This window comes from Bacillus sp. GW823-FHT06A11 (assembly GCF_058795355.1).
Genome location: NZ_JBXAHS010000003.1, coordinates 180,460 through 641,832, shown reverse-complemented (window position 1 = coordinate 641,832; position 461,373 = coordinate 180,460). Strand labels below are relative to the sequence as shown.

Annotated in this window: 472 protein-coding genes, 22 pseudogenes, 3 riboswitches and 5 other annotated features (2 of these 502 cut by a window edge); of the genes and pseudogenes, 309 read left to right on the top strand and 185 right to left on the bottom strand. The window is 33.4% G+C overall.

Annotated elements, in window-relative coordinates; translation table 11 throughout:
- Positions 1-40, top strand: the 3' portion of a protein-coding gene (locus AC1Q8L_RS17515) for a LysE family translocator (protein ID WP_000587495.1). 605 nt of this gene lie to the left of the window's left edge; the window shows 40 of its 645 coding nt (coding positions 606-645); the start codon falls outside the window, past its left edge; its stop codon occupies positions 38-40.
- A 396-nt stretch (positions 41-436) separates the two neighbouring features.
- Here AC1Q8L_RS17515 and AC1Q8L_RS17510 read toward each other — a convergent pair whose 3' ends face one another.
- Positions 437-814: a hypothetical protein gene (locus AC1Q8L_RS17510; RefSeq protein ID WP_000916338.1), complete on the bottom strand. Its 378-nt coding sequence runs from the start codon at positions 812-814 to the stop codon at positions 437-439.
- A 425-nt stretch (positions 815-1,239) separates the two neighbouring features.
- Positions 1,240-1,878, bottom strand: coding sequence for an HD domain-containing protein (locus AC1Q8L_RS17505; protein WP_001174222.1), 639 nt, complete (start codon positions 1,876-1,878; stop codon positions 1,240-1,242).
- A 714-nt stretch (positions 1,879-2,592) separates the two neighbouring features.
- Here AC1Q8L_RS17505 and AC1Q8L_RS17500 point away from each other — a divergent pair.
- The 6 genes and pseudogenes from AC1Q8L_RS17500 to ppsA all read left to right on the top strand — a co-directional run bounded on the left by AC1Q8L_RS17500 (position 2,593) and on the right by ppsA (position 10,604).
- Positions 2,593-3,504 (top strand): pyridoxamine 5'-phosphate oxidase family protein, encoded by a 912-nt coding sequence (locus AC1Q8L_RS17500; protein ID WP_000451623.1) that lies wholly within the window; start codon positions 2,593-2,595, stop codon positions 3,502-3,504.
- Between the two features lie 18 nt (positions 3,505-3,522).
- A complete protein-coding gene (locus tag AC1Q8L_RS17495; protein ID WP_001166736.1) occupies positions 3,523-3,843 on the top strand; it encodes an iron-sulfur cluster biosynthesis family protein in 321 nt (106 codons plus the stop codon).
- A 345-nt stretch (positions 3,844-4,188) separates the two neighbouring features.
- Complete coding sequence (locus AC1Q8L_RS17490; RefSeq protein WP_000423358.1) at positions 4,189-5,133, top strand: LysR family transcriptional regulator; 945 nt, start codon at positions 4,189-4,191, stop codon at positions 5,131-5,133.
- Between the two features lie 269 nt (positions 5,134-5,402).
- The gene (gene asnB, locus AC1Q8L_RS17485) at positions 5,403-7,301 is read left to right on the top strand and encodes an asparagine synthase (glutamine-hydrolyzing) (protein WP_002094073.1); all 1,899 of its coding nucleotides are present in this window, start codon (positions 5,403-5,405) and stop codon (positions 7,299-7,301) included.
- 285 nt (positions 7,302-7,586) lie between these two features.
- Positions 7,587-7,878: pseudogene (locus tag AC1Q8L_RS17480) on the top strand (YolD-like family protein).
- A 119-nt stretch (positions 7,879-7,997) separates the two neighbouring features.
- Positions 7,998-10,604 carry a phosphoenolpyruvate synthase gene (gene ppsA, locus AC1Q8L_RS17475; protein WP_000094216.1) on the top strand — a complete coding sequence of 869 codons (2,607 nt, stop codon included), beginning with the start codon at positions 7,998-8,000 and terminating at the stop codon, positions 10,602-10,604.
- A gap of 54 nt (positions 10,605-10,658) precedes the next feature.
- On the opposite strand, the gene AC1Q8L_RS17470 is transcribed toward ppsA, so the two are convergent.
- Complete coding sequence (locus AC1Q8L_RS17470; RefSeq protein WP_001205678.1) at positions 10,659-11,276, bottom strand: TetR/AcrR family transcriptional regulator; 618 nt, start codon at positions 11,274-11,276, stop codon at positions 10,659-10,661.
- A 170-nt stretch (positions 11,277-11,446) separates the two neighbouring features.
- On the opposite strand from AC1Q8L_RS17470, the gene AC1Q8L_RS17465 reads away from it, so the two are divergent.
- Positions 11,447-12,628, top strand: a complete 1,182-nt coding sequence (locus AC1Q8L_RS17465; RefSeq protein WP_000475871.1) for a YhgE/Pip domain-containing protein — start codon at positions 11,447-11,449, stop codon at positions 12,626-12,628.
- Between the two features lie 48 nt (positions 12,629-12,676).
- Here AC1Q8L_RS17465 and AC1Q8L_RS17460 read toward each other — a convergent pair whose 3' ends face one another.
- Entirely contained in the window at positions 12,677-13,183 is a 507-nt protein-coding gene (locus tag AC1Q8L_RS17460) for a GNAT family N-acetyltransferase (RefSeq protein WP_001139527.1), read from the bottom strand.
- A gap of 272 nt (positions 13,184-13,455) precedes the next feature.
- On the opposite strand from AC1Q8L_RS17460, the gene AC1Q8L_RS17455 reads away from it, so the two are divergent.
- The 8 genes and pseudogenes from AC1Q8L_RS17455 to AC1Q8L_RS17420 all read left to right on the top strand — a co-directional run bounded on the left by AC1Q8L_RS17455 (position 13,456) and on the right by AC1Q8L_RS17420 (position 20,675).
- On the top strand, positions 13,456-13,890 hold the full coding sequence (locus AC1Q8L_RS17455; protein ID WP_000282832.1) for a ferritin-like domain-containing protein: 435 nt from the start codon (positions 13,456-13,458) through the stop codon (positions 13,888-13,890).
- 215 nt (positions 13,891-14,105) lie between these two features.
- A pseudogene (locus AC1Q8L_RS17450) lies at positions 14,106-14,574 on the top strand (DUF2691 family protein).
- A 23-nt stretch (positions 14,575-14,597) separates the two neighbouring features.
- Positions 14,598-15,113 (top strand): GNAT family N-acetyltransferase, encoded by a 516-nt coding sequence (locus AC1Q8L_RS17445; protein ID WP_065229024.1) that lies wholly within the window; start codon positions 14,598-14,600, stop codon positions 15,111-15,113.
- Positions 15,114-15,992, top strand: coding sequence for an aminoglycoside phosphotransferase family protein (locus AC1Q8L_RS17440; protein ID WP_065229023.1), 879 nt, complete (start codon positions 15,114-15,116; stop codon positions 15,990-15,992). It abuts the gene before it with no gap.
- Positions 15,993-16,103: 111 nt separating this feature from the next.
- Entirely contained in the window at positions 16,104-17,432 is a 1,329-nt protein-coding gene (locus AC1Q8L_RS17435) for a YjiH family protein (RefSeq protein ID WP_065229022.1), read from the top strand.
- Positions 17,433-17,822: 390 nt separating this feature from the next.
- The gene (locus AC1Q8L_RS17430) at positions 17,823-18,410 is read left to right on the top strand and encodes a GNAT family N-acetyltransferase (protein ID WP_086387015.1); all 588 of its coding nucleotides are present in this window, start codon (positions 17,823-17,825) and stop codon (positions 18,408-18,410) included.
- Between the two features lie 329 nt (positions 18,411-18,739).
- Positions 18,740-19,372, top strand: coding sequence for a YdcF family protein (locus tag AC1Q8L_RS17425; protein WP_000662218.1), 633 nt, complete (start codon positions 18,740-18,742; stop codon positions 19,370-19,372).
- Positions 19,373-19,526: 154 nt separating this feature from the next.
- Positions 19,527-20,675: an acyl-CoA dehydrogenase family protein gene (locus AC1Q8L_RS17420; protein ID WP_001218355.1), complete on the top strand. Its 1,149-nt coding sequence runs from the start codon at positions 19,527-19,529 to the stop codon at positions 20,673-20,675.
- Positions 20,676-20,889: 214 nt separating this feature from the next.
- On the opposite strand, the gene AC1Q8L_RS17415 is transcribed toward AC1Q8L_RS17420, so the two are convergent.
- On the bottom strand, positions 20,890-21,360 hold the full coding sequence (locus tag AC1Q8L_RS17415; protein ID WP_086387014.1) for a DinB family protein: 471 nt from the start codon (positions 21,358-21,360) through the stop codon (positions 20,890-20,892).
- 69 nt (positions 21,361-21,429) lie between these two features.
- Here AC1Q8L_RS17415 and AC1Q8L_RS17410 point away from each other — a divergent pair, with 69 nt between their 5' ends.
- The 13 genes from AC1Q8L_RS17410 (at position 21,430) to lepB (AC1Q8L_RS17350) (ending at position 33,130) form a co-directional block, all read left to right on the top strand.
- Positions 21,430-22,137 (top strand): ArsR/SmtB family transcription factor, encoded by a 708-nt coding sequence (locus AC1Q8L_RS17410; protein ID WP_001103831.1) that lies wholly within the window; start codon positions 21,430-21,432, stop codon positions 22,135-22,137.
- 197 nt (positions 22,138-22,334) lie between these two features.
- Positions 22,335-23,012 (top strand): copper homeostasis protein CutC, encoded by a 678-nt coding sequence (locus AC1Q8L_RS17405; RefSeq protein WP_086387013.1) that lies wholly within the window; start codon positions 22,335-22,337, stop codon positions 23,010-23,012.
- Between the two features lie 23 nt (positions 23,013-23,035).
- On the top strand, positions 23,036-23,587 hold the full coding sequence (gene lepB, locus AC1Q8L_RS17400) for a signal peptidase I (protein WP_098311841.1): 552 nt from the start codon (positions 23,036-23,038) through the stop codon (positions 23,585-23,587).
- Between the two features lie 155 nt (positions 23,588-23,742).
- The gene (locus AC1Q8L_RS17395) at positions 23,743-24,495 is read left to right on the top strand and encodes an IclR family transcriptional regulator (protein ID WP_086387012.1); all 753 of its coding nucleotides are present in this window, start codon (positions 23,743-23,745) and stop codon (positions 24,493-24,495) included.
- Positions 24,496-24,509: 14 nt separating this feature from the next.
- Complete coding sequence (pxpB, locus tag AC1Q8L_RS17390; protein ID WP_000672264.1) at positions 24,510-25,223, top strand: 5-oxoprolinase subunit PxpB; 714 nt, start codon at positions 24,510-24,512, stop codon at positions 25,221-25,223.
- Entirely contained in the window at positions 25,214-26,203 is a 990-nt protein-coding gene (locus AC1Q8L_RS17385) for a 5-oxoprolinase subunit C family protein (protein WP_000382242.1), read from the top strand. Before pxpB ends, AC1Q8L_RS17385 begins: the two co-directional genes overlap by 10 nt.
- Positions 26,204-26,221: 18 nt before the next feature.
- Positions 26,222-26,983, top strand: coding sequence for a 5-oxoprolinase subunit PxpA (gene pxpA, locus AC1Q8L_RS17380; protein WP_086387010.1), 762 nt, complete (start codon positions 26,222-26,224; stop codon positions 26,981-26,983).
- Positions 26,984-27,004: 21 nt separating this feature from the next.
- Positions 27,005-27,700 carry a DUF969 domain-containing protein gene (locus AC1Q8L_RS17375; protein WP_000593392.1) on the top strand — a complete coding sequence of 232 codons (696 nt, stop codon included), beginning with the start codon at positions 27,005-27,007 and terminating at the stop codon, positions 27,698-27,700.
- A gap of 1 nt (position 27,701) precedes the next feature.
- Positions 27,702-28,664, top strand: a complete 963-nt coding sequence (locus AC1Q8L_RS17370; protein ID WP_492339473.1) for a DUF979 domain-containing protein — start codon at positions 27,702-27,704, stop codon at positions 28,662-28,664.
- A 16-nt stretch (positions 28,665-28,680) separates the two neighbouring features.
- Entirely contained in the window at positions 28,681-29,328 is a 648-nt protein-coding gene (gene pcp / locus AC1Q8L_RS17365; protein WP_000859712.1) for a pyroglutamyl-peptidase I, read from the top strand.
- A 75-nt stretch (positions 29,329-29,403) separates the two neighbouring features.
- Positions 29,404-30,132 (top strand): NAD-dependent protein deacylase, encoded by a 729-nt coding sequence (locus AC1Q8L_RS17360; RefSeq protein ID WP_001183802.1) that lies wholly within the window; start codon positions 29,404-29,406, stop codon positions 30,130-30,132.
- Positions 30,133-30,373: 241 nt separating this feature from the next.
- Positions 30,374-32,527 carry a peptidoglycan D,D-transpeptidase FtsI family protein gene (locus AC1Q8L_RS17355; RefSeq protein ID WP_001249223.1) on the top strand — a complete coding sequence of 718 codons (2,154 nt, stop codon included), beginning with the start codon at positions 30,374-30,376 and terminating at the stop codon, positions 32,525-32,527.
- An 81-nt stretch (positions 32,528-32,608) separates the two neighbouring features.
- Positions 32,609-33,130 (top strand): signal peptidase I, encoded by a 522-nt coding sequence (lepB, locus tag AC1Q8L_RS17350; protein ID WP_002094069.1) that lies wholly within the window; start codon positions 32,609-32,611, stop codon positions 33,128-33,130.
- A 34-nt stretch (positions 33,131-33,164) separates the two neighbouring features.
- Here lepB (AC1Q8L_RS17350) and AC1Q8L_RS17345 read toward each other — a convergent pair whose 3' ends face one another.
- Positions 33,165-33,788, bottom strand: a complete 624-nt coding sequence (locus AC1Q8L_RS17345; RefSeq protein WP_276565500.1) for a cephalosporin hydroxylase family protein — start codon at positions 33,786-33,788, stop codon at positions 33,165-33,167.
- 158 nt (positions 33,789-33,946) lie between these two features.
- Here AC1Q8L_RS17345 and AC1Q8L_RS17340 point away from each other — a divergent pair, with 158 nt between their 5' ends.
- Positions 33,947-34,471 carry an NUDIX hydrolase gene (locus AC1Q8L_RS17340; RefSeq protein WP_025117837.1) on the top strand — a complete coding sequence of 175 codons (525 nt, stop codon included), beginning with the start codon at positions 33,947-33,949 and terminating at the stop codon, positions 34,469-34,471.
- A gap of 182 nt (positions 34,472-34,653) precedes the next feature.
- Here AC1Q8L_RS17340 and AC1Q8L_RS17335 read toward each other — a convergent pair whose 3' ends face one another.
- Positions 34,654-35,415 carry a class I SAM-dependent methyltransferase gene (locus AC1Q8L_RS17335; protein ID WP_000817586.1) on the bottom strand — a complete coding sequence of 254 codons (762 nt, stop codon included), beginning with the start codon at positions 35,413-35,415 and terminating at the stop codon, positions 34,654-34,656.
- Between the two features lie 163 nt (positions 35,416-35,578).
- On the opposite strand from AC1Q8L_RS17335, the pseudogene AC1Q8L_RS17330 reads away from it, so the two are divergent.
- The 6 genes and pseudogenes from AC1Q8L_RS17330 to AC1Q8L_RS17305 all read left to right on the top strand — a co-directional run.
- Positions 35,579-35,952, top strand: a pseudogene (locus AC1Q8L_RS17330) (sensor histidine kinase); the annotation flags it as partial.
- A gap of 230 nt (positions 35,953-36,182) precedes the next feature.
- Entirely contained in the window at positions 36,183-37,091 is a 909-nt protein-coding gene (locus AC1Q8L_RS17325; protein ID WP_000957093.1) for an acyl-ACP desaturase, read from the top strand.
- 216 nt (positions 37,092-37,307) lie between these two features.
- Positions 37,308-37,769 carry a CarD family transcriptional regulator gene (locus AC1Q8L_RS17320; RefSeq protein ID WP_000486296.1) on the top strand — a complete coding sequence of 154 codons (462 nt, stop codon included), beginning with the start codon at positions 37,308-37,310 and terminating at the stop codon, positions 37,767-37,769.
- 546 nt (positions 37,770-38,315) lie between these two features.
- Positions 38,316-38,462 (top strand): BC1881 family protein, encoded by a 147-nt coding sequence (locus AC1Q8L_RS17315; protein WP_000738546.1) that lies wholly within the window; start codon positions 38,316-38,318, stop codon positions 38,460-38,462.
- A 296-nt stretch (positions 38,463-38,758) separates the two neighbouring features.
- On the top strand, positions 38,759-38,992 hold the full coding sequence (locus AC1Q8L_RS17310) for a hypothetical protein (protein WP_000340044.1): 234 nt from the start codon (positions 38,759-38,761) through the stop codon (positions 38,990-38,992).
- A gap of 240 nt (positions 38,993-39,232) precedes the next feature.
- The gene (locus tag AC1Q8L_RS17305; RefSeq protein WP_000120818.1) at positions 39,233-39,466 is read left to right on the top strand and encodes a YuzF family protein; all 234 of its coding nucleotides are present in this window, start codon (positions 39,233-39,235) and stop codon (positions 39,464-39,466) included.
- Positions 39,467-39,533: 67 nt separating this feature from the next.
- Here AC1Q8L_RS17305 and AC1Q8L_RS17300 read toward each other — a convergent pair whose 3' ends face one another.
- Positions 39,534-39,809, bottom strand: a complete 276-nt coding sequence (locus AC1Q8L_RS17300) for a hypothetical protein (RefSeq protein ID WP_001087712.1) — start codon at positions 39,807-39,809, stop codon at positions 39,534-39,536.
- Positions 39,810-40,235: 426 nt separating this feature from the next.
- Between AC1Q8L_RS17300 and AC1Q8L_RS17295 the strand changes: the two genes are divergently transcribed.
- Positions 40,236-41,186, top strand: a complete 951-nt coding sequence (locus AC1Q8L_RS17295; RefSeq protein ID WP_001125074.1) for a nucleoside hydrolase — start codon at positions 40,236-40,238, stop codon at positions 41,184-41,186.
- 96 nt (positions 41,187-41,282) lie between these two features.
- Here AC1Q8L_RS17295 and AC1Q8L_RS17290 read toward each other — a convergent pair.
- The 5 genes and pseudogenes from AC1Q8L_RS17290 to AC1Q8L_RS17270 all read right to left on the bottom strand — a co-directional run.
- A pseudogene (locus tag AC1Q8L_RS17290) lies at positions 41,283-41,793 on the bottom strand (cytochrome P450 family protein); the annotation flags it as partial.
- Positions 41,794-42,076: 283 nt separating this feature from the next.
- Positions 42,077-42,360: pseudogene (locus tag AC1Q8L_RS17285) on the bottom strand (tetracycline resistance MFS efflux pump); the annotation flags it as partial.
- Between the two features lie 10 nt (positions 42,361-42,370).
- Positions 42,371-42,811, bottom strand: a pseudogene (locus tag AC1Q8L_RS17280) (DNA alkylation repair protein); the annotation flags it as partial.
- 33 nt (positions 42,812-42,844) lie between these two features.
- Complete coding sequence (locus tag AC1Q8L_RS17275; RefSeq protein WP_025117840.1) at positions 42,845-43,150, bottom strand: iron-sulfur cluster biosynthesis family protein; 306 nt, start codon at positions 43,148-43,150, stop codon at positions 42,845-42,847.
- A gap of 113 nt (positions 43,151-43,263) precedes the next feature.
- A complete protein-coding gene (locus tag AC1Q8L_RS17270) occupies positions 43,264-44,730 on the bottom strand; it encodes an amino acid permease (protein WP_001083380.1) in 1,467 nt (488 codons plus the stop codon).
- A gap of 112 nt (positions 44,731-44,842) precedes the next feature.
- Positions 44,843-45,035: riboswitch (Lysine riboswitch) on the bottom strand.
- Positions 45,036-45,355: 320 nt separating this feature from the next.
- Here AC1Q8L_RS17270 and AC1Q8L_RS17265 point away from each other — a divergent pair.
- Positions 45,356-45,805, top strand: coding sequence for a GNAT family N-acetyltransferase (locus AC1Q8L_RS17265; RefSeq protein WP_000764608.1), 450 nt, complete (start codon positions 45,356-45,358; stop codon positions 45,803-45,805).
- Between the two features lie 36 nt (positions 45,806-45,841).
- On the opposite strand, the gene AC1Q8L_RS17260 is transcribed toward AC1Q8L_RS17265, so the two are convergent.
- Positions 45,842-46,744, bottom strand: coding sequence for a sulfite exporter TauE/SafE family protein (locus AC1Q8L_RS17260; protein WP_001170743.1), 903 nt, complete (start codon positions 46,742-46,744; stop codon positions 45,842-45,844).
- A gap of 205 nt (positions 46,745-46,949) precedes the next feature.
- On the opposite strand from AC1Q8L_RS17260, the gene AC1Q8L_RS17255 reads away from it, so the two are divergent.
- The 6 genes from AC1Q8L_RS17255 (at position 46,950) to AC1Q8L_RS17230 (ending at position 51,624) form a co-directional block, all read left to right on the top strand.
- Positions 46,950-47,747 carry a VOC family protein gene (locus tag AC1Q8L_RS17255; protein ID WP_000943346.1) on the top strand — a complete coding sequence of 266 codons (798 nt, stop codon included), beginning with the start codon at positions 46,950-46,952 and terminating at the stop codon, positions 47,745-47,747.
- 14 nt (positions 47,748-47,761) lie between these two features.
- Positions 47,762-48,688, top strand: a complete 927-nt coding sequence (locus AC1Q8L_RS17250) for an aminoglycoside phosphotransferase family protein (protein WP_098311845.1) — start codon at positions 47,762-47,764, stop codon at positions 48,686-48,688.
- 13 nt (positions 48,689-48,701) lie between these two features.
- Entirely contained in the window at positions 48,702-49,445 is a 744-nt protein-coding gene (locus AC1Q8L_RS17245) for a metallophosphoesterase family protein (protein ID WP_000357655.1), read from the top strand.
- 170 nt (positions 49,446-49,615) lie between these two features.
- Positions 49,616-50,287, top strand: a complete 672-nt coding sequence (locus AC1Q8L_RS17240; protein ID WP_001079969.1) for a nucleoside/nucleotide kinase family protein — start codon at positions 49,616-49,618, stop codon at positions 50,285-50,287.
- Between the two features lie 117 nt (positions 50,288-50,404).
- A complete protein-coding gene (locus tag AC1Q8L_RS17235; protein ID WP_001006690.1) occupies positions 50,405-51,229 on the top strand; it encodes a DUF2785 domain-containing protein in 825 nt (274 codons plus the stop codon).
- An 80-nt stretch (positions 51,230-51,309) separates the two neighbouring features.
- Complete coding sequence (locus AC1Q8L_RS17230; protein ID WP_016081097.1) at positions 51,310-51,624, top strand: DUF3892 domain-containing protein; 315 nt, start codon at positions 51,310-51,312, stop codon at positions 51,622-51,624.
- A gap of 70 nt (positions 51,625-51,694) precedes the next feature.
- Here the strand turns inward: AC1Q8L_RS17230 and AC1Q8L_RS17225 are convergent, their stop codons facing one another.
- Both AC1Q8L_RS17225 and pdxR (AC1Q8L_RS17220) read right to left on the bottom strand, forming a co-directional pair.
- Positions 51,695-52,141 carry a YaiI/YqxD family protein gene (locus AC1Q8L_RS17225; RefSeq protein WP_000708773.1) on the bottom strand — a complete coding sequence of 149 codons (447 nt, stop codon included), beginning with the start codon at positions 52,139-52,141 and terminating at the stop codon, positions 51,695-51,697.
- Between the two features lie 70 nt (positions 52,142-52,211).
- The gene (gene pdxR, locus AC1Q8L_RS17220) at positions 52,212-53,663 is read right to left on the bottom strand and encodes a MocR-like pyridoxine biosynthesis transcription factor PdxR (RefSeq protein WP_000454932.1); all 1,452 of its coding nucleotides are present in this window, start codon (positions 53,661-53,663) and stop codon (positions 52,212-52,214) included.
- Positions 53,664-53,789: 126 nt separating this feature from the next.
- On the opposite strand from pdxR (AC1Q8L_RS17220), the gene AC1Q8L_RS17215 reads away from it, so the two are divergent.
- Complete coding sequence (locus AC1Q8L_RS17215) at positions 53,790-54,701, top strand: DMT family transporter (RefSeq protein WP_000832981.1); 912 nt, start codon at positions 53,790-53,792, stop codon at positions 54,699-54,701.
- Positions 54,702-54,719: 18 nt separating this feature from the next.
- Here the strand turns inward: AC1Q8L_RS17215 and AC1Q8L_RS17210 are convergent, their stop codons facing one another.
- Entirely contained in the window at positions 54,720-55,187 is a 468-nt protein-coding gene (locus AC1Q8L_RS17210; RefSeq protein WP_000623967.1) for an NUDIX hydrolase, read from the bottom strand.
- A gap of 96 nt (positions 55,188-55,283) precedes the next feature.
- Between AC1Q8L_RS17210 and AC1Q8L_RS17205 the strand changes: the two genes are divergently transcribed.
- Genes AC1Q8L_RS17205 through AC1Q8L_RS17190 form a run of 4 tightly spaced genes read left to right on the top strand, consistent with a single transcriptional unit; the run spans position 55,284 to position 58,084 of the window.
- Positions 55,284-55,691 (top strand): DUF3980 domain-containing protein, encoded by a 408-nt coding sequence (locus tag AC1Q8L_RS17205; RefSeq protein WP_000610486.1) that lies wholly within the window; start codon positions 55,284-55,286, stop codon positions 55,689-55,691.
- Positions 55,692-55,708: 17 nt separating this feature from the next.
- Complete coding sequence (locus tag AC1Q8L_RS17200; protein ID WP_001266053.1) at positions 55,709-56,179, top strand: GNAT family N-acetyltransferase; 471 nt, start codon at positions 55,709-55,711, stop codon at positions 56,177-56,179.
- 48 nt (positions 56,180-56,227) lie between these two features.
- Positions 56,228-57,118, top strand: coding sequence for an AraC family transcriptional regulator (locus AC1Q8L_RS17195; protein ID WP_000444273.1), 891 nt, complete (start codon positions 56,228-56,230; stop codon positions 57,116-57,118).
- 24 nt (positions 57,119-57,142) lie between these two features.
- The gene (locus tag AC1Q8L_RS17190; protein WP_000844644.1) at positions 57,143-58,084 is read left to right on the top strand and encodes a serine hydrolase domain-containing protein; all 942 of its coding nucleotides are present in this window, start codon (positions 57,143-57,145) and stop codon (positions 58,082-58,084) included.
- Positions 58,085-58,246: 162 nt separating this feature from the next.
- On the opposite strand, the gene AC1Q8L_RS17185 is transcribed toward AC1Q8L_RS17190, so the two are convergent.
- The gene (locus tag AC1Q8L_RS17185) at positions 58,247-58,885 is read right to left on the bottom strand and encodes a CPBP family intramembrane glutamic endopeptidase (RefSeq protein ID WP_206704229.1); all 639 of its coding nucleotides are present in this window, start codon (positions 58,883-58,885) and stop codon (positions 58,247-58,249) included.
- Positions 58,886-59,174: 289 nt separating this feature from the next.
- Here AC1Q8L_RS17185 and AC1Q8L_RS17180 point away from each other — a divergent pair, with 289 nt between their 5' ends.
- The gene (locus AC1Q8L_RS17180; protein ID WP_000697712.1) at positions 59,175-60,200 is read left to right on the top strand and encodes an SDR family oxidoreductase; all 1,026 of its coding nucleotides are present in this window, start codon (positions 59,175-59,177) and stop codon (positions 60,198-60,200) included.
- A gap of 54 nt (positions 60,201-60,254) precedes the next feature.
- Positions 60,255-60,686 carry an SMI1/KNR4 family protein gene (locus tag AC1Q8L_RS17175; protein WP_000265431.1) on the top strand — a complete coding sequence of 144 codons (432 nt, stop codon included), beginning with the start codon at positions 60,255-60,257 and terminating at the stop codon, positions 60,684-60,686.
- A 64-nt stretch (positions 60,687-60,750) separates the two neighbouring features.
- Here the strand turns inward: AC1Q8L_RS17175 and AC1Q8L_RS17170 are convergent, their stop codons facing one another.
- Positions 60,751-60,948, bottom strand: a complete 198-nt coding sequence (locus tag AC1Q8L_RS17170; RefSeq protein WP_001269542.1) for a hypothetical protein — start codon at positions 60,946-60,948, stop codon at positions 60,751-60,753.
- Between the two features lie 195 nt (positions 60,949-61,143).
- On the opposite strand from AC1Q8L_RS17170, the gene AC1Q8L_RS17165 reads away from it, so the two are divergent.
- The 6 genes from AC1Q8L_RS17165 to AC1Q8L_RS17140 all read left to right on the top strand — a co-directional run bounded on the left by AC1Q8L_RS17165 (position 61,144) and on the right by AC1Q8L_RS17140 (position 64,815).
- Positions 61,144-61,533 (top strand): GntR family transcriptional regulator, encoded by a 390-nt coding sequence (locus AC1Q8L_RS17165; RefSeq protein WP_001167593.1) that lies wholly within the window; start codon positions 61,144-61,146, stop codon positions 61,531-61,533.
- Positions 61,521-62,393 (top strand): ABC transporter ATP-binding protein, encoded by an 873-nt coding sequence (locus AC1Q8L_RS17160; RefSeq protein ID WP_000432463.1) that lies wholly within the window; start codon positions 61,521-61,523, stop codon positions 62,391-62,393. The genes AC1Q8L_RS17165 and AC1Q8L_RS17160 overlap by 13 nt, the downstream gene beginning before the upstream one ends.
- Positions 62,381-62,998 (top strand): ABC-2 transporter permease, encoded by a 618-nt coding sequence (locus tag AC1Q8L_RS17155; protein WP_492339472.1) that lies wholly within the window; start codon positions 62,381-62,383, stop codon positions 62,996-62,998. Before AC1Q8L_RS17160 ends, AC1Q8L_RS17155 begins: the two co-directional genes overlap by 13 nt.
- A gap of 29 nt (positions 62,999-63,027) precedes the next feature.
- Positions 63,028-63,321: a YfzA family protein gene (locus tag AC1Q8L_RS17150; protein WP_086387008.1), complete on the top strand. Its 294-nt coding sequence runs from the start codon at positions 63,028-63,030 to the stop codon at positions 63,319-63,321.
- Between the two features lie 360 nt (positions 63,322-63,681).
- Positions 63,682-64,149, top strand: coding sequence for an NUDIX hydrolase (locus tag AC1Q8L_RS17145; protein ID WP_000366233.1), 468 nt, complete (start codon positions 63,682-63,684; stop codon positions 64,147-64,149).
- 21 nt (positions 64,150-64,170) lie between these two features.
- Entirely contained in the window at positions 64,171-64,815 is a 645-nt protein-coding gene (locus AC1Q8L_RS17140; protein ID WP_000679131.1) for a hypothetical protein, read from the top strand.
- 47 nt (positions 64,816-64,862) lie between these two features.
- Here AC1Q8L_RS17140 and AC1Q8L_RS17135 read toward each other — a convergent pair whose 3' ends face one another.
- Positions 64,863-66,806, bottom strand: coding sequence for an elongation factor G (locus AC1Q8L_RS17135; protein ID WP_025117848.1), 1,944 nt, complete (start codon positions 66,804-66,806; stop codon positions 64,863-64,865).
- 264 nt (positions 66,807-67,070) lie between these two features.
- On the opposite strand from AC1Q8L_RS17135, the gene AC1Q8L_RS17130 reads away from it, so the two are divergent.
- From AC1Q8L_RS17130 to colA, 11 genes are all read left to right on the top strand, one after another.
- Positions 67,071-67,499, top strand: a complete 429-nt coding sequence (locus AC1Q8L_RS17130; protein ID WP_000204169.1) for a MarR family winged helix-turn-helix transcriptional regulator — start codon at positions 67,071-67,073, stop codon at positions 67,497-67,499.
- 17 nt (positions 67,500-67,516) lie between these two features.
- Positions 67,517-68,155: a nitroreductase family protein gene (locus tag AC1Q8L_RS17125; protein WP_000185403.1), complete on the top strand. Its 639-nt coding sequence runs from the start codon at positions 67,517-67,519 to the stop codon at positions 68,153-68,155.
- A 44-nt stretch (positions 68,156-68,199) separates the two neighbouring features.
- Complete coding sequence (locus AC1Q8L_RS17120) at positions 68,200-68,493, top strand: putative quinol monooxygenase (protein WP_000583827.1); 294 nt, start codon at positions 68,200-68,202, stop codon at positions 68,491-68,493.
- Positions 68,494-68,638: 145 nt separating this feature from the next.
- Complete coding sequence (locus AC1Q8L_RS17115) at positions 68,639-69,571, top strand: AAA family ATPase (RefSeq protein WP_000105647.1); 933 nt, start codon at positions 68,639-68,641, stop codon at positions 69,569-69,571.
- Positions 69,568-70,677, top strand: coding sequence for a DUF58 domain-containing protein (locus tag AC1Q8L_RS17110; RefSeq protein ID WP_001075956.1), 1,110 nt, complete (start codon positions 69,568-69,570; stop codon positions 70,675-70,677). Before AC1Q8L_RS17115 ends, AC1Q8L_RS17110 begins: the two co-directional genes overlap by 4 nt.
- A 15-nt stretch (positions 70,678-70,692) precedes the next feature.
- The gene (locus AC1Q8L_RS17105; protein WP_001284442.1) at positions 70,693-71,421 is read left to right on the top strand and encodes a hypothetical protein; all 729 of its coding nucleotides are present in this window, start codon (positions 70,693-70,695) and stop codon (positions 71,419-71,421) included.
- A 258-nt stretch (positions 71,422-71,679) separates the two neighbouring features.
- A complete protein-coding gene (locus tag AC1Q8L_RS17100; protein ID WP_000805743.1) occupies positions 71,680-72,186 on the top strand; it encodes a DUF3902 family protein in 507 nt (168 codons plus the stop codon).
- Positions 72,187-72,418: 232 nt separating this feature from the next.
- Positions 72,419-73,585, top strand: a complete 1,167-nt coding sequence (locus tag AC1Q8L_RS17095; RefSeq protein ID WP_492339471.1) for a serine hydrolase domain-containing protein — start codon at positions 72,419-72,421, stop codon at positions 73,583-73,585.
- A gap of 286 nt (positions 73,586-73,871) precedes the next feature.
- Complete coding sequence (locus tag AC1Q8L_RS17090; RefSeq protein WP_098311847.1) at positions 73,872-75,626, top strand: adenine deaminase C-terminal domain-containing protein; 1,755 nt, start codon at positions 73,872-73,874, stop codon at positions 75,624-75,626.
- A 112-nt stretch (positions 75,627-75,738) separates the two neighbouring features.
- Positions 75,739-76,251, top strand: coding sequence for a hypothetical protein (locus AC1Q8L_RS17085; RefSeq protein WP_000719367.1), 513 nt, complete (start codon positions 75,739-75,741; stop codon positions 76,249-76,251).
- A 504-nt stretch (positions 76,252-76,755) separates the two neighbouring features.
- Entirely contained in the window at positions 76,756-79,392 is a 2,637-nt protein-coding gene (colA, locus tag AC1Q8L_RS17080) for a collagenase ColA (RefSeq protein ID WP_000241872.1), read from the top strand.
- A gap of 218 nt (positions 79,393-79,610) precedes the next feature.
- Here colA and AC1Q8L_RS17075 read toward each other — a convergent pair whose 3' ends face one another.
- Complete coding sequence (locus tag AC1Q8L_RS17075; RefSeq protein ID WP_000344193.1) at positions 79,611-80,990, bottom strand: catalase; 1,380 nt, start codon at positions 80,988-80,990, stop codon at positions 79,611-79,613.
- Positions 80,991-81,291: 301 nt separating this feature from the next.
- Between AC1Q8L_RS17075 and AC1Q8L_RS17070 the strand changes: the two genes are divergently transcribed.
- Both AC1Q8L_RS17070 and AC1Q8L_RS17065 read left to right on the top strand, forming a co-directional pair.
- The gene (locus tag AC1Q8L_RS17070) at positions 81,292-82,509 is read left to right on the top strand and encodes an aspartate aminotransferase family protein (protein ID WP_001286460.1); all 1,218 of its coding nucleotides are present in this window, start codon (positions 81,292-81,294) and stop codon (positions 82,507-82,509) included.
- Positions 82,510-82,748: 239 nt separating this feature from the next.
- Complete coding sequence (locus AC1Q8L_RS17065; RefSeq protein ID WP_001186932.1) at positions 82,749-84,206, top strand: MFS transporter; 1,458 nt, start codon at positions 82,749-82,751, stop codon at positions 84,204-84,206.
- A gap of 56 nt (positions 84,207-84,262) precedes the next feature.
- On the opposite strand, the gene AC1Q8L_RS17060 is transcribed toward AC1Q8L_RS17065, so the two are convergent.
- From AC1Q8L_RS17060 to AC1Q8L_RS17050, 3 genes are read right to left on the bottom strand one after another with little or no spacing between them, the layout of a single operon-like run.
- On the bottom strand, positions 84,263-85,375 hold the full coding sequence (locus AC1Q8L_RS17060; protein ID WP_000860512.1) for a DUF4018 domain-containing protein: 1,113 nt from the start codon (positions 85,373-85,375) through the stop codon (positions 84,263-84,265).
- Positions 85,350-86,513, bottom strand: coding sequence for a DUF58 domain-containing protein (locus AC1Q8L_RS17055; RefSeq protein WP_001014381.1), 1,164 nt, complete (start codon positions 86,511-86,513; stop codon positions 85,350-85,352). Before AC1Q8L_RS17055 ends, AC1Q8L_RS17060 begins: the two co-directional genes overlap by 26 nt.
- The gene (locus tag AC1Q8L_RS17050) at positions 86,510-87,439 is read right to left on the bottom strand and encodes an AAA family ATPase (RefSeq protein WP_000608795.1); all 930 of its coding nucleotides are present in this window, start codon (positions 87,437-87,439) and stop codon (positions 86,510-86,512) included. Before AC1Q8L_RS17050 ends, AC1Q8L_RS17055 begins: the two co-directional genes overlap by 4 nt.
- 206 nt (positions 87,440-87,645) lie before the next feature.
- Between AC1Q8L_RS17050 and AC1Q8L_RS17045 the strand changes: the two genes are divergently transcribed.
- Together AC1Q8L_RS17045 and AC1Q8L_RS17040 are read left to right on the top strand one after the other, a co-directional pair.
- Entirely contained in the window at positions 87,646-87,963 is a 318-nt protein-coding gene (locus AC1Q8L_RS17045) for a PadR family transcriptional regulator (protein WP_000991893.1), read from the top strand.
- A 79-nt stretch (positions 87,964-88,042) separates the two neighbouring features.
- Positions 88,043-88,498, top strand: a complete 456-nt coding sequence (locus AC1Q8L_RS17040) for a DUF2812 domain-containing protein (RefSeq protein WP_307839223.1) — start codon at positions 88,043-88,045, stop codon at positions 88,496-88,498.
- 105 nt (positions 88,499-88,603) lie between these two features.
- On the opposite strand, the gene AC1Q8L_RS17035 is transcribed toward AC1Q8L_RS17040, so the two are convergent.
- Positions 88,604-88,900, bottom strand: a complete 297-nt coding sequence (locus tag AC1Q8L_RS17035) for a hypothetical protein (RefSeq protein ID WP_000602670.1) — start codon at positions 88,898-88,900, stop codon at positions 88,604-88,606.
- Between the two features lie 145 nt (positions 88,901-89,045).
- Positions 89,046-89,291, bottom strand: coding sequence for a hypothetical protein (locus tag AC1Q8L_RS17030; RefSeq protein WP_000433609.1), 246 nt, complete (start codon positions 89,289-89,291; stop codon positions 89,046-89,048).
- Between the two features lie 281 nt (positions 89,292-89,572).
- On the opposite strand from AC1Q8L_RS17030, the gene AC1Q8L_RS17025 reads away from it, so the two are divergent.
- The 6 genes from AC1Q8L_RS17025 to AC1Q8L_RS17000 all read left to right on the top strand — a co-directional run bounded on the left by AC1Q8L_RS17025 (position 89,573) and on the right by AC1Q8L_RS17000 (position 93,369).
- Entirely contained in the window at positions 89,573-89,956 is a 384-nt protein-coding gene (locus AC1Q8L_RS17025; protein WP_000364497.1) for a VOC family protein, read from the top strand.
- A gap of 14 nt (positions 89,957-89,970) precedes the next feature.
- On the top strand, positions 89,971-90,513 hold the full coding sequence (locus AC1Q8L_RS17020; RefSeq protein WP_000506652.1) for a GNAT family N-acetyltransferase: 543 nt from the start codon (positions 89,971-89,973) through the stop codon (positions 90,511-90,513).
- The gene (locus AC1Q8L_RS17015; RefSeq protein WP_000106123.1) at positions 90,513-91,094 is read left to right on the top strand and encodes a kinase; all 582 of its coding nucleotides are present in this window, start codon (positions 90,513-90,515) and stop codon (positions 91,092-91,094) included. The genes AC1Q8L_RS17020 and AC1Q8L_RS17015 overlap by 1 nt, the downstream gene beginning before the upstream one ends.
- A 23-nt stretch (positions 91,095-91,117) precedes the next feature.
- Positions 91,118-91,696: an HAD-IA family hydrolase gene (locus AC1Q8L_RS17010; protein ID WP_001024246.1), complete on the top strand. Its 579-nt coding sequence runs from the start codon at positions 91,118-91,120 to the stop codon at positions 91,694-91,696.
- Between the two features lie 256 nt (positions 91,697-91,952).
- Positions 91,953-92,264 (top strand): hypothetical protein, encoded by a 312-nt coding sequence (locus tag AC1Q8L_RS17005; protein WP_000845548.1) that lies wholly within the window; start codon positions 91,953-91,955, stop codon positions 92,262-92,264.
- Positions 92,265-92,520: 256 nt separating this feature from the next.
- The gene (locus AC1Q8L_RS17000) at positions 92,521-93,369 is read left to right on the top strand and encodes a P-loop NTPase family protein (RefSeq protein ID WP_001093199.1); all 849 of its coding nucleotides are present in this window, start codon (positions 92,521-92,523) and stop codon (positions 93,367-93,369) included.
- Positions 93,370-93,515: 146 nt separating this feature from the next.
- On the opposite strand, the gene AC1Q8L_RS16995 is transcribed toward AC1Q8L_RS17000, so the two are convergent.
- Both AC1Q8L_RS16995 and AC1Q8L_RS16990 read right to left on the bottom strand, forming a co-directional pair.
- A complete protein-coding gene (locus AC1Q8L_RS16995; protein ID WP_000974623.1) occupies positions 93,516-93,731 on the bottom strand; it encodes a helix-turn-helix domain-containing protein in 216 nt (71 codons plus the stop codon).
- A 10-nt stretch (positions 93,732-93,741) separates the two neighbouring features.
- Positions 93,742-94,224, bottom strand: coding sequence for a DUF2975 domain-containing protein (locus AC1Q8L_RS16990; RefSeq protein ID WP_000809125.1), 483 nt, complete (start codon positions 94,222-94,224; stop codon positions 93,742-93,744).
- Between the two features lie 297 nt (positions 94,225-94,521).
- Between AC1Q8L_RS16990 and AC1Q8L_RS16985 the strand changes: the two genes are divergently transcribed.
- The 4 genes from AC1Q8L_RS16985 (at position 94,522) to desA (ending at position 101,652) form a co-directional block, all read left to right on the top strand.
- The gene (locus AC1Q8L_RS16985; RefSeq protein WP_000248720.1) at positions 94,522-96,195 is read left to right on the top strand and encodes an alkaline phosphatase; all 1,674 of its coding nucleotides are present in this window, start codon (positions 94,522-94,524) and stop codon (positions 96,193-96,195) included.
- A gap of 610 nt (positions 96,196-96,805) precedes the next feature.
- Complete coding sequence (locus AC1Q8L_RS16980; RefSeq protein WP_016081140.1) at positions 96,806-97,636, top strand: VanW family protein; 831 nt, start codon at positions 96,806-96,808, stop codon at positions 97,634-97,636.
- A gap of 289 nt (positions 97,637-97,925) precedes the next feature.
- Positions 97,926-100,313, top strand: coding sequence for an immune inhibitor A domain-containing protein (locus AC1Q8L_RS16975; protein ID WP_000727445.1), 2,388 nt, complete (start codon positions 97,926-97,928; stop codon positions 100,311-100,313).
- A 307-nt stretch (positions 100,314-100,620) separates the two neighbouring features.
- Positions 100,621-101,652 carry a Delta(5) desaturase DesA gene (gene desA, locus AC1Q8L_RS16970; RefSeq protein ID WP_000171498.1) on the top strand — a complete coding sequence of 344 codons (1,032 nt, stop codon included), beginning with the start codon at positions 100,621-100,623 and terminating at the stop codon, positions 101,650-101,652.
- Positions 101,653-101,899: 247 nt separating this feature from the next.
- Here the strand turns inward: desA and AC1Q8L_RS16965 are convergent, their stop codons facing one another.
- The 3 genes from AC1Q8L_RS16965 to AC1Q8L_RS16955 all read right to left on the bottom strand — a co-directional run bounded on the left by AC1Q8L_RS16965 (position 101,900) and on the right by AC1Q8L_RS16955 (position 104,918).
- The gene (locus AC1Q8L_RS16965; protein WP_033657522.1) at positions 101,900-102,358 is read right to left on the bottom strand and encodes a VOC family protein; all 459 of its coding nucleotides are present in this window, start codon (positions 102,356-102,358) and stop codon (positions 101,900-101,902) included.
- A 449-nt stretch (positions 102,359-102,807) separates the two neighbouring features.
- Positions 102,808-103,155, bottom strand: coding sequence for a VOC family protein (locus AC1Q8L_RS16960; RefSeq protein ID WP_000589591.1), 348 nt, complete (start codon positions 103,153-103,155; stop codon positions 102,808-102,810).
- 338 nt (positions 103,156-103,493) lie between these two features.
- A complete protein-coding gene (locus tag AC1Q8L_RS16955) occupies positions 103,494-104,918 on the bottom strand; it encodes an amino acid permease (RefSeq protein ID WP_000079995.1) in 1,425 nt (474 codons plus the stop codon).
- Between the two features lie 267 nt (positions 104,919-105,185).
- On the opposite strand from AC1Q8L_RS16955, the gene AC1Q8L_RS16950 reads away from it, so the two are divergent.
- Entirely contained in the window at positions 105,186-105,935 is a 750-nt protein-coding gene (locus AC1Q8L_RS16950) for an IclR family transcriptional regulator (protein ID WP_000250751.1), read from the top strand.
- A 51-nt stretch (positions 105,936-105,986) separates the two neighbouring features.
- The gene (locus AC1Q8L_RS16945; protein ID WP_115609908.1) at positions 105,987-107,651 is read left to right on the top strand and encodes a M20/M25/M40 family metallo-hydrolase; all 1,665 of its coding nucleotides are present in this window, start codon (positions 105,987-105,989) and stop codon (positions 107,649-107,651) included.
- 179 nt (positions 107,652-107,830) lie between these two features.
- On the opposite strand, the gene proC is transcribed toward AC1Q8L_RS16945, so the two are convergent.
- Positions 107,831-108,649, bottom strand: coding sequence for a pyrroline-5-carboxylate reductase (gene proC / locus AC1Q8L_RS16940; protein WP_000360722.1), 819 nt, complete (start codon positions 108,647-108,649; stop codon positions 107,831-107,833).
- 340 nt (positions 108,650-108,989) lie between these two features.
- Positions 108,990-109,200: a binding site (T-box leader), on the top strand.
- 140 nt (positions 109,201-109,340) lie between these two features.
- Between proC and proB the strand changes: the two genes are divergently transcribed.
- Both proB and proA read left to right on the top strand, forming a co-directional pair.
- Positions 109,341-110,444, top strand: a complete 1,104-nt coding sequence (gene proB / locus AC1Q8L_RS16935) for a glutamate 5-kinase (RefSeq protein WP_086387453.1) — start codon at positions 109,341-109,343, stop codon at positions 110,442-110,444.
- A 16-nt stretch (positions 110,445-110,460) separates the two neighbouring features.
- Positions 110,461-111,708, top strand: a complete 1,248-nt coding sequence (gene proA / locus AC1Q8L_RS16930) for a gamma-glutamyl phosphate reductase (RefSeq protein ID WP_001006626.1) — start codon at positions 110,461-110,463, stop codon at positions 111,706-111,708.
- A gap of 49 nt (positions 111,709-111,757) precedes the next feature.
- Here proA and AC1Q8L_RS16925 read toward each other — a convergent pair whose 3' ends face one another.
- The gene (locus tag AC1Q8L_RS16925) at positions 111,758-112,951 is read right to left on the bottom strand and encodes a NupC/NupG family nucleoside CNT transporter (protein WP_086387454.1); all 1,194 of its coding nucleotides are present in this window, start codon (positions 112,949-112,951) and stop codon (positions 111,758-111,760) included.
- A 165-nt stretch (positions 112,952-113,116) separates the two neighbouring features.
- Here AC1Q8L_RS16925 and AC1Q8L_RS16920 point away from each other — a divergent pair, with 165 nt between their 5' ends.
- The 4 genes from AC1Q8L_RS16920 (at position 113,117) to AC1Q8L_RS16905 (ending at position 116,509) form a co-directional block, all read left to right on the top strand.
- A complete protein-coding gene (locus AC1Q8L_RS16920) occupies positions 113,117-114,160 on the top strand; it encodes an ArsR/SmtB family transcription factor (RefSeq protein ID WP_098311854.1) in 1,044 nt (347 codons plus the stop codon).
- Positions 114,161-114,211: 51 nt separating this feature from the next.
- Positions 114,212-115,432 carry an MFS transporter gene (locus AC1Q8L_RS16915; protein WP_098311853.1) on the top strand — a complete coding sequence of 407 codons (1,221 nt, stop codon included), beginning with the start codon at positions 114,212-114,214 and terminating at the stop codon, positions 115,430-115,432.
- A 96-nt stretch (positions 115,433-115,528) separates the two neighbouring features.
- Complete coding sequence (gene hmoA, locus AC1Q8L_RS16910; RefSeq protein ID WP_000469498.1) at positions 115,529-115,855, top strand: heme-degrading monooxygenase HmoA; 327 nt, start codon at positions 115,529-115,531, stop codon at positions 115,853-115,855.
- A gap of 234 nt (positions 115,856-116,089) precedes the next feature.
- Complete coding sequence (locus AC1Q8L_RS16905) at positions 116,090-116,509, top strand: VOC family protein (RefSeq protein ID WP_000773089.1); 420 nt, start codon at positions 116,090-116,092, stop codon at positions 116,507-116,509.
- A gap of 104 nt (positions 116,510-116,613) precedes the next feature.
- Here AC1Q8L_RS16905 and AC1Q8L_RS16900 read toward each other — a convergent pair whose 3' ends face one another.
- The 5 genes from AC1Q8L_RS16900 to AC1Q8L_RS16880 form a co-directional block, all read right to left on the bottom strand.
- On the bottom strand, positions 116,614-117,219 hold the full coding sequence (locus AC1Q8L_RS16900; RefSeq protein ID WP_140337051.1) for a hypothetical protein: 606 nt from the start codon (positions 117,217-117,219) through the stop codon (positions 116,614-116,616).
- 65 nt (positions 117,220-117,284) lie between these two features.
- Positions 117,285-118,067 (bottom strand): 3-hydroxy-5-phosphonooxypentane-2,4-dione thiolase, encoded by a 783-nt coding sequence (lsrF, locus tag AC1Q8L_RS16895; protein WP_086387457.1) that lies wholly within the window; start codon positions 118,065-118,067, stop codon positions 117,285-117,287.
- Between the two features lie 6 nt (positions 118,068-118,073).
- Positions 118,074-118,436 carry a cupin domain-containing protein gene (locus tag AC1Q8L_RS16890; protein ID WP_000909986.1) on the bottom strand — a complete coding sequence of 121 codons (363 nt, stop codon included), beginning with the start codon at positions 118,434-118,436 and terminating at the stop codon, positions 118,074-118,076.
- 26 nt (positions 118,437-118,462) lie between these two features.
- Complete coding sequence (gene lsrK, locus AC1Q8L_RS16885; RefSeq protein WP_000105703.1) at positions 118,463-120,025, bottom strand: autoinducer-2 kinase; 1,563 nt, start codon at positions 120,023-120,025, stop codon at positions 118,463-118,465.
- A complete protein-coding gene (locus AC1Q8L_RS16880; RefSeq protein WP_140337052.1) occupies positions 120,025-120,975 on the bottom strand; it encodes a sugar-binding transcriptional regulator in 951 nt (316 codons plus the stop codon). Before AC1Q8L_RS16880 ends, lsrK begins: the two co-directional genes overlap by 1 nt.
- 179 nt (positions 120,976-121,154) lie before the next feature.
- Here AC1Q8L_RS16880 and AC1Q8L_RS16875 point away from each other — a divergent pair, with 179 nt between their 5' ends.
- Genes AC1Q8L_RS16875 through lsrB form a run of 4 tightly spaced genes read left to right on the top strand, consistent with a single transcriptional unit; the run spans position 121,155 to position 125,612 of the window.
- The gene (locus tag AC1Q8L_RS16875) at positions 121,155-122,636 is read left to right on the top strand and encodes a sugar ABC transporter ATP-binding protein (RefSeq protein ID WP_140337053.1); all 1,482 of its coding nucleotides are present in this window, start codon (positions 121,155-121,157) and stop codon (positions 122,634-122,636) included.
- Positions 122,633-123,586, top strand: coding sequence for an ABC transporter permease subunit (locus AC1Q8L_RS16870; RefSeq protein ID WP_086387458.1), 954 nt, complete (start codon positions 122,633-122,635; stop codon positions 123,584-123,586). The genes AC1Q8L_RS16875 and AC1Q8L_RS16870 overlap by 4 nt, the downstream gene beginning before the upstream one ends.
- Positions 123,583-124,572, top strand: coding sequence for an ABC transporter permease (locus tag AC1Q8L_RS16865; protein ID WP_000878499.1), 990 nt, complete (start codon positions 123,583-123,585; stop codon positions 124,570-124,572). Before AC1Q8L_RS16870 ends, AC1Q8L_RS16865 begins: the two co-directional genes overlap by 4 nt.
- A complete protein-coding gene (gene lsrB / locus AC1Q8L_RS16860) occupies positions 124,569-125,612 on the top strand; it encodes an autoinducer 2 ABC transporter substrate-binding protein LsrB (RefSeq protein ID WP_000823651.1) in 1,044 nt (347 codons plus the stop codon). Before AC1Q8L_RS16865 ends, lsrB begins: the two co-directional genes overlap by 4 nt.
- Positions 125,613-125,659: 47 nt before the next feature.
- Here the strand turns inward: lsrB and AC1Q8L_RS16855 are convergent, their stop codons facing one another.
- Entirely contained in the window at positions 125,660-127,162 is a 1,503-nt protein-coding gene (locus AC1Q8L_RS16855; protein WP_000069138.1) for a malate:quinone oxidoreductase, read from the bottom strand.
- A 380-nt stretch (positions 127,163-127,542) separates the two neighbouring features.
- Between AC1Q8L_RS16855 and AC1Q8L_RS16850 the strand changes: the two are divergent.
- A pseudogene (locus tag AC1Q8L_RS16850) lies at positions 127,543-128,589 on the top strand (DUF2332 domain-containing protein).
- A gap of 133 nt (positions 128,590-128,722) precedes the next feature.
- Here AC1Q8L_RS16850 and AC1Q8L_RS16845 read toward each other — a convergent pair.
- Positions 128,723-129,073, bottom strand: a complete 351-nt coding sequence (locus tag AC1Q8L_RS16845) for a short-chain dehydrogenase (RefSeq protein WP_140337054.1) — start codon at positions 129,071-129,073, stop codon at positions 128,723-128,725.
- Between the two features lie 121 nt (positions 129,074-129,194).
- Positions 129,195-129,652: pseudogene (locus AC1Q8L_RS16840) on the bottom strand (hypothetical protein).
- A gap of 131 nt (positions 129,653-129,783) precedes the next feature.
- Between AC1Q8L_RS16840 and AC1Q8L_RS16835 the strand changes: the two are divergent.
- Positions 129,784-130,362 carry a sigma-70 family RNA polymerase sigma factor gene (locus tag AC1Q8L_RS16835; protein WP_025117866.1) on the top strand — a complete coding sequence of 193 codons (579 nt, stop codon included), beginning with the start codon at positions 129,784-129,786 and terminating at the stop codon, positions 130,360-130,362.
- The gene (locus AC1Q8L_RS16830; protein WP_098311851.1) at positions 130,352-131,350 is read left to right on the top strand and encodes a hypothetical protein; all 999 of its coding nucleotides are present in this window, start codon (positions 130,352-130,354) and stop codon (positions 131,348-131,350) included. Before AC1Q8L_RS16835 ends, AC1Q8L_RS16830 begins: the two co-directional genes overlap by 11 nt.
- A 110-nt stretch (positions 131,351-131,460) precedes the next feature.
- Here the strand turns inward: AC1Q8L_RS16830 and AC1Q8L_RS16825 are convergent, their stop codons facing one another.
- Together AC1Q8L_RS16825 and AC1Q8L_RS16820 are read right to left on the bottom strand one after the other, a co-directional pair.
- Positions 131,461-132,798 (bottom strand): FAD-binding oxidoreductase, encoded by a 1,338-nt coding sequence (locus tag AC1Q8L_RS16825; RefSeq protein WP_086387460.1) that lies wholly within the window; start codon positions 132,796-132,798, stop codon positions 131,461-131,463.
- A 155-nt stretch (positions 132,799-132,953) separates the two neighbouring features.
- Positions 132,954-133,106, bottom strand: a pseudogene (locus AC1Q8L_RS16820) (GNAT family N-acetyltransferase); the annotation flags it as partial.
- 97 nt (positions 133,107-133,203) lie between these two features.
- Between AC1Q8L_RS16820 and AC1Q8L_RS16815 the strand changes: the two are divergent.
- Together AC1Q8L_RS16815 and entB are read left to right on the top strand one after the other, a co-directional pair.
- Positions 133,204-133,695, top strand: coding sequence for a nitroreductase (locus AC1Q8L_RS16815; RefSeq protein WP_140337055.1), 492 nt, complete (start codon positions 133,204-133,206; stop codon positions 133,693-133,695).
- A 213-nt stretch (positions 133,696-133,908) separates the two neighbouring features.
- Positions 133,909-135,447, top strand: coding sequence for a cell wall-binding protein EntB (gene entB / locus AC1Q8L_RS16810; protein ID WP_176581072.1), 1,539 nt, complete (start codon positions 133,909-133,911; stop codon positions 135,445-135,447).
- A 356-nt stretch (positions 135,448-135,803) separates the two neighbouring features.
- Here the strand turns inward: entB and AC1Q8L_RS16805 are convergent, their stop codons facing one another.
- Complete coding sequence (locus AC1Q8L_RS16805) at positions 135,804-136,328, bottom strand: kinase (RefSeq protein ID WP_000042586.1); 525 nt, start codon at positions 136,326-136,328, stop codon at positions 135,804-135,806.
- 99 nt (positions 136,329-136,427) lie between these two features.
- Between AC1Q8L_RS16805 and AC1Q8L_RS16800 the strand changes: the two genes are divergently transcribed.
- Genes AC1Q8L_RS16800 through AC1Q8L_RS16790 form a run of 3 tightly spaced genes read left to right on the top strand, consistent with a single transcriptional unit; the run spans position 136,428 to position 137,858 of the window.
- Positions 136,428-136,733 (top strand): YfzA family protein, encoded by a 306-nt coding sequence (locus AC1Q8L_RS16800; protein WP_000502337.1) that lies wholly within the window; start codon positions 136,428-136,430, stop codon positions 136,731-136,733.
- Positions 136,734-136,745: 12 nt separating this feature from the next.
- Positions 136,746-137,285, top strand: coding sequence for a GNAT family N-acetyltransferase (locus AC1Q8L_RS16795; RefSeq protein ID WP_000898782.1), 540 nt, complete (start codon positions 136,746-136,748; stop codon positions 137,283-137,285).
- Positions 137,286-137,327: 42 nt separating this feature from the next.
- Complete coding sequence (locus AC1Q8L_RS16790) at positions 137,328-137,858, top strand: cysteine hydrolase family protein (protein ID WP_000709530.1); 531 nt, start codon at positions 137,328-137,330, stop codon at positions 137,856-137,858.
- Positions 137,859-138,008: 150 nt separating this feature from the next.
- On the opposite strand, the gene AC1Q8L_RS16785 is transcribed toward AC1Q8L_RS16790, so the two are convergent.
- Entirely contained in the window at positions 138,009-138,446 is a 438-nt protein-coding gene (locus AC1Q8L_RS16785) for a YndM family protein (protein ID WP_000997702.1), read from the bottom strand.
- Positions 138,447-138,627: 181 nt separating this feature from the next.
- On the opposite strand from AC1Q8L_RS16785, the gene AC1Q8L_RS16780 reads away from it, so the two are divergent.
- From AC1Q8L_RS16780 to ltaS, 11 genes are all read left to right on the top strand, one after another.
- Complete coding sequence (locus AC1Q8L_RS16780) at positions 138,628-142,110, top strand: DUF4020 domain-containing protein (protein ID WP_000265170.1); 3,483 nt, start codon at positions 138,628-138,630, stop codon at positions 142,108-142,110.
- A gap of 107 nt (positions 142,111-142,217) precedes the next feature.
- Positions 142,218-142,453, top strand: a binding site (T-box leader).
- A 54-nt stretch (positions 142,454-142,507) separates the two neighbouring features.
- Positions 142,508-142,743, top strand: a binding site (T-box leader).
- Positions 142,744-142,937: 194 nt separating this feature from the next.
- Positions 142,938-144,014 carry a bifunctional 3-deoxy-7-phosphoheptulonate synthase/chorismate mutase gene (locus tag AC1Q8L_RS16775; RefSeq protein WP_001273575.1) on the top strand — a complete coding sequence of 359 codons (1,077 nt, stop codon included), beginning with the start codon at positions 142,938-142,940 and terminating at the stop codon, positions 144,012-144,014.
- A 9-nt stretch (positions 144,015-144,023) separates the two neighbouring features.
- Positions 144,024-144,243 (top strand) — a binding site (T-box leader).
- 53 nt (positions 144,244-144,296) lie between these two features.
- A complete protein-coding gene (gene aroC, locus AC1Q8L_RS16770) occupies positions 144,297-145,469 on the top strand; it encodes a chorismate synthase (RefSeq protein ID WP_001269431.1) in 1,173 nt (390 codons plus the stop codon).
- 18 nt (positions 145,470-145,487) lie between these two features.
- Entirely contained in the window at positions 145,488-146,588 is a 1,101-nt protein-coding gene (hisC, locus tag AC1Q8L_RS16765; RefSeq protein WP_086387417.1) for a histidinol-phosphate transaminase, read from the top strand.
- The gene (gene tyrA, locus AC1Q8L_RS16760; RefSeq protein ID WP_001228133.1) at positions 146,581-147,681 is read left to right on the top strand and encodes a prephenate dehydrogenase; all 1,101 of its coding nucleotides are present in this window, start codon (positions 146,581-146,583) and stop codon (positions 147,679-147,681) included. Before hisC ends, tyrA begins: the two co-directional genes overlap by 8 nt.
- 17 nt (positions 147,682-147,698) lie before the next feature.
- Complete coding sequence (gene aroA / locus AC1Q8L_RS16755) at positions 147,699-148,988, top strand: 3-phosphoshikimate 1-carboxyvinyltransferase (RefSeq protein ID WP_000664625.1); 1,290 nt, start codon at positions 147,699-147,701, stop codon at positions 148,986-148,988.
- Positions 148,989-149,113: 125 nt separating this feature from the next.
- Positions 149,114-150,274, top strand: a complete 1,161-nt coding sequence (locus AC1Q8L_RS16750) for a GNAT family N-acetyltransferase (protein ID WP_001100911.1) — start codon at positions 149,114-149,116, stop codon at positions 150,272-150,274.
- Between the two features lie 229 nt (positions 150,275-150,503).
- A complete protein-coding gene (locus AC1Q8L_RS16745; RefSeq protein WP_001107300.1) occupies positions 150,504-151,070 on the top strand; it encodes a TetR/AcrR family transcriptional regulator in 567 nt (188 codons plus the stop codon).
- A 252-nt stretch (positions 151,071-151,322) separates the two neighbouring features.
- Complete coding sequence (locus AC1Q8L_RS16740; RefSeq protein ID WP_025118025.1) at positions 151,323-154,439, top strand: MMPL family transporter; 3,117 nt, start codon at positions 151,323-151,325, stop codon at positions 154,437-154,439.
- Positions 154,440-154,747: 308 nt separating this feature from the next.
- Positions 154,748-156,373, top strand: coding sequence for an ABC-F family ATP-binding cassette domain-containing protein (locus AC1Q8L_RS16735; RefSeq protein ID WP_000633860.1), 1,626 nt, complete (start codon positions 154,748-154,750; stop codon positions 156,371-156,373).
- Positions 156,374-156,891: 518 nt separating this feature from the next.
- The gene (gene ltaS / locus AC1Q8L_RS16730) at positions 156,892-158,865 is read left to right on the top strand and encodes a lipoteichoic acid synthase (RefSeq protein WP_000808777.1); all 1,974 of its coding nucleotides are present in this window, start codon (positions 156,892-156,894) and stop codon (positions 158,863-158,865) included.
- Positions 158,866-158,924: 59 nt separating this feature from the next.
- Here the strand turns inward: ltaS and AC1Q8L_RS16725 are convergent, their stop codons facing one another.
- The 4 genes from AC1Q8L_RS16725 to AC1Q8L_RS16710 all read right to left on the bottom strand — a co-directional run bounded on the left by AC1Q8L_RS16725 (position 158,925) and on the right by AC1Q8L_RS16710 (position 162,151).
- On the bottom strand, positions 158,925-159,596 hold the full coding sequence (locus AC1Q8L_RS16725; protein WP_000395169.1) for a TerC family protein: 672 nt from the start codon (positions 159,594-159,596) through the stop codon (positions 158,925-158,927).
- Between the two features lie 109 nt (positions 159,597-159,705).
- Positions 159,706-160,368 carry a DUF3841 domain-containing protein gene (locus AC1Q8L_RS16720; protein ID WP_016512662.1) on the bottom strand — a complete coding sequence of 221 codons (663 nt, stop codon included), beginning with the start codon at positions 160,366-160,368 and terminating at the stop codon, positions 159,706-159,708.
- A 157-nt stretch (positions 160,369-160,525) separates the two neighbouring features.
- Positions 160,526-161,353: a peptidoglycan-N-acetylglucosamine deacetylase gene (locus AC1Q8L_RS16715; protein ID WP_000551446.1), complete on the bottom strand. Its 828-nt coding sequence runs from the start codon at positions 161,351-161,353 to the stop codon at positions 160,526-160,528.
- 150 nt (positions 161,354-161,503) lie between these two features.
- A complete protein-coding gene (locus AC1Q8L_RS16710) occupies positions 161,504-162,151 on the bottom strand; it encodes a DJ-1/PfpI family protein (protein WP_000407025.1) in 648 nt (215 codons plus the stop codon).
- A 417-nt stretch (positions 162,152-162,568) separates the two neighbouring features.
- Between AC1Q8L_RS16710 and AC1Q8L_RS16705 the strand changes: the two genes are divergently transcribed.
- The 8 genes and pseudogenes from AC1Q8L_RS16705 to AC1Q8L_RS16670 all read left to right on the top strand — a co-directional run.
- On the top strand, positions 162,569-163,390 hold the full coding sequence (locus tag AC1Q8L_RS16705) for an MBL fold metallo-hydrolase (RefSeq protein WP_025118024.1): 822 nt from the start codon (positions 162,569-162,571) through the stop codon (positions 163,388-163,390).
- 188 nt (positions 163,391-163,578) lie between these two features.
- Positions 163,579-163,968, top strand: a complete 390-nt coding sequence (locus AC1Q8L_RS16700) for a VOC family protein (protein WP_000800663.1) — start codon at positions 163,579-163,581, stop codon at positions 163,966-163,968.
- A gap of 176 nt (positions 163,969-164,144) precedes the next feature.
- Positions 164,145-165,101, top strand: a complete 957-nt coding sequence (locus AC1Q8L_RS16695; RefSeq protein WP_086387416.1) for a PLP-dependent cysteine synthase family protein — start codon at positions 164,145-164,147, stop codon at positions 165,099-165,101.
- A 228-nt stretch (positions 165,102-165,329) separates the two neighbouring features.
- Entirely contained in the window at positions 165,330-166,013 is a 684-nt protein-coding gene (locus AC1Q8L_RS16690) for a DNA alkylation repair protein (protein WP_000923452.1), read from the top strand.
- A gap of 16 nt (positions 166,014-166,029) precedes the next feature.
- The gene (locus AC1Q8L_RS16685; protein ID WP_016512664.1) at positions 166,030-166,731 is read left to right on the top strand and encodes a nucleotidyltransferase domain-containing protein; all 702 of its coding nucleotides are present in this window, start codon (positions 166,030-166,032) and stop codon (positions 166,729-166,731) included.
- Between the two features lie 15 nt (positions 166,732-166,746).
- The gene (locus AC1Q8L_RS16680; protein ID WP_001102494.1) at positions 166,747-167,292 is read left to right on the top strand and encodes a GNAT family N-acetyltransferase; all 546 of its coding nucleotides are present in this window, start codon (positions 166,747-166,749) and stop codon (positions 167,290-167,292) included.
- A 33-nt stretch (positions 167,293-167,325) separates the two neighbouring features.
- Complete coding sequence (locus AC1Q8L_RS16675) at positions 167,326-167,826, top strand: GNAT family N-acetyltransferase (RefSeq protein WP_025118021.1); 501 nt, start codon at positions 167,326-167,328, stop codon at positions 167,824-167,826.
- Positions 167,823-167,969: pseudogene (locus AC1Q8L_RS16670) on the top strand (DinB family protein); the annotation flags it as partial. The gene AC1Q8L_RS16675 and the pseudogene AC1Q8L_RS16670, both read left to right, overlap by 4 nt.
- Positions 167,970-168,001: 32 nt before the next feature.
- Here the strand turns inward: AC1Q8L_RS16670 and AC1Q8L_RS16665 are convergent.
- Positions 168,002-168,388 (bottom strand): hypothetical protein, encoded by a 387-nt coding sequence (locus tag AC1Q8L_RS16665; protein ID WP_232733576.1) that lies wholly within the window; start codon positions 168,386-168,388, stop codon positions 168,002-168,004.
- 290 nt (positions 168,389-168,678) lie between these two features.
- Between AC1Q8L_RS16665 and AC1Q8L_RS16660 the strand changes: the two genes are divergently transcribed.
- The 12 genes from AC1Q8L_RS16660 (at position 168,679) to AC1Q8L_RS16605 (ending at position 178,500) form a co-directional block, all read left to right on the top strand.
- Positions 168,679-169,617, top strand: coding sequence for a DMT family transporter (locus AC1Q8L_RS16660; RefSeq protein ID WP_000644593.1), 939 nt, complete (start codon positions 168,679-168,681; stop codon positions 169,615-169,617).
- A 56-nt stretch (positions 169,618-169,673) separates the two neighbouring features.
- Positions 169,674-170,075, top strand: coding sequence for a GNAT family N-acetyltransferase (locus tag AC1Q8L_RS16655; RefSeq protein ID WP_025118020.1), 402 nt, complete (start codon positions 169,674-169,676; stop codon positions 170,073-170,075).
- A gap of 230 nt (positions 170,076-170,305) precedes the next feature.
- The gene (locus AC1Q8L_RS16650; RefSeq protein ID WP_000783341.1) at positions 170,306-171,109 is read left to right on the top strand and encodes an AAC(3) family N-acetyltransferase; all 804 of its coding nucleotides are present in this window, start codon (positions 170,306-170,308) and stop codon (positions 171,107-171,109) included.
- Positions 171,110-171,124: 15 nt separating this feature from the next.
- Positions 171,125-171,814 (top strand): phosphopantothenoylcysteine decarboxylase domain-containing protein, encoded by a 690-nt coding sequence (locus tag AC1Q8L_RS16645; RefSeq protein WP_000676727.1) that lies wholly within the window; start codon positions 171,125-171,127, stop codon positions 171,812-171,814.
- Between the two features lie 141 nt (positions 171,815-171,955).
- Positions 171,956-172,429 carry a tetratricopeptide repeat protein gene (locus AC1Q8L_RS16640; RefSeq protein WP_000400637.1) on the top strand — a complete coding sequence of 158 codons (474 nt, stop codon included), beginning with the start codon at positions 171,956-171,958 and terminating at the stop codon, positions 172,427-172,429.
- 12 nt (positions 172,430-172,441) lie between these two features.
- Positions 172,442-173,497 (top strand): hypothetical protein, encoded by a 1,056-nt coding sequence (locus AC1Q8L_RS16635; RefSeq protein ID WP_086387415.1) that lies wholly within the window; start codon positions 172,442-172,444, stop codon positions 173,495-173,497.
- 207 nt (positions 173,498-173,704) lie between these two features.
- Positions 173,705-174,217, top strand: a complete 513-nt coding sequence (locus AC1Q8L_RS16630; protein WP_086387420.1) for a ribonuclease FAU-1 family protein — start codon at positions 173,705-173,707, stop codon at positions 174,215-174,217.
- A 181-nt stretch (positions 174,218-174,398) separates the two neighbouring features.
- Complete coding sequence (locus AC1Q8L_RS16625) at positions 174,399-175,154, top strand: ABC transporter ATP-binding protein (protein WP_000218578.1); 756 nt, start codon at positions 174,399-174,401, stop codon at positions 175,152-175,154.
- A 17-nt stretch (positions 175,155-175,171) separates the two neighbouring features.
- Positions 175,172-176,158, top strand: coding sequence for an aliphatic sulfonate ABC transporter substrate-binding protein (locus AC1Q8L_RS16620; RefSeq protein ID WP_000276914.1), 987 nt, complete (start codon positions 175,172-175,174; stop codon positions 176,156-176,158).
- A 16-nt stretch (positions 176,159-176,174) separates the two neighbouring features.
- A complete protein-coding gene (locus AC1Q8L_RS16615; RefSeq protein ID WP_000432135.1) occupies positions 176,175-177,023 on the top strand; it encodes an ABC transporter permease in 849 nt (282 codons plus the stop codon).
- Positions 177,024-177,099: 76 nt separating this feature from the next.
- Complete coding sequence (gene ssuD / locus AC1Q8L_RS16610; RefSeq protein WP_000422252.1) at positions 177,100-178,212, top strand: FMNH2-dependent alkanesulfonate monooxygenase; 1,113 nt, start codon at positions 177,100-177,102, stop codon at positions 178,210-178,212.
- A gap of 195 nt (positions 178,213-178,407) precedes the next feature.
- Positions 178,408-178,500 (top strand): putative holin-like toxin, encoded by a 93-nt coding sequence (locus AC1Q8L_RS16605; RefSeq protein WP_001289320.1) that lies wholly within the window; start codon positions 178,408-178,410, stop codon positions 178,498-178,500.
- 228 nt (positions 178,501-178,728) lie between these two features.
- On the opposite strand, the gene AC1Q8L_RS16600 is transcribed toward AC1Q8L_RS16605, so the two are convergent.
- Positions 178,729-179,550, bottom strand: coding sequence for an HNH endonuclease (locus AC1Q8L_RS16600; RefSeq protein ID WP_000189684.1), 822 nt, complete (start codon positions 179,548-179,550; stop codon positions 178,729-178,731).
- A 149-nt stretch (positions 179,551-179,699) separates the two neighbouring features.
- Between AC1Q8L_RS16600 and AC1Q8L_RS16595 the strand changes: the two genes are divergently transcribed.
- The gene (locus AC1Q8L_RS16595; protein WP_000837892.1) at positions 179,700-180,785 is read left to right on the top strand and encodes an AI-2E family transporter; all 1,086 of its coding nucleotides are present in this window, start codon (positions 179,700-179,702) and stop codon (positions 180,783-180,785) included.
- Positions 180,786-181,025: 240 nt separating this feature from the next.
- Here the strand turns inward: AC1Q8L_RS16595 and AC1Q8L_RS16590 are convergent, their stop codons facing one another.
- Genes AC1Q8L_RS16590 through AC1Q8L_RS16560 form a run of 7 tightly spaced genes read right to left on the bottom strand, consistent with a single transcriptional unit; the run spans position 181,026 to position 182,208 of the window.
- Positions 181,026-181,166, bottom strand: coding sequence for a YrzI family small protein (locus AC1Q8L_RS16590; protein WP_000668497.1), 141 nt, complete (start codon positions 181,164-181,166; stop codon positions 181,026-181,028).
- A gap of 27 nt (positions 181,167-181,193) precedes the next feature.
- Positions 181,194-181,334 (bottom strand): YrzI family small protein, encoded by a 141-nt coding sequence (locus tag AC1Q8L_RS16585; protein ID WP_000669802.1) that lies wholly within the window; start codon positions 181,332-181,334, stop codon positions 181,194-181,196.
- 52 nt (positions 181,335-181,386) lie between these two features.
- A complete protein-coding gene (locus AC1Q8L_RS16580; RefSeq protein WP_000669797.1) occupies positions 181,387-181,527 on the bottom strand; it encodes a YrzI family small protein in 141 nt (46 codons plus the stop codon).
- 26 nt (positions 181,528-181,553) lie between these two features.
- A complete protein-coding gene (locus AC1Q8L_RS16575; protein WP_000668968.1) occupies positions 181,554-181,697 on the bottom strand; it encodes a YrzI family small protein in 144 nt (47 codons plus the stop codon).
- A gap of 27 nt (positions 181,698-181,724) precedes the next feature.
- A complete protein-coding gene (locus tag AC1Q8L_RS16570; protein WP_000668965.1) occupies positions 181,725-181,868 on the bottom strand; it encodes a YrzI family small protein in 144 nt (47 codons plus the stop codon).
- 28 nt (positions 181,869-181,896) lie between these two features.
- Complete coding sequence (locus AC1Q8L_RS16565; RefSeq protein WP_000142729.1) at positions 181,897-182,040, bottom strand: YrzI family small protein; 144 nt, start codon at positions 182,038-182,040, stop codon at positions 181,897-181,899.
- Positions 182,041-182,067: 27 nt separating this feature from the next.
- Complete coding sequence (locus AC1Q8L_RS16560; RefSeq protein ID WP_000156197.1) at positions 182,068-182,208, bottom strand: YrzI family small protein; 141 nt, start codon at positions 182,206-182,208, stop codon at positions 182,068-182,070.
- Between the two features lie 441 nt (positions 182,209-182,649).
- Between AC1Q8L_RS16560 and AC1Q8L_RS16555 the strand changes: the two are divergent.
- The 7 genes and pseudogenes from AC1Q8L_RS16555 (at position 182,650) to AC1Q8L_RS16525 (ending at position 186,933) form a co-directional block, all read left to right on the top strand.
- Positions 182,650-183,242: pseudogene (locus AC1Q8L_RS16555) on the top strand (DUF4825 domain-containing protein).
- A 13-nt stretch (positions 183,243-183,255) separates the two neighbouring features.
- Positions 183,256-183,744 (top strand): DinB family protein, encoded by a 489-nt coding sequence (locus AC1Q8L_RS16550; RefSeq protein ID WP_000424636.1) that lies wholly within the window; start codon positions 183,256-183,258, stop codon positions 183,742-183,744.
- Between the two features lie 125 nt (positions 183,745-183,869).
- Positions 183,870-184,250, top strand: coding sequence for a GntR family transcriptional regulator (locus AC1Q8L_RS16545; RefSeq protein WP_000805185.1), 381 nt, complete (start codon positions 183,870-183,872; stop codon positions 184,248-184,250).
- Positions 184,247-185,119, top strand: coding sequence for an ABC transporter ATP-binding protein (locus AC1Q8L_RS16540; RefSeq protein ID WP_000560921.1), 873 nt, complete (start codon positions 184,247-184,249; stop codon positions 185,117-185,119). The genes AC1Q8L_RS16545 and AC1Q8L_RS16540 overlap by 4 nt, the downstream gene beginning before the upstream one ends.
- On the top strand, positions 185,116-185,787 hold the full coding sequence (locus AC1Q8L_RS16535; RefSeq protein WP_000209601.1) for a DUF4052 domain-containing protein: 672 nt from the start codon (positions 185,116-185,118) through the stop codon (positions 185,785-185,787). The genes AC1Q8L_RS16540 and AC1Q8L_RS16535 overlap by 4 nt, the downstream gene beginning before the upstream one ends.
- A 39-nt stretch (positions 185,788-185,826) precedes the next feature.
- The gene (locus AC1Q8L_RS16530) at positions 185,827-186,306 is read left to right on the top strand and encodes a CcdC family protein (RefSeq protein WP_000502966.1); all 480 of its coding nucleotides are present in this window, start codon (positions 185,827-185,829) and stop codon (positions 186,304-186,306) included.
- 117 nt (positions 186,307-186,423) lie between these two features.
- Positions 186,424-186,933 (top strand): 2'-5' RNA ligase family protein, encoded by a 510-nt coding sequence (locus AC1Q8L_RS16525; RefSeq protein WP_001259198.1) that lies wholly within the window; start codon positions 186,424-186,426, stop codon positions 186,931-186,933.
- A 14-nt stretch (positions 186,934-186,947) separates the two neighbouring features.
- Here AC1Q8L_RS16525 and coaW read toward each other — a convergent pair whose 3' ends face one another.
- From coaW to AC1Q8L_RS16485, 8 genes are all read right to left on the bottom strand, one after another.
- Entirely contained in the window at positions 186,948-187,769 is an 822-nt protein-coding gene (coaW, locus tag AC1Q8L_RS16520) for a type II pantothenate kinase (protein ID WP_000442500.1), read from the bottom strand.
- 86 nt (positions 187,770-187,855) lie between these two features.
- Complete coding sequence (locus AC1Q8L_RS16515) at positions 187,856-188,254, bottom strand: 3-hydroxyacyl-ACP dehydratase FabZ family protein (protein WP_000547673.1); 399 nt, start codon at positions 188,252-188,254, stop codon at positions 187,856-187,858.
- A 56-nt stretch (positions 188,255-188,310) separates the two neighbouring features.
- The gene (locus tag AC1Q8L_RS16510; RefSeq protein WP_000222704.1) at positions 188,311-189,510 is read right to left on the bottom strand and encodes an LL-diaminopimelate aminotransferase; all 1,200 of its coding nucleotides are present in this window, start codon (positions 189,508-189,510) and stop codon (positions 188,311-188,313) included.
- Positions 189,511-189,804: 294 nt separating this feature from the next.
- Positions 189,805-190,167: a hypothetical protein gene (locus AC1Q8L_RS16505; RefSeq protein ID WP_000757024.1), complete on the bottom strand. Its 363-nt coding sequence runs from the start codon at positions 190,165-190,167 to the stop codon at positions 189,805-189,807.
- Between the two features lie 169 nt (positions 190,168-190,336).
- Positions 190,337-190,636: a hypothetical protein gene (locus tag AC1Q8L_RS16500; RefSeq protein ID WP_001279472.1), complete on the bottom strand. Its 300-nt coding sequence runs from the start codon at positions 190,634-190,636 to the stop codon at positions 190,337-190,339.
- Between the two features lie 153 nt (positions 190,637-190,789).
- Positions 190,790-191,992: an MFS transporter gene (locus tag AC1Q8L_RS16495; RefSeq protein ID WP_000269261.1), complete on the bottom strand. Its 1,203-nt coding sequence runs from the start codon at positions 191,990-191,992 to the stop codon at positions 190,790-190,792.
- A gap of 294 nt (positions 191,993-192,286) precedes the next feature.
- Positions 192,287-192,721: an exosporium protein ExsC gene (exsC, locus tag AC1Q8L_RS16490; protein ID WP_000148797.1), complete on the bottom strand. Its 435-nt coding sequence runs from the start codon at positions 192,719-192,721 to the stop codon at positions 192,287-192,289.
- A gap of 168 nt (positions 192,722-192,889) precedes the next feature.
- Positions 192,890-193,042 carry a YqbF domain-containing protein gene (locus AC1Q8L_RS16485; RefSeq protein WP_000291905.1) on the bottom strand — a complete coding sequence of 51 codons (153 nt, stop codon included), beginning with the start codon at positions 193,040-193,042 and terminating at the stop codon, positions 192,890-192,892.
- A 477-nt stretch (positions 193,043-193,519) separates the two neighbouring features.
- Here AC1Q8L_RS16485 and AC1Q8L_RS16480 point away from each other — a divergent pair, with 477 nt between their 5' ends.
- From AC1Q8L_RS16480 to AC1Q8L_RS16440, 9 genes are all read left to right on the top strand, one after another.
- Positions 193,520-193,888 carry a hypothetical protein gene (locus AC1Q8L_RS16480; protein WP_000071476.1) on the top strand — a complete coding sequence of 123 codons (369 nt, stop codon included), beginning with the start codon at positions 193,520-193,522 and terminating at the stop codon, positions 193,886-193,888.
- 197 nt (positions 193,889-194,085) lie between these two features.
- Positions 194,086-194,871, top strand: a complete 786-nt coding sequence (locus AC1Q8L_RS16475) for a class I SAM-dependent methyltransferase (RefSeq protein WP_000031302.1) — start codon at positions 194,086-194,088, stop codon at positions 194,869-194,871.
- A gap of 69 nt (positions 194,872-194,940) precedes the next feature.
- Positions 194,941-195,129 carry a DUF3970 family protein gene (locus tag AC1Q8L_RS16470; protein WP_000621885.1) on the top strand — a complete coding sequence of 63 codons (189 nt, stop codon included), beginning with the start codon at positions 194,941-194,943 and terminating at the stop codon, positions 195,127-195,129.
- Positions 195,130-195,206: 77 nt separating this feature from the next.
- A complete protein-coding gene (locus tag AC1Q8L_RS16465; RefSeq protein ID WP_001223685.1) occupies positions 195,207-196,172 on the top strand; it encodes a nucleoside hydrolase in 966 nt (321 codons plus the stop codon).
- A gap of 179 nt (positions 196,173-196,351) precedes the next feature.
- Positions 196,352-196,594: a GlsB/YeaQ/YmgE family stress response membrane protein gene (locus AC1Q8L_RS16460; RefSeq protein ID WP_000638310.1), complete on the top strand. Its 243-nt coding sequence runs from the start codon at positions 196,352-196,354 to the stop codon at positions 196,592-196,594.
- A gap of 79 nt (positions 196,595-196,673) precedes the next feature.
- On the top strand, positions 196,674-197,069 hold the full coding sequence (locus tag AC1Q8L_RS16455; RefSeq protein WP_000834885.1) for a hypothetical protein: 396 nt from the start codon (positions 196,674-196,676) through the stop codon (positions 197,067-197,069).
- A 321-nt stretch (positions 197,070-197,390) separates the two neighbouring features.
- Positions 197,391-197,537, top strand: coding sequence for a hypothetical protein (locus AC1Q8L_RS16450; protein ID WP_000959551.1), 147 nt, complete (start codon positions 197,391-197,393; stop codon positions 197,535-197,537).
- Between the two features lie 135 nt (positions 197,538-197,672).
- Complete coding sequence (locus AC1Q8L_RS16445; protein WP_033657520.1) at positions 197,673-198,527, top strand: aminopeptidase; 855 nt, start codon at positions 197,673-197,675, stop codon at positions 198,525-198,527.
- Positions 198,528-198,550: 23 nt separating this feature from the next.
- Positions 198,551-199,222 (top strand): YjgB family protein, encoded by a 672-nt coding sequence (locus AC1Q8L_RS16440; RefSeq protein WP_002094054.1) that lies wholly within the window; start codon positions 198,551-198,553, stop codon positions 199,220-199,222.
- Between the two features lie 170 nt (positions 199,223-199,392).
- On the opposite strand, the gene AC1Q8L_RS16435 is transcribed toward AC1Q8L_RS16440, so the two are convergent.
- Positions 199,393-200,607, bottom strand: coding sequence for an MDR family MFS transporter (locus AC1Q8L_RS16435; protein ID WP_001108450.1), 1,215 nt, complete (start codon positions 200,605-200,607; stop codon positions 199,393-199,395).
- Positions 200,608-200,708: 101 nt separating this feature from the next.
- On the opposite strand from AC1Q8L_RS16435, the gene AC1Q8L_RS16430 reads away from it, so the two are divergent.
- The 5 genes from AC1Q8L_RS16430 (at position 200,709) to AC1Q8L_RS16410 (ending at position 206,237) form a co-directional block, all read left to right on the top strand.
- Complete coding sequence (locus tag AC1Q8L_RS16430; protein WP_000470196.1) at positions 200,709-202,445, top strand: ABC transporter substrate-binding protein; 1,737 nt, start codon at positions 200,709-200,711, stop codon at positions 202,443-202,445.
- Between the two features lie 159 nt (positions 202,446-202,604).
- Positions 202,605-203,228: a YhbD family protein gene (locus AC1Q8L_RS16425; RefSeq protein ID WP_000102245.1), complete on the top strand. Its 624-nt coding sequence runs from the start codon at positions 202,605-202,607 to the stop codon at positions 203,226-203,228.
- 13 nt (positions 203,229-203,241) lie between these two features.
- Positions 203,242-203,952 (top strand): bactofilin family protein, encoded by a 711-nt coding sequence (locus AC1Q8L_RS16420; protein WP_001258371.1) that lies wholly within the window; start codon positions 203,242-203,244, stop codon positions 203,950-203,952.
- A gap of 18 nt (positions 203,953-203,970) precedes the next feature.
- Positions 203,971-204,678: a polymer-forming cytoskeletal protein gene (locus tag AC1Q8L_RS16415; protein WP_000401031.1), complete on the top strand. Its 708-nt coding sequence runs from the start codon at positions 203,971-203,973 to the stop codon at positions 204,676-204,678.
- A gap of 23 nt (positions 204,679-204,701) precedes the next feature.
- Entirely contained in the window at positions 204,702-206,237 is a 1,536-nt protein-coding gene (locus AC1Q8L_RS16410) for an MDR family MFS transporter (RefSeq protein WP_000229635.1), read from the top strand.
- A 54-nt stretch (positions 206,238-206,291) separates the two neighbouring features.
- Here the strand turns inward: AC1Q8L_RS16410 and AC1Q8L_RS16405 are convergent, their stop codons facing one another.
- Positions 206,292-206,612: a hypothetical protein gene (locus AC1Q8L_RS16405; protein WP_001062742.1), complete on the bottom strand. Its 321-nt coding sequence runs from the start codon at positions 206,610-206,612 to the stop codon at positions 206,292-206,294.
- A 252-nt stretch (positions 206,613-206,864) separates the two neighbouring features.
- Between AC1Q8L_RS16405 and AC1Q8L_RS16400 the strand changes: the two genes are divergently transcribed.
- Entirely contained in the window at positions 206,865-207,644 is a 780-nt protein-coding gene (locus AC1Q8L_RS16400; protein ID WP_086387413.1) for a BC_2878 family exosporium-associated protein, read from the top strand.
- A 256-nt stretch (positions 207,645-207,900) separates the two neighbouring features.
- Complete coding sequence (locus AC1Q8L_RS16395) at positions 207,901-208,671, top strand: GNAT family N-acetyltransferase (RefSeq protein ID WP_086387412.1); 771 nt, start codon at positions 207,901-207,903, stop codon at positions 208,669-208,671.
- Between the two features lie 402 nt (positions 208,672-209,073).
- Here AC1Q8L_RS16395 and AC1Q8L_RS16390 read toward each other — a convergent pair whose 3' ends face one another.
- Positions 209,074-209,505: a GNAT family N-acetyltransferase gene (locus tag AC1Q8L_RS16390; protein WP_000027160.1), complete on the bottom strand. Its 432-nt coding sequence runs from the start codon at positions 209,503-209,505 to the stop codon at positions 209,074-209,076.
- A gap of 849 nt (positions 209,506-210,354) precedes the next feature.
- Here AC1Q8L_RS16390 and AC1Q8L_RS16385 point away from each other — a divergent pair.
- The 11 genes from AC1Q8L_RS16385 to AC1Q8L_RS16335 all read left to right on the top strand — a co-directional run bounded on the left by AC1Q8L_RS16385 (position 210,355) and on the right by AC1Q8L_RS16335 (position 219,843).
- On the top strand, positions 210,355-210,882 hold the full coding sequence (locus tag AC1Q8L_RS16385; RefSeq protein ID WP_492339470.1) for a spore coat protein: 528 nt from the start codon (positions 210,355-210,357) through the stop codon (positions 210,880-210,882).
- 367 nt (positions 210,883-211,249) lie between these two features.
- The gene (locus tag AC1Q8L_RS16380) at positions 211,250-211,450 is read left to right on the top strand and encodes a spore coat protein W (RefSeq protein ID WP_000342253.1); all 201 of its coding nucleotides are present in this window, start codon (positions 211,250-211,252) and stop codon (positions 211,448-211,450) included.
- Positions 211,451-211,464: 14 nt separating this feature from the next.
- The gene (locus AC1Q8L_RS16375) at positions 211,465-211,917 is read left to right on the top strand and encodes a spore coat protein (RefSeq protein WP_000361677.1); all 453 of its coding nucleotides are present in this window, start codon (positions 211,465-211,467) and stop codon (positions 211,915-211,917) included.
- A 474-nt stretch (positions 211,918-212,391) separates the two neighbouring features.
- On the top strand, positions 212,392-213,252 hold the full coding sequence (locus tag AC1Q8L_RS16370; protein ID WP_000538280.1) for a DegV family protein: 861 nt from the start codon (positions 212,392-212,394) through the stop codon (positions 213,250-213,252).
- A 290-nt stretch (positions 213,253-213,542) separates the two neighbouring features.
- A complete protein-coding gene (locus AC1Q8L_RS16365) occupies positions 213,543-215,126 on the top strand; it encodes a M3 family metallopeptidase (RefSeq protein ID WP_001155360.1) in 1,584 nt (527 codons plus the stop codon).
- Between the two features lie 12 nt (positions 215,127-215,138).
- Positions 215,139-215,891 (top strand): WecB/TagA/CpsF family glycosyltransferase, encoded by a 753-nt coding sequence (locus AC1Q8L_RS16360; protein WP_000372650.1) that lies wholly within the window; start codon positions 215,139-215,141, stop codon positions 215,889-215,891.
- A gap of 15 nt (positions 215,892-215,906) precedes the next feature.
- Complete coding sequence (locus AC1Q8L_RS16355; protein WP_086387411.1) at positions 215,907-216,905, top strand: phosphotransferase; 999 nt, start codon at positions 215,907-215,909, stop codon at positions 216,903-216,905.
- Between the two features lie 20 nt (positions 216,906-216,925).
- Positions 216,926-217,639 (top strand): 5'-methylthioadenosine/adenosylhomocysteine nucleosidase, encoded by a 714-nt coding sequence (locus tag AC1Q8L_RS16350; protein ID WP_001079715.1) that lies wholly within the window; start codon positions 216,926-216,928, stop codon positions 217,637-217,639.
- A gap of 2 nt (positions 217,640-217,641) precedes the next feature.
- A complete protein-coding gene (locus tag AC1Q8L_RS16345; protein WP_098311776.1) occupies positions 217,642-218,301 on the top strand; it encodes an HAD family hydrolase in 660 nt (219 codons plus the stop codon).
- A 55-nt stretch (positions 218,302-218,356) separates the two neighbouring features.
- A complete protein-coding gene (locus tag AC1Q8L_RS16340) occupies positions 218,357-219,061 on the top strand; it encodes an alpha/beta hydrolase (RefSeq protein WP_000594614.1) in 705 nt (234 codons plus the stop codon).
- Between the two features lie 335 nt (positions 219,062-219,396).
- The gene (locus AC1Q8L_RS16335; RefSeq protein ID WP_000651687.1) at positions 219,397-219,843 is read left to right on the top strand and encodes a GNAT family N-acetyltransferase; all 447 of its coding nucleotides are present in this window, start codon (positions 219,397-219,399) and stop codon (positions 219,841-219,843) included.
- A 196-nt stretch (positions 219,844-220,039) separates the two neighbouring features.
- Here AC1Q8L_RS16335 and AC1Q8L_RS16330 read toward each other — a convergent pair whose 3' ends face one another.
- Complete coding sequence (locus tag AC1Q8L_RS16330) at positions 220,040-220,456, bottom strand: hypothetical protein (protein WP_000591776.1); 417 nt, start codon at positions 220,454-220,456, stop codon at positions 220,040-220,042.
- Between the two features lie 121 nt (positions 220,457-220,577).
- On the opposite strand from AC1Q8L_RS16330, the gene AC1Q8L_RS16325 reads away from it, so the two are divergent.
- The 9 genes from AC1Q8L_RS16325 (at position 220,578) to AC1Q8L_RS16285 (ending at position 229,187) form a co-directional block, all read left to right on the top strand.
- Positions 220,578-221,225, top strand: coding sequence for a response regulator transcription factor (locus AC1Q8L_RS16325; protein WP_000865979.1), 648 nt, complete (start codon positions 220,578-220,580; stop codon positions 221,223-221,225).
- Complete coding sequence (locus AC1Q8L_RS16320) at positions 221,218-222,594, top strand: sensor histidine kinase (protein ID WP_016512677.1); 1,377 nt, start codon at positions 221,218-221,220, stop codon at positions 222,592-222,594. The genes AC1Q8L_RS16325 and AC1Q8L_RS16320 overlap by 8 nt, the downstream gene beginning before the upstream one ends.
- 188 nt (positions 222,595-222,782) lie before the next feature.
- Complete coding sequence (locus tag AC1Q8L_RS16315) at positions 222,783-223,625, top strand: peptidylprolyl isomerase PrsA (protein ID WP_001987511.1); 843 nt, start codon at positions 222,783-222,785, stop codon at positions 223,623-223,625.
- A 321-nt stretch (positions 223,626-223,946) separates the two neighbouring features.
- Positions 223,947-225,686: a Xaa-Pro dipeptidyl-peptidase gene (locus tag AC1Q8L_RS16310; RefSeq protein ID WP_000038297.1), complete on the top strand. Its 1,740-nt coding sequence runs from the start codon at positions 223,947-223,949 to the stop codon at positions 225,684-225,686.
- Positions 225,687-225,912: 226 nt separating this feature from the next.
- Positions 225,913-226,677 (top strand): class I SAM-dependent methyltransferase, encoded by a 765-nt coding sequence (locus tag AC1Q8L_RS16305; RefSeq protein WP_000490914.1) that lies wholly within the window; start codon positions 225,913-225,915, stop codon positions 226,675-226,677.
- 171 nt (positions 226,678-226,848) lie between these two features.
- The gene (locus tag AC1Q8L_RS16300) at positions 226,849-227,112 is read left to right on the top strand and encodes a hypothetical protein (protein WP_000432429.1); all 264 of its coding nucleotides are present in this window, start codon (positions 226,849-226,851) and stop codon (positions 227,110-227,112) included.
- Between the two features lie 225 nt (positions 227,113-227,337).
- Positions 227,338-227,568, top strand: coding sequence for a hypothetical protein (locus AC1Q8L_RS16295; RefSeq protein ID WP_000789031.1), 231 nt, complete (start codon positions 227,338-227,340; stop codon positions 227,566-227,568).
- Positions 227,569-228,102: 534 nt separating this feature from the next.
- Complete coding sequence (locus AC1Q8L_RS16290; RefSeq protein ID WP_000400689.1) at positions 228,103-228,594, top strand: ankyrin repeat domain-containing protein; 492 nt, start codon at positions 228,103-228,105, stop codon at positions 228,592-228,594.
- Positions 228,591-229,187 carry a DJ-1/PfpI family protein gene (locus AC1Q8L_RS16285; protein ID WP_000981422.1) on the top strand — a complete coding sequence of 199 codons (597 nt, stop codon included), beginning with the start codon at positions 228,591-228,593 and terminating at the stop codon, positions 229,185-229,187. Before AC1Q8L_RS16290 ends, AC1Q8L_RS16285 begins: the two co-directional genes overlap by 4 nt.
- A 19-nt stretch (positions 229,188-229,206) precedes the next feature.
- Here the strand turns inward: AC1Q8L_RS16285 and AC1Q8L_RS16280 are convergent, their stop codons facing one another.
- The gene (locus AC1Q8L_RS16280; RefSeq protein ID WP_000559354.1) at positions 229,207-230,133 is read right to left on the bottom strand and encodes an aldo/keto reductase; all 927 of its coding nucleotides are present in this window, start codon (positions 230,131-230,133) and stop codon (positions 229,207-229,209) included.
- Positions 230,134-230,417: 284 nt separating this feature from the next.
- Between AC1Q8L_RS16280 and AC1Q8L_RS16275 the strand changes: the two genes are divergently transcribed.
- The 6 genes from AC1Q8L_RS16275 to dltD all read left to right on the top strand — a co-directional run bounded on the left by AC1Q8L_RS16275 (position 230,418) and on the right by dltD (position 236,847).
- Positions 230,418-230,774 (top strand): FtsB family cell division protein, encoded by a 357-nt coding sequence (locus AC1Q8L_RS16275; RefSeq protein ID WP_001228739.1) that lies wholly within the window; start codon positions 230,418-230,420, stop codon positions 230,772-230,774.
- Positions 230,775-231,070: 296 nt separating this feature from the next.
- Positions 231,071-231,397, top strand: coding sequence for a DUF3870 domain-containing protein (locus tag AC1Q8L_RS16270; RefSeq protein WP_000271314.1), 327 nt, complete (start codon positions 231,071-231,073; stop codon positions 231,395-231,397).
- Between the two features lie 186 nt (positions 231,398-231,583).
- Entirely contained in the window at positions 231,584-232,645 is a 1,062-nt protein-coding gene (locus AC1Q8L_RS16265) for a dipeptide epimerase (RefSeq protein ID WP_140158900.1), read from the top strand.
- Between the two features lie 40 nt (positions 232,646-232,685).
- A complete protein-coding gene (locus AC1Q8L_RS16260; protein WP_090977816.1) occupies positions 232,686-233,687 on the top strand; it encodes a C40 family peptidase in 1,002 nt (333 codons plus the stop codon).
- A 19-nt stretch (positions 233,688-233,706) separates the two neighbouring features.
- On the top strand, positions 233,707-235,329 hold the full coding sequence (locus tag AC1Q8L_RS16255; protein ID WP_000758268.1) for a peptide ABC transporter substrate-binding protein: 1,623 nt from the start codon (positions 233,707-233,709) through the stop codon (positions 235,327-235,329).
- A gap of 336 nt (positions 235,330-235,665) precedes the next feature.
- Positions 235,666-236,847 carry a D-alanyl-lipoteichoic acid biosynthesis protein DltD gene (dltD, locus tag AC1Q8L_RS16250; protein ID WP_086387406.1) on the top strand — a complete coding sequence of 394 codons (1,182 nt, stop codon included), beginning with the start codon at positions 235,666-235,668 and terminating at the stop codon, positions 236,845-236,847.
- A gap of 39 nt (positions 236,848-236,886) precedes the next feature.
- Here dltD and AC1Q8L_RS16245 read toward each other — a convergent pair whose 3' ends face one another.
- The 3 genes from AC1Q8L_RS16245 to AC1Q8L_RS16235 all read right to left on the bottom strand — a co-directional run bounded on the left by AC1Q8L_RS16245 (position 236,887) and on the right by AC1Q8L_RS16235 (position 238,886).
- Complete coding sequence (locus tag AC1Q8L_RS16245) at positions 236,887-237,111, bottom strand: hypothetical protein (RefSeq protein ID WP_000558692.1); 225 nt, start codon at positions 237,109-237,111, stop codon at positions 236,887-236,889.
- A 170-nt stretch (positions 237,112-237,281) separates the two neighbouring features.
- Positions 237,282-237,887: an undecaprenyl phosphate transporter UptA gene (gene uptA, locus AC1Q8L_RS16240; RefSeq protein WP_492339469.1), complete on the bottom strand. Its 606-nt coding sequence runs from the start codon at positions 237,885-237,887 to the stop codon at positions 237,282-237,284.
- 234 nt (positions 237,888-238,121) lie between these two features.
- A complete protein-coding gene (locus tag AC1Q8L_RS16235) occupies positions 238,122-238,886 on the bottom strand; it encodes a DUF1836 domain-containing protein (RefSeq protein ID WP_000447231.1) in 765 nt (254 codons plus the stop codon).
- 258 nt (positions 238,887-239,144) lie between these two features.
- Here AC1Q8L_RS16235 and AC1Q8L_RS16230 point away from each other — a divergent pair, with 258 nt between their 5' ends.
- From AC1Q8L_RS16230 to AC1Q8L_RS16220, 3 genes are all read left to right on the top strand, one after another.
- Positions 239,145-239,594, top strand: coding sequence for a hypothetical protein (locus AC1Q8L_RS16230; protein ID WP_000914478.1), 450 nt, complete (start codon positions 239,145-239,147; stop codon positions 239,592-239,594).
- Complete coding sequence (locus tag AC1Q8L_RS16225) at positions 239,582-239,890, top strand: YxcD family protein (protein WP_086387404.1); 309 nt, start codon at positions 239,582-239,584, stop codon at positions 239,888-239,890. Before AC1Q8L_RS16230 ends, AC1Q8L_RS16225 begins: the two co-directional genes overlap by 13 nt.
- Positions 239,891-240,046: 156 nt before the next feature.
- Positions 240,047-240,769 carry a hypothetical protein gene (locus tag AC1Q8L_RS16220; protein ID WP_086387403.1) on the top strand — a complete coding sequence of 241 codons (723 nt, stop codon included), beginning with the start codon at positions 240,047-240,049 and terminating at the stop codon, positions 240,767-240,769.
- A gap of 57 nt (positions 240,770-240,826) precedes the next feature.
- On the opposite strand, the gene AC1Q8L_RS16215 is transcribed toward AC1Q8L_RS16220, so the two are convergent.
- The 4 genes from AC1Q8L_RS16215 to AC1Q8L_RS16200 all read right to left on the bottom strand — a co-directional run bounded on the left by AC1Q8L_RS16215 (position 240,827) and on the right by AC1Q8L_RS16200 (position 244,443).
- Positions 240,827-242,071: an NAD(P)/FAD-dependent oxidoreductase gene (locus tag AC1Q8L_RS16215; protein WP_001286084.1), complete on the bottom strand. Its 1,245-nt coding sequence runs from the start codon at positions 242,069-242,071 to the stop codon at positions 240,827-240,829.
- Positions 242,068-242,400 carry a (2Fe-2S)-binding protein gene (locus tag AC1Q8L_RS16210; RefSeq protein WP_000087063.1) on the bottom strand — a complete coding sequence of 111 codons (333 nt, stop codon included), beginning with the start codon at positions 242,398-242,400 and terminating at the stop codon, positions 242,068-242,070. Before AC1Q8L_RS16210 ends, AC1Q8L_RS16215 begins: the two co-directional genes overlap by 4 nt.
- Positions 242,397-242,669, bottom strand: a complete 273-nt coding sequence (locus AC1Q8L_RS16205) for a (2Fe-2S)-binding protein (protein WP_000182619.1) — start codon at positions 242,667-242,669, stop codon at positions 242,397-242,399. Before AC1Q8L_RS16205 ends, AC1Q8L_RS16210 begins: the two co-directional genes overlap by 4 nt.
- Before the next feature lie 112 nt (positions 242,670-242,781).
- Complete coding sequence (locus AC1Q8L_RS16200) at positions 242,782-244,443, bottom strand: sigma-54 interaction domain-containing protein (protein ID WP_000885730.1); 1,662 nt, start codon at positions 244,441-244,443, stop codon at positions 242,782-242,784.
- Between the two features lie 180 nt (positions 244,444-244,623).
- Here AC1Q8L_RS16200 and AC1Q8L_RS16195 point away from each other — a divergent pair, with 180 nt between their 5' ends.
- The 7 genes from AC1Q8L_RS16195 to AC1Q8L_RS16165 all read left to right on the top strand — a co-directional run bounded on the left by AC1Q8L_RS16195 (position 244,624) and on the right by AC1Q8L_RS16165 (position 252,278).
- Complete coding sequence (locus tag AC1Q8L_RS16195; RefSeq protein WP_001215274.1) at positions 244,624-245,799, top strand: NAD(P)/FAD-dependent oxidoreductase; 1,176 nt, start codon at positions 244,624-244,626, stop codon at positions 245,797-245,799.
- The gene (locus tag AC1Q8L_RS16190) at positions 245,796-246,833 is read left to right on the top strand and encodes a proline racemase family protein (protein WP_086387402.1); all 1,038 of its coding nucleotides are present in this window, start codon (positions 245,796-245,798) and stop codon (positions 246,831-246,833) included. Before AC1Q8L_RS16195 ends, AC1Q8L_RS16190 begins: the two co-directional genes overlap by 4 nt.
- Positions 246,830-247,771 (top strand): proline racemase family protein, encoded by a 942-nt coding sequence (locus AC1Q8L_RS16185; protein ID WP_001025560.1) that lies wholly within the window; start codon positions 246,830-246,832, stop codon positions 247,769-247,771. Before AC1Q8L_RS16190 ends, AC1Q8L_RS16185 begins: the two co-directional genes overlap by 4 nt.
- 22 nt (positions 247,772-247,793) lie before the next feature.
- Positions 247,794-248,690: a 4-hydroxy-tetrahydrodipicolinate synthase gene (gene dapA, locus AC1Q8L_RS16180; RefSeq protein WP_086387401.1), complete on the top strand. Its 897-nt coding sequence runs from the start codon at positions 247,794-247,796 to the stop codon at positions 248,688-248,690.
- 17 nt (positions 248,691-248,707) lie between these two features.
- Positions 248,708-250,192: an aldehyde dehydrogenase family protein gene (locus tag AC1Q8L_RS16175; RefSeq protein WP_000920979.1), complete on the top strand. Its 1,485-nt coding sequence runs from the start codon at positions 248,708-248,710 to the stop codon at positions 250,190-250,192.
- A 130-nt stretch (positions 250,193-250,322) separates the two neighbouring features.
- Positions 250,323-251,813: an alanine/glycine:cation symporter family protein gene (locus tag AC1Q8L_RS16170; protein WP_000429515.1), complete on the top strand. Its 1,491-nt coding sequence runs from the start codon at positions 250,323-250,325 to the stop codon at positions 251,811-251,813.
- A gap of 72 nt (positions 251,814-251,885) precedes the next feature.
- Positions 251,886-252,278 (top strand): carboxymuconolactone decarboxylase family protein, encoded by a 393-nt coding sequence (locus tag AC1Q8L_RS16165; protein ID WP_001999958.1) that lies wholly within the window; start codon positions 251,886-251,888, stop codon positions 252,276-252,278.
- A gap of 97 nt (positions 252,279-252,375) precedes the next feature.
- Here the strand turns inward: AC1Q8L_RS16165 and AC1Q8L_RS16160 are convergent, their stop codons facing one another.
- Complete coding sequence (locus AC1Q8L_RS16160) at positions 252,376-253,017, bottom strand: HD domain-containing protein (RefSeq protein ID WP_086387400.1); 642 nt, start codon at positions 253,015-253,017, stop codon at positions 252,376-252,378.
- 105 nt (positions 253,018-253,122) lie between these two features.
- Here AC1Q8L_RS16160 and AC1Q8L_RS16155 point away from each other — a divergent pair, with 105 nt between their 5' ends.
- The 4 genes from AC1Q8L_RS16155 (at position 253,123) to AC1Q8L_RS16140 (ending at position 257,376) form a co-directional block, all read left to right on the top strand.
- Positions 253,123-253,626 carry a GNAT family N-acetyltransferase gene (locus AC1Q8L_RS16155; RefSeq protein WP_001245255.1) on the top strand — a complete coding sequence of 168 codons (504 nt, stop codon included), beginning with the start codon at positions 253,123-253,125 and terminating at the stop codon, positions 253,624-253,626.
- Positions 253,627-253,872: 246 nt separating this feature from the next.
- Positions 253,873-254,538, top strand: coding sequence for a lytic polysaccharide monooxygenase (locus tag AC1Q8L_RS16150; RefSeq protein WP_000742277.1), 666 nt, complete (start codon positions 253,873-253,875; stop codon positions 254,536-254,538).
- Between the two features lie 160 nt (positions 254,539-254,698).
- The gene (ppaC, locus tag AC1Q8L_RS16145; protein ID WP_000416871.1) at positions 254,699-255,628 is read left to right on the top strand and encodes a manganese-dependent inorganic pyrophosphatase; all 930 of its coding nucleotides are present in this window, start codon (positions 254,699-254,701) and stop codon (positions 255,626-255,628) included.
- A gap of 101 nt (positions 255,629-255,729) precedes the next feature.
- Entirely contained in the window at positions 255,730-257,376 is a 1,647-nt protein-coding gene (locus AC1Q8L_RS16140; protein WP_086387399.1) for a M3 family oligoendopeptidase, read from the top strand.
- 28 nt (positions 257,377-257,404) lie between these two features.
- Here the strand turns inward: AC1Q8L_RS16140 and AC1Q8L_RS16135 are convergent, their stop codons facing one another.
- Positions 257,405-257,593, bottom strand: coding sequence for a DUF4017 family protein (locus tag AC1Q8L_RS16135; RefSeq protein ID WP_000789485.1), 189 nt, complete (start codon positions 257,591-257,593; stop codon positions 257,405-257,407).
- A gap of 238 nt (positions 257,594-257,831) precedes the next feature.
- Between AC1Q8L_RS16135 and AC1Q8L_RS16130 the strand changes: the two genes are divergently transcribed.
- The 3 genes and pseudogenes from AC1Q8L_RS16130 to AC1Q8L_RS16120 all read left to right on the top strand — a co-directional run bounded on the left by AC1Q8L_RS16130 (position 257,832) and on the right by AC1Q8L_RS16120 (position 258,933).
- On the top strand, positions 257,832-258,281 hold the full coding sequence (locus AC1Q8L_RS16130) for a DUF6884 domain-containing protein (protein ID WP_000824876.1): 450 nt from the start codon (positions 257,832-257,834) through the stop codon (positions 258,279-258,281).
- 208 nt (positions 258,282-258,489) lie between these two features.
- Positions 258,490-258,564, top strand: a pseudogene (locus AC1Q8L_RS16125) (N-acetylmuramoyl-L-alanine amidase C-terminal domain-containing protein); the annotation flags it as partial.
- Between the two features lie 186 nt (positions 258,565-258,750).
- Positions 258,751-258,933 (top strand): hypothetical protein, encoded by a 183-nt coding sequence (locus tag AC1Q8L_RS16120; RefSeq protein WP_110496811.1) that lies wholly within the window; start codon positions 258,751-258,753, stop codon positions 258,931-258,933.
- Here the strand turns inward: AC1Q8L_RS16120 and AC1Q8L_RS16115 are convergent.
- From AC1Q8L_RS16115 to AC1Q8L_RS16105, 3 genes are all read right to left on the bottom strand, one after another.
- A complete protein-coding gene (locus AC1Q8L_RS16115) occupies positions 258,928-259,380 on the bottom strand; it encodes a hypothetical protein (protein WP_098311774.1) in 453 nt (150 codons plus the stop codon). The genes AC1Q8L_RS16120 and AC1Q8L_RS16115 overlap by 6 nt on opposite strands.
- A 135-nt stretch (positions 259,381-259,515) precedes the next feature.
- Complete coding sequence (locus AC1Q8L_RS16110; RefSeq protein WP_000606231.1) at positions 259,516-259,872, bottom strand: hypothetical protein; 357 nt, start codon at positions 259,870-259,872, stop codon at positions 259,516-259,518.
- A gap of 164 nt (positions 259,873-260,036) precedes the next feature.
- A complete protein-coding gene (locus AC1Q8L_RS16105; RefSeq protein ID WP_140337043.1) occupies positions 260,037-260,660 on the bottom strand; it encodes an acetylglutamate kinase in 624 nt (207 codons plus the stop codon).
- Positions 260,661-261,783: 1,123 nt separating this feature from the next.
- Here AC1Q8L_RS16105 and recQ point away from each other — a divergent pair.
- Together recQ and AC1Q8L_RS16095 are read left to right on the top strand one after the other, a co-directional pair.
- A complete protein-coding gene (recQ, locus tag AC1Q8L_RS16100) occupies positions 261,784-263,901 on the top strand; it encodes a DNA helicase RecQ (protein WP_000494271.1) in 2,118 nt (705 codons plus the stop codon).
- Between the two features lie 25 nt (positions 263,902-263,926).
- A complete protein-coding gene (locus tag AC1Q8L_RS16095; protein WP_000274914.1) occupies positions 263,927-264,307 on the top strand; it encodes a gamma-glutamylcyclotransferase family protein in 381 nt (126 codons plus the stop codon).
- A gap of 54 nt (positions 264,308-264,361) precedes the next feature.
- Here the strand turns inward: AC1Q8L_RS16095 and AC1Q8L_RS16090 are convergent, their stop codons facing one another.
- A complete protein-coding gene (locus AC1Q8L_RS16090) occupies positions 264,362-265,207 on the bottom strand; it encodes a CPBP family glutamic-type intramembrane protease (protein WP_492339468.1) in 846 nt (281 codons plus the stop codon).
- Positions 265,208-265,527: 320 nt separating this feature from the next.
- Here AC1Q8L_RS16090 and AC1Q8L_RS16085 point away from each other — a divergent pair, with 320 nt between their 5' ends.
- Positions 265,528-267,603 (top strand): HelD family protein, encoded by a 2,076-nt coding sequence (locus AC1Q8L_RS16085; RefSeq protein ID WP_000065167.1) that lies wholly within the window; start codon positions 265,528-265,530, stop codon positions 267,601-267,603.
- A gap of 116 nt (positions 267,604-267,719) precedes the next feature.
- Here AC1Q8L_RS16085 and AC1Q8L_RS16080 read toward each other — a convergent pair whose 3' ends face one another.
- Positions 267,720-268,448: a hypothetical protein gene (locus AC1Q8L_RS16080; protein WP_000360509.1), complete on the bottom strand. Its 729-nt coding sequence runs from the start codon at positions 268,446-268,448 to the stop codon at positions 267,720-267,722.
- A gap of 81 nt (positions 268,449-268,529) precedes the next feature.
- On the opposite strand from AC1Q8L_RS16080, the gene AC1Q8L_RS16075 reads away from it, so the two are divergent.
- The 15 genes and pseudogenes from AC1Q8L_RS16075 (at position 268,530) to AC1Q8L_RS16005 (ending at position 279,389) form a co-directional block, all read left to right on the top strand.
- Positions 268,530-268,865 carry a DUF952 domain-containing protein gene (locus AC1Q8L_RS16075; protein ID WP_000629080.1) on the top strand — a complete coding sequence of 112 codons (336 nt, stop codon included), beginning with the start codon at positions 268,530-268,532 and terminating at the stop codon, positions 268,863-268,865.
- Positions 268,862-268,923, top strand: a riboswitch (Fluoride riboswitch). Its footprint overlaps the gene before it by 4 nt.
- A 1,027-nt stretch (positions 268,924-269,950) precedes the next feature.
- Positions 269,951-270,298 carry a PadR family transcriptional regulator gene (locus AC1Q8L_RS16070; RefSeq protein WP_000380302.1) on the top strand — a complete coding sequence of 116 codons (348 nt, stop codon included), beginning with the start codon at positions 269,951-269,953 and terminating at the stop codon, positions 270,296-270,298.
- Complete coding sequence (locus tag AC1Q8L_RS16065; RefSeq protein ID WP_001048872.1) at positions 270,285-271,286, top strand: HAAS signaling domain-containing protein; 1,002 nt, start codon at positions 270,285-270,287, stop codon at positions 271,284-271,286. The genes AC1Q8L_RS16070 and AC1Q8L_RS16065 overlap by 14 nt, the downstream gene beginning before the upstream one ends.
- Before the next feature lie 80 nt (positions 271,287-271,366).
- Positions 271,367-271,879, top strand: coding sequence for a GNAT family N-acetyltransferase (locus tag AC1Q8L_RS16060; RefSeq protein ID WP_000617523.1), 513 nt, complete (start codon positions 271,367-271,369; stop codon positions 271,877-271,879).
- 99 nt (positions 271,880-271,978) lie between these two features.
- Positions 271,979-272,143: pseudogene (locus AC1Q8L_RS16055) on the top strand (serine hydrolase); the annotation flags it as partial.
- Positions 272,140-272,511, top strand: coding sequence for a hypothetical protein (locus tag AC1Q8L_RS16050; protein ID WP_000827991.1), 372 nt, complete (start codon positions 272,140-272,142; stop codon positions 272,509-272,511). The pseudogene AC1Q8L_RS16055 and the gene AC1Q8L_RS16050, both read left to right, overlap by 4 nt.
- A 28-nt stretch (positions 272,512-272,539) precedes the next feature.
- Positions 272,540-272,956, top strand: coding sequence for a GNAT family N-acetyltransferase (locus AC1Q8L_RS16045; protein WP_098311773.1), 417 nt, complete (start codon positions 272,540-272,542; stop codon positions 272,954-272,956).
- 35 nt (positions 272,957-272,991) lie between these two features.
- Positions 272,992-273,396 (top strand): GNAT family N-acetyltransferase, encoded by a 405-nt coding sequence (locus tag AC1Q8L_RS16040; protein WP_000288977.1) that lies wholly within the window; start codon positions 272,992-272,994, stop codon positions 273,394-273,396.
- 15 nt (positions 273,397-273,411) lie between these two features.
- Positions 273,412-273,765: an MmcQ/YjbR family DNA-binding protein gene (locus tag AC1Q8L_RS16035; RefSeq protein WP_000994614.1), complete on the top strand. Its 354-nt coding sequence runs from the start codon at positions 273,412-273,414 to the stop codon at positions 273,763-273,765.
- 21 nt (positions 273,766-273,786) lie between these two features.
- Positions 273,787-274,494: a class I SAM-dependent methyltransferase gene (locus AC1Q8L_RS16030; protein WP_025118380.1), complete on the top strand. Its 708-nt coding sequence runs from the start codon at positions 273,787-273,789 to the stop codon at positions 274,492-274,494.
- A 65-nt stretch (positions 274,495-274,559) separates the two neighbouring features.
- Positions 274,560-274,946, top strand: a complete 387-nt coding sequence (locus tag AC1Q8L_RS16025) for a ribosomal maturation YjgA family protein (RefSeq protein ID WP_001093460.1) — start codon at positions 274,560-274,562, stop codon at positions 274,944-274,946.
- 23 nt (positions 274,947-274,969) lie between these two features.
- The gene (locus AC1Q8L_RS16020; protein ID WP_000720562.1) at positions 274,970-275,473 is read left to right on the top strand and encodes a DNA topology modulation protein; all 504 of its coding nucleotides are present in this window, start codon (positions 274,970-274,972) and stop codon (positions 275,471-275,473) included.
- A 161-nt stretch (positions 275,474-275,634) separates the two neighbouring features.
- Positions 275,635-276,315, top strand: a complete 681-nt coding sequence (locus AC1Q8L_RS16015) for a formylglycine-generating enzyme family protein (RefSeq protein WP_000180346.1) — start codon at positions 275,635-275,637, stop codon at positions 276,313-276,315.
- Between the two features lie 71 nt (positions 276,316-276,386).
- The gene (locus AC1Q8L_RS16010; RefSeq protein WP_000124876.1) at positions 276,387-277,580 is read left to right on the top strand and encodes a macrolide family glycosyltransferase; all 1,194 of its coding nucleotides are present in this window, start codon (positions 276,387-276,389) and stop codon (positions 277,578-277,580) included.
- Between the two features lie 441 nt (positions 277,581-278,021).
- The gene (locus AC1Q8L_RS16005; protein ID WP_001065161.1) at positions 278,022-279,389 is read left to right on the top strand and encodes a lytic polysaccharide monooxygenase; all 1,368 of its coding nucleotides are present in this window, start codon (positions 278,022-278,024) and stop codon (positions 279,387-279,389) included.
- Between the two features lie 127 nt (positions 279,390-279,516).
- Here the strand turns inward: AC1Q8L_RS16005 and AC1Q8L_RS16000 are convergent, their stop codons facing one another.
- From AC1Q8L_RS16000 to AC1Q8L_RS15990, 3 genes are all read right to left on the bottom strand, one after another.
- Complete coding sequence (locus tag AC1Q8L_RS16000) at positions 279,517-279,951, bottom strand: GNAT family N-acetyltransferase (RefSeq protein ID WP_001190868.1); 435 nt, start codon at positions 279,949-279,951, stop codon at positions 279,517-279,519.
- A 111-nt stretch (positions 279,952-280,062) separates the two neighbouring features.
- A complete protein-coding gene (gene rpiA, locus AC1Q8L_RS15995) occupies positions 280,063-280,725 on the bottom strand; it encodes a ribose 5-phosphate isomerase A (protein ID WP_001049982.1) in 663 nt (220 codons plus the stop codon).
- A gap of 4 nt (positions 280,726-280,729) precedes the next feature.
- A complete protein-coding gene (locus AC1Q8L_RS15990; RefSeq protein ID WP_001125388.1) occupies positions 280,730-281,050 on the bottom strand; it encodes a 2Fe-2S iron-sulfur cluster-binding protein in 321 nt (106 codons plus the stop codon).
- 142 nt (positions 281,051-281,192) lie between these two features.
- On the opposite strand from AC1Q8L_RS15990, the gene AC1Q8L_RS15985 reads away from it, so the two are divergent.
- Entirely contained in the window at positions 281,193-281,879 is a 687-nt protein-coding gene (locus AC1Q8L_RS15985) for an RNA polymerase subunit sigma-70 (RefSeq protein WP_025118382.1), read from the top strand.
- Positions 281,880-281,900: 21 nt separating this feature from the next.
- On the top strand, positions 281,901-282,482 hold the full coding sequence (clpP, locus tag AC1Q8L_RS15980; RefSeq protein WP_000991612.1) for an ATP-dependent Clp endopeptidase proteolytic subunit ClpP: 582 nt from the start codon (positions 281,901-281,903) through the stop codon (positions 282,480-282,482).
- Positions 282,483-282,525: 43 nt separating this feature from the next.
- On the opposite strand, the gene AC1Q8L_RS15975 is transcribed toward clpP, so the two are convergent.
- Positions 282,526-283,383, bottom strand: coding sequence for a glycine betaine ABC transporter substrate-binding protein (locus AC1Q8L_RS15975; RefSeq protein WP_001227615.1), 858 nt, complete (start codon positions 283,381-283,383; stop codon positions 282,526-282,528).
- A 171-nt stretch (positions 283,384-283,554) separates the two neighbouring features.
- On the opposite strand from AC1Q8L_RS15975, the gene AC1Q8L_RS15970 reads away from it, so the two are divergent.
- A complete protein-coding gene (locus AC1Q8L_RS15970) occupies positions 283,555-284,760 on the top strand; it encodes a quaternary amine ABC transporter ATP-binding protein (protein WP_000370606.1) in 1,206 nt (401 codons plus the stop codon).
- Entirely contained in the window at positions 284,753-285,589 is an 837-nt protein-coding gene (locus tag AC1Q8L_RS15965) for an ABC transporter permease (RefSeq protein WP_001084773.1), read from the top strand. The genes AC1Q8L_RS15970 and AC1Q8L_RS15965 overlap by 8 nt, the downstream gene beginning before the upstream one ends.
- A gap of 53 nt (positions 285,590-285,642) precedes the next feature.
- On the opposite strand, the pseudogene AC1Q8L_RS15960 reads toward AC1Q8L_RS15965, so the two are convergent.
- A pseudogene (locus AC1Q8L_RS15960) lies at positions 285,643-285,878 on the bottom strand (hypothetical protein).
- A gap of 217 nt (positions 285,879-286,095) precedes the next feature.
- On the opposite strand from AC1Q8L_RS15960, the gene AC1Q8L_RS15955 reads away from it, so the two are divergent.
- From AC1Q8L_RS15955 to AC1Q8L_RS15930, 6 genes are all read left to right on the top strand, one after another.
- Positions 286,096-286,263 carry a glycine zipper domain-containing protein gene (locus AC1Q8L_RS15955; RefSeq protein ID WP_000508401.1) on the top strand — a complete coding sequence of 56 codons (168 nt, stop codon included), beginning with the start codon at positions 286,096-286,098 and terminating at the stop codon, positions 286,261-286,263.
- Between the two features lie 91 nt (positions 286,264-286,354).
- On the top strand, positions 286,355-286,855 hold the full coding sequence (locus AC1Q8L_RS15950; protein ID WP_025118383.1) for an HIT family protein: 501 nt from the start codon (positions 286,355-286,357) through the stop codon (positions 286,853-286,855).
- Positions 286,839-287,663 carry a PP2C family serine/threonine-protein phosphatase gene (locus AC1Q8L_RS15945; RefSeq protein ID WP_140337042.1) on the top strand — a complete coding sequence of 275 codons (825 nt, stop codon included), beginning with the start codon at positions 286,839-286,841 and terminating at the stop codon, positions 287,661-287,663. Before AC1Q8L_RS15950 ends, AC1Q8L_RS15945 begins: the two co-directional genes overlap by 17 nt.
- Before the next feature lie 23 nt (positions 287,664-287,686).
- On the top strand, positions 287,687-288,052 hold the full coding sequence (locus AC1Q8L_RS15940) for a DUF4181 domain-containing protein (RefSeq protein WP_000767735.1): 366 nt from the start codon (positions 287,687-287,689) through the stop codon (positions 288,050-288,052).
- 30 nt (positions 288,053-288,082) lie between these two features.
- On the top strand, positions 288,083-288,520 hold the full coding sequence (locus tag AC1Q8L_RS15935) for an NUDIX domain-containing protein (RefSeq protein ID WP_086387392.1): 438 nt from the start codon (positions 288,083-288,085) through the stop codon (positions 288,518-288,520).
- Positions 288,521-288,543: 23 nt separating this feature from the next.
- Positions 288,544-288,927: a DUF4181 domain-containing protein gene (locus AC1Q8L_RS15930; RefSeq protein WP_000501282.1), complete on the top strand. Its 384-nt coding sequence runs from the start codon at positions 288,544-288,546 to the stop codon at positions 288,925-288,927.
- Positions 288,928-289,003: 76 nt separating this feature from the next.
- Here the strand turns inward: AC1Q8L_RS15930 and AC1Q8L_RS15925 are convergent, their stop codons facing one another.
- Complete coding sequence (locus tag AC1Q8L_RS15925) at positions 289,004-289,513, bottom strand: GrpB family protein (protein WP_071713671.1); 510 nt, start codon at positions 289,511-289,513, stop codon at positions 289,004-289,006.
- A gap of 40 nt (positions 289,514-289,553) precedes the next feature.
- Complete coding sequence (locus tag AC1Q8L_RS15920) at positions 289,554-290,399, bottom strand: oxidoreductase (RefSeq protein ID WP_212667958.1); 846 nt, start codon at positions 290,397-290,399, stop codon at positions 289,554-289,556.
- Positions 290,400-290,565: 166 nt separating this feature from the next.
- On the opposite strand from AC1Q8L_RS15920, the gene AC1Q8L_RS15915 reads away from it, so the two are divergent.
- The 5 genes from AC1Q8L_RS15915 to lpdA all read left to right on the top strand — a co-directional run bounded on the left by AC1Q8L_RS15915 (position 290,566) and on the right by lpdA (position 295,887).
- Positions 290,566-291,045, top strand: a complete 480-nt coding sequence (locus AC1Q8L_RS15915; RefSeq protein ID WP_000233794.1) for a DinB family protein — start codon at positions 290,566-290,568, stop codon at positions 291,043-291,045.
- Between the two features lie 169 nt (positions 291,046-291,214).
- On the top strand, positions 291,215-292,213 hold the full coding sequence (gene acoA / locus AC1Q8L_RS15910) for an acetoin:2,6-dichlorophenolindophenol oxidoreductase subunit alpha (protein WP_000921262.1): 999 nt from the start codon (positions 291,215-291,217) through the stop codon (positions 292,211-292,213).
- 17 nt (positions 292,214-292,230) lie between these two features.
- Entirely contained in the window at positions 292,231-293,265 is a 1,035-nt protein-coding gene (gene acoB, locus AC1Q8L_RS15905) for an acetoin:2,6-dichlorophenolindophenol oxidoreductase subunit beta (protein WP_086387390.1), read from the top strand.
- Positions 293,266-293,292: 27 nt separating this feature from the next.
- A complete protein-coding gene (locus AC1Q8L_RS15900) occupies positions 293,293-294,492 on the top strand; it encodes a dihydrolipoamide acetyltransferase family protein (RefSeq protein ID WP_000257778.1) in 1,200 nt (399 codons plus the stop codon).
- 15 nt (positions 294,493-294,507) lie between these two features.
- Positions 294,508-295,887, top strand: coding sequence for a dihydrolipoyl dehydrogenase (gene lpdA, locus AC1Q8L_RS15895; RefSeq protein ID WP_086387388.1), 1,380 nt, complete (start codon positions 294,508-294,510; stop codon positions 295,885-295,887).
- Positions 295,888-295,964: 77 nt separating this feature from the next.
- On the opposite strand, the gene AC1Q8L_RS15890 is transcribed toward lpdA, so the two are convergent.
- Positions 295,965-296,561 carry a hypothetical protein gene (locus AC1Q8L_RS15890; RefSeq protein ID WP_086387387.1) on the bottom strand — a complete coding sequence of 199 codons (597 nt, stop codon included), beginning with the start codon at positions 296,559-296,561 and terminating at the stop codon, positions 295,965-295,967.
- A gap of 220 nt (positions 296,562-296,781) precedes the next feature.
- On the opposite strand from AC1Q8L_RS15890, the gene AC1Q8L_RS15885 reads away from it, so the two are divergent.
- From AC1Q8L_RS15885 to AC1Q8L_RS15875, 3 genes are all read left to right on the top strand, one after another.
- Positions 296,782-297,405 (top strand): DUF4085 domain-containing protein, encoded by a 624-nt coding sequence (locus AC1Q8L_RS15885; protein WP_086390575.1) that lies wholly within the window; start codon positions 296,782-296,784, stop codon positions 297,403-297,405.
- An 85-nt stretch (positions 297,406-297,490) separates the two neighbouring features.
- Positions 297,491-297,892, top strand: coding sequence for an Rrf2 family transcriptional regulator (locus tag AC1Q8L_RS15880; RefSeq protein ID WP_000877649.1), 402 nt, complete (start codon positions 297,491-297,493; stop codon positions 297,890-297,892).
- An 89-nt stretch (positions 297,893-297,981) separates the two neighbouring features.
- Positions 297,982-298,587, top strand: a complete 606-nt coding sequence (locus AC1Q8L_RS15875) for a class I SAM-dependent methyltransferase (RefSeq protein WP_002094049.1) — start codon at positions 297,982-297,984, stop codon at positions 298,585-298,587.
- A gap of 61 nt (positions 298,588-298,648) precedes the next feature.
- Here AC1Q8L_RS15875 and AC1Q8L_RS15870 read toward each other — a convergent pair whose 3' ends face one another.
- Positions 298,649-299,146: a hypothetical protein gene (locus tag AC1Q8L_RS15870; protein WP_098311772.1), complete on the bottom strand. Its 498-nt coding sequence runs from the start codon at positions 299,144-299,146 to the stop codon at positions 298,649-298,651.
- 250 nt (positions 299,147-299,396) lie between these two features.
- Here AC1Q8L_RS15870 and AC1Q8L_RS15865 point away from each other — a divergent pair, with 250 nt between their 5' ends.
- From AC1Q8L_RS15865 to AC1Q8L_RS15840, 6 genes are all read left to right on the top strand, one after another.
- Positions 299,397-300,182 (top strand): DeoR/GlpR family DNA-binding transcription regulator, encoded by a 786-nt coding sequence (locus tag AC1Q8L_RS15865; RefSeq protein WP_000493642.1) that lies wholly within the window; start codon positions 299,397-299,399, stop codon positions 300,180-300,182.
- Entirely contained in the window at positions 300,179-300,775 is a 597-nt protein-coding gene (locus tag AC1Q8L_RS15860; protein ID WP_000635672.1) for a GNAT family N-acetyltransferase, read from the top strand. The genes AC1Q8L_RS15865 and AC1Q8L_RS15860 overlap by 4 nt, the downstream gene beginning before the upstream one ends.
- Positions 300,748-301,086: an NIPSNAP family protein gene (locus AC1Q8L_RS15855; protein WP_000499988.1), complete on the top strand. Its 339-nt coding sequence runs from the start codon at positions 300,748-300,750 to the stop codon at positions 301,084-301,086. Before AC1Q8L_RS15860 ends, AC1Q8L_RS15855 begins: the two co-directional genes overlap by 28 nt.
- Before the next feature lie 314 nt (positions 301,087-301,400).
- A complete protein-coding gene (locus AC1Q8L_RS15850) occupies positions 301,401-303,251 on the top strand; it encodes a sigma-54-dependent Fis family transcriptional regulator (RefSeq protein WP_000881394.1) in 1,851 nt (616 codons plus the stop codon).
- 112 nt (positions 303,252-303,363) lie between these two features.
- Complete coding sequence (locus tag AC1Q8L_RS15845) at positions 303,364-303,621, top strand: DUF3977 family protein (RefSeq protein ID WP_000873825.1); 258 nt, start codon at positions 303,364-303,366, stop codon at positions 303,619-303,621.
- A 719-nt stretch (positions 303,622-304,340) separates the two neighbouring features.
- On the top strand, positions 304,341-305,438 hold the full coding sequence (locus tag AC1Q8L_RS15840) for an L-dopachrome tautomerase-related protein (protein ID WP_492339467.1): 1,098 nt from the start codon (positions 304,341-304,343) through the stop codon (positions 305,436-305,438).
- A gap of 428 nt (positions 305,439-305,866) precedes the next feature.
- Here the strand turns inward: AC1Q8L_RS15840 and AC1Q8L_RS15835 are convergent.
- A pseudogene (locus tag AC1Q8L_RS15835) lies at positions 305,867-306,596 on the bottom strand (arylamine N-acetyltransferase family protein).
- 92 nt (positions 306,597-306,688) lie between these two features.
- Here AC1Q8L_RS15835 and AC1Q8L_RS15830 point away from each other — a divergent pair.
- The gene (locus AC1Q8L_RS15830) at positions 306,689-307,126 is read left to right on the top strand and encodes an NUDIX hydrolase (protein WP_098311771.1); all 438 of its coding nucleotides are present in this window, start codon (positions 306,689-306,691) and stop codon (positions 307,124-307,126) included.
- Between the two features lie 35 nt (positions 307,127-307,161).
- Here AC1Q8L_RS15830 and AC1Q8L_RS15825 read toward each other — a convergent pair whose 3' ends face one another.
- On the bottom strand, positions 307,162-307,773 hold the full coding sequence (locus AC1Q8L_RS15825; RefSeq protein ID WP_097923867.1) for a TetR/AcrR family transcriptional regulator: 612 nt from the start codon (positions 307,771-307,773) through the stop codon (positions 307,162-307,164).
- A 159-nt stretch (positions 307,774-307,932) separates the two neighbouring features.
- On the opposite strand from AC1Q8L_RS15825, the gene kynU reads away from it, so the two are divergent.
- From kynU to AC1Q8L_RS15800, 5 genes are all read left to right on the top strand, one after another.
- The gene (gene kynU / locus AC1Q8L_RS15820) at positions 307,933-309,219 is read left to right on the top strand and encodes a kynureninase (protein ID WP_000276261.1); all 1,287 of its coding nucleotides are present in this window, start codon (positions 307,933-307,935) and stop codon (positions 309,217-309,219) included.
- A gap of 2 nt (positions 309,220-309,221) precedes the next feature.
- Complete coding sequence (kynB, locus tag AC1Q8L_RS15815) at positions 309,222-309,851, top strand: arylformamidase (RefSeq protein ID WP_000858069.1); 630 nt, start codon at positions 309,222-309,224, stop codon at positions 309,849-309,851.
- Between the two features lie 32 nt (positions 309,852-309,883).
- The gene (gene kynA, locus AC1Q8L_RS15810) at positions 309,884-310,723 is read left to right on the top strand and encodes a tryptophan 2,3-dioxygenase (protein ID WP_025118391.1); all 840 of its coding nucleotides are present in this window, start codon (positions 309,884-309,886) and stop codon (positions 310,721-310,723) included.
- A 119-nt stretch (positions 310,724-310,842) separates the two neighbouring features.
- Positions 310,843-311,760 (top strand): serine hydrolase domain-containing protein, encoded by a 918-nt coding sequence (locus tag AC1Q8L_RS15805; RefSeq protein WP_086387383.1) that lies wholly within the window; start codon positions 310,843-310,845, stop codon positions 311,758-311,760.
- A gap of 16 nt (positions 311,761-311,776) precedes the next feature.
- On the top strand, positions 311,777-312,400 hold the full coding sequence (locus tag AC1Q8L_RS15800; protein ID WP_000650960.1) for a Pr6Pr family membrane protein: 624 nt from the start codon (positions 311,777-311,779) through the stop codon (positions 312,398-312,400).
- A 48-nt stretch (positions 312,401-312,448) separates the two neighbouring features.
- Here AC1Q8L_RS15800 and AC1Q8L_RS15795 read toward each other — a convergent pair whose 3' ends face one another.
- Positions 312,449-312,781, bottom strand: a complete 333-nt coding sequence (locus AC1Q8L_RS15795) for a DUF3889 domain-containing protein (RefSeq protein WP_000749154.1) — start codon at positions 312,779-312,781, stop codon at positions 312,449-312,451.
- 145 nt (positions 312,782-312,926) lie between these two features.
- Between AC1Q8L_RS15795 and sleB the strand changes: the two genes are divergently transcribed.
- From sleB to AC1Q8L_RS15760, 7 genes are all read left to right on the top strand, one after another.
- Positions 312,927-313,706 carry a spore cortex-lytic enzyme gene (gene sleB / locus AC1Q8L_RS15790; RefSeq protein WP_001249053.1) on the top strand — a complete coding sequence of 260 codons (780 nt, stop codon included), beginning with the start codon at positions 312,927-312,929 and terminating at the stop codon, positions 313,704-313,706.
- Positions 313,707-313,721: 15 nt separating this feature from the next.
- The gene (gene ypeB, locus AC1Q8L_RS15785; protein ID WP_016081334.1) at positions 313,722-315,062 is read left to right on the top strand and encodes a germination protein YpeB; all 1,341 of its coding nucleotides are present in this window, start codon (positions 313,722-313,724) and stop codon (positions 315,060-315,062) included.
- A gap of 26 nt (positions 315,063-315,088) precedes the next feature.
- The gene (locus AC1Q8L_RS15780; RefSeq protein ID WP_016512696.1) at positions 315,089-315,685 is read left to right on the top strand and encodes a YhcN/YlaJ family sporulation lipoprotein; all 597 of its coding nucleotides are present in this window, start codon (positions 315,089-315,091) and stop codon (positions 315,683-315,685) included.
- A 106-nt stretch (positions 315,686-315,791) separates the two neighbouring features.
- A complete protein-coding gene (locus AC1Q8L_RS15775; RefSeq protein WP_016512697.1) occupies positions 315,792-316,148 on the top strand; it encodes a hypothetical protein in 357 nt (118 codons plus the stop codon).
- A gap of 11 nt (positions 316,149-316,159) precedes the next feature.
- Positions 316,160-316,672 carry a GNAT family N-acetyltransferase gene (locus AC1Q8L_RS15770; RefSeq protein ID WP_072938688.1) on the top strand — a complete coding sequence of 171 codons (513 nt, stop codon included), beginning with the start codon at positions 316,160-316,162 and terminating at the stop codon, positions 316,670-316,672.
- Between the two features lie 104 nt (positions 316,673-316,776).
- Entirely contained in the window at positions 316,777-317,832 is a 1,056-nt protein-coding gene (locus tag AC1Q8L_RS15765; RefSeq protein ID WP_097853364.1) for an aromatic acid exporter family protein, read from the top strand.
- Between the two features lie 29 nt (positions 317,833-317,861).
- Positions 317,862-318,398, top strand: a complete 537-nt coding sequence (locus AC1Q8L_RS15760; protein WP_000177384.1) for a DUF1697 domain-containing protein — start codon at positions 317,862-317,864, stop codon at positions 318,396-318,398.
- A 44-nt stretch (positions 318,399-318,442) separates the two neighbouring features.
- Here AC1Q8L_RS15760 and AC1Q8L_RS15755 read toward each other — a convergent pair whose 3' ends face one another.
- Entirely contained in the window at positions 318,443-318,847 is a 405-nt protein-coding gene (locus AC1Q8L_RS15755; protein WP_001093142.1) for a hypothetical protein, read from the bottom strand.
- 209 nt (positions 318,848-319,056) lie between these two features.
- Here AC1Q8L_RS15755 and AC1Q8L_RS15750 point away from each other — a divergent pair, with 209 nt between their 5' ends.
- Positions 319,057-320,226 (top strand): ParM/StbA family protein, encoded by a 1,170-nt coding sequence (locus tag AC1Q8L_RS15750; protein ID WP_000025622.1) that lies wholly within the window; start codon positions 319,057-319,059, stop codon positions 320,224-320,226.
- Positions 320,227-320,237: 11 nt separating this feature from the next.
- Positions 320,238-320,573 carry a hypothetical protein gene (locus AC1Q8L_RS15745; RefSeq protein ID WP_001257761.1) on the top strand — a complete coding sequence of 112 codons (336 nt, stop codon included), beginning with the start codon at positions 320,238-320,240 and terminating at the stop codon, positions 320,571-320,573.
- 117 nt (positions 320,574-320,690) lie between these two features.
- Here the strand turns inward: AC1Q8L_RS15745 and mleBCA are convergent, their stop codons facing one another.
- Positions 320,691-321,545: a BCA family alpha/beta fold macrolide esterase gene (gene mleBCA / locus AC1Q8L_RS15740; protein WP_001290781.1), complete on the bottom strand. Its 855-nt coding sequence runs from the start codon at positions 321,543-321,545 to the stop codon at positions 320,691-320,693.
- 256 nt (positions 321,546-321,801) lie between these two features.
- Between mleBCA and AC1Q8L_RS15735 the strand changes: the two genes are divergently transcribed.
- The gene (locus tag AC1Q8L_RS15735) at positions 321,802-322,728 is read left to right on the top strand and encodes an NADP-dependent oxidoreductase (protein ID WP_000644564.1); all 927 of its coding nucleotides are present in this window, start codon (positions 321,802-321,804) and stop codon (positions 322,726-322,728) included.
- 127 nt (positions 322,729-322,855) lie between these two features.
- Here AC1Q8L_RS15735 and pdxR (AC1Q8L_RS15730) read toward each other — a convergent pair whose 3' ends face one another.
- Positions 322,856-324,289: a MocR-like pyridoxine biosynthesis transcription factor PdxR gene (gene pdxR, locus AC1Q8L_RS15730; protein ID WP_025118282.1), complete on the bottom strand. Its 1,434-nt coding sequence runs from the start codon at positions 324,287-324,289 to the stop codon at positions 322,856-322,858.
- Between the two features lie 148 nt (positions 324,290-324,437).
- Here pdxR (AC1Q8L_RS15730) and AC1Q8L_RS15725 point away from each other — a divergent pair, with 148 nt between their 5' ends.
- Positions 324,438-325,355 (top strand): DMT family transporter, encoded by a 918-nt coding sequence (locus tag AC1Q8L_RS15725; protein WP_000234339.1) that lies wholly within the window; start codon positions 324,438-324,440, stop codon positions 325,353-325,355.
- 85 nt (positions 325,356-325,440) lie between these two features.
- On the opposite strand, the gene secY is transcribed toward AC1Q8L_RS15725, so the two are convergent.
- Together secY and AC1Q8L_RS15715 are read right to left on the bottom strand one after the other, a co-directional pair.
- On the bottom strand, positions 325,441-326,745 hold the full coding sequence (gene secY / locus AC1Q8L_RS15720; RefSeq protein WP_000490135.1) for a preprotein translocase subunit SecY: 1,305 nt from the start codon (positions 326,743-326,745) through the stop codon (positions 325,441-325,443).
- Positions 326,746-327,098: 353 nt separating this feature from the next.
- A pseudogene (locus AC1Q8L_RS15715) lies at positions 327,099-327,566 on the bottom strand (VOC family protein).
- Between the two features lie 254 nt (positions 327,567-327,820).
- On the opposite strand from AC1Q8L_RS15715, the gene AC1Q8L_RS15710 reads away from it, so the two are divergent.
- From AC1Q8L_RS15710 to AC1Q8L_RS15675, 8 genes are all read left to right on the top strand, one after another.
- Complete coding sequence (locus AC1Q8L_RS15710) at positions 327,821-328,309, top strand: AraC family transcriptional regulator (protein ID WP_098311770.1); 489 nt, start codon at positions 327,821-327,823, stop codon at positions 328,307-328,309.
- Positions 328,310-328,426: 117 nt separating this feature from the next.
- Positions 328,427-328,942 (top strand): DinB family protein, encoded by a 516-nt coding sequence (locus AC1Q8L_RS15705; RefSeq protein WP_000379380.1) that lies wholly within the window; start codon positions 328,427-328,429, stop codon positions 328,940-328,942.
- 528 nt (positions 328,943-329,470) lie between these two features.
- Positions 329,471-331,423 (top strand): bifunctional metallophosphatase/5'-nucleotidase, encoded by a 1,953-nt coding sequence (locus AC1Q8L_RS15700; RefSeq protein WP_025118281.1) that lies wholly within the window; start codon positions 329,471-329,473, stop codon positions 331,421-331,423.
- 340 nt (positions 331,424-331,763) lie between these two features.
- On the top strand, positions 331,764-333,467 hold the full coding sequence (locus AC1Q8L_RS15695) for a M4 family metallopeptidase (RefSeq protein WP_000791461.1): 1,704 nt from the start codon (positions 331,764-331,766) through the stop codon (positions 333,465-333,467).
- A 486-nt stretch (positions 333,468-333,953) separates the two neighbouring features.
- A complete protein-coding gene (pulA, locus tag AC1Q8L_RS15690; protein ID WP_025118280.1) occupies positions 333,954-336,512 on the top strand; it encodes a type I pullulanase in 2,559 nt (852 codons plus the stop codon).
- Between the two features lie 870 nt (positions 336,513-337,382).
- Positions 337,383-338,360 (top strand): SagB/ThcOx family dehydrogenase, encoded by a 978-nt coding sequence (locus tag AC1Q8L_RS15685; protein ID WP_016512704.1) that lies wholly within the window; start codon positions 337,383-337,385, stop codon positions 338,358-338,360.
- A gap of 32 nt (positions 338,361-338,392) precedes the next feature.
- On the top strand, positions 338,393-345,409 hold the full coding sequence (locus tag AC1Q8L_RS15680) for an amino acid adenylation domain-containing protein (RefSeq protein ID WP_492339466.1): 7,017 nt from the start codon (positions 338,393-338,395) through the stop codon (positions 345,407-345,409).
- 55 nt (positions 345,410-345,464) lie between these two features.
- Entirely contained in the window at positions 345,465-346,919 is a 1,455-nt protein-coding gene (locus AC1Q8L_RS15675) for an aromatic-L-amino-acid decarboxylase (protein WP_000164811.1), read from the top strand.
- A 111-nt stretch (positions 346,920-347,030) separates the two neighbouring features.
- On the opposite strand, the gene AC1Q8L_RS15670 is transcribed toward AC1Q8L_RS15675, so the two are convergent.
- The gene (locus AC1Q8L_RS15670; RefSeq protein WP_098311768.1) at positions 347,031-347,987 is read right to left on the bottom strand and encodes an alpha/beta hydrolase; all 957 of its coding nucleotides are present in this window, start codon (positions 347,985-347,987) and stop codon (positions 347,031-347,033) included.
- Between the two features lie 631 nt (positions 347,988-348,618).
- Complete coding sequence (locus tag AC1Q8L_RS15665; protein ID WP_000577719.1) at positions 348,619-349,620, bottom strand: alpha/beta hydrolase; 1,002 nt, start codon at positions 349,618-349,620, stop codon at positions 348,619-348,621.
- Positions 349,621-350,198: 578 nt separating this feature from the next.
- Between AC1Q8L_RS15665 and AC1Q8L_RS15660 the strand changes: the two genes are divergently transcribed.
- Together AC1Q8L_RS15660 and AC1Q8L_RS15655 are read left to right on the top strand one after the other, a co-directional pair.
- Entirely contained in the window at positions 350,199-351,629 is a 1,431-nt protein-coding gene (locus AC1Q8L_RS15660; RefSeq protein WP_001010219.1) for an ABC transporter permease, read from the top strand.
- Between the two features lie 11 nt (positions 351,630-351,640).
- Positions 351,641-352,318 (top strand): ABC transporter ATP-binding protein, encoded by a 678-nt coding sequence (locus tag AC1Q8L_RS15655; protein WP_000447851.1) that lies wholly within the window; start codon positions 351,641-351,643, stop codon positions 352,316-352,318.
- 231 nt (positions 352,319-352,549) lie between these two features.
- Here the strand turns inward: AC1Q8L_RS15655 and AC1Q8L_RS15650 are convergent, their stop codons facing one another.
- The 4 genes and pseudogenes from AC1Q8L_RS15650 to AC1Q8L_RS15635 form a co-directional block, all read right to left on the bottom strand.
- Positions 352,550-352,732 (bottom strand): hypothetical protein, encoded by a 183-nt coding sequence (locus AC1Q8L_RS15650; RefSeq protein ID WP_072938655.1) that lies wholly within the window; start codon positions 352,730-352,732, stop codon positions 352,550-352,552.
- A gap of 201 nt (positions 352,733-352,933) precedes the next feature.
- Positions 352,934-353,209: pseudogene (locus AC1Q8L_RS15645) on the bottom strand (DinB family protein); the annotation flags it as partial.
- A gap of 41 nt (positions 353,210-353,250) precedes the next feature.
- Positions 353,251-354,702 (bottom strand): sensor histidine kinase, encoded by a 1,452-nt coding sequence (locus AC1Q8L_RS15640; protein WP_080126416.1) that lies wholly within the window; start codon positions 354,700-354,702, stop codon positions 353,251-353,253.
- A 13-nt stretch (positions 354,703-354,715) separates the two neighbouring features.
- The gene (locus AC1Q8L_RS15635; RefSeq protein ID WP_000800746.1) at positions 354,716-355,381 is read right to left on the bottom strand and encodes a response regulator transcription factor; all 666 of its coding nucleotides are present in this window, start codon (positions 355,379-355,381) and stop codon (positions 354,716-354,718) included.
- A gap of 447 nt (positions 355,382-355,828) precedes the next feature.
- Between AC1Q8L_RS15635 and AC1Q8L_RS15630 the strand changes: the two genes are divergently transcribed.
- From AC1Q8L_RS15630 to AC1Q8L_RS15615, 4 genes are all read left to right on the top strand, one after another.
- Positions 355,829-356,521 (top strand): HAD family hydrolase, encoded by a 693-nt coding sequence (locus AC1Q8L_RS15630; RefSeq protein WP_142317973.1) that lies wholly within the window; start codon positions 355,829-355,831, stop codon positions 356,519-356,521.
- A 182-nt stretch (positions 356,522-356,703) separates the two neighbouring features.
- Positions 356,704-357,072, top strand: a complete 369-nt coding sequence (locus AC1Q8L_RS15625) for a DUF4180 domain-containing protein (RefSeq protein WP_061660937.1) — start codon at positions 356,704-356,706, stop codon at positions 357,070-357,072.
- 117 nt (positions 357,073-357,189) lie between these two features.
- Positions 357,190-357,693, top strand: coding sequence for a MepB family protein (locus AC1Q8L_RS15620; protein WP_001058859.1), 504 nt, complete (start codon positions 357,190-357,192; stop codon positions 357,691-357,693).
- A 190-nt stretch (positions 357,694-357,883) separates the two neighbouring features.
- Positions 357,884-358,651: an arylamine N-acetyltransferase family protein gene (locus AC1Q8L_RS15615; RefSeq protein ID WP_097821825.1), complete on the top strand. Its 768-nt coding sequence runs from the start codon at positions 357,884-357,886 to the stop codon at positions 358,649-358,651.
- 20 nt (positions 358,652-358,671) lie between these two features.
- Here AC1Q8L_RS15615 and AC1Q8L_RS15610 read toward each other — a convergent pair whose 3' ends face one another.
- The gene (locus AC1Q8L_RS15610; RefSeq protein WP_001147158.1) at positions 358,672-358,854 is read right to left on the bottom strand and encodes a hypothetical protein; all 183 of its coding nucleotides are present in this window, start codon (positions 358,852-358,854) and stop codon (positions 358,672-358,674) included.
- Between the two features lie 143 nt (positions 358,855-358,997).
- Between AC1Q8L_RS15610 and AC1Q8L_RS15605 the strand changes: the two genes are divergently transcribed.
- The 4 genes from AC1Q8L_RS15605 to AC1Q8L_RS15590 all read left to right on the top strand — a co-directional run bounded on the left by AC1Q8L_RS15605 (position 358,998) and on the right by AC1Q8L_RS15590 (position 362,568).
- Complete coding sequence (locus AC1Q8L_RS15605) at positions 358,998-359,651, top strand: YdeI/OmpD-associated family protein (RefSeq protein WP_000110844.1); 654 nt, start codon at positions 358,998-359,000, stop codon at positions 359,649-359,651.
- A 126-nt stretch (positions 359,652-359,777) separates the two neighbouring features.
- Positions 359,778-360,893, top strand: coding sequence for an NAD(P)/FAD-dependent oxidoreductase (locus AC1Q8L_RS15600; RefSeq protein ID WP_000844382.1), 1,116 nt, complete (start codon positions 359,778-359,780; stop codon positions 360,891-360,893).
- 216 nt (positions 360,894-361,109) lie between these two features.
- Positions 361,110-361,550, top strand: a complete 441-nt coding sequence (locus AC1Q8L_RS15595) for an NUDIX hydrolase (protein WP_001202588.1) — start codon at positions 361,110-361,112, stop codon at positions 361,548-361,550.
- 358 nt (positions 361,551-361,908) lie between these two features.
- Positions 361,909-362,568 (top strand): protein kinase family protein, encoded by a 660-nt coding sequence (locus AC1Q8L_RS15590; protein ID WP_097846080.1) that lies wholly within the window; start codon positions 361,909-361,911, stop codon positions 362,566-362,568.
- Between the two features lie 189 nt (positions 362,569-362,757).
- Here AC1Q8L_RS15590 and AC1Q8L_RS15585 read toward each other — a convergent pair whose 3' ends face one another.
- Positions 362,758-362,937 (bottom strand): hypothetical protein, encoded by a 180-nt coding sequence (locus AC1Q8L_RS15585; protein ID WP_000026312.1) that lies wholly within the window; start codon positions 362,935-362,937, stop codon positions 362,758-362,760.
- A gap of 91 nt (positions 362,938-363,028) precedes the next feature.
- On the bottom strand, positions 363,029-363,286 hold the full coding sequence (locus tag AC1Q8L_RS15580) for a hypothetical protein (RefSeq protein ID WP_000587696.1): 258 nt from the start codon (positions 363,284-363,286) through the stop codon (positions 363,029-363,031).
- A 135-nt stretch (positions 363,287-363,421) separates the two neighbouring features.
- Here AC1Q8L_RS15580 and AC1Q8L_RS15575 point away from each other — a divergent pair, with 135 nt between their 5' ends.
- From AC1Q8L_RS15575 to AC1Q8L_RS15560, 4 genes are all read left to right on the top strand, one after another.
- A complete protein-coding gene (locus tag AC1Q8L_RS15575; protein ID WP_000169996.1) occupies positions 363,422-364,852 on the top strand; it encodes a PQQ-dependent sugar dehydrogenase in 1,431 nt (476 codons plus the stop codon).
- 192 nt (positions 364,853-365,044) lie between these two features.
- The gene (locus AC1Q8L_RS15570) at positions 365,045-365,617 is read left to right on the top strand and encodes a hypothetical protein (protein ID WP_001079228.1); all 573 of its coding nucleotides are present in this window, start codon (positions 365,045-365,047) and stop codon (positions 365,615-365,617) included.
- A 32-nt stretch (positions 365,618-365,649) separates the two neighbouring features.
- Positions 365,650-366,213, top strand: a complete 564-nt coding sequence (locus AC1Q8L_RS15565) for a GNAT family N-acetyltransferase (RefSeq protein ID WP_000185959.1) — start codon at positions 365,650-365,652, stop codon at positions 366,211-366,213.
- Positions 366,214-366,290: 77 nt separating this feature from the next.
- Positions 366,291-366,671: a nucleotide excision repair endonuclease gene (locus AC1Q8L_RS15560; protein WP_001048947.1), complete on the top strand. Its 381-nt coding sequence runs from the start codon at positions 366,291-366,293 to the stop codon at positions 366,669-366,671.
- Between the two features lie 57 nt (positions 366,672-366,728).
- Here the strand turns inward: AC1Q8L_RS15560 and AC1Q8L_RS15555 are convergent, their stop codons facing one another.
- Complete coding sequence (locus AC1Q8L_RS15555) at positions 366,729-366,935, bottom strand: hypothetical protein (protein ID WP_000265470.1); 207 nt, start codon at positions 366,933-366,935, stop codon at positions 366,729-366,731.
- A gap of 132 nt (positions 366,936-367,067) precedes the next feature.
- Between AC1Q8L_RS15555 and AC1Q8L_RS15550 the strand changes: the two genes are divergently transcribed.
- The 5 genes from AC1Q8L_RS15550 to AC1Q8L_RS15530 all read left to right on the top strand — a co-directional run bounded on the left by AC1Q8L_RS15550 (position 367,068) and on the right by AC1Q8L_RS15530 (position 370,856).
- Positions 367,068-367,847 (top strand): undecaprenyl-diphosphate phosphatase, encoded by a 780-nt coding sequence (locus AC1Q8L_RS15550; RefSeq protein ID WP_001104274.1) that lies wholly within the window; start codon positions 367,068-367,070, stop codon positions 367,845-367,847.
- 82 nt (positions 367,848-367,929) lie between these two features.
- Positions 367,930-369,249 carry an FAD-dependent monooxygenase gene (locus AC1Q8L_RS15545; protein ID WP_000482039.1) on the top strand — a complete coding sequence of 440 codons (1,320 nt, stop codon included), beginning with the start codon at positions 367,930-367,932 and terminating at the stop codon, positions 369,247-369,249.
- Positions 369,250-369,315: 66 nt separating this feature from the next.
- Entirely contained in the window at positions 369,316-369,843 is a 528-nt protein-coding gene (locus tag AC1Q8L_RS15540) for a GNAT family N-acetyltransferase (RefSeq protein WP_000409243.1), read from the top strand.
- Positions 369,844-369,859: 16 nt separating this feature from the next.
- Positions 369,860-370,381 carry a YfiT family bacillithiol transferase gene (locus AC1Q8L_RS15535; RefSeq protein WP_000999062.1) on the top strand — a complete coding sequence of 174 codons (522 nt, stop codon included), beginning with the start codon at positions 369,860-369,862 and terminating at the stop codon, positions 370,379-370,381.
- A 1-nt stretch (position 370,382) separates the two neighbouring features.
- Positions 370,383-370,856 (top strand): GNAT family N-acetyltransferase, encoded by a 474-nt coding sequence (locus AC1Q8L_RS15530; RefSeq protein WP_000406643.1) that lies wholly within the window; start codon positions 370,383-370,385, stop codon positions 370,854-370,856.
- Positions 370,857-370,975: 119 nt separating this feature from the next.
- On the opposite strand, the gene AC1Q8L_RS15525 is transcribed toward AC1Q8L_RS15530, so the two are convergent.
- On the bottom strand, positions 370,976-371,353 hold the full coding sequence (locus tag AC1Q8L_RS15525) for a PH domain-containing protein (RefSeq protein ID WP_098311765.1): 378 nt from the start codon (positions 371,351-371,353) through the stop codon (positions 370,976-370,978).
- 179 nt (positions 371,354-371,532) lie between these two features.
- Here AC1Q8L_RS15525 and AC1Q8L_RS15520 point away from each other — a divergent pair, with 179 nt between their 5' ends.
- From AC1Q8L_RS15520 to AC1Q8L_RS15500, 5 genes are all read left to right on the top strand, one after another.
- A complete protein-coding gene (locus tag AC1Q8L_RS15520; protein ID WP_000789260.1) occupies positions 371,533-372,384 on the top strand; it encodes a patatin-like phospholipase family protein in 852 nt (283 codons plus the stop codon).
- 12 nt (positions 372,385-372,396) lie between these two features.
- Entirely contained in the window at positions 372,397-372,768 is a 372-nt protein-coding gene (locus tag AC1Q8L_RS15515) for a YxiJ-like family protein (RefSeq protein WP_000765936.1), read from the top strand.
- Between the two features lie 281 nt (positions 372,769-373,049).
- A complete protein-coding gene (locus AC1Q8L_RS15510) occupies positions 373,050-373,415 on the top strand; it encodes a hypothetical protein (RefSeq protein WP_000800305.1) in 366 nt (121 codons plus the stop codon).
- Positions 373,416-373,504: 89 nt separating this feature from the next.
- The gene (locus AC1Q8L_RS15505) at positions 373,505-375,130 is read left to right on the top strand and encodes a DnaJ family domain-containing protein (RefSeq protein ID WP_080451151.1); all 1,626 of its coding nucleotides are present in this window, start codon (positions 373,505-373,507) and stop codon (positions 375,128-375,130) included.
- Between the two features lie 78 nt (positions 375,131-375,208).
- On the top strand, positions 375,209-376,024 hold the full coding sequence (locus AC1Q8L_RS15500) for a YwqG family protein (RefSeq protein WP_098311764.1): 816 nt from the start codon (positions 375,209-375,211) through the stop codon (positions 376,022-376,024).
- Between the two features lie 723 nt (positions 376,025-376,747).
- Here the strand turns inward: AC1Q8L_RS15500 and AC1Q8L_RS15495 are convergent.
- Positions 376,748-377,143: a RidA family protein gene (locus tag AC1Q8L_RS15495; protein WP_001169707.1), complete on the bottom strand. Its 396-nt coding sequence runs from the start codon at positions 377,141-377,143 to the stop codon at positions 376,748-376,750.
- A 152-nt stretch (positions 377,144-377,295) separates the two neighbouring features.
- Positions 377,296-378,291 carry an LAGLIDADG family homing endonuclease gene (locus tag AC1Q8L_RS15490; protein WP_098311763.1) on the bottom strand — a complete coding sequence of 332 codons (996 nt, stop codon included), beginning with the start codon at positions 378,289-378,291 and terminating at the stop codon, positions 377,296-377,298.
- A 296-nt stretch (positions 378,292-378,587) separates the two neighbouring features.
- Between AC1Q8L_RS15490 and AC1Q8L_RS15485 the strand changes: the two genes are divergently transcribed.
- Positions 378,588-379,550 (top strand): MBL fold metallo-hydrolase, encoded by a 963-nt coding sequence (locus tag AC1Q8L_RS15485; protein ID WP_001037072.1) that lies wholly within the window; start codon positions 378,588-378,590, stop codon positions 379,548-379,550.
- 54 nt (positions 379,551-379,604) lie between these two features.
- Here the strand turns inward: AC1Q8L_RS15485 and AC1Q8L_RS15480 are convergent, their stop codons facing one another.
- From AC1Q8L_RS15480 to AC1Q8L_RS15405, 16 genes and pseudogenes are all read right to left on the bottom strand, one after another.
- Positions 379,605-380,438: an alpha/beta fold hydrolase gene (locus AC1Q8L_RS15480; protein WP_000266020.1), complete on the bottom strand. Its 834-nt coding sequence runs from the start codon at positions 380,436-380,438 to the stop codon at positions 379,605-379,607.
- 66 nt (positions 380,439-380,504) lie between these two features.
- Entirely contained in the window at positions 380,505-381,428 is a 924-nt protein-coding gene (locus AC1Q8L_RS15475) for a hypothetical protein (protein ID WP_097846691.1), read from the bottom strand.
- 219 nt (positions 381,429-381,647) lie between these two features.
- Positions 381,648-382,778: a DNA polymerase III subunit beta gene (dnaN, locus tag AC1Q8L_RS15470; protein WP_098311762.1), complete on the bottom strand. Its 1,131-nt coding sequence runs from the start codon at positions 382,776-382,778 to the stop codon at positions 381,648-381,650.
- A 30-nt stretch (positions 382,779-382,808) separates the two neighbouring features.
- The gene (locus AC1Q8L_RS15465) at positions 382,809-383,252 is read right to left on the bottom strand and encodes an NUDIX hydrolase (RefSeq protein WP_097846692.1); all 444 of its coding nucleotides are present in this window, start codon (positions 383,250-383,252) and stop codon (positions 382,809-382,811) included.
- Positions 383,253-383,531: 279 nt separating this feature from the next.
- A complete protein-coding gene (locus AC1Q8L_RS15460) occupies positions 383,532-383,957 on the bottom strand; it encodes a GNAT family N-acetyltransferase (protein WP_000706904.1) in 426 nt (141 codons plus the stop codon).
- 250 nt (positions 383,958-384,207) lie between these two features.
- Positions 384,208-384,833, bottom strand: a pseudogene (locus AC1Q8L_RS15455) (cadmium resistance transporter).
- A gap of 250 nt (positions 384,834-385,083) precedes the next feature.
- A complete protein-coding gene (locus tag AC1Q8L_RS15450) occupies positions 385,084-386,292 on the bottom strand; it encodes an L-lactate MFS transporter (protein WP_000815137.1) in 1,209 nt (402 codons plus the stop codon).
- Between the two features lie 279 nt (positions 386,293-386,571).
- Positions 386,572-386,715: a hypothetical protein gene (locus tag AC1Q8L_RS15445; RefSeq protein ID WP_000653680.1), complete on the bottom strand. Its 144-nt coding sequence runs from the start codon at positions 386,713-386,715 to the stop codon at positions 386,572-386,574.
- 31 nt (positions 386,716-386,746) lie between these two features.
- Positions 386,747-387,722, bottom strand: a pseudogene (locus AC1Q8L_RS15440) (serine hydrolase domain-containing protein).
- Positions 387,723-387,823: 101 nt separating this feature from the next.
- Positions 387,824-388,084, bottom strand: a complete 261-nt coding sequence (locus AC1Q8L_RS15435; protein WP_001071340.1) for a heterocycloanthracin/sonorensin family bacteriocin — start codon at positions 388,082-388,084, stop codon at positions 387,824-387,826.
- A 199-nt stretch (positions 388,085-388,283) separates the two neighbouring features.
- Positions 388,284-388,730: an NUDIX domain-containing protein gene (locus tag AC1Q8L_RS15430; protein ID WP_000836831.1), complete on the bottom strand. Its 447-nt coding sequence runs from the start codon at positions 388,728-388,730 to the stop codon at positions 388,284-388,286.
- Positions 388,731-388,746: 16 nt separating this feature from the next.
- Positions 388,747-389,067: a divalent cation tolerance protein CutA gene (cutA, locus tag AC1Q8L_RS15425; RefSeq protein ID WP_000470501.1), complete on the bottom strand. Its 321-nt coding sequence runs from the start codon at positions 389,065-389,067 to the stop codon at positions 388,747-388,749.
- 57 nt (positions 389,068-389,124) lie between these two features.
- Positions 389,125-389,583: a GNAT family N-acetyltransferase gene (locus AC1Q8L_RS15420; RefSeq protein WP_001102684.1), complete on the bottom strand. Its 459-nt coding sequence runs from the start codon at positions 389,581-389,583 to the stop codon at positions 389,125-389,127.
- A gap of 76 nt (positions 389,584-389,659) precedes the next feature.
- Positions 389,660-390,583: a nucleoside hydrolase gene (locus AC1Q8L_RS15415; RefSeq protein WP_098311761.1), complete on the bottom strand. Its 924-nt coding sequence runs from the start codon at positions 390,581-390,583 to the stop codon at positions 389,660-389,662.
- 162 nt (positions 390,584-390,745) lie between these two features.
- Entirely contained in the window at positions 390,746-392,107 is a 1,362-nt protein-coding gene (locus AC1Q8L_RS15410) for a family 8 glycosyl hydrolase (protein ID WP_001013589.1), read from the bottom strand.
- Positions 392,108-392,245: 138 nt separating this feature from the next.
- Positions 392,246-393,160, bottom strand: coding sequence for a DMT family transporter (locus AC1Q8L_RS15405; RefSeq protein WP_000551607.1), 915 nt, complete (start codon positions 393,158-393,160; stop codon positions 392,246-392,248).
- 152 nt (positions 393,161-393,312) lie between these two features.
- Here AC1Q8L_RS15405 and norG point away from each other — a divergent pair, with 152 nt between their 5' ends.
- Positions 393,313-394,746 (top strand): efflux pump transcription regulator NorG, encoded by a 1,434-nt coding sequence (gene norG, locus AC1Q8L_RS15400; protein WP_000205601.1) that lies wholly within the window; start codon positions 393,313-393,315, stop codon positions 394,744-394,746.
- A 46-nt stretch (positions 394,747-394,792) separates the two neighbouring features.
- Here norG and AC1Q8L_RS15395 read toward each other — a convergent pair whose 3' ends face one another.
- Positions 394,793-395,323, bottom strand: coding sequence for a DUF4269 domain-containing protein (locus tag AC1Q8L_RS15395; protein WP_000495197.1), 531 nt, complete (start codon positions 395,321-395,323; stop codon positions 394,793-394,795).
- A 166-nt stretch (positions 395,324-395,489) separates the two neighbouring features.
- On the opposite strand from AC1Q8L_RS15395, the gene AC1Q8L_RS15390 reads away from it, so the two are divergent.
- On the top strand, positions 395,490-395,951 hold the full coding sequence (locus tag AC1Q8L_RS15390) for a DUF2306 domain-containing protein (protein WP_000021741.1): 462 nt from the start codon (positions 395,490-395,492) through the stop codon (positions 395,949-395,951).
- Between the two features lie 133 nt (positions 395,952-396,084).
- Here the strand turns inward: AC1Q8L_RS15390 and AC1Q8L_RS15385 are convergent, their stop codons facing one another.
- From AC1Q8L_RS15385 to AC1Q8L_RS15375, 3 genes and pseudogenes are all read right to left on the bottom strand, one after another.
- Entirely contained in the window at positions 396,085-396,930 is an 846-nt protein-coding gene (locus AC1Q8L_RS15385; protein ID WP_000877204.1) for an SH3 domain-containing protein, read from the bottom strand.
- Between the two features lie 285 nt (positions 396,931-397,215).
- A pseudogene (locus tag AC1Q8L_RS15380) lies at positions 397,216-398,087 on the bottom strand (glycerophosphodiester phosphodiesterase).
- A 45-nt stretch (positions 398,088-398,132) separates the two neighbouring features.
- Positions 398,133-398,933: a GNAT family N-acetyltransferase gene (locus AC1Q8L_RS15375; RefSeq protein ID WP_001107086.1), complete on the bottom strand. Its 801-nt coding sequence runs from the start codon at positions 398,931-398,933 to the stop codon at positions 398,133-398,135.
- Positions 398,934-399,444: 511 nt separating this feature from the next.
- Between AC1Q8L_RS15375 and AC1Q8L_RS15370 the strand changes: the two genes are divergently transcribed.
- Positions 399,445-400,149 carry a hypothetical protein gene (locus tag AC1Q8L_RS15370; RefSeq protein ID WP_098311759.1) on the top strand — a complete coding sequence of 235 codons (705 nt, stop codon included), beginning with the start codon at positions 399,445-399,447 and terminating at the stop codon, positions 400,147-400,149.
- 49 nt (positions 400,150-400,198) lie between these two features.
- Here AC1Q8L_RS15370 and AC1Q8L_RS15365 read toward each other — a convergent pair whose 3' ends face one another.
- The 17 genes from AC1Q8L_RS15365 to AC1Q8L_RS15285 form a co-directional block, all read right to left on the bottom strand.
- The gene (locus AC1Q8L_RS15365) at positions 400,199-400,843 is read right to left on the bottom strand and encodes a methyltransferase family protein (RefSeq protein WP_000274258.1); all 645 of its coding nucleotides are present in this window, start codon (positions 400,841-400,843) and stop codon (positions 400,199-400,201) included.
- Positions 400,844-400,865: 22 nt separating this feature from the next.
- The gene (locus AC1Q8L_RS15360) at positions 400,866-401,663 is read right to left on the bottom strand and encodes a MerR family transcriptional regulator (protein ID WP_000948769.1); all 798 of its coding nucleotides are present in this window, start codon (positions 401,661-401,663) and stop codon (positions 400,866-400,868) included.
- A gap of 263 nt (positions 401,664-401,926) precedes the next feature.
- Positions 401,927-403,222, bottom strand: coding sequence for an MFS transporter (locus AC1Q8L_RS15355; RefSeq protein WP_000535177.1), 1,296 nt, complete (start codon positions 403,220-403,222; stop codon positions 401,927-401,929).
- A 112-nt stretch (positions 403,223-403,334) separates the two neighbouring features.
- Positions 403,335-404,546: a MerR family transcriptional regulator gene (locus AC1Q8L_RS15350; protein ID WP_098311757.1), complete on the bottom strand. Its 1,212-nt coding sequence runs from the start codon at positions 404,544-404,546 to the stop codon at positions 403,335-403,337.
- A gap of 517 nt (positions 404,547-405,063) precedes the next feature.
- The gene (locus AC1Q8L_RS15345) at positions 405,064-405,489 is read right to left on the bottom strand and encodes a DUF4879 domain-containing protein (protein ID WP_000472917.1); all 426 of its coding nucleotides are present in this window, start codon (positions 405,487-405,489) and stop codon (positions 405,064-405,066) included.
- Between the two features lie 560 nt (positions 405,490-406,049).
- Positions 406,050-406,424 (bottom strand): hypothetical protein, encoded by a 375-nt coding sequence (locus AC1Q8L_RS15340; protein WP_000584708.1) that lies wholly within the window; start codon positions 406,422-406,424, stop codon positions 406,050-406,052.
- Between the two features lie 13 nt (positions 406,425-406,437).
- Positions 406,438-406,932: a helix-turn-helix transcriptional regulator gene (locus AC1Q8L_RS15335; protein WP_001031006.1), complete on the bottom strand. Its 495-nt coding sequence runs from the start codon at positions 406,930-406,932 to the stop codon at positions 406,438-406,440.
- Positions 406,933-407,178: 246 nt separating this feature from the next.
- Positions 407,179-407,985, bottom strand: coding sequence for a DegV family protein (locus tag AC1Q8L_RS15330; RefSeq protein WP_000831926.1), 807 nt, complete (start codon positions 407,983-407,985; stop codon positions 407,179-407,181).
- A gap of 199 nt (positions 407,986-408,184) precedes the next feature.
- Positions 408,185-408,691 carry a DUF3189 family protein gene (locus tag AC1Q8L_RS15325; protein WP_000639421.1) on the bottom strand — a complete coding sequence of 169 codons (507 nt, stop codon included), beginning with the start codon at positions 408,689-408,691 and terminating at the stop codon, positions 408,185-408,187.
- A gap of 79 nt (positions 408,692-408,770) precedes the next feature.
- Positions 408,771-409,226 carry a CcdC protein domain-containing protein gene (locus AC1Q8L_RS15320; RefSeq protein WP_000353707.1) on the bottom strand — a complete coding sequence of 152 codons (456 nt, stop codon included), beginning with the start codon at positions 409,224-409,226 and terminating at the stop codon, positions 408,771-408,773.
- Positions 409,227-409,416: 190 nt separating this feature from the next.
- A complete protein-coding gene (locus tag AC1Q8L_RS15315; protein WP_000281833.1) occupies positions 409,417-410,049 on the bottom strand; it encodes a VanZ family protein in 633 nt (210 codons plus the stop codon).
- A gap of 225 nt (positions 410,050-410,274) precedes the next feature.
- The gene (locus tag AC1Q8L_RS15310) at positions 410,275-411,300 is read right to left on the bottom strand and encodes a serine hydrolase domain-containing protein (RefSeq protein ID WP_000598057.1); all 1,026 of its coding nucleotides are present in this window, start codon (positions 411,298-411,300) and stop codon (positions 410,275-410,277) included.
- A 262-nt stretch (positions 411,301-411,562) separates the two neighbouring features.
- Positions 411,563-412,795 carry an MFS transporter gene (locus AC1Q8L_RS15305; protein ID WP_000793345.1) on the bottom strand — a complete coding sequence of 411 codons (1,233 nt, stop codon included), beginning with the start codon at positions 412,793-412,795 and terminating at the stop codon, positions 411,563-411,565.
- 65 nt (positions 412,796-412,860) lie between these two features.
- Positions 412,861-413,119: a binding site (T-box leader), on the bottom strand.
- A gap of 175 nt (positions 413,120-413,294) precedes the next feature.
- The gene (locus tag AC1Q8L_RS15300; protein ID WP_001170940.1) at positions 413,295-415,433 is read right to left on the bottom strand and encodes a penicillin-binding protein; all 2,139 of its coding nucleotides are present in this window, start codon (positions 415,431-415,433) and stop codon (positions 413,295-413,297) included.
- Between the two features lie 287 nt (positions 415,434-415,720).
- Positions 415,721-416,320 carry an undecaprenyl-diphosphatase gene (locus tag AC1Q8L_RS15295; protein ID WP_001110122.1) on the bottom strand — a complete coding sequence of 200 codons (600 nt, stop codon included), beginning with the start codon at positions 416,318-416,320 and terminating at the stop codon, positions 415,721-415,723.
- Positions 416,321-416,567: 247 nt separating this feature from the next.
- A complete protein-coding gene (locus AC1Q8L_RS15290; protein WP_000644518.1) occupies positions 416,568-417,557 on the bottom strand; it encodes a zinc-binding dehydrogenase in 990 nt (329 codons plus the stop codon).
- A gap of 172 nt (positions 417,558-417,729) precedes the next feature.
- Positions 417,730-418,236: a GrpB family protein gene (locus AC1Q8L_RS15285; protein ID WP_000372679.1), complete on the bottom strand. Its 507-nt coding sequence runs from the start codon at positions 418,234-418,236 to the stop codon at positions 417,730-417,732.
- Between the two features lie 127 nt (positions 418,237-418,363).
- Between AC1Q8L_RS15285 and AC1Q8L_RS15280 the strand changes: the two genes are divergently transcribed.
- Entirely contained in the window at positions 418,364-419,245 is an 882-nt protein-coding gene (locus AC1Q8L_RS15280; RefSeq protein WP_000654531.1) for a protein kinase domain-containing protein, read from the top strand.
- Positions 419,246-419,278: 33 nt separating this feature from the next.
- Here the strand turns inward: AC1Q8L_RS15280 and AC1Q8L_RS15275 are convergent, their stop codons facing one another.
- The 4 genes from AC1Q8L_RS15275 to AC1Q8L_RS15260 form a co-directional block, all read right to left on the bottom strand.
- The gene (locus AC1Q8L_RS15275) at positions 419,279-419,575 is read right to left on the bottom strand and encodes a hypothetical protein (protein WP_000253417.1); all 297 of its coding nucleotides are present in this window, start codon (positions 419,573-419,575) and stop codon (positions 419,279-419,281) included.
- A gap of 311 nt (positions 419,576-419,886) precedes the next feature.
- Entirely contained in the window at positions 419,887-420,357 is a 471-nt protein-coding gene (locus AC1Q8L_RS15270) for an NUDIX hydrolase (protein ID WP_492339465.1), read from the bottom strand.
- Between the two features lie 793 nt (positions 420,358-421,150).
- A complete protein-coding gene (locus AC1Q8L_RS15265) occupies positions 421,151-421,531 on the bottom strand; it encodes a hypothetical protein (RefSeq protein ID WP_000450247.1) in 381 nt (126 codons plus the stop codon).
- A 147-nt stretch (positions 421,532-421,678) separates the two neighbouring features.
- Positions 421,679-421,891 (bottom strand): hypothetical protein, encoded by a 213-nt coding sequence (locus AC1Q8L_RS15260; protein ID WP_001049409.1) that lies wholly within the window; start codon positions 421,889-421,891, stop codon positions 421,679-421,681.
- 141 nt (positions 421,892-422,032) lie between these two features.
- Here AC1Q8L_RS15260 and AC1Q8L_RS15255 point away from each other — a divergent pair, with 141 nt between their 5' ends.
- Both AC1Q8L_RS15255 and AC1Q8L_RS15250 read left to right on the top strand, forming a co-directional pair.
- Complete coding sequence (locus tag AC1Q8L_RS15255) at positions 422,033-422,269, top strand: hypothetical protein (protein ID WP_001277643.1); 237 nt, start codon at positions 422,033-422,035, stop codon at positions 422,267-422,269.
- 484 nt (positions 422,270-422,753) lie between these two features.
- Entirely contained in the window at positions 422,754-423,113 is a 360-nt protein-coding gene (locus tag AC1Q8L_RS15250) for a septum formation initiator family protein (protein ID WP_000536042.1), read from the top strand.
- A 155-nt stretch (positions 423,114-423,268) separates the two neighbouring features.
- Here AC1Q8L_RS15250 and AC1Q8L_RS15245 read toward each other — a convergent pair whose 3' ends face one another.
- The 5 genes and pseudogenes from AC1Q8L_RS15245 to AC1Q8L_RS15225 all read right to left on the bottom strand — a co-directional run bounded on the left by AC1Q8L_RS15245 (position 423,269) and on the right by AC1Q8L_RS15225 (position 425,446).
- Positions 423,269-423,412 (bottom strand): hypothetical protein, encoded by a 144-nt coding sequence (locus tag AC1Q8L_RS15245; protein ID WP_002094038.1) that lies wholly within the window; start codon positions 423,410-423,412, stop codon positions 423,269-423,271.
- Positions 423,412-423,894 (bottom strand): annotated as a pseudogene (locus AC1Q8L_RS15240) (ArpU family phage packaging/lysis transcriptional regulator). Before AC1Q8L_RS15240 ends, AC1Q8L_RS15245 begins: the two are co-directional and overlap by 1 nt.
- A gap of 27 nt (positions 423,895-423,921) precedes the next feature.
- Positions 423,922-424,092, bottom strand: a complete 171-nt coding sequence (locus tag AC1Q8L_RS15235) for a hypothetical protein (RefSeq protein ID WP_000645522.1) — start codon at positions 424,090-424,092, stop codon at positions 423,922-423,924.
- 198 nt (positions 424,093-424,290) lie between these two features.
- A complete protein-coding gene (locus tag AC1Q8L_RS15230; protein ID WP_025118696.1) occupies positions 424,291-424,752 on the bottom strand; it encodes a nucleoside 2-deoxyribosyltransferase in 462 nt (153 codons plus the stop codon).
- Between the two features lie 493 nt (positions 424,753-425,245).
- Complete coding sequence (locus AC1Q8L_RS15225; RefSeq protein WP_001049408.1) at positions 425,246-425,446, bottom strand: hypothetical protein; 201 nt, start codon at positions 425,444-425,446, stop codon at positions 425,246-425,248.
- A 582-nt stretch (positions 425,447-426,028) separates the two neighbouring features.
- Here AC1Q8L_RS15225 and AC1Q8L_RS15220 point away from each other — a divergent pair.
- The 4 genes from AC1Q8L_RS15220 to AC1Q8L_RS15205 all read left to right on the top strand — a co-directional run bounded on the left by AC1Q8L_RS15220 (position 426,029) and on the right by AC1Q8L_RS15205 (position 430,316).
- Positions 426,029-426,493 (top strand): hypothetical protein, encoded by a 465-nt coding sequence (locus AC1Q8L_RS15220; RefSeq protein WP_000796393.1) that lies wholly within the window; start codon positions 426,029-426,031, stop codon positions 426,491-426,493.
- A gap of 307 nt (positions 426,494-426,800) precedes the next feature.
- Positions 426,801-427,265, top strand: coding sequence for a hypothetical protein (locus AC1Q8L_RS15215; RefSeq protein ID WP_001109242.1), 465 nt, complete (start codon positions 426,801-426,803; stop codon positions 427,263-427,265).
- Positions 427,266-427,566: 301 nt separating this feature from the next.
- On the top strand, positions 427,567-427,974 hold the full coding sequence (locus AC1Q8L_RS15210; RefSeq protein WP_000604161.1) for a magnetosome magnetite crystal formation protein family: 408 nt from the start codon (positions 427,567-427,569) through the stop codon (positions 427,972-427,974).
- 353 nt (positions 427,975-428,327) lie between these two features.
- Positions 428,328-430,316 carry a YVTN family beta-propeller repeat protein gene (locus AC1Q8L_RS15205; RefSeq protein ID WP_492339464.1) on the top strand — a complete coding sequence of 663 codons (1,989 nt, stop codon included), beginning with the start codon at positions 428,328-428,330 and terminating at the stop codon, positions 430,314-430,316.
- 312 nt (positions 430,317-430,628) lie between these two features.
- On the opposite strand, the gene AC1Q8L_RS15200 is transcribed toward AC1Q8L_RS15205, so the two are convergent.
- Positions 430,629-430,778, bottom strand: a complete 150-nt coding sequence (locus AC1Q8L_RS15200; protein WP_000754941.1) for a DUF3954 domain-containing protein — start codon at positions 430,776-430,778, stop codon at positions 430,629-430,631.
- A 189-nt stretch (positions 430,779-430,967) separates the two neighbouring features.
- Between AC1Q8L_RS15200 and AC1Q8L_RS15195 the strand changes: the two are divergent.
- Both AC1Q8L_RS15195 and AC1Q8L_RS15190 read left to right on the top strand, forming a co-directional pair.
- Positions 430,968-431,278: pseudogene (locus tag AC1Q8L_RS15195) on the top strand (tyrosine-type recombinase/integrase); the annotation flags it as partial.
- A 136-nt stretch (positions 431,279-431,414) separates the two neighbouring features.
- Positions 431,415-432,683 (top strand): LytS/YhcK type 5TM receptor domain-containing protein, encoded by a 1,269-nt coding sequence (locus tag AC1Q8L_RS15190; protein WP_002094037.1) that lies wholly within the window; start codon positions 431,415-431,417, stop codon positions 432,681-432,683.
- 92 nt (positions 432,684-432,775) lie between these two features.
- Here the strand turns inward: AC1Q8L_RS15190 and AC1Q8L_RS15185 are convergent, their stop codons facing one another.
- The 4 genes from AC1Q8L_RS15185 to AC1Q8L_RS15170 form a co-directional block, all read right to left on the bottom strand.
- Positions 432,776-432,883: a YjcZ family sporulation protein gene (locus AC1Q8L_RS15185; protein ID WP_000120182.1), complete on the bottom strand. Its 108-nt coding sequence runs from the start codon at positions 432,881-432,883 to the stop codon at positions 432,776-432,778.
- Between the two features lie 136 nt (positions 432,884-433,019).
- Positions 433,020-433,820, bottom strand: coding sequence for an energy-coupling factor transporter transmembrane component T family protein (locus AC1Q8L_RS15180; RefSeq protein ID WP_097822181.1), 801 nt, complete (start codon positions 433,818-433,820; stop codon positions 433,020-433,022).
- Positions 433,813-435,513: an ABC transporter ATP-binding protein gene (locus AC1Q8L_RS15175; protein ID WP_097822182.1), complete on the bottom strand. Its 1,701-nt coding sequence runs from the start codon at positions 435,511-435,513 to the stop codon at positions 433,813-433,815. Before AC1Q8L_RS15175 ends, AC1Q8L_RS15180 begins: the two co-directional genes overlap by 8 nt.
- Positions 435,514-435,523: 10 nt before the next feature.
- Entirely contained in the window at positions 435,524-436,072 is a 549-nt protein-coding gene (locus AC1Q8L_RS15170) for an ECF-type riboflavin transporter substrate-binding protein (protein ID WP_097822183.1), read from the bottom strand.
- 139 nt (positions 436,073-436,211) lie between these two features.
- Positions 436,212-436,327: riboswitch (SAM riboswitch) on the bottom strand.
- Positions 436,328-436,480: 153 nt separating this feature from the next.
- On the opposite strand from AC1Q8L_RS15170, the gene AC1Q8L_RS15165 reads away from it, so the two are divergent.
- Positions 436,481-437,161: an aspartate/glutamate racemase family protein gene (locus AC1Q8L_RS15165; RefSeq protein WP_098311755.1), complete on the top strand. Its 681-nt coding sequence runs from the start codon at positions 436,481-436,483 to the stop codon at positions 437,159-437,161.
- A gap of 91 nt (positions 437,162-437,252) precedes the next feature.
- On the opposite strand, the gene AC1Q8L_RS15160 is transcribed toward AC1Q8L_RS15165, so the two are convergent.
- The 7 genes from AC1Q8L_RS15160 to AC1Q8L_RS15130 form a co-directional block, all read right to left on the bottom strand.
- Positions 437,253-438,440 carry a macrolide family glycosyltransferase gene (locus AC1Q8L_RS15160; RefSeq protein WP_000932146.1) on the bottom strand — a complete coding sequence of 396 codons (1,188 nt, stop codon included), beginning with the start codon at positions 438,438-438,440 and terminating at the stop codon, positions 437,253-437,255.
- A gap of 258 nt (positions 438,441-438,698) precedes the next feature.
- Positions 438,699-439,229, bottom strand: coding sequence for a signal peptidase I (gene lepB / locus AC1Q8L_RS15155; RefSeq protein ID WP_002094036.1), 531 nt, complete (start codon positions 439,227-439,229; stop codon positions 438,699-438,701).
- 76 nt (positions 439,230-439,305) lie between these two features.
- Positions 439,306-441,432 (bottom strand): peptidoglycan D,D-transpeptidase FtsI family protein, encoded by a 2,127-nt coding sequence (locus tag AC1Q8L_RS15150; protein ID WP_098311754.1) that lies wholly within the window; start codon positions 441,430-441,432, stop codon positions 439,306-439,308.
- 234 nt (positions 441,433-441,666) lie between these two features.
- A complete protein-coding gene (locus AC1Q8L_RS15145) occupies positions 441,667-443,454 on the bottom strand; it encodes an ATP-binding protein (RefSeq protein WP_142317971.1) in 1,788 nt (595 codons plus the stop codon).
- A 421-nt stretch (positions 443,455-443,875) separates the two neighbouring features.
- Entirely contained in the window at positions 443,876-444,727 is an 852-nt protein-coding gene (locus AC1Q8L_RS15140; protein ID WP_000766385.1) for a Cof-type HAD-IIB family hydrolase, read from the bottom strand.
- A gap of 175 nt (positions 444,728-444,902) precedes the next feature.
- Positions 444,903-445,481, bottom strand: a complete 579-nt coding sequence (locus AC1Q8L_RS15135) for a cysteine dioxygenase family protein (RefSeq protein WP_000954436.1) — start codon at positions 445,479-445,481, stop codon at positions 444,903-444,905.
- 108 nt (positions 445,482-445,589) lie between these two features.
- On the bottom strand, positions 445,590-446,804 hold the full coding sequence (locus AC1Q8L_RS15130) for a cytochrome P450 (RefSeq protein WP_086388027.1): 1,215 nt from the start codon (positions 446,802-446,804) through the stop codon (positions 445,590-445,592).
- Positions 446,805-446,944: 140 nt separating this feature from the next.
- Between AC1Q8L_RS15130 and AC1Q8L_RS15125 the strand changes: the two genes are divergently transcribed.
- Positions 446,945-447,442, top strand: a complete 498-nt coding sequence (locus AC1Q8L_RS15125; protein WP_000289121.1) for a PadR family transcriptional regulator — start codon at positions 446,945-446,947, stop codon at positions 447,440-447,442.
- A gap of 102 nt (positions 447,443-447,544) precedes the next feature.
- On the opposite strand, the gene AC1Q8L_RS15120 is transcribed toward AC1Q8L_RS15125, so the two are convergent.
- The 6 genes from AC1Q8L_RS15120 to AC1Q8L_RS15095 all read right to left on the bottom strand — a co-directional run bounded on the left by AC1Q8L_RS15120 (position 447,545) and on the right by AC1Q8L_RS15095 (position 452,893).
- The gene (locus AC1Q8L_RS15120) at positions 447,545-447,700 is read right to left on the bottom strand and encodes a DUF1540 domain-containing protein (RefSeq protein WP_000046095.1); all 156 of its coding nucleotides are present in this window, start codon (positions 447,698-447,700) and stop codon (positions 447,545-447,547) included.
- A gap of 70 nt (positions 447,701-447,770) precedes the next feature.
- On the bottom strand, positions 447,771-448,403 hold the full coding sequence (locus AC1Q8L_RS15115) for a Vat family streptogramin A O-acetyltransferase (protein ID WP_001069253.1): 633 nt from the start codon (positions 448,401-448,403) through the stop codon (positions 447,771-447,773).
- The gene (locus AC1Q8L_RS15110; RefSeq protein ID WP_000106403.1) at positions 448,393-449,676 is read right to left on the bottom strand and encodes an MFS transporter; all 1,284 of its coding nucleotides are present in this window, start codon (positions 449,674-449,676) and stop codon (positions 448,393-448,395) included. Before AC1Q8L_RS15110 ends, AC1Q8L_RS15115 begins: the two co-directional genes overlap by 11 nt.
- A gap of 267 nt (positions 449,677-449,943) precedes the next feature.
- Entirely contained in the window at positions 449,944-451,179 is a 1,236-nt protein-coding gene (locus AC1Q8L_RS15105) for a cytochrome P450 family protein (RefSeq protein WP_000062089.1), read from the bottom strand.
- 159 nt (positions 451,180-451,338) lie between these two features.
- Positions 451,339-451,743 carry a hypothetical protein gene (locus AC1Q8L_RS15100; protein ID WP_000282690.1) on the bottom strand — a complete coding sequence of 135 codons (405 nt, stop codon included), beginning with the start codon at positions 451,741-451,743 and terminating at the stop codon, positions 451,339-451,341.
- A gap of 145 nt (positions 451,744-451,888) precedes the next feature.
- Positions 451,889-452,893 carry a DUF1835 domain-containing protein gene (locus AC1Q8L_RS15095; RefSeq protein ID WP_000565684.1) on the bottom strand — a complete coding sequence of 335 codons (1,005 nt, stop codon included), beginning with the start codon at positions 452,891-452,893 and terminating at the stop codon, positions 451,889-451,891.
- Between the two features lie 208 nt (positions 452,894-453,101).
- Here AC1Q8L_RS15095 and AC1Q8L_RS15090 point away from each other — a divergent pair, with 208 nt between their 5' ends.
- A complete protein-coding gene (locus AC1Q8L_RS15090; protein WP_000362073.1) occupies positions 453,102-453,314 on the top strand; it encodes a hypothetical protein in 213 nt (70 codons plus the stop codon).
- Between the two features lie 327 nt (positions 453,315-453,641).
- On the opposite strand, the gene AC1Q8L_RS15085 is transcribed toward AC1Q8L_RS15090, so the two are convergent.
- From AC1Q8L_RS15085 to AC1Q8L_RS15070, 4 genes are all read right to left on the bottom strand, one after another.
- A complete protein-coding gene (locus tag AC1Q8L_RS15085) occupies positions 453,642-453,845 on the bottom strand; it encodes a hypothetical protein (protein WP_000878368.1) in 204 nt (67 codons plus the stop codon).
- A 120-nt stretch (positions 453,846-453,965) separates the two neighbouring features.
- Positions 453,966-454,382 (bottom strand): DUF3995 domain-containing protein, encoded by a 417-nt coding sequence (locus tag AC1Q8L_RS15080; RefSeq protein WP_000905591.1) that lies wholly within the window; start codon positions 454,380-454,382, stop codon positions 453,966-453,968.
- 139 nt (positions 454,383-454,521) lie between these two features.
- Complete coding sequence (locus tag AC1Q8L_RS15075) at positions 454,522-455,289, bottom strand: DUF3959 family protein (protein ID WP_000732179.1); 768 nt, start codon at positions 455,287-455,289, stop codon at positions 454,522-454,524.
- 207 nt (positions 455,290-455,496) lie between these two features.
- The gene (locus tag AC1Q8L_RS15070) at positions 455,497-457,179 is read right to left on the bottom strand and encodes an RNaseH domain-containing protein (protein ID WP_000626126.1); all 1,683 of its coding nucleotides are present in this window, start codon (positions 457,177-457,179) and stop codon (positions 455,497-455,499) included.
- A 305-nt stretch (positions 457,180-457,484) separates the two neighbouring features.
- On the opposite strand from AC1Q8L_RS15070, the gene AC1Q8L_RS15065 reads away from it, so the two are divergent.
- The gene (locus AC1Q8L_RS15065) at positions 457,485-458,894 is read left to right on the top strand and encodes a WXG100 family type VII secretion target (RefSeq protein WP_097996893.1); all 1,410 of its coding nucleotides are present in this window, start codon (positions 457,485-457,487) and stop codon (positions 458,892-458,894) included.
- A gap of 18 nt (positions 458,895-458,912) precedes the next feature.
- Complete coding sequence (locus AC1Q8L_RS15060; RefSeq protein ID WP_000998176.1) at positions 458,913-459,212, top strand: contact-dependent growth inhibition system immunity protein; 300 nt, start codon at positions 458,913-458,915, stop codon at positions 459,210-459,212.
- Between the two features lie 264 nt (positions 459,213-459,476).
- On the opposite strand, the gene AC1Q8L_RS15055 is transcribed toward AC1Q8L_RS15060, so the two are convergent.
- Complete coding sequence (locus AC1Q8L_RS15055; protein WP_492331398.1) at positions 459,477-460,385, bottom strand: collagen-like triple helix repeat-containing protein; 909 nt, start codon at positions 460,383-460,385, stop codon at positions 459,477-459,479.
- Positions 460,386-460,426: 41 nt separating this feature from the next.
- Positions 460,427-461,373 carry the 3' portion of an N-acetylmuramoyl-L-alanine amidase gene (locus tag AC1Q8L_RS15050; protein WP_097996892.1) on the bottom strand. Its footprint extends 118 nt past the window's final position, so the window shows 947 of its 1,065 coding nt (coding positions 119-1,065); the start codon falls outside the window, past its right edge; the stop codon is at positions 460,427-460,429.

Genomic DNA, 461,373 nt, shown 5'->3' with positions numbered 1-461,373 from the left:
GTTTATAAAACAAGTAATGACTTTTATCTCAAAAGCATAGTTCTTATACACTTAAATAGGATGGTTATAAGGTAAATGAAAAAGATACGTATTTTAAACGTAACGTAATTGTAAATATGTTATATCATGTAGGCACCCCCTTAGGAATTCATTGATCCCTGAGGGGGTCTTTAAATTCCTTACACGTAGCCTTTAGAAAAAGAAACGACCTCTACTATAATTGATGTTGTATGAGCTTAGCTCGATAGCGATGAGGTACTACCCGTATTTTAACGAAAATATACGCTAAGCAAACTTCGATATAAAAGAAGCCGAATTTTCTACTTTAAGTAACTTTCGTCTTCAATTCTTTATAAGTTAGTTGCCACTTCGTTTTCTCCATATTCTTTCACTATTTTATAAAAAGTATTTTTCTTTAGTTTCAATAGCCCCGAACTTAACTCCCGTTAGTTCTCCATTTTGCCACTTTGGATAAGTTTCTTCTATAGTTCATGTGTTGGATGGAGTGTGAGGCTCCAATCTTGCATTCCATTTCTTTGTTCTCTTCGAAAATTCTTCTTATGTAATCTGTTGCGATTGCTTGTAAACAAGTACTTAAGTCCTGGCTTAAATAGTGATACATTTGCAGTTGTCTTTTAACATATTCTTGTTGTTTTGAGTTTGATTTTTTGATCATAGCAATCACAGCATCGTATTCGAAAAAGAAATGTTTTTTGTTAACTTCAATTATAAAAACATCATTTTGAACAGGATTTTCAAAGAAAAATTGCTCAAAGAATGTAGGGTGGGTCTCGTTATGCACAAGTTTTAACATAGATTATTGCTCCTTTAACTGTTTGATTTTATATTGTGTTACCTAATAATATTTTTAAGCTGGAGTAGCACTACATTGCTATTAAGCTAAGAAATACATTCTTTCTCAACACGAAAAAAATGAACTGAATTTCTATGGACAACTATGAAAGGATAAAATTTTCGTTTTGGGGATACTTCAAAATCTTAGGTTGGTGGGCATGTATGGAGTGCCCAAAAATTGATCCTTCTATTATTAGATATTATTTGCTTAAAAAAGCTTGCCATTAATGAAAATGGCAAGCTTTTTATCTCTATGAGTAATATTTCACTACATTAAATTAGAAATTAATTAGCTCGTTCTAATTTTTATATAAAAAGGAAGCAAAATCGTAACCAACTTATTTTGTAGATATTTCCTTTTTCTAATAGTCATAAGTGTAATGACTATTCTTTCCAAGGTGAATGTAAAACGCAATCACAGAAATTTTTGCGTTTAAAGCCTGGAAGAAGCAATGAGCAAACATCTGCTTTAATATTTCCGAAAGTAGTTTCAGGTTTATGAGCGAAACCTTCAAGGAAAGCAGGAAGGATTTTTTGTTTGAAATTATCTCGAGGGAAAGCAGATACAACTTGTTCACGAATTTCCTCTGAAATTTCGTCATACCCATCTCCCATAACATCGTAACCTACCCCAGAATAAATTAATGAAACTTGGGGTTCTTTATATTCAGCAATTCCAATCGTTGTGTGAAGTGCAATCGAATCCCAAACCAGTCTAATTGACTCATTATCCATGCCATGTTGTTGAAGGAAACTACGTGCAGCATTTGCACCATCTACTTCAAAACGTTTGTCTGGACTACTAAATTTCTTTGTGAGCCCAAGATCATGGAATAGAGCACTAACATATAATAGCTCTTCATCATACTTAAGATCAGCTTTTTTTCCTTGAAGAGCACCGAATAAGTAAACACGATTTGAATGATTCCATAGTAAATCGTTACCATATTCACGAAGAATTTCTTGCGCCTCTACTGCTATTTTACTATCTGGAATTACTATACCTGCAACTGTTTTTTGCATATAAATTGCCTCCTATAAATAATTGATATTGTCCATTTTCTTGCTAGCTCATGAGCTTAACTTAATTATATAAAGCATCTATTATTTATCAATGTAATCATTTCTATCATTTTCATAGAAGGTATCTATGATTAAGGTTTCAATAAATCATAAAGAAACAAACCCAAATAACTACTTTTAACTTAAAAAACTTTGGCGCCTCCTATTTTACGAATTAAATCTATCCTTAATATAAATGTTTTATGTACTTAAAATGATAGATGATATCTATGTTAACTATAGAAATTATAGAATTGATTAATAGGTAACTGAGAGTTAAACTGAAGTTGCTTTACAAGATAGCAATACGAAATGATAAGTAACTTTAATAGATAAAAATCTCACGATAAGGGGTATATAAAGTATCTTGTAAAGCGTGGCTTTAAACGTAAAGATATCTGTATATATTTAGGTTAGAACTTAAAGGTAATCCTTTGAATCCATTATGCTTTTGCAAAAGAGGACTAGTGTGAAATGAAGTTATTTTCTTGTAGTGAATGGCTTTCATTCTTCTATGTATATTAATAAAAAGTAATGAAAGCTTGTTGATGGCAAAACTTATATTATCAATGTTCGCTTTACATTTTTGGGGAATACGATGTTTTTTATTTCATTTAAGTATTTGAAGGTGTTTTAGCTAGTCCGCTATTGCAAAGTAGATTGGAGGAATAATAAATGGAGGTTTTTCATTCTGGAGAGCGTACTGTACACGATTTACTAGGTGTACAAAAGATTGCAAGCACTGCAAGTACAATGATTCAACAGACAATGACGAAAAAGTTCATAAATTTTCTAAATGGACAGAATTCATTCGTGGTATCTTCTATGGATCAACAGGGGAGAGTTTGGAGTTCATTTTTAGCAGGAAACCCTGGTATCATACAAGCTATCGAAGCTGACTTAGTTAAAATCAATACAAAAATAAATGAAGGTGATCCTTTATTTTTTAATATTTTACAACACAAGGAAGTAGGAATTTTAGTAATTGATTTTGCTTCCAGAATAAGAATACGAATAAATGGTAAGGTTTCGATGATTTATCCAGATGGAAACTTTGAAATCAAAATTGAACAAGTATTCGGTAATTGTCCTAAATATATACAGGCGAGAAGATTCGAATATAAAGCTGTTGAAGAAATTGTAAATAAGAAACTTCATCCGCGTAACACTTTAAATAAAAAGCAACAGAATTGGATTAGTGAATCCGATACTTTTATTATTGCAAGTGCAAGTTCTGAGGGAAAGATGGACATTTCCCATAGGGGTGGGATGCCAGGATTTGTTCATGTCATTAATGAAAAAACAATTATATTTCCAGATTACTCAGGAAACATGTTGTTCAATACTTTAGGAAATATTGTCCAAAATCCAAATGTTGGGTTATTGTTTTTTGATTTTAATACTGGGGATACATTACAAATCACAGGAGAAGCAAGTATCATTTGGAACATGGATAAAGATAATCTCTCAAAGTTTCCTGGTGCGCAACGTTTAGTACAATTTCAAATAATTGAAGTACTTGAAGCGCTTTGTTACGAATCTTATAATTGGGAATTTTTGAATTATTCTACTTTCAATCCAAAATAGAAAAGGCGGGAAAATATTATGCAAATTAATGTTACTGTTACAGAAGCTGCTATTAAACATTTCGAAAGTTTAGAGACTAAATATCCTAACCATTTTCGATTTCTACAATATGAAATGGGAGGCTGCGGGCGTCCATTGGATGGGGTTGTAAGAATACAATTAATTAAATCAGATGTAGGTTTCGAAGAAATTCAAACAAACTGGAAATCATTTTATATAAACAAAGCCTCTTTAGCTTTTCTTGATGATAATTTAACTATTGATTTCTTTGAAGGGTTTCAAATTAGAAGCTCTAGTCAAACTTATAGTCACAACATCCCTTTAGAAGTTGAAAAATAAGGGTACTCATTGTTAAATAGATAGAAATTTTTAAGCTGAAAGGTGAAATAAATCATATATAGCCAACGAAATTTTTGTAAGGGAAAGGCTATAGGACATTAAATATACCCACTAAGAAAATTTATTATCGAATCCCAAATAACAAAAGCGTAATTTTCTCTAGTAAATTTAATTAGAGAAAGTTACGTTTTTTTATAAATGAAGGAATAGAACATTTAGGCAATAATACAGTAAAGGGAGAGTACGGAGCGATTATAAGGCTGAAAAATTAAGGATTTCTCATAATATGAATAAAGATATGCAAAGAAATATAATTATTTTTTAAAAAAAGGAGATTATTTTTATATGGAATTAAGACAGTTAGAGTATTTCATGACACTTTATAAAGAACTTCATTTTACAAAAGCAGCAGATAAGCTAGGTATTACGCAACCTACATTAAGCCATCAAATTAAAGCTCTTGAAGACGAAATAGGTATGCCGTTATTTGACCGCATGGGAAAGAAAATAGCCATAACTGACGTTGGTTCTATTTTAGCCAACGAATGTAAAAATATTTTTAATGCATTAGATAATGTAAAAGAACAAATCAGTGAATTAAAGGAGATAAAAGGAGGTAAAATAGCAATTGCCACTTTGCCTGGCGAACTAACAGACTTAGTCTCCACTTTATTATTAGATTTTCATAAAAATTATCCAGAGGTAACAGTAAAAATTATAAGTTCAGATGAAATACTAGAATTAATAAACCAGAATCAGGTTAATTTTGCTGTTACAATTGATTCTTCCGAGTACGTATTCGAAGATGAAAAAATTGTAAAAGTACCATTATATACAGAAGAGTTATTTTTAGTGGTATCAAATAACCATTCACTAGTTAATGAACAAGAAATACAATTCTCAGAATTGAATAAATTACCATTAATCTTGTTCCCAGACAGTCATGAATGCAGAAAGTTATTGAATTATACATGTTTACCACAAAAAATAAACTTGTCTCCAATTATTGAGACCTCTAGTATCGAATCGTTATTTGATCTTGTTAGAAATGGATTTGGCGTGACAATTGTCTCTAAAACTTTACTTGATATTACTGTAGATAATGATGTATTAGCAATTCCTATAGTAAATCCTAGAATTAGTAGGAAAGTTAACCTTATTTTACGTAGAGATAAATTTATTGGGTTTGGCACTAGAAATTTTATTGAATTGCTTACAAATGAAATTATAAAATTAGGATTTCCTATTTCTGAACAAAGTAAAGAACAGATTAGAAAATTAATTAAATAGTGATTGAATTTCGAATAACTATTAGAGGGGAGATAGAACATATCTATCATTATAATAGAAAAAGTAACATTGCCCTATCTTGTTATAGATATATAATTTAATTAAAGTTTCAATTAGTTTAGATCATCAAAAAAATGTCCTTTTTATCTAAATTTCTTAGAACTTATTTGTGAAGCTTTAATTGACGAGCGTATTTTTTTGACTTTTATTGAAAGTGGATTACACTATAAAAATTTTAGAGAGTAGATAATTTGAAAGTAGGTAAAAAAATGTGTGGCTATGTAGGATGTTTGTATAATACTGCAAAAAGATATTCAGAAACAGAAAAAATACAATTTGAAAATATGACGAATCTGTTATACCACCGTGGTCCAGATGACCAGGGATATTTTCGTGACGAGCATGTTCAATTTGGGTTTAGACGGTTAAGTATTATTGATTTGGATGCGGGACATCAACCGCTAGCATATGATAATGAACGCTATATACTTATGTTCAATGGTGAAATTTATAATTATATAGAATTACGTGAAATGTTAATTAAACAGGGAGCATGTTTTTCAACTCAGTCAGATACGGAAGTTATTGTTGCATTATATGCCCAAGTAAAAGAAGAATGTGTAAATTATCTTCGTGGAATGTATACTTTTGTAATTTGGGACCGTCAAGAGAAAAAATTATTTGGTGCTCGCGATCATTTTGGAATTAAACCACTTTACATTGCACAACAGAACGATATAACTTTCTTCGCATCTGAAAAGAAAAGTATCCTACATGTAATGCAAGATAAGGGTGTAAATCCAACTGCTCTCCAACATTATTTTACATACCAATACGGACCAGAACCAGAAACATTAACAAATGATATTAATAAAATTGAACCTGGTCATTATTTCATAAAAGAAATTGGAAAAGAGATAGAGGTTTATCGCTACTGGAAACCATATTTCAATGCTTCAGATAACAAAAAAGAGGAACACATTCGAGCAATTCGTGATGTATTATATGACTCAGTAAAAGTACATATGCGTAGCGATGTTCCAGTGGGTGCATTCTTATCTGGCGGGATTGATTCATCTATTATTGCTTCTATTGCAAAAGAAATAAATCCAAATCTCCTAACATTCTCTGTTGGTTTTGAGCACCGTGGATTTAGTGAAATAGATGTAGCGAAAGAAACTGCTGAGAAATTAGGAGTAAAAAACTATAGTGTATTGGTAACACCACAAGAATTTATGAATGAATTCCCAAAAATCATGTGGCACATGGATGACCCATTAGCAGATCCAGCAGCAGTACCATTGTACTTTGTTGCAAAAGAAGCACGTAAACATGTAACAGTTGTTCTGTCTGGTGAAGGTTCAGACGAGCTATTTGGCGGATATAATATTTATCGTGAGCCAAACTCTTTAAAAATGTTCTCATACATTCCCACTTCCGGGAGAACGGTTTTAAAAGCTTTAAGTGGAGCACTTAAAGAAGGGTTTAAAGGGAAAAGTTTTCTAGAGCGTGGATGTACACCAATTGAAGAACGTTATTATGGTAATGCAAAGATCTTTCGTGAAGAAGAGAAGATTAAGTTAATAAAGTCTTACAATGAAAGTGTTAACTATAAGGATGTTACCAAAGCATTGTACAATGAAATTAAGGATTATGATGATGTAAGTAAAATGCAATACATTGATATGTACACATGGTTACGTGGAGATATTTTATTAAAAGCGGATAAAATGTCTACAGCTCACTCACTAGAATTACGTGTTCCATTTCTAGATAAAGAAGTCTTTGATGTCGCTTCTAAAATTCCAACAGAATTAAAAATTGCCAATAGAACTACAAAGGCTATTTTACGTGAAGCCGTACGTGGTATTGTTCCAGATCATGTACTAGATCGTAAGAAACTCGGTTTTCCAGTGCCAATCCGTCATTGGTTAAAAGATGAAATGTATGACTGGGCTCTGAATATTATTAAAGAAAGTAAAACCGAACATTTAATTGATAAAAAATATGTATTAAACTTACTGGAGGCACATCGCACAGATAAAGGTGATCATAGTCGTAAAATTTGGACAGTACTAACCTTTATGGTATGGCATCAAATTTATATAGAACATACATATGATACAAATTTATTTAGTGAAGAGTGTCGAGTATATAATTTAGTTTAAATTTATATGTCCATCAATTTAAGAATTATATAACGCCTTCAAACAAAACTGTCCATTTTTACTTGGAGGGAAAGCATCAACAAAACGTGAATTTCGTACGCTAAGCAATTTTCAACATAGAAAAGGCCGATTCCCTGTACGCTAAGGGAATTGGCCTTTTTTATCAGTGTAAGAAACATTCAACCAATCATTACATATCATCATTAAAATACGAACGTATATACTTCAATAACAGCTAACCAAATGATAGGAAAAACACTGTAGTATATTTAACTGCTTGCTAGTATGCCAGAGCAGTTCGTCTGTATTAAAAAAATGATACAGGAGCAAACAAAGATTCCGCGCCCAATCTTAACGCAAGATGCAAAAGAAAGGATTGAAAATAAGCTGTTAACTTCATATTTAGGTGAAGAAGAGGTTTTACTTACATATTATAAAAATAGCTATCTATATAAAAATTACATAACAGAAGCTGGTATAAATCCAGTAAATAAGACAATTACTTGTACGGAGGACGGAGGATGCTTTTCATAATCAAAGGATGTTTAAGTTTGGTGATGTAGTTGAAGTGAATTAGAGGAGGCATATCTCTTCCTAAGTTAATTATATCATGTAAATCAAGTTCGAAATAGACTATTTATTCGTATTGACTCCTGCTACAATCAAGAACACATGCATAGTAAGGAGAGATGTTACATGAGTTCTTTTGTTCTCGATTTTCAGGAAATAGAAAACACGCAGCTTTCGCTCGTCGGTGGAAAAGGTTTGAATTTAGGGGAGTTAACAAACATTCAAGGTATACAAGTACCCGAAGGTTTTTGTGTTACAACGGTAGGATATGAAAAGGCTATCGAGCAAAATGAAGAGCTTCAAACTTTGTTGCAGCAGCTAACAAAGTTGAAAATGGAAGAGCGTGCTCAAATTGGTGAAATGAGTAAGAAGATTAGAGAAGTCATTATGGCAGTAGAAATCCCTACTGATGTAGTGGAAGCAGTAGCTCATTATCTCTCACGTTTTGGAAATGAACATGCGTATGCCGTGCGTTCTAGTGCGACGGCTGAAGATTTACCGTATGCTTCATTTGCAGGTCAACAAGATACGTATTTAAATATTATCGGAGAAGAAGCGATTTTACAGCATGTAAGAAAGTGCTGGGCGTCTTTATTTACAGAGCGAGCAGTTACGTACCGCATACAAAATGGTTTTAAACATAATCAAGTTTCTATATGTGTTGTCGTTCAAAAAATGGTTTTCCCTGAGGCTTCGGGCATTTTATTTACGGCTGATCCGATTACTTCTAACCGAAAGGTGTTATCAATTGATGCCAGTTTTGGACTTGGTGAGGCATTAGTATCGGGACTGGTCTCTGCCGATAATTATAAAGTAAAAGAAGGCGAAATTTCAGAAACGATGATAGCGACTAAAAAAATAGCTATTTATGCTTTAAAAGAGGGCGGAACAGAGACGAAACAGATTGATCCGGTTCAGCAAAAACTTCAAACATTGTCTGAACAACAAATTTTACAACTAGCACAGATCGGAAGACAAATCGAAGCTTATTTTGGTTGTCCGCAAGATATTGAATGGTGCTTAGCCCATGATACAATTTATATAGTCCAAAGCAGACCGATTACGACTTTATATCCAATTCCAGAAGTAAATGATGGGGAAAATCACGTGTATATATCAGTTGGTCACCAACAAATGATGACCGATGCGATGAAACCATTAGGTTTATCTTTTTTCCTGTTAACGACTAGTGCCCCTATGCGTAAAGCGGGAGGCAGGTTATTTGTTGATGCTACGCAACAATTAGCTTTACCTGCTAGCAGAGATTACTTAATAAACACTTTAGGGAAATCTGATCCGCTCATACAAGATGCATTAACGAATGTAGTTGAGCGAGATGACTTTATTACATTGTTACCAGATGATGAAAAAGGGAAGAGTGCTGGCAAAAGTGTGCCACCTGCAAATTCGCAACCAGAAAACGAAAATGATCCGGCAATCGTTACGAATTTAATACAGAATAGTGAAGCATCAATCGAAGAGTTAAAACGAAACATGCAAATGAAATCAGGGACGGATGTACTTGATTTCATTTTGGAAGATATTCAGCAATTAAAGAAAGTATTATTTAATCCGCAAAGTATTGCTGTCATTATGGCTGGTATGAATGCTTCAACATGGATCAATGAAAAGATGGAGCAATGGCTAGGCGAAAAGAATGCAGCAGACACGCTTTCTCAATCGGTACAAAATAATATTACGTCTGAAATGGGTTTAGCATTAATGGATGTTGCTGATGTGATTCGGCCATATCCAGAAGTTATTGCGTATTTACAACATGTAGAAGATGATAGCTTTTTAAATGAACTAGTTCAGTTTAAAGGCGGGGAGAAAGCCCGAGATGCCATCTCTGCTTTTCTAAATAAATATGGAATGAGATGCAGCGGAGAAATTGACATTACGAAAACGCGCTGGAGTGAAAAGCCAACAACCATTATCCCGATGATTGTAAATAATATAAGAGACTTTGAAGCGGGTGCGAGTAAGCGGAAGTTTGAAGAAGGACTGCAAGAAGCTGTGAAAAAAGAAGAAGAGTTAGTAAATCGATTACAACACTTACCGGATAGTAAACAAAAAGTAGAAGAAACGAAGCGTATGATTCGCAACATCCGTAATTGTATCGGGTATCGTGAATATCCAAAATACGGCATGATTAATCGTTATTTCATATATAAGCAGGCGTTACTGAAAGAAGCTGAGCAACTTGTGCAGAGCGGTGTCATTCATGAAGTTGATGATATATACTATTTAACTTTTGAAGAGCTTCACGAAGTTGTTCGCACGAATAAACTAGATTACGAACTGATACAAAAACAAAAAAATGATTACAAATTATATGAAAAACTAACGCCTCCTCGTATAATGACGTCTGATGGAGAAATCATTACAGGTAAATATAAACGAGAAAACCTCCCAGATGATGCGATTGTAGGTTTGCCTGTTTCTTCAGGAGTGATTGAGGGGAGAGCTCGCGTTATTTTAAACATGGAAGAAGCGAATTTAGAAGAGGGCGATATATTAGTTACAGCTTTTACTGATCCGGGCTGGACACCATTGTTTGTGTCTATAAAAGGGTTAGTTACCGAAGTTGGCGGACTTATGACGCACGGAGCAGTAATTGCACGTGAATATGGATTACCGGCAGTTGTTGGAGTAGAGAATGCTACGAAATTAATAAAAGACGGACAACGAATTCGGGTACATGGAACAGAAGGGTATATTGAAGTGTTGTAATTAAGTAAAAGAACATCCACTATTATAGTGGGTGTTCTTTTGTATATAGTTGACTTATTTCTTTAAGCCAGCCGCATAAAAAGGTCCATGAACTGCAATAGTTGATAAAAAGTGAGCAATTTCCTCAGGTGTTTCTTTTTGCCCGTTATTTAACCATTGCTGAATGACACCTATATGAGCAGATGCCATATAAGAAGCTAAGTATTGGCTTGGGACAAGTAAATTCTCCTTATTAATGAGAGCGCCATTCGTATCTTCAAATATTGTTTTCCACATAAAGTCCTTCAGTTTTGTTTGGAAAGATAAATCTCCTTTTGGACTTAATACAGCTTTCATAAAATCACTATTTTCATTTAAAAATGCAAGAACAGAAGTGATAAGTATAAACGGCATTGTTGGAGAAGGATTGGAACCAAGATCAGCAATAACTTCAGGCAATCTCTGTTTGGCGATGCTAGAAACCTCATACATAATTTCTTCTTGGCATTTCGTCATTAAATCAAATTTATCTTGATAATGCGCATAGAAAGTACCGCGATTTATGTTTGCTTTCGTTGTAATATCTTTCACCGTAATGGCGTCAAAACCTTTTTCTTCAATTAACTCAACCAATGCATTTCGTATGGCAGTTTTTGTACGAATAACACGTAAATCTAAATTACTATCACGCAAAGTATGCCCCTCCTTCATTTTAGCCAACACATTTCAAAGATGTGTCTTATAACCGACACATTCACGATTTTTGATTATTGTATAAGGTTCAACTCGAACATATAATTCAAATATAAATAAACAACACGTTGTTGATTATTATAAATCAAATTAGAGGAGGAGAAAAGAAGATGTTTAAAAATAAACTTTTATTGCTATCACCAGTTATTGCACTACTTGTTGTTTTTATTTTTTCATTAACGTTATTTCCAACTGTTCAACCGCAGCCGAAAAACTTGCCAATTGCAATTGTAAATGAGGATCAAGGTGTAGAAATTCCAAATCAACCGAAAATGAATATGGGGCAAACAATTGTTGATACGGTGAAAAAATCATCGAAATCAGAGGAAGAACCCGCAGTGAAGTGGGTAGAAGTAAAAAATAAAGAAGCCGTTCAAAAGGGATTAAACAATAAAGAGTATTACGCGGCATTAGTCATCCCGAAAGAATTTAGCGCAAAACAAGCGTCGTTACGAACACCACAGCCATCTTCACCTGAGATAGAAATATATATTAATCAAGGAATGAATACGGCTGCATCAACTATGGCAGGACAAATATTAAATGGCGTGGTTGATAATATGAACAATAATGTTCGTACGCAAATATTAGAAGGGTTAAAAGCAAAAGGAGATACTGTAACAACAGATCAAGCTGTGAAATTAGTAACACCTATTGTAAAGAACGTGAAAAATATGAATGAGGTCGGCAAAAATAGTGCGAACGGTAACTCACCAATATCATTGTTCCAGCCGTTATGGATTGCAAGTTTAGCGAGCGCAGCGATTATTTTTATTGCGATTAGTAAAATACCGGTAAGTTCACGAAAAGAAAACTTTATATTGAAAGTAAAACAAATCGTAACAGGAGCTATTGCGGCACTTGTAATTGGATTTGGTCTTACATGGATTGCAGATGGGATGGTAGGATTAAATATTTCGAACTTCACGGATACAGCTCTATTCTTATCCATTACTTCTTTTAGTTTCTTCTTAATGATATCTGCGGTACTTTCATTAGTTGGGCTAAAAGGAATCGGTTTATTCGCTTTATTACTATTTTTCGGGGCGCCGTTATTATCATTAGCACCTGAGATGTTGTCTCCGTTTTATCAAGACTGGGTTTACCCATGGTTACCAATGAAATTTATGATCGAAGGCTTAAGAGAAATCTTCTTCTTCGGAAAAGGGGTAAGCTGGAATACACCTGTTACTGTACTCGTTTGGATTGGTATAGTAAGTGCGGTTATTATATTAGCAACTGCATTCAAACGTAGTGCAGTAAAAGGGCATAAAACAGAATTGAACGCTTAAAAAAAGCCTGATTGTTAAAAAGTGTTGTATGTAATTAAGCAGGAATTTCTAAAGATCGCGTACGTTCCAAACAATCTCACCGCGCTCGTCATCCCACGTACTGTGATGCCTCTTAAACCCGATCTTTTCTAGCACCCGGAGGGAAGCGATATTCCAAGCGCCTACAGTCGACCAAAGCCTGTGGCGCCCAGTAGCAATTGCAGCGTCCAGTACAACGGCTGCTGCCTCAGTCGCATAACCTTTTCCATGAGCGCTGCGGAACAATTCGTATGCAATCTCCGGCTCTTCAAGTGTGGAACGACCGATAATCAAGCCACAGTATCCAATAAAATCGCCTTCGTCTCGCCTACGAATAGTGAGAAGGGAAATGCCATTTTCGTCTGCTTTCTTGCGCATCTCAATAAGCCGGCTACGAACGGAATCAAGGGCTGGCATGTCCACACCACGTTCGCCAATTAATTTTCTCATCCAAACTGAATCGGATTCCTCCCACATACTCAGGTCAAGTCGTTCGGTTTTTAGCTGGAACTCCATAGTTTTAAATAAAGATGGCATAGCGGAACCTCCTAGTTATGTCACTGAATTCATAATAGCTTCGCACCGCATCATGTTGAACTTCTCGTTGATTCGCGAATGTATTTTCCCACTCCCGCGAGAGTTTATAGCAACAGTATACAATAGTGTTATTTTTATGCATAAGCAATTCTTTTGCAAAATAGACCATTTTCTCAAACTTTACTTTCAATCTAAAGCTGTCCCGTTATATACACATGCTCCTACTATTTCAAAATGCATAAAATGTTATGCGAAAGTATGGAGGGGATACAATGTATAATTCGAATTATTATGATTGGTATAGGCAGAATGATAAGTTGATAAGTGATATTGAGAAAGCTATAAATGGAGAGTATAGCGCTATAAGCTGCTATGCAAAATTAGCGAATATGGCTCCAAATCAAGTAGAACAAAAACAAATTCTTGAAATTCGTAATGATGAAATAAAGCATTTCCACAACTTTGTACAAATTTATACGAACTTAACTGGCAGGCAGCCGAAACCACAAATTACTGAAAACTGCCCAAATACGTATTTACAAGGATTAGAGTTCGCTATACAAGATGAACAAAAGACAGTAGATTTTTATTTGGAAATTTCAGATGAGACATCGGATGCACATTTGAAAGAGTTGTTACGGAGAATAGCTGCGGATGAACAAAATCATGCGGTATGGTTTTTATATTACTTCGTGAAGTCGAAGTGAGCATTAAGAATGAACGACTGATGTAGTGAAGATATTAAAAAATATTTTAAAACGCAGTGCAACGATTGAATAAGATATGTAAATGTAAGTAGAAGGAAACCGTTTCGCTAGTAGTGGAGCGGTTTTTTATGATGTACATAGGTATCGACAAAATATAGTAATTAAATTTGATATATAATGTATGGAACAAAAATAAATAAGCTAGGAGCAGACATATGAAAAGAGGGATTACAGTAGATATTCTAGATGGATATGATAATTTACTTTGGAAAGTCTTAAAGCCAATTGAAATTACTGCATTTGATTGGCAAGCCATGGGAAGGGAGGAAGCTTATATAGATAGTAGGGAATGAATTAGGTCCAGAATTATTTTCAGAAGATAACGAGATCATGGTAGGTTCAGCTTTAAAAAAGCTAATAAAAGACAACATATATTATCTTTTATTTGTAGACTTAAAAGCATATCCAAAAGGGGAAGTACTAGGAGAAATTGAAACATATGAAGAATTTAAGGAGAGTAAGTGTGAAGTAGTCGTATTAGTAGCGGATGGTGATTACATACAAATTTATGTGAAAAACCAAGAAGAGATTGAAATGATGTATGAAAACGCACGGAATCAAGGATTGTATGTAGAATATATTACAGATGAAAATGATGGAAGGACTCGTTTGTCAGTATGGTAGCAATTTGAAAGGGGAAAGGCAATATGGAGAGAAATATAAGTAAAGAATATGCAATTCGAATTGCTACCGAAAATGAGAGTGATAGTATTAAAACTCTATTAAAAGAAGTAGCACAATGGCTACAACATAAAGAAGTGGATCAGTGGCAGTATCTTTTAGGAGAGGAAGCTACGGCTGAAATACTAGAATGTATAAGAGAGAAATATACATATGTTGTTCTGAAAGAAGATGAAATAGTTGGTACGGTTACAGTTTCTCCTAAACAAAATGAATGGGATGAACATATTTTTGGTAAAGAGGAAGTTTCTAATTCATTATATATTCATAGATTTGCGGTGAAACGGAAGTATAAGGGGAACGGAATTGGAGAATGGATTTTACAGTGGATAGAAGAGAATGTACAACATGACAAAGAGTATTTGAAGTTAGATTGCGTGGCGCATAATCGTACGTTGAATGATTTTTATAAGAAAAATAGTTTTGAATATGTTGGAAGTACGGATGGGCTTAGTAAGTTTCAAAAGAAAAGGAGAATGTGAATGCATCCAATTAACGTAAGTTTAGTTGAAAAGTTAATACAGGAACAGTTTCCTGAATGGGCCCATTTAGAAGTGAAACCTGTAAAGTTTAGTGGGCATGATAATAGGACGTTTCACTTAGGGGATGAGATGAGTGTAAGATTGCCAAGTGATGTGGCATATGCACCGCAAGTAGAGAAAGAAAATAGTTGGCTTCCTATATTAAGTAAGGGACTTTCTTTACCAATTTCTACACCAATTGCGAAAGGAAATCCGTCTGAAGCATATCCATTGCCTTGGTCTATTAATAAGTGGATAGAGGGAGAAACAGTTACGAAACAAAACGTTCGTGATTTAAATGAATTTGCAGCGGACTTAGGATCTTTTTTAGTAGAATTGCAATCTATTAATGCGAGTAACGGCCCTTTAGCTGGACCGCATAATTTTTACCGGGGCGGACTTATATCGGTATATGATGAAGAGGCGAGAGTTGCTATCGAAAATAATAAGGATATTTTTGAAGATGCATTATTAAAGCATCTTTGGAATTTAGCACTTAGCTCAACGTGGGATCGTAAACCAGTTTGGGTGCATGGAGATGTAGCGCCGGGTAATTTACTCGTTAAAGGTGGAAAGCTTTGTGCTGTAATTGATTTTGGTATTTTAGGAGTAGGAGATCCTGCTTGTGATGCAGCGATGGCTTGGACGTTTTTTGATGAAAATAGTAGAAATGTATTTAAAGAAGTATTACGTATGGACGAAGAAGCGTGGAATAGAGCGAGAGGATGGGCACTTTGGAAGGCGTTAATTACATATGATGCGAATAGGGATAGTAATGAAAAAGTAGCAGAAGAATCGTATCGTATCATGCAAGTGATTGTGGATGATTATGAGAGGTAATAGAAAAGCCTATTTTAAAATAGGCTTTTTCATATGATTAAATAGTAGAAATAGAAAGAAGGAATATAACGTAATTATACAGAATATTTAGATAATAGGAGGTGTCGAATTTTGAGTGAAATTGAATTAAAGAGTAATGTAATTAAGACAGGGCGAGAGAAGGGGATTATTCTTCGGTTTATACTTGCTAGTCTCGTTGGAGTGTTTATGTTTTTCGTTCCTGTTACGATAAACGGTGCATCGTCTATTATGATTGATCATATCGTATCGTGGATCAGGGCTTCCGTTCCAGGTGTAGTACCTTATTATGCATTATTTGTTATGGCAATTGGTGCGATTTATCCATTTTATACGAAGAAATGGAATGCATCTATCGTAGACGTTTGTTTTTCTATTTTAAAAGTAGTTGGTGTCGTTTTTGGAGTATTATATTGTTTGAAAATAGGGCCAGCTTGGTTCTTTGCACCAGATGTTGGGCCGTTTTTGTATGAGAAGCTAGTCATATCAGTAAGTTTGCTCGTTCCAATTGGTTCGGCATTTTTAGCGTTATTAGTTGGATATGGATTGCTTGAATTTATCGGTACATTTTGCCGTCCGATTATGAGGCCATTATGGAATACGCCAGGGAGATCGGCGATTGATGCAGTTGCTTCCTTCGTTGGAAGTTATTCGCTTGCCCTTCTTATTACGAATCGTGTGTATAAAGAAGGAAAGTATACGACAAAAGAAGCAGCAATTATCGCTACAGGATTTTCTACAGTATCCGCTACATTTATGATCATCATCGCAAAAACATTAGATATTATGCATTTATGGAATGTTTATTTTTGGACTACGCTTGTTGTAACATTCATCGTGACTGCTATCACCGTAAGAATCCCACCCCTTAGTAGAAAACCAGATACATATGTAACAGAAGAAGGATTTCCAGAGCCTGTTTATAAAGAAAAAATGCTAGAACGTGCTTGGGAGGATGCGTTAGAAGTATCAAAGTCTGCACCGAGCATTATGAAAAATATTACAGTGAATTTAAAAGACGGATTTATTATGACAATGGGAATTTTACCATCTATTATGTCAGTAGGATTAATTGGTATCGTCTTAGCGAAGTTCACGCCAATATTTGATTGGATCAGTTATATTTTCTATCCGTTTACATGGCTATTACAATTACCGGAAGCAGACTTAGCTGCTAAAGCTGCATCAGTTGGTATTGCAGAAATGTTTTTACCGTCATTATTAGTAGTAAGTGCACCACTTGTGACAAAGTTTGTCATTGCAGTTGTTTCCGTATCATCTATACTGTTTTTCTCCGCTTCCATTCCTTGTATATTATCAACAGATATTCCGTTAAAAGTATCTGAACTTATTATTCTGTATGTGCAGAGAACGATTTTAACGTTGCTTATCATTACGCCGATTGCTTATTTGTTGCTTTGAAGTTTTAATAAGATAAAGTTAAACAAAAGAAGCCGTCTGTAAAAAAGAGGGCTTCTTTTGTTTAAAAGCGGGATATTCTTATTTATTTTTCGTATATGACGTAACGCTTCTTAAGAAGATTCCTAGTCCCGCAAAAAAGAATCCTAAGCATAATAAGCTGCCTGGCGTTCCCCAAGTAATTTGATCTAGCATTTATTATCCCCTCCCGTTTATCATTATATAGAATTTATTGGAAATTATCAAAAAAATTCTTTTTTAAGGGTTACTGATGAGTCTTCCTACCTTATACGAGAAGAATATATTTGAAAAGAATTCTTTTCTTTATATTTCTTTATTCTTATAATACGTTTTTGATTCTTATGATATAGTAACAACAAAGGGGGCTTAAAAATGGAAATTATTCACGAAAGAGCAAAGTTGCGGTTAATGGATAATACTGATGTCGAAACTTTGTTTTCGATTGTAGAAGGAAATCGGGATATTTGGGCGTATTTAATTTCTAAAATGGATAGTGTGCAAGATATGCAACAATACGTTCAAAAAGCGATAAAGGGTTACGGAAGAGGTACTCAAATACCTTTCATAGTCGTAGATCAACAGTCGAATAAGATTGTAGGAAGTACACGTTTATATAATATTTCAGTAGAAGATAAGACAGTTGAGTTAGGGCAAACGTGGTATCATCCGAGTGTGCAACGTACGAGTATAAATACAGAGTGTAAGTATATGCTTCTTCAGTATGCTTTTGAAAAATTGCATATGCTGAGAGTGCAAATTAAGACGGATATAAGAAATGAAAAAGCACAACGAGCAATTGAAAGATTAGGCGCAGTAAAAGAAGGTGTGCTTAGAAATGAAAGAAAATTACCGAATGGTTATGTGAGAGATGCGGTGGTGTACAGTATTATCTCGAGTGAATGGCCAGGCGTAAAAGAACAATTGTTAGAAAAATTAGAGTTGTATAAAGAAAAGTTATAATTCGTGTTTTGAAAGGTATATTGTTCGTGAGATATGAAAAATATACCTTTTTTCTTACAAAATGCTACTTTATTTTAATTCCTTTTGTTTCATCGTTCCCTTCTGAGAAAAAATTCGTTACAATGTAGTTGTATGGTAATAAACTTATGAATTTAAAAAATGTAATGAAAACCGCAAATGAAAATGAATTGATAATCCTCAATTTTAAATGAAAACCCTTTTATACATAAATAACAAGTAAAGTTCCTTCTTTTAAATAAACTCAAACAAAACGATTTGATATAAATGTTTTTTATAGAAGTATGGATGATGTACGGAGGCAATTACAAATGAAAGAAAATAAGAAAAGTAAGAAAAGACGAATCTTTCAAGTATTTTTACTAATGATTTGTTCTGCTATTTTATATGTAAGTTATGCAGCTTACGATATTTGGAGTTATCGTTTTAAAGCAAATGATGACGTGAAAACGGATGCTGGTATCGTACTAGGCGCAGCTTCATGGAATGGAAAACCATCTCCTGTATTTAAAGAAAGAATTAATCATGCGATTTCTTTATATAGGAACGGAAATATTAAAAAGATTATTTTTACAGGTGGTACAAAGTTCGAGGCAGAACTTGAGGAAGCACGTACTGCAAGAGTATATGCAATGAAACAAGGTGTAAAAGAGGAAGATATTTTAATTGAAACTAAATCCCTTTTCACTGAAGAAAATTTAAAAAATGCGAAGCAAGTTGGAATAGAGAACGGTATACAAACATACACGATTGTAAGTGATCCACTTCATATGAAACGCGCAATGAGAATCGCAAAACATATTAATATTGAAGCGTATGCTTCACCAACGCCGACATCAGCATATAAAACGTTAGATACAGAAATACCATTCTTCTTTAAAGAATTATTCTCGTATATTGGATATGTAACCTCTTTGCCGTTAAAAGCATTGAAGGGGGACTAATATAAGAAAAGAATCTATCCTTAAATAGGAACTTTTCTTATTAGTCAAAAACATTGTATTTTTATCGGAATAGTGAAACAATAGAGAGGTAGCTTCATATAATCATAATGACAAAATGAACGGTTTATGAATCGAGCATAAAGGAGATTATAGTATGGCACTCTCATTTGTTGAAACAGAAGAACAGTCTTTAATTATTGAGAAAATAAATAAATTGATTCCGAAGTTCATGGAAAGGGAGCATCAGCTAAGTGAATTAGGATCATTTCCGTATGAAAATATAAATGATTTGAAAGATATTGGATATACGAAATTAACGTTACCGAAGGAATTTGGTGATAGTGCGATTTCTTTATATGACTTCGTTTTATTTCAAGAGAAAATCGCGGAAGGCTGTGGAGCTACTGCATTATCGATTGGCTGGCATCTTGGCATTGTGAAGGAGCTAGCGGAAAATCGCTCTTGGAATGATGAGATGTTCAAATGGTTTTGCGAAGAAGTACGTAATGGTGCGCTCTTTAACAGGGCAGCAACAGAACCGAAAACAGGGAGTCCGACGCGTGGCGGCAAACCAGAAACAATAGCGGTTCAACAAGGCGAGAAGTGGGTTATAAATGGAAGAAAAACTTTTACAACGATGGCGCCAGTACTTGATTATTTTATTATTTCAGCAAGTATGGAAGGCCAAGAAGAAGTTGGTGAGTTTGTCATTCCAAGAAATACACTCGGTGTATCTATTGAAGAAACGTGGGATAGCGTTGCAATGAGAGGGACTGCTAGCCACGACCTTGTCTTACAAAATGTAGAGATAGAAAGCCGCTTTTTTACGGATGTAAAAGGCGGGAAAGTGAAACAAAAGGGTATTGGCTGGTTGCTACATATACCAGCATGTTATTTAGGAATTGCACAATCAGCAAGAAATTATGCAGTTCAATTTGCGGGATCATACAAGCCAAATAGTTTAAACCATTCTATTAGTTTATTACCGAATGTTAGAAAATTAGTTGGAGAATTAGAACTCGAGCTTATGCAAGCTCGCGTCTTTTTATATCAAATTGCGAAAAAATACGATGAGGCAGAAGATAAACTGTCACTGCAAGCAGAATTAGCGGCAGTGAAATACGCCGTAACAAATGCGGCGATATCCATAGTGGATAAATCAATGCGCATCGTAGGAGCAAAAAGTTTATCAGAAAAAAATCCGCTCCATCGTTACTATTTAAACGTCAGAGCAGGATTACACAATCCACCGATGGATGATGCAACATTGTCTATGCTGGCGGATGCGGCGTTTCGGTCGTAGTATTTAAAGCTTACATTTTATTGTTTATGGATATTATAGTTGTTTTGAAAGCACGGGTTTGATTAGTAATCAAACCCGTGCTTTTTATGTGTATGAAGTACTTGGTTGAGATGTAGGTTTTTAATATAAATGATTATCATGGTTTTTTGATTGTTTCTTGTTGGAAATTCTTATTGTAATGCCAGTTTGGAGGCTGTATAAACATTTTTCGTATTTAATCCCAAATTAATGGTCTTTCTAAGTTTACCATTCGTAAATATTGTAAAAATTGACCTGCATGGACCGCATCATGATAGGCAATTCTTAATAGCATATCACCTAAATATCGTTGATAGCCAACATCACTTCTATCAATAAGTCTTGAATCTAGCTCGGCTATGCTTATTGATTGAACATATTCTATGAAGTCAGTAAAGTATGATTGTGCCAATTCAATTTCTTTTTTTACACAAGTAATTGGCTCGTCATCATACAGGGGACGTATGTCGTTTATTGAACCGTTGTTTTTTATAATCATATGATAGTAAAAAGTTGAGCTCCATACGTGACGAATCATTTCACCAAAGGACATAGCCTCAGGATCAGGCTTCCAATTAAGAAAATTATCGGGAAGAGAATTCCATAATTTTTCTGAGCGCCTTCTCGTTTCTTTTAAATTTAATATACTAAGATCAATTGCATTCATAATACATTCTCCTTTACTATTAAACTTAAAATAATTGTATCAATTTAATAGTTAGGGTATCATCGAAATATGAATGTATATCCGAATATCTCATATATAGCTAAACTAATTGCTGAACCTACAAGAGCAATCATCTTAGAGTGTCTAATGAATAATCAGGCACTACCTGCTAGTGAATTGGCTTATATGGCAAAAGTGTCACATCCAACAATTAGTTCGCATCTTTCTAAATTAGTAGAAGGGAATTTACTTACAGTTGAACAACATGGTAGACATCGTTACTATCGACTTGCTAATCAAGAAGTTGCAGAAGTGCTTGAAAAGTTAGGGACAATTGCACCAACAGTTCAAGTTCGCTCTTTAAAACAATCAAGCCAACTAAAACAAATTCGTTATGCTCGAACTTGTTATGATCATCTTGCAGGCAAACTCGGTGTAGAGATAACTGAAAAATTACTTGATAGGAAATTTATAATTTTAGAGGATGGAGAATACATTGTAACGGAACAAGGTAAGAAATGGTTTCTGAATTTTGGAATAAATATTGATAAGGCAGATATAAAAAGGAGGGTATTTGCAAAACCTTGTCTTGATTGGAGTGAACGACGCTACCATATTTCTGGTTGGTTAGGGTCTGCAATTGCAAAACTGCTTTTTGAACAGGGATGGATTACGAAAACGGATAAGAACCGAGCTGTCCATCTTACAAAGAAAGGTGTAAAGTTATTAGAAGATCAATTAGGCATTGATATGAAAACTGAGGAAAGAAAAGCTTGAAATTAGAAAAGTCCGTCAAAATGACGGGCTTTTTCATTATGGTAGGAGTGTACATGAATAATAGGATGTTACCAATAATCGTTGCTAATAAAAAATCTTTCTTTTCATTCTTCTTTTTTTAGTTTTAAAGGAGAAAGCTAGGCTTCTTATTTTTACTAATGTTATAATAAGAAAAAAGCACGAAAAGAGGTCATCACATGCTAGAGGTTATTGCAACATGTTTAGAAGATGTAAAACGAATTGAAAGCGGTGGCGGGAAGCGGATTGAATTAATTTCATCTTATACAGAAGGTGGTTTAACACCGAGCTATGCTTTTATAAAAAAAGCGGTAGAAGCGGTAAGTATACCAATTCATGTTATGATTCGTCCGCATGCGAAGTCTTTTACATATACGGAAGAAGAAATTGAAATGATGAAAGAAGATATTATAGTTGCGCAGAAGTTAGGAGCAGCTGGTGTAGTATTAGGCGTATTAAACGAACGAAATGAAGTGGATGAAGAGAAATTAGCGGACTTACTATCTGTTGTAGATGGAATAAATGTAACGTACCACCGTGCGATAGATGATATAGAAAATCCAGTAGAAGCGATGAGAACTTTAAAGAAGTTTCATAAAGTGACTCACGTTTTAACTTCAGGTGGACAAGGAAATATAGTAGAGAATATTCCGGTGCTTACAGAAATGCAAAAGGTAAGCGATGGTCAAATTCAGCTTGTAGCTGGAGCTGGCGTGACGAAAGAAAATATAAAGCGATTGCTAGATGAAACTGGAATCACGCAGGCGCATGTCGGTACAGCGGTAAGAGAAGGAAAATCATGTTTTTCTGAAATAGATCCTAATTTAGTACAAGAATTAGTTGAAATAATAAAATAAGTGCTTAAGAAAGAGGAGAAACGATGAAGGAAAATACAAAGAAAGAATTATTCTCTTGGGCTAAAACGATAGGTTTTACCCTTGTATTAATTGCTATTATTCGCGGTGTTTTATTTACACCTTCTTTAGTGCAAGGTGAATCAATGATGCCCACTTTAAAAAATAACGAACGAGTTCTCGTGAATAAGATTGGTTATAGTATAAGTGGATTAGATCGCTTTGATATTATCGTCTTCCACGGAAAAGAAGGATACGATTTAGTAAAACGAGTAATTGGTTTGCCAGGCGATACAGTTGAGTATAAAAATGATGTTTTATATGTAAACGGAAAAGCGATGGAAGAACTATATTTAAAAAAGTTTAAAGAAAAAGCAGTAGGCCGTGTATTAACTCCAGACTTTACGTTAGAACAAATCACTGGGAAAACGAAAGTGCCAGAAGGCCAAGTATTTGTTTTAGGGGATAATCGTGAAGTTTCTAAGGATGGTCGCATGTTTGGCTTTATTTCAGAAGATGAAATTGTCGGAAAAGGACAAGCTGTTTTCTGGCCGTTGGAACAAGTAAGAGCGTTATAAAGTGTGGTGAAGTATGGGAGAGATATTCTTCCATACTTTTTTATTTGCTTAAAATCTATTGATTGAATTGAAAGAATATTTTATAATTTTAAATTATATGTTTGTTTCGAAAAATGGAATTTAAGTTCCGTAATTTGGAACGAAAGGGAGATAGAATGAGTATAAATAAAACGGCAGTTAAGACAATGGATATTTTAGAGTTGTTTTATGAGCATGAAGAGCTAAGTTTAACTGAGATGGTTCAGCTTACAAATATGCCGAAAACATCTGTTTATCGTTTAATTGGCTCGTTAGAAGAGATGGAGTTTTTACAAAAAAACGAAAAGGGGAAATATCGTTTAGGGGTCGTATTTTTACGGTTCGGTCAACTTGTTTCACAACGATTATCAGTAAGGAATATAGCAATTCCTTATATGAAAGAACTTAGAGATAGTTTAGGACAGGCAGTTAATTTAATAATTCAAGATGGTAATGACGCAATTTATGTTGAAAAGATGGAAGGTGTTCAGCCAGTACGCGTGTATACGGCGGTTGGAAGAAGAGCACCGCTTTATGCTGGTGCATGTCCAAGAATTTTACTATCGTATTTTTCTGAGGAAGAGAAACGGAGATACATAGAGGAAGTGAATTTAAAACAGTTTGCAGATGGAACAATTGTGGATAAGGAACAATTGCTAGAAGTGTTGCAAATGGCAAAAAAGGAAGGCTACACAATTAGTTATTCTGAGTTAGAAAATCATACAGCCGCAATAGCAGCGCCCATTTTCGCAAGTGATGGAACGGTTGTAGCAGGTATGAGTATTTCGGGATTAGCAATTGAGTACAGCGAAAGTAACATTTCATATTTTATCGCTCAGGTGAAAGAAACAGCACATCGCATTTCGAAAGAACTCGGCTTTTTGGCATAGAAAGAGGGAGTAGGATGAAATTTTCTGCGTTAGGGGATCAAGCAATTATTGTTACATTTGGTGAAGAAATTAAGATGGATATATATGAGAAAGTACAGCGGTTATTTCAAGCACTGCAGCAACATCCGTTTGCAGGAATGATTGAGTGCGTTCCGTCGTTTACTTCATTAGCTGTTTACTACAATGTATACGAAGTATGGAAGAGAAATGAGAGAAGTGAAAGGCCATATGATTACGTTCGCCAGTATATAAAGGAGCTGTGTGATTCTTATAAAGAAGAAGTAAAACAGGATGTGAAACATATTTCTATACCAGTGTGCTACGGGGGAGAATATGGACCTGATTTAGAAGAGGTTGCACATTATAAAGATTTACAAGTAGAAGATGTGATTCGAATACATAGTGAAACTACATATTTTGTATATATGTTAGGTTTTACACCAGGGTTCCCGTATTTAGGAGGACTATCAAAAGAATTAGAAACACCTAGAAAAGAAACACCACGGTTACAAATCTCTCCTGGTTCAGTAGGTATTGGCGGAAATCAAACAGGTATATATCCGCTTGAAACACCAGGAGGATGGAATATTATCGGCCGAACTCCTATTTCATTATTTAATCCGGAAGAAGAAATACCAACATATATTCAAAGTGGTATGTATTTACGATTTATCCCAATAACGAAGGAAGAGTACGTATCACTTGAGGGGGCTAAAGAATGGATGTAGAAGTTTTGCATGCGGGAATGTTTACAACAGTCCAAGATTTAGGGCGATCTCATTATCAACAATACGGTGTACCAGTTGGCGGGACTATGGATCAAAGTGCACTTCGGATGATCAATATGTTAGTTGGTAATGAGGAGAATGAAGCGGGACTCGAAATGACGATTATGGGACCTAAATTGTTAATAAAGAAAACGACTTTACTTGCGATTGGCGGAGCAGATATGGAACCGTTATTGAATGGAGAACGTATCCCGTTATGGCGTCCCATTTTAGCGGAAGAAGGTAGTATGCTTTGTTTTGGAAAAGTGAAAAGTGGTTGCAGAGCGTATGTAACTTTTGCGGGTGGTATACATATTGAGCGTACAATGGGAAGCAAAAGTACGTACATACGTGCTGCGATTGGTGGTATAGAAGGAAGAATGTTGGAAAAGGGTAACTACTTCCAAATTGGTGCACAACCAGAAATGGCGAGTCGTTTCATTCAAGATTTACAAAAAGATGCGAGAATAAAAACGAAATGGGCAATTAGCAACAGAGTACTACCAAAGTATAAGAAACATCCAAAGCTTCGTGTCATAACTGACTTTGAATATGATCAATTTACAGAAGAAAGTAGAAAGGCATTTTTTACGAAAGAATATAAGGTATCTAATTATGCTGACCGTATGGGCTATAGGGTTGAGGGAGAAGTTTTAAATAGGAATGAAGAAAAAGAGATTTTATCGAGTCCTGTTACATTTGGAACCATTCAAGTTCCTAATGGTGGACAGCCGATTATATTAATGGCAGATAGGCAAACGACAGGTGGCTATCCGAGAATGGGAAATATCATTTCAGTAGATTTACCTCTTCTTGCCCAGCTAAAGCCGGGGGACTATGTTTCTTTTGAGAAAATTACGCTTGAAGAAGCGGAACAATTGTACATAGAACAAGAAGTAAATATGAATCTATTAAAGAAATTCATCGCTTTACGAAGCTGAAATTAGGAGGAATACATTATGACTACAATCGATTTAAACTGTGATTTAGGAGAAAGTTTTGGCGCTTATAAAATGGGGAATGATGATGAGATTCTTCCGTTCGTTTCCTCTATAAACGTTGCTTGCGGTTTTCATGCGGGTGATCCGTCTATTATGCGTCAAACTGTTGAAAAAGCTTTGGAGCATAACGTAGCAATAGGGGCGCATCCTGGATTTCTTGATTTAATTGGATTTGGTAGGAGAAACATGAATGTTTCAGCAAGTGAAGTATACGATTATGTTTTATATCAAACAGGCGCATTAGACGCATTTGTGAAAGCGGCAGGCGGGAAAATGCAGCATGTAAAGCCGCACGGTGCCTTATATAATATGGCGGCGTCTAATCCGGAAATTGCAGATGCAATTGCAAAGGCAATTTATCATATAAATCCAAGTCTATTACTTTATGGATTAGCAAATAGCGAGGCGTTTATACAGGCTGCAGAAAAATACAAAGTAACTCTCGTACAAGAGGCTTTTGCGGATCGTACATATAAGCAAGATGGTACATTAACGAGCCGTACAGAAGAAAATGCGCTTATAAAAGATGAAGACGAAGCGATAAAGCAAGTACTTCAAATGGTGAAAGAAGGCCATGTATATGCGGTCAATGGAGAGAAAGTAGCAGTTCAGGCGCAAACGATTTGTTTACACGGTGATGGGGAAAAAGCAGTGCAATTTGCAGAAAGAATATACAGAACATTCAAACTTAATGGTGTTTCTATTTGTGCACCGAAATAAAAAATAGGGGGAAGTGCTGGGATGATTAAATTAATCGGAATACTACTTGTTGCAGTGGGCTTTTTATTTAGATTAAATACACTTTTAGTAGTTATGGTTGCAGGTATTGTTACTGGTATGGTTTCAGGGTTAAGTTTTTATGATGTGATCAGCATGTTCGGTAAATTTTTCATAGAAAATAGATATATGTCTATGCCAATTATATTAACTTTACCAGTAATCGGAATTTTAGAGCGTTACGGTTTAAAAGAAAGAGCAGAAGCACTTATAACGAAATCAAAAGGAGCAACAACTGGAAGAGTATTAATGTCATATTTTACGATAAGAGAATCGTCAGCAGCACTAGGGCTTAATATTGGTGGGCATGCGCAAACAGTAAGGCCGCTCGTTGCACCGATGGCAGAAGGGGCCGCGCAAGGTAAATACGGTAAACTTCCTGAAAAATTAAGAGAAAAGATTAAAGCAAACGCAGCAGCTGCTGAAAATACAGCTTGGTTTTTCGGAGAAGATATTTTCATCGCAACTGGAGCTATTTTATTAATGAAAGGATTCTTCGATTCAGTAGGTATGCATGTCGGAGTATGGGATATGGCACTTTGGGGCATTCCGACAGCAATATCTGCACTTATTGTAAGCTGGATTAGATTTAGAAGGTTTGATAAATATATAGAGAAAACAATGAAGGCAGAAGGAAAAGAAGAGAAGGAGGCAATCTAATATGAACATCATAACAATGGATACAATCTATTATGTATTAGGGATAATCGTTGCTTTTATCGCTGTTCGTATCGCATTCGATCGTGAACATCCAAACAGATTCGGTTCTAGTTTATTTTGGGCATTGTTTGCAGTTACATTTTTATTCGGAAATGTAATTCCTTCGTTTTACGTTGGCTGTATAGTGCTCGCTATGGTCGTTTTAGCTTCAATGAATAAAGTAACAAAATCAGAGGAGAAAGAAGTACCTGTGCAAGAACGTGTGAAACATGCTGAGAAATTAAAAAATAAAATTTTTATGCCTGCACTTTTAATTCCTATTTTTACAATTATCGGTACGTTGACGTTAGGGAAAATCAAATGGGGAAATGTCTCTCTTGTTGATCCAGATAAAGTAACGTTAGTTGCATTATCGCTTGGTGCATTACTTGCATTTGTTGCGGCGATGCGTATTACAAAATCAAAAATAACAACGCCTGTACAAGAAGGAAGCAGACTATTACAAGCTGTCGGCTGGGCTGTAATTTTACCACAAATGTTAGCAGCACTTGGCGGTATATTCGCGAAGTCTGGCGTTGGGCAAGTTGTTTCAGATTTAGTCGGACAAGTGCTGCCGACAGAGTATCCGTTCGTTGCTGTTATGGCATACTGTTTAGGCATGATGCTATTTACAGTCGTAATGGGAAATGCATTCGCAGCGTTTGCTGTTATTACTGGCGGAATTGGCTTACCTTTAATTGTTCAAATGCACGGAGGAAACCCGGCAATTATGGCAGCACTCGGTATGTTTGCTGGATATTGCGGAACGCTACTTACTCCAATGGCAGCAAACTTTAATATCGTACCTGCGATGCTTTTAGAGCTAAAGGATAAAAATGCGGTTATTAAAGCGCAAGTACCAATTGCTCTTTCAATTTTTATCATAAATATGTTTATTATGTACGGCCTTGTATATCGTTTCTAATTAGGAGGATAAAACTATGAAAACAGTATTATTAACAGGGTTTGATCCGTTTGGCGGAGAAAATATCAATCCAGCTTGGGAAGTAGCAAAAGGTTTGCATGAAAAAACAATTGGAGAATACAAGATAATAAGCAAACAAGTCCCAACAGTATTTCATAAATCAATAAGCGTATTAAAAGAGTATATAGAAGAACTAGCGCCGAAAATTATTATATGCATTGGACAAGCTGGGGGCAGAACAGATATTACGATAGAACGTGTCGCAATTAATATTGATGATGCAAGAATTGCTGATAATGAAGGGAATCAGCCGGTAGATGTACCGGTTGTAGAAGAAGGAGCGATTGCGTATTGGTCCACACTCCCGATGAAAGCAATTGTAAAAAAAATTCGCGAAGAAGGCATACCGTCATCTATTTCACAAACGGCAGGTACATTCGTTTGTAATCACTTATTCTATGGACTTATGCATGAACTAGAGAAACATGATAAGAAAATAAAAGGCGGATTCATTCACATTCCGTTCTTACCAGAACAAGCGAGTAATTATCCAGGGCAACCGAGTATGTCACTTTCTACTATTCGTAAGGGGATAGAATTGGCAATCGAAGTAACGACGACAGTTGAAGTAGATATTGTAGAGGTTGGGGGCGCAACGCATTAAGTAAAATGAATTGTACAACACCTCCTGTAAACAACTGGTATAATAAGAATAGGAAAATACATAGAGGTGATTTTTGTGCAGCAATTTGAAGAAGTACGTTCAATTTTAGAAAAAGCGAAGAAAATTACAGTATTAACAGGCGCTGGTGCAAGTACGGAAAGTGGTATTCCAGATTTTCGTTCAGCAAATGGATTGTATGCTGATGCGAATGTGGAGATGTACTTATCAAGAGGGTACTATAACCGAAGTCCGAAAGAATTTTGGAAGCATTATAAAGAAATCTTTCAAATTAATACGTTCCATCAATATAAACCAAATCGTGGCCATCGCTTTTTAGCTGAGCTAGAAGAACAAGGGAAAGATATTACGATTTTAACGCAAAATATTGACGGTTTACATCAATTAGGTGGCAGTAAGCATGTCATCGATTTACATGGAACACTTCAAACAGCACATTGTCCAAAATGTAAATCAGGCTATGATTTACAGCATATGATTAATCATGAAGTGCCGCGCTGTCAGAAGTGTAATTTCATTTTAAATCCAGACGTTGTTTTATACGGAGATACATTGCCGCAATATCAAAATGCAATCAAACGTTTATATGAAACAGATGTGCTTATCGTTATGGGAACGTCACTAAAAGTACAGCCTGTCGCTTCATTCCCGCAAATTGCAAAGAGGGAAGTAGGAGCAACAACTATTTTAGTAAATGAAGAGTTAACAGGACAGGAATATAACTTTGATTTTGTTTTTCAAAATAAGATTGGTGAGTTTGTTGAAGGGTTATCGTCGGTTAAATAAGTTATTATTTTTATGAAAAACTGAGGTGTATAGAGAACACCTCAGTTTTTTGTTTGAATAAAATTCATGTTATGACGTATGAAGGGGAATGGTAATAAATAGGTTATAAAATTAAAAAACTGAAAATTAAATCTTTTATTTCTTTAGTAATTAATATAAAATTCTATATATATCATATAAATAAATTTGATACATAATGATTTTGCGTAGAAATGTTAATAGAATGAAGCGAGGGAGCGAAATGAGACAGAAAAAGGAGCAGAAAAGACAATCGAAAAAGAAAAAGACTCATATTCCATTTCGGTTAAATGTACTATTTTTTATTGTCTTTCTTTTATTTTCAGCTATTATAATTCAATTAGGTAAAGTACAAATCATTGATGGAGAAACGTATAGAAATGAAGTAAACAAAAAGGAAGATGTAACGGTAAGTACTCCCGTTCCTAGAGGGAAAATGTTTGATCGACAAGGTCACGTTATTGTAAATAATAAACCATTACGAACCGTTACATATACGAAAATGAGAGGAGTGGACTCGAAAGAAGTTTTACAAGTAGCAAGAGATTTAGCTAAGCTAATTGAAATGTCGCAAGAGGACATGGATAAGTTAACAGAGACAGATAAAAAAGATTTTTGGATGCAGTTAAATGAAAAGCGGGCAGCAGCGAAAGTAACGAAAGAAGATGAGAGTAAATTTAGAAAGCAAGAAATAGAAGGAAAAGAGTTAGATAAAAAAGTAGAAGAACTGCGCCGGGAAAGAATTACACAAGAAGAATTAAATGAGCTTTCAAAGGAAGATATAGAAGTATTAGTAATTAAAAGCAAAATGAATGCGGGATATAAAATGACGCCGCAAATCGTTAAAAAAGACGTAAGTGAAAATGAATATGCTGTCGTTAGTGAAAGGTTGGCAAGTTTACCGGGAGTGGATACAACAGTAGATTGGGAACGTGAATACCCAAATGATAAAATACTGCGCTCTATACTAGGTAGCGTTTCTAATGAAAATGAAGGGTTGCCAAGAGAACAATTAGATTATTATTTAGTTCGTGATTATAATCGAAACGACCGTATTGGTAAAAGTTACATCGAAAAACAATACGAAGATGCACTACATGGAACGAAAGAACAGTCTAAAAATATTATGGATAAAGCAGGGAAGATTGTTCGAACAGAAAAAGTGACTGAAGGAAAAAGTGGAAATAACTTGATGTTAACAGTCGATATGGATTTACAGAAAAGAGTAGAGGGAAGCCTTGAAAAGAATTTACGAGCCTTTCATGCTGCAGAGCCGATGATGGATCGTGCGTTCGTAGTAATGATGAATCCGAAAAACGGTCAAATTTTATCAATGGCAGGAAAGAAAATTGTAAATAAAGATGGCGGTATGCAAATAGAAGATTATGCATTAGGAACGATGACAAGTTCTTATGAGTTAGGGTCAACTGTAAAAGGGGCTACTTTATTAACTGGATATCAAACAGAAGCGATTAAGCCGTATACACACTTCTTTGATGCGCCAATGTATTTTAAAGGAAGTTCTAAGCCGAAGAAATCGTGGAAAGAGTTTGGGGATATTGATGATTTAAGAGCTTTGCAAGTGTCATCGAACGTTTATATGTTTAATACAGCTTTAAAAATGGCAGGCATTAATTATGTTCCAAACAATCCATTAGATATTAAACAAGAAACATTTAATAAAATGCGCTACTATTTTAGACAATTTGGCCTAGGTGTGTCGACTGGTATTGACCTGCCAAATGAATCGATCGGTCAAATAGGTAGAACTGATAACATACCCGGATTTTTACTTGATTACGCGATTGGACAGTATGATACATATACGCCGCTTCAACTTGCGCAATATATTTCAACCATTGCAAATGGCGGTTACCGAATGAAACCACAAATTGTACAAGAAGTTAGAGAGCAACCGAATAGACCAGAGGATGCAGGAAAAGTCGTTCGGTCGATTGAACCAGTTGTATTAAATAGAGTGGATATGGAAACTTCGTACATTAATCATGTAAAAGAAGGATTTAGAAGAGTTTTTCAAGAAGCTGACGGAACCGGAACCGGAACATTTAAAGGTCTACCATATAAACCAGCGGGAAAAACAGGAACAGCTGAGACAGTATATGGTGGAGAAAGTGATATTGGAAGAGATGAGAACAACAACCGAAAAAAATGTTATAATTTAACTCTTGCCGGTTATGCACCATATGATGCGGATCCGGAAGTAGCTTTTTCAGTTGTTGTACCATGGGTGAATGATGATAAATCAGGAATTAATTCTGCGATTGGTAAAGAGATTTTGGATGCGTATTTTGAATTAAAAACAAATAGATCAAATACAAATCCAGTTCCAGTAGAACAACCGAACAAGGCACAGTAAAAATAGTATCACTGCATGGAAACATATTGTGCAGTGATATATTTTTTGAGTTAAAAAGCGCTTTATAAGGTGGGAATGGATATGAAAAAGGAGATTAAGAGAGGCTGGGGAAAGTACATACTATTTATATTGGTGATAGTCATAGGCTACCATTCTTTTACTTTATGTAAGGTGGAAGGGGAATCGATGCAGCCGACTTTATATGAAGAAGACTACGTATTTGTAAATAAAGCGGTAGTACGTCTTTCTAATTTACAACACGGAGAAATTGTCATTATAAAAGAAGAGGATGAATCGAAATATTATGTGAAACGTGTAATAGGGCTTCCTGGTGATGTAATTAACATAACGAACGGAAAGGTATATGTGAACGATAAAAAGCAAGAAGAACCATATACGAACAAAGATTTATTTAACAACACACAAGTGTTTTATAACTTTCAAAAGACAAAAATTCCGCCAAATAAGTTATTTGTAATGGGAGATAACCGCGAAGTAAGTAGAGATAGTCGCAATGGCTTAGGATATATTGAAGAAGATAACATAATTGGCAAGGTGGAATTTGTATATTATCCTTTTTCAAAAATGAAAATGATAGAATAAGTGGGGGATGAGCAAAACCCCACTTATTAAAGTTTCACTTTATTTTCTTTAAAAAACCTTTTGGATTAAATGATATGAAAAATTTATGTTTAGACTCGTCGATTATGAAGTTATTGTTTTTAGTTAAAAACTCTTCCACAGCTTCCATCGGGCCAGGACCCCAGTCGGGAAGAAGCGGATTTCCGTTAATGGAGGTATCTTCTACAATCATATAACTGCCAGTAGTGACGATAGATTTATATAGCAAGAGTTCTTTGGAAACATGCTCTTTACTATGATCAGAATCTAAAATAACTAAAATCACATCATCAGGTTTGCGCATACTTACTATTGTTTGGATGGCCTGCACAGAAACAGAAGATGCTGTTAAATACGTAATCCGATTATGTGATGGCCGATTTGGCTGCGGAGTTATATCGATAGTAAGTACGTGACCTTTTCCAATTAAATCTAACATAGAAGCTAAATACAGTGCACTACCACCGTGAAAAGTCCCGCATTCAATAATTAAATCGGGCTTTAATTCATAAATGATTTCTTGATACAAAAAGAGATCAGAGGGAAGTTTACAGATTGGAACTCCAAACCAATGTGTATCTTTTAACCACACAAGGCTGTCGTAATATTGTTTTAGAAATTCATTGCTTATAGTATCGATTTTAAATTCTCCTTTCTAAAAAGGATTCTTTCGTTTGACGTAAAGTGTTTACGCATGAAAGTTGTACTATATATTATGTAGTAAGGAATTGTAAGGCGAGTGTTTTTACTTGAAAATAAGCCAAATAACTCATGTGGAAAATGAAAGGAAATGATCGTATGTACAAATACACAATTTGCTTTATTAGAAAAAGCGATAAAATACTGCTATTAAATAGAAATAAAAAGCCGAATATGGGGATGTGGAATGGTGTTGGAGGAAAAATAGAAGAGAATGAAACGCCATACGAAGGAATAATTAGAGAAACGTTTGAGGAAACGGGCATAGAACTTTCAAGTGTAACGTATAAAGGGACTGTTGGTTTTAAAGGTAAAGGTGAGCCCCAGGCTAGTGAAGGAATGTATGTGTTCGTTGCTGATTTGCCAGATGGAATGCAAATGAATACACCATTACGTACGGCTGAAGGCTTATTAGAATGGAAAGAAATTGATTGGATATTAGATGGTGATAATAGAGGAGTAGTTAGCAATTTACCAAAATACTTACCGACAGTATTAACAGAAGAAAATAAGTTAAAACATATATTCACGTACGATAACCGGAATATTATTAATTACACAACTGCATGTTTGAAAGAAGATGATGCGAACAAGCGATATGAAAAACAACTTGTTTCTCAATAGAAGAGGAAAGTGAAAAATCACGTTTTTGCTCTCGTTATATATGCGAGGTGATTATAAGTTTCAGAAATACAATTCATTGGTCATAATTGTAATATGTATGATATAACTTTTCTTATGGTGAAAGAGTAGAGAACATACGTAAAAGGAACAAAAAAGGAGGTGGCTTTGCCACCTCTTTTCCGTTAGTCACGAATCGCCTTAATCATAAATCGATGTTGCTTCACATCAAAATATCCTTTTTGCAAGATAATCTCATGTATACGATATAACTCCTCATAATACCTTTCGACAGTGAAATCAGGAATTTGCCACGGAATTGCTTTTAAATAATAGACGATAGCGCCAATATCATAAAAGCGTTGGAAAGGGAATTCTTCTTTTGCTTCTAAGATAGTAAATCCGTTTTCCTGTAGTTCATTACATGCCGCTTCAAGCGACCAACTTGCAAATTCACTATTTAGTGGTGTGTCAAATTGGTCATTAAGTTCCGCGCAATCGAGACCGCCAACTTGTTGTGTAAGAAATGTTCCATTTGGAGAAAGGATTCTTTTTACTTCAGAAGCAGCATATGATTCATGTTGGTTTAGGATTAGATTAAACTGACCATCTTGAAATGGCAATGCAGTATCATCGTTCACCTCTACAACAGTAACCCCTAAAGGCTCTAATTTCTTTCGAGCAATTGGCACGTTTGGAGCGTAGCCCTCAGTAGCATAAATAGTTGACGGGAACGGTTGTAACATAGATAAAAACTCTCCGCCGCCAGTCCCCATATCGAGCATTGATTCTGCATGCTGCATAAGCTGGAAAGCTGTACTGCCATATGACCACGATAAAGGCTCGCTCTTCATTCGACCCGTTTCTGAAATAAAAGAAAAATCCCAACCGCTAAAATTTGTATTAGCACTTTCTAATAAAGTTAAAAATAATGGATCACGTTTCATAAATTTGTCCTCCTATTTTTTAATGGATAATATGATGAGAAAAGAAAAAGGGAGGACCTCTTATTAAAATGAAGCAGTTTTATGTTTCGTGTTCGAATAGATTCATATAAATTTGCTCCTTGTGAGAATGGTTATTTATATATTCGGGATAAATAAGTGGAAATCCTTTGATCAAGAGCTAGGGAATTTAGTAGATATGACTAAGGAAGTTCTAAATCGCTTGGAAAGCATGATAAGTGATAAAAATATATTAATTGGAATGCACCGAGAGAAATAATTGTTATTCACGAAAAATTATAGATGGAGGAAGCTTTGTTAAACCTGGTTTAGAATGCAATAGAACATTCTAAACCAGGTGGTAACATAATGATTCAGGTCAAAAATTCTCCAATCTATATCGAACTAATGATCCAAGATTTTGGAGAGGGAATTTTAGCTGAAGAATTACCACATGTTTTTGAACGATTCTATAAATCAAGTAGTTCTAAAAAGCTTGGCTCGAATGGAATTGGGTTGGCACTTGTCAAAGCTATTATTTAGGCTAACTAACATATTGTATGTTTCAGTATCTATTTTATAAAAAAGAAAATAGATGTAACGGTCCTCCTTTTAATAAAAAAACCCTATAAAAATATAGTGCTCTTAAAAAGTTTTGTTACAAATTTGTTTTGTTTGGCTTTAAAAAAGGAAAGTAATATTTATTTGTAGAAAATTTTTAAGGATAAAAATAGGATGAATATCCATGGTAAGAAAAAGGGGGCACTTAAATGTTAACAAATGATTTAGATTTTCGATTAGAACCACGTTTAAAAGAACTGTATGAACAACATAAAATAAGAGCGCAGAAGATAGACTGGGCTTATCATGAGTTTTTACCATGGGATAAGGGAATGGACTTTAAAAGAGTTCCATGGGATGAAAGTCAAGTTACTCTCCCTTCTGGTGTAATTACGGCTATTGAAACAGCTTTATTAACAGAAGTGAATTTACCATGGTTTACAACGTATTTATCTGCGACTTTTAAAGGTTCCCTTTCTGTTATTACAGACTTTATTCATACTTGGACCTCAGAAGAGGATCAACATTCGAATTTATTAGAGACATATTTACTACTCACTCGAAGTGTAAACCCTAAACGTATACATGAATTAAGAAAATCAGTCGTTGAGTGTGGATTTGAGCCTGATTTTCATACACCAATCGAAGCCATGACATATACGACGCTACAAGAACTTGCAACAATGGTGTTTTACAATAATGTAGCTAAAGTTGCAAGTAAGCATGATCCAGATCTTGCTACGTTATTACGCCGTCTTGCAAAAGATGAAACACTTCATTATGCGTTTTATCGAGACGTTATTCGAACACATTTAGAATTGGAACCAAATTATTGCTACCATATTGCCAATGTGATTAGGAATTTTAAAATGCCAGGTGCCGTCATGCCTGATTTTGAAAATAGAATGGCTGTGATTGCAAAAGAAGCAAACTATGGCCCACTACAATATTTTGATCAAGTACTTGATGTAGTGGTTGAGTATTGGGGGTTAAAAGATTTACGACCAATTGCCCCTCTAGCAGAAAAAGCAAGAATTGAGATTTTGGAGTATCATATAAGATTGAAAAAAATACGGGATCGATTTGGCCGTTTTCAAGGGGAAATTGATCTACGTTAATGGGTGGAGATTTCAGGATATACGCGTATGAATTCCCTTTTCTTTTATTGGAAATCTCGAACGCTCTTTGGTATTTTACGGCTGTTTTACTTGATTTAACTTTTGAAGAAAAAAGTAATTGACACCTAAAATGAACTCGTGATATTATTGAATATTTGATAAAAAACAACATATGTGTTAAGCTTGAAAAGGTTACCACATATGGAGGTGGATTATATGTTTCAAATTGGCGATAACATTGTTTATCCAATGCACGGAGCAGGTATAATTGAAGCCATAGAAGAAAAAGAATTCTCAGGGGGAAAACAACAGTATTATGTCATCAAAATGTCAATCAGTAATATGCAAGTCATGATTCCTACGGGAAAAATATTAAATTCGAATATACGCCCAGTTACTGATATACTTGCATTAAAACACATTATACACATTTTTCAGCATGAAGAATCATGTAAATTACTGCCGTGGAAACAAAGGCATAAAGTGAACACGGACAAAATAAAAACGGGTGAAATACAAGAAGGTGCTGAAGTTGTACGCGATTTAATGCGTATGAAGAAAGAAAAAACACTGAATACAAGCGAAAAAAAATTGTTGGATGATGCATATAAGTTTTTGGTCAGTGAACTAGAATTAATTAAAGGAATCACTGAAAATCAAATAAAAAGTTTCTGTTAAGGTTCATTATAGATAATGTATTATATCTCCCGAAAACATCCTGAATTTTTCGAGAATATGATGAGTATTAAAAGCAAATCATTTCAAAGACATTCAATTTCTTCAACTCATTTTTAGAGTAGGAACCTCTTTTGTTATTACTTCAATCTAATCCATTTTTATTTTTAAATTTATTTTACGAACATTCGAAGTTTTATTAAATAACTCGATTAAATAGTCACTTGATTTTTGCAATACTGATTCACACTGGCACGGACAAGGAGCCGTAAGGATGAAAGAGAGGTAGGGCTTTCATTGTTTTAGGTAATATACTATCTAAGTCATTATTTCTAGACGAAAAAACAATTAATCTCACCGCCATCTTTAAGAGTTCCTTACATCTACTGAGACAGTGAATAGTAATTGTTTATCTACTTTACGTAAAATTGATAAACGAACTGGTAACACCATATGGTAAACTACAAAAAATGGTTTCCAGATCAAGAAACCATTTTTTATTTTATTTACATAACAATAGTAAATTAAGCAGTAAGAAGGAGTCCGCACATGAAAAAAATGTTAACAAAAGAATTAAGTAATGAATTAAAGAAGCGAGAAGGGATTATTTCTATTACAGTTGAGCCTTATGAAAAAATCGAAGTTGGTGGAATTCGTGTAGATGGACCAGCTATTATTCTAATTAATCAAGAATAGGTAAAAATAGTTGCATGCAAGGAGAAAAGGATCGGCCTTTAAGAAAAGGGGGATCCTTTTTGCTTGCTGCAGCCAATATGGGATATAAATAACTTTTATCTGATGTGTTGGGGTTAAAAGGAAGGAGAGGATGGAAATTATCATGGTGGAAAGTTTAATATTGGTAGGATTTCTTTTTACGTTATATAAATTAGTTGATAAAAAAACAAACTAATTATTTAAAACGATAGATTGTTTCCTTTTTAAGGACGAGATTTATCTGAGAGTGAAATGGATCATCTAAAGGAGGAATTAAAATGGATGCAAGGAAAAAACGCATAAAATACGAGAAGATGTCAAAGAATTATGATCGTATTTATTTAGTTTCGTTTATCCTATTAATTGTACTTGTTTGTAGTAGTGTGATTATCATAGGAGCTACAGGGGGAAAATATGGAGTATTTTTATTGTTAGCAATTTTACTTAACGCACGTATTACAAAAGAATCTCAAAAAAAGTATGAGCACTATTCTAATAAAGGGCGTATTTAAAATGATACATAACAAGAAAGGAACAACCTAGATGTATATTCAAAATATCCCTTTATCATCTCCTATTAACTAGTAAAAGTAACTTTATATAAATCATTTTTTTTAGCAATGTAGAAATAGAAACCGTACCCTATTAAAATGTTATTTCCGTCCGTATAATGAATTATCCTTCTAGCATATTTATAAGATCTATATCATATATTAGTAGAAAGAATGCAAGTTAGAAAGGAGTCTTATAGAATGAGTTATTTGGAGGGAAATGACTTTAGTAAACAAAATATGGTAAGTGTACCTAATCCCTATGTATATCAGACATTACAATCAGTAATTGGTAAACATGTGGTTATTGAAACTGTAAGAGGCAATATAAGAGGTAAATTAAAGGATGTGAAACCAGATCATTTGCTCATTGAAGATACGGTGCCATATATTGTACGCATTCAACAAATTGTATGGATTATGCCAAAACAATAATCAAATTGCCTGTAATTTAATTTATAATAGATTAGCGTTATAGAGCATCAAATAAAAACACAGGGTTTTATCTCTGTGTTTCTTCAAATTTTCGTTTTTGAATATATGCTTGAGCATGGATAATTTCTTTCTGAAGTTCTTTTAATTCTTCCGTAGAACCAGATTCAATCCTCATGTACGTAGTAACTAGACTAATCATCATATCCATCTTCTCTACTATATTTTGAATGACCTGTTCAGATTGCTCTTTTTTAGGGTGTTGTATTGCTATTAAAGCATTTTCTATATAATTGTTCTTTCTTTGCTGGATATCATAAATAAACTGTTTTGTGTTTGAGTTCATTTGTTATTCCTCCATTTTGGATATACTTCTATTCTATCATATTTGAATGGTGAATATTAGATTCCCCTAAATATCCACCTGTCACATACATCTCCTCAAATATAGAAACTAATTCCTTAACGTACAGGGAGCTAATCAAAATATATTAATTTTGTGTCTAAACGTACAATTTTCTTTTTTGATATGGTGAGCCCTAATTGTAGTGCCCAATCCGATGTAAATTCCTCAATAACAACAGATTTTTCCATATCTCTAATGCCCTTATGTATTTTATACTTGAATATAATATCAGATTTAGATAAGCAAAACTATTTCAAGTGAATAGAATCCACTCTTTAAGAATACATAAAATATATACATACAAGTTTAGTCTACTCACTACATCATTAGTGAAAGTAGGATTCTATAAATTTTGGAGGAAGAGATATGCCGAAAAAGGTTCTCCTGTTTACAGATTTGGGGATTGATGATGCGTTTGCTATACTGTACACTTTTTTTCGTAAAGACATTAAACTTTTAGGAATTGTAGCCGATTATGGAAATGTATCGAGAAAAAATGTAATAAGAAATATTAACTATTTGAAGTACCTTGCGGGAAGAGAAGAGATACCTGTATTCCTTGGTGCTTCTGTACCGTTGACAGGTATATTGATTAAGTATTTTCCTGAAGTACATGGAAAAGTCGGATTAGGACCTATCATTCCTCCTGAAATTTCATATCCAGTTTATCCTCTAAATGATATTTATCAAATTATACAATCAAATTTAGAAGATCTTACAATTATCAATTTAGGAAGACTTTCTTCGCTAGCTACGACCTTTGTATTGAATTTAGAAACAATGCGAAACGTAAGAGAATGCATTTGCATGGGGGGAGCTTTTTTCTTTCCAGGTAACGTAACTGCCGTGGCTGAAGCTAACTTTTATGCAGACCCTTATGCAGCAAACTTAATTCTGCAGCATGCAAAGAACTTGACAATTATTCCTTTAAATGTGACTCAACATGCAATTGTTACACCTGAAATGGTCCAGAAAATAGATGCATTTCATCGGAATACACAGGATTCTGCAGGGCTCATCATCAAACCTATGCTAGATTATTATTATAATTTCTATTCCAAGTCTAATCCTGGTATAAGTGGAAGTCCTATGCATGATTTTGTAACAGTTTGGTATTTGCTAAATCAAGACGCTGTTAGTCTTTCAAGAGTACCTATTAAAGTAATCCCTGATCAAGGAGAAGGATTTGGTCAAAGCATTGCAGATTTTCGTTTTGTTACTAATCCAGGCTATAAAACGCATAATGTAGCTTTTCAGTTTGATTATGAAAAATTTAAGAAAGATATTATGGAAACGTTCCTAAAGAAGAGAGTGTAATAGAGTTTATTAACTCCAGATAATACGGATTATGAGAATCAAATGTCACTTCACTTAACTGTCAATATCAAATTAACAAAACAAGTTCCCCTAAAATAAAAAAGTCGTTGACTTCTCTATGTAATTAACTGTCTTTTCATGTCCAGCGATGATGAGTAGCCAAATTGTTGAAAGGAGCTCGTTCTTATTCAACTTGTTTTCTTGCTCTCTTGTTTGAATGAGATCGTTTATCAAATCAGAATCAGGATTTAGACGCTTTTCGTTAAGTAATGTCTCAATGTAATGAATAAACTTTTAAGTGTTGTTTTAACTTCAGTTCCCTGAATAGGTTCCACAGAGGTGTCCATGAGTTTTTTGTCCATTTGCGGAACTGGTTTCGATCAGTGGCGGGAATCCCAAGCACCTCGGAAATGAAAATAATGGGTAGTGGTTAAGCAAAATCTGCAATAATTTCCATTTTTCCTTGTTCTTGTACAGCAACTAACAATTCGTTGGCAAGTTGCTGAATACGGGGACGAAGGTCCTCAATCATACGTGGTGTAAAGGGTTTAGAGACTATCCGACGCAGGCGAGTATGATTGGGAGGATCTATCGTAAGTATATTCGGACTCTAGATTCTACAACATTTCAACTTCCAGACAAGTTTTCTTGACATATACATTATTTTAGACAAACCTTTTATAATGCATATATGGTAAATTGTTAAATTTTGATTTTTTATATGTAAAATGATAATAAAGTTATTTAATTTCAAAAGTCCAAATAAGCATAACCCCGATCTAAATTTAGATCGGGGTTAAAAATATAGTTGTTTAATCTTGATGTAAGAAACGTCACTAGATTGAAAAATATAACAAAAAAGTTATTGAAAAATGAATCTTTTCACTTTGTTATATATTTCTTCTGGAGCATTTATACATTTTCATAGTAACCAACCAGCTAATCAATATGATTCCTGCAAAAAGTAATAGTAAATTACTATACAAATGAGTGAAAGAATTAGCATTCATAGGTAGTAATTTTCGGTTTAGCAAATGTATCGATAATAATCCACCTATAATCGCAATCCCCATTCCTTTCGATAGAAAGCCTGGGAAATTAAGCAAACTCATTCTAGTACCAGCAGCCTTTTGTTCCAAACTACTGAAACACTGATAGAGATAACTGTTTTCGTCATGAACTCACTGTTGTAATATGTTTAGTGTATCTTGATGGTATGTTTCAAGAAAGGGCCGAATGGCATATTCAGCAGTATTCCTTTTCGTTATTTCATACATTGCATTAAACGAGATTTTAAAATCGTTAAGCCCATATTTTTCAACGTATTTTGCAACAGGCATGTACATATATCCATTTGTAAATGTGCCTACTTCTGTTGTATTTTCTGGTCCTAATGTTTTCAGTAATATATGTATTGCGGCATTAAAATCTTTTTGTAAAGCATTGTGTAATTCATCTGCAATTACTTCAATACGCTGTTTTAACTCTAAATTTTCAACTTTACAAGCTACAGAATCTACAAAGATGCTTTTAGAGAAACAAGGATCGTGTTTACAAATAGAATCAGCTATTTTTTCTGCTAATTCTTCATTAAATAAAAATTTTAACGGAATATATTTACCCATTTTTTCACCTCGGTGGTCAAATGAAAACAATTTTTATTTTTTAATCGACAATCCATAAACCAAAGTCTCACTCGGAGTCGTAATACTAAAACCTGTCGTCTTATAATCAAGTTTCACCGTATCACCAGTGTAGTCTTTCGTGAATGAATCCATTTGTACGATAAGCTCTGCATCTTCATATACAACATCATCTGCGTTATATGTATCCCAAATTAAATCGACATCAACGAAAATACTACAAGAGTTCGTCATTGTTCCTCTAATGCGAACGATCTTTGTATCTTCAAGTTCTAATCTATGTATAGCTGCTTTCGCTTCATCAGTAATGCGAATGTTCATTGTATCCCAACCTTTATTTATATTTCCTTTATTATTGCAAAAACAGGAGCAATAGGGAAGTAAAGAGGTTTGCAACAAAAAACGAGCAAACAAATTTGTTTGCTCGTTTCACTTTATTTTAGTTCACATTTATCAAGTGGAATCACTTTTGTTTTTTTCGTAAATTTATAACCTAACCATAGTACTAAGAAGAGTGGTAAACCGATGTAAGAAACGAGTACACCGTTCCAATCAATTGCTTCACCCATAAATGCGCCGTAGTTTTGTCCTAAAATTACGATGATACAAAGTGTAAATGCGAAGATTGGACCGAATGGGAACCATTTTGCTCTATATGGTAAGTCATTTAAATCTTTTCCTTGTGCGATATATGCTTTACGGAAACGGTAATGACTAATTGCAATTCCAACCCATGCGATAAAACCAGACATTCCGGATGCGTTTAATAACCAAATGTATACAACACCATCACCGAATAAAGAAGCAATGAAAGCAATACTCCCAACAATTGACGTTACGATTAACGCGTTAACAGGTACACCGCGGCTATCTAATTTACCAAGAAACTTTGGTGCTTTTCCTTGGCGAGCTAAATCCCAAAGCATACGAGTTGATGCATACATACCAGAGTTACCAGCAGATAGTACAGCAGTTAAAATAACAGCGTTCATAACAGAAGCAGCAAAGGCAACGCCCGCTTTTTCAAAAATAAGTGTAAACGGACTTACTGTAACATCACTTGCAGCAAGGCTTTCAGTTGTATAAGGAATTAATAAACCGATAACGAGAATCGCAAGGATATAGAATAAAAGAATACGCCAAAAGATTGAACGAATTGCTTTTGGGATATTACGTTCTGGATCAGACGTTTCACCAGCAGCTACTCCTAATAGTTCAGTTCCTTGGAATGAGAAACCAGCTGCCATAAACACACCGATAATTGCCATGATACCGCCGTTAAATGGTGCATCTGCAACAGTGAAGTTTTTAAATCCAACCGTTTCACCGCCCATAATTCCAAAAATCATCATGAAACCAACAATTAAAAAGATAATAATCGTAACTACTTTAATAAGTGCGAACCAATATTCAGATTCACCAAACCCTTTAACAGATAAGTAGTTTAAAAGGAAAATAATAGCTAAACATAATCCGCTCCAAATAAGAGAAGGGGTATCTGGGAACCAAAATTTCATAATTAATGTTACGGCTGCAAGTTCAGCAGCAATCGTAATTGCCCAGTTATACCAATAGTTCCATCCAAGTGCAAAGCCAAGTGATGGATCAACAAATTTTGTTGCATACGTGCTAAAAGATCCAGTAACAGGCATGTAAGCTGCAAGTTCAGCTAAGCTTGTCATTAAAAAATAAACCATAATTCCAATTGCGGCGTATGCGATTAGTGCACCGCCAGGACCAGCTGAATGGATTACACCACCGCTGGCAAGAAATAGTCCGGTACCGATTGTACCACCGAGAGAAATCATCGTAAGGTGACGCGATTTTAATCCGCGTTTTAATTCACCTTGTCCTTGTGTAGTTTCTGTTTTAGAGGTAGATTGATTTGTTGCGCTATTCATGTTCAACACTCCTTTTCTTGTAGGTTAGGAAGGAGCGGGGGAGAAAAATACAAAAAACCGCCAAAGGAATTTGGCGGAACGTTTCACAAATAACCACCCCATCATACCCTTCCGTTAAGATAGCACCCCACGTTTACACGGTAATTTTGTAAACGTGACAGTTCTGTTCCTTTCGGAGACAGCCCCAGCTCATATTTCCAGAGAAGAAATATAAACTTCGGCAACTTTTCCTTTCAAACGGAGTCAGTGACATTCTCTGTGTCTCGTCCGTTTTACTATTAAAAGTCGCAACCTCTACCTCATCGGATTGATGAGGATTTATATATTGCTAAGATTTTTAATATATGGCAATTGTAATGAGTTTCTGAATATATTGCAAGGAATTTTGTTAGGAAAAGTCAAAAAATATCGGTTATTGTATAGGAAACGCTTGCAAAACTCCACCCGAGCCTACTATTATGTAGCAATAAGCAAAGAAAAAATTGTTATACAAATGTTTCGCAAAAAATATTGAAAAACCCTCTAAATTAAAAGAAAATTCAGAAAAATATAATTCGACATTCATAATAAAGTCATATTATTTGTTATAATTAGAGTAATGTTTAAGTAAAAAGGGGAAATCAAAATGAAATTAGAAACAGAAAGGCTCTATATAGTGCCGTGTACAGAAGAGAGAGTTCAAGTTGCTAACGAGCAAGGATACAATAGCGGTCCGCATATTGTAGGGCATGTAAAGAATGTAAAACAAGATGCAGCTATATTACCATGGGGCGCGTGGTATGTTCTTCGGAAAGAAGATGATAGCGTTATAGGTGATATTGGGTTTAAAGGGAAACCAAACGAGAATCGAACAGTAGAAATTGGCTATGGATTTATTGAGAAATATTGGAATAAGGGCTATGCAACAGAAGCTGTAAGAGAACTAATCGATTGGGCTTTCAAAACAGGAGAGGTAGAAACAATAATTGCAGAGACACTTCTAGATAATTATAGTTCGATTCGCATTTTAGAAAAGTTACATATGAAGAGAGTAAATGCTACAGAAACGATGATTAATTGGAAAATAGAAAAATAAAAAATACCGCTCTAAATTGGGCGGTATTTTTTATAGTTATGGTAGCATTTGCTTCTGATCATTTGGATACTCAGCCGTTGATGCGTTAGGACGATTGGAATGATTTCGAACAGCAATGAAAATAGAAATAATAACGACAAGACCAACTGCAACGTAAGAAAGTGAAATAATAGTTGGATCCACTTTAAATGTAGTAAGCAGTGTACGTATATTCGTAAAGATAATAAGACCGCCAACTAATACCCCAAGTAAATGTGCTGGAACGATACGAACTAACCATGCAGCAATTGGAGCTGCGACAATACCGCCAAGCATTAAGGCAAATACCCAAACCCAGCTTACTTGTTCCCAGCCAAGTGAGATGAAGAAGCCAATTGTTGCAGCGAGTGAAACAGGAAATTCACTCGTATCTACAGATCCAATAACTTTTCTAGCTTCATTTCCTCTTGCTAGAAGAACAGGCGTAGTAATCGGCCCCCAACCACCGCCACCAGTTGAATCAACGAATCCAGCGAATAAACCAAGCGGCACAAGTTGTTTTGCAGACATACGCTTATTTGAAGTGACAATTTGTTTTTGAATGATGAATCGTAATAAAATATAAACCCCTAAAGTAAATAAAAATACGGAAATGTACGGTTTGATTACATCGCCAGGCAAATTACTTAAAAAACATGCACCAACAAATGCGCCGATTGCCCCAGGTAATGTAAGTCTAGAAACGGTATATTTATCAACGTTTCCAAATTTGATATGAGATGCGCCAGAAGCTGCAGTTGTAACCACTTCAGCTAAATGAACGGACGCGGAAGCTACAGCCGGTGCAATACCAAACATTAATAATAGTGAAGTAGACGTTACCCCATACGCCATTCCAAGTGCTCCATCGATCAATTGGGCGAAAAATCCGATAATAGCAAAGACAATTAATTTCTGCATAAATAATCCCCCTGTAATAATAAATGAAAAAGACACTTTTCCCGTATGAGAAAAGTGCCTTTGGTTTTTCCAATCAGCAATAATTAAATTTGTTTCATTATAATACATATTAATCGTATAAATCAACTAGGTTTTAAAGTTTTTGAATTGAATGAAAGAAAAATAAAATATACAATAAAAGGATGAAGAGAAAGGGGAGAAAGACATGTTACGATTTGATCATCTCGTTCATGCAGTTCATGGTACACCGGAGGAAGCGGCAAAACAAATGCAGGAACTTGGATTTCATACTGTATTAGGCGGAGAGCATACGAATTGGGGTACTTGGAATAGTTTAAGTTATTTTGATTTATCATATATAGAATTTTTAGCAGTTCAACATGAAGAAAAAGCGAAAGAAGCAGAAAATCCATTAGTACAAGAAACAGTGATGAAACTACAAAATGGAGAAGGAATGCTACAAATCGCAATCCGAACAGATGCAATTGAGGAGCTAGTAGTTAACTTTAAGAAGCACGGCTTACATACGATAGGGCCATTTGAAGGGAAACGCATGAGAAAAGATGGCCGGCTTTTAGAATGGAAAATGTTATTTGTTAAGCAAGAAGAGAACGGACTGAAATTACCTTTCTTTATACAGTGGAATGAAACGGACGAAGAAAGAAGAAATGATTTACGTAACATTGGAACGATTACGGAACATAAAAACAAAGTACAACAAATTGAAACGATCCATTATGCAGTGAAAAACGTTCGAGAAACGGTGCGGAAATGGAAAGAAGTAATGGGACTATCTACAAGCTCAGTTGTGAAAAATGAAAAATGGAATGCTGAGTGTCAAAGTGTAGTGTTTGGAGATATTCATGTACAGTTTTGTGAACCGATTGAAGAAGGGCTAGTGCTAGAACATTTGAATAAGAATGGCGAAAATCCATTTGCAGTAGAGTTTACAGGTGGAAATAAACGAGAGCATGAAGTGCTAGGTAGTTTGTACATATATTAATAGAGGTGAATGTTGTGGAAGAAATCCTTAGAGAGATAGAGAGAAAACTAGAATGGCCTCGTATTGCAAAGTGTACAGCTATTTCAAAAGGGTTTTCACATGAAGAGAAGTATAAAATTGAATTAAAGAATCAAGAAACTTATTTTGTAAAAATATGTGATGCTGTTCATTTTGAACGTAAACAAGAAGAATATACGTATATGCAACAATTAGAGTCATTACATATTCCAACCCCCAAGTTAATTCATTTCATAATACTTGAGAAATTAAATAAATGTGTTCAAGTATTTGAATGGACCCGAGGTATAAATGGTGAAGAAGGTTTAACGAAGCTAACGGTGGAAGAACAGTATAATGCAGGAAGAAAAGCAGGGGAAGTATTAAAGAGAATTCACTCAATTGAAAGAGAAAGTGCAAGTAATAAATGGGAAACATCTAGATGGAATAAATACGAAAGATACATAGAGGCACTAACAGATTACGAGGTGAATTTTATGGATTTGAAGCCAGTATTAACCTTTGTAGAAAATCATAAAGATTTATTGGGAAATCGTCCAATAAGATTTTTACATGAGGACTTCCATCCAGCAAATAGTATGATTCATAATAAGGAGTTTATCGTTATTGATTTTGGTGGATATGATTTTGGCGATCCAATACACGATTTTTATAACGTAGCGATTTTTACTACAAGAATAAGTAAATCATTTGCGGTTGGACAAGTTCACGGTTATTGCGGAGGCGAACCTAATCTACATTTTTGGAAACTGTACTCATTATATGCAGCAATGATATTCCCGGCTGATATCGTATGGACAAACCGAAGCACACCACATTTAGTAGATGATATGAAGGAAAGGTTAAATAGAATTTTAGAAGATCATAATGATTTTTCATCCTATATTCCAAAATGGTATCAATCAAGTGAATTTAATAAATAAAGGAGTAATTTATATGGATAAAATAGCAGTAATTTCAGATATTCACGGTAATATTCAAGCATTAGAATCCGTGTTGAATGATATTAAATTAAGAGGAATCGAGCGCATTATTTGTCTTGGAGATTTAGTAGGAAAAGGACCTCATTCCAGTGAAGCAATTGAAATCATTCGTAAAGAATGTGAAGTAGTCGTAATGGGAAACTGGGATGATTTTATTACAAAGCCAACTGAATTTGAAGCATTAAAATGGCATCAAAAACAATTATCAGAAGAACAAAACGACTATTTAAGAAGTTTACCATTTTCAATCGAATTTTTTATGAGCGGCAAACTCATTCGTATGTTCCACGCCTCACCGAGAAGTTTATATGAAAGAATTCAACCACACGCTTCAAGAGAAGAACGTATTAGTATGTTCGAAAATAGTGATCTGACGGAAAATATAGAAGGGGAAAGAAAACCAGATGTCGTTTGTTACGGTGATGTTCACCAAGCGTTCGTTCAAAATTTCAGAGGGAAAACGTTATGTAACGCCGGTAGCGTAGGAAACCCACTTGAAATAACACAAGCTTCCTATTTAATATTTGAAGGAACTTACAATGAAAAAGAAGCAGCGAGCTTTTCTATTCAACTTGTACGAGTACCGTATGATATTGAATTAGCTATCAGACTAGCAGAAGAACTCGAAATGCCAGAGATTGCAGAATACAAACAAGAGTTACGGACTGCACTGTATCGAGGATTTAAGGGGAAGTAAGCTAATAATATATCAACGATTTTTCAAATATATCTATCATAACTTAAAATATATCAACGATTTTTTCGATATATCAACGATTCGACAAAGGATATCGATTTACCGACAAATAATGATATGAAATGTTACCTGTAATTATGTTATGTAAACTGATTGTAGGAGGAAATATCATGAACCGAATACAACGCATGAAAGAAATTGTAGATCATATTTTAAAATTAAACTTAACTCATCCAACAAGAGTTGGAGTAAGTGGTATTACAGCATCAGGAAAAACAACATTTACAAACGAACTAGCGGAAGAAATAAAAAAACGAGGGTTACCAGTAACACGCGCTAGCATCGACGATTTTCATAATTCAAGAGTGATTCGCTATGCACAAGGTAAAGAATCTGCAAGAGGGTATTATGAAGATGCACACGATTATACAGCTTTCAAAGAAAGATTATTAATGCCTTTAGGACCTAACGGGAATTTACAGTATGAAACGATTTCTCATAACTTAATAACGGATATGCCTGTACATAATGAGCCGCTATTGGCCACACAAAATATGATATTAATAGTAGATGGAACGTTTCTATTGAAAAAAGACGTTGCACATTTATTTGATTACAAAATCTTTGTAGATACAGATTTTGAGATTGCGAGAAAACGTGGTGCTAAGCGGGAAACTGAAGCTTTTGGAGGTTATGAAGAAGCAGAGAAGATGTTTTTAAACAGATATCATGCGGCCTGTAAGATGTATATAGATGAGCATAATCCGATAGAGTGTGCGGATGTTGTATTTCAGAATAGTGATTTAGAAAATCCAGAAGTTATATTTCATGAAAGAGCGTAATACATAATCAGAAATATATGTATAGCCTTTTATTTATTGTTATAATTAAATTAATTTTATGAAGCAAATAAAAGGGGATAAGACAATAAAAAACGCAAAAAGGGGACAGGAAATTTAATGAATGAAGTACTAGAATTAAAAGAAGAACTACTACAAATTAAAAATAATAATTATGCTGTACCAGAAGATGTGGATGCATATCCATATGCGCAGTGGATGTTAGATTATATCGGATCACCTGATGCTGAATTACGTGATGATTTAATTTATAGTACGCTTCACACATGGATTACAAATGATGTATTTAGACAAAAAGAGTTACGAGGATTAATGTTACAAGCGATTAGTCCTGATTATTTATTTTATAAAATTAGTGAAAAGGGAACAGACTCTGTATTTAAACGTGCGTTCTCCGTATTAATTCCGCCACTTATTTTATCTGTTCATGAAAGAGAACCGTTGTTATCGGAAGAACAATTGTACAGTGTAGCAGAACAAGTGCTGGAATATGTATATTTAGAAGAAGATGTAAGGGGTTACGTAGAAGGGAAAGGATGGGCACATTCTACAGCACACGCAGCGGATGCGCTCGATGCGTTAGCACGTACAATACAAAATCGTGAGTTTTCATATGCAATATTAGCTGCTGTTCGTCAGAAGGTTCGTTTAAATGACTACGTGTACATACACTTTGAGGATGAGAGATTAGTAAAGCCAATTATGTCATTACGCGATCAAAATCTATTAACTGGAGAAGAGTGGAGCAATTGGCTACATAGTATAGCAACTGTTGAAGATATCCGACATCCGCAGCATGCTATTTTAGTACAAAATATTAGAACTTTCCTAAGAAGTTTTTATTTCAGAGTTTTAGAGACAGAAGGAAGTACAGCCTTTACAGATGATGTATTGGAGACTTTGAAAGGGTTGCGTAGGTATTAAAAATACGTTTTTCTAAGAGAAAAGTACATAAAACCACTACATCCCAACCATACTAATAAAATGTGTTGGAGGTGAGTTTTATGGATAAAAAAGACTTTGAAAAAGTTTATAATGATTACTTACATCAAGGAGATGAACGAGCTCAATTTGAAATAGGCCATGAAGTCAATTCAGGAGCAGAACAAATTGTTGCCGTTCGTAAAAATGATGAAGGTGATTTAATTGCTTTTAAAACAAGCAGCGGGAGAGAGTTAGATTATATGACTGCTCTTAATGAAGCAAAATCAGGGAAGTTAGCTCATGTGGACGTATTTCATAAGTATGGTAGAGATATTATACGTAGTGAACCGGATGGTATAAAGGAAAATAACTTAGATAATTTACCTTCATTTTAAAAGGGTAAACCTCAAGAAGAGAATGTTCATTTGGATATTCTCTTCTTTTCTTTCTCTACAAATAGAAGGTTTATTTCTGAAGTGCAATCATACTTTTAAAGAGCACTCTAAATTTCTCTTTATCTTCTGCTGTAAATGGTTTCGGTCCCTTTGTACGTTTACCACTTTTTCGAACCATTGCACTTAAATATCGTGTTTGTAACAATTGTTCAATGTTATCATTCGTATACTTGTAACCTTTATGATGAAGAACGATACAGCCTTTTGCTAAAGCGAGCGAAGCAAGACCGTAATCTTGTGTTACGATTAAATCTTCTTTTTTTGCTAACTGCATAATTCGGTAATCTGCAGCATCTGCTCCAGAATCAACATAAATTGTTTCGACACCTTTTGGCTGCTCTGCATTAGAATAATGTGAAAAACTAGTAACGAGGGTAACAGGAATTTCCACATTCGTAGCCTCAAAAATAATCACATCTTTTACAGGACAAGCATCTGCATCAACGTAAATCTTCATTTTATCACTCCTATAAATAGGTTCGAGTTGATAATAATGGTAGATTTAGGTTTTGTCAAACGAGAAAGCTTTATTTAAAGTTATTTTCACATACCAAAATAGCCTCGCGTAAACGAGAAATACCTTCCGCAATTTGATTAATATCCACTTTTCCATAAGATAAACGTATATAACCATCTTTCGCACCGAAAATACTACCTGGCATAAAAGCAATTTCTTGTTTTAAACTTTGCATAATGAGTTGTTTTTCGTTTATAGGTTCTTTTAATTTCCCCCAAATGTATATACCGCCGGTCGGGTTTGAAAAAGAGATTTTATCGTGAAGTTGCTCGTTTAGGGCACGGACGATAACGTCTCTTTTTTCTGCTAATTGTTTTCGTAACGGAACGATATGAGACTGAAATGGTACAGTTTCGAAAAATTGTTGTATAAGCCACTGCGGGAAAATGCTCATTCCTAATTCCATTTGGTGCCGGGCATCGGACAATCGCTCTACGACAGACTGCGGGGCGACAAGCCAGCCGACTCGTAAACCTGGTGCGATCATTTTTGATAAGGAATGTACATAAATGACTGTTCCGTTTTCATCAATCGATTTTAAAGTAGGGCAAGGTTGTTTCTTTTCTAGCGTAAGTAGACTAGACGGATCATCTTCAACAATCGCAATGCGTAAGTCTGCGCAAAGTGATAATAGTTTTTTTCGGCGATTTGGATGAAGCATCGTTCCCGTAGGGTTTTGGAAATTTGGATTTAAAAAAATCATTTTAATGCGGTGCTTTCTGTATAGCTCTTGTACATCGTCTGGATTAATGCCGTGTTCATCGACAGGTAACGGGAAAATACGAATACCTGCTGATTGGAATAGCGGCAGGGAATAACAGTGCGATGGACTTTCAAAAGCGACGGCGTCACCGGGATTTAATAAACATTGCACGATAAGGTGCAGTGCTTGTTGAGCGCCGGATGTAATCATAATGGATTGTTCGGTCGCCTCAACTTTTAAATATTCTTTCATATATTTTACGACCGCTTGTCTTAGCGGGAGATAGCCTTGCGGATGATCGTAACTTAATGAATGTGTTAACGGTTGTTCACGTAAAATCGTTTGTAGTTGATCGTGAGGATAAAGATTACAACCGAGTTCTCCATTAGCGAAATCTATAATATTTTCATTTTGTTGTACTTCTGCCCGAATATGACGAAGTAACGGTAAGTTTGGTAAAAAAGTACCACCTTCTACGAAATTTCTCCAGTTCGGCGTTAATGTTGGAGAAACACCCCACATATGTGTACTTACACGTGTACCTTTACCAGTCGTACTTTCTACAATTCCCATAGCACGAAGTTCATTATAAGCAGTCGTTACTGTACTTCTGTTTACATTTAACTGCGTAGCTAATTTCCGTTCTGAAGGGAGGAAGCTTCCTGGTGGAAGTTCTCCATATGTAATACGTTTTTCAATAAAGTCAACCACTTGCTGATAAATAGGGATTTTACTGTCACTATCTAGCTTCCATTCCATAAAAAAACGCCTCCGTATCTTTTTACTACATCAAGTATAGCAAATTGGCTGGGTAAAAAAACAGCCAATTGGACGGTGTTTTATCCAGCCAATTTTACTATGCTAAATAGGGAAGGGGAGATTCGGATGAAACGATGGCAAATGGAATGGCTCCTAGTATCAGTTGCATTAGTATGGGGAGCAAATTATACAATAGGAAAGTATGGCGTGGCATATATGTCATCCATTCAATTTAATAGTTTACGATTTTTAGTAGCATCACCGGTATTATTACTTATTACATTTATGATGGAACGCTCATTACGTATTGAAAGAAAAGATTGGTTACGATTAGTAGCAGTCGGTATCGTTGGTACGGCGATGTATCAAACGATGTTTATGCTGTCTGTGAAATATACTTCAGCAACGAACGCCTCATTATTAATTGCGATGTCACCTATATTTACAGGGATATTAGCAGTATTACACAAACAAGAACGTTTTTCGATGAAAGTACAAATTGGTTCAATAGTAGCATTTATTGGTGCAGCATTCGTTTTATTAACAGGACATACAGGAGGAGCTACTTACGAATATGCGTGGCTCGGAAACATAATTGGATTAGTCGCAGCGATTGCGTGGGGATGGTATCCAATATTAGCGCAACCTCTTATAACAAAATATTCCGCAATGAGAGTCACATCTTGGTCAACTTTAATTGGAATTGTACCTCTCGTTGTATATTGTTTATTCAACGTAAATACATTAACGTGGCCAGTAGACATGCCAAGCTGGGGGTCTCTAGCATATTCAATCGTCTTCGCGACAATCTTCGGACTTGCAATGTGGTATGTCGGTATTAGTAAAATAGGCTCAACGAAAGTAATGGTTTATATGTATCTTGTACCATTGTTCGCAGTTATCTTCGCGGCAGTAACTATCGGAGAGCAAATCAACATGATGCAACTCGTTGGCGGACTTATAATCTTTATCGGCTTATATGTTGTAAAAAAGGGTGGAATTCAAAAGCCAGCTCTCAATTTGAAAAAAGTAAGTTAACAATAAAAAGGATCTCTTTCATATAGAAGGAGATCCTTTTGGTTTTTGTAATAAAAGCGCTTGTTCAACAGCCCATTTTTGATGATCATGAATGAGAAGCTCTACAGCAAGTAAAGGAGACATCCACCGCAAAACATGATCTTCCTCACAGTTTTCAGTTTGTGTCTGCACCATGTTCGCAATATAAAAGAACCCATCGTTTAAATAATAAGTATCTTCTTTTTCCGCATAAAAATATCGCATTGCATTACCGATATATTGATTAATTTCAATTACCCATCCTAATTCCTCTAGTAGTTCACGATGTAAGCATTCATCTTTTGTTTCGGTACCTTCCATACCGCCACCAGGTAAAAAATAACGGTCTCCTTTTTGGATAATAGCAATGTTTGAAGAAGTTGAGTTAAAAATAATTGCATAACAACTAGGCCGTAATACATATTGCTCAGTAGGCTTTTTATAACCAAAAATAAGTTTAGATATCATAAAACACGTCACCTCTCTATAAAATACACAAAAGGAATAATAAGGTAAAAATAGAATTGTATAAGTATAATCTTACGAGATTGGAGTGATAACAAAATGATAAATCGAAAGTGTTCGCGCTGTAAAGAAATTACAGGTACATTGCACGGGGGTAAAAAAATTAAGGAAGAATTTCTATGTGAAGACTGTTTACAAAAAGGAATTGCGAGCGGAGAAATCGAATTATCACAAGTGGAAGAAAAAGAAACTTCGTATCTTTCTATAAAAATATTAAAAATAATGAGTGTGTTTTATTTAATAGGATCAATTTTAATGGCTTTTTCAACCGGTCCATTTATACATAATATGGGATTTGACGAAATGTCCATTTCAGGCCCAGAATTAGGTTTAATAAGTATTGTTATGCTAGGTTCTTTATTCCAGTCTGTTCTTGTATTTTGCGGGATTTGGGTATTCATTCTATTAGTAGAAACCGTAATTAAAATATATGAAAAAATGAAGTGAGTGAGAGGGAGAAATATATGCGAGTAAGAAACATCCAAGGGGAAGATTATGTAAAGATTCATTCTGTTTTAAATGATTGGTGGGGCGGGAGAGATATGGCTGCTATGCTGCCAAAATTGTTTTTCGTCCACTTTCAAGAAACGAGTTTTATCATTGAAGAAGATGGCGAAACGTTAGGTTTCTTATGTGGATTTTTTTCACAAACATATAAAGATGAAGCATACGTTCATTTTATCGGTGTAAATCCGAAGTATAGAAGAAGAGGAATCGCATCGACATTGTATTCTTATTTCTTTGATGCCGCGCGTGCAAATAATCGTAAAGTTGTAAAAGCAATTACGTCACCAATTAACAAAAAATCGATACAGTTTCATCAAGAAATCGGTTTTCGAATTGATGCCGGGGATGATGAGATAGAGGGTGTATCGGTACATACAAATTATGATGGGAACGGCGGTAGTAGAGTTTTGTTTTTGAAAAATGTGTAAAAGTAGGCTAGCTTAACGTTAGCCTTTTTGTTGTGAGGAGATAAAAGTATGGAGAGTAAACAAAGTAGAAATGAGTACTTACGACGCATTTATAAAGTGCAAGATTATATAGAATCACACATAGATGATCCACTTTCAATTGAAGAGCTAGCGGAAGTAGCAGGATTTTCAAAGTTTCATTTTCATCGGATTTTTAAGGGGATAGTAGACGAGCCATTATCACGGTATGTAAACCGATTGAAATTAGAAAGGGCAACACATTTACTTACATATCGCACAGATATGACGATTACACATATTGCGTATCACTTCGGATTCACAGATTCAGCAGTTTTCTCCCGAACATTTAAAAATTATTACGGAATAAGTCCATCTCAATATCGAAACGACAATAGCAAGAATTGCAAAGACGTAAGCGGAACTTCTCAATACAATGAGTGTAAGAAGGTTCGAGGAAATGTTGAAATTGTATCAGCGGACGATATACACGTCGCATACATAAGGCATATCGGTACATATGAAGAGTTAACGATAGCTTTTCCAAAAATGATAGAGAAATTATTTCATTACGCAGTGGAGGAAAACTATCATGTATTTGAGGATACGAAAGTATTAACCATTTACCACGATCATCATGAATTTACTGAGGACAATCATTTAAGAACTAGTTTATGTATAACAATTCCGAATGAGTCCGCAGTAGAAACGAGCGACATTGGAATAATGATAATACCTTCTGGAAGATATGCGGTAGGTCATTTTGAAATATTCCAAGATGAATATAAAGGAGCATGGGATTTCTTATACGGTGAGTGGCTTCCCAATAGCGGATATAAGCCGAGAGATTCGTATCCTTTCGAAATGTATAAAAATGACCCAAGGCAGCACCCGGAAAATAAACATATAGTTGATATATATGTACCTATCGAACCTTTTTAATCATGGGTTAAAGGGGAATGATTAATGAAAACTGCTGAAAAGTTAGATCTGATTATAAAAGAAGAATACAAAAATATTAATGGTATGTTAGTAGTGCAGAGAGGTAATGTTGTTTTTGAAAATTATTATAATGATCACGGTCCAGATGATGCATTTCATATAGCGTCAGTCACAAAAACGATAATTTCTGCGTTGATTGGACTATGTGTAGATAAAGGGTATATAAAAAGTGTTGATCAAAAAGTAATAGAATTTTTCCCGGAATATAACGTTCATTCACCTGAAATAACAGTACGACATCTGTTGACAATGACAGCTCCACATCCTTTCGTAGACTGGCAGGAACCGTTAGAAGAGCTATGTACGCAACGAGATTGGGTACAGTATACGTTAAATAGGATAGGAGCAGGCGGAGAAGTTGGAATTTTTAAATATTCATCTGCAGGAGCTCATTTATTATCAGCAATCATAATGAGCGTAGCAGAAAAAAATGCACGTGAATTTGCGAATGAATACTTATTTCAACCACTCGGTATGAGAGAAATTCCAAACTATAATATGAAGGCATTTGGATTCGATGACCTATTCGGAAAAAGTGTGAAAGGATGGGTTCACGATCCAAATGGTATTTCAACAGGCGGCTGGGGACTTACGTTAACAGCTAGAGATATGGCTAAGTTTGGACAGTTATATTTGAATGAAGGTATTCATAATGGAAAGCAAATACTATCAAAATCATGGATAAAAGAATCGACAGAAATGAACCAAAATCAATATGGTTACTTATGGTGGTTACGAGAAGAGGATGGAATCTTTTCATACTGTGCAATGGGCGATGGTGGGAATGTAATTGGCTGCGTACCAGAGAAGGAACTGGTGGTGGCGATTGCTTCTGAAGTCATACCGAATGCAGAGGATAGATGGAAGTTAATTAAAGAGTGCATACTTCCTTATTTAAAAGATTAATATGGTTATTTTTATAAAAACAAGAATAAAAGGTTTAGTTAAACTTGTTTTTTTCTTCATGATAGAAAAAAGTGATGTATTAACTAAGTTGAGCACCTAAGATTAGAAAACTTCAACACCTATACGATTATTGAATAGGTGTTGAAGTACTTTATAATTTGTTTAGGTACTTTTAACTTTTCGATGTATTAGATACATAATGCCAAACACAATTACGAGCAAGATAAATTTAATTAATTCCATTAGGCTAATATCCCATTTTGTTTCTACTCCATCTGTTAAATAAAATACATTAAACATACCATGTAAAATTGCAGGTGTTATCACAGAGCGGCTATACTCTCTCGTATATGTCAAAATTATAGATAATATAAATAATAATGAGAGATAGCTTAATATTCCTATAAGCTGAAACTCATAATTTTTATAAAAGATTGATACTGGTAAATGCCATAAAGACCAAAGTGATGCAGTAATGATTGCTGTTTGTTTTAATGAAAAATTTTTTCGTAAATGGTAATGAAAATTTCCACGCCATATGATTTCTTCTAAAAATGCAGAAAAAGCAGCAATTGTAAGACCAATGAGCAAGAGAACTCCCAATTCATTCCAATGATGAAATAAGAAATTTATATTATAAATATAAAAATAAAAATGGAGACATAGTCCTAGAAGTATTGGGGATAAAATGGAGAAGATTAATGTTTTTATTTTTGGACGTGAAATTCCAAATGTATGAACTATTTTTTGTTTCGTATATAATTTCTGATATAAAATAGCAGCTAAAAGCGGAATGACCATCGTAAACCCTAAATAATTACGACCATTTTCTATGTTCAGTAAGATGATATATACAAGCGATGTGAGGCAATACATACATAATGTTGAATGATAAACTATGTTTCTATTCATATTGTTCACCTACTTACATGTATAAGTGATTAATCAAATATCCGATATTTTAATTATATATGAAATGGAAATTACATATGTTGAACTTGTAGAAAAAGTTAGACTAACCCCGTAACTTTTCACAGCAAAAAATCGTTTAACACAAGTAAGGATTTTCAATCACGAATGGGGGAGAACTATGAAGATTCTAATTTTAGGTGGTACACGATTTTTAGGAAGAGCTTTTGTAGAAGAGGCATTAAAAAGAGGGCATGAAGTTACATTATTTAATCGCGGAACGAATAAAGAAATTTTTCCTGAAGTAGAGCAGTTAATTGGTGACAGAAATAATAATGTTTCAAGTTTAGAAAATCGAAAATGGGACGTTGTCGTAGATACGTGTGGATTTTCTCCACATCACATTAGAAATGTTGGAGAAGCCTTACACGATAATATAAAGCATTATATATTCATTTCAAGTCTGTCCGTTTATAAAGATTGGATTCCGCCTCATATAAAAGAAGATTATATATTACAATCCGAACCTACGGGTGATCAAATAAAGGCTGTGGAGAATGGTGAAGTTTCTCCTTATGAGTATTACGGTGCGCTGAAAGTATTGTGTGAAAAAGAAGCAGAGAAGTATTGGCCAGGGCGTGTTTTACACGTAAGAGCAGGACTTCTTTCAGGGATGTTTGATTATACAGATCGGCTTCCATACTGGATTGGACGTGTAGCAAAGGGAGGAAAAGTGTTAGTTCCAGGAAGAAAAGGCCGTCCAGTGCAGATAGTTGATATAAAAGACGTCGCAAACTGGGGACTAAACATGGCAGAAAACAATAAAGCAGGTACATTCAATATAACAGGTCCGAAAGATGAATTGACGATAGAAGAGCTATTAAATACGTGTAAAAAGGTTACGAATAGTGATGCTGCATTCGTTTGGGTAGATGAATCATTTATGAAGGAACATAAAGTGCAGCCTTGGACGGAGATGCCTTTATGGCTTCCGGAAACTTTTTCATTAGAAGGCGAAACGAAGCCATGGAAAGGTGGGTTTTCTATTAGTGTCGAGAATGCTGTTAAAGCGGGACTTACTTTTAGCAGATTAGAAGATACTGTGACGGATGTGTATGAGTGGATGAAGAGTATGGAGGAATGGGAATTAAAAGCAGGGATTTCAGGCGAAAGGGAGAAGGAATTGTTAGAAAAATGGTATCAATAAATTTAGAGGAGCTCTTTGAATATAGTTGATTGCACATAAGGAGGAGAAAAGGTTATGTGGAAAGAAACCATTCATAGTATTTCATCAAACTTAAGCTTAAAAAATCCCGCTATGAAGGAAGAGCTTATTGAAATACAAAAGTGTTTACTTGTGGAATTACCGAATGACTTATCACAGCTATTACAAGAAACAAACGGTATAGCAGGTCAATACGGGGACTTTGTTTGGTCTGCCTCGAAAATAAAAAGAGAAAATATGAATATGAGATATATAGTTGATTTTAAAGATTTATATATGCCTTTTGACTGTTTATTGTTTTTCGCTGATGGTGGAAATGGTAATTTGTTTGGTTATTCCATTTTGAATGGGATAGTGCAAAGAGATGATATATATGTATGGAACCATGAAAATGATAGTAGAACGTGGGTTGCTCCTTCTTTAAAAACTTTTATGGAGTGGTGGGAAAGTGGGAAGATAACAATTTAAATATAGTATCAAGAAAAAACGCTTTGTTACGAAAGAAACAAGGCGTTTTTGGCAATGAATAAATCTACCACTCAATCGGTTCTTCCCCATACATGTCCCATAGCTTAGGAAACATCTTTTTCAAACCTTCTTCTTCATCTTCATTCCAGTCTAACTTGATAGCAACTTCCTCAGATTGTTCTTCTGTTTCAAACTCTTTTGCTTTCACACTACCAGCTATGCCAATTTCTCCGTAAAACACAACGTAGTCTTTATACCGCATTAGATAGCAGTAAGACCTCCACCTCAAAATCGAGCAAATACGAGGAAGACCCGTATAAATAAGTTGTATGAATTACATTTATTATTAGATTGTGTTCGTGACTATATTTTGGGAATTTTCTGTTGATTTACAATGTACGATAGTATATATTGTATATAAAGTATATATACAATATTTTTAAAAAGAGGTATTTGCATGCAAATCGTTATTACGAACACTTCAAAGGAACCTATTTATGAACAAATTGGTGTCCAAATAAAAAAACTTATTTTACTAGGTGATTTAAAGCAAGGAGATGCTCTTCCTTCAATGCGTCAGTTAGCAAAAGATTTAAGAGTAAGTATTATTACAACGAAAAGAGCATATGAAGAACTGGAAAAAGACGGTTTTATTTATTCAATTGTCGGAAGGGGGTCCTTTGTAGCAGAACAAAACATTGAAACTATGAAAGAAAAAAAATTAAAGACAGTTGAAGAAAAGTTGTGTGAAGCGATTCAAAATGCTAAACAAATGGATGTTTCTTTAAATGATCTAAAAGAAATGCTTACAATTTTATACGAGGAGGAAAACTCTTGGAAAACGTAATAGAACTTCAAAATGTCAGTAAATCTTTTCAAGGATTTCAAATTAAAAATTTTTCGATGGAAGTAAAAAAAGGATTTGTTACGGGTTTTATTGGCGGAAATGGATCAGGTAAATCTACAACGATTAAAATGATTATGAATCTAATGAACCCGGATAGTGGAAATGTCTCTTTATTTGGCATGAACTATTCGACTGATGCGAAGGGAATTAAAGAAAGAATTGGTTTCGTTTATGACGATAATGTGTTTTATGATGAACTCACATTAAAGGAAATTACTAAAATTATTGCGCCTGCTTATAAAAAATGGGATTTTAACCAATTTACATATTATAAAGATCTGTTCGAATTACCATTAAATAAAAAAATGAAAACATTCTCCAAAGGAATGAAAATGAAAGCCTCTCTTGCAATTGCCCTTTCACATCATGCTGAACTAATTATTATGGATGAGCCTACTTCCGGACTCGATCCGGTATTTAGAAGAGAATTATTGGATGTTTTACAAAATATTATGCAGGATGGTGAGAAAACTATCTTTTTCTCATCTCATATTACAACGGATTTAGACCGCATTGCCGATTATATTACATTTATTCAAAATGGGAAGCATATTTTTACAAAAGATATTTATGCCATTGCAGAAGATTATATTTTGGTCAAAGGACCACTAGATATGTTAGATTTTGATACTGAGCGTGAATTTATATCTGTATGTAAGGCAAATACAGGTTTCGAGGGATTGATTGAAAATGTAAATTCTATCGAAACTTTATTTAATAAAGAAGTGGTGATTGAAAAACCAAGTTTAGAGGATATTATGTATTTCATGAAAAAGGGGGAGTCAAGATGCTTAATTTAATTAAAAAGGATTTGATTTTACAAAAAACCTTTTTACCTGCTTATCTCTTATTTCTAGTTACCTATTTGTGGGCCGGCATGGATGTAGCATATGTCATAATCATTTGTAGTGCCGTTTTTGTAATTAACACATATCAATCTGATGATAAAGATAATGCTAATATTTTAGTAAACTCATTACCGTATACTAGGAAGGAAATTATAAGTTCAAAATATGTTGGAACCTTATGTTTTACAATAGTAATCATCCCATTTTGTTTAGTTGGAAAATATTTTATTTTAGACAGCATGGAATTTCAACTTTCCTTAGAAAGTTACATCCTAGGCTTCTTGGCAGTCATGCTGATTACTGCATTTTACATCCCATTTTTTGTTGCATTTAAAGTGAAAACACTTGTACCAGTTTTTATATTTTTATCTATTGGAGTTATATATTTAATGCGAAATACCCCATATTTATTAAATAAATATGCTAATGGCGTACTGACCTTTTTGAAAGAGATTTCAAATTTGAAATTATTTCTTATATTTGCTGTCATAGCAGTGGGGTGCTATGGGGTTTCATGGATATTATCTATTCGTATCTATCAGAACAAGGCTCTTTAATAGCAAGTTCTAAAAGGAGGATCATTTAAATGAAATCAAAAAAAGGGCGTCCTATTCGAATACGAAATTGGCTGAAAACTCTTGGAGCATTTTTCGTTATGCAACTAATTTTTATCATCCTTGATATGACTTCGTGGATACCGAATTTCAAGGAAGGAGGAGTTGGGGAGCGTCTCGTTAATTCAGAGTTCTTTACGGAATGGTTCGCTCCTTATAAAACAAAGCAATTTAACGTATTAACGCTAGTTATGGCTATTTTATTATTCCTAAATGTATTAACAAGTGCAATAAAAGACGCTTTTTCTAGAAAAAGAATTAATTAGCACATAAGTTGACCTTGCGTTTTTTTATAATGTCTTAACAATATTTAAAAACAACAGGGTAAAGATAAAAACTCCATTTATTGAAGTTTTACTTTATCTTTTATAATGATTTCTTATAAATTATTTGATTTTTCAGTTTTGTGCATTGACAATGTTTCCATTCGTCCCCCATAATGCTGCTCTAGTGTGTGCAATGATCGTGACATATGTATTTATACTTGTGATGACAAATGATGCGTATTGTTTTTGGAAAGTTAAAAAATTATTGAATGGAATAGAAAAATTGAGTAATCTTATTTGTACATCACATACATAATAGTTTTATAGTGATTTTTAAATAAAGTATAGGGGGAATGAGGGATGGATCTTACATTTAAAGTAGAGGAAACATGTTTTAATTACCGAGTCGGAGCAATTTGTAAACATGATAATAAAATTCTTATTCTACAAGGTGACGGTGAAGATTTTTGGTACGTACCAGGCGGAAGAGTGAAAATGCTAGAAAATAGTGAAGATGCGTTAAAACGAGAGCTTGCTGAAGAGTTAGCAGTTCCTATCGAGATAAATAGATTAATATGGTCAGTAGAAAATTTCTTTACACTTTCTGAGAGGAAATTTCATGAAATTAGTTTTTATTATGAAGTAGAGCTTCATGAGTTACCTGCAAATGGGGCAGAGGAATATATTTTGGAAGAAGAAGGTAGAACATATTTCTTTAAGTGGGTGCCGGTAGAAGAGTTAGATACATATAACTTACAGCCAGCGTTTATAAAAGAGAAAGTAAAGGATGTATCAGTTCATACAGCACATATCGTTTTACAAAAGTAAATGTATTAGGAGGGGATAAGGGTGAAGGGGACAAAAAAAGAGATTCATATAGAAGGAAAAGTAATTCCATATACACATATTGAAAAAGGTTCAAATAAGATATGCTTTATGTTCTCAGGTTCAGGATATAATTACGATAAACCGTTATTTTATTATGCGACGATGTTAATGCTTGAACATAAAATAGATGTAGTACATATTCATTATTCTTATGACGAACAAGTAATGAATAAATCAATGGAAGAAATAACGAAAGTAATGATGGATGATATTAATCCTATAATGAAGGAAGTATTAAAGGGTAAGCAATATAACGATACTATGTTTTTAGGGAAGTCACTTGGAACAATTCCGATTGCAAATGATTTAATGAAGAGAGAAGAGTTTTTACAGTCAAAAATGATACTACTTACACCTTTACTAACTTTTGATTCTATTTTTGAGGCGATTTTACATAGTCATCATGAAGGGATATTAGTAATTGGAGATAAAGATCACCAATATAATGCAGATCAAATTGATCAGTTGAATAAAACGAATCTAACGATCGATGTTGTTAAAAATGCAAATCATTCTGTAAATGTTGGGGAATATGAAACAGAGAATTCAATTGAGGCGATAGCAAATATAATAGAAAAACTTAAAGAAGTTATTAGGACAAACTAACCTATCAATACATGCAAAAAGAGGTGCAATTTGCACCTCTTTTTTACTTAATAAGCCCTCAAAACATGAAGTAAATAATCCTTACGATTCAGCGGATTATAATCAACACGTTTTCGAGTAGGGAAGGGAGCCTTCAGTTCTTTGTAACCAGATGGCTTCATTGTAAATATTCCTTCTCCTTCAGTGAATGAATGGAGTATTCGCTTAAAATTCTCTGTTTTCGCAACAGGTAATGAGCCTGTTAACTGGTAAGAATCATTGTATAATTTAGGCTCGCTAAAAGTTGCTGGAATAGCAGCTAATTTATACATCGCGGTACTAATTGCGTACTCCGGTACATTCAATTCAAACTCGTTTACTGGTTCATATACATATGTTTCAGCTTGAATTAAAGCATCCATTAAAACGAGTGGTGTTAAGTTCCTAAAGTCACTCGCTGTTGTAACAGGACTAGCATAACCTGTATGTGTTAACGTGACGATAATGTCCGTAACTTCCCATCCGTATAAACCTTGTTTTAACGTTTGAAATACAGTATCTTCAATTGCTTTATGAAATGCTAATGGAAGTGATCCCAGTTCAACACCTAACTTATATGTTACGCCAGAATTAAGTTCATCACGTTCGATTTTAAAACCAATTGTTGCGTAAAATGGATTCGCTTTTTCGCCCATTACTTCAACACTTTTCCCTATGCCAATGGGTTTTTCAATACATACGACACGCGTATTTGAGAAAGTAACTTGCAAATTATATTTCTCATAAAGAGTTGTTTCAATTACTTCTTTTTGAACTTCACCGAAAAGGCGAATATATAGTTCATTATGAATATCATCTTTCCACACTTTAATAAGCGGATCTTCTTCACATAGCTCCATAAGTGCAGCGTATAGATCATGAATACGTTCTTTTGGTAATGCTTCAATAGCAGCTTCCATTTGTGGTTCGGCAAAGTGAATATCTTTTATATAATCAGTCCGTTCACCGATAATATCACCAATTTTAATATCACTAAGTCCCCACACTTTGCAAAATTCTCCGCTAGGAACGATTGAAGCTTGAACTGCATTTCCGTTATGAAACATACATATTTTCTTAATCTTTTCTTTATGAGCTAGAGCATCATCACGCAGTATATGAACATATTTTCTAACGTGTAAACGACCAGAAAAAACTCTTACATATGCAATCTTTTCCCCAGAAGGTTCACGTTCAATTTTAAAAACAACACCGGATAATACTTCATTTTCTGCCGACTTATTAGCGGGAATTAAGTCTGAAATATTTTCGAGCAGTTCAGTTACACCTGTACCTGTCATGGCTGAACCGAAAAAGATAGGGAACACATTTGCTTGCGCTATCTGTTTAATGAGTTCCTCTCTTAATAGTGCGCCCGGTACGATTTCATTATTTACATATGACTCAAGTAATGATTCATTATATGGTGCTAACAGTTCCATACAATTTTCATATGATTTGTATTCAATGATTCGGGCTTCTTTCGTTCCTTCGTTTTCTACAGAGTAGAAAGGGAATGCTTCATTTGAAAGAACCTCTTTTATTTGTTTCATAACTTTTTCAGTATTTGCACCGCTACGATCAATTTTATTAACGAATAAAATAGTCGGTATGTTTAGTTTCTGTAATGTTCGCATTAAAATTTTTGTTTGCGCTTGCACACCTTCAGCAGCAGAAATAACTAAAATTGCACCGTCTAGAACACGAAATGATCGCTCCACTTCAGCGATAAAATCAGCGTGTCCAGGTGTATCAATGACATTTACTTTTATGTCATTGATACAGAAAGAGACGACAGATGCTTTAATCGTAATTCCGCGTTGTCTTTCTAATTCCATTGAGTCAGTTTGCGTATTACCACTATCTACTCGGCCAATTTCTTTAATCACATTTGTTTCATAAAGAATACGCTCAGTCAAACTCGTCTTGCCAGCGTCTACGTGCGCGACAATCCCTATATTTATTGTTGTCATATGTGAATATCCTCATTTCATTTTCCATTTTTAATTCCTCATTTCTATTTGTGTATTGCCGCATTACAATCACTCTCCAGTCATTTAAATTAGTACTATTATAGTGCAATTAACATTATTTGTAACGCGACAAAGCGCCTTAATTTGGAAAAATATAAATGAAAACAAAATGCTTGCATTCTAAATAGATATAGATTATATTAATTGACATATCAACTATTGATACATCAAACGTTTTTATTTTGTGTATAAAGGAGGGATAGTTTGACAAGTTCATGCTCAAAAGAAGCGATTATTTTATATAAATTACACTTTCTAAATAAAGAAGTAAGTTCGAAGTTTGAAGGTTGTACGGGTATGAGCCAGTCCCGATTAGAGCTTATACTTCAGTTATATGAAGTAGGTGAAATTAGTCAAAAAGCACTTCAACAAGAAGTGAATATTGATAATGCTGCGATAACGAGGCATTTAAAGCAGCTTGAGGCAAATGAAATGATTACAAGACGTAAAAATCCAGATGATAATAGAATTACGTTAGTTTCTCTTACTGAAGAGGGACGAAATAAAATTCAGGCGTTTCAAGAGGAAAAAGAACGTTTTGCAGCTTCAGCATTTAAAGGGTTAAGTGAAGAACAGCGCGATAATCTTTTAACTATGTTAAATCACATTCAAGAAAATATAAAAGAACTATAAAAAGGGAGAATTCAACTATGACTAACTCAGTAAAAACAAATAATTTTAACGAAATTTTAACAGGACGCCGTTCAATTCGTAAATACGATCCTTCAGTGAAAATTAGTAAAGAAGAAATGACAGAAATTCTTACAGAAGCAACACTTGCACCATCTTCTGTAAACATGCAACCATGGAGATTTTTAGTGATTGAAAGTGACGAAGCGAAAGCGACACTTGCACCACTTGCGAAATTCAATCAATCTCAAGTAGAAACATCTTCAGCAATGATTGCTGTATTTGGTGATTTAAACAACTTTGATAACGCGGAAGAAATTTACGGTACAGCTGTAGAGCGCGGTTTAATGCCAGCAGAAGTAAAAGAAGATCAAATGAAAAAACTTTCAGCTTACTTCTCAATGGTTACACCAGAAGTTATGAAAGATACAGTACTAATTGACGGTGGTCTTGTAGCAATGCAATTTATGTTAGCGGCTCGTGCTCACGGTTATGATACTTGTCCAATTGGTGGATTTGAAAAAGACCAAATCGCAGAAGCATTCGGATTAGATAAAGAACGTCACGTACCAGTTATGTTAATTTCAATCGGAAAAGCTGCTGACAGTGGTTACCAATCAGTACGCCTTCCAGTTGAAAAAGTTGCTGAATGGAAGTAATTTTATAAATACAGAAATAAGTGAGATATGAGAGGGGAAACATCATGATTATAATTCACGCAATATTTCAAGTAGATCCAGCAAAACAACAATCATTTTTAGAAGAAATTCGTCCGCTAATTCATAGTTCAAGAGAAGAAAGTGGAAATGTATCTTATGATCTTTATAAAGATACGGAAAAAGAAAATGTGTATACGATGGTAGAAGTATGGAAAGATGAAGCAGCAGTTGCAAGTCATAATAAGAGTGAACACTTCACATCTTTCGTTAGCAAAGTAAAATCGTTTTTAACTGCTCCTCTTGATATAAAAGCTTATAATGGAGCGTTAGTAAAATAATATGGTGAAAAGGATATCCTTAGCGTTTGCTATGGGTATCTTTTTTTATTTTGATAGGAATATATTTACTTCTACTGTGATGTGTTATAATTTGGAAATGAATAATTCTTAATTTTCAGAATAAATAAAGTTAGGAGATATATACATGAGTACATTAAAGAAAATTACGGACAATATTTCGAAGGTTATTATAGGAAAAGATGAAGCGATTGAACTTGCAGCTATAGCACTTATAGCAAGAGGGCATATTTTATTGGAGGATGTACCTGGGACGGGGAAAACAACATTAGCGAAAAGTTTGGCTAAAAGTATAGATGCTAAATTTCAAAGAATTCAATTCACAGCGGATACTTTGCCTGGAGATGTTATTGGTCTCGAATATTTTGATGTGAAGGAATCGGAATTTAAAACGAGGTTAGGTCCTATTTTTGCAAATATAGTAGTAGTGGATGAAATTAATCGAGCTGTACCAAGAACGCAATCTTCGTTATTGGAAGTGATGGAAGAACGTACTGTTACGATTGCGAAACAGACACATTCATTACCAGAACCTTTTTTAGTTATTGCAACGCAAAATCCTCTTGAATCGGCCGGTACATTTCCTTTACCTGATGCACAACTAGACCGTTTTTTACTAACTATACGTCAAGGCTATCCTACGAGAGAAGCAGAAAAGGAGATGATGAATCGTTTTCAAATGAATGATCCGTTAGAAACGTTACATTCAATTATTTCAACTGAAGAAATTATTACAGTGCAAAAACGAGCAAGAGAAGTGTTAGTAGGGAATGATGTGCAAGATTATCTACTTGAGATTATTGAGGCAACGCGTAAACATGAGTTAATTGAAATTGGAGTAAGCCCGCGGGGGACGTTGGCATTTATGAGAGCGATTCAAGCAAGGGCAATATTAAATGAAAGAGATTATTGTACGCCAGATGATATTAAGACGCTCGCAGCATCTGTTTGCGCTCATCGTTTAACGTTAACGATTGAGGGGGAGATGAAAACAACGAGAGAACAAATCATGAAAGAAATTCTTCATACGATTAATGTGCCAGTGGAGAATGTACAATGAATCAACAACTTGTGTATACACCTTTAGCGGAGCCTTTAGTAATGGGAGTTATGTCAGGTGTAGCCGTTATTTTATGTGTATTTTCAAGTAATCTATTGTTTTTATCTCTCGTATTTTTGTATGTAATTTTAATAGGTGCGATGCATGTATACATACGTAAAGTATCTCGTGTTGAATGGGAATACAGTCAAGGGAATTCAAACGTTTTTATAGGTGAAGCGAATGTGTGCAAAATGAAAATTTCAAACAAGTCGTTATTCCCTATTTTCAATATCGTATTTCGATTTAAATGTGAAAATAAGTTAACTTGGAATCATGATGAAATAAACAAAAATCATAGTACAGGTTCAAATTATTATATAAATTTTAATATAAAAGGAAGAGAATCAGTTTCATTTGATTTGCAAGCTGTAGCTGTAAAAAGAGGAATTGCGAAATGGGAAGAAGTTGAAATTGTCATTACGGATCCCTTTGGATTCATAACGAACCATATAACGTATAAACAAGTTGAAACGCCGTCTTATTTAGTTTTACCAGCTGTTCCGAAAATCCAAGTTCCTGAATTGCAAGAATGGTCACGAGGGTTTCGAAAAGCGATGTCATCCCCCTTATATGATGAAACGAAAGTAATGGGAGTGAAGTCGTATGAAAATGAAGATTTTCGTTCTATCCACTGGAGTGCAACAGCGAAAACAGGGACGATAACCGCGAAAAAGTACGAGCGAACACAATCAGATAAATATGCGATATATCTCAACTTGCAAAATAAAAGCGGTATTTCTTTGCGAAATGATACAGAGGAACTCATTGAATTAACGGCAGGCATATGTAAACAACTGCTTATGCAAAACTGTTCATTTGAAGTATGGATCAATAGCGTAAAAGATAACGGTTTGCTACATATAAAGAACGGTCATAACCGAAAACATTTGCAAAATGTATTAAAAGTACTTGCCTCAATATCGGACCAAGATACTCCTGTATCGTCTACTTATTTTTACACAGCAGGCTTTCGGCGAAAAGAATTGGATGCAGTTCCTTTAATTCTTGGTACTTCCCCAAAGAAATACAGTAGAACGAATAAATGGGTCGTAATTAAAGAATAAGAAGGGGTTTATGTTATGGCTAATAAAGAGCGACATATGAAGGTGAAGATTTGGAGTATTAGAGTTTTCATGATACTTTTCTTTACGGTTAGTGCGATAACGTTATCACAAGGTGTTGTGCATGTACAAGACATAGTAAAAGGGCTTTTTTCTAGTAAGACGGAGACAATATCGGAAAGAAATTATGATTTTACTAGTTTAGACGAACAGTTTGATGAACCTGAAAGAATTATAGATGAAGAAACAGGAGTTGTAGATACAAGAACAAAAATAGATAGGAAAATTCCACTTTTTGTACGAAAAAATTCATGGACTGATGTGTTTTCTGTTCTTTCAAATTCATGGATTAGTGTCGTTTTTTATGTAATTATTGCAGTGGTCATTCTATATGCTTTTTATAAATTAATGAGGAAAAAGGTAATGAATTCAGAAATAGAACAGGATAAACAATCGATAACAAAAGAAAATACGGATAGAACCGAAAAGAACAAGAAAGTGAAGCATCAGTTTGAACAGCCGTTACCTAAAGATAAGATAAGGCAAACGTTAGTGGAATGGGAAAGAACTTTACCATTTCACGAACAGAGAAGGTCATATGAAACGATGCAACAATGGTTAAGTAGAATTTGTAGAACGCGAGATATTATTCCGATATATGAGTCTGTCCGTTATGGAGAAAAGACGTATACGGAGTTAGATGTAGAGAAGACTGTACGATGGATAGAGCGAGACGGGAAAGCGTGACATTAATATAAGTAAATGAAATTAACTGTAAATTAATTTCATTTACTTATATTTAATTACATGGTAATGTATACTTACTTTTTTATATCTCTACCAATGGAAAAAAGTTGCCTTAGTAGAGTATTGCTCGTTACATTTTTTATGAGTTTATCTTCGCTTCATCAGTATAGAATGAAAAAGAGATGAATTGATTACGGGTAGCATGTAAATAAAAAATTATAATTTATTTTTAAATTTTTATAAGGGTGTGAAAATAGAATGAAACCTGTATTGAAAAACATACTCCTTTCCTTTATTTTTTCTGCAGCAGGGATGTGTTGGTTTCTGTTTATGTTAGTTAGAGGAGGCGGAGACTGGTTATTGTCTTGGGTAGGTGTATTCATGGCCTTTTTATCTTTATACACGTTAATAGATTTATATTGTAAGTATACATACGATAAAAAATGGAGTAAATTGTTTATCAAAGCAACAGTTACTACCTTTAGTTTTGCAGTATTGGGAATCACCTTTGGTATTGTACACGAGCTATTACAGCCATGGAGTCTCAGTTTAATGGTTTGGTATTGGTTGTTAGTGTTACTTTTATTTGTAACGACCATAATATTATTAGTTTTTGTATTATTTGTTAATCGTAAAAATTATAATATTCCTGGGAGATATAGAATACTTATACTGCTTAATCTATTTCTTACGTTAGCACCAGTGCTGTGGCCATTAATACTTACTATTATCGGGAATGGCATGAACGCTAGTGCAGGATGGTAAAAGTAAATGAACTAAAAAGTTGATATAGGGTTTTAAATATGTAAAAGAACGAGTTTTCAAAAATTGAAAACACGTTCTTTTTTTATTTTCATACATTACTTTTTCTCATCTGGGCGTCTAATTTTGAAAGTAAGTATTTCGTAAGGAATGGATAAGAAAAAAGAGAGTTTTATCATTTAGGATGAAAGTATAGCTTGAATCAATACGATATGAATAGAGGAGAGAAAGCCTTATGAAAAAATGTTATTCCATTAAGTTAGCGAGTTTGGCAGTTTTATTAGCGGGTACTACTTTATTCACACCCGGTTTTACTGTGAAAGCAGAGTCTATTCAAAATATTTCTAATTCATCAGAAGCACATGACCAAAAGAATCGGAATGGTTGGAAACAAGTCATGCAGGAAACAATCCAAATTGGAGCGCCAGGGGTATTAGCTAAGACGTATAATAACGGTAAAATTAGTAGTTATAATGCTGGTTTGGCGGATTTAAATAGTAAGAAACCAATGAAATCGGATTATCGTTTTCGGATTGGAAGTGTGACGAAGACTTTTACTGCTACGACTGTTCTTCAATTAGTAGGAGAAAATCGTGTGCAGCTTGACGATTCGATTGAAAAGTGGCTGCCCGGCCTCATTCAAGGAAATGGTTATGATGGCAATCAAATTACGATACGTCAACTTTTGAATCATACGAGTGGTATAGCTAATTATTTAAAGTCAAAAGACGCTGATATTATGAATTCGAAAAAAACGTATACAGCAGAAGAAATAGTAAAGATAGGACTTGCTCTACCCCCAGATTTTTCGCCAGGTAAAGATTGGTCGTATTCAAACACAGGATACGTAATACTAGGAATGCTTATTGAAAAAATAACGGGTAATAGTTACGCAGAAGAAATCGAAAAGCGCATTATTGAACCTTTGGATCTATCAAATACGTTTTTACCAGGGAATTCACCCGTTATTCCAGGTAAGAATCATGCTCGAGGGTATATGAAAATTGACGAAACAAGTGAATTGAAAGACATGACGTATTATAATCCGAGTTTAGCTAATTCAGCGGGAGATATGATTTCAGATGCAGACGATTTAAATAAGTTCTTTTCATCTTTACTCGGTGGTAAGTTATTGAAGGAACGCGAGCTAAAAGAAATGCTTACTACAGTTCCTGTAGAAGGAAAAGGGGTTGGTGATGGATATGGTCTTGGAATCTATGAGACTAAACTTCCAAATGGTGTCTCAGTATGGGGTCACGGAGGATCAATTCCTGGGTTTATGACTTTTGCAGGCGGAGTAATGGGAGGCAAGCATACATTTGCTGTCAATGTTAATTCTTTAGGTCCGGTTGATATTCTTACACAGTTTGATAAAATGATGCAAGTTGAATTTCAGAAATAGATGGAAAGAATGTGAATGGAATCCTGCTTTAAAGGACAGTATTAACATTCATAGTAGAACATCAAGAGTAATTCAACAATAAAAAAGGATGTCAGTTACACGACATCCTTTTTTATTGAGAATCAAAGAAGTATGTTTTGAATTTTGAAAATTGTTATTTTTGCAATTGTTCCATATAATGAAGGGTAGAGGGGTTATACAGGGGAGTTATGAATGGAGAATACTTTAGTTAGTTAATTGTTTTTATTTTAATAAATAAAAGTAAATTGATGTGGAGTGAAATTCATTGGGAGAAAATCAGTTTAGATGGAGTAACAAGCAATTAAGAGAACATGTTGAAGTAATAGATGGTAAAAGAAGTCCGCACATTTTATTGAAGAATGCAACGTATTTAAATTCCTATATGCGCGAGTGGGTACAAGCAAATATTTGGATCTATGATGATCGCATTATTTATGTAGGAGAAAAACTACCAGCGCAACTACAAGAATGCGAAGTCATTGATTGTGATGAAAAGTATGTAGTTCCTGGCTACATAGAACCACATGCACATCCATATCAATTATATAATCCTGAAACGTTAGCAAATTATGCGATGCAGTTTGGGACGGCGACTTTTATTAATGATAATTTAACTTTATTTTTCACATTACAACGTGAAGAAGCATTTCGTTTATTAGATGAATTTGAAAAGATTTCAGCAAGTATGTATTGGTGGTGTCGTTTTGATGGACAGACTGAATTGCAAAACGGGGAATCTTTATTTAATCGTGAAGAAATAATAGAGTGGCTAAAGCATAAAGCAGTTCTTCAAGGCGGTGAGCTAACAGCGTGGCCAAAGTTATTACATGGCGATGATGAAATGTTACATTGGGTGCAGGAAACGAAACGATTACATAAAAAAGTAGAAGGACATTTTCCAGGTGCATCTGAAACGACTTTAGCAAAGTTAAAACTGTTAGGTACAGATTGTGATCATGAGGCGATGACAGGGCAGGAAGCTTTCGCTCGTCTTATGCAAGGTTACACGGTTTCCTTAAGAAATTCTTCAATCCGCCCAGATTTAGAAGTGTTATTGAAAGAATTGTTGGAACTAGGAGTAAAACAGTTTGATAGATTCATTCTTACTACAGACGGCTCACATCCTTCATTTTATGAAAATGGAATGACAAACGTAATGATATCTACCGCGATAAAACAAGGAGTGCCAGTTATAGATGCTTATCATATGGCAAGCTATAATATCGCCCGTTATTATAATATGGAGCATCTACATGGTTCAATTGCGACAGGTAGAATTGCTAATATAAATATTTTAGAAAGTAAAGAAAACCCGGTTCCAATAAGTGTAATTGCAAAGGGGAAATGGGTGAAGCGCGACGGAGTAAATAAAAATGAATCAGTACAAATAGACTGGAGTAAATTCAAAGTAACTCCATTATTATTAGACTGGTCCATAGAAAAAGAAGATATGATTTTCCTGCATAAAATGGGTATACAATTATTGAATAATGTTATAACAAAAACATACACGACTGAAATTGATTTAAACCGTGATGAACTTTCACTAGATCATGATGAGTGTTTTCTAATGATGATTGCTCGTGACGGTGTGTGGCGAGTGAATACAGTTGTGAAAGGTTTTGCAAAAGAACTTGGTGGGCTTGCTAGCTCTTATTCTGGTACCGGCGACATCATTCTTATTGGGAAGAATAAAGAAGAGATGCTTACAGCTTTTCATAGAGTAAAAGAGCTTGGCGGGGGAATGGTAATAGCTGAAAAGAATGAAGTATTACACGAAATCGCATTACCATTGCTTGGGATTATGTCTAATTTGAAAATGAATGAATTAATACAGGAAGAGAAACAGATGGTGAAATTACTACAAGAGCGTGGTTACGCGTATGACGATCCGGCATTTACCATTTTGTTCTTTTCTGCGACGCACTTGCCTTTTATACGGATAACACCTATAGGACTATATGATGTGAAAAATAGTAAGGTACTGGACTCACCGGTAAATTTAATAAAGCAATATTAAAAGGAAAGGCCCTATAATAGTCTAAATTATAGGGCCTTTTACATTATTAGTATAAGAATATTGTAAGCCTCAAATGATATAGTATCTAAATCATTTGAGGTGATATGTAAATATGAAAAAAATATTTTACATTTTAAGCATATTTATTCTGTGTGTATCGATACAACACGTTGTACATTCCCAATCAGATGCACCAAGGTTATCTTCGGATTGTCTCGAAGAAAGAAAAGTTCGAGATGAAAAGTATGTGAAGAATATAATACAGGACATTAAATCCACATTTAATTTAAATATTGATGAACATAGTTTTTGGGAAGTAAGTAAAAGAGATCTGGAGGCTGCCCATTTGATGTATGGTGGAAAGGAAAATGATTCTTATTATAATTCGCTAACTAAAATTTATGATAGTGGTGGATTTAGCGAACAGCCCAGCTTATTTGTGAGGGCGCAAGAAGCATTTTTACTTTATAAAGAAAAAGATAATATCAATGTAATGAAACGCCTAAAACTAGACGTTGAAAAAGGGGAATGGCTCGTTATAAAAACGAAAAAGAAGAAAGGGAAAAAAGTGAAATTCAAGCCTTTGCAATGTGAAAAAGATTATATGAAAAAGAGAAATGAATAACAAAATACTTATTCATGCTGTTTTTATTCAATGATATTTTGCTGTTGATTTGAAATAGAAAAAGGTAAACGAACATATTAGCTTTATGGAATATGTTTGTTTACCTTTTTTTGAGAGATTTAAAAATTGGGGATGTTTTTAGTTGGAAATTATGTACTGGCTAATGAACTTATAACATTCAATGAATTTGTTCTTCATAAACATTAGATTTTGTGTCAAATGATTTATACATTGCCGAACCACCTATGTATATTTTATTCTACAGTATTTATAAAAGAATATTGGCCATGCATAAGAAATATGATTGGCACAGTTTTTGCTTGTATTAAATGTAAGGAAGGGAGATTGTATGTAAGGAATCTGTACTCGTAATAGTATAAAACAAGCTACTATTGCATTATTAATCATAGTTGTATTTATAGCGGAACTGTAAATACATACAAATAAGTAGGTTTTCGGTTTAAAAATTCTGAATTTTCTTTTAAATTATCAGGGGGCAATGGTATGGTTAAATATTCGAAAATTTCTAAGTGGATTCTTGGTGTTGGACTAGTGACAATAACATGTAATGGTTTGCAAATTCAAGCAGAGACAAAAGAGAAAAATGTGAAGAACGTATTACAAATGGAGCCGGTAGGAATACAGAAATCTGTTGATGAATTGGCGCACCCTTCAAAAGTACAAGAAAATGCATCTTTTACAAAACGGTTAAAATTAGCGGATTTATCGCAGCGTCCACTAGCACCAAACGATAATATTAAACCGTTAGCTGAAGAAAAAAAGTATTCAATGGCTGAGTTAAATCAATTAAATAATAAACAATTAACTGATCTTCTTGTGACAATTAAATGGTATCAAATTCCAGAATTATTTCAGTTTAATAGTGATAGTCTTAAATTCTATCAAGATGATAGTCGAATGCAAGCAATTATTAATAAACTAGCAGAACAAGGACAAGCTTATACGAAAGATGATTCAAAAGGGATTGAAACATTAGTAGAAGCTCTACGTGCAGCATTTTATTTAGGTTTTTACCATGATGAATTAAGCAAACTAAATGAGCGTAGCTACCATGATAAATGTTTACCAGCTTTAAAAACAATTGCAAAAAATCCAAATTTCAAACTTGGTACATCAGAACAAAATAAAGTAATTGCATCATATGGAAAATTAATTGGAAATGCATCAGCAGATGTTGAAACGGTTTTATATGCAGGTGAAATTTTTAAACAATATAATGATAATCTTGCAACTTTCATTGAAGACCGAACAAAAGGAGACGCTATATATGAGTTGATGAAGGGAATTGACTTTGATATTCAGACGGATATGTACACGACTGGAAAAGAGCCAAAAGATACGATGTGGTTTCGAAATATTGATAACTTTATTAATGAAGTAAATCGTTTTGCACTACTTGGTACAGTAACAAATAAAAACGGATGGTTAATTAATAATGGAATTTACTATGCTGGACGATTGGGCAAGCTTCATAGCACGCCGACAAAAGGACAACAAGTTGTTACAGATGCAATGCGAATTTATCCATATTTAGGAGAGCAATACTTTGTTGCGGCAGAACAAATTACTACAAATTATGGAGGAATAGATGCGAACGGAAAAACTGTAAATTTAGATCAAATTCGAGAAGAGGGTAAAAAGAAATATTTACCGAAAACGTATACGTTTGATGATGGAGCAATTGTCTTTAAAGCTGGGGATAAAGTTAGCGAAGAGAAAATTAAACGTCTATACTGGGCGGCAAAAGAAGTGCGTTCTCAATTTTATCGTACAGTTGGTAGCGATAAACCACTTGAAAGTGGACATGCTGATGATGTGTTAACGATGGTTATTTATAATAGCCCAGATGAGTATCAATTTAATCGTCAACTGTACGGATATGAAACGAATAATGGTGGGATTTATATTGAAGGGACAGGGACTTTCTTTACATATGAACGTACACCAGAGCAAAGTATTTATAGTTTGGAAGAATTATTCCGCCATGAATTTACGCACTACTTACAGGGAAGGTACGAAGTTCAGGGATTATGGGGACAAGGAGAAATGTATCAAAATGAACGTTTAACATGGTTTGAAGAAGGAAACGCAGAGTTCTTTGCAGGTGCAACGCGATTAGATAGTGTAGTACCGCGAAAAAGTATAATTGGTGGGTTATCTAATGATCCTACAAAACGTTATACAGCATCACAAACATTAAATGCGAAATATGGAACGTGGGATTTTTATAATTATTCGTTTGCGCTGCAATCATATATGTATAATAAGCGCCCTGAAATGTTCGATAAAGTGCATGATTTGATTCGCGCAAATGATGTTTCAAGTTACGATGCATACCGTGCTACATTAAGCAAAGATAATAAGTTAAATGAAGAATATCAATCTTATATGCAAATGCTTATTGATAATCGCGATAAGTATACAATTCCACAAGTATCAGATGAGTATTTAACTCAGCATGATCCAAAATCGCTTTCGGACATTACTTCAGATATTACGAATGAAGCGAAATTAAAAGATGTGAAAGTAACAAAGAATAAATCACAATTCTTTAATACATTTACACTACAGGGGACATATACAGGAAGTGCGGCTAAAGGAGAAGTTGAGGACTGGAAAGTGATGAATGAAGCAACAAATGATATGTTGAAACGTCTTTCAGGAAAAGAGTGGACTGGATATAAAACATTGACTGCTTATTTTGTAAATTACCGTGTAAATAATGCTGGGCAATATGAATATGATGTTGTGTTTAGCGGAGTGAATACGGAAGAAGGTACGGCTGTAGAAAAAGAACCAAATAATTCATTTGAAACAGCAAACCCACTATCTTTGAATATTTTGTTAAGAGGAACCTTGAGCGATCAAGATCAGGGGGATAAATTTGTTATTGATGTAAAGGATCAAAAAGATTTACAAATTTCTGTTACGAACGAACAAAATCTTGGACTGAACTGGGTATTATATTCTGAATCAGATCTAAATAATTATGTAGCTTATGCAACAAAACGTGATGGAAACAAATTGCTTGGAAATTATAATGCAAAGCCAGGGAAATATTACTTAAGTGTATATAAGTATGGTGGTGGAACAGGGAATTATACGGTACAAGTAAAATAGTTTACTATAATTTATTTTGAAAGGAAACTTATTGCATTTTTTAGCAAAATAAAGTATGTAATGTTAAAAATTAAACTATATCAATATATCCCTGTTCTAATTATAGAACAGGGATATATTGGCTTTATATTTTTAAATTAAATAATCTCATTGGATTTTGACAAGAAAATAATTAATATAGATTTGAATTCTCATTCGTAAAGAATACTTTAATCTTCTTAATGCTCTTTCATTTTTGTCTCAATGCTTGTTTTCAAATCAGTTGATACTTGATTGAAATACCCCAAAACGATCTCCCTAATATCATCGGATATAACTTTCAAATCACTAGCTAAGTTCTCAGCGAGATGTTCTTTTTCTATCGGTTTTAACTTCGTATAAAATTCACCAGCCTGCGTAAAGTCATTCTGTTTTGCTATAGAAGTTCTTTCAAGTTTACCTTCAACGTACCTTCCGTCACCGCTTGTAATTTGATTAGCGGGTGTCCAATCTTGCTGTTGGTTAATCGTTAATTTGCGAAATTCGGGACCAATTCTTCTTCTTTGTGAATCACTGTAAATGTTAGCGCGCCCTTGCAACATTTTATCATCTGATAGTTCTGCACCATCCAGTAAATTAGAAGGGGAGAATGCGACTTTCTCTACTTGTTCCATAAAATTTTCAGGATTTTTATTTAATACCATTTTCCCGACTGGTATGAGAGGATACGTCTGTTCATCCCATACTTTTGTGTCATCTAAAGGATCATAAGATAGGTAAGCTTCATCTTTCGGATCCATGAGCTGGACGTATAAACCATACTCCACTGGTTTACCATTTTCAATAGCATCATATAAATCTTTCCCGCTATAATCAGGGTTTTCAGCAGCTAGTTTAATTGCTTCTTTACTAGTAATGTACTGTACACCTTCAAATGGGTACCAATGATACTTTACATACTTTCGATTACCTTCCGCATTTCTCCATACATATGTATTAACACTATGTCCTGGAATGTGGCGAAGACTTTTGGCCGTACCATTATTAGAGTATAAACGGACAACAAAATGAATAGATTCAGGTGCTTTAGCGACAAAACTCCAAAATCTATTAGGATCTATTAAGTTATTTTTAGGTGAAGGCAATAATGCTTGAATCGTTTCAGGGAAACGCATTGGGTCACGAACAGAAAAAACAGGAATGTGATTACATAAAAGGTCAAAAATGCCTTCTTTTGTATAAAATTTTGTAGAAAAACCGCGTACATTTCTAGCAGTATCCGGTGTTCCTTTCGTACTAACAGCTAACGAAAATCGCACCATAACAGGAACTTTCTCATTAGAATTTTGTAAAAAACTTAATTTAGTATGTTCAGACATCGAATATATCGTTTGAAAATAACCGAACGCACCAAATCCTTTTACATGAACAGGTCTTTCTAAAATTTTTTCATGAATAAATTCTTGTAATGACTCATGCAGTACACTATCTTGCTCTAGTACGGGTCCACGTGAACCAACTGTTTGAGAGTGAAGTTTAGCTTGTTCATTACGTTCGTCATTTTCATTAAAGTCTTTCCCTAGTATAGATTGCCCCTGTTTATCATAGTTTTCATCCATCGATATAGCCTCCAAATCTTTTTTGTCCAATGTTACTAAATATGATTCTATAGCCCTAATTATGTATGACATGCAAAGTTCAAAGCAGTAACATACCGCTAGATACAAAAAACACATATGTAGTGGACCTGTTGAAATAGAAGAAATTATGGAAAAATGAATATCGGGAAGAGAAAGCACGCGTTTTACTAAAAAGGTGGAAGAAAACCACTATTAAAATTTCAATCTTAAAACTTAATTTATAAACGATTATATAGAGAATGAACGTTAAAAAAGGAAAAATAACTAGGAGGAATTTAACATGTCGGATTGGTTTCAATTAGATAAAGAATATATGATGTCTACATATTGTCGTACAGAGGTTGCAATGGAAAGAGGAGAAGGGTGTAAACTGTATGATGTAGATGGTAAAGAGTATTTAGATTTATTTTCTGGCGTAGGAGTAAATGTATTAGGATACAATCATCCTAAAATTGTACAAATGACAATGGAGCAAGTTGCGAAATCGTTGCATTTACCGTTTCATTTTTTAAACCCAGTTGCAATTGAGTATGCAAAGAAATTAGTAGATTGTACTTTAAAAAGCGGAAAAGTCTTTTTTACAAACTCTGGTACGGAAGCGACAGAAACAACATTAAAATTAATTGATAAATATAGATTTATTGCGAATGAAGAGCGTGATGGAGTAGTTGTGTTAAAAGATAGTTTTCACGGGAGGACGTTAGGGGCACTGCATTTTACGAGACAAGAAAAGGTATATCAAAATTTCCCTAAAACATCTATTCCTGTATATGAAGTAGAGCGCGAGAATATAGACCAATTAGAAGAAACCATTATTAAAGAAAATCCAATTGCGATTATGCTAGAGCCTGTTTTAGGTAGCGGGGGGATTTATCCTTTATCAAGTGAATATTTACATGGTGTTCAAAATTTATGTGAAAAATATAATGTACTTCTTGTCGTTGATGAAGTTCAAAGTGGTATGGGGCGAACGGGAAAATTATTTGCTTATCAAAATTTTAATATTACACCAGATATTATTCAAATTGGTAAAGGAGCAGGAGGCGGGATACCGCTAGGAGGAATTATTGTAGGTGAAAGGTTATGTGATGTATTTTCACCAGGAGATCACGGGACAACATTTGCTCATTCATCAATGGGAACAGCTTTAGGTTTAACTGTATTAAATACATTACTTGATGATGGGTTAATGCAAGAAGCTTATGAAACGTCACTATATTTGAATGACAAACTGCAAGATATTCAGAAAGAAAATGCTTATTATATTCAGGAAGTACGTCATGCGGGGATGATGTTTGGGATAAGTGTGAATGACACGAATGAAAATGTAAAGAAATTACAGATTGAGTTAATGAATAAAGGGATGTTAGTCGATGTAACACAAGGGAATATTATTCGATTACTTCCGCCGTATATTATTACGAAAGAGGAAATTGACGCATTCACTTATGAGTTTATTTCCTGTGTTCATAACATAGCTGCTACAGCAAGTATTTAAAAAAATATAAAAAAAATATAAAAAGCTGAAGAAGCCGCTATTTTAGCGGCTTCTTCAGCTTTTTAAAATAGTAAATTACTTAACATAGAGAGCATCTCATTGGACAAATAATTAATTATGTGAAACAATAATAACAGATAAGGAGACGTTAATTTTCCTTAAGTGCTTCGAATTAATTTTATTCAATAAGAGAAGGTGTGCTTAAAGAAGTTAAATTAAATAAGGAGCTGTTTTATTATATGCAACAAAATAATGATTTAAATTTTGAACCTCAAGACGTTAATATTGTCAATCCTAAACAAGCCAGGAAAGCAGTAATTGCTACTGGTATAGGGAACGCAATGGAGTGGTTTGACTTCGGATTATACGCGTATTTAGCGGTTATCTTAAGTCAATTATTCTTCTCAGGTGTTGATAATAGTGGATTGCAACTTGTACTTACATTCGGTACATTTGCAGCAGCCTTTCTCGTTCGACCAATCGGAGGTGTATTCTTTGGTAGAATAGGAGATAAGTACGGCCGAAAAATCGTGTTAAGTACTACTATTATTTTAATGGCACTTTCTACATTATTCATCGCATTACTACCAACCTATGAACAAATTGGTGTATGGGCACCAATACTACTTTTAGTTGCCCGAATGATTCAAGGCTTCTCTACAGGCGGCGAATATTCAGGAGCAATGGTTTATATCGCAGAATCTTCTCCAGATAAAAAGCGTGGTATACTCGGTAGTGGTCTTGAAATTGGAACACTCTCAGGTTACATTGCTGCATCGGTAATTGTTACCATTTTGACGTTATTGTTAACAGATGAGCAAATGCTCAGCTGGGGATGGCGTATTCCGTTCTTAGTAGCTGCACCAATTGGTTTGGTCGGTTTATACTTACGCCGTCATCTAGATGAATCTCCAATCTTTGAAGAGATGGAAAAAGCACAAGAGGAATCTGAAGACAATGAACAATTTTCATTTATGGATATTATTAAATATCACAAAAAAGACTTCTTATTAAGCACAGTAATTGTCGCCTTCTTTAATATTACGAATTATATGATTCTTTCGTATATTCCTTCTTATCTAACTCAAGTACTTAAAGTCAAAGAAACAACGGGCTTATTAATTATTTCTATTACGATGGCACTTATGATTCCACTAGCACTATATTTTGGTAAATTAAGTGATAAAATTGGTAATAAACGCGTCGTGCAAATTGGTTTACTTGGTTTAACTGTATTTGCAATTCCAGCATTTTTACTAATAGGTAACGGACATATTGCAGCTATATTTGCAGGTATTTTCGTACTAGGTTTCTTCTTAAGTGTATATGAAGGAACATTACCTTCATTATTACCATCACTCTTTTTCACTGATGTACGTTATCGAGCACTTTCGATCTCATTTAATATTTCTGTATCGATATTCGGTGGAACAACACCGCTTGTATGTTCATACTTAGTTCATGCAACTGGTAACCCGCTTGCGCCAGCATTTTATTTGACGGGTGTAAGTATTATTGGATTAGTTGTATTTAGTGTATTATTTGTTACGACTTCAGGGCGTGCGCTAAAAGGTTCATATCCTACAGTAGAAACGAAAAAAGAAGCACACCTAATCGCTAAAGAAGACCCTGAAGAAACACTTTGGTGGCATGAAGAGTCATTAGAAATTGAAGCAGGGAAGAATGCTTCCATTTAAAAAGCAACGTAGAAGTATAAAAAGACTCCTATGAATATAGGAGTCTTTTTGTTACGTTATTTCTTTCGTTTCTTCAAACTTTTCTGATAGGCATAAAGCTTATGAATCTCTTCCTTAAATTCATGCAGAAGTACAATGCTTTTACCATTTGAATAACGCACCGTATTATAAGCATCTATAATAATATCACTTTGAATATTTACATCTTCTTCATCATTTATTCTTTCTAGCCAAGCCTCAACAGTTTCTCCCCGTTTTCTATTTAAAGGAGGGGTTAACTTACTCTCTAGCTTGAAAATTTCCTTCCGAATTTCGTTATGCGGCGGTTTATTTCGTTTAAAACGATTTTGGTTCGTTCCTTCTTTATTAGTAATAATAGTAGATTCGAAGGCGGGCATATTTGGTAAACTGAATTGTTTTCGTTTTTTTACTATTTTCCAAACGACGTAAATAGCGATAGCTGTACATGCTATTATGGTAATGCTATTTATGAGTGTGGGGTCAAAATCAGGAAGTTTTTCCCCATTGTCTTCAATTTTAGGTTTTAAGAGATGCCCTTTACTTGCCCAAACCCCTTCAGTATCTTTCAATTCAGCTGCTACGAGAAATGGATTTATAACATAACCGACTCCTAACGCGACTACTTCTGTGATAAAGCTAAAAATAAGACGAATAAAAGGAAAAACTAAAACAAGTACTATACTCATTACACCAATCGTAATGATAGAAATGAAACGTAATAACTGTTGATTCCGATTTGCCCCAGTTAACCAAAATGTAATCATAATGTGTATAACTAATAGTAACAGCTTCCACAAAGGTGGAAAGGGCGCATAAAATATGGCTGAAATACTAAACCAAACAATACCGCCTAACGATTTTTGAACTGGATATCCTGGTCCGACTACATGTACGATAAAGAAGGAAAGCGGTAACATAATTGTGCCGAATAGAGAGAATGGGAGAAGGAAAGAACAACCAATTATTTGAGTAATGAACAGTATGACAAATCCTGTTGTTTTTTTATTCATAAATTTATGAATAAGAAATACGCCTACATAGCCTGTCGCTAAAAATATGGCAATAGCAACAAGGTCATCCCTTTCTGTTAATAATGAAAGGAGGAGAAGCAAAATAAAGTCATTAACGTGATAGAGCCAAGTTTTCAACCAATTCCACCATCCCTTCGCTATTAATGAGGAACGTTGGCTGCGAGAGAAGAGGGAGTTCATTTTTCTGTAAACCAATGTATATCATTGTAGACGAACGTTCTCTCTTTCTCGTTACATAATGAAGGAATCCTTGTTTCGGAAGTAACGTACTATCATCTGAAATACGTGCTAATTCTTCTAAAGCTTTTGCATATTGTGTTTGCCCTTCATGTAACGATAAATGTAATGCACCACCTTCTGCTAATACACTAATAAATAATTCAAACGGTATGTGATGCTTCGTTGCATATTGGCAAATGTATGTTGTGAATGAAATTAAATCTTCAACATTATCTTTCCAACCAAATCCACGATCGGCAGCTAAAGAAAGACAAATCGTCCAACTATAATTTTTTACAGGTTCAAATTGCTTCGCTTGTAATTCTTGCATTTTAGCAGATGCCTTCCAATGAATAGAGCGGAAAGACTCACGCTCATATCGCTTTACACCGATAATAGATGTTTCATCATTGTAAAAAGAAAAATTAGTTCGATAAGAACCAGTTAGAAGTTGCTGAAGTTCTTGCAAACCTGCTACTTCTTTAGGAGAAGGATACACAATAATTTCAGTTTTTAACTTATCGAAAACAGGTAAGTGTACATTTAATAAATGAAAAGGATCTTTTAAAACGCATTCGAACTGTTCAATTTGAAACACACCACGTTTCGTTGCGGTTAATGTTAAATCCCATTTTTGCGCCGAATGTGCAGGTTGTGAAAATGGAAAAGAGAATAACGTTTTTGATATTCGTTCAATTCCTTGATCTTTATGCTGTATAAGAGACGAATCTAAATGAAAATAACAAACACCATTAACGAGAGGGATATGTGCACCGTTTTTCAAATGAATAAAAAACTTTCCAGATTCATCAGGGAAAAGCCGAGTTGTTTGTCTCTCGTTTATAACTTCAAATTTTTTCTCTATGTAAGCGACATATTTATAAATGAAAATCGCAAATAAATAATAGGAGAAAAAGAGAAACATTATAATTCGTTGCGGCATAAAAAAGGTAAATAGTATAGCGCCTGGCACAGTTAGTTGAATAATATGGAGTTGAAAAAATAAAGGTACAGTTACAACACGCTGTCCATTCATGCTTGCTCAATCTCCACAGGTACGTCAACTTCTTTTAAAATACTTTGCATTATATCATTTTTAGTCGTGCGCAGGGCACCTTCCATTGATAAGACAATACGGTGATTCCAAACAGAAGGAGTTAAAAATTGTATATCTTCAGGGGTGCAATATTCTCTCCCGCGTAAGAAGGCTAATGCTTGAACTGCGCGCACTAAAGAAAGTGTGGCACGTGGGCTTACACCGTTAGCGATGTAATCGTGATTTCGAGTAGCTTGTGCAAGTTTAATTATGTAATGTTCTAACGGTTCTGATATGAAAATTTCTTTTATTCGTTTCTGTGATTCTAATATATCTTCTAAAGAGATAACAGGTGTGACACGTTCTAGCGGTATATCGTTACGAAAACGTCGCATCATTTGTAACTCATCTTCAGGAGTTGGATAACCGATTGAAATCGTCATTAAAAAGCGATCAAGCTGTGCATCTGGAAGAGAGAAAGTCCCTTGTGATTCAATTGGGTTTTGCGTTGCAATAACAAAGAACGGTTTTGGGAGAGGAGTAGACAGTTTTTCAAGCGTCACTTGTCGCTCTTCCATCGCTTCTAACAAACTAGATTGTGTTCTCGGCATTGCACGGTTAATTTCATCTGCTAGCAAAATGTTTGTCATAACGGGTCCAATTCTTAACTCAAATTCACTTGTTTTTGGGTTAAAGTATTCAATACCTGTTACATCACTTGGAAGTACATCAGGGGTAAATTGAACACGAGAAAAACTACCGCCAATACTTTTTGACATGGTTTTCGCCAGTAACGTTTTCCCAGTACCAGGCACGTCTTCGAGTAGTACATGTCCATCAGCAAGCAGTGAAACAAGCAGTAGATCAATAACATTTTCTTTACCAACAAACACAGATCCTATGTTTTCTTTCAATTTATTTATCATATGTACCATTCCTTTCAGTATAAAAGAGCTAATATTTCTATATTTTAACAAATTATTCAGAAAATTAGTATGATTTTTTAATTCAAAGAAATAGATATTTAATTATTAAATTAAGCTTGCATATTTTGGAATATGATTATACAATATCGGTATACGATGTATCGTTAGTCGATATATCATAAGGCGATGTATCGGAGGTAGTTATAATGAATGCGAAGGCGCAAAAATATATTCCGTTAACTGAGGCGACATACTACATATTATTGTCACTTGTAAAGCCAATGCATGGTTATGGAATTATGCAAATGGTAGAAGAGATGACAAATGGAGAAGTAAAACTCGGTCCTGGTACGTTATACGGGAATACGACGAAATTACTAAAAGAAAAATTAATTGTTGAAGTTGCCTCTACAGATAGAAAGAAGTGCTATGAGTTAACAACGTTTGGGAGAGAAGTGTTAGAGCTCGAGTATAACAGGTTACAGAGATCTGTAAGGAATGGGAATAGTATATTAGGGGAGTGAATGGAATATGGAGACAAAGAAGTTATTCAAACCTTTCGCGATATGGAGCTTGGAAAAAGAAGAAGCTTTTTTAAGAAAAATGCATCAAAAAGGATGGGCTTTACAAAAGTATAATGTAATGTATACGTTTAAGAAAACTGAACCGAAAGATGTAATATATAAAGCGGATTTTAGACTGGATTATATAGATTCGAAAGAAAAACAACTAGAATATATTGATATATATGAAATGTGTGGCTGGAAACATGTAACGAGTTTTGCGAAATGGAATTATTTCTGTAAAGAAGTAGACGAGGAAAATGAGTTACCTGATATTTATTCAGACAAAGAAACGAAGATACAAAAACTTGTTGAATTGATACAGTTCGTTGCAATTATGTTTGTAACGTTAATTCCAGTGCTTTACTTATGTTTTCTTGGAGTATCAGAATCAGGATTATATAGAGGTATGGTAGGGTTTTTAGTTTGTATATATTCATATGCGTTTATTAATTTATTTAGAAAGCTTAAAAAAATGAAAAAGGAAATATTTTAACAAAGAGTGATATTCTTAGAGAAGATATATTGGGAAATCATCTTCTCTAATCTTTATATATATTTATTTTGTTCATTCTTTTTTACATAATAAAAGACTACCTTTTTAATTCATAGAATTAACAGTTACAAAGATAATACCAGTAACAATACCTAAAAAAATCATAAATGAAGAAGAAATAATTAATAATAAAGAATTAGCAATAAATATCACTTTATTAGATTTTTGATTTTTAAAATGGTAATAAAGTAAAAGACCACAAATAGTAGAAACAATCCATATTGTTAGACCGTAAGGAGTCGTTATTTTTTCAAAATCGAAGATCCAAAAGTAAAAGATGACTATGTGGCAAGTTACTAGTATAAATGTTGATGGAAGCATTATCTTTTTATTTAAAATCATTTGTTTTACCTCCCTTATGTAAATATTACCAAAAGGGTATGGGTTTTAATATATAATAAGGAAGAAATACATCTTTAATTAACTTATTAAATGGAAAAATCCCTTATAGAAAAATCTATTTCTACAAGGGATAATAATGTTTTTATTAGAAAGACTGATTTTGCGCAGGTTTAATAAATTGTTCTGGGTTTTCAACAAGTCCGCATACAGCACACTGGACACGGTATGTAGGTCCTTGATAGGCCATATGAAAAGCATTCATCGTTTCATTTGTGTATTCTTCTTCTACTTGACCAGTTTGTGGATTTAATTTGACTGGTTTTACTTGTTGTTCAAGAATATTAAAGCGAGTACGGTTCGTTTTACAGCTTGGACATAGCATTGGTTCCATATGTATACACCTCCATTTGTATCATTTCTTAAAATCTTTAATTTTATGCAAGCAAAAAACTTTCTCAATATAAATAGGTGTTTAATGTATTTAAAATTCAGAAAAAATAAAATATAATAAAAGCACGAACTGGTTATGTCCAAACCAAATCTCCTGTTTTATGCCAATAAGCTGGGGGGCCGAGAAATCGGCCTCATTTTTTTTGCTCATTACTACAAGGAACAAGGTTTTTGTGAGACTTTTGTCGAAATTTTAGGGATAGATATAAAGGGGGATGTAAAATGGATTTGAAAATGAAGTACATCATTTTATATGTAGAAAAGTTTGAGGAATGTTTAAAATTCTATAAAGATATTTTACAGTTACCTATAAAAGCAGAGCATGGTACATATATTGAATTTAATACTGGAACTACCATTTTAGCGATGAATACGCGGCAAGATGTGAAAGAATTAACAGGACTACCGCTTACAGAAGGTGAATTAAAGTCTTCTCATTTCGAATTAGGATTCGTTGTTGAGAATGTACAAGAAACGATTGAGCAATTTAGAGAACAAGGAATCAAGATTTTAGTTGAACCTATTGTAAAACCGTGGGGACAAACAATTGCCTACATTGCTGATCCAGATGGAAATTATATTGAAATTTGCAGTTCATTAGAATAGAGGGAGAAAGAGAGATGGGATTTCCAAAACTAGAAACAGAACGTTTACTCTTAAGAGAACTTACACTATTAGATGCAGAAACGATGTTCCAATATTTTTCGAAAGAATCAGTTATACGTTATTTCGGAATGGATTCTTTTGAAAATATTGAGCAAGCGAAAACAACGATTCAAACGTTTAAAAATCGTTATGAAGAGGGCAGTGTATTTCGCTGGGGAATCGAGAAAAAAGGGACGGGCCAATTAATCGGAACGTGCGGATTTCATTTAATTAATAATAATCATAAACGAGCTGAAATTGGTTATGAATTAGATGATACATATTGGGGACAAGGATATGCATCGGAAGCATTACAAGCGATTTTAGCTTACGGATTTGAAATGCTGCAACTGATAAGAATCGCAGCGGTTGTATATGTAGAAAATAAAGCTTCTCAAAAGTTGTTAATAAAAGCAGGATTTCAAGAAGAAGGATTACTTCGAAAACATATGATTCAAAATGGAGTTGCTCATGATACCATTTTATATTCTTTATTAAAAGAAGAGTGGAAGAAGTAATGAGTACAAACGAACTTATAACGATTATGAAGAATCATAGGGAAAATAGATTCATTTTAGGTATAGATGGTTTAAGTCGTTCAGGAAAAACAACATTCGTAGCAAATTTAAAAGAAAATATGAAACAAGAAGGCATTCCGTTTCATATTTTCCATATTGATGATCATATAGTGGAGCGTAATCGACGCTATTATACAAACCATGAAGAATGGTATGAGTATTATTGTTTACAGTGGGATATTACATACTTGAGGCAGAAGTTTTTTCAGAAGTTACAACATGAGACAAAATTAACTTTGCCTTTTTATCAAGAGGAAACAGACTCATGTGAAATGAAAAAAGTACAGATTCCTATTGTAGGCGTAATTGTTATTGAAGGAGTTTTTCTGCAGCGAAAAGAATGGAGAGATTTCTTTCATTATATGGTCTATTTGGACTGTCCAAGAGAGACAAGGTTTCTACGTGAGAGTGAGGAGACACAGAAAAACCTTTCAAAGTTTGAAAATAGGTATTGGAAAGCAGAGGATTATTACTTAGAAATGGAATCACCGAGGGATAGGGCGGATTTAGTCATTAAATGATTTGAACATAGAAGGTGAATAGAATGAATATTTTATGGGATTTTGATGGGACGTTATTTGATACGTATCCTGCATATACAATGATGCTTTCTGAAATATTAGGTGATTCAGTAGAAAAACAAGAAATATACAAGAACTTAAAAATATCATACTCTCATGCAATTCAGTATTATAATATTTCATGCGAGCAGGAAGAAAAGATTAAAGTTTTGAAGGGAAAATTCACGTCAAAAGATATGAAACCTTTTGCAGGTGTCGAAGAGGTTTTGAAATTTGCAAATAAAAATGTGATTATGACCCATAAACATAGGGAAGGGGTTATGGGCATTTTAAACTATTACGGCTGGGAAAAATACTTCGTAGATATGGTTACAATTGACGATGGCTTTCCTCGAAAGCCAAACTCTTTAGCTTATAATCATCTGCATAAAAAATACAATATTGATTTAGCTATTGGAGATAGAGAATTAGATTTATTACCTGCAAAAGAATTAGGTATTTCAACATGTATGTTTCAAGGTAATTGTGATGTAGCGGATTATTCTTTATCACATTACTCGGAGTTTTTTAAGGTAGTGAGTGATAGAGAGTTTTCTTTATAAAAAAAGTTATTAATAAAGACTGTATCTTTCATTTTAAAGGTACAGTCTTTATTTTTTAGAGCTATTATATACCAATTGCCGTGGATTAAAGAATGATTGTATATCTTTAGTAAAGAAATAGTCAGGTTAGTTGTTAGATAGAAATAAACTGACAGATAAAGTGATAGTGTCCGTTTTATCTGCTTTTTATCATAACCAAATTATGGTTATTCATGCTAATATAAACTCATAGCTATATAGAAGGGGTGGGATTAGTATGAAAACAGAAATAGTTCCTAAAAAGAAGTACAGTATAATAAGCTATATATCTTTACTCATCGGCATTTTGTGTTTTCTATTCGTTTTTATAACGCCAACAAGGATAGCGAATGCAGGTAATATAGTTGGAGATTATATTACAATTGCCCTGACAGGTGTAGGTATCATGCTTTCAATAATCACAATGACGAAAAAAACAGAGAAGAAGGGGATTGCTATCCTTTCATTAATACTGTCCTCATCATTTTTTATATTTTGGATCATAGCGATTATCCTATTGTTTACTGGTCAAATTAGTTTTGCGCCGTAATGTGAAATAAAAAGAGTCCTTTTCGTATGATAACGGGTATAGTTAAATAGCGTTCTAAATAATAAGATAAATGGAAAATTTATGTTAAAATAATTATAGAGATTGTGAAAAAATGTTCTTAAACTAGCGTTCAGATTACTTTAAGAAGGTTTTTTCAAAGGAAATGGTAAATATCATATTTTGAAGGGGTGATTGTAGTGGATTAAGTGATTTTTTTAATCTTGGTTAAATACTTTGAAGATAGGGGTTTATAACTATGAATACAAAACTAATAATAGTAGAAGGGTTACCTGGATTTGGAAAATCAACCACTGCAAAGCTAATAAATGAAATTCTAAGCCAAAATAAAATTGAAGTTGAACTATTTTTAGAGGGAAATTTGAACCACCCAGCCGACTATGATGGTGTATCTTGTTTTAATAAATTTGAGTTCAATAGATTATTATCTAACAGTGGAGATTTTAAAGAAGTGCTCCTTAAGAAAGTTCTAAAAAAAGGAAGCAATTATTTATTACCATACAGAAAGATGAAAAATGAGTTTGGTGACCAGTTTTCGGACGAATTATTTAACATTATTTTAAAAAATGATATATACGAATTACCATTCGATAAAAATGTTGAATTAATTGCTGACAAATGGAATGACTTTACTGAAATCGCTCTAGAAGACAATAAGGTTTATATCTTTGAATGTTGTTTCATACAAAATCCATTAACTATTGGGATGATTAAATATGGTGAACAAAAAGAAAAAATAATAAATTATGTAATGAAAGTTGCAAAAATCATAGAGAATTTAAACCCAATGTTATTGTATGTAGAACAAGATAATCTTGAATTTTCATTTAGGAAGGCGTTAAAAGAAAGAACTCCAGAATGGTCCACAGGAATTATCGACTATTACACTAACCAAGGCTATGGGAAAGAACATCACCATTCAGGTGTAGAAGGAGCGATAAAAGTTCTTGAAGCTAGAAGGAATTTAGAATTAGAAATATTCGATATGTTAAAAATGAAAAAAGAAACAATCAATAATACAAAATATGAAATTGACTCATATAGGTCAATGTTAAAAGATAAGTTAGCCATACAAATGGTGAAATAGCTTTTTACACTAACTGGTGCTTTAGTTGAAGAAGGAAATAAAAAACGCTCAGAATATTTTCTGAGCGTTTTAGTTTGTTATTTCTAATGTTTATTAGCATTTTTCTCTTCCTAAACTGAACCCATTACTCGTATGAAGGACTCTTTTTATTCGGTATCTTTAGGTTGATATTCTAAAATATCCCCCGGTTGGCATTCTAATGCTTTACATATTGCTTCTAAAGTTGAAAAACGGACTGCTTTTGCTTTTCCATTTTTCAAGATAGAAAGGTTAGCCATTGTAATTCCAACCTTCTCCGAAAGTTCTGTTACACTCATTTTTCTTTTTGCTAACATTACATCAATATTAATAATAATTGCCATATTATTCACCTCAGACCGTTAAATCATTTTCTGATTTTATATCTATAGCATCTTTTAATAGTCTTTGGAGAACGGCAGCAAAGACCGCGATTACCATTGAAGCAAAAATCATAATCATTCCGATAATAATAATGCCAGGGGCATCATCTCTCTCTGCCACGAGATAGAAAAGTGGCATACCTAATACATATAATACACTAATTGCCAATGCGCTGTACTTAATATTTTTTAAAGCTTGAACAGATAACTCTGAGAATGCGTTGTTTTTATCAATATAGTTTAAAAGCTTAAATGTTTGGTACAGTGCGAAGTAATAAGGTATTGCTGTTGCGTATAAATTGATAAATACAAGATATTTAATATATGAAATATCTGGATATAATTCTGCGGCGAAATTTCCTATTTTAGGGACTAAAAAAATGCACATAGCAAGAACGGGGATTCCGATCAGAATCACAACGGTCTTTAAAAAGAGTGTGGATCCTTGTTTCATAAAAAGCACCTCATTTATTTATTATCTTATTAATTTAACATGAAATTTATTGTTTAACAATAAATTTTTATTCCTTTTAATCGAGGATTTATTGTTAAACAAGTAATTAATGAAAAGGATGCTAAATCTTTTTTATAAGATAGATGACACATACCGGTATTTAATTAAGGAAAGAAAGAGAAAGTAACTATTGTTAGCTTTATAAGAATTGGGAACTAATAAAACATATGTAGGTTGTGGAATGAAAAAGGAAATAAGGTGTATTGAAATGAATGCAAAGTTTATGGAGGAACAATCATGGTTAATTATGGTGTGAAGATGAAAAAATTACTATTAGTGGGAGCTATAATAGTAAGCGTATTAAGTACGGAAAGTATGATGAATTATCATGCGGCCAAAGCTAAGGTGAAAAAAGTAGAACACCAGCCTAAAAATATAATTATGATGGTTATGGACGGAACGAGTTCAACGGCGACAACATTGGCTCGCTGGTATAAAGGGGCACCGCTTACGTTAGATCAAATTGTAACAGGAGGTGTTCGTACGTTTTCGGCGGAATCAGCTATTACAGACTCAGCGCCAGCAGCAACAGCATTAGCAACTGGAAATAAATCGAATTCAGGATATGTAGGCGTACTACCTTCTATTGTAAATTCACCTAACTTAAAGCCAATAAAAGAAGAGGACAAGTTACGGCCGGTCGCAAACGTATTGGAAGGTGCAAAACGTACTGGCCGTGCAACTGGAATTGTTGCTACATCTGAAATTCAGCATGCTACTCCGGCGGGATTCTCGGCTCACCATGTCAATCGCAAGCAATTTGACGTAATTGCGAAGCAGCAAGTATATCAAAATATAGATGTCGTATTAGGCGGGGGAAAAGCGGCGCTGCTACCTATGAAAAGTAATGGAATCCGAAAAGATGGTGAAAATTTAGTAAAGGTGATTCAAGACAAAGGATACGATTTTGTTGAAACGAAAGATGCGTTATTGAACTCCAAATCTAATAAAATTTGGGGCTCTTTCTCAAATCATGCTCTTGCGTTTGATATAGATCGTATAGCAACAAATCCAGAACAACCAACACTTTCTCAAATGACAGAAAAAGCAATTCAAACATTATCAAAAGACAAAGATGGTTTCTTTTTATTCGTAGAAGGTAGTAAGCCTGATTGGGCAGCGCATGCTAATGATCCAATTGGGATGATTAGTGATGTATTGGCATTTGATGAAGCGGTAGCAAAGGCATTACAATTTGCGAAGAAAGATGGGGATACGATGCTCATAGCTTTAACTGATCATGGTAACAGCGGTATCTCTATAGGGAATAGAAATACGACAAAAGGATACAATACTACACCGGTTTCTGCATACATTGATTCATTGAAAAAGGCGAAAATGACACTTGAAGGAACTATAAATAAACTGAAATCTGATTTATCAAATGTAGAAGATGTAGCTAAACTATACGGTTTGGATAATCTAACTCATGATGAAAAAGAAAAATTAAAAGCGGCAAAAAAGAAAATGGATGTAGGACGAATTCTTACTATATTATTGGCTAATCGTGCAAATATCGGCTTTACGACAGGAGGACATACAGGTGAGGATGTATTTTTACATTCTTATGGACCTCAAAAACCAGAAGGCTTAATCCAAAATACAGACATTGCGAAGACGATGGCGAAAGCGATGGGCTTTAACTTAGAAGAAGTAACGAATAAAATATTTTTAGAGAGTGAACAAGCCTTTAAGAAAGTCGGTGCAACTGTAACAGCTGACAAAACCGAAGGAGCAAACTCGTTACTCGTGGTAAAACATAATAAAGTAGAAGCACAACTATTTGGTAACAAAAATATAATTCGTATCAATGGTAAAGGGTATGAATTAGGAAGTATTATTGTAGAGAGTAATGGAAAGTGCTATGTACCAGAAGAAGCAATTCAACTATTTGTAAAGCATTCTCGTTAAAAAATTGCTAACCAGTTAAGCTAACTGGTGGCAATTTTTTGCGTTTATTCTAAATATAAGGGTTCGGATTGTTTTGGAAAGTTTTCCAGATGAGACTTGTATAAATGTTAAAGGGGAATTATATTTTTTTCTTACATTAAAAAATTTCGTTTTGTAGAATAGAGAATTTATACATATAGTAAAGTCTAATGTATTATCAATTAATATTTATGAAAAATATATTAATACTTTAGAGTTTCTTTAATTTTCATTATTTCTTATTTAATATTATTCGTTATATTTATAATATGTTTATTTCAATTTATCGTATTGTAGCGCAGTTTCATATAATTATAAAGCAAGCATCAAAATAAAATCTCCACTAGAGTAAATTTATTATTTTTTTGCGTCTTTTTTATCCCGCTATTTGCTGGGCAGTAAGACCCCCACCTCAAAATTCAGCGAAAGCAAAGAAGTTAGGCGGGGATCGGGCTGCCTGTAAAAGCCCGATTGGTGAGGGCTGATTAAAGTTTCACTTTATTTACGAAAATTATTATGCAGCTAAGAAAACTGTAGTTCATTGAATTAGAGGTATATTAGAATTTAGTTGAAGAAAGAGAGAGGGAATAAAATGAATATAGTGCACTTACGTCCTAAACAGCGGTCTAAGTATCGCATTATGCTAGGGACGTGGTATTACTCTACAAAGAGATACATTCAGTGGTTAGTAGACGGAAAAACATATGCAAAAAGGCTCCAACAAGAAAAGCTACCTTGTACAGCAATTCAGCACCGAACGATATTACTTCGTAAGCTCAAAGATGTAGATATGTGGTATCAACAGAATAAGGTTGTTAATTTGAAAATTGCTGTTAAAAAACTAAATGGTATCGTCATTAGACCAGGAGAAACATTTTCTTACTGGCGTTTAATAGGTAAGCCTACGAGGAAAAAAGGGTATGTAGAAGGTATGGTATTACACTACGGATCTTTTCAAACAGGTATTGGAGGAGGTCTTTGTCAGCTTTCGAATTTAATATATTGGATGACTTTACATACACCACTGACAGTAACAGAACGATATCGTCATAGCTTTGATGTCTTTCCTGATTCTAGGCGAACTCAACCGTTTGGGAGTGGAGCGACTTGTTCCTATAACTATTTGGATTTACAAATTAAAAATGAAACGGACCAACCGTATCAACTTCACCTTTATATGACAGATGAATATTTAGTTGGTGAATGGAGAACAGTCTATCCGCAACTTTATCAATATGAAGTGTATGAGAAAGAACACTCAATTCAACCTGCATACTGGGGCGGTTATATACGACATAATGTGATTCAACGTAAAGTATATAATCAACAGAAACAGTTAATAGAAGATCAATATGTAACGGAGAATCACGCTATAATGATGTACGAACCACTATTAGCTTGTAATAATGAGAATAGTGAGTAATGTGGTAATCCATAGATTAAATAGTATAGAAAATATTTAATTCTTATTTTTATTAAAAAAATATAAATCTCAGATTTACTGGATTTTGATTGTAACTAAGAACATATAAAAGTTCACTGTTATTTATAGGAGAGCCTGTTTGTTTTTCTATCTTTTGTATTTCACTCTGCATAAAAAAATATTTCTCAACATTTTATTTGTTGAAAAAGATTGAATATTCGTATTATAACGAATATTATGTTGTTATCGGCAAAAAACGATAATTTGCAGACACTGGGGAGGAAATACATTGAAAAAGAAAAAGAAATTAAAACCATTAGCGGTATTAACAACAGCAGCGGTACTAAGTAGTACGTTTGCTTTTGGAGGTCACGCAGCGTATGCTGAGACACCAACATCATCTCTACCAATAGATGAGCACTTAATACCGGAGGAGCGTTTGGCAGAAGCGCTAAAACAACGGGGGGTAATTGATCAATCTGCATCACAAGCTGAGACGTCAAAAGCTGTCGAAAAATATGTTGAGAAAAAGAAAGGGGAAAACCCTGGGAAAGAAATCTTAACAGGAGATAGTCTTACACAAGAAGCTTCTGATTTTATGAAAAAAGTAAAAGATGCAAAAATGAAGGAAAATGAACAGGCACAGCAGCCTGAAATAGGTCCAGTAGCTGGACAAGGTGCAGCATTAAATCCAGGGAAATTAAATGGAAAAGTACCTACTACATCAGCGAAGCAAGAAGAATACAATGGAGCTGTTCGAAAAGATAAAGTACTTGTTTTACTTGTAGAATTTAGCGATTTTAAGCATAACAATATTGATCAAGAGCCAGGATACATGTATTCTAAGGACTTTAATCGTGAACATTATCAAAAAATGTTATTTGGTGATGAACCATTCACTTTATTTGATGGATCGAAGATTAACACATTTAAGCAATATTATGAAGAACAATCTGGTGGTAGCTATACAGTTGATGGGACTGTAACAGAATGGCTTACTGTTCCAGGAAAAGCATCAGATTATGGTGCTGATGCGGGTACTGGGCATGATAACAAGGGGCCTTTAGGACCAAAAGATTTTGTGAAAGAAGCATTAAAAGCAGCGGTAGCAAAAGGAATCAATTTAGCAGACTATGACCAATTTGATCAATACGATCAAGATGGTGATGGAAATAAAAATGAGCCAGATGGAATTATTGATCATTTAATGGTTGTACATGCTGGCGTTGGTCAAGAAGCTGGCGGCGGTAAATTGAAAGATGATGCGATTTGGTCACATCGTTCAAAACTAGGTTCAAAACCATATGCAATTGATGGCACGAAATCTTCTGTTTCGAACTGGGGCGGAAAGATGGCTGCATACGATTATACAATCGAGCCTGAAGACGGAGCGGTTGGTGTGTTTGCACATGAGTATGGCCATGATTTAGGCTTACCAGATGAATATGATACAAAGTACTCAGGACAAGGTGAACCTGTTGAGTCATGGTCTATTATGAGTGGTGGTAGCTGGGCTGGAAAAATTGCAGGAACAGAGCCAACGAGTTTCTCACCACAAAATAAAGAGTTTTTCCAAAAGAATATGAAGGGGAATTGGGCGAATATCCTTGAAGTAGATTATGACAAACTTAGCAAAGGCATCGGTGTTGCGACATATGTAGATCAAAGTACTACAAAATCTAAACGACCTGGAATCGTTCGTGTTAACTTGCCGGACAAAGATATAAAAAATATCGAATCGGCGTTTGGTAAGAAGTTCTATTATAGTACAAAAGGAAATGACATTCATACAACACTTGAGACACCAGTATTTGACTTAACAAATGCAAAGGATGCTAAGTTCGATTATAAGGCATTTTACGAACTTGAAGCGAAGTATGATTTCCTTGACGTATATGCGATTGCAGAAGATGGAACGAAGACACGCATTGATAGAATGGGCGAAAAAGATGTAAAAGGCGGCGCGGATACAACTGATGGTAAGTGGGTTGATAAATCATACGATTTAAGCCAATTCAAAGGAAAAAAAGTAAAACTGCAATTTGAGTACTTAACAGATATTGCAGTAGCTTATAAAGGATTTGCGTTAGATAATGCAGCATTAACTGTAGATGGAAAAGTTGTTTTCTCTGATGATGCAGAAGGTCAGCCAGCAATGACGTTAAAAGGCTTTACTGTGTCTAACGGATTTGAACAGAAAAAACATAATTACTATGTAGAGTGGAGAAATTACGCTGGTTCTGACACTGCGTTACAACATGCACGTGGCCCAGTATTTAATACAGGAATGGTTGTATGGTATGCGGATCAAAGCTTTACAGATAACTGGGTAGGCGTTCATCCAGGTGAAGGGTTCTTAGGAGTAGTAGATTCCCATCCAGAGGCAATTGTAGGGACATTAAACGGACAACCTACTGTGAAGAGCAGTACGCGTTATCAAATTGCCGATGCGGCATTCTCATTTGATCAAACACCAGCATGGAAAGTAAATTCACCAACTCGCGGTATCTTTGATTATAAAGGATTACCAGGAGTGGCAAAATTTGATGATTCTAAGCAATATATCAACAGCATCATTCCTGATGCAGGACGTAAGTTGCCGAAACTAGGACTGAAGTTTGAAGTAGTAGGCCAAGCTGAAGACAAGTCTGCAGGTGCGGTTTGGCTTCATCGATAAAATAAGGTAAAACGAAGAGGAGCTGCCACAAGTCGGTGAAACTGACTTATGACAGCTCTTTTCTTCTTGTGAAAAAACTCTCTGTTTTTTTATGTACTTATTGGAAAAATTCGAAGTTTCTTTGATACATAAAATGCTCCGTCTGTCCAATTATAGAAGCTATTTTGGACGTAAGAAATTTGTAAGTAATGAGTAAGAAAAAAGAGATTTTCATAGTATAAAATATTTATTATAGCTACTTTTAACACCTGATACTAATAGTGTGCTATAATATGAATTAGCAACAAAAAGGAAAGGAATTAGAACAATGACCTTAGAAAATACTAAAAATTTAAAAAAACAAGTTGCTCCTTTTGAAAAATCAACGATTAAAAAAAGTGTTTGGCAACTGATCAACACAATCGTGCCATTTATTATTTTATGGTACCTTGCTTATAAAAGTTTGTCAGTTTCTTATTGGTTAACATTAGTTCCAGCACTGTTAGCCGCTGGATTTATGACAAGGATTTTCATTATTTTTCATGATTGCACCCATTATTCGTTCTTTAAAAGTCGACGTGCAAATAGAATAGTTGGAACGTGTATGGGTGTTTTAACATTATTCCCATTTGATCAGTGGGGGCATGAACATTCTATTCACCACGCTACAAGTGGTAATTTGGATAAGAGGGGTACAGGGGATATTTGGACGCTTACAGTTGATGAATATGTAGCTGCACCATTTAGACTCCGTTTAGCATATCGTTTATATCGCAATCCATTCGTTATGTTTGGGTTAGGCCCGATTTATGTTTTCCTGCTTAAAAATAGATTTAACCGAAAAGGTGCTAGAAAAAAAGAACGTATGAACACTTATTTAACGAATATTTTAATCGTTGCTATTATAGGAATGCTTTGCTGGGCAATTGGATGGCAATCGTTTCTTTTAGTACATGGTTCTATATTTTTAATAGCAGGTTCAGTAGGGATTTGGTTGTTTTACGTACAGCACACATTTGAGGATTCTTATTTTGAAGAGGATAAAGATTGGGAATATGTGAAAGCGGCAGTGGAAGGAAGTTCTTTTTATAAGCTTCCTAAAATTTTGCAATTTCTAACGGGTAATATTGGATTCCATCATGTTCACCATTTAAGCCCAAGAGTACCTAACTATAAACTAGAAGAGGCACACAATAATACGCTTCCGTTAAAAAATGTACCAACGATTACGCTTGCTACAAGCTTACAATCACTACGTTTCCGCCTTTGGGATGAGAAAAGTAACAATTTTGTTAGCTTTAAAGATGTCAAAAATATAATTAAAAATAATGTTTCTGTTCGAGTGAAATCTGAACTATAATTGCATCGTATATAATACTCCCCTTAATCATTTTCGATTTAAGGGGAGTTTGTGTTTAAAGAGTAGATGCCAGATAAGAAGAAAATTTACATAATTCAAATTGTAATTGAAGCAGATTAGGAATAGCTCGTACGTAAGTACAAATATAAGATGACAGTAAATGCATTATGTTAACAAATTTATAGTAAATGGGGAATCGTACAACATTATATCCAAAAATAAGAAAAAACTTGAACGGAAATTCCATTCATTTTTCTTGGTGTTCCTCATTCCATACACTTAAATAGGACGCATATTCTAATTCATCTGGATTCTTATGTAACATAGAAATGAATTCTAATTTATTTCCATCACAATCTAGAAAGTATACACTTGCAGCAGGCATCCACCTTTGGACAATTGGCTTTTGATTTCCTTTTCCTTGACTTCCTATCACTGCTATTCCACGTTCCTCTAACCACGCTTTAGAAGTCATTAAAAACTCTAAATTTACACCAAAAGCAAAATGTCTCGGCTCAAAGTCTTCAATGTTATGTACTTCCCATAGTCCAAGCATTTGTTGTTTATTTTCTCCGACCCAAAAGAAAGCCACTCTTCTTTTGGAGAATTTTCTTGCTAACGTTAATCCTAGCTTGTTTTGATAGAAATTTATTGCGTTTTCTAAATTTCTTACATGTAAATGAGTTTCGTATATGTTCTGTATTATTATGATCATTCCTTTCTTTATTGGTAACTACCAATTAAATAGTGAATGTAATTCTAAAGTTGAAATATGTATAAGCCTAGTAATGTACATCTATATCCGATATACCTATTTACTATTATATTGAAATTGGAATGTGATAAATCCCACTGAGGTAGTAAGTGTTTAAATGAACACTCTACTACTTTTGTAGGAGAGGGGATATATCTATTAAATTCAGATGAAATCATATTTAAATAATGAAAAACGCTATTCTTTTCGTAAGAATAGCGTTTTTTTATGTTTTTAAGTTGGTGGCCATAGGGTAGAATTTGAAAAATGAGGATTTACAAAGCTAAGAAGTTTAACTCCAAAAAAAAATCGATTTCCTGTGGAGTTAAAGGAATCGACTTTTTTATTTACCTTGATGTATTAACGCAGCTGTTAACTTAATAGTAAATAAGTAGAATCCACTATTTCTCCCAAAGTTCGATCAATCGACCTTCAGGATCCTTAATCCAAATAAACTGTCCAAATTCACTGATTTCTTCTTTCTTCTCAAGAGGTACACCAATATTCTCAAGATGCTTTATAGTCTCGTTTAGATTATGTACTTCGAAATTTAACATCACTTGTTGTTCTTTTGGAAAATAATTGTCATTCTCTGTAAAGAAAGAAAAGATGGTCTCATTTCCTAACTGGGGTTTAATCACAGTTCCATTCCAATCTTCTATATCAAGTTTCAACACTTCACTGTACCATTTTTTTATAACTTCAAGATTCTTAGTTCTCCAAAATATTCCTCCAAAACCTTTTATCATCGTATCTAACTCCTGTCTGTCTTTAAATATATATTAAATATATCAAAACAAAACAGTAATAGTAAGCAGAATCATCAACTTATGAATAGTAAAAATAGTAATTGTTAGTATTATAGTATTTACTACATTAACACTTTCTACAACATCATTAGCAGAACTTGAAATTTCGGGAAAGGTATAGAAATGCTCATTTTTCAACCCAAAGTTCACCTGAGCAATCCAGAACTTAAAGTGTTATAAATAATTCTTTCAATAGTAGGGGGAAATGAGAGAAGGAACGATAAAAGACCACACATGAAGTGAAACGCCATGTGTGGTCTTTTATGTATCGTCAAATATTAGGAAGTCTCGCTAATTTTAGTTTCACTATGAGTGTTAGTAGAATTTCTTTTCTTAACTTTAAAGTGATAGTAAGTGTAGCAAAAGATGATAAATGGGACAGTGCAATAGATTCCAAGTCGTTGTTCTGGGATAAAAATAAGACTGATTAATATAATGCCATACAATCCAAAACCAAGAATTGGTACGAGTGGATAAAGTGGCGTTTTAAATTTTAAGTCTTCTAATTTTCCGCCGTCTGCTAAATAATGTTTGCGGAAAAAGAATTGAGAAACACAAATTGACATCCAAACAATAATGGTAATGACTCCGGAAATTGAAATGAGCCACAAGTAAACAGTTTCAGCAGCTACTACGCTTGTCAAAAGAGAAAAAGCAGAAATAGCTATCGTCATGATTAAAGCGTTGAGAGGAATCCCACGTGATGATAATTTCTTTAAAAAGGCTGGAGCCATTTCGTTTTTTGATAAAGACCAAAGCATTCGAGTAGCAGCGTATAGTCCTGAGTTTGCAACAGAAAGAACAGCAGTAAGAATAACAAAGTTCATAATATCAGCTGCATATGGAATACCGATATTATCAAAAACAGCAACGAATGGGCTCTTTGTTAATCCAGCTTCTTCCCAAGGAATTAAAGCAACAAGAACAAAGATTGCTAAGACGAAGAAAAACATCGTGCGCCATATAATATTTCTAATAGAACGAGGTAAAGTTTTTGCTGGATCTTCACTTTCACCTGCTGCGATTCCAACAAGTTCTGTACCTTGGAAGGAATAGTTGACTGTAACCATTGTTAAAAGAATAGCGGCAAGTCCATTTGGGAATAAACCACCATGATTTACGAAATTTGATAATAGCGGAGCGGGTTCGTCACCTTTTAAATCAATAAAACCGAACATAGCGGCGCCGCCAAGAATAATGAAAGCGATAATGGCAGATACTTTTATACTTGAAAACCAAAATTCTGTTTCTGCATAACTACGAGCAGATAATGCGTTAATAGTGAAGATTGTAACGCCAAATATTAAACACCAAACCCAAACAGGAATATCAGGAAACCAGCGCTGCATTGTAATGCCGGCAGTTGTAAATTCAAGACCGGTCGTATTCGCCCAGCTTAACCAATACAACCATCCGATTGTAAAGCCAGTTGCAGGATTGATGAACTTAGTGGCATATTCTTGGAAAGAACCTGAAACAGGCATGGCTACAGCAAGTTCACCAAGACATAGCATAACGAAATACATTAATAATCCACCGGCCATAAAGGCAAGTACGGATCCGCCAGGTCCAGCTTGACTTATAATAAAGCCAGATCCGTTAAATAACCCCGTTCCAATCACACCACCGAGTGCAATCATGAATAAGTGTCTACTTTTCATCGTCCGTTTTAATTCATTGTTTGTATTGCTTACTTGCGCCATTGTTTTCCTCACTTTCATAGTTGATAGAATAAAGTTTGATGTTTTTCCGTATTATGGAATTTATTCCGTGATGTGAAATCTTGTTATAATTTTCAGATAATTAAAAAGAAAAGTCAATATTTTTTTGTTTGCGTTTTCAATTCTTTGTTAGTGATATGTTTTTATTGTTAGAAAATTAAATAAATAGATTGATTTCATTTCGAATGTTTGCTAAATTGATAGTTAATTAAGCATACTAACATATTACGAGTAAAGTTGAGGCGAGTTATGGTACAGTCCATTGATCGAGCGATAAGTATTATTAAATTATTGAATTCTACAAATGAAAAAGAGTATTGGGCTATTTCTGATATAGCTGATGGAACACATCTCCCGGTTAGTACAGTACATAGATTACTTAACTCTTTAATGGAGCATGGGTTAGTTACACAAATTTCAGAGACAAAACAGTACAAAATTGGACCAATGTGGATGGAAATAGGGTTACGTCAATTGGAGAAGGTAGACTACAGATCTGTTGCAAGAGAAGTGATGAAACGTTTAGCTGCTGAAGTGGAGGAAAGTGTCTATTTAAATATTCCAAACGGAACACATTCTATTATCATTGAAAGAATTGATAGTCCTTTAAAAATTCGAGTTATCGATAATCTAGGGGAACAAATTCCACTTTCAATTGGTGCCGCAAATAAAACGATGCTTGCCAATATGAAAACGAATGAAATGGAACATATTGTAGAAAATTTACTTTCTTCATTACCAGAACAAAAGCAAATTCTTCTTAATCAAATAAAGCAAATAAAAAATGAAGGATATGCTGTCAGTTATGGTGAAAAAACAGAAGGGACAGCTTCAGTAGCTGCACCTATAATCGGATTTAATCATAAAGTAGTAGGAGCATTAAGTGTTGGGTTAATTAGTCATCGTATTAATGATGATCGACTATCTTTTCTTATTAGCAAGGTAAAACAAGCGGCTCATGAAATATCAATAAAAATCGGCAGTACATCAGAACTATAATTTTGATAGCTGTCGTCATTTTTTATTCATATACTGGAATTAGTTTTCATAATGTGGAAAAATAGGGGGATTTATATGTCAAAGTGGCAATCAAAAGAACAATTGATTCAATTATTAAGCGGTCTTGTTGAAATTCCTAGTATTACCGGTTCAGAAGCTGAAGTAATATTGCCAGACTTTGTTGTGGAACAGTTATCTGATTTACAGTACTTCAAAGAAAACCCGCATCATTTACAAAAAAATCCGACAGGGGACGGACGATATTTTGTTACAGCACTAGTAAAGAAAAGCGATAGTATAAAAAATACTGTAATTCTAGTAAGTCACTTTGATGTTGTAGATGTACAAGATTACGGAGTGTGGAAAGAAGATGCATTTAATCCTAAAAAGTTAACATCTATGTTTTATTCTCATAAAGATGAACTTCCAGACCATGTACGTGAAGATATAGAACATGGGGAATGGCTGTTTGGTAGAGGAACAATGGATATGAAATGCGGTCTAGCATTACAAATGGCAATGATTGAACAAGCATGTGAAGGAAGATTCGATGGGAATGTTCTTTTATTGGCTGTACCAGATGAAGAAGTGAATTCTGTAGGGATGAGGGCCGCTGTTCCAAGACTGTTAGATTTAGCTAGAGAGCATAACTTAGATTATAAAACGGTCTTAAACTCAGAGCCTATGTTTTCAAGACATCCTGGTGACCAAAATAAGTATATTTACACTGGCTCTATTGGTAAAGTGTTACCTGGTTTTCTTTGCTATGGAAAAGAGACACATGTAGGTGAACCTTTTGCAGGCTTAAATGGGAGTTATATGGCTTCATTAATAACAGCAGAATTAGAGTTAAACACAGACCTTTGTGATATTGTAGAAGGGGAAGCGAGTCCTCCGCCAACTAACTTACTTCAAAGGGACTTAAAGGAGGATTATTCTGTACAAATTCCGCATCGTGCAGTTACATTATTTAATTTGTTTTTATTAGAAAAATCAATGACAGATGTAGTTTCATTGTTACGTCAAAAAGTAACGAAAGTAGCAGAGAAAATAGAAGAGTCGTATGAAAAACATGCATATCGTTTTTCTAAATATAATCCATTTATACCACCTAATCTTAAAGTAAATGTATTAACTTATGAAGAGCTTATCACATATGCAATTGAGCAACATGGACAAGAAAAAATAAATCATATTCAATCTAATATTATAAAAAATAGAGAAGATAAAGATGATCGTGCGGTAACGATTGATTTAGTAGATAAATTAGCGATTTTATGTAAAGAAAAGGCACCGATGATTGTACTTTTCTTCGCTCCGCCGTACTATCCAGCTGTGAGTTCGCGCAACAATCCTTTAATAAAAGAGGTAGTTGTAGAAATGGAAAAGTATGCACACTACAATCATAAGATTACATTTGAAAACCAAAATTATTTTGGGGGGATTTCAGATTTAAGCTATGTAGGCTTGCAGTATCCACTGGATTCAATGAGTTCTCTTGTAGACAATATGCCATTATGGGATAAAGGTTATTCAATTCCACTTCAGGAATTAGAAGAGTTTGATGTTCCAGTATTAAATATGGGGCCGGTAGGAAAAGATGCACATCAATGGACAGAACGTCTAGATGTAAACTACGCATTTGAAACACTAATAGATATGTTACCGAAATGCATTGAAAAATTATTAGTTTCTAATAAAATTACACAATCATAGTAGGGAATAGGTAAGGGATAAAACAGAACCTTTAAAGAAGATTCGAATGAAATTATTTTAATATAATTAAAAAGCGGAACGGCCAAGCTAAATTTTATATGAGTTTGGCCGTTTATCATGTAGTGAATTTTTAATTAAAATTATGTGAATTCATAGCTAACGTAATCTCTTTTATAGTTTTATTTTTTAGTTTGACCAGATAGTTCAACAGACTTTTGCGTACAACGTTGCATAGCTGAAATAATCGCTGTTCGTAATCCTTTTTCCTCTAATGTTGCTACAGCTTCTATTGTCGTTCCACCAGGAGAACAAACCATATCTTTCAATTCACCTGGATGTATTCCTGTTTCTAGTACCATTTTTGCAGAGCCTAACACAGCTTGAGCAGCGAATTTATATGCTTGATTTCTTGGCATACCATCTAGTACAGCAGCATCTGCCATCGCTTCTATAATCATATATACATAAGCTGGTGAAGAACCACTTACAGATGTTACAACATCCATTAATTTTTCACTTACGATCTCTGTTTGACCAAAACTATTGAAAATGTTTAGTACATCTTCTAAATCTTTTTCTGTCACCATTTCATTAGGGCATAATGCAGACATTCCTTCTCCAACAAGAGCAGGAGTATTAGGCATTACTCTTACAACCTTTAATTTTTTATTAAAGGCATTTTCAGTACTTTCAATACTTTTCCCAGCAGCGATCGTAATGATGATAGCATCGTTTTTGATTACTTCTTTTATTTCATTAATTATTGATGCGTATAGGTCTGGTTTGATTGATAAAATTAAAATATCAGCATTTTTAGCTACTTTATTGTTGTCGGTAGTTGTAGTTAGCCCATATTTTTCACTAGCATTTTTTAAATTAGCAGTGTTTAAATCTGAACAAATAATATGATTTGAAGACACTATATTTTTGTTTATCATTCCGCCAATCATAGCCATTCCCATATTTCCGCAACCGATGAATCCAATTTGTTTATCCATAATAACTCAATCTTGCTCCTTTTATAATCAATTATATCGGTTTGATATTATTTTCTTAGAATAAGAATAACATCCCTGTGCAATATAAAGAAACATTCTAAGAGAATATATTCCTTTTTGCAACACTAAAAGATAAAAATTAATTATATTCGACATTATGTAAATATATACACTATAATTTAAGATTTTATGTTTATGAATATGAGTTAAACTTATATCATTTTGTATTTTCATTCAGTAGGGCGATAATTTCATACAAATAACTTGTGGCTCTATTTATTTTTAAAAATACCTCTTGACACCGAATCGAACTATATCGCATAATATAAAAAAATTAGATTGAAAATCGTTGAAGGGAATTAGTACATATGTCTTCTTGCGAAAGAGAGTGGAATTCACCGGCTGAAAGATTCCTCGTATAGAATATATCGAACCTATCCCTGAGTCTTAAATGAAAGTTTAGGCGTTCGCCTGCGTTATAGGCACCAAGTGGATATCTATGTATATCAATTAAGGTGGTACCGCGGAACAATGACCGTTTCGTCCTTTTTATTTTATTAAGGGCGAAGCGGTCATTTTTATTTTGCTCTTAAATACTTCAGTGCAGCATTGATGAGAATAGATATAGTTACAAAGTGAATGAAGTGTAATTTATAAAAAAACTTTGATTTTAGACTTGGGGGATAAAAAAGTGAAAAAACAACGAATTGTTGTAAAGATTGGGAGTAGTTCCTTGGCAGATAGTCACGGAGGCATCTCTACAGAACAGCTTTCAGATCACGTTGCCGCATTGGCTCGGTTGAAAGAAGATGGGCACGAGGTTGTGTTAATTACATCTGGAGCCGTCGCTGCAGGTTTTTCAGCGCTAGGATATTCTAGCAGACCTGTAACGATTAAAGGGAAACAGGCTGCAGCAGCTGTCGGACAAAGTTTGTTAATGCAGGCGTACACGGAGGAATTCCGTAAATATGGCATCGTTACTGCGCAACTTTTGTTGACGAGAAGTGATTTTTCTAGAAAAGAACAGTATAGTAATGCTTACGCTACGTTAGGAGAATTATTAAACCGTTCCGCTCTTCCAATTATTAATGAAAATGATTCCATCTCTTTAGAGGAGCTGACGTTCGGTGATAATGATATGCTGTCAGCTTTAGTAAGCGGGCTTGTTTCGGCGGATATGCTTATGATCTTTACAGATGTGAACGGGTTATATGACAAAAATCCTCAGAAAAATGCGGATGCAAAAAAATATTATTTTCTTCCTGAAGTTACGGAAGAAATTTCTTCTCTTGCAGGAGATGCTGGCTCAAAACTTGGGACTGGCGGTATGAAATCAAAAATCGATGCTGCAAAGACAGCACTCTCTCTTGGTGTGAGTGTATTTATCGGAACAGGACGTGGACAGGAAAAGTTTGTAGATGTTTTGAAGGGTAAGGGTGATGGAACGTATGTCGGTAATGCTCCTCAAAAAGAAATGAAGATGAACAAGCAATGGATTGCCTTGCATTCGCTTGTTAGCGGACAAATTGAAGTAGATGCTGGGGCAGCTACTGCCATCATTCAGCATGGTAAGAGTTTACTTCCAGCTGGTGTTACGAATGTATCAGGATTTTTCCAAGTGGGTGAAGTTGTAGAGGTTGTAACGCAACAAGGGCGCGTAATAGGAAAAGGACAATGCACATATAGTGCAGAGGAACTAAGAGATGTAAAAGGTATGCAAAGCCAAGATATTCAAGTAAGAGGCGAGAGACATAGTTATGAAGTCATCCATAGGGATCATTGGGTTTCACTTTAAAAAGGAGGAAATAAAAATGAATGAAGTGTTGGCAAAGGGGATAAAAGCAAAAGAGGTTGTTAGGGAACTTGTACTAAAATCTACAAATCAAAAAAACGAAGCACTTGCTGCAATTGCAAATCAATTAATAAGTGAAACAGCTTATATTTTAGAGGAAAACAAACGGGATATAGAAGAAGGTAAGGCAAAAGGGTTTTCTGATTCTCTCCTTGATCGCCTTATGCTGAATGAACAGCGTATTGTTGATATGACAGAAGGGATTAAGCAGCTAATTGAATTACGTGATCCTGTAGGAGAATGTGTAAGTGCATGGGAAAGGCCAAATGGACTATCTATTCAGGAAATGCGCGTACCACTGGGTGTTGTTGGGATGATTTATGAGGCAAGACCGAATGTAACAGTGGATGCTGCTACAATTTGTTTGAAAACAGGAAACGCAGTCATATTACGTGGTAGTTCTTCTGCTATTCATTCTAATAAAGCGATCGTTGCCGTTATTCACAGGGCGCTCAAACAAACAAGCTTACCTCAAGAAAGCGTCCAGCTTATAGAAGATACAACGCGAGATAGCGCAAAGCAGTTGTTTACAATGAAGGATTATCTAGACGTTCTTATTCCAAGAGGTGGCAAACAATTAATCGATACTGTTGTGAGAGAAGCGTCTGTTCCAGTACTTGAAACAGGTGCGGGAAATTGTCATATTTTCATTGATGAAACAGCGGATAAACAAATGGCATTGGATATTATTATAAATGCAAAAACGCAGCGCCCATCTGTATGTAATGCGATTGAAACGATTGTTCTTCATGAGAAGTGGGCGGAGAAATATGGTAGCGAGTTGTTTTCTTCTTTGAAGGGTAGAGGTGTGGAGCTACGTGGTGATCAAAAAGCATTTGCAATGGATTCTTCAATTGTACTTGCTTCAGAAGAAGACTGGGGGACAGAATTTTTATCTCTTACACTAGCAGTGAAAGTGGTTTCCACTGTTGAAGAAGCGATTCATCATATAAATACGTATGGATCTATGCATTCTGAAGCAATTATTACTGAAAACGAGGAAAACGTCAGCAAGTTTTTTACTTCTGTAGATGCCGCGGCACTTTATCATAATGCATCGACTCGTTTTACAGATGGATCCGAATTTGGATTCGGAGCGGAAATTGGTATCAGTACACAAAAGTTACACGTAAGAGGCCCAATGGGGCTTCCAGCATTAACTTCTACAAAATATGTGATTCGTGGAAATGGACAAATTCGAAAATAATAATAAAAGACACTCAATTGGCTTGGGTGTCTTTTATTATAAAAATTATTTACCATACAAATAGCCCAACGAGCATAGCACTTAATAAAGAAACAGCCATCCCGCTAACAAGAAGCTTCCAAACATTTTTACCGATGACTGATGATTTTTCTCCGCCAAATAATGAATTGTAAGTTCCGTAAATCATACCTACTGTACTAAAGTTAGCAAAAGAAGCTAGAAATGTCGTTGCAACCGCAACCGTATGCGGTTGTAGCGACTTTAAGTTTGATTTTAAATCCATCATTGCAACAAATTCATTCGTCGTTATTTTGATCCCCATTAATTCAGCTACATACATAGCATCACTGCCTGATAAACCGAGTAAAAATGCAAAAGGACTAAAGATAATGGAGAAGATTTTTTGAATTGTTAACCCCGTTACAAAAAAGCCTAAAATCCCATTTAAACATGCTGTTAAAGCTACATATCCAATTACCATGGCTAAAATAACGATAACCATATTCATCCCGACTAACATACTGTTTGAAATAGTAGAAAAGAAATCCTTTTTTTCATGTTTGGAAGGTGTGTAAACAACGTCTTCTTCTTTCGAAACTTCCACAGGATTTAATACATTGGCTAAAATTAATGCGTTAATACAGTTTAATGGGATTGCACTGAAAATATATGTTGCTGGAACCATTGATAAATAAGCGCCAAGAATGGATCCGCTAACGCTACTCATACTCATAATTCCAAAAGTCAACAAACGATTTTCTTTTAAAACAGATAATTGATCACGAACAACCGCAAGTGCTTCGGTGTTTCCTAAAAACATCATTTGAATCGAAAAGAAACTTTCTAACTTTGGTAAACGAGAAATCTTTGAAATAACTGCACCTACTTTATCAATAATCCAAGTTAAGATTCCAAAATAAGAAAGAATATCAAAGAACGTGATAACAAAAATGATAGGAAGTAACGCGCTAAAGAAGAAATCAATGTGTGGACTGTCCATAGCGGAAGGAAATGCAAATCGAATTCCTTCATTCGCACATGCCAGTAGCCAACTGAAAAATGACGCAATTTTATTAATGATAATACTGCCTAGTTTTGTGCCCAACATAAACCACGTAATAAAAAGCTCCAATATGATGAGGATTACAATTGGTCTCCATTGTATATGTTTTTTATTAGGCGAACATAAGAAAACGATTAATATGACAATGAAAATCCCTAACATATTTAATATGAAATGCATGTCAACCACTCCTTGAGCTTTATTATTTGTATATAAAAAAGCTCTTATTCTTCTTAATTTAGAATGAATGTGGTTTAATTTATATTTTTGTAAATTCTAAAAGAATAGAAGGTAAAATTCGATAAAGATAGAATTTAATACATAGCAAACAAGGAGGGGATAAAAATGGAAGTCTATCACATAAAGAGTAAAAAGAGGGAAACATACAACGTTCAGGTGAAATATTCGATACTTTTCGAATGTGCACTTGGCATTGCAGCAATTACTCATAAAAGGTTAATTGATACTCTTGAAAAGACTGAAAGTGAATGGAAAGGAATTAGACAATCATTAACAGATGAGATGGAAGAACACTTACAGTTTGTAGAAGAACATAATACGTGGAAAGCATTGCTTCAGTTATTGTATGAAGAGGATTTTCAAGATTTATCGCAGTTTAATTTTAAAATTGATTTACTTTCAGAAGAAGGTTTGAAGTACATATGTTTACCGTTTTTAGGAGAGAAGTACCAAGAAAAAAGAACTTTAGCGGCAAGTGGAAACGTAACTGCAATACATGAACTAAAGGAATTAACGCAGAATCATCCGTTTTTTTCTACTTATATTAGCTTTATATGTGATGTAGATGTACAAGTGCTGAAATCTCATTTAATCACTGTAATGACAGGTTGGTATGAGAGCATAATTAAGAAAGAGGAAGAAGAAATACTTTCTATATTAAAACGAGATTATGAAGCAAAAAATGAAATGAATAAAAAGATGAAACCGGAAGAGTTTGTCGAATGGGCAACTGGCGGAGTGAACTATATGCCAGAGCCAAGTGTTCATCACGTAATTCTTATTCCGCAAATGACGTACAGACCGTGGAATATTGAAGCAGATATTGAAGATACGAAAGTATTTCATTATCCAGTTGCGAATGAAAGCATTCATCCTGAAGATTCGTATGAACCGAATTATTTTTTAGTTCAAAAACATAAGGCTCTTGGGGATGAAGCGAGATTGCGAATTGTAAAAATGTTGTTTGAAAAAGAACGTACTTTACAGGAAATAACGGAAAGATTGCAGCTTGGTAAATCGACTGTACACCATCATTTGAAATTGTTACGTGCAGCGAAGTTAGTTGATATACATGACGGAAAATATGTATTAAGAAAGAAAGCAGTACAGTCTTTAGCGAAAGAATTAGATATGTTTTTGAATAGATAATTAACAACGAGAATGTACATAAAGGGAGGAATATAAAAGAAAAGTTGGTGTGTGAAATTGAAAAATATATTGAAAAATCGTTCTTTCTTTTTTATGTGGATTGGTAGTGCAATCTCAGAATTAGGAGGGGCTTTCGGAACGTTATGTAATTCAATTCTAGTATATGAATTAACAGGATCGGAAATGGCTTTAAGTAGTATGTGGCTATTATATTTCATCCCATCACTCATATTGCAATTAATAAGTGGCCCATTTATTGATAAATGGAGCCGGAAGTGGATTATGATATTTTCACAATGGATACGAGCGTCCATATTTTTATTACCTTTGGTGATGCTAGTGTCGGGTAGTATAGAAGTTTGGCACATTTATGTTGTTCAAATTGTAGTGGGACTTATTACACCACTTTATACACCTGCAAGTCAAGCAATTACACCGAGCATTGTAGGGAAAGAACAACTTCAAGATGCAAATGCGTATATTGATGGGATGACTCGCCTTATGATGTTTCTTGCGCCAGTATTAGGCGGAGTAGTCATTCATTTGATTGGAACAGAACTTACATTATCTTTCGTATGCATATGTTTATTTGTTAGTGGCACTTTCTTATTTTATATAAAAGAAAATAGAACGTCGCAACCTATTCGGAAAACGTGGTTAGAACAATTTCTTCAAGGTTTTACATATTTTTTTAGAAAACCAATCATCGTTTGGCTCGGTATATTTCTTACTTTCGTACAGTTTGGAGTAGGGGTAACGATGGTTACAAATCTTCCATATATAAAAGACGAGCTGTCAGCGGGATATGCAGAGTACGGTTATTTCATGGCAGGTTTTCCACTTGGCTACGTAATTGGCTCAGTATTAGTCGGAAAAGTAACATATAAAAGCCGGCGTATACTTATGCTCGGAGGATTGTTTATAGGGGGACTCACATACATTTCATTAGGATTCAATCATAGTATTATCATTGCAATAATAATTGAAGTAATAGCAGGGATTTGTATTGCATTTTTCAATGTTCATAACACGACAATATGCCAACAAACCGTCCCAAATAATATGATAGGACAAGTATTTTCAGTGCGTTTATTTTTTATACGATCCGCTATGCCATTAGGGGTGTTAGTAGGGGGAATATTGAGTGAAATGTGGGGAGTAAGAGTGCTATATGTAATCATCGGTGCAATTATATGTGTTACATCTTTAATAGGGATGTTACTTCCATATTTCAAATTTTTAGATGAGGCGATAGAAAAGAAATCAGCATAATTCAAAAAATTAAAACTTTACAATTGAAAATAATTATCATAATCAATTATAATAGAAGAATACTAGTATTCGTATAACAAAGAGGGAGTGGGATATATGTTTATTGAAACGAAAACATTTACAGTAAAAGAAGGTACATCAAATATAGTTGTAGAACGTTTCACTGGAGAAGGTATTATTGAAAAATTTGAAGGCTTCATCGATTTAAGTGTTCTCGTGAAAAAAGTAAGACGCGGCGACGAAGAAGTTGTCGTAATGATTCGCTGGGAATCTGAAGAAGCATGGAAAAACTGGGAAACAAGTGAAGAACACTTAGCTGGACATAGAGCGGGCCGTGGTAAACCAAAGCCAGATCATATTATTAATGTGGATCATGCAGTTTATTATGTGAAATCATCGAAATCGGCTTATCAACAGTCGTAATATACAAGCAGAGGATACATGTTGTAGAAGCAATCATGTATCCTCTTTTTTATTACTGGGGGGATGTAAATGATAGGAAATCTTTCATTCATTAAAAAAATGTTCTAGGATATAGAAAAAAATATTAGACTTATAAAGCATAGTCTTAGATGGAACGCTTGAATATCTTGCCTTACATATTTAAGGGTTATGAAAATGAGTCTATATCCCTTCTGTTTAAAAGGAGATGAGTACATGAAGCTGAATCATTTAAATTTATGTGTTGATGACTTATCAGAAGCGAGACATTTCTTTGAAACATTTTTTGATTTTCAATTTTTGGAACAAAAAGGGAAAGCACTTGTAGTTATGAGTGATGAGAGTGGATTTATACTTGTGCTAAGTGATCCAAAAGCATTTAAAGGGAATAAGGAAGTTACGTATCCGGAAGCTTTTCATATTGGTTTTTTAGTGGAAACTACAAATGAAGTGGATCAAGCGTATAATCGTTTAGTAGCAGGCGGCATTGAAATAGATAAGGAACCTTATTCGATGCGAGGTAGTAGTTATGGTTTTTATTTTACAGTATTTAATGGCTTATTAATTGAAGTGTCTTGTCTTGATTATAGAGAAGGTAAGAAAATTTCAAAGCTTAATAGTAATCACCAAGAGTAATCATTTGAAGGTGTATATTTAGCCCCTTATCCAGTTTGGAAAGGGGCTTGTTTATTTTATTACCTTATTTATCTTACTATTTGTGGATTGATTATAGTCTCACCTTATTTGTCTATCTGAATTTCAAATTCAAGCACAGCTTGATCTTTCCTAAACGGCATACTGAGTTCTTTAAATCGTAAGCTTATTCCAGACAAATTATCAGGAAGGACAGGAGATATAACGAATTGATGATTCATATGTCCATCGGTGCCGCCACCACCTTCTGACCAGCAATCGTATGTATCATCTATTGATAATTGGAAGAAACTATGAGGCTTATTTTCAATAAAATCTACATCCGTGGAATCCCAATCGCTATATAAATAAACTACACTAGCATTTGCATATTGCCGAATAAAAGTTACAGTATACATGACGCCATTATGTTCATAAGTTTTAAAAACAGGTACATGTTTTTTGAAGCCAGTTGGTTCAACGCGAGGTTTAAATTCTTCTTCATCCATCATGGAAGAGAATAATGAGTTTAGATAGTCTGGATAAAATTCGTATTGCTTAGCCCATTTATAAATCGCTTCATCATGTGGAAAACCTGGGTCATCACCTGAAAGTTCTTTTCGTTCTTTTAATAGAGCGCAAATTTTTTCATCAATAGAGTATAAGCGTTCATCGTAATGATCGGTAGGACGTTCGAAAGTCATTCTTCGCATAATCATTCCTCCTTTACTTTATTTTAACAAAAAAGACAGACTAATAAATAGTCTGTCTTTTCACATTAATTATTCACATCATCATAAAGTTCAAGTGCCTCTTTCACATTCAATCCATTTTTCACAATGCCATGTATTGCTTGGATCATCGCAGCTGGGTGCTCGGATTGCCATATGTTTCGGCCCATGTCTACTCCAATTGCTCCTTCTTGCAATGCATTGTACGTAATGTTTAATGCGTCTTCAATTGAATCTAGTTTTGGGCCGCCCGCGATGACGACTGGGGCAGGGCATGTGCTCGTTATTTTTTCGAATCCTTCGCAGTAATACGTTTTAATAATATCAGCACCCATTTCAACACATACGCGGGAAGCAAGTGCTAGAAAGCGAGCTTCACGTTTTTGTAATTCCTTTGCGACTGCGGTAATGCCTAGTACTGGTAGGCCGTAATCATGAGCTTCAGAAACTACATTTGCGAGATTTGTAACAGTTTGTGTTTCATAGTCTGATCCGACAAAAACAGAAACGCCAACGCCAATTGCGTTTTGCTTCACTGCTTCCTTCACAGGTGTAACAATTGTTTCATTCGCTAAATCTTTACCGACGACAGTAGCGCCACCGGATACACGCATAACCATCGGTGTGCTGCAGTTTTCAGGAATGCAGGAGCTAAGTACACCGCGTGTTAAAAAGAGGGAGTCTGTATAAGGAAGTAAGTTTTTAACTGTTTCAAGTGGTTGTTCTAGCCCGTGAATTGGCCCTAAAAAGTAGCCGTGATCTATTGCTAACATAACCGCTCTACCATCAGGTAAAATTGTATTTAATCGATTTTTAAATCCCCAAGTCATTCAAAATCACTCCTTCGTTAATGTTGGATTTTCCGTTTGTACCGTATCTTTATTTGGTAAATGTGGTGACTTTATAAAAACAGCTTTAAAAGGTTTGTCAGAATGGTTAATTAGATAGTGAGATTCATGAGGGCGAACTTGCAGGACATCACCTTGTTTAATCGGAACTCTTTCGTTATTTACATAGAAGTCTATTTCACCTTCTAACGCATAAAAAACTTCTTCACACGTTGTATGGTAATGATTTTGAAACTCTTGCCCAGGCTGAATGACAACAAGACCAAGATCAATATTCGGGCCTTGTATTAAATATTTCGGCCCGTTATCACCGAAGCGATAGGAGAAATCATTTTCATTCGCTTTTAACATACAGTTCACTCCTTTATGTAAATGAGTTACAGTGCACCTGGCGCAATCCACATATGTGTTGTAAGTCCTTTATCAGCTAAAGCGAGCTGACTGCTATACACGGTTTTCCATGTTTCATAGAATTCCTTGTATAGCTCGTGATTTTCAGTGATTGGTTCAAATATATTTTCCCACTGTACAAATTGTTCGGCAGTCTCTTCCATAGATGTATATATGCCAGCGCCAACTCCAGCAGCAATTGCAGTTCCTAAAGCAGCTGCTTCTTTCACAACGGGTACTTTTATAGGAATGCCGAGTACGTCTGATAGAATTTGTGGCCATAGTTTCCCTTTAGCGGCACCGCCAGCAAAAATGACTTCAGAAGGGAATGTACCAGTAAGATTTTCAATTAGTTTTAAGTTTCCAAGTGTAACGAAGGCCGCATTTTCTTCAATAGCACGGAACATTTCTTTTTTTCCGCATTTGTCAGCGTCTAAACTTAAATTTAAGAATGAAGGTGCGGCATGACGCCAAGAAATGTAGTTCATAACGTTTGAAAAAGTAGGGATAATACCATATGAACCGACAGGTACGTCTTTCGCTTGTTCTTCTAATAATTCATAAGCGTCTAAACCGAGTTTTTCAGCGAGCTTTTTTTCTTCTTGGCAAAAAGCGTCTCGAAACCAACGCATAACGAGGCCAGGGAAAAAGGCAATCGTTTCATATTGCCAAAGGTTCGGAACGACGTGACAATTTACTCGAATTTCCGCATTTGGATCCGTTGTTGACTCTGTAATATTCACTTCCTGTTGCCAAAAGCTGCCGCCGCATATTAAAGTTTGATTTGGTTTTACGACTCCAGTCCCGAGTGCTGCCATTTGAGCATCACCGCCGCCAGCGACGACAGGAATTCCTTCAAGTAAACCAGTTAGTGCTGCACACTCTTTTGTAACATTACCAATCACAGTGCCAGCTTCATTTACTTTTGGTGAAAATGGCAAAGATATACCACACTCTTTAGCGACATTGTTATCCCAATTTCTATTTTGTAAATCAAAGATTCCAGACGTACAACCGTTGGAAGGATCGATTTGCAGTACGCCGCTTAATTTATACAAAATCCAATCATTTAACATCGTAAAGGAGTGAATATTGTTGTAGACGTCTGGTTCATGTTTTTTAATCCAAAGTAGACGTGGTAAAGCACCCAATGAAAAAGTTTGCCCAGATTTTCTGTATAAATCTTCTTCAAGATGTGAGCGGATTTCTTTTAGCTCACTAACTTCAGCGGATGCACGGCCATCAACATTTGCACATGCCCATATTTCTTGCCCATTTTTATCATATAAAACAAAACCTTCTCGCATACTTGTAGCGCTAATAGCTTGAATAGAAGAGGGAAGTATATTACTTTTTTGCAGAACTTCTTTCGTACACTGTTGTACAAGTTGCCAGTTTTCTTTTACATCAAAATTCATAGAACCGGGGTAACGAGGATCAGTTTTATGAACCCATTCCTTTTGGCTTACTGCAATTTGATTGCCATGTAAATCAAAAAGAACAGCTCGAATGCTTCCTGTACCAGCATCGAAAGCTAATAAAGTAGACATTAAGAATCACCTTCCTTTCTTAATAAGGAGAGCGCAGTTTCTTCATCAGTAATTAATGTATGAATAAATTTCCCTTTTAAAGCCCCATAAATGGCATCTATCTTTTGTGTACCTCCAGCCACACCAATGACATGCTTCATGTTGCGAAGAATCATAAGTGGTGTGCCAATTAGACGATTATGATGCGAGAGCTCTAATAACTCACCATTCGTATTATAAAACTGTCCTAAAATATCGCCCGCCCCGTTTTGACTTCGAATATATGTCATTTCACGTAGCGTTAATTTTTCTTCTTTTACAATTGTAGCGTCTTGAGATAACCCGCCAATACCGACAACTGCTGTATGTGCAAGTGAAGCGACATGAAGCATATCTTTCACACTTGGTTCTGATAAAATACTTCGTGCCATTTCAGTAGAAGATGCTAGAAAAGGAGTAGGAATAATATGAAGATCACCTTGCATGTAGTGTAAATAGTTTTGTTTTCTTGAAAGATAGTGGTTTACTCCGCCTGTTAGCGTTACGAATGAAAGATTAATAGAACTTTCAAAATGAATGTTTTCTAGCATTTTACTTATCGTTTCACCCCAGCCGATGCCGAGTAAATCACCTTGTTGGAGATGAGTCTCTAAATATTGTGCAGCGGCTTTTCCGAGAGAAGTAGCATAATTGTTTATTGGAGTAGGGATAATGAAAGTATCTTTTAAGTGGAACTTTTTCATTAAGTCACGTTCAATGCTCAAGCAATGCAAACCGGTTCCTTTTACGTGAAATGTAACGATACCTTCACTGCGTGCCTTATCTAATAACCGGACGACTTTATTTCTTGAAATATGAAGAAGTGAAGCAATCTCTTGTTGTGTTAATTGATCTTTATAATAGTACCAGGCTACTTTAGTTAATAAATTTTCTTCAAAGTTCAGCTGTGACATACTCTTCATCCCTTTCAACAATTGACCAATGCTTAAACATATGTGTCACATATTTTGTTTATTCCAGTTGAAACGATTAATAGTACATTGAAAAAAGTGTTCTAGATATGAAAAAAGGAATATACAATGCTACAAAACAAGTAGAACAAATAATCATTTTCTCAAAAAATGTTCTGGGTAAAGGCAGGTGACATCATGTGGAGAATGTGCCCTTATTACAAGTGAAGAAAATGAGTAAGGCGTTTTCGAATCAACTTGTGCTAAAGGAAGTGAACTTACAAGTAGAGCATGGTGATATATACGCTTTAGTTGGTGGAAATGGCGCCGGGAAATCGACATTAATGAAAATATTAACGGGGTTATATTCGTATGATAGTGGAGAAATGTATGTGAAAGGAAAGAGACAGCAGTTTGCAAATCCAAAAGAAGCACACCAAGAAGGGATTTATTTAATACCACAAGAACCGCTCATTTTTCCTCATATGACCATTGAAGAAAATATATGTATTGGATTAGAGGGGAATAGAAAGAAACTAAAAGTAAAAGTTCAGCAATTAATTAACAGTTTAAGTTGGGATATTGACCTTAATGAACAGGGAGGATCGTTATCCATTGCGCAGCAACAGTTAGTAGAAATCATTAGAGGATTAATACGAGACGCTGAGATTCTTATTTTAGATGAGCCAACATCGACATTAACAACTCATGAAATTAAGAGTCTTTTTGTGCTGATGAAAAGCTTGCAAGAAAAAGGAATTGGGATGATTTATATTACGCATCGTTTTCCAGAAATCTTTGAAATTGCAAACAAAGTAGCAATACTACGTGATGGAATGGTTGTAAGCCAAGGTGATGTATGTGACTATACATATGACATGCTGATGGAAGGACTATTGCCAAAAGGATATAAACAGAAAGAGAAAATAGAAGTAGTTCAAGAGACAGCAAAGACGAAAAAAATATTAGAAGTGGTTGATATAAATGGTCACGGATTCGAAAATATATCATTCACTGTACATGCGGGTGAGGTTGTAGGTGTTGCTGGCATTATAGGATCTGGCAGAACGGAATTAGCAGAAGCGATATTTGGATTGAAAACTATAAAATCAGGGTCTATCTTATTGGGTGGAAAATCAATTGATACGTGTTCTTTGCATAAAAGGCTAGACGAAGGACTAGTTTATGTGCCAGAGGATAGGGCGAGGAATGGAATTTTCTCAATTGCTTCTGTTAAAGAAAATATTGCAGCAGCAAGTTTATATCAAAATAATCGCTTTTTTATAAATCAAGAAAAAGAAAGCGCTTTAGTTAATTCGTTTATAGAACAGTTCCGAATTGTTGTACAGAATATGAATAAAGAACTGGCATCTTTATCAGGAGGTAATCAGCAGAAGGTCGTGCTTGCGAAGTATCTTGCATGTAATCCTAAAATTATTATTCTTGATGAGCCGACTCGCGGAATTGATGCGAAAGCAAGGCTTGAAGTGTATGAGACGATAAAAAAAATGAAAAGGGAAGGACTCGCAATTTTATTAATCTCTTCAGATGTTGAAGAAATTGTCCAATTAGTAAACCGTGTATATGTAATGAGAAATGGGCGATTTGTTTCTCATATGGAAAAAGAACAACTGAGTGTGAATGAAGTTACACGCCTTGCATACGGAGGTGTAACGGAATGAAACGTATGTATAAAATGCACGAAACGTCTATCATAATGTTACTACTAATTTATATAGCTATTGTAGGGATGATAAACCCTAGTTTTATTCAATTTAACTCGTTATCTTTACTGATGAAATCAAGCGTTATTTTAGTCGTGCTAGCAATCGGTCAATCGTTCGTCTTATTTACGAAAAATATAGATGTATCAGTTGGTTCAAGCATGGGGTTAAGTGCAGCAGTTTGCGGAATGATGTTAACGAATGGGGATAGTGCATTCTTGTCGATATTTGTAGCTATTATACTTGGGGCCATTATCGGTTTCGTAAATGGTATTGGAGTTGCGAAGTTTCGGGTACCAGCCATTATTATGACATTAGGCATGTTAGGAATTATTAGAGGTGCAATGTTAATTTTCACAGGCGGGAAGTGGATTGAAGATATTCCAAACGATTTTAAGCAGCTGTCATCTATCATCATTCTTGGTTTACCTATAACTGTATGGTTCGTTTTTATTATTTTACTACTACTATACTTCTTTTTAAGAAAAGTGCCATTGGGAAGATACTTTTATGCGATAGGTGATAATGAAGATGGCGCGAGGCTTATTGGTATACCTGTTAATAAAGTGAAGATATATGCGTTTATGATTTCAGGCATAAGCGCTGCGCTCGCTGGTTGCATATTTGTTATGAATATCGGGTTCGTCCCAAATCAAACAGGTACAGGATTAGAATTACAAGTAATCGCAGCCGCTGTACTAGGAGGAATTCATTTAAAAGGAGGAACAGGATCTTTATTTGGAGCTGCATTAGGAGCGTTATTTTTAGAAACAATAAGTAGCTCACTCGTCTTTTTAAAAATACCAGCATTTTGGAATAATGCTATTTCAGGTTTTTTATTATTACTTATCATCATATTAGATAGTGTTATGAAAAAGTGGAAGGCAGAAAGGAGGATGAATCTATGAAGTATGTATATAGATGGGAAGGGGTTCTAATTGTATTACTTCTTATAGAATTCATCCTTTTTAGTTTTATAAATAGTGATTTCTTAAATATTAGTAATCTCCTTTTTAGTACAAATGATTTCCTATTTATCGCAATTGCGGCGATACCAATGACTTTCGTTATTGTAACAGGAGGAATTGATGTATCGGTCGGATCAATAATGGGGCTCACTTCGATCTTGATTGGTGTACTTTGGATGAACGGAATACCTATTTTGTTTGCTGTCATAATCGCCCTAATAATTAGTTGTTTAGCAGGCGCTTTAAACGGACTCATTATAAAAATGACAGATGTAGAACCACTCGTCGTTACACTCGGAACGATGTTTTTATATGGAGGAATTGCACTCGTCATTTCAGGAGGAGCAGGTGCTTCTGGGTATGAAGGAATAAGCGGTTTACCTGACACATTTGTACAACTGGCAAACGGTAGTTTTATAGGAATACCGAATTTATTATGGCTACTGATCGTATTAACAGTTTTATATACTGTATTATTTCACCGAACTATATACGGGCGCCATGTAAAATTAACAGGTGCGAACGAAAATACAGCAAAATACACCGGGATTAAAACGAAAAAAGTAGTCATTATCGCTTACATACTTTCTGGGTTAGGAGGTGGATTAGGAGGTGCTTTCTTAACCGCATATTTTGGTTCCGCACGTGCTGATATGGGAAATGAAACAATTTTACCAATCATTACAGCAGTCGTATTAGGCGGGACACTTATTACAGGCGGAAAAGGAAGTATTTTCGGTACTGTACTAGCGAGTATTTTTATTGGGCTCATGCAGTATGGTTTGCAAATGACGGGTTTAACAAATGAACAATCCAACGTAGTAATTGGTATGATTCTAATTCTTTCAGTTATTATGAGACATTTCAAATTACATCAATTCATACCGGAGAAAAGAAAGAATTTGCATAAGGGGGAAATGTCATGAAGAGAAAACTAGGGATTGTATTGATTGTATGTATTTGTTTAATAGGTTTAATCGCTTGTTCCAGTCAAACGGCAGATAAGAAAAAAGCGGATGATGTGAAATTTGCATTTATCCCGAAATTAACTGGAGTTGGCTTCTTTACATCGGGCGGTGAAGGAGCAAAGGAGATGGGAGATAAGCTAGGCGTACAAGTGAAATATGATGGGCCGTCTGAAGCGAGTGTATCAGGGCAAGTAAAGTATATAAATAATTTTATTAACCAAAATTATGATGCACTTATGGTTTCCTCTACATCAGTTGATGGTTTATCGCAATCATTGCAACGTGCTAAGAAAAAAGGAATGACTGTCTTAACGTGGGATTCTGATGTGAATCCGAAAGACCGTTCTTTTTATATAAGTCAAGGGACACCAGACCAACTTGCTAACTTATTAATTGAAATGACTTCCAAGCAAATTGGAGATAAAGGGAAAGTAGCGTTCTTTTATTCTAGTCCAACAGTAACGGATCAAAACCAATGGGTAACGAAAGCGAAAGAAATTATTAAAAAGAAATATCCGAACTGGGAAATTGTAACGACGCAGTATGGTGAAAATAATGCGCAAAAGTCTTTGTCAGTAGGAGAGAATATTTTAAAAACGTATCCTGATATTAATGCAGTCATTTGTCCAGATGCAACGGCACTTCCGGCAATGGCACAAGCAGCTGAAAATTTAAAAATGGATAAAAAGGTTGTCGTAACTGGCTTCTCTACACCAAACGTTATGCGTGATTACGTAAAACGAGGAACAGTAGCACAATTTGGTTTATGGGATGTCAAACAGCAAGGTGCGTTGGCAACTTATGTAGCAAATGAAATTGTTGTAAAAGGAAAGAAGTTAAAAGTAGGGGATAGCTTTGAAGTAAAAGGAATCGGAAAAGTGAAAGTAGAGCCAAACTCCATTCAAGGATATGATTATGAGGCAGAAGGAAACGGAATTATCGTATTGCCAGAACGAGTTGTATTTACGAAAGATAATATTGATAAGTATAATTTTTAGTAGACAAAAAAACGTCCAAATATATCGGACGTTTTTTTATTTCTTCATTAATTATGAACAGTTTCTTTTTCGTTTAATCCAAGTGTACGACCAGTCGAAGTGTGAAGATCTTGGAACAATCTTGGATTTTCAGTTAGTGAAATGCCGTATGAAGGAATCATTTCTTTTATTTTTTCTTCCCATTCTACCATGCGGCTTGGGAAACATTTTTCTAATACTTCAAGCATGACGTGAACAGCAGTAGAAGCACCTGGTGATGCGCCTAGTAATGCGGCGATTGAGCCGTCAGCTGCACTTACTACTTCTGTACCAAATTGAAGTGTTCCTTTACCGCCAGCATCAGTATCTTTAATTACTTGTACACGTTGTCCAGCAACTACAATATCCCAATCTTCACTTTTCGCGTTCGGAATGAATTCGCGTAATTCTTCCATACGTTTTTCATGTGATAACATAACTTGCTGAATTAAGTATTTTGTAAGTCCCATTTCTTTTACACCAGCGGCTAACATCGTTAAGACATTATTCGGTTTTACAGAACCGATTAAGTCAAGATTTGAGCCAGTTTTTAAGAATTTAGGTGAGAAGCCTGCGAATGGTCCAAACAGTAAAGCTTTTTTATTGTCTATATATCTCGTATCTAGATGAGGTACAGACATTGGCGGAGCGCCAACTTTAGCTTTACCGTACACTTTCGCATGATGCTGCTCTACAACTTTTTGGTTTTTACATACCATAAATAGTCCACTTACTGGGAAGCCACCGATATGCTTTGATTCAGGGATACCAGTCTTTTGAAGTAGAGGTAGACTACCGCCACCGCCGCCAATAAAGACGAATTTAGCAGTATGATGCTCAATTTTACCACTATTCATATCGTGTACTTTTACTTCCCACAAACCATTTTTCGTGCGCTTAATATTTTCGACACTATGCTTGTAGTTTAGCTCGACATTTTTTGTTTTTAAGTAATCAAACAACATACGTGTTAATGCACCGAAGTTAACATCTGTTCCAGAGTCAATCTTCGTTGCCGCCATCGGTTCATTAGATGTGCGGCCTTCCATAATGAGTGGAAGCCATTTTTTTAATGTTTCAGGAGCATCAGAAAATTCCATTCCTTGAAACAGTGGATTTTTTGAAAGCGCTTCAAAACGGTTTTTTAGAAACTCAACATTTTTTTCCCCTTGTACTAAACTCATATGAGGTAGTGGCATAATAAAATCTTGTGGATTACGAATTAATTTGCTCTTTACAAGATATGCCCAAAATTGTCTTGAAAGCTGGAATTGCTCATTCACTTTTACAGCCTTACTAATATCTATAGATCCGTCAGCTTTTTCGGAAGTATAGTTCAGTTCGCATAGCGCAGAATGCCCTGTACCTGCATTATTCCATTCGTTAGAGCTTTCTTCCCCGGCACTTGCGAGTTTTTCAAAAACTTTAATTTCCCATTCTGGTGCTAATTCTTTTAGTAATGAGCCTAACGTTGCACTCATAATTCCTGCACCAATTAAGATAACGTCTGTTTTTTGCTGCATGTTGCTCATGATAATCTCTCCATCCCCTATATTGGCAAAAAAGTGTAGGTGTTTTCTATGTCTAAGCCGTAAAAGAGAAACACCGCCTAGGCCCCACCTAGGTGTATACCTTTTTTGTCTCAATTATATAACCATCTCATACTCTATTATAATAATTAATAGACTAAAATATCTAGTGTTATCTGATAATTTTAAACTATTTAACGTTTTATTCGCTAAAAATCTTATTTAACAAGCTCTTTTAAGGTGGTAAATGGAAAAAAATTACAGTTTGAAATTATCTCGAAAAAGCTTACGTATCCTTAAGTGACTAAATCGAGTACCTTTTTATAGGATTATTCTTTCTGTAATGGTAAGATTATTCCGAAAAATAAAAAGGAGGGACTCTAATGTGTACAAAAGAACAAATTTCAAACTTATTTCGAAACTTTTCAATAAAGGAATGTAAAGGGTCAAGTGATTTATATGAATATTTATCAATGAAAATTGCTGAAGATGAGGAAGTACTTACACTATCGTCCTATGCTCAGGTAGGTCAACCAGTCCCAAACTTACTATTAGGTGCAGTACATTATTTATTGCTAGCAGGGAAAGAACATCATTTAAAAACGTATTATAGTAGTTTAGTTGAAAATGCTGATACAAATTTAGATAAAGCTTTTAATCATTTTAAAGATTTCTGTAAAGAGTACCGAGAAGAAATCATTACTTTGTTACAAACGAAACTCGTTCAAACAAATGAAGTAAGACGGTGCGCATACTTATACCCAAGTTTCTGCTACATATTTAACAAAGTGAAGAAGCCGTTAGCGTTAATTGAAATTGGGACAAGTTCTGGGTTGCAACTGTTCTGGGACTAATATCGTTATTCGTACGGGACGGATGAAATGTACGGAAATATAAATTCAAATGTGCATGTAACTTCTGAAATAAGAGGGGAGAATGTACCGCATTTTCTAAAAGAAAGCCCATCTGTCGTAGAAAGAATCGGACTGGACTTACATGTGAATGATTTACATAATGAGGAAGATTATTTATGGTTACGTGCTTTAATTTGGCCAGAACATAAAGAAAGGCTTGAGATGTTTGATCAAGCTGCATCTTTAGTGAAAAATGAATCTGTCCAATTAATAGAAGGAGACGGTGTAGAGCTATTATCATCTATTATTGAACAAATAAGTGAAGAAGCTGTTATTTGTATTTTCCATACACACGTCGCAAATCAAATACCAGAACAAGTTAAACATAAATTAGAAAAACAAATACAAGAAATCGGCGCAAAACGTGATGTATTCCACCTGTATAACAACATGTGGGATCGTGACCTTCATATTGATTATTATATTAACGGAAACGAATATCGTGAAACGGTTGGAGAAACAGAAGGGCATGGGAAATGGTTTAGCTGGAAGATTGGAAATGAGACGCCTATTTAGATTAATAGGGGCGCCCTCACTTGTAAAAGGTGGGGCCATAGGCTCAATCATGGACTAAATGGTTAAGGAATAAATTTATTAGTAACATACAAAAAATGCTTCGTAGAAATCCTAAGCATTTTTTGTATTACATTTAAACCCCATAATGGATCATGTACTTCTGTTCTGCTGTAGCTTGTTCAATTTTTGAAGCTAACTCAATCAGCTCATCAGAATTTTTGAAGAACTTTGAAGATGTAACTGTTTCATAGAATATTGCTAATGATTCAGGCGGGATAATTGTAATACCGTAATAAGCTAAACCGTATTCCTGATTTTTGACTGTATGAAAGTAGGTTTTCATAATTGATAAATTTCGATTTAAGCTACTGATAATATCATCATCAATAGAAATACAATGATATTTCTCTGGTGTATAATCTTCGTAATTTTTTTGAGAAGTAAAATCGTCAATTATTCCAAAATCATGGACACATGCCATCATTATCATCCTTTCAGCTTTAATAAAGTGAGTTCTATTAAAGTAAAATGGTCATTCGTTTAAGTGTAATAGAAATAGTTATGTAGTTCATAAAATATCTTCGGTTCTTCTTCGTGAAGACAGTTTATTTATCGATAAACTCATCGGGAGCCCAAGTGGCGATTTCATTCCCAGGTGCAGCGACTACAAGCCATTGCTCACATAGAACACCAGGTTGCCAACATTCATAATAATCATGAAAACCATTTACAAAAATAATTTGTCCACTCTCTAATGTAATAATTAAATGAGGGCTTTCTAAGCCGAGTCGTATATCGGTAACTTTTTGTTTTCTTATCTTAAATATTCTTCTTCCTCAGAATAAACTTCAAATTCATCTTCATTTAATGGGTATCTTTTTTGAAGTTTATTAAATAAACACCATTTGGATTCGATATTGATATATAATTGTCCGTCATAATCAACTGAGTCGTGAAAGTTTGTGAAATGAATCTTTATAGCGGCTGGAGAAATACCAAATTGTAATCCGATGAATAGATTTTTTAGGACTTTTTCAGCGTGAATTTTATCCTCTTGATTCATTCTTGAAATCCTCCTTTTCTTAAAAATATACCTTATATTTTTATTGTAATAAATAAATTTTCATGTAAAATGAACCTTTTGTGAAAAACGAGCGAATATAGTGTGAAAGATTACGAGAGGGGAACGAAACTTTGGATGAAGTACAATTAAAAGAATGGCTATATAAAATGGAGTCTGGGGACCAAGAAGCCTTTCAGATTATTTATGAATATACATGTAAAGATATTTATAGAACAGTAGTATTTTTAGTAGGAAGTCAAAACCAAGATGTAGACGATATAGTTAATGAAGTGTACATCAACATGTGGAAGTCCATAACAAACTATGATATGAATCGTTCATTTCGTTTTTGGTTACATGGACTAGTTGTCAAGGAAGTACAGGATTGGCGTCGTAAATCGTGGCGACGATTTCGAATCTTTGAAAAGAAGAAAATGTATGAACAAGATCGGTCTTACATAATGGATGAAGCTATTTTACATAAAGAAACACGAAGTGAATTAGTAGAAGTTGTACAAAATTTATCTTATAAACATCGTGAAGTAGTTATTATGCGTTACTTCCATGAATATAGATTGGATGAAATTGCTGCACTTCTTCAAATCCCTATTGGTACAGTGAAATCTCGACTACACACAGCACTAAAACGATTAAGAATGGAAATGGAACAAATGCCAAACGAAAGGGAGGAAGAAGTAAATGGATTTTGAAAGATATGTAACGAATGAACTAAAAAGAAAAGCAGAGAGTCTAGATCCGTCTCCAAATTTAGATAATAAAGTGCAAAACTCTTTTTATAAATACCAACAGTTGAAAATGAAAAAGAAGGCTTCTATGAAGAAAAAGTTATTACTTGGATTTGTTGCTGCGGCTATTTTAATCCCGACTGGTACTTTTGCAGGTACAACAATAATGCATAAAATTGTAGGGACACCAGAAAAAGCAAGACAAGATACGGGAATGACTGAGGATGGTTATAATTTAGTAATGGAACGTATAGAAATTGCTAAAAGTATATTTACAGAAGAAGACTTTGAAAAGTATGTAGCTTTATTACAGGAAACGTACCATTTTTATAAGAAAGTAAGTGTCGTAGAGAATGGTGAGAGACAATATACAGCTACAAATCGTCTAAATGATGATGAAGAAAAGAGAGATAGAGAAGTAATGGAACAATTAAATACATATGAAGAAATAATAAATCAACATTTTACCTATACATTTGAACAATCTGAACAAATAACTGGTTTTCCGGTTAAGCATCCAACGTATATTCCAGTTGGACATCAATTAGTATTGGAAGAGGTAAAAGCCGAAGCAACACTTGGAAAACCTATGCCGCTTATTACGATGAGATATGAAAATCAAAATGTAAAAAAACAGCCACATACTTCAGATGCAGAATTAGGTTTTACAATTCATCAATTAGAAATTGTTGAAGAAGAATATAAAGATTACTTTATTGATAGACCATTTGATAAACCATCTGAAAGAGGACCTAATTTTACTGGAGATATAAAGAAATATAAATTAAATGGCTATAACGTTACATTCGGTGAGTATAAAGAATCGCATGTACGGGCTATGAAAATAGTTGTGCCAGCAAGGGAAGGAAGAAATGCATATCAAGTGTATATAAATGATAGTATGTTGTCTAAAAAAGAGCTTGAGAAAGTTTTACTTTCGGTGATTGAATAGTTATTTGGTATAAGTGATCGATAATTATATTATGTAAATTTACTTTTACAAAACATCCATTTTTTTAAATGGATGTTTTGCATTTAGATAGATTAGGTGGAGTATATAGTTTAAAAAAGCGGAATACTTTGCGGAAAGTTAAAGACATTTTTCGGATCATATTTCGCTTTTACTTCCATTAATCGGTCAAAGTTGCAACTGAAGTATGCATCTGGCCAATTTTTAATGGAAAGGTCAGGCGTATTAACGTAGACACCTTTTGTAAAGGGGAGCATTGCCAAACGGAAATCTTCAACCCATCGAATACTTCCACCAGCACCTTCTGGTTGCCCCCAAGTAGCGAATATTGACATGTTTGATAGTGCTTTTCGGTAAAAGTAAGCAGTCGCCTCATTTGGCACCTCAGCAACAGCACCGCCTAATCCGTGGAAAAATACGGAGGTGGTGGAAAAGGGAGGTGCATTATTAATAAAGTGATCGATAATGGATAGTCCTTCTTCTGGTAATAGTTCATATACATATGGACCAACACTTTTAAATGGTAAAGGTGTTGCAGGTTGCTTCTCAGCTATTTTCGCTGCTGCTTCTGCCCATGGTATTTCTTCGATAGTTACTTGCAGTGGTGAACCGGCTTCTAGTAATGGCTGTAGTAGCGACTGCAATTCTTGTACAGAACCGAGAAATACACCTTGCATTAATAATGATGGTTCTAATCCTGCAGACATAAAAAGAGTAGTTGTAAGTCGTTTATTAGCGCAAGGTAGCGTATATTCTTGCCAAGAGGTTAATACAGGTTTTAAATCTGATATCCCCCAGCTTATTTCTGCAAATCCTACCGTATTAATTTTATGTGTTCGAAACTTAAACGAAGTACATATTCCAAAGTTACCACCACCAGCACCGCGCGAAGCCCAATAGAGATCGAAGTTACACTTGGCGTTAGCGCGTATTATACAACCATTCGCGTCTACCATTTCTAATTCAAGTAAATGATCGAGAGTTAATCCAAACGGACGAGAGAGAATACTATGTCCGCCACCTAAAGTAACACCTGCAATCCCGGGAGTAGGACAAACACCACTCGGCACAACTAATCCTTCAGCTGCAAGTGTTTCAATTAAAGAAATATTTCTCCATCCAGTCCCGATAGTTACAGTTCCATTATTGTGATCTATTTCTAATTGCTTCATTTCACTTACATCAATTACAAGACCAGCATTACTGACGGATAATGCCTCATAATTATGACGTCCAGAGCGCATGCGTATAGGAACGTTATGTAGCCTTGACCAGCGAACAGCGTTTACTACATCCTGCGTATTTTGAGCAAAAATAATGATTAACGGAAATTTGTTGAAGAATGTATTGAATTCTTCACGCGCTGAATTATAATCAGGATCATTAGGTGTAACGATACGACCAGTAAGTTCAATTTTTTGATTATTTATTTCAGTCATCTCTCCTTGACGTGAAATATTTATAATGTGGAAATACAGAACATAAAGAAGAACTGACAATACTTTATAAGTAAATGAATAAAGGAAAAGTATTATTCCAATAAAGAAAAAGGCAGTGCTACATAAGTAGCACTGCCTTTTTGTAATTATATGTATGTGCTCAAAATTTCCCCAGGTAATCCATCAATCTCACAAACTTTCTCCGATGTAAAACCTACGCTTAGTAAAATTTTGCGAGAAGGGATATTATTTGGATTGATCATTGCTTTTAGTACGTTTGCATCTGTTTGCTTCACTATTAAAGCTAGATGTTAATTTTTGATTATGTACGTACATACAATGTGTAATTAAGTGAATGATTAACATAGTAATTACAGAAAAGGGTGAATGAAGCATATGAATCAATTTGAGCAAATGATGTACGTTGGTGTCATCATGTCTATTGTACTATCCGTAATGATTTTAGGGTCCTTATATTATAATCCTCGACTTTCATTAACTGATTATCCGAAAGATATTCAAAAAGTAGTTTTTCCAAAATCGATTCATGAAAAAAAGCAAACCATTTACTTTAATATTGTATACAATGCTATTCTTTTCGGTTGTCCTTTCGTTTCTACATATATATTACATAAGCATGAAAAATTAATGTATATGGATGCTTATTTACACACTTTTGGTATTTTAATGATTTTCAATTTAGTAGATTTACTTATAATTGATTGGCTAATTTTTTGCTGGATTACTCCAAGGTTTGTTGTGATTCCTAGTACGGCAGGTATGAAAGGATATAAAGATTATAAGTTTCATTTAAGAGGGGCTATAGTCGCTACTCAAATTTTAGCAATCGTAAGTTTATTTTTGGTGGGAATTGCAACAACTATTTAGTGTGAAGAAGGGCATGAGGCTTTTATAAAAGATAAGGAGATTTATAATATATAGAATTAGAAATAAGAATTTGTTAGTATTGAAGTGAGGAGTTTTAATAACAGTATATTAAGCCGTATTAATATACTGTTGCAAATGTTTTGATATTATGTAAAATTATACAATTTTACAGAGACATTTGATAAAATTCAAAAAAATATAATGGAGGCTAATATGAAAAAAGTAATTGGCGCAGCAACAGCAACTATTTTTGGATTGGGGGCGTTTACCACAACCGCTACCGCAGAAACAATCGTAACAGCAGATGTACTTAACGTACGTGAAAAACCGACTACAGAATCAAAAGTGGTCGAAAAAGTAAAGAATGGGCAAGAGTTAAAAGTCATAAATACCGAAGATGGCTGGTCAAAAATTGAATTGAACGGTAAAGAAGTGTTTGTAAGTTCGGAGTTTACAAAAGATGTGTATCATGTAACTGCGAATTTGTTAAATGTACGTACCGAAGCAAACACAGATTCAGAAATTCTTGGCAGACTAAAAAAAGATGATGTAATTGAATCAACGCATCAAGTAAAAGACGGATGGCTGCAATTTGAGTATAAAGGAAAAACTGCTTATGCCAACGTTTCTTTCCTATCAAGTACAGCACCAACTGAAAAGAAAACTGAAGAGAAAGCAAAGCAAGTAACGAAAGTACAAAAATCAGTTAAAGAAAAGAAAGAAGTAAAGACGCAGAAAGTAGCAAAAGTGAAAGAAACAACGAAAGCACAAGAAATAGTAAAGCCTAAAGAAGAAGTAAAAGTTAAAGAAGAACCGAAAGCGCAAGAAATAGTAAAGCCTAAAGAAGAGGCAAAAGTCAAAGAAGAAGTAAAAGTTAAAGAAGAACCGAAAGCGCAAGAAATGGTAAAGCCTAAAGAAGAGGCAAAAGTTAAAGAAGAAGTAAAAGTTAAAGAAGAACCGAAAGCGCAAGAAATAGTAAAGCCTAAAGAAGAGGCAAAAGTTAAAGAAGAAGTAAAAGCTAAAGAAGAAGAAAAAGTGCAAGAAATAGCAAAAGCTAAAGAAGAAAAAGCACAAGAAATAGCAAAAGCTAAAGAAGAAAAAGCAAAAGCTAAAGAAGAAGAGAAAGCAAGAGAAATAGCAAAAGCAAAAGAAGAAGAGAGAGCAAGAGAAATAGCAAAAGCAAAAGAAGAAGAGAAAGCAAGAGAAATAGCAAGAGCTAAAGAAGAAGAGAAAGCAAAAGAAATAGCAAAAGCAAAAGAAGAAGAGAGAGCAAGAGAAATAGCAAAAGCAAAAGAAGAAGAAAAAGCAAGAGAAATAGCAAAAGCAAAAGAAGAAGAAAAAGCAAGAGAAATAGCAAAAGCAAAAGAAGAAGAGAGAGCAAGAGAAATAGCAAAGGCTAAAGAAGAAGAGAGAGCGAAAGAAGTATCAAAAAACAATATACAGTCTGCTAAACGTGAATTAACGGTAGTAGCGACAGCGTATACTGCTGATCCAAGTGAAAATGGTACATATGGTGGACGCGTTTTAACTGCGATGGGGCATGATTTAACGGCAAATCCGAATATGAGAATTATCGCAGTTGACCCGAAAGTAATCCCATTAGGATCTAAAGTATGGGTAGAAGGTTATGGAGAAGCTATCGCTGGTGATACTGGAAGCGCAATTAAAGGTAATCGTATTGATGTATTAATGGGGTCAAAAAGTAAAGCTATGAATTGGGGAAGAAAAACTGTTAAAGTAAAAATTTTATAGTAACTATAATGATCCAAATAGAAGTCAGTTCTCTTTATTGAGGCTGGCTTTTATTTTTTTAGTGGAAGTATAATAGGATTTTTAAATGACTTATTAATAAACCTGTAATAAAACATAAAAATTGTCTCATGTTTAGAAAAACTATTAAGAATGAGGTAAGGAAGTAGAACAGAAGGTTATTGAGAAGTAGAGAAGAATAGTATGTTGCTACAATTACACAAGATATCGAGGAACGCGGACTTATTTCAGTAGTTGATTTCCAGTTTGGGGAAATGAATATATACTATTATTTATGTAAAGATTGTTCAATTATAAAAACGGAAACACAAAGTACATAACAAGACTAACATATTATATTAGTCTTGTTTTTGTATCGCAACATCATTAAGAATCGCATCAAATATATCTTTTTGCGTAAAGTTATCTGTAAAAATAGTTTCTCTGGAAACCTCAATTGTATCGTGCGGATTATACCATTTTTGGAGGGAATCTTCACCAAATTCATATCGTTTGTCCCTTGTGTTATGTCGTCTAATAGTTTCCTCTAATGATAAATCAAAATAATATGTAAATGCATTTTCATCAAAATAACGAATTAATTCTTTTAACATCTCACCATACCTACGACTGTCCAATATACCTTCTAAAATAATAAATTCACATTTTCCTTTTCCGTACTTTGTAATTTCAAATAGTAAATCATGTGATAAATTACCCATTGTGTCGTGTACTCTAAGCATATCTCTACGCACAACATCCTGTGATACTAAAAGTGTACCTTGTCCGAAATGTTCTTGTAGTTGCTTTGCAATCGTTGTTTTACCACTTGCGGAGTTTCCTCTAAGAATGATTAAAGTGGATGTAAGTATAGGTTTAGACATAATGTATTCCCCCAACGGTATTAATTATATAGAAAATTTTAACAAATAAAGTGAGGAAAGTGTATAATTAATATGATGGATATTTAAGGAGGGGATTAGATGGGGGATATATTAAAAAATGCACAACCTATATGGAAACGGACTTGGTTTCGTTATCTAGGGGCATTTTTTATTGTTCAGTTACTGTTTATTTTGTGTGAAATAACTGCGTGGGCACCAAACTTTAGGCCAGGCGGAGAGTTTTTTAATAGAATATTAAATTCTCAATTTTTCACTGAATGGTTCACACTCTATACAATCCCGCAATTTAACGTATTTACAGCATTTTTTGCGATTACATTACTACCATATGCATTAGTAGGTGCAATGAAAGATATAATATCAAGAAAAAATATAAAAGAATAATAGAGGTATAATATGCTATTTCAAAAAGAAGGGTTATTGATTAGATACGTAATGGAAGATGATGTATCTATTATTTCTAAATGGTTAACGGACCCAGAAGTCCTGCAGTATTACGAAGGACGAGATAATCCGCAATCTGTAGAAAAGGTGCTTGATCATTTTATACATAATCCAAACAATAATGAAAAAAGATGTTTAATAGAATTTGATACCGTTCCGATTGGTTACATACAAATGTACCCAGTTGATTCAGAGTGGAAAGCGATATATGGCTATAAAGAATCACAAAATGTATGGGGAATGGATCAATTTATCGGTGAACCAGCCTATTGGGGAAAAGGAATTGGACAAAAACTCGTTCAGGCAGCAATTACATACATTATGGGTGAAATGGGAGCAGAAGCAATCGCAATGGATCCGAAAGTAAATAATGAACGAGCGATAAAGTGTTATGAAAAATGCGGATTTAAAAAAGTAAAGATTTTAAAGGAACATGAGCTGCATGAGGGGAAACTAGAAGATTGTTGGATGATGGAATATAAACAATTATAATGAATATGAAATGGCTTATATAAACGAAGGTAGCTGTGGAAAATGAAAAAAGCATTAATCGTAATTGATGTACAAGCGGGTATGTATACAGCTGGAATGCCAGTACATAATGGGGAAAAATTTTTACAAACATTGCAAGAGCTTATTGGGGAATGTCGTTCAAATGATATTCCAGTTATTTATGTCCAACATAATGGTCCTAAAGACAATCCGTTAGAAAAAGGTACGGATGGATGGCGAATCCATCCGACCATCGCTCCGCAAGAAGGGGATGATATTGTTGAAAAGACGACGCCAGATTCATTCCATAAGACAAACTTAAGCGAAGTGTTACAAGAGAAAGGAATTGAACACGTTATTCTTTCGGGAATGCAAACAGAGTATTGTGTAGATACGACAACGCGCAGAGCATGTAGTGAAGGATATAAAGTAACGTTAGTTAGTGATGCGCATAGTACATTTGATGCAGAAGTGTTACGTGCTGAAGATATTGTGAAACATCATAACGCAGTATTGGGAGCGTTTGCGGATGTTGTTGCATTAAAAGACTTGAAAGTGGCTGCCTCTAAATAAGAGGCAGTTTTTTTATTAGAAAAATAGCGTCAAATATTGTTGGTAAGTCGATATTTTGAAATAATCGTTTATATAATTTCACGTACCATAATAAAAATATACAATAAAGGAGCACCACATAATTAAAAAGGGCGCTCCTGCATTAAAATGTTACTTCTTCTTGTCTTTATCCAATATATTTTGTTCTTCAGCAAACTCCGTACCATATGCAAAGCGGCGATTAATACGAATGTTATCATTGTTGTGCCTTGTATGAGAGTTAGAGAAGCGATGAACGATTACTTCAGATAAAGTGAAGACGATGGCAGAAAGGATACTCCCCCATGCAATTTGCATATAGTTGTCTAATAAAATATTACCGAAAATCCATACGCTTAAATATGTTAATAAGAAATCCGACATAATGGCACCAGTATTGCCAATTCGATTTAAAATAATTTTATCAACGAACATGTAGGATACGATTGTAACAAAGAGACTGAATGAAATAATTTGAACAAACGTTGCAGGGAAAAATAAAGCAAGCCCAATGCTAAATGCGATAATGCACGATATAAACTTGATAAGCACTACTGTGAAATCATTCAAAATTTACACCTCCGATTTATACATAGTTTTTCAATAAATTCTGTAGTTCATACATTGTAACGGATTTATTTACATAAAACTTTTTCATGTTTGGAATTTAGTCTAAATATTATAAAAATAATGAAAAAATGTTATAGTAAAATGAGAGTGTATGACATTTTTAGGTAAGGGGGAATCCAGGATGTGGATTACTTCAGAAGTAGAAATTCCAGATGAGTTAATTGATCACATTGAGCAAGGAAAATTAGTGTTATTTGTTGGAGCGGGAGTTTCTATGAAAGGGAAATCAAACTTACCGAATTTTGATGATTTAGTTGATGAAATTGCAAAAACGTTATATGTCGAAAAGCGTGAAATAACAGAACCACATGATTATTATCTTGGTAAAATTGCGAAAACAAAAGATGTACATCAAGTCGCAAGAGATCTTGTTCATATAGAGAAATCAAAACCGAATCCATTGCATTATGCAATTCCAAGGTTATTTCCTTTAGATACAGATATCCGCATTGTAACAACAAATTTTGATCAACATTTTACAACTGCAATTAAAGAAATAAATAGAGATATCAATGTTTATTACGCTCCAGCTTTACCGACTGGGAGAGCTTTTAAAGGTCTTGCTTATATACATGGTAATGTAGAACAGGAGAAAGAGGCTTTAATTTTAACAGACGGTGATTTTGGAAGGGCTTATTTAACAGAAGGTTGGGCGAGAAGATTTTTAGTCGATCTATTCTCAAATTACACCGTTTTATTCGTTGGATATAGTCATAATGACCCAGTAATGAAATATTTAGCAACTGGTTTACCACCAAGTACAAGACGATTTGCTTTTGTCGCACAAGGAGAAAATACGTACCACTGGGAACATTTAGGGATAAGACCGATTGTGTATCCGAATAAAGTGAATAATCATCAATCTCTCGTAAAAGCGGTAAAACGCTGGGCGGAATTAATGGGTGATAATTATATTACGAAAAGAATGCGTATTCGGGATATTGTAACGGTTCCCCCGTCAGTAGAACAGGAACAATTATCATACATAAAGCAATCAATTAAAAAAATTGAAACAGTTCGTTACTTTGTGGAATTTGCTCACGATTATGAATGGGTCGAATGGTTAGAAGCAGAAGGTAAATTACAAAATTTGTTTATGCTTACGCCAAACTATAATGAAGTAGATGAATTACTTGCAGAATGGTTAGTGGAACAATTTCTTTTTAGTCATCAGATAGAATTATTTCAATTAATTTATAAAAACTATTCTAAAATATCACCGTTATTGTGGAAAACAATTTGTAACTACTTAAACGAAACGAAGAGTAAGATGGACCCATTGTTGTTTGCCAGGTGGACACTCCTTTTATTAGAAACTGCTGAAAAAGATAGTAGCTCTATAGAAAAGATTTCTAAGTTACTGCAAAAATGTTCTTTTCCTGAGCATAAGGAAATTGCGTTATTGTTACTAACTTTTATTTTAGACGGAAAGCTGAAGTTGAAACGTGTAAGAAAATGGGGAAATGATACGCAAGAAGCAATAGAACTCGAGGAATCGAGTCGCTTACCAGTATCAACATTTTCTCATGTGGAGCAAATTTGGAATGAAAAGATGAGGCCATATATCGCCTATTATGCTGTTCCAATTATGATGATTGGATTAGAAAAATTGAGAATGTTGTCGTTAAGACAAACGGCACTGAAAAAAAGAAATAAAGAAGATGTAGAAAAAGAATTTCATCAAAATGATCTTGCATTTTTAATACAAATTGTAAAAGAGTGTCTAACTTATTTATGTGAAAACAATGAGAAAAAAGCGGATTATTATATTACAGAAATGATAGAAGCAAATAGTGTACTTCAAAAGCGAATTGCAATTGATGCGATGAATAAAAATATTTTTGTTCGTGTAGATGACAAAATGAAATGGTTGTTACAGGAAGGACTTCTTTTAGATTTCACTTATAAACATGAAGTTTTCCAACTTTTAAAAAGTCATTATTCACATTGTTTAGAAAAAACAAAAGAAGAAGTCACTCGAACTGTAATAAAGCGTCTTACAGAAGAGAGGGTATTTGATGCATGTCTCGTATTAGACTTATTATTCAAGTGTGATTCAAATAGCCCATCTACGGCAAATGGGTATGAGTTAATGAAGCAAAAGCATCCTCATTTTCATTCTGAACGATACAGTGTACAAAAGAAAGAGGATGCAGCGCAAAGTATTACTTGTAATGTAACAGCTGACGGATTATTGCAGCTGAAAGATGTTGAAATTATGAAGCAAGTTCGGCAATTTTCGCAAGATGGTGTTTTTGAACAACGCCATTTTTTAGAGATGTTATCAAAAGCATGTAAATTGAATACAGAGTGGAGTATTTCATTCGCATATCAATTAGTAGGAGTGCAAGAAATAAGTAATGAAGTATGGTTTGTTTGTATTAGAGAATGGAGAAATAACAGAGGATTGACAAATGATCAAATCCAAAAAATTATTCCGTTATTGCAGAAATTTGTTAGAAATACTGCTTTTCATTGGTTAATTAGTAGTTTTCTATATGAAATTAGTAATCGACTAGAAGAGTTAGAAGAGAATAGTATACGTGTTGTAAAACGCTTTGCTTTTTCAGTGTTTCCTCAAGTTATGAAGAGTGATACGGATTTTAAGCTTGGAAAACAAGATTTTTACAATGAATCAATTCAGCATCCTGTTGGAAAAATGACGGCTGTATTATTAAAGTTGTTATCATATGATCATTTATACGATCGTAATGTATATGAATATTTATTTTTATTTGAAGAACAAGTAAGAGTTAATTCAGTACGAACAAACTTTATGTTTGCTCGTTTAATAGCAGATATTACATTTCTATATCATATTGAAAAGCAATGGTGCCGAAAATATTTGTTACCATACTTAGATTTAAAAAAACAAAATGAAATTACGGAATATGCATGGGCTGGTTTATGTTACACGCAAATAAATTTACCTTTATTTACAGAAATGAAGCGTTTTATTAAGTATGCGATAGAACATTTGGAAGTATTACATCCGCATACGAGGGAAGCTTTCTTGAAGTGGCTTAGCTTTGTATTTATTAAATGTGTACTATATTGGGAGCAAAAAACAGATTGGTTATACCCTTTACTCATACTAGAAAATGAAGAAAATAAAATTAAATTTATGCAGTTTTTATGCTATTACGTCAAAACATTAAGTGTAAAAGAACAACAAAAATTTTGGACAGCTTGGCTCAGTGTATTTTTGCGAGAACGACCAAAAATGGGTGAGATAACAGCGAGAGAATATGTAATGCTTTTACGTATTATTTTATACATGGATGAAATATTAGAAAAAGGATTATATATTATGTCTCGTGCATTTTCAAGTGTAAATGGTAAATGTACAGGTGAGGAAATGAAGCAGTTATTGATTGAAATGCTTCATAAAAAAGAAAGTATGAAAGCGCATAAAGAAATGTTTGCAAATGTGTTTTTTATTTTACTACAAACATGTCAAGAAGCCGTTTTATTTGAAAAAGAAATCATACAAATAAAAGAATTATTAGTTCAGTATGAAGTAGAGGAATGTGTTTTACATTTACTGGAAAACGAAATAATTCGCATAGGAATTGTAATGGGTGATTTACAAGAAGAACTATAGGACGAAAGTGGAAAATTAAAAAATATATAAAAAGTTGTTGACAGTGTTTTGAAAAGCGTTCTATAATACGAATCATACTTATTCAATTTCAAAAACATTTGAATAAACAAAGTGCAATGAAGAGATCACAGTAGTGGTTAGTCTTACTGTAACAGAGAGCTGGTGGTTGGTGTGAACCAGTACAGGGATAATCATGAATTACAGTCTTGGAGCATCTTTTTCGTAATAAAGATAGTTTGTCTTTATGAGGAAAAAGCGGTCAATTGATCGTTAACAGTGAAGAGAGGTAGACGGAAAGTTAGTCTACAACTAGGGTGGTACCGCGATAAATATCGTCCCTACTGATTTATTCAGTAGGGACTTTTTGTATTTTAGTGGTCCAACTTGAAAATAAAATAGTCATGCATTGAAAGGAAAAGCAGTAGTTGTTGTTTCCCTGTAACAGAGAGCTGGTGGTTGGTGCGAACCAGTACAAAAACAAGAGCGAATTACAGTCCTGGAGCATCTTTTTCGTAGTAAAGATAGTATTGTCTTTATGAAGGGAAAGACGGTCAGATGATCGTTAACAATGAAGAGAGGTAGACGAAAGAAGTCTACAACTAGGGTGGTACCGCGATAAATATCGTCCCTACTGATTGAATCAGTAGGGCTTTTTTGTACAAAAAAGTGGGTTTTTAACTAGTAGTTCATGTCTTTGTACAAATTATTAGTTTAAAATAAGAAGAGGTATCGATTCCACTATAAATTTGTATAATTAGTCAGTTCAGAAAATAGAGAATTTTTTATTCTCTTACTATACTTTTAAAACATTAGAGGAGGATTTCCAAATGGCAAATCATGAATTAGATCAATTACGTAAACAGGTAGATGAAATTAACTTACAACTATTACACCTTTTAAACAAACGTGGTGAAATTGTTCAAAAAATTGGAGAGCAAAAGCAAGTACAAGGCACGAAACGCTTTGATCCAGTACGTGAGCGTGAAGTACTTGATATGATTGCAGAGCATAACGAAGGACCATTCGAAACATCAACAGTTCAACATATTTTCAAAACGATTTTCAAAGCAAGCTTAGAGTTACAAGAAGATGATAACCGTAAAGCGTTACTAGTATCACGTAAAAAGAAACAAGAAAATACAATCGTTGATGTAAAAGGTGAATTGATTGGAAACGGAACACAAACGTTCATCATGGGACCTTGTGCAGTAGAAAGCTTAGAGCAAGTTCGTCAAGTAGGGCAAGCGATGAAAGACCAAGGCTTAAAATTAATGCGCGGTGGTGCATTCAAACCGAGAACATCTCCATACGATTTCCAAGGTTTAGGAGTAGAAGGACTTCAAATTTTACGTCAAGTAGCAGACGAGTTCGACTTAGCAATTATTAGTGAAATTTTAAATCCGAACGATGTTGAAATGGCATTAGACTACGTTGATGTAATTCAAGTTGGCGCACGTAACATGCAAAACTTCGATTTATTACGAGCTGTAGGTAAAGTTAACAAACCAGTATTATTAAAACGTGGATTAGCAGCAACAATTGATGAGTTCATTAACGCAGCGGAATACATCATTGCGCAAGGTAACGATCAAATTATTCTTTGTGAGCGCGGTATCCGCACATACGAAAGAGCAACACGTAACACATTAGACATTTCTGCAGTACCAATTTTAAAGAAAGAAACACATTTACCAGTTATCGTTGATGTAACACATTCAACTGGACGCAGAGATTTATTATTACCAACAGCGAAAGCGGCACTTGCAATTGGCGCAGATGCAGTAATGGCTGAAGTTCATCCAGATCCAGCAGTTGCATTGTCAGATTCTGCACAACAAATGGACATTCCAGAATTCCATAGATTCATGGATGAGTTAAAAGGTTTCAAAAATAAATTATCTTAATTCCATATCATATATGCGTTGAAGAGGAAACAGTAGTGCTTATCTCACTGTTAAAGAGAGCTGATGGCTGGTGTGAATCAGTACAAAGGTAAGCATGAATTACAGCCTTGGAGCATCTTTCTCGACAACTTATGGAGGGGAAGACGGTCAAACGATCGTTAAAGAAGAAGAGAGGTAGACGACAGTTGTCTACAACTAGGGTGGTACCGCGATAAACATCGTCCCTACTGAGCGCTCAGTAGGGACTTTTTTGTACAAAAAAATAGTAAAGGGGCAAGAGAAATGAGATACATTACAGCTGGAGAATCACATGGACCGCAGTTAACAGTTATTTTAGAAGGTGTACCAGCAGGTTTGACACTTACGGCGGAACATATTAATAAAGAATTATTAAGAAGACAAAAAGGTCATGGACGCGGAAGACGCATGCAAATTGAAACAGATACAGTTGAAATTGTAAGTGGTGTTCGTCACGGGATGACACTTGGATCACCGATTACGTTAATCGTAAAAAATGATGATTTCAAACATTGGACGAAAGTAATGGGCGCTGAGCCAATTTCTGAAAAAGAAAGTAAAGACATGAAACGTACAATTACAAAACCACGTCCAGGACATGCGGATTTAAATGGAGCAATTAAATATGGTCATCGTGATATAAGAAACGTATTAGAGCGCTCATCTGCAAGAGAAACGACAGTTCGTGTAGCTGCTGGTGCAGTTGCAAAACAAATTTTAAGCGAATTAGGCGTAAAAATTGCAGGACATGTTCTTGAAATTGGTGGAGTAAAAGCAAAACATATTTCAAACTTACCGATTGAAGAAATTCAAACGATAACTGAAAACTCACCAGTTCGATGTTTAGATAAAGAAGTAGAGCAAGAAATGATGGATGCGATTGACAACGCAAAAAGTAGCGGAGATTCAATCGGTGGTATTGTGGAAGTTATTGCAGAAGGTATGCCAATTGGCGTTGGTAGTTACGTTCATTACGATCGTAAATTAGATGCAAAACTTGCTGGTGCAATTATGAGTATAAATGCATTTAAAGGTGCTGAAATTGGCGTAGGTTTTGAAGCGGCAAGACAACCAGGAAGTAAAGTGCATGATGAAATTCTGTGGGATGAAGAAAAAGGATACACGAGAAAAACGAATAATGCCGGCGGTTTAGAAGGCGGTATGACAACAGGTATGCCAATTGTCGTAAGAGGCGTTATGAAGCCAATTCCTACATTATACAAACCGTTAGCAAGCGTTGATATTGATACGAAGGAAGCATTCCAAGCGAGTATTGAAAGATCTGATAGTTGCGCAGTACCAGCGGCGGGTGTAGTAGCTGAATCTGTTGTAGCATGGGAACTTGCAGATGCACTAGTCGAACAATTCGGAAAAGATCGTATGGAATTATTAAAACAAAACATTATGCAACACAATAACTACGCAAAAGAATTTTAATAAAAAGGTGGGTTTAACGTGCAAGTAAAAGATCAACTATCATCATTACAACCATATAAACCAGGTAAATCACCAGAACAAATGAAAGAAGTGTACGGAGATCATTCGTTTGTGAAATTAGCATCGAATGAAAATCCATTCGGTTGTTCACCGAGAGTTTTAGAAGAGTTGCAAAAATCTTGGTTGGAACATGCTTTATATCCTGACGGAGGTGCTACGACGCTCCGTCAAACAATCGCGGATAAGTTGCATGTGCAAATGGAACAAGTACTTTGTGGTAGTGGTTTAGATGAAGTCATTCAAATGATAAGCCGTGCAGTACTTAAAGCAGGAGATAATATCGTAACGGCTGGTGCAACATTCCCGCAGTACCGTCATCATGCAATTATTGAAGGCAGTGAAGTGAAAGAAATTCCTTTAAATAACGGTGTATACGATTTAGACGAAATTTCGTCAGCGGTAAATAATAATACGAAAATCGTATGGATTTGTAATCCGAACAACCCGACGGGCACATATGTGAATGAGCAAAAATTAACTCAATTTATTGAAGGCATTAGTGAAAATACGTTAATTGTCATTGATGAAGCGTACTATGAATACGTAACAGCAAAAGATTTCCCTGAGACATTACCGCTTTTAGAAAAACATAAAAACATTCTTGTACTTAGAACGTTTTCTAAAGCATACGGATTAGCTTCTTTCCGCGTTGGATATGCGATCGGACAGGAAGAGCTAATTGAGAAATTAAATGTCGTACGTTTGCCATTTAACGTATCTTCATTAGCGCAAAAAGCAGCGACGATTGCTTTTGGTGACGATGAGTTTATTGAGGAAATAGTTCGTGTGAATACAGAGGGATTACAAAAATACGAAAGCTTTTGTAAGGAAAATGAAATTCCATTTTATCCATCACAAACAAATTTCATCTTCTTGCCAGTTGAGAATGCAGGAGAGATTTATGAAGCTTGTGCACATGCAGGATTTATTATTCGTCCGTTCCCGAATGGTGTCCGTATTACAGTCGGAACAAGGGAGCAAAATGAAGGAGTGATTTCAGTGTTAAAACAACACTTTGAAAATAAAAAAAGAAAGTCTCGAGATGAGGCAAATGCGTAAAAAGGTAGTTTTAATTGGAACTGGTTTAATCGGAGGCTCTCTCGCATTAGCGATTAAGAAAGAGCACGATGTAACGATAACAGGTTACGATATATTTAAAGAGCAAGTAGAGCGTGCAAAAGAATTACACGTAGTAGATGAAGTAGCAGTTGATTTACAGCATGCATGTGAAGAGGCACATTTAATTATTTTTGCTTCTCCAGTTGAAGAAACGAAGAAGCTATTACACAAACTTGCGTCATTCCGTTTACGAGAAGATGTTATAGTGACTGATGTTGGTAGTACAAAAGGGTCTATTATGAACGAAGCGGAAGCTTTATTTTCAAAGGAAGTTTCTTTCATTGGGGGACATCCGATGGCGGGTTCTCATAAAACGGGAGTTGAAAGCGCAAAGGCGCATTTATTTGAAAATGCATTTTACATTTTAACACCGATGAATCATATACCAAATGAACAAGTGGAAGACCTTAAAGTATGGTTAAAAGGAACAGGATCTCATTTTCTTGTTTTAAATACAGAAGAACATGATTATGTAACAGGGATTGTTAGTCATTTCCCGCATCTTATCGCAGCAGGTTTAGTAAAGCAAGTTGAGAAACATGCAGGAGATAATCCGCTCATTCATCAACTCGCTGCTGGAGGTTTCAAAGACATTACACGTATCGCATCTAGTAGTCCTAAAATGTGGAGTGATATTGTAAAGCAAAATCGAGAGCATTTAATGGTATTATTAAAAGAGTGGATCTCTGAAATGGAAGGTTTATATAAGACAGTTTCTACCGGAGATGCAGGCGAGATTCAAAACTATTTTGCAGATGCGAAAGAATACCGTGATTCTTTACCAGTAAGAAAGAGTGGTGCAATTCCTGCCTATCACGACTTATACGTTGATGTATTAGATAAGGTGGGGGCATTGGCTCATATTACGAGTATTTTAGCGCGCGAGGAAATTAGTATTACGAACTTGCAAATATTAGAAGCGCGTGAAGGACTGCTTGGGGTATTACGTATTAGTTTCCAAAGGGAAGAAGATCGTATGAAAGCAAAGCTAGCGCTTGGAGAAGAAGAATACCAAACTTATGAAACAATTTAAATGAGAAGGTGAAAAACGTGAAAGAAAGAACAATACAACCTGTTAATAACGGATTGAATGGCAATATTACAATCCCAGGTGATAAATCCATTTCACACCGTGCTGTTATGTTCGGTTCGATTGCAGAAGGGAAAACAACAATTAAAGGTTTCTTGCCCGGTGCAGACTGTTTAAGTACTATTTCATGTTTTAAAGAAATGGGAGTAGAAATTACGCAAAACGGTGATGAAGTTATTGTAGTTGGTAAAGGATTAGAAGGTTTACAAGAACCGAAAGCTGTATTAGATGTTGGTAATTCTGGTACAACAATTCGATTAATGTCAGGTATATTAGCTAACACACCATTTTTCTCTTGCGTACAAGGTGATGAGTCTATCGCAAAAAGACCGATGAAGCGTGTAACAAACCCATTAAAACAAATGGGTGCAAACATTGACGGCAGAGAAGAAGGAACATTTACACCGCTAACAATACGTGGCGGAGATTTAAAAGCAATTGAATATATTTCTCCTGTTGCAAGTGCACAAGTAAAGTCAGCTATTTTACTTGCAGGTCTTCGTGCAGAAGGTGTAACAGCTGTTACAGAACCACATATTTCACGCGACCATACGGAAAGAATGCTTGAAGCATTTGGTGTTAAAGTAACTCGCGAAGGGAAAACAGTGAAGCTGTCAGGTGGACAAAAATTAACAGCAACAGACATTCAAGTGCCAGGTGACGTATCATCAGCAGCATTTTTCTTAGTAGCAGGTGCAATCATCCCAAATAGTAAACTAGTATTACAAAATGTAGGAATGAATCCAACTCGTACAGGTATTATTGATGTTTTAGAGAAAATGGGTGCTACGTTCACTGTAGATCTAATTAACGAAGGGGCATCAGAACCAGCTGCAAATATTACAATTGAAACATCTTCATTAAAAGGAATTGAAATTGGCGGAGATATTATCCCTAGATTAATCGATGAGATTCCTGTAATCGCATTAGCGGCAACGCAAGCGGAAGGAATTACAGTAATTAAAGATGCACACGAATTAAAAGTAAAAGAAACAAATCGTATTGATACAGTCGTTGCTGAGTTAACGAAACTAGGAGCTCGCATAGAAGCAACTGATGACGGCATGATCATTTACGGAAAATCAGCTCTAAAAGGCAATACAGTAAATAGTTATGGTGATCATCGCATCGGAATGATGCTTGCGATTGCTGGCTGCCTGGCAGAAGGAAAAACAATTATTGAAGATGCAGAAGCAGTAGGTGTATCATATCCTACATTCTTTGATGAACTTCAAAAGTTAGCTAAATAATAAGGATGGAAAGCAGATACGTGATGTATCTGCTTTTTTTGTTAAAACGTCTTTCTAATTTCACTTACCGAACTACAATAGAAAGAATTGTGATACAATTCAAACAGGGAATGGAGGAGAATTATATGAATGTCATACAATTAAAAGAAGATAAGTTCAGAGAAGCATTATGTTTATCAGAATACGCTTTTCAATATAAAGTAGATGAGGAACGATTACAGCAGCAACTTACAAAGATGAAGGAAAGTCATGAAATATACGGCATTATGGAAGGGGAAGACTTAGCAGCAAAACTACATCTTATTCCGTTTCATATTTACATAGGTAAAGAAAAATTTAAAATGGGTGGCGTTGCAGGGGTAGCGACGTATCCTGAGTATAGAAGAAGTGGGTATGTAAAAGAGCTACTTCAATATTCACTTCAAACGATGAAAAAAGATGGCTATACAGTCTCTATGTTACATCCATTTGCGGTTTCATTTTACCGTAAATACGGCTGGGAACTTTGTGCGAATTTAGTCACATGTCATATGACTAAGAGCGATTTAGTGATGAAAAAACAAGTAAATGGCACTGTGAAACGTTTCAATAAAGAAAATCATCCAGAAGAAGTCGAGAAGCTCTATGAAGCATTTGCAGAACGTTTTTCAGGTATGTTAGTTCGAGAGAAGAACTGGTGGTTTCAAGCGGTTTATGATGATTTAACATTAGCGATTTACTATGATGAAAATAAAAAGGCAGCCGGTTACATGTTATACAAAATAGAAAACTATAAAATGACAGTAGAAGAATTTGTACCACTGCATAATGAAGCACGAAATGGTCTGTGGAACTTTATTTGCCAGCATGATTCTATGATTAAAGAACTTGAAATGACAGTAAGTGAAAACGAACCGTTGCTATATTCATTGCAAGAGCCACGCGTGAAGACAGAAATAAAACCATATTTTATGGGAAGAATTGTAGATGTAGAGCAGTTCTTAAAACAATATGAGTTGAGCTGGAACAATGTACAGCAAGAAGTGATTCTACACATTACAGACGCATTTGCTCCGTGGAACAACGTATCAGTGAGGCTTGCGAATCATGAAATAACAATTATGAAAGAGGAAACAATAGATAAAGGAATTAAGCTGGATATTAACGCATTATCTACAATAATGTTTGGCTACAAGCGTCCGTTAGAGCTTAATGAACTAGAATTCATTAGCGGAAGCGAAGAGGAAATACAAGCATTTGAGAATATAGTTCCAGTACGTAAAGCTTTTATTTATGATTTCTTTTAAGCTTTAAATAGGAAATGGGGCTGTCCCAAACAAAATTTGGGACGGTTTTCTCTTTGGTTCTCGTTTTTGTCGGTAAGTCGATGTATTCTAAAAACCGCTGATATAAATTGATTCACAAACAAGGGATTAAAATTGCAACTATACGTAGTTACGCACTTGACTTTTAGTCCTTGTAATTTATAATTAAAAACGGAATGAATTTTCATTCCTAAAAATAGAGGTGGAAAAAATGGCTAAAAACAAACAAGAGGATATTTTTGATGCTGCGATGCAACTTTTTGCAGAGCGTGGTTACGATGGTACGACAATTCCAATGATCGCTGAAAAGGCAAAAGTCGGTGCGGGTACTATTTATCGCTATTTTGAAAATAAAGAGGCACTAGTTAACTCATTATTTTCAAAAAGTATGTTAGAGCTTTCTGAAATGATAAAAACAGATTTTCCTGTTGAAGCAAATATTCGTGAACAGTTTAGTCATACGTACAACCGTTTATTTGAATTTGCGAGAAACAATGTGGACGCTTTTTTATTTACAAATTCTCACTGTGACAGTTATTTTCTTGATGAACAAAGTAAGAAAATATTTGACGATTTTATAGGCTTCTTTATGAATATTATTGAAGATGGAATCGCAAAAGGTTTTCTTCGTCCATTGCCTCCAGTTGCTTTAATTATTATTGTATATCAGCCGCTAGAAGCATTAACGAAAGTAATTGCAACAGGGCAATTAGAATACTCGAAAGAGTTAGTAAAAGAATTGGAAGAAAGCTCTTGGAATGCTATTAGAATCATTTGATTCTATAGCTTTATAAGGACAGGAATGAATATTCATTCCTAAATAGATTTAAAAAATGAAAGTAGGAGAGGGTATTTGTGCAACCAAAGGAATGAACATTCATTCCGGAAAAGATTAGTTTAATAGGGTCTATAGAATAAATCAATAGAATGATAGGAATGAACGTTCATTCCTAAAAATAGTTTCAAAATAATAGGAATGAATATTCATTCCGGAACTAACATTATACTTTCAAAACGGGAGATGATTAAAATGAGTAAGCTAAAAAATTGGAGAAGTTTATCTTTTCTATTATGGATAGTTATTACTATTACAATGATCGTAACGATGCCTAATATGGATAAATTAGTGAAAGAAAAAGGGCATATTACGATTCCGAATACAGAGCAAAGTAGTATCGCTGACAAAATGATAAGAGAGATGGATAAAGACGGGACAGAAAAATATGATGTTATAGCTGTTTTTAATAGTGGAAGTAAAGCAGCTTTAACAACTGAGCAAAAAGATGAAATAATAAAAACAATCAACGCTTTACAAAATGAAAAAGAGCAATTAGGAATTAAGGAAGTTGTTTCACATTTAGATAATAAAGACTTGGAAAAACAATTGATATCTAAAGACAATACGACCATTTTAACGCAAATTTCTGTAGATAAAAAACATGGTGAAATATCAAAAATTGCGAATGGGCTTCATAATAAAATTAAACCGAAGGGAGTTAAAACGTACTTAACAGGAAGTGATTTAATAGCGGGTGATTTTCTTACATCCTCTCAAGAGGGAGTGAAAAAGACAGAAGTTATTTCTATCATTTTCATTTTAGTTGTATTAATCATTGTATTTCGTTCACCAATTGTTCCAATCGTTTCTCTGCTTACAGTGGGTGTATCATATTTAGTTTCAATGGGGATTATTGCCCACCTAGTAGATCAATTTAATTTTCCGTTTTCTAACTTTACACAAGTGTTTGTAGTTGTTGTCCTGTTTGGGGTTGGAACAGACTATAACATTTTATTATATACAAGGTTTAAGGAAGAATTAAGTAAACAAGAAAATGCATTTTTAGCTACGAAAGAAACGTTTAAATCGGCAGGGAAAACCGTTTTATATAGTGGGATAGCAGTACTAATTGGTTTTGCATCTCTTGCTTTAGCGAGTTTTAAATTATATCAGTCTACTTCAGCCGTAGCAATTGGTGTCGCAGTATTATTACTCGTATTAACTACGTTAAATCCATTTTTTATGGTGCTTTTAGGAAAAGGAATGTTTTATCCAGTAAAAACATTTAAAGGTCATGAGGATAGTCGTTTATGGGGATTTCTTGCGAAAAACTCAGTAGTAAGACCATTCGCAGCTTTAATCATTGTATTTGTGATATCGATTCCTTTCCTAATGAAATATTCTAACACACTAAATTACAATGATTTATTTGAAGTAGATAATAAATATGAATCGAAAAAGGGGATTAACGTAATAGAAGAACATTTTCCACCTGGTTTTTCTTCACCAAGTACGTTAGTCATTCAATCGGATAACAAGTTAGACGAGGCGAGTTCTCTTCAAACTTTAGATGAACTAACTGATAAGATTTTGAAAGTGAAAGGTGTGTCAGAAGTATATTCACCGACGCGTCCAACTGGGGAAAGGATAAAAGAACTATATATAAATAAACAAGCTGGAGAACTAAATACGGGGTTAGGAGATGCCAATGGTGGTATAAAGGACATTAATGATGGGTTAACTGCTGCGAAAGATAAAATGGGTAGTAAAGACTCAAATAGTCTTGCAAACGTTCAAAAGTTAATTGATGGAACAAACGAAGCGAAAAACGGTGTAACGGCATTAGGAACAGCTTTACATCAACTATCAAGTGGTATAAATGACGGAGCACAAGGTGCGCAACAAATTGAGGGTGGATTAACTTCAGTAAATGAAAATATAAATGTTTTATCTAATGCAACTTCACAACTTCATGCTGGTTATGCACAGTTAGAAAAAGGTTTAAGCTCTTACGATCAATACTTCGGAAGTATTTCTCAAGCAATTGATGGTGCGAAAAAAGGTTATGAACAAATTGAAGTGTTAATGACCAATTTTATTCAAACGAAACCAGAATTAGCAAATGATCCGAACATACTACAAACGATAGGAATTGCTAAAGAGGCTCAGAAGCAATTAGGTGTGCTTTCAAATGAATTAAATCAATTAGCAACGCATCATAAAGCGGCGATGGGCTCATTTAAAGAAGCGAATCAATCGTTATTGAAAGTGGATAACGGTTTAAAAGAAATGAACAATGGAGTTACTAAATTACAAAAAGGAGCAGCTAATCTTAAAAATGGATTAGATGAAGGTGCTTCAGGTTCTAAACAAATTGCGAACAAGTCATCTGAGTTACAAACCGGATTAACAAAAATAAATGATGGGCAAGGCCAGTTATTAACCGGGCTGAAAGACTTGCAAGAACAGATGGGGCAATTACAATCAGGATTATCTAAAAGTACAGAAGGGCTCGAAAAGGTAAGTAACGGACTAGGGGATGCTCAGAAATATTTAGGAGAATTGAATGAATCAAAAAGCTCTGAGAAATTTTATATTCCAAAAGAAGTTTTAGAGGGAGAAGATTTCCAAAAAGCATTAAATACGTACATGTCACATGATAGAAAGACTGCTAAAATGACAATCATTTTAGACGTAAATCCGTATTCAAAAGAAGCGATGCCAATCATTGAAGAAATTAATAAAACGATAGACGGTACATTAAATGGTACAGAATTAAAATCAACAAAAAAAGCGATCGGCGGTACAACAGCAAGAAACGTTGATTTAAAAGAAGTAACGGGCCAAGATTTCTTACGTACAGCTACAATTATGTTAATTGGAATTGCGGTTGTATTACTCGTTATTACACGGTCATTTTTAAATACAATCTTCATTATTGGATCTTTAATATTAGCTTATTTTGCATCACTTGGTATAAGTGAACAAATTAGTACACACATACTAAACGTAGAGTCATTGAGCTGGAATGTACCATTCTTTAGTTTTATAATGATAGTCGCTTTAGGTGTGGATTATAGCATTTTCGTAATGATGAGATACAATGAGCTAGAGGGGGACCCAGCAACGAAAATTGTAAATGCATCTCGTCACATAGGAGGAGTCGTATTATCAGCGGCACTTATTTTAGGTGGTACATTTGCTGCATTAATCCCTTCAGGTGTATTGACGCTTATACAAGTAGCATCTGTTGTTGGTGTTGCACTGTTATTATTAGCTATTATTGTGATGCCAATATTGATACCTGCGTTAATAGGGTTAACGAATAAAATGAAGAATTATACGAAAAAATTAAGTAAAAGAAAGTAAAAGAATCCCCTTTTAAAAGGGGATTCTTCTTATTTAATAAATTTGTCCATCACATCTTTATATTTTGTGAATTTTTCATCTTTCATATCTCTGTTCATTATGAAATATGCTTCTATATAATATTATTTCGTTAAAAACGTACATTTTATTCAAGATAGAAAAGGGATGAATAGTAATCAACCGTTGCTATTCATCCAGCTTCTACTATATAATAGCTATAGTCTACAATAATTGAGTCGTAATATGCGATTTTTTAAGACAATCGGTGAGAAAACGCTGAAATAAGCGGTATTAGTAGGAGGACACAAATGATTACAGTAAGTAACGTTAGTTTGCGTTTCGCGGATCGCAAATTATTTGAAGATGTTAACATAAAATTCACGCCAGGTAACTGCTACGGTTTAATCGGAGCAAACGGTGCTGGTAAATCAACATTTCTAAAGATTTTATCTGGAGAAATTGAACCATCAACAGGTGATATACATATTACGCCAGGTGAGCGTCTAGCAGTATTAAAACAGAACCACTTCGAATATGAAGAGTTCCCAGTATTAGAAACAGTAATTATGGGTCACACGCAACTTTACAAAGTAATGCAAGAGAAAAATGCTATTTACATGAAAGAAGACTTTAGTGATGAAGATGGAATGCGTGCTGCAGAACTTGAAGGTGAGTTCGCTGAGCTTAACGGTTGGGAAGCTGAGTCAGAAGCTGCAATCCTTCTAAAAGGTCTTGGTATTGGTGAAGATCTTCATGACAAAAAATTATCAGAATTGACTGGTGCAGAGAAAGTAAAAGTATTACTTGCTCAAGCATTATTCGGTAAACCTGATATTCTATTACTAGATGAGCCTACCAACCACTTGGACTTAAAAGCGATTCAATGGTTAGAAAACTTCTTAATGAACTTTGAAAATACAGTAATCGTTGTATCCCATGACCGTCACTTCTTAAATAAAGTATGTACGCACATGGCTGATCTTGATTTCGGTAAAATTCAACTTTATGTTGGTAACTATGACTTCTGGTATGAGTCAAGCCAATTAGCTTTAAAATTAACACAAGATGCTAATAAGAAAAAAGAAGAGAAAGTAAAAGAGTTACAAAACTTCATTGCACGCTTTAGCTCAAACGCATCTAAAGCGAAACAAGCAACTTCTCGTAAAAAATTATTAGATAAAATTACATTAGATGATATTAGACCATCATCACGTCGTTACCCATTCGTTGGCTTCACACCTGAGCGTGAAATAGGAAATGACTTATTAACTGTTGAAGGCCTTTCTAAAACAATTGATGGCGAAAAAGTGTTAGATAATGTGTACTTCACTTTAAATAAAGGTGATAAAGTTGCATTTATCGGTCGTAACGATATCGCGATGACAACATTATTTAAAATCCTTATGGGTGAAATGGAGCCAGATAGCGGTTCATTCAAATGGGGTGTTACAACATCTCAATCTTACTTCCCAAGAGATAACTCTAAATACTTTGAGAACAGTGACTATAACTTAGTTGATTGGTTACGCCAATTCTCTCCACAAGATGAGTCAGAAAGCTTCTTACGTGGTTTCTTAGGCCGTATGTTATTCTCAGGTGAAGAAGTTAAGAAGAACGTTTCTGTATTATCTGGAGGCGAAAAAGTTCGTTGTATGTTATCTAAAATGATGTTAAGTGGTGCGAACGTAATCACACTTGACGATCCAACGAACCACTTAGACCTTGAGTCTATCACTGCATTAAACAACGGTTTAATTGCTTTCAAAGGTACAATGTTATTCACATCTCATGACCATCAGTTCGTACAAACAATTGCAAACCGCATTATCGAAGTAACACCAAACGGTGTAATCGATAAAGAGGCAACTTACGATGAGTACTTAGAAAATGAAGAGCTTCAAAAACAAGTAGATGCAATGTACAAAGGTCAATAATATATCATGAAAAAACTCGCTCTTTTTAGAGCGAGTTTTTTTGTCGAGAAAACATAACACCACTGGTGGGGCAAATGAATAATTATTCAAATATAATATTAATGAACATGAGGATTTTTCATGTACGGAAGAGATGTAATGACTTTAAGATTTAGTTGAAGCAGGGGAATGTAAGGTGAGCAATATAATTAAATAACATTATTTTGTCATGTGAAATATGTACCAAAATTGGAGATAGAATAGTTTGCGAATGAGTTTATAAAGGTATATAGTATGGGATGTCATAATTAGTGGATGAATCTTGGGAGAAAACAGGAAATGTTACAAATTTATTTTGTTAAATAGAAACCAAGGTCAAAATGTTTAAAAAGAAATAGTTGAATAAATACTAGCTTCAAATTATAATTACTAATATTCTTCATATAGTTAAATAAAGATAATCTATTTGAAGAAGAAAATTTGAATAGAGAGACAGACTTATAAAAAATAAGCCTTGGATGATTAAAAGAGGTGGAGAAATGAAACAGTTCTTATTAAAGAGCAAAAGTGTGTTAAGCAATCATTTTGGATTCTTTCTGTTTGCCGTTATTTTATTGTGGCTCAAAACGTATGCAGCCTATGTAACGGAATTTAATTTAGGAATTTCAAACACAATCCAAAAATTCTTGCTGTTTTTCAACCCGCTTAGTTCAGCAGTTCTATTTTTAGGACTTGCATTATTTGCAAAAGGGAAACGATCTTATATTTGGTTAATCGTTATCAACTTGTTATTGTCGATTCTTTTATACGCAAACGTAGTTTACTATCGCTTTTTCAGTGACTTTATTACGTTCCCGACATTAACACAAACGAATAACTTTGGAGATTTAGGTGGTAGTATTCTTGCGTTGCTACATCTTTATGATCCACTATACTTCTTAGACACGATTATATTAATTGTGTTAGTCGCAACAAAATTCGTAAATCCAAAACCAATTCGTGTTGCGAAGCATAAATTATCTCTAGTATTTGTAGCAGGTATTTTATTATTCAGTGTTAACTTAGGTCTTGCAGAATCCGACCGTCCTGAATTATTAACAAGAACATTCGATAGAAATTATATTGTGAAATATTTAGGGGCATACAACTATACAATTTACGATGGTATTCAAAGTGCGAAAGCATCAACAGAACGAGCATTAGCTGATGGGGATAATATGACAGAAGTAAGAAATTATTTAACATCAACTTATGCAAGTCCAAATCCTGAGTATTTCGGTAAAGGAAAGGGAATGAACGTAATTTATATTCATTTAGAGTCATTCCAAAACTTCTTAATCGATTACAAATTAAATGGTCAAGAAGTTACACCGTTCTTAAACTCATTTACAAAAGATGCGAATACACTATACTTTGATAACTTCTTCCATCAAACAGGACAAGGGAAAACATCTGATGCGGAGTTTATGTTAGAGAATTCAATGTTTGGTTTACCGCAAGGTTCTGTCTTTACAACGAAATCTCATAATACGTATCAATCAGCACCAGCTATTTTAGGACAACAAGGATACACATCAGCAGTATTCCACGGTAACTACAAAACATTCTGGAACCGTGACGATATTTATAAATCATTTGGTTTTAATAAATTCTTTGATGCGTCATACTATGATATGAATGAAAAAGATGTAGTAAACTACGGATTAAAAGATAAACCGTTCTTTAATGAATCTATTCCGTTATTACAAACGTTGAAACAACCGTTCTATACGAAGTTTATTACGTTATCGAACCATTTCCCTTATCCAATCGATAAGGCAGAAGCAACGATTGAACCAGCGACAACAGGCGATTCATCAGTAGATACGTACTTCCAAACAGCACGCTATTTAGATGAATCTGTAAAAGGTTTCATCGATTACTTGAAACAATCTGGTTTATATGATAACTCAATTATCGTTATGTACGGAGACCATTACGGTATTTCAGATAATCATAACGCAGCAATGTCAAAAGTAATGGGTAAAGAAATGAACTCATTTGAAAATGCACAGTTACAACGTGTGCCTTTAATCGTTCGTGTACCAGGAGTGAAAGGTGGCGTACAACATCAATATGGCGGTGAAATTGACGTTCTTCCTACGTTATTACACTTACTAGGTACAGATACGAAAAACTATGTTCAATTCGGTTCAGATTTATTATCACCAGAGCATAAACAAGTCGTTGCGTTCCGTAACGGTAACTACGTAAGCCCAACTGTTACTGCACTGAACGGCAAATACTATGATACAACAACTGGAAAACCTGTAGAATTTACAGATGAAATAAAGAAAAATGAACAAATGGTTCAAAACTCACTAAAATACTCTGACCAAGTCGTAAATGGTGACTTATTACGATTCTACACACCGGAAGGATTCACTCCAGTAGATCGTTCGAAGTATAACTATAACAATCGTGATAAAAACAAAACGAAGGTAAAAACGACTCCGGAAGGGGAAGCTAAATAAATAATAAAAAGCGTTATTCATATGAATAGCGCTTTTTATTTGTAAATATACCATCATTATTAGACAGAACTAGCTGTTGCTTTTTGTTTTGCCTTTCCGAAGAAAACTACACCGACGATGATAATAATGATAAATGCCCATTTAATGAAAGGGTTACTTTCGAAAAATCCAGCAAACCATTTCTCATCTACAATCATTTTTGCAGCAGTATAAGCTAAAACGGCTGCTCCAATCGTAATGATGACAGGAAAACGATCCACCCATTTTAAAATCAATGTACTGCCCCATACGACTACAGGAATAGAAACTAATAGACCAATGATTACTAAAGAAAAGTTACCATGGGCAGCTCCTGCAACAGCGAGTACATTATCAATGCCCATTAACGCATCAGCGATAATAATGGTTTTAATAGCAGACCAAAATCCTTCTTCGGCTTTAATATCATGATTTTTGCCCTCAGCAATCAACTTGTAAGCGATCCATATAAGAAGTATACCGCCAATTAGGAGTAAACCAGGTATTTTTAATAACCAAACGACAACTAAGGTAGCGAGGGCTCTAATAGCGATTGCCCCGACAGTACCCCATATAATAACTTTTTTTTGTTGGTCTTTCGGTAATCTTCTTGCTGCTAATCCAATTACGATGGCATTATCTCCGGCTAACACTAAATCGATTACAATGATGGCAAGCAAGGCAGACAAATATTCAGATGAGAGAAACTCCATATACATATCACTCCTTATGGTTAATATGTGCTAAAGTGTTGATAATATAAAAAGGGTTGAAATTTTATATTCAATCCATAATTTCTTACTATATTTTGATAAATCTGTTTTAATTTCGTATAAGTCGCTTTTGCAATCTTTTTTGTTTTTCGATTCTTTTTCTTAATTTTCGATTCATCTTTTTAATACGGTTTTCTTTTCTACTATCCCAGTTATCACTTCTGATTTCATTAATAGATGTATCTTCCTTAGCGCGAAAACGCCTTACTTTTTTTACGAAGGAAAGGGGGATGTTGCCGATAACACCTTGTTTTTCTAACGAATCCTCTTTACCTAGACACCAATCAGGATGAGATAATAAATAATCGAAATCAAATATTATCTCGTATTTTTTATCCATATATGTATACCATTCATCTAAAGTACACTTATTTTTTGTATGTAAATATATTGATCCATCAGTCATAGCGCAGCACCAATAGTCAAAATAGCTCCATAGTACCCATTCTTTCGGTACATCTAGTGTTAAAATTACCATTTTTGAATTTGTTCTACCCCAAGCTTTATGATTTCGATTTGGGTAATTATTTGCTTCCCAGACCCAAATAGGATAGTTACCTTCGTAATGAAGCAATCTTGTTTTAGCAACGCGCACCATCCAGTCATATGAATATAAATCGTCTGGATCGATGAATTCTTTATTACTTTCTAAATAACCAAGTTTCTTAAATTGTTTCCAAGCTTCTTCAGTTTGTACTGTATATACGATCATATGGCACCTACTTATTTAAACTGAATTTTAGTATAACATGTGATTTTGAATTTTTATTGATATTAGAGAAGGGGGAATTTGAGTCGAATATACGAGGAGTAATTCCCAAAACGACAAAAAGACTTGATTCCCAGCTAAAGGGAATCAAGTCTTTTCATTACATACGATTATCATGCCAGAAGTTTAATGGGAAATGTTCGTTCTCATTATATGCTTCTAATTCATATCCTTTTTCTTTCAGTCCTTTAATAATTCCAGGTACTGCTTTTACTGATTGTGGATGAATATCATGCATAAGGATAACTTCTGTTGGATTTGTAGCACCATGTAACACGTTCTCTACAATTTTAGCAGATGCAGCATCAACTTGCATTTTGTTGTATTTCCAGTCTAAAGAATCAATTGTCCAATCCCAAACTTTTAAGCCATTTTCTACAACTTTGTTGCGAAGAGCTTCGTTTAATCCTGGCATAGAGCCGTAAGATGGACGAGTTAATACTGGTGATTTACCTAAAACACCAGCGATTAAGCCTTGGTCTTCCTTCATTTCATCTACGTAATGACCTTCTGTGTAAAGTTTCTTGTAGTTATGAGTCATACTGTGCATCCCAACGTAGTGGCCTTCAGCATCTTCGCGTTTTACAAGATCAGGGAAAGCTTTTACGTTTGAACCAATTAGGAAGAATGTTGCTTTTGCATTTTCTTTCTTTAACATATCTAAAAGCTCAGCTGTGTATTTTCCAGGACCATCATCAAATGTTAAATAAGCGACTTTTCTAACTTGCCCGTTATAATGTTTAGGAGCTTCTTTCGGAGCAAGAGATGTTTGAATCTCACTTACAAGTTGAACAGATTTTGCTTCATCCTCTGTACTAGCTAGAGCAGTATGTATTGATCCCAAAGCCGCTTCGTATGTGAATAATACCCCCGCACAAACTAACATAGCCCTTTTTACTAAAGTTGTCATTCGAATTCCATTGTGCATAATTTTCCTTCTCTCTATAAAAGTTCTACTCTACTATATTAGCAATTATAGGTAGGGAAATGCAAAAAAACTTTTTTACAAGTGTAAAAAAGTTTATTCAAAAGTATGCAAGATTTTATATCAATTGCAGTTTTGAAAAATAGGATGAATTTAAACTTTATTATTTAAACTTTCAATCATCAAATTTAAATCTTCTAATAAGGATGCATGCGCTTTTTTAGGAGAACCTGTATCAAAGGGAGGCTGAGGGTCGTATTCTAACATGAGTTGAACTGCTTTGCTTTTTTCATCTCCAAATTCCCAAGCTATTAACTGAAGGGCCATATCAATACCTGCAGATACACCAGCAGCTGTTATAATTTTTTCATGGCGCACGAATCTCTCTTCAGTTGGAATAGCTCCGAGAGAACGAAGTAAGTTAAAACAGCTCCAATGACTAGTAGCATTAACACCATTTAGTAGACCAGTAGCACCTAAGATTAAGGAGCCCGTACATACAGTTGTAGTCCACTTTGTCGTTTTATGTATTTGGAGAATCCAATTAAGAGTTTCTTCATCCTTCATAAGTTGTGTAAAGTTTGGTGGACGACATCCGGGAATAATAAGAATATCTGCTGAAGTAATTTCATTAAAATTGTAATCAGCATGTAAATAGCCCATTTTCGAATCTAATTTTATTAATCCCTTCGTTTTAGCAACAAATTTTATGTTGTTGTTGCTTTCTGCAGCAAATACTTCGTATGGACCAATAGCATCTAATGCAGTAATTCCATCATAGAGCATAATAACGATTTCCATTAAAACCTCTCCTTTATTTGTTACGAATTGAATCTAGTAACGATAAGGAAGATAAAATTATTGAATATTCTTTTATCGTTACTTTAAATATACTATACCCCTAATGTGTATCGCTTAGTGCAACTGTGTCAAAGGTGTGACGAAATCTATGAATAGGTTCATTTATTTTGAAAAGATGTATTCACTTATTTAATGGGTAAAAGTTTAATTTACTTGGAATTTCTATTAAAAACGATATGCAACTTTCACAGAAAGAAGAAATGAAAAATATAGTACTTAGGCTAAAGTCTTAAAACGAAAGGAGACTAATCATACTTTCGTATCATTTCATTTTCGTTCCAATTATTGATTCGAATATTTTTGTTTTTTATTAAAATATTGGTAAAGAAACAATTACATGAAAAAAGGAGTGGGAATATGGATAATTATATTTGCACTACATGTGGAGTACAGTATCCCGAAAATGAAGAAGCACCTTCTCGCTGTAAAATTTGTAATGAGGAAAGACAATATGTTAATCCAATTGGGCAGTCATGGACAACATTAGAAACGATGCAAAATAGCAATTTATACAAAAACGAAATAATAAAAGAAGAAAGCGGTTTGTATAGCATTACTACTAAACCTAAATTTGCGATTGGACAAACAGCATTTTTAATACAAAGTAAAACTCTAAATGTTATGTGGGATTGCATTAGTTATTTAGATGATAAAACGATACAACGTATATATGATTTAGGTGGTATTCAAGCAATAGCACTTTCTCATCCACATTATTACTCTACACAAGTTAAATGGGCGGAAACATTCAATGTACCTATTTATATTCATGAAGATGATAAAGAGTGGGTGGTTCGTCCGAGTAAGCAAATTAAATTTTGGTCTGGGGAGCATCTGATATTATCGGAAGAACTTACATTGCATCGCTTAGGAGGCCATTTTAAGGGGGGAACTGTTCTACATTGGAAAGACGGTAATGAAGGGAAAGGCATTTTGTTATCAGGTGATATTATACAAGTAGTTTCGGATCGAAAATGGGTAAGTTTTATGTATAGTTATCCCAATCTCATTCCATTACCAGCGAATAAAGTTAGAGATATGGCAGAGAAGGTAAAAGATATCCAATTTAGTCGACTATATAATGCATTTCATGGTGTGGTGGAAGATGCGAATAAAGCTGTACAAAGATCTGCTGATCGGTATATAAAGGCCCTGCAAGGAGAACTATTTCATACGTAATAGCTTGTAATTCATCTCTACATTTATATAACTAATTTTATATGAATTTTATACTAAAGTCCTATTGTTTATTAACTAATAGGTCTTTCAACTTAGGAAGTTCACACTAATGAGGGATGTTAAAGGGAATATATGTAACCTATACTAATTACTATAAAGCTTTGGAAAATGAAAAGGAGGAGATTTGCATGAAGAATTGGGTTCAATTTAGAATTGCAAGACCAACAGATAAATTTGAAGAAGTGATAAATTTTTATGAAACAGGATTAGGTTTAAAACGTATAGGGGAATTTCACAATCATGAAGGATATGATGGGGTTATGTTTGGCTTACCAGATGAAGAGTATCATTTGGAGTTTACTACACATGTTAATGGAAGTCCATGTCCGGCACCGACAAAAGATAATTTACTAGTTTTTTATATGCCTAATAAAGATGAAATTGAAAAGATAGTGAATCGATTAAGTAATATGGGCTATCATGAGGTGGAGCCAGAGAACCCGTATTGGATAGAGAAAGGAACCACAATAGAGGATCCAGATGGTTGGAGAATTGTGCTTATGAATGCATCTGAATAAAGAAACTATTTTCATATGAAATAGAGTGTAACAAAATGATTTAGACATAAATCCCTACAGTGTTTGTAGGGATTTTTATATAAGAAGATCTTATTGAGAGAGTTATTAAAATGTAGAAAGTATTTTTGGCTGAGAACAAATGTAATAAACATAATTTATGAAGGAGGTATAAAAGTATGATAGTAAACCATTTTGAAGCGTTTTCTAAACATGTTGGAAATACACCTCTCATGAAATTAAAATGCGAAGAAACGAAGGACCTTTCTATCTATGCTAAATGTGAATGGCACAATCCTACAGGATCGATTAAGGATAGGGCAGCACTTGGAATGATTAATAAATATTTACAAGAAGCGGACAAAAAACAAAATATTTTAGAGTATAGTGGTGGAAGCTTAGCGAGGTCAATTGGGTGTATTTGTAATTATTTAGGGATTCAATGCACGTTAGTTTTAAGTTCTGGAACCGGTAAATCTCTATTAAATGAACTTGATCGTTATGGTGCTAACGTAATCTTAGTTGATAAATGTAAAGGGTTCTACGCAGTAATTGAGAAAACAGTAGAGATTAGTAAACAAAATCCAGAATTATACTTTTTATTCCAACATTATAATAATGCAAATCTAGTAAGTCATATAGAAGGTACAGGGCGAGAAATTATTGCACAAATGATTGGAAAACCAATACATGCATGGGTAGCATCTGCTGGTACTGGTGGAACTCTAATGGGAGTCTATACAGCAATAAAGAATTATACAAAAAATGTTGAACTACATTTAGTAATGCCTGCTGAATTGCCTTATGGTTCGGAACAACCACCAAATGATTTAAAGAAATATGCTGGATCAGGTGGGTTCGGCTTAGGAAGGAAACAACATTTCATAGAACAGGAAGAAAATTTGATAGAAAAACAATGGACTTATTCATATGAAGATACCCTGTATGAAATGGCACGTTTTTACAAAGATACTGGTATAAAAATAGGAACTTCTGCGGCAGCGAATTTATTAGCAGCTAAACAAATTGGGAAAGAAAAAGGTGCGAATTTTAATGTAGTTACAGTTTTTCCGGACGCAGGGTCAATAGAAGAGTGGTCAGATGTAAAAAATTTAGTTGAAGAAATAGGTGATTGAGAGGACCATTAAAAGTTCTTTCGTAGTTTATATCTTATTCTACGCAAAATTGATACCATCAAAAAACTGTATGTTTAACATGTACAGTTTTTTAATGGTATAGCTGTGCAATGTTTAGAAATTTCACATACCGTATTTTAAAAATAAATATAGGAAAAATAAAAAGTAATGTAGAATATATCGTACATACATATATACAGTCAACATAAAAGATAAAGAGGTGGGTATATGTTACTTGAGGAAGTAATGCAGCAACTAGAGGAATATGGAACAGAACAAAATCGAAAAACGTATAAAAACCACGGAGCGAAAGAGCCATTATTCGGAGTTAGTTTTGCGAATCTAAAATTGTTAAAAAAGAAAATAAAAAAAGATCACGATTTAGCAGTTGAATTGTGGGAAACAAAAAATATGGACGCGATGACATTAGCAACTTATATTTTAGACCCGAAGAATATAACAGCAGAACAGCTTAATAGTTGGGTTCAGGATGTTGATTATTACTGTTTAATGGATGTTTTTATGACATCTATATGTACTTCGCCAATTGCAATAGAAAGAATGAAAGAGTGGACAAAGTCTAATGATGAATGGATTGGAAGAGCTGGCTGGTCTTTATTAGCAAATATATCGATTAAAAATAAAGCGTTACATGATGATTTCTTCTCTCCATACTTAGAAGAGATTAAAGAAAATATACATAATGAAAAAAATAGAAAAAAAGAAGCGATGAATAGTGCTTTAATCGCAATAGGAATTCGTAATGAAGACTTAGAGCGACAAGCGATTGAAATTGCACGTGAAATTGGAAAAGTAGAGGTTGATCACGGTACAACATCATGTAAAACACCAGATGCAGAAAGCTATATAAAAAAAGCGAGAGAAAGAGCTGAAAAAAAGAAAATGAAATAAGAAAAGAGGAACGGCTATGAAACCAATTGAAGCAGCACAAAGCATAATTACATCACAATTTCCGAATTGTGATGTAGCTTTACTCGGTGGAAGCGTTGCACGAGGAGAAGCGACAAAAACATCTGATCTTGATATTGTAATAGTTGACCAAAGTTTAACTTCTTGTTATAGAGAATCTTTCTATAGTAATGGATGGCCTGTTGAGGTGTTTGTTCATAATTTTACAACATATAAAGCCTTTTTCAAAATGGATTGTGATCGAGGGAGACCGTCGTTACCACAATTAGTTTCAGAAGGGGTTGCATTAAAAGGGGAAAAGGAAATTGTTGAGAAATTAAAAAAAGAAGCGAATGATTTACTACATAAAGGACCAGCTAAATGGACCGAAGATACGATTAAGCAGAAGCGATATTTTATTACGGATATTTTAGATGACTTTATTGGTGCAACAAAAAGAGAAGAAGAATTGTTTATCGCTAATTTATTAGCGGATTTAGTACATGAATATGTATTAAGAGTAAATGGTAGGTGGCTTGGGAGTTCAAAATGGTTTATTAGAGTGCTAAGAAGATATGATGGGCAATATGCAAACAAATTTGTAGCGGCTTTTGATCATTTTTATAAAACGGGAGAGAAAAATGAATTAATTCATTTTATAGAAATGACGTTAGAACAGTATGGTGGAAGAGTGTTCGAAGGATTTTCTATTGGTAAATAAAAAGGGGAGAGAAAAATGAATGTACCATATGTTCAATTAAGAGAATTGACATTAGATGATGTAGAAGATCGCTATCAATGGTCGTTAGATAGAGATGTAACAAAGCATTTAGTCGTACCAGACCAATATCCTCCGTTCACTCGTGGAGATACGAGAATCTGGATTGAAGCTTGTATAAGCCGAAAAAATGGTTATGAACAAAGGGCGATCGTTACTGAGAAAGGTATACATATTGGATGGGTAGATCTTAAAAATTTTGATAAAACAAATAAAAATGCAGAACTAGGAATTGCGATTGGAAATAAAGACTATTGGGGGAAAGGATTTGGAATGGCAGCTCTAAACAGCATGTTACAAATAGGTTTTTCCCAGTTTGAATTGGAGAAAATTTGGTTACGTGTAGATGAAGATAATACACAAGCTAAAAAGAGTTATGAAAATGCCGGATTTGTATGCGAAGGGTTAATGAGAAATGATCGATTGAGACAGGGGAAGTTCATTCATCGCTATCGTTACAGTATATTAAAAGAAGAGTATGAATCAAAAAATAATCACCTATAAAAATATTATGTCAATTAAAAAGGGGAAGATAAAATGATTCGATTACTTACAAAAGCGGATGCAAAACAATATTGGGAGTTACGTTTACAAGCACTACAAGTAAATCCAGAAGCATTTGTAACGACTTATGAAGAAGCAGTACGTCAAGAAAACCCTCTTGAACGCGTTGCTAGTAATCTTTCATCCAACAGTAGTTTTACATTTGGTGCTTTTAATAATGAAAATCGTTTAGTTGGGGTTGTTACTTTATTAACAGAAGAAAAGGACGCATATAAGCATAAAGGGCATATCGTTGCAATGTATGTAGATACTGAAAATCGAAGAAGTGGTCTTGCACGTGATTTAATACGTAAAGCAATTGAAAGGGCAAAAGAGATGAAGCTAGAGCAATTGAACTTAGGGGTTGTGTCAACGAACGAATCAGCCAAACGATTATATGAATCAATGGGATTTAAAACGTACGGAATTGAAAAAAGGGCTATAAAAATGAATGGTGTGTATAGTGATGATGAACATATGGTGTTGTTCTTTTAAGAGATGAAGTTTTGTATGAAAAAGGGGAAAATGCGACTATAAGATGGGGAATTTGGCATATAGCAGATCATAATCGGTATCATCAAGCACATATAAGTCGATTGAGGAAATTATATAGAGAATATAAACTACATATTCTTTAATTTTTGAATAAACAAACGCCCCTAAATAATAATTAAAGGAGGCGTTTATTTTTATTCGTTTGTTTTTCTTCCCAAGCTATCATTAAATTTTTATGATAATCTTTTGGTTTTTCAATAGAAAACCAGTAAATTGAATGTGCAATAGTTGGTAGCCATCTTTTATGGCGGATTCGTATATTTTCATGGTGAGTATAGTGGGTCGAGATTAAGGTAGATTTTGACCCTTGAAAATTTTGGTATGTAATATCCTTGATTTCATACCAATACACTTTATTCCCATGCAAATCTACTACAATTCTTTCATCATCCCAATAGGAACCTATATCGTTTGCACGTGTTTTCCATAAGGTTAGGGCATACTTTAGTAGCCATAAGGAGAAAAATATTGAAATAATTCCTAGTAAATCAAATTCTTCCATTAAAGATAAAACACTTATTAGAAGGAAAACAACTCCGAAAGAAAGTACAAATAAAATAGATTGTATAGAGGCTCTGTATATTTTCAGTATTATCACATCCATAGAAGTAACTTATTTTTAAAATTATTTCTGTTTAATGTTTTTATATTAAGTATAATAAATGAATGTATTATTATCTTTTTCATTGCAAGTGAATGGAAAGTGAAATGTAAGTTTGTATGTAGATTTTTCATCGCGTATACTAAAATATATGTTATAGAGATTAAAAATTAAATACAAGGGGTTTTACGATGAAAGCAATTGTTATAGGGATACTGGCATCATTTTTCTTTGCCTTTACCTTTGTTTTAAACCGGGCAATGGACTTAGAAGGTGGAAGCTGGATTTGGAGTGCATCATTACGGTATTATTTTATGGTTCCAATGCTATTACTTATTGTTATGTATAGAGGGAACTTAAAGCAACTCTTTCAATATATGAAAAACAATCCGAAAGAATGGTTAGTATGGAGTATCGTTGGATTTGGTCTCTTTTATGCACCGCTTAGTTTTGCTGGAGCGTTCGGACCAGGTTGGCTCGTTGCATCAACATGGCAAATTACAATCGTTGCAGGGATTTTGTTAACACCATTTTTTGCGGTGGATCCACTACATAAAAAACTTCCAATGAAGGAATTAGTTATGTCGGGCATTATTTTATTCGGTGTTGTTCTCATGCAAGTAGAACATGCTTCTTCATTAGGTATTCGTGAAACCGTTTTATGTGTAGTTCCTGTACTTATTGCAGCATTTGCGTATCCTCTTGGAAATCGAAAAATGATGCAAGTTTGTAAAGGGGAATTAGATGTATTTCAGCGAGTACTCGGTATGACATTAGCAAGTTTACCATTTTGGTTTTTATTATCTGGTTACGAAGTATCAACTGGCGGATTACCGTCAAGTAACCAAGTTTTTCAATGTTTTATTGTAGCAGTTAGTTCTGGGTTAATCGCGACAATATTATTTTTCTTTGCAACAGATCTTGTGAAAGATGATCCACAAAAACTAGCAACAGTGGAAGCGACGCAGTCTGGTGAAGTTTTATTTGCGCTAGTAGGAGAGCTGATATGGTTATCTGCACCAATTCCGTCATCTTTATCTTGGGTTGGTATGAGTCTCGTTATTATTGGAATGATACTTCATAGTTATGTGGCTGTCGTTGTAAAAAAAGAAGAAAAAATAACGGCGTAATGAGATTAGCTCTTTTTATTAAGAGTTAGTCTTTTTTCATAGAAAGGGATGAAAATATGAATTTACAGCGTGTTGAACAAATTGAAAAAGATTCAATATTAAATGTGCTACAATATGCCGTCGGTCCAAATGAAATAAGCTTAAAGAAGGCAGTAATATTTTATCAAAGTAATAAAGGGACTTTGTACAAATATGAAGAAAAAGCTTGTATAGGTATTGAAGTAATCGGAGCAACTAAAGCACGAGTATGTCATATAGCAGTGGCTTCAGATTATCGTCAAAAAGGAATTGCACTGCAAATGATTAAAGAAGTGGTAAAGATATATCAATTGACTTATATAGAAGCAGAGACAGATGATGGGGCGGTAGAATTTTATAAAAGAATTGGTTTTCAAGTTAAAAGTTTAGGAGAAAAATATACGGGAATCGAAAGATTTCATTGTTATTTGGAAAAATAGTATAAAAATATGCATATGGAGTATAGCTTGAAAAAATAAGATTTACATTTTTCTTCATTTAATAAAACTCTCGCTCATCATTCTCTACGATTTTAATAAAGTTTTGAGGCTTCAGTACACCCATATACATATTTTTGTAGTAATGAATATGATTAAGTTAAAAATTAAGAAAAATATGATAATATATTTATATAAAAGTTTAAATTTACGTGGCTAGTGAGGGAACCAATATGAAAATGAATGAAATAGTAGCAAGCACACAATTTCCAAATACAATCGAAACAATAACAAAAGATTTAAAAGCATTAGGAATCGAAAAAGGAATGACAATTATCGTTCATTCATCACTAAGTTCTATCGGATGGATATCTGGTGGTGCGGTTGCTGTAGTAGAAGCATTAATGAAAGTTGTTACGGAAGAAGGAACGATAATAATGCCAACGCAATCTTCGGATTTGTCTGATCCGAAACATTGGTCAAGACCACCTGTACCGGAAGACTGGTGGCAAATTATCCGAGATAACGTCCCTGCATTTGATTCACGTATAACCCCAACAAGGGGAATGGGTGAAATAGTTGAATGTTTTCGTACATATCCGAATGTAGTACGTAGTAATCATCCGTTAGGAAGTTTTGCTGCATGGGGAAAACATGCAGTAGAAATAACAATGAACCATTCATTATCAATGAGCTTTGGAGAAGAATCTCCATTAAGAAAAATATACGATTTAGACGGGTACGTATTATTAATTGGTGTTGGATATGATTCAAATACGTCTGTTCATTTATCCGAGGTGCGTACTGGTGCATGTGAGTTAATACAAGTAGGAGCACCTATTATAGAAAACGGTGAAAGAGTGTGGAAAGAGTTTGTTGAAATGGATTACGAATCTGAGAAGTTTGTAGAAATTGGTGTTGAGTTTGAGCGAAAAGGAACTGTAAAAAATGGGAAGATAGGGAATGCAACGTGTCGTCTAATGAAACAGCGTGATATAGTTGACTTTGGAACAGAATGGTTTCGTAAGAAAAATTAGTAAGGGATGGTTACAATGAAAGGGAAAAAGGTATTAATTACGAGCGGTGGTTGTCTAGAAAAATGGGATCAAGTACGCGGGCATACGAATATGGCTAAAGGTACAATCGGAAGGATAATCGCAGAAGAACTTCTAGCTAAAGGGGCACATGTTATATATTTACACGGTTATTTTGCGGAGAAACCGAGCGATGTACATAGAGGGTTAGAATTACATCCATTTGAAGGGATTGTTGATTTACAAGATAAAATGAAAAGTATCATCACACATGAAAAGGTTGATGCGGTTATTATGGCAGCGGCTGGATCAGATTGGATTGTGGAGAAGATCTGTGATCAAGATGGTAATGTTCTTAATATGAACGGAAAAATTTCAAGTGATATTGCACCGATTATTCACTTTCAAAAGGCTCCAAAAGTATTAAAACAAATAAAAGAATGGGACCCAGAAACAGTACTTATTGGTTTTAAACTTGAAAGTGATTTAAATGAAGAAGAACTGTTTGAAAGAGCGAAAAATAGAATGAAAGAAGCAAGGGCGAATGTAATGATTGCGAATTCACCACATTCTTTATATTCGCGCGGAGCTGTGCATTATGTAATTGGACAAGATGGTAAAGGGAAGTTGTGTAATGGGAAAGATGAAACAGCGAAAGAAATTGTCAAAAGCTTAGAGGTATTATGTAATCGTGTCACTGCTTTTTAAAATTAAGTTTTTAGATAAGAATGAATCCGCATAGTAATAAGTAAGCGAAACTTTAATTGGTGGGAATTTTACTTTTACACGAATGTGAAGCGTATATCAATCAAGAGCTATACACAGAATAATTGGTGAGGAGTGGATTCTATGGAACATTTATTAAAGCAAGCTATTAAACTTAGAAACGAAAAGAAATATGCGCAGTCTAAAGAGATGCTTATAGGATTAACAAACTTTACAAAGGATGCAGAAGTACTGTATCAGTGTGCGTGGATACATGATGTAATGGGGCTAGAAACAGAAGCAGTTCCGTATTATGAGCAGGCAATCGCAAATGGACTTGATGGCGAATCCCTTTGCGGTGCTTATATTGGTCTAGGAAGTACATATCGTTGTATAGGGGAATATGAAAAGGCAATTACAGTATTAGAAGCTGGGGTGAAAAAATTCCCAGAGAACGATCCGATGAAAGTATTTTTATCATTAGCAAAATATAACGTAAACGATCACGAGTCAGCGATGAAATTATTACTTGAAACTGTCGTGAAAGTAGAGGAAGTAAAAGAATTTGAACGTGCCATTTCATTTTATAAAGACCACTTAAATGAGGTTTTTAAATAAAGGAGTGAACGTATGAATGTTACACTATCGCGAAGGCGAAAAGGTATTTGGATTGGACTCATCTCTTTAATTATGCTATCAAACTATTTATTGTATGCTCTTCCAATAGTACCAGCTGCGCCGAAAGAAGTTGTACTTGGGTCATTATTAGATTGCATGTTTGTCATTCCAATCATCACGTATTTCTTCATTATTCGAAAAAGGTACTCGTTAACGTATATAGTTCCTGTTGTAATAGCTGGTTATATTTTTGCAAGATTTATTATTCCAAGTGACTATTTACAAGATTTTTCATACGTTTCTTATATTATAGTTGCAGGAGAAATTGCTTTTGTATGTTTAGAGTTATTCCTTCTATATAAAATTGTTAGAAAGCTTCCTACCATAATAAAAAAATATAAAGAATATAAAAGTGAGTACTCTTCATTTTCTTATGCAATTGATGCTGCGTTTGACGCTACTATGAAAAGAAATAAATTAATAGATATCATTGTAACGGAGTGTAAGTTAATCTATTATGCATTTTTATCGTGGCGTGAAAAAGTACCAGAAGGTGAATACGTATACTCATATCACAAAAAGACTGGTGCAATAGGTGTATATATCATGATCATCCATGCGACCTTAATAGAAAGTATTGGTTTTCATTATTTGCTACACCAGTGGAATCCAGTAATAGCATGGATTTTACTTATTTTAAATGTATACGCGATGATTTATTTTATAGCTGAAATACAAGCGATGCGTAAAAATCCACTTATCGTAACAGAAGAACAAGTAATCATTCAAATTGGATTAGGAAAGAAAATTGTTATACCATTTACACAAATTGATAATATTGCGTTCTACAAGGATGAATTGCTAACGGCAAAAGAAGGGAAACAGGTATTGGATGCAACTGTTATGGAGTTCATAAAAGAACCTGCTACTTTTGAAATAACATTAAAAGAGCCAGTGAAAGCACAGTTGTTATATGGATTTTCTAAAACAGTAAGTCGTGTGCACTTAAATGTTGATGAAGAACGAAAATTTTATGATGCGGTTAAGGAAAAGTTAAAACATGAGTAATAGTGCTGTTAGTTACATAAAAACAAATGCGTTTCCGTTAGAAGTGAAAAAATATGAAACATGGATAGTGAAAAACTCTTTCTAAATAAGAAGGAGTTTTTCTTGTGTACTTGTATAAATCATTATATAAAAAACCATATACTTCTTTATCGTTAGATAAAGAAGTATATAATTGAGGATAGAACTAGTATGAGGGGAAACAAAATAATGAATAAGTTACTTACATCGAAAAGTGAAATTATAGAAAGAAAAATCCGGTATAACTCAACAATAGTAGATCACAATTGTTTATTACTTGAAAAGCAATCACAAAGTATCGTTTTATTTCACGAGGTGCAGTATTCATTTACAATGACTGCAAAAGATACTAAGTTAACAATCCCAAAAGGAAGTTATACAATCGCATATTATTGGAAAGATCGTCCGTACAATTTATACGTATGGAGAGATATAAAAGGGAAGTATTTAGGTTCCTATTTTAATATCGTAAAAAACACACAAATAAAAGGAGAAGTGGTTTCCTTCGAAGATTTAATCATCGATATTATGGTACTTCCAAATGGAGAATACTTCCTATTAGATGAGGATGAATTACCAGAACCATTAGGAAATTTCGAAGGTGGTTATGTGAACGAAGCTCTTCATTTATTAACGGATACAATTAAAACGTCCCTTCCAAAAATAATAAAAGGGACTGCTGATATCTTTAAAAATAAATAATGTTCGCTAAAACCTAGTTGACTTATCGGAAATATTTGTATAATATGTACTTAATTCCATAACGTATTGCTGATTGGAGAAACCAAAGGCATTTTATCTGTTGATAAAATGCCTTTGGTTTTTTTATTGCACAAATACTGAATCTGTTCATTTATATGAATCATTTTAAGGAGGAGAAGAAATGACTGTTTCAATTGATGGGGTATCAAAATATTTTTTGAAACAAACTGGTACTGTTCAAGTATTAGAGAATATTAATTTTCAATTAGAGAAAGGGGATTTTGTTACAGTAATTGGTCCGAGTGGGTGCGGAAAAAGTACATTACTAAAAATTGTTGCAGGTCTAGATAATGATTTTGAAGGTGAAGTTATTATTGACGGGGAGCCTATCTTAAAAACGAGCAAGAAACAAGGTTTTATTTTTCAAGAGCATAGGCTTTTTCCATGGTTAACAGTTGAAGAAAATATAGCGGCAGATTTGTCGTTAAAAGATAAGTATGTGAAAGATAAGGTGAGAGAATGGGTTGAAATCGTTCGGTTAGATGGCTTTGAAAAATCGTATCCGAAAGAAATTTCAGGCGGGATGTCACAACGTGTTGCGATAGCGAGAGCGTTATTAAGAGATCCGAATGTATTATTACTTGATGAACCTTTTGGAGCGCTGGATGCTTTTACTCGAAGTCATTTACAAGAAGTATTGCTGAATATTTGGGAGCAGAAGAAAACAACAATGATATTCGTTACACATGATATAGACGAAGCGATATATCTTTCAAACCGAATTATCATTATGAGTGCAAAACCAGGGAAAATACATAAAGTGATTGAAAATAATTTGCCTTATCCGCGAAATAAAACTTCTCAATCGTTCCAACAACTTCGAACGAAAGTATTACAGCAGTTTGAATATGGAGGGTTGATTCAAACAAGTATATAGGAAAAGGGTGATTTTATATGTATAAAAAATTTAAAATTCTTTCTTTTGCTTTAGCTATATCAGTATTTTTATTAGGATGTGAAAAAAGTACAGTAAGTAGTAAGAAAGAAGATGTAACAATACAAATTGGTATACAGCAAGGATTAAGCCCGCTATTACTAGCAAAGAAAAAGGGATGGTTTGAAGAGGAGTTTAAAAAAGAAGGAGTTAAAGTGAAATGGACAGAGTTCCAAAGTGGACCTCCTTATTTTGAAGCAATCGCATCAAACCGGTTAGACTTTGGTGAAGTAGGGAATTCTCCAGTCATTTCAGCGCAAGCAGCAGGTATTGGATTTACCGAAATCGCCAATACAAGTTATGCGAGAAAAGGAACTGGAATTCTCGTTCAAAAAGATAGCAAGATTGCGAGTGTAAAAGATTTAAAAGGTAAAAAAATTGCAGTAGCAAAAGGAAGTAGTGCCTTTAATTTATTATATAGAGCGCTTGATAAAGAAGGTATTGATGCAAAAGATGTAAATGTCATTCAATTACAACCAGATGAAGCGCAGCCTGCATTCGAATCAGGATCAGTAGATGCATGGGCGATTTGGGACCCTTTCATATCATTACATACGTTAAATAAAGGTGCGAAGGTGATTGCAGACGGTGAAACATTAAATGTCTCTTCACCAGAATTTTTAATTACGAGGACAAAATTTGCGAAAGAACATCCAGAATTAGTTGAGAAATTCCTCAAAGTTTATGAGAAAGCACGTGTATGGCAAGAGGCTAACTTAGATGAAGCAATAAAAGTGTACACTTCTGTAAAAAAGATAGATGCAGAGATTGTAAAAGAAGTGTTTAATCACGACAAACCAATTTTAGTTCCGGTAACGAAGGAAATAATAGCAGAACAACAAAAGACAGCGGATTTTCAATATAAGCTCGGTTCTATAAAGAAAGAAATTAAGACGGAAAAAGTTGTGGATAATTCTTTCGTAGAAAAAGCATTGAAAGCGAAGTGAAAAGAGGTTTTGTAAAGTGGAAAATACGAAAGCTGTTATGAAACCAGCGAGTATAACGATTAAGAAAAATGGCATAAAGAAGGTACGAAAGTTAAATGTAAAAGTTTTAGTAAGGGCGATTACTATACCGGTTATTATATTAATAATTTGGCAGTTGGCTGGCGTATTCGGTCTTGTTTCTAAAACAGTTTTACCAACACCATTAGATATTTTTCTAGCTTTCCAAGAGCTTATTAAAACAGGAGAGTTATTCGGCCATTTAAGTATTAGTGTATTCAGGGCTGCGGCTGGTTTCTTTATTGGTGGGGGCTTAGGAATCATTTTAGGAACAATTGTTGGATTTTCAACGAGAAGTGAGCAATATTTAGACCCATCTGTGCAAATGTTAAGAACTGTACCTCATTTAGCTGTTGCGCCGCTTTTTGTATTATGGTTCGGTTTTGGTGAAACATCGAAAGTGTTATTAATTGCAGATGGTGCATTTTTTCCTTTATACGTAAACGCATTTTTAGGTATTAGAGGTGTGGATTCAAAGTTATTTGATGTTGCGAGAGTGTTAGAGTTTAGCAAAAGAAAACTAATTACGAAACTAATTTTACCATCTGCATTGCCTAACCTTTTACTAGGAGCAAGGTTATCGTTAGGTGTTGCATGGGTGAGTTTAGTAGTAGCAGAACTTATGGGATCTACAGAAGGTATTGGTTATATGATTATGGATGCAAGGCAATTTTCAAATACAGATATCGTATTTGTCGGCATAATTATCTTTGCATTTGTTGGGAAGTTTTCTGACTCTCTAGTACGTTTACTAGAAGTGAAGTTTTTAAGATGGCGAGATAATTTTAAAGGTGAGACTGGGAATTAACATATAAATTATTAGGGGTAATTTATATAGAATTTGTTAGTATACGTTTCAAAATAAATAAGGGATGTGTAAAGGTATGGAATTATTATGGTTTATTCCGGCTTATGGAGATGGTCGATATTTAGGAACGACAAAACGAGGAAGAGCAGCTGAATATGGTTATTATAAGCAAGTTGCTGCGGCAGCTGATTATTTAGGATATACGGGTGTGTTACTTCCAACTGGTCAAGGATGTGAAGACCCTTGGGTGTTAGCTTCAGCTCTTGCTGCTGAAACAGAAAAACTAAAATTCTTAGTAGCAGTGAGACCAGGACTAATGTCACCTACAGTTGCAGCGAGGATGGCATCTACATTTGATAGAATTTCAGATGGGAGACTACTTATTAATGTAGTAGCTGGAGGAGATCCAGTTGAACTACAAGGAGATGGATTATATCTTGAGCATGATGAAAGATACGAAGCAGCGGATGAATTTTTAAAAGTTTGGAAATCGACATTGCAAGGTGAAACGATCTCTTTAGAAGGAAAACATATTCAAGTTACAGATAGTAAAGTTGTATTCCCGCCAGTTCAAACACCATATCCTCCTATATATTTCGGAGGATCATCAGCTGCTGGAAAAGAAGTAGCAGCTGAACATAGTGATGTATATTTAACGTGGGGAGAGCCACCAGAGCAAGTGAAAGAGAAAATAGAAGAAGTAAGAAAACTTGCAGAAGAGAAGGGGCGTACAGTACGATTTGGCATTAGATTACACGTAATTGTAAGAGAAACAGAAGAAGAAGCATGGGAAGAGGCAGAACGTTTAATTCAATATGTGGATAATGAAACAATTGAGCTTGCTCAAAAGACATTTGCAAGATATGATTCGGTTGGTCAAAAGAGGATGACACATTTAAATAAAGGTACGAGAGAGTCGTTAGAGATAAGCCCTAATTTATGGGCTGGAATCGGACTTGTAAGAGGTGGGGCAGGTACTGCACTTGTAGGCGATCCGCATACAGTAGCAGAAAGGATAAAAGAATATGAATCGTTAGGAATTGATACGTTTGTTTTATCAGGATATCCGCATTTAGAAGAAGCGTATGAGGTCGCAGAATTGTTATTCCCATTATTGAAAGACGAGAAGAAAGAAGAAAATAAAATTGTTGGTGAAATGATTGCTGATGCATATGCATTAAAAAAATAGTGAGAAATAAAGTTTCACATATTTATTGCTTTATTTTGTTCACTGCCTGTTAATACGGGATAAAAAACCCGCAAGTTATTCGCTTGCGGGTTTTCATCGTAAATTATTAGAAAATATGGTAAAATTAAAGGGTAACTTAAGGTGCGGTTGGTTGTTCAATTATCACTTCTCCGAGTAGGAGGGGGGTGATAATACGTGAGTGAAATAGCGTTGCTACTGCAAGGTGGACTGTTTCTCGTTGCATTGTTAACGTTCGTCGTCGTTTTAATAGACAAGCTCAAAAAATAACAACCCACCTATGCTTATAGAATGTGGGTTGTTTTGTTTGTAAGAAACAAATAGGATAAATGAACAATCCAATCTGCTAAGTTACGTGGACTAGTGTGTAGCCGCACACTAGTCTTTTTTATTTATATACAATTTATAATTGGTTTATGTGATTGTATTGTTCTTTTCATACTCATTATAACACAGTGTCTTTTCATCAAGAAAGGAGACCGTATGTTCTGGTTCCTGTTATATAGTAGGTGCTTTTTCTTTAAACAGCCCATCCATATACTGTTTTAAACTTTGGACATAAAATTTCTGCGTATTCACATTATTTACACCGACAATCGGCGATGGAAGGTCAAATCTTTTTTCTGATAAATGAACGACAACATCAAAGATGTCAAACAAACGAATGAAGCAAAACAGGCCGTCTTTATCGCTAAGTAAAATAAAGTAATGATTTTCACTACTTGTATTTAGCGTATTCCATAAAGAACTTTTGCTTAAATCACGTACAATGCTTTTTTCTTTTAGTTCCACGAAATCTGCATTTGAGAGAATGGTAGAAATATCAATTGCATCTTGATCTTCAAAGTAGCCATCAACTGTTTGTACAGCGAATGTATAAGCCATTTTTAATACACTCATTTTATATTTACGGTTATCTAATAGTAATTCACGTTGAATAGAACTCGCTACTTTCGTTACACGTTCCTCCTTCCAAATTTCATTATGTAAGGAAATATCGTGCTTTTTACATAGTTTCATAATTAATGCATTAGAATAAAGAATCTCGTCGCTTACTTCGACAACATCAGTCTCAGCAGCCGCAAGTTCCTCACCGTGCTCATTCGTATAGAGTGGGGAATCAATTTGTCTTTTCATTTGTTCAATCTTAAATTGACTCAATTTATGCCTAATTAAAGGACGATCAATATCTGTTGTCATTTGTTCATGACAAGTATCACAAATTGAGTTTGTGAAATAATATCCACATAATATTTCTGGAATGACATATTGTTCACTAAGTTCTTTCGTATCTTTTCTGCAAATGATGCATTGTGTCATTTTTATCACCTTTACCTGCAAATTTGTATGTAATCTCATTGTAGTGTATTTATTGGTATTTTGGAATATTGTAAAGGAAAATATTATGTGAAATTCATACTTATTTTGGTACAATGAAGAGAAGTGCTAGTTTAAAGGAGGCCGTTTTTTTGAAATCAAAAGTGCACTTTTGGACATTAGAAGTGCTAATGGTTGTAGGAATCATATTTATTTGCACAAAAATATCATTTTTATTTCAACCGATTGGTATCTTCATATCAACATTGTTTTTCCCAATCTTAATCGCGCTTTTTTTATACTTCATATTTAATCCTGTATTAATCTTTTTGGAGAATAAAAAAGTACCTAGAAATTTAGCGATATTACTGTTATATCTTTTTATCATAACATTAACTGCGGTTGGCGTTGGAGTAGTTGTTCCTACGATTTCACAACAGCTAATGGACTTAGTAAAAAATATGCCAGGCTACATAAAAGAGGGGAAAGTATACATACAAGAATTATCACATCATAGGTTGTTTGAATGGTTATCTACACAAAACTACGTTTCCATTGAAACAATTGAAAAAAATGCGATTGAATACTTAAAAGATATTCCAAATACAATTACGTCGAGTGCAACGGCTTTATTTGGTATTATCACGAACGTTGCATTAGTTGTATTTACAGTACCGTTCATTTTATTTTACATGTTTAAAGATGGACATGCCTTTCCAGGAAAAGCGGTAAGTTTATTACCTGAGTCTTACCGTGAAGAGGGGCTTCGTATCATTAAGGAAACGAACGAAACATTATCTGCATATATTCAAGGGCAAGCGCTCGTTTGTATATTTGTAGGTGCGTTTACTTTTATCGGTTATTTAATTATCGATTTACCGTACGCTTTTGTTTTAGGAATTATTGCAGCATTTACAAACATCATTCCTAACTTAGGGCCATTTATTGGGGCAGCACCAGCTGTTATTGTAGGACTGTTCGTTTCTCCGATGCAAGCCTTATACGTAATTATTATCGTAACAATTGTACAACAGTTTGAAAGTAATATTATTTCACCGCGTATTATGAGCTCGAAATTAAACATTCACCCATTAACAATTATTATCCTAATTTTAGGGGTAGGTAATTTTGCTGGAATCATCGGAATGATTTTAGCAGTACCAGTTTATGCAGTAACAAAAACTGTTGTTTCGAACTTAGTGAGATTGTTTAAGACAAAGAGAAGTAATCGGAAATAGTGAAACCTGAGAAAGATACACCGCTTTTTAAGTGGTGTATCTTTTGTTTATAAATAAATAATTAAAAGCGGGTTGATTTGATTTTATTATATATTTTTTATACATCAAATTCAGTGATAAACTTGTGTGATATAAGCTCTATAAAACTATGTGGAATCCCTCTGAACTATCCAAATCATTTCCTTACAGCGTGCTATCAACATCATAATCGACTCCTTTCAATTCTATATAGTTAAACGATTAAAGGTGAGTGTAGTATTTGCTCCTACGATCTCGAATTTCATCAATAACTTGTTTATATTGTCTTTCTTGTTTTAATTCATTTTGAGATATTGTTTCTTTTTGAATTGTAATCGTTAAAAAGAAAAGGTGAAACTTCATATGTGAATTCCTCCTTTCGAATTGGAATTACAGATGACTACAGTAATGACTTTGTCTTTCTTTTACATGATCTATAGCCTGATTAATTTGTCGTTCATGAAACATTTCAGACTCAGAAAATTTATTTTTTTGAATGGTAATGGTTAAAAAGAATACTTTAAATTTCATTAGATAATTGCCCCTTTATAAGTGATTTAGAAAAAACGAGTGTAATAAGAAATTACAGATGACTACAGTAATGACTTTGTCTTTCTTTTACATGATCCATAGCCTGATTAATTTGTCGCTCATGAAACATTTCAGACTCGGAAAATGTATTTTTTTGAATGATAATGGTTAAAAAGAATACTTTAAATTTCATTGGATAATGACCCCTTTATAAGTGATTTAGAAAAGACGAGTGTAATAAGAAGATTGGCGCTCTTTTACTTCGTCCATAATGTTTTGAATGTATTGCTCACGTAAAATCTCTTTCTGTGAAAGTTTACGTTTTTGAATAGTGATAGTTAAAAAGAATGCTTTAAATTTCATTAGATTTATGACCCCTTTATAAGTGATTTAGAAAAGACGAGTGTAATAAGAAGATTGGCGCTCTTTTACTTCGTCCATAATGCTTTGGATGTGTTGCTCACGTAAAATCTCTTTCTGTGAAAGCTTACGTTTTTGAATGGTGATTGTTAAAAAGAATGCTTTAAATTTCATGAATATATTGCCCCTTTAAAATATATTTTTAATACATTTGAGTGTAGTATGAACTTTTAATGTCAGTTATTTTATCAGTCAGTTGTTTTAACTGTTGTTTACGATTGATTTCAGTTTCAGATAAAGTATTTTTTTGAAGCACAGTCGTAAAAAAGAAAATATGAAAAGTCATAAATGAATTCCTCCTTTCGAAAAGGAATTACAGGTGATCACAGTAAAGTGCTTGGCGCTCCTTAACATCATTCATAGCTTTTTCAATTTGCTCATTATGAAGAATTTCCCCTTTGGAAATTGTATTTCTTTGAATCGTAATACTTAAAAACAATACGCTAATAGTCATTGAATGTTGCTCCTTTCTTAGAAAAATAATGTAAGAGACTAAAAAATCGCGCAAAAAAACCACAGGAAGATACAGTTCTCCTATGGCTGGGCGCGAAAAAGCCACAGGAAAGTATACGACCTCCTGTGGCGAATTTATGAATTAAATGAAATAAATTACGATTTTCAATTCTCCATTAGGGTGGTCGAATTCATATTTAATTGTCCAGAAAACACAGGTGCAGTTAACGCTAAAGTTAATGCATGTAATTGTAAGTTCATCATTTCCTTCGACCTCCTTTTAGAATTTTTTTCTTACGTTAGTAAGTATATACAATTAATGGATAATTGTAAACATAAAAAATGAAAATTTTTAATTTTGATTAAAATGCGTATATTTAAAAAGGGATTTGAAAGTAAATATTGTAATTAACGAAATATCGATAAAAATGGGGGATGCTAAATGAAATATATGCATCATAACATAATCGTTATGCTAACAATTTTTTTATTTATTACGGCTTGTTCTAACGGGGAAAGAATAAAAGCTATATATGATGTTAGGTCAGATGATTTTAAGAAATATACTGGGACATACGTTGGTAATAATTCAGATGTGGTTGCAATTATTAATCATTTACCCGGTGGTGGAACAGTTCAAAGTATAAGTTTAGAAAATGAAATATAAAAGTGAACTATGGCGCAAAAGGGAGTGGGGCTCTTACAGAAGAAATGATTGAGACGTATTGGTTTGATGAGAAAGATACGATGAAGAAGAATTTTCTCTTTAACATTATTTATCTTGTAGTTTTAGTTCCAAATGCAAACAGTTACGAGTTTCAGGTAGAGAATATAAAATTTATGATGAAAAGGGAGGAAATCCTATCAATCTTGCATGGAAAATTTGATGATTTTCCAAAAGAAGATGATATATGGGATAAAAAGAAAGTAGTAAAGTTTCTTAACGATAATAATGAAAAAATTAAAATGCTTGTGGAAGATAAAGATTTTCGGAAATCTTTATTTGCTAAATATCCAGTGAGCCAGTTGAAATAATGGAGGGGAGAAGATGGAGTTAGTATACAAAATTTCTTATCATAGAATGCAGGATCATTATTTACCTAAATTAGTACAGGCAATTAGGCTCGTTAGTGAAGAAGATTTGTGGAAAAAAGAGACCTCTGTTAATTCAATTGGTGGAATCGTACTACATATTTGTGAACATTTACAGAGAAATACAAGGCGTTATAAGGATCCAAATATAGTTTTTGAAAATGGAATTGAAGAATATTTTCCAGTGAAACAAATAAGATCTGAAGCTTTGTTAAAAACTGTTGAAGAAATATTTGATGAGTGGGGCAAAGCATATATACAGGTCTGGGAAGAAAAAAGGCATATTGATCTTCAAAGTCTATTACATTTGGTTGAGCATACAAGCTATCATTTAGGGCAAGTAGTAGATCGTACAAAATGTATTGAGGGACAACAGTTTAATTTTTGTCAAAATGGTATAAATGAAAAGAATTTGAGAACAAGAGTTGAAACTTCGAATTTTTAGAAAGAGAGACATTCTTAATTGAATGACTCTCTTTTTTTGTAAAAGAAATTTATGGAAAAAAATAATTCTATGTGATATGGTTAATTACATAAGTAATGAACCTATGAACCTAAGGTGGTGAAAATGTGAAGCCGACTCTAGAACAAAATAAATTAATATACATACAAATTGCAGAAACGATTGAATCTGATATTTTAAAAGACATATTGCTTGAAGAAGAACAAGTTCCATCGACAAATCAATTTGCGAAGATGTTACAAATAAATCCGGCTACCGCAGCTAAAGGGGTGAATGTATTAGTGGATGAGGGGATTTTATATAAAAAGAGAGGGATCGGGATGTTTGTTGCAAAAGGAGCAAAAGAAGTTGTACTAAAAAAAAGACAAAATACTTTTATGACTGAATATTTACCTAAAGTGTGGGAAGAAGCGAAAGTACTAGAAATATCAAAAGATGAATTGATGGATATGATTCAAAAGATTACGAAGGAGGGGAAAGAGGGATGATTGCACTTGAAACGAAAGATGTAACGAAAAAGTATAAAAAGAAAATAGCTGTAAATGAAGTAACGATTTCATTGGAAGAGAATAAAATATATGGTTTGCTTGGAAGGAACGGAGCAGGGAAAACGACTTTATTAAATTTACTAGCAGGACAAATTACTTCAAGTAGTGGAAGTGTATCAATATTTGGTGAAGATGTTTTTGAAAATAGTAAAGCGATGCAAAATATTTGTTTCGTTAGAGTAAAAGAAGAGTCTCATTTAAGTTATAGCGTAAAAGAAATTTTTAAGATATGTAACATGTTTTATAAAAATTGGGATCAGAAGTTTGCTGAAGAACTGGCGGGTAAATTTCAGCTTAATATAACAGAGAAATACCATAAACTATCTCATGGCATGCAAACAGTTGTAGGAATTATTAAAGGGTTAGCAAGCAGAGCGACAATTACTATTTTTGATGAACCAACTACAGGATTAGACGCAGCACATCGTGAGTTATTTTATAGTTTACTACTAGAAGATTACGGGGAGTATCCCAGAACAATTATATTATCAACACATCTGGTAGAAGAAGTAACCCATGTTATTGAAGAAGTAATTATCATAAAAGAAGGTGCACTTGTTGTTCAATCAACAGTGGAAGATTTATTGCAACAAGGTCATATTATTTCAGGGCAAAAAGGTAAAGTGGAGGAGTTCTTGATTAATAAAAAAGTTATAAATAAAGAAATTTATGGGAATAAAGGTATTGCTGTTATATGGGAAGAGCTTTCTAATGAAGATTGTTACTCTCTTGAAAAAGAAGGTTTAGTAATTGATAGAATTACATTACAAAAACTATTTATTCACATGACTGGTGGTGAAGTGGAATGACGACGTTAATGAAACAATTGAGGTTACATATAAATTTTCATTATAAAGCAATTTTAATATTTTGGATTGTAGCTTTATTAATAAAAGGAGCTTTATATGCTGCTCATTTAAATGAAGCGAAAGTTGGTTATTTACCCGAAATTATCAATAATCCTTCAATTGCAATTATGATTTTTATAGTAGGGAGTGTTTTCATTGTTCAAGATGATGTATTTCGTTTAGCAGTTTCATTTGGTATAACGAGAATACAATATTTTATCGGAGCGATTTGCTATATCGTGTTGCAATCCGCATTGTTTTCATTCCTTCAAATACTGTTTTTACAAGATATAAAATATAACTTAGTAAATGTTAACTTTGGAGAGCAATTAATACAACAGTTTATTTTACAATTTTTATTTTATGTTACGATAGCATGTTTCTTTCAAGTAGTAGTAATTTTTAAGCAAAGATTTCAATGGATTGGTCTCATGATTGGTGGGTCGCTTTTCCTTTCAACAAATAGTGTGCTGTATGGAGAAGTAGGGATAAAAGGATTGTTATTTACAAATGATGTATCTTTAATAGATATCCCTTATTTTATTGTTATTTCAATTGGATTAACAATTCTTTATATCATAACTAGTAGTATATTTATTCGTAAAGTATCATTTGAACGAACAGTTTAAAATAGTGATAGATTATTCTTTTAGGGAGAAGGAAAATATATGGGAGACACGTCCTCACTAATAACCGTCTTTTTATGCATTGCACTACTAATATTTTGGCGTCGTTATCGCTCCATGCATAAGCCAATAAAGGGATCAGGAAAACGTATTTTATGGCCATTACTATTTTTAACACCAGGTATTGTATGGTTTTTAGGTCCCGTACATCCAGCTATATTACAAGTAATTATAGCGGTATTCATTGGTGTACTTTTTGCTGTACCGCTTATAGTATTAACAAATTATGAACGAAGAGATGATGGGAATATTTATACGAAAAAAAGTGCAGCTTTTTTAATTACTTTTATTGTACTTGTCTTTTTAAGATATGGTTCAAGACAATTTATCGTTGATTTAGATCAACAAACGATTGGTTTATTATTTTACGTTGTTGCAGTATCGTATATTTTTCCTTGGAGAATTGCCTGTTATATAAAGTTTAGGAAAGTTTGGCTGGAAAATAATAATCATGCTATATGAAAACTTCTCATTTGAGAAGTTTTTTTATTTTTACAGGTAAGCAAAACAAGTTGTTGAAGGGCAGGCTGTCATAGAATATGATACATATTATAATGAGGAAAAGTTGAGGGGATAAAAATGCGTACAATTTTACTTTTTCTAAACAACATGTTCATTAGCGAAATCGAGGACATTAGGCAAAAACATGATCCTTTATTTGGATTAATTCCACCGCATATTACAATTGTATTCCCATTTGAAAGTTCGATTTCAAATGATGAGCTGAAATTACATATTATAAATGTATCAAAACCGATACAGAATATAGAAATTGAATTTAAGAATCAAATTACAAGTGAAAGAGAATATTTGTTTTTACGAGTTGAAAAGGGGAAAGAACAAATAGAGGAACTACATAATATTCTATATACAGGACCTTTATTACAATTTTTGAAAGAAGACATTCCGTACATCCCGCATGTAACAGTCGGAAGAAAAGAAAGTGTCGCGTTAGCTGCTGAAGTAGTGAAGGAGATTCCTAGTTTTCATGGGAAGTTAAATTGTGTGATTGATAGAATAAGCGTGGAGCGAATTGGAGAGAACGGGGAATCAATTATTGAATTTGAAGTGCCATTTCTAAAAAGCTGACAAAAGTCAGCTTTTTATTTCGTAGCATGAAGTAATGCACCAATTGCACCGCTATTACCACCATCTTGTAAAAAGATTGGTGTTTTATTTTGATATTCGGTGTAGCTACTAATAATATGTTGAAGTTGTACGTTATTACATAAAGTCGAACCAATATAAATAATATGTTCAATGTTTTTTGTTTCAGCGAATTGAAGGCTTAATGCAGTAACGACTTCACCGACAAGTCCTTGTACAGTAGCTAGTATATCGGAGCTACTATTATTTGATTCTGTAATGGCTGCTTTTCCGAAGTTACTAGCAGTTAAGTTATTATCGATAGGGGAAAGAATACCACCATAAATATCTCCAACCGTAATATCTAGTTCTTTTCTAGATCCTACTTTTGTTAGAGGGATTACATCTTCAAAATGATCTATATTTGTTAACAATTTTGAAAGTCCCATAATAGTCCCACCGCCAACTCCGGTTCCACCAGCGCGAATATATTGTTCATTATAAACGTAATGGATAGAAGTACCTGTACCGATATTGGTTAAAATAAAATTGCGTATAGCATGTTTTTCTTCTTTTAATATGTATTGGACACCTGCAAGAGTAGCTTCAAATTCGTTTAGCTCTATTATTTTATATGAACCTGTAAGCAGTTGCTGTAATAGTTTCGATTTACCACCCGTAACACATATTTGTTTTATGCCATTGTTGTTTTTAATCCAATCTATTATTTTATGTTGTTCATGTGAATAAAATTTTTCAAAAGTTAATAGCCTTTTTTCGTTAAAATAAGCTATTTTCGTTAATGTGCCTCCAGCATCGATACCGATAGTACGTTCCATTTTCCTGCTCCTAACTACGTAATATGTTTTCCTATTTATTTTTAATTGGTTGAGAATAGATATTCCCAACTGATATAAGGAACAATTTAATCTGCTTGATATATTAATAGTTTTTCTATAGTTACAATAGGCTGGTCGTTTACAGTTGCAATACCTTTACCAAGAACAAAACCTCGGCGATTGCGCGTTAGTTCATAATGTAAATCAAGTTTATCACCGGGATATGCTTTTCCTTGGAATTCAACTCCATCTAAAGAGGAGAGGAATCCTAGTCCTTCAGAATCACTTGTATGTACAAATGCACTAAGCTGAGCAAGTGCTTCTACAATTAACATATGAGGCATATGTTTTTGATTATCATTTATAAACCATTCGTTATTTGTAATGAGTTTATATCCTGTAACGGATTCACCTTGTTTTACATTTGTTACTTTATCAGTCATTAAAAATGGATAACGATGGGGAAGAGTGTCTTTAATATGCATATGAAAGTACCTCCAATTAATAATACCCCTGCTAAATTTAAGCAGGGGAGTGGGAACTAATTTTTAACTAATTCATTTACTTTTTCAAGAGTGAAAATGCCGCTATTTCTAATGTTTTCAACAACTTGTTGCAACACTTCTTTATCTTGAACGAGTGCAATACGTACGAAGCCTTCTCCGTGAGGTCCAAATGCATGACCAGGTGTAACAACGACATTCGCACGATCCATTAATGCATAAGCGAAGTCTAGAGAAGTCCATCCTTGTGGAATTTCAGCCCAGACAAACATACTACCAGCTGGCTTATCGACATTCCAGCCAAATGTTCGGAATCCATCGACTAAAGTATCTCTCCGTTCTTGATAAATATCGCGGTTTTTCTCACAAAATACAGCGCCATTTCTTAGTGCTGCAGATGCCGCTTTTTGAATTGGTAAAAATACACCGTAATCGGTATTAGATTTAAATTGAGTAAGTGCACGAACAATTTCTTCGTTTCCAATCATATATCCAATACGGCTACCTGCTAAACTATAACTTTTTGACAAAGAATTGATTTCTACACCAACTTCTTTAGCACCATGTACAGAGAGGAAGCTAATTGGCTTATTACCATCGAAATAAAATTCAGCATAAGCAAAATCATGGACAACGATAATATTATGCTTTTTCGCGAATGCGATTACTTCTTTAAAGAAATCTTCATGAGCCATTGCTGGAACGGGATTCCCTGGGAAGTTTAAAATCATCATCTTCGCTTGATCGGCAATTTCTTCAGGGATGACTCCTAAGTCTGGTAAGAAATCATTCTCTTTCTTTAAAGGCATGTAGTAAGATGTTGCACCAGCCATTTGAATACCTGTTTCATAAGCTGTATATCCTGGATCAGGAACTAATATAATATCACCTGGATTTGCATAAACCATAGGTAAATGAACGAGCCCGTCTTGTGAACCCATTAATAATAAAACTTCTTTATCCGCATTTAATAAAACGTTATGAGTGTTGTTGTAATATTCAGTTACAGCTTCGTGAAATTCTTGAATACCTGATAATGTATACCCGTAGCTCTCTTTCTCACTCGCTGTATGTACCATTGTTTCTCTTACAAAATCAGCGGGCGGCATATCAGGATTTCCGATGCTCAAATCAATCATGTTATGACCTGCTGCAATTTTTTCTTTTTTATAGGCTCCTAATTCACTAAATATAGAAGATTGGAATGCTTTCATTCTAGTTGCTAACGTGTAAGTCATCAAAACCCCTCCTAAAACAGTGCTTTCATTCTGCGTTTTTAATTATTCTGAAAACACATGTTTATATTTTATCATTTTTTTATGAAAATTAAAACGATTGACAAATTTAGAGGAAGGATTAGCCTATTTTGAAAAGTATCGATGTAAATAGCGTAGACGTGTTAATTGAAATGTCTATTATAGGATTCATTTTATATAACTTAAGTTATTTTATAGTTTTTATTAAGTATTTGTGGAAGATTTCTAAAGTGAAATAACGCAGAAAATATTTTCTGCGTTTCCTCTGAAATGTAATCATTTCTTTTTATACGTGCATAATTTTTCAGCTGTCAAAAAGTATACATTTAATGTACCGTCGGCAACTTTTAAAGTTTGCTCTGATGTAAATGAATTACCATAATCAATGTGATATACATTAGAATTTTTGACAAATGAGCCTTTATATAAATCGTCTTTATTCTTTGTGGTTTGCATTTCTACTAAATTTTGCACAATTTCCTCTTTATTTTCTTTTTTGACAACTGTTTCAAATTTATAATATACAGGGCATTCACCATTTTTATTGTCAACGACTTCCCAAGAACCGTATATATCGTTATTGCTGCATCCACTAAGTAGGATGATTAGTATAGGAATTGTAAGTAGAACCTTTTTCATTTTGTGCTCCTTTCTTTTAAATTTGAATAAACGTGCGAATACGATAGGGATATTATAATAAATAAAGTTTAAATTTTTTTAAAGAATTATTTAATTTCATATAAAAATTTAGGAGAAATTAAATAAGCATGAATCTAGTGTAAAGTCAGATTCATGCTAGTACTATAGCCTATGTTATGTCTTTTTTGAGGATATATAAAGAGGAAAGCAGAAGCACTATTCCATTTATTATATATACGCTTGCGATCATAAAGGCTAACGTACCTGCGCCAAATCCTGCTTTATCGAATATAGAAGCAAATGTTGCGATAGTCAAAAAGATAATGGGAGTCAGTAGTAAAAATATGAAACCTGCCACGATTCTTTTTTTAAAACTATGTCCAGATAAGGAAATGGCTAAAAAGTTTAGGATGCTAAACAGAGCAATTGCAAAGAGCAGGACAATAAATACTTGGATGCCATCAGACATTTTACCACTCCTTTTATAAAGAGTACTCTTTATAATCTATTCGAAATAAAAGAGGGCTACTCCTTTAGATAATTTCAATAAACGTAATAAATAGGCGTATTATAAAACAAAGAAGTATGGATTCAATATTATATCCATACTTCTTTGTTTATTTTATAAATTCGCAGATTGCGAATGCTGTTTTTCATAATGTTTCTGCTTAGAAAGGGAAATAGAAATAATCAATAATGAAACGACTCCGAAGATGAGAACCATATATTGTAACCCAATTGTATCTAAGAAGAACCCTGTGCCAAGTAAGACGATTTGGAACATAACCCTCTCAAACATATTACGGAATGAGAAGAGGCGACCGTGATAACTTTTTTCAACTTTCGTTTGGAAAATTGTCGACATAATAGGGAAGAAGCAGCCAACGCTAAACCCAAACAAACCAAATGATGTAAGAGCCATCCATTTTATATCGCTAAAGAACAATGAAAGGTGTGCAAAAGCAGTACAAACTGCGAAGAAATATAGTAATTTTTCAGGTTTGAAATGATCAGATAGACGTTTAATTACGAAGGCACCTAACATAAATGCGACACCTTCAATTGTATATATGAACCCTTTAATCGTAGGATCATGTTGCATTTCGCTAATGTTAATAACCATTAAATTAAACCCAGCTATAAATAATAGAGGGATAATACTTAATATAAGTGCTGTAAAAGCAATAGGAATTCCTTTTAAAATACGAAATACTTCCATAAAGCTATTATCTTTTGCAGCTTGTTTACTTGGTGTTGTTGATTTCTTGTCTTCGAATTGTAGGAAGAAAGTCGAGAGGAATAATAAGGCGTATGCTGCCATTGAGAAGGCATACATGTACTGTAAACTCATCACAACTAAAAGAATTCCACCTAGTGAAGTACCTGCAATACGAGCGATTGTACCAACATTCATATGTACACCATTCATTTGTAATAACTCATGCTCACGTACGATGAGTGGAATTACAGATTGTAATGCAGGGAAATAAAATGCTGCTGAAATTTGAAGAGCAACCATAAATGCAATCATAAATGCGATACTTTCAAATTGAATAGCAAAAAACATGAAAATAACACTTAAAACTCGACCAAACCCAGCGTAAAGAAGAACTTTTTTCTTTTCATACTGATCGATGACACGGCCAGCCATAGGTCCAACTAGAACACCGGCTAATAGTCCGATAAATAATATAACTGATTTCATGAAATCAGAAGGGACATATTTTTGCATAAATTCAAGGTTGCCAAGAATACCAAGCCATAATCCTAGACCTGCAATAAACTCCCCAATTAAAACAATCCAAACGTTTTTATTACGCCACATAACATAAAACCTCTCCGTCTTTTAAAATGAAAAACTCGTATATAAAACCTCCTTATTTATGTAGTATTTTTATACGAACTTTTTTAGAGTCAGAGTCTATATTACGTGTTTCATAATTGGATTTCAATCTTTTTGATTTGTCAAAAATTTGATGCGTTAATTGATGAAATAAGTGAATTAAAACATAAAAAATTTATGATTAAAGCTAATAGAAAGTAAGGGTACATATAAAAAAGCAAGAACGTATAACTACGCCTCGCTTTTCTCAAGTACAAAATTAAATATTAGATTCACTTAGCAACATTTACGCTCTTGTCCAATAGCTAAAGCGCTAAAAGATAGTGGGCCAACAACTTCTGCGCTTGCACCACTAGTAAGGTTTTCTACAGTTAATGAATATTCGTGTGTTCCACTGCTAACGTTTTGATCTATAGCTTGAAATGTTTGTACGTAGAATTGTTCAGAATCTGTAGATTCAATACCTACTTGTGCATTAAAAATTTCAATATTATCACGGAAAATTCGGAATAAAACTTGTGAAGTCTCAGTTATACCTTCTACACCAATTGTAGCGATTAATTCTACTCGATTATTACGTGAATCTCTACTTGAAATTCGCAATTTCAAATTTGCTAAAATTGCTTTATTTGGAGAAGCTGGGATTGCAAAAGTTGTTTCACCAGTTTTACTTATAGGCTGAGTAGCTTGGTAATCAATGATATGAGTCATATTCTTCACCTCCTCATATACTAGAATATGAAAATAGTGAATAATTAGTTTGGACAAATACTAGATTATTTAATAGAGTCAACAATAATTATTGAAAAGAAGAAATTCACATAAAAGCATTAAGAATATATCACAATAAGATGATATTTTTCTTAATGCTTTTTGTAATTAAGCAGAATATTCTTCTTTACGTACTTCAAAAAATTCATTACGTCGTAAGTAATTATAAATTTTCTCTGAAACCTCTTCTTCTTCAGACACTAAGAAACGATGATCAAAAGCGTAGAAAGATTGACCTTTAATTAATTTTACGTAATACATATTAAACGCCTCCTGACACTAGATTATTACTTGCTTCATATTATGATGGCCTATATGTCTGCTAAAAATACTTGGAGTTTCAAAGGGGATAAGTAAAGGGATGAAAGAGCTTACAATTCTGTAAGGTTTATGTCACCTTTTTCGATAGTTTGTATTTACCAGTTTCTTCTATAATGCAAATAGGTTACATAAAATAAGGGGGTAAAAAGATGGATGAAATAATTGGAGAAGTTGTAGCTGGTATTTGTGAATTTGTAGTGGAAGTAACAGCGGATGCTATAGGAAATTTAGTTTCTGGAAATGATGAGGAAAAAGAAACATTATAATAATTTGTAAAAGAATAAAGTTGATCAAATTATAAAGGCTGATTTCTAAAGGGAAATCAGCTTTTTTATTTTTTACATTATATTAATTTAATTTGAATATTCATTTGTTATCATATTTAAGAAGCCTATATAAGGAGGTGAATAAACAAATATGTCGAATTCAGGGCCTGATTTATCTGTTTCTCGTTTGATTGTGGTAAATATAGAGGAAAAAGAATATCATTTTATTGTTCGTGAACATCCGATTGTAGGGAAATTTATATCGCTATTTGAAAATGGGAAAGAATACGGTTTAATAGATAAACAAATCGCTAATAAAGATAAATTTATTACAGCGGAGCTTACTAAGTTAGATTATTTTAATATAGATGTTTTATATCTTACACCTGGGTGGATATGGATTGGTATGGATCAATTTGGTTTACATGCTCGTGAGGCTACTTATAACGAAGTAGATGTTATTATGAAGTTGAAAGAGGATTTATATTATATAGATATATACGAAGAAATAAAAATGTAGTAAATATTTATTCAGGTTAGGGGGGAAGTTCCCATAGTCTTTTTTTTGTTTAATAATAAAGTGAAAAATTATATTATTTTAATGAAAGGTAAATATGATAAGAAGTGAGATGAAAAGAGGATTTGAAAATACATTAAGAGAATTGTAGTAATTATATGAGTCGTATATGTAAATAACAATAGAAAGAAGATGATAATATGAGTAAAGAAGAGCTTGTGAAAAAACAGTTTGGCAGCAATGCAGATAAATATGTAAATAGTAAAATACATGCTAAAGGACTGGATTTACAATATGTAGTTCAACAAGTTGAGTCTCGTCATAATAATCGTCTTCTTGATGTTGCTACTGGTGGCGGGCATGTGGCAAATATGTTAGCACCTATGTTTGAAGAAGTAGTTGCACTTGATTTAACAGAACAGATGTTAGAAAAAGCAAAAGTTTTTATAAAGCAGAATGGTCATGAAAATGTATCTTTTGTAGCAGGAAATGCAGAGAATTTACCATTTGCAGACCATTTTTTTGATACAATTACATGCCGGATTGCAGCCCATCATTTTACGAATCCGGCTCAATTTATTTATGAAGTAAATCGTACGTTGGAGGATAATGGATTATTCATCTTAATAGATAATGTTTCGCCAGAAAATAATGAATATGATACATTTTATAATTTTATAGAAAAGAAGCGGGACCCAAGTCATGAACGAGCTCTAAAAAAGACAGAATGGCTTACTTTATTAGAAAAAAACGGTTTGCAAATGCAGTCATGTCTTACTTTTGATAAGAAGTTTGATTTTGACTGGTGGTGTAATATGATGGATGTCCCTGTACAAAAGCGTGAAAAATTAACAGAATGTATGATGAAAGCACCAAACGAAATGAAGGAATATTTTAATATTCAACTTAAAAATAATAAAGTAGATTCGTTCTATACTGAAATGGCTATGTTTATATGTAAAAAAAGTACAACATTAAAAAGATAAATGTGTTGCAGTCTTTCTGAAGTACGATATACTTAGTACAGAGAAACTGTGAATTGAGGAATAGTTATTATGATTCGTGTACGCATTGAAGGTACTGAGGAAGAAATGCTTGAATTTATGGGGAAAATGCCAGACATTCCTGGATTTGAAAAGACACATATGAGAGAGCCAAGAAAAGGAAATAACCCGAAATACGATTCAAGTAAAAATGTACTAGCATATTTGTCTTATAAAAAGATTGAAGTCGCCAATAAATAGGCGGCTTTTTTAGTTTGCACTGTTTCACCGCCTTGTCTTTTTCACATAATAATGATAGTAGATTATGCTGAAGAGGGGTGAGAATAGTTAATAAGAAAATCATCTTTTTTGGAGACTTTGGTATTGATGACGCCGTAGCGTTAATTTATGCAAATAAAACATGTAAATTAGATATTCTAGGTATTGTTGCAGAGTACGGGAATGTATCACGAGATATCGTTACGGAAAATGTTTATTTTTTAGAAAGGTACTATGCTACACAAGTGAAAATTATTGAAGGTGCGAGTAGGCCGATGACAGCTGAAGAACCTTTGTTTTTCCCTGAAATCCATGGGGATCATGGTTTAGGTCCTATTATTCCACCTGAAATGAGAATTTGTAAACGAGAAAATTTTTGTGAATTAATCAAATTAATCGAACCTTGTCCAGAAGATATTATAATTGTGGCGACAGGAAGACTAACGACGCTTGCTACGTTATTTTTATTGTATCCAAATATAATGGATCGTATTTGTTCGTATTATATAATGGGCGGCGCTTTCCTATTTCCAGGTAATGTTACACCAGTATCTGAAGCGAATTTTTATGGTGATCCAATTGCAGCAAATATTGTTATGAAATATGCGAAAAACGCTACTATATACCCGTTAAATGTAACACAGGGTGCGCTTATTACGCCTGAAATGGCCAATATAATAGATAAACAAGGAACTGGACAGGCGAAACTCATTAAACCAATGATTGATTTTTATTATGAGAATTTTTATAAAAAAGAATATCCAGGTATTGGTGGAAGTCCCATACACGATTTACTACCGTTTGTCTCGTTTATAAACGATAGTATTTTCGAATATAAAAAATCGGCAGTGTGGATTAGTACGACAAATGATGTGACTAGGGGCCAAAGTGTAGCTGACTTTAGAAAAATAGCTGAACCAACAAGGTTTGATGATCGGCCGATTCAGAGAATTGCTGTTGGTTTTAACTATCCTGCTTTTAAAGAAGAGTTTATGCGAACAATATTGAAGCCAGATTGTCCTTAATGTGTGTAATAACAAGTCGGATAAATCGTTAGTTCGAAAAATAGTTTATCGGTGTGTATTATTCTCAAAAATCTTATAGTTGAGCAGCATGAATAACTTATGAAAAATGTCACATAACTAATGGTAAGCAATTGTTTCTAATTATATTTTGATTGGTTAAATATAAAGGAGGTTATTATATGATCTGGTCTTTAATCGTTGGTGGTTTATTAGGATGGTTTGCAAGCTTAATTACTGGAAGGGATGTACCAGGTGGTGTAATTGGTAATATTATTGCTGGTATTATCGGTTCTTGGATTGGTACGAAATTACTTGGTAGTTTCGGTCCTGTAATAGGCGGATTTGCAATCATTCCTGCTTTAATTGGTGCGGTTATTTTGATCTTCATTGTGAGTTTTTTACTAAGAGCAATGCGGAAATGAATGTAGCAGGACTGTTTACATTTGTAAGCAGTCCTTTTTATATGTTATGCTAGTATTATACAATCAGGAGGTGTCAGCATTGAAATCATTTACAGTAAATTTCCATCAAGAAGATAATGCAAAAGCGACAACAGTACATAAATTAAGTGAAGAGGACTTCAATAAAGCAACTGAAAAAGGTACTCGTCATTTATTTGATTTAGATACAAACGTTGGCTTCTTCGTATTCTTTGATGCAGAAGATGCAGAAGGAAATGATCAATACTTAATGTTACAATATGAAGGAGATCATGAAGAACCAACTGCGTGTTATGGATTTGATTTAAAACTATACTATCAATTTTTAGCACTATACTTAAATGATCTGGAATACCAAGGTGAAACAGATGAGGAAGAGGAAGAATATGGTCCAATTCATCATTTAGCTCACTTACTTTATCATATTGTTGAAGACGGTAAGTCAATCGAAGTGTAATATACATATTTAAAGCTGTCCTTTTGGGCAGCTTTTTTATATGACATTGAAATGGTGTACTTTGAGCTAAATAAAGTGAAGCTTTAATCAGTGGGTGGTTCATCCCCACTGATTATTAGCCCTACCAATCGGGCTTTTACGGGCAGCCCTTACCCCCATCTAACTTCTTTGCTTCGAAGTGGGGATCTTACTGCCCGGCAAATAGCGGGATAAATTAATAATAGAAATTTATTTATTAAGTAGGATTATTTATTACTTTCATGTTAGTATCGTAAAACACCTGTTATAATGATTGTAATTAAATTCATGGAGGCTAATTCTATGCTTGTAGATGTAAAAGCTTTTATTAAAGCTGCAGGTTTAACATGTATTTCATCATTAAGTGGAGATAATACATTTGCTTATAATTTTGAAACTGTAAAAAGCACTATCGCTACATTTTTTAAGAAACTAAGATTTACCGTTTAATTTCATTTCAACCAGTAGGAAAAGAGTAATCACTTCCTACTGGTTTTTTTCTGTTTCAAGGAGCTGTTGTGACGGCATATTTTCAGCTATAGATAGAGGATATTATCATTGAGAAGAGAAGGTTTAAATAAGGAGATGAATACAGTGATTAACAATATAATTCCAAGTTTTTTGAAATTATGGGAAAGTGACGATTTAGAATTAGAACTCCTTAATCGCTACTTTACTTCGCATTCAGAGATATTTGAAGAATACTTTAAGTATCATTGTCCTAAAACGAAAGAACGTCTTTCTAATGCCATTAAACAATATCCCGCAAAAATAGAAGATATTCGTATTATTGCAGAATCATTACCAATCATTATTCAAGAGGTAACAAATGAATATCGTAATAAATATAACTTTGATGTAAATATGAAATTCCATGTATTCGTTGGAGGATTTGGTTCAAATGCATTTGTAGAAAGGGAAATCATTGGAGACATATTTTTTGCGGCAGAAAAATTATCTCCAGATTTGAATCATCTTCGTGTTATTGCTGCTCACGAAATAGGTCATATATATCATAATGTTATGCTACAAAATACTGGAATGGATTGGACTAGGGCTGAATGGACCGATGCGTCGGTAAGTTTGTATCGTGAAGGTGTTGCAACTTATTTATCAAAAAAAATCGTTAAAGATTTAAATGAGTCTGTTTACTACTCATATAATAGTGACGGTGATCCATGGCTACAATATTATAAAGAAAATGAAGAGAAAATAAAGAAACGTTTTTTACAAGATTATGTTGAAGGATGGACAGATGAAAAAGAGAAAGAATGGTTCCGTTTATCAGGAGGTAGTTACTTCGGATATAACAGACTTGGTTACTTTTTAGGAACAGCTTTTGTAACATATTTTGTACAAGCCTTTGGAGAGAATGAAGCACTGACTTTTTGGAACAAACATAATTTGAAAAGTAGTGTAATGGGTTGGTTATCGAAATGAATAAGATGCAATAGGGGGGTAAAATGATGAAAGGGTATTTGAAAATAGTTATGTTGTTTTTGGCTATAGCATGTATGTTTGCGCTAGCAGCATGTAATGGGACAGACGAAAAAAAGGAAACAAATCCAACCTTGGAAAATAATAAAAATGAGCAAAGCAATTCTTCAGAAGAACAGAAAAATCCTGAAGCAAAACCAAGTAATGAAAAAACAACAAAACCATCACCTGAGCCAGATTCGAAAAATAGAACACTTAATCAAAAATCAATTAACCACGTTAAAGATTTGTTTGAACTAGCAAAAGAAGGAAAGGTACCTAATGTGCCATTTGGAGCCCATACAGGGGATATTGAAGAAATTGAAAAAGCGTGGGGGCAAGCAAATAAAACCGAATATGCAGGGAATGGTATGTACGCAACTTTTACAAATAAAAATGTTGTTTTCGGATTTAATAAAGGGTCACAAGTTTTTGATGTACGCTCATATCATGCAGAACTAAAATTGATTACATTACAAGAAATTGAAAAAGCATTGGGAAAACCATCTTCAGTTAAAGAGAATGGTGAAGATAAAATATATGTATACAAAGTAAATAACCAGTATGAGCTGAAATTTGTCATTCCAAAATCGACTGGTAAGGTAGATCATATTTCTGTATTTTCACCAGAGGATAGTATTAATAAAATGGCAGGATAAGAAATTAAGTGATTTCAAAAACACCTCACTTTATTGAAGTGAGGTGTTTTTAGTTGTAAATAAGGAACGTCTCCTGCCATATAAAACATACTTTCATATGCGAAATACTTCACTTTTGTTTTTTAATATTCATCCAATAAGAAATATTGATCTACTGAAAAAGTAGTAACCTATAAATTATGTGTAGGCTGGTTCATAATTTTTTTACGTTCTAAATTTTGAACAAACAGTGCTTGAACAATACCTCCAATTAATAAGAAACTAGCACAAATATAAAACAGCATACTTCCATTTAATTTACTTAATAAAACTGCACCAATAACAGGTCCACACGTTCGAGATATATCCCAGTGTATACCGTAAATTGAAAAATATAAACCACGTTTATCATGAGGTGCAATTTCTGAAACGAATCGCAATAAATGGTTTAGAGCAATACTTTCTCCAATGACTAAAAAGAGTAAGGTGAAGAATAACGACAATATCGTCGTTGAATAACTAAAGCCAACTGCAGCTATCGTATAGCAGGCGTAAGAAATAAGGATGATTTTCGCCATAGAAAATCGTTCAGACCATTTTACGAGGAAGATTTGTAGAATGATTTCCAAAATGGCTTTGCATGTTGAAATAAATGCGAGTATGAATACGAGATTAGGAAATACATGTTCTGCAAAAATACGATAATTCGTCTCAGTTTGTGCATAAAAAAAGCTAATAGGAAGTGTAGAAAACATAAGACCGAATATGGCGTAATGTTTAAAAACAAATTGCTTTGGTGAACTTGCCTCAATTGTTTGTTTCGTCTTACTTATAGTCGGAACGGTTTCTGGGAGCTGGGTCCAAACAACAACGGCATATATCGTAAGGGTTACACTTTGCACGATAAATAAATATTCTGGGTGAGTATTATAAAAACTTGCACCGATTAAAGGGCCGATTACGGATCCAACTGCTCCCATCGTTTGTAGGAGAGCAAAAATTTCTGCTTGCTGCTCTTTTTTTGTTAAATCAGCAATTTGTGCACGTTGAGCCGGAATATATAAGGAACGGCCAATGCCATTAATGACATATAACAGTGCAAATATAAAAACGGATTGAGCGAAAACGAAACTACCGATTGCAACACTTTGTAGCAATAAGCCGAGTAACATAATCTTTTTCCGGCCATATTTATCAGTAATTCCTCCAGCAATAAGTGTAAATAAAATGTCTGAAAGTGGCTGTAATCCGAAAATCAGCATAGTTATTATTACATTGCCGTTTAACATTTTATTAACGTAAATAATCATAATGATAGCTAGCATAGATTCAGTCGTTCGGGTTAATAATTCACCACACAGTCTAATAAAAATAGGTTTATTGTAACGAAGTAAGAGATAATTCAATATTAATTCCTCCTTTCTATATTGAAATGATAAGATGAAAGAAGAATTGGAAAAAGGGTAGAAACAATAGGGAGTATTTTTCACCTTTTAGGGGGATTATGATGTTTATTTTAGATCAATATATTGAACTATGGATTGCTTATGGAAAAGGGAAAAAAGAGGGAGAACGATTGGAAGTAACAGTGCAAAATATATCTGAAACATTATTTTGTACAGAGCGTAATAGTAAATTAATTATAAAAAAATTAGATGAGTTAAATTGGATCAAGTGGTTTCCAGGTCGCGGCAGGGGAAATCGTTCCAAGTTAATATTTCAAAAGCACCCGATGTCTTTAATTTTAGATAGAGGAAAAGAAATAACGAAAAAAGGGGATGTGAAAAGCGGAAGCATATTTGTGGAACGCTATAGCTCACATTTTCCGTCAGTAAAGGGAGAATATCACTGCTGGGTAGATTCAATATTTGGTCATAAGATTGAAATGACATCTGAAGGGAGAAGAGATGTACTCCGGTTGCAAGTACAAATGAATTTAGATATCACATTAGATCCTGTATACGCTACAATGCGTTCAGAATGTCATATGGTAAAACATATATTCGACACACTCGTGTATGTAGACGGTAATACAAACATTATAGAGCCAAGACTTGCATTTCACTGGGAATATAATGACGCTGAAAAAATATGGACGTTTTATTTACGAAAAGGAGTTCACTTTCATAATGGAAAACAACTTACTGCACATGATGTTATATACTCATTGAATCGATTTATGAATCTGGAAAATAATGCACACGCATGGATGTTACAACACGTTGAAAGTATCCGTTCAGTGGATGACTACGTTGTCGAAATTCAATTACAAACGGAAAATAAAATGTTTTTACATATGATAAGTGCAGAACAGTGTTCTATCGTGAGTGAAGATGAAGCAGGAGAGCTAATTGGAACAGGGTCTTTTCAATTATATAAAAGTAATGAAAATCTGTTCATTTTAGAAGGTCATCCTTTATATTTTCGTGAAAGACCTTTTTTAGATCGTGTTGAGTTGTGGAATGTAGAACAAGGTGTAAGTACATACGATATTTTAGTAAAGGCGCAGTATAAAGATAAAGAAAAACATAATAAAGAATTGTCTCGGCTTGAGTCGAACGTGACATATATAACATGTAATCTTACGAAAGAAGGACCAATGCAAGATGAGTTATTTCGGAAAGCGTTATATAAAATCATTCATGGTTATACAATCGTTCAAGAACTCGGCGGAGAACGTGGAGAAGTGGCAAAGAAACTAATATTAGCAGGTGAAAGCATTGTAGAGATTGAGGAAGATGTAGAAAGTTTAATTAAAAGGAGTACTTATCATAATGAAGTGCTACAGCTCTACACATTTACAGGACGAGATCATGTTGAAGATGCACAATGGATACAAAAAGAGTGTGCGAAGTACGGGATTCGTGTAGAAAATAATTTTCTTGATATAGAAGAGCTATTGGAAGTAAGTACGATACAAAAGGCTGATATGATGCATGATAGTGCCACAATAAGCGAACGAATAGAAGATAGTCTATTATATATGTTTCTTACAAAAAATAGTTTTATTCATGGACAAAGCAACATGGACTTTTATGAAAAGTTGTCTATTTATTTTAAACAAGAAGAATTAGAGAAAAGAGTTACATTGTTACGCGATATTGAGGATACTTTGTTACGTCAAATTCATATTATTCCTTTGTATCGTAATAAACAAGAGGTAAGTACACATGAAAAAGTCCAAAATATAATGATTAATTCACAAGGTTGGATTGATTTTTATAATATTTGGTTTAAATCTTGATATATAAGGGCTTTTGCGCATTTTCATAAGATGTGTAAGAGCCTTTTTTGTATGTAGGAATAGGTTTGTTTTACACATTGTTACGCTACTTGTGATAAAAGTCTATTTACAGCGTAACAGTGTTATGTTACATTGTTATCAGGAAGGAGTGTTATACAGTTGAGTACAGATTTGATTTCAAAAAAAGATTTATTAGAACTAACTGGCATTTCATATGGACAGTTATATAGGTGGAAAAGAAAAAATTTAATACCGGAAGATTGGTTTGTACGAAAGTCAACATTCACGGGTCAAGAGACATTTTTTCCGAAAGAAAAGATATTAGAGCGTATTGATAAAATCCAAACGATGAAAGAGGATTTATCACTTGATGAACTAGCGAATATGTTTTCACCGAGTGTGAGAGAAATTCTTTTAACAAAGGAAGACATTTTACGTAAGGGGATTGCATCAGAACCAGTTTTACAATTTTTCATAGAACAAACGAATAAAACAGCAGAGTTTCAATTTGTAGATATTCTTTATGTGTACATGTTAGAAGAATTATTACAATCGGGAGATATTAGTTTAGAAGAAGGAAAAATGGTCTTGCAAGTTTTACGTGAAAATTATGAAGCAATTAAACATAAAAATTGTGATTTAATCATTGTACGAAAGTTAGGGATTTCTACATGTTTATTAGTTTCAAACGTGGAAGATTTAATTTTTGAAAAAGGCACTAAAATCGTTTTACGCGAAGCGATTATGAAATATACCGAAGCATTAAAAACGAAATTGTTGTAGTGGAGGAGAAAGTATGCGTACAGATAATTTGATTATAAATGGTTACGGTTCATCGAATGGTGGCGAGTTTCATAAAGTGCAACTAAACGGAAAAGGTACTGTGAATGGAAATGTTGAATGTGACCAATTTGAATGTAACGGTTACGGTGCCGTTACTGGAAATTTGAAAAGTAGCAATGCAAGAATTAGTGGATCAGGTAAAATCGACGGTACAGTTCATGCTGAAACGATGCGAATTGATGGAAAAGCAACAATTACGCAAGATGTGAAGGCAAACAGTTTGAAAATTGCAGGAAAAGGTACGGTAGGTGGAAATGTCACTGGTGAAGAATTTAAAGTCAATGGTCAAGCGACAATTGATGGTAATTGTGAAGTGGATACGTTTTCTTCAGAAGGACAATTTACAATTGGTGGATTACTAAGCGCTGATGAAATAAATATTAATATTCACGGTACATGTCGAGCGAAAGAAATTGGTGGTCAAACGATTAAAGTAAAACATAGACTAAGTACTTTTAGTAGGCTGTTTAAATCAGTATTTGGTATGCAATTAGAGGCTGAACTATTAGAAGGTGACAATATCGATATTGATTATGCTCACATAAGAACGGTAAGAGGAAATAATGTTACGGTAGGACCGAACTGTGAGATTGAACTGATCGAATATACGGGTGTTCTTACTGTTGATAAAAGCGCAAATGTAAAAGAAATGAAGCAGATTTAATGGAAGGGAGAAAATGATATGGAACATCAACATAGTCTTACTGTTAATGGTTCTGGTAGTTCAGCAGGCGGAGATTATAATAAAGTGAAGATTCGCGGTGAAGGAACGATTTCTAATGACATGAGCTGTAATGAATTTAAAACGTACGGCACGAGTGAAGTGTGCGGTAATATGAAAGTGAAAAGTTATGTCGTGTATGGAGATAGTGAAGTACAAGGAAATGTAGATGCGGAATATGTAAAAGTATACGGAAATACACAAATGCATAGTGATGCTCATATTGAAAAAATAAAAGTAAGAGGTATGATAGAAGTTAAGGGGAAATTAACTGGTGATTTCGTAGATGTGAAAGGCGCTTTAAATGTAAAAGGAGATATTGAAGTTGAAGAACTGTCACTAACTGGTGGCCTTGAAAGTGATGGATTACTTAATGCCGAAAATATTGAAATTTCACTTCGTTATGAAGGTAGCAAAGTAAGAGAAATTGGCGGTAAGAAGATTACCGTTCGTAAAAAAGCGAGATTTATTCCATTTACAAATCATGCTGGAAGCCTCCAAACGTCTATCATTGAAGGAGATGAGATTTATTTAGAGCATACGATTGCTGAAGTAGTAAGGGGAAATAATGTTACAATTGGTCCCGGATGTGAAATTAGTGTTGTAGAATATCATACTAGTTTTAATCAAAAAGGTAATGCAGTCGTAAAGGAACATAAACAAATATAAGTAGTACGAGGGAGAGCAAGGTTATGGTTGAAAAGAATAATAAGCTCGGCTTTGTTGTAGCGGGCTTATTGCTAGGTATTTTAATGGCATCAATGGATAATACCATTGTCGTAACAGCGATGGGAACAATCGTTGGTGATTTAGGAGGCCTTGAAAACTTTGTATGGGTCGTTTCTGCCTATATGGTCGCAGAAATGGCAGGTATGCCGATATTCGGAAAACTATCAGATATGTATGGTAGAAAGAGGTTCTTTATTTTCGGTTTAATCGTCTTTATGATTGGTTCGGCGCTTTGTGGTACTGCTGAAAATATTACACAGTTAGGGATTTATCGTGCCATTCAAGGTATTGGCGGCGGGGCATTAGTGCCGATCGCGTTTACTATCGTTTTTGATATTTTCCCTCCTGAAAAGCGCGGGAAAATGGGTGGTTTATTCGGAGCAGTATTTGGTTTATCGAGTATTTTTGGTCCGTTGCTTGGTGCGTATATTACAGATTACATAAGCTGGCACTGGGTATTTTATATTAACTTACCGCTTGGCGTTTTAGCACTTATTTTTATTACATTCTTTTATAAAGAGTCACGAGTTCATAGAAAGCAAAAAATTGATTGGTTTGGCGCAATTACTTTAGTTGGTGCAGTAGTTTCTTTAATGTTTGCGCTTGAACTTGGCGGACAAAAGTATGATTGGGATTCTAACTTTATTTTAAGTTTATTTGGTGGATTCGTTATTTTAATTATTGCATTCATTTTTATTGAACGTAAAGTAGAAGAACCGATCATTTCATTTGAGATGTTTAAACAACGTTTGTTCGGAATGAGTACAATTATTGCTTTATGTTACGGAGCTGCATTTATGTCAGCAACTGTATACATTCCATTATTCATTCAAGGTGTATACGGTGGCACTGCAACAAACTCAGGATTATTACTTTTACCAATGATGTTAGGCTCAGTCGTAACAGCGCAGTTAGGTGGTTTTTTAACGACAAAGCTTAGCTACCGAAACATTATGATCATTTCTGCGGTTATTATGCTAATTGGACTATTTTTATTAAGCACATTAACGCCAGAAACAAGTCGTGCATTATTAACAGTGTATATGATCATTATCGGATTTGGAGTCGGTTTCTCATTCTCTGTACTAAGTATGGCAGCTATTCACAACTTCGGTATGGAACAGCGCGGATCTGCGACTTCGACGAGTAATTTCATTCGTTCATTAGGTATGACACTTGGTATTACAATCTTCGGAATGATTCAAAGAACAGGTTTCCAAGATCAATTAGAAGAAGCATTTAAAGGTATGAGCGGGGGAATGAATACAAACACATTAGGGGATTCAAGAGCCATTTTATCAGAATCGGCAAGATCTCAAATCCCTCCGCAAATATTAGATAAGATTATTGATGCTCTTTCTAGTTCAATTGTTCAAACGTTCATGTGGGCATTGGTACCAGCTGGATTAGCATTCATATTCATTTTCTTTATGGGAAATGAGCGCATGGTAATTAAGAAACAACAAAAGAATAAAAAGAGCGAAACATCAAAAGCGTAATGAAAAAGCTCCTTTCCAATTGGAAAGGAGCTTTTTCATATGTATGGTGTTAGATTAGCCTTCGATAATTTCGTATTCTTCGTCTGCAAGTAATAAAATTTGTGTTTTCTTACCTTTGTTTTGAACTTCGATTACATCGTATGCACCTAAGTCTCTTACTTTGCTTTGAGAAGCGTTAACCATAACTTCCATAGAATCAATTAAGATATCTTCTTCAATGTATGATTCAGGCAATGCCATATCTTCAGTTTCTAATACACATGCGTATAGATTTTGTAAGTTTTCAGCAGTTGGGTTTTGTTCCTCAACATCAATGATGTTTTTTACTGCTTCCATATTTTCTTCTTTTACTTGGTATACTTTAATTTTAGCCATTGTTTTAATCTCCTTTATAACGTAATCGTAGAGGCTACACTTCATTATAACGTTTTTTTCATGAAAGATGAAATTGTTATATGTATTTATAGTAAAAATTATGTGTTATTACTCATTATTGGTGTAATTCCCTTACTAATATTATGAATAGGTAACGATATTCCTACGTTAAAGTTATATTGTCCAAGCTTTTTTGTTTTCCTTTCATATATATGTATTAGCTATTCTATATAAAGAAGGGATGGAGTGTAAGTGGATTGTGAGCCGAAACGTGATTGTGGATGTTGCCAAAATAGTATATGTGAATTTTTACAAAGTCTAGAACCGTATACTAAAGTTGAAAGTATTGTAATAGCAGGAAACGAAATCGTTGTATCCTATTTTCTTTCGTTTAATGTGATGAAAGGGATTGTATCATTTGTACAAGAAGACAGTGAGGTTATATTTGTAGATTGCTCAAAAATTGATGCAATCCGAATAGGAAAAGTTTGTAGTTGCAAATCGAAAGTTAAATATATTGAAGAGGACTTTAGCTTGCTAGGAAATGTGTGCCCGCAATGTTTAACAGAGGAGAGCACAATCTTTTTCGATTTTCATGATCCAGAATTAAATTTATCTTTACAAGCGAAAACAATTGATGCACCTATATGTACTGAATTTACAGATGAACTTGGGAATATAGTAAAGCAAGTTGCAATCGTAGGTGAAGCAATTGTTTCTAAGGATTTTGTTCAAGTACCTGAACTGTTAGATTTTCGATTAGTTTTATCGGATACTGCTGCGAACCCTTTGAAGTTTGGAATACTATTCATTAATTTTCCTGATATTACATTCATTATTCTTTTCGCATCTAGTGGATACTTAAACATTTCAAATTGTTTAAAAGTAGAGAGTGGAACTGGTAATATCGAAATAGAAGAGCTGAAAAAAATGATAAAGGATGACGATAACACGTACAAATCGGTTGTTAAATTGACTAAGGTATATAAGAACGGTGAGACGGAATCTTTTATTTCTAAGAAGGGGTTATAACGCATTTTTTGATAAATCCTCATACATTATGTTGAGGGTTTATACATACACGATGTATATTCTAAAGTTTAAAAAGTGAGATACTCTTTTTTTATTAGATGTTATAATAATTTTATATTTGTGAATAATTTATAATTATATAAAATTTTAGTTTAATAGGTGTTTGCTTATATGGTAAGTGGTTTATTGAAAAATTATATATATTGAATCTTAAATATTTAGAATACGATTGATTTTAAAGAAGGCGGGAATGTAAATGATATATGAAGCGAATATACGTACAAGAAAAAAACTAGTTTCTATGTTTGATGATTTCAATAACGTTGTTTTACTTTCTTATTTACAAGGACATATGGGTACTGCTTGGGTAAATGATCTTGAAAATCCAACAGTAGCACAAGTTACGGTAGGAATTTTCACATTTTACGCTGGAGACCCAAATGTGCAAGAAACAGAAGAGTTATTACGTAATATTCCAGAAAGAATTTTAGTTATCGTAAATAGTGAAGAGTGGAAACAACGCCTAGAAACATTCCATGAAAGAAAAATAGATAAGTTTTTACGTTATAAATTCAAACGAAATCCAGAAGTTTTTAATCGTTCAAAATTACAATCTTTTATATCAACACTTCCAAAAGGATATGAGTTAAAAAGAATAGATGAGCATATCGCAAATAGCCCTACATTACATAAGATCTCCGAAGATTTTACAAGTCAATTTCAGTCGGTAGAAGATTATATAAACCGTGGTATAGGTTATAGCATTTTATATAACGGAGAAGTTGTATGCGGTGCATCCTCGTATAGTATTTATAATGATGGAATTGAAATTGAAGTTGCGACTGATCACAATCATAGAAGAAAAGGTTTGGCAACTGTAGTTAGTGCAGTTCTTATATTGGATTGCTTAGAAAATGGAAAGTATCCAAACTGGGACGCAGCGAATACTACATCTGCTAACCTAGCAGAAAAGTTAGGATATGTTTTTGATAAAGCGTATGATACTTATTTTGTGGATAATAGATGAGTGAAGGAATTACATACTAAAAAATAAATGCGCCCTAGTACGTAAGTCTAGGGCGCATTTATTAGTTGGTAAATATCTTCATAACAATCTTATCACATTTTATCTTTTGAATGTTTGGAATTAAAGATATTTATGTGACTTTTTGAAAAAATAAAAGAGCAGCTAGCAAAAGCTTACTGCTCCTCTCCAAGGGAGAATGGAGAAATACAATCATGTTACCTATAGTATTGACGGAACATTAAGTTTTAATCAGCCATTTATAAAAGGAGAGATAAAATATCTTTAATTAATCCTTAGGTTCCGATTAGGAGTACTAATAGAAAAACGATTGAGAATATACTTTGTTATCCCGCATTAACGGGCAGTAAAACCCCCACTGATTAAAGTTTCGCTTTATTACATTTACAATTTAAATAGTAGAACGTGTTTTTCGTAGTTCTCCAAACACCAATTATATTTTTTTATAATAATTGGATGGACTGCTTCTTTCGTAGTATCGACTTCAGTATAGCCATATTTCTTATAAAAGTTTTCTAATTCCTCAAAAGGAAGACAATATACATCTTGTATTTGTGATTTTCTCGCAGTTTCCACTAAAAATGAAACAAGCTCACCAGCTAATTGTAGCCCTCTAAATTGAGGCAGAATAAAAATTCCACCCATTTCTAAAGTATCTGCATCTATTTGGACTAATCGTCCAACACCTGCATACTCATTGTTATATGTAATAATTGCAACTTTATCTCTCTTTAAATCACTTCTTACAAATCCTATTGAGTCATATTGATTATTAACCCATTCTAAATCGTTAGATGTGGCCAATTGAATACTCATATACATCCTCCTTGGAAATACTAGCACTCTCTTCATTATATAGAACATAACATACTATATCAAAAGAACCTTGAGATAGCACATTTGTTTAAGTTATTAGTTAAAAGTTTGGGATTGCTGGCATTGAAATGTAGGCTTCACCAAACATAGGATAATAATCTTGTGAATTTAGTGTTACATAGTCAAAATAAAAAATAGTTCATGTGTTCGATAACGCACGATTGTTTAAGTGTAGAGAAAATCATAGGGGTGTTTTAATTAGTAGCTACTGTATTCATTGAAGCTATTAAGGAAATGTGGTAATCGCCAGTCTTATTGATACAAATCATATTAGGATTTAGTAAAAAACTCTTCCTGAAAAAGAGGGAGATTAAAGATAAGAGCACTTCGAAAAGTGCCCTTCAGTAACGACTACTCATTCTAAAAAGAAAGGATGCAATATATCATATGAAGTTTAGTGTATTTAATTATGGGCCTTTTATATAAAAGTTTTATTTTGTTCCGAATAAAAAGGCGGTTGTTTCCGCAACCACCTTTCAGTAAAACAAAGCACTTTTTATGAAATAAATTATGGATGATCCCTAAAAAAGGTTATAGGATATACCCACATTTTTATAACTAAAGTGACGAACTCAGGTTATAAGGAAGGAACAATTATATTGTATGAAATCTATTCTAGAGTAGTCACAAAGAAAGTTGTCTTCTTATTAGAAGGCAGCTTTTTTTATTAGAAAAAGAAGTAGAAGATTAAGTTACTTGTCCAAACAAATTTTAAAAAAATACATAAAATGCTATTAGTTAGTCAATATTTTAATATTGCTAATTTTTAAGACTAAAAGGGGTGATTTTATGTGTGAATGTGAAATTTGTAGACGAAAGAAAAATCGGGATCCATTAAACCGGGAGTTTGAGCCGAAAAAACGAGTTCCTGAGCCAAAAAAAGAGGACTGCGAATCAAAAAAAGAAGATTGCGAATCATTAAATTATTATTCATTTAGTAAAAATGCAAATTTTTTAGAAAAAGCTATACAAACAGATGAAATCGATCAAATTTCTGAGGAATATATTGAAATAGTAGATTCAGCAGATGTACAAGTTACTACTACAGATACAAAAGCTGCGCTATCTATCCAAGCTGCATTACAAGCAGCTATTGTGGTTGTGGTAAGTATTTCTATAGCAGATAGTGAAAAGGCAGATAAAATAACACAAGAATTGTTTCAAAAATCATCTATTAAACAAATTAATAGACAAAAAACATTTATTAAAAATTCCAGAAACGTAACCGTAACAACTACTGATACAGATATTGCAGTGAATATTCAAATTCTCCTTCAAATTTTATTAGCGTTACTAGTTAAATTAAATATTTTATAAAGTGTCTATCCCATTTATATTTAGCTATAAGGGTTCACTCTAAGTAAATATTTTTTTGTTGTAATATGTGGTACAAGCTTGGACTTCTCATTATGACTGAATTAATATTCAAGATTAATGGGAAATTAAGTGTGGAAAACTACACAATAACAAAGGTGAACTTATAATTTAACATTGAATAAAACTTATATATGTGAAGTAAAGGAAGGCTGTCTTCGTATTAGAAGACAGCTTTTTGATTTTATTAGTAAAAAGAAGTGAAAATAGAAGATTAAGTTACTTGTCCAAGCAATTTTTATTTAAATGCATATAATGCTGGTAGTTATTTGAAATTTTTATAGGAAACTGATAGGAGTGAACATTGTAAATGGATGATTTAAATAAATTTTCTTCCTTTAAGTTTGATAAGGATCAAAAGAATATAATTATAGACCTTTTACTCTCAGATATTTTTAATAGGCATGGAATCAATGAAGAAAAACTAAAAAATTTATCACCAGAAAAAAAGCAGCAAATTAAAAGTATTGTTTCTGAAATACAATCACAAGTTAATAATTATTTAGATTGAAAGGGGGTGAACGTATGGACAAAACATGTCATTCAGATGAAAATAAAAAGTGGAGTGCATTAGATTCCTCAAATCCTCATCCGTCTTTTAAAAATGCTAGCGTTTCAGAAGCAGCTGCGCAAGAAAGTAAAACGTACCAAATTTCTGAAGAATCTATTACAATTGTAGATTCAGCAGATGTAGAAGTTACTACTACAGATACAAAAGCTGCTTTATCTATTCAAGCAGCATTACAAGCAGCTATTGTGGTTATAATAAGTGTTTCTATAGCAGACAGTGAAAAAGCTGACCGTGTAGCACAAGAATTGTTTCAAAAATCATCTATTAAACAAATTAATAAACAAGAAACTGTTATTAGAAATTCTAGAAATGTTACAGTTACGACTACGGATACAGACATAGCAGTAAATGTTCAAATTCTTCTCCAAATTTTATTAGCTTTACTAGTAAAATTAAATATTTTATAAAATGTTTAACTTGTTTTTTATCTAGTGATTCTTACAGGTGAATATTCACTGTTTTAATTATAGTACAGGCTATAAATATTAATCATAACTGGACTAATATTTAACATCGCCAAAATAATAATGAGAACAATGTGATGGAAAATAAATTTTGGTTATTTTATGAAAATTTAAAAGCCATTTCCTTTATTGGATTTGGCTTTTAAATTTTAAACAGTATGAATTTGAAAAGATTATATTAAGATAAAGAATCAAAATATAATGATACAAAATACTTATAAAATTATTCGTGTTATAGAAAAATAATAAGAAAAAGGTGTTTAAAATAGAATCATTTTCATTAATAGTTCAAGTTTTGAAGAATAGTGCATACAATATAAAGTGTTTTCCTTTCTTCATTTAAGTTTTACGTATATAATTTAAAAGTACTATTTTTATTTTATTATTTTATATTTATAACAGAATAGAGGTTTAAAAATGGGTGTTAAAATCATTACGGATAGTGCGGCGGATTTACCAGTAGAATTGCTGCAAGCATATGATATTGATTTAATTCCACTCCGTGTATATGATGAAGCAGAAACAGAGTATTTAGATGGAGTAACATTAGAGTCAGTTACATTATTGCAAAAAATGAGAGAAGGCGCTGTTTATAGAACGTCATTGCCTTCACTTGAAACTTTCCAAGAAAAATTTGTTTCTTATGCAAAAGAAGGTAATCCTTGTATATATTTAGCTTTTTCATCTGAACTGTCTGGTACATATCAATCATCAGTTGTCATTAAAGAGGAAGTAAAAGAAACATATGTAGATTTAGATTTAGAAATTATTGATACGAAATGTGCTTCGCTTGGTCAAGGTCTTGTCGTTTTAGAAGCTGCTAAAATGGCAAAAGATGGCGCATCAAAAGAAGATATTTTAAACCGTGTCGCTTTTCTAATGAACCATATGGAGCACATCTTCACTGTAGCTGACTTACAGTACCTTGTTAGAGGTGGACGTTTAAGTAAAGTAGCTGGTTTTATCGGTGGTTTACTAAACATTAAGCCGATCTTAAACGTGGAAGAAGGAAAACTTGTACCACTTGAAAAGGTACGAGGAAAAAAGAAAGTATTAAGCCGTATTGTTGATATTATGGAAGAGCGTGGTAAAGACCTTAAAGGTCAAACAATCGGTATGACTCACGGTGACGATTTAGAAACAGCTGAAGCATTAAAAGCATTAATTACGGAAAGATTTGGCTGTGAAGTATTTATCGTAAATACAATTGGTGCAGCAATCGGAGCACATACAGGACCTGGCGTTATAACGTTATTTTTCTTAAATGAAGTAGAGTAAAGGATTGATCTTTTGATCAATCCTTTTTTATTTTTTAATCTGTGATAATCGGTCGTTATGGTATTGATGAAGATAAAACCTTTGAAGTTTTCCTATATCAAATGCAATCTTGTAGAGGGAGTATTTTTTATATGTGGAATGATACTTAATGGTAGAAGAAAAGAGTATAAATAAGAATGTATTTATAGGAATCTGAATATTTAATGATATCGAAATTTTGTCATTTCATATATAATTGTGTAGGGAGAAATATCTGTAACTATTTGTAAAAATAGGAGGCGGCTATAAAAATGCAAGAAATTGCTAGATGGGATTTAAATCGACTGTATTTGAATGAGGATATTCTATTTCCGATTTTGGAGTTGAAAGAGCAATATTTTGTAACAAAAGATGTAGAGATTCTTTCAAAGCTTATACAAGTTATTGAAAAAGCAGAATACTATTTGTACTGTCAATCGGTTGAAGAAAGTGTTTCATCTGACCTTACTAAATTGACTGTGAAAGTGAAGGAACTAAAAAGTGAAGTACAGCAAGTAATAAAACATAATGAAGTGGAAACTTCAGATAATACTAAGTTAATAAAAGATGAACTTAATGCGTGGGAAAATATGTACATACAATTACGGGATAGGATAGAAATAGCGCACAATAACAAACAATTATCATTTGGACAAGCAAATAACATTGCAATGAATAGTGATAATGAAAAGGAAAGATTAGAATTATTCGAGTTACTTACAAATGCATTAAATAAAGAAAAAGAAATCTTTGCTACTGTATTAAATCAAATAGGGAGATTACGTAATATAAAGAGTAATGAAATAGAAGATAGAGAGATTTTAACACAATCTTTTCATGCGAATGGCATTTCAGAAACTGTATTATTACAAATGTGGAATGTGACAGAAGAAAACCTTGATAAATTAGTAAGTGCTTTAAGCGTGTATAAGAAAGGGAAAGCTTCGATTACATGGCATGAACTTATGACAGTAAAGGAAAGTAATGAGGTTACTATTCCTTTTTCAGTAGCAGTACAAAACGTTTATGATGCATGTAAGAATATTGATGAAGAATTAGCAGTATTTGCACGTAATGCGATAGAAAGTGGATGGATAAATGCTGAACCGAGAGAGAATAAACCACCAGGTGGGTTTTGTGCTCCATTTTTCAGTGAGAAAGAATCGAGAATCTCCATGCGTTATGATGGGAGTATAGATAGTGTAAGAGTGCTCGCTCATGAATTAGGACATGCTTGGCATTTTTATAATATGAGTTTTGAACAATCTACATCTTTTTTAGATGATTATTTGCCGATGAGTACGGCTGAATCAGCATCTATTTTCTTTGAAACGGTACTCTTAAATTATCTAATTGAAACAACTGATAGTAAAGATATGAAAAAGGCATTGCTTAGCTGGAAAATAAGAAATAGTTTTAATTATGTAATGGCAATACGAGCATCGTATCAGTTTGAAAAAACATTTTATGAAAAATGTAAAGAGGGTCCATTAAGTGCTGATGAAATTGAGAAATTATCTATAATGGCACAAAAAGAAGCATATGGAAATTCTTTAAGTGAATACCAGCCGTTTGTATGGATGAAATATATTCAATTTTATATAGCAGATGTTCCTTTTTACAATTATCCATACACATTTGGATATTTAGTAAGTTTTAGTTTATTAGAAATAGCTCAAGAAAGTAAAAGTACTTTTCATCCGAAATATAAAGAGTTTTTAAGAGAAACAGGAAAGGCTCCAGTAGAGGAGCTTATGAAAAAATATTTTGAAATAGATATAAGAAATTATGAATTTTGGAATAAGGCTTTTATTCAAATTTCTAAAGACATTGATGAATATTTGCAGCTTATGTAAGGGGAGAGTATAGTGGATCAACAGTTTATAAAAGGTATACCTTTTTCAACTTTAGAATATGCAAAAGCTATAAGTTTATTAAAAGGTTGGATACATGAACAACAAGAGAAACCAAGGTTTGTAGTAACTGCAAATCCTGAAATTGTTATGTCTGCAAAGGAAAATACGGAAAAATCAAAGCAGTTTAAAAAGATGTTACTATCTGCGGATTTAATAACAGCGGACGGGATTGGTGTCATAATTGGCTCGAAAATATTAAAAGGAACTTTGAAAGAACGTGTTACTGGGGCGGATTTAACTCACGATTTAATAAAATATTGTAACGACAATGAATATCGTGTCTTTCTTTTTGGAGCCGCTCCAGAAAGTAATAAAAAGGCATTAGAAAAATTAAATGAGCAGTTCCCAGGAGCACAGTTTAAAGGACAGCATGGATTTGTAAATGGTGAAGAAATAGAAAAAATAAAAATAAAAATTAAGCAATTCAAGCCGCATTTACTACTCGTAGGACTAGGTTCACCAAAACAAGAAGAGTTCATCTATGAAAACATACAAACATTAAACGTTCCGCTATCTATTGGTATCGGAGGCATGATTGATATAGTATCTGGTACTGTAAAAAGAGCACCGAAAATGATGAGGGATACTGGAACTGAATGGCTGTATAGGTTACTCTCACAGCCGAAAAGATTGAAGAGGCAACTTGTACTTCCGAAATTTTTATTGTCGGTTATGTTAGAGAGAGTGAAAGGAATGCCAAGCTAAGAAAGGACAAGTAAGATGATAGAGCCGTTATCTAATGAAAAAGCTACAATGATTTTTCAAGAGCTGAAAGTAGAATGTGAAACTTTATTTGAATTTAAAATTCGAAATGCAATACCTATTCATCGTGGTTGGCTAAATTTGAAGTGGAAACTCGAAACGGATGCAGGGGATTTTGTATTAAAGCAATATAATCAAGAACGGTACAAAATGTATAACTCAGACCTTTTAATACAAGCATTACAACAACAGCAAAGATTACATAATAATGGTGTAAGTTGTCCAAGGGTATTAATTTATAAAAATAATGTAATGCATATATCAAAAAGTGATGAAAGATTTATAGTATTAGAACATAAGGAAGGTAGCTTAGTTTCACCAGGAAAAGTGAATCAAAAGGAAATTCACTCTCTTGGTCAGACGATAGGTTATATGCATAACTTGTTAAATGATGGCTCTTTAATAAAAGGAGAAAATCCTAAATTTGTTCCACCTACTAAAGAGGCGAGATTGAAACATTGGGAAGAAAAAATGAGAGAAGTAGAGAAGCTAGGAAAAGAGCACATTCTCTCTTATATAAAATTACAGCAAGAAGCAACACAATTGGTAAATACAGAACAATTTCATAATAGCCAACGGGGATGGGTGCACCGTGATTTATGGGTAGATAATTTCTTGTTTCTTAATGATAAAGTATCAGTGATTCTTGATTTTGATCGCATGGATTACGATTATGTAGAGTTAGATATTGGCCGTGTAGTTATATCGTGCGCATTAAGTGACGGAGTATTAAATAAGAGTATTGTTGCATCATTTTTAGAAGGGTACCGAAATGAAGTAGACTTTCCAGTAGGGAATATTGTTCGGGCAATTCAAATGCTTTGGTACATGGAGAGTACTTGGTGGATCCATGCCAATATGGATCAGCATAGTGTACCACCTTCACGCTTTGCAGATGAAATGAATTGGATAGCTGAAAATTATGGTGTATTACATAATATATTGGCCGACTTATAAATAAAGAGGAGACTACATACATGAACAGAATCGGCATTATTGGAGCAATGCAAATTGAAATAGATTTACTTTTAGAAAAACTAGTTATACAAGAGGAACAGACAATAGCGGGAATGCCTTTTTATATTGGAGAATTCATGGGAATAGAAGTAATTATTACACGTTCTGGTGTAGGGAAAGTAAATGCAGCTGCATGCGCGCAAACATTAATTCATAAATTTGATGTAGACTCTATCATTAATACGGGCGTTGCTGGCGGATTACATTCAGATGTAAAAGTCGGCGATATAGTTATTTCAACGAATGTTACTCATCATGATGTAAGTAAAACTCAAATGAAAAACTTATTTCCGTTCCAAGAGGAATTTATTGCAAGTAAGGAATTGGTAGAGTTAGCACGTAAAGCTTGTATTAGTAGTAGTTTACAGATTGCAGTTCATGAAGGAAGAATTGTCAGCGGTGAATGTTTTGTTGAAGATTCAAAGTTAAAGGCGAAATTAATAGACGAATACGCACCTCATTGTACAGAAATGGAAGGGGCAGCAATTGGACATGTTGCCTATATAAATGATATACCGTTTCTCATTATAAGATGTATTTCTGACAGCGCAGATGATGAAGCTCAAATTTCTTATGATGACTTCGCGAAAACTGCTGCGAATTATTGCTCAGAAATTATTATTGAGATGCTTAAAAATATATCTGGTAAAACCATAGTCCAAAAGGAGAGATAGGAATGTTACAAGCATTAATTTTTGATATGGATGGTACGTTATTTCAAACAGATAAAATTTTAGAATTATCATTAGATGATACTTTTGATCACTTAAGATCATTACAATTATGGGATACAGTAACACCAATTGATAAATATAGAGAAATTATGGGTGTGCCGTTACCGAAAGTTTGGGAAGCTTTATTACCAGACCATTCTATTGAAATAAGAGAACAAACAGATGCATATTTTTTAGATAGACTTATTGAAAACATAAAAAGCGGAAAAGGCGCTTTATATCCAAATGTAAAAGAAATATTTACATATATAAAAGAAAATAATTGTTCCATTTACATTGCTAGTAATGGTTCGAAAGAATATTTACGAGCAATCGTAACTTATTATGCTTTAGACAAGTGGGTGATTGAAACGTTTAGTATTGAACAAATACAATCGCTAAATAAAGGTGACTTAGTTAAAAGTATTATGAACAAATATGATATAAAAGAGGCAGCGGTAGTTGGTGACCGGCTATCTGATATAAATGCAGCGAAAGACAACGGTTTACTTGCAATTGGGTGTAATTTTGATTTTGCGCAAGAAGATGAACTTGCTCAGGCTGATGTAGTAATAGATGATTTAATGGAGTTGAAGGGGATATTACCTGTTGTACAGAGGTAAATAAAGTGTGTGCGTTTTTTGCCAAGTCCTATATGTCTTAGTTTATGGAGGGAATATGATTAAAAATAATTTTAAAATTAGTAATATTCCTGCGGCTTTATGGGGAGATAAGAGTGATAAAATTTTTATTGCAGTACATGGAAATATGTCAAATAAGGAAGATACAATTATTCAAATATTAGCTGAAGAAGCCAAACAAAAAGGTTATCAAGTATTAAGCTTTGATTTACCTGAGCATGGAGAAAGAAAAGATGATAATACTCCTTGCAAAGTACAGATTTGTGTTAGTGAATTATCTATAATTATGAATTATGCAAAAGAACATTGGAAAGAAATAAACGTGTTTGCATGTAGTATGGGAGCGTATTTTAGCCTTTTAGCTTATCAAAATGATGTGGTAGAAAAGGCATTATTTTTATCACCAGTAGTTAATATGGAACGAATTATCGAAAATATGATGAAATGGTTTAATGTAACACCAGAGCTTTTGCAAAAAGAAATGATTATAGAGACACCTATTGGTCAAAAGTTATATTGGGATTATTTATGCTATGTAAAAGAACATCCTATTAATATATGGAATATAGATACATATATTATGTACGGAGCCAAGGATGAACTGTGCGAATTTGAAACTATTAACTATTTTACAAAAAAACATCGTTGTGAATTAGAAGTTATGGAGACGGGTGAACATTACTTTCATACTGAAGAACAGTTAAAGATATTTGAACAGTGGTTACACAAACATATCGATTAACAAATTACAATTTATTTTGAACCTGTTAGAGAAGAATGAGAAATATATAAACTTATAGTATATTTGAGAGAATTTATAAATGGTGAATGTATACACTTAAACAAACACATGCTTTAATTCGATAAGAATTAAACAACTTTAAAGAGCCTTATCACACACTAGATTGTAGCAAGGCTCTTATATTTTCATAATAAAATTAATCAACTGTATTATCGGTTTAGATATGAAGTGAAGAATACGCACGCTATAAATTACATAAAGTAACAACCATAAAAATGCTCAGAATAAATGATTCTCGAGCATTTTATATATTTTCGTACTTAGGGGGAATGGACTTGAAAGATATACATATTCAACAAATAGAAAATTTAATGGGATATGAATTCAGTCATCTCGTTCAAGACAGTGAAGAAGAAGGTTTTAATTTCCTGATAAGGCTAATAAGTGAATATAAAAACGAAATAAATACATTCAATAAAACTGGAGAATGTTTATATGGTATTTTTCAAGGTGATATGTTAATTGGAGTTGGAGGTTTAAATGAGGATCCGTACACAAAAGACAATAAGATTGGGCGGTTAAGGAGATTTTATATTTCAAGGGATTATCGGCGTTTAGGGTTAGGGAACTTATTATTAAACCAACTATTATGTCATGCGGAAAAGTATTTTGAAGTGATTGTTTTACATACTGACACGAAGCAAGGGGATGTGTTTTATACTGCGAATGGATTTGTAAAAGGGGGATTATATAAGGGATCGAGTCACTACAAACTATTATAGAGATTGCTATCCAAATAATAGCTACGAACAGGTTTTTTGTTGGTAAATCGATATATCTTAAAAATCGCTGATATATGAAGTTGCGATCCTTATATTAAAAACCAACTTTTATAATTTCATTTACTAAATTGTTATTATAAAAAAGAGCACCTTAGCTTTTAAAATTTAGCTTATAAGGTGACTCCTTTTCAGTCAATTACGTTTTAACGTTCATTTGTTTCAATAATAATCCTGGTTTACCTTTTACATAATAAAAATGCGGATTATTTTCATCATCATAAAGCATAATATAAGGCTTTTCATTTAGTGGGAGCAGTATAAGTACTTCGTCTATTGTAGTGTGTAACCATTGATTAGTAATAGAAACCGGCTTAGATAATGGGATTTTTATCATATAGCCATCTTTTGGAACGACATTTAAGTTTTTAAATGGACCAGTAATTGCTTTAGCGTATTGAACTGCTTCTTTTTGGACTATTGGATCTAAAGATTGTTTTTGAATGACCATTTCTTTTTGACAATCAAACACTTCAATTTGTTGATTTGTATTTGCTAATGCATTTGTTGATAATAGAAATAAAAGAAGAGAAATGACCCCGATTTTTTTTATCATAATACAACACCTCACCATTACTATCCCCTCAAAAGCTTTAAATATTTTTCTGTCACATTCATGTAACAAAGATGTTGTATGATACAATTGGTTTTTGTTTAAAAGCAATGGAGGAAAAAATATGAAAGTTTTAATTGCAGATGACGAACAAGATATGTTAAGAATTTTAAAAGCTTATTTTGAAAAAGAAGGCTTCGAAGTTTTATTAGCGAAAGACGGAGAGGAAGCACTTCAAATATTTTATGATGAAAAAATTGATTTAGCTATTTTGGATTGGATGATGCCAAAACATAGTGGTATTACTGTCTGTCAGGAAATAAAAAAGAATTCAAGCGTAAAAGTATTAATGCTTACGGCGAAAAGTGAAAGTGAAGATGAATTAGCAGCACTTCAAAGCGGGGCAGATGAGTACGTGAAAAAACCATTTCATCCAGGAGTACTAATTACGCGAGCGAAAAAGCTTATTCAGCATGATGATATTATTCAAGTACAAGATGTAAAGATAAATTTCGCCAAAAATAAAGTATATAAAAATGATATAGAGTTAGAAATTACAAAAACAGAGCTCGAATTAATAAAATGCTTTTTAAATCATAAAGGAACGATTTTAACTCGTAAAAAATTGCTAGATATTGTATGGGGATTTGACTATTTTGGAGAAGAGAGAACGGTTGATACACATGTAAGAAGGCTGCGTAAAAAAATTGGAGAAAATATTATTAAGACGCATCGCGGGCTGGGCTATAGTTTGGAGGAACAAAGTGAATAAACTTGGGAAAAAGTTATTTTTAAGTATTTCTGCAACTGTTATTCTCATCTTTATGATTTCATTATTATTCATTAACAATCTCTTACCGAACTATAATATTTATAAAACACGTGAAAACTTAAATAAATTTACAACACAGATACAAAATACAACAGTGGAAAATATAGAGGATGTTATTCATACAATTGAAAGTGAAAATAACGTTACAATTGCGTATACGCCAATTAATCAGTCAGAAGATGCTATGAACGAAGCGTTACGCATGCAACTTACGAAAAAGAAAGTAACTTTAAATAAGCTTTGGATTACGAAAGACGAAGTTATGAAAGTGAAGACGGAAGGGCAATCGAATAAACTGTACGATCAAGGAAAGGTAAAAGCGAGTTTTTTTGCTAAATATATTGCGAAAGATGATACGATAATTTTAATTGGGACTTCCATTGCGAATTCAAATGAAATTATAAATACGTTAAATACATTTTACTTATACATCGTATGTTTCTCGCTCCTTCTTATTATTTTACTTGTGTGGATACTTTCAAAAATAATAACGACGCCACTTAAGGAGCTAAGTGATGTCGCTCAGGATATTTCACATTTGCAGTTTAAAAGAACGAAAGTGAAAACGAATGATGAAATAGGAGAGTTGGCCAATAGTATTAATATCATGAGTGAAAAACTACATGAGGCACATCAAGACTTAACTGATCGTAATGAACATTTAAAACGATTTATGGGTGATGTAACGCATGAATTAAAGACACCGATCGCATTAGTAAAAGCATACTCTATGGGGATTAAAGATGGATTAGATGATGGGACTTATGTAGATACAATTATTAAACAAACAGATCAAATATCAAACTTAATTGAAGAACTATTACGATTTTCTAAACTAGAAAGAGATATTTTACAAAAAGAAGAATTCTCCATTGAACCACTGGTCCAGAGTATATTAGATAAGCATCAGATTGACCTGGATTCGAAAGTAATTGACTTACAAGTAAACTGTAATACGGGTGATACAATCGTTTATGCAGATTTAAATAAAATGAGAATGGTATTTCAAAATTTAATTTCTAATGCAATAAAATATACAGCAAATCAAAGCATAATAATTACTTTAGAAGATAGAAATAAAAGTATATATTTTCAAATAAAAAATGGCATTCATACGGATAAAATTAAAGATACCGAGAAAATTTGGGAGCCTTTTTACGTACTAGAATCTTCTCGTAGTAAAGAAAAATCAGGTACAGGATTAGGACTAGCGATAGTGAAAAGTATTTTAGAAAGACATGGTTTTGAATATGGAGTTTCCTCTATAAATGGAGAAATTCAATTTTATATAAATGTGAAAAAGGACTAATGAAAATTTAGTCCTTTTTGCAGCTTTAGAGGTTAGCGATACAGGATGAATCACCAAAATTTTCAAAATTGATGTATTAAATGGAGAATTAGCAAATGTTCTACTTTCATTAAATTCACGTGAAGTTCACAGGGAAACGTTATATTTACATAGTTACATTTGAATTTAATGAAGTGAGGTATTCGGATTTGAAAAGAAAGAAATTAGTAATTGGTAGCATTTTAATGGGGATGACGTTATCTTTATCTGCATGTGGTTCATCAGATAATATTGTAACTACAAAATCAGGAAGCATTTCAGAAAGTGATTTTAACAAAAAATTAAAAGAAAACTATGGTAAACAGAATTTATCTGAAATGGTAGTAGAGAAAGTATTAAATGATAAATATAAAGTTACGGATGAAGAGGTAACGAAACAACTGAAAGAATTAAAAGACAAGATGGGCGATAATTTTAATACATATATGGAATCTAATGGTGTGAAAAATGAAGATCAGTTGAAAGAGAAATTAAAGCTTACTTTCGCTTTTGAAAAAGCTATTAAAGCAACCGTAACGGAAAAAGATATTAAAGATCACTATAAGCCAAAGCTTCAAGTTAGCCATATTTTAGTGAAAGATGAAAAGACAGCAAAAGAAATTAAAGAAAAATTAAATAGTGGCGAAGATTTCGCGGCATTGGCTAAACAATATTCAGAGGATCCAGGTTCTAAAGAAAAAGGTGGAGAACTATCTGAATTTGGACCAGGTATGATGGTGAAAGAATTTGAGGATGCTGCATATAAGTTAGAAGTTGGTCAATTGAGTGAACCTGTTAAATCTTCTTTCGGATATCATATTATTAAGCTAACGGATAAAAAAGAGCTTAAACCATATGAGGAAGAGAAAGAGAATATTCGTAAAGAATTAGAACAGCAACGTATACAAGATCCTCAATTCCATCAACAAGTTACTAGAGATCTGCTTAAAAATGCAGATATAAAAGTATCTGATAAAGACTTGAAAGATACCTTTAAAGAGTTAGAAAAATAATAAATGGAATGTAAGACAATCGATAGAAATATCGGTTGTCTTTTTCTCTATTTTTCCGGCTATTTGCCGGGCAGTAAGACCCCAAAACTCAAAATTCAGCGGAAGCAAAGAAGTTAGGTGGGGGCCCCGCTGCCCGTAAACGCCCGATTGGTGAGGGCTCACTTTATATAGAAGCTGGGAGTGGGAAAATACTTTCACACCTGTATTGAATTTTACTTAATAAGAAATCTTTGAGTTTCTCAACTATTATATAAAAATAAAACTGAATTTTCAGTTATTTTGTTATATAGTAAAAGAGAACGAATAAGGGGAGGGAACATTTTGAGTAAAAAGAAAATGGCAATTACACTGTCAGCAATGCTATCTGCAACAATTATACCTAGCTTTACTATGGATGTGCATGCAGAGAAGAAAGAAGAGACTAAAAATACGAAAATTGAATTAGAAAATGGGATGACAAAGCCGATTTATTCTCTCGATGAAGCCATTATCGAAAATTTATATGTAGAGACAGAAGTTGATAGTGATCGCGACGGTAAGAAAGACAGAGTATCGATAAAAGTTATGCGTCCAAAGACAGATTCGAATGTGAAGGTTCCTGTTATTTATGAAATGAGTCCATATCGATCTGGATTAAAAGATGTTCCTGTATATAATGTAGATGAAGAATTGTATGCGTATGAAGGAAAACCGTATGGAGCGGTTAATCTTGGTTCGTATGGGAACTATTACGTGCCAAGAGGTTATGCAGTTATTCTAGGCGAAAGTATCGGTACTGGAAAATCAGATGGATGCCCTACAACTGGAGATGAACAAGAAATACTCGGTACAAAGTCTGTTATTGATTGGGTAAACGGTCGCGCGAAAGCATTTACAGAACAGGGTGAGGAAGTTCAGGCAAATTGGTCTACAGGAAATGTAGGTATGACTGGAGTGTCTTATAATGGTACACTACCAAATGCTGTTGCGACTACTGGAGTTGAAGGTTTAAAAACAATTATTCCAATCGCAGCAATTAGTAGTTGGTATGATTATTATCGTGCAAATGGTGCAGTAATTGCGCCAGGCGGATATCAAGGAGAAGATACAGATAATATGGCAGAAGCAGTACTGACAAGGGAAAATCCTGAAGTTTGCGGACAAGTTATAAAAGAGTTAACGGCTGGACAAGACCGAAAAACAGGTAATTATAATGATTTTTGGGATAAACGCAATTATGTAAAAGATGCTAAAAATGTAAAAGCAAGCGTATTTGTTGTTCATGGTTTAAATGATTGGAATGTTAAGACGAAGCAGTTCGCGCAATGGTGGGATGCACTCGGAGAAAATCATGTACCTCGTAAAATGTGGCTACACCAAGGTGGTCATGGTGGGACATCAAGTAATAACTGGCAGCAAACACAAAATAAATGGTTAGATTATTGGTTGTACGGAATTGAAAATGGAATTATGGATGAACCAATGGTTGATGTGCAAAGAGAAAATAAATCGTGGCAAAAGATAAAAAATTGGCCAGATCCAGCGGCTGTACCTTCAAAAATCCGTATGTATTTAAGTAATAAATCAGTCAATTTTCCACTAAGTATGGGATCTGTTAATAAAGTTTTCTCATTCTTAGATGATGCACAAATGAAATCAAATCAATTAGTAGCAAACCCAGAATTAGAAGTAGCCAATCGATTAGTATATACAATGCCTGTACTGCAAAAAGATACACGCATAAGTGGTACACCAAAGATTTCAATTACAGGAAATATTGATCGATCTGTATCAAATTTAACAGCATTACTTGTTGACTATGAAGGAACGAAGCCGGAAATCGTAACGAGAGGCTGGATGGATCCACAAAACTTAAATAATATAGAAGATTCAACAGCGATTCAACCGGGCAAAGATTATACATTCACATGGGACATGCAGCCAGATGATTATGTCTTTAAAGCTGGACATCAAATAGGGATCGTTTTAATTGCTAGCGACTATGATTATACAATTAGACCGAAAGCGGGCACGAAACTTACAGTGAAATTAAGTGAAGTGACATTGCCGATTGTGAAATAAATATCTTTTCCAAAGAGCTTACTAAAGTAAGCTTTTTGTTTTATAGTCTGAATTTTTAATTTTATATTTCAAATTGGAAGGTTATGTAATACAATATCATTATATTATATGGAAAGTGAGTGATATATTATGACAGTCAGCTCTTTCGAAAGCGCATTAAAATTAGAGGTACGAGAAGATTAGTTGAATTGGAATCTTCCGTACGTAAAAACGGAGGAGAAAATAAATGTTTAGTTTTTATAGTACACTTTGTACGGAACTGTATGATTACACAAAACCAGTCGGTTATTCTTTAAATGGTGATATTGAGTATTACAAAGAACGTTTAAAAGATTGTAGAGGTAGAATTCTCGAAGCTGCAGTAGGTTCAGGGCGTGTCATCATTCCGCTTCTAGAGGCTGGTTTTAAAGTGGATGGGATAGATTATTCACCTGAAATGCTTGATTCTTGCCGTAAGCGGTGTAAAGAGAGAGGCTTACATCCTAATTTATATGAAGGAAGCTTGCAACAATTTTCACTTCCGCATAAATATGAGGCGATTATCATTCCTACTGGATCTTTTTGTTTAATTGAAAATCGTGTGGATTCTATAAACGCATTGAAATGTTTTTATGAACATCTTAATCCAGGCGGACGATTAATCGTAGATATTATGCTTCCGCATGACTGGAAGACTGGGGAAATTCATACATCGACTTTTTCTTTGCCGAGTGGAGACGGAATCACATTAGAAAATAAATCAATTGAAATAGATTGGCTGAACCAAGTTACTGTATCATATTTGAAATATGAAAAGTGGAGTAAAGGACAGCTAGTACAAACAGAGTTACAACGTTTTGCGCTGCGCTGGTATGGAATAGTAGAGTTTAAACTCCTTTTAGAAAGTATAGGTTTCTCTAACATTACTTGTTCTGCTGAATATGTTTATGAAAAAGAACCGTCAAATGCAAATCAAATGATTACTTTTGAAGCTCTGCGAAACGAAAAATAGAGAACTATCTATGGAAACAAGGCAGTCAATACAAAATCGACTGTCTTGTTTCCATTGTCCAAGCATTCTCCTACTAACTACATATACTATTTATGTTAAAATCGGTCACTATTTTAAACAGGACTGCTATTTTAATATATATAACTATGCAGGGAAGAGGGGAGAATAAATTTGGAGAACGTAGAACAAGATAGAATTGAAAATCAAGTGTATTCAAATCGTGTAGTAAGATCAGAATTTGATTCGAATTGGGAAACTTGTATATCAAAGAGTGGTTATGTAATTTATGTAGCAACAAGTAATAATGCTGAAGTAATAGTGCTTCTTGCAGATGGTTCAAGTAAATTATTAATTTTCGAAAAAGGCGGTAAAGTAGTAGTTGGTGGCGGTGGAACAAGTCATTACAGTAAGCCGCATATTGCAAGAAATATTTAAGGTAAAACATGTTAATTGAGAAGAAGCTGAAAGACGGTTAGTCATTCATATTTAGAGAATGACTAACCGTTTTTAAATGTAGTTTTTGAAGAATTATATATGTTATAGTATAATAGTGTTTTAAAACAATGTTATTTTAATATATTTCAAATTTTGTTATGTATTATTTTTATATTAAATTAGCACCTAAAGTATTTTTTTATATAAGGAGTAGTAATTAGAGAAATGAAAAATATAGACTTTATACTAGAAAGTGATGAGGCATTAAAACCGTCTGAACGATTAGTACTATTATTATTAGAGAAGCATAGAATGTTATATACGAACGATCTATTGGCATTATCAAATTTATCATATAAAACATTAACAGATTCATTAACGGCGCTTGTTTTAAAATCGTATGTGTTAAAGGAAACAGGTAAGGGAAGAAGACAGAATTGCTATAGATTAGTATGATAAGGCAGCTGTTTTAGAGATTTTTACATATGTTTTTTAATCGTAAGGCGAAAATGTGTTTTTGGTTTTCAAACGAAAAACTTACTATAAGAGGGGCTAAGATAGTAGTATTTCATTTTTGTAAGTGTAATTATTTCGTCATTGAAAATACAAAAATAAAATAAACCGCATAAAACAGAAATAAAAAAACAATCCATTTTAAAAATGGATTGTTTTTTTATTGGAATAATATTATTTGATATGTTGAAAGCATGAATAGCAGAATAAACATTACCTGTTTTAGTTCATGCAACTGAACGAATACGATGAAAACTATGTGTATAGTTTTTTTTATTGCTTTTTTCAGTAACTCTAATGAAATCATAGTCTTTATTGTTTAAAGGTATTATTTTAAACATTATTGCTATTCAACATTAAGTACAAAAGTAATTTATAATATTATTATGTAAACTTAAGTTTTTAAAAGGAAAATGTAATAATTAATAGAACATGTAGAAGGGGATGCTTAAATATTTTGAATGATAGGAGATTATTATGGAGCATTTACAATCAATAGTACAAGCTGTTTTAAGTGGTCATAAGGAAAAAGTAGTGGAGTTTATAAAGGCGAGTCCAAGTATTGTTAACGAATGTAGTGAAGATGGATGGACACCACTTCATTTAGCAGCTTATTTTGGACAGAAAGAAATAGCGAGTTTTCTTTTAGAAAGCGGTGCAGATATACATAGTAGAGCGAAAAACGAAAATGAAAATACGCCTTTGCAAGCAGCAATTGCGAACAAGCAAAGTGAACTTGTTGCTTTCTTAATTGAAAAAGGATCAGATGTAAATATTATGCAAAGTGGTGGCTGGACAGGACTTCACGAAGCGGCATTATTAGGAAATGAAGAAATAATTATGTTACTCCTTAAAAATGGAGCTAATAAGATGATAAAGAAAAATGATGGGAAAACAGCGTATGATATTGCATTAGAAAAAGGATATGATCATCTATTACATCATTTGAAACAGGAAGTGAACTTATGATGAATAAATGGAGTGTTGGTATATTTTTATTTAATGAAGTAGAAGTGTTAGACTTTGCAGGGCCATTTGAAGTTTTTTCTGTAACTGAGGTGAATGAAGAAAAACCATTTACTGTTTATACCGTTAGCGAGAATGGGGAAATGATTACAGCAAGGAACGGATTGAAGGTACAGCCAGATTATAGTATTGAAAATTTACCACCAGTGGATATTTTAATAATTCCGGGTGGGCTAGGTGCTAGAGAATATGAAATAAAAAATGAAATAGTAATAAAATGGATTCGCCAACAAATGAAAGAAGTAAAGCTGATGACTTCAGTTTGTACAGGAGCGCTATTACTGGCGAAAGCAGGTTTACTGGAAGGTTTAAAAGCAACAACACATTGGGCTAGTATTGAAAAGTTTAAAAATGAGTTTCAAAATGTTGAAGTTATAGAAAATGTAAAGTTTGTAGATGAAGGACATATTATAACATCTGCCGGAATTTCAGCTGGAATTAATATGGCATTTCATATTGTGAAAAACTTGTTAGGTATGCATGTTGCGGAGGACACAGCGAAGCGAATGGAGTATGATATTAGTTTGCCAAATTAAAAAGCCCGGATTGGGCTTTTTATATTGAATGAATATAGTTAAGCTCTTCATCACTCAAAATAGGGCGAACAGATGCATTTGCATTTTCTTGTGCTTGCATTCCGGTTTTGGCACCAGGAATTACAACACTTACTGCCGGATGAGAGAGTACATAGCGAAGTGCAAGTTGCCCTAGGGTCTGATTTTTATTTGAGAGCAATCGAAGTTTTTCTACGGTTTGTAAGTCTTCTTGAAACCAAGTTTCATTTGGCCATTCTTTGCGTAAATCTCCATCTGGAAAAATTGTTTTATTTGTGAATTTTCCAGTTAAAATGCCCATTTTTAATGGACCACGAATAATAGCTCCTAGATTTTTCTCTTGTAAGAATGGTAATATATCTTTTTCAGGTTTTCGATTTAATATATTGTAATCAAGTTGTACGATATCAATTTCGTTGTTGTTATTGAAATGATGAATGTATTGTAAATCATGAGTCGAAACACCGACTGCCCTTACTTTTCCATCACGTTTTAATATGTCAAATGCACGTAGAAATGCTTCTGTTTCTCTACGATTATGCCACCAAATATGACAAAAATAAAGATCAATATAATCTGTTTGAAGACGTTGTAAACTTGTTTCAAATACGGCGATGATTTTTTCGGGAGTATCATATACAGGAACTCCATTAGGGTCGTAGTGGTGTCCGATTAAACCACCTTTCGTTGATAGGATAATATCATTACGATGTCCTTTAATCGCGGTAGCCACCAACTTTTCACTATGTCCTAAACCATACACATCCGCAGTATCAATAAAATTCACACCACACTCAATTGCTTTTTTTATAGCAGTTATAGATTGTTTATCGTTAACAGGTCCCCATTCATCACCACCGATTGCCCATGCCCCAAAACCTATTTCAGAAACAGTTATTCCAGTTTTACCTAATGTGCGGTAATGCATATTTCCCCTCCTTGTAAGCATGTTATAACATGGATATGTGAGGTAAGAATTTTGTGTGTGAAAAAACTCTTCTACAATAGTAGAAAAAGAATTACAGAAACTACTATTTTATAGCAGCATGTATAAAAAAAAACGGTGTAAATGTAGAAATGTCGTCGAATGCTATCTTTAATTGGTTAATTTATGGGATATTTTTGTGAAGGAGTTTATTTTATAAGAATAGAATTTAGTTTAGTAAGAAAACGTGCCGATGATAGTGAAAAATATGGGTTAGGGGGATTTGAATGAGGAAACTCAAACGAGTAAATGTTCCTAATATACCAGAACAATCATCACAACCTAGTGACAAGCGTAAGATAAATAAAAAGAAGTTAAGGCGTCTTATTTTAATGGTCCTTTTTATTGCGGCAACTACTCTGTATGTTCAATATATTTTAACGAAACAACAAGAAGTAATTGATAAAAAGAAAGATACGATTACGGATCAAAAGAAACAATTAGTATCTTTAAAGAAAGATAAAGGTTCTTTAAAGACTAACATAGAAAATTTAACAGACGATGAAGAAGAAATTTTGAAGTTTGCGAGAAAAGAGTATCAATTTTCTAAGTCAAATGAAACTATATTTGTGATGCCAAAGTAATAAAAAACAGCTAGCCATTGAACTGCACCTCCAATTGTTAGACACCGTCTAACAATTGGAGGTGCAGTTTTTTATGTATGAATGTCATGGTACAAGGAACAATCACATATTGTAAAAATGAAGAGTTTAAGCTATTTGCATAAATATGGAATATGCACTAAAATAAATGTTGTTAAAATTCTGTTAATTATATTATAATACAAGGTAAGCGGATACATTTTTTAATCAACGTTGAGTTCCTCGCTCATACGACTATTAAGAAACCCGTTATCCTCGTATAAGAAAGGAAGATAGCTGTGTACGCTTCAAATACAATTTATATCGTAGGGGATGCGAAAGCACCTCAAAATAATCCCATTACTGAAAAGTTTAAAAGCTATTTCGTAGCATTTGTACTTGTTAAGGATACAGGGGAAATTGTAGATGCAGACTGCTCAGCGACAATTGCATTAACATCTCAATTTGTTAAATATTTATTTCTACATAAAAATATAAATGACCCGGCGTTAGTAATGGAAGTAAAGAACCGATATTTCGGCTCTTCTCAAAAAGCGTTACTTGTAGCGCTAAAAGATGCACAGAAAAAATATAATCAGATTGCTGCTTTGTCTACTCAATCATAGACAAAATCCAGCCGTAAGAATCATTCTTATGGCTGGATTTTTTTATTTCACATTATCATCCTACACCAAAAGTAAACGAAAACAAAGTAGAGAGATAGGAGAGTAAATGCTCAATAGGTTTACCTAATAATCTGTGGGTATAAATTTCCAGTGGATTAAGATTTCACTTCATTGGAAGAAGAAAGGATGAACAAAATGAAAATTACAGACGTAAAAGTAAATCGTAGACGTATAAAACTGCATACACCGTTTAAAACCGCACTTCGCACTGTAACAGAAATTGAAAGTATAGATGTTTATATTCATACAGACGAAGGATTGATTGGTAAGGGGGCTGCAGCCGCAACGCCAGTTATTACGGGTGATTTCACCAGTGGAATGGAAGAAGCGATTTTAGGACCGATGCGTTCATGTTTAATTGGTCAAGATATCATTCAGTTTCAGCAGTTACTACAGCGCATTCAAATGAGTTGTATTGGAAATTCAAGTGCGAAAGCAGCGGTAGATATCGCTTTATATGATGTATATTGCCAATATCAAAATGTGCCGTTATATGCATTGTTAGGCGGGAAGAAAGAAATTTATACCGATATTACAGTGAGTGTGGATGAGCCTGTATTAATGGCAAAAGAAGCGAAGAAACATATAGAAAAAGGATTTCAAACATTAAAGATTAAAGTGGGTAAAGAGGCGCATTTAGATTTGGAACGTATTGAGGCAATTCGAAATGTGGTACCAAGAAATACGACATTACGTTTAGATGCGAATCAAGGTTGGAGTCCAAAAGAAGCGATCTCTATCATTCAAGAGATGGAAAATCGTAATTTAAATATAGAATTTATTGAACAACCAGTACACGCGAAAGATTGGGATGGGTTAAAGTACGTCAAAGATCGTGTGCAAACGCCAATTATGGCCGATGAAAGTATATTTTCAGCAAGTGATGCATTAAAGCTCGTTCAAGGAAGATACGCAGACTTAATTAATATTAAATTAATGAAATGTGGTGGCATACGTGAAGCATGGCGTATTGCAGATATCGCAGAAACGGCTGGTGTGAAGTGTATGGTGGGAAGCATGATGGAATCTTCACTTTCCGTTAGCGCTGTTGCACATTTAGCGGCAGCACATCCTAATATACATTATTTTGATCTTGATGCACCGCTTTGGTTAATGGAAGAGCCAGAAGGAATGACTTATTCTGGATCAAAGGTAAACCTTCAATCGACAATGAATAGTAAGTCTTAGGAAAAGAGACTAGTAAATTATTTTTTTAAGGGGGATATATATGAAAAAAGTAGGAACTGCATTTTTAACAACTTTATTTATATTTTCATCGTTTACATCGGCAAATGCTGAAGAAAAGAAGGATAATAAAGCATTTATAGATGTATCTGCTGCAACGTTATGGACAGCACCTGATTCATTAAGGTCAATCGATACACCGAGTGCAACAAATCCAGTGGATCTATGGAAATGGACGAAATCAATGACACTTGGCGAGAAACTATGGTTAACAAATGCAAATAAATTAGAAACACAAGCGTTACTCGGTCAAGAAGTAACCGTTATTGATAAGAAAGGCGAGTGGGTGAAGGTATTAGTGCATGGACAGCCAACACCACGAAATGAAGAAGGTTATCCGGGCTGGATGCCTGAAAAGCAATTAACATATAATCAAGAATTTGCAGATAAAACAAATGAACCTTTTGTGTTAATAACAAAGCCAACTGCGATTTTATATATAAATCCTTCTGAAAAACATAAATCACTTGAAGTCAGTTATAATACAAGACTGCCGCTATTAAGTGAAGACACAATTTCATACCGTGTATTGTTGCCAAATGGTCAGAAAGCATGGCTACGAAAAAATGATGGAACAGTTTACCGTTCTCAAACTGATATTCCAAAACCGACAGCTGATGATTTAATTAACACAGGGAAAATGTTTTTAGGTTTACCGTATATATGGGCTGGTACAAGTGGTTTTGGATTTGATTGCTCTGGCTTCACGCATACGATCTATAAATCGCACGGCATTACAATTCCGCGAGATTCTGGACCGCAATCAAGAGCAGGAATTGCAGTTGATAAAGAAAACTTACAAAAGGGAGATTTAATCTTCTTTGCACATGATCAAGGGAAAGGTAGTGTCCATCACGTTGCAATGTATATTGGTGATGGCAATATGATTCACTCACCAAGAGCTGAAAGGTCGGTAGAGATTATACCACTAAATACACCAGGATATATAGAAGAATACGCTGGTGCTCGTCGTTACTTACCTTAAAAATAGAGGGGGTTTTTAAATGAAAAAAGTTGTTCGTTACTCATTAGTTAGTACTCTATTAGTTTCTTCATTTTTAGTTGGCTGCGCAAAAGAAAAAACTACAACAAAGCCGAAAGATGAAAAGAAAGTATTACAGTTACTAGAAACGGGTGAAATTCCGTCGTTAAACTCAGTGAAAGTCACAGATGCAGTCTCGTTTAACGTTTTGAATAACGTAATGGAAGGACTATTCCGTCTATCGAAAAATGATGAAGTAATTGAGGCAGGCGCACAAAAATATGAAGTGAGTAAAGATGGAAAGATATATACATTTCATTTGCGTGATGCGAAATGGTCAAACGGAGATCCAGTAACCGCTCATGATTACGTATACGCTTGGAAGCAATTGATTAATCCAGATACCGCTTCTCAATATGCATACATTGCGTACGATGTGAAAAACGCTGAGAAGATAAATAAAAAACAACTAGGTCTAGATGAATTAGGAGTAAAAGCGAAGGATGATAAAACGTTCGTCGTAGAGCTAGAACATCCTGTACCGTATTTTACGAAATTATTAATTTTACCATCCTTCTATCCAATTAACGAAAAATATGCGAAAGAGCAAGGTGATAAATACGGATTAGAAGCAAATAAAGCGGTATATAATGGACCATTTACATTATCAGAGTGGAAGCATGAAGCTAGCTTTACAATGAAGAAAAACGATAAGTATTGGGATAAAAAAGAAGTGAAGTTAGATGAAGTAAACTATCAAATTGTAAAAGAAATTTCAACTGCGGTAAATTTATATGAAACAGATAAAGTTGATAGAGCTGTTATTTCTACAGAATTCGTGGATAAATATAAAAATAATAAAGAGCTAAAACAATATACAGATCCAGTTATGTACTTCTTCCGATTTAATGAAAATGTACCGATTCTTAAAAATAAAAATGCACGTCTTGCGCTAAGTACAGTTTTTGATAAGAAAGGACTTGCGGATTCATTTTTAAATGATGGTTCGGTTGCTGCAAACTATTACGTACCAAAAGGATTTTTAAAGGGACCAGATAAAAAAGATTTTAGAAGTACGGCAGGTGAGTTTAATAAAACTGATGTAAAAAAAGCGAAAGAATATTGGGAAAAGGCAAAGCAAGAAACAGGTACAGATGAAGTGACGTTAGAACTATTAAATTATGACTTAGAAAACTTTAAAAAAGTTGGAGAGTACATTAAAGAGCAGCTTGAGAAAAATTTACCAGGTTTAAAAGTGAATGTGAAATTGCAACCACATACGCAAAAATTAGCACTAGAGAAGAAGAAAGAATATGAAATGTCGTTATCACGCTGGTTACCGGATTATCCAGATCCAATGACTTACTTAGAAGTATTCCTTTCTGGAAGCAGTGTTAATAATACAGAATATGCAAACCCAGAATATGATGCGTTAATTAAGAAGATTAAAACAGAATTAGGTAATGATGAAAAAGCTCGCTGGAAAGCAATGCAAGAAGCTGAAAAAATGCTACTTGATGATGCAGTAATTGCACCGGTATTCCAGCGCGGATTATCTTACTTACAAAAACCATATGTGAAAGATTTATATGTACATCAATTTGGTCCAGCTACAAGTTTAAAAGGGGCAGATGTACAAAAATAAAAGAATGGAGAAACAGACTTCACGTATGTGATAGTCTGTTTTTTTGTACAGTTCCGAATGAAATATAGACATTTCATATGTTTTTTTACGACTTAAAAATAAAATTATTACTAAAATTCCAGTGTGAAATTTATGTAGAATCTTGTATAATTAACGTGTTTCTATGGAAACATTTTCTTGCGCTATTTCTATAGGATTTAATAGAACAAGGAAGGAAATACATACATGTATATAATAGACAAATAGAATAGAACATGTATAGAGAAAAAGGAGAGAAAAGATGGCGTGTCAAAGACAAGGGTTACAATTTAATAACGATAGAAAGAGGGACAGAAGATGAAAATGAAGCATGCTTTTGGTCCTATAATTTTAGCGTGTGTGCTTTTTTTCATTATCATTCTAATCCCATCGAAAAGTTTAGTATCGCTTATTAGTGATAAGAAGGTAGAAGATGCGGCTACTTCTTTACAAAAAGAGAAATTACAAAGTGTTTTCTTACAGCAAAAAATGTTAGAGAATTCACGGTATTTACCGATGTACGGTTCATCAGAATTTTTACGAATGGATGCATATCATCCGTCTAATTATTTCAAAGTAAATCCAGCTGGTTTTACACCGTTTTTAATTGGAACTGGCGGTACACAAAGCTTAGCTCATATTTTAAATATGACATCTACTATGGATGAATTAGAAGGTAAAAAAGTAGTCTTTGTTCTTTCACCACAATGGTTTACAAAGACTGGTGTCTCACAAGGGGATTTCACTAATAATTTCTCCAAACAACAAGCATATCATTTTATTTTTAATGATGAGATAAATCCAGAAATGAAGAAGCAAATCGCGAAACGGCTATTAGATTATAAAGTTGTTCAAGAAGATGATATATTAAAAAATTCATTAGAAGGTATTGTATATAATGATACAAAACATAACATAAAAGCAGGTTTAGCTAAACCACTTGCTTATATGCATCGAAATATTTTAGATCATAGAGATTTATTTAACTCTTTATTTAAAATCGAACCGATGAAAGAGAAAACAAATATCGGACTTCGTTCAATTTCTTGGGAAGATGCACGTAAACACGCGGAACAAGAAGGGAATGCTGAGTCTACTACAAATACATTCGGAATTGAAAATCCGTATTATCATAAGAATAATCTGAAGAAAAAACTAAAAGGTTTAAAAAACTTTAGAGCAAATGAAACATATGATGAATCACCAGAATATGATGATTTACAAATTATTTTAGATTTATTTAAAGAGAAAAATGTCAAACCACTCTTTATTTCTGTACCTGTAAATGGGCCTTGGTATGATTATACTGGCTTCCCGAAAGAACGCCGTGAAGTGTATTATAATAAAGTTCGAGAACAGGTTGAGAAAGCAGGATATCCAGTAGTTGATTTCTCTGGTCATGAATATGATAAGTATTTCTTAAAAGATACGATTCATTTAGGCTGGAAAGGTTGGATTTATTTTGATGAAGCAGTGCAGAAATTTTATTCTGAGAAATAAAGTATAGAAATCGGAATGGCTATGAGCCGTTCCGATTTTTTAGTATAGAGGATTTTGGTGAGGGCAATTTGGGAATGCATGTATATCTTGAACCTGTCTATAATCATAATGTTTCATTGCGAACTGAGCTTGATAAAGGTATTCATACACATATAATTGACCATCATGCGCTGAACATAATACGCCAGAAGTTCCTTGCCCATTTATGAAGGAAATACCGATAGGGCGTCCGATTAAGTATGGTATTTTTTGCTGCCAATGCATAGGGGAATCACTCCTTTTTGAGATAATATACGAAAAGAATGATCGAATGGTTGCTTATCCATGTAAATGTAGATGGAAAGGTGTTATATAATTCCTGAAGATTAATTCATATATAAATAAAAAACCGCTATAATTCCGAATGAATTTATAGCGGTTTTTTATTTATATTCTTAAGCGAGATTTTTACGCTTTTTTGTCCATTTTTTTATAACGAAGTATAAAAGTATAAGTGCGACGCCACCAATTGCGAATGATTTCACATACGGACCAGCAATATCATTTATTTTCTCCCAATTTTCACCTAGTTTTTCACCTAAATAAATGAAAATGATTGACCAAGGGATGATTGCGAGTGCTGTTAATGTAGTGAAACGTAGTAAAGGCATTTTTGTAATACCAGCAGGAATTGAAATCGCATGACGCACTACTGGAATGAAGCGTGCTGTAAAAATGACGCCAGTTCCGTAACGATTAAACCAATCTTCTGCAGCATCTATTTGTTTTTTATGTATGAAAATATATTTTCCGTAACGTTCTAATATAGGGCGTCCGCCGTATCGTCCAAGCCAATAAATAAAGATTTGAGCAATAACACCGCCAATTGTACCGAATACAACAGCGCCTATAAATGAGATACTTCCATTGAATACTAAGTATCCTGCATAAGCAAGGACAATTTCACTTGGGATAATCTCAATCATAAGTCCAAGCATAATGCCCCAATAACCTAATCCTTCAAAAACCGTTAATACTGAATGAATAAAACTACTTAACATTGTTGCACCTTCTAGTTTATGAATTTTTGAGTATAAGAACCTTTTATTTAATCACGTAAAAGGTTCACTATATGTAGATTATACCTTATTTACATAGGGAATTGCTATTTCAATTCTTTTATGTCTCTCATAAGTATTATAGTAAAGGATATAAGCCGCGTTTTTATGAAGGGTTAATGAAAAGGTTATTAAAAATTTCTCATAAAAAAATAGAAGCATTTCTGCTCCTATTTTTTAAGGCTTCACATCTAAGTTCTGTAAAAATAAAGTTGCTGTTACGTAACGCTTTGCTAACATTTGTACATAAGCGGTATGTACAGAAAGGGTCGCAATGATAATAGCGTTACGAATTGCTTCGCGTTGTTCGTTATTAATTTGATCGAACTTGCTTGCGATTTTATCAGCTTTTTCTTTTACGATGTTTTCAATTGTATGAACTGTATCTGTTGCATTTAGTTGTAAGCAATTCCCTTGATTGAGTTCTTCAAATAGAGAAGAGTATGCTACATATAAATGAACAGGATTGATTAAATCATCACTTCGATCGGCTGGGTCATTAACGATAAGGCGTAATAGCTTACGAATTGATTCAAAATCAAGTGCTGTTTTTAAATCTTCGACAATGAACAGTAAGGCTGCTTGTTCAATCGAATATTTTTTCCCTTTTTGAGGAGAGCCAATCATTTCTTTTATATCTCGTTTCACCCAGTTTTGCATAGCAGTTACAGAGAAACTTGTGTTTTCAATCTGATTGCCAAGCGCAACTATTTCATTTAAAGAAAAACCGACATCAGTATCGTCAATTTTAATCAGCTTTTCAAAAATAGGTGAAAGTGCGGTAGTAATAAAAGCTGTAACGCTTTGTCCGCTTTCAATATCTTTTTTATGTGACTTTGCCCAAGCTTCTTGTAAAATACCGAGAGGCTTTTTCGTATTCCATCCTCTTAGTGATAGAAGAAGGGTAGCCATTTCGTTTCGTGTGAGATGAAATGTTTCCATCTTTTCACCTCCAAAATAATAAAAAGTTCTTATGAACTTATAATATGTTTTGTTTCATTTAAAGTCAATTCTGTTTTGCTTAATTTTTCCTTTGTCACCAAACTGTTGAAAGTAAATAATACTTGCATATTTCGACAAAAGTTCATATAATAAGTTCATAAGAACCTTTAAAATGTTCTTAAAAACAAATCTATCATTCTGAATTTACTAGAAAGATAGATTTCACATATATCTATATAAAAGGAGAATGGATATAATATGTTGAAAAAACTTGTAGCAGTAATGACAGCATTCATGGTTATCTTTGGGGCTAGCAGCTTTATGTTCGTAGATCATGCAGCAGCGAAAAGTTACAAATCTGGTAAAAAATCATTTACACCAAGTTCAGGTCAAAAGTCAAAAGTTGATTTAAACAAAAAAGACTCAAATGTAAATTCTCAAAAAACGACTCCAGATTCAAAAACGAAAGCAACAAACACAGCACCAAAAAGTAATAAAGGAAGCTTTATGAAAGGTTTATTACTAGGTGGTCTTGGTGGTTTACTAATGGGTAGCTTATTTGCAAATATGGGAGCTCTTGGTTCTGTATTAGCATTTATGGTAAATATGTTAGTAATGGCTGGTATCGTAATGTTAGCAGTTCGTGCATTTAAATACTTCAAAGACCAACGTAAAAAGAAGGCAGATGAAGTAGCATGGAAACAATAAAAATTTCTGAACAAGAATTAATAAATGCGCTTTGCGTATATATAGCTGAAAAAAGACAAGTGGGTCCAGAAGAAGTGTTAGTTGAACTCATGTATGACGATGACTACGGTTTCTCTGCGGAAGTAGAGGTAAATGGTCGCCAGCAAATTTTAATTCAAGCAAACTTAATCGAAGCATTACGCTTATTGATTGACAGAGAATATAATGTCAATTCATTCGCAGCGAGATTACAACTTGAATTAGATGATGAAGAAGGTATTTACGCATTAGCGAAATTTAATAGTGATGAACAATAAGACTGTTAGGGCTTTATGCTCTAGCAGTTTTTTATTTTAATTTCTATTTTTAGTATGTTTCCTATTTTAGGATAAAATTCAATTTTTAATAAACTGATGAATTGGTAAAAATATGTTATTCTTATTAAGAATGTTTTATGTTAATAGGGGGATATTATGAAAAAGAAATTATTAGCAACAATTGCTGCGGTATGTTTATCTTTAACTGCTTGTAATTCAACGGAGCAAACAAAAGATGTACAAGCGAATGAAAAAAAAGATAAGATTACTGAACAGCAAACAGCAACAACTAGCCCGAAAGCTAAAGAGATAAAAGAAAAAAGTGCAGTGGAGAGATTATCACAAGATCATAGTGTTTCGTTAGAAGGTGATGGTGCGAATTCTTCTGATTTTTTTGAGTTAAAATCCGGATTTGTTATTGCGGAAGTAGAACATACAGGAGAAAGTAATGCAATTCTAGAGTTAAAAGATGAACAAGGTAATGACTCTGGTTCACTTTCGAATTTTATTGGTAATGGAAAAGAAAAACGTGTAGTTTTATTAAACAAGAGTGGAAAATATTTTATTAATCCAATGGCAGATGGTCACTGGAAAGTGAATATGTCTCAGTCTATTCCAATAGATAAAGTAGTAACAGCTCCAGGAACAATTAGTGGTCACGGATCTGATGTTGTTTTTGTGAAACTTGAAAAAGGTTTGAAAGAATTGCATGGTGTACATAAGAATGGTGAAAGTAATTTTGTAGTGGATTTAAACGATAGCATGATATTTAATGAAATTGGTGCTGCCGATACTACGAAAAAAGTACCTGTAAAAGAAAATGGTATACATATATTCACTATTCAAGCTGATGGTGATTGGACAATCGAAGTGAAATAATTTGAAAAGCTCTCCTTATGTTTTTGATAAGGGGAGCTTTTTGACAAATAAGTCTTATTAAATAATTTCTTGTTGTTTATAGAAATCTTTATCATTTGTTTGGAATTTATGCCATAAATCATTCATCTTTCGTCTACCGATATCTACCATCGGATTAAACTGAATTGCAGCTTTCTGACGAACAGAGTGAACGTTTTGAATGGCGTGATATAATTGTTGGTCGACTATATCATGTTGTTCACCTGCATATTTAGCAATAGATAGACCTGCAACAGTTCCTTGCGCCATCGCAATTTTTCCGCTTTCAATGCCTGTAATATTGCCAGCTACAAATAAACCAGGAAGAGGGGTTTCCATTGTTTCGGAATGGAGAGGAACGTGTCCACCTAATTCTGAAATGTAATGGAAGGGACAACCAGCTACAGCTGCAAGTTCGGCAAGTGGGTATAATCCCCCAGCAATACAAACAAAATCTGCTTCATATATTTTCTCTGATCCATTAATAACATTTCCTTTAGAGTCAATATTAGCAATGCGTACACCTTCAACTTGATCTGTTCCGATAATTTCAAGAGCTGCTTTCCGAAGGTGAAGTGGCGTTCCGTTTATTTTCATTCCGCTGTTTGGATAGAATGTTAATCCAGCTTTTCGAATCCAATCATATTTCATAAAGTGGCTACCTATTCGTAAAATAGCAGAAGGAGCGAGATGTGCTGCATTTAAAAGAGAGTTTAAAACTTCTTCAGGTTCACCAGCTTTTTGACTTAACTCGCTTTTTTCAGGGAGTACAATATGATCTACTTTAATTCCCGCTAATTGCAATTCACTTAAAATGGCGAAAGACAAAATGTTAGCACCAATAATGATTCCTTTTTTTCCAACTTGCACGCGATGAACATTTGTCATAACTTGAGCTGCTCCAATTGACATCACTCCTGGAAGTGTCCAGCCTGGAAGGGGAATAGAATATTCCGCAGCACCAGTAGCAAGTAGTACGAACGGTGCTTCTAACGTACCGATATTAGTATGTACAAACCAATTGTTTTCATCTTTATCTAAATTATAGACCGAAACACCGCACCTGATATGTACTGAAAGTGATTCTGCTTCTTCATGAAGTCGCTTCGATTCCTCTATTCCGTTCCACCATTCTCCAGTAGGCTCTTGATGCAACTGTCCTAACAATCTCCCACCCGGCTTCATAAATTCATCAATAACGAGCACTTTTAGTCCGAAACGAGCACAAGAGATAGAAGCAGATAATCCCGCTGGTCCTGCACCAATGATAATTACATCACTCATCGTTTTTTCACCATCTCTCTCACGATATTCGGATGCTGTTTCCCGCTTTCAACAACCATGTTTTCTTCTACAACAGTTAAGCATGCGCGTACATTTGTTTGATTATTTACTGTCACGCGGCATTCAGAACAGTGCCCAATATTACAATAAATACCTCGCGGTGTCCCGCTATCTTCATGAACTCTTAATGTCCGTATTTCATTTGCTAACAGGGCAGCAGCTATCGTTTCATGTTCATATGCTTCGTATTGATGACCGTTAAATTGAAAAGTAATACGCTCACTACTTTGTAAAGTACCTAAAATAGGGTGATGTGTAATTCTACTCATTTACTTTCACCTACCGATCCAAAAGTAACTGCACGTATTGGTGGTTGATATTTTAACGGTAGTTCATTAAGAGTTACGTCAGGATTCGCATTTTCAATCATTCGATCTATCATTATTCTGCATGTACGACCACCGCAAAATCCCATGCCAGCACGTGTTCTTAGTTTTAATTCTCTTGCCGAGCAGTTATATTCAGCAATTGTCGATTGAAGTTGTCCGTATGTAACCTCTTCACAACGACAAACGATTAAGTTGTTTTTATTGGTCATGTGTATTCCTCCTCTAGTTCGGTTTGCACAAATTATATATGCAAAAATCATGCCAATATAGAGGAAGGAGAGAGAGCTACCTGTAAACGCCTAATCGGTGCATACTGCTTCTTTATTGAAGTCCAAGTTTTTTTAAACGGTTATATAAAGTAGCCCTTGTTACGCCAAGTTGTTTTGCACATTCTAATTTATTCCCATTTAAAATTCGTAAAGCCCTTTCAATAACTTTTTTCTCATGCTCATCCATCTCTTCTTGTAAAGAAAGGATTGTATTATTGTTGCTGAGTAATAGGGAATGAGCTGTATGATTGTCTAAATTTTCGGTTGTATGAAATGGTAAATATTCTTGTTTTATAATTCCGTCTGTCGCAAATACCACAAGTCGTTCAACAACGTTTCGAAGTTCGCGAATATTACCTGGCCAATTGTAATGAAGCAGTTCATGCATAATGCTTGAAGGTAAGTCACGAATTGGTCTGTTATAGTTGATTGAAAAATCGTTTAAGAATGAGTATGTGAGTTCGATAATATCCTCTCGTCTTTCACGCAGCGGTGGAATATGCAGGCTAACTACATTTAAACGATAATATAAATCTTCTCGGAAAGTTCCTTTTCTCATTTCTTCTTGTAAATCCCGATTTGTAGCAGCGATAATGCGGAAATCAATATTAATTTCTTTTTCTCCGCCAACTCGGTAATACTTTCGTTCTTGTAGTACACGTAACAGTTTTACTTGCATATCGAGCGGCATTTCGCCAATCTCATCGAGGAATAAAGTACCGCCTTGCGCGAGTTCAATTTTACCTTTTTTTCCTTTACTATTTGCTCCAGAAAACGCCCCACGCTCGTAACCGAATAATTCACTTTCAAATAACGCTTCTGGAATTGCCCCGCAGTTAATCGAAATGAAAGGCGCCTTCGCTGCCTCACTTGCTTCATGAATTGCTTTCGCAAATACTTCTTTTCCAACTCCGCTTTCCCCAAGTATTAAAACAGTTGATTTCACCGAACAAACTTTTCTAGCTAATTGTATCGTTCTTTGTATAACAGGACTTTTCCCATTCATCGCAAGGAATGGATCGGATTCATCTTTATACTTTGCCACTTCTTGTTCTAAACGGTGCATTTCATGTGACATATTAAATAGTTTTTCATTTAAAGCGACTTGATTTGTAACATCTGTTTCTGAAACGACTGCTCCTATAATTTCATCATTACAATAAACTGGATTTGAATTAATTAATACGAATAAATCGGGACGAGGCTGATGGAACTGAGCGACTATGCTTTTTCCATCATGTAAAGATTGTAAAATTTCCAAGTCTTTATAATCAAAAAAACGAGTAATCGGTTGCCCAATAATTTCATTATGGTTGACTGAAAATATTTTTTCAGCACCATCTGTCCAAGTTCGAACGCATTCTTTACTATCAATGACTGTAACAGAAGAGTCAGTTGTTTGTATTACGGTGTCATAAAATGCCTGTAGTTCATTGTAGGACTTATAAAGAAATGGAATCATTTGCTGAGAAGTTATACAGCATATCGGCTCATCGTTTTCGTTAAGGATGATAACAGCTAATTCATAAGAAAAAGCGTCAATTAGTGCAGTGAATGAGTCATCTACATAAATAATGGCGCAATTATATTCATCTGTAGTAGAAGGGAGATAATAAAACCTTTCGTTTACTTGCTTAATGTGATTAAGGCTACATGTATGATCGATTAAAACACGTTCCAAAAACTCTTGTATAGTCGGAAATGAAAATGCCATAATGCCCTCCTGTTATGTATAAAAATTTTGACAGTGATAAAAAAATAATACACCTATTTACTGTAAATTTAAATTATTTTTACAAATAAAAATATTGTTTATGGAAATTGTATATATGAAGAATTGGCACGTCAATTGCATAAAAGAAAGTGAGAGGTTTAGGGAAAGGAGGAGTATATTGTGAGGCACTGCGACGTTTTAATTATAGGTGGTGGAATAATAGGGTGTTCTATCGCTTATTACACTTCAAAATACGGAAGAGACGTAACAATCATTGAAAAAGGAGAATTTGTCAGCGGGACGTCTTCACGGTGTGATGGGAATATTTTGGCCATTGATAAAGATCCGGGATTTGATAGTCAAATGTCTTTAGTAAGTCAAAAATTAGTAACTGATTTAAGTGAAAAATTAGAGCATTCATTTGAATATAGGGCACCAGGAAGTATTCTCGTATGTGAGTCAGACGAAGAGATGGAAGCTGCGCAACAATGGGTAGATCGGCAAAAAGAAGCTGGATTACCGTTTCGAATGCTTGATAGGCAAGATATAAGAGAAGAGTCGCCTTTTTTTGCTGATGATTTATTAGGCGGTTTAGAATGTGCGACGGATTCAACTGTGAATCCATATCTCCTTGCTTTCTCGCTTCTGTCAGAGGCACAAAAGTTTGGCGCAAAAGCCTTTAAGCAGACCGAAGTAAAGAGTATGAAAATAGAGACGAATGGTTCATTTGTTGTAGAAACTACGAATGGTACTTTTACAGCAAAACAAGTTGTAAATGCAGCCGGTGTGTGGGCTCCTAAGATTGGTCAGATGTTAAATGTAAATATACCAATTGAACCGAGAAAAGGGCATATTATAGTAGCATCAAGGCAACAACATGTAGGATGCCGTAAAGTAATGGAATTCGGTTATTTAATTTCTAAATTTGGCGGAAAAAGAAAAGTAGATGTTTTAACTGAAAAATACGGGGTTGCGCTCGTATTTGAGCCTACTGAAAGTCAAAATTTCTTAATTGGAAGTAGTCGTGAATTTGTAGGGTTTCATACGAGAATAAACAATGAAGTCATTAAATGTATCGCAAATAGAGCGATTCGCTTTTATCCGAAAATGGCAGATATGATGGTAATTCGTTCTTACGCTGGTTTACGTCCGTGGACAGAAGATCATTTGCCGATTATTTCACGAGTGGAACATATTCCGAATTATTTCATTGCCGCTGGACATGAAGGGGATGGGATTAGTCTTGCAGCAGTTACTGGGAAAGTAATTGAAGAGTTATTAAATGAAAAAGAGACAATTATTCCTATTGAACCACTTCGTTTGAGTCGTTTTACAGAAAGGGTGTTAAACGGATGAGGTCACAAAGAGTCTTTATGACTATTGATACACATACGGGCGGGAATCCAACGAGGACATTAATTAGCGGATTTCCAAAGTTGATTGGAGAGACGATGGCAGAGAAGATGTTACATATGAAAAAGGAATATGATTGGATTCGAAAATTGTTAATGAATGAACCGCGTGGTCATGATGTAATGTCAGGGGCATTATTAACAGACCCATGTCATCCTGAGGCTGATATAGGTGTTATATACATAGAGACAGGTGGATACTTACCGATGTGCGGTCACGATACAATCGGTGTATGTACAGCGTTAGTTGAATCAGGTTTAATTCCAGTAGTTGAACCGATTACTTCTTTAAAACTAGATACCCCGGCTGGCTTAGTGGAAGTAGATATTGCTGTTCAAGATGGAAAAGCAAAAGAGGTATCTTTCTGTAACATACCAGCTTTTTTATTGAAAAATATTACTGTACACGTCAAAGACATTGGAACTGTAGAGGCTGATATTGCGTATGGAGGGAATTTTTATGCCATTATTGATGCGAAGTCAGTAGGCCTAGAATTAGTACCAGAAAATGCATCTACAATCATCGATAAGGCGATTCATATAAGAAACACAATTAATGAGAAGTTTGAAATCATTCATCCAGAGTATTCGTTTATTAGAGGATTAACACATGTTGAATTTTATACAGATGCTACTCATGAATGTGCGCATGTGAAAAATACAGTTGTTGTACCACCAGGCGGAATAGATCGATCCCCATGCGGTACAGGAACATCTGCGAAGCTAGCTGTATTATACGCTCAGAAAGAAATCAAAATTGGTGAAGAGTTCATTCATGAGAGTATCGTTGGTTCTTTATTTAAAGGATATGTCGTGAATACGACACATGTTGAAAATATTGAAGCTGTCATAACGAAAATTACGGGATCAGCTTGGCTTATGGGTATGCATAAATTTTTTTACAATGAAATGGATCCACTCAAAGAAGGATTTTTGCTAATTCCGCCGATGGAACATGAAACGGAGGATATAAAATGAACATTCAAAAAATGTATACAGCAGTAGACGTACATGTAAATGGCGAGGCATTTCGTGTAATGAAAGACGTACCATGCAAATACTACTACAGTTTGGAGCAATTAAATGAACAATTTTCAGGTGAATTAGCAGAAGAGATGAAGCTTTTATTAAATGAACCACGTGGTTTTATCGGTTTGAATGGGTGTATTGTCGTTCCATCTATCCATAATGAAGTGGATGCAGCTGTATTATTTTTTAATCATGAAGGTTCGATTCCGCTTCATTATGGGGGCATTGTTGCGGTAATAACGATGTTACTCGAAAGTGGGTATTTAAAAAAGAGAGAGTCCAATCAATACAAAATTGAAACGTTATCTGGAATATTTTTAGTTCATGCGTATGTAGAGAATGATGAAGTTATATCTGTTTCGTTTGAAAGCAAACTTTGCTATTTGATTGAGGAAAATTTACAGGTTGGTAATGTAAGTTATTCTCTCATACAAGCAGATAAAGTATATGCAGTTGTAGAAAAAGGTGCGTATTCGCCAGAAATTCGTGTTGAAAACATTTCAGAATTGAAAAGATGGGGAGAAGCTACACTGCAGGCTATACAAAAACAGTCGCTAATAAAAAGGCTTATTTTAGTAGATCCTTCGCAAAAAGAAAAGAACCATATAAAGTCGATTACATTTCATGAAGATAACTTTATCGTACGTTCGCCAGGTTTTGTTTCTACTATCGTTTCCTATGTTCATGCATTATTTAAAAATGATTATATGGCGGATAAACCTTTTAAAAATGAAAGTATATTTAATAGTTTTATAACTGTGGAAAAAGTGAAGAAGGAGGAACTAGGATACATTTTCCGTTTTGAAAGTAGAGGATTTATTACAGGGATGCAGACGTTTCTATTAGACCCTACGGATCCGTTTCCGGCAGGATTCTTATTAAAATAAAATGTGATAGGGAGAGATAAATATGCAAAAAATTAAAGGGGCATTTCCAGTATTAATAACACCGATGGATGAATTTCAGGAAATTAATTGGGATGGGGTAAAACAAAATGTAAATTACTTTATCGAACAAAAGGTTGCAGGTATTATCATTAATGGAAGTACAGGAGAGTTTGTAAGTTTATCAAAAGAAGAACGATTTAAAATGGTAGAAACTGTGTTGAAAGAAATTGATGGCCGTATTCCAGTCATTGTTGGAACTGCAGCAGAGACCACAAAAGAAACAATTGAATATACGAAACATGCAGAAGCGCACGGAGCGGATTGTACATTAATTATAAACTCTTACTATTGTAAACCGAAGGAAGAGGAGATTTATTTTCATTTTAAAGAAATCTCAAACTCTGTAAATATACCAATTATGCTATACAATAACCCATTTACTTCTGGTGTCGATATGAGTACAGAGCTAATGCTCCGTATTGGAAAAGAGTGTGAAAATGTTACGCATATTAAAGAATCTAGCGGAGATATTCGAAAAGCGAGAGATTTAGTAAGACAAAGTGAAGGGGCTTTCCAAGTCTTCTGTGGTTCTGAAGATTTAGTTATGGAATCATATTTAGTTGGTGCTTCGGGATGGGTTTCAGTAGCAGGAAATATCGTTCCCGGTCTCGTTACAAAAATGTATGAGCATTTTCAAAATGGTGAATTAGAAAAGGCGTGGGAAATAAACGATGCTATTTTACCACTTTGCGAGTTTCTTGAAGGATCAGGGAAATATGTTCAAATCGTTAAACGTTCCATGGAATTACATGGGCAAGCGGGAGGACCTTCTCGCTATCCAAGACTAGGATTAACTGTTGACGAAGATCAAAAGCTTCAAACGATTTTATCAAATATTGCAGCTCATGCAGCTGTTTAAATAAGGAGGAGAACATAATGTTAAAGACAAATATTGAGCTGAAACCAAAAGTGGAAGCGTTTTTAAATGAAGAAATTAAAATGTTTATTAATGGCGAATTTGTTTCTGCTATTGGCGGAAAGACGTTTGAAACATACAATCCAGCAACAGAAGATGTTCTAGCAGTCGTATGTGAAGCGCAAGAAGAGGATATTGATGCTGCAGTAAAAGCAGCAAGATCTGCATTTAAATCTGGTCCGTGGGCAGAAATGACTACTGCTGAAAGAGCGCATCTTATTTATAAGTTAGCAGATTTAATTGAAGAACATAGAGAAGAATTAGCGCAACTAGAAGCTTTAGATAATGGAAAGCCATATCAAGTAGCACTTGATGATGATATTTCAGCGACTGTAGAAAATTATCGTTATTACGCAGGATGGGCTACAAAAATTATTGGGCAAACAATCCCAATTTCAAAAGATTACTTAAATTACACGAGACATGAACCTGTAGGTGTTGTAGGTCAGATTATTCCGTGGAACTTTCCGCTCGTTATGTCTTCTTGGAAAATGGGAGCTGCACTGGCGACAGGTTGTACGATCGTATTAAAACCAGCAGAGCAAACACCTTTATCCTTACTATATACAGCAAAACTCTTTAAAGAGGCTGGATTTCCAAACGGTGTTGTAAACTTTGTACCAGGCTTTGGTCCTGAAGCAGGAGCAGCAATTGTAAATCATCATGACATTGATAAAGTTGCTTTTACAGGATCTACTGTTACAGGAAAGTATATTATGCGTCAGTCTGCAGAAATGATTAAGCATGTAACGTTAGAGCTTGGCGGCAAATCACCAAATATCATTTTAGAAGATGCGGACTTGGAAGAAGCAATTAATGGTGCATTCCAAGGTATTATGTATAATCATGGTCAAAATTGTAGCGCAGGATCACGTGTATTTGTTCATCGTAAACATTATGAAACTGTAGTAGATGCACTTGTGAAAATGGCGAACAACGTAAAACTTGGAGCAGGTATGGAGAAAGGAACGGAAATGGGTCCACTCGTATCTAAGAAACAACAAGAGCGTGTGTTAAATTACATTGAGCAAGGGAAGAAAGAAGGTGCTACAGTTGCGGCTGGTGGCGAACGTGCGCTTGAAAAAGGTTATTTCGTTAAACCAACTGTATTCACAGATGTTACAGACGATATGACAATCGTTAAGGAAGAAATATTTGGACCAGTTGTTGTTGTACTTCCATTTGATTCGACAGAAGAAGTAATTGAACGAGCGAACAACTCATCCTATGGCCTTGCTGCGGGTGTATGGACGCAAAATATCAAAACGGGTCATCAAGTGGCAAATAAATTAAAAGCAGGAACAGTGTGGATTAATGATTATAACTTAGAAAATGCAGCTGCACCATTTGGTGGATACAAACAATCTGGTATTGGCCGCGAATTAGGTTCATATGCGCTTGATAATTATACAGAAGTGAAAAGTGTTTGGGTAAATATAAAGTAATAGGGTGTTTTACTGACAAAAATTGAGGGATGAAATAATGAAAGATGCGGACAACTAGAAAGTTTGATAATAGTTGTCCGTTTTCTTATATACAAAATTGCTTTTCCAAAGAATGATAAGGGGGATTTGGATGGAGAATTTAGTAGAATGGTTAGTAGGGCAAGTGTGGAGTATCGGTTTAGTTGTTTTTGCATTAGGGGCAGGCGTATATTTCACGATTGCAACACGTTTTTTGCAAATTCGTTATTTTAAAGAGATGATTAAACTATTATTTGAAGGAAAGAGTTCCGAGACGGGAATATCATCTTTTCAGGCATTTTGTTTAGCCTTATCAGGAAGAGTTGGAATTGGTAATATTGCAGGGGTAGCGACAGCGATCGCTTTCGGCGGGCCTGGAGCTGTATTTTGGATGTGGGTAATGGCTTTGTTAGGGGCAGCGAGTGCGTTTGTTGAATCAACATTATCTCAAGTATACAAAAGTAAAGTAGGGAATGAATATCGCGGCGGTACTCCATATTTCATTGAGAAAGGTTTAAAAATGAAATGGTTTGCAGTCATTGTAGCGGTAGTTGTAACACTTTCATATGGCATGTTATTACCAGGTATTCAATCTAGTAGTATCGCAGTTGGATTCGAAAACTCTAATGGTATTAACAAATATATAACTGGTATATTTTTAGTCGTGTTACTAGCGGCAATTATTTTTGGTGGTGTAAAGAGAATTGCTGGCGTTTCTCAAATGCTTGTTCCATTTATGGCAATTGGTTATGTAATTGTTACATGTATCATATTAATTGCGAATGTAACGGAGATTCCAAGTATGTTTGCTTTAATTTTCTCTAGCGCATTTGGTGTAAATGAAATGTTTGGTGGAATTGTTGGTGCAGCTATTGCATGGGGTGTAAAACGTGCTGTATTTTCAAACGTTGCTGGTGTCGGAGAAGCGACGTATAGTTCGGCTGCTGCTGAAGTATCGCATCCTGCAAAACAAGGATTAGTTCAAGCGTTTTCCGTATATATCGATACAATTGTCGTATGTACAGCGACAGCTCTTATGATATTAATTACAGGTATGTATAATGTTATACCTGAAGGGAAAAGCGCTATTGTAAAAAACATAGGAAATGTGGAAGCAGGTCCAATTTATACGCAACAAGCAGTTGAAACTGTGATGACAGGGTTTGGTCCAATATTTATTTCAATTGCAATTTTCTTTTTTGCATTTACAACGTTACTCGCTTATTACTATATCGCTGAAACGACACTTACTTATTTAGATCGTCAATTGAAGTATGGCTGGTTAAAACCAGTTTTAAAATTTGGATTTTTAATTATGGTTTACATCGGTAGTGTTGAATCAGCGTCGCTTTTATGGAATCTCGGAGATTTAGGAATCGGTAGTATGGCATGGTTAAACTTAATCGCGATTCTATTATTAAGTAAAATCGCATTAAAAGTGTTAAAAGACTATGAAAGGCAGAAAAAAGAAGGGAAAGATCCAGTATTTAATCCTAAAAATGTGGGGATTGAAGGATTAACATTTTGGGAAGAAAGAAGTAAAGAGGTTGAAAGAAAAAGTTCTAGAGAAAAAGTTATTGTAGATGATAATTTAAAATTATAACGTAAATTAACTGAAAATTCTTAATTTAAAAGAAGGTATATTGCCTCCATTTCATCGCATACTACAATAGGTATGGATAATATGACTGGAGGGAATAAGATGGAACATGAGCAACATAGTTCGATAAATGATATTCTACATCATTATAAAGAAGGTATAGGTAGTTTTACAAATCAAATTCCTGAAATCGCTGAGACATATAATGCGTTCACGCAAGCTTGTTTTCAAGAGGGTGCTTTAACAAAAAGAGAAAAACAACTTATTGCATTAGGAATTAGTTTAGCAACGCAAGATGAGTATTGTACAATTTATCATACAAAAGGTTGTCTTGATCAAGGATGTTCGGATAAAGAGATTCTGGAAGCATGTGGTGTTTCAGCAGCATTTGCTGGCGGAGCTGCGATGAGTCAAGCGGTAACTTTAGTGCAAGAGTGTTTAACAGAACTGAAAAATCAAAAGCATTGAATAAAAAACGTTTTAAACTTTATGTTTAAAACGTTTTTTATGTGAAATTAAATTTGAGTATAAAAATTATCTAGGATGGGTTCAATTTGTATTCAATTTAATATTCTATATCTTCATAAATAGATTTTCCTACATCAGGAAGAATTGTGTATATACTCTTACCGATTAAAGCTTCTAATTCTTTCTTAATCGCATAAAACCCTTTCCAATGTAAAGATGTATGAGATGTTGTACCATGACGCAAACCAACGGAAATTAATCTTCTTTCCAGCGTAGTAAAGCCATCTGCGTCAGCAAGAGCGTCACAAAGAGTAATTACTTTATTATATAAGTCGTAGTTACTATGTTCATTCAATATTGCAACTAATCGGCTTTTCATATGGTCAGGAACGAGACTCCATTCCGCTGCGATATCTATATGTTCATTTTTACAGGGAAATGAGTGTGTCACACAAATAATGGCGTTTCCTGTATATCCTAAATCATTCATATACATATAACCATCATAGGAATGAATGACCGATTTGGTAAAACCTTTGTATCTTCCGATATCATGCAAAAGGGCAGCGTTATATGCTATGTCAGCATCTAGCTTGTACCCTTTTTTTATAAGTTCTATAATTATGTTTTCAGTTGCATGAGCAACATGTAGTGAATGTTCAAACCAAGGGCCCGGGTTTTGTTCATATGCCCATTTGAGTAATTCTTTTGCGTACGTTCTATCTAATAAATATTTCATATCGTTATCCTTTCAAAAAAAATCATATCTTAATATAAATTCATCTTATTATTTCATTATTCCTTCTTTAAAAATTGTTACAATGAAACAAAAGGGGGAAAAGTAATGCGAAATTTAGTAATTGAAGAAATTAAGAAACTAGAAAATGATATGGAAGAACTTTCGAAACTTTTGAAAATGGTTGTAAATGATGGGGCATCAATTGGTTTTTTGCCTCCACTGGAACAAAAAGACGCAACAAAGTATTGGCAAACAGTATTAGCGCCAGAAGTGATATTGTATGTGGCTAAAATAAACAACGAAGTAGCAGGGAGTATTCAATTACAATTAGTTACAAAGCCTAACGGAATTCATAGAGCCGAGATTTGTAAATTAATGACTCATCCAAACTTTAGACGTAACGGTATTGGACGATCGCTTATGCAAAAAGCAGAGGAACGAGCAAAGCAAGAAAACAGGTCTCTTTTAGTATTAGATACTAGAGAAGGAGATCCTTCCAATAAATTGTACAAATCACTAGACTACCAAGAAGTTGGAACAATACCAGGGTATGCAATTTCTCCGAATGGAAAGTTAGATGCTACGGTTATTTATTATAAAAACATTTAAGGTATAATCAAACGGGGAGAGTGCTTAATTATTAGTAAGTGAATAATAAACGACTATTTTTAACACAGTCTATATTTTTCTGGCGGTGTTAAAATAGTTAATTATAATCTAATTAACGCACTAAATGAATTTGAGAAAGTTTTTAGAGGGTTCTTTTAGTAATGATTCTCGTCTTATAATAAATGTAGAGAAGATGACTAGGCAACTATAGTTATTTTCGCTTTATTATTGGAAGGGGATGAAAGAATGAAAAAGAATAGTTTACAAAAGATGAAGAAAGTTATTTTAAGTGGTGGCGTATTACTTACGGGATTATTAACATTTGGATTTTCAGAAAAGGCTTCAGCTCATGGATATGTAGAATCACCAGCGAGCCGATCTTATTTATGTAAGCAAGGGGTAAATGTAAATTGTGGACCGATTCAATATGAACCACAAAGTGTAGAAGGGATAGGTGGATTTCCGCAACTAGGACCTTCTGATGGACAAATTGCAGGGGCTGGTCATTTTCCTGCGTTAGATGTTCAAACTGTAGATAGGTGGAAGAAAGTTACGTTAAATGGCGGAACGAATACATTCAAGTGGAAACTTACGGCTCCTCATAGTACAAAAGAGTGGAAATATTATATTACGAAAAAAGGTTGGAATCCAAATAAACCTTTAACGCGATCAGATTTAGATTTAGTGCCATTCTATGTGAAAAATGACGGTGGAGCTAGACCAGGGACAACAGTAACGCACGAAGCAAATGTACCAACTGACCGTAGTGGATACCATCTTATTTTAGCTGTTTGGGAAATTGCAGACACTGGAAATGCGTTTTATCAAGTTATAGATGTAAACCTTTTGAATAATGGCTTAGCTTCAAATTTCGCTTTTAACAACGTAGTGCAAACTCCTACACTATTTTAATTGAAACATATATTTCGATCATCTAATTCATTTTAGATGATTTTTTTTATGAAAATGATGAAAAATATAGAAGAAAGTGCAATTATTTATAAAAAAATATGCTTTAAATATTGTCATATTTGCTTCTTTAAGATATCCTTTTCATGAAGAGGTGGAAAACATGGAAAAAGTACTAGTTTTCGGGCATAAAAACCCAGATACAGATGCAATTTGTTCTGCAATTGCTTATGCAGAATTGAAAAAAGAATTAGGAATGAATGCTGAGCCTGTACGTTTAGGCGAAATCAGCGGTGAAACTCAATTTGCGTTAGACTATTTTAAAGTAGAAGGACCGCGTTTTGTTGAGACAGTAGCAAGCGAAGTGGACAACGTTATTTTAGTTGACCATAACGAGCGTCAACAAAGTGCTAACGATATCGAATCAGTTCGTGTGTTAGAAGTTATTGACCATCACCGTATTGCTAACTTTGAAACAAGCGATCCTATATACTATCGTTGTGAGCCAGTTGGATGTACAGCTACAATCTTAAACAAAATGTACAAAGAAAATGGCGTTACAATTCGTAAAGAAGTTGCAGGTTTAATGTTATCTGCAATTATTTCAGATTCTTTACTATTCAAATCTCCAACTTGCACAGAACAAGACGTAGCAGCTGCTCGTGAATTAGCGGAAATCGCTGGTGTAGATGCTGATAGCTACGGCTTAGAAATGTTAAAAGCTGGTGCTGACTTAAGCGGAAAAACAATGGAGCAATTAATCTCTCTTGACGCTAAAGAATTCCAAATGGGTAATGCGAAAGTTGAAATCGCACAAGTAAACGCTGTTGATACAAACGACGTTCTTGTACACCAAGCGGAACTTGAAAAAGTAATCTCTGCAGTAGTAGAAGAGAAAGGTTTAGACCTATTCTTATTCGTTGTAACTGATATCTTAACTAACGATTCTGTCGGTCTTGCGATCGGTAAAGCAGCAAACGTTGTTGAGAAAGCATACAACGTATCACTAGAAAACAACACAGCTACTTTAAAAGGTGTTGTATCTCGTAAAAAACAAATCGTACCAGTATTAACAGAAGCATTCCAAGCTTAATTTTATTGAGTACACATAAACAGCAAGGACAAGTAGTCAGATTGGCTACTTGTCCTTTTTTATCTCTAAAAAACAGAAAATTAAAAACGGGAGGATTGTGTATGTTGAATGATTTGGAGAGTAAATTACAGTCACTTTTAGAGCGAAATATTACGTCTGTTTCAGAATTAGAGAGCTGGCTTTCGGAGGAGCTGCGTTTAAACGCAGAAATAGAAGAAGAGTTAACGATCAATTTAATCGCTATGTATAGAGATACAAAAGATAGTAATATACGTGATATACATATGTATAACCAAAATGAAATTCAGCCACTTTTAAAAAGATACAATGCAAAATTTGACCAGAAATTTAGAGATTGTCCGTTTTCTGATTTATTAGATGAGCAGAAATATGGATTTATGAAAAAAGCAAGATTTGTGAAGAGTGAAATGTTTAATGAAAAGAACATAGCGCTTTCCGTTAAAGAGCAAGAACTTATTACGAAATATAGAGAAATAATGTCTAACATATCTATTAATTGGGAAGGCGAGCAAAAGACGTATGCATACGTAAAAGCAAGGATAGATAACCCAAATAGAGCTATTCGTGAAAAAGCTTGGTACGCTTTATGCGAAGCAAGAAGTATAGTAAAAATAGAAATAGATTGTATTATGAAGGAACTCGTACAATTGCGGAATCAGATGGCTTTAAATGCAGGGTTTAATAATTATAGTGAGTATGCCTTTAAACAAAAAAATAGAGATTACAGTATTGAAGATTGTTATAAGTTTCATGAGTCGATAGAAAAGTGTGTTGTACCAATTTGGAAACAGTTAGGAAGTCTTTTTAAAAAGAATCTTGATGTAAAAACGTATCGTCCTTGGGATCTTGCTCCTTGTAATTTGCAAAAATCTTCATTTGAAAATTACATTGATTTATTGGATGGGGTTGAAGAAATGTTTCGGAAGACAGATTCATGTTTTCATGAGGAATTTACTCATATAAGGGAAGCGGGATTAATTGACGTACAAGAACGGAAAAATAAAGCATCAGGAGCTGCTTGCTTTACCTTACCTCATAGTAAAGACGTTTTTATTTATTCTAATTTTAGTCCTTCATTTTATGCAATTCATGCATTAATACATGAATTGGGGCATGCATTACATTTTCATAAACAATTTAACAATGAAAGTAGTATGCAGGAAAGATACCTTCGTGAAGAGGTGGCGGAACTTTATTCCCTTAGCCTAGAGTTATTATTAATGGATAAGCTTACTATTTTTTATACGCAAGAGGATGATTATAAAGAAGTACAGCGAGTTCAATTATATCGTACTTTATCGTTATTAATATCGTCAGTTTCAGGAGATGTATTCCAGCACTGGCTTTATACAAATCCAAATCATTCACCAGAAGAGCGAGATGAGAAATATATTGAACTATGTAAAAGGTATCAATATTCATCAGTTGATATTGCAGGAGTAGAGAATGAAATTGGTTCTAGTTGGTTCGAGTCATTTCACTTTGTTCAGTTTCCTTTTTATAAAATTGAATATGCAATTGCGCAAATAGGAGCGATTCAATTGTTTCAAATTTATCGAGAGAATCCGGAACAAGCGATTACTTTCTTTAAAGAGGGAGCGAGTTCAGATTGGAATTTATCTATACAGGAAATATATAAAAATACAGGTGTTGCGTTTGACTTTTCGGAAGAAAGGATACAAAGTACTGCAAGGGCTATTTTAGATTTGATTAACGAATTAAAATAAGGATAGCGTTAGCTATCCTTATAATTGTTTATTCGTAAGATTTTTTCTTGTTTATATAAAATGTGATTATCGCAGTAATGAAGAAAATAGGTATCGCATACACTTGCCCAACAAATAACTTCCAGCCGACATAATTGTAGCCTTCAGATGCTGGGATGATAACGGAAATAACGCAAACGATAAAATAGACTAATAGTGCAGGGATAATATTTTTCATTTTTACGAACCTCCTTTTTAAATTCATTCGCACATCATAATATTACAATTTTTTTATTATTTTGAAGAAAAAAAGAAAAATTTTTATGGTATTATAATATTTGCATTGAGAGTGATCCTTAGTACTTATATGGTAAAATGTGTAATTAAAACTTTCAGAATTATTATATAGTATTTCGAGAGAAAAATGTACAAAATAATGGATTTTATTTATTGAAGTTAAGGGAGTAGAAATATATATGAAAAGGCTATGTATAATTCCATGTGGAAAAAAGAAAATTTGGGATAAGCATTCAAACTACGGACCGATGGAAGCAAAAGATGTATATATTAGTCCGTTCGGAAAAGCATGTCAGGCGTACGCATCCATGTTTTTCGAAAACTGGGTTATATTATCAGCGAAACATGGATTTTTAAGGCCAAATGATATTGTATTAAAAAACTATGATCTTGCATTTGATTCAAAAAGCGATGAGGTAATAAGTATAGAGAAATTACAAAAACAGATGGTAGATAAAAGTTTACTACAGTTTGACGAAATCGTCTTACTAGCAGGGAAGAAGCATAAAAAAGTAGTGACAAAGTTATATCCGGAAGAAATGATTACATATCCGCTAGAGGGGTGTAAAGGAATTGGGTATATGTTGCAGAGGTTAAAAGAGGCAGTGAAGGAGGAGGCGGAAATATAGGTATAGTTTCGGTCACCATGATCTTAAACTTTATTTAGGGAACTAAAAGTAAAATAGAGTTTTTAAGCATCGCCAAAAAGGTGATGCTTTTTTGTTCGTGTTACCATTCAAGTTAATACAATTTAGAGAATAAAGAATCCGATTTGTGAAGTGACATCTCTTTTTTAATCGAAAACGAATTGCCTTCACTTTTAGAAAATGTATGACGTATTGGTCTGGAAATATCGATAAATTTACAGCTTGGTTAGATTCACGTAAGTGGTACTATGAGTATGTGAGATAAGACTAATTATTATATAATCTTCTAACTCTACTTATGATATGGAGAAAATAGACTAATATACAAGCCTTTGTATACTTTCAAACATAGAATATGATGAATTCTATTTAGGAGGAAGTATATTCATGAGGAATACTTGTCATTGTGGGCATTCCCGAAATTGTAATAAATTTTGGGATGATTTAATGTTTGGGAGATGTAGATGTAAATGCAGAGATTTTCACGAATGTTGTTGCAAAGAGAAACCGAAATGTGAGTGTGAAAAATGTCATTGTAAAACAAAACCGAAATGCCATTGTAGGGATGAAGAGGAAGGGGATTAATAATAAAAAAGAGTACGATACGTACTCTTTTTTTTGGGGGGAATTATAATCCATCTTGAACAGATTTCTTTACAATTACCCATGTGTCTTTCTTTTTAACCGTTATAGCTACATTAGTTCCATTAGATTCCTTATAAAAGATATATCCATTGTTTGAGTTTACATATGTAACTGGTTCACCTATGCAATCTCGCGAGCAGGATTTGTTGACTAGTTCAATTAAGGATAGTTCACTTGGATCGTTTTTACTGGCTTCTATAACATCATCAAGGCTTGTTTTTCGATAACCTTGCAAGTTTATATGAAAAAGCTGCTCTATTTCTCCTGTAATGCTAGTATTCATTACTTCTACTGAATTCTTTTTTTCTTGAAGGAATCCGTTTTCATAAAGTAATTTTGTATATCCAATCCATGCTATTAACACTAGCATGAAAAACATACTCGTCAGTTTAAGTATTCGAAGTCGTTTGCTTATAATTGTTTCTGAGTATTTCATTCAGTCTAATCCTCCAATGTTTTTAATTTAAAATATGCTTGGATACATACTTTTAGAAGAGGATGAAAGTTAATGAGTTTTCAATAAAAAAGAAAACATCTAGAGTTAGATGCTTTCTTTTTTTTGTATTTTTCGCTATCTGTTCGTTACTTGTTTCATAAGTGGTCTTATTTCTTTAACTGGTGGTTTCTTATCATAGGCATCAACGTAAGAAAAGTAGTAGTTTAAGTTTCTTAGAAGACCTTTTCCTATTTTTGCACTTAAGAAAGGAAATACTTGTCCGGTATAATCATCGAGAGATTTACAGTAATATTTTTCATCTAAATATATACTGTATTTACATGTTAGTTCTACTAAAGGATTCCCTTCATCATCAAATACTTCTTTAGAATCAATAATATCTATTAGTGCAAATTTTTCATTTAAGTAAACTTTCTTTTTTTTCTCGTGTTTATTTGTAAGTATAAAAACGAGACCAATCGCGTTAATCAAACTATTTCCTCCTATAAAAAACGGATATTAATAAAATATATCGATATAAGCTAAATGTAAAGAGGAGAGGTGAAATATCATGGAGAGAAAACTAAATAAGCCGATTGGTGAGAGCTGATAATCAGTGGGGGATGAACAAACCCCTCACTGATTAAAGTTTCACTTTATTGAAAGACTTGCGGGAATTGTTTTACGATTGCGTTTGTTATCATGTCAGCCATTTCTAATGCTTCTTTTTCAATTCTATCGTAAAGTTTTACTCCTGCTTCATAATCTTTATTTAGGAAGGCAAGTGCTTCTGCTTTCGTTAGTGCTAAATGTTCATAAAACATTTTTCTAAATTCTTCTTTATCTATATATGGGTTGATACTGTTAAGAAATTCAATAATTGCGTCACCATTAGCGTACCATTTTTTCTCTATAGCGGCCGCTGCATTTTGATTACCAGCTTTTGCGGCTTTAACAAGATCCGCTGCAATTACTAAGTGATCTTTAATTAATGCACTATATTTTTTCACTGCATCCTCACCGTAAAATGGTTCAAGTGATAGTCCCATATGTGTTGCGTTTTGTAGAAGTCGTCCAACAGTAACATTAACATCTGGTAAATTAAATACTATACTTATAATAGCCAATCTCGTCCAAGCGACGTGTTGTTCCCATAAAGAACGCATATACCCTTTTAAAAAATTCTCATTTTTACTAATTCGGTAGTTCCGTACGGATAAATCATAGTTTACATAAGGGTTATGGTAGGGGGAGTAATACGATTGCCAATAAGAATACATAAATAGTAACACTCCTTTGAACATGTATAACTCAAAGTATGATGAAGATTTATTTTTAGTTACGTGTCCTAGATTATTTTTAGGGAATTTGAAATGGAGAAATTCAATGAATGGTGTTGTGGTATATATGAATAAATTGAATATAAAGTAAAAGAGGGTCTGTAAGGGAAGTTGCAGACCCTCAAAAGGGTATTGCCGAGATGTCGGACTCGACTACGTAATGTTATCATAAAATTCTTTTGAAAAAACCTGGTAAATGTGTCCAAATGAAATTGGGACCTTCATACAGTCAAAGGGACCTGCTTCCCGCGGCAGGCCCCAATAACTAGATAATGTCGATGAGCAAAAAACTCATCTGGAGTACTTTTATAGTAACAAGTAAAATGTGTTTTGTGTATTGAGAAAGAAGAATTGCATAATTATATGTGAACAATTTAGATCCCAACAATTTATGATTATCATTAATTGTTGGGATCTAAATATGGTTATAAAATGGAGAAAAGACTTAGAAGTGAGATCGAGGTACACAGAAGTATGTAATCATGAAAAAGACCTGCTAATATAAGCAGGTCAACTTAAGGGGTTTATCCAACAGATTATTATATATGGTAACAACTGAATTGTAGTAAGTCTATACATTTAATATTGAGAAAAATTCTGTGAATGATATATTTTTTGCACATATATTAACGTCTAAAAAGTTGAGAAAGAAAATTAAAAAGCTTTTTATAAGAGAATAATGGCTGGTACTTATAGTATGATTCATATTTCCACGCATCATTATTAGAGAATTGGAGTTTTTGTGTTTTCGTTTTTGCCTTGATGGAACTCATATTACGATGTTTCATATAGTAACCTCCTGAATTTATATGTATACGATTAGTAGTATTCAAGAAAGGGAAATAAAATGAACATTTAAATTGAAACTCTTTCTTCTTGTGTACTGGATTTACGTTATAAATGTTGTAAAACATATAAAATAATGATGCTAATTCATATTAAATAAGTGAAGAAACATAGAATAATGAAAAAACAATAAGCATCTAATCATCCCTTTCAAGTCGCATAAGTGATTGATATAATAGAAGTAGATGAAAGATAAAGAAAAGCGGGTGACTCTTTTTTGTTTACTAAAGCACAAGAACTTTTAGCGTCCTACTTTGGTTATTCTTCGTTTCGAAGAGGACAAGATGAAACAATTAAAAATGTACTAGATGGGAAAGATACGGTTTGTATTATGCCAACGGGTGGCGGTAAGTCGATTTGTTATCAAATTCCGGCATTAGTATTTGAAGGAACGACGTTGGTTATATCGCCTCTAATATCACTTATGAAGGATCAAGTAGATACATTGGTACAGAATGGCATTTCAGCTACATATATTAATAGTTCTATATCTATTGCAGAAGCAAATCAGCGAATTCAATTAGCGAAACAAGGACATTACAAGTTACTTTATGTGGCGCCTGAGCGTCTTGATTCGATGGAGTTTGTTGATCAACTTATCGATATGAAAATCCCTATGATTGCGATTGATGAAGCACACTGTATTTCACAGTGGGGACATGATTTCCGTCCAAGTTATTTACATATACATCGCATATTAGATTATCTTCCAGAAAAGCCGCTCGTATTAGCATTAACAGCAACAGCAACACCGCAAGTACGTGATGATATTTGTAACACACTTGAAATTAATCAAGAAAATACAATTATGACAACGTTTGAGCGTGAGAACTTATCGTTTTCTGTCATTAAAGGGCAAGATCGAAATGCATATTTGGCGGATTATATTCGTCAAAATCAAAAGGAATCCGGGATTATATATGCAGCTACTAGAAAAGTAGTCGATCAGTTATATGAAGATTTGATGAAGGCAGGTGTTTCTGTATCAAAATATCATGCTGGTATGAGTGATAGTGATCGAAATGAGCAACAAGAACTCTTTTTACGAGATGAAGTAAGTGTAATGGTAGCAACATCTGCATTCGGGATGGGTATTGATAAATCGAATATTCGTTACGTAATTCATTATCAGCTTCCAAAAAATATGGAAAGTTACTATCAAGAAGCAGGACGTGCTGGTCGTGACGGATTAGATAGTACATGTATATTGTTATATTCTTCTCAAGATGTACAAGTACAGCGTTTTTTAATTGATCAATCAACTGGAGAATCACGTTTTTCAAATGAACTTGAAAAATTGCAAAATATGACCGATTACTGTCATACAGAACAATGTTTACAATCATTCATTTTGCAATACTTTGGAGAAGAACCGAAAGAAGATTGTGGACGCTGTGGTAATTGTACAGACAATCGCGAGAGCATCGATGTGACAAGGGAATCACAAATGGTTTTATCATGCATGATTAGAACGAACCAACGCTTTGGAAAGCAAATGATAGCGCAAGTATTAACGGGGTCGAAGAATAAGAAAGTTATTGAATTTAATTTTCATACTTTACCAACGTATGGGCTTTTATCGAACCGTAGTGTAAAAGAGGTCAGTGAGTTTATTGAGTTTTTAATTTCAGACGAGTTAATTGCAGTTGAACATGGCACTTATCCGACGTTAAAAGTAACTGAAAAAGGGAAAGAAGTATTACTTGGTAAAGAGAATGTTTTACGAAAAGAACGAGTAGAGACAAGACAAATTGTTCAAGACCATCCTTTATTTGAAGTACTTCGTGAAGTACGTAAAGAAATTGCACAAGGAGAAGGTGTACCTCCGTTCGTTATTTTCTCTGACCAAACATTGAAAGATATGTGCGTGAAAATGCCGCAAAGTGATTCCGAATTGTTGACGGTAAAAGGTATCGGAGAACACAAACTTGTGAAATATGGCTCGCACTTCTTACAAGCAGTTCAGCATTTTATTGAAGAAAATCCAAATTATGCTGAAACGATTAAGACAGAAGTAGTTTCAGAGCGTAAAAAGTCAGGAAAAGCGTCCGCAAATTCTCATTTAGAAACATATGAAATGTATAAACAAGGTATTGATTTGAATGAGATTGCAAAAGAACGTAACTTATCAAGACAAACAATTGAAAACCATTTAATTCGCTGCTATGAGGATGGAATGGAAGTAGAGTGGCAAAGTTTTGTTCCAGCAGAGTATGAATCTCTTATTGAAACTGCCGTTCAAAATGCAGAGGGTGGTCTGAAATCTATTAAAGAACAGCTTCCGAATGAAGTGAGTTACTTTATGATTCGTGCTTATTTACAAATAAGAAAGTAGAGACATATAAAGGGGATAAGAATTTATGTATCATGTTTTCGTTTATGGCACGTTAAGAAGAGGACAAACGAATGCTCATTATATGCAAGGTGCAACATGCATCGCAGACAGAGCTTGGACATATGGAAAATTATTTGATACGAATGAAGGATATCCGGCCATGACTTATTCGATTGAAGAACAGGTGTATGGAGAAGTTTATGTAGTAAATGATGAGATATTGTGTAAGTTAGATGAACTAGAAGAATATACAGGTAATGCGGAGACTGATTTATATGATCGAATCACGCAAACAGTATATGTTGCTGATAGAGAAATTGAGGCATATGTGTATATCGCTCAAGATAAAAAGATGTTAAAGAAAGTGATAGAATCTGGTGACTGGCTTATGTATCAAAAAATATAATAAGGTAGTTTTAAAAATTGGAAAGCAGATAATGACGAATTCATTATCTGCTTTTTATTGTGTGAATAATTGTCGTTCTCTTTTTATTCTTATAGTTCTTAGTACGATTCCAATTCCGAGAAATAAAACAGTAGCAGCGACCCCGCTAATAGGATTTAACCAAAAATCACTACTGTTTGTAAGGGTAATAATCCCTGTTATGGTAACTAAAACAGTAGGAACAGCATCCTCGATCGCATGCATGATAACGCATGGCCAGACGGATTTTGTAAGTCTATATATTTCAACATACATAATTGACCAACAAACCATAAGGATACAGCCAGATAAAAGCATATTTAATCTTGAGATAGATTCAAAATATTCATTTGGCAAAAAGACTATATAATATGCAGCATGCCAAAGTGCCCAAATTAAACCAGAAATAATATAAATGTACCAATCATTTAGATTTAGTTCAATCAACTTTGGAGTTAAATAACCACGCCAAGAAAACTCTTCAAAAATATTTTTAATAAAGTTACCAATAGTAGACATGACTATGAGTGACAATAACGTGGATATATCAAAACTAGCAATATGAGCTACTCCAAAAATGAGCGATATGCTTATCGTTATTACTGTAACGAATGGATAAATAAGTAGTGCAGTGAAATACCATATAAAGTTTCCTTTCAAATTTGGCTTGATGCCAAAATCATTCCAATCTCGGCTAATAACTCTAAGTAAAATGCTTACGAGGAAAGGTAATATTAGCCATAACCCCATACCTAAAGTATTTCCTTCAGGTTGATTTGTTAGAAGAGAATCTAGAAATACCCCAATCCATGCACTGGCCAAAACAGTTAATACAAAAATAAGTAAATATAACTTTAGTGATTTCTTTTTCGCGACATTCATTTGAAGAGCCTCCTTTACTTTTGTTTATCCTACTATTTATGGGCAGTAAAACGCCCATTGATTAAAGTCTTTAATTTTTACAATGTTTTTTAATAAATAAATTAAATAGGAGACAAATAGAAAGTAGTATCTTTTGCATGCATCACTATACTATATGTGTATTTGTGTGATTTAGATGTTGCATATTCTTTTTAAATTAGAAAGATGAAAAGTAAGTTTTTTCGAAAAATTCAAATGGAAACTATTGACTTTATGCTTGGATTTTTAATACAATAATACTTCGACTGAAAAATTAGAACGGACAGGAGGGAATCGTCGAAATGAGCAACATATTTGAAGATGAGTTACAAAAAATGAAGGATACTTTACATACGATGGATGAGCAATTGGATAAGCTTGAAAAAATCCCAGTTTATTATGGAGAAGATTTTAAAGAGCAAATTCTTGAAAGTATGAGAGAGTCTAATAGACAAAATTTACGTATTGGTGTGCAAGAGCCGTACTTTGGAAGGTTAGATTTTCAGGAAGATGGTAAAGAAGCGGTTATGCCGATTTATATTGGAAAAGTAGGGGTTTCGGATATGGACACGATGAAACCAATCATTATTGATTGGAGAGCACCTGTCGCAAGTATGTTTTATTCATTTACCGGTGGAGAAGAATTAGCATTTTATCAATCACCAGATGGGTTAGTAGAAGGTGATGTGTATTTAAAACGAAACATTTCTATTCGAAAAAGAGAACTTGAACGTGTTGTTGATACATATGTAAAAGGAAATGAAGATGTATCGCATGCCGATGATTTTCTTCTATATCGATTAGGTGAGAATAAAGATAATAAGCTAAAGGATATTGTTTCAACGATTCAATCGGAACAAAATGATATTATTCGAGCGGAAAGAAATTTACCATTACTTATTCAAGGGGTTGCAGGGAGCGGAAAGACAACAATCGCTTTACATCGCCTTGCTTTTTTGATTTATGAATATCGTGAGCAGCTAGAAGCTGAGAGAATGATCGTATTTGCGCCGAATAGTCTGTTTTTAGACTATATTTCGAGTGTACTTCCTGAATTAGGTGTAGGGAATATTAGTCAAACAACGTTTTCGGATTGGGCATTACGTACGTTAGATGATTCAGTTATACTAAAGCAGACAGAAGAAAAATTGAAAGAAGCATTTTCAATTAATCGTGATGAAAAGAAGGTAATGCTAGGTAAATTAAAGGGTACGTTGGAATTTAAGACGTATATTGAAGAGAGAATGATCCAATTTGAAAATGAGTTAGTTCCGACAAAAGATTTTGAGGCGTGGGATAGAGCGATTATTCCAGTAGAAGATATTAAAAAATGGATGCAAGTTGAATATAAACATTATCCTTTAAAGAAAAGAAGAGAACGATTAGTAGGACGAATGAAGCGCTGGATTGAAATTGAACTTAAAAAATTCGGGGAAACAAACGAGAAAAAATTACTAAAAAAAGAAGCGACTAAGAGACTGAACGCATATATGAAGTTTTGGCCGAAAATGAGTGCTCTATCACTGTATAGTTCAATAGTAAAAAGTAAAGAAATACTTGAGGTATTACCTGAAGAACTTGTTCAAGAAACAGAAAAGAGTTGTCGTAAAAAAGAAATGTATGTAGAAGATTTACCAGCTTTAATATACATACATCATCGTATAACAGGGATTGAAATAGGGCAGAAGTTTCATCACGTTGTTATTGATGAAGCGCAAGATTTTTCGCCTTTCCAAGTTTATGTATTAAAAGAAATTACATTAGGTAATTCTTTCACTATATTAGGTGATTTATCGCAAGCGATTTATGATTATCAAGGAATTGAAGATTGGAATGCTTTTAAGGAAGTATTCCAAGAAACCGGTTATTATGAATTAACAAGAAGTTATCGTTCTACAAAAGAAATTATTGAATTTGCAAATGAAATAATTAAAAATGCAGAAATCCCAGTAGGACTCGCAACACCAGTCTTCCGCAGTGGAGAAGATGTGAAAGTAATTCATACAGAAAATCAATTTACTGAAATTGTGAAGACGGTAAAACATTTGCAAAATGAAGATGTGAAAACAATTGCGGTAATCGGAAGAACAGAAGATGAATGCCGTGATATATATGTGAAATTAACAAATGCAGGATTAACGGTAAACGTAATTGAAGCAAACCAAAGTAAATATGAAGGTGGTATATCAGTAGTACCTGTCTATTTAGCGAAAGGTTTAGAATTTGATGCGGTGCTTTTAATTGATGTGGATGAGGAACATTACAAAAATACAAAACATGATGCAAAGTTACTATATGTTGGATGTACGAGATCACTTCATGACTTATGGATTTTCCATAGTGGGGAAGCGTCACCTTTAATTAAAGGATTAAAATAAAGTAAAACTATAATCAGTGGGGAGTTTTACTGCAAGCTAATGTGGGATAAATATAAAAAGAGGATTTTCTAGTATAGTATGAAGATCCTCTTTTTTATATTAAAATGGTAGACGAATTAATGACTTGAGCTGTTGTTTAAATGATATACGATGCTTTTTTCTAATTCCTTAGTTTGTTCTTTTTCCCATGTACGAACAGCATCTACTGGAGTTTGTGTATGTTTTAACCAATCTAGAATAAGGTGTAGTTGTTCTTGTATTTGACCAATGTTTTGCTCCTTTATGTTCTTATTCTGAATTCTATTAGTTAATTGAAGCATATAGGGAAGTTTTTCTATACATTCGCTTAAATCTCCGCAATAACCTGAAGGGAATTCATGTGTACCAAATTCTAAAGTATTGATGTAATTAGAAACTAGGTATATCATGGCTTTTTGTTCGGTATCACCACCTAATTCAATCGCTTTTCGAAGAGATTTTTCTAAATCGTCTTCTTTATTGCTAGAGTCCATATAAATTCCTATCCATCTAAAAGGTCTTGAATCAATCGGGTTGTTTTCTGTCCATCTATATAGAATGTCAATTAGAAAACTATTTAGTGAGAAAGTTAAGCCCTCATCTTTTTCGTTTAATGCATCTAAAATAGTAAACAGCGAAATGGCAAACTCTTCTTGATCTTTTGATTCCCATGTTTTTGCATTGGAAATAAATGTCTCTAAATGTTTATAAGCTAATTTTCGAAGTCCCGCTTCGCGATGCTGACAGTAACAAATAAAATCATGCCAATGCTCATTTGTATTCATATGTATAATAATAGTTTGTAATGTAGTGAGAGGTTTATCCATTATAAGTCCCCAATCTATTAAGAACGTGTTGAAAATTTAGTGTTATTATATCATTACATAAATTAAAAAGGGAGAGTTACTATGATTACAAAAGTAATTACGAAAAGTAATTGGGAAATCGCAAAAATAATTGGAAAAATTAATGAAGATTCCCTTATAGAAGAGGGATTTATTCATTGTTCATTAGTAGATCAAGCTTTAAGAGTTGCAGAAAAATATTTCAAGCATGAAGAAGATGTTTTATTACTTACAATTGATCCAGCCCTATTAAAAGCAGAAGTAAAATATGAACTTGCTTCAAACGGTCAAGAATATCCGCATGTTTACGGAGTAATTAATGTTGAGGCGATTGTAGAGGTTGTTCCATTTTCTAAAGAAAAAGGGGAATTTATATTACTTAAATCAGTTCGACTTTAGTAATAGGCGATGGAGTTCGCTATAATTGCTATATATAGCTAATGAATCCTATTGATAAACGAGATTTTTTGTTTATCAGTAGGATTTTTAATTTTATTCGAACAGACTTAAAAAGAGCACATTTGAATAGTGCTCTTTAAGAGAAAAGTGAATTAGGGTTTTTACTTCTAGATAATGTATGAGTGATTCATCATAATGTGACGATGAATCACAAAAGAGCAGTTAGAGTGGGAAGAATTTAAGATGGATTTTATTGGTCACGGGATCCAATCGATTGGTAATGAAGCAGTTCTAACAGGACTCATTATAGACTTTGAAGATGAAACGTAAAAAAATTATTACGTTTATCTGAATATTGAGGGAATACAAAAATTTTATTTATCTAATTTTTAGAAAACATAGACTATAACATTAATAAATGGTATAATTTCCTTGTTATTGGAATTAAAATGAAAATATTAGAAGAAAAAGGATTGGGCTGGTTTTAATGGGGGATTCTGATCACAAAGAAACAAAGGCAATATTAAAGTTATGGTTTATTTATATACCACTTGCATTTGGAGAGTTTGTCTTTTCGAATATCATAGGTTATTTAAAAAAATAAAGATTTTGCATTTGAAAAACAATTAACCTAATTTAATTGTTTTTTTATTTTACTTTAATAAACCAAATAAAAATAGAGATTTTGAACAAGATGAAGTTTATGAAGGAAATAACGTTGATTAGGTGCTGAAAACAGTGTGAAATCAACAGTGCCTAAAGAATAAAACAGGAATCATTCAACCATGGTAATTTTCCGTTTTATTAGCTTCCTATAGTGATATGTTATGGTCACATCATATGTGTACGATACTTGTAACTTAATATAGCATTACTGGAATTTCAAAATTAGTAGTTAAGGTTGCTACCTTTTAGAGTGTTATAGATATATATAACTTAGCTAAAAAAGCACAAATCATATAATTTGCGCTTTTCATTATCTGTTTTTGGTAAAAAAAGCACAGTTTTTGTCACACTAATACTGTACGATACATAGTATAAAACACATACTGTATGACATATAGTAATGGAAATGAGGTGAGTGAATGGATACTTTATTAAACTCGTTAATTACTGAGTTAAGAAGAGGGACATTAACGTTAGCTGTTTTAAGCCAATTAAGAACGCCACAGTACGGATATTCACTTGTCCAGTTATTGGAGCAATCAGGGGTTACAATTGATCAAAGTACTTTATATCCACTACTTCGCCGATTAGAAAAGCAGGAATTAGTGACGAGTAGTTGGGATAAAACGGAGAGTAGACCTCGTAAGTATTATGTTTTAAGTGATTATGGATTAGAAATATTTTTGCAGTTGAAAAAAGAATGGATAAAAGATTCGAAAGAACTTTATAACTTATTAAAGGAGGAGGAAGGGAATGAATTTAATTGATCTCTATATCCAAGAGGTTGCGAAGAGATTACCTGAAAAAAATCGTGAAGATATTACACTTGAACTAAGGTCAACTATAGATGATATGTTACCTGAAGATTATAATGAGGAAGATGTAAAGAGCGTTCTCGAAAAATTGGGGAGTCCGGTTTCATTGGCTAATGGTTATTTGGATAGACCGATGCATTTAATTGGACCACGTTATTTTGATGTATATACAACGTTGTTAAAAATGATTATACCAATCGCAGCTGTCATTGCACTCATATCAATGGTTGCAGAAAATTTTATAGGCTATAGTGGTGATCAAGCGGTATTAAATGTTATTTTACAATTGATAGGTAAAGGCATTGGGGAAATTTTTGAAGTGGGCCTCCATGTATTTTTCTGGTTGACACTTGTGTTTGTTATTTTAGAAAGAACAGATAAAGACAAAGGTATCGAGCCGTTGACGACAAGTTTAAAAAAATGGACACCAGATGATTTGAAAAACATCTCGTATATCCCAAAGAAAAAAGCAATCTCGAAGTTTGAAGTTTTTGCAGGTTTAATGTGGACAGCAGTTTGGGCTACACTTTACTTTTATGCGAATCATCTTGTTGGCGTATATAACGGTACGGCAAATGGACTGAAGTTTGTTTCGCCAACTTTTAATCAAGATGTTTTATTGCAGTACTGGCCAATCGTTGTAATTATGATTGTTTTTGAAATATGTATATCCCTTTATAAATTGGTGCAGGGACAATGGACTCAAAGATTGGCGATTGGGAATGCTATTCTTCAAGTAGCTGGGACGATAGTATTCATTGTAATTGTAGTAAATCCACATTTATTTAACGCAGGATTTATTACGTATTTGGCAAATGCATTTACTATTTCCCCAGAGGAGTTTAAAACGTGGCTCATTGGGGGAGGAATTTTCTTTTATATGTTATCTGCTGCAATAAATATATTTGATGGTTTCCGAAAAGCTAGTATTCGTATGTAGATAAAAATCGGAAATTTCGATAAAATAAAACTATTAAAAAGATAGTGAAATAAGATGAACATGATGAAAGGAAGAAAATAATGATAAGGGAAGCAACGAAAAGAGATTTAGCATACATTTTAGATATTTATAACGATGCGATACTTTATACAACAGCTGTATATGCGTATAAACCTGTAACCCTTGAAAATAGAATAGATTGGTATGAACAAAAAAAGGCTGAAGGGTATCCCATTTTCGTATATGAATTAGATAATAAAGTAGTAGGGTTTGCGACATTCGGCCCATTTAGAGCGTGGCCTGCTTATAAATATTCAGTTGAACATTCTGTGTATGTAGATAAGGCATATAGAAAAAATGGCATTGGGTCTTCATTAATGAAAGAATTAATCAAAATTGCGAAGGAAAGAGAGTATATGACCTTAATTGCTGGAATTGATGCAGAGAATGAAAAAAGTATTGCCTTGCATCAAAACTATGGATTTGTTCATGCAGGGACAATAAAAAAAGCTGGTTATAAGTTTAATAAATGGCTAGATTTAGCTTTTTATCAGCTGGAACTTAACGGTCCTGAAAATCCTATAGAAGAATAAATATTTTTCGGTAGCAAGAAAAAATTCATGCTACCTTTTTCTTATTTAAATAGCTGATATGAGCTGCCGAAAAGTTTTTTTATATTCGATATTGAATTTATTGGTATAATAGGAATGTTTAACGAATTTCCGCTTCTTTATGTGATGAGGGGAAAAGATTTACCGAATCGCCGTGAAAATAAAGAGGTAGATGAAGCTTTTGCAGTAGTTTTAAAGTACATATACAAAGAATATAGTGAAAACATGCTAGGAGTGAACGGTTGAAAAGAAACTTAAAGACTTCAACAATCATTATTTTAATTTTAACGATTATTGCTCTTGAAGTTGGAATCGCACTATATGATCACGATTTGTCATTAGATACAATTTACTTTACAGCGATCCTTATTTGTATTGTATTGCTTTTTGGCACACGTGTTTCTGGAGAGAAAGAAAGTACATCGAAACGAGGAAGAAGAAAAACAGTTCTTATATTTTGGCCATCTATTTTATTGTCTATTGTTTGTTTTGCGGTTATAAGTTACATAAGGGTAGGATATGTCTCTGTACCAGGGATAATTGGCTTTTCATGCTTTGTTACATATGGTGGATTCGTATGTATTAGTATTTTAAAGAGAAAAAATAAAATGTAGATTACTAAGCTGAAAGGAAGCAATATAAATGAAACATATAAAGAACGGTACACGCACTGAAGGAGAATATATTAAAAATAAAGTTATTCAATATAATATGTCCATCTTAACAGATGAGGCAAGACAGACGATGGAAGAAGTACGCCTCGTAGTAAAAAATGAAGAAGGAAAAATTTTTGGTGGCGTAACAGGTACGATGTATTTTTATCACCTTCATATCGACTTTTTATGGGTTGATGAATCAGTTCATCATGACGGTTATGGCAGCCAACTTTTACATGAAATTGAGGGTATTGCGAAGGAAAAAGGGTGTAGATTAATATTGCTAGATTCATTTAGTTTTCAAGCACCAGAATTTTATAAAAAGCACGGTTACAGGGAGTATGGTATTGTTGAAGATCACCCGAAAGGTCATAGTCAGCACTTTTTTGAAAAGAGATTATAATAATATTATGTATACTGTTTGATGGGAGAAAGAATATGTACACGTATAAATTGCAACAAGAACAACCAATCTGTGCAGAAAAAATAAAAAAACTTTATGATTCTGTCAGTTGGTGGCCAGAAAGAAAAGAAGTCGATATTGAAAAAATGTTAAAGAATAGCATAGCCATTGGAGTATGGGAAGAAAATGAATTAGTTGGATTTGCTAGAGTCGTTTCTGATGGTATTTTTCGAGCATACATTGAAGATGTTGTCGTACATGAGAGTGTAAGAAATAATGGTATTGGAGAGAAGATGCTAACAATATTACTTCGAGAAATATCTCATATTGATATTGTTAGTCTATTTTGCGGAGAGAAGCTAATAAAGTTTTATGGTGAGCAACAATTTCAAACAACGAAGCAAATTGTGATGCATCGTAATCAAACAGGGAAAGAATAAGAGGTGCCAATTAAAATGAATGCAACAAGAGCGTACTGTTTATCGAAAAGAAAAGCGAAAGAAGATTCTCCAGATGGCTGGAGTGCAACATGTATGAGGCTTAATAATAAAATATTTGCGATAGTAAATCATGAAGAAGGTGAAAAAGCTGCGATTACATTGAAGTGTGACCCAGAAGTCGCATTAAGAATAAGAGAAGATTATCCAGAAACAATTATTCCAGGCTATCATATGAATAAAAAACATTGGAATACTATTTATATTCATAAGGGTATAGAACAGGAGCAAATAAATAAAATGATTGATTGGTCGTATGATTTAGTACTACAATCATTTTCAAAGAAAAAGCAGCAGGAGTTAATGAATTAATATGTATTAGGAGTGTGTGTAATGAAAGATTCGATTAAAGATACGTATGATAAATTAGCGAGTACATATAAAGAAAATCTAGATTTCGCAAATCCATATAACAGTTATTATGAAAGACCGGCGATGATGGAGCTTATTTCAAAGGAACTAGAAGGAAAAAAGATACTAGATGCTGGATGTGCAGCTGGATGGTATACTTCTCAATTCATAGGAAGAGGAGCAAATGTTACAGCAATTGACGTAAGTCCTGAAATGGTAAAAGTAGCAAAAGAAAATATAGGAGAAGAAGCGACGTTCCTTTGTCATGATCTGCAAGAAACATTGCCATTTGAAGATAATATGTATGATGTGATTGTAAGTTCATTAACTCTTCATTATATAGAAAATTGGAATCAAGTATTTCAAGAATTTCGTCGTGTATTGAAGCCAGGTGGAGAACTTATTTATTCTATTCATCATCCTTTTATGGATTTCACAAAGTTTCCATGTGAAAATTATTTTGAAAAACAGTTATTAATAGATACTTGGGTTAAACCGAATATTACTATTGAAGTCAAGTTTTTTAGAAGATCATTACAAGACATACTAAATGAAACTACAAATTATTTTGTATTAGAAGAGATAGTGGAACCGAAGGCAATTGAAAAAATGAAAGAAGTAAGCGAAAAATCATATCATTATTTAAATATGAATCCACATTTTCTTATCATAAAAGCAATCAATAAATAGCTAGTAAAATAACTTTGTTTTACTAGCTATTTACAGTTTTACATTACATATTAGGAGACTTTAAAATGAATACGAAACGAAATAGAGTAGTATATGCACTATTTACTATAGTTGTTATTATTTTAGGTCTTAGCTCAAGAAAGTTTGCTTTTGCACTACCACATCTATTAAATGATTATTTAGGTGATGCATTATGGGCATTAATGATTTTCACTGGCTTTGGATTTTTGTTTCCTAAAACAGAGACGAAGAAGTTGGCTTTTATTAGTTTAATGTTTTGCTACGGGATTGAAGCGAGCCAATTGTATCATGCGGAATGGATAGATAGCATTCGTGCAACGACTTTGGGGGGACTCGTGTTGGGATACGGTTTTTTGTGGAGTGATGTAGTGGCTTATACAATTGGTGTTGGAGTGGGAATACTTTGTGAGTTTATGTTACGGAGGAAATAATCGATTTTAAAAAGGAGCCCTTTATGAAAAAAATAATATTAATTGGTTCTGGTGGTTCAGGAAAATCTACATTAGCAAGGCAGTTAGGGAATAAATTAAATATTAAGGTGCATCATCTTGATGCATTATTTTGGAAACCGAATTGGGAAGGTGTTCCGAGAGAAGAACAAATAACAGTTCAAAATAACTTAATTAAAGATGAGAAATGGATTATTGATGGGAATTATGGCGGGACGATGGGTATAAGACTGAATGCAGCTGATACAATTATCTTCCTTGATATTCATAGAACAATTTGTGTTTATAGGGCTTTTAAAAGAATTGTAAAATACCGAAATAAAACAAGACCAGATATGGGCGCGGGATGTGAAGAAAGATTTGATTTGCAATTTTTTAAATGGATATGGGAATATCCTAATGCTAAACGACCTACAATTTTAAAAGGGTTAGAGCAATTGCCGGAAGAGAAAAAGGTTATTGTTTTAAAATCTCCAAATGAGGTTCGGAAATTTTTAGAGCACATATAATTATAGAATGTAACACAAAAATTCTTTGTGAATCTTACCGATTAGTTTAATAAAACTAATCGTTTTTTATTATGAAAAATTTAACGCTTTTTGAAAATTGTATTTTGTAATGAGTATATGACTTTAAGTTCATATAAAATGAACGTTTGGAGGAATAGAAAATGACTAACGATTTAATTCAACTAATCGATTCATTAATGGTCAATATTCCAGCTGGAGAGGTAGTATTAAGAGATGATCGAATAAAAAAAGAATGGCTAGTACAAATTCAACCATTTCTTCTTGCAAAGTATGCTGTAACAATGGAACTATATGATGCTATTACAAATAGTACATTAAATAATTTTGATAAAAATCATAAACCAGTTGTCAATATTTCATGGAACGATGCCATTGCGTTTTGTAATGTACTTTCAAAAAAAGCGGGATTAAAAGAATATTATTCTATTAGTGATGGTGGTCAAATTGTGAAATGTAATTTAGATTCAAATGGCTACCGATTACCATCTGAGGCGGAGTGGCAATATGCATGTAAAGCAAGTACAACCGGATATACATACGGGAAACTTCATGATATAGCGTGGTATAATGAAAATTCAAATGGAGAGATTCATGACGTTGGCCAAAAAGAACCGAATGCATGGGGACTTTATGATATGCTAGGGAACGTTTGGGAATGGTGTTATGATTTGTATGATGAAACAGTGTACGGATCATACCGCATTTTTCGTGGTGGTAGTTGGGCTGAAACAGCGAGAGGGTGCGGCGCTACTTGTCGTCGTCGAAGCCATCCTACATTTCATATAGAAGATCTCGGTTTTAGACTTGCTAGGTCAATTTAGCAGGAATATGATACGAAGGGGATCTATACTCTTGCCAACATAGGAATGATTTAACGTAAGGAGTGTTTATAATGGCGCGTGTTTTATTTATTAACGCTGGATCAGAAGGACATATAAATCCAACTTTGCCAGTTGTAGAAGAGTTGATTTCTCGCGGTGAAGAGGTCGTTTATTTTTCAATAGAAGCTTTTAGGGAACGAATTGAGAAGACAGGTGCTACTGTACGAACGATTGACGATCAAAAATTTATAAAAGCGTTTCTATCTGGAGGCAGAAATTATTTACAGGAAAGAATAAACGGTCTTCTACATACAGCAGATGTTGTTATACCTAGTGTTCTAGAACAAATTGAAGGTGAACATTTTGATTACATAATTCATGATTCTATGTTTGGCTGTGGGCACTTAATTGCTCAAATTCTTAAATTGCCATCCATAAATTCATGTACATCTTTTGCGCAGGATGAAAAATCTTTTGAGCAAATGTTAGGTCATCTGTCAAAAAATATCCCAGTAGAAATTCATGATAAAATACAGAATGATTTTCAAAACTTAACGAAGGGAATTGCTGAAAAATATGGTGTTGAAATAAAATCATCGTATGAAGTTTTCTGTAATCCTGCACCCCTTACTATTGTGTATACAATTAAGGAGTTCCAGCCTTTTGGTGATACGTTTGATGAAACATATAAATTTGTAGGACCATCTATCTCTGCACAAATGAAAAACAGAGACGTTGATTTTACTTCAATTGAAGAAAAAAGTCCGATTTATATTTCATTAGGTACTGTTTTTAATGAAGCGATTGACTTTTATAAACTGTGTATGAAGGCCTTTGAGAATAGTGAGCATACAATTGTTATGTCTATTGGTAGTAAAACAAAAATAAGGGATCTAGGCGAAATTCCTAAAAACTTCATTGTGAAAAACTATGTACCCCAAACTGAGCTGCTTACATATACGAAACTATTTATTACACACGGCGGGATGAACAGTGCGCATGAAGGACTGTATAACGGGGTTCCGCTCGTTGTAATACCGCAAAGTGCAGATCAGCCAGTAGTCGCAAAGCAAGTGGAGAGTCTTGGAGCAGGAATAAAATTACAAATGCAAGGATTAACTGCGGATCAACTAAGTGAAAGTGTAGAAATGGTATTAAATAATCCGTCATTTAAAGAAGTTGCTTTGAATTTGAAGAAATCTTTCCAAAAATCAGGTGGATATAAGGAAGCTGTTGATGAAATTTTTATATTTGTAGGTCAGTGAAAAAATGAAATTATACATTAGAAAAGCATCTAAATAGGATGCTTTTTATTTAACTTTATAATTCTTATTTTTAATATCTAGTATGGTTAAAACTAAGGCACTGAGAGATATAAGTATAAGAATAAAAGTTAACCAGTTAAATGTATTGTCAATTATGAAGTAAAGATGATAGATAAATATATTCAAATTTTATTTTAAAATGTTAGGACTTAGTTTTACATGTTAGTAATAATTTCACTGTTTCTGCACAACTTCTGCACATACTTAGGTAATTTCTATGTCATGATATATTCATAAAGTGAAATGTTTCACAAGAAAAATATAATTTCACTGCGGTGTATGCATAATTAACACATACATCGGTACAAGTTTGTCTCTTGTTATTCTTTTACATCAAAGCCCACATTCCACTACAAAGTATAACAAGAAGGAGACATGAACATGAATAATCGATTTTTAAAACAACTACAAAATATGAAAATGAACAAAAAAAGTTTAGGAGCTGTAGCATTAACAGCTGGAATTATTAGTACGACACTTATTCCTCAAAATGCTTATGCGCACGGTTTTGTTGAAAAGCCCGGTAGCCGATCCGCTTTATGTAGTTCAACTTATGGTGCGCTAAATGTAAACTGTGGAAGTGTTATGTATGAACCACAAAGTTTAGAAGCTCCAAAAGGTTTCCCACAAGGTGGTCCAGTAGATGGACAAATTGCTTCAGCAGGCGGAAAATTTGGTGGTATTTTAGATCAACAAACAGCAAATCGTTGGTTTAAAAATACAATCACTGGTGGGGAAAATACATTTACTTGGAAGTATACTGCGCCTCACTTAACGAGTAAGTGGCATTACTATATTACTAAAAAAGGATGGAATCCAAATAAAGCGCTAACAAGAGCAGATTTCGAACCAATTGGAACTGTACAACATGATGGTTCTGCAGCTTCAAATAATTTAACTCATAAAATCAATGTACCTACTGATCGTAGTGGATATCATGTGATTTTAGCAGTATGGGATGTAGCTGATACAGCAAATGCATTCTATAATGTAATTGATGTTAATCTTATTAATGATGTGAAACCAGACATAGAAGCGCCAAGTATTCCAAATGGACTTCAGACGCAAAAAGTAACAGCGAATAGTGTAGAACTAACATGGAACGCTTCTACGGATAATGTAGGGGTAAAAGGATATCAAATCTTCCGTAACGGAGAGATGATTGATACAGTACCAGGGACTCATTTTATTGATAAGAAGTTACAACCAAGTACAGAATACTCTTATACTGTAAAAGCAATTGACGCAGCTGGCAATGTATCGAAAGAAAGTACAGCGCTTACAGTAAAAACGACAGTTGAGACTCCTGATACAGAAGCACCAACACAACCAAAAGGATTACATAGTATGGGAACGACAGCGTCAAGTGTGGATTTAATGTGGAGTCCATCTGACGATAATATTGGTGTAGACCATTATGATATTTATAGAGAAACAGAAGGGTCAATGAAAAAGATTGCAACATCCAATACAACTTCTTATATGGATAAAAATCTGCTCGCTAATACTACTTATAAATATGTAGTGAAAGCTGTTGATGTAGCTGGAAATGAATCCGTACAGAGTGATATATTCACAATTACTACAAAAACTGAAAGCGCTTCACATGAAGCGTGGGATGCAAAAAAAGCATATAAAAAGGGAGATAGAGTTCTACACGAAGGAAAAGTATATGAAGCAGTCCAGAGTTATCAAGGAAATGGTGATCCGAACTGGATTTATGCATTATCATTATGGAAAACAGTGTAAGCTTTACCTAGATATGAACTAAGAGATGATGGGCTTTGATTTCAAAAGAGAATCTTGAGAATTCACTTTTCTATTAATAATAAAGGGTAGTGTATGAATACATAAGATTCATACACTACCCTTTTTATTATGATAACATTTTCGTCATAAGTATATGCGGAATGCCATCTTCCATAAATATATCAGAAGAAGTTTCATAACCTAATTTTTTATAAAATCCTTCAGCTTGTGTTTGCCCGTGTAGTTTCACTTTTGTAGCTTGTTCGTTACGAGCAATTTCTTCTAACGTTTGAATGATGACTTTACCTAATCCGTATGTACGATAATCTTTTAAAATGCAAATACGTTCTAATTTTCCGACGCCATCAACAAATCGTATACGCCCTGTACCTACAGGAAGCTCATTATAATAAACTAAAATATGTTTACATTGCTCTCCGATTTCATCGAATGTATCGAATTCATCTGCAAGAGGGACACCTTGTTCTTTTACAAATACTTCTTTTCGAATATGAAAGGCAGTTTCTAAATCAGCAAGTTCTGTTATAAGTTTGGATTGCAAAATGTTCAGTCCTTTCTAGTGTAATCAGCTTGTGTTTTCATAGTATATCATAATAAAGCGCTATTAAGAGAAGAACATACTAAAAAGCCAACTTTAAAAAGTTAGCTTTTATTACAATTCCTTTATCCCATTTTTAGCGCCGATAATTACTTTACTCGTCATACTTATAAACAACCCTGTTTCAACTACACCAGTAATCATTTTTAATTGAGTGTGTAAATGGGCAGGATTAGAAATATGATTAGGGAATATACAATCGATAATCATGTTATTGTTATCGGTTATATAGGTTTCATTATTTTTCAAACGTAATGTTGTTTGACATCCTAGAGACTGAATTTTATTTTCGGTTTGTTTCCATGAAAAAGGGATGATTTCAATAGGTAATGGAAAAGTACCTAAATGTGTTACAAGTTTCGATTCATCAGCAATGATAATTAGTTCTTTAGAGGAAGAGGCAACGATTTTTTCACGAAGTAATGCACCGCCACCGCCTTTTATAAGTTGTAAATTTGAATCAATTTCATCCGCTCCATCAATTGTAAGATCAAGACTTTGTACGTCGTTTAACGAAATTAGGGGGATATTTAGTTGATGTGCTAATGCTTCAGTTTCCTTTGATGTCGGTACAGCTTGAAATGATAATCCTTCTTTTACACGCTCACCTAATTTTTGTATTGTCCAATATACAGTAGAACCTGTACCAAGCCCAATCTTCATGCCATCATTTACAAAGTTAGCGGCATATTCGCCAGCGAGCTGTTTTAAATTCATCGCTTTACTCCGCCGGACGCGGTCCAGCATCAAGACCTGAATTTTCAACTGTAAGTACCGGACGAACGACTATATCTTTATGTACACGCATTTGACAAGATAATCGTAAATGATCTTCAATCCCTTTTTCCGTCATTGCATGTTTCTCATTCGCACTCGCTTCACAGAAATCACCTGCTAGTATTTCTACTCTACAAGTTGTGCAACGTGCATTCCCGCCGCAACGATGAAGAATGTTGACACCGCTATCTTCAATTGCTAATACTAACTTCGTTCCTTCTTTTACATCAAATGTTCCCGCACCTTCAATTGTTAATTTTGGCAAATTTGTTCCTCCTCATGTAAAATTGTACATAACATATTTATGACCGCGAATTATTGAACATAAACATTATTTTTTTATATCCCCGTAACTTTTTTTAATGTTGAATCGTTTATTAAGTAAGCGCTGAAAAGGAGTGGTTATTTTGTGCACAAAAGTAACTCATGTTTTAAAGAACCGTATCGATATGAATCATTCAAATATAAACTTTTTAATTGAACAATATGGAGAGTTAAAAAGATACTGTACTTTTTTAACGAAAAACAAATGGGATGGGGAAGATCTCGCCCAAGAAACAGTGTGTAAAGTGCTTCAAAAATATAGAAATAAAGATATTTGTATGACACTCGTCTATAAAATAGCAAGAAATCGTTGGTTAGATCAGATGAAGTCTAAGTCTGTTCATGAAAAAATAAGAGAACAAATCACTTTTGAAGAACCACATGAGAACATTGCAGATTTGCATGAAATGGTAGGGAAAGTATTGTCTTCATTAAATGTACAGCAATCCGCAATTTTATTATTAAAAGATGTTTTTCAATATAGTATCGCTGATATTGCTAAAGTGTGTTCTGTATCAGAAGGTGCAGTGAAAGCTTCTTTATTCCGGAGTAGAAATAGGCTGAAAACTGTAAGTGAAGAAGGGGTCGAGATAGTCGAATTCACAGATGATATGGAAGTTGTAGTAACGTCTATTCGAGAAGAGAGACCGGGATTATTAACGAAACTGCTTCCGTCAATAGATTTTACTAAGTTACCATCTAAACAGCCAGTCTTATTATTTAATGTGAAACAACCTTCTTCCTACAGTTGTATGCTTTGCGCAGCATAACAAGTATTGGAGGGATTTAAAATGAATGCAATTCCATATGTAGTAGAACAAACAAAATTAGGAGAACGTTCCTATGATATATATTCAAGGTTATTAAAAGACCGCATTATTATTATCGGTTCAGAAATTAATGATCAAGTAGCGAGTAGTGTCGTAGCTCAATTATTATTTTTAGAAGCAGAAGATGCAGAGAAAGATATATTCTTATACATCAATAGCCCCGGCGGTTCAACGACAGCAGGTTTTGCAATATTAGATACGATGAATTTAATTAAACCAGATGTGCAAACGCTGTGCATGGGCTTTGCGGCATCATTTGGTGCATTGCTATTATTATCTGGAGCAAAAGGAAAACGGTTTGCGCTCCCTAACAGTGAAATTATGATTCATCAGCCGCTTGGTGGTGCACAAGGGCAAGCAACAGAAATTGAAATAACTGCGAAAAGAATATTAAAGTTAAAGCATGATATTAATAAAATGATTGCAGAAAAAACAGGCCAACCGATTGAAAGAGTAGCACATGATACAGAAAGAGATTATTTTATGACTGCAGAAGAAGCGAAGGAATATGGGATTGTAGATGATGTTGTTACGAAAAAATAAGATGAAAAAGGCTAGAGGATATATTAATTCTCTAGCCTTTTTATTAATCCTTTACCCATTCATCAACTAATGCTTGATTTTTTTTAATCCATTTTCGCGCAGCTTCTTCAGGATCTTTTGTTTTATTTAACATGACCATTAACGTACCGAGCTGTTCATCGTTCATTTTCCATTTATCAAAGTATTTTATAACATCTGGGTGATCTTTTTCGAAACCTTTACGAACGGAGTAATAAATGTCATCTTTTTCACCATATACTTTCTTAGGGTCTTTTAAATATTTCAAGTCAAATTCTGAAAACCCCCAATGCGGATTCCAAAGCGTAACAGCGATTGGTTTCTTTTTTGTATATGCTTTCTTTAGTTCACTCATCATCGCAGCTTCAGAGGATTGGACAAGTTTTAGTTTTATATCATATTCTTTCATTGCTTTATTCGTTAAATTCATAAGACTACTACCGGGTTCGATACCGACAATTTTATTATCTAGTTCATCTTTATGAGCATTTAAATCTTCGATACTGTTTATATTTTTCATATAAGAAGGGACGACTAAACCTAGTCCAGTACCTTCGTACCATTTTGATTTTAAGACAATATCATCTTTATAACGATCGTTTAGCGGTTTATCTGTAACTGGTAGCCATACTTCTAAATTCGCATCAACATCGCCACGAGCAACACCAGTCCAAATTGCGGCTTTTTCTAAATACATGAGCTCAACTTTGTAGCCTTTTTCTTCTAATAAAACTTTCCACATGTTTGCAGTTGCAATATTTTCTTTCCAACTTGTTACACCAAGTTTAATTTTCCCTTTCGAATTTGCATTTGTTGCATTACATGAAGTGAAAATCATAGTAATAAATAATGCAAGGCATATAAACCAAATTTTCTTTCGCATTGAAAACCTCCTAAGTAACGTTTGCCTTATAAAATAAATGTATAAGTAAGCATTCTTATTATGAACGGAAACGAGAATTTTAAAGAAATCTTATGAATGTCATTTTTATGTAATATTTCTTTGTAAAATCGCAACACTATGTGAATAGATGGGTAGAAAAGGAGTAGTGACATGGATAATACAAAGGTGCGTGTTGAAAACGTAACAAAAGTATTCGGGAAACATCCGCAAAGAGCCCTTTCCTTATTAAAAGAAGGAAAAAGTAAATCGGAAATTTTAAAAGAGACAGGAATGAACGTTGGGGTGAAAAAAGCAACGTTTGAAGTATACTCTGGAGAAATTTTCGTTATTATGGGTTTGTCTGGTAGCGGGAAATCTACGCTAGTTCGTATGTTAAATCAATTGATTAAACCAACTGCAGGTCATATATACATAGATGGTGAAGACATCGCAACGATGGGAAAAGAAGAGTTACGAAGAGTAAGAAGAACGAAAATGAGTATGGTATTTCAGAAATTCGCTCTATTTCCGCATCGTACAGTTATACAAAATGTTGCATATGGGTTAGAAATACAAGGAGTTCCGGTTGAAGAGCGAGAGAAAAAAGCGTTAGAATCGCTACAGTTAGTAGGACTCGATCATCATAAAGATAATTATCCAAGTCAACTTAGTGGCGGTATGCAGCAGCGCGTTGGAATCGCAAGGGCGCTAACGAATAATCCAGATGTATTACTAATGGACGAGTCATTCAGTGCATTAGATCCACTTATTCGAAAAGAAATGCAAGATGAATTGTTAGAGTTGCAAGATAAAATGGAAAAAACGATTATATTTATTACGCATGATTTAGATGAAGCGCTTCGAATTGGAGATCGTATCGCATTAATGAAAGATGGAGAAATCGTTCAAATTGGAACGCCAGAAGAAATTATGATGAGCCCCGCTAATGAATTTGTAGAAAAGTTTGTTGCGGACGTGAATTTAGGAAAAGTAATTACGGCGGAGTCTATTTTAAAACGACCAGAAACTTTATTAATTGATCGTGGACCTCGTGTAGCCCTTCAAATTATGAGGAATGCTGGTGTTTCAACTGTATATGTTGTAAACAAAAAGTATGAGTTTTTAGGTATATTAACTGCGGATGATGCGAGTAAGGCAGTACAAAAACAGTGGCCGATTGCTGATTTATTACTTAATGATATTCCGCATGTGTATTTAGATACTTTACTGGAAGAGACGTATGCAAAAATGGCGGAGATGAAATATCCGTTACCAGTAATCGATGAGAAGAAAAGGCTAAGAGGAATTATTAAACGTGAAAGTGTCATTCAAGCTCTTGCAGGAAACATTGAGGAAGAGGTGAAAGACGATGAATAGTATACCGCGTATTCCGTTAGGGGAATGGGTCGACTCATTTGTTGTAAGTTTATATGAGCACTTTGAAGGCTTATTCCGAGGATTCTCTTATATTATTGGTGGATTCGTTGATTTACTCACTAATTTTTTAATAATAATTCCTGCCATATTGATGATTATTATCTTATGTTTCCTCATTTGGTACACAACGAGAAAACTATCTTTAGTCATTTTTACGCTTATTGGATTATTATTTATTTTGAATATTAACTACTGGGCACAAACGATGCAAACATTAGCACTCGTACTTACGTCAGTTATTATTTCAATTATTGTCGGAATTCCAATTGGTATATTAGCATCTCAAAATGAACGTTTCTCAAAATTTTTAAAACCAACATTAGATTTTATGCAAACAATGCCTGCATTCGTATACCTTATTCCAGCGATCACATTTTTCGGAGTAGGTGTAGTACCTGGAATTATTGCATCAGTAATCTTTGCAATGCCACCGACAATTCGTTTTACTGACTTAGGAATTAGACAAGTTCCAGAAGATTTAATTGAAGCAGCGAATGCATTTGGATCCACTGCATCACAAAAACTATTTAAAGTACAATTACCACTTGCAACCGGAACGATTATGGCTGGTGTGAACCAAAGTATTATGCTTTCGTTATCAATGGTTGTAACAGCGTCACTTGTAGGAGCTCCTGGACTTGGAGTTGATGTATATCGCTCGGTAACACAAGTTAATATCGGAATGGGATTTGAAGCTGGATTAGCTATCGTAGTAATCGCAATTATATTAGACCGAATTACACAAGGGTTCCATACGAAAAGAAAATAATGACCAAAAAACACACTTTTATACTACAAAGTGTGTTTTTTATTGCATCCAGTTTACATACGAACGATAACAGAACCTCCAGCTGGTGCACAAACTTGGTTTTGCTGTTGTTCCATGGATTTAATTAATTGATTATTTTCTTCAATTAATGAGATTAATTTAGCTAACTGACTTTCAAGACTTGCGATGCGCTGCATCATATATTGTGAATCATGATGCAATGTATTCCTTACAGGATGGGGGAATAAACATACTGTTGATTTATATTTGGATTCCAATGAGGATGCATTTGAATCGTTCCTCCTTCAATAAATTACGGATCTTTCTTATAGTAAATGCCTATATATATTTAATGGTTACTTGAAATTTTTTCATTATAAAAGGAGTATGTACAGAAAATGGAAAATATTATATATGAAGTTAAAGTGCATTTTTTGAAAAGATTCAAGCGAGATAGTGCGTATATTAATACATTTAAGTGAATGCATGTTGTTTAGGGAGAAATGATGGGAGGAGATGCAATTTTGGCTAAAAATAAAAAAAGAAATGATGCTTTGGCAATAGGTGTCGGTATAGGGGTTGTAATCGGTGTATTTCAAGGGCACTTTACAAATAATTTAGTAATCGGAATTGTGATTGGGATTATAATTGGGATTGCGTTTTTGAAGAAATAATGAGGTGTAAATTCATTTCAAAAATTGCTGTATAAAGAGAATGAAAATTCGGAATACGAAACTTATTTTTCCTTTTTTTGTGATATTATATATGAAAAGGATGGTGATGGATATGTCAACAAACAATCAAGTAGAACAAAACTGCTTCATTTGCGAAAAACATAAAGGAAATATTATAGTTCCAGGTGGAGCTATTTACGAAGATGAACTCGTTTACGTTGGACATGTCTACTGGGATAGTGAAGAAACATACCTAGGTTATGTAATGATAGATATAAAAAGACATGTACCTGGCCTTGCTGAACTAACAGATGAAGAAGCGAAAGCGTTCGGACTTATAACAAGTAGAGTAAGTAAAGCGCTAAAAGAAAGCGAAGGTGCAGAGCATATTTACACTTTTGTTTCAGGAAATGGTGTACCACATATGCATATGCACATTATTCCACGTTATCCAAATACACCAAAAGAATTTTGGTCACCAACCGAAGTAGCGAAATGGACTGGTGCACCATATGGTGATGAAGAGAAAATAAAAAAACTATGCGAAAGAATACGTAAGTATATGGTAAATGAGTATGCATACAACAAATAATACACAATATTCATGGGTTGGAAATATAGAAATGTGTTTAGGAGAAATTTCAGTTAAGCAATATGGTGATATTGTACTTGGTAAATATGGCGGGAATATAAGTGCTGGAGCGAAAAAGAATGAAGATGGTGCATTAGTTTGGTCAAATGGTGAATGGGAATTTGCAGCTATATTAGATGGACATAATAGTGCAGAAAGTGTTGATTTAGTAGTAAATACAATCGAAAAAGAATATGAAAATATAAGAATAATTTTGAATGAACCAATTGATACAGTATTTCAGTATGTTGAAAATCATATACTTACAATTTTTCAGTCATCTTCATTTAAGGAAAAGTGCAAAAGAATACAAGGTGAAACAGCTTGCTTACTATGTGTAAGAAAAGAAAATTATATATGGTGGCTTTCTATTGGTGATTGTTTAGTGTATGTATTTCATGAAGAGTTACATAAGTTAGGACAATATGCATTAAATCAACGTCATTTTTACGAATGGATTGGAAATGTAAACACATTTGATTTACCTGTTCCTTGTTATTCATCAGGTATTCGTGAATTACGTACTGGAAAGAACCGAATTGTAATGGTGACAGATGGAGTATTAGAATGCGGGGAACACCGATATGAAACGCCAGTAAATCTGTATAATAATATGAATAGAAATAATAAAAAACTTGAAGAAAGTGTTCATCATGTATTAGAGCACGTTCATCATCAATTCGGACGCGATAGTGCGACTATAATTAGTTGGGACGTTGAAAATAAAGAGAGTGCTACGTATCCGAGTGATCAGCCGGAGAAAAGGTAAAGGAGGAGGCCTTTCTGTTTCTTTTGAAACTAATTGTCTTATTGTTATGGATTATAATTTTATTCTTTTTAGAAAAAATTGTGAGGAAGAAGTTAAATATACCGAGACAAACTGGATGGAATAGTAAATATGTCAGCCAATCACATAAATGGGGGCAATGGATTATCATTATTTCTTATGTAGTACTTATGATGATAGGTTCAATTTTGAATCCAATATACATGACTTATATACCAATTTTCTTTTTTATGACGTTGTACATTTTTCAAGGATATATGCAGTGGAAATATGATAGGAAAGCAAAAGAATATATTATTTCGTTTGGAATTGTTCCGTTACTAATAATTACAGGTTTTATTTTGAATGTATTCTATAATACGTATTGGTGATGAATGGTCATACAAATAAAGGGTGAGAAAATGATAAGACCACGTTTACGGACTGAAGTAATGATTGTAAACGACGAACATTCAAAAGTACTAGTACAATGTGATGAGAATGAATCATTTTATCGTTTTCCAGGTGGCTCTATTGAATTTGGTGAAACGTCAAAAGAAGCAATAATTCGAGAGTTAATAGAAGAATACGATTTGAAAGTTGATGTTCAAGAGTTAGCAATTGTAAATGAACATATTTTTGAGTGGGGCAACGAAAATGGTCATCATTGTACATTGATACATTGGGGGACTGTTGAAAAAATCATTACAAATGAAATAAGGCATAAAGAGCATGAGGATATTATATTAATTTGGAAAAGTCTAGAGGAATTACAGGAGAAGCCGACATATCCTGAAGGCATCATAAGTTATTTAGAAGGGGATAACCGTAATATAGTCCAATTTATTTCAAGTAATTAAATGAAATAATAGGAGGGGTGAAAATGGGAGCTTCTACTTTTGGGATTATAACTATTGTTTTTTGTATAGCTGTCTACTTTCTCGATAAGTTTTTAAGAAAAAAATTGAATATGCCCAAGGGTGGTTTTTGGGGATATAAGAAACATGTAAATAGTTTACATAAAAAATTGGAAATAGGACTACTTTTTATTTATTTAATAACTAGCTTTATATTTATCTTTAAATTTGAAAGTGTTAATATCGCTTATGTCATTTTTACTTATTTAGGTGGGACGTTAATCTTAAGAGCATTGATGGAATGGAAGTATGATAAAGAATCGAAAGAATATATATTTTCGGTAATTGGGGTATTCACGTTTATTTTTATGACTTCGATACTATTTTACTTCTTTCCACCTGCTGTATAATAAAAATTTGATAGTACAAATAATGAAATAACTAATAAGCAAGAAACCATTTACTACTAAATGGTTTCTTGTTTATTTAAGCATTTATTTTAGTTAATATAGATGTAATGAAATTAGTTTTATCCTCTGCATACTTATGTTTATCAGTAGGATTAGCTTGTGAAAGTTGAATTTTTAACTGTTCATACTGCATGCGTGCAGTTTTATTGTCTATTAAGTAATCACGAAATTGTAATTGTTCTATTAAATATGTATTCCCTTGTTCATACATATGAATTTGATGAGTTCTTGGTTCACCTTTATTAAAATAGTATCTTTCGGGTAATACTTCTTTTCTATATTTATAGTTTAGTAGTTCTAACTTTTTAATAAAATGTATACCGTCCGTATAATTTTCTAATTCAATTGCTATATCAATAATTGGCTTTGCACTTAAATATGGAATAGAAGTACTACCAATATGGTGTATCGCTAAAATATGTTCGCCAATTTGTTCCTCAATGATTTGTTTCTCTTTCATAAACTCAATTTCCCATTCTTCAGTCCACGGCACTAAAAACACTTTCCCATACGGTAAACCTAACATTTAATTAGCACCTCTTTCAAAATAGTTTTCAAAAAGTTTATTACATCTTCTTAAAGCTTCTCAAAACAAGGTGTTCCCACAATCTCCAAGGAAGAATCTTCTTCGCAAAGATCATAAATTTCACACCTTTACCGATTGGATATCGTAAATTTGTACGCTTAGATTCAGCAATTTCTACAATTTTATTAGCAACATCTATCGGATTACCAAATGTATCACTACCGCTATTAATATGTTTTTGTATTTTATCCATATACTCTTTGTAAGGAGATGTTGTATCAGATTGGTTTTCAGCTAGTTGTTTACCAACCTCCCATATGTTTGTGTTATAAGAACCTGGTTCAATTAAAGCAACATCTATTCCGAAAGGTTTTACTTCTAAGCGAAGCGATTCACTCCAGCCTTCTAATGCATATTTTGAAGATACATAAGGAGATAAACCAGGGAATCCAACTTGGCCGCTAATGCTGCTTATATTAATGATTTTTCCACTTCTTTGTTTTCTCATATATGGTAAAACAAGCTGGGTAATTGATATAGCTCCAAAAAGGTTCGTTTCAAATTGCTTTCGATATTCGTCTACTGGGATTTCTTCTACAAAGCCCCCATTTGCATATCCTGCGTTATTTATAAGGAGATCTATTCTATTAATTTCTTTTAAAAACAATTGGAAATTATGTATAGAATTTTGATCTGTTACATCTAATTGTTGAACTTTTATATTGTGCTGTAAGTTAAGTTGAGTAACTTGGGATAGTAAGGTTCCTTGTTTTTCTAGGTTTCGCATTGTAGCGATAACTAAATAATCTTTTTTTGCGAGTTCGAGTGTAGTTAATAGTCCAAATCCACTTGAGGCTCCTGTAATTATTGCGATTTTTTTATTCATTTTCCGCCAGCTTTCTTTTTCTTTTATCATAACGAGTTATGATAAGAAAATCTATTATTCTTACATTTAGTATGAAATCAATTTGTATGTAAAAAAAGGGGATCATAGGGAATCAGCGTATATAGAGTAGTGTATATTAATATGATAATGAAATGAGGGAAGAAAAATGGTCCATGTAAAAGATGTATTAGCAGATCAGCTATTAGCGAATGCAAATGATCCCAGTTGGTATATGCCATTTTCAGATGCAGTTAAGGATTTATCTGAGAGGGAAGCTTTCTGGAAACCGAATGAAGAGAGTAATAGTATAGCTGAAATCGTACAACATTTACTGTATTGGAACTCTACGTGGCAAACTAGGTATAAAGAATCAAATGTGAATGCAGTACCCGCTATAGGAGATAATAACAAAAGTTTTATGCTCTCAGATAATCAAACTTTCGATGAATTACGGGAAAAACTACTAGAAAAACTGTTACAATGGCAAAATCTCATAAATGAAGAAAAGGTTGAAAGTGATGTAGTGGGATTTCCTGTTTCTGCAAAGTGGTGGGAAGTGCTAGCGAATGTAACAACTCATAATGCATATCATATTGGTCAAATTATTTACATCCGAAAATTACAGAAGAGCTTTGATAATGAATAAAGTAACAATTCTCTTATTAAGGGAACAAAGGTGGACAAAACGAGACAAACGTCTCATTTTGTCCACTTTTTTATTGTTAAAAGATAGAGAAAACCTATTAAAACAAGGATTCGAAATTGGCACAATACTTGCAATATAAAAGACGAACAAGAAAATAGGAGGGCTGGACATGTTAAAAACAACTGAAAGTAAAGGGAATGAAATTACGAAAGAACAAGCTCATTGGATGTACGAAAAAATGTTAGAAATTCGTAAGTTTGAAGATAAGGTGCATGAATTGTTCGCGCAAGGCGTTTTGCCAGGTTTCGTTCATTTATACGCAGGTGAAGAAGCGGTAGCAGTTGGTGTATGTGCCCACTTAACGGATAGTGACAGTATTACAAGTACACATAGAGGTCATGGACATTGTATCGCAAAAGGTTGTGATTTAAATGGTATGATGGCTGAACTTTTCGGGAAAGCGACAGGATTATGTAAAGGTAAAGGCGGTTCCATGCATATTGCCGATTTGGATAAAGGAATGCTTGGTGCGAATGGCATTGTAGGCGGGGGTTTCCCACTTGCTTGCGGTTCAGCATTAACAGCTAAATATAAAGGAACAAAAGATGTAAGTGTTTGCTTCTTCGGTGACGGAGCAAATAATGAAGGAACATTCCATGAAGGGGTTAATTTAGCGGCGATTTGGAAGTTACCAGTTATTTTTATTGCAGAAAATAACGGTTACGGTGAAGCAACTACATTTGAATATGCTTCAAGTTGTGATTCTATCGCTGATCGCGCAAAAGCTTATAATATTCCAGGTGTTCAAGTAGATGGAAAAGATCTTCTAGCTGTATATAAAGCTGCTGCAGAAGCAGTTGAACGTGCGCGTAATGGTGATGGTCCAACAATTATTGAATGTATGACATATCGTAATTATGGTCATTTCGAAGGTGAAGCGCAAACATATAAAACATCAGAAGAAAAAGAAGAACATTTAAACGAAAAAGATGCAATTGTGAATTTCCGTAAGCATTTAATTCATGAAGGTTTATTAACAGAATCTGAACTTGTTGATATGGAAAAAGCAGTAGATGATGCAGTACAAAGATCCATTGAATTTAGTGAAAATAGTCCATACCCAGACGATGAAGAATTATTAAAAGATGTATACGTTTCTTACAAATAAGAGGAGGGTGAAAAATTATGAATAGAACAGTAAGTATGTCAACTGCAATTAATGAAGCGATGAAAATCTCAATGCGTCGTGATGAAAATGTAATTTTAATAGGTGAAGATGTTGCAGGCGGTGCACAAGTTGATCACCTGCAAGATGATGAAGCTTGGGGTGGTGTTCTTGGTGTTACGAAAGGACTTGTACAAGAGTTTGGCCGAAATCGTATATTGGATACACCAATTTCTGAAGCGGGTTATATGGGAGCTGCGATGGCAGCTGCTGCAACTGGGTTACGTCCGATAGCTGAGTTAATGTTTAATGATTTTATCGGTAGTTGTCTTGACCAAGTATTAAACCAAGGTGCGAAATTCCGTTATATGTTTGGAGGTAAAGCAAAAGTACCCGTTACAGTACGTACGATGCATGGCGCTGGTTTTAGTGCAGCAGCTCAACATTCACAAAGTTTGTACGCATTATTTACGAGCATACCAGGTATTAAAGTTGTTGTTCCTTCCACACCGTATGATGCAAAAGGCTTATTATTAGCGGCAATTGAAGATGATGATCCAGTAATCTTCTTTGAGGATAAAACACTTTACAATATGAAAGGTGAAGTGCCAGAAGGATACTATACAATTCCATTAGGAAAAGCAGATATTAAACGGGAAGGTTCTGATGTAACAATTGTCGCAATCGGAAAGCAAGTTCATACAGCGCTTGCAGCTGCAAAGCAATTATCGAAAAAGGGGCTTGAAGTAGAAGTAATTGATCCACGATCTTTATCACCACTTGATGAAGATACTATTTTATCATCTGTTGAAAAAACAAATCGTCTTATCGTCATTGACGAAGCGAATCCTAGATGTAGTATTGCAACAGATATTGCGGCAATTGTAGCGGATAAAGGTTTTGATTTGTTAGATGCACCTATTAAACGAATTACAGCACCCCATACACCTGTTCCGTTCTCACCACCACTTGAAAAGTTGTATTTGCCAACACCAGAAAAAGTAATTGAAACTGTATCAGAAATGATCGGAGACCAATCTTTATTACATGTGTAATAAAACGATGAGAAGGGAGAGAGAGACATGGCTGTAGAAGTTGTAATGCCGAAGTTAGGTATGGCGATGAAAGAAGGTATTATTACGAGCTGGAATATTAAAGCAGGCGATAATGTAGCAAAAGGAGAACTAATTGCTAGTATTAATTCAGAAAAAATTGAAACGGAAATTGAAGCGCCAGCTGATGGTACGGTACTTGATATAGCTGTAAGTGAAGATGAAGGAGTGCCGCCTGGTACTGTAATTTGCTACATCGGTAAACCGAATGAAAAGGTAGAAATGCAGGAAAGCACACATGTTGTAGAAGAAAAAACATCTAATATAGAAGTACAAAATGTACAAAATCAAGAAGCAAATGGGAAAGAAGTATCGAAGCAAAGAATTAAAATTTCACCTGTAGCCAAGAAAATTGCAAAGTCTGAAAATCTGAATATCAAGGCATTAGTTGGTACAGGTCCTGGCGGAAGGATTACAAAGGCAGATGTATTAAAAGCACTTGAGGTAAGAGTAAACGTTCCGGAAATATCTGAACGAGAAGAAAGTAAAGCGATTCCTGTTACTGGTATGCGTAAAGCAATCGCAAATCGTATGCACGCAAGCTTACAAAATAGCGCACAATTAACGTTAACGATGAAAGTAGATGTAACAGATTTAGTTGCTTTACATAAAGAAATAGCGGAAGTTGTACAAAAAAGATATGATAATAAATTAACTATTACGGATTTCGTCTCGCATGCTGTTGTATTAGCACTTGGAGAGCATAAAGAAATGAACAGCGCTTATATAGATGATGCAATTCATCAATTTGAACATGTGCATTTAGGCATGGCAGTCGCATTAGAAAAAGGGTTAGTCGTTCCAGCTATTCGCTTTGCAAATAATTTATCTTTAGTAGAGTTGTCTAAAGAGATTAAGAATGTGGCACAAAAGGCAAGAGCAGGTAGCTTAAGTAGTGATGATATGCACGGAACGACATTTACAATTAGTAATTTAGGTAGCTTTGGTATTGAATATTTCACACCGGTATTAAATACACCTGAAACTGGTATTTTAGGTGTAGGTGCAATTGAACATGTTCCTGTATTTAAAGGGAAAAAATTAAGAAAAGGAAGTATGTTACCTTTAAGTTTAACATTCGATCATCGTGTATTAGACGGTGCACCAGCAGCTGCATTTTTACGCACAATTAAACATTATTTAGAAGAACCTATAACAATTCTTTTATAAAGAGAAGGTGAGAGAATGAGTAAATTAGTTGTTATTGGGGGCGGACCTGCTGGCTATGTAGCAGCAATTACCGCGGCTCAAAATGGCAAAGATGTCACTCTTATTGATGAAGCTGACCTTGGCGGAACATGTTTAAATGTTGGGTGTATGCCGACGAAATCACTGTTAGAAAGTGCTGAAGTACATGACATTGTGAGAAAAGCGAATGATTATGGGGTTACGCTTAATACAGGAAGTATATCAATTGATTGGGATCAAATACAGGCGAGGAAATCACAAATCGTAATGCAACTCGTCCAAGGAATACAATATTTAATGAAGAAAAATAAAATTAAAGTTGTAAAAGGAAAAGCGAAATTCGAAACGGATCATCGTATGCGAGTTGTACAAGGAAATAAAGAAGAAGTAGTTGATGGAGAGAGCTTTATTATCGCAGCTGGTTCCGAACCTACAGAATTACCATTCGCTCCGTTTGATGGAAAATGGATTTTAAATAGTAGCCATGCCATGTCTCTTGAGAGTGTACCATCTTCATTGTTAATCGTTGGTGGTGGTGTAATAGGATGCGAGTTTGCAAGCATTTATAGTAGACTTGGCACAAAAGTATCGATAGTTGAAATGGCACCGCAATTAATACCTGGTGAAGATGAAGATATCGCGAATACTTTAAGAGAGAAATTAGAAAAAGATGGGGTGAAAATTTTTACGGGAGCAGTTTTAAAAGGTTTAAATAACTATAAGAAGCAAGCTTCATTTGAATACGAGGGAATTACTCACGAAGTAACTCCAGAATTTGTTCTTGTTTCTGTAGGAAGAAAACCACGAGTGCAACAATTAGGATTAGAAAAGGCAGGGGTTCAGTTTTCAAATAAAGGGATTGCTGTGAATGAACATATGCAAACGAACGTATCGCATATTTACGCAGCTGGTGATGTGATCGGTGGAATTCAGCTTGCTCACGTTGCCTTCCATGAAGGAACGACAGCAGCATTACACGCAAGCGGAGAAGACGTGAAAGTAAATTATCACGCTGTGCCCCGTTGTATATACACAGCTCCAGAAATAGCTAGTGTCGGGTTAAGTGAAAAAGGTGCAAGAGAACAATATGGTGATATTCTCATCGGAGAATTTCCTTTTACAGCGAACGGAAAAGCTCTTATTTTAGGAGAACAAGTAGGTAAAGTAAAAGTCATTGTAGAACCTAAATACCAAGAAATTGTAGGGATTTCTATTATCGGTCCTCATGCAACTGAACTTATTGGTCAAGGAACCATAATGATTCATACAGAAGTTACCGCTGATATAATGAGAGATTATATTGCAGCACACCCTACTTTATCAGAAGCAATTCATGAAGCGTTAATGCAAGCGGTAGGACATGCTGTACATGCTTAAATGGAAATATAATAAACCACTATTCTCTAAACAAATAAGAGAATAGTGGTTTGATTTTTTATTAATAGAATATCTTATTATTTTTTAATTTCAATCGCTGAAGTAATATCGTTCCAATCAGGAGCTAAATTAGCAGTTTTACCATACCAATCAGCGTGTTTAAATATAACACCTTTTCCATATCCTTGTGTTGAAGTGTGCTCCCAAAGTGTCGTTGAATAACTTGCAGAAGGTGACGCTGTACTTACAGAAGAAATTCTGTCATTCCAGCTAGATGGTAAGTTTTTAAAGCCGCTGCTCCAGTAAATATATTGACCACCTTTATCTTTATGTTCGTAAAAATCAGTACTACCAGCACCGCTACCTAAAGGATTAATATTATTTTTAATTGCTTTTTTATCCTTTGCAATATACGCATCCAATGTTTCACGGCTAGTAAAACCATAAGCTAGCCAATCTCCATTTTCATTTTGCTCTGGTAATACCATAGTAATTTGGATATCTTTCTTATCCGGATCACTTAATTTTGCAAATGAATTAACATTTTGTTCATCCACTTTTAAATAATCAAATGACTTAATTGTGTTACTTTTTTCCTCAGCACTTACTGCACCTAGTCCTCCAGTTAATGCAAAACCAGCTATTAATGTCCCTGCTACTAATTTCTTCAACATATAACCATCCCTTTTTGTTTGAATTTTTGTACAGGTGAATCTTGTACAGCTAAAATGTATTCTAATTTTATACTTTTGTAAATATTCTGAAGTTTTAGAAATAATAGGCGGAATATTTACATTTTTACATTATTTCTTTAGAAAAAATGGTTATTGGAATGATATAATAAGTGGATGTATTGCTTTTACTGGATGTAAAGATGTTTTAGGAGAGGTGTCATTGAAATACTTTACAAGAGAATGGTATAAAAAAATGCAAGTTTTAGAATTTGTAAGTTTTATAGAGTCTATAAAAGAATGGTCGGAAATGGATATACAAAGTTTAAAGGAAGAAATAGAGGAAAGGAAAATAGATTTATTAAAATTCCTTCCTGAATCGATATACTCAATTATACAAAACATAACAATTAATTCAGAATACCCATCAGGTGAACTGAAAAAACTTATGCAAGAGTGGACAACAGATTATGAGAAAAGAATGGCACAATTAGATCAATCATACGTAGAATATTTTAATTCCATTGAGAAAAAACTTCCGTCAAATGTCGCTCAGTTACACAAGACATCACTACACGATAGTGTAATTAAAGTAATAAAGAGAGAATCAGAAGATACTTTGTCTATCGTATTAGATTGCAGTGGTACTTTTAGTGAATTTGATAAACTTGAAGTAACCTTTATAGGAGTAACAAAGTGTTCTATGCAGGAAAACTTTGACAGTTCTTGGTGGCTATATCATGAAATAGCTCTTACTGAAGATGGTTTTGAACTAGGTGTTTTATTTGACTCTCCATTTAGAGAAGTGACGATTTGCGCAGCAGATGTATTACTTGTGAAGAAATAATGTTGTATGGAGTATTACAAACGTTTGACATAATAAAAAAATAAAGTTATTGTAGATACATGAAGTCTACAATAGGAGCTGTACTATGAAATATTCTAAAGCTACAAATTATGCTCTTCATACAATGCTTTTTCTGGCAAAGGCCACACCAAATAAGTTAGTTAGTGTTCACCAATTAGCAGAAATGCAAAATGTTTCACCAACGTACTTGTCTAAAATACTAACTAAGTTGACAAAGGAAGGGATGATACACTCATCATCTGGTCCAAAGGGCGGTTACTCGCTTAGTAAGAATTGGGAAGATATTTCATTTTTAGATATTATACATGCAATTGAAGGCAAAACATCATTGTTTGACTGTTGTTTACATGACAAACCTGGATGTTTAATTAATGAGGCAATGCTCGCAGCAGAAGAGAAAATGGAAGAAGAGTTAAGAAATCAAAAAATCGTAGATCTTGCGAAAAAAATAAAAGTGGATTTTTAATCTGCTTTTATTTTTAAATTAATTAAGGATAAAAAGGCTCTTCAATATCTTTAATTGTAGTTAGAAAATGATATGAAGAAGGAGAGAAGATGATGAATAATTTTTGGAATGATCGATATAAATCAGATGAATATTTTTACGGGGAAGAACCTAATACATTTATTAAAGAACAAGCATTTCGTTTAGCAAATCACAATAAAGTAATAGCATTTGCGGAGGGAGAAGGTAGAAATGCTGTATTTCTAGCAAGACAAGGGAACGAAGTAACAGCTATTGATTATTCGGAAGATGGATTAGAAAAGACAAAAAAATTGGCAGAGAAGCATAACGTAAACGTGCATACAAAAAAAGTAGATTTATTAGCTGATAGTTTGCCAGAAAATGAATATGATGCGGCAATTATGGTATTTGGACATTTTCATGATGATTATAAAAAAATGATATTAGATAAAATGATACAAACGATAAAACCTGGTGGATTAATTATGTTTGAAGTTTACTCAAAAAAACAAATAAACTATAGTACTGGTGGACCAAAAGATGTTGATATGCTGTATGATCCAATTGATATCCTTACTTGGTGTGAAGAACATAAGGTAATTCATTTCTTTAATGGAGAACAAGAGCGAGTTGAAGGGAAAGGGCACACTGGTTTAGCTGATGTTATTCAAGTTGTTATTAGAAAATTAATATAAGTGTTAATGAAAGTGTTAAATGTATAAATGTAAAAAGACCAGTCGTATAAGACTGGTCTTTCTATTTAGATACTAAATTATCAAGCTTCCAATATGTATTTGTTAACGGCGCAGCTTTGCTATCTATGTATAAATACATATTATTTAAATCTTGTGGTGAAGTTTTCAGTTCAAACACAATGTCAGTAGTTAAAGAGAATTCGTGTGGAACATTTTTATAGTGCTCGTCATCTATCGGATGAGCTTCACCTTCATATTTCTCACCAGTTTTTTCATCTTGTATGAAATATTTTATTTCCCAAAGATCAATAGTTTGTCCATCGTCTCGAACATTATTAATCATAACACGAGTAGTAAGGCGCCGCTCTTTGTCTATTTTTTCAAACTTTGCATTCTCAACTGTCGCTCTATAGTATTCATTTTTAACTATTTCTCCATAGTGCATTGCATTCTTTTCGAGAGCGCTCTTTTCTTGTTTTGATGTAGTATTACTATTACATCCTGTTAATATTCCAGTAAATAATAATGCTGTACATGTCGTTTTGATTAATGATTTCATAGTAATCCCTTTCTGTATTAAAAAGTAAAACATAGGAATAATTTTACATCAATAGGAAGGTAAATGGAAGTATTTTTGCGTAATATACAGATATACATTTATTTGGTTGTCAAGTTAACAGGATAGAAAGAGGGAGAAGACTGTATAAAACGGAATAAATAAGAATTGAAAATATTGTAAAACGGAAGAGGCATGCATATAATTAAAATAAAGTTTAAGTTTCTGAACCTTCAATAACGGTGGTGATAACATGTTTACTGAAGAACGTCGAGAGAAAATTTTAGAACTACTTAATACAGATGGAAGAGTAATAGCAAAGGATCTTGCGGAAAGATTTGATATGTCTATTGATTCTATAAGAAGAGATTTGTCTATTATGGAAAAGGATGGTTTATTAAAAAGAACGCACGGAGGTGCAATTGAACTTACGCGAGTGAGAAACTTAGCTGCGGAACCAACTAAACGTTATAGTGATAGCTCAATATATGAGGACACAATTGCAAGAGTTGCGGTATCTTATATACAAGAAGGTGATTCAATTTTTATTGGTGGGGCTTCCGTTCATAATGCGATGCTGAAATATTTACCGGAAGTATCATTTACGGTTATTACGAATTCTATAGAAATAGCTGGTTATCTACGAGAATATAAGAATATTGATACGTATTTAATTGGCGGAAAAGTAAAACCTTCAGGGAATATTACTGATACACTTGCCTCTGAATTGATAAGTAGATTTTCTATTGATCTGTATTTCTCTACAGGTGGAGGCATTTCATTACAAGGTATTAGTACCGCAACACCTGAAGTTGCTTATTTTAGTAAAAGAGTAAGTGAAATTGCTAGAAGAAATATTTGTTTAGTTCCGCATAATAAACTTGGAATAGATTGTTTTATAAGAGGAGAGTCTCTAAAAAAAATTGACATTATTATAACTGACGAAGAGGCTAGTAAAGAAACTGTTCAGGACTTTGAGAAACAAGGTAAACAAGTTGTAATAGCGCCATTATATTCATTTGAAAGGAGTTTGACATGATTGTAAAAGAGCAAGAGTTTCATATAAATGGATTAACTTATACAATTCGTTCTGCAGCTGAGAAAGATGCTGACCAGTTATCGAAAATTAGAGTTCAGATTGATGGAGAAACTGAAAATATGGATAGAGATGCTGGAGAGGGATTTATAGATAATCTAGGATTTCAAAAAATAATAAAAACAGATAGTGAAGAGACGAAGAATCTCTTTTTAGTTGCAGAAGTGCACAATCGAATCGTTGGATTTTCAAGGTGTGAAGGATCAAATTTTAAGAGATTATCTCATAAAGTGGAGTTTGGCGTTTGCATTTTAAAAGAGTTTTGGGGATATAAAATGGGTAAGAGCCTATTACAACAATCTATTAAATGGGCTGACGAAAATGCAGTAAATAAAATATCTTTACAAGTATTAGAGACAAACGAGAAAGCTATTCATCTTTATAAAAAATTAGGTTTTGAAGTAGAAGGCGTTTTGAAAAATGACAAAAGACTATCGGACGGAAAGTATTATAATACGGTAGTGATGGGAAGGTTTACTGATACTTTTCATAAAAGAGGTGAAGAAGTATGTTTTACAGAAGGAAGTACTATGTAGTGAAAAATGAATTCATAGAAGTATTTAATGATCATTTCAATAACACGAACTTACCTAATCAATTAAAGCATGGTTCTAAGCTAATAGGACGCTGGATGAAAGATAATAAGAATGGTACGTCTGAAGTATTTGCCATATGGGAATATGATAGTTATGAACAGTATAAAGAAATAGAATCGAAAATTAGAAGTGACGAGAGGCATATTAGAAGAATACATGAATGGTATGAAAACCATGGCGGGAAAGAATATGTTTTACAGGAGTACATAGTAGAGATGAAAAATGAAGAGTTAGTATGTACTGTAAAGTAATAGAGGGGTGAGGGATAATAGGAATGAAAACAAAATTATATTTTAGTTTAGCATCCACTATTTTATTTGCAATAGCCGTGATTGTTTTCTTTATAAACGGTAATCCACAAAAGTGGTTTTGGTTATGTATTTTCTTTGCTTCCATTATACAAAATATAGTGCTACTAAAAAAGAATAAAGAAGTGCATTAAGATATTCAAATTATTAACATATTTGTGTCGTCTTTCTAGTTTTATTGAAAACGCTTTTATTCAGTTTTATAATAAAAGTATGTTTTTACAGATCTCCAAAACAATGAATAGGGAGATGATACAATGTTAGCTTCACCGTTTTACTTACATACATGGAAAAAGTTTATTAATGAAGGAGTCCTTGATTCGAACCGTATAAACGAAAGAATTTCAGAGTCATGGCATCGATGTAAACAAGCAAATGTGAATCCTCACATGAATAAAGGTCAGAAAATTTTGTCTTCTAATTTTTTTCAAGATCAAAAGAAAAAGAGTGAAATCTTCCTAGATATCGCAATCCCTCAAATACAAAATATGAGAAAAACCATTGATGAACTACAAATGATGGCATTATTAATCGATCCAGATGGTTATGTTCTATCGTTAAGTGGAAATAAACAAACGTTAAAGCGAGCGAAACATATTAATTTTATTGAAGGTGTAAAATGGACGGAAGCAGCTGTGGGGACAAACGCAATAGGAACAGCGCTAGAAATTGAAGAAGCTATTATGATAAGTGGTACTGAACATTACTCCGTGGTATCTCATAGCTGGAGTTGTGCGGCTGCTCCCATTCATAATGATGACGGGAAATTAATTGGTGTTCTAGATTTCTCCTGTCCAATTGAATTTTCGCATCCATATATGCTCGGTATGGTAACTTCAATTGCACATGCGATAGAACGTGAATGTAGCATAAGAGTTCATCAAAATGAATTACACTTAATTCATCGTTTTTTAGATGTCATTGATAGTGATGAACAAGTAGTTATTTGTAATCATCGTGATGTTATCGTTTCTGCGAGTAAGAGCGTTCGTGAACGAATAAATAATTGGTCAAGAATGAAACTTGAAGAGTTAATGCACCATGGATTAGAAACTAAATTAGAGATACCAGTATATAGTAATGAAAGAATGATTGGGAAATGTATGTATTTAAAGGAAAACGAACAAATGAATACATATTCTGCTCTCACATTTATAAAAGGAATTACTTTTCCAGGAGTTACTGGGACAAGCAGAGCATTTCAACACACACTAGAAGAAATTAAGCTTGTTTCACCGACTGATGCTAGTGTGTATGTATGTGGTGAGACAGGAGTGGGAAAGGAATATGTCGCGAGAGCGATTCATGAAAATAGTCCAAGAAAAGACGGGCCCTTTATAGCTGTTAACTGCGGTTCTTTGCCTAAAGAATTAATAGAAAGTGAATTGTTCGGTTATGCTGAAGGTGCATTTACAGGTGCGCGACGTCAAGGATATAAAGGGAAATTTGAACAAGCGAATGGAGGAACATTATTTTTAGATGAAATTGGTGAAGTACCACCAGAGATGCAAGTAGCATTATTGCGTGTTTTACAAGAACGTACAATAACTCCAATAGGAAGTTCAAAAGAGGTACCAGTAAATATTCGTATTATTACTGCCACACATAAAGATTTACTACGGTTAGTAGAAGAAGGGAAATTCCGTCAAGATTTATATTATCGTTTGCACGTTTATCCGTTATATGTTCCATCGTTAATAGAAAGAAAAGAGGATATCCCATATTTTATACAACACTTTTGCGAACAGAAGAATTGGAATGTTGTATTTCCGAAGAGTATTTGCAATCAATTTTTACAACATACATGGCCCGGAAATATTCGAGAACTAGTAAATGCATTAGAACGCATTTACATTTTGTCGCAAGGACGGGAAATATGCGAAAAACAAGTCGCTCTTTTGATACAAACAATGATGGGAAATCAACAACAACTTGAGTTACAAGTTGAAAATAAAACCGAACATACATTGAATTTTCGTGAAAAAATACAGCGTGATAGCATGATTGAAGCATTACAAAAGACAAACGGAAATGTTTCATTAGCTGCAAAACTATTAGATGTACCCCGTAGTACATTTTATAAACGAATGCAAAAATATAAGTTATAAAGTAGATTTTTGTAATCTACTTTTTCTTTGTGGGCTCATGTTCTGTCGGAATGTGCGCTTACCGGGGAAATAATAGAACAGTTAGAAATTAATTTCCGAAAGGGGGACTTATGTGAAGTATATTGAAATTGGCTTCGGAAATAGGTGGTTCGTTCGAACAGAAACTGAAAATAAAGATGGAACTGAATTTGAGGAACGAGGAATTATAAAACCTATTTATTTTGAGTCTTTATATGTACGAATTTGGTTTCGGAAAACGTGTTTTATTTTTGATACGAAAGAAGGGTTTAAAAAAACTAAGAAGAGGAGGATTGAATATAAATTTATAGTTGGAATTGTAAGTAGAATAAATAAAGAAAAAGTGTGCTGATATACGTTATTATATTGACCAGGAAATTCTTTGGACTTATATTAAATTCATAAAAAGCAATTTTACTAAATATAAATTGTTAATAAAACCACTAAAAATTATTATCAAGACCTAAAAGCTAAAAATCCTAAAAAAATAAAGGTGAGCGCATATTAGTCATGTATAATATGTACTCACCTTTATTTTCTTGTTCAAAGCACCCGTTAGTCACTCATGGAACATGGAATAAAGTGTGGTATTGATTTGAAATAAAGTTTGATAATTTATAAAAAAGATTGATAAAACCCTGTATTAATATAAGATTTTTCTTTTGCCCCTTAAATTTCAGTTGTATTGTTCAATTAAAGGGCCAGAGTGTTGAGGAAACAGGAATAATAAGAATACTCAAAAGATTGTTTGTGAAGTGTTACACTTAAACTAACGGGCAGTTTAGCTTAAGTACATTTTTTCACAAATTTAAATGGGGAAATTTCCCCATTTTTTATACCAGCTTAACGTTGATTCGGGAATATTGAACTTCGCTACCTGCTAATTGAATTCTACTTCATCTGGAGACCTTTAAATTAAAATGTTTCCTTTCTTCTGACAGACTTATTAAATTTCGAAAACAATCAATTCAATCATCTTTTCGTATAGAAAAACTTATTAAGAAACATGCACTAGAAAAAATATAAATCATATATAGGAGATATCCCGTTTGAATGCTTGAGGAGGATATTATGAAACCTATGTTACCTAGTGAAAAATATTTCGGTAATTTAGAACTAGTTTATGCATTTTATGGGGCTATGCCTACAGGTGTTACTGTTTCAGAAACCGGTCGTATTTTCATTTGCTTTCCGAAATGGGGAGACGATGTTAAATTTACGGTGGCGGAAATTTTTGGGGATAAATTGCAGCCTTATCCTAATTTACAAACCAATTTGGTTAACCTCGAGAATATCCCAATGACTTTCATCAGTGTCCAAAGTGTAGTTGCTGATGGAAGGGGAACGCTTTGGATATTAGATACAGCGGCACCCAATTTTTCTGAACCTATTAAAGGGGGGGCAAAATTAGTCGCTGTTGATTTAGAAACCAATACAATAAGAAACGTATATACCTTTACAGAAGATGTTGTCCTGCCTACAACTTATCTGAATGATGTCCGTTTTGATTTTCGTGTTGGAAAAGCAGGTTATGCCTATATAACGGATTCTTCTTCAAGAGGACCAGGAGCTATTATCGTCGTAGATTTATCAAATGGAAACGCGTTTAGACGGTTAAATGGAGCAAATTCAACTTCACCCGATCCCTATTTTTTACCGAAAGTAGAAGGTCAAATTTTAATGAATCGAAACAAAGACGGTTCAACTTCTCCATTTAGGTTGGCGTCTGATAGTCTTGCGATTTCTCCCGATGGAAAGATATTATTTTTTGCTCCACTAACCAGTCGGCATTTGTTCTCGATCTCAACAGAAGCCTTGAGAGACAGAACGATACCGGACATGAATTTACCTTATCATGTGGAGTATTGGGGAGAAAAAGGTGCGTCTGATGGAATGATCACCGATGCAAAGGGAGCTGTTTATGCTGGAGATTATGAAAACAACAGTATCCGTAAGATATTGCCAAATGGCATAATGGAAGCTATCGCACATGATCCGAGAATTTTGTGGCCGGATACTTTTTCAATTGGTCCGGATCAATATTTGTATGTCATTGTGAACCAATTACATCGACAGCCTAGATTTCATTATGGAAAAGACTTACGACAGAAACCTTATAGTTTACTTCGTATCAAAATTGATGAATTTCCTGCTCCGACCTTTTCATAATAAAAATAGTCAATTAATTGTTTTCATTGATAGAAAATGATCAAACTTTTTTATAAAACCAAAACATAAACCTGCTGGATAAGAATCCATTTTGATCAATCTTTTTCAAAATGGATTCTTTTTATTTACCATAGAATACGGGTTAACACGATATTTTTAATCAAACTTTATTTTAAAATTACGAAGGAACTCATGAATGTTTTAAAAAATATGGTGAAGTAGTAATACCCCAACTTATGAGTGAAATTAATGAAAAGTTAAAGTGGGATGTTGTTAGTTATGTAGATCATAAGGAGTATGCTTTATGGCCACTACTAAAATATTTTAAAAAGATAATTACCTCAGCCTAAAGATATTAAAGAACTTGTTTGTAATATTCTATTTGAAGATTTTTCATTGAAAATCTCAATAGCTCTTTCACATATTTCTTAATTAATACAAAATCTTTCTGTTATCCAATAATTAAGTTCAGAAAATGTAAGGCTTTGTTCTATTTTCTTACCTTGGGAATATTGTTTTAAAACATTATTATTAATAGAAGTCGGAATGCCATCGATATAACCGAAAATCTGAATTTTCTTTAATACAGGAGATATACGCCAATCATTAGACTTTGTAATGAGTTCTTTCATACTTGATAAATGTATTGGATCTGTATGTAAGATTTTTGCTGGACCTGGATTTCTAGCAATTTTAATCCTATTATTTGAGACTTCACAAGTGAAAGTTTCTCTTACATTACTTACTTGAAATGCTTCATAAAGTGGATAAGCTTGGAATAAAGGCGCACAGTAACCAACATCGACATAATAAGGTTGCTCTAAATTAACTCGTAAACATAAATGTCCAGGATCCATATACATACATATAATGAACATCAAAATCAAGATTGGATAGTAACCAATGGAATCCAATTGAGTGTGTCCAACAAGTACCGCCCAAACCTTTTGTTGTAATACGGTTTATGTATGTCTCAATGTAAGGAAAATAATCCTCTGTTTCATTACTTTTTTCCCAGTCAATTATTTTAGTAAGAGTTTCCCACTTTACCTTTTCTTGATGAGCTTTAATAAGCTCATTTAAAAACTTTAAGCTAGTAGGTTGTTTTGTAGCACCTAAAAACGATAGAAACTTGTTTACAAGTTTTTCTTGTGACATGTTCTTATCCTTTCTATATAGTAGTTTGTATTAAGAATATTATACAATTAATATCAGAAAATACAGTTATTAATAGGTTAGGAGAGAATTGTATGTCAATGTCGCTATATTATAAAAAAATTCGTGAGCAATTAGGCCATGAACTAATTCTAATACCGAGTGTAGCTGCTGTTATTAAAAATGAGCAAGGGAAAATCTTATTTCAATATCCTGGTGGAGAATACTGGAGTTTGCCAGCTGGAGCAATTGAGCCTGGAGAAACTCCAGAAGAAGCGGTAGTTCGTGAAGTGTGGGAAGAAACGGGTTTGAAAGTGCAAGTAAAAAAACAAAAAGGGGTATTTGGAGGGGAAAGGTTCCGTCATATATATCCGAATGGCGATCAAGTAGAATATATTGTTGTTGTGTTTGAATGTGAAATTACTAGTGGAAAACTGAAATCGATAGATGGTGAATCTTTAAAACTACAATATTTCTCATTTTCTGAAAAGCCTACTTTAGCGCTACCATACCTAGATAATATATTTTTATAGATGTAAAATAACACACCTTACTTATTGAAGGTGTGCTATTTATATAACCCGGTCGTATACATCTCCGTTAACGTATACACAATTTCCTCTAAGTTAATCTTTTTATCATTTTGCGTAATAGTCCAAAGAAACGATTCATTCATCGCGAACCAACCGCGTGCTACAATCTCTTTATTTAAATTAGGTTGTGCTAATCCACTTTCTTGAGAGTAAGTAATATCTTGTTTAATACTTGTTATAAAACGTTCCCGAATCTCATCCCATTTTTGCCGTATTTCTCTTGATAATCCTATCGCTTCCTCTACAACTTGCAAAATAGCGCGTTCTTCATCTGCTAATTGCAGGAATGCTCTAACTTGATTTTGGATCATTATATGTGCTTCCTCTTTTGTTTGTGGAGAAAAAGAGCGCTCAGCAATATTATAAAATTGATTCATAACATCTTCCATTAAACTAATTAGGAGATCATCTTTGTTTTTGAAGTATACATATGCTGTTCCATAACCAGTTTCTGCATGTTTAATAATTTGTGTAATTGTCGTTTTTTGAAATCCGTTATTTATAAAAATAGTGTAACCAGAGTGTAATAGTTTTTTCTTCGTTTCTAAGGAGCGGTGTTTTCTTGATGAAAGGGTACTGTTTTTCAAAGAATCACCTCTTTATACTGAAATATCTGAAAATATAACTGTATTGTAAAAGAAATTCATATATAAAGTCAACTGACATAATATCATTGACGTCGTATCAATTGAGGTGATATATTTCAATTAGTTAGAATAAAAAGAAAATTAAGAGAAGGTGACACCATGTATAAAGAACCATTTCAACCGAATTATGAATATGCGCTTGAATGTGATAAACATGATGAACTGAAAGATTTTCAAACTGAATTCTATAAAAAAGAAGGAACGATATATTTAGATGGAAACTCATTAGGACTACTTTCAAAAAGAGCAGAGAAATCATTACTTACGTTGCTAGATTCGTGGAAAGAGTATGGCATTGACGGTTGGACAGAAGGTGAGCACCCGTGGTTTTTCCTTTCAGAGAAATTAGGTAAACTTACAGCCCCTCTTATTGGTGCTTTACCGGAAGAAACTATTGTAACCGGTTCTACAACTACAAATATACACCAAGTTATTGCGACGTTTTACGAACCAAAAGGAATACGTACAAAAATACTTGCGGATGAATTAACTTTCCCATCAGATATTTATGCACTTCAAAGTCAAATTCGTTTAAAAGGATTAGATCCAGAGGAGCATTTAGTAAGAGTGAAAAGCCGAGATGGTAGAACACTTTCTGAAGAAGATATTATTTATGCGATGGAAGATGATATCGCTTTAATTTTATTACCTTCTGTTTTATATAGAAGTGGTCAAATTCTGGATATGAAACGTTTAACAACGGAAGCTCATAAACGCGGCATTCACATTGGATTTGATTTATGCCATTCAATAGGATCTATTCCGCATCATTTCAAAGATTGGGATGTCGATTTTGCTGTTTGGTGCAATTATAAATATTTAAATGCAGGACCGGGTGGCGTTGCAGGAATTTATGTAAATAATAAACATTTTAATAGACTACCAGGGTTGTCTGGATGGTTTAGTTCTAGAAAAGATAAGCAGTTTGATATGGAGCATACATTAACAGCCGCTGATCATGCAGGTGCTTATCAAATTGGTACACCTCACGTTTTAAGTACAGCACCATTAATTGGTTCACTTGAAATTTTCAAAGATGCTGGTATTGAGCGTTTACGTGAGAAATCTTTACATATTACGAGGTACATGCTGAATTTAATTGAACATGAATTAAAAGATTTCGAATTTACAATTGGAAATCCATTAGAGGATGAAAAACGAGGCGGGCACATTTATTTAGAGCATGCAGAAGCAGCACGTATATGTAAAGCACTAAAAGCAAATGGAGTAATTCCAGATTTTAGAGCGCCAAATGGGGTGAGACTTGCGCCGGTCGCTTTATATAACACATACGAAGAAGTGTGGAAATCTGTACAAATATTAAAGAAAATTATGAAAAATGAAGAGTATAAGCAGTTTGAAAATAAGCGAGAGGTTGTGGCATAAATATGAAAACATCAGAGTGGATTGATATTTCACAACCGCTAAATAATAATATTGCAACGTGGCCAGGAGACACACCGTTCTCGTATGAAGTTTCATGGTCAAAAGAAGAAAGTGGCTCGGTAAATGTCGGAAAGTTAACGATGAGTATTCATACAGGCACTCATATTGATGCACCATTTCATTTTGATAATGATGGAAAGAAAGTATTAGATTTAGATGTTCAAGTTTATGTTGGTCCAGCACGGATTATTGACGTTTCTAATTTTGAAAGCATCGGGAAAAAGGAATTAGAAAGCTTTCATTTAGAAGGTGTAGAACGATTATTATTACGTACATCTTCACATGGAAAAGCTGAAGAATTTCCAGATGTGATCCCTCATTTACGTGCAGACATAGCACCTTTTCTTTCAGAGAAAGGTATTCGTTTAATCGGAGTAGATGTACCATCAGTTGATCCGCTAGATGATAAAGAATTAGCAGCGCATCATCAATTATTTAAACATGGAATTCATATTTTAGAAAATGTCGTACTAGATCATGTAGCAGACGGTGATTATGAACTTATTGCATTACCACTTGCATTAACTGATGCAGATGGAAGTCCAGTTCGAGCCGTTATTAGACCAATATAAGTAGAATCGTATAAAAGGGGCGTTTGGCTAATATGAAAGAAAATGAAAAAGTAATTATGGAAAAAGGGATTCATACGGATTTTAAAGAGAATATGACGTATGGGGAGTATTTACAATTAGATAGTTTACTATCTTCTCAAAAAAGATTATCGGACCATCATGATGAAATGTTATTTATCGTTATTCACCAAGCAAGTGAGCTTTGGATGAAGCTCATTTTACATGAGCTAAATGCGGCGATTGAATCTATTAAACAAGATAAATTACAACCAGCTTTTAAAATGTTAGCACGTGTATCAAAAATTCAGTCTCAAATTATTCAATCTTGGGATATTCTTGCGACATTAACACCATCAGAATATATTGAGTTTCGTGATTCACTCGGTCAAGCTTCAGGTTTTCAATCGTATCAATATCGTATGATTGAGTATGCACTTGGCTATAAAACGCCACACGCATTAAAAATTTATGAAAAGGATCCAGAATTACATGCACGACTTCATAAAGCGCTACATGCACCAAGTCTATATGATGTCGCGATTCAAGCATTAGTAAAAGAAGGATTCCCTATTCATAAAGATGTGTTAAACCGTGATATTACGCAACCTTATGAAGAAGATGCAACAGTAGAAGCAGCGTGGTTAGAAGTATATGCGGATGTGAAAAAATATTGGAATTTATATCAGCTTGCTGAAAAATTGATTGATATTGAAGACTGGCTACAACAATGGCGTTTTCGTCATATGAAAACAGTAGAACGAATTATTGGATATAAAATGGGAACAGGTGGATCCTCCGGTGTTTCTTATTTAAAACGAGTACTTGATCAACAATTCTTCCCAGAGCTGTGGAATGTTCGTACGAAATTATAAAAATAAACCTGTCAGTTCATTATGACTGACAGGTTTATTTTTATTTGAGCACAATTATGTTTAAAATGAAGGAACAAGATATAATAAATGGAGTAACTATTTAAATGGAGGTAAAGTTTTTGGATTTCAAGCAACTAGAAAATAAATTCGAAAAGAAAAAAGTGAATACATTTCTTGTTTATCAAAAAGGGGAATTAACAACTGAGTACTATAAAACACCTGAATGTGCAAATAAATTATATAAAATAAATTCGATTACAAAAAGTATTGTATCTTTATTAATTGGTATTGCTCTTGATAAGAGCTATATAAATGATATACATACACCGATTACAGAGTGGATTGAAAATGTACCTGGGGAAAAACATGATTTGACGCTTTATCACTTATTAACAATGACTACTGGTGAGGATTGGAAAGAGTTTGGAAATGGAGTAGTATTCCCAAATGACTTTGTAGAATCAGAGAACTGGGTACAGTACATATTAGAAAAGCCAATAATTGAAGAACCTGCTACAAAAATGAATTATAATTCAGGTTCTTCTCATTTACTGAGCTATATTATTCAAGAAGCTACTGGAATGTCGACAGAGCGGTTTGCAAAGAAATATTTATTTGATCCATTAGAAATTAACGAATACGAGTGGCAACAAGATCCGCAAGGTATATATGTCGGCGGCTTCGGTATGAAAATGAAATCTACCGATTTATTAAAATTAGGAAAGTTATGTTTGCAAAATGGATATTGGAATGAAAAAGAAATTGTATCAGCGAAATGGTTAGAAGAGTCAAGTAGGGCTCTATTTGAAACATATGAACATGTCGGTGCATATGGATATCACTGGTGGGTATTAGATAACGGAAGATTTCACATACCGTATTGTATATATTTTGCTATGGGATACGGCGGACAATACATCGTTATCATTCCTCAGTTAGAAATAGTAGCTATTATAAGTAGTCATATGCCAAAACGTGGGCTTGTTCCATTAAAACTATTTATTGAGCATTTACAGGGAAATTCTAATTATATATAAGAAAAGGAGGGAATGTATGAAGGATGAAAAAATTTTATCTTTATTTAGATTATGTTTAAGTCTTCTAGTGTGTAGCGCCATTATTACGCAATTCATAATTAGGGCACAAGTGAAGCCGTTTAATCCAGTTAACTTTTTTAGTTTCTTCACTATTGAAAGTAACATTTTAGTTGCATGTATTCTCCTTTTAAGCAGTATCGGAACAGCTACATTTGGTCGCTCAGAACAGTTTAGTATACTTCGTGGTGCGGCAACGGTATACATACTTACGACAGGACTCGTTTATTTTTTGTTACTAAGAGGGTTAGAAGAGTCACTTCAAACGGCAATACCATGGGTAAATACTGTGCTACATTATATCATGCCGATTGCAATGCTTTTAGATTGGATTTTAAATCCACCTATTAAGAAAATCACTTGGAAACAAGCTGCAAGTTGGCTCTTATTCCCGTGTTTTTACGTTGTATATAGCTTAATACGTGGTCCAATCGTGAATTGGTATCCATATCCGTTTTTAGATCCGAGAATAGGTGGATATGGTAAAGTACTTTTATATAGTATAGGGATAGCTGTAGTAATTGGCGCTATTTGTATATTGGTAAGATTTTTAGGGAATCGAAACTTTAGGAAAGAATTTTAGAAATGCAAGGAACCCCACTGTTTCCATTTTTAACAGTGGGGTTTCACTTTATCTACTCGTCTTCTGAAACGACAACTTTATAAATTTCTCCGTCTTCGTTTCAAATTCTACATCAACAAAAACACCATATTCTTTTCCATCTTCACGTAACCACAATTTAAATTTTTCAACAGTTATTTGAACTGTTTTTGGTTTTCTACCTATATGAAGATAGTCAATAATTTCTGCTTTTGGGTATTGTTCTTTCGTCTTTTCTACGGCAAGTTTACCCCATTTGGCATACGGCGGCTGCGCATGAACAATTGATGAGCCTGTATATATATTTGAACATGTTGTTAGGAACAGAATGACGAGTGCGACACGTTTTAACGATTTCTTCATGATGAACTCCTTTTATCCTTTTTTTATATTGTTTACATATTTTTTCAACGATATTAGTTTGGATTTTTTTGTCTTCTTTACATAAAAGCGAGGCTTTTACAAAACATAACCAAGAAATCATTTCCGTAATTAAGGAGGGAAAATTATGCGCCAAAAAGCTATTTTTAAAATAGCAGTTTTACTTGCGTTCATAGGACTGTCTTTAATGGTCAGTAGTATACAACTAAAGAATGTAGAAGCTTTTTCTAATCAAGTTATTCAAAGAGGAGCATCTGGCGAAGATGTCATTGAACTGCAATCTCGTTTGAAATATAACGGATTTTATACGGGAAAAGTGGATGGTGTTTTCGGATGGGGTACATACTGGGCACTTCGGAATTTTCAAGAGAAATTCGGATTACCCGTTGATGGTTTAGCTGGAGCTAAAACGAAGCAAATGCTCGTGAAGGCAACGAAGTATGACAAGTCAACTGCTAATAAAGGGACGACAACGAATAAAGGAAATAGCGGCGGAACTGCACAAGAGAATAAACCACCTCAAAATAAAGGGACAAATGTTCCGAACGGTTATTCTCAAAATGATATTCAGCTTATGGCAAACGCAGTATACGGAGAATCACGTGGTGAACCGTATTTAGGACAAGTTGCAGTAGCTGCCGTTATTTTGAATCGTGTTACAAGTGCGTCATTCCCAAATACTGTTTCAGGTGTAATCTTTGAGCCTAGAGCATTTACAGCAGTAGCCGATGGACAAATATATTTAACGCCAAATGAAACAGCAAAAAAAGCAGTTTTAGATGCGATTAACGGATGGGATCCAACAGGAAATGCTTTATATTATTTCAATCCAGATACTGCGACTAGTAAATGGATTTGGACTCGTCCACAAATTAAAAAAATCGGTAAACATATTTTCTGTAAATAGAGCGGAGGTGGGACAATGTTACGAGGTATTATCATTGTATTATTAACAGTCGGTGTAGTAGGAACAGGCTATTGGGGCTATAAAGAGCACCAAGAGAAAAATGCGGTTTTAATTCGAGCGGAAAATAGCTATCAACGTGCATTCCATGATTTAGCATACGAAGTCGATTTATTACACGATAAAATTGGCACAACACTTGCGATGAATTCACGATCATCTTTATCACCTGCATTAGCGGATGTATGGCGTTTAACATCTGAAGCTCGCTCAGATGTTGGACAACTTCCTTTAACATTAATGCCATTTAATAAAACGGAAGAATTTTTAGCGAATATCGGTGATTTCAGTTACCGTGCAGCCATTCGTGATTTAGAAAAAGAGCCGTTAAATGAGCAAGAATATAAAACGCTACAAACTTTATATTCAAATGCAGGAAATATACAAGATGAACTAAGAAAAGTACAACATCTTGTTTTGAAAAATAATTTACGCTGGATGGATGTAGAAATGGCACTTGCATCAAATCGTGATCCAGCAGATAACACAATTATTGATGGATTGAAAACTGTAGAGAAAAACGTAACATCATATTCTTCTACAAACTTCGGACCGACCTTTACAAGTGCGCAAAAAAATAAAAAAGGCGGATTTGAAGCGGAAGGAAAGGCAATTTCTAAAGATGAAGCGGCGAAAATTGCCAAATCGTTTTTAAATTTAAAAGGAAATGAAAAAGTAGATGTAGAGAAAAGTGGAAAAGGTGCGAAAGAATCCTTCTATAGTGTGAAAATTAAAGATGAAGCAACGAACAATGAGTTCTATATGGATATTACCGGAAAAGGCGGATATCCAATTTGGGTTATGAATAACCGCGAAATTAAAGAACAGAAAGTTAGTTTAAACGATGCAGGTAGTAAAGGTTTAAAATTTTTAAAGGACCATAAGTTTAATAATATGGAGCTTTATGATAGCTCTCAATATGATAATGTTGGTGTATTTACGTATGTAGTAAATGAAAATGGAGTACGAATTTATCCAGAAGCAATCCAAATGAAAATTGCTTTAGATGACGGTTCTATCGTAGGGTTCTCCGCAAAAGAATATTTAGCGTCACATCAAAAACGAACAGTTCCATCGGCAAAGCTAACTGCAGCAGAAGCAAGAAAGAAAATCAATCCGGATGTAAAAGTAATGGAAGAACGTAAAGCTGTAGTAGTTAATGATTTGCATAATGAAGTACTTTGCTATGAATTTGTAGGTACTTTAGGAAAAGATACGTACCAAATATTCATTAATGCTAATAGCGGGGCCGAGGAAAAGGTAAAGAAAATGCAAGCTGTTGAAAAAATTTATGATTAAACCTTAAAAGTGAAGTGGTGAAAATAATGAAAACTCTAATATATATATTAATGCTTTGCTTCGTTATAACTGGATGCAGTATTGGAACAAAAGAAAACCCAAACGAAAAGCCGAAACAAAAAAATGTTTCAATGAAAAATGTTAATTATACGAATAAATCAAATAAGCCAAATGAAAAAGCGGCAGATCATTTAGCATCTTTAGCAGCAAGTGTGCCAGGTGTGAATGATGCGACAGCGGTCGTTGTTGGAAAATATGCTATTGTAGGTATAGACGTAAAAGCAAAACTTGATCGAACTCGTGTTGAATCAATTAAATATTCTGTTGCAGAAAGTTTAAAAAATGACCCTGACGGTGCTAATGCAGTCGTTGTAGCAGATGTTGATACGTATGAACGCCTCAAACAAATCGGAAAGCAAATTAAAAAAGGAAAAACAGGTGAAGGTATACTAGATGAATTAGCGGCTATTGTGGGACGAGTAATGCCACAAGTTCCAAATGATATGATTGAAAATCGAGAAACGAATCCAATTAAAGATAATGATAAACAATTACCAAAAGATGAAGAACAAGAGTTAAGAAAAGAACAGGATGATCAATCAAATAATCATTTGAATAAATGAAATTAGCCTCGTACTTAATTGTGCGAGGTTTTTAACTATAATATTAAATATTCAGTTTATTTTTAAGGGAGTATATGGTTTAATTATGATGGGAGGGACAACTGTTATGATGAAAAAAAGCGCATGTATATTGTTTAGTTTATGCTTAGGTTTCAGTATGACAGCGTGTGAAAAGAGAAAAGAAGTGAAAAATCAAACAGCAACTTCTTCTACTGTGATGGAAAGGCAACAGAAAGAATCTATCAATATAAATCATTTCTCGAACATAAATGAAGGAATGACTTATACAGAAGTGAAAGATTTAATTGGTTTTGAAGGGGATTTACTTATAGAAGAAGGGGTAGAACATTCTACACAAATTAAACAAATTTTTGCTTGGAAAGGAAACAATCCAAATTCATTTGTTGAAATTACCTTTTTAGATGGAAGAGTGCATTCAAAAGCACAGCAAGGTATAAGTTAATAAGCTAAAAAATGGGAGAGTTTAGCATGAACATACACACAGGGGAAATTCAATTAGTTCCGTATAAGGAGAAATATAAAGAAGTTATACAAACATTTACTTTACCAAGTGAACAAGTTCAGTTTACAGCAGATCCAAGCGCATTACTGGAAAAAGCAAAAAGTGATCGTACAAAAAATGTGATTGTTATTTTAGATTACAATGGCGTACCGGTGGGTCTTTTCGCATTGGAAACGGGAGATAGAGTAAAGGAGTTCACAGATAATGAGGATGCTTTACTTTTAACGTCATTTTCTATTAATCACAATAGACAAAGAAAAGGATTCGCTAAAAAGTCATTGTTATTATTAGAAGAGTTTGTAAAACGCTATTTTCCAATAAAAAATGAAGTTGTACTTGCTGTGAATGAAAGAAATATTCCTGCACAAAATTTATATGCAAAAGTCGGCTTCGAGGATAAAGGTTTTAGAAGAATGGGACCAATTGGCCAACAAATAATAATGCATTTACCTATAATGAAATAATGAGATAGAAAACTTACTCTTGAATATTCACGTAGTAGGTTTTTTTATTTTAGTAATATATAATATATGTATATAAAATGAAACAGAAATGAAGGATATAAAAAATGAATCAAGATAGAAAATGGAATATCGTTTGGGGAAGAGTGATTAAAACTGGGATTGCAGTTTTTCTTACAGTGTTAGTTTGTGAATTTTTTAACATTCCAACTATTTTTGCTGTAATAACAGCAATTGTTACAATTGAACCAACTGCAACAGACTCAATAAAAAAAGGGCTTATTCGCTTTCCGGCCTCAACAATTGGATCGGCATATGCCATGACGTTCACATTTTTCTTAGGTCATCAAGCAATTTCTTATGCATTAGCTGCGATGTTTACGATCGTTACATGTCAAAAACTAAGGTTACATGCAGGAACATTAGTCGCAACTTTAACTGCTGTAGCTATGATTCCAATTACGGCAGATCATTATTTCACTGCATTTTTAATTCGTTTAGCTACTACATCTACTGGTATTATAGTATCTACTTTAGTGAATTTTTTCATTTTCCCACCACACTACACGAAAACGATTTTTGGATGTACAGAGGATCTATTTGCTAAAACAGCAAATATTATGGAAGAATGGATTACTGCATTAGTTGCAGGAAAAGGTATGAAAAAGGAGACCGCTCAGGATTTATCTAAATTGACTGTATTATTGCATAAGGCGATACAATTTGTTCAATATGAGCAGAAAGATTGGAAATATCATCAACATACAAAGAAGGAAATGAGAAGCTTTTTAACCATGCAGAACCAACTTCATATATTACAGCAAATCATTTACCATATAGATAATTTAGCTCGAGTGTCAATTGAGACTTGTGACTGGTCACAAAGTGAAAGGGAAATATTACAACGAACAATTCATTCTATAATTGCTATATTGAGAAACCGTTGTAATGAAATTGATGAGGAACATTTGAAACTTATTGCTGAATTAGACAAGCAATTTTGGAGTTATAAAAATGATTTAAAAGATTATAAACCAAATCATTATCATCACCATTTTTCAAGTGAGTCTATTATTTTATTTGAGGTATTATCTATTCATGATATGTTAGAAGAATTAAAACAAATATCCGAGAAATATGAGTGGGAAAATCGATTCAATTGATAAGTTTATTTTATTGTGAGGGGAATAATATGACACTTTATATTGCATTACTAAGAGGAATCAATGTCGGTGGACATAAAGTAATCAAAATGGCTGATTTAAAACGAGTGTTTGAATCAATAGGGTTAAAACAAGTGAAAACATATATACAAAGTGGTAATATCGTGTTCGAATCTGAGGAAGATATAAACTTTCTAAAGGACCGAATACAATCTGAAATAAAAAATGAATTTGATTTCGATGTTCCAGTCATGCTAAGAACATATGGTGAATTTATAAATATTATTAAACAATGTCCGTATGAAGTTCATTCATTGTTAGAAGGAGAAAGTGTTCATGTTGCTTTTTTAGCTAATGTACTTTCTGAAGAGGAAAGTAGTCAATTGCTTACATTTAAAAGTGAACTTGAAGATTGCTATATAGATGAGAAGGTTGCTTATTTGTTTTTCAAAAATAGCATTCGAAATTCTAAATTAATGAACCAGTTTCAGAAGTTACATACACCAGCTACAGTTAGGAATTGGCGTACTGTGAATAAATTAAAAGCAATTGTAGAGAGTATGTAAATATAAAAAGATGAGGTTTTCTACATGTAGAAAACCTCATCTTTTTACTTATATTGTTTTGCAACTATGAGTTCGACAATAGGATAAATAAAGAATGAAGAGCAAATTGCGATGAACAGAGGGAGGTTTTTAACGCCATCTAAATTAGCCTTCATAGAAAATCCTTCGGAGAAGATTAATAAAAGGAACATTACAACTACAAGCACAAAATACGCAATTTTAAAGCTTTTATATGTAATTTGCTGGCCCATTTCATCTTGACTTTCTTCTGATACACCGTGGGGATCTCCCCAAGTAATGTGATTAATTAAATTACTAAGTATTAACGAGATAGCAAAAATCGTACCACCCAAAATAGAACCTTCAGTGATGTATTTATATGTGCCATGTACTAGTATTGCAATTAATGCTAAAACAATGATTATAAAAATAGTTTTTTTAGTATTCAATAAATAATTTCCCCCCTCGATTGTAAAAAACTCTTTACAAATATAAGTATAAAATTGGAAAAGTATCATGTCAAATACTTTTTACATATAATATGTAAGTATGCAATATTTTGGTTTTATGATAAATAAAAAATTACAATACATTTGAATGTAAAAGAATGGGCTCGCATATATTTGGAAGGGATGTCAGATTAATTTAGGGGGTAGTTATGTCTATACTTTTAAAAGCTGGTGCAGATGCAGGAAACAACGGTTTGAAGTTAATGGTGAAAGGGCAAGACCCTATTTTTATTCCGAGTATTTATTCTTTATATATAGGTGAGCCTACAGGACTCTTAGACGAGGTAGATGTTTCATTATCTGAATTAGAAAACCACATTGATGTGACTATAAGTTCGCCATCGTTAATGCTAAATAATGTACGATACATCGTTGGAGAAAAAGTCATTCAAGATCAATTAAAAGGTACTGAGGTAGAGAAGAAATCAAATAAGTCAACGGATGAGTTAATGGTTATTACAATACTATCAGGTTTGGCGGTAAGCGCTATGCGTCAAAGTCCAACTTCTAGCCATATTAATATTCGATATGATTTATCTGTCGCTCTTCCTATGCAGCTTATTACACAAGAAATAGCTGCTGAAAATGCAAAACGTTATATGGGAAATCATAAGGTTATTTTCCATTATCCGAACGGACGCGATGTGACAATTAATGTTTCAATTGAGTATTGTAAATGCCTGCCTGAGGGTGCTTCTGGGACGTGGGGCATTGTATACGATGAAGAAGGAAATGTTGTGAAACATAAAATAGAATGTGAGCAAAATCAAGTTTCTGAAATTGATTTTGTAGATAAAACTCTACTCTCTTTTGATATTGGTGCAGGGACGACAGAAGAAGTCGTTTCATTAGGGGTAAATTTCCGTCCGCAACTAAGTAAAGGTTTATCTTATGGTGTAAAAGAGACGTTACTACAAATCATTACGAGATGGAACCGGAAGTATCCAACTAAGACGATTGATAGTATTACAGAATTCAATCAAATTTATTTAAATGATAAGCATCCGAGAAATACCTTATTAGTTGAGGAATCACAGCCAGCGCTATTAGGTTTAGCAGCACGTGTTGCAACAGATATTATAAATAAAATTGATGATATGAAAGACGATCCATACGTGTTTATTTATGGCGGGGGTGCAGTAATTATTAAAAACAGTTTAAAAATGATTTTAAAGCAAAAAGGACGACTCAAAAATGTAATCTTTGTAGATAATCCGTTATTTACAAATGCACGAGGATTATTAGTTTATACTTGTTCGCCAAAATATAGAGAGCATAAGCAAAAAGAGTTAGGATTTACAAACTTAACGATAAGTTAGTTGGTGGAAGTATGCGATCTAGGCGATATAAACGTGGTGATCGAGTAAAAATCAATATTCATAAATCGGTATCACCTGAAATGCTTGCGTGGCTGAATAAACAATCAAATCCAACTAATTTCTTCTTTTTTGCTGCGCAGCAATTATTTAAACAAGTAGGAGATATTGACGTTTCAAAAGCTTTACCAAGCAGCCATGTTTTCTCATTATATGTGGAGCCTTCATCCTTATTAAAAGTCGAAGTAAACCCTTTTAAAAACATGACACTAGAAGCAAATACATCCACTGAAAATGCAAAAAAAAAATTATGGGAATCTGTTGATCAATTAGATTGTCCATTTTTTTAAACATAGAAAAATATAAGAAGTCCCATCACTATACATACGAATACAGTGATGGGTTTTTGTTTGTAAATGGAAGGGGCACAATACAAATTGTGCCCCTTCTGTTAATTATTTGTTTGTCTAAATTTCAGATGTATGTTTAGAAACCGCAGTAATTATGCTTTCCCAATCATTTGGATGATTTTCATGACCTGCCCCTTTAAGAGTTAATAGTACTGAGTTTGGAATTTCATCAATTAGTGCGAGGCCATGTTCAAATGGGAGTGCTGTATCGTCTGTTCCGTGAATAACCAATGTTGGTGCTTGTATGGAGTGAAGTACACCTTCATATGCATCATCACCTTGAAGTAAAGCGTGATTAAACATACTTAATAAATTGTTTGCGCGTTCTATTTCTTGTTTTACTTGTGTATAAACTCTATTTTCATCAAATATTCGTTCTGATCCACATAATAGACGAGATCCTGAAACTAAATACTCTGCCACATCATTTTTATTTGTCCAATCTATACTTGCGCTCTTTACATGATGTGTTAAAATCCTTTCATCCATTGGGGGTAAATCGCGAGTATTATTATCAGATCCTATTATACTAGTCGCTAGTAAAGTTAGCGTCAAAATTCTTTCGGGATGTTTTACAGCGGCAATTTGAGCAATCATACCACCTAATGACATACCAAAAAGATGGGCTTTATCAATATGATAAGCGTCTAATACTCCGATTGCATCTTCAGCCATATCTGTTACTGAATAATTTGAAGTGCCAGGTTCATATGTAACAGAGCGTCCAACATCGCGATTATCAAAGCGAATAACAAATTTTCCTGTGTTCGCCAACTGTTCACAAAATTCTTCATCCCAATATATCATTGAACAAGTAGCTCCCATAATTAATAAAATAGCGGGATCATTAGAGTTACCGAAGCTTTCTGTACATATATCAATACCGTTTATTTTAAATATCTTTTCACTCATAAAGTTAGCCCCATTTCTTTTGAATTTAATTAATAATACAGTTTTGAATAATTCTAAGATGTGTGTAAGATTCTTTTTGAAATTCATCCCGCTATTTGCCGGGCAGTAAGAGCCCGATTGGTGAGGAATGATTAAAGTTTTACTTTATAATGCTTTTTGCATAATTACCCCCAAAAATAAGTATATGGTAATTCAAGGCAAAAAATTTTGAGAAATAATTGTATGTTATTAAAATAAACAGCAAGGAGGAGAGGAAATGAAAGCAATTGTTATTGATCAATATGGTAGTGTTGAAGAATTAAAAGAAAGACAAGTTTTAAAACCGATTGTTAAGAATAATGAGGTATTAATACGTATTCATGCAACATCTGTTAATCCAGTTGATTGGAAAATAAGAAAAGGTGACTTACAAGAACAGTTACGCTTTTCATTTCCAATCACTTTAGGATTAGATGTAGCTGGAGTTATTGAAGAAGTTGGAGAAGATGTAGAGTGCTTCAATATAGGAGATAAAGTGTTTACGAAACCTGAAAATATAGGAAGCGGCTCTTATGCTGAATTCATTGCAGTACAATTAGATTTAGTATCACATATGCCTAATAATATTAGTTACGAAGAAGCAGCTTCTATTCCTCTTGCAGGACTTACAGCGTGGCAAAGTCTTGTAGATTACGCAAAAATAAAAGAAAATGACCGTGTATTCATTCATGCTGGAGCTGGTGGCGTTGGAAGTTTGGCAATCCAAATCGCAAAATCATTTGGAGCTTTTGTTGCCACGACTGCTAGTAGTAAAAATAAAGAATTTTTACAGTCTTTAGGAGCGGATCTCGTTATTGATTATAAAAAAGATAAATTTGAAGAACTAGTATCAGATTTTGATATTGTGTTAGATACAATAGGTGGCGAAGTGCAAGAAAAAAGTTTTCGAATTATTAAACCTGGTGGTGTTCTAGTTTCTATTGTTCATGAACCACTACAAAAAGTAGAAGGAATAAAATCAGGATTTTTATGGCTAAAACCAAATGGAAAACAATTAGAAGAATTATCAGCTTTAATTGTAAACGGAAAAATCAAACCAATCATAAGTAAAGTGGTGCCATTTAATGAAGCAGGAGTTCGAGAAGCTCATATTTTGAGTGAAGGACAACATGTTAGAGGAAAGATTGTAGTTAAAGTGGAATGATAATAAAGATTACAGCTTATAGAGTAACTAGATTTGAATAACGAAAAAGCTCAACAATAGATAATATCCCATACTATACATTTTCATTTGCGGGTATTATTTATTGTTGGCTATTGTGATATTACTTCTAACAAATACTGTTTCGTATTGTATCGTGTAATTTCTCTAATCCAATTTCCATATCTTTCTCGTTTAACATTGAATAGCTAATTCTTAATTGGTTATCATTTGTTTCGTAATTTAATAGACAAGCTGTTCCTGGTAAAAAAGAGACATCTACTTCATTTGCTTTTTGTAATAAGGTAAAGGGATCTATCGAATCAGGCAGTGTCACCCATAAATTAAAACCGCCATTTGGTATTTCAAAGTTTAGTTCTTTTAATGGCGATAATATATCAATTGTTAAATCACGTCTCATTTGTAAAGCTGTTCGTAATTTTTCTAAATGATTTTTCATACGTTCCGCACGTAAAAACGGTAGAAGTGCCTTTTGTGTTAATAAAGGACTACCGATATCCATCGAACCTTTCACTGCATATAGCCATTCAAAAATAGGGCCACCGGCAATAAGTGCTGCAATACGCAATCCTGGTGCTAACGTTTTACTAAATCCTTTTATATATATTACGTGGCCATCCTTATCAAAACTTTTGATTGGAGGTGGTACTACAGCATCTTCAAAATATATTTCTCCGAAAGAATCATCTTCAATGATAAAAAATTGATATAGCTCCGCTAGTTCTATAAGTTCCATTCTTCGTTCTTTACTCATTACTGTACCTGTCGGGTTTTGGAAGGTCGGATTCGTATACAATAAAACGGGATTTTTACTTTGACAAATATCATCAATTAAGTCGGAGCGAACTCCATGATTATCAAGAGAAACAGGAATGATTTGAACACCTTTATTGATGAAAACATCAAGCACGGCACTGTAACACGGACTTTCTACTAATACAGTATCTCCAGGTTTTAATAATGTTTGAGCAATTAAATCAATTCCTTGTTGTGCTCCGCTTGTAATTAATAATTGAGATGGGTCCGTCACTAATTTCTGGTGTTCATTTAAGTAATTTGCTATTTCAACTCGCAATTCATAATCGCCTTGAACTGGCCCATAAGTTGCTAACAACATCGGATTTTTATCTAGCAATTTATGCATTTCGTCTGCCAAAAATGGATTTGGTAACAGACGGGGATACAGAATTGCTTGTGAAAAATCATAATATTTACGGTGTTTATTCATTGCATATTGAGAACGCATAACATTAATAGATCTTGATTGTTGCCATTTATACGGTATCGGTTTGAAATCTTTCTTTACACGTTTATATATGTAAGCACCTTTTCCTTGTTCGATGCGTATATACCCTTTCGTTTCTAACTGTTTATAAGCTTTACGAACAGTTAATACATTGATTTGTAAATCTGTGGCCATACAACGTAAAGAAGGAAGGGATTCACCATGTGAAAGCATACCACTTTGTACTCTTTCAACAATTTGCATATATATTTGCTTGTAATACGGTATGTTTGATTCTTTACGCAATACAATCTTCATAGGTTCACCTATTTTTCTTTTTAATTTAATTAAAGCGAAAAATATATAGGGAATCAACTACAACTTGAAGTAACTGTTATATGTACCGATACACTGTTATACACCATAGCCTCTATACTCATTTTAAGAGTAAAAAGGAGGAAGTAAAATGGTCATTTTTAATTACATTTTAGTATGTATTATTTTCGGGACAACATTTTTAACGATTAAAATTGGAATTGAAGCAGGGGCGCCACCGTTGTTTTCAGCAGGAATTCGCTTCTTTTTAGCGGGTATAATCCTTATGATTATTTTTAAATTAAAGCGAAAAGAAATTATGCCACATATATTTTCAAAACGTATTATGTATGCTGGATTTTGTTTAACATTTATGACATTCGCAAGTTTATATTGGTCAGAACAATATATTTCTTCGGGATTAGCTGCTGTTCTTTCTGCTACGGGACCAATGATGATTTTATTAATACAAGCAAAGAGGAATAGGGAGAAATTACAAAAGGAACAACTCGTTGCCTTAGTTATTGCACTAATAGGTGTTATATTTGTTTCTTTACCAGGAATGCATCAACAAGTAAGTTTCATATGGAGTATTGCTTGTATTGTTTTAGTTATAGGAGAGTTATTTTACGGAATAGGCTCTATTCGTTCGAAAGAAATACTTTCAGATTTATCAAATGTATCACCATTTCTTATTAACGGAATTCAAATGTTTTATGGAGGGATTTTACTATTAATCGCATCTATTATTGTAGAACAACCAAATGTAACTGTATTAACTTCATGGAGTGTACAATGGCCTATTTTATATCTCATATTTATCGGATCGATCGGTGGACACGGATTATATTACTGGCTCTTATCAAAAACAAACCCAGTATTTCCATCGACGTGGTTATATGTATCACCATTAATAGCAATTATCGTAGGTTATATCGTATTAGGAGAACCCTTAAATCCTACAATGGGAATGGGAGCTTGTCTTATATTGATTGGTGTATTTTTGGCCAATCGTTCAACACTACGGACTTATTTCAAAAAAGGGCGGTTATTAGAGAAGGAGATGTAGTTTAATAAAGCAACAGCCCTGTATATTACAGGACTGATAAAATCAAAAACACAGTTGGAAAAATAACCAACTGTGTTTTTGATAATTAATTCACTTTTTTAATAAAGCCTTTATAATGACGTTTTACAAGCTGGCTTTCTAACGTCTTCATAGTTTCTAGTGCTACACCGACAATGATAAGTAAGCTTGTACCACCAATTTGAGCAGAAGGTGGTAACGTAGCAATTTTCGTGAATACGAGCGGTAATATAGAAATTGCACCTAAGAAAATTGCACCAATAAATGTTAAACGGTATAAAATTTTAGTTACATATTGTTCAGTTGCTTTACCAGGACGAATACCAGGAACATATCCATTTTGCTTTTTCAAATTCTCAGCCATTTGTTCAGGATTTACTTGAATAAATGCGTAGAAGTATGTGAAAGCAACGATAAGACCGACATAAAGTGTCATTCCAATTGGATGTGCGAAATCAAGATTTGCAACTAACCATTTTGATACGCTTGAATCAGGGAAGAGCTGCGCAATTGTACGCGGCGTCATTAAAAATGCAGAAGCAAAGATAACTGGTATAACACCAGCACTATTTACTTTAAGCGGTAAATGAGTGTTTTTTGCTCCTTGATATTGATTGTTTCCTGAAACAGCTTTTGCATATTGGATCGGTATTTTACGTACAGCTTGTTGAATGTAAATAACACCAACAACTATCGCTAAAATTACGAGTCCAATTAAAACAATTTTTATTATGTGCATAAATAGCTGATCGCCAGCATTTTGGAATTGTTGTAAATAAATTTGATTTGCAACATTTGGAATCGCGGCAACGAGACCTGCGAAGATAATCATCGAAATACCATTACCAACTCCGTTAGCGGTAATTTGTTCGCCTAACCAAAGTAAAAATGCAGTACCTGCAGTTAAAACTGTCGCAATAAATAAGTATGTAGTCCAGCTTTGATCTGTTATTAATTGTCCACCTGCTATATTATTAAAGCCATAAGACATTCCGATGGCCTGTATGAATGCGAGAATGATTGTAAAGTATCGAGTGAATTGAGCTGATTTCTTACGGCCCATTTCTCCTTGCTTTGCCCATTCCGAAAACTTAGGTATAACATCCATTTGTAGTAATTGTACTATGATGGAAGCTGTAATATATGGTGTAATACCTACAGCAAAGATTGAGAAATGTTGCAATGCTCCTCCACCAAATACGTTTAACATACCTAGAACGTTAGCTTGATCTTGTACTTTTAATACCTCTGCGTTAGTATGAGGAACTGGAATAAACGTGCCAATTCGAAAAACGATTAACATCGCTAGTGTAAAAAGGATTTTCCTTCTTATCTCAGCTACTCTCATGAAATTTGAAATCGTACGAAACATTATGTCGCCTCCTATATTTTTATCAGTAAAAACTGATTATTATACCCTATGAAGTAACCACAAACCTCCTTCCGCACTAAATTCATTTGACAAATGGATTTTCATACACTTTGTAGTTTTCACGGATATAAAAATATAAGGTGTTATATAAGCGACCTTTACACTTTACGTAATCATTCAATACCCATAATATATCGAATAAATTAACAAATGTACATACATACGCATTAAAAATGAATAAATAGGGCCATTTTTTACATTTATTTAATGATAAATTGATAGGAGATTATTATTCAAGATTGTTATACATGTTATAAAAATAAAGGTGAGCCATTATGATTTATAACTAATATTCATTCAAATGTGTCAGCTAATAGTGTCTCCCAATCTTTAAAGGATAATTTATCATTTATATGTTTTAGTGCGTTAGGTACAAAAATATGACAAATAAGTTCTCAGCTATTACCATCTGGATCAATAAAATAAACAGATGCATTACCTTGATGTGGACGGACAAATGGTTCAATAGATTCATTACTCCCAAACGGAACAGCTTTAATTTGAAGTGAGTGTAACCAATATAATGATTCTTTTAAATCCTCATATGAAACTCTAAATGCAATATGACGTAAAGAAGGATGATATTTTGTTTCGTATTCAGAGCCCGCCCATAATCCTAGCCAACTTTTCCCATCCTCAATCCAAAAGAATGCTGTTGATTCATCGCTCCAGGCTAACTTCAACCCTAGTTTTTCATAAAATCCGATAGATTGTTGTAAATTACTCACTGGTAAATGCGCTTCGTATATTCCTTTAATCAATTAAAATCCTCCACCTTTTTATTTTCTTACAATTAATATATCGATTTAAAAAGAATGTAAAATCAAATAAAAGTATGAAAGTACATACTACTTTAGTAGTAGTAATAGTAATCAATTATATTTCAATTAAAATTCATCTCCCGCTGATTAAAGTTTCACTTTATATGATTAGAGAATTCTTTTAATTTAAGAAGGAATAAATGTAAAAAAAAGCTAATTAAACAGTGTACATATTTATAGGGGAGAAGATATAAATGAAAGTTGTTATAAAAAAATTACCACCATTAGAAGTAGCGTATATAAGACGAACTGGTAGCTACTTTGAACCGCAAGATCACTGGGGGAAGTTACTGAACTGGTCAATTGAAAATAAACTGTATCCACCAGAGCAATCATTTATCGGAATATCATTAGATAATCCTGAACTTGTTGCAAGTCATAAGTGCCGGCATGATGCATGTGTTACGATTCCTGAAAACTTCGATAAAGAAAAGTATCATGACGTGCAATTTAAAAGATTAGATGGAGGTACATATGGTCTATACCAGTTCTATGATGAACCTCATAAATTAAGTGAAGCGTATCAATACATGTATGCAGAGTGGCTATTAAATAGTGAGTATGGTGCAGATTATGATAGAGATAATTTAGAGTTTTGCTTATATAATGTTGCTGAAGATCTAGAAGGAAAGTTAAAGGTTGATTTATTTGTGCCAATTAAAAACATACAAAAAAACAAATAACTTCATTTGTGGCTTTAAAATGAAATTGGAATAGTAGTGAAAGAAAATCTGTTTTCGAAGATAATATTTTTAGCGTAGAAATTTAAGTATGTAGGTTGCAATGAAAGGAGAATCCGCATGGATACATTTGTAAATGAAAAGTTTTATGAAACGAGAAATCAATTAGTTGAGGAAATTTCTTTGTTGAGTGATGCTCAATTTAATAGGAAACCAGATAAGGATAAATGGAGTATTGCACAAGTTTGTCATCATTTAGTTTTATTAGATGAGAGAGTGATAACAGTTATTTCCTCAGGGTTAAAAAAGTTAGATAGTACCCAAAATGTGCGTAAAGAAATTCATACTATTTTATTAGATAGAACGAAAAAGTTTATAGCTCCAGAAATGATTGAACCAAGTATAGAACCATTTGAAGTGGAGCAAATGCTCAATATGCTAAACGAATCAAGAAAAGAATTGATGCGTTTCCTGAGTACAATAGAAGATGAGTCTGTATTAGCGAAAAAATCAGTGATGCATCCAGCTCTTGGAGAATTGCCCCTTGATCAGTGGATAGAACTGATCTATTTGCATGAACAGCGTCATATGTTACAAATCAAAGAGATAAAATTGCTTTGTGAAATTGAAAAGTAAAAATTATTCCCTAGTTATTGATACGTATTATAAACAAGGAAAATGGTTGATTCATATTGATTCAGAAGAAAACAAAAATAGAATGAAATTAGTTGAAAGTGACCAATAAGCTTAAGAAAATATGAAACTATCCGATTTTCTGTATAAGTGTAACCCCGTCTTAAATGAAGAGCGGGGTTATTTTTTTTTGAAAGTGTTTTTATTTAGAAGGAAATAAATCAGCAACGAAATTCAAAAAATTAATCATCATAACATATTGTATATGCCCGTTTTAATAAATTGAAATAATGATAAATGATATGTTCTTATTTTGAAAGTACACTTCACACGCTTAAGGAAGGAGTATTCTGTCAGAAAACGATAAAATACAATTCTGTTAGGGGATGTATGCAATTTATTCTCTTTATTTTTGCAACAGAACCACCTTCAAAATTATCTTTTGTAGTTGAAGTTTCCTGAATAATAAGTTACATTTTTAAAGTTCAAGCAACTTTATGAAAGTACAAAAAGGGGAGAAATATTATTATTATGCAAAAAATGAAATGGAAGAACTATGTATGTTACTTTGTAATTCTATTACTGCTTGGAACGGCAGTAATAGTCAAACCATCTATCTCTAAGGCTGAGGAATCTGAAGTTAATATTACTTTGTTAGGTACTGCAGATATTCATGGTAGATTTATGCCTTGGGATTATGCGCTTGATGGAGCAAATATGAGTGGAAGTTTGACGCAGCTTTATACGGTTATAAAGAAGGTCCGTCAAGAAAATCCAAATACCATATTAGTAGATGCCGGGGATACAATTCAAGGAAACTCAGTAGAATTATTCAACGATAAGCCACAATCGCCAATGATGGTAGCGATGAATACAATGGGGTATGATGCCTGGGCATTTGGAAATCATGAATTCAACTTTGGATTAGATACATTGAAAAAAGTTAGTGAGCAATATAAGGGAAAAACGTTAGCAGGAAATATTTACAAGCAAAATGGAGAGCGCTTTCTTCCTGCATATACAATTGTAGAAAAAGATGGAATTAGAGTTGGGATTATTGGTATGAATACACCAATGATTAGTGATTTTGAAAAAGGGACAGATCACTTAGATGGTTTAGTGGTGAAAAATCCGGTAGAAGAGACGAAAAAGGCAATTAAGGAATTAGAAGGTAAAGTAGATGTAATGGTAGGAGTTATGCATATGGGATTAGAAAATGAGAATGGTATCCCTGGTACTGGTGTTCAAGATATTGCAAATGCTTGTCCGGAACTAAGCGCTATTTTTGCGGCTCACATGCATAAACTTGTAAAAAAAGAAGTTGTAAATGGCGTAATTATTACAGAGCCAGATAAATATGGAACACATATTTCACGTATTGACCTTACTTTTACAAAGCAAGATGGGAAGTTGGTTTTAAAAGATAAAACTGCTACCGCTATACCTGTAAAAAATGCTGATGGAACAACGATATTATCTGATCCTACACTTGAAGAAACACTAACACCTTTTCACGAATATGCGAGAGGAGATGCAAATGTTGTAGTCGCTCAATTAAAGGGTAGAAATCTTGTTCCTGAAAATGAAATAAAGGGTATTCCAAGTGTTCAGATTCAAGAAACACCTTTATCAGATTTCTTTCATGAAGTCATGCTCTACTACAGTAAAGCAGATGTAGTAGCCCATCAAATTGATAATGATTATGCCCGTTTGGATACAGGTCCTATTAAGAAAAAAGATATTGCGTACAATTACCAATATGCCTTGGGAGAAATTACAGTATATAAGATTTCTGGAAAAGATTTAAAAGACTATATGGAATGGGCAGCAGGATATTTTAACTCATCTCGTGCCGGAGATGTAACCGTTAGCTTTGATAAAACCCGCCGTGCATCTAAATACAGTACGAACGATTTCTTTGGAGGCGTAAAATACGAAATTGACTTAACAAAACCATACGGAAGCAGAATTACAAATTTACGCTCTATTCGTACAAACAAACCAATCAAAATGAGCGATGTTATGACGCTGGGAATGAATGCATATAGAATGGAGGCTCTTCAGGCAAAAGGGGGAGCTTTAGAGGGGCGTAAGTTTGAACAAATTTGGTCATCTAAACAAGAGAATGCATTTGGAGAAACAGGTGGAACCATTCGTAACCTTGCTATTACATATTTAAAAGAGGTAAAGAACGGTGTATACACACCGAAAGTTATGCATAATTGGAAAATTACTGGTGTAGATTTACATTCTTCAGAGCATAAGGCTGTAGTTGATCTTGTGAATAAAGGGATTTTAGAAATTCCAAAAACAGAAGACGGAAAATACACAAATATAGCATCTATAAATACGAAAGATTCAATTACAAAAGAAGAGATTGTAGCACTCTCACAAAAAGCAAATATTAATCCAAATCAGTTTAAGCATATAAAAACAAAAGGTGAATTTTACAAAAAACTTAGTAGGATTACTAAAAAAATATAAATTATAAGGTTTCTTATAGTAATTGTTATTTTAATAACATTAAACCCACTCTTAAAATAGTAAAGAGTGGGTTTTTATGTTGTTATTTAGAGGTAAGTATACTTTTATTACAATGAATATAGATAATTAATAACTAACCAATTGGATGAGCGCCTATAAGGACTCTCTTTTATTCAAATTAATGTACATATGTGTTCCGTTCATTATTTATAATATTGACCACAATTTATGTAATTTTGCATAATGTTACATAAATTGTGTATTTTCTCTTTTTTCCGACAGAAATAGACAGTATACTTTGTACAAGCTTTCTATTTCAAAAATTATACGAGGTGAAATAATGAAAAACAAAAAGACATTAACTAAGGTAGCATTAACAACAGGATTAGCTTTAACAGCTGTGGCACCATATGGGGTAGGTCATGCAGAGGAAACAGATCAACTACAAGTTCAAATTCAGGAAGAATCGTTCCGTTCGGGTGAACTGACACAACCGTCACAAAAGACACCAGAAAATGTAGTAAAGGATGCACTTAAGGAGAAAACAGAGCAAGCTCTCTCCCAAAAACAAGTCAATGGAGAAGCAGGAGTAGATTATAAAGTCCTTCAAAAACGTGGTTCGTATGATGGAACTACACTTGTACGTATGCAGCAAACATACGAAGGAAAAGAAGTATATGGTCATCAATTAACTGCACACGTAGATAATAATGGTGTTATTAAAAGTGTTTCAGGTGATAGCGCGCAAAATTTAAAACAAGAAGAATTGAAAAAACCTATTAATCTATCAAAAGATGAAGCAAAACAATTTATTTATACGAAGTACGGGAACGATATCAAGTTTATTACTGAGCCAGAAGTTAAAGAGGTTATTTTTGTTGATGAAAATAATGGACAAGCAAAAAATGCATACCAAGTTACCTTTGAAGCTGCAACACCAAACTATGTTTCTGGTACTTATTTAGTAAATGCACAAAATGGTGATATGTTAAAAAATATGGTACAAGAATCTAACTTAAAAGCCAGTGACAAACTAGTTGGAGCTTTAAAGAAAAGTAAACAAAGCAGTCTTACATCATTAACCGGAACAGGAAAAGATGATTTAGGTATTTCTCGTTCATTTGGTATCTCTAAACAAAGTAATGGTAAATATGCTCTTGCTGATTATACAAGAGGGCAAGGAATTGAAACATATGATGTGAATTACAGAGATATTACTAAAGAAGAAAGCTATTATCCTGGTACATTAGCGACTAGTACTTCGGCAACATTTAACGATCCAAAAGCAGTAAGTGCTCATTACTTAGCAACAAAAGTATTTGATTTTTATAAAGATAAATACAAGCGTAATAGCTTTGATAATAAGGGACAAAAGGTAGTTTCAGTTGTACACGCTTGGGATTCTGAAGAGACGAATGATCCGAAAAATTGGCAGAATGCATTAAGTGCTAATAATGGAAGTATGCTTGTATATGGGGATCCTATTGTTAAAGCATATGACGTAGCTGGACATGAATTTACACACGCTGTTACTTCTAGCGAATCTAACCTTGAATATTTCGGGGAATCTGGTGCGATTAATGAGGCGCTATCTGATATTATGGGAACATCTATTGAGAAATACGTAAATAATGGAAAATTTAACTGGACAATGGGAGAACAAACGGGATCTGTTTTCCGTGATATGGAAAACCCAGCTTCTGTTCCATCTTCACTAGGAGTACCTTATCCAGATGATTACAGTGAATTTAACGATTTTAATGGATGGGATCAAGGCGGTGTTCATTTTAATTCAAGTATTATTAATAAAGTTGCGTATCTCATTGCGAAAGGCGGAACTCATAACGGAGTAACTGTTAAAGGAATTGGTGAAGATAAAATGTTTGATATTTTCTATTATGCAAATACAGATGAGTTAAACATGACTTCTAATTTCAAGGAATTGAAATCAGCATGTATTCGAGTGGCAACTAATAAATATGGTGCGAATACAGCTGAAGTTCAAGCAGTTCAAAAAGCATTTGATGCAGCAAAAATTAAGTAATTTAGAAATATAGTTTTCATTCATATATTAATACATTATGAAAAAAACAGCTAATATCATTTTAAGGATATTAGCTGTTTTTTTACGTAGCAATGTATTATTGAAAATAAACTGACTAAGCAATAATGAGGCGCTTTCTCTTTAAGAAGTAGCGACAAATAAATAAGGTTTAAAGTGTATAAAAACAGAAAATTAATAATATATTGACCTCTTGATAGAAAGTCTATAAAATGAAAGCGATAACAAACGATTGCTTTAAAATGATTTCCCTGATCTTTTAGTATTTACAAATATATGAAGGCATAAACAAATCTATTTTTTTAAGCATTAATGCAAACGCTTTCGTATTAAAAGGTCATTGAAATACATACGTGAAAATAGCCAATATGGAGGTGAAGTAAAAGAGATTTCTAGATTAATTTAAGCAGTGTTATTCAGTGTAAGCATAATAAATCGTTAGTAATATTTGAAGAAAGGGTGTATGTGGTGCAAATTACAAAAAGATTAATTAATAAAACAGTTTTATTACTTACTTTAATCATTATGTTATCATCTGTTTTCTCCTTTCAGAGTGTGAAGGCAGTTTCAAATTCGAAAACAACTGAAATTATCATTCATTACAAAGAAAAGCTTGGAAATACAAAAGACTGGAATCTTTGGTTATGGGGAGAAAATGCAAATGGTACATCTTATGAATTTACTGGTGAAGATGAATTTGGAAAATACGCTAAGATAAAAATAGACGGTGACTATAATCGTGTAGGATTTATAGTTCGAACAAATGAATGGGAAAAAGATGGTGGGGATCGTTGGATTGAAAATATAAAGGACGGTCGTGCTGAAGTATGGATTCTTTCGGGTGATGAAAAAGTATATAACTCTAAGCCTTCATCGGATCTCTCAATTCAAAAAGCAACTATTGATAGTTTCAATGAAATTACTGTAACGACTAATGTCCCGTTTAATATTAAGGAAAAGAAAATTGAAATTGAAGGCATTAAAATTAAAAATATTACTCCTTATGATACAAACAGTGGAGATATTACTAATAAGGTTAAAATAATTACGGAACAGAAAATTGATTTAAAACAAACATACAAACTTAAAATAGAAAACTTAGCTGATACGAATACTGAAATTGGTAAAGTCATTCGTAGCGAGGAATTTGATAATTTATTTTATTATAGTGGTAACGATTTAGGGAATACATATACCGCGCAACATACAAAGTTCCGTGTATGGGCTCCTACTGCAAGTGAAGCGAAGTTAGTTACATATAAAAAATGGAACGATAAAATAGGTACTGAAATAAACATGCAACAAGGTGAAAAGGGAACTTGGACAGCAGAACTAAAAGGGAACCAAAAAGGGCTCTTTTATACGTATAAGGTCAAAATTGGTGATAAGTGGACTGAAGCAGTTGATCCGTATGCACGTGCTGCTTCTGTAAATGGAGATAAAGGTGCGGTTGTTGATTTAGAAGAAACAAATCCGAAAAAATGGAAAGCAAACAAAAAGCCAAAATTTAAAAATCCGGAAGATGCTATTATTTATGAGTTACATGTACGTGATCTTTCCATCCAACCTGAAAGTGGTATTAAACAGAAAGGGAAGTATTTAGGTGTAACAGAAAAAGGAACAAAAGGGCCAGAAGGTGTAAAAACAGGACTTGATCATATAAAGGATCTAGGTGTTACTCACGTTCAGTTTTTACCGATATTTGATTATGCTTCAGTAAATGAAGAGACTTTAAATGAACCGCAATATAACTGGGGATATGACCCTAAAAATTTCAACGTTCCAGAAGGCTCCTATTCTACAAATCCTTATGAGCCAACTGTTCGAATAACTGAATTAAAGCAAATGGTTCAAATACTACATGATAATAATCTTCGTGTGGTAATGGATGTAGTATATAACCATATGTATAACGCTGCTGAATCTAATTTCCATAAGTTAGTTCCAGGTTATTATTATCGTTACAATGAAGATGGAACATTTGCAAATGGAACTGGAGTAGGAAATGATACTGCTTCAGAAAGAAAAATGATGAGGAAATTTATGATAGATTCCGTCACATATTGGGCAAAAGAATACAATTTAGATGGATTCCGTTTTGATTTAATGGGTATTCATGATTATGAAACGATGAATGAAATACGTAAAGCTGTTAATCAAATTGACCCTTCTATTATACTACACGGAGAAGGATGGGATTTAAATACACCTCTTGCAGCTGAGCTGAAAGCAAATCAAAAAAATGCAGAGAAAATGAAAGGGATTGCTCATTTTAACGATAATATACGTGATGGGTTGAAAGGTAGTGTATTTGAGGAAAAGGAAAATGGTTTTATAAATGGAAAGGAAAACATGGAAGATCGTATTAAAAAAGGTATTACGGCAGGTATTGACTACGATACAAATTCGTCTACCTATCAAGATCCGGAACAGGTATTAACTTATGTGGAAGCACATGACAATCATACATTATGGGATAAACTTGAGTTAACTAATTCAGGTGACAGTGCAGAAGTGCGAAAACAAATGCACAAATTGTCTTCTTCAATTTTATTAACATCACAAGGAATTCCATTTTTACATGCAGGGCAAGAGTTTATGCGGACGAAATACGGTGATCATAATAGTTACAAATCTCCAGATTCAATTAACCAGATGGATTGGCTGCGCCGTGCAACGTTTAATAATGAAGTAGATTATATGAAGGGTTTAATAGAATTACGCAAAAAGTACTCAGCTTTTCGAATGACATCTGCAGAGCAAATAAAAACACACGTATCATTTATTGATGCTCCGAAAAATACTGTAGCTTATACAATAGAGGGGAATAAAAATGAATACTTTACAGTGGCTCACAATGCAAATAGAGAAGCTGTTGAAATAACACTTCCATCGAAAGGGCCTTGGAAAGTACTAGTAGACAGCAAGCAGGCGGGAAGTAAACCACTTTATGTTGTCCATGACAATAAAATTAAAGTTCCTGCATTAAGTTCATTTGTCTTAAAAACAGAGAAACCGATTAAATAAAAGCGAAGAATGTGGAAATAAATACTGCATTGAGCAAATTTAATAAGGATTGCAAATGAAAAAAGCGAAGTGAAGATTATTCTCACTTCGTTTTTAAAGTTAATGTAATATAATTTCACATACTGTAATTATATTACAATTTAATAAAAGAAATAAGCAATAGATTATTTCTTTTGTGGCAGTAGGAAAAGAAGATATCTTTGAGTTTATTTATAAAATTATCTGAAATACATTCGTAATTCAGATAATGTTTATTATATATTCGAACATATAACGAACTAGATGTTCGAGTTGTATTAATTCCTACAAATCGTTTAAAAATAACAAAGGCGTAAAAAGTATATGGAATTAAAATAGAGAAAAGACACCATTCAAGGTGTCTTTTCTCTATTTTGAATATGAAATGTAAGTAACTCGATTCTATGTAATAGTATGTGATATTTTCACACTAACTGATTAAGAAAAATTTAAAACTCTTTTCTTAATCTATTTGTAATAAATTACATCATAAAATTTTATCAATATAATAAATAAAACTTTCTCAACATTATTTGATTTAATAACTATATTCAACCGCTCTCCAATCCATTACAATAATTTCACATTGGAAATACATGAATATTCTCAATGTTATAAATGGTTTATACCTTATAGGATTACTATGGGAAAGGATGTGAAATATCCAAAAAAAAATCATTTTTTATGATGAAATAAAAAATTTTAATGAAGAAAAAGTTATTTCATTATTTTCAAGTTTCGTTAAAGTGTATGTATTTATAATCACTATGAGACAAGGAACGGAATTTTAAAAAATTTTGAAGATTAGAAAATTGCATTTCAAAAATAAGTTAAACGTTTATGGAGGGTTATATGAGCGAGAAAATTTATTACTGGTCTCCGATTAAGCATTGGGAGAAGTTGCATAATGAAGTTTTGATAGGGGAAATGAGATTTACAGGTATTCTGTCTGAGTGGTTTCCTGATCTTTATTTTATGGCTCAAAAAGGTGTGAAAATCAGTGAACTAGTAGAGCGCTTTTCATTAGGAAATGTAGAAGAGACACAAAAAAACATAGAGCTCATGATAAAAAATCGTGTGTTAGTAAGTAACATATTACACCCAAGAGAAGTATTTTCTTCACAAGAAAAGATTTTTTCAAATCCATATAGCAACCAGATTCGCTTTTCTAAAGAAAAGTTAGATAAGTATATGAGTGAACAATTAAATCGCATGCACGTTGCTGCACGGTCGACCGAAATTCAACTTGAAACAACAAATGAGCTACCTACTATAATTAAGGAACGTAGATCTTGTCGTCAATTTGATATGGAAAAACATATTAGTTTTTCGGAATTTTCCCGATTCTTATCAACTCTAAAACAGGTTAGGGAAGAAAAAATATACTATCATTACGCAAGTGCAGGCGGGCTCTATCCCATTGATATCTTTGTTTATGTAAAACCAAAACGTATAGAGGGTATGAAAGCTGGATTTTATTATTATAACCCATCAAAAAATAGTCTTGTGATTGTAAACAGCATTGATCAAGTAATCAAAAGTGATCATGAGTTAATTAATCAGGATTTATTTACTCAATCTGCCTTCTCAGTTTATTTGGTTTATAATGCGAACGCTTCCATCCCGAAATACGGTTCAGATGGATATTTATTTGCTTGTATTGAGTCAGGCATTATCACTGCTACCTTAAATATGGTTGCTGAAACATTAAATTTAGGGGTTTGTTCAGTTGGTCATATGAAATTTGAAGATATTCAGCAATTTTTATGTTTGGATAATCATCAAGTGTTTCTCCATGGGCTTGAAGTTGGCTTAAAAATTAACGAGTAGAAGAAATGAATATTAGGGGGATAAAGATAAAAATGCACATTAAAGATCGAAGTTCAATTCATGAAAATAAAGAAGTAGAAGCGTTTTGGAAGGAGCAATTATCTTCCGAGATTCTCGATTTTTCTGTATTTAAATTTAATAGCGATTACCAACTAAATAAAGAAACACCTTGTGAGTACGTTCAAGTCATAGTAAATGTAGAATTTAGTAAAAGTATACAAAAAATAAGTAAGTCTCAAGATTTATTATTATTTAGCTGGTTTCAAGCCGCTTTAAGGGCTTGTTTGGCACATTATACAGATCAAGAAAGAATTACTATTGGTATTCCTATAATTGAAAAGAATCTTGAACAAAGTGAGAATCTTAATAAGTTGATTCCTTTAGGAAGTGAAATCCATCCGTATCACACCTTTAAACAATTAGTAAATGAGATTGAACAAACGACTTTATTCGGGTATGAAAATCAGGAGTATCCGCTCTCTGAATTATTAGTTAAACACAATTTAACTCCTTTTCAAATTGTAATCGGGATGGAAGGATTACATAATGAAAATTCGCTAGAAGAATACGCAGAGAATAATTTAGCCCTATGGATACGAAGAAAATGGAATGAAATACATAATGAATTTGAATTTCAAATTTCTTGTAAGTCCCGTTCATTCTCTTCTTTGCAACAGTTTGCCAATTCGTATTGTTATGTTTTAAAGCAAGTTTCACAAAATCCGAATTTGGCATTGAAAGATATTTGTATTATTGCAGAAGAAGAAAAAGAGTTGTTAGAAGGATTGAATACTTTTCAAACGGGCATAGACTTGTTTCAATCATTTCAAGATTTGTTTGAAGCGCAAGTATTAAAAACTCCAGATCAAATTGCTGTTGTTTGTAATGATCAATCTTTGACATATAGAGAATTGAATAAGAAAGCGAATCAATTGGCTTCTATTCTTCAAAGTAAAGGTGTTTCAAAAGAAAGTATTATTGGCGTTATGGTAGATCGGTCATTAGAAATGATTATTGGTATGATGGGGATTTTAAAAGCAGGAGCAGCGTATTTACCAATCGACCCTAACTACCCAACTGAACGAATTGAATATATGTTACAAGATAGTCAAGCAAAATATTTACTTAGTAAGCGAACAGAGGAAGTATTGCCGCAATTTGCGGGTGAAGTACTGTATCTTGATAAAGAATATCTTTTCCAAGGTGAAGAAAGTAATTTAGTACGAGAACATAATCCTAATGATTTGGCTTATGTTATTTACACATCAGGATCGACAGGAAATCCAAAAGGGGTAATGATAGAACAAAAATCGCTAGTTCATTTTTTAAATGTAATGAGAGAAAAAGTAAAAGCTAATCAATCATTCTTGTTTCTTGCTAGTGTATCTTTTGATATTTCCTTGTTAGAAATATGTCTTCCTTTAACGCAAGGTTCAAAAGTAGTAATTGCTACAGAGGAACAGTTTGCAACAAAAGAATTGGCTCATTTGGTCAAAAAACATAAGGTGGATTTATGGGAATCAACGCCATCGCGAATGGAAGTGATTTTGAGTGATCCAGAAGGGGCAAATTTTCTAAAAGATTTAAAATCTATTTTATTAGCAGGAGAAGCATTTTCCATTGATTTGGTTGAAAAAATTCGTTGTATCAGTGAAGCAACAATTTTAAATATTTATGGTCCCACAGAAACAACCATTTGCGCAACAGTAAAAGACTTGAGCACTTCCAAAGAAGTTACGATTGGCAAACCTAACCCGAATTATCATTCCTATATATTGAATAAGTATGGCCAATTAAAACCATTTGGAATTCCCGGTGAACTCTGCATTGCTGGAGTAGCGGTAGCACGAGGGTATCTTGGTAAAAGTAAACTGACAGATGAAAAATTTGTACAGAGTCCTTTTGCGGCAGGGGAAATGATGTATCATACAGGTGATCTCGTTCGTTGGTTGCCTAATGGAGAACTTGAGTATTTAGGTCGAATGGATCATCAAGTGAAAATTCGAGGGTATCGGATTGAATTAAGAGAAATCGAAACTCAATTAAGGGAATATCCAGAAATAAACCAGGCTATCGTTGTTGATCAAGTGTATGGAAATAGGAAATTATTAGCTGCCTACTATGTATCGGATAACAAGGTGTCTTTTGGTGAAATCAGAAAATATTTAAGTGATAAATTACCTGAGTTTATGATTCCTGAAAAAATGATTCAGGTAGAAGAGATTCCATTGAATCCAAATGGAAAAGTGGATAGAAAAAGGTTATTGGATATAACCCAAACGGATTATGTATCAATTCCATACGTTGCTCCGCGCAATGAAATTGAACAAAAATTGGTGCGTGCGTGGGAAAAAGTTATGGAGATTGAGGGAATCGGTATTCATGATAATTTTTTTGCATTAAAAGGAGAATCCATTAAAGCACTTCAGGTAATTAATTTATTAAGAAAAGACTGCTTAAAAATAAGTACAACAGATTTTTTTAAGCACCCTACAATCGCTCAACTGAGTTCTTGTGTAAAGTTAGAGCATAAAGAAGAAAACTTTGAAAGTAAACCAACTCATGTTAAAGATTTGTCTAATCCATTCTCCTTAACAGAAGTTCAGACAGCGTATATGTTAGGAAGGAATTCACAGTTTGAATTAAGTGGTATTTCCCCTCAAACATATTTTGAATATGAAACAGCATTGGATATCAATCGTCTTTCAAAAAGTTTTCAAAAGGTGATCCATCGTCATCCAATGTTGCGAGCTGTAATTTTACCAGAGGGAAAACAGCAAATATTACAAAGCGTTCCTGATTACGAGATTGAAATAGAGAGTCTCATAGATTTAGATGATAGGAATCAACATGCTCGCTTACAAGAAGAGCGTTCTCGAATGACTAACCATGTATTCCCTTTGGGGCAATGGCCTTTGTTTGAATTGAAAGCTTTTCTTTTAAAAGAAGACACGTATTTATTATGTTTTCGATACGATGCTTTGTTAATGGACGGAGCAAGCATGAACATTGTTGGACAGGATTTGTTGCATTATTATTATAAACCAACTCAAAAATTAGAATCTTTATCTTTTGATTTTCAAGATTATATGTTTATCTATGATGAAATGGAACAAAGCGAAGAATATAAAACAGCAAAAGATTATTGGACAAGTAAGCTTCCTGACTTTCCGTTTGCACCTTCTTTGCTGTTAAAAAAGGATCCAGCAGAGATTGCTACTCCTAAATTCCAATCACTTACAAAAATCCTGGATAATAAAAAATGGACAAAGCTACGAAAGTTAGCACAAGAGAAAGAGGTAACTCCTTCCGCTCTACTTTGTACAATATATGGTGATGTGTTGGCATATTGGAGTAATCAACGTCGATTAGCAATTAACTTGACTGTATTTAACCGTTATCCTGTTCATGATGAAGTAGAACAGATTGTTGGAGATTTCACATCGCTTATTTTATTGGATGTTGATGTAAAACCAGAGCAAACTTTCTTTACTAGAGTAAAAGAAGCGCAAGCTACTTTATTAGATGGCCTTGAACATCGTCATTACGATGGAGTTAACTTTATTCGAGATTTTACTCGATATCATCAAATGACGCCAAAAGCAGTTATGCCAATCGTTTTCACCTCGATGTTAGCAGGTGCAGGTGCTTTCTCTTGGGAACAACTTGGTTCTCTTCGCTATATTCATGCTCGGACTCCACAAGTGTATTTGGATAATGTAGTAATTGAAAAAAATGGAGAGTTACTAATTAGCTGGAACTATGTTGAAGAGTTGTTTGATGTTGATGTAATAGAAGCAATGTTTTCCCAATTTGTTGACTTATTGGAACAATTGGTGAAACAAAGTAATATAACATCTTTGCAGATGAAAGAATCGGATCAAACTTTAATTAAGCAATACAATGAAACAACAGAAAAAATACCTTCAACTACTCTGTATCAATTATTTACAGACCAATTAAAACGTACACCGGATGAAGTAGCAGTGGTATTTGAACAAGAATGGTTAACATACTCGGAACTTCATAAACGTTCTAATCAAATTGCCCACTTCTTAAAAGAGCAAGGTATTGGTCTAGGTGACAAAGTGGGTCTTTTAGCAAAAAGGCGAGTTGACACAATTGTTAATATGTTAGGTATTTTAAAATCAGGTGCCGCTTATGTTCCGATTGATCCCGATCATCCTTTAGATCGCCAAACATATATTTTTAAAAATAGCTCATGCAAGCTTTTATTAGAACCTAGTCTTTATGAAGAAAATCATTTGTCATTTTATACAACAGAAGATATGCCCGCTATTGCTGGTCCAGAAGATATTGCCTATATTATATACACTTCAGGAAGTACAGGAAAACCAAAAGGAGTAATTATTACTCACCAAGCGGTTACAAATACTATTCAAGACATAAATCAAAAATATGAGGTGAATGAAGATGATCGTATTATTGGTATCTCTTCCATGTGTTTTGACCTATCTGTATACGATATTTTCGGAGCTTTAAGCACAGGTGCAATGTTAGTAATGATTCGTGATCCGAGAGACATGCAAGAATTAATCCGCACTGTCGAACGTAGAGGGATTACAATTTGGAATACAGTGCCTGCAATCATGGATTTGGCATTGGATCAAGTAGGTTCTCATTTTGAATATCCTTCTTTACGTTTAGTTTTACATAGTGGAGATTGGATTCCGCTTTCTTTACCAGAAAAAATAAAAAGACATTTTCCGATTGCAGAAGTAGTTTCACTAGGAGGGGCAACAGAAGCATCGATTTGGTCAATTTATTATCCGGTCAAACAGGTGGAATCACATTGGAATAGTATTCCATACGGGATGCCCTTGGCAAACCAAACGTATTATGTGTTGAACTATGAAAAGAAAATGTGCCCTGTTGGTGTAATTGGAGATTTATATATTGGGGGAGTGGGCCTTGCTAAAGGATATTTAAATGATGAAAAGAAAACAAATGAAGCGTTTGTTTCACATCCTGATTTTGGTCTTATATATAAAACAGGAGATTGTGGAAAAATGCATTCTGAGGGATATATTGAATTTTTAGGCCGCCAAGATTACCAAGTGAAAATTCAGGGATATCGAGTAGAGTTAGAAGAAATCTCTCATTGTCTTCTAACTTATAAACAAGTCGAACATGCTGTCGTAATTGATCAAACAGATGAGAACGGGATAAAATTTTTAGTTGCATATGTGGTAACTGAGCAAAATATTAGTACAACAGAACTACGAAAGCATTTGCGAGATCACTTGCCAGATTATATGATTCCTTCTTATTTTGTTTATTTGGACCAATTACCCCTGACTCCAAACGGGAAATTAGATAGAAAAGCGCTCCCTACTCCGGAGAAACAAAAAAATGAAGTATTTATTGCCCCAAAAACTGAAATGGAAAAAATATTAACTAGTATTTGGCAAGAAGTACTCAAAATAGATCAAGTTGGAGTAAATGATCATTTCTTCGCCTTAGGTGGAGATTCGATAAAAGCGATTCAAGTGTCCGTTAGACTGTATCGACAAGGATTCGAGCTTGAACCAAAAAATCTATTTTCATTTCCTATATTAAGAGATATGGTTCAATTTGTTAAAAAGCTAGACCAGTTTTCAAGTTCACAAACAAATGATGTAAATATAATGAACGATAATAAAGCTACATTACTAAATGTTAAAGATAAACAACTTAATCAACATACACTTACCAAAATACAAGAAAAAATGCCGGATATAAAAATAGAACGTATTTACCCGCTAGCACCTTTCCAGGAAGTTATTTATGAGCATGCTACGAATGAACCTGATACAAATGCATATTTTGAACAAATAATTTGGGCACTTGAGGGGGAGCTGGATATTAAACTCTTTATTCAGTGTTTCCAACAATTAGTTGATCGTCATGATTCTTTAAGAACAATAATTGTGCAAGATGAACAAGCAAAACCTTGGCAAGCTGTTCTATATGATGTTCAAATAAATTCAGAAATAAAAAACTTGATTGAGATGACGAAACAAGAACAGCAAGAATTCCTAGATCAGTGGATGAATGAAAATTTAAGTCAAGGATTTAAAAATGGTGAACTTATGACCCGTCTCTGTATATTCCAACTAGGTAATAACGAGTATAAGGTAATTTGGAGTTCCCATCATCTATTATGTGATGGTTGGAGCGTCAGCATTTTGATAGACGAATTATTCCAGCTCTACGAAACTACAAATGCGGGAACTACGGCGGAGTTACCTATGGTAAAACCTTTTGAAACATTTATAGATTGGACTTTGGCACAAGATCATGAGAAAGCACGTCATTTTTGGCGAGATTATTTATCAGGATACAATCAGAAAATTAGTATTCCTAAAAAGAAAGTCCCATCTAAAAGTGAAGGGTTAAACTTCACTTTTATGGATTTAACATTAGACAAGGATTTGACTGATCAGTTACAGACATTTGTAACTAAAAATAATATAACTATGAATACAGCATTACTAGCTGTATGGGGAATATTGCTTGGCAAATTTAACGGAACGAGAGAAGTGGTATTGCCTAATCTAGTATCAGTCAGACCTCCCGAAGTAGAAGGAATTGAAAATATGTTCGGTCTGTTCACAAATATTTTGCCTATCCGATTAGCATGGACAGAAACGCAATCTTTTGTGGATTTTCTGCAAAAGGTACAACTAGAGACATTGAAATGTAATGAGTATGCATACTATTCATTTGTTGATATACAAAAGCAAAGTGAATTAAAAACTGAGTTGACTGACCATCTTTGGGTTTTTGAAAACTATCCAACTAATCCAGCAATCTTTTCTTCAAATGAAAACAGACATTTTGCTATCACGGATTACGAAGTTGTTGATGAGCCACATGTAAAGTATGGAATTATGTGCTTCCCTGAAGAAAAACTTACAATAAAGTTTGGATTTGATCAAACGGTATATGAAGCAGAGAAAATACAGGAAATATTAAATCAGATCCATGGATTAATCAACATGATTCTTCAAAATCCAATACAAGCAATTGGTGATTACAAATTATAAAAAATAAAAAGGCGAGCAAGAACTCGCCTTTTTAAATAGAATAGGAGTAAATCAAATGACAAAAAACTTGCAGTTATCAGCCGAAGAGATGCGTCAGTTAGGATATCAAGCGGTTGACTTGATTGTTGATCATATGAATCATTTAAAAAGTAAACCAGTTTCAGAAACGATTGATAGTAATATTTTTAGAGACAAGCTAATTGAAACGATTCCGGAAAACGGATCTAATCCAAAGGAATTACTTCATTTTCTTAATAACAATGTGTTTAATCAAATTACTCATGTGGATCATCCTCATTTTATGGCTTTTGTGCCAGGTCCTAATAATTATGTTGGTGTATTAGCAGATTTTTTAGCAAGTGGGTTTAATGTATTTCCTACAGCTTGGATAGTAGGTGCAGGTGCCGAACAAATTGAATTAACGACAATTAACTGGTTAAAATCAATGCTAGGATTCCCTGATTCAGCTGAAGGACTATTTGTCAGTGGTGGTTCCATGGCTAATTTGACTGCACTTACTGTAGCGAGACAGGTCAAGCTGAATAATGACATAGAAAATACGATTGTTTATTTTTCTAACCAAACTCATTTTTCTGTAGATCGAGCACTTAAAGTATTAGGTTTTAAACAGCATCAAATTTGCCGAATTGAGACAGATGAAGACTTAAAAATTTCAGTTAGTACTTTAAGAAAACAAATAAAAGAAGATCGATTAAAAGGGAAAAAACCATTCTGTGTTATTGCTAATGCAGGGACAACGAATTGCGGAGCGGTGGACTCCCTCGATGAATTGGCTGATGTATGTGGTGATGAAGATATATGGCTACACGTGGATGGGGCTTATGGGGCTGCAGCAATTCTCAGTGAAAAAGGAAGGGAGTTATTAAGTGGAATTCATCGTGCCGATTCTTTAACGTTAGACCCGCATAAATGGCTTTTTCAGCCTTATGATGTTGGTTGTGTACTTATTCGAAATAGCCAATATTTAAGTGAAACATTCCGTATGATCCCAGAGTATATTAAGGATACAGAAACTAATATAGAAGAAAAAGTGAATTTTGGGGAGCGTGGAATTGAACTTTCTCGTAGATTTAGAGCATTAAAGGTATGGCTTTCTTTTAAAGCATTCGGAGTTACAGCTTTTCGTGAGGCAATTGATCATGGCATTATGCTAGCTGAACAAGTTGAAGAGTTTTTAAGGAAAGAAAAAGATTGGGAAGTAGTAACACCTGCCCAATTAGGAATTGTTACTTTTCGTTATATTCCATGTGAGCTAACATCTACAGATACAATTCATGAAATAAACAAAAAATTGGTGGAAGAAATTAATCAAAGAGGATTTGCTATGCTAAGTACGACTAAATTAAAAGAAAAAGTAGTAATTCGACTTTGCTCTATCAACCCAAGAACCACAAAAGAAGAAATACTTCAAATCATGATGAACATAAAAGCGTTAGCAGAGGAAATAAACACATCGCCTAAACATCTTATATCTGTTTCTCAACCTTAATATATTAGGCGGATTTTACATATTAATAGCCGATTCTTATTTAGAATCGGCTATAATATTTAAATGATAAATACATATATACTATTTATAAGTGTTTCTCTTGTAATGGGATTAAGCCTCAACCTTGGATACTCGTTTGAAACCAGTCTTTATTGCTTGTACTATTTCGTTCACAGCATAAATAGATACATCGGCATTTGGATTTAACCCTTCAAACCAGTGATAGGCATTTGGATATAAATGAAACTCCACATCAACACCAGCTTGTGCTAGTTTGCTTACATAGGTTAATGTTTCGCTGCGGAATGGATCTAATTGACCAACAAATGTGTAAGTATACGGTAAGTCACTATAATCCTCAGCTCGAGAAGGTGCTGCATAGGCAGGGATTTGATCCGTTCCATACATTTCTCCTAAATACATTTTCCAGCCAGCTTCATTTGCCTTTTGGTTCCAAACAAATCCCTCTTTAATTTCATTTGCTGAAGGTGTATCATTTCTGTCATCAATCATTGGATATAGTGGCATTTGTAAACAAATTGAAGGATATTTTCGATCTCGGGCTAATAATGATAATGCTGCTGTTAGTCCACCGCCAGCGCTTACTCCTGCAACCCCAATTCGATTCGAATCAATGTTTAATGACTTTGCATTATCAGCAATCCATTTTAAAGCTGAATAACAATCCTCAATTGGTGCTGGGTAAGGGTGTTCAGGTGCTAAGCGGTAGTCTACAGACACGACCACACAGCTAGCTTCTTTTGCAAACCTCATACAAGTATCATCGTTATCATCTATCGACCCTAAGATATAACCTCCACCATGTATCCATAATAAGACAGGTAAAGATTCATGATTTGATTTTGGACGATAAATTCGTAATGGTAACGGATTATCATCAGGCCCAACAATGACTTTATCTGTTAAAGAAAGAGAGTCATCAACAACGGTAGGTGGTCTCATTTGAGCTATTCCTTCTCTGATTGATTGCAAATTTCCTGGGCGTAAATCGAGATCCGGAAACATCTCTAACCCTTGTAATAATTCTGGATTTACTCTAGTTTTCATTTTAGCACCTCTATTTGTAATTGTTTTCAAATAAATGAAGTATATTCTAAGTAGTTTAATTGTGAAAGAACACCACAATTAAATTGTAAATGGGATATGTTATAACGGTCAACAGAATATTCGGAAATTAAAACCTTTCTCAAGAAGGAGTTTCATGCAATTAATAATACAAGTAGCGGATTTAAGAGCAAAGTGTTTTAATGTCGTTGTAATTATGTACATTAGAAAAATTTCTTTTCTAGACTCATGAAGAATTATAAAAAGCAAAATTTTATAGATAGTTATTTTAAAAATAAACAAAAAGAGAAGAACTAACCAATGTTCTTCTCTCTTTTTCATATGTAATTAGGGTATCCATAAATGTAAATACGGATGGTATAGATTAATGGATGAATAATTTATTTTTAAATTAATAACGTAATAAATAAAGATTTTTGTATGTAATATTGCATATACAGGGACCACTGGTGAAAATGCTGAGCAATGTTTTTCCACATGGTAAATTAGTTCCTTAGTTATTTATTTTATTTCATTTTCAATCGTGTAAGGCTTGGGGCTAAGATTTACAAAGGTGACTAGTAAAAAATATAACAATATAAGTATAAGATTTTGTACTTAGTAATCTCACAATTTAAGACCTGTCATTGGATAAGTGCAGGGCGTTCAATCGATTTTGAATAAAATTGATAGTATCAGTTGCAATTTTTTTACGTTTAAGAACTATCCCGGCATGCCCACATGTATAAATATATCGTGTAGGCCTTTCCCAAGATTCCCACAAGTAGTCTGTATCCTCAGAATGCACATATAGATCGTGCTTACCTGAAATTAATAAAATATTTTCTTTTTTTACTTTTGATAATGCTTGACTCGGTTCAGTGATTGTCCAATAATCTATTAAATCATCATACGTTACACCATGATGTTCCAAGTCTTCTCTAATAAATTTACCTGGAGTTGTATTCCAAATTGAATAAGAGAGTCGATTTGCATAGAAAATGGATGCTAACACATCAATTTCTTCTTCAACAAGAGAGGTTAAGTTAGTAATAAATCCACCTAAACTAATTCCTATTAGAATCAGGGGACCATTTTTATTTGCTTTAATCCATTTAATCAAAGCTCGTAAATCAGCTACCGCTTGTCTAGTTGCTTGTACTGTTCGTTCAATATTTGCACTTACCATATACTCTCCACTGAAAAAGGATTGATCGGGTTTTCTTTCAAAATGATAGGGTAGAGTGAAATAATACATATTCCACTTCAGGCTGGTCATATGATCGTGGAATATTTTTTTCACACGTTCGTTAGAATCCATTCTCCAACCGTGAACAAAGATAACATTAGGTGCATTTTCATTTTTATGTAAGAATAATTCCCCAGTTACAGAGTCGTTGCGTGAATCACCGGATTGAACCGAGCTTTTATATTTGAATTGCCCAACCATGTATTCCTTTTCCTGTTTTGAATGCTTAATGTCAAAATGAATATAGGATGGTTTTACTTTATAAAAAGATTCTATGTCCTTTATATTTAATGAAGTGTTAGATAGGGAAGTATACTGAAACGCTACACTTCTTTTTTTGTGTAAATCATATAAGGCGTACCGATCAATGAGTTTTGAAAAAATCAAATTAACCTCCTCCAAAATACATATTGTTTAAAACATGGACAAAATTTATGGTGTAAATTAATTATAAAATATTCTCTTTTCCTAATAGTAGGTGATAAATTTGTATATCATATTATAAAGCTTGCAATAAAATAAAACTATAAATAAATTATACTAAAATCTAAAAAGCAAGTTAATATTCTTATTCATATAAGAGAATATTAACTTGCTTATTTTCATATTAAAAGATGCACCTTTTAAAGCGACGTGATTTGTATGAGATACAGTAACTATATTAAAATCCCTATATAGATAAACAAATAGGTTTCTCTATATTTATTGTATAGAAATTATACAGTAAATATTTTTTGTGCTACATACATTAAATTAATCTTAACTTTTATATAAATTTATTAAACGGAATAACTCCTTACCAATATTCAAAAACGGCTGCGTTTTTGAATTTGTGTTCTAGCTTTTCTGAAACAGGTAAATAACTACACATAAACTCCTTATATCTCTAGTTAAACTACCGATTAGCTCCATATAAACTCTAGATAACCTATATAGAATACAAGATATCAAGGAGGTAAGAAAAAATGAATTTTATGAAACGAGCAATTCTCAGTATGAAAAAAAGGATAGGAACATCATTAATTTTGATGGCAGTTTTTCTGATTGTTACAAATTTGGTTCTTTCAGGTTTCACAATCCAAAATGCGTCAAAAAAAGCAGCGGATGCTGCGAGAAAAAAACTTGGTGCAGATGTTACTTTAGGTCTTGATTTCGACAAGTTAGGTCAAAAAGCTAAGGAAACTGGAGAAATGCCAAATCCACCGCAGCTCGATACAAAAGAAACAGATCAATTAGCGAAATCCAAGTATGTAAAAGACTATAATTACATAGCTAACACTTTTGGTATTTCTGATGGACTTAAACTAGTAGGAGCTTCAGAAGGAGAAGAAGAAGGAAAAGGTAAAGCCGGAATGGCGGCTGTGCGAGGCGGTTCAAGCTCTGGTACAGAAATAGATATGAATGCTTCTTTTATGATTGAGGGAGTTCGCAAGACTGCATTACAAGAAAGCTTTAAAAACGGAAAAAGTAAAATCATTGATGGAAAACCAATTACAGAGCAAATGAAGGATCAGAATGTAGCTTTAATGGAAAAACGATTAGCGGAATTAAACAATTTGAAAGTAGGAGACAAAGTTAAAGTGCAATCAGGGGATAAGAAGGAAACCCTTGAGGTTGAAATTATCGGTATTTACGAAACAAATGAGCAAGCAATGGGTCAACAGGCTCCTCCTATTATGGATCCAGCTAATAAACTATATATGCCGCATTCAACTATGAAAAAATTAGAAGTAGACCAAGGTATAAGTAGTGTTCAAGTCGTGTATTTCTTGAATGATCCACAATATATTGATGCATTTAAAAAAGAAGCAAAAAAATCTAATATTGATTTTAATTATTATAAATTAGATGCGCATGATTCATTGTACAAGCAAATGATTGGTCCTATCGAAAATATCTCTTCGACTTCTCAAATAATCATTTATATTGTATCGATTGCAGGTGCGATCATTTTAGGATTAATCATTATGCTATCAATTAAAGGGCGTCGTAAAGAAATGGGAATTCTATTGTCTATTGGAGAGAAAAAGTGGAAACTGATGGCGCAATTCGTAGTAGAAGTAGTGTGTGTCGCTATTTTAGCATTTGGATTATCCATAACAACAGGAGCTAAAGTTTCTCAATATATCGGGGATAATTTACTTTCGAATGAAATTGCTACTGCAAGCGAAGAAACAGATACCTCGCAACATGGTACTGTAATGATGGCTGGACCCGGTGGTACTCTACAAAATCAAAAAGAAGATCCAATTGATAAAATTGATGTAAGTGTAACAGGAGAAGATGTAGGAAAAATGGGTGGAATTGGACTAGCTATTGCTATAATAGCAACGCTTCTTCCAGCATTATCTATTCTACGTTTAAACCCAAAACAAATTCTTTTAAAAGATGAATGAGGAGGCTCGATATGGAGACGATTTTACAGTTTAAAAATTTGGATTATTATTATGAAAGTAATGGAAAAAATGTAGCCATACTAGATAATGTTAACTTTTCTTTTCAAAAAGGACATTTTTACACGATTTTAGGACCATCTGGATCTGGTAAAACCACAACTCTGAGCTTAGGTTGTGGACTAGATGTCCCTAAAAATGGTTATGTACTGTATAATGGCAAAGATATTAGAAAAATTGGTTTGGATCGATACCGTAATCAAAATGTATCTGTAATTTTCCAATCTTATAACTTAATTACCTATATGACCGCTCTTCAAAACGTCTTAACAGCAATGGAAATTACAGGTGTTAAAGTGCAAAATAAAACAGCAAGAGCATTAGAATTATTAGAGAGGGTAGGACTCTCAGAAGCTGAAGCGAAACGAAACGTCCTGCAACTAAGTGGCGGGCAACAACAGCGTGTAGCAATCGCTCGAGCACTATCTTGTAATGTTGATTTACTAATTGCAGATGAGCCGACAGGAAATCTCGACGAGGAAACCGCAATGGATATAATAGAACTGTTTCAAGAACTTGCACATAAAGAGAATAAATGCATTATTGTTGTGACTCACTCACAGGAGGTTGCTAAAAAATCAGATCGTGCAGTGTATTTAAGTAAGAAGAAGTTGGTCATAAATGAAATCTAATATAAATATCGTAGTTATTTAATTCACATAATTTTCAAAAACTAGATCTTTCAAAAGCTTATATTTGATTTATAATAAAATCAAGCCATAATCAAAATGGTCTCCCTGTACTGAATGTTAAAATAGTTTGTTGTTCCCGTTTTAATAATATAATAAAAAGAACTTGTAGTATATTCTACAAGTTCTTTTTATTATAATTGGTTACCTATATCATGGGATAATCACACATAGTTATTGCAGAATTAAACCTACAATCATAATTAAACTAAATACTATTATCCAACCAAACGTACAATAGCCAAAAATTCTAATCCATTTAGGTAATTGATTCATGTTAATTTTATTTGAGGGAACTCCCTGCATAAAAAACATCATTTTTTGATCTCTATCTCTATTATTTTGTTGTTCATACATAATATCATCACCTTTCCAGATATATTGAGTTTGTAGTATATCAACCTAAAGAAAATTATGTACAGAATAAGAGGGGATAGCATATATATTATGTGGTGGACTTTATAAATAAATGCATTTAATTGCCATAGTTCTAAGCACTAATCCGTTATAAATACTGAAAAAGAGCACTACATAAATAGGACTCATTTTCTTCAAATGTTAAGTTGCTGGATATAAATCAGAACCAAGGTAATGTTCTTTTATAATTTGAAGATGATGAAGCTCATGACCAGCAATGATGTATGCTAATGCACGAACTGTAACTTCAGAATTATTCGCATTTCCTCTTTGTGACCAAGCTTCTTTATCTAAGCTTCTAAGTAAATACAGGGTAGATTGGCGAACAACTATTAAATTCTCAAGAAGATCTTGCATAGATTGCTTATCAAAAGCAGCTCTAAGAACATACATATCATCAAATGAAAAACCTGTTAATAAGTTTATACTTACTACAAAAACAAACAAACTCGTCCTATTTAAAGGAGAGTTTGTTTGTTTTTGTGTTTAGATAATGGAATGCTCATGCGAAATTGCACACTATGTTCCATATTTTTTATTGAATACTTTATATCTAGCGTTTCAAGAATTTGTTTAACAATATATAACCCCAAACCACTTCCTCCAGTATTTCGATTTCTTGATTTTTCAATTCGATAAAATGGTTTGAAAATTTGTTGTAAATCTTCATCTTTAATATTGACACCTGTATTTATAATTTGCATTTCGATTTGACCTTGTTTCGAATCCTCACTTAACTTTATATAGACTTTTTCATTATGTGGTGAATACATAACCGCATTGTGAATAATATTTTTACATGCTTTTTCTAAAAGAGCACAATCTGTATAAATAGAAAGATCAGAATCAATTTCTTTTATTAATTCGATGCTCTTTTGAGAAGCAAAAAATTCGAGATCTTTTGTGATTGTACCTATTAACTTTGAAGGATTAACTTTCTCTACTTTTAGTTTGAAGGTGTGTTGTTCTAATTTCGATACGCTTAAAATTTCACGAACTAATTGTTCCATACTTTCAATAATTTGATGATTTTTCTTTAAATATTGATCGCGATTTTGATAAGGGCCAATATTGTAAATCATCCCTTCTAAGTAGCCTTTCATTACAGTAAGAGGGGACTTTAATTCATGTGCTACAATCGCAAAAAACTCTCTGCGTTTTGTTTCTATTTCTCTTTCTTTTTCAATATCATTTTTTAATTGTTCATTTGCTTTTTTTAAATCAAACATAGCTTGTTGTAAGTTAATAGACATGTCATTCAAACTATTAGACAATTCTCCTAACTCATCTGTAGAGCGAACCTCAATTTTTTCGGAGAAATCTAAATTTGCCATCTTTTGTGCACCTTCATTAATATAAATAAGTGGCTTTGTAATAAACCTGGAATAAAAATAAGCACTCCCTATACCAATTACGAGTACAATGATACTAATATAGGGGAGAAAGCGTACTAAAACCTGTGAAGCTTCATCAATCGGTTGAAATGTAGCAAAGACTATAAGCGTTAAACTACCATCTTGGAATTGAATTGGTTTCGTAACGTTATATGAATTGCTAAGGGTACTTGCATTCTCGAATCGTGTTGCTTTAGTAACTACTGTTTTTTGCGTACCACTTTGAATAAAAGAAAACGAAGGAGAGTAAATAATTACCCCTTCTTTATTTTGAAGGTAAAGCATCGCATTATTTTTTTTTGCGTATTCATCAAAAAGTGGTATCGCATCTTGAAACGTAAGATTTTTAGACTTATCAATGATTTCGTTTATCCCTGTTTGAAGTTGATCTGTTTTATATTGCTCATAAAATGTAGGGAGAAAGAAGTATAAAGTTAAATAAATCAATACTGCAAAGGATAACAAAATGAGAGATGTAGTCATAAAGAGTTTATAAGTGATTTGCTTCATTTTCATGAGTTTCACAATACTATTCATCAATTTTATAACCAATACCCTTTATTGTTTTAATATAAGGGATAGCTAATTTTTTGCGTAGGTTTTTAATATGTGTATCAATTATTCGTGTTTCTCCAAAATAATCGTACCCCCAAACTTTCTCTACGATATTTTCTCTTGTAAGTACTTTTCTCTCATTTTGAAATAGTAGTTGTAGAATTTCAAACTCTTTTGTCGTTAATATAATTTCAACGTCATTTACATACACTCTATATGCATCCACATCGATACGAACTTCTTTAAATATCAAATGATTATTTACATTTTTATCATAACTTCTTCTAAGTACAGCTTCGACTCGTCTAATCAAAACATGAAATGAAAAGGGTTTTGTTATATAATCATCGATCCCAAGATCGAATCCTTTCATTTGATCTTCCTCTTCTTCCAACGCAGTTAGCATAATAATTGGTACGTTTGACTGACTTCGAATCATTTTAGAAACTTCAAATCCATTAAGATTGGGCATCATGACATCTAGAAGAATTAAATCAAATGATTGCTTATTAAATTGTGTCATACCCTCTAGTCCATCTGAAGCGACTACCACTGTATAATGCTGTGTCATTAAAAATTGTTTAATTAATTCCTGAATTTCTCGATCGTCCTCAACCACGAGGATATGATAATTTTTCATAATATCACCTCTGGTAGTCATTATAGCCGTACAATCTGGAGTTTATGTGGAGATACAGTAGTAAACTTCATAGGACGTTTACTACCAAAAAGTATTATTAGCTATATTCCTTTTTTATGGAGAAATAATTGCTTAAAAAAACTTATCGTATGAATTGATGTACGATTAATATTTACGAAAAACTAATGTATAATAACGTGAATTGTATGTAGTTTCTTAAAATTCTCGAAAATATACTTTTGCTTCTTTACCAAAAGAGGAAAAGGAATTTCAATATAGAAGAAGCTACTGTAATACTAGAGTGTGTGCCAAGAACTATGAATTTCTTTCATCTAGTTTTTATTTAATCGTTAATCACTACATAACAATGTTCTTGCTAAACCAAAAGTTTAAAGGTACAAACTTGGAGAGATTTATATAATGCTAGAAAGGTTGTGAAATGATTTGATGGGTTATAAAGCGATGCTGTTTGATTTAGATGATACATTACTTGATAGGGATAAAGCAGTAGAGTCATTATTTTTAATTGTTTTAGAAAAGTGTTATGAAAATGTAGATGGTGCGGCTAAAAGCAACATGTTACAGAAATTCAAAGAACATGATAAAAGAGAATATGGCATAAGTAATAAAACGACAGTTTTAGAATCATTGTTTGATGAATTCACGCCGAAGTATAGATTGCCACGCAATTACATCCAAGATTTTTGGAATAATAATTTCCCTAGATGTTTTTCAATAGACCAAAATACTATTCATTTCTTAAATCAAATAAAGAAGCACTTTAAAGTTGGAATTATAACAAATGGCTCAACTCAGAGGCAAAAAGCTAAAATATTTAACACGAATTTAAATAAGTATTTTGAAACAATCATTATTTCTGAAGAAGTGGGATTTAGTAAACCTGATAAACGTATATTCGAACTAGCATTAAATAAGTTAAATTTACAACCGGAAAATACTTTATTTGTTGGAGATGACTTAGAAAAGGATATTGCTGGACCTCAAAATGCAAATATAAAAGGTGTGTGGTTTAACCCTCAGAAAATCAAGAATACTACCAAAATACAACCATATGCCGAGATTAACACTTTGAATAGTTTGTTAAGTTATGTTACTCCACAATATTTTTATAACAAGTAAAGGCAATTCCATATATATATTCAAAAATATAAAAAAGAGAAACTATTATTAATTTCATTGACCGTATTAGTAATAAAAAATAGAGGCGATTTTAATAGCTGTGGCTAATTTAATCTATGATTAATACGAAGTTTTGTAAAACAATTTTACTCATACTGTGTAAATTATAAAGGGGTGGGACTATGGAAATAAAGAAAGTAGTAATCGATGGAATCAATATTGCGCTCATTAGAAACGATAAGGTATTAATATCGGATGTTCAGTCTGCATTAGATACTATGGCAACAGTTCAATATGAGGTAGATGCGAAACATATTATTATCCATAAATCTTTAATAAGTGAAGATTTCTTTGACCTAAAAACACGGCTTGCGGGTGATATCCTTCAAAAGTTTATAAACTACAAGGTAAAGATTGCTATTGTTGGAGATTTCTCTATGTATACTAGTAAAAGCTTAAAGGATTTTATTTATGAATGTAATAAAGGGAATGACATTTTTTACTTAGCAACTGAACAACAAGCAATTGAAAAACTAAGTACATTAAAGTAATAATTATATCCTGCTAAATTCCCCCATTTCTCTTAGTTCATAATTATATACGATATAGAAGAACTGATGTTTGTGGTAAACTAAGAGATGAATAAAGGGGGAGTTTTTTTGAACAATTTGAACAATTTTAATAATATAATCCAAAATTTAAATAATATAGTTTACAAACCTAACAACTTAATTATTACGAATCTAAAAGAAGAAAAGCAAAACGCAGAATATGCCGGATGTTTATTCCACTTAAATAACAAAACCATTCGTTTTAGAAAATCAAAAGTTACTCCTAATAAAATTGGGCAATTTGTTTCTTTTTGGGAGAAAGATGAAAATATGCGAAATAGAGCTTTCTCTTATGAAGCTGCTCCTGATTTATTAGTAATCACTTGTATTGCTGATAATAAACTAGGGCAATTTATTTTTCCTAAAGAGATTCTTCTTAAAGAAAAAATATTGAGAACACCAAGTCAAACAGGGAAAATGGCAATGAGAATTTATCCTGTTTGGGATACCACTGTTAGCAATCAAGCTAAAAAGAGCCAAACGTGGCAACTTCAATATTTTGTTGATTTAAGTGATATTATTAATTTGCCTATAGATAAACTATTAAATTTATATTCGTAGCTTTTGATTTGCCCCAAAAAGAAGTAATTACAGAAAAGACATTTGTAATGACGCCTTCTATTAATTTACCTCGTGAATCGTAATTTTTGTACCGGTACAGTTAAATGAAATGTACATTGTTACAGTGCCCCTTAAAATTTACAATCAGCATATATTATTTTAACTTATAAATTTTTAAGGGGTGCTAAATATGACAAGTTTACAAGATCAGCTTTTCACAAGATTAAATCTTAAAAAACGTAATGATGTAACGTTTGAAGAATTACCTACCATACTCTTTTCGTTTGCGCATACTATACCATTTGAGAATTTAGATGTTATAGCACGAAATACGAATCAAATCTCTCCGGAAAACTTGCGAGAGAAAATTTTAACTAGTTCCCGTGGTGGACTTTGCTACGAATTAAACACTCTTTTTTACTATTTTTTAAGAGACTGTGGCTATGATGTACAACTGGCATTAGGTACGGTTTATAAAAACGATATAAATGCATGGGCACTTGAGGATGGCCATATAACAATTATTTTAACTTATAATAATGTACAGTATTTAATTGATGTAGGTATAGCTTCGTTAGTACCTCTTGTTCCTGTACCTTTTACTGGTGAATCTGTTTCTTCAAAAAATGGTTCGTACCGGGTGAGACAAAAAGCTACGAGTAGAGGAAATTATGTTTTAGAAAGAAAAGATGCTGCTGGAGAATGGAAAGTTTGTCATGCTTTTTATAAACATATTATTGATGAGATAGTAGTAAATGATGTTCAAAGAAGAGTGATAGAAGATGAGAAGTCTATTTTTAATAAGGGACCAATTGCAGTAAAGTTGACGAACTCTGGCCATATTTCATTAACGAATACAAGTTTAACCGAAATTATTCATGGGGAAAAAACTAAGCGTGAAATTACAGAAGATCAATATAAAGAGTTTTTATATACTTTATTTGCTATTAAGTTATGAATAATAAAGATAGCCGGTTCTTATTCAGAAGCGGCTATCTTTATTATTTTTGGTGTAAATGGTTTTCTTCTAATATGTTTCGGAAACTGCGGTATAGTTAATGTTTTTAATGTTTCCTCAGCTTCTTCATATGTATGAAAAATTGGTTCTTTTCCATCATCCCCTTGTAAAACTAGCCCTTCATCTCGGATTACATATGGCATAAAACCACCCCATCTAGTAAAGAATTATGTTCTTTTGCAGCAGAATAATATGATTTAAAGTTTGATTTTCTTAATACATAGAATACACTAGAACAGTACGAAAAAGTATGTACAATGAATTTTGAATGTAAAGGAAGATTATTATGTCAGTTATTGATAAATTGAAACTTAATAAGTATACAAATATGGTCGTTATTAACGAACCAAGTGATTATGACATTTTTACAGGTAAAGAAACTGCATTCTCAAAAGAACACGATGCTATCTTTATATTTGTAGAAACGCTTGATGAAATGGTGAAACAAACGAATTTTATTATTAGTAATGAAGAATTACTAATTGAAAAAGGTTACGTATTCTTCGCATATCCGAAAAAAGGTAATGCTCGTTATAGTACGTTTATTCACCGTGATGAGATGTTTCCGGCATTAAACGTTGGAGAAGATGGTTATGTGGGAGAAAGCGATATTAAATTTGCACGAATGGTAAGTATGGATGAAGTCTTTACTGTTGTTGGTTTAAAACGTGAAAAGAAAAAAACAACAAAAACATCTGCTATGAGTCAATGTGTTGCCGATTATGCAGATCGAATTAAAGATGTTGAAGCATTATTAGCTAATCATCCGAATGAACTTAAGTTTTATCAAAGTTTAACGCCTGGATATCAGAAAGATTGGGCACGTAATCTTTTTTCTGTAAAACAAGAAAAAACACGTGAAAAACGTCTAGAGAAAATGATAGAGATCCTTTCACAAGGCTATAAAACAATTGAATTATTCCGTAAGAAGAAAAAATAATGATTAAGAAAGTCACAATGCTGCAACAATTAATTGTGATGAGTGCATTGAAAAAAGCATTCCTTCCATTATACTAAGGAATGTTCTTATATTTATATAATTAGCAAAAGAGAAAAGGTGTTTGAAATGAAATCGTATATTGTAGTTGGATCTGGAATTTTAGGAGCGTCTACTGCTTATCATCTTGCTAAGGCAGGTGCGAATGTTACTATCGTGGATCGCCAACAATTAGGGCAAGCAACTGATGCAGGAGCAGGTATTGTATGTCCATGGCTATCACAGCGTCGTAATAAAGCATGGTATAAAATCGTTAAAGGCGGTGCACGTTACTATTCTTCGTTAATTCAGCAATTAGAAGAAGACGGTGAAACTGACACAGGATATAATCGTGTAGGTGCAATTAGTTTACATACTGACGAAAAAAAGTTAGATCAAATGGAAGAGCGAGCTTATAAACGACGTGAAGATGCCCCAGAGATTGGTGAAATAACTCGCTTATCAGCTGAAGAAACAAAAAAATTATTCCCAGCATTATCAGACGAATATAGTTCTGTTCATATTAGTGGTGCTGCACGAGTGAATGGAAGATTATTACGCAATGCATTAATAAGTGCTGCGAAAAAACATGGTGCAACTTTTATAAAAGGCGATGCCATATTAGTCCGTGAAGGAAATCATATTACTGGAGTTACAGTAAACGATGAAACAATTTTAGCAGAAAAGGTTATTGTAACTGCAGGCGCATGGGCGAATGAAATCTTGAACCCATTAGGAATTAATTTCTTAGTTACATTCCAAAAAGGACAAATTGTTCATCTGCAAATTGAAAATACAGCAACAGAAAATATGCCAGTTGTTATGCCACCGAACGATCAATATATTTTAACGTTTGACAATGGTCATGTCGTAATTGGTGCAACACATGAGAATGATACTGGTTTCGATCATCGTGTAACAGCAGGTGGTTTACATGAAGTATTCCATAAGGCATTAGCAGTTGCACCTGGCTTAGAAAATGCTACAATGCTTGAAACGAGAGTTGGATTCAGACCATTCACACCAGGATTCTTACCTGTTATCGGGCCACTACCTAACTTTGAAGGAATTCTCGTTGCGAATGGATTAGGGGCTTCGGGTTTAACAGCTGGTCCATACTTAGGAGCGGAACTTGCTAAACTAGCGCTCGGACAACCGATTGAATTAGATTTAAATGATTATGACGTTGCTGGCGCAATTGAATAATATGGAGTACTGCTAACATTTATGAAAAACCATGCTAAACAAATTCGACAGAGAATAAGTAGTTTTTCCTCTGTTAAGAGTAAGCCTGTTTATGAAAAATAAAATTATTTAAAAATAGAGGGCCGACATTATAAACCTGCATTAATAATGTAGAATTGTGATGTCGGCTCTTTATTCATATTGATTTAAAACTTATTTTCGAGAGGAGGTTAAGTAATGAGAGCGCCATATCAAGTATTGATATTTCCTTATATAAAAACTGCCGATTCTATTCAATATGCCATTTTTAACCGAAGTGATTATGGTTATTGGCAAGGAATAGCTGGTGGCGGAGAAGACGGCGAGATTCCTATTGAATCAGCAAAACGGGAAGCATTTGAAGAGGCTGGTATTACAAGAGAATGTCCATATATACAATTAGATTCTGTGTCTTCACTATCAGTAGAAGATGTAGTTGGAGGATTCCTTTGGGGAGAAGAGGTTTATGTAATAAAAGAATTTTCTTTTGGAGTTAAAGTCCCTACAAAAAACATATCATTATCTAAAGAACACTTCAATTATAAATGGTTATGCTTTGAGGAAGCAGTAACGTTTTTGAAATGGGATAGCAACAAAACAGCATTGTGGGAATTAAACAAAAGACTATTAAAACAATAAAAGTTTTTGCTAACAAAAATAGTTGTGGAAGAAGAATTGAACCATTAACAAACCCTTGCTACACTTCTAAACAATGTTTTATAGATTTTGCATGGGTAATGAACGAAGAGAACTTGCACTAAGAAAAGCCCTATACAGTTGACTCTGAAAAAATGAAAATAGTTAGAAATATTTTTATATCGTACGGTTTTTGGCTATGAATAACGGAATAAATATTAAGTATTCAACAGTTTAAATAAAATGAGTTAGCTTTTTATTTTAAGAAGAAAGATGACTCGTTTTATGCTAAAATTCGCTTAGTGTATATTTTCGTTAAAATGTGGGTGGGCCCCCTTTTAGCAAAACCGGAGTGGAAATGATGAGTATAAATAGTTTTGTGGGATTGATAAAGGACGAATTATTAAAAGAGGTAAGTATAAGAAGTGAGGATGAATTCGAGCCTGTAGTAGTTAAAGATATTCCTAGACTTTGGAAGTGTTTAGGAACAGGTAATTATGCCGCAGTATTCATGCACAAAGAATACAAAGATTGGGTAGTGAAAGTTTACGTGCGAGAAGGAGAAGGAATTGAAAAAGAGTCAGAAGTATACCGAAGAATTGGAGATCATCCTTCTTATTCAAAGCTTATATATAAAGGAGAAAATTTCATAGTATTGAAACGTTTAAAAGAAATTACCTTATACGATGCTATTCATAAGGGAATTAAAATTCCTAAGCAAGTAATACTTGATATCAATGAGGCTTTAGAGTATGCGAGGGAACAAGGGTTAACTCCTTGTGATGTTCACGGGAAAAATGTGATGATGGAAAAAGGAAGGGGATATGTAGTCGATGTATCTGATTTCTTAAAAACCAAAGAAGATAGTAAGTGGAGAGACCTAGAAAAGGCATATTTCACCTTTTATTTTCCTTTCATTTATAAATTGCCTTTCCCCGTTAAAATACCGTATTTTATGTTAAACATTGTTAGACGTTCGTACAGAAAATATAAGAAGCTTAAAAAGAAATTCAAATTATAAAAGGACCACATATGTTCCCAAAAACGAGTTGAATTCACATAAATTACTGTAGAAAAATTTAAATTTTTGTTTAGGGGCTACTTCAAGACCTTAGCTTGCTGGGCATATGGTGCTACCTCAAAATATAAAAAGATTAGGAGTGAATCCTAATCTTTTTATTTATACATATTTTTGTTATGAATATCACTATCAATTCCAAAACGGGATATTTTGAATAAATGAAACCGTCAAAATAAGTGTTGATACGGAACCAGCAGTTACTAAAGTTACTATTTTTCGTCCATTCTGTTCTTTTGAAGGTTTTATAAGTTCTGTAATTAACACAATCCATATTATGATAGAGATTATTGAAATAATATTTATAGACATATGTAACACATCCCTTCTTGTTTTCACATAAATATTTCTTCTTTTATAAAATAAAAGCAATTTAACAAGAAAATATGTAACGCATTACAAATCAATATTTTCCTGTTAAACCACCTTTTTTAAATAGAAATACGACTGATAAAACGATAACAACAGCCTTCAAACTTCCCCAATATGGATAAATAGCATGATCTGTTAGACTAGCATATTGAAAAATATTCTCTAAACCGAAAATTCCTATCATGACTGCTAAAATGAATGAAGCTGATCCATACGTCCCGTTATGATAGAGGGTAAATAAATAGACTGCGAAAATTAGTGGTAAGATGATTTGTAGTACGATTATCATAGTTCGTACCCCATATTATTTATAATTATATTATATACAAAATTGTAATAAAAAGGAATACGACTTATTTGATACTAACAGAACTACTCTAATCATATTCTTCTATAAAAAGAAGAAAAAGGGGTGTACAGTTAATTGACAAAAGTTAAAGTTAGTTTACGACCCATTGTTCATAATATAAATTTACCAACCGTATTGAAAACAACAATACTTCCAGGCGAATCGACCGAAAGACTATTTATCGCAACCCAATTAGGAGAGATTTTTTACATAGGGAATGGAGTTATAAAGATATTTTTAGATATTCGTCACCTAATTATTAAATTAGGTACATTTGAAGAAGGTGTTTCTAGTAGCGGTTATGATGAACGCGGATTGCTAGGACTTGCGTTCCATCCACAATTTTATCAAAATAGGTTATTTTATCTACATTATTCAGTAGCCGGAACTCAAGGGCCAGGTGCACTTTCTGAACAATTTAAACCTAATCCTTGTGACCCTAAAACATTAAATTTAAAGTGGGTTAATAGAAATACGCAATATGATCACATTGATACTGTGGAAGAATGGACTTTACAACCTAATGGTCAAGCTCAAAAGCGACGAACATTACTGAATGTAAGAAGACCATTTTTTAATCATAACGGAGTCAATAGTTTAAACTTTTCACCTGAGACTGGAAAACTTGTTTTTACAAATGGAGATGGCGGATCAGGTTATGATCCATTTAACTTAAGCCAAGATGATTTAGAAATAGCAGGTAAAATAATTGAAATCGATGTAAGTAAAAATACATTTATAAATAACCCTCCTGTAGTTACACGCTTCGATGAACTTCCTTTATCTATACAAGAAACACTTACAGTAATTGCAAAAGGAGTACGTAATATAACTGGCATTTCATTTCAAAGGTTTTATAATCAATATATCAAATACGCCGGAAATGTCGGACAAGATATTGTAGAGTCTATTTTTTCATTTGTTCAATATAAACCTATACCGGTTACAGAACTTGTTCAAATGCATTTTATGAGGCTCACTCCCAATCAAGATGGGTTTATCAATTTTGGTTGGAGAGGATGGGAAGGGGATTTACCTACTTCTTTTATACGGCATTGTTCCGAAAATCAGACTTTGGATGAAAGAACAATGACTTATTATGATGAAACAATACAAACTTCAGCGAGGCGTATTCTGCCTCTACTTAGTTATTTTCATCAAGATTCCAGACCCGATAAGTTTGGAGGAACTTCCCTTACAGGAGTTCAGCCATATATGGGAAATGCAATTCCAAATTTAACAGGTAGCGTAGTGTTTACTGACCTTGCTAAGAAAGAAGATTCTCGACCGCCAGTTAAAGGTGTTTTAGCCTATACTAGAGCAGGTACAGACGGTAAACATGCTGACTTTCATGCTATTGAAACCAATTATGATTTTGGTACGCAAGCAGCTTATTATATGAGTTTAGGAACAAATTTGAATCAAACTAAATTATATTTAGGAGTTTACGGTTCTATGAAAGTAACTGATTTTAATAAAGGTACCATTTTTGAAATTATCCCTTAATACGATACAAATTATCAGTCTAAAAATATAATATAAGGAATTCATTCTGTCCACAAAACGCACGACTTAACTTCTCCCCCTAAAAATCTTCAATGTATGAGCATCTATTAACTTGCAGAAAGTAACTCATAAACCGTATGTGTACGAATAATATAGAAAGTAATGAATGAGGTGTCTTTAGGGGGGATTTTAATGAATCGGTTTGTACGTTATTGGTATCAACTGATGATAGAGCATGATATAAGCTTTGTTCATAAAAGAAAATTGTCCCTTGCGAATAAGTTAGTACTTACAGCTTTGATGAGTGCATTAGCCACCATGTTTCAAGCAGCGGGTAACTTAGTTCCTGGTATAGGTTTGCTCATTAGTCCATTTTCGACATTACCGATTTTTTTTGCTATTTTCTATTCTATTCGTGAGGGAATACTTTCTTATATTCTTACTATTTTTCTATTATTTATTATTGAGCCAAGTGAACTAATTATCTTTCCTTTTACTACAGGCTTATTAGGTCTAGCCTTAGGACTAGCCTTTTTAAAATTTAAGAGGAGAATTTGGATTGTTTCCTTTTCTGCGACTTGTCTACTTATAGGGATTATGATCGTTCTCGATGTTTTCCGTTTTCCGGTACTTGGTCCTACTGTTCATACAACTATGGACATAAAAATTATTTTATTAATATTTATACTGAGCTTTCTATATTGCTGGATTTATGCAGGTTTTTGCAGAATAATGATGAATAGATTATGTAAAGTGTTGTATTGACAATGGCATAATGAAGATTGGAGAATGTATTCATGACTAACGTTGCAGTTAGAAGACCGAATTTGAATGATGTAGATGAACTATATTTATTTTTCCGTATCGTTATTACGAATACATACAAAAATGAAGGATTATCACAACTATTGGATGACATAGAAAATGAAATTAACATGAAAAAGCAATATTTGAAAACAGATTTTGATAGTAATGGAGAAAAACGTTACTTTTTATTAGCAATTGATACAAATAACAATAAAATCATTGGAACAATTGAAGTTGGTCCAGCGAGTACATTGATTAATAGTTGTACAGGTGGTGTACTTAAGGATTTGTATGAAATAGGAACTGTATTTATACTTCCAGAGTATCAAAGAAAGGGTATCGGGAGTTTACTGCTACATACAATGTTTCTTACGTTACTTAGCAGAGGAATAACAGAATTCTGTTTAGATAGTGGATACAGAAAAGCGCAAAGTATATGGACAAAGAAGTTTGGAGAGCCTAGTTATGTACTGAAAGATTATTGGGGAGAATCAAGTGATCATATGATTTGGAAGAAGAGTTTACATGATACACCTATAATATTTGAATTATAAAATGAAATATACCTATGAACGTAGCTTTTCTTACATATGTATGCTATTATTTATCTTTATAATAAAAGAGGACGTGAATGAACTTGATTAAAATTAGTATCCCTGAAGTTGATGTTACAATTACTGAACGTAAACAAGTTATTAAAGGAGACGAGCCAATCATTACTCCAATTAATGGATTTATTGATTTCCACTTGTTCCCTAGAGATAAAGGCGGCATTTTTATGTTTTACAATATTAATGACGAACTACTTTTCGTAGGTAAAGCTCGTAAAATTAGACAACGTATTAAGAAGCATTTTGAAGATAATGTTTCACCAATTAAAAATCACCGTGATGAAGTATACCGCATTGATGCATGTATCGTAGAAGATCCAACAGAAAGAGAAATTTACGAAACATATATCATTAATGAATACAAAGCGAAATATAACGTTGATAAAGTATTCTACAAATAATCAACATTAATAAAAAACAATCCTAGCTAATATGCCAGGATTGTTTTTTATTTAGATTTATTCTTCATATCTTTCTCCTTTTTTCAAATGATTAGCCACAATAAAACAGAATATCCCTATAAATATAAGTACAATACCAAGCGTTTTATGTTTTCCCTCAAAGAAAGGAATATCTGAAATAACATTTGTCATACATAGTCCTAAAAATACAAGGATAGGGCCCATCCAAAGTAATACATTACCGAATTTTGTGTGCTTCCACATAATAACCCTCCTTAATTCTCTTTACATATATATCCATAAAAGAAAAGTAAATTCATAGAGAAATATAGTTTTTTTCATATCGAAAATTTAACCCTCATATATTGGTACAAGCAAAAGAGAAAGGAGACCATCATGAATTGGTTAGAAGCTTTCATATTAGGTATAATTCAAGGTTTAACAGAATTTTTACCAATCAGTAGTACCGGACATCTTTATTTAGGAAGGCATTTATTTCAATTAGATGAAGCAGGCTTATTTTTAGATACGATGTTGCATATTGGGACTTTACTTGCAGTGTTTATTTATTACAAAAAAGAATTTATATATTTAATTAAAAACCCATTTTCAAAGCTCATGTTATTACTTATTGTTGGGACGATACCTGCAGTTGTTATTGGTTTATTGTTTAAAGACTTCTTTGAAGATATTTCAAAAACAGGAATCACGATCGGTTGGGAGTTTTTAGTGACTGGATTCTTTCTCTACATGGCAGATAAACAAAAAAATGGTCGTAAAAAAATGGATGACATAACATATAAAGACGCACTAATTATCGGGTCATTTCAAGCGGCTGCTATTTTTCCAGCCATTTCTCGTTCTGGAATGACAATTGTCGCTGCATTATGGAGAAAATTAGACCGTGAAACTGCTGCTTACTTTTCTTTTTTACTTTCGACACCAGCCATTGTTGGAGCTATCATTTTGCAATTTGTAGACGTTTTTCAAGGGAAAGCAGAATCTATTTCTAGTACATCTTTAATTGTCGGAACGTTATCAGCAGCGTTTTTTGGATACATAGCCGTTTCATGGATGATTCAATATTTAAAACGTCACTCCTTAAAAGTATTCGCGTATTACGTATGGGGATTAGGTATTTTAATTTTAACTTTGCAATTTACTGATGTATTTTAAGTATAATGATAAAGAAGTTAATTAGTTTAAGATCCTGTTTCATTCATACAAGGCAGGATCTCTTTTTATTAAGGGGGAAAATATGTTTAATAAGGCTATCGTTATTGGTGGAAGTATGGCAGGAAAGTTTGCAGCAAAAGCATTATCAACTTTTTTTAAAGAAGTAATCATTTTAGAAGTCGGTGAAAAATGGGATGGAAAAGCTTCAAGAAAAAGAGTTCCACAAAGTAATCATCCTCACGTGTTATTAAAAGGTGGAGAAAAAGCAATTGAAGAATTGTTTCCTACTATTACGAATGAATTAATAGAAGCGGGTAGTATTATAAACAACTTTACACGTGATTTGAAATGGCATCAATTCGGTCTATGGAAACAACCGTTCATAGGGGAAGTACATATGATTCAACAAAGTCGTCCTTTACTAGAATGGCATATTCAAAAACGAATACATCAGATTTCAAATATTACTATTAAATATGAAACATTGGTTAAAGGGTTATTGGTAGATGAAAAGCTTAACAAAGTGTGTGGAGTAAAAGTTAAATATTTAGAGACAGACATACAAGAAGAAGTTCATGCAGACCTTGTAGTTGATGCGAGTGGATTTGGCTCAAAAAGTATAGAGTGGTTACGAGAATACGAAATTGAAGTACAAGAAGAGAAAGTTCGTATTGATTTATTTTACGCAACGAAAATGTTCAAACTTAAAGAAAATGAGAAATTAGACTGTTGCAATGTGCTAATGTCTCCGAGTTTCCCTGATAACCCTTATGGCGTTCTTATTCAAACGATAGAAGATAATCGTTATTTTGTTACTTTCAGTGGATACGCAAACGAGAAAGCACCACAAACAGATGATGAGTTTTATGATTTTGCTGAAAACCTATCAATTTCTAATGTTACAGACTTCCTAAACAAGGCTGAGGGAATTACTGATATAAAGACATACAAAATTCCTTATCAAGTACGCCGGCGATTTGATTTAGTGAATAATGTACCAGAAGGCTTATTAGTTGTTGGAGATGCGCAATGTCGTTTTGATCCCGTTTTCGGCCAAGGCGTATCAGTTGCTGCTATGGAAGCTCACCAGTTGCAATTACTTCTGCAAGGTAGAAAACAACTTGATAAAACATTTACACAACAATTTTATAAAAAGGCAGCTAATATAATAGAAACCCCATGGGATATGACAACAACGGAAATATCACGTCATCCGCAACTAAAGAGAGAATTAACTACAAAACAAAAATTTCAGCTATGGTATACGAAACAAATATATCGACTATCCGCAAGTAATTCTGATGTTTATATTCGGTTAGTACGAGTGATGAATTTAATTCGTAGTCCATTTCATCTTTTTCATCCGAAAGTGCTACTATCTGTATTACTTAATCGAAAGTAATAGCAGGAATATAATTGATTAAAAAAGAATGTATAACAGTTAGTAAATCTAGAAGGAGAATACGGGATGGAAATATACATAGAGCAACTAAAGAAACAAGATGCTAAGGATTTATTTACGTTTGAACTTACGAATAAATCTTTTTTTGAAACAATGGTACCAAATCGTGGCTCAAAATATTTTGAATTTGAATATTTCCAAAAACTACTAGACGATTTATTAATAGAACAAGCAGATGGAGATTCTTATTTTTATTTAATTCGTAATGAAGAAAAAGAAATTGTAGGGCGAATTAATTTAGTAGATATAGATACGGAAACTCGAATTAGTTCTCTAGGGTATCGGGTCGGAGAAAAATTTACTAAAAAAGGAGTTGCTACAGCAGCCGTAAAATTAATTTTAGATGTAGCGAAAAATAATGAAATTACTGAAGTTCATGCTAAAACAACTACTAATAATCTCGCATCACAAATTGTACTAGAAAAAAGCGGATTTTCTTCTTATCAAAACGAATCAGATATAACATCTGTAGAATTAAATGGAGAACATGTGAAGTTTGTACACTATATTTGGAGAAATACTTCGCGCTTATAATAAGGAGGACTTATTCATGAATGATTTACGTTATCCAATTGGCCAATTTACATACAAACGTCCTATAACTGAAGAAATGATTGATACATGGATTCAAGAAATTGAAGATTTACCTCATGAACTAACAAAGGCAATTAAAGATTTAGATCAGAAGCAGTTAGATACACCATATCGCGTTGGAGGGTGGACTGTCCGTCAAGTTGTTCATCACGTTGTTGATAGCCATATGAATAGCTACATACGCTTTAAATTAGCACTGACAGAAAAGAATCCAACTATTAAACCGTATAAAGAAGAGAAGTGGGCAGAGTTACCCGATTCAAAATTACCGGTAGATGTTTCACTAGTAATGCTAGATTCATTACATAAAAGATGGGTTAACCTTTTATATTCTCTAGAAATTGAAGATTTAGAAAAGACATTTAACCATCCTGAAACTGGTGAAACAAAACTTGCTGTTGCAATAGGACTATACGCATGGCATGGTCGTCATCATACCGCTCATATTACCTCGTTAAGAAAGCGACTTAATTGGTAACATGGAGATTACATTAGAGAAGGCGACAGAAAGTGATGCAGAAGTTATATTTCAAATGCAAATAGACTCATTTAGCCCTTTATTACATAAATATAAAGACTATGAAACAAATCCAGCAAATGAAACTATCGAAAAAACTATTTGTAGAATAAATCATGTAGACGGTGGCTTCTATAAAATAATAGTGGCAATGAATCTTGTTGGAGCGATATGCATTTCACAAAAAGAAACACCCTCTAAATTTTGGATCAGTCCAATGTTTATTCACCCGAGTTATCAAGGAAAAGGAATTGCCCAAAAGGTACTTACATTAATTGAGGAAATGTTTCCTGAAGCAACGAGCTGGGAACTTGCTACTATTTTAGAAGAAGAGAAAAATTGTTTTTTGTATGAAAAGATGGAGTATAAAAGAACAGAAGTTATAAAGAAATTAAATGATGAAACTACACTTATTTATTACAAAAAAGAAAGGTAAAGCATATAAAATACGCTTTACCTTTTTATGTTATTTTAGATTAAATATACAAAAATAATGTATGTTCTTCCAAAATACTCGGGTTAGTAATTTTAAAAATGAATAAAAATACAAAACCACTACTTGGTCGTAAAGGTTACTAACGCTTGTTGAATGCTTAAAATACTATCGTCACCTTTAAATTCTTTCGTAATTGGATCCTCCATACTAGACACCCAAATTTTAAGTTCTGCATCTAAATCAAAATGTCCAGCCGTTTCGATGCTATATTGTGTAATACTTTTATAAGGAATAGAATGGTATTCTGTTTTTTTGCCAGTTACTCCTTGTTTATCTACTAAAATAAGACGACGATTTGTAAATACGATTAGATCACGAATTAATTTATAAGCATGCTCTACTTTTTCATCGTCTAGCATAATATTCTCTAAATCACGTTCTACACTTTCAGAACTCGTATTTGATGCATTTCCTAAAATACCGCTAAATAAACCCATATTAAATTCCTCCTTTAATATATGTGGAATGAATTACTTATATTGTAACATGTTACTCACAAAGATATTATGACATTACTTTAGTAGTTTCTGGTTATTGTTGTAATTAGTTTATATAACCTCATCTTAAAATCTTATGCTAATATGAAATTAAGAAAAAAGAAGCAGAGGGATATAGCATGAAGAATATAGGTTTAGTATTAGAAGGCGGAGGAATGAAAGGTTTATATACTGCAGGTGTACTCGAATATTTCATGGAAAAGAACTTATTCTTTCCGTATGTAGTCGGCGTATCAGCAGGAGCCTGTATGGGAGCAACTTATTTATCACGTCAAAAAGGGAGAAATAAGAAAGTAAATACAGAGCTAGTAGCAGATCACCGTTATATATCTTATCGAAATTTGATTCGAAAACGCGAATTATTCGGAATGGATTTTTTATTTGATGAAGTACCTAATAAAATTGTACCATTTGATTTTCAAACTTTCTTAAAATGTAATGAACAGTTTGTCATAGGGACGACTGATTGCGAATCAGGACAAGCCATTTATTATAATAAAGCAGAACACGGAAATGATATTTTAAAAATCATTCGCGCCTCAAGCTCTGTGCCGTTTATAGCACCTGCTGTAGAATATAATAATCGAAAATTATTAGATGGAGGGATTATAGACCCTATACCAGTTTTGAAAGCCCAAAAGGATGGTTATGAAAAGAACGTTGTCATTATGACAAAGCCAGAAGGATATGAGAAGCAGCGAAATAAATTTTCAGGCCTGGCTAAAATTTTATATAGAAAATATCCGAAAATCGCAGAGAATTTAGTAGACCATTATCGTTTTTATAATGAGACGATATCTTATATGAATCGAGAAGAACAAAAAGATAATTTTTATGTAATTCAACCAAGTGTACAGCTTCCTATAAGCGGAATAGAAAGAAATAAGGAAAAGCTCGTTAATCTATATAATCTTGGGTATATCGATGCTCAATATCATTATGAAAACTTATTAAATTGGATAGAGAAATAAAGGGGTGGAAAGTTGAAGTTAGGAAAACGAATTATTTTTAAGGAATTGCAGAAAATGCATAGTCCACTTCATAAACCGTTTCCTTATCGTGCTACAGCAAAATTGCAGCGAGATTTAAAAAGTAAATTTACCGAAGATGACTGTATAAACGCTGATTTTAATCATTATTGGATGCATACAGCAGCTACTTTAAATTCTGTACTAAATGGAAACGAACAGAACATTACGTTTCAACAAATAAAGTGGTTAAGAAAATCGTTTTTCGAGTGGTTTCCGCAATATCGTTTTCTAGAAACAGAAATTGTGAATTATCCCATTTTGTATAGAGATTTCATAAGTTATGAGAAGACCAGAAAGCTATTACTTTATTACCTTACTGAATAAAAGCGAAAACGTACAGGTTACATTACTTGTACGTTTTTTTGTTCATAAAACATTCAATATTAACAACTAGTTTATATAGGAATTCTAATGAGAAGAAAGAAGTACATATAATAGAATGATGCAGGGGAGGAGAGAGGAATAGCTGTTTTACTTTAAGTTATTGTCCAACTCGAATACAGTTAGTTATTTATGTTAAAATATTTCGAGTGAAATCAAGCTTTTAAGGATTTCATTAAACATTAAACAAAACAAGTTAGCAACATAGAAGGGATAACATTAACATGAAAAACGTATCAAATATAGATAAAGTAGAATCAATAAAATCTTTACAGTCAACAATTAGTAAACTTGAAAATGCCTTATCACAGATGACTCAAAAAGGATCAAATACTACTTTAGTGAAAAAAAGACTCAAAGCAGCTAGTATCGGCTTAGCTATGTTAGAAAGTGTTTGGAAGCAAGAAACTCATCATTATACTCAGGAAGATTTAGCAGAAGCTCGTAATGTTCTAATTGGTTTGCTTCCATCAATTGAAAAGATTTACGTTAAGTCAAAGCTTGGGAGTCCTCAAAGAACGCTTTTAGAAAGAAGAATAAAATCATTAGAACTTTCTATTCAGGCAATTGATTATTTTTCTAATAAATAACTTCGCTAAACAAATAACTTACGACTACTTTTATATAGGGATTCTAATGAAAAAAACTACATATAGAATACTACAAAGGATGAAGAGAGGTGACTACAATAATCAGTCCTAAGTTAGAGAAGCTTAAAAATCAATTAAAGAATGGAAACGAAAAAGCTCTTTATACTTTTTTGCATGAAATAAAGTCAAATCACACGCCACTAATAGAACAATGCCCTGCAGATAATCAGTATAAGCTTATAACGTATATATGGTTAGGGGATCAAAACACTGAAAACGTTTATGTATTCGGTAGTTTTCCTGGTTGGGATTTGTCTGTAAATCAATTACAACGATTGTTACAGACAGATATTTGGTATGTAACGTTTAGGACGGATAAGAGTTTTATTTCAACGTACTATTTTTCAGTAAACGATGTTTTCGAAAATGATTGGATAAAGCGTAGTGAACAGTACGAAATAGACCAATTTAATCGAAATACATTTGGAGAAGGTACCAATAAAGCGTCTGTGTTAAACATAGGAATGGAGGTGCAATATAGCAGTCGTTTTCCTTCAAATGATTATCCATCCGGAAAGATTGAAACATATTCTTTTTATAGTTCGATTTTAAATAACACACGCAAAATTCATATTTATACGCCTCATAATTATTCTCACACTTCACATCTTCAAGAACTTCTCATTGTATTTGATGGGAATTCATTCATTAATGACCTTTCAATCACAAAAACACTTAATTATTTAATTTACGAAAAAGAAATCCCATCGTGTATTGCTGTTGCTATAGATCCTGTCGATCGATTAGAAGAGCTAACTTATAACGATAAAATGAATGCATTTTTAACGAAGGAATTACTTCCGTGGATTCAAGCTAAGTATCACGTTTATCAAGAAAAGAATCATACAACAATTGCTGGTTTCAGTCTTGGTGGCTTAGCAGCTTTTTATGCAGCACTTCAAAATCCACATATTTTCGGAAATGTGTTGTCACTGTCTGGATCCGTACATTGGAAAAAGGATAATTATGAAAATACAATTCCTTGGATTGAAAATCAAATTTCATTAATATATTCTAATGCGACTCATCTACATTCTTACATAGCAGTAGGTGAACTCGAAAACGAACCTCTTTTAACGGCTAATAGACGGCTATATAAAGCTTTAGAAGAAATGAAACGCCAAACCACTTATGAAGAGTTTCAAGGCGGACATGATAGCGTATGGTGGCGAGAAAAGCTATTCGATGGATTAAGGGCATTAGAATTTACAAAAACGACATTAGAAAATAAAAAGGAGAGAGAATCTATGAATCAAGAAGAACTAGATAAAAAACTAAAAAAACAAGAGATTTTAGTAAAAGATGAGAAAGTTTGGTCTTATACGTATGAGGATCATATTAGTTCTATCGTTAAACAAGCAGAACAGAAAGGAGCTTTTGATAATTTACCTGGTAAAGGGAAACCTCTTAATCTTGATAAAGATCTTTCTTACAATCCTGAAAAGCAACTTTATAGAACTTTAGCAAATAATCATGTTTTACCTAGGTGGATTGAGCTTTCAAAAGAAATTGATGATTTAAAAGAAAAACTAAAAGAAAATACAAATACTGCAGAAGCAGCGGACTTAATTCGAACTATTAATAAAAAGGTATTAGAACATAATTTACTTTGTCCACCAAGCGCGCAAAAAATGAGGGTGAAAATGGATTTTTAACGATTTTCAATTAAGCTATCGCTTGCTATATAATTAAGTTAGGCATTTTCAATTCATTACTAAAGGGAGGCAAATGTAGTGAAGAATACGTATCAACTTCAAATTCCGAAAGAACTAGAACAGTATCGTAGTATTTTAGAAGAAAGTGTGAAACCGTATGTTAAAGTGTCTGGAACGCAAGCAGAGACAACGCTTTTTGAAAGTAAGTTTGGTGGATATCCGTATTTACCTATAGATCAAGAGCATCCTAAAGACTCAAACGGACAACCTATGATGTTACTTGCGCAGTTAAACTTTGAAGAAATTCCGCATGTTGAATATATGCCTCAAAAGGGAATGTTACAGTTTTTCGTAAGTGCTGGTGATGAGCTTTACGGAGCAGATTTTGATCATCCAACAATCCAAAAAGACTTTCGAATTATTTATCATTCTACAATTATAGAAGATTTAAATAAGGTTATTACTGATTTTAGTTATTTAAACACCTTAGAATTAGAGGACTTTATCATACCTGAAGCAGCGAAATTAAAGTTTGAATTAGGTTATCAACCCGTAACGTCAAGGGATTATCGATTTGAAAAGATGTTTAGTGAGGATATTGATTGGGAAGAAATTGTTGATGAAGAAAATAATACAGAATTAGGCGAACTGTATGATGATTTATGTAAAGATCAAGGACATAAAATTGGTGGATATCCATTTTTCACACAGACAGATCCGAGAGAATGGGAAGAAAAATACCAGCAACATGACATATTATTGCTGCAAATCGATACAGACGATTCATTAAATATTATGTGGGGCGATTCTGGGGTTGCTAATTTCTTTATACGTAAGGAAGATTTGTTAAATCTAGATTTTTCCAATGTCATTTACAATTGGGATTGTTACTAGAAGATATAAATAAAATAATAGCAAACAAAAAATCTTCCTGAAGGTGAGGAGGATTTTTTTATGTTAAAAATAAGCGTTATGTTAACTAGGATAAAAAAACAATGATTGTAATGAAAGTCAAGTCTAAATAACAGAAATAACAACAAATAATGTAAAGTTGTAAAACATGTGCAAATAGCAATAAATTCATTAAGTAAAACATAAAATAAAATTACTAATTTATATTTTGTATAGAAATAATTTTTCTGTATAAAAATTTCTTGCCAATCAAAAATGTTTTTAATTCGTTAAATCTTAAGCGATTATTGATTAAGATTTGCTGTGATGAATTTATAACAAATAAAAACGATAAAAGCTGAAGAAATTTGTTTAGATAAGATTTCATGTGAATTTCACTAAAAATCTCTGTTTCGTCTCATTAAGTATAGTTTACTTGGTTTTTGATACCTGATATTACTTTGTTTCTATAACTACCTATAATATATATTATGTTAACTAACTTTAAATAATAAACTTATTATATGTAAGTTTATTTTGTGATTAGCCTCCCCTCGTTCTTTTTAATCATTCTGTGTGATGGATTGTTTAGTTGTTTGTTTTATAAGTTGTTGATGAAAATGTCTCCAGATATAAATTATATTTAAGACAATAAAAAATGCAATTCGTTTTAACTGAACGCATTAACCGAATTGCATGGATATGATTCATAATAAGTTTTTAAAATTAGTTTGCTACAGCAATTGCTTCGATTTCAATTAAAAAGTTATCGTTAATTAACTTTCTAACTTCTACAGCTGAACTTGCTGGTGGATTTTTAGTATCAATGTATTGATCTCGTATATCTCTAACAGTGGCCATTTGAGAAATATCTGTTAGGAAAAATGTTAATTTTACTACATCATTAAATCTTAATTCCGAAGTTTCTAATGCACTTTTAATATTTTCGAAAACTTGTCGCGTTTGTGTAGCTAAATCACCAATGCCAACTATTTGACCATCAGTGTTAATCGCTACTTGTCCAGATATGTAAATTGTTCGTTTAGCGTTACTAACTTCCACTACATGTGAATATCCAAAAGTTGGTGGCATCGTTTCTGGATTGATAAATTTCTTTTGCAAGGTGTATCTCTCCTTTTTTATCAAGACAATTGTAAAATCTATGTATTTACTATATTCAATCAATAAAATTAAGAATCCTTTATGATTTAAAAATAAAAAACCTTAGAATAGCTATCTTCATACCTATTCTAAGGTTTTTTAAGATTTTATATTTAGTTATCGCTAGTGGACATTGTTAAATTAATCTTTTCATAATCCCTTTTAAATTGATTATCATTTTTTAGCCAACGTTTGAAAGCCGATTCGCTTATTTCTAAATTTGAACAAGTTGTAGTATTACATTTATTTTTCATATATTCTTCAAGGAAATTTTGTTTTCTTTGTTTAACGGCAGTTTGAGTTTGTTTTAATTTTCGATCTTGTAATTGATCTAAACTCAGACTTTCTTTCTGAAACACTTCATATTTTCTATGCAAATAAATATCTTTGTCTTTATAAATCCAATTTGAAAATAGTTGTATTGATTTTCTTCCAGATAAAATAACGCGATAATGTTTGTTTTGATTTAGTAAATCGGCTCGTAAATTGCGATTTTGAAGAATTTGATGTAAAGAATTCATAAAGTTATATGATCCACCTACGAAAATAACTGTATAAGTTTCATACTTGACGTAACCATCCCCATCAAAATACCCACGAACAAAATGATGCAAATATTCTTCTGGTACAAAAGGAAATTCGATGTTAAATGATTTACATGGCATAATTCCGTGTATGTTCATAAGGTCGTCTTTTATTGTTTTGCTATTAATATTTAGCATATATACGCCTGTTTTTTTGTTTTGATAAAGTGGCTGGTTTGTTTTTAGTTCTTTTTTTATATCTTCTAAAATATAATTTTCTTTTTGAGATATACTGACACATTGATTTTCTTTCTGTATAACACCATCTGCTGCTATAAACCCTAAAATATAAGCCATATTGTTTGACCACGTTTTAAAATAATCTTCTGTTATGTCATACTTTCTCTTCCAACTCCCTATAGCGCGCCTTGGTACGTTATTGTCTGATAAAACCATACGAATATACCTTGCAGACACATTAGCAAGTGTAGCGATCTCTGAGGTACTCTTCCCCTCTGCATATAGCTGCGTTATTTCAGATTTTGATAGTTTACATTTTGATTTCTTTTTTCGCTCTATGTGCACTTACATCCTCTCCTTCCTTTCTTTTATTAGAGACATATTTTCTTCTATAACATACAACGAAACATACGTTCTTCGTTGCGTATAAGAAGGAATTTACTAAATAAAAACAATTTACATGTACTTAATATTTGTCTTAGCTGCTGCTGTGCGATTTGTACTTTATAAATACAAATAATGAATTTGACGGATTTATGAAATACAAGGCATTTTAGATGAAAGGTAAAATAATATAGTTTAAACTACAAATAGCTACAATAACAACATACGTAAATTGTTAATCGTAAAAAGGAGAACGAATGAATAAGAAATATACAAATCAAATTCATACTGATATGAGTTTTAAACCGAAAGATATTATAAGTTTAATGACGGATTACTTTAAAATAAAATCAAAGCTGCGTCCTATAAAGGGTTTACCTATCGTTTTATCAAATAAAGATAATGAACCGTTAGAGAGTGTTACATGGTTTGGCCATTCTGCTTCTCTTTTGAAAATAGAAGGTAAAAAACTGTTATTAGACCCGATGTTTGGAGATGCCTCTTCCCCATTTCCTTTGTTTAATAGTAAACGCTATAGTGGTGCTTTTTCTTTAGAACGTGATGACCTTCAAGAAATTGATGCGATTATCATTTCTCATAATCACTATGATCATTTGAATTACAAAAGTATTATGCAGTTAAAAGATCGCGCAAAGCACTTTTATGTTCCAACTGGAGTTGCACAATATCTTATTAAATGGGGTGTTTCGCCTAGTAAAATTAGTGAGCATAATTGGTGGGACGAAATTACGTTTGATAATATTAAGTTAGTATGTGCGCCTGCAAGGCATTTCTCGGGACGTGGTATGACAGATAGAGATCGTTCATTATGGTGTTCATGGCTTATTCTTGGTCAAGAGACTAAAATTTTCTTTAGTGGTGATAGCGGTTATGCCCCTCACTTTAAGGAAATTGGTGATAAATACGGTCCATTCGATCTTACATTAATGGAATGCGGGCAATATGATCCGAGGTGGTCTGCTATTCATATGTTGCCTGAAGAAACGGTACAAGCTCATATTGATGTTAAAGGAGAATTACTTCTTCCGATTCATTGGGGTGCTTTTACGTTAGCATTACACGAATGGAGTGCCCCGATAGAACGTGTTACGAAAGAAGCCAACCGTTTAGGTGTTAAAATTACAACGCCTCAAATTGGCGAATCTATTACGTTGAAATCTACAGACTATCCTAGGTATGCTTGGTGGCGAAAAGTCTAATTATAGTAAAAAGCGAATCTGTCTTATATAGAAGATTCGCTTTTTACTTATTGATTATAATGTATCGTTTACAAACTGATTAAACTTGTCTATTTCTTCAACGAATGGATTATGATTACTTTCTTCAAATTTAGTTAATGCTGCGTTCGGGATTAAATTTGCTATTTCACGAGAAAATATGTAGGGACATTGCGCATCATGCTTACCACAGTATATAAAACTTGGGATTTTTACGAATTTAAGTTTCTGACGAACATCATAATCTTTATATTCAACTTGTCTAAAATAATTTAACCGATTGCCAACTGTTTTTCCGCTATTCGGCAATTTTAATGCCTCTTCAAGCTTTTCTTCAGAATAAAAAGACATAAGTGCCCACTCTCTACTTAATGCTTTTCTTTCTTCTTGTACTATACTATCATCATTTAATGTATTCATAATTGATACGATTCTATTAAATTTTTCATTTTTACTACAGTATATACTATCTTTATGGGATGCATATTCCATACTCGCCGCTGCGCCACCAACAATTATTTTCGTTAAACTTTCTTGTGCTTCAGTCGCATATACAAGAGCTAACATCCCTCCTGTTGAATGACCAGCAAATCCCCACTTATTAATATATAAAGCTTCCCGAATCGCTTCTAAATCTTTAACCGTTTCCGTCATACTAAATTCGGAATCGCTATTTGCTAAATCTGAATTCCCACAACCCTTTAAATTAACTAAATATACGCTATAAAAATCAGTGAATGGGTTTGCAAAAGTATTTCCATTATTGTTATATTCACTATACATATGTGTAACGCATAAAGGTGGCCCTTCTCCCTTCACAAAATACTCAAATTTCCCTCTAGTAGTTTTGATAATATTTGTTTTCCACATATTGAATCTCCTGTCTAAAATTTTTATTTCTATCTGCTTTTAGAAGTGAATTCATAAATAAAAATATTACTTTATTATATTGGATTTCCCACTATCTAAAACTCTATTTGCTGGTACACTGGACATTTCAACCACTGTATTCATACTCTTATCAGTCAGTTCAATGAGTTCGTTTTCATGTTTTATTTTATTTAAATCCCACACCATCCCATGAAATTCATTATGCTGACCACTTACCTGTATAATGCTTTTTGTTTTATTTGAAGGCTGTATTTGAAGATTGGCAAATTGATTCCCACTAATTTCATTTGGCGTAGTTACTTGACTATCCATATAAATCATATTTACACAGTCTTCTAAAGAAAAGTTCATAAAACGATTGGCATTTATCCAAGCTTGTCCGGTGCTCGGTTTTTTTGCTACTAATTTTAGTCCGGTTTCCATTCCTACAATTTTAATGTTTTCGAAGTTAATAAACGAAATTTCATTTTCTTTTCCAGCAGAGTATAAAGAAATTCCGGTACCTTTATTCGTTTCCGTCCAATTAATAATATTTATATCTTTTATTTGTGTTTTGTTCCAAGTGTTATAATATTTATTTTTACCGTCTAAATAAATAACTTCAGAGTTGAATTTAGGATCGTCAATAGCTATATACGCTCCTTCAATGGATGCGTTTTTCTCTAGTTCTAGAACTCTAAAGTTTCCCTCAACTACAAATTGTGATCCATAACCAAATAATAATTTCACACCTTTTTTAACAGTGATTGGTGACGTGATTTTATACTTTTTATCATCAAGCAATACGGTTTTTATTTTACTAGACGCTGCTTTATTAATAGCAGATTGTATTTTTATTGAATCATTTGCCCCTTTAAAGTCTTCTACATACAAGTTAGCACTTTTAGCTGCATAGTCTTTTTTGTTGTATTGATAAAAAGCAAAAATAATTAAAACTATACCAATGAGTAAAACAATTATTTTCTTCATCGTACTCACCCCATATCGATTAATCTATGGCTTTTATATTTAGGTTATTATTATTTTGCTTTGTATTTCAGTTTACCATTGCTGCTTTGTCTATGAATTATATTATGTAGGAATTAGTAAACTGTTTGCTATACTAATACATCATTCTTATAATGTATTAATTTATGATTTCATAAAACAAAAGTCTGCTTGTACATAATGTAATCCCTTCCTCTATCCCTAATAAGCTCTTACTGGTGATATAAGATGTACTGCTACAGATTGCTCTCCTGCTTCAATCAATATCGGTCTCATAGAACCGCCAAAGCTTAAAGTAATCGTTTCTTCTTTTATTGCTCTTAAAGCATCAACCATAAAACGCCCATCGAAAGATATATTTAATTGTTTTTCACCTTGAATCGCATCTATTTGTTGCGTTTCGGATATTTGCCCAATTTGAGAAGCGTTTGAAGAAATTTTAATTGTAGATTCGTTTATGATTTCTAAGTTAACATTGTTATTGGCCCATTCACTTGCTAATAAACTTGATCGGTCTACACCTTGTAATATCTTTTTTCTATCTATGTTAATAATAGTTTTAAAGTCATTTGGAATAAGGTTAGAAATATTAGGATATTTCCCTTCAATTAGTCTTGAATATAATGTAGTTGTTCCGAGCGTAAATATAATATGACTCTCTGAAAGGTAGATATATACGAATTCCGAATTGCTGTTCATTAATTTTAGAAGTTCACTAATGGTTGCGCTTGGTACAATACAATTTGCTTTTACATCTGAGGAAAGTCGCGCTTCACGTATCGCTAGTCTATGTGAGTCAGTTGCAGCACAAATAAACTTATTATTAGATAACTCTATATGCACCCCAGTAAGAACAGGTCTAGATTCATTTTTCGCTACCGCAAAGACTGTTTGTTTAAATACTTCAATCAATTGCTCTGTCTCTATCTTGATTTCTGCATGATTGTCTATAAGCGGTACATTCGGAAACTCATCTGCAGGAAATCCATTTAAACTTAATGTGATTTCTTCTGATTGTATCTTAATAATTTGCTCATTCTTACTTTTTATTGCTATATCACTTGGCATTTTCTTTATTATTTCAATGAAATACTTTGCAGGTACAACAATAGTTCCTGCCTTTAAAATAGTTGCAATCTTTTCGTCTTCAATTGAAACAGGAATGAATTTTTCGATAAAAATATTCGAGTTACTTGCGATTAAAGTAATTCCAGATTGATCTGCAGTTATTTTTATACCAGATAATATAGGAATTAAAGATTTTGTTGATATTGCTTTACTTACTTCTGAAAGTGCTTGAGTGAATTGTTTGTGATTAACGATAAACTCCATGTTTTCCCCGCCTTACATGAGATAATATTTTTATGAAGATTGATGAACGATTGTTCCGTTAAAAAAGTACGGTACTGTTTCTTTCCTTTGTAATAAATCTAGTAAATGTTCTGGTATGCGTAAATATGGAGCTGCTATATGTAATTCCATCCAAGTAATCTCTTCGATTTCTTTTGGCCTTGATATATATGTCTCCCCGCCGATTATTTCGCCTAGAAAATTAAAGAAAATCGCATGATGATCTCTTTCCTCAAAAAAAGCTTCGCTGATAGAACAAATCCCGTTTACATTTATATGTAACCCTGTTTCTTCATTTACTTCTCGAATTACTGCTTCTTCTAACGTTTCTCCTAATTTAACTGCGCCACCTGGTAATGTATAATAAGAACCATTTTCCCCTTTGTTTTTTACCATTAAGATCTTTTCGTTTGTTTTATCGTATAAAAGTGCATATGTAACATTTACTTTTTTCATATGTACCTCCTCTATTTTTAATAAAAGGAATTTTCTGTCTTCTATTCATTTTACCATTAACTCCTTTTAATATATATAAGTTAGTTAAGTCTTGCCTTTACCATTATTGGTGGAATTAATAAGAATAGGCTACTGATATAAAAAAAGAACGTACCTTAGGAAGATTATCCAAAGTACGTTCTTGCAGTTTTAGAATAAAAATTGATTCAATTAATACTGAAATTAATAATAACCTCGCCCTTATTGCATGTGTATTCCAAATACTAATGTTAACAAATTCTATATACTTTTTAGCCGTTTTTCTAAATAATAATGATTATGTCCTTTCGGATGATCTTCACTTACTCCGATTACTTTATATCCATGCTTCTTATAAAAATCAGGAGCTTGGAAACTAAAAGTATCTAAATTGATTAACCTGCACTCTTTTTCAATTGCAAATTCTTCAATAAGTTTTATTAACTTGGTTCCGTAACCTTCATGCCTATATTCTTCAGAAACCCATAGAAAGTCAACGTGTATATGGTGCCAAAAAGTTATTGCTGTTACCCCACCTACTATTTCTTCTTTTTCATTTCTTACTATGAAACTAACCTTTTCTGAAGGTGTTTTTTCTTCATCTGCGAGATATTTTTGATTATATTCAATTACTTTCTCTCTTATGTAATCACTATCTTCTTGTACCCACTGCTGTACTATTTTCATTTTAAGTATCACACTCCTTTTACGATAGCTATTCAACTTCAAAATTCTAATGTCCTGTTTAAATAATAGTCGTAGATCACTAATACAATTGTTTCATTTCGCTAAAATAAAAAAAGCCCTACTACATTTCATCTGTAATAAGACTTATATACGTTGTGTAGAATCTAATTAATCTCAATGAATGTAATTGCTCAAAAAATATTAAAATTGTTCAATTCTTTTTTATGAAAACTTCCGTTATTTCAACACCTTAGGAGAATAGTCCAATTGTACCACTACGAAAAAGAATGAACATTCCTAAACCAATTAGAACAATTGGAACAATAATATGACAGTTTTCCTCAAGTACTTTAGCTAGTATAGGAGCTTTTATCAATTTGTAGCTAATAAAACACCATATCGCTATCATGGAAAAAAGATAACTAATGTAACGATATTTGTTTCAAGAGTTTGACTAGCAAACATTGGTATATAAATCGAAATATTGTCAGCTCCATTAGCTAATGTAATTGAAGCTACTTTAAATAATGAAACAGTAACGTTATCGATAACTTCATTACTTTTATAAGAACGAATTGACAATAGTCCTTTAACCCCCATATAAATTGGCACTAATCCTAATAACCCAATCCACGAAACAGGAATGAAAAAAGAGCTTAAAGACCCAATGATACTTAGAAAAATAATCATACTAAATCCTAAATATTGTCCAATAACAATATAAAGTTTTTTTCTCGTAGCTTTTTCGCGGACAGCTCTTCCTTCTTTCCTAATTACTTCTGTTCTTACTTGTGAAAATAAAACAAGCAGTATAAAAATGTCATCAATATTTGTTGTAGCGAATGCCACAACAGAAGAAATTATGGTTGTAATCAATAAAAGCCAACTACTTTCATTGTAAACTTATAAGAAAATAATGGTCTATGAATGAAGTGCACGTTCCATCACAAAGTTGGTTAACTGTAATTTTCTAAATGTTTTTAGCAACATGTTAGTTCCTTTATAAAACAATATGAATATTCTAAGTATCTGCTACTCATTTCATTTTAAATTAAATAACTCTATTCTCTCTACACAAAAAATGTTTTGTACTAAAAAGAGCCCTATATTAGGACTCTTTTTAGTATTACGCCACTTTCCGATGTAGATGTTTTAGTTCCTTTGTCTTCTCTGCAGTTGGTGGACGGATTAATATTGAAATAATGAAGGAAATAACACTTAAAACACCAATTATAATGAAAGTTGGTTGAAATCCTCCAAGTATCGCTCCAATGAATGATCCTGCAAGCGCACCAAATCCGAAACCTTGGTAGACAATCCCGTAATTTGTACTATGGTTTTTTAATCCAAAGAAATCTCCGACAATAGCTGGGAATATAGTTATATTACCGCCGAAGCAAAAGGCGACACTTGCTACACAAGCAAAATAGATCCCGTAATTTAGCGGAATAAAACTTAAAGTAAAGACTGACAAACCTATAATAATAAACGTTGCAGAGACAATTTTCATTCGCCCGATTTTATCTGATAACGTCCCAAGAATGATTCTACCTACTGTATTAAAGATTGCAATCATAGCAACGGCGTTTGCAGCGGTTGCTGCGCTAAGTCCAACAAGTTGTACGCCGATATCTTTTACCATACTGATTAAATACAAACCACCCATACACGAGGTGAATAACATAAAAAATAGCAGATATACTTGTTTCGTTCGCATCATTTCACGCGGAGTATAGTCATTGTGTAATGTTTCAGTTACAGCATTACTTACAATTGCCTCACGTAAGAAGAACGATCCGATTAACACTAAAAGTAACACGATAATACCCCAATATAAGAATGCTTGTGATACACCAAGGTTATCGATAAGATTTCCGTTTATATATCTAAAGATTAAGCTGCCCATTCCATACGCTGATACAGATATACCTGAAATAAGCCCTTTCCGATTTGGAAACCATTTAATTAAATTAGATAGTGATGTAATATAAGCTGTTCCATCCGCATAACCAACAACGACACCAGCTAATAAATATAATAGTGGTAAAGAAGAAACTTGTGAACTAAGTATTAAGCCGAGTCCTAAAACAATTCCTGCAGTAGCAATAAGTTTTCGAAGTCCTAATTTTTTCTGCAACTTGGCTGCAAATAAAGTTGAGAATGATAAAGAAAAACTAGTTATGGAGAAAGTTATCGCTACTGAATTAAGATTCCATCCAAACTTACTTACAAGGGGTTGATTAAATAAACTCCATGTATAAATTGTTCCAAGGCCAATTTGAACAATGATTGTACCTAGAACAATTAGTAACGGATTTATAGAAGTTTGTTTCATACTAACTGTCCCCTTCTTTTATCTTGACATGAATTTTCACAGTTAGTATATCCATCATAAATTGCAAGATACTGTACGGAAAATGGTAATTAAGTTCATATACACAAAAAGACACTTCATAAAGAAGTGCCTTTTGCAGGTTATATCAGATATTTCTAAAGAAAGCTTTGTTAAGATAAGACATTTTCAAATGCTTATGTATATATGTTATCAAATAATTTCTTAAATGTTATGAGACTTAAGACGTATTTTTCATTCATCATATAGTCGGATGAAAAATTAATATTCGATTTCATCAAAATCTTTCGGCTGCGGTACAGTTTGCATATTAGCTGCATCTTTAGGATCGCTATAAATTGCATTTTGCTCTGTATTTACATCTTTTATATTTTGCTTTTTATTTTTGTTCACTTTATCTTTCATTTTCAATCACTCCTTTTTGTTATAGGAGTAATTATGCCCTATTACCGTTACTAAATGTATCAGCGACTAAATTACTAAATTCACGTAAATAATATAAGTAATTATCACCACCGTAGTTATATCTTTTATTATACATTTTTGCAACAACTACATTATATTCAGGTATTACTAAAATAGTCGGTCCAGTAATCCCTAATATTTGATACGACCCTTTTGGAATACGTTCACCAAGTTCGCTTAATTGTGCAGGCTCATTTTGGATGAACCAAAACACCCCATTTTGTGGTAGCTCTTTGTTTATGTAGCGATTTTTATAACTTCTTTTGGAACAATTTGTTTACCATCTATCATACCTTGATTTAAATGAAGATTGCCCCACTGCGCAAATTCTCTAGTTGAGACAAATAAATTTTTTTCAATACCGTCATCTACCGTACCAATTTCACTAATTGCGTCTTCATTTGGATCATTAACAACGTCAACTAAATTTTCATCTCGCTGAACTCTCCAACCTGTTTCTTGAAAATTAGCAGGTTTAAACACATGCTCCTTTAACAATTCAGGAAAACTTTTGTTATATAGCTGATAAATAAGACGTGTCATCATTCTTACATTAATATCTCTATACGCCCATGATTGTCCCGGTGCAAATTCACGAAAAATTGTCCTGTCATTCGTTTCTTCTAATCCGTGCGAATGTGTTACTAAATGTCTTATCGTCGTTTTACTAAGCAATGCAGGATCAAAGTCTTTAAAATATTTTATCGCTTCATCATCAATAGAGTTTATTTTCCCCTCATAAAGCGCATACGCTATTTTCTAGCAGAAGTAACGTTAAATTGTGAAGATGCTGTTACTTTCTTGCTTGTAGATGTATTTGAGTGATAACCACTATAATGCTCTAGTACGATTTTATTATCTTTTATAATACAAAGTGCTGTAGCAGAACTATGATTTTTTTCTTTTATATCCTCTACCCAAGAAATCAACTTATCATATATATACAAATAAATCCCCCTTAATACACATCAAAATTACAGCATGAAAGAAAAGTGCAAAATAGTTTTTACACCTTTCTTTCATATAAAATAACTTGGATTTTCTATACTTAAATAATCCACCAGTTCCAGCAATTAAAGCAACTAAAACAGCCAGCGCAACCTACGCAACGGCCACCACAACCACCACATCTACCGCCGCCACAACCACCACAGCGTCCACCACAACCGCCGCATCCGCCGCAACGACGTGCATCGTCTTGAATGTAGTAGTATGGATATTGACTTTGGTGTTGATCCCAATACACAACATTACCAGTTTGATAATCATTAAGGTTTAATGTTTGTAGTTCATGTTGAAACTGATTCATTACGAACCCCTCCATTTATAAATGTAAATTCCGTCCAAATATTAAAGTTAATAAATTCTTGTAAACAAAGTAGAAACAAGACTATAGACTAAATGCGTACATCAACAAAATATGAACTTACACTAGGTGATGTACCTTGTTTTTTAGCCTATTTTCTTTATATTCATTCGATGGACGTATTTACTATAAATAAAGTGATTTAAAAATTACTAATCCAACAATTTAGGAGTTCATCATTTAACTTACTTTCTAGTAATTCCTTTACTAAAGGCATTGGCATGATTTCATAATGATTTAAGGCTTCTTTATTATAAGCTATCCAGTGAAATGCTAAATGAGACTCGCTAGATTTCGGTGTTAAATCCGTATGTAAATCTTGTGACTCTACTTCAAAAATGTGGTTAATTTCATGATGAAGAACTTCTTTATCTTGCCATTGATTTTCTATGACGCCTAAAAATTGTTGTATACTACAGTTTACTCCAAGTTCTTCTCTTAACTCTCTTTTTAATGCATTCTCTGCTGATTCTCCAATTTCAACATGGCCACCAGGTAAAAAATAATGATGGCCGATATATTCAGCAACTAATAATTTTTCATCTTTTATCATGACTGCTCGTACAATATGATGAAATTTACTTTTCAATTGATATTCCTCCTAGTTATTTAATGTATAGTTTCTCAAAATAGTCATTTAGTATTGGTATAATATAAATCATAGGTGTTTCATACGGATGAATATCATTAATAACTTCAAGAGCATCTTTTACAAGTTCTCGTTTACACTTTATTTCAACTTTACATTCTTGTCCTTCGCATATTTGACCAATTTCTCCATTAAAAGGAGATGCCTCTTCTAAAGGTCTCCAATATCCTTTCACTGAACTATAGGAAAGACAATGGTCATATTCGCCCGTTTTACATGCTCCAATTTTATTTAATTCATCCCTTAATGTTTCAATATATTCTTTAGGAATGAACACTTCAATTTTCGCTTCAGTAAATTGAAGTGTTCATTTCACACCTTTACTTCCTAATAGTTAAACAAATAAACGATATACTTGCTCACCATCATACTCCTGCCCTAATGATATGAAACCATATCGTTCATATAATTTCTTTGCAGAGATATTATCTTTATGTACGGTTAATCTTATTTCTTTACACGATTTAAAAGTATTTTTTATTATATCAATACTTTCTTGTAATGCTGCTTTTCCATAACCATTACCTTGCTGCGATTGATCAATAATAAATCCGTTAATCCAATACATATCCGATGTCTCTATTACAACAGCATGCATAACAAAACCAACCATAAGGTCACCATCGTATATAGCGAATGGTATGTACTCTACATTGTCACCATCTGGTTTTATATATACTTTAGCAAGCGAAACTGCTACGGATGGAACAAATTTCAACTGATTTCCTTTAACTTGTAGCTTTAATGCCTCTTCCCAATTTTCTCTCGTAACAACCTTTAACTGGACATTCAATATTGTAAGCTCCCTTATATAGAGGATGTATGTTTATATTCAACGTAGTGAAATAATTCCCTTTTTCGACAGCAACTTATAACATGATTTTTATAAAATCTTGAATGAATTTTTGTTCATCTATTTCTAGTGCTATATGTGCTCCATCAGATATAGAGCTAGGGCGAAAATCAGCAAATGTTTGTCCTTTCGTATCTCCGTATGTATCTACATTTACTGTACGATGCACAAATTCAAAAAAACTTGGATTTACTAATCCACTTATTGCAACCACATCATGTAGCAAAGGTCCTTCGATAGATGGATTAAGCTTTTGGTATGCGGATAGATAGTAATCATACATGGGTTTCATTATCATATGAAATGGATTCTTTGTATTAGCTTGAATATAGTTAAATACATTTGTTGTTAACACAGCTTTGTTTGTTACATTTAAAGGGAATATTAATAAATTCTTTGCTTGATGGAAAACAATTTTACTTGCTATAGGATCTCCATACACGTTTGCCTCCGCTAATGGTGTTACATTTCCTACTTCTAAAAAGACACCACCCATGAAATAGATTCCTTTTACATTCAGCATTAAGTCACTCCATAAATTAAAAGCAATTGCTAACGAGGTAGATCTTCCTACATCAACAATCGTTAAATCTTTTCCGTACTTTATAAGAATCGCAGCAATACTGCCGAAATTATATATTGGAATAGATAATATATTTTCTGGAACATGGATGGGCCCTAATCCTTCTGCTCCGTGAATTTCAGGATAGTACGTAGTGATTTCTTCTGTAAGTGGTTTTGTTGCACCACTAATGACAGGAATGTCTTGTCTATTTGCTAACTGTAAAATATACGCTGCATTATGTGCAGCATGTATATGCTCAACATTTCCGTATCCGGTTACAATACCGACAATTTCAATTTCGGGATGCAGTAAACCATACATAATGGCAAATGAGTCATCAATACCTGGGTCTCCGAAAAATAATACTTTTTCCAAGAAATACTCTCCCTTCATAAAAACATAGAGTCATCAATAACTATGTATATGAAAAAAGCAAGTATATCTATGCGAATTTTAGAATGGATAATGTTTTACAAAACATTAAAAAGGAACTAGCGAATGCTAATTCCTTTCTTCAGTAACCATTCTCAAATTTAATTAATTATCGTATCCTTCATAAATTGCATCATTTATTAGATTTTGTGTTTTTTTATCATCAGGTACAGGCTTCCACCAATTTCCTGTAATAAATAACATAGTTAATAAATTATAACTATCACTAAAATAACTTTCTCTCTTATTCTTCATCCAATCCCAACCACTATTTACCCACTTTTGATTATTGCTACTCGTTATACTTGCAGCAATAAACGGTGAAACAAATACAGCAGTTGGATAACTACCAATATTGGATCCATTTAATTGATAACCATCCACAATTTTAGAAGGATTTCCATTCGTTTTATTTTGAATCCATGAAGAGACTTTATCAGAAATGACTTTACTTCGCTTCTCGCCGTACATCGCATAGTCCATTACAATTCTTAAAGGTACTCGACTAGCATTATAATAATATGCATTTGTATATTCTGACTCATCTAAGAAGTCTTTAGGTGCGGGTTGTGGTGGGTTTTTTACAACGAAATCTGAAATAAGTCCTGTATTTGGAGAGTACTTATTACTAAATTGCGTATAAACATCGTACAAATTATTAATAACAGTAAGCCAAGTTTTATCACCTGTAAATTCATAAAATGCTCTAAGGTGTGACATCATCCAATCAGATGGTCTCGTATCAAGTGAACTTTTAGAATCCCAATCTCCTAAATTTAGTTGGTTATTATTTGTAACATTACTAGCTTTAATACCTTTTGTAATCATGTCTTGTGCTTCTTTCAAATAATTAACTGTTCCATTAGATCCCCACTGCTTATGAGCAAGAAGAAGAGAATACGCAATATCTAAATCCCCATCAGTAGCAGAATCAAAATGACCTTGTGCTTTTTTACTATCTGCGACAACCCATCCCATTAAATTAGGATTTTGAGAGCTTTTAAAAGTTCTTGCTGTTTTAAATAAACCGTCATAGATTTTTTGAGCATTCGAATCATAACCAGCCATTAATACTGTAATTATCATCCCATACCCTTGACCTTCTGAAGTTCCAAGTGGCTTAAACCCATCCGCATCACCTGTAATCTCTCCTTTTACGTAATAACCACCAGGTAAAGAAGATAAATCATTTTTCAAATATTTCTTTTTCCAATTATCGTAGTAACTTCTTACAGAAGCATTTAAACTTTCCTGTGTAACATGATTCGGTTTTATAACACCTGCATAATTAACTTGCTGGGGAAATGGTTTCATTTCCTTTGCAGCAGCTACTTGTTGATTAACTACGGGAATAGAATTTTGTATTGAATTGTCCGTTACACTTGCTGCGAAACTAGAATTAGAAAAACTAGCTAGTCCGATTCCTACAATAGAAATACATGTGAAAATTTTTCTTTTTCCATTCATTATGTTGTCAGCTCCTTTTAAAATGCTTACTACATAAAATGTAACATACAATATTTAACTGAAATACAAAATATTATATTTATCAACATAAGAAAGAAACTATATAAAAAAGTATCATAAAATTATTATTGAATTACATTATACGGATTGATTATTTGCTAAATTCCTATGTTTTTCTTTTCTTAATACCGGTATATGAGCAATCACAATTCCAAGTATAGTAATTCCTCCGCCAATTATCGAAACTAAAGTTGGCACTTCTCCTAACCATATCCAAGCAATGAAACACGCAGTTATTGGCGTTAAATATAGAGAACTTGTTGCTTCAGAAGCACCAGCACGAGATATAATATAGGCCAATGCAATATACGGGAGTACTGTTGGAAAGACACCTAAATATATAACGCTCAAGTTAACTTCAAGAGGAGCTGCTAGTATTTCTTGATAAACTCCGGGTAAGAAAATAAGCATACATACAGTACTAGACAAAATTGTATATATGGTAAATGGTAAGAAGCCGTATTTTTTTAAGTAAGATGTTTGGAAAACGAAAAATAGACTTTCTGAAATCGCCGCTAATAATATAAATAATCCCCCGCTATTCAATTGAATAGCATCGCCCTGGCTAAATGAAATTAAGGCAATTCCTGCAAAACTAATTACACCACCAAGCCAACCATTTAATTTCATTTTGTCATTCAAAAAAACAGAAGCAAGAATTGCCGTCACTATTGGGGTGACTGAAATAATTAAACTTGCAGATCCAGCATTTACTGTTTTTTCGCCGTAATTTAATGCGATGTGATAAATAGTAAACCCTAAAGCACCAAATATAAAAATTGCTGGGATATCCTTTAAATCCGGTAGTCGTAGTTTGTATATAAATGAAAATAAAAAAAGTATAAATGAGGCGATTAATAAGCGTAGTAAAGTAAGGTGTTCAGGCGTATAAGATTCAAGCCCCAGACGAATTGCTGGAAAAGCAGTTCCCCATATAAGAATTGTAAAAGCATGAGCACATATAATGCGTAAATCCCATTTTTTATTATGCATGTTTTCTCTCCCTCCTTAATAAACCAACCATTTTTAAATTACCAATTATTTCTTTTCATCATATTTAATAGTTGATACAATGTCTTCAACCAGTTATTTATCGGAAAAACCAACCACTTTGAATCTTTTAAATTAACGAAGGAGTTTTTTATATGACAACCGATAAAAAAGTGCCCAAATATCGGCAGATAATAGACTATATGAAAGAAAAAATTGAAAACGGAGAATGGCCAATTGGAAGTAAAATCCCTAGTCAGCGGCAGTTAGCACAATTATTTCATGTAAATCGAAGTACTGTAATAAATGCGCTAGATGAACTTATGGCAGATGGTTTAATTCAAGGACAAATCGGAGCAGGAACAATTGTAACAAATAATACATGGTCATTATTAGCAACTAATCCCCCGCCCGATTGGAGTGAATATGTAAAGGCCGGTATTCATAAACCAAGTAAGTTAATGGTGCGAGAAATAAATGAAGCAGAAGCAAATAAAACGCTTATCCATCTTAGTAAAGGTGAACTTGCACCTCATCTTTTCCCGCTCGAAACTATGCAATCTATAATAAAAAACGTCAGTGAGGAATTAGATTATTTCGGATACGAAGAACAAAAAGGTTTTTATCCGTTACGTGAAGCAATAAGCAAATATGTAAAATCATTTGGAATACATGCATCACCGGATTCTATATTAATAGTCTCTGGTGCACTCCAAGCATTACAATTAATATCGATTGGTCTTTTACATAGAAAATCAACTGTTTTACTTGAACAACCTTCTTACTTATATTCACTTCATGTTTTTCAATCAGCAAATATAAATTTATCCGGTATATCAATGGATCATCACGGTATTTTACCTAACGACTTATTAAAACGAATTAAATATAGTCAAAAGAATAATATTTTATATTCAATCCCTTGTTTTCAAAATCCAACGGGGATATTGATGTCCAAAGAGCGAAGAAAAGAAATATTAAAAATATGTGAAAAAGAGCAATTGCCTATCATCGAGGATGATATTTACCGAGAGTTATGGCTTGATGAATCACCTCCAGCTCCTTTAAAGTCGATGGATAAACATGGACATGTATTATATATTGGTAGTCTCTCTAAAACACTTAGCCCAGGACTTAGAATTGGATGGATAATCGGACCAGAACCTGTTATTGATAGATTGTCAGATATAAAAATGCAAACAGACTATGGATCCAGCTCTTTATCTCAAAGAGTAGCTGCTGAATGGATAAATGAAGGTTTTTATGAAGAACATGTAGCAAACGTAAGAAAGCACCTGAAAGAACGAAGACAAATAATGATACGAGCTTTAAATAAATATTGTGCAGATATTGCATCATGGGATATTCCTAGTGGTGGATTTTTTATATGGCTAAAGGTTGTACATAACATTCCGATGAAAAAACTATTTTCAGAGGCACTATCAAAAGGAATTCTTTTAAATCCGGGACGTATTTATGAAGAAGAATCAGATCAGTACATTCGTTTATCATATGGATATGCTACTCCAGAACAAATGACTAACGGAATTAAATTGCTCAGTGAATTAATTCGGAAGTTAACGGCATAAAAAAAATCCTCTTTTGTTTTTGGAGGATTTTTTTTATGTATCTTATTTACCACAATTTCATTTCCTGCCCTAATAAAATAAGTTCTTCATAAGGATCTCCGTCAATATTTAATACTTGAGCAAAAGCAGGTTCTGTTTTTAAACCTTGTTCCTTTAAGCGAATAACTTCTTCCCTTATATGGGGATGCTGCATTAATAGCATGTGTTCCACTATCATGTGTCTATATGCATTTTGATTACGCACTGGCTTCGGTTGAGCAAATAATTCAAATTCAAAACCTTCGAATTCAAAATTCACCTTTATCGATTCAGTACCTTTAATTTTTTTCTTTTTTATGTTGAACCCTCCATAAGAACCATATAAAGATCTCATTTCCTGCTCAAAAACATCAAAGTTATATACTTCCATTACAATATCTAAGTCAGATTGAGGAGTATCAATTCTTATAGGGATTGTCCCGCAAAGAACGGGATTATATAAAGCTAAATCCTCCATTATGTTTAGGCTATTCAAAACATCATATATTTTTTGTTGTTTCTCATTGCCCGATTGTAAATATGTAATAGATGTAAACATAGAAGTCTCTCCTTCATTTAACATAATAATCATCTCACTAAATATTTAAATCATTGGGTTTTGTTCTAGGAGTACCTTTATTTCAATATATTAAGCCGAACTAACTATATTTTTCAACTTTTCTCCTATACTGCAATACTATAAAAATAAAAAAGGAGGAATTATTATGAGCATTTTTAACATTCTTTTAACCATCCACATATTATTTGGGACAATATGCTTAATCACCGGTATTGTAGCGATGGTTGCTCAAAAGAAGAAAGGAAAACATACGGAATGGGGTGAAATATATCATGCATCCTATGTGGTCATCACCCTTACTGCAATTATATTATCCATTATAAACTGGGATAAAATCGCATATTTATTTTATGTAGCAATTTTCTCTTATGCTTTTGCGATTTATGGCTACCTTGCACGAAAAAAACGTTGGAAAAATTGGCTCCATCACCACATTAGAGGTATGCTAGGTTCTTATATTGGTGCAGTCACCGCACTTTTAGTAAATATCGGCATCCATATTCCCATTTTAAATTTACTTCCGCCAATATGGTTTTGGTTTTTACCCACCTTAATTGGTATCCCCCTTGTAGCCAGTGTATCAAAAAAATATAAAAAGCGTAGTTGAAATTAATTACATTTTGATTACTTTCTGATTATTAGAATGAAAAATTATACTCTATGTATTACAAATAATATTATGAATGCTCGTCCTATGAATATTTAAAATAAAATGCCGCCCAACAGGACGGCTCTTATTTTTACTTTACAAACGTAACATATTCACCAGAAACCCATTGATTTCCACCAACATTATACCAACCATCTTTATATCCAAACGATTGATATTTTTCACCTTGATACACGTTTTTCACAATGCCGTAATTTGTTCCAGGGCCGGTACGAACACGCAATACATCAGCGATTATAGTAACTACACCTACACCATCGTTTGATGATTGTGAAGTTGCTGGTACATTTCCTCCCGTATAACGAATGTATGATGGATCGTTATAAACCCACTGATCGCCACCTAGATTTAACCAGCCATTTGATTGTCCAAATACTTTGTAGGACTCTCCTTTCCCTAATTGACGAATAACGCCATATCCAGTACCAGGTCCTTTTCGTAAATTTACATTACTACCGTTAATATAAGCAACCCCTACATTATCATTCGACGTGGGAGGAGTCACTATGTTTTGAGCACCTTTTCCAAAAGTATCCGTTCCATACCCTTTGTAGTTATATTGCAAATGCGGGCTATCCACAAATCCTTTCCAGTCACCGCCCCATTCAAAACCAATTTGTTTAGCATAACGAATTGCTGAAGCCCACGGTTCTTTATTATAGCCATTCCAATCTTCTGTACCATTCGACTGAATTGGAACAAAATCTAATGCCTGTCCTACTAAGTGATATGAGCGCATCGTTTGTGATGCTCCTTTACGAACATATTCACGTTGTTGCTCGACTGTACGGATTGTTTCATAAATTAATACTTCAATTCCATTGTCGATACAGTACTGATACCACTTAAAAGCTGCAGCTTTCGTATTATCCGCTAATTTATTCAGATTATTTACGTTTCTAGTTTGGTATTTCAATATGCAACATCTCCTTTTCTATTATCATATGCAAAACTCGTCTAATGGGTTGTACATATACCTAGAACGATACGAAGTACAAATACATAAGAAGCTAATTCATCTAAATAGATTTACATTTCTAGCTTCAAACTTTGTAAACTGAAATCGAAGCAATAAAAAAACCGCAAGCCAGGTCTTCCAGTTGCGGTTTTTGGTATTTTCTTTTTATATGCAACATGCCATCTTACATTGATAACCCTAATATATAGGTTGTGTAAATTTCCCTTTTATGAATAACACTTCTTATTCATGACTTTTCAAATCCAATATTGAATGTAAACGATCCGGATAATTAGTAAACATCCCGTCGACTCCCCATGAAAGTAACTTTTTCATATCTTTTTCATTATTTACTGTAAATGAATGAACTTCTAATCCGTTTTTCTTTATTTTATTTACATAATCTGAATCAATATATTTGTAATTCATACCAAGACCTATACAGTACGTTTTATACTTTTCTATCTCTAATTCTTTTAATTGAACTGCTTTTTTATAAGGTAATAATTGTACTAAGGATATATTACTATTTAAGCTATGAATCTTTTGTAGACTTTCTTCACTAAACGATTGAATAATAACTTTATCCTGTATTTCGTAGTGATTAATAATTTCTAATAATTTTTCTTCCATTCCTGGATATTCATTAGGTGATTTTGTTTCAATATAATAGTTCGCATTTTGCCCAAACGTTTCAACAATTTCTGTTAATGTTGGGACTTTAGCATTTTCAAATTCTTTCTTTGCTAAGTTCGGATATTTTTCGTTGAAAAAAGAATCTGCATTTAGTTGCTTTATTTCTTCTAATGTATGCTCTTTCACTAGCCCAGTACCATTTGTTGTACGGTTTAAGGTTTCGTCATGCATTGCCACTAAATGCCCATCTTTTGTCATTTGGAGATCAATTTCTATATAATCTCCATTCATTTTTTGTCCTAATTTATATGCTGCTATTGTATGTTCTGGCGCATATGCAGAAGCACCTCTATGTGCGATATTTTTTATATGATTTGATTAATAGCTTTAGTATACTTATGTTCATTTATTTTCTGAAAAACAAAGATACTTATTACTATAAAGGCACAAAATATTGTAACGAGATATATCTTTTTCATAACGATTTATAAGCTCCTATATAAAGACGATTTAACTTGAATGATTTACTCAATTAAATGTCGATTTTCCAATACAGTCATTTTGCCGATAGCTTGAAATCCCGATTTTTTATAAATATTGATTCCATCGGGTGAAGCTTGTAATACACAATACGTATTTTTAAATTTATGTGCTTCTTGCAGCAGGAAATTGAACATAGCAGATCCGAACCCTCGTCCTCTCATTCCTTCTTTCGTTGCTATGTCATAAATACCAATACTATCTTTTGAACATATCAATGAACCAACAGTTACGACTTCACCTTCATATAACCCTAAAAATAATTTCAGATTCTCACTGTTACATATATCAAGATTAGAAATTTGATTATAGAATGCTTGTACATGTATACCTTCTTCTGATGTGCCGAATAGATCAGCTAACGTTTCTCCAAATTTATTTATTTGTCCAGGTGAAGATGCTTGTTGAATAGTAAAACTTACTGGCATGTTTATTGTTGGGGAAATTGTTTTTAAGTCTGCTACCATCGCAATATTCTGTTCCACTTCTTTTAAACCGATTTTAATTAACTCACTTTTTATATCCCGCTCTTGCTCCTCATCCCATAACCAAACACTCATTGGAAAATTTCTTTGATAATAGTATTCTACCTCTTTATATAATTTCTCGATCCCTTCCGTTAAATTATTGTTTAGTAGAGTGATGATATTAAATGTATCGGCAGGTAATCCACAATCAACAGCAATATAATCTTTCGTTTTTTTTATACTCATTCCGGGCACAAATTGTGCAACATATGAAGTTTTAAATGCAAAGTTATCAAGTAGTAGTTGTTTATAATTCATCAATAGTTCTCCTTTTCATAAAAAGTAACACTCGAATTTTTCTATATTAAATATAACATATTAGAAATTTACCATTTTCTATAAAAAGTACCTCTTTAAATTGTGCTCTATAGTTTAAAATAATTAAAAATGATATAACGTTGTCGGAATGAAAAAAGTGGTATATAATAAATATTAACATTACTAGTAATTATTTTAGGTATTCCTAGAATAAAGGAGCGATACATATGAAAATTACTATTTATTTCGGAAGTCATGAAGATCAAGATGTTCGTACTATGGACTGTCATTTAGATGTAGAAGATACAGAAGAGATTGTTTCTGTATCATAATATAAATAGTTAGGGTAAACCCTATCCCTTACAGCGTTTAAGGCACCTTTTATAAGGTGTCTTTTTTGTTATATTTTCATCAAAAACCCTTTACTTTATAGCGTTTTAATAGTAAAATATAAATATACGAACAAACGTTCTTTTTTATTTTAAACGTACATGAAGGGATGATTTTAACAATGGCTCCATTAAAGCGCAGAGGAAGAAAAAAGCAATCACCTATTATTTCAAATACAGGCTTTATCGGCTCTGTCTTTATTGATACATTGGAGTTACAAAAGAAATCCTATTATTTCGCTCGTAAAAAACTTCAAATTGTTCATCACGTACTAGATGGTCTCTCTGGAGCAACAAGTGCTTTATTTAAAGAACATAACATTTCAGCATACATGTCATGTGTGTATTTACATAAACAAAAGAAAATTGGTTTTGTTCTTTCAACGAAACCATTTGAACAAAGTGATGGCGTTGCTTATTTTGTAAATTATTTAATCGAAAAGAATTTTTATGGCGGCCATGATGAAGATGTAGAATATCAAGAAGTATTTAATACAGGTTTTATCGGTGTAGTATTCGCTGATTTATCTAGTATAGATCGCTTTAATTTCGAGTTTGAAATGGGTATGCTAACGAAATTAATGAAAGATATGATTATTCCAGTTAAAGAACTCTTTTTACGCCATAATGTACCGGCTTACATCTCCACTTCTCACTTAGAAGAACAAAACAAATTAGGTTTCGTTCTCTCTGTAAAGCCATATGACGAACGCGCTGAAGCAGATTTATATTTTGAAGCATATTTAAAAGAACGCGGATTATTTATTGGTGATGAAGAAGATGATATTAATAAGATTGTCATTAGAAAAACCGCTGAATTACGATAGAAAAGCGCAGGATCAGCATCCTGCGCTTTTTATAATTTATGAAACTGATTTACCAAATAAACGGTATTAATTTTTTTGTTTTCTGTTTATAGACTGTAAATTGTTCTCCATACTTTTTCTGTAAGTAACCATCAGATTTTGGAATATATTCAAAAACGAATACAAAGAACAGACCTAGAGGTATAAATAAACTATAAATATTGCTAGCGATAAATGCTAAACCTAACACCCAAAGGCAATCCCCCAGATAATTAATATGAATCGCATATTTAAATAAACCACCTGTATATAGCTTACCTTGATTTACAGGATTGTCTTTAAAGGATTTTCTAAGCAGCTCTGAAACTGTGTTTAACATACTTCCTCCTAAAAACAATATCCAACCTATTGTAAGTAATATTAAATTAGGATCCTGATTACTAGTAATCATTAAGATTGGAAAACCTAAATAATAAATTCCAAAAGCAATGCTGTTCATAATGGCTTCTTGCCATGAAATCCCTCTAGGCAACCATATAAACATCATAGCCGTTAATCGTAAAGCGGTGATAATCAAAGCTATAAACAGCCCTATTGAAATGCCTGGTTTGAAATAAGTAATGAAAAGTAAGTAATACGCAATGATTAGATAGATAATCTCAGTAACTAAAATTAATATTTTTTCTTTTATTGTTGGCCGGTTTATACCATACATTGTGATACGCTCCTTCCTTTATTCATTTTATAGGAAAATAAACTTCTATGATATTATTCTCCTCCTGTGTGCTATAAGGATTCGTTTTATAAACTTCAAACGGAGCTCCATTCAGTTTATAGTTATTTTCTTCAATCCAAACGTGTAGCTTTGTATGAATAAAAGGTAATTCTTCGTAAGAACCAATAAGCGTAGCCATTGCGCAAAGACCGGGATTAAACACTTTTGTTTTATTTGTGGCTTCTGCAAGGGGAATCGCAATTTCCACATCATAATTTTCAGGTACATATTCTGAACTATGGAAAATAGCAAGTGGTTTTGCAATAGGTAATAAATTTTCAAATGAAATTTTACTAAACAACTCATTAAAGTGTGTTAGGAAATCAACGGTATTAATTTGTTTTCGCTGAGATGATATATTATAGGTTAAGTGATTTACAAGATTAATCTCAATATGATTTAAGTAACCTATGATACTTTCCTCTTCATCTAATTGTTGAATATCACGCTTTAATTTTTTTAATAAAGAAGAATAATATGTTATCTGCTGTGTTAGATTTTCTTGTTTGGTTTTCATTTTAGAGTTAAGCAATTCAGTTTTCTCCCGATTTTCTAAAATATCCTTAATTTCTTCCAGCGAAAATAAATAAGTTTTTAATCGAGTAATCAATAAAGCTATTTCTAATTGGAAAATATCATAGTAGCGATATCCATTCTTAGGGTCTATGAAAGCTGGTTTTAAAAGCCCAATTTCATCATAATAGCGCAGCGTCTTCATTGTAAGATGAGATATTTTTGAAAACTCTCCAATTGAAAGCATAACACTCACCTCCTGTAATTAATTATTTTAAATATACTGCTTCCTGTAAGGGGAAGGTCAATCAACAAAGTTAAATTTTCTTATTGTATTTAGAACGATATTCATCCCCCTCAACCTACAATTTTAAAGTAGTCTCCAAAACGAATATGTAATCTTTTCAAAATTGTTCATGGGAAATCAGCCGATTTTTTCATTTTATAGTATTTGCATTTCTTATCTTGAAAAATGTAGCAGTATCCTTTATATAAATAATCTAAGATCTACTAAGCGCTATAATCTTTCGAATGAACTTCTAATATGAAACAATTCGATGAAACTTTAATTACTATTAAATATAAGATTCCCCCTACAATTGTAATCATGTAGGCTGGAATATAATTTAATAATAGACCGGATAGCGCCATTGCTATAGGAAGCATCATTTTACTTATACTTAATCCAATGCTGAGAACCCTCCCTCTATATTCATCAGGAATCTCTTTTTGCATGAAATAAGCTATAGGTATATCAATAAGCACTATAATTAGTCCTAAAAAGAACATAACAACACAATAGGTAATAACGTATACAAAATCATTTACCTCAAAACTTTTGAATAAAACTGGAATTCCTGAAATAATCATAAAAACCGCCAACATAAAGCTTAACTTTTTCAAAAGATAAGCGTAAGAAAAACGATCGGTTATCTTTTTTACTAAAATCGCACCAATTATCATGCCTACTGGAAAAGTCCCTTGAATCATACCAAATTGTTTAGAACCAAGATCGAGAACTGTATTAATAATGTATGGCAATGGAACAGTTACAGCAAACCCTAAGAAGAAATTAAGTGAAATTAAAATACTGAACGTATTTTTTAAGCTTTTCCGCTCCATTAAGTAAGAGTATCCCTCCTTTATATCTTCAATAAAATTAATTTTTCTAATTGAACATTCCTCATTTATGTTTTGCTCAAACAATTTAAAGTTAATAAATAATATGGAAATAGCCGAAAGGATAAATGAAATACCGTTTATAATTATAAAAATTTTAATATCAAAGACTGCAAAAACAATCCCCCCTAACATAGGCCCTAGAATTAAAGATATAGAATCGATAATTTTACTTATAGAATTAATACTCATTAACCACTCTTTAGTGACCATATTCGGTTTTACGGCCTCTAAACCTATTCCAAAAAAAGTTGTAAATACTGTCATAAGAAAGGTAGTAGTATAAATGATGAATAAGTTTAATCCATAATAGCTGCTTAATATATAAACAGTTATTAATAAGCATCCGCTTAGTAAATCCATACAAATAACCAGTTTCTTTTTATCAACCTTATCAGCAATGACACCGGCAAATGGATTCATAACAATCATTGGAATCGTTCCTAATATGAGCGAAATTGCAAAATTTAACGCAGATCCGGTTATTTGTAAAACATACAATCCTAATGTAAAACTATAAATAGAGCTACCAAATAGTGATACTGTTTTTGCAATTGAATATAAACAAATATTTCTTCGTTCTTGGTTTCTTTTTTTATTTTCTATATGTAATCGTAAACTTCCCATCACTTTTCCCCCTACCTAACTTTGTGTTACGTACATTGTAAGTTCTTGGGTCAACCCAATAGCAATATGTACTATTTGAAAAGTTTTAAGGGGAAATAAATAAAAGATGGGGTTAACCCCATCTTTTTCCGAAAAATGAATATGTATAAATTTCTTCTCCTTGAACAAAGAAATCCTCGTACCTTCCCCCTCGTATCAAATAATTTGAAGTATTTTCATCAATAGATTGAAACTGTAAATTTTCGATTTCTTTTGTTACTTTTGCAGATGTAAAATTCTCTCTGAGTCTAGGTGCAATTTGGCTATTTATGCTGAATTTATTAAATAAAATAAATGAACTTAATAAATAACAATTGTGTTTAAAAAGGGAATTTAATTCACACAATAAGAACTCCTCATATTCAAAACTATAATTACTTGTACCTGATTGATCGATTACAATATCAACAGAATTATTCTGAATAGGTATGTTTAGAAAGTCGGCACAGATAAATACAATATTTCTTTTCACATTTCTTCTCTCAATTACATCTTTTAAAAGTAAAAGTTTATTCAAATCTCGATCAACAGCAATATATAAACACTCTTCCGGTAGTTCTTCATAAATATTTCGTAAAAAGAACCCAATACCAGACCCTAAATCAAGTAGTATTTTTTCATTTAAATCTAATTGCATTAGTTTCTTTTTCGCCCATTCTCCTCCTCTTTGAACATTTTCCAAAAAAGCAGTATCCGTTTCATGGATAGAATCTTCAAGTGATTTCCTCTTATACACCTCAAATAATTTTCCAGCTGTTAAAACTCCGGAAGTAATCGCGTATTCTTCACCACAATTACAAATTAATTTCCCCTCAACAATTTGATTTTTATTAATAATGCCATCTTCAAGAATTAAATTTCCGTTACACTTAACACATTTAAATAAATGAAGTACTTTTAAATCTACCCCTAAAATTGAACTCGAAATTTCAGTTTCTATAGATAAATTATTTAACGTTTTCTTTAATTTATCTTTTCGTTCCTTTAAGGTTTTTATCTCTTGTTCAATCTTTTCATATTTTACTTTAAATAAAGATTGATAAAAAATATCCTTTTCATAGTCTAAGGATTTCCCTAAATTTTTATAAAGAAACAGTTCTTTAATTTCATTCAAGCTAAACCCTATCCATTTGTACTCTAATATAAGTTCTATATCCTTTTGACAATACTCGTCAAAAAAATAGTGACTTCCTTTTTTCTCAGGAATAACGAGTCCGAGATCCATATAATGTCTAATCGTATCTACACTTACATTATTTACTTCTGCAAACTTACTGATTTTCATCCTAATCACTACCATTTATATATTTGTTTATACATACTTCTTTATTATTTTAAAAAATCCTTTCATCTCCCTATATAAAATTGTTTATATTATGAAAAAGATGTAATTAATTTTAGAGTTCCGCCACATATCCATCAAGCTAAGCTTATTTAAGTTTAGCTACTCTTTTTAATCTTGAATTTTAAAAAAGAGTAGCAGGTAGTACGGTTATGTCTATATATCTAAAAAACTTAAAATTAAACTATGAGTTCATGGATAAATTAAAAACTGCGGCGTAAGTACTACAGTTTCTTCCTTCTTCATTGAGTTGAAATATGTAAAGTTACGTACTTTAACTGTAGCGGACTTGTACTACGCGTTCATATTAATTTTATAGACGTTTAAGGATTTTGTTTTATGGTAAGTATTTTTGCTGTGAAATCAGGATTGTAAATATAGATGAACATGATTCAAATCAAAAAAAGGTACTCCTAGAAGTACCTTTTTTACTATTCTATATGTGCGAACGCTTTCAAGATTATTGGATATAAATTGATGTACGCATTGTATTAAATGGTGAATTTATAGATGTCTTTTGGTACTCAAACGTTCCTTGTTGGTGTCCAGAAGCATCCCATTTATAATACCAGCCAACGATTGGTCTTCCGCCAATTATAGTGGAATCAATACTTTTTACATTAGAACCATTCATTTTAGCAAATGGGTTTTGGCCATAGCCCATTTCTTTCGTTGTAATATATAAATATTTTCCCCCGTGGTTACGCGATGTGCTGAAGCTGTTCTGATTAATTGTTTCTACCCCGCCTAGCTCAGACTCTACTTGTACGACGTTTAGTGAAGTAAGTGGTGCTGCTGGTCCAGCTGAAGCTTCTGTTGCCATTCCTAATCCGACGAACGCTGTAATTGCTAACGATGAAATCCCTAGTGCTGCTTTTTTAAACATAAAAAACATCCCCTTCCATCTATTGTTTTCTCTTTCATTTTCAATATAATCCTAATAACCTTATATGTAAATAGATTGTAGCTGTATAAATATTAGTGCGAATATTCTATTATATATTTCTAAAATTCTATTACTCAATATGAATGATTTACAGTGCAAAACGAAATACACACATGTCAAGTTTGTAGTGTTGACATAAAAATTGTAAACTGGCTTATGCCTCGTATTTATCATATTTTATATCCAATATTCCTAAGCTTCTGTATTCTAGAATGTTTTTACTACAACTATTCATTTTTTCTTTGCAGGAACAACTGTGATAACATCTCCTTTATCATTTAAAGTCAGAGAATGTAGAAATTATAGCTAGCTATTGATATGCTACCTACTACGTACTGGAGCGCAACCTATCTGATAGGTGAATGATTCATGTGAAAAAGGAAACGCTACCAGTTCTATAGCACCTCCTTTTTATTTAATAAGTTAGACAGAAAGAATAGAAATAATGTTTTTCCTGTTTCACTATCCTTTTGTTTGTAAATGAACTGAGTTTTGAAAAACTATCCTATATAGTATGAATCGGGTATAGACATTAAATAATAGAATAGGGCACCTATTACTCCACAAGTAAAAATAGTAAATCCCATATTTCTTATGCCTTTAATTTTTGACCAAAATCCAATAAATCCTGCTATTAACCCACTTAAAGAGAATAGTGAAAAGTTGGAAACGGGTGTAAGAAGAAATTCCGCATTAATCCCTGTCCCCCAACAAACAATAGGTAACACGACAAGGGTAAGACAAAGTAATCCCATTACACTTACAAGTAATTTAAGATATTTGATACCTGCAATAATTAAATAGATTCCACCTATAAATCCACATAACCAGTAAATTGGCATAAAGTAAATCCAAAGAAAATGCAAGATGATCATATGTAATTTCCTCCTATTTATTTTCGCTCATTGTAGTTCTGGTTATTTGATGTTCTGAATTCGTTGCTAATTTATTAAGTTGATTTAGCGTTTCTTCTAAATCAAACGAATTAAACCAGCGGTAATCCTGTCTGTCTAGAATACGATAATGCTGACTAATTAGATTTTGTTGTAAGCGAAAGTTCCCTTTTTCTTGAATCTGCTTCCACCAGACTTTTCCTCCCAATGTTTTTTCTTTGAAGTTGTTAGTGCTATTGTGGGCCATTGTTTCGATTACTACTAATGGATCATCCCCAAGAGTATTCTGTAAAACTTCACTATCTCTAAACAATGCACAAATAGCAACAGTGTTGGTCCAACCTGCATTCGTTCTCCCTTTCTCAATTTGAACAAGCGTTTTTTTTGATATGCCGAGAACTTCAGCCATTTTATCTTGTGTATATCTTTTTTCAGTGCGTATTAACTTTATTTTCATTGAAATAAGTTCAATTGCATGCTCCTTATTCACTTTACTTCCCCCTCAAAAGTAACTAATGTGTTATTTAGTGTAATTTTACACTTTAATCAATTCATTTTCAACTCAATCCTCCTTAAATCTTGTAAGAAATAATTGGATAAGTCATAAAAAAGGCATTCCACAGTTATATATGAGAAGGTAGCTCGACCATCGATTTCTAACCTCGATGGAGATATGTCGAGATCACATTTCATTTTAATTAAATAAAAAACCCGTGAATAATTCACGGGTTTTACTTTAATAACTAATTGCTATTGTACCTTCACCTGCATGAACCGCAAATGAAATTGGTAATGGATATAATTTGAAATCCATTTCAGGGAATGCTTGTCTAATATCTGCAATCCATTCTTCGGCTCCATCTTTATCATTAGCATGGAACATATGAAGTACTTTTGGTAATTCTTTTTCAAGTTCATTTTTAATATATTCTCGACATTTTTGGATTTTACGAACTTTCTTTTCAAGTAAAAGCTCTCCACCTTTTACTTCTAATATTAAGTTAACACTTAATAAACTTCCAAGTAAAAATTGAATGCCCTTTACACGACCACTTGCATAAAGGCCTTTTAAACTTTTCGGGAATACGTGGAAAGGTCTTCTTTTTTCATCTACTAATGTTTTGTGTATATCTTGTAAAGTCATACCATCATTGTATAACGATTTCGCTTTTCTAATTAGTTCATCCATTGGATAACTTGTTGTTTCACTGTCTAATACCGTTAATGGAAAACCTGCCATTTCTGCAGCTAGCTTCATATTTTGATAGGTTCCACTTACTTTTCCGCTAATAGCAACTGCAAATCCTTCTTCATATTCTTCTTTGCATTTCGTAAATAACTCTACCATTTCCCCAATATTAGGTTGTGAAGTAGTGACTGTTTTACCTTCGTTTAACGCATTATAAACACGTTCACGTACACCTTCTTCACAATCTTTGTACGACATTCCATCAATAATAACTTCGATTGGGATAACAAAGTTATCTCCTTCTGTTTTTAAATTCGCAGTTGTACTATCAGTAATCCAAGCAACACGCTTCATGTTGTTCCTCCCTTAATTCAATTCCTCTTTTCTAATTTTTCTATATATTTATGTTATAAAAAGAGAATATCCCTGTAATAGTAACAGGACTTTATTGTTTTGGCTATAGTAGATGTATATTAAATGTGACTATTTCTTGTCTATTTCACAAATAAAAAAGAAAATCAAGGAATTTGCTCGATTTTCTTCTTATCATATACTATTTAAAAGTTTCATTATCTAAAATTACAACATAATCATTCGTTAATCTTCCAGCTTCTTTTGTATAACTAACAAGCCTTTGTATATTATCACAGCAAATTTTTGCTCCCCATACGAGTAACGGTACGCCAATAAAATCGATATGGAACCTTCTAGAAAACAGACCACCAAAAGTCATTGGTAAAGGTACAGTTGGTGATGTATTAGAAAAAATAATTTTTTCATGACTTTGATAATGTTTTTGCAAGATTTCTCCTAAATGCTTCATCGCAGGTACAACAACTTTTGATGCGCCACATCCAATCGTATATACAGGATGACCATGTTCATCAATTCCATGAAAAATAATTTTTCCCATATCTTCTGTTTTCAATTTATTAAAGTAATCTACATTCAAAATTTCTTCTTTCGTTAACTTACGATCCGTTGGTAATTTATTTAAATGATACGCTGCAGCAAGTGAAGTTGTATGAGTACCGCCGAAGTCTGTGTAAATGTATATCATATTATCATCCCTTGTTGTAAAAGTTCATTGTTAATTAGTATTACCGTTCTTAGCAATGTTAAACAAGGGATGAATGTATTTACGCTTTTTGTGTTAATTCATTATATTTTTTCCAAATATAATAACGTCTACTAATCACGGTGCCTAATGTAATACATAAAAAGGCGTTTGTTACAACCATTAATGCCTGGTGTGTACTACCAGAAAACATACTTTGTTTAATTATAATTTTTGCTCCTAAAATAATAAGAAGGATTATTGTACTTACCCAATTTCCTTTTCGTAGTACATGACCTGTTTCACTATCTACTCGAAATGTTAAAGCTCTTCCTCGTATAATTCCAAGACCTAAGCCGATTCCAAGCATTACAACAAACAGTAGTCCTTGCAGCAAAGTTATTTGTCCCGCATGAATAATGGACTGGATTGTTACAAAGCACAACAAAGCCGGAATGAGCCAAATACGGTTTATTTTCACTTTTCGTTCTTTACTTTGCATCAAAACAATAATAAGAACAACAAGTAAAATATCCATTTAGAATCCTCCTATAAACTTGTTTATCTTTAAAAATTATATTCTCCTCTTTTCATTCCATACTTGAAATACGATAGCTACTTTCAAGTGTAAGATGGAAAATGTGATTTCTCATCAGCCTTAAGCATTATTTATAAAAATAAAAAGACGTACTTTTTACTCGTACGCCTTTAATAACTCGTTTAAACTCCTATTTATCAACTAATTCCACACCTTTAGAATTAGTTTTACCCAACACTCGAATGTTAAATTTATTAATGGCTTTTAAAAAGATATTATAAATAGAATATCCAATAATAGAACCTATAACATTACAGATCACATCATCAATATCAGTAATACGTCCCACTCCACTAAATAAAGACTGAATTAATTGTAGCAATTCAATACTAACTGATATAGTAAATCCCAATAAAATAGTATTTTTGAACTTTTTATATTTATCCCATAAAATTGGTGCTAAAAATCCTAAAGGCATTAATAATAAAATATTCCCGCCTACATTTCTTACAATTAGACCAATCATAAATAGGGCATCCCCATCATAAGCACTACCAATTTGATTGATGTCTTTAATAATTGATGCAAATGGAATTATATTGACCGAGCGATTCAGATTTTCAATATTAGAAGGAAAACCGATTGGTAAAGGGAATAAAGTTACTGCAACAACCATACAAATGTAGACCACGAATAAAAAACTTATTATTTCTTTCCACCAAATCATATGTTTTTTATTTTTGGTACCAATTAATATTCCACATACAATTAAATAACAAATAACCCCTAAAATAATAAACAAACTACCGTTGATCATATACAAATTGTTAACACATCCTTTCATATGAATTAATAATTTAAATTTACAATTATATAGTAATATTTTTTAATTTAAAAATCCATATAAACATATGTAATTGTGCAGAATTACAAAAACCCCTTATTTAATAAATAAAGGGTTCCTCGTTAACTAAAATATTTTTCAGAACAGAAACAATCATAAACCCGTTTAAATTATTTTCGTATCTCTTCTTTTATATCCATATAATTAAAAAGCTCTTTCTATTTCTGTCATTAATTTTTCAGGTCCTGCCTCTTTATTCGATGGAATAACTAAAGTGATTCCTAATTCTGGATATATGGCCGAGCGAAAACTGACGCCTGGATCATATCCCATTACATGATATTTGAATACCTTGTTTTCTCGTGTTTCAATCCATATTCCATATCCGTAAGACTGTTTATCATTTACATGAATGTGGGGAGTTAAAAGTAACTTTGTATATTCCTTTCCTAAAATTTCATTATTAAATAGTGCCGCCCAAAATTTCAACATGTCTGGTGCAGTAACATATGCCCCTCCATCAGCCCCTCCTTTTATTGGTATAGAGTAAGCGTTTGTTCTCCAATTTTGGTTGGTTTCGTCCTTTATATATCCTAGAGCTGTATGTCTTGGTAATTTATCTAACGAAAAATAGCCAGAATCATTCATGCCAATCGGATTAAAAATGTTCTTTTCTATATACTCCGTAAATTTAAGTCCCGTCTGTTCTTCTATTATTAATCCAAGTATGATAAAACCTGCGTTGTTGTAGTGAAACTTACTCTCAGGTGCAAACATCATATTACTGTTTTGGAATAATGGTAAAAAGTCTTTTAAGCTCTTTAATAGATACATAGGTGTTTGTTTCCAAAGATCCCCGAAGTTATCCATAATACTTTCATCAAAATAATCTGGTATACCAGAGCTATGCGTTAGTAGTTGATGTATTGTAATATCTTCATCGAAGTTTGGAAGTTTTATCTCTAGACAATCCTTTAATTTTGTATGAAAAGAAATAACACCTTTTTCAACAAGTTGACAGATTCCAATTGCAGTGAAAATTTTACATCCTGAAGCAATGCCGAATCTTGTTTGTATCGTATTGTTTATACATTCACTTTTGTTTGCGTAACCCATTGCTTTTTCATAGATTAAGTCTTTTTCTTTTTTTACTAAAACTACCCCAGAGAAATCTATTTTCTTTTGTATTTCTTTTACAATTTTATTAATTTCATCTTTTGTTTTTATCACGACACCCCCCCTTGTCTTTCGGTATTGTTCTTTACCCTTATTAATTTTTCCATATAAAGGGGAAAGAACCCTTTTATTAAATACGATAAATTGTTAATGAGAACACAAAGTTCATTTCGAATGTATTCCGCTATTTGTGGGCAGTAGGACCCCCATCTCAAAATTCAGCGAAAGCAAAGAAGTTAAGTGGGGACCCTGCTGCCCGTAAAAGCCCGATTGGTGAGGGCTGATAATCAGTGGGGGATGCCCCCTGATTAAAGTTTCACTTTATTGATTCAGTAGAATACAACTTAGATTGTGATGGGAATAAAGTAAACACACACAAGACGATAGTAATAAATAACATGATCAATGAACCTACAATAACTACAAGTTGTATAGAAATGAACTGAGTCGCAACACCAGATAATATTGTAATAAAGATTGTTACTAACGCAATAATAAGTCCATAGATACTTCCGATCCGTCCCATTATATGAACGGGAATGTTATTTTGGTAAAACGTATAAAATCCTGTATTTGCATATGCCATAGAGAAAGATAAAATAAAGAATCCAATAGCAGCTATTAAAAATATATTTGAAAAAGCATAAATTAAATAACCAATTGCGATGAATAATGATCCTATTCCAATTAGAAATGAAGGTGCTAATTTCTTTGACAAAATTGTATTTGTTATGGCACCTAAAATAAATCCTGCACCAGCTATACTAACTAGAAAACCATATTCACTATCTGTTAGTAGTAATACCTCTTTCGCAAACGATAGTTCAAGTGAATCAGTAGCAGTTGCTAATACGAACATACTTTGAAATAAGAAATACACACATACGACATACACATGTTTTCTACTAAAATTTATAACAGTGTTCCAATCTTTTTTTAATACCGTAAGAGATAATGTATTACTTGTTGTATCCGAAGCTTCTTTCTTATCAAGATTAGGTAAAAGTAATGTAATTAATCCTGATAAGAGAAATGCTATAGCATTCATATATATAGCAAACTCAGGTGTACTCGCAATTAATAAAACCCCTGCTATCGCTGGACCAATTAAAGATGCACCAGATCCTATTAAACTGCGTAATGAGTTGAAACGTTGTCTTTGCTCTACTGGAATTAATTTCGTCATATACGTCATAGCAGTTGGCTCATAAATTGCACTGGCCATACTTATAAAGAATACGAATACATAAACAATCCAAAGTGACGGAAGTAAAGGTAAAATAGCGATAAATAACGCACGATATATATCGAGGTGAATCATTAATTTCCGTTTATTTAAACGATCAATCATACTCCCAGACCAAGCGTTTGTAAATAAAGTGGCTAATGGTTTTATTACATATAAAGTAGCAACAGCTAAGGCTGAGCCACCCATATTATAGACAAGTACATTCAGTGCTATTAAGTAAATCCATGCCCCTAAATTCGCAATACCAACTCCGGACAATAGTAATAAAGGATATTTCCAATCTTTAAGTAAATTTTTCATTTTTGGCCCCCGCTTTCAAAATTGTTTTACAACAATAAAAAAATCCCACCCCCAAGACTTTTAATCTTAGGGACGAGATTTATCATCGCGGTGCCACCCTAGTTTGTTAATATGTCACCATACTAACCTTATCAGGTACTGCATTCTAATTCATGCTTATACCATAGCTCTATAACGGGAGCTCCCGTCACACCATCCCCTAATAATAGGTTCCGATATGCTGCTCAGAGGCTTGGTTCAATAAAGAATTTTTACTCCTTTTCAGCTACATGGAGCTCTCTGTGAAAAATTCATTTTATTTACTCTTCTCTTCACTGCATTTATTTTTTCCATATTATCACATATTCATTTAACTGTAAATAAACAATAATCAGATATTTAACAACATGTCACTTTTAGTTCTTTTATTTATTATTTTTTCTAAAAATTACGGTGCGTGAAATTACTCGCAACTCTAACGAAAGAGCTATTTGCATATAGCTCTTTCCAAATGCCTGGATTAATTCGTATTCGCCTCTGTTAACGGTTGTAACGGCGGTTCTAATTCTAGTTCTAGTGTATCTCCTTCTTGTAAATCTTGTCCTTTTTCAATACTTTGACTCGTTACATAACCCGTACCAGAAGTTTTCAAATCTAATTTCAAAAGTTTAGAGAAATACATAACATCACGCATGGACCACCCTTTTACATTTGGCATTTGTGCGTTATTCCCTAATAAAAATATACGATCACCTTCACTCATTACCTCGCCAGACTGTGGATATTGTTTTATTATTTTTCCTTCTCCTAAAATTACCGGCTGTAGCTTCTCTTTTTCTACACTTTTCTCTATTGTATCCATCGATTGATTTACATAATTTTGTACTTTTAATTGAGATTGTTTTGCTGCATCAGCTATTTGTTTTTCTGTATACGGTTTCACCTTTAAATATTCAAGGCTGTTTTTTATAACAGGTTTAAATATTTCAGCAAGAGGCTGAGCTCCATACTCATCTCCTTTTAACTTTGGCTGCTTAATAGCTAAGTATACGATTAACTCCGGATCATCAATTGGAGCCATTCCTAAAAAGGAGAAAATGTAATTCTCTTTCCCTTCCATATATCGGCCGTTTTCAGGATTCGGGATTTGTGCTGTTCCTGTCTTACCTCCAATTGGATAACCATCTACTTTATACATTGTACCAGTTCCTTTTGAAGATGTTATAACACGCTCCATTAAGCTTCTAACCTTGTCCGCTGTTTCTTTTTTTATCGGATTCCCAATTTCTTTCGGTTGATTTTCCATAATAACTTCTTTGTTTGTTGGATTTACAACTTTATCAACGATATATGGTTGCATCATTTTCCCGTCATTTGCTATAGCAGTAGCCGCTTGGATTAATTGAATCGGAGTTACTGTAGAACCTTGACCAAAAGAAGTTGTAACCTGTTGAATTTGTGTATTTAATAATAAAGTATTTTTCCTTTCTCCAGGTAAATCTATCCCTGTTTTTTGATTGAATCCAAATTTATTCATATATTGCTTAAATTTATTTGGTTTCAGTAACTGATCTTCTAAAATAGAAAAAGCTACGTTTGATGACCTTTCAAATCCTTCATCAAATGTAATTGATCCCCATCCAAATCCACCATTATGGTCTTTTATATCAGATGAACCAACGGAATATTTTCCAGATTGAAAATATTCTTTTCCGTTATATACACCTTCATTAATGGCAGCTGCTAACGTAAAAACTTTCATTGTTGAACCTGGTTCATATGCATTTGCAATCGGGTCATTTAAAAAGTATTCGATATCACCTACATTAGGATTGTAACTAGGTTTACTAGACATTGCTAAAACCTTTCCTGTTTTTGGATCAGCAATAATGCCAATTAACATAGAAGGATCATAATGTTCTTGCGCTTTGTTCATCGCTTCTTCTAAAAAGCTATTAATTTGTTTATCAAGCGTTAAATATACGTTATTCCCATTTTTAGCTGGTTCTACTTTACCTATATCATTCGTAAGCGGAATCCCCCTTCGTGTACCCACATATTCTATATTCCCGTTTGTAGAGCGCAAATATTTATCCAAACTCTTTTCAAGCCCAAACTTCCCTTCCGTATTCCCTTTATCATCTGGTCTAGCAAAACCAAGTATATAGGATGCAAAGTCTTCATTCGGATATACTCTTGCTTTTTCCGACATAAAAGATACACCTGGTATTTTTAAATCATTAATTTTTTCCTTCTTTTCCCTAGATAAGTTCCGACCAATTTTCCCAATTTCAACTTGCGTACGCCCTTCATGAAAGTTTTTTAATACTTCTTCTTTATCAATTTCAAGCGCATCGGCTAATTGTTGTGCGGTTTCATCTTTATTTTTCACTTTATCTTTTCCTTTTAAATTCACAACAACTCGATACGTTGTAGAATCTTGTACTAACACCTTTCCGCTTTGATCATAGATAGTGCCACGATTCGCTTCTAAAACACCTTTTTTATTATGTTGTTCATTCGCGAGATCCTTTACATTCACATTATGCACGACTCCTACTGCCTGAATATAGAATATACGCAAAATCATAATAAGAAACAAAACAATAAAAGCAATCATCATATATCGAGCGCCTTTATTCGTTTGGAGTTTTTGCATACTTATCTCCTCTCTTTTGGAATGGATTCGTACGAAGATCCGTTTTAAAATTTGTAGTTTTTGTTTGCGATACTATATGTTTCGAAGTTTTCTTTTTAATTCCTTTAAAACAATGCAAAACTAACTGTTGTTATTTTGTGTCATTATTTTATATATTTTAAATACGGTGCGTGAAATTTCAGAATATTAATTAGTACAACTTGATTACAGAGCACTCTAAACTCTTTTCGTATTTCCTATAAAAAAATTCCCCTCTGGATGTCCAAAGGGGAATTTTTATAGGAAAATTATGCGATATGGTTATATTTCGCTAAGAAAGGAATTCGTCTCGCTACTAATGCATACATTTTGAATACAAGTTTCGCTATTGGTTCAAACATACGTGTACTTTGCATTACTAAAGCGCTCGTAATAAGTGTTAAGAATGCTGCACCAAGTATATCTAAAGGATAATGAACACCTACGTACATACGTGATATACCGACTATTACTGCCCATAATAGCGCGATATATTTCAGTTTTTCTCCTCTAAGAATAAATACGAAGGCGATTGAAAATACAAGTACAGAATGATCACTAACGAATGATGAATCTGCTGCATGTGGTACTAATTGATGTACATCATGTGATACGAACGGACGCGGATGGTAATATACCGCGTGTATAAGAACATTTACTAATAATGCAATAATAACCGAAAGCGTCGTATATAAAACTGTATATTGTTTTCTAATTGCCTTTTCTTTCTTTCCATTATTAAACCATAAGATAAACATAAATAGAACGGCTACGTATGCAGCGCTATTTGTAATAGCAATCATTAACGTATCTAATAGTTTGGATGAATCAGCAAAATTATTAAACCACTGAAATACTGTGTAATTCATTAAACTCTCTCCTTACATACAAGTGTTCTTGATTTACACAGTATACAATACCATTATGAAAATAGGCTTAAACTTTTTTCATCTAATTCTCATTTTACTATTACTCATGTGACAATTATTAAACAAATTTTATACGCTATTTATGTATAAAGCCGGTAAGCCTTTATAATAAGGCGGTTCGTATTTTTTTCATGTTTGAAATACATAACATATTCATTTAAATATACTAATTGCAAAATCATATTTTTTAATTCATTTGAAGTACAATATTTCCGAATTGTTCCCCATGTTCCATACGGCTTAGTGCTCGAATTGCTTCTTCTAACGAGTAAACCTTATCAATAATTGGTTTAATTTGATATTTTTCAATAAACTTTATCATCTCATTAAATTCCTCACGGCTACCCATGGATGTTCCCATAATATCAATTTGATTATAAAATAATGCGCGTAATGGTAATTCAATTTTATCTCCTGAGCTTGCACCAAAATTCACGATTCTTCCATTTGGTTTTAATACATCAAAATATTTCAAGAAAGTTGCCGGGCCTATACTATCTATTATTAAATCTACTTTTTCACCTTGTAAGCTCTCTTCCCAATTTCCGGTACTATTAAAAGAAATATCTGCACCATATTTTTCAGCAAGTTCCCTTTTATTCTCTACCCTTGAAGTAACACTCACTTTTGCGCCGATTGCTTTCGCGAATAACATGGCAAATGTAGCTACACCACCTCCTATTCCCGGAATTAAAACATGTTCACCGCACTTCAATCTACCCTTTGTAAAAAGTGCTCTATATGCTGTTAATGCGGATAAAGATAAAACACCTGATTCTTCCCAAGTAAGATATGCCGGCTTTTCTACTACATTTTCAGCCGGTACAATTACATATTCAGCAAACGTTCCATCTTTCGGTCCACCTAGCACTTCCGGTAACTCCGGTACTTCAGTAGCATGTTCCCATCCAATACTAGGATTAATAATAACTTCTGTATGTAGTGTAATATTTGAAACTCCTTCTCCTATTTCTGTAACAATTCCTGAGCCATCTGACCCTATTACTAATGGTAGATCCATTTCTTTTCTATTGTTTATAATAAATAAATCCCTATGATTTAACCCTGCAGCTTTTAACTTTATTTTTACTTCACCTGCATTAGGACTTATCTCAGGTGAAAATTTATATTCTAACCCCCCTAATCCTTTTTCATATTGATGTACAATAGCTTTCATTGCTTAATTCCCCCTTAATATTTCCAATGTACTAGAAATATCAAAATAAATAAAATAGTTTGCCTCCAATAATTAGAAATTATATATTTTGTCATGAAAAAAACAAAAAATCCTCTCCCTATAAAAAGTATAGGAAGAGGTTTCAAAACTAGTTAGATAAGAATCTATAAATTTATTGAATTCTAGCCAATTCTAATATTTTTCGAATAAATGGCGCTTTTGCCTTTGTATATGAAACACGATCAAAAGCATATGTAATAGCAAGCCTCTCTTTTAATTCTCTATATTCTTTACGTGCCCATTCATGGCTTATTAGAAAGTCACGAAATAAAATATTGTTTCTCCACTCATCACTATTATAAATATAAATATGCAAATGATGAGTACCCGCTCTCCATTTTCCCTTTCTAAAAAAACGCCAATTGGTTGCATCTTTTGGAACATACTCATATCCAATTTCCGATAGAACTTCAATCCAGTTTTCAGTAATTTGTAAGTCTGTTACGCCAATCATCATATCAATAAGAGGTTTAGCTCCTAATCCTTCTACTGCTGTGCTTCCTATATGTTCAACAGCAATTATTTCTTGTCCTAACAAGGAACAGAATTTCTCTTTTTCTTTTATATACTCTTCAACCCAGTCTTTTTGATATGCTTTAATAACAATTTGTTGATCCATTGTATTCACCTCTTTATAAGTGTTTATCATTATATTTATAAAATTTTATATTATTAGCATAGGATTTCCATAAAATATGTCGAATAGTGGCATGTACAACATAATTATATTAAATGTGAGGTAATCTATGAAAGATAATTCCGTGGAAATTCAGTTAAATAACGTAACATTCCAATTAAAAGAATATCATAATTTTGATTGGCTTATTAAATTAGGGACCGTATTTGCAGTTTTTGACCAGCAAGACTCAGGTAATATAAGTTTTGGTGTAGAAAAAGATGGACATAAGAAATTTATCAAATACGCAGGAGCACAAGCAATTGCATTTGAAGGAACAACGGGTCACGCTATTAAAAGGCTAAAAAATTCAGTTACTATCTATGAAGATTTAAAACATGAATCGCTCATAAGACTAATTGATCATTTTCCAGCTCAATCTGGATATGTATTAATTTTCGATTGGTTTGATGGTGAATGTCTTCATTCGCATTGGAGTTTCCCACCTCCTGAGAAATATAAAAATCCAAACTCACCATTTTATAAATTTAGGCATTTATCTGCTATAGAACGAATTCATTCCTTACATTCCCTTTTTTCTTTCCATACTTATGTAGAAAAGAAAAACTATGTAGCGATAGATTTTTATGACGGTAGTATTTTATATAATTTTAATACAAACGAAACAAAAATTTGTGATATAGATTTATACAGTAAGAAACCTTACATAAATAAAATGGGCCGGCTATGGGGTTCCTCCCGTTTTATGTCACCAGAGGAATTTGAACTAAACGCAACAATTGATGAAAGAACAAATGTATTTAATATGGGAGCAATGGCTTTCTCACTTTTAGGCGGTGAAAAAGATCGTTCTTTTATAAAATGGGAAGCAAGTAAGGAATTATATGAGGTAGCGTATCGTGCTGTAAATAACAATCGAGCAGAACGGTATGCATCAGTTACAGAATTCTACGAAGCGTGGTTAAAAGCGGCTAATGCAGAAAATATATAACCTTAAATTATTAAAAGAAATATAGAGTTTATACTATACTTGTTTTGTTTTCTTTGCTATTGCAAACTTCAAAAAAGCTGCAAGTAGGAGGAGGAGCGGTATTCCCTGAATAAAGAGACATCCTCCAAAAAAATCAAGCGTAGTGCTATATGGAGAGTCTGTTGCCATCACACCTATAAATAAAGCCATTGGACTTGTGAGTAGATTTATCCCTAAACAGATCATTATCAATGATAGATTTTTAGCCTTAATTTTTGATGAACCAGACAAGAAAAATAAAAATATCGCAGTACCAAATATAAGAAACAGTGTTACATAAAAACTTACCATAATATCCCTCCATGAATCTAATTGTACCATTAGCAAGGACAAATTTGAATAAATAGGATATTTATGTAAGTCAGATATAGTGTCTCTTTATCAGTGGTAAGAAAAGAGTGGATCCCTACTCTCTCACAAGGAATCCACTCTTTCTATTTCTACAACTCTATTTATATACGTTCCTCTTTTTGTCCTTACGAGAACTGCCATCACTAGATCATTAACATAATTATCTTTAGCGGAAGTTAAAGGTTTTTATTTTCTTGCTCAATTAAAGCACCTGTTAGTTAAAGATTATGGATAATTAATTTGAAAGTTTTTTATCTAAATACACCTTTTCTTTTGGAAAGCCAATCTTCTAAGGCATCTTCGTGTAGTTTTGTGAATAATTTTGGTATTTGGTCTATTGGGAAGTATTTTAAATCCAAAGTCTCAATACCATCTACAGTAAGTTCTCCACCAATTGGCTTACATTGAAAACAATGAGTGATAGTCCGAGCTTTATCTCCGTTCGGAAACTCACCAGAATATTTAGAATAGACACCTATAAGATGTTCAACTTCAACATTTAATCCTGTCTCCTCAAATATTTCTCGTTTAGCGGTTTCTTCAAGAGATTCTCCAAGTTCCATAGCACCACCTGGAAGACCCCATTCATTTCTATCTCCCCGTTTTTGTAAAAGAATTTCATTTCGTTCGTTATAAACAATACCTCCAGCAAAATTAAGAAATATTAAATCATGTCCTACTTTTCCCCGGATATAACGAATGTAGTCCTTATTTGTAGTCATAAATTCCCTCCTAATTTATATATAAAATACAAATTAATTATATATAAAGATAGAAGAAAATAGTAACAAAAATGATAATATTCCTTATTCTCATAAGGGATTTGCCCTTTACTTTTTATCAATCTATGCGTTTATTAACCATTTCTATTCTAATACCTTCATTTCCTAAATCCCCTTTCAAAATAAAGAGAACACCATTTCTTAAAACAATTTTATCGCAGTTCTAAAAATTGGTGTCCTCTAGTTTTCTAGCCGGACTATATTCTATTTTCAAGCCCATTTCTATCTCCCCATGAATAAAACTCAACGTTCTGTTTATACTACAACTACATCTAGAGACACATCACTGTTTAGAGCGGCTAGGTTTTATTAGCTGCTCTTTTGTGTTTTACACAAATAAAATCAATAACTCAGCATATAATATCTATGTAGCTAGACTATTACCTCTGTATCGAGCAGTTAGGCTGGGCTAAATGCTCTCTTATTTATGACAAAATAAAACTTTTAAACAGAATTACTTTCGTATAACATTTTCAATCTCGCTTACACTATAACTGTAAATTTAAGTTACACATCTATTACTTGTAGGGCCTAATTTTCTTTTGTGTAACAATTGGTTAGCTCATAAAGTTAACCAATTTGTTGCCTTAAATATTTTTTATTTCTCAATACTTAATACCTAGAATTAATTCTAATTTATTGGCATTAAACTATTGACATTGATTTTCCTCATATGCAATTTTTGAAAAGGCCTTTTCTCTCACATTAGGCTCTTTTATTTATTAAAAAAAGATTATTTTATATAGATTACTATAAGCATCCATAAAGCCAAAGCACCAATGATAGCGAGTACTATACGTGTAGATAGTATCCTTACTTCAAAGTCTGTTTTCTTGGAGGGTTCAGGATATGCAATTATGTAAATTCCCTTTAATAATGCAAGCCATGCAATAACCGTTAGGAATCCCTGCCAGTTGAATACCCATACATTATGTAGAATTACAGTACCTAATCCTAGGAAAATTGATAGAAAACCATACATAATACCAAACCCTCTGTCTTCAACCACTAATTTTTTTAAGTCACGTAGCACCGATGGACGGACGAAAAGTATTCCCGATACGATAACCGTCATCCATCCCCAGAACAGCCCTAAAAAAGTACTAGTTTCCATTATTATTTCACTCCCCTCAATTATATTTATATTTCAGATATTCCTTCCTTTAGAACAATTCCAGCACTTTTATGTGTAGGTTAAAGTCTGCTCTTTTTTAATACAAACATTCCGTATTCAATGCCCATACTTAATCACACCATTTCTCTACAAAATGAAATTTTTATTAATCTTCCTCATCTCCGTAACAGTTATATAATTCCTAGCATTCTTCCGACTTGCTATTCTACTTTGATTCACTGGTCTTGTATAAAAACGAACTGTTGCATGAAGTACGATCATATACTCAGCGCACTCCTGTATAGTTCTAATCCATAGAAATGATTCACTTTTATAAACGACGTACTCCTTTAGGTTCAATGTTCATTCTCCCTTTTGATTAAAATAGCGCTTTTATTAAAAGTTTCTATCTTTATCATTCCCTATCCGCTTCTACTGTGCCAAAGCTTGTACTATTTGCATACGCTATTAATAAGTAAGAAGATAGGAGGTGTAAATAGAATGTCTTGCATTATCACAGGGTTAACTCAGCCACTTTGTTTAACTCTTATTTATAATATTTCTAACGGTAAACTTGTATCCTCCTCCGTTGAGTACGGATCATGTTCACTATCAACAGAATTTGATTATGATAGTAAGAATCTAGTTATTAGAGTGCCATTTACTGGTGAAGGTACACTTGTATTTAACAATAATTTCGAAGCAAGTTGCGTCACAACGAATATAACTCAACCGTAATCAAATTTATTTATCCTTAGGGAAAAGTAGAATTGTACTTCTATTTCCCCCCTTCTCCCTCCTTTAGTAAGATAAAACTCGCATTGATAATTCAAATAACGATTTTGTTTCAAAATTGCACCATCATTAAAAACATACATACAATATGATGTGAACCGTTTTTTCAATATACATCTTAGTCATAGGGCGCTTTAAAAGGCGCTCTTTAGTTTTGAAATAAAGAATTTGTTCGCTTTTTTGATACATTTATGAAACATTCATATGTTATCTTCAGTACGTTCTTTTCTCTTTATAATGCCGTGTGAGATATACTCAGATTTGAAGCCCTAGCCCCCCTAAATCTAGGGCTTCTCTATTCAAATAACATTTTTATTTAAATTTAATAAAACCTCCCTTTATCCAAATAGATTCAAATTTAGCTATTTAGCATATATAATACTTTTAAACAATTTAAATTCTATACATAAACAATGGAGGCTTTAAAATGGGGAGTGTCCAAAATTTAACACCACAACAATCAATCTCAAAAAAACAAATTGACCCTAATAAGAATCAACAAACGAATAAAAAGCTAAAACGTCGTCTGTTATTAGCACTTGCTTTTATGCTACCTATGGTTATTTCCATTCAAATCTACATTTATAAACAAGAAGATATGATTCAAGAAAAACAAATTACACTTAATAAAGAAAAGAAAAAATTGTCTGAATTAGAACTAATAGGACGTTATTTTGAAAACGATGTTAAAACTTTAACAGAGAGCGAAGAAGGTATTTTAAAGTTCGCAAGGAAACTATATGGATTCTCCAGACCTAATGAAACTATATTTCAAATAGCTGAATGACTTTTCAATACATAAGCGATTGTCATTAATCAAGGAGTGAGTTAATGATCATCGCTTTTTATCAAAATTCTATCAAATAACTATTTTATTAAAACATTTCACCTTTTAACTGGACAAGCATATATTATTGTATGGAGTCATCCACTCATAGAAATCTACCTTTCTTGTCCAAGAGCACGCTTATATGCGTGCTCTTTTTGATTGTATATAAAGACTTCACATACATTAGAAATATACATACAATACTCTTTTAACTGCTGTATTTGCTCTGGATCACGTATTGGTTGAACAAAATTCATTATTCATTGCCTCCCTTTTCTTCTGTCTCGTAAACTTCTAATCCAAGTGCAAAAGCAAGTTTATAAAACGCTTTAGACTTCCAGCGTCGATAAGTGCGCTTTGACATCCCTATTTCGTTATAAATTATGTAATTACATACGTCCTCTTCTTCTAAATAACGTTTATAAATAATATCTCTTTGAATGCTTCCTGCACGCCCGTTTTCTAATCGATTTAGAAACTGATCAATACGTACTAAAATTCTTTCAAGCCACTCTTCTCGTTCGTTTTATTGAATATTTGCTATAGCAACATCTTCTAATGATTTTCCAACTGTAAGTGTAGGACCATGCTCACGTATTTCATAAGAAGGAGTGACTTTCATTTCTTTACGTATTGTCCCAAATTGTCTTTGTATACGTACGCTTTCCAACACACCTTCTAATTCTTCTTGTGTCGCTGTTCTATCAATTTTTGGTAAGAAAGATAATTGTTTAGTCATGTAAGACCACTCCTTTTTATTTTTAGATTACTTTTGTCTTATCGCTCCGCGTCTTCGTTCATAACAAGGTCTATGCATTCCCATTAACTCTTTAATTTCACGAGTACTTAATTTCTCTTTTGGTTTTGTTTTATTTTTCTTCTTTCCTTGCTTGGATTGCTTTTTCCATTCGCATAATTGGGCTTTTAGTGCCTTCATATTTCCCCATCTCCCTTTTCAAAATAAAAAGGACACCTATTCCTAAAACAACTTTAACTGCTGCCTTAATGAATTGGCGTCCTCTAGTTTTCTAGCCGGACTGTATTCTACTTGCGTTCACTTTCTATTCAAAGGATTATTTTTTTGGGTTTTATTAAATAAACCAGTCTCTTAATACATCTAAGAAACTGAAAAAATTCACACTAGCGGCCCTTTATATGGAATACGTGGCATATTAATGAAATCATACGTCACAATATCTTCTATATTTGCCAGATAGGCATGTAAGCTTTCAATTAACATAAGATTAGGTATACTTTCTTTTTCTTTTATCAAAATAATAGGCTTTTGGAATGCATATGCGTAACCAAGTTCAAAAGCCGTGCCACTATCTACACATCCATTCACAAAATCATGAATTGCCACTACTACATCCGCTCTTCTTAAATATTTTAAATCATTATGAAAAACTACAGTTCTCCACTCCGTAGATCCAAAAGTTAAATGTTCATGTTGATAAAACCTAGCTGAAAAAATATCTGCAACAAAAGGATTGTTACCAAGCGCATTTTCTAGTCTCTTTATCCTGTTAATTTGTTCATCATTAAAAAATGGACCTGCTATAAATACCCTAACTACCCTGGTATTCTTTTTTTTCATACCACCTATACCTCCTTTCGCCCTTATAAACTTTAAATATTCCGTGTATTACAAAGATATTATCGTTTATTTTAAAATTATGAATATCTATCCCTTTAATAAAACCCAATATTCTGTCAATAATGCAAACACATGATTATCTTTCTCCGATTTCCTTATTTGAGTAGTTAGCTTTTGCTAGCTGCTCTTTTATTTGCGAACACTTTAGACAAGATTTCATACAATATATCCAGTCCTTTCTTATAATTTGAGCTCGTCACTTTCGTTATAAAAATAGGGTTATGTCCTATAACTTTTTTCAGGAATCATCCATATGTTATATCTGAAAAAGTGGCTCTGCTTTATAAAAAGGTGGTTGCGGAAACTACCGCCTTTTTATTTATGACAAAATGAAATTTTTATTCAGTTTCTTCTAATTCATGTATACATGCCATACATAACTCACTAACTTCATCGATCCAATCCGTTTCCTCTAAACAGTTACTGCAGCGTTTCATTCTACTTCATCCTCCAATACCGTGACAGTTATATAATTTCTAGCATTCTTTCGGTTTGCTATTCTCCTTTGATACGCTGGTCTTGTATAAAAACGAACTGTCGCAGGAAGTACGCCCATATAATTAGCGCATTTCTGTATAGTTCCGATACATAACAATGATTCACGTTTATAAACGACGTACTCCTTTAAGTTCATTTCTAAGTCCCCTTTTCTAATAAAATAGCGTTTTTGTTTAGTTTCACTCTAAAAGTAAAATTTTCATTTTTTCATTCAATCAAGTTCATAAAATATTCTTTTCCCCCGATAAAATAATGATTAGGTGTCCCACGCGCATTTTATCCACTGGAAATAATACCTTTCACGTACTTACGTATTAGAAACTTCATTTCTGCTTCTTCTCCACTAGCAATTTTGTTCACTTTTTTGATACATTTATGAAACATTCACATGTTATCTTCAATATGTTCTATTCTTTTTGAAAAACCATGTGAGAATACCAAAATAAGAAGCCCTAGAGCCCTAACTCTAGGGCTTCTTGTTTTCAAATAAGGATTTTGCTAAAAAACTACACATTTATTAAGAACATGCATAAAATATAATGTGGTATTCTTTTTCAATATTAATGTTTATCCGAGAGCGCCTTGAATGGCGCTCTTTAATTTCCAAATAACATTTTTAGATAATTACGAGAGCGGATTTTATTATGTTGTACAAGCACTACTTCACTTTATTAAATAGACTATATAGATATTTAAAAGAAGGGAGCTTTAAATTCATATGGCTGATTACTTTTATAAAGATGGTAAAAAATATTATAAAAACCAATCACATTCCAACAATCAAAAAAATAACTGTTTTATTGAAACTCATACGATAGCTGGTTCTGCAGAAAATGAAAATGGAAATATACCTGTTTCAGTTTTCCTTGAAACCACCGCTCCACAAACTGTATTTGAGGATTTTACAAACAATCATAACAAAACATTAATTCAGTTATTCGTTGTCGGTATGAGTGCACCCGTTCAAGTAACTATTCTAACAAGAAGATCTAGCGTACCAATTACTACTACATTACAACCTGTTCAAACAAAAATATTTCAAGTTGAAGATTTTCAAAGTCTTACTCTTACAAAGCAGGAAGGCTCTACTAGTGTAGTTAGTTTATTTGTTCAAAAAACATTTTGTATATGCTGTAACGATAATAACGATTCATGTGATGAATATTACCAAGAATGTAATTGATAGATTAAATCACCAGAAAAACCCTTTATATAAAGGGTTCTTTTCCTTTTACTCCCCTCATTTTCCCGTTTTTTATTAAAATAACGATTTTATTATGTTTCCTAACTTACAGTAATGTCCTTAAAAAACATTCATATATATTTATCAGATGCACTTTTAAATCCCAGAGTATCAAATACTTTTAAGAGTTGACTGACCAATAATATTCGAATTATCTTTAAAAACTTATTAAAAATAACTTAGATACAAAAAAGCTACGTTTTATATAGGATAAAAAATTATTTTAAGTAAAGGAGCTTGATTATTTGTGAATTATCAAAATGATAACAACTCTAACATTCACAAACCTTGTTCTTGTCCATCTCCCACGGCTAACAGTTTAAATGTTGTTCAAACTACCCCATCAATAGTTTCTGTAAACTCTGCGATTCCACTAGATACCGTGGTAAATTCTAATGGTACGGCAATCTCATTCACACCACCAACAACTGTTTTACTTGAAGGTGGAAGAACCTATTTGGCAATCTATGAAGTGCAAGTTATTATTCAACCAGGAGGTAATTCGGCAGGTATAACTATGTATCTGAATAATAATCCTATCATTGGCTCAGGTACTTCTCTAGGATATACTGCAGGATTCACTTCTGTATCAGCACCCGCAATTTTCACTACACCTCCAGGTATAACAAGTACTCTTACTGTTAATGTAGGACCATATTCTAATACATTGAATACGTTGGGCTTAACTCTTGCTGTTGTAGCATTAACATAATAAAATGTAAAACTCTCTAAAATGATTTTATTTGTCCCTTAACTGTCTATTGGGCTAGCCTCTAAGAACTCCCCATAACTACATATAGAAAAAGTACATTATTTGGTTCGATAGTACTAGGTGACTCGGCTAGCACAATTGCTGAGTCACCTATTTATCTATAACAAAATAAAGCATTTGTTTAATTTATTACTTGTTCTTTTTAATGCATTATTCTATTACAATTCATTTTCATGTTATAATTGCCAACAGTACATATTTTAATAGGCACAACAAATCTCATAAATATAGGAGGACCTTAATGATCCTAACTCAAGAAAAGAACATAAAATTAATTATGCATTTTCTTACATTATTATCTTTTTTTATTCTTATTTTCTTTAGTGTCACAATTTTTTATATACCTTTGGTTTTCTATTTTGTATATAAATCACAAAACATTCGGAAAAATATTCTTGAAGCTGTTTTTTTTCAACTATTCATTTGGATAATTACAGTGATTTGGAATCTTTTCATAATAAGAATCTTAATGCTATTTTGGTCTAATTTAGACTTGGCTTCAAATAACGCTTTGATTATTTTCGGGGTAGCTTCTTTATATCTAATACTGTTTCTCTTGTTAATTTTTGGACCTATAAAAGGAATTTTATATGTGCTACAAGAAAAAGACTTTCATTATCCTATTATTTCCAAATGGATTAACAAATAAAAATACGTGTAGAAGAATTCAGAGTTTCACTGAATTCTTTTTTTATGGATCTTTTAAAATCTTTTACATCTTCCTTCATTCCTTCTTTTTAATAAACTTCAACTTTTATTACAATAACGCTTTTTTAAAATACAATCGTTTTTCTATAAACTTTGTAACCTTCATTTCCTTTCCTATGATTACAATTTCCTACTAGCAACCAAGTATTGGCTATCCCCCCCATATGAACACCTCAATTTTATTGGCATATACTTTGAAGGAAAAAACATTTCAATTAAACATATACCTACAAATTCAGTTGCTAATAATTTACCAAAAATTACTTAACATTTAATTTTTTAAAGGAGGTATTTATGAGATATAATCGAAAATCAAATTCGTGTGATAAATTTCAGCAACCCTGCTTTGTTTCTATATCCCCTTGTGATCAAAGTAATTGCTGTACACCTGTTTTTTTCTCGAATGCTCAACAACAAGAATTATTGCAAATAATAAATCAATTAAATCAAGCCATCCTTTCTTTTTTCACAACACCAAATCCAACAACTATACAAATACTCCAATCAGCATTACAGGCATTAAATGATTTATTAATAGCAGTACAACCAAATACACCAAATAGAAATTTAGTTATAAGAACTATAAATCAATTAATTAATTCTTTACCTACCGCATCTCTCACTCAAATCTCAGCATTATTCCAATTTCTATTCCAAAGCTTGTCTTCACTTATAAGTTGTTCAAATATATCGGACCCCTTATTACAGCAAACATTCAACTTAATTTTACAAGGAATCTTAAATAGTTCGCTATTAAGTAACATCGGAACACCGGGGCCGACTGGAGCCACTGGACCTAGAGGATTTCCTGGACCTAGAGGCGCTCAGGGTTCTCAAGGTGTGCAAGGAATTCAGGGGCCTGAAGGACCAGAAGGACCGGAAGGACCTCAAGGTGTGCAAGGGATTCAGGGACCGGAAGGGCCTGAAGGGCCTCAAGGACCTCAAGGTGTAGAAGGAATTCAGGGGCCTGAAGGACCAGAAGGACCGGAAGGACCTCAAGGTGTACAAGGGATTCAAGGACCACCAGGACCACCTGGGCCTACTGGTTCAGGGACCGGAATGGGAATTCCTGGACCACCGGGACCTACTGGGCCTCAGGGTATCCAAGGGATTCAAGGACCGGAAGGACCGGAAGGGCCCACTGGACCTCAGGGTGTACAAGGAATTCAAGGGCCGGAAGGACCGGAAGGAGCCACTGGACTTCAGGGTGTGCAAGGAATTCAAGGGCCGGAAGGACCACCAGGAGCCACTGGACCTCAAGGTGTGCAAGGAATCCAAGGGCCGGAAGGACCACCGGGACCTACCGGAGATTGTGATTGTCCACCGGGACCTACTGGACCGACCGGACCTACTGGGCCAACCGGACCTGCATGTAATTTCCTAGTATATGCTACAAATGCAGGACTCATAGATGACCCTACAAATGATACAGTATCTGTAATTAACACCGGAACAAATATAGTAGTTGATACAATTACTGTAGGTAATGCACCACTTGAAGTAACGGTTTCACCAAATGGAGCTCGTGCCTATGTTACTAATATTTTTTCTGATACCGTTTCCGTTATTGATACTGCTACGAATACTGTTATCGCTACCATTCCCGTTGGAACTGATCCAATCGGTGTAGCTGTTTCTCCAGATAACACAACTGTTTATGTTGGAAATCATGGTAATAATACTGTTTCTGTTATTAATGCAGCTACCAATGCAGTTATCACTACCATTCCTGTTGGCCTCGCTCCACAAGGAATCACTGTTTCACCAAATGGGACCTTTGCATATGTTGCAAACGAATTAAGCAACACAATTTCTGTTATTAATACTGCTACCAATGCAGTTATCGCTACCATTCCTGTCGGTATTCGTCCTAGAATAATCGTCTTCACACTAGATGGTACTCGTGCTTATATCACAAATCAAAACAGCAATACTGTTTCTGTTATTAACACCGCTACCAATGCAGTTATTAATACAATTAACGTAGGTACCGAACCTGTTGGTATAGATATTACACCGGGTGGAAATCTTATTTACGTTGTAAATAAAGTTAGCAATAATGTATCTGTAATAAATGTGGCGACAAATACTGTGATTGATACAATTTCTGTTGGTTTATCCCCTGATCAAGTAACTATCATACCTGATGGCACTCGAGCATATGTTACAAATCAAGCTAGTAATACTGTTTCCGTTATTGATATTGCTACGAATACTGTTATCACTAATATCCCAGTAGGTGTCGCTCCAACCGGAATAGCTACTGGAACTATTTGTGAATAAAATAAAGAAATGAAAGCCACAGATAGTTTTTATTAACATTGATAGTATGTGATATTCTTTCTTTAACTACGTTCAAACAACCAGGATAAACCTCTATATTCTGTTAATATTCTTTTCTGTTTTGTCTTACAGAACCTGCGAGCCGCTAGCTGTTGTTAGCTGCTCTCTTTCTATAAAATCCAAATCAAATACCAATCAATTTACTGAAATTGATTTTTTTGGAATTACATGATAATATTTACCTATAAAATCATTACCCTTATACAAAGAGCTATGAGCCTTTCCACTCATGGCTCTTTTTTATTACGATTTTCACTTCACATCTACACGATCAACTTTACCGTTTATCCAAACCGCGACTTGCTCACCAAATCCACTCATTGGTGGATTGACTACTGTTACATTTCCGCCCTTCACTATTAAAAGTTTGTTGCTACCAACATCAATTTCTACTTTTTTCAAATATCCATCTCCCTTTTACTACCGCATGTACTCGACAACATCAGTTTTAAAGCCACTTCCCAAATAAACCCTTACTGGAATTACTACACGACCTAGCTCGTCCACTTTTCTTGCAACACCTGTTTTTTCATAGCTTACTCTCCTTTAGTATTTTTATATTTATTTAGAATCTCATCCAAACGTTTCTAATTACGAATGGTTTCTGCTTATCAAGATTTAGATTTAATTAATTGTAATAAATCGGTTGGGGGTTTATACAGAAATGCTTTCAGGGAAATTTTTATAAAGAAATAAAAAATGCAGCAGTGAAAAAAATTAAAACTCATAATTTAAGACATACACACGCAACTATACTATTGAAACAAGGAGTTAACCCTAAAACTATCAGTGAGAGATTAGGTCATACTGACATTTCATTAACTCTTAGTATTTATTCTCATGTTTTACCGAACATACAGGAAGAAGGAGTAAAAAATTTTGGTAAAAGTATCATTGGATAGTTAACGTTTGCAAACTGTTTGTATTTTATAACAAAAAGCCAAACAAATCTTGTATTAACAAGGTTTATTCACTTTAACATATGTTATCATGTATAATACATATGTTAAGTAAATTCAGAATAACGAGGCAAATATTATGGACTTTGTTTATATTAATCAAAACGTATTAAATAATCTTCTATACATTTTGTGTAGCATATTTGTTTTTTATTTCATATATGATAGCAGGCATTATTTGAAAAAATACAAAATATTACTGATTACCCTTTGTTCTAGTATCCCGCTTATTTTATGTATGCGATACCCTATCTATATGGATGAAAGTTGTATTCATGATTTAAGACAAATTCCGGTCATAATAGGTACGCTTTATGGTGGATTCCCTGTCGGTATCATATTGTTTACAATTTTATTAATTACAAGATTTATATTTTATGGCTTTAATATGCTGACAGTCGTTGTTTACGGAATAATGTTCATCGTTACAGCACTCGCATCTTCAAAATTTAATACATATAATAGAAAGCTTAAAGTAGCTTTTTCCATGTTTTTAACCTTTTTCCTAGCAATATTTACAACTGTAATTGTATTAACTTTATCAGATTTTGAAGTGAATAATTTGTATATTATTTATTTCATGGTATTACCGACTACTTTAATGTTATTTATTGTTTATATAAATGAAGTTATAAAAGATGCTGTATTAATGCGCTCAAAATTAATTAAAATGGAAAAAATGGAGATTGTTAGCCAACTCGCTGCAAGTATATCGCACGAAGTAAGGAATCCTTTAACGGTTGTAAAAGGATTTACACAGCTTTTAAAAACACCAAATTTAACTCCTGAATCAAGAGACGAATATATTAAACATATACTTGAAGAGTTAAATCGTGCCCAAGAAATTATCGATGATTACTTAACGTTTGCCAAACCAGCTCCAGAAAAATTAGATCAAATTTCAGTAAAGCAAGAGTTAAATCGAGTTATTAATATGATATTGCCATTGTGTAATATGAATACGATACATATTACACAGGATTTTTCTGAGGCAACCATTGTTGGTAATAAACAGCACTTTCAACAATGTTTTTTAAACTTAATAAAAAACAGTATTGAAGCAATGCCTAATGGTGGTACCTTAAATATTTCCTCATCTATCAATAATAGTAAAGTTGAAATACGAATTGAAGATAGCGGAGTTGGAATGTCACAGGAGCAAATACATCGATTCGGTGAACCGTATTTTAGTACAAAAACAAAAGGAACTGGTTTAGGTACGATGGTTGCTGTTAAGATTATTGAGACGATGCATGGAAGTTTAAAAATCCGAAGTATCATTAGTAAAGGAACGACTTTAACAATTACGTTCCCGAAATATAGTAAGAATACGCATTTAAACAAATAAAAAAGGAGCATAGTTGCTCCTTTTTTATTTGTTTCGATACATAAGTATCTTCAATGTTTTTTTAGTTTACATTTGTGAAGACTAATTAAAAATTAGTATCCTCCGCCCCAGCAGCTGCATCCTACAATTATTAATAGAATGAATAACACAACTAATAAAGCGAAACCTCCACCAAAACCACAAGAACCACCGTAACTCATATTTTCTCCTCCTTTTGGTTTGAAAACTAATAGGTAGTTGATCATTTTAACTGGTTCGTATTATACATTATGTGTATATCCCTTTTTTGAGCATGTCTACATAAAAATAAGTAAAAGCACTCGTTTAAAGAGTGCTTTAAAATGGATACCAAAAGTTTTGAAATACGTTTAATTTTAAATATACCGCAACAATAAATATGAAAATACCGGCAAATAAAGCGATGAAATCTTCACGTTTCGCCTTACTTGTATAAAACCATGTACGTTTATCCTTCTTTCCAAATCCTCTTAAATCCATTGCATTTGAAACCGTATCTATTCTTTCTAGAGAATGAATGATTAGCGGCCAGAAAATTAAAACACGGTTCTTCATACGAACCCATAAACTTGCTTCTCCTTTTTCAAAAGCCACTCCTCTCGCTTCTTGCGCGTGTTTAATAATTTTATACTCAGACTGGATGTCAGGAATATAACGAAGTGCAATATTTATTGCATAAGTAATCTTATAATGAATACCAAGTTTACTTAAGTTACTTACAAATTCGCTTGGATCTGTCGTGTATATAAAAAGAAGTGTAAATGGTAGTAACGTAAAATACTTTAATGAAAGTGTAACTGCATAAAATAATGTTTCATATGTAATCGTTGCATATCCAACATGTAAAAACGCAGTATATGATTCAGTTAATTCAGATCCATGAGTTGGTGTAATAAATAAAATCATGACAGAGTTTAATAAACTAAATGTAAATATGACACTAAAAACAATTAAAATTTTATGAAATGGAATTTTAGCAACACTGAGTCCGATACACCCAACGATAAATAATATTAGCAACACCCGAAAATCAAAAAACAAAAAAGTAAGCGTCATACAAAAAATAAATAAAAACAATTTCACTACCCCATCCATACGATGAAAATATGTACTATGCACCTTCCTCCCTCCTATTACTCTCTAAATAAAGTTCAATAAATTTTTCTGGACATGCAATCCCACTAAATTTAACAAGCTTGGTTAAAGAACTCTCTCTTAAGTTAGCTATTTGTAACGTTTCTTGATCACCAAATACATTAGACACTGTATTATCCGTAATAATTTTCCCTTCATGTAGAACTACTGCACGGTCTGCATATTCTAGTGCGAGATTCATATCGTGAGTGATAAAAATAAATGAAATACCCTTCTTAGCTAGTTTTTTAATAAACGACATAAATTGTTTATAATGATAATAATCTTGTCCCGCTGTCGGTTCATCTAATATGATAAGCTTAGGATTTTTTGTTAATACAGATGCGATTGTTAATCTCTTTTTTTGCCCATAGCTTAGTGCTTGAATTGGCCAATTACGAAATGGATATAAACCACAAATTTTTAAAGTTCCTTCTACTCTATTCTTAATTTCTTCCTTAGAAAAATTATGTAATGTTAATGTAAATGAAACTTCTTCAAAAACAGTAGGCTGTGTAATCATATGATTTGGATTTTGCATCACGTAAGATATGATTTCCCCACGTTTACGAATAGACCAAGAACTAATATCTTCACCTTTTAACAAGATTTTCCCATTTTTCATTTTGTTTATGCCTATAAGACTATGAGCTAATGTTGATTTCCCTGCTCCATTATGCCCTAACAGTGCCACAATTTCTCCTTCATATATTGAAAGGTTTACATTTTCTAATACTTTTTGTTTATTAGAGTATGAAAATGATAAATTCTCCACTTTAAGTAATTCCTTGTTTTTAGTATTCCCTTTTAATATGACTTGTTTCTCCATCCACTCTTTTATAACGTTGCTTACCTTTTCTTTTTGAAGGTTTTCCATTGGATATATTACGTCATTATTACTATCAAAATGTAATCTCTTTAATGCTTCGATGTAAATAGGCTCTCTTAAGCCGATACGTGGTAATATATTTGACGCTAAGATTTCTTTTGGTGTTCCTATCGCAATGACTTTACCTTCATCAATTAATATAACTTTGTCTAAATCCAGGTTTAAAATTTCTTCTATTCTATGTTCAATAATAACAATCGTTTTATTATATTGTTCATGTATATCTTTCATAAGTTTTATCGTATGTAAGGCACTTAGTGGATCTAAATTAGCTAACGGTTCATCGAACAATAATATATCCGCATTTGTTGTTAATAAACCCGCTAGAGAAACTGTTTGCTTTTGACCTCCTGATAATTCATGTGGACTTTGTTTATGAAACGTATGCATCTTCACCTTTCTTAATGAGTCCGAAACAATCTTTTTCATGTCATCTTGCTTTACACATTCATTTTCTAAATAAAAAGCTACATCTTCTTCTACTGTCAGACCAATAAATTGAGCATCTTGATCTTGCAAAATTGTTCCTACCTGCTTACTTTGTTCAAAAATACTTCCTTCCCTCGGGTCTTTACCGGCAATTAAAACGTTACCTGTACTAGTCCCTTCGTAAGAAAATGGGATTAGCCCATTTATACAATGAGCTAATGTCGACTTTCCTGAACCACTTCGTCCAGCAATTAGTACTTTTTCCCCAGGGTATATATGAAAGGTAATATCACTTAAAGTAGGCTGCGCAGCATGCCCATATTGAACGGTGAATTGTTCAAACGAAATAATTGGTTTCATGTTAACATCCCTACTTTTCAATTTTTAAATGTGTATGTTTCTTATTAGATTTTGCCAAGCCAATTGTAAGTGGCAATCCAACTACTAAGAAAACGATAACATCGGAAATTGTTGCTCCTAATACTTGGATAACAATTTTGTCAAATGGTTCTCCCATCACAATAATATCGAATGCCCCAGCAAATATAATAGCAATGACAATACCAACTAATCCAGTAATTGCTAAATAAGAAATATGCCCCTTGTTAAACGACCCGTTTTTCACACTAAAACCAACTCTTTTTTGAATAAGACCCATCGAAAAACCAATAATCCCTGAACTAATAACCCAGCCCCACCAAATCCCCCATCCAGCAATCGTATCTGTTACGGTATGACCGATAAGTCCGATTAACAGTCCTACCACTGGACCAAATAATGCTCCAAAAACAGTTAATATAGCTAATGCTGGTTTAATAAATGTATTCGGTGCAATAGAAAATCCCCAAAGTCCTAATATCCCGTATAATGCTGCTCCAATACCGATTGCTACTACTAACTTTGTTGATAATTTGTTCATGACAATTCCCCTCTCATATTAGTCAACTTTTATTACTCTATATTTAATTTAAAAATGAATTATGCATCGACACTCCCTTTCTATACAACAAAAAATGACCTCTTACATAAGAGGTCATTTTCTTTCACGTTCAAGAATCCTCTTATCTTTCAAAAAACACATCGTGTCCTCTGCGGAATTAGCACCTTCCTATAAAATTGCATAGGGGTTGCTGAGGTTTCTTAGGGCCGTTCCCTCCACCTCTCTGGATAAGTATTAATTTGTAATTCGTATTATGGCACTAAAGAATGTAAATTTCAACACTTTTCTTACTATTTTTATTTTTTATTAAATAGCGCATTTAAATCATTGTATTCTTATCGGAATTATGAAATAATAAATTCAAAATCGTTTCGGGAGGAATGCATTATGAAAGTTATTGGTTTGATTGGAGGATTAAGTTGGGAATCTACATCATTATACTATAAACATATTAATACACTTACACTCTCTCAATACGATCAAAATGCGAAGCTAATTTTATATAGTATGGACTTTGGTGAAGTAACTACTTTATTACAAAACCATCAATATGAAGAAGTGAAAAATGAACTAGTTACAGTTGCAAAGAAAGTTGAAAAATCTGGGGCTGAATGTTTATTAATGTGTTCAAATACTGTACATCTATTTGCCGAGGAGGTAGAACAAGCAATATCTATCCCGCTTCTTCACATTGGTGATGTAAGTGCTAAAGAAATGGTAGAACAAAATATAAAACGTATCGGACTATTAGGAACAAAACAAACGATGGAGCAAGATTTCTATAAATCACGATTAGCGAAATATAACATTGAGACAATTATCCCCAATGACGAGGAAAGAACTTTTATCCACCATGTCATATTAGATGAATTAAGTAGAGGGATCATTTCAGAAACATCTAAAGAAGAGTTATTACAAATTACAAAATCATTAATTCAAAATGGTGCTGAAGGTATATTATTAGGCTGCACTGAAATACCTTTACTCATCTCCCAAAATGATCTCACTGTTCCCGTTTTTGATACTACTTTTTTACATGCAAATACTGCTGTGCAATTTGCTGGATAAGAATATACAAGCATAAAGGTGAGAACCTCTATGCTTGTATACAGTTACGACTATTTATCCCGCTATTTATGGGCAGTAAAACCTCTACCGATTAAAGTTTTACTTTATTTAAAAGAGATTCAATAACTGCAATTGCTTCTTTTGAACCACCACATTCTAAAAAGCTATCATTAAGTTTTCTTATACCATGTTTATACTTTTCATTTGAAAGAACATCTGTTACGGCCTCTTTTAAAGTGTGCACATTAACATGTTCTTTCAATAGTCTATGTGCCGCTTCAAGCTCAGTTAGTCTTTGCGCTATCATAGGCTGGTCTTTATCATGCGGTATTATTACAAATGGGACATTATAATGAATGGCATCGTGTACGCTATTCATACCGCCATGTGTAATAAAAACATCTGCTTCATTTAATATTTCTGATTGAGGTACGTATGGAGCAATTATAAAATTATCTGGTGCTTTCTTAATTTTAGAAATATCATTTCTATCACCAATTGCCATTACAACTATCCCATCAAAATCTGAAAAAGTATCAATACAAGTATTAAAGAATGGTTCGAGTCCTTCAAGCAGTGTTCCCATTGAAATATAAATAACTTTCTTTTCTTTAAGTGATTCCAGTGGAAACTTTATATTTGTTTTACGCTTTGAAATACTCGGTCCAATAAAAATGTTATTTTCCCCGAACGATTCGCTATTAGGTTGGAAATAACAACTTGTGTATACGAGACAAACATCACCCTTATTATTCATAAATTGAAGATTATTCTTTGGTTTTACTCCAAATTTATGTTCCATCTGATTTAGTAATTTTTCAGAGATTTCCTCTGGTTGGAATGGCATATCTGCATTTGGATGAAAAGGTAATGTCTTCAAAAATTCTGGCGGAATTAAAAATATAGGTGAGGACACTACACCTGGAACTTGTAAATACTCCTTTACTAACTCTCCTGCGCCAAATATATCATAAATTACGAAATCAAAATTTATACTTTCACATAATTGTTTCGTAATTTCTAATATATATAAAGAAGTTTGAACATGCACATGAAAGAAAGCATTTAACCCAGATGAGGTTTCAGCATCAATAGAAATCTCTTTTAATAGATCCGGATGAGTATGTACAGTAGCTCCTAAATCTTCAATTCTATCCTTAAAGTTTGCCGTTGTAATATAATGTACATTATCCCCTCGTTCAGTAAAGGCTTTTACTAAATTTAATGTAGGGTTTACATGCCCCTCTGCTGGAAAATTAACTACTAAAATATTTAGCACTTATTTCTCACTCCTTACATTTCATTTTTTTAATTAAGCATACTGTTATTTGTACAAGTAATCTTCCCCTAATAGTCCTAATATGCTTGTTACATTATGTTGATAAATAATTTTCAGTCATCAACATAAAAAAAGCATCTACCTATGTAGATGCCTAACCGTGATAAGGAGTGTTCTGTGAGGTTAGAACAAGCTTTTCTGCTTGTCCTATGCTATCAATATATGATTTATTTTATAAAATGTGAATCGTTAATAGAATTATTTTATCCATTTTATATGATCAAATGGATAAAATACCATTTCTACCTTACCTATTATATTTGACTCATCAATAAGTCCAAGTGTATTCCTACTATCTTTACTATGATTACGATTATCACCTAACACAAATAATTTATGCGTAGGAACTTTTATTTCTCTAAAATTTGAAAAACGATTGGATACTTGTAACATATCTAAATGTATATACGACTCATCACGCTTTTTACCGTTAATATATACCTCATCCTCTTTTAATTGTATATTATCCCCCGATAATCCAATAATTCGTTTCACATAGTAAGTAGGCTCGTCTTCTTTTTTTATGATGACAACATCCCCATGCTGAAAAGACGATAAACAGACGTTTACCTTATTAACAAGTATATAATCTTTTTCATTTAAAGTAGGTTGCATCGAAATTCCTTCTACCATACAAAATAAAAATGACTTATTAATAAAAATAACCCCTATTATAATTAAGATGTAGCTACATATGTTCCTCCAATATTTTAGAATAAACAGCTTCATATATACCTCATTTCTAATCTATTCCCAGATAAAAACGCCTCTAGTTCATATGAATGCTAGAGACGTTTCGTCCATTTTAATTCTCTTTAGAGTTATCTGTTTTTTGCACTTCACCAGTTAATCGCTTATTTTTCAAATCAAAATAAGCATCTAAAACTTCTTTTCCAATATCGGAGTTAATGCCCGATTTATCATTTTCAACCCACGGTACTACAACAGAAAATGCTACTTCTGGATCATCATATGGCGCATATCCAGCTAATGTTAAGTTATAACATTCTCTACGGTCGCCTTTCTCATTTCGCCCAATTTCATTTTCTCCACCATATACAGTTTGTGCGGTCCCTGTTTTACCAGCTGGTTTATATGGTGCTTTTTGGAACGCTCTTACTCCCGTTCCATCTCCGTCTTGAAATACTTTTCTAAATCCTTCTTTTACTTGATTAATATATTCTTGTTTCATATCGATTCTATTTAAAACAACGGGTTCTATTGATTGTACTACTTTACCAACCTCATCTTTTTGAACGGTTTGTTCTCTAATCTCTTGAACAATTTGTGGTTTCATTCGATACCCTCCATTTGCGATAGTCGAAATATATTGTGCAAGCTGAAGTGGTGTATACGTATCATATTGTCCAATAGAATAATCTAATAAGAAACCAGGCTGATTATCTTTTCTTCCAATTTGGCCTGCAGTTTCATTTGGTAAATCAATACCAGTTTGTACGCCTAGTCCAAATTGCCTGAAATAATACCTCATTTTATCAAAATATTCTTGTTTAATATCTAGCGAACTATTTTTTACATAATCCACTCCAGCAATTTTTAATGCTATATTAAACATATAAACGTTTGAAGAAACTTGTAACGCTCTTAGATCGTCTATATCACCAAAATTTTTCCAAGACTTCTTTTCCTTAGTTCCTTTAAACTTCATAGGTGCATCATAAAAATGTGTCCCAGGAGTTATTGCATTTGTTTCAAACCCTGTTAACACTGTCGCACCTTTAACCGTTGATCCAAGCTCATATGAACTTGTCAGCGTGCCTAAAGCATAATCTTCTACTTCCATTTTCCCATCTTTTTCTACAAGCCTTTTCCCAGCCATTGATAATACTTGGCCATTTTTAGGATTCATCATCACTACGAAAGCACGGTCTAACATTGATTCTGATCCTTTATATTGTTTTAATATTTTTTCTATGCTCTCCTCTACTTTTTTTTGCAATTCCATATCTATTGTTAAAGTTAAATTTTTACCGCTTTTTCCTTCCGAAACCGTTTCCGTTCTAATAGTATTTCCTTGTTTATCAGCAATGCTTCTTACTTCTTTTTTTGTACCATGAAGTACATCTTCGTATTGCTGTTCGATATAACTTTTGCCGACCCTATCATTTCGGCTATAATCACGCACTAAATAATAATCTAATCGTTCACGTGGCAATCCTTCATCAGCATTTGAAACGTTACCAAGGACAGAACGGAATAATCCATCATTTACATAGATTCTCTCCCAATCAACTGATGCGTCTACTCCTGGAAGGTTCGCTAAATTTTCACTAATCACCGCATATTCCTGTTCACTAACGTCCTTTTTAATAATTTGAGGTGCCATTTGAAAACCTGAGGTCATTTTACTTTTAATAGCTAACACTTCTATATCTTTAGCCGTTAGTTCTTGAAGATTTTTATCTGTAACGCGTTTCCTTTTTAAATCTTCTATTTTTTTGTCTAGCTCTTTTCCGGTAATATCCTTATCTCGGAACTTATCTATTTCTTTTTTTGATACTAAGTCTTGAGCAAGTTCTGGATTTAATTGCATCCAAAAGTCTTTCTTATCAGTCTCAGTTAACTTATCTATATCTTCTTGTGGCATTTCAATAATATCTGCAAGTTGTCTTGCTGATTTTAATATTTCTTCTTGTTTTACACCTTTCACCTTTGTATATGTAATCGTACGTAAAGACTTATTATCAACTACTGGATTTCCTTCACGATCAAATATTTTCCCACGTGGTACAGAAAGGCCCACGGTTGCATTTTCTCTCTTCTCTACTTCATTTTTATATGTTTCTCCATCAAAAATTTGCACTTTCCCTAACTGAATAATAATGCCAGAAAATAATAAAAATACACAAAGGAATAAAATATTTAACCGGAGAGGTACTACTCTACCACTTTTCTTCTCTTGCTTTTTCACTTTGTCATAATCTCCTCCTTACAATATTTCAAATAATAATCACATTTCTATATTAAAAGTAATGTACAATTTCTATACATTGCTTTGTACAAATATTAATATAATGTTTAAAACTTAATAGAAATTAAAACAAAGGTAAAGAAAAGGTAAAGTTTACTAAATTAAATATAAAAAATACCCAATAACAAAAAGCTTAGTTTTCACTAATCGCTTTGTTATTGGGTATTAATTGATTTAAGAATTACTACTAGTGCGTATTGGTATACATTTGTCGTCACAATTAGAAAGAGATTGTTTACTTAGTACTTTCGGTAAGTAAATAGTTACTGTTGTCCCGACACCAACCTCACTCATGATACTAATTGTCCCTTGATGACTTTCAATAATTTTATAACTTAACATTAATCCAATACCAGTCCCTTTTTCTTTCGTACTATAAAAAGGTTCACCTAATCTCTTAATTCTTTCTTCAGGTATTCCTATTCCTTCATCTATTACATGAATAATGACACCATCATCATTTATTTCTTTTATGTGAATTGAAATTTCCCCACCATTTGGCATAGCTTCGATTGAATTTTGCAAAATATTAATAAATACTTGTTTCAATTGATTTTCTGAGCATTCAATAATTATATCTTTGTCATCCGTAAATAGTTCAACTTGAATATTTGTCATAATTGCTTTTGTATTCATTAACGATACGACATTTTTAAAAATTTGATAAATATTTTTCTTTTCTGTATTTATTTCATCTGTTTTAGCAATTGACAGAAATTCTTGCAGGATCGCTTCTATCCTTTCAATTTCAGAAAGCATAAGATCAAAATATCTTTCTTGATCTTCTTTATTAATTTGGAATAACTGTATAAAACCTTTAATTACAGTTAAAGGATTTCTTACTTCATGAGCCACGCCAGCTGCTAATTGACCAATTGCTGCAAGCGTATCTGATTTGTTTAACAATTCTTCTGTCTTTTTTCGCTCTGTAATGTCGCGTACAATAATCATAATTTTATCACGTAATAATGGTAAGCACCTAGCTTCAAAGAAATCAATACTTCCATTAAGTGTGAGTGGATATTCTACAATTACATTCGTTCCTTTTTCCTTCACTTGATTAATGGCTTCCTGAAACTGCTGCGCTACTGAAGATGGTAATACTTCGTAAAACTTTTTTCCCATAAAAGCTTCTGCGGGTACGTAAAACTTCGTAGGAGATCCTGCCTTGTAATCAATAATCGTGCCATCATCTTCTGTTAAGAAACATAAATCTGGTAAAGCTTTAAAAATTAATTCAAGTTCAGATGTTTGTTGTTTTAACTGCTCTTCTATCGCTTTTAAATGCGTAATATCTACACCAACAGCCCAATAACTATATCCTGTTACAGGAAACTGTTCTGATATATTCGACCACATTATTGTTTTGATTTCACCATTTTTACATGTTAAGTGCATTTCCCAATCTCTGAAATTTTTTCCACAAGTTAAAAATTTCTTTTGTATTTGATGGCGATAATTATGATCAGGATACAATAATTGCAGTGCATTTGAATTTCCAATTATTTCTTCAGCGGTATAACCTGTTACGATTTCACATTCTCGGTTCCACAAAACAAAATCTCCATTATAATCAAGCGCATCGACCATAACAGGCATATTTTGTAAAATCGTATGTAGTTCCTCCTCTTTCCGAGAAAGCAACGTTGTATTTTTACTTTGAAATACCTTTATTGCACCATCTAAAATTAAACTTGAGAGCATTTCAAAGTATTTTTGACAACTGAAAATTTCACTTTTTTTGGACCATACAACAAAAGATCCTAAATGTTGATTGTATAAGAAAATGGGGATTTCAATCTTTGGAAGTTTACTCTTTTTTATCTCATTCATTCCGAATGAAAAAACACACTCTTTTTCAGCATCAAGAAGTTGATGTGATATGTTAGTTAATTTATAAAATTGTTCTGCCATGGTTTCTATTGTACTCACATCAATAAGTTCCATTAGCCGCGAATTCATTCTTTGTTCACCTCAATATGTAAAATTAATACAAATCTAAAATTCATACTTCTCCATTATACGAAGAAAGCTAGTGTAGGTATATAGCTGTAGAATAATTATTCGATCAAATTTTATTTTTCAATTAAAACAAGAAAAGAATATATTTCGTTCATTCCTCATTTATTGTCTAGGTAACTTGAATTCCTCCTTACATTCACTGAATTTTCACTTGAGAGTCATACGCGTCACTAATAGCGGTATAAACATGCAATAAGTATAAAGTTCATAAAATATTCACAATTTTTATGAAAAATATAAACATTTATTCCAATATATTCTATATAATAAAATGTAATAAGGCTTCTATGAATCTCATAGAATACCTTACCCCTAATAAAAAGAAAAAAGAATCCATTTGGATTCTTTTTTCTTTTTTTAATTACATTACATATTTATATAAAGCATGTGCCACACCATGTTCTTCATTTGATAACGTTTCGTATTTACACATTGCTTTTATTTCTTCAACTGCATTCCCCATTGCAATTGATATGTTCGCTTTTTCCATCATAGAAACATCGTTTAGCCCATCACCTATCGCTACAGTGTTTTCAACCGGAATATTAAGATGTTCTGCTAAAGTATATAATCCATTCCCTTTTTGAGCATCTCGATGATTAATCTCTAAATTGTGCCAATATGAAGATGTAATTGCTAAATCTGTATTATGAAGAAATGTTTCTTTGAGTTTTTTTAATTTCTCAATTTCATAAGAAAATGGTAATAGTTTATGCACATGTATATCTGTTTCTACAATTGGTTTACAACTTTCCGCACTATGAAACGCTGTATGCTCAAGATATAATGCTGCGATTGTTTCTAACTCTTTCAAGTCGAAATTTTCTTTTGAATTCTTCACATGCTCAATTTCATTACGTACACTCTCTACTCCATAATCCGGTACATACACACCTTTATCAGTATAGAGCTGATAATATAAACCATTCTCTTCAAGATATTCTACAATTTCAAGTGCCTGCATATTTTGAATTGGATATCTCTTCATCATTTTTTTATCTTTATATATAAGAGCACCATTTTCCGCAATGATTGGACACTCTAAATCAACTTCTAACAATAATCGCTCAATGTCAACAATAGAACGTCCTGTACAAATTGCTACAACATGGCCAGCTTCTTGACATGTTCGAATTGCTTCTGCATTTTCTTTACTTATCATTTTATTCCCCGAAAGAAGAGTTCCATCTAAATCAATTGCGATTAATTTCATTATTTCTTCACCACTTTCTATAAATACACGAGTTCTAATTAATTATTAGGTATCGTTTTCATACAATCCTCGTGAGGTACTCCTTATTTATAATTTATGAAAAGCGTTTCAGGTCAAGAAATAATTAAAAATAAAATCCAAAGCTTTTCTTTTTAAAAAAGCTTTGGATTTTAAACTATGAATTATAACTAATGTATTTTGTCTCACACATGTACACATTTTTTTCTTCAGTTGGGATATATACTTTAAACTTTTCTAACCGTTTTCCATAGATATGAATCGTAATAACGCTTTCATTTTTGCTAATTTCAAGAATATGACAATCCGCTGGTGGAATTACTTTATCTGTTTCTCCTTCTCCCAAATAAAGATTTCCTGTATGTGTTAAATAAACAAGTGAATTTCCAAGTTGTTTCGTTTGTATAAAGTTCTGCACCATAATCCTTCCTGAAAAAACGCCTTCTACTCCCCATGTGCCGTCATGATCATGTAAAGGTGTAGATTGTCCATCTTTCCATACGAGAGCTAGTACTTCAAAACGTTTGAGCGGATCTTCATACAATAAATGTCGTGCATATTGAGTCAAATTGGCCTTCTGTTTATCTAACGGAAGCCATGTTTTCTTTTCTAAAAGTTCTTCTAGTAACTTTTCAATGCCACACACTATTTCTTCTTCAAATAAACCGTTTTCCATAAGATCTGTAACACCTTTAATAAACTTTTGAAATGATTTACTTCCATTACAAGTCAACATAAGAATCCTCCTCTACGTTTTATACAATTCCATATTAAGGTGATTACCGAAAACTCACAATTGAGAAACAAAAAACAAGATGCAAATGTATGCACCTTGTTAAGATTTTTATTTAGCTTTCAATCGAATAGGTAAGTATTTTAATGTTTGTTCATTTTCCAATATACATTTTTCTAAACAGAAAGATGGAGATAGCTCTATTTTTTCAAAAGCATTTATAAAGGTAGTTAATGCAATCTCAGCCTCTAAACGTGCAAGTGGTGCTCCTAAGCAAAAGTGAGGACCTTTCCCAAAAGTTAAATGCTTTTCATTTCCTGTTCGATGTACATTAAATTGAGAGGCTTGTGAAAATTTTTTCTCGTCTAAATTCGCTGCACTAACCCACGCAACAATCATCTGATCCTTTTTCATTAAAGAACCAAATATATTTGTATCCTCTGTAATCCTCCGGGCTAATGTAACAGGAAAGCGATAGCGTAATACTTCCTCAATCGCTTTTGAAATTAAGTTAGGTTCTTTTCTTAACTCTTCATAAATTCCAGGTGAATCTACTAAAAAGCAATAAAAGCTATTAATAATTAAATTTGTAGTGGTTTCATTCCCAGCTGCTAGTAAACCTAATGAAAAGGTTACAATTTCTTCATCGGTTAATCTTTCGCCTTCATATTCAGCTCGAATTAAATCAGAAATGATATCATCGGTTAAATGATATCTCTTTTCCTGAACAATCGGTAGAAGGTATGCTTTGAATTCATTTAATGCTATCCCTTTCTCAGCATCCAGATCATTAAACTTTTCTTTACTATACGGCATAAATAAAATATCAGACCATTCTTTAATTTTTTTACGATCTGTTGTTGGGACTCCTAATAAATCAGAAATAACGGTAACAGGTAAAGGTGCAGCAAACTGTTCAACGATATTAAATTCACTACATTTTTCGATATGTTGTACAAGTTCATCTGCGATAGCCTGTATTCGAGGTTTCCACTGTTCTAAACTTCTTGGAGTAAATGCCTTAGAAACAATGGAACGTACATTGCGATGTTCTGGTGGATCTGTAGAGTTTATATTTATTCTAGTTTCTAAAGGAGGGATTGAGAATTGTCTGCGCTCCCTTCTACTTGAAAATAAGCGATAATCTGATAAAACACGATTTACATCATCATATAAAAAAACATTCCATACATCCTGCTCTTCATCATAATGAACTGGGTGATTATCCCTCATCAAACGATACCATTCATATGGATTCCATAATTCTTCTTTTGTTTTCAGCTTTGAAATTTCATGAACTAAAATAACATTTTCAGGTGAAGCCATAGTTCTTTCCTCCCTTTTCTTTTACAATAAAAGTGATAGGTCGGCAGTTCAAAGTTGTATAAACTATCATATGTTATTTTAACATATACTAAAGGGGATTTTTCATTAGAGAACTTGAGAAATATATAAGGGGGATTTTTATGTACGTTGACATTTTACTACTAGCAGAATTAACGACCGGACCAAAACATGGATATGAAATCAAAAAAAATGTTCAAAATCGTTTAGGTGAGAATTTTGAATTAAATCACAACATGCTTTACCCTGCCCTTAGGCGCTTTGAAAATATGGGTGCTATAACGAAAAAAATACATAAACAAGTTGGAAAACCAAACCGAAATATGTACGATATAACAGAAACAGGAGAAGAAATTTTTTCTGAAATGTTACGAGAGTTTCCCGAAAAACTTGCGACAAATAATGCAGAATTTCTTGTTCGTATCGCGCTATTTGAAAAACTTGAATATGAAGCTAGAAAAGAGATTTTGACTGTACGTCAAAACGTACTACATAATCAACTTACCGCTATTCAGTCTCTAGAGGTTACCTCACCCTTTATTACTGAAGTCATTGAATTTAGTAAATCACGAATTGAACATGAATTGAGTTGGATTACATCACTTATGAAGAAAATATGAAAAAATAACAAAAAAAGCTAAAATTAATGAATGAAAATGATATTTATTATCAATAATATGATTAATAAAAGGGCAACCACGATTTGGCTACCCTTAAAGAATTTACACTTCTGGATCGAATGTTTTGCAATCTGTTTCTTCCGTTGTAGATGCATGTTTACCTTTATGACTTACTACGTAAATTGCCTCTGCACTACATTTATTACCGTTCGCCCAAAATTTACAGTTGTTTACTTCACATAAAACGTCTTGTGCCATAGTATCACACCTCCTTGTTCTATTATCATTAACAAAATTCGGAGGTATGATACTATTTGTCATCCATTTTTCATTCCCTTTTTAGCTTTCTTAATGGTTCAATATCTCCGCGTACAATAGCATCAATATTTCCAGTTATTTTTTCAATATCAAAATGCCACCATTGAATTTGCAATAATTCTTGAATTATTTCATTTGAAAATCTCTCTTTTATTTTATTTGCAGGGTTTCCACCAACAATTGTATATGGTGCGACGTCTCTAGTCACAACAGATTTAGCTGCAATGATTGCACCATCCCCTATTTTTATTCCGGGCATAATTGTTGTATCCATACCAATCCAAACGTCATTTCCTATAACTGTATCACCTTTATAAGGTAAATCAGACAAACTAGGTGTATACTTCTCCCACCCATTTCCAAATATATTAAATGGATATGCCGAAAATCCATCCATCCGATGATTGGCTCCGTTCATAATAAAGTTAACTCCAGATGCAATACAACAAAACTTTCCAATATTAAGGCGATCTCCAAGAAATTCATAATGATGTAATACTCGATCTTCAAATGTTTCTCCATCTTTCGCATCATAATAAGAATATTCACCAACAAGTATATTAGGTTTTGTTATTATATTTTTTATAAATTGAACGTTTTGATTTCCTTCAATAGGGTATTTAACATTTGGATTAGGATTCATTTTGTACGGCACTTCCTTTACCACTTATTTCACTTTCTACCGCTATTACTGGCTTTAAATTGTATATAGGTAAAATAAACAATAATCCAATTATAAAAAGTAAAGCCGTTCCTTCATACATCATACTTAATGAAAACATCTCTTTTAATGAGCCAGCTATACTCATCGTTACTACCATTGAACCGGTAAAAAGCGGACTTAAAATACCATTTACACGACCTATAAAATCGGTATCGCTATTTTGAATAATAAGCGTATTAATACCAATTTGGATACACGGAAGAGCTAAACCACTAAAAAGCTGCGCTGTAAGTGTCACCCATAAATTTGTAGAATATCCTATAATGCCAATACCAATTGCTTGACCAAGCATACCGATAATTAACATCTTTTGCGGAGCAACGTTTTTCGCAAATACCATTGCTAATGCTCCGCCAACAATCATTCCCGCACCATTTACTGTTAGTAGCCACTGTAAACTCTCTTTTGATAATCCTAACTGCTCAGTCACAATAAATATACCTAATGGCTGAATTAATCCTATACCTAGTCCTGCAGCCATAAAACAAAGCCCTAGCAAAGTTAATGCTTTTTTCTTTTTGACATACTTAATACCATCCTTCATCTCCTGCAACAGAGTGATACCTTTCTTTTCTACGTCGTTTTCAAGATCTTTCGGAAGGAATAACAATACAACTGCCGCAAGTAAAAACGAGATACCTGTTATGATGATTGAAATATAAATTCCAAAACTATGAAAGATAAATGTCCCTAGTATTGGTCCTAATACCATAAATATTGCAAATATCGTTTGATATATAGACATTGCTAATTGAATTTGTTCCGTTGATAAATGTTGTTTAAACAATTTCATTCCAGATGGTTGTGAAAACTGTGAAAGGATTGCAGAGATGAGTGTCACAAAAAACACAATTTTCCACGTTCCAAACATAAGCGTAATTAATACAGCGAATACTGAAATGGAACTTAACGTTTCACACCATATCATTGTCTTCTTTGGCTTCCACCTATCAGCAAAAGTACCGCCAATAAATGAAAAAATAAAAATTGGAGCGAATTCAGCAACTGAAATCATCGAAATAGCAAAAGCATCACCTTTTGTCATTTCCATTACATATAGTAATACCGCAAAGTTTCGAACCCATATTCCTATTTGTAAAAATAATGCTGATGCTAAAATCCCTTGAACAAACCGATTTTTTAATACTTGTGATACCCCATTGTTTTGTTTCGTTACTACATTTGTCGACATAAAAAAGCCTCCTATTTCATGTTCTGAACAGGAGGCAGCACAAATCATATAAAAAGACTATATATTCGCAGAGCGAAATACATCCCTTTTCTATAAATGTACAGACTAACCCTATTCAGAAGAATATTTCGTTTTTTAACGAAGATCTCTTACAAATAGAATTAGTTGATCATTGGGATGTCTTCACCCTTCCGTTTCGAATTTAAATAACACATACATACTCTATGTAAATCATTTTCGATGTATGCATGTCTCCTTTTAACTATTCTAGAAAGTTAAAGGCAATTCCTCTAAAGAACGCATTAAATAGTTACCTTGCCATTTAATTTCTTCACGATTCCCTTTTATTTTTAGTTCAGGCATTCGATTAAACAAATTAGTAATAGCAATCTTTGCTTCTAACCTCGCAAGTGGAGCTCCTAAGCAGAAATGGCTACCATGACCAAACGCAATATGACGATTATTTTCCCGAGTAATATCGAATACTTCTGGGTTTTCAAATACAGTTTCATCACGGTTTGCAGAAGCTAAGGCAATGACAACCATATCTCCTTTTTCGATTGTTCGGTCGTGAATTTGAAAAGGTTCCGCTGCCCATCTTGCAGTTGTAACCTCAACTGGAGAATAATAACGCAATCCTTCCTCAATAGCCGAATCAATTAGTTTTGGATTATCTTTTAATAACTGTAATTGATTTGGATTTTCAAGAAGTGCTAATACCGTATTTGTAATTAAATTCACTGTCGTCTCGTGTCCTGCTACAATTAATAGCATTATCATTGAATATAGTTCCCGAGCGCTAAGTTTATGCCCTTCACTCTCTGCAAGTATTAAAGCACTCACTAAGTCTTCTTTTGGCTCTTTTCGTTTAATATCAACTAAATATTGAAGATATGTAATAAACTCAGATAGTTGTTTTTCGGTCTCTTTTATTTCTTCAGGTGTTTCTGGTGATGCAATAACAGCATGAGACCAAATTCTAAATTTCGCTTGATCTTCTTTTGGAATACCGAGCATCTCACTTATTACAATAATTGGTAACGGAAATGAATAATCATCCACAAGATTTAATGTACCTTTTCGCTCTATATCACTTATCAAATCATCTGCTATTCTCTCAATTCTTCCGTCTAATTGTGCAATCATCTTCGGTGTAAAAGCTTTTTGAACTAAAGATCGTAAACGACTGTGGTTAGGTGGATCTGAATTTAGCATATGTGTTGTTAAGTGGTCACTATTATCAACGGAAAGATACATGTTCTTTATATCTTGAGAAAACACATTTGTCCAATCTTTTTTTAAACGATTATCTTTTAAAAGTGGCAGAGCATCTTCATATCTAGTAATGAGCCATTCTTTACCGATTTCAACTTGGTTTACAAATAATATAGGTTGTTTTTTTCGCGATTCTTTATAAATCTCATACGCATCTTCCTTAAATTGAGCTGAAGCTAAATTAATGCCATCCTCTATTTTTAGTCCAACTTTGTTTTTCATTGACATTGTATTCCCTCACTCTCATTTGTTTTTGAAGACCAATCAACATATGCATTATACTCTAATAAAAACGTGAAAATTGTAAATTTTTAATCAAAATCTTACTTCGTATATTGAAAAATAAAAAAGTGAGAGAGTAAAATCGTTTTACTCTCCCACTTCTCTTTATGCGAAGCACATAAAATTACTAATTTGTTGATAGCGATAACTTACTTTACGACGACGACCACCTTGCCAAGTGTAACCTGATACTCCATTTCTTCTCACTTCAGTCGGAAAGAACCATAAATCTCTTCCAAAAGGCCCAGGACGATGTAAACGTAAATAGCCCCATCTTCCTAAACAGTTACACATCCATGATTTCATATTGCTTGGTTGTGCCGGAGAAGCAAATGTAGACGGTAACGACGGCGCTTGTGACGGTGGTGGTGATGTTGGAGCATCCTCCGCATCATCTGGTCTATAGTCTTCTTGTTCAATATCTCTCACTTCATTTGTAGGTTCATACCCGTAGTTTTGTGGATTGTAATACATCGCTTGATCATATGGATAATTTTGTTGGTTATACATATTAACAAATCACCTTCTTTTCATTCATTACCTTTACCATTCATATGTGATATGCCCTCACTGCGAAGCTTATGTATAGCCCAAATTCAACTTAAAAAGCTCGTATTATTAAAAATACGAGCTTTTCAAAAATAGAATGTGTTTATCATTTCCTTAACTTCACACTATAAAAACGCATTTCATCTAACGAACCTTCAAATTCAAATACTTCTTGTTTAATTAATTGTTTCAAGCGATATTCTAAGAATGTATCTCCAACTAATTGTTCAACAAGACCAAGTGCTTCACCAATTACTCTAGGAGCTTTAAGGAACTCTCGATCAGCACCCACACTTTTGGCGCATTCAATTATAAATTGATCAAAATAATCTTCCTGTACAGAATGCACTTCATTTTCTTTCCAAACTCTTAAACATTCTATGCTTTCCGATAATCTATCCCACTCATTTTCAAACTTCATGCGCTTCTCTTCAGTTAAATAAGGTAGCTTTATAAAACTTTTTTGGAATAGAGCTAAACTTTCAGGTGGTAATTCTCCCGTTCCACGAATATCATACTCTTGTTTTAATATTTCTCTACTTGCTTCAGACGTATTAATAACTCGAATGTTTTTCTTATCCTTTAATTGTGCCATTACAAAACTTAAGCCTACATGTTCATGTGCATTATCAGCCTTCCAAATTGTAATAGGCGTTTCAACAGGAATAGTATGTAGTTCTTCTATAGTTGCTATAAATCTTGATAAATATTCTTCTTCAAAATAACTATCATAAGCAGTTAAGTTATTTATTAACCACTTCTGTCTTGCTAGTTGCCCCTCATTCGTATGCAACCTATATATCGGTCCAATTGAAAAGAATTCCGAAAAAGCAACAACACTCTCTTCAAATAATTCTTCTTGACTTAACATATATTTTAAGCAACCAGCCGTTGAATCATCAAAAGCAATATGTATGTGCGTACTTTCTTTTACATTCCTTTTATAAGTAGGATTACTTGTTAATTGTTTCGGAATATCCATCAAATTTTTAATTGTATCTTCACTGTAGTTTTCTTCTAATAAGTTTAACTGTATGAGAATACTTTGAAGTAAATCTTTAGCCTCATCTTCGTACATATCCTCTACAGCATTTTTAATTTTATCTATCACACAAATCCCTCTATTCATTTCAAAAATAACGTAGATTATAGTGTATCATTTTAGTATAGTTCTTTAAAGTCAAATCCAGATTGCTACAGCAATCTGGATTTTCAACAAAAGCTTTCCTTATATTTTTGAATTGCTAAATATTTTACTTTGAAAATCTTTGTATCTAAATGTATAATTATATAAAAACAAAAATATAGGAGCTATATTTATGGATAAAGTACTTACAAATTATAAACATTACTTAAAAAATTGGAGATTTATATTTATTTGCATACTACCTACTATCGCCTTATTCGTTACTTTCTATGTCATCTTCGAACTACTGTTTCATCAAGATTTCTACTTATCTAACTTAATTTCTGCTATCATATTATTTTTAATATTTATTAACGTTAAAGATAAATTTAAAATTAAAGGCTAAAAACACTATTTCAAAATAGCCCTTTATTATTGCATCCTACTATAAAATAAGGCTCGTAGTAGATTTTCATAAAAAATAAGAGCACCCTGCAATTGGCCGCTCTTATGTGATTAGAGGTTTTTTCTGAGTATTAAGTAGGACACGAAGATCTTGTCCTACTACATAATATATGCTTGTACTTATTATTTCGTGCATGTATTAAGCACTATGTTCAGGTACTTAATATATGCATAATCATTGCTATAAAATCTACTCAAATATTTACTGTACGATTATCATATTTATAAATTAAAAAACATCCCCAATGGATGTTTTTTATCTAACATTTTAAGCTTCCATAAACTTAGCCGGTACACCAATTTTTTCAACTACAGAAGATATATTAGTAGGATTAATCATTACATTTTCAATACATACTAATTTATTTTCTAGTATCCCATTCTCTGCAGTAATAAGTTCTTCAAACCGATCTAAAGTCATTGAGAATTTATGTTCACTTCCACCATTCATACTAACTTTTACATACTTCATAGTGTCACCGCCTTTCATAATAATTTACATTTCGACAAGAAGGCGCTTACATCCTTTTTATTTACCCTTAGATTTCTCACGTTTACATGTATTTTGAGAAAAGCAGCTACTATTATTTACTCACAAAATTATTGCTAATAAGAAAGATAAAGATAAAAATGCACAAAGTGGAATATATAAACCGGTATCCATTCTAGCAAAGTGTGTATCTTTTTGTCGTTTAAAGATACCAAAATAATTAAACTCACCAATTACTCTAATAGAAAAGACGATCATACAAATCCAGGAACCGACTTGAATAATAACATTAGGAACTGCAAAATGAAAAATTTTTGCTTGTTGCAACAAAATTATTGCTGCCATACTTAATAATAATGCAATGAACAATGTCATTCCGGCGCGAGGTGTAAACGCCTTTTCCCCTGATTTAGTTGGAATAACACTATTTGTCCCCCAATTACCTCCGAAAGCCCAATATACATGTAAAAAGCTAACTAAGAATAATATACAAACAGATATATATGTAATGATAAGCATTTTATCCTCCCCTTATTTTAGTTCCTATCTATAAAATATGCTATTCCCCTCCGCAATAGCAACCTTCATTTCATTACATAAAAAAACCGTAATGATTCATCAATATTAAGATAAGTCATTACGGGGTTATTAAACTTCATTATGCATTATACCTATTTCTTCGGCGTTCCATCCTTGTTTGACCTTGAACTGCATTTTCTTTGTATGGATCTATTTGCTCTGTCATTTCATATGTTGCAACTGGTTCTTCGTACTTATACTCATGGATTTTTTCTGGCATTTTACTTTTAGATTCTTTTCCACCAAACTTAAATAGTTTTATCCTTAATTTCGGTAATCTTGGAAGACGAATCTTAAATGATAATCTTTTGTGTTTCTTTTTTGGTCCAAGTAGATTTATATTTTCTTTATTATTATCTTTCTCTTTGCGGTGAATGAACATCGCGAGTAATCCTCCTATTACAAGTCCTCCAATTAATAGTAATATATATACATAATGGCTTGTCATTAAACTCGTTATGCGTTCAAGTATGACTAACGACTGTACTTCTTTTATATCCCATAGTAAAGCGGCCCATAATGAGAATAAGCCCAAAGTAAGTCCATATGTACGAAAACGGAATAAACATGGAATTAACGCGACACATGCAGCAATTTTCGCATTTGCTATGATTGAGCTTGTTGCAATATCCTGATGCCAAATAACTAACAGTAATGTTATAAATGGCGCATACGCTATCCAGCTGCATATACGTGAATACATCTTTTTAGCAAAATAACTACCGAAACTAGTAAAAAATAAAAGCCCTCCAATATATATAGATTGTTCTAGAGGGATTTGCTTTGTAAGTCCTGCAATTGGAAAGAGGCCGCTCAGTAGCATTAAGAGCACATCTAATTTCTTCACAATTCCCCATTCCTTTCAAATTTTTTCAATTAATAAAAATCGTTTTTCCATATGAAATAGTTTTTGTATTTCTAAAAAACATATTAATCCTGTCTGCACATAAAGTAAATATGTAAACGAAAAGATACTTGACAAAGGATATCCTTATTTACATAAAAAAATGACAAATCCTGATCGATATAACGAGCAGGATTTGTTTACAAGTATTTAAAGTAGAATAATTGAATCTTTCTTTTCTACTTTTACTACATCTACATCCAATTCATCATTAAATTCTTTAAACTCTCTTGCATCTATGTCAGTAATATAACTCTTTATTATCTTTTCCATATGCATGGAATATGTCATGTGTACATTCTTTTTCGAAAGCATACTAGAATTACAGCACATGTAATGTATCATTTTAGCGATATAATCCCTTTCTACAGGTTTTACACCTAATGGTAGAATTTCAAGTATATATCGCTGAAAAATCCCACTACAATTAAGTGAATATTCACCAGTGCTATAATACATCCCTTTTTGATCTGCATATAAGCCAATGCTATCTAGAGCATCATCAGATTCTATTACACCGTAACTTGGTACATCAAAACCTGTATTTATTCTAATAATATTTAAATTTGGAACCTTTAACACCTCTGGAACAATATCAGGTAAAATATCTATATTAATTTCTTTATTTTGTAACTCTTTTATCCAATATTTTCTCAAATTTGCATCTACAATGAAGTAAACTTGTTTATTTTGTTCTTTTGCATATTGTACAATTTCCATTAATGTTTCGAAAACATATTGTTTAAAAAGAGCTCCCATATCATTTCTCTTTGATGGTTGTGGTAAAAATGCATTATGTTTATTTATATTTAATAATACGTAATCAATCGTTTGCCACTCTGTACTCCCATATAATTTATATAAAATTTCTTTTCCTTTTATTTTTGAAAAAATAGGTAAGAAATCGAATTTCGATATTCGTTCAATTGATAAACTAACATATGTACAAGGTAGATTTATCTTATTCCAACTACGCCTCAAAAATCCTTTTTGTTCTAATAGACTAAAAACACTATTTACAATTGTTTTACGAGATACATTTTGGCCTATAAATAAATTAATAAATGTTGAAATACGGTTTGTTCGTGCAAATCCCTCTCTAATGATTTGTTTTGGATCAATTTTTTCGCGTCCATCACAATTTTTCATCGCGATTAATGCTAATGTCGCATCACTGCGCTTACCCGCGGTAGCATAGACAGCTTTCTTAACATCATCTACAAGATTTGTTTTATATTTTTGGCAATATTGCATTTTATATGGATTTTGTAACACCTTTTCAATATTGTATCTCACAATCTTTAATAACACTGGAAAATCTGTATTCAATACATAAGAATTTTCACCAACTTTAGTCAAAACAATTTCGCTATCAAGTAATGCTTGTTCTATTTCCAGCGCTATATTTTCAGACCAAACTTCTAATATTAATGTCTCTAATCCTTTTGGTGCAAATAAAGGAAATAATTCATTCTTGTTATTTGTAGCTACCTTTTTACATTCTGGAAGTATTGTGAAATAAGAGAATTTACGCTGAAATTCTTTAAATAAATACTCTCTTTCCTTTACTGTTATACCCGGTTCTATTTTAGTACCTTGAACTTTATAAATTCTCTCATTGTATGGAAATAACACCCTTTTATTTTCTCCTACAATATAATCTTTCGGATATTGGAGAATATGGTCTAAATCCACCTCTCCCCCTATTTGAAAATCATCTTTTAAATTTCTAAATATCTTAATCCATTTCATGCCGGTTGTAGCTTGTTGTATTTTTAGTTTTACAAACCGTATTTTTTTATTATTTGACGCAAACTCTGAGGTAGAAATCAATATCATGCCTCGTTTTCGTCTTAAAAGTAAAGGAATATCTGGATGATTATATTCTTGATATTAAGACTGTCTTTATGAGCATTTCGTATAAGTATGATGTAACTGATTAAAGCTATTTTCAAAGACGACATATCGGCGATAATTTATGTCTATTTCTTATAGGTGTTAGCAAGTTCGTTTGCAAACTTGTTAGCACTTTTTTATATTTCTTCTATAAATAAATCCCCCTTAATATAATCTAAATTTCATATATTTACTTTTCTTCTATTTATCTTATAATTTTAATTGGGAGAGGGAGGAAAAAAATGGTTCAAATCAAAGTGACACCTGAAATGCTAGAAGATGTTGCAAATCGTGCAAGTAATACCAGGATCGCATTAGAATCTATACATAATAATTTATGTAATGAAATAGATCATTTGTGTTTTCAATGGATTGGCGCCTCTAATCAACAGTTCATTCAAATGTTCAATGATGCAAGACCAAAAGCTTTTACAGCCATTAATTCAATTGTACAAGTAGAAGAAGACTTGAAACGGAGTGCCGAAAAATTCCGTACCGCAGATGCTTCATATGACGGAAATCTTGAAGAAGGAGCAATGTGTGGTAAGTTAGATAGTGAGAAAAATGATGGCTCTTTACGTGACAAGGTTTGGCATGGTCTCAAGGAAACTTATGAGGATCTTAGTAAAGTAAAAAATTCTGATGAGTCTTTATATGATAAATTTAAACATGGTATCGATGTAGCTTATAAAGATGTGAATAAAATAAAAGAGACTATAGATGATGAAATCGAATCTGCTTTTGAAAAATCTGGATTAGGTGTCCCCTATCACTTAAAAAAGGGCGTGGGCGACGCTATAGGTGATGAATTATTAGGACTTGCAGATGCAGTTATCCATCCAATTGACACATTTAATAACACGATTGAAGCCGTTTCTCACCCAGTCGAGACGTTCAATGCGATAAAACAAACAATTTCTGATTCTTGGAATCGTGACGTTACCAATGGTGACTCGTATAGTGGTGCAGGATGGTATGGAAGCGCGGCTGGTCATACTATATTGGCTGTTGGACAACTATTCGTAGGAACAAAAGGCGTGGATAAAATTGCAATGTTGAACCCTGGCACAAAATTAGCTGAGATTTCACGAACTGCTAATCAAAGCTTGCAAGACGCTGCATCCTTATTCAATCGTAATCACAATGAGTTTGCTTTCGCTGGCGGAAATAATATACGCTCTGCATTTGATACACCTGATTTTAGAAAAGCTGAAGATACTATTTTATCTGCTGAAAACATAGATAGATCAACCCAATATAGTCCACGTGTATTTGATGGTGATTTAAAGCAACACGAAGACAAAGGTGGACATTTAATGGAAAAGCATGTTGAAATATCTAATGAAGCATTGGCTCAACGCTTAAAAGACGATCCCGATATCACAGGGTCTTCATCTTTTAATAATTTAGAAACAGCCCAAAAAATTGCTGATGAAGTGTTAACCAATCCTCGAAATATACGTAAAATAGAAAGGTGGTTAGATGATCCCTACAGCCCGCCAACTCTAGCGTTTAGGTATAGAGGTGATGAAGTTATTGGTCGATCTATTGTAAGAGGATCTGAAAATATTTTAGAGGTAACTAATGCTAAAATTATCTTAAAAAAAGACGGACAAGGAAGTTATATTCGAACAGGATATCCCGTAAGATAGAAATTTAGGAGGATACTTATGAATGATAAAGATTATATGTATGAAGAAGTAAGTGATTTTTTAGACGGAACATTTCATCAAGATATGGGAACAGTAGAAAAAGCCTTAAATGAATTTATAGAAGAAGCTCACAAAGTGTGTATAGAAAATACTGTAAAGTACATAACTGAATTTTTAAAAAGTGATTTATCCACGCAAGAAAAAGAAGCGTTCATTGAATATTATACTGAAATTTATTTTCCTTCTTTAAAACTTAATCCTATAGAATGGCTTGAACAAACAGTTGAAACGTTAAAACAAGCATTAAAAAATCATTAGTAAAAATCGACCGCCCGTAATAGGCGGTCTTTTCTTCGTATTACATAACAAAGCCGTCCAATTAAGGGCGACTTTGTTATACATCAAACTATTCTTTTGTGAGAAATAACATCATATATAATTCCATTTTCTTGTGAACTTCACAAATTATTCCTAAAAGAATATCATATTTTGGTAGTGCATTTATTATTCATTTTTCAAAGTATGTTTGTATGACATAATCATTATCAATGAAATTAAATAGATACTTCTGAAAGAAATCTATTATATCGTAGCAGGAGTTATATTTACAGCTGTAATTTTACAAGTTGAAATAGCAAACCTAACGGTTGTAGTTGGATTTATAGGTAATGTACCTAGCACTATACCAAGTCCTGTTTGTTCCACGTTAAAATCTGCTGCAATAGAACCATTAATTGCCAAAAGACTTACTGTAGACCCAATAAACACATCCAATAATTGTCTAATTGGTCGTTCACGACATTCACACTCACATCCTACATCGACAGGTGGAAGTAATGTGATAGGTGGTCCTGGTGGTAAAAAACCTACCCCTGTTACATCAGAAATATTAACCACGAAGGTTGTGGTGCCATCTGTAACTGTAACTAAAAAATCATTTACGGAAGTGATAGTAAATAGAAAGAAAAGTGGGGGCGTGTTTGGTGTGTCTGCAATAGTGCCGAGAATCACAGTTTCTCCAATAAGTTGTTGTAAGACGCTTTGCATAGGTAAAACACAGCAATCACACAGACAACCTTCAGTCCCTCCCGTTGGACCTGTTATCCCTGTCGGACCCGTTACTCCTGTTGGACCTGTTATCCCTGTTGGACCCGTTATCCCTGTTGGACCCGTTACTCCCGTTGGACCCGTTATCCCTGTTGGACCCGTTACTCCCGTTGGACCCGTTATCCCTGTTGGACCTGTTATCCCTGTTGGACCCGTTACTCCTGTTGGACCCGTTACTCCTGTTGGACCCGTTACTCCTGTTGGACCCGTTACTCCTGTTGGACCCGTTACTCCCGTTGGGCCTGTCCCTCCTGTTGGACCCGTGGGGCCGGTTGGTAAAGTAAATGGTGGGATTGGCGGGAGTGTGGGACCAATTAAATTTGGGGTTAATGCATTAGTTTGAAATATCCCATTTGTTTTTTGCATTTCATTTTTATCAAACACTTAACTACCTCCTATGAGTGTACTATACTGTGGTATGACAGTTATCTTACATATACATAAACTTCATTTATCGTAATATAATATGTTTTCCCTATACTATTGTGCACCTTAAATTGTAGTGAGCCGTTCACATTTAACTTCCCATCAATTGTAAATCCCTCACCTGCATCTACGAAACCAGCAACATCTTTGTCCTGCCAAGATGGAGCATCATAGAAACGTAGATTGTTAACTTTTGAAATAACGCGCTTTCCAACAATAGAAGAATCTACTGTACTTTTCTTGTTAAACTTCACATAAGATGGATCGTTCTTAATCCACTGATCTCCACCAAGATTTAACCACCCTTCTTTTTCAGCCCACACAATATAAGACTCTGGTTTGTTTAACTGACGAATCTTAGAATAGCTTGTGCCAGGTCCTTTACGTAAATTAACGTTATAACCTTCAATATAAGCAATCCCATCTGTTACGGATGTCGGTACTTCCGCCGGTTCAGATGGCTTCTCAGGAACAGAAACATCTACACTAGAATTATTATATGCTCTTTGTACATCTGCTCTAAATTGAGATTCTGAAACACCATGAGACTTTAAGTAGTCAATTGGATCTTCATGATCCGTACCGCCAAGGTAATGAGTTACATCGCTGTGTGTCCATAATCCTTTTTCTACAGATAACCCACGGTCACGTAAGATTTTAGCTAGTAACTTAACGTATTTGTCATAGCTGCGTTTGAATTTTGTATAATCCGCTGTTTCGCATAACTCTACATGTACAAAGCGCTTATTCGCAGCAGGACCGCCGCCATAAGCAATGTATTTTGTATCAGCAATTTGGATTGTTTCGTCCCAATCGACTGCATAGTGAACAAATGCATTTCTCCATGTACGAGACTCATATTTTTGAATGTTAATAGCTGGAGCTTCTGGAGTTGCTGTAGAATGTGCCACAACTCCCTCATAAGCACCTACACCATAACGGTATG

Bases quoted from the DNA above. Each gene is read 5' to 3' on its own strand.
- AC1Q8L_RS17510 (WP_000916338.1), bottom strand. From the start codon at position 814: ATGTTAAAACTTGTGCATAACGAGACCCACCCTACATTCTTTGAGCAA.
- AC1Q8L_RS17505 (WP_001174222.1), bottom strand. From the start codon at position 1,878: ATGCAAAAAACAGTTGCAGGTATAGTAATTCCAGATAGTAAAATAGCA.
- AC1Q8L_RS17500 (WP_000451623.1), top strand. From the start codon at position 2,593: ATGGAGGTTTTTCATTCTGGAGAGCGTACTGTACACGATTTACTAGGT.
- AC1Q8L_RS17495 (WP_001166736.1), top strand. From the start codon at position 3,523: ATGCAAATTAATGTTACTGTTACAGAAGCTGCTATTAAACATTTCGAA.
- AC1Q8L_RS17490 (WP_000423358.1), top strand. From the start codon at position 4,189: ATGGAATTAAGACAGTTAGAGTATTTCATGACACTTTATAAAGAACTT.
- asnB (WP_002094073.1), top strand. From the start codon at position 5,403: ATGTGTGGCTATGTAGGATGTTTGTATAATACTGCAAAAAGATATTCA.
- ppsA (WP_000094216.1), top strand. From the start codon at position 7,998: ATGAGTTCTTTTGTTCTCGATTTTCAGGAAATAGAAAACACGCAGCTT.
- AC1Q8L_RS17465 (WP_000475871.1), top strand. From the start codon at position 11,447: ATGTTTAAAAATAAACTTTTATTGCTATCACCAGTTATTGCACTACTT.
- AC1Q8L_RS17460 (WP_001139527.1), bottom strand. From the start codon at position 13,183: ATGCCATCTTTATTTAAAACTATGGAGTTCCAGCTAAAAACCGAACGA.
- AC1Q8L_RS17455 (WP_000282832.1), top strand. From the start codon at position 13,456: ATGTATAATTCGAATTATTATGATTGGTATAGGCAGAATGATAAGTTG.
- AC1Q8L_RS17445 (WP_065229024.1), top strand. From the start codon at position 14,598: ATGGAGAGAAATATAAGTAAAGAATATGCAATTCGAATTGCTACCGAA.
- AC1Q8L_RS17440 (WP_065229023.1), top strand. From the start codon at position 15,114: ATGCATCCAATTAACGTAAGTTTAGTTGAAAAGTTAATACAGGAACAG.
- AC1Q8L_RS17430 (WP_086387015.1), top strand. From the start codon at position 17,823: ATGGAAATTATTCACGAAAGAGCAAAGTTGCGGTTAATGGATAATACT.
- AC1Q8L_RS17425 (WP_000662218.1), top strand. From the start codon at position 18,740: ATGAAAGAAAATAAGAAAAGTAAGAAAAGACGAATCTTTCAAGTATTT.
- AC1Q8L_RS17420 (WP_001218355.1), top strand. From the start codon at position 19,527: ATGGCACTCTCATTTGTTGAAACAGAAGAACAGTCTTTAATTATTGAG.
- AC1Q8L_RS17415 (WP_086387014.1), bottom strand. From the start codon at position 21,360: ATGAATGCAATTGATCTTAGTATATTAAATTTAAAAGAAACGAGAAGG.
- AC1Q8L_RS17410 (WP_001103831.1), top strand. From the start codon at position 21,430: ATGAATGTATATCCGAATATCTCATATATAGCTAAACTAATTGCTGAA.
- AC1Q8L_RS17405 (WP_086387013.1), top strand. From the start codon at position 22,335: ATGCTAGAGGTTATTGCAACATGTTTAGAAGATGTAAAACGAATTGAA.
- lepB (WP_098311841.1), top strand. From the start codon at position 23,036: ATGAAGGAAAATACAAAGAAAGAATTATTCTCTTGGGCTAAAACGATA.
- AC1Q8L_RS17395 (WP_086387012.1), top strand. From the start codon at position 23,743: ATGAGTATAAATAAAACGGCAGTTAAGACAATGGATATTTTAGAGTTG.
- pxpB (WP_000672264.1), top strand. From the start codon at position 24,510: ATGAAATTTTCTGCGTTAGGGGATCAAGCAATTATTGTTACATTTGGT.
- AC1Q8L_RS17385 (WP_000382242.1), top strand. From the start codon at position 25,214: ATGGATGTAGAAGTTTTGCATGCGGGAATGTTTACAACAGTCCAAGAT.
- pxpA (WP_086387010.1), top strand. From the start codon at position 26,222: ATGACTACAATCGATTTAAACTGTGATTTAGGAGAAAGTTTTGGCGCT.
- AC1Q8L_RS17375 (WP_000593392.1), top strand. From the start codon at position 27,005: ATGATTAAATTAATCGGAATACTACTTGTTGCAGTGGGCTTTTTATTT.
- AC1Q8L_RS17370 (WP_492339473.1), top strand. From the start codon at position 27,702: ATGAACATCATAACAATGGATACAATCTATTATGTATTAGGGATAATC.
- pcp (WP_000859712.1), top strand. From the start codon at position 28,681: ATGAAAACAGTATTATTAACAGGGTTTGATCCGTTTGGCGGAGAAAAT.
- AC1Q8L_RS17355 (WP_001249223.1), top strand. From the start codon at position 30,374: ATGAGACAGAAAAAGGAGCAGAAAAGACAATCGAAAAAGAAAAAGACT.
- lepB (WP_002094069.1), top strand. From the start codon at position 32,609: ATGAAAAAGGAGATTAAGAGAGGCTGGGGAAAGTACATACTATTTATA.
- AC1Q8L_RS17340 (WP_025117837.1), top strand. From the start codon at position 33,947: ATGTACAAATACACAATTTGCTTTATTAGAAAAAGCGATAAAATACTG.
- AC1Q8L_RS17335 (WP_000817586.1), bottom strand. From the start codon at position 35,415: ATGAAACGTGATCCATTATTTTTAACTTTATTAGAAAGTGCTAATACA.
- AC1Q8L_RS17325 (WP_000957093.1), top strand. From the start codon at position 36,183: ATGTTAACAAATGATTTAGATTTTCGATTAGAACCACGTTTAAAAGAA.
- AC1Q8L_RS17320 (WP_000486296.1), top strand. From the start codon at position 37,308: ATGTTTCAAATTGGCGATAACATTGTTTATCCAATGCACGGAGCAGGT.
- AC1Q8L_RS17315 (WP_000738546.1), top strand. From the start codon at position 38,316: ATGAAAAAAATGTTAACAAAAGAATTAAGTAATGAATTAAAGAAGCGA.
- AC1Q8L_RS17310 (WP_000340044.1), top strand. From the start codon at position 38,759: ATGGATGCAAGGAAAAAACGCATAAAATACGAGAAGATGTCAAAGAAT.
- AC1Q8L_RS17305 (WP_000120818.1), top strand. From the start codon at position 39,233: ATGAGTTATTTGGAGGGAAATGACTTTAGTAAACAAAATATGGTAAGT.
- AC1Q8L_RS17300 (WP_001087712.1), bottom strand. From the start codon at position 39,809: ATGAACTCAAACACAAAACAGTTTATTTATGATATCCAGCAAAGAAAG.
- AC1Q8L_RS17295 (WP_001125074.1), top strand. From the start codon at position 40,236: ATGCCGAAAAAGGTTCTCCTGTTTACAGATTTGGGGATTGATGATGCG.
- AC1Q8L_RS17275 (WP_025117840.1), bottom strand. From the start codon at position 43,150: ATGAACATTCGCATTACTGATGAAGCGAAAGCAGCTATACATAGATTA.
- AC1Q8L_RS17270 (WP_001083380.1), bottom strand. From the start codon at position 44,730: ATGAATAGCGCAACAAATCAATCTACCTCTAAAACAGAAACTACACAA.
- AC1Q8L_RS17265 (WP_000764608.1), top strand. From the start codon at position 45,356: ATGAAATTAGAAACAGAAAGGCTCTATATAGTGCCGTGTACAGAAGAG.
- AC1Q8L_RS17260 (WP_001170743.1), bottom strand. From the start codon at position 46,744: ATGCAGAAATTAATTGTCTTTGCTATTATCGGATTTTTCGCCCAATTG.
- AC1Q8L_RS17255 (WP_000943346.1), top strand. From the start codon at position 46,950: ATGTTACGATTTGATCATCTCGTTCATGCAGTTCATGGTACACCGGAG.
- AC1Q8L_RS17245 (WP_000357655.1), top strand. From the start codon at position 48,702: ATGGATAAAATAGCAGTAATTTCAGATATTCACGGTAATATTCAAGCA.
- AC1Q8L_RS17240 (WP_001079969.1), top strand. From the start codon at position 49,616: ATGAACCGAATACAACGCATGAAAGAAATTGTAGATCATATTTTAAAA.
- AC1Q8L_RS17235 (WP_001006690.1), top strand. From the start codon at position 50,405: ATGAATGAAGTACTAGAATTAAAAGAAGAACTACTACAAATTAAAAAT.
- AC1Q8L_RS17230 (WP_016081097.1), top strand. From the start codon at position 51,310: ATGGATAAAAAAGACTTTGAAAAAGTTTATAATGATTACTTACATCAA.
- AC1Q8L_RS17225 (WP_000708773.1), bottom strand. From the start codon at position 52,141: ATGAAGATTTACGTTGATGCAGATGCTTGTCCTGTAAAAGATGTGATT.
- pdxR (WP_000454932.1), bottom strand. From the start codon at position 53,663: ATGGAATGGAAGCTAGATAGTGACAGTAAAATCCCTATTTATCAGCAA.
- AC1Q8L_RS17215 (WP_000832981.1), top strand. From the start codon at position 53,790: ATGAAACGATGGCAAATGGAATGGCTCCTAGTATCAGTTGCATTAGTA.
- AC1Q8L_RS17210 (WP_000623967.1), bottom strand. From the start codon at position 55,187: ATGATATCTAAACTTATTTTTGGTTATAAAAAGCCTACTGAGCAATAT.
- AC1Q8L_RS17205 (WP_000610486.1), top strand. From the start codon at position 55,284: ATGATAAATCGAAAGTGTTCGCGCTGTAAAGAAATTACAGGTACATTG.
- AC1Q8L_RS17200 (WP_001266053.1), top strand. From the start codon at position 55,709: ATGCGAGTAAGAAACATCCAAGGGGAAGATTATGTAAAGATTCATTCT.
- AC1Q8L_RS17195 (WP_000444273.1), top strand. From the start codon at position 56,228: ATGGAGAGTAAACAAAGTAGAAATGAGTACTTACGACGCATTTATAAA.
- AC1Q8L_RS17190 (WP_000844644.1), top strand. From the start codon at position 57,143: ATGAAAACTGCTGAAAAGTTAGATCTGATTATAAAAGAAGAATACAAA.
- AC1Q8L_RS17185 (WP_206704229.1), bottom strand. From the start codon at position 58,885: ATGGTCATTCCGCTTTTAGCTGCTATTTTATATCAGAAATTATATACG.
- AC1Q8L_RS17180 (WP_000697712.1), top strand. From the start codon at position 59,175: ATGAAGATTCTAATTTTAGGTGGTACACGATTTTTAGGAAGAGCTTTT.
- AC1Q8L_RS17175 (WP_000265431.1), top strand. From the start codon at position 60,255: ATGTGGAAAGAAACCATTCATAGTATTTCATCAAACTTAAGCTTAAAA.
- AC1Q8L_RS17170 (WP_001269542.1), bottom strand. From the start codon at position 60,948: ATGCGGTATAAAGACTACGTTGTGTTTTACGGAGAAATTGGCATAGCT.
- AC1Q8L_RS17165 (WP_001167593.1), top strand. From the start codon at position 61,144: ATGCAAATCGTTATTACGAACACTTCAAAGGAACCTATTTATGAACAA.
- AC1Q8L_RS17155 (WP_492339472.1), top strand. From the start codon at position 62,381: ATGCTTAATTTAATTAAAAAGGATTTGATTTTACAAAAAACCTTTTTA.
- AC1Q8L_RS17150 (WP_086387008.1), top strand. From the start codon at position 63,028: ATGAAATCAAAAAAAGGGCGTCCTATTCGAATACGAAATTGGCTGAAA.
- AC1Q8L_RS17145 (WP_000366233.1), top strand. From the start codon at position 63,682: ATGGATCTTACATTTAAAGTAGAGGAAACATGTTTTAATTACCGAGTC.
- AC1Q8L_RS17135 (WP_025117848.1), bottom strand. From the start codon at position 66,806: ATGACAACAATAAATATAGGGATTGTCGCGCACGTAGACGCTGGCAAG.
- AC1Q8L_RS17125 (WP_000185403.1), top strand. From the start codon at position 67,517: ATGACTAACTCAGTAAAAACAAATAATTTTAACGAAATTTTAACAGGA.
- AC1Q8L_RS17120 (WP_000583827.1), top strand. From the start codon at position 68,200: ATGATTATAATTCACGCAATATTTCAAGTAGATCCAGCAAAACAACAA.
- AC1Q8L_RS17115 (WP_000105647.1), top strand. From the start codon at position 68,639: ATGAGTACATTAAAGAAAATTACGGACAATATTTCGAAGGTTATTATA.
- AC1Q8L_RS17110 (WP_001075956.1), top strand. From the start codon at position 69,568: ATGAATCAACAACTTGTGTATACACCTTTAGCGGAGCCTTTAGTAATG.
- AC1Q8L_RS17105 (WP_001284442.1), top strand. From the start codon at position 70,693: ATGGCTAATAAAGAGCGACATATGAAGGTGAAGATTTGGAGTATTAGA.
- AC1Q8L_RS17100 (WP_000805743.1), top strand. From the start codon at position 71,680: ATGAAACCTGTATTGAAAAACATACTCCTTTCCTTTATTTTTTCTGCA.
- AC1Q8L_RS17095 (WP_492339471.1), top strand. From the start codon at position 72,419: ATGAAAAAATGTTATTCCATTAAGTTAGCGAGTTTGGCAGTTTTATTA.
- AC1Q8L_RS17085 (WP_000719367.1), top strand. From the start codon at position 75,739: ATGAAAAAAATATTTTACATTTTAAGCATATTTATTCTGTGTGTATCG.
- colA (WP_000241872.1), top strand. From the start codon at position 76,756: ATGGTTAAATATTCGAAAATTTCTAAGTGGATTCTTGGTGTTGGACTA.
- AC1Q8L_RS17075 (WP_000344193.1), bottom strand. From the start codon at position 80,990: ATGGATGAAAACTATGATAAACAGGGGCAATCTATACTAGGGAAAGAC.
- AC1Q8L_RS17070 (WP_001286460.1), top strand. From the start codon at position 81,292: ATGTCGGATTGGTTTCAATTAGATAAAGAATATATGATGTCTACATAT.
- AC1Q8L_RS17065 (WP_001186932.1), top strand. From the start codon at position 82,749: ATGCAACAAAATAATGATTTAAATTTTGAACCTCAAGACGTTAATATT.
- AC1Q8L_RS17055 (WP_001014381.1), bottom strand. From the start codon at position 86,513: ATGAATGGACAGCGTGTTGTAACTGTACCTTTATTTTTTCAACTCCAT.
- AC1Q8L_RS17050 (WP_000608795.1), bottom strand. From the start codon at position 87,439: ATGATAAATAAATTGAAAGAAAACATAGGATCTGTGTTTGTTGGTAAA.
- AC1Q8L_RS17045 (WP_000991893.1), top strand. From the start codon at position 87,646: ATGAATGCGAAGGCGCAAAAATATATTCCGTTAACTGAGGCGACATAC.
- AC1Q8L_RS17040 (WP_307839223.1), top strand. From the start codon at position 88,043: ATGCATCAAAAAGGATGGGCTTTACAAAAGTATAATGTAATGTATACG.
- AC1Q8L_RS17035 (WP_000602670.1), bottom strand. From the start codon at position 88,900: ATGATTTTAAATAAAAAGATAATGCTTCCATCAACATTTATACTAGTA.
- AC1Q8L_RS17030 (WP_000433609.1), bottom strand. From the start codon at position 89,291: ATGGAACCAATGCTATGTCCAAGCTGTAAAACGAACCGTACTCGCTTT.
- AC1Q8L_RS17025 (WP_000364497.1), top strand. From the start codon at position 89,573: ATGGATTTGAAAATGAAGTACATCATTTTATATGTAGAAAAGTTTGAG.
- AC1Q8L_RS17020 (WP_000506652.1), top strand. From the start codon at position 89,971: ATGGGATTTCCAAAACTAGAAACAGAACGTTTACTCTTAAGAGAACTT.
- AC1Q8L_RS17015 (WP_000106123.1), top strand. From the start codon at position 90,513: ATGAGTACAAACGAACTTATAACGATTATGAAGAATCATAGGGAAAAT.
- AC1Q8L_RS17010 (WP_001024246.1), top strand. From the start codon at position 91,118: ATGAATATTTTATGGGATTTTGATGGGACGTTATTTGATACGTATCCT.
- AC1Q8L_RS17005 (WP_000845548.1), top strand. From the start codon at position 91,953: ATGAAAACAGAAATAGTTCCTAAAAAGAAGTACAGTATAATAAGCTAT.
- AC1Q8L_RS17000 (WP_001093199.1), top strand. From the start codon at position 92,521: ATGAATACAAAACTAATAATAGTAGAAGGGTTACCTGGATTTGGAAAA.
- AC1Q8L_RS16995 (WP_000974623.1), bottom strand. From the start codon at position 93,731: ATGGCAATTATTATTAATATTGATGTAATGTTAGCAAAAAGAAAAATG.
- AC1Q8L_RS16990 (WP_000809125.1), bottom strand. From the start codon at position 94,224: ATGAAACAAGGATCCACACTCTTTTTAAAGACCGTTGTGATTCTGATC.
- AC1Q8L_RS16985 (WP_000248720.1), top strand. From the start codon at position 94,522: ATGGTTAATTATGGTGTGAAGATGAAAAAATTACTATTAGTGGGAGCT.
- AC1Q8L_RS16980 (WP_016081140.1), top strand. From the start codon at position 96,806: ATGAATATAGTGCACTTACGTCCTAAACAGCGGTCTAAGTATCGCATT.
- desA (WP_000171498.1), top strand. From the start codon at position 100,621: ATGACCTTAGAAAATACTAAAAATTTAAAAAAACAAGTTGCTCCTTTT.
- AC1Q8L_RS16960 (WP_000589591.1), bottom strand. From the start codon at position 103,155: ATGATAAAAGGTTTTGGAGGAATATTTTGGAGAACTAAGAATCTTGAA.
- AC1Q8L_RS16955 (WP_000079995.1), bottom strand. From the start codon at position 104,918: ATGGCGCAAGTAAGCAATACAAACAATGAATTAAAACGGACGATGAAA.
- AC1Q8L_RS16950 (WP_000250751.1), top strand. From the start codon at position 105,186: ATGGTACAGTCCATTGATCGAGCGATAAGTATTATTAAATTATTGAAT.
- AC1Q8L_RS16945 (WP_115609908.1), top strand. From the start codon at position 105,987: ATGTGGAAAAATAGGGGGATTTATATGTCAAAGTGGCAATCAAAAGAA.
- proC (WP_000360722.1), bottom strand. From the start codon at position 108,649: ATGGATAAACAAATTGGATTCATCGGTTGCGGAAATATGGGAATGGCT.
- proA (WP_001006626.1), top strand. From the start codon at position 110,461: ATGAATGAAGTGTTGGCAAAGGGGATAAAAGCAAAAGAGGTTGTTAGG.
- AC1Q8L_RS16925 (WP_086387454.1), bottom strand. From the start codon at position 112,951: ATGCATTTCATATTAAATATGTTAGGGATTTTCATTGTCATATTAATC.
- AC1Q8L_RS16920 (WP_098311854.1), top strand. From the start codon at position 113,117: ATGGAAGTCTATCACATAAAGAGTAAAAAGAGGGAAACATACAACGTT.
- hmoA (WP_000469498.1), top strand. From the start codon at position 115,529: ATGTTTATTGAAACGAAAACATTTACAGTAAAAGAAGGTACATCAAAT.
- AC1Q8L_RS16905 (WP_000773089.1), top strand. From the start codon at position 116,090: ATGAAGCTGAATCATTTAAATTTATGTGTTGATGACTTATCAGAAGCG.
- AC1Q8L_RS16900 (WP_140337051.1), bottom strand. From the start codon at position 117,219: ATGCGAAGAATGACTTTCGAACGTCCTACCGATCATTACGATGAACGC.
- lsrF (WP_086387457.1), bottom strand. From the start codon at position 118,067: ATGACTTGGGGATTTAAAAATCGATTAAATACAATTTTACCTGATGGT.
- AC1Q8L_RS16890 (WP_000909986.1), bottom strand. From the start codon at position 118,436: ATGTTAAAAGCGAATGAAAATGATTTCTCCTATCGCTTCGGTGATAAC.
- lsrK (WP_000105703.1), bottom strand. From the start codon at position 120,025: ATGTCTACTTTATTAGCTTTCGATGCTGGTACAGGAAGCATTCGAGCT.
- AC1Q8L_RS16870 (WP_086387458.1), top strand. From the start codon at position 122,633: ATGAAACGTATGTATAAAATGCACGAAACGTCTATCATAATGTTACTA.
- AC1Q8L_RS16865 (WP_000878499.1), top strand. From the start codon at position 123,583: ATGAAGTATGTATATAGATGGGAAGGGGTTCTAATTGTATTACTTCTT.
- lsrB (WP_000823651.1), top strand. From the start codon at position 124,569: ATGAAGAGAAAACTAGGGATTGTATTGATTGTATGTATTTGTTTAATA.
- AC1Q8L_RS16855 (WP_000069138.1), bottom strand. From the start codon at position 127,162: ATGAGCAACATGCAGCAAAAAACAGACGTTATCTTAATTGGTGCAGGA.
- AC1Q8L_RS16845 (WP_140337054.1), bottom strand. From the start codon at position 129,073: ATGATGGCATGTGTCCATGATTTTGGAATAATTGACGATTTTACTTCT.
- AC1Q8L_RS16830 (WP_098311851.1), top strand. From the start codon at position 130,352: ATGGATTTTGAAAGATATGTAACGAATGAACTAAAAAGAAAAGCAGAG.
- AC1Q8L_RS16815 (WP_140337055.1), top strand. From the start codon at position 133,204: ATGAATCAATTTGAGCAAATGATGTACGTTGGTGTCATCATGTCTATT.
- entB (WP_176581072.1), top strand. From the start codon at position 133,909: ATGAAAAAAGTAATTGGCGCAGCAACAGCAACTATTTTTGGATTGGGG.
- AC1Q8L_RS16805 (WP_000042586.1), bottom strand. From the start codon at position 136,328: ATGTCTAAACCTATACTTACATCCACTTTAATCATTCTTAGAGGAAAC.
- AC1Q8L_RS16800 (WP_000502337.1), top strand. From the start codon at position 136,428: ATGGGGGATATATTAAAAAATGCACAACCTATATGGAAACGGACTTGG.
- AC1Q8L_RS16795 (WP_000898782.1), top strand. From the start codon at position 136,746: ATGCTATTTCAAAAAGAAGGGTTATTGATTAGATACGTAATGGAAGAT.
- AC1Q8L_RS16790 (WP_000709530.1), top strand. From the start codon at position 137,328: ATGAAAAAAGCATTAATCGTAATTGATGTACAAGCGGGTATGTATACA.
- AC1Q8L_RS16780 (WP_000265170.1), top strand. From the start codon at position 138,628: ATGTGGATTACTTCAGAAGTAGAAATTCCAGATGAGTTAATTGATCAC.
- AC1Q8L_RS16775 (WP_001273575.1), top strand. From the start codon at position 142,938: ATGGCAAATCATGAATTAGATCAATTACGTAAACAGGTAGATGAAATT.
- aroC (WP_001269431.1), top strand. From the start codon at position 144,297: ATGAGATACATTACAGCTGGAGAATCACATGGACCGCAGTTAACAGTT.
- tyrA (WP_001228133.1), top strand. From the start codon at position 146,581: ATGCGTAAAAAGGTAGTTTTAATTGGAACTGGTTTAATCGGAGGCTCT.
- AC1Q8L_RS16750 (WP_001100911.1), top strand. From the start codon at position 149,114: ATGAATGTCATACAATTAAAAGAAGATAAGTTCAGAGAAGCATTATGT.
- AC1Q8L_RS16745 (WP_001107300.1), top strand. From the start codon at position 150,504: ATGGCTAAAAACAAACAAGAGGATATTTTTGATGCTGCGATGCAACTT.
- AC1Q8L_RS16740 (WP_025118025.1), top strand. From the start codon at position 151,323: ATGAGTAAGCTAAAAAATTGGAGAAGTTTATCTTTTCTATTATGGATA.
- AC1Q8L_RS16735 (WP_000633860.1), top strand. From the start codon at position 154,748: ATGATTACAGTAAGTAACGTTAGTTTGCGTTTCGCGGATCGCAAATTA.
- ltaS (WP_000808777.1), top strand. From the start codon at position 156,892: ATGAAACAGTTCTTATTAAAGAGCAAAAGTGTGTTAAGCAATCATTTT.
- AC1Q8L_RS16725 (WP_000395169.1), bottom strand. From the start codon at position 159,596: ATGGAGTTTCTCTCATCTGAATATTTGTCTGCCTTGCTTGCCATCATT.
- AC1Q8L_RS16720 (WP_016512662.1), bottom strand. From the start codon at position 160,368: ATGATCGTATATACAGTACAAACTGAAGAAGCTTGGAAACAATTTAAG.
- AC1Q8L_RS16715 (WP_000551446.1), bottom strand. From the start codon at position 161,353: ATGCACAATGGAATTCGAATGACAACTTTAGTAAAAAGGGCTATGTTA.
- AC1Q8L_RS16710 (WP_000407025.1), bottom strand. From the start codon at position 162,151: ATGGAAATCGTTATTATGCTCTATGATGGAATTACTGCATTAGATGCT.
- AC1Q8L_RS16705 (WP_025118024.1), top strand. From the start codon at position 162,569: ATGGATAATTATATTTGCACTACATGTGGAGTACAGTATCCCGAAAAT.
- AC1Q8L_RS16700 (WP_000800663.1), top strand. From the start codon at position 163,579: ATGAAGAATTGGGTTCAATTTAGAATTGCAAGACCAACAGATAAATTT.
- AC1Q8L_RS16695 (WP_086387416.1), top strand. From the start codon at position 164,145: ATGATAGTAAACCATTTTGAAGCGTTTTCTAAACATGTTGGAAATACA.
- AC1Q8L_RS16690 (WP_000923452.1), top strand. From the start codon at position 165,330: ATGTTACTTGAGGAAGTAATGCAGCAACTAGAGGAATATGGAACAGAA.
- AC1Q8L_RS16685 (WP_016512664.1), top strand. From the start codon at position 166,030: ATGAAACCAATTGAAGCAGCACAAAGCATAATTACATCACAATTTCCG.
- AC1Q8L_RS16680 (WP_001102494.1), top strand. From the start codon at position 166,747: ATGAATGTACCATATGTTCAATTAAGAGAATTGACATTAGATGATGTA.
- AC1Q8L_RS16675 (WP_025118021.1), top strand. From the start codon at position 167,326: ATGATTCGATTACTTACAAAAGCGGATGCAAAACAATATTGGGAGTTA.
- AC1Q8L_RS16665 (WP_232733576.1), bottom strand. From the start codon at position 168,388: ATGGAAGAATTTGATTTACTAGGAATTATTTCAATATTTTTCTCCTTA.
- AC1Q8L_RS16660 (WP_000644593.1), top strand. From the start codon at position 168,679: ATGAAAGCAATTGTTATAGGGATACTGGCATCATTTTTCTTTGCCTTT.
- AC1Q8L_RS16655 (WP_025118020.1), top strand. From the start codon at position 169,674: ATGAATTTACAGCGTGTTGAACAAATTGAAAAAGATTCAATATTAAAT.
- AC1Q8L_RS16650 (WP_000783341.1), top strand. From the start codon at position 170,306: ATGAAAATGAATGAAATAGTAGCAAGCACACAATTTCCAAATACAATC.
- AC1Q8L_RS16645 (WP_000676727.1), top strand. From the start codon at position 171,125: ATGAAAGGGAAAAAGGTATTAATTACGAGCGGTGGTTGTCTAGAAAAA.
- AC1Q8L_RS16640 (WP_000400637.1), top strand. From the start codon at position 171,956: ATGGAACATTTATTAAAGCAAGCTATTAAACTTAGAAACGAAAAGAAA.
- AC1Q8L_RS16635 (WP_086387415.1), top strand. From the start codon at position 172,442: ATGAATGTTACACTATCGCGAAGGCGAAAAGGTATTTGGATTGGACTC.
- AC1Q8L_RS16630 (WP_086387420.1), top strand. From the start codon at position 173,705: ATGAATAAGTTACTTACATCGAAAAGTGAAATTATAGAAAGAAAAATC.
- AC1Q8L_RS16625 (WP_000218578.1), top strand. From the start codon at position 174,399: ATGACTGTTTCAATTGATGGGGTATCAAAATATTTTTTGAAACAAACT.
- AC1Q8L_RS16620 (WP_000276914.1), top strand. From the start codon at position 175,172: ATGTATAAAAAATTTAAAATTCTTTCTTTTGCTTTAGCTATATCAGTA.
- ssuD (WP_000422252.1), top strand. From the start codon at position 177,100: ATGGAATTATTATGGTTTATTCCGGCTTATGGAGATGGTCGATATTTA.
- AC1Q8L_RS16600 (WP_000189684.1), bottom strand. From the start codon at position 179,550: ATGACACAATGCATCATTTGCAGAAAAGATACGAAAGAACTTAGTGAA.
- AC1Q8L_RS16590 (WP_000668497.1), bottom strand. From the start codon at position 181,166: ATGAAGTTTCACCTTTTCTTTTTAACGATTACAATTCAAAAAGAAACA.
- AC1Q8L_RS16585 (WP_000669802.1), bottom strand. From the start codon at position 181,334: ATGAAATTTAAAGTATTCTTTTTAACCATTACCATTCAAAAAAATAAA.
- AC1Q8L_RS16580 (WP_000669797.1), bottom strand. From the start codon at position 181,527: ATGAAATTTAAAGTATTCTTTTTAACCATTATCATTCAAAAAAATACA.
- AC1Q8L_RS16575 (WP_000668968.1), bottom strand. From the start codon at position 181,697: ATGAAATTTAAAGCATTCTTTTTAACTATCACTATTCAAAAACGTAAA.
- AC1Q8L_RS16570 (WP_000668965.1), bottom strand. From the start codon at position 181,868: ATGAAATTTAAAGCATTCTTTTTAACAATCACCATTCAAAAACGTAAG.
- AC1Q8L_RS16565 (WP_000142729.1), bottom strand. From the start codon at position 182,040: ATGACTTTTCATATTTTCTTTTTTACGACTGTGCTTCAAAAAAATACT.
- AC1Q8L_RS16560 (WP_000156197.1), bottom strand. From the start codon at position 182,208: ATGACTATTAGCGTATTGTTTTTAAGTATTACGATTCAAAGAAATACA.
- AC1Q8L_RS16550 (WP_000424636.1), top strand. From the start codon at position 183,256: ATGGAGTTAGTATACAAAATTTCTTATCATAGAATGCAGGATCATTAT.
- AC1Q8L_RS16540 (WP_000560921.1), top strand. From the start codon at position 184,247: ATGATTGCACTTGAAACGAAAGATGTAACGAAAAAGTATAAAAAGAAA.
- AC1Q8L_RS16535 (WP_000209601.1), top strand. From the start codon at position 185,116: ATGACGACGTTAATGAAACAATTGAGGTTACATATAAATTTTCATTAT.
- AC1Q8L_RS16530 (WP_000502966.1), top strand. From the start codon at position 185,827: ATGGGAGACACGTCCTCACTAATAACCGTCTTTTTATGCATTGCACTA.
- AC1Q8L_RS16525 (WP_001259198.1), top strand. From the start codon at position 186,424: ATGCGTACAATTTTACTTTTTCTAAACAACATGTTCATTAGCGAAATC.
- coaW (WP_000442500.1), bottom strand. From the start codon at position 187,769: ATGGAACGTACTATCGGTATCGATGCTGGAGGCACATTAACGAAAATA.
- AC1Q8L_RS16515 (WP_000547673.1), bottom strand. From the start codon at position 188,254: ATGCATATTAAAGACACTCTTCCCCATCGTTATCCATTTTTAATGACT.
- AC1Q8L_RS16510 (WP_000222704.1), bottom strand. From the start codon at position 189,510: ATGACTTACACGTTAGCAACTAGAATGAAAGCATTCCAATCTTCTATA.
- AC1Q8L_RS16505 (WP_000757024.1), bottom strand. From the start codon at position 190,167: ATGAAAAAGGTTCTACTTACAATTCCTATACTAATCATCCTACTTAGT.
- AC1Q8L_RS16500 (WP_001279472.1), bottom strand. From the start codon at position 190,636: ATGTCTGATGGCATCCAAGTATTTATTGTCCTGCTCTTTGCAATTGCT.
- AC1Q8L_RS16495 (WP_000269261.1), bottom strand. From the start codon at position 191,992: ATGTGGCGTAATAAAAACGTTTGGATTGTTTTAATTGGGGAGTTTATT.
- exsC (WP_000148797.1), bottom strand. From the start codon at position 192,721: ATGACTCATATCATTGATTACCAAGCTACTCAGCCTATAAGTAAAACT.
- AC1Q8L_RS16485 (WP_000291905.1), bottom strand. From the start codon at position 193,042: ATGTATTACGTAAAATTAATTAAAGGTCAATCTTTCTACGCTTTTGAT.
- AC1Q8L_RS16480 (WP_000071476.1), top strand. From the start codon at position 193,520: ATGTCGAATTCAGGGCCTGATTTATCTGTTTCTCGTTTGATTGTGGTA.
- AC1Q8L_RS16475 (WP_000031302.1), top strand. From the start codon at position 194,086: ATGAGTAAAGAAGAGCTTGTGAAAAAACAGTTTGGCAGCAATGCAGAT.
- AC1Q8L_RS16470 (WP_000621885.1), top strand. From the start codon at position 194,941: ATGATTCGTGTACGCATTGAAGGTACTGAGGAAGAAATGCTTGAATTT.
- AC1Q8L_RS16460 (WP_000638310.1), top strand. From the start codon at position 196,352: ATGATCTGGTCTTTAATCGTTGGTGGTTTATTAGGATGGTTTGCAAGC.
- AC1Q8L_RS16450 (WP_000959551.1), top strand. From the start codon at position 197,391: ATGCTTGTAGATGTAAAAGCTTTTATTAAAGCTGCAGGTTTAACATGT.
- AC1Q8L_RS16445 (WP_033657520.1), top strand. From the start codon at position 197,673: ATGAATACAGTGATTAACAATATAATTCCAAGTTTTTTGAAATTATGG.
- AC1Q8L_RS16440 (WP_002094054.1), top strand. From the start codon at position 198,551: ATGATGAAAGGGTATTTGAAAATAGTTATGTTGTTTTTGGCTATAGCA.
- AC1Q8L_RS16430 (WP_000470196.1), top strand. From the start codon at position 200,709: ATGTTTATTTTAGATCAATATATTGAACTATGGATTGCTTATGGAAAA.
- AC1Q8L_RS16420 (WP_001258371.1), top strand. From the start codon at position 203,242: ATGCGTACAGATAATTTGATTATAAATGGTTACGGTTCATCGAATGGT.
- AC1Q8L_RS16415 (WP_000401031.1), top strand. From the start codon at position 203,971: ATGGAACATCAACATAGTCTTACTGTTAATGGTTCTGGTAGTTCAGCA.
- AC1Q8L_RS16410 (WP_000229635.1), top strand. From the start codon at position 204,702: ATGGTTGAAAAGAATAATAAGCTCGGCTTTGTTGTAGCGGGCTTATTG.
- AC1Q8L_RS16405 (WP_001062742.1), bottom strand. From the start codon at position 206,612: ATGGCTAAAATTAAAGTATACCAAGTAAAAGAAGAAAATATGGAAGCA.
- AC1Q8L_RS16395 (WP_086387412.1), top strand. From the start codon at position 207,901: ATGATATATGAAGCGAATATACGTACAAGAAAAAAACTAGTTTCTATG.
- AC1Q8L_RS16390 (WP_000027160.1), bottom strand. From the start codon at position 209,505: ATGAGTATTCAATTGGCCACATCTAACGATTTAGAATGGGTTAATAAT.
- AC1Q8L_RS16385 (WP_492339470.1), top strand. From the start codon at position 210,355: ATGTGTGAATGTGAAATTTGTAGACGAAAGAAAAATCGGGATCCATTA.
- AC1Q8L_RS16380 (WP_000342253.1), top strand. From the start codon at position 211,250: ATGGATGATTTAAATAAATTTTCTTCCTTTAAGTTTGATAAGGATCAA.
- AC1Q8L_RS16375 (WP_000361677.1), top strand. From the start codon at position 211,465: ATGGACAAAACATGTCATTCAGATGAAAATAAAAAGTGGAGTGCATTA.
- AC1Q8L_RS16370 (WP_000538280.1), top strand. From the start codon at position 212,392: ATGGGTGTTAAAATCATTACGGATAGTGCGGCGGATTTACCAGTAGAA.
- AC1Q8L_RS16365 (WP_001155360.1), top strand. From the start codon at position 213,543: ATGCAAGAAATTGCTAGATGGGATTTAAATCGACTGTATTTGAATGAG.
- AC1Q8L_RS16355 (WP_086387411.1), top strand. From the start codon at position 215,907: ATGATAGAGCCGTTATCTAATGAAAAAGCTACAATGATTTTTCAAGAG.
- AC1Q8L_RS16350 (WP_001079715.1), top strand. From the start codon at position 216,926: ATGAACAGAATCGGCATTATTGGAGCAATGCAAATTGAAATAGATTTA.
- AC1Q8L_RS16345 (WP_098311776.1), top strand. From the start codon at position 217,642: ATGTTACAAGCATTAATTTTTGATATGGATGGTACGTTATTTCAAACA.
- AC1Q8L_RS16340 (WP_000594614.1), top strand. From the start codon at position 218,357: ATGATTAAAAATAATTTTAAAATTAGTAATATTCCTGCGGCTTTATGG.
- AC1Q8L_RS16330 (WP_000591776.1), bottom strand. From the start codon at position 220,456: ATGATAAAAAAAATCGGGGTCATTTCTCTTCTTTTATTTCTATTATCA.
- AC1Q8L_RS16325 (WP_000865979.1), top strand. From the start codon at position 220,578: ATGAAAGTTTTAATTGCAGATGACGAACAAGATATGTTAAGAATTTTA.
- AC1Q8L_RS16305 (WP_000490914.1), top strand. From the start codon at position 225,913: ATGTTTAGTTTTTATAGTACACTTTGTACGGAACTGTATGATTACACA.
- AC1Q8L_RS16295 (WP_000789031.1), top strand. From the start codon at position 227,338: ATGAAAAATATAGACTTTATACTAGAAAGTGATGAGGCATTAAAACCG.
- AC1Q8L_RS16290 (WP_000400689.1), top strand. From the start codon at position 228,103: ATGGAGCATTTACAATCAATAGTACAAGCTGTTTTAAGTGGTCATAAG.
- AC1Q8L_RS16285 (WP_000981422.1), top strand. From the start codon at position 228,591: ATGATGAATAAATGGAGTGTTGGTATATTTTTATTTAATGAAGTAGAA.
- AC1Q8L_RS16280 (WP_000559354.1), bottom strand. From the start codon at position 230,133: ATGCATTACCGCACATTAGGTAAAACTGGAATAACTGTTTCTGAAATA.
- AC1Q8L_RS16275 (WP_001228739.1), top strand. From the start codon at position 230,418: ATGAGGAAACTCAAACGAGTAAATGTTCCTAATATACCAGAACAATCA.
- AC1Q8L_RS16265 (WP_140158900.1), top strand. From the start codon at position 231,584: ATGAACAAAATGAAAATTACAGACGTAAAAGTAAATCGTAGACGTATA.
- AC1Q8L_RS16260 (WP_090977816.1), top strand. From the start codon at position 232,686: ATGAAAAAAGTAGGAACTGCATTTTTAACAACTTTATTTATATTTTCA.
- AC1Q8L_RS16255 (WP_000758268.1), top strand. From the start codon at position 233,707: ATGAAAAAAGTTGTTCGTTACTCATTAGTTAGTACTCTATTAGTTTCT.
- dltD (WP_086387406.1), top strand. From the start codon at position 235,666: ATGAAAATGAAGCATGCTTTTGGTCCTATAATTTTAGCGTGTGTGCTT.
- AC1Q8L_RS16245 (WP_000558692.1), bottom strand. From the start codon at position 237,111: ATGCATTGGCAGCAAAAAATACCATACTTAATCGGACGCCCTATCGGT.
- uptA (WP_492339469.1), bottom strand. From the start codon at position 237,887: ATGTTAAGTAGTTTTATTCATTCAGTATTAACGGTTTTTGAAGGATTA.
- AC1Q8L_RS16235 (WP_000447231.1), bottom strand. From the start codon at position 238,886: ATGGAAACATTTCATCTCACACGAAACGAAATGGCTACCCTTCTTCTA.
- AC1Q8L_RS16230 (WP_000914478.1), top strand. From the start codon at position 239,145: ATGTTGAAAAAACTTGTAGCAGTAATGACAGCATTCATGGTTATCTTT.
- AC1Q8L_RS16225 (WP_086387404.1), top strand. From the start codon at position 239,582: ATGGAAACAATAAAAATTTCTGAACAAGAATTAATAAATGCGCTTTGC.
- AC1Q8L_RS16220 (WP_086387403.1), top strand. From the start codon at position 240,047: ATGAAAAAGAAATTATTAGCAACAATTGCTGCGGTATGTTTATCTTTA.
- AC1Q8L_RS16215 (WP_001286084.1), bottom strand. From the start codon at position 242,071: ATGAGTGATGTAATTATCATTGGTGCAGGACCAGCGGGATTATCTGCT.
- AC1Q8L_RS16210 (WP_000087063.1), bottom strand. From the start codon at position 242,400: ATGAGTAGAATTACACATCACCCTATTTTAGGTACTTTACAAAGTAGT.
- AC1Q8L_RS16205 (WP_000182619.1), bottom strand. From the start codon at position 242,669: ATGACCAATAAAAACAACTTAATCGTTTGTCGTTGTGAAGAGGTTACA.
- AC1Q8L_RS16200 (WP_000885730.1), bottom strand. From the start codon at position 244,443: ATGGCATTTTCATTTCCGACTATACAAGAGTTTTTGGAACGTGTTTTA.
- AC1Q8L_RS16190 (WP_086387402.1), top strand. From the start codon at position 245,796: ATGAGGTCACAAAGAGTCTTTATGACTATTGATACACATACGGGCGGG.
- AC1Q8L_RS16185 (WP_001025560.1), top strand. From the start codon at position 246,830: ATGAACATTCAAAAAATGTATACAGCAGTAGACGTACATGTAAATGGC.
- dapA (WP_086387401.1), top strand. From the start codon at position 247,794: ATGCAAAAAATTAAAGGGGCATTTCCAGTATTAATAACACCGATGGAT.
- AC1Q8L_RS16175 (WP_000920979.1), top strand. From the start codon at position 248,708: ATGTTAAAGACAAATATTGAGCTGAAACCAAAAGTGGAAGCGTTTTTA.
- AC1Q8L_RS16170 (WP_000429515.1), top strand. From the start codon at position 250,323: ATGGAGAATTTAGTAGAATGGTTAGTAGGGCAAGTGTGGAGTATCGGT.
- AC1Q8L_RS16165 (WP_001999958.1), top strand. From the start codon at position 251,886: ATGGATAATATGACTGGAGGGAATAAGATGGAACATGAGCAACATAGT.
- AC1Q8L_RS16160 (WP_086387400.1), bottom strand. From the start codon at position 253,017: ATGAAATATTTATTAGATAGAACGTACGCAAAAGAATTACTCAAATGG.
- AC1Q8L_RS16155 (WP_001245255.1), top strand. From the start codon at position 253,123: ATGCGAAATTTAGTAATTGAAGAAATTAAGAAACTAGAAAATGATATG.
- AC1Q8L_RS16150 (WP_000742277.1), top strand. From the start codon at position 253,873: ATGAAAAAGAATAGTTTACAAAAGATGAAGAAAGTTATTTTAAGTGGT.
- ppaC (WP_000416871.1), top strand. From the start codon at position 254,699: ATGGAAAAAGTACTAGTTTTCGGGCATAAAAACCCAGATACAGATGCA.
- AC1Q8L_RS16140 (WP_086387399.1), top strand. From the start codon at position 255,730: ATGTTGAATGATTTGGAGAGTAAATTACAGTCACTTTTAGAGCGAAAT.
- AC1Q8L_RS16135 (WP_000789485.1), bottom strand. From the start codon at position 257,593: ATGAAAAATATTATCCCTGCACTATTAGTCTATTTTATCGTTTGCGTT.
- AC1Q8L_RS16130 (WP_000824876.1), top strand. From the start codon at position 257,832: ATGAAAAGGCTATGTATAATTCCATGTGGAAAAAAGAAAATTTGGGAT.
- AC1Q8L_RS16115 (WP_098311774.1), bottom strand. From the start codon at position 259,380: ATGAAATACTCAGAAACAATTATAAGCAAACGACTTCGAATACTTAAA.
- AC1Q8L_RS16105 (WP_140337043.1), bottom strand. From the start codon at position 260,660: ATGTATTCTTATTGGCAATCGTATTACTCCCCCTACCATAACCCTTAT.
- AC1Q8L_RS16095 (WP_000274914.1), top strand. From the start codon at position 263,927: ATGTATCATGTTTTCGTTTATGGCACGTTAAGAAGAGGACAAACGAAT.
- AC1Q8L_RS16090 (WP_492339468.1), bottom strand. From the start codon at position 265,207: ATGAATGTCGCGAAAAAGAAATCACTAAAGTTATATTTACTTATTTTT.
- AC1Q8L_RS16085 (WP_000065167.1), top strand. From the start codon at position 265,528: ATGAGCAACATATTTGAAGATGAGTTACAAAAAATGAAGGATACTTTA.
- AC1Q8L_RS16080 (WP_000360509.1), bottom strand. From the start codon at position 268,448: ATGGATAAACCTCTCACTACATTACAAACTATTATTATACATATGAAT.
- AC1Q8L_RS16075 (WP_000629080.1), top strand. From the start codon at position 268,530: ATGATTACAAAAGTAATTACGAAAAGTAATTGGGAAATCGCAAAAATA.
- AC1Q8L_RS16070 (WP_000380302.1), top strand. From the start codon at position 269,951: ATGGATACTTTATTAAACTCGTTAATTACTGAGTTAAGAAGAGGGACA.
- AC1Q8L_RS16065 (WP_001048872.1), top strand. From the start codon at position 270,285: ATGAATTTAATTGATCTCTATATCCAAGAGGTTGCGAAGAGATTACCT.
- AC1Q8L_RS16060 (WP_000617523.1), top strand. From the start codon at position 271,367: ATGATAAGGGAAGCAACGAAAAGAGATTTAGCATACATTTTAGATATT.
- AC1Q8L_RS16045 (WP_098311773.1), top strand. From the start codon at position 272,540: ATGAAACATATAAAGAACGGTACACGCACTGAAGGAGAATATATTAAA.
- AC1Q8L_RS16040 (WP_000288977.1), top strand. From the start codon at position 272,992: ATGTACACGTATAAATTGCAACAAGAACAACCAATCTGTGCAGAAAAA.
- AC1Q8L_RS16035 (WP_000994614.1), top strand. From the start codon at position 273,412: ATGAATGCAACAAGAGCGTACTGTTTATCGAAAAGAAAAGCGAAAGAA.
- AC1Q8L_RS16030 (WP_025118380.1), top strand. From the start codon at position 273,787: ATGAAAGATTCGATTAAAGATACGTATGATAAATTAGCGAGTACATAT.
- AC1Q8L_RS16025 (WP_001093460.1), top strand. From the start codon at position 274,560: ATGAATACGAAACGAAATAGAGTAGTATATGCACTATTTACTATAGTT.
- AC1Q8L_RS16020 (WP_000720562.1), top strand. From the start codon at position 274,970: ATGAAAAAAATAATATTAATTGGTTCTGGTGGTTCAGGAAAATCTACA.
- AC1Q8L_RS16015 (WP_000180346.1), top strand. From the start codon at position 275,635: ATGACTAACGATTTAATTCAACTAATCGATTCATTAATGGTCAATATT.
- AC1Q8L_RS16010 (WP_000124876.1), top strand. From the start codon at position 276,387: ATGGCGCGTGTTTTATTTATTAACGCTGGATCAGAAGGACATATAAAT.
- AC1Q8L_RS16005 (WP_001065161.1), top strand. From the start codon at position 278,022: ATGAATAATCGATTTTTAAAACAACTACAAAATATGAAAATGAACAAA.
- rpiA (WP_001049982.1), bottom strand. From the start codon at position 280,725: ATGAATTTAAAACAGCTCGCTGGCGAATATGCCGCTAACTTTGTAAAT.
- clpP (WP_000991612.1), top strand. From the start codon at position 281,901: ATGAATGCAATTCCATATGTAGTAGAACAAACAAAATTAGGAGAACGT.
- AC1Q8L_RS15975 (WP_001227615.1), bottom strand. From the start codon at position 283,383: ATGCGAAAGAAAATTTGGTTTATATGCCTTGCATTATTTATTACTATG.
- AC1Q8L_RS15970 (WP_000370606.1), top strand. From the start codon at position 283,555: ATGGATAATACAAAGGTGCGTGTTGAAAACGTAACAAAAGTATTCGGG.
- AC1Q8L_RS15965 (WP_001084773.1), top strand. From the start codon at position 284,753: ATGAATAGTATACCGCGTATTCCGTTAGGGGAATGGGTCGACTCATTT.
- AC1Q8L_RS15955 (WP_000508401.1), top strand. From the start codon at position 286,096: ATGGGAGGAGATGCAATTTTGGCTAAAAATAAAAAAAGAAATGATGCT.
- AC1Q8L_RS15950 (WP_025118383.1), top strand. From the start codon at position 286,355: ATGAAAAGGATGGTGATGGATATGTCAACAAACAATCAAGTAGAACAA.
- AC1Q8L_RS15945 (WP_140337042.1), top strand. From the start codon at position 286,839: ATGCATACAACAAATAATACACAATATTCATGGGTTGGAAATATAGAA.
- AC1Q8L_RS15935 (WP_086387392.1), top strand. From the start codon at position 288,083: ATGATAAGACCACGTTTACGGACTGAAGTAATGATTGTAAACGACGAA.
- AC1Q8L_RS15930 (WP_000501282.1), top strand. From the start codon at position 288,544: ATGGGAGCTTCTACTTTTGGGATTATAACTATTGTTTTTTGTATAGCT.
- AC1Q8L_RS15925 (WP_071713671.1), bottom strand. From the start codon at position 289,513: ATGTTAGGTTTACCGTATGGGAAAGTGTTTTTAGTGCCGTGGACTGAA.
- AC1Q8L_RS15920 (WP_212667958.1), bottom strand. From the start codon at position 290,399: ATGAATAAAAAAATCGCAATAATTACAGGAGCCTCAAGTGGATTTGGA.
- AC1Q8L_RS15915 (WP_000233794.1), top strand. From the start codon at position 290,566: ATGGTCCATGTAAAAGATGTATTAGCAGATCAGCTATTAGCGAATGCA.
- acoA (WP_000921262.1), top strand. From the start codon at position 291,215: ATGTTAAAAACAACTGAAAGTAAAGGGAATGAAATTACGAAAGAACAA.
- acoB (WP_086387390.1), top strand. From the start codon at position 292,231: ATGAATAGAACAGTAAGTATGTCAACTGCAATTAATGAAGCGATGAAA.
- AC1Q8L_RS15900 (WP_000257778.1), top strand. From the start codon at position 293,293: ATGGCTGTAGAAGTTGTAATGCCGAAGTTAGGTATGGCGATGAAAGAA.
- lpdA (WP_086387388.1), top strand. From the start codon at position 294,508: ATGAGTAAATTAGTTGTTATTGGGGGCGGACCTGCTGGCTATGTAGCA.
- AC1Q8L_RS15890 (WP_086387387.1), bottom strand. From the start codon at position 296,561: ATGTTGAAGAAATTAGTAGCAGGGACATTAATAGCTGGTTTTGCATTA.
- AC1Q8L_RS15880 (WP_000877649.1), top strand. From the start codon at position 297,491: ATGAAATATTCTAAAGCTACAAATTATGCTCTTCATACAATGCTTTTT.
- AC1Q8L_RS15875 (WP_002094049.1), top strand. From the start codon at position 297,982: ATGATGAATAATTTTTGGAATGATCGATATAAATCAGATGAATATTTT.
- AC1Q8L_RS15870 (WP_098311772.1), bottom strand. From the start codon at position 299,146: ATGAAATCATTAATCAAAACGACATGTACAGCATTATTATTTACTGGA.
- AC1Q8L_RS15865 (WP_000493642.1), top strand. From the start codon at position 299,397: ATGTTTACTGAAGAACGTCGAGAGAAAATTTTAGAACTACTTAATACA.
- AC1Q8L_RS15860 (WP_000635672.1), top strand. From the start codon at position 300,179: ATGATTGTAAAAGAGCAAGAGTTTCATATAAATGGATTAACTTATACA.
- AC1Q8L_RS15855 (WP_000499988.1), top strand. From the start codon at position 300,748: ATGTTTTACAGAAGGAAGTACTATGTAGTGAAAAATGAATTCATAGAA.
- AC1Q8L_RS15850 (WP_000881394.1), top strand. From the start codon at position 301,401: ATGTTAGCTTCACCGTTTTACTTACATACATGGAAAAAGTTTATTAAT.
- AC1Q8L_RS15840 (WP_492339467.1), top strand. From the start codon at position 304,341: ATGAAACCTATGTTACCTAGTGAAAAATATTTCGGTAATTTAGAACTA.
- AC1Q8L_RS15830 (WP_098311771.1), top strand. From the start codon at position 306,689: ATGTCAATGTCGCTATATTATAAAAAAATTCGTGAGCAATTAGGCCAT.
- kynU (WP_000276261.1), top strand. From the start codon at position 307,933: ATGTATAAAGAACCATTTCAACCGAATTATGAATATGCGCTTGAATGT.
- kynB (WP_000858069.1), top strand. From the start codon at position 309,222: ATGAAAACATCAGAGTGGATTGATATTTCACAACCGCTAAATAATAAT.
- kynA (WP_025118391.1), top strand. From the start codon at position 309,884: ATGAAAGAAAATGAAAAAGTAATTATGGAAAAAGGGATTCATACGGAT.
- AC1Q8L_RS15800 (WP_000650960.1), top strand. From the start codon at position 311,777: ATGAAGGATGAAAAAATTTTATCTTTATTTAGATTATGTTTAAGTCTT.
- AC1Q8L_RS15795 (WP_000749154.1), bottom strand. From the start codon at position 312,781: ATGAAGAAATCGTTAAAACGTGTCGCACTCGTCATTCTGTTCCTAACA.
- sleB (WP_001249053.1), top strand. From the start codon at position 312,927: ATGCGCCAAAAAGCTATTTTTAAAATAGCAGTTTTACTTGCGTTCATA.
- ypeB (WP_016081334.1), top strand. From the start codon at position 313,722: ATGTTACGAGGTATTATCATTGTATTATTAACAGTCGGTGTAGTAGGA.
- AC1Q8L_RS15780 (WP_016512696.1), top strand. From the start codon at position 315,089: ATGAAAACTCTAATATATATATTAATGCTTTGCTTCGTTATAACTGGA.
- AC1Q8L_RS15775 (WP_016512697.1), top strand. From the start codon at position 315,792: ATGATGAAAAAAAGCGCATGTATATTGTTTAGTTTATGCTTAGGTTTC.
- AC1Q8L_RS15770 (WP_072938688.1), top strand. From the start codon at position 316,160: ATGGGAGAGTTTAGCATGAACATACACACAGGGGAAATTCAATTAGTT.
- AC1Q8L_RS15765 (WP_097853364.1), top strand. From the start codon at position 316,777: ATGAATCAAGATAGAAAATGGAATATCGTTTGGGGAAGAGTGATTAAA.
- AC1Q8L_RS15760 (WP_000177384.1), top strand. From the start codon at position 317,862: ATGACACTTTATATTGCATTACTAAGAGGAATCAATGTCGGTGGACAT.
- AC1Q8L_RS15750 (WP_000025622.1), top strand. From the start codon at position 319,057: ATGTCTATACTTTTAAAAGCTGGTGCAGATGCAGGAAACAACGGTTTG.
- AC1Q8L_RS15745 (WP_001257761.1), top strand. From the start codon at position 320,238: ATGCGATCTAGGCGATATAAACGTGGTGATCGAGTAAAAATCAATATT.
- mleBCA (WP_001290781.1), bottom strand. From the start codon at position 321,545: ATGAGTGAAAAGATATTTAAAATAAACGGTATTGATATATGTACAGAA.
- AC1Q8L_RS15735 (WP_000644564.1), top strand. From the start codon at position 321,802: ATGAAAGCAATTGTTATTGATCAATATGGTAGTGTTGAAGAATTAAAA.
- pdxR (WP_025118282.1), bottom strand. From the start codon at position 324,289: ATGAAGATTGTATTGCGTAAAGAATCAAACATACCGTATTACAAGCAA.
- AC1Q8L_RS15725 (WP_000234339.1), top strand. From the start codon at position 324,438: ATGGTCATTTTTAATTACATTTTAGTATGTATTATTTTCGGGACAACA.
- secY (WP_000490135.1), bottom strand. From the start codon at position 326,745: ATGTTTCGTACGATTTCAAATTTCATGAGAGTAGCTGAGATAAGAAGG.
- AC1Q8L_RS15710 (WP_098311770.1), top strand. From the start codon at position 327,821: ATGAAAGTTGTTATAAAAAAATTACCACCATTAGAAGTAGCGTATATA.
- AC1Q8L_RS15705 (WP_000379380.1), top strand. From the start codon at position 328,427: ATGGATACATTTGTAAATGAAAAGTTTTATGAAACGAGAAATCAATTA.
- AC1Q8L_RS15700 (WP_025118281.1), top strand. From the start codon at position 329,471: ATGCAAAAAATGAAATGGAAGAACTATGTATGTTACTTTGTAATTCTA.
- AC1Q8L_RS15695 (WP_000791461.1), top strand. From the start codon at position 331,764: ATGAAAAACAAAAAGACATTAACTAAGGTAGCATTAACAACAGGATTA.
- AC1Q8L_RS15685 (WP_016512704.1), top strand. From the start codon at position 337,383: ATGAGCGAGAAAATTTATTACTGGTCTCCGATTAAGCATTGGGAGAAG.
- AC1Q8L_RS15680 (WP_492339466.1), top strand. From the start codon at position 338,393: ATGCACATTAAAGATCGAAGTTCAATTCATGAAAATAAAGAAGTAGAA.
- AC1Q8L_RS15675 (WP_000164811.1), top strand. From the start codon at position 345,465: ATGACAAAAAACTTGCAGTTATCAGCCGAAGAGATGCGTCAGTTAGGA.
- AC1Q8L_RS15670 (WP_098311768.1), bottom strand. From the start codon at position 347,987: ATGAAAACTAGAGTAAATCCAGAATTATTACAAGGGTTAGAGATGTTT.
- AC1Q8L_RS15660 (WP_001010219.1), top strand. From the start codon at position 350,199: ATGAATTTTATGAAACGAGCAATTCTCAGTATGAAAAAAAGGATAGGA.
- AC1Q8L_RS15655 (WP_000447851.1), top strand. From the start codon at position 351,641: ATGGAGACGATTTTACAGTTTAAAAATTTGGATTATTATTATGAAAGT.
- AC1Q8L_RS15650 (WP_072938655.1), bottom strand. From the start codon at position 352,732: ATGTATGAACAACAAAATAATAGAGATAGAGATCAAAAAATGATGTTT.
- AC1Q8L_RS15640 (WP_080126416.1), bottom strand. From the start codon at position 354,702: ATGAAAATGAAGCAAATCACTTATAAACTCTTTATGACTACATCTCTC.
- AC1Q8L_RS15635 (WP_000800746.1), bottom strand. From the start codon at position 355,381: ATGAAAAATTATCATATCCTCGTGGTTGAGGACGATCGAGAAATTCAG.
- AC1Q8L_RS15630 (WP_142317973.1), top strand. From the start codon at position 355,829: ATGGGTTATAAAGCGATGCTGTTTGATTTAGATGATACATTACTTGAT.
- AC1Q8L_RS15625 (WP_061660937.1), top strand. From the start codon at position 356,704: ATGGAAATAAAGAAAGTAGTAATCGATGGAATCAATATTGCGCTCATT.
- AC1Q8L_RS15615 (WP_097821825.1), top strand. From the start codon at position 357,884: ATGACAAGTTTACAAGATCAGCTTTTCACAAGATTAAATCTTAAAAAA.
- AC1Q8L_RS15610 (WP_001147158.1), bottom strand. From the start codon at position 358,854: ATGCCATATGTAATCCGAGATGAAGGGCTAGTTTTACAAGGGGATGAT.
- AC1Q8L_RS15605 (WP_000110844.1), top strand. From the start codon at position 358,998: ATGTCAGTTATTGATAAATTGAAACTTAATAAGTATACAAATATGGTC.
- AC1Q8L_RS15600 (WP_000844382.1), top strand. From the start codon at position 359,778: ATGAAATCGTATATTGTAGTTGGATCTGGAATTTTAGGAGCGTCTACT.
- AC1Q8L_RS15595 (WP_001202588.1), top strand. From the start codon at position 361,110: ATGAGAGCGCCATATCAAGTATTGATATTTCCTTATATAAAAACTGCC.
- AC1Q8L_RS15590 (WP_097846080.1), top strand. From the start codon at position 361,909: ATGAGTATAAATAGTTTTGTGGGATTGATAAAGGACGAATTATTAAAA.
- AC1Q8L_RS15585 (WP_000026312.1), bottom strand. From the start codon at position 362,937: ATGTCTATAAATATTATTTCAATAATCTCTATCATAATATGGATTGTG.
- AC1Q8L_RS15580 (WP_000587696.1), bottom strand. From the start codon at position 363,286: ATGATAATCGTACTACAAATCATCTTACCACTAATTTTCGCAGTCTAT.
- AC1Q8L_RS15570 (WP_001079228.1), top strand. From the start codon at position 365,045: ATGAATCGGTTTGTACGTTATTGGTATCAACTGATGATAGAGCATGAT.
- AC1Q8L_RS15565 (WP_000185959.1), top strand. From the start codon at position 365,650: ATGACTAACGTTGCAGTTAGAAGACCGAATTTGAATGATGTAGATGAA.
- AC1Q8L_RS15560 (WP_001048947.1), top strand. From the start codon at position 366,291: ATGAACTTGATTAAAATTAGTATCCCTGAAGTTGATGTTACAATTACT.
- AC1Q8L_RS15555 (WP_000265470.1), bottom strand. From the start codon at position 366,935: ATGTGGAAGCACACAAAATTCGGTAATGTATTACTTTGGATGGGCCCT.
- AC1Q8L_RS15550 (WP_001104274.1), top strand. From the start codon at position 367,068: ATGAATTGGTTAGAAGCTTTCATATTAGGTATAATTCAAGGTTTAACA.
- AC1Q8L_RS15545 (WP_000482039.1), top strand. From the start codon at position 367,930: ATGTTTAATAAGGCTATCGTTATTGGTGGAAGTATGGCAGGAAAGTTT.
- AC1Q8L_RS15540 (WP_000409243.1), top strand. From the start codon at position 369,316: ATGGAAATATACATAGAGCAACTAAAGAAACAAGATGCTAAGGATTTA.
- AC1Q8L_RS15535 (WP_000999062.1), top strand. From the start codon at position 369,860: ATGAATGATTTACGTTATCCAATTGGCCAATTTACATACAAACGTCCT.
- AC1Q8L_RS15530 (WP_000406643.1), top strand. From the start codon at position 370,383: ATGGAGATTACATTAGAGAAGGCGACAGAAAGTGATGCAGAAGTTATA.
- AC1Q8L_RS15525 (WP_098311765.1), bottom strand. From the start codon at position 371,353: ATGGGTTTATTTAGCGGTATTTTAGGAAATGCATCAAATACGAGTTCT.
- AC1Q8L_RS15520 (WP_000789260.1), top strand. From the start codon at position 371,533: ATGAAGAATATAGGTTTAGTATTAGAAGGCGGAGGAATGAAAGGTTTA.
- AC1Q8L_RS15510 (WP_000800305.1), top strand. From the start codon at position 373,050: ATGAAAAACGTATCAAATATAGATAAAGTAGAATCAATAAAATCTTTA.
- AC1Q8L_RS15485 (WP_001037072.1), top strand. From the start codon at position 378,588: ATGAATAAGAAATATACAAATCAAATTCATACTGATATGAGTTTTAAA.
- AC1Q8L_RS15480 (WP_000266020.1), bottom strand. From the start codon at position 380,438: ATGTGGAAAACAAATATTATCAAAACTACTAGAGGGAAATTTGAGTAT.
- AC1Q8L_RS15475 (WP_097846691.1), bottom strand. From the start codon at position 381,428: ATGAAGAAAATAATTGTTTTACTCATTGGTATAGTTTTAATTATTTTT.
- dnaN (WP_098311762.1), bottom strand. From the start codon at position 382,778: ATGGAGTTTATCGTTAATCACAAACAATTCACTCAAGCACTTTCAGAA.
- AC1Q8L_RS15465 (WP_097846692.1), bottom strand. From the start codon at position 383,252: ATGAAAAAAGTAAATGTTACATATGCACTTTTATACGATAAAACAAAC.
- AC1Q8L_RS15460 (WP_000706904.1), bottom strand. From the start codon at position 383,957: ATGAAAATAGTACAGCAGTGGGTACAAGAAGATAGTGATTACATAAGA.
- AC1Q8L_RS15450 (WP_000815137.1), bottom strand. From the start codon at position 386,292: ATGAAACAAACTTCTATAAATCCGTTACTAATTGTTCTAGGTACAATC.
- AC1Q8L_RS15445 (WP_000653680.1), bottom strand. From the start codon at position 386,715: ATGAAAGATAAAGTGAACAAAAATAAAAAGCAAAATATAAAAGATGTA.
- AC1Q8L_RS15435 (WP_001071340.1), bottom strand. From the start codon at position 388,084: ATGAATCAGTTTCAACATGAACTACAAACATTAAACCTTAATGATTAT.
- AC1Q8L_RS15410 (WP_001013589.1), bottom strand. From the start codon at position 392,107: ATGAATGGAAAAAGAAAAATTTTCACATGTATTTCTATTGTAGGAATC.
- AC1Q8L_RS15405 (WP_000551607.1), bottom strand. From the start codon at position 393,160: ATGCATAATAAAAAATGGGATTTACGCATTATATGTGCTCATGCTTTT.
- norG (WP_000205601.1), top strand. From the start codon at position 393,313: ATGACAACCGATAAAAAAGTGCCCAAATATCGGCAGATAATAGACTAT.
- AC1Q8L_RS15395 (WP_000495197.1), bottom strand. From the start codon at position 395,323: ATGTTTACATCTATTACATATTTACAATCGGGCAATGAGAAACAACAA.
- AC1Q8L_RS15390 (WP_000021741.1), top strand. From the start codon at position 395,490: ATGAGCATTTTTAACATTCTTTTAACCATCCACATATTATTTGGGACA.
- AC1Q8L_RS15375 (WP_001107086.1), bottom strand. From the start codon at position 398,933: ATGAATTATAAACAACTACTACTTGATAACTTTGCATTTAAAACTTCA.
- AC1Q8L_RS15370 (WP_098311759.1), top strand. From the start codon at position 399,445: ATGGCTCCATTAAAGCGCAGAGGAAGAAAAAAGCAATCACCTATTATT.
- AC1Q8L_RS15365 (WP_000274258.1), bottom strand. From the start codon at position 400,843: ATGTATGGTATAAACCGGCCAACAATAAAAGAAAAAATATTAATTTTA.
- AC1Q8L_RS15360 (WP_000948769.1), bottom strand. From the start codon at position 401,663: ATGCTTTCAATTGGAGAGTTTTCAAAAATATCTCATCTTACAATGAAG.
- AC1Q8L_RS15355 (WP_000535177.1), bottom strand. From the start codon at position 403,222: ATGGGAAGTTTACGATTACATATAGAAAATAAAAAAAGAAACCAAGAA.
- AC1Q8L_RS15350 (WP_098311757.1), bottom strand. From the start codon at position 404,546: ATGAAAATCAGTAAGTTTGCAGAAGTAAATAATGTAAGTGTAGATACG.
- AC1Q8L_RS15345 (WP_000472917.1), bottom strand. From the start codon at position 405,489: ATGTTTAAAAAAGCAGCACTAGGGATTTCATCGTTAGCAATTACAGCG.
- AC1Q8L_RS15340 (WP_000584708.1), bottom strand. From the start codon at position 406,424: ATGATCATCTTGCATTTTCTTTGGATTTACTTTATGCCAATTTACTGG.
- AC1Q8L_RS15330 (WP_000831926.1), bottom strand. From the start codon at position 407,985: ATGAAGCGTGTTGCTTGGATTACTGATAGTACAACTGCGAATTTAAAA.
- AC1Q8L_RS15325 (WP_000639421.1), bottom strand. From the start codon at position 408,691: ATGATATACATTTACACAGACTTCGGCGGTACTCATACAACTTCACTT.
- AC1Q8L_RS15320 (WP_000353707.1), bottom strand. From the start codon at position 409,226: ATGGATATTTTACTTGTTGTTCTTATTATTGTTTTGATGCAAAGTAAA.
- AC1Q8L_RS15305 (WP_000793345.1), bottom strand. From the start codon at position 412,795: ATGAAAAATTTACTTAAAGATTGGAAATATCCTTTATTACTATTGTCC.
- AC1Q8L_RS15300 (WP_001170940.1), bottom strand. From the start codon at position 415,433: ATGCAAAAACTCCAAACGAATAAAGGCGCTCGATATATGATGATTGCT.
- AC1Q8L_RS15295 (WP_001110122.1), bottom strand. From the start codon at position 416,320: ATGAATTACACAGTATTTCAGTGGTTTAATAATTTTGCTGATTCATCC.
- AC1Q8L_RS15290 (WP_000644518.1), bottom strand. From the start codon at position 417,557: ATGAAAGCTATTGTACATCAATATGAAAAAGGATTAGGGGGGTTAGAA.
- AC1Q8L_RS15285 (WP_000372679.1), bottom strand. From the start codon at position 418,236: ATGGATCAACAAATTGTTATTAAAGCATATCAAAAAGACTGGGTTGAA.
- AC1Q8L_RS15280 (WP_000654531.1), top strand. From the start codon at position 418,364: ATGAAAGATAATTCCGTGGAAATTCAGTTAAATAACGTAACATTCCAA.
- AC1Q8L_RS15275 (WP_000253417.1), bottom strand. From the start codon at position 419,575: ATGGTAAGTTTTTATGTAACACTGTTTCTTATATTTGGTACTGCGATA.
- AC1Q8L_RS15270 (WP_492339465.1), bottom strand. From the start codon at position 420,357: ATGACTACAAATAAGGACTACATTCGTTATATCCGGGGAAAAGTAGGA.
- AC1Q8L_RS15265 (WP_000450247.1), bottom strand. From the start codon at position 421,531: ATGGAAACTAGTACTTTTTTAGGGCTGTTCTGGGGATGGATGACGGTT.
- AC1Q8L_RS15255 (WP_001277643.1), top strand. From the start codon at position 422,033: ATGTCTTGCATTATCACAGGGTTAACTCAGCCACTTTGTTTAACTCTT.
- AC1Q8L_RS15250 (WP_000536042.1), top strand. From the start codon at position 422,754: ATGGGGAGTGTCCAAAATTTAACACCACAACAATCAATCTCAAAAAAA.
- AC1Q8L_RS15245 (WP_002094038.1), bottom strand. From the start codon at position 423,412: ATGAATTTTGTTCAACCAATACGTGATCCAGAGCAAATACAGCAGTTA.
- AC1Q8L_RS15235 (WP_000645522.1), bottom strand. From the start codon at position 424,092: ATGAAGGCACTAAAAGCCCAATTATGCGAATGGAAAAAGCAATCCAAG.
- AC1Q8L_RS15230 (WP_025118696.1), bottom strand. From the start codon at position 424,752: ATGAAAAAAAAGAATACCAGGGTAGTTAGGGTATTTATAGCAGGTCCA.
- AC1Q8L_RS15225 (WP_001049408.1), bottom strand. From the start codon at position 425,446: ATGAACTTAAAGGAGTACGTCGTTTATAAACGTGAATCATTGTTATGT.
- AC1Q8L_RS15220 (WP_000796393.1), top strand. From the start codon at position 426,029: ATGGCTGATTACTTTTATAAAGATGGTAAAAAATATTATAAAAACCAA.
- AC1Q8L_RS15210 (WP_000604161.1), top strand. From the start codon at position 427,567: ATGATCCTAACTCAAGAAAAGAACATAAAATTAATTATGCATTTTCTT.
- AC1Q8L_RS15205 (WP_492339464.1), top strand. From the start codon at position 428,328: ATGAGATATAATCGAAAATCAAATTCGTGTGATAAATTTCAGCAACCC.
- AC1Q8L_RS15190 (WP_002094037.1), top strand. From the start codon at position 431,415: ATGGACTTTGTTTATATTAATCAAAACGTATTAAATAATCTTCTATAC.
- AC1Q8L_RS15185 (WP_000120182.1), bottom strand. From the start codon at position 432,883: ATGAGTTACGGTGGTTCTTGTGGTTTTGGTGGAGGTTTCGCTTTATTA.
- AC1Q8L_RS15175 (WP_097822182.1), bottom strand. From the start codon at position 435,513: ATGAAACCAATTATTTCGTTTGAACAATTCACCGTTCAATATGGGCAT.
- AC1Q8L_RS15170 (WP_097822183.1), bottom strand. From the start codon at position 436,072: ATGAACAAATTATCAACAAAGTTAGTAGTAGCAATCGGTATTGGAGCA.
- AC1Q8L_RS15165 (WP_098311755.1), top strand. From the start codon at position 436,481: ATGAAAGTTATTGGTTTGATTGGAGGATTAAGTTGGGAATCTACATCA.
- lepB (WP_002094036.1), bottom strand. From the start codon at position 439,229: ATGAAGCTGTTTATTCTAAAATATTGGAGGAACATATGTAGCTACATC.
- AC1Q8L_RS15145 (WP_142317971.1), bottom strand. From the start codon at position 443,454: ATGAATTCGCGGCTAATGGAACTTATTGATGTGAGTACAATAGAAACC.
- AC1Q8L_RS15140 (WP_000766385.1), bottom strand. From the start codon at position 444,727: ATGAAATTAATCGCAATTGATTTAGATGGAACTCTTCTTTCGGGGAAT.
- AC1Q8L_RS15135 (WP_000954436.1), bottom strand. From the start codon at position 445,481: ATGTTGACTTGTAATGGAAGTAAATCATTTCAAAAGTTTATTAAAGGT.
- AC1Q8L_RS15130 (WP_086388027.1), bottom strand. From the start codon at position 446,804: ATGGCTTCACCTGAAAATGTTATTTTAGTTCATGAAATTTCAAAGCTG.
- AC1Q8L_RS15125 (WP_000289121.1), top strand. From the start codon at position 446,945: ATGTACGTTGACATTTTACTACTAGCAGAATTAACGACCGGACCAAAA.
- AC1Q8L_RS15120 (WP_000046095.1), bottom strand. From the start codon at position 447,700: ATGGCACAAGACGTTTTATGTGAAGTAAACAACTGTAAATTTTGGGCG.
- AC1Q8L_RS15115 (WP_001069253.1), bottom strand. From the start codon at position 448,403: ATGAATCCTAATCCAAATGTTAAATACCCTATTGAAGGAAATCAAAAC.
- AC1Q8L_RS15110 (WP_000106403.1), bottom strand. From the start codon at position 449,676: ATGTCGACAAATGTAGTAACGAAACAAAACAATGGGGTATCACAAGTA.
- AC1Q8L_RS15105 (WP_000062089.1), bottom strand. From the start codon at position 451,179: ATGTCAATGAAAAACAAAGTTGGACTAAAAATAGAGGATGGCATTAAT.
- AC1Q8L_RS15100 (WP_000282690.1), bottom strand. From the start codon at position 451,743: ATGTATAACCAACAAAATTATCCATATGATCAAGCGATGTATTACAAT.
- AC1Q8L_RS15090 (WP_000362073.1), top strand. From the start codon at position 453,102: ATGGATAAAGTACTTACAAATTATAAACATTACTTAAAAAATTGGAGA.
- AC1Q8L_RS15085 (WP_000878368.1), bottom strand. From the start codon at position 453,845: ATGAAGTATGTAAAAGTTAGTATGAATGGTGGAAGTGAACATAAATTC.
- AC1Q8L_RS15080 (WP_000905591.1), bottom strand. From the start codon at position 454,382: ATGCTTATCATTACATATATATCTGTTTGTATATTATTCTTAGTTAGC.
- AC1Q8L_RS15065 (WP_097996893.1), top strand. From the start codon at position 457,485: ATGGTTCAAATCAAAGTGACACCTGAAATGCTAGAAGATGTTGCAAAT.
- AC1Q8L_RS15060 (WP_000998176.1), top strand. From the start codon at position 458,913: ATGAATGATAAAGATTATATGTATGAAGAAGTAAGTGATTTTTTAGAC.